The sequence below is a fragment of the Jeotgalibaca arthritidis genome (assembly GCF_011100465.1).
Taxonomy (GTDB): domain Bacteria; phylum Bacillota; class Bacilli; order Lactobacillales; family Aerococcaceae; genus Jeotgalibaca; species Jeotgalibaca arthritidis.
Map to the genome: position 1 here is coordinate 346,029 of NZ_CP049740.1, position 461,373 is coordinate 807,401.

Genomic DNA, 461,373 nt, shown 5'->3' on the forward strand with positions numbered 1-461,373 from the left:
ATCTTTATACTCTCCCCTATTCCATTTCAAATCGTACCTATCTATTCTACCAATAATCGGCCTCATTTTACAGCCTTGCATGATATCCTTACATATTGTTCTTTCAACTTCAATAAATCACTTATCAGAATATTAGCTACATCCCAGATGAGAATGCTATTAGAAAATAACTTATTTTTTATCTTCAATATGTTGTTATGCTATGATATTTTCTATGCGTATTATCATGATTGATTGGTGATACACTGAAAAAACTAATCCGTTCTGTTCCTACTCGTTTGCTGACAGCAGTTGTTGTGTTAGCAGGTATTGTTTCTAATATTGCATCAGATGCTGGTTATGTGGTTGTTATCCCACTAGGTGCCATTGTATTTGCTGGTGCTGGACGCCATCCGATTGCTGGTTTGGCTGCTGCTTTCGCTGGAGTTTCTGGTGGATTTTCCGCTAACTTGATAATTGGACCGACAGATGCCCTTTTAACAGGAATTACGAATGCTGCTTTAGAAAGTGCTAATATTGATTACAGCATGTCTGTTACAGGTAACTGGTATTTTATGATTGCTTCTACAGTTATTTTAACGATTGTTGGTACATGGGTCACAACGAAAATTATTGAACCTCGTTTAGGTCAATATAATGGTGAGTATATGCCTGATGATGAGCCGTTAACTGAATTAGAAAATAAAGGTCTTCGCCGCGCCGGTATAGCATTACTTATTTTCATTGTCATTATGGCTGTCATGCTGATTCCTGAAAATGGTGCACTACGCGCATTGGATGAAGCAAGTGGACAAATGACAATGGACTATTTCTTAAGTAATGGCCTCATTTTCGCTATCTTTTTCCTATTTGCTATTCCAGGTCTTGTTTATGGTATGACAATTGGGAAAATTAAGAGCAGTCACGACTTCGTCGAGAGTATGACAGAATCAATGAAATCAATGGGATCTTATATTGTTTTGGCATTCTTTGCTGCTCAGTTTATTAATTACTTCTCATATACTAATTTAGGAACGATTCTATCTGTTGAAGGTGCTGAGTTTCTTGAGAACATCGGCTTTAAAGGATTACCTTTAATTATTTCATTTATTGTTCTAGCAGCATTTCTTGATTTATTTATGGGATCTGCTTCAGCTAAATGGGCAATTATGGCTCCTATCTTTGTGCCAATGATGTTCAACTTAGGATTAACACCTGAATTAACACAGATTGCCTATCGTATTGCTGACTCAGTTGTAAACATCATTACGCCACTGATGAGTTACTTCGCAATGATTTTAGTCTTTATGAAACGTTATGATAAACGCAGTGGATTAGGAACGTTGATTTCTACTATGTTACCTTATTCAATTGCTTTCTTTATTTCATGGGTTCTTTTACTAGTTATTTGGTACTTCACAAGTATTCCAATAGGACCAGACGCTTACATGCATTTTAGATAAAAAATAAACTTGGAAAAGTAGCTGATTATGGCTGCTTTTCCAAGTTTTTTATTGATTATTTATTAAAGTGTCGAATAGGTAATCAAACTGGCACCCACTCAGCATTTCTTGTTGCCAATTAAAAAATACCCAGACAATTATTAGCTGTCTGGGTATTTTTTCTCATTATTTTGCTGTGAAAGCAGCCATCGCTTCTGTCGAGCGTGCTTCAGCTAATGCATTTTCAATAATGTCTAATACGGCCTGTTTGTCTTCCATACGTTCAACAATATCGTATTGATCAATTGATAATTTAATTTTCGCACTGTAGTCATAATCTTGATACCATTGCTCATAGTTATCATAAAGTAAACGATAATAAGCAAGTAAATCTGGATTATCATCAATTTGCTCGAAATCGCGACCACGTTTTTTAATACGTTCTAAAATCATTTCAAATGAGCCATCCAAGTAAATTAACAAATCTGGCGCTTTTTTAGGAATACCATCTAGTTCTTCCATCATATTATCTAAGAGATCATTATAGATATCCATTTCTTCAACAGAAATGTTTCCTTGTAAATGATTCACCTTAGTAAACAAGGCATCTTCATAAATGGAACGGTCCAGAACATTATTATTGTCGCTTAGAGCGGCTTTAATGCTTCTAAAGCGTGCATTTAAAAAGAAGATTTGTAGGCTAAAAGCCCATTTTTCTTGGTTTTCATAAAATTTATCTAAAATTGGATTATGGTCAACACTCTCATAAAACGCTTGTGTCCCCATTTCTCTTGCTATGAATTCTGTATAGGTTGATTTACCTGCTCCAATCATACCTGCCAAAACGATCACACTCATCAGATCCCTTCCCTTTTGTTAAAATAACAACATTTAGTATTGTATCATTTCCAATAAGCAATATATAGTATTTTTTTATGATAATCCGAATAAAAAAGCTCTCAGAAAGGAGTCTTCTGAGAGCGTCAATTATTATTCTGCTGAATCTACATAGTTTTGGTAGAATTCTTCTACTTTAGCTGGATCAGCTACTAATTCATTTCCTGTTTCAACTAATGGACTAACAGTTGAGTAAGCTTTTAGTTTGTTACCAGCGTATGCTGCGTTAATTTCATCTTGGTTAATCGCATATAAAACTGCCTTACGCAAGTCAGCACTGTCAGAAACGTCACGGCCACTTGTATTAAATAACATATAAGCTACACCGTTACTTGGAATACTTTGAAGTGCTAGAGCTTCTTCGCCTTCTACGATATCATATTTCGTTTCATCCAATCCGTACAATAAGTGGATTTCACCAGAACGTAATGAAGATAGCGCACTATCTAAATCGGCAATAAAGCGAACAGTGACGTTAGCAATATTAGCTTCGTGCTCTGTTCCTGTCATGTAAGCTGGATTTTTTTGGAAAACAGCTTCGTAGTCATTCTTTTGAATCATCGTATATGGACCACTTGTATAAAGGTGGTTATCGTAAGTTGCGCCTTCTGTTACAGCACGTTGATCACCGTAAGCAATATCTGTATTCACATCGTAGCTTGCTACATCATACGTATTGATTGCTGTCACTTGTTTCTCAGAAACAATACCTGCTGATTGGTGAGCTAGGTAGTTTAATACTTGTGGGAAAGGCTCTGTTGTTGTCAACTTAAGCACTTGGTAACGACCTGCTGCATTATCCACTTGGTCTACTGCTTCAACTGCTTCAGTTAAACCAGCAGGTAAATCAGCTTCCAAAGCTTCAAGAATGGTTGCTGAACCATCAGATAGTTGAGCTGATTCTAATTCGCTTAAATCGGTTACCAATTCTACAGTATTAATATGTTCGTGCAATGAGTATGTACGGTGGTCAGGGACTGAATTTGCATCTTTAGCACGGTTTAGTGAGAAGATAACATCTTGTCCGCTAACTAATTCACCTGTATCGACAGCTTGATTGTTTTCTACTTTTGCAAAGTTAATATCATCTCTTAACACAAAGTAATAGTCTGAATTACCTTCAGCAATCGCATGGCTGTATGATAATGAACCGTCAGAAACAACCTTATCGTCATCTGTTAAGTTCACTAAACGCACATACATATTCGTATTTAATTGGTTGATTGAACCATCATTTCCTTTAATTGGGTCAAGTGATGTTAAGTTCCCCATTGTTTGCGTTAATAGCAACGTATCCGTGTCATTTAGGGACTCGTCAACAAAAGAAACTGGTTCCCAAGCAAATGCACGTGATTTCGATAGACGAATAGAATCTGCTTGTAAGACATTTTTATTAAAAGCTTGTGCTTTTAAAGACGTATACAAGGGAACGATATAAGCATTCTCCGTTACTAAAACATCTTCCAACTCTTTATAAGTTGATACATACTCTTCTGGTGTTTCAAGAGCTGCTTGATTAATTAAAGCATCGACATCAGGGTTTGACATAATACTATAGTCCCCACCTGTAATAAATAGTGAACGAACCGCATAGTCAGGGTTACCTGTTACTGTTGTCCAGCTCGAAATAGCTAGATCATAGTTACCTGCTTCTTTTTGAGCGGTAAAGCTCGCATAATCAGGTTGGGTATTTAATTTGACATCAAAGCCATTTTTAATCAGTTGATCACGAACAATGTTCATATCCGTTTCATTTGCACTTGTTCCTAAAATTTCAATCGTTGTTTTTTCGGCAACATCGACTGTTGCAGAACTGTCTGTATTACCAGATGTTTGATTCGCATCGCCTTCAGTTTGAACCGAGCAAGCTGCCAATACCATAGCAGCAGTTGCAATAAAAGGTAGTAATTTTTTCTTCATCTTTATTCTCCTCCGTTTGTTGTTTTTTAATTCAATTTAGGATCCGTTGCATCTCGCAAACCGTCCCCTAAAAAGTTGAATGATAATACTAGTAAAATAATCGCCAAGCCTGGATAGATAGCCAAGTAAGGGTTGGTTTCTAAATACTCACTACCAATTCTGAGGATATTCCCCCATTCTGGCACATGAGCTTCAACGCCTAGTCCTAAATAACTCAAACTACTTGTTGAAATAACCGCCGTTCCGATTGTTAGAGTGGAACGGATAATCATTGGCGCCATAGCATTTGGAATAATATGTTTACGGATAATAAACAGATTGCTTTGTCCCAGTGAACGAGCAGCCTCTACATATTCGTAATTAGCAACTTGCATCACGTTTGCCCGCATTGTTCTTGCATAAGATGGAATGGATCCTAAACTTAGTGCAATAATTAAGTTGGTCGTTGAAGCACCAAATGCTGCTACAATCGTAATCGCTAGTAACATTCCTGGTATAGCATAAAGCACATCTAACAATCGCATGATGATGCTATCTGTACGATTACCGTAAAAACCAGAAATAGCTCCTAGACTACCACCTAAGAAAAATGGTAGCAATGTCGATAGTAATCCGACAGAAAGTGAAATTTGTGAGCCAAAAATAATCCGCGAGAACACGTCTCTTCCATAATTATCTGTTCCAAACGGGTAAGCTAATGATGGTTTTTGCAAGATATTTTGGTAGTTATTTTGAACAGCAAAGGTTTGACTAAAGGTCCAATTGCTCGTGACTGCCATAGCAACTAAGAAAGTGATAAAGAACAGGCCTAGTAAAGCCGCATGGTTACGCGTTAACTTTTCTCGGACACTTGTTTGACGTCTTTCTCCAGATAAGTTTTGATCGAAACGCACCATCGAAACAACAACAAACAATGCTAATACATTTCCAGTTATAGTTGTTAGACCTAGTAGAACAAGCAAGGTATGTTTCAATGGTTTAGACCAGCTATACCATTGATCCCCCTTTATTAAAATAAAAAGGTGGAAAAGTAAGATGGCAACCAATCCATAGAGGGTTGGTAAAAACGTATTTGAAACAAAGGGTTTAAATAAATTTAAGCCACTTACCACAATCATAACAAGGTCAACCAACACCATATAAATACTATAAATATAGGCTGTCGTTATTACCTTTTTCACTAAGAACAAAGCTGATATGAAACTAAAGATATTTCCAGCTGCTAATCCTAGTATAAAGAGCACAGCTGAAAGGCTGATCAATCGATTTGGCTGCTCTAAATTAATCCGATTTCGTTTAATTAAAAAGACTAATAAACTATGTAGACTACTAACGACAATATTGACGGCAGCTGCCACTAATAAAATAGGTTGAAATGCTGTTATAGATAATAGTAGAAAGACAACAGCTAAAGCCCATGACAAGCCGTTATTAAATTGCATTTGATTTATAATCTGTGATACACGATAACTTCTCATTTTATCTCCCCCCTACTTCCCATATTGTCCATTTTGAATATTTGAGCGAATACGAGGGTCTAAGAAACTATAGAGCATATCAACAAACATATTAACGATGGAAAGGATGATAGCAATATAGATAACCCCGCCCATCACACTCGGTATATCTGGGATAAATTGCTTATCTACTATATAACTACCAACACCATTAATATTAAATACTTTTTCAGTTACCGATGAACCACCCAACATACCTCCAAATTGAAGACCAATGACGGTTACAATCGGAATTAAGGCATTAGGAACGGCATGACGTAAAATAATACGGCTACGTGACAAGCCTTTCGCTCTAGCTGTTAAGATATAGTCTTCATTAATCACTTCTAAAGTAGATGATCGAGTCATACGCGCAACGGATGCCATTAAGCCTGTTCCTAAAACAACTGCCGGCATAATCAATGACGCCATATTATTGACATTATAGGTAGCTGGCAACCAACCTAAGTTAATGGAAAATGTCAAAATAAAAATTAAGCCTTGCCAAAAACTTGGGATAGAAATACCAATCAGAGCGATAAACATAAATAAATGATCAAAGGTTGAATTAGCTTTAACGGCTGCATAAACACCTGCTGGTAGTGCGACTATGACTGATAGTGACAAGGCAAAGAGAGTTAATTCAAGCGTCACAGGGAATCGTCTGAGTAAGGACGTCACCACACGCTCATTACCTTGGTAGGCATTACCTAAATCAAAAGTGAAGACACCTTTTATCGTTCGACTTAATTGACTCCAATAAGAATCATTTAAGCCATGCATATTTCTGAAGTTTTCAATCTGATCAGGGGTTGCTTGATTTCCTAAAATATTAGTCGCGGGATCAGATGGTGAAAAATAAAGAAGTGTAAAAACAATAACAGTTACTCCAACAATAACAAAGAGCATCATGACCAAACGAGCTGCTAAATAATAGAGCGTTGGCTTTGATACAATACCTAAAAAGAGATACATCGGCCATGCTAGGATAATGGATAAAATAAAGAGTGGTGTATAAGCGAACGCATCAAGTGTTGCTTTTAAATAACTATACTCCTCAACTTGCTTATCCTCATAGTAAGCTGTTTTCCACTTTTCTTTTTCATTCTTGAGTTCTAATTGAAAACGACCTTCTACATCTTTTTCAATTTGAATTGGCGTTTTTTCAATGCTTAAGTATCGGTTCTTCTTTAACTCTTGCTGTTGAATTTTTTCTTTTAAGTCTTGCTTCCGTCCACTTGATTCAAAGGCTTCATCAATATCAGCTGATGATAAGTGATGCTTGGTCTTTTTACTCAAGAGGAATGTTATCCAGACAATTAGATGAAAGAACAGACCACTGATGACTAATGCGATTTTCCACGACTGTTTTTGGTAAGCTCTTGTGTAAAGATACTGGAGGTTATCCAGCCATTTACTTTTTCCTACTGCCTCCAACTACTCTCCTCCTCTTTCAAAAAAAAAACACCCCTAAATAAACTGTTCATAAAACAGTCTACTTAAGGGTAAAATAGTTAATTTTACCCTTAAGTAACAGCACGCAAAAAGGCAAGCTGTTGCTCAGTCCAATACGGAATTTCTTCTATAATGGCTTGCTGTAACGGGCAATCCCGTTATGGGCTGATTAAAACGTCACCCATACGACTCCAAGATGCACTTCCAAACCTTTTATCAGATCCCCTCACACCAAACGGGACTCGCTTTACTCATAATCTAGTCTGTACTCTTCTTTTCATAGTCTTTTATTTCGAATGTTTAGCTGATTCTTAATATAGCAGAGCGCCTTTCTTCCGTCAAGAACAATCGCTTACTTTTTTTCAGAAGAAAAGTTTCCTTTCTTTTTTAGAGAAAGCGTGCTATTTTTTGATTAACACTATTTTCTCGAGGAAGGATGTCAATATGACTGCTTTACTATCAATTCAAAATTTATCAGTGTCATTCTCAGTAGGCTCTGATGTGCAGAAAGTTGTTTCTGACGTATCATTTACTGTTGGAAAAGGTGAAACCATTGGCTTAGTAGGTGAATCTGGCAGTGGTAAAAGTGTAACTGCACGTTCCATCATGCAGTTATTATCTCCTAATGCCCATGTTCACCCTGAATCACGTACTCTTTATTTAGGTGAAAACCTGTTAGAAAAATCTGAAAAAGACATGCGGTCTGTGCGAGGAAAAGACATTAGTATGATTTTCCAAGACCCCATGACATCACTCAACCCGACCATGACTCTTGGCAAACAGATTAGCGAAACCATTCGTTACCACGAAAAAGTTTCTGAGAAGGAAGCCGAAAAGAAAGCCAAAGAAATGATGACCCATGTTGGGATTACGGATGTGGATTACCGTTATAAACAGTATGCCCATGAATTTTCTGGTGGAATGCGTCAACGCATGATGATCGCTATGGCTTTAGCATGTAACCCATCTCTAATTATTGCGGATGAGCCAACAACAGCCCTTGATGTGACCATCCAAGCCCAAATTCTAGATTTGTTAAAAGATATCCAGAAAAAATTTGGTACGGCAATTATTTTAATTACGCATGATTTTGGTGTTGTCGCTAATATGTGTGACAAAGTGGTTGTTATGAAAAACGGCCACATCGTTGAACAAGGAGACACCTTATCTGTTTTCCAAAATCCAGTTGATGACTATACTAAGATGCTACTGGCTGCTTTACCTAAATTAAATGAGACAAAATCCGTAAAATCCTTAAAAAAACTAGAAGAGATTCATAGCGGAAAGCGTGACGTTATTCTAAATGTTTCTCAATTGCAAAAAGAATTCGCTTATGGACGTCATCATTCAGTCAAAGCCGTTGACCAATTAAGTTTCTCTATTTACCGCGGTGAAACACTAGGACTAGTTGGAGAATCAGGTTCTGGAAAATCAACAACTGGGCGGACTATTTTACGACTCCACCAAGCAGACAGTGGTGAAACATTATTTGAAGGATTTGATATTAATAGCTTGAACAATGCGGAATTGAAAGCAATGCGTAAACATATGCAAATGATTTTCCAAGACCCCTATGCTTCACTTAATCCAAGAATGAAAATTCAAGATATTATTGGTGAATCACTCGATATTCATGGATTAGCTAAGAATAAAAAGGAACGCAATGCCCGTGTATCTGAACTATTGGAATTAGTTGGCTTAGAAGCTTCTTATGCGCAACGCTTTCCTCATGAGTTTTCTGGCGGACAACGCCAACGAATTGGTATTGCGCGAGCCTTAGCCGTTAATCCAGAATTTATTGTTTTGGATGAACCACTATCGGCTTTAGATGCTTCTATCCAAGCACAAATTGTGGACTTATTAGAAGATCTTCAAGAAAAGCTCGGCTTAACCTACTTATTCATTGCCCATGACTTAGCAATGGTTAAAAAGATTTCTGATCGAATTGCAGTTATGTATAAAGGAAAAATCGTTGAATTAGCGGATGCTGAAGAACTGTTCGCCAATCCGGTTCACCCTTATACTAAAAAACTATTATCAGCTATTCCTGTTCCTGATCCAACATTTGAAGCAAACCGCCCAAGTGTCACACAGGCACAGCTAGAGCTGACCAACTATGAGGGACAAGAATTCAAAAAGGTATCTCCTCATCACTGGGTATACTGCTAAAATAATTTAATTGGAGGTTGTCCCATGTCACTGGGTCTACGAACAGTAAAAATCGCCAGTTCAGCTTTTATTGCTATTATAGTCGCTGGCTGGTTGGGGCTAGACTATGCTGTTGCAGCTGGTATCATTGCTATTTTAAGCGTCTTAGACACAAAAAAGACATCCCTTCTCACTGCTGGTCAGCGATTAGTATCAACTATTCTAGCCTTGAGTATTGCAGCCGTTCTTTTTTCTATATTAGGATTTAATATCTATGTCTTTGCCTTATATCTATTACTTTATGTACCATCTGCTTATTTACTAAAGGTTGATTCTGGTATCGCACCATGTTCTGTATTGGTTACTCATTTGTTAATCGAACAAAGTACATCGCTAGAATGGCTGACCAATGAATTACTTTTAATGATTGTTGGAGCTGGAATTGCACTAATCATCAATTCTTATATGCCTTCCAAAACAAATCATATCGTTGAATTGAAAGAAGCAGCTGATACTTGTATGAAGGAGGTTTTATTATCCTTTTCTATTGCCTTAAAGGATGGTAGTCCTTTCAATCGAGACTTACTCCATCAACTTAACCAACTTTTGTCTGATGCTGAGCGTTTGGTTTTAATAGAATCTGAAAACAGAATTTTAAATCAATCAGAATATGATATTCGCTATATTGAAATGCGTAAAAGCCAAGCAACCATTTTAACTTATATGGAGAAAAATCTAGCGATTTGTGTTATTCCAATGAAAGAAAATAAAATTCTATCCGGTCTTTTTTACCTCACTGCCAATCAATTGCATGAGTCTAATTCAGGTGACTATTTGTTACACGACATTGACCTTTTACTGAATCAGTTTAGAGAGAGTCAATTGCCTCAAAGCCGACCTGAGTTTGAAAATAGAGCGATTCTTTTTCAATTGTTGAACGATTTCAGTCGCTTTATCCAAACCAAAAAAGACTTTTATGAATGTCATCAAAAATAAGAAAAGCGGACAAGTCCGCCTTGGCCTATGAAAAAATAGGAAATTTGACCCTGAATTGTCAGGAGACTTCACGCTTCAGCGGGTTAGTCGAATGATATGCGTTAGCGAGCAGCGAAGCGCGCAATGGGGCAAATTTATCTTTTTTTCACTAGGTCAGGACTTGGGAGCTAGACATTGATGGCTGAACTTATAATCCCCTAGTCTATAAAAAAAGTGGTTCGGGAATTTTCCCGAACCACTTTTTGTTTTACTCAATACTTAAAATAATAATCCCTATAATAATTCCCACAATCGCCATGTATTGGCCTTTTGTCAGTTTTTCTTTTAAGAAAATACGAGAAAGGATAATCGATACAACTGCATAGGCAGAAATCATTGGTGCGACAATAACAGCATTTGAACTAATGGCATAAACATAGAAGAACTGACCGATTGTTTCAAAAATAGCTGCAGCGCCGCGATCTTTTTGATCCTTTAATTTAAACGGTTGTTTTTTGATGATAACCACATAGATAAAAGCTACAATAGCTACTAACAACCAGGTAAACTCATACGATAGGTTGGCTTGCATTTCAAGCGTTGCTTCGTCTAGATTAGCGTAAGCATCAAAGAACCACGCATCAGCAAACGTTCCAATTGAATCAAGAATCGCGTAAAACAATGGAAACAGTAAGGCGATTGCGCCGTATTTATACTTACGATCGATCACTTCTTTAGTTTCCAACCGTTCTTTTTCTGCCAGACGATGTTCAAATACGCCTAGTAAGACAACGCCAACGGTAATCAGTGCAATGGCACCAAATTGTAGTCCTGTCACAGATTGTCCTAAAAAGATAAACGTCAGTAAGCCTGCAATGGCACCTGACGAATTTTGAACAGGTGCTGAAATAGATAACTCTAAGAATCTTAACCCAGCATAACCAACTGCCATAGATGTAATATAAAAGAATGATACCGGTAAATACTTAATCATATAAGACGGGTCATAAGAAACACCTTGGACTAGCATGACATATACAGCATGGATTCCCATAATAAACCCAACCATGATAACGGTCTTTAAATAACTATATTTATCGTCTGGGACAGACCCTTTCTTGTAAAATAAGTCTGCTGTACCCCAAGAGATCGTTGCAATAATTGCAGGGATAAACCACCACATTTTCTTATCAACTCCTTCATACTTTTTTCATACTCAAAAAGTATACTAGATTTAAGTATAAATAGACACCACTTTTTTCATATCTGTTTGTTATGAAAAAGGCTATCATTAGCTTTTTCTTTCATTCAATGCTATAATGGTTATATATTATGCGCATTTAATTAATATATTTTTTATGTTAATTAACCGAGCGCAAAAATGGAGGGAAAGATTTTATGAAATTAACAGCTCAAAAAAGAGAAAGATTAGGTACTTCAGCTTCAAAACAAGCACGAGTAGATAATAAAATTCCAGCAGTTGTTTTTGGAAAAGAATTCGATGCAACTCCGGTATTAGTCGATGCCAAGCAATTTGAAGAACTGTTGCGTTCAGAAGGACGAAATGCGGTTTTCAATATTGTTATCGAGGGTGAAGAAACACAAGTTATTATTAAAAACGTTGATCACTCTGCTTTAAAACCAGAATATTACAACGTTGAATTACAAGCCATTACAAAAGGACAAAAGGTTACCGTTACTGTTACGATTAATGCTACGGGTGCTGAAGAAATTAAAGCCGGTATCTTGACTCAACCGTTAAATGAACTAGAAATTGAAACAGAACCAACTCATATTCCAAGTGAAATTGAAGTTGACGTTGCTAGTCTTGAAATTGGTGATTCATTAACTGTTGCTGATTTGAAAGTCCCTGAAAATGTGACGGTCTTGTCGGATGCTGAAACAACAGTATTCGTTGTTGCCGCGCCTCAACTAGAAGAAGAAAGCGATACAGACGCAGAAGTTGCTGAGCCAGAAGTCATTGGTGAAAATGCGGACGCTGAAGAATAATGACCTCAGACCGAGACTTTTGTCTCGGTCTTTTCTATATAATTACAAAAGGTAATTGAGTTTTATCTTAGAGTGTGGCATACTTTCATTAGAAAATCCTCATTTAAAGGAGTAATTATATGACTATCACTTATCACAGTACACGTAACAACCAATTATCTTATACCGCTTCAGAAGCCATTCTAGCAGGTATTGCACCAGACGGCGGTTTATTTGTCCCATCTACTATTCCACAATTAACATTGGCATTAGAAGATTTAGCAAAAAAAAATTATCAAGAGATTGCTTTTCATATTTTAAAAGCTTTTTTAACTGACTTTACAGACGATGAGATTAACGAAAGTATCCAAGTTTATAATCAGGAGAAATTTGATACTGCCCTTATCACACCACTTGTAGAAGCTGGTCACGATCATTATTTAGAACTCTTTCATGGCCCTACAATTGCCTTTAAAGATATGGCCCTATCTATTCTGCCAAAATTAATGACTATTTCTGCTAAAAAGAATGATAGCCAAGAAGATATTGTCATTTTAACTGCAACTAGTGGCGATACTGGTAAAGCTGCTCTTGTTGGCTTCGCAGATGTTCCGAATACGCATATCATTGTCTTTTATCCAAAAGATGGTGTTAGTGATATTCAAGAGAAGCAAATGCTGACACAAAAAGGTGATAACGTTCATGTCGTTTCCATCGAAGGGAACTTTGACGATGCCCAAACAAAGGTAAAAGAACTATTTGCTGATAAAGAGTTAGCATCTGACTTACACGCTAACAAGCTTCGCTTTTCATCTGCTAACTCGATTAATATTGGCCGTCTCATTCCACAAATTATCTATTATGTTTATGCGTACGGCCAATTAGTTGATCAACTGAGTATTCAAGCTGGTGATGCTATTAATGTGGTTGTCCCAACAGGTAACTTCGGTAATATTCTAGCCGCTTATTATGCGAAAGAAATGGGCTTGCCGATTAATAAATTAGTCGTAGCATCAAACGAAAACAATGTCCTAACTGACTTTTTCAAGACAGGAACCTATAATCGTAACCGTGATTTTATCTTGACTTCATCACCTTCGATGGATATTTTAGTATCAAGTAACTTAGAACGTCTGCTCTATCACCTTGCGAGTGAAGACACACAATTAGTAGCATCGTATATGGCTTCATTATCGAAAGATGGCTTATATGAAGTAACAGCTGATATGCTTGAAAAAACGGTCGAATTCTATGCTGGATTTGCTAGTGAACAAGCGGTCTCTGACCAAATCAAGCACACTTTCGAAGAGTCAAACTATGTTCTTGATCCCCATACTGCTGTTGCTGCTTATGTGGCGAATGACTATCGTTCAAAAACAAATGATCAGACAACAACTGTTATTGCTTCAACTGCCAGTCCTTATAAATTCCCATTGGCTGTTTTAGAAGCGACAAATAGCAATTTCAAAGAAACGTCTTTAGAAGATTCTTTATCGCAATTACGTGATTTAACTGGCATTGCCTTCCCTAATGCCATTGAAGAAGCCCTTCATGACCCCATTCGCCACCATACTTCGGTAAAGGTGAATGAAATGAAAGATATTGTCAAAGAAAAATTAGGTATTCAATAATTTTATGAACATACAGGCAGAAAAGTAGAATAATATTCTACTTTTCTTTATACTTGCTAAAGAGTTATCTTATAGAACGACTATTTTAGGAGGTAAAAACAATGGATACTGTCATTATTATTGCAATTTTAGCTATTTTTACTGGATTATTGTTCTTATTGCAACGCATGGCAGCGAAATACGTGAAATTTTCAACACGTGTCTTCACTGCACTGGCCATTGGTCTTGTTTTTGGTATTATTATCCAACTCTTATTTAAAGCAGACAGCGACGTTACGACTGTAGCAATTGACTGGATGAGTATTGTGGGGTCTGGTTATGTTAGATTCTTACAAATGTTAATCATGCCGTTAATCTTTGTTTCAGTTGTAGGAGCCTTTACAAAGATTGAACAAACAAAGGACTTAGGTAAAATTAGTATTTCTGTATTAGTAACATTGTTAGCTACTACAGCTGTTGCTGCTTTTATCGGATGGGCTGCTGTTATTATCTTCAATTTAGATGGTGCGCAATTTGTTGAAGGAGCTGCAGAAGCCGCTCGAATTGAATCACTAGCTGAGCGTCAACAACAAGTAGTCGGATTGACGATTCCTGGACAAATTCTAAGTTTCATTCCATCTAACATTTTTGAAGACTTCGCTGGTCTTAGAAGCACATCTACTATTTCAGTTGTTATCTTCTCTTCTTTTGTCGGTATTGCTTATATGGGCATTAAACGTAAAGATGCGACTAACGCTGCAACATTCAAAAAAGGCTTAGATGCTGTTCAAGCTGTTATTATGCGAATCGTAACACTTGTTCTTCGCTTAACACCTTATGGAATTTTAGCATTAACAACGAAAATGACTGCAACATCAAGTCTACAAGCCATTCTTAATTTAGGTGTCTTCGTATTAGCTTCATACGCTGCTCTATTCGTTGTCTTGATTCTTCACAGTATTATTCTGATTACTCAAAAAGTTAGCCCGCTAACTTATTTCAAGAAGGCATTCCCTGTTTTAAGTTTTGCCTTTACTGCACGCTCAAGTGCAGGTGCGCTACCTTTAAATATTAAAACTCAAACAGAAGCGCTAGGCGTGGATTCAGCTTCAGCTAACTTTGCAGCAAGTTTCGGCGTTTCAATTGGTCAAAATGGTTGTGCGGGTGTTTACCCTGCTATGTTGGCAACCATTATTGCGCCAACTGTTGGTATTGATGTAACGAGCGTTGGGTTTGTCCTAACTTTAATTGCAATTGTAACAATCGGTTCATTCGGTGTTGCTGGTGTTGGTGGCGGCGCAACTTTTGCGGCTTTAATCGTACTAGGCGCTTTAAACTTACCAATCGCGATTGCAGGTCTTGTTATCTCTGTTGAACCTGTTGTTGATATGATGCGTACAATGGTTAACGTTAACGACTCTATGTTAGCCGGTGTTGTCTCATCCAGAACCATTAAACAATTTGATGACAGTGTTTTAAATAACCCAGAAGCGGTTGTTGAAAACGACGGTATGTAATAATTTCAAAGAGAGCCAGTCTTGATGACTGGTTTTTTTTGTGTTTTTAATATGTTATAATAGTTTGAAAGAAAGGAAGCTAGTCATGACCTCTAAAAACATAAGTGAATTAGCTAAATTTTATAAAAAAAAGCGAACTGAACGCATTGATGCCTTAGAAAAAGCAGGTTTTGTTGGTACGGAAGAAAAAGACTTATTAGCCAATCATTTGGCTCTTTCTGAAGATGTTGCTGATAGTATGATTGAAAATCAAGTAGCGACTTACCAACTTCCATATGGACTGGCTCTCAACTTTTTAATTGATGACCAGGATTATGTCGTTCCTATGGCAATGGAAGAACCATCGGTAATTGCTGCAGCAAGCTCCGCAGCCAAATTATTTGCACAACATGGTGGTTTCCAAACAGCAGTCACTGAACGTATGATGATTGGACAGGCCATTTTAACCAACGTCCCTGATCCAGAAAAAGCAATTGCAATCATTGATGATTACGAAATTGACATCATTCAAAAAGCTAACCAAGCTCACCCCTCTATTGTTAAACGTGGCGGTGGCGCAGATAGCATTCGTATCCGTGAAATACAAGCTGATCCTGAATACAATACGCCCCATTTTTTAATCGTTCATTTGCATGTGGAAACATTAGAAGCCATGGGTGCTAATATGATCAATACGATGATGGAGGCTATTTTGCCTTATCTGGAAGAACTGAGTGGTGGGACTGCTCTTATGGGAATTCTATCCAATTATGCGACGGAATGTTTGGCAACAGCGAGCTGTCGCGTTCCTGCTGATGCTCTAGCTAAAGGCGAGCTAAGTGGTGAAGAAGTAAGAGATTTAATTGTTCTTGCTTCTCAACTAGCAACTGTTGATCCTTATCGTGCAGTCACGCACAACAAAGGCATTATGAACGGGGTTGACGCTGTTGTTTTAGCGAGCGGGAATGACTGGCGCGCTATGGAGGCTGGTGTTCATGCTTATGCGTCAAGATCTGGCCAATACCGTGCTCTTTCCAGCTGGAAGACGGCTGATAATGGCGATTTAATTGGGGAATTAACCTTACCGATGCCAGTTGGAACAGTTGGTGGCTCTATTTCTTTCCACCCTGGTGCTAAGATGACTCACCATCTTCTTGACTATCCTAATGCTGAACAACTTGAATCAATTATTGTCTCAGTTGGATTGGCTCAAAACTTTTCAGCTATTCGCGCTCTCGTCACAGAAGGTATTCAAAAAGGACATATGGGGCTACATGCTCGCTCGCTTGCCATTAGTGCGGGTGCCACAGCTGATGATATTGAATTAGTTGCAGCAGAATTAAAAAATCATAAACACATGAATTTAGCTCAAGCAAAAGAAATTTTAGATCACATAAAACAGAATAGATAGGAGTAAGAGATATGACCCTTATCAAAGAAATTGATCTTTTAGAAAGTAAAAAAACCATTATTTGGCTAAATGTAGCTAGTGTCATTCTAATGATACTGTTTATTTTCTTCTTTGGTTTTATCGCCACTCTCATTTTAGGTAATGGCGCCTTTGAACAACATTTTGATTTATCTACTTCTTTTAAAGGTTTTCTCATTATGTTCGGGATTGTGATTGTTCATGAACTCATCCATGGTCTTTTCTTCAAACTATTTAATCCTGAAGGAAAGGTGAAATTTGGCTTTAAAAATGGTATGGCTTATGCGACAAGTCCGCAATCAATCTATACAAAAGGACAATTTTCCATTATTATTTTGGCACCTTTTGTCATCATTAATAGTCTCATTTTCATTGCCTTTCTACTAGGCTGGTTTCAAGGTATAGCCTTTATTTTCTTCTCAGCCTTTCATGCGGCTTCTTGCGTAGGGGATTTTTACTTCATTCTATTGCTATTGACGACCGAAAAAGGTGCTTATGTAGAAGATACAGAAGTTGGCATAACTTTTTACCGATCAAATCAGGCTTAAAAAAATCAGTAGCGACCACATATTAAGTGGGTCGCTACTGATTTTTTTATTATTTAACTAAATAGAAACGTTTATGATCTTTAATGCCTGCCAAACAAATTTTTGACGGATCTTCTTTGGTTTCTACGACCACTTCACTACCATCTTGTGGCAGTTGTTGTGAGAAAATCGTTTCGTAATCCGCAACAGAAATCTGCTGGCGGCTATCGAACAGACTTTTATGTGTTTCAATCGCTAATTGCGACTTGTAGCCTTCTTCTAAAATAGCTGTAAAGAATTCTCCAACCGCACCTGATCCATAACTAAACAAACCAATACGATCTCCTTCAGCTAATTGACTATCTTGTTCTAATAACGATAACAGTCCAAGGTAAAGTGACCCTGTATAAATATTTCCGACATTACGGCTGAATGTTGTGCTCAGTTGGAACAGCTCTTGCAGCTCCGCTTGCTTATCTTCATCTGCTTCAGCTAAAATTTCTCTCAGCGCTTTTAGCCCCATTTTCGTATAAGGTAAATGGAAACAGAATGCCTTAATATCCTCAATCGTCATAGTTGTTTTTTCTTTATATAGATTCCATGTTTCTAAGAAAAATGAAATGTATTGTTCATTGGAATATTGGCCATCAACCATAGCATATTCTGAATAAGTTGGACGCCAAAAATCCATAATATCTTTTGATAAATATGCTGAATTATTTTCTAAGCTCATGATACGTGGATTAGCGCTAACTAGCATCGCTACAGCTCCCGCTCCTTGTGTCACTTCACCACCAGTCGCTAGTCCATAACGTGCAATGTCAGTTGCAATAACCAAGGCTTTGCGATCAGGATTTAAGGCAATATGCCCCTTAGCCATTTGAATACCTGCCGTCGCACCATAACAAGCATGCTTCATTTCAATAGAACGTGCATGAGGCTGAATCCCTAGTAATTGATGAACATATACAGCAGCAGATTTCGATGCGTCGAAGCCACTCTCTGTTCCTACAATAACTAAGTCAATTTTATCTAAATCGTCTTGCTCTAATATTTGGAAAGCAGCATTTGCCGCCATTGAGACGATATCTTGGCTTAATGGCGTAACAGCCATTTGACTTTGCCCAATACCAATTGTATATTTTGCTGGTTCATCACCTCGAGCCTCCGCCAATTCATTCATATCAACGTACATGGGAGGTGTATAGAAACCAATCTTATCTATTCCGATTCTCATAGCGATCTCCTTTACTACTACATTTAATAAAACTCCACGTAATTATAGTATGTTGTTTTAAATAATAACACAAGTTTTTCTTTTTAAACTTAAGCTTATTTTATCATTTCCAACGCTTTTCTCATATCTTTGGTAAAATAAAAGAAATAAGGAGGTAGACTATGACTGTAATTATTGATGGAGATGCTTCTCCAGTAAAAACGATTATTTATGAAGAAACAAAAAAGCGTAGCTTGCCCGTTATTTTAGTGACGAGCTTTGCTCATTTTTCTAATAAAGAAGTTCCTCAACATGTTGAAGTTGTTTATGTTGATTCTGACCGTGAAGCTGCTGACTATCGGATTATGGCGCTCGCCAAAAAAGGTGATCTTTTGGTTACTCAAGATTACGGCCTCGCTTCTCTAGCACTGGGAAAACAGCTAACTGTCCTACACCATAACGGCTTTCTTTATACGCACCAAAATATTGATCAACTATTGGAATCTCGTTATCTCAATGCTCAAATTAGGAAAAGCGGTAAACGAACAAAGGGTCCTAAAGCATTTACTCAAGACGACCGAAATCACTTTCGAGCAGTTTTAGAAGACCTTTTAGATCAGTAGAAGTGAATAGAACTAGCAAATTTGATTTTTATTCACTCTAGCCATCAAAAAAAGCCCTCATTGGACTATCACACATAGTCTAGTGAGGGCTTTTATATATTAAGCTGTTTGTGTTACTGTTTCTTCTTTTTCTTTTAAAATAATATTCATAACTAGCGCCACGATTGTTCCTGCTGAAATTCCTGAAGAGAACAATCCACTTAGGAATGTTGGCAAGCCTACAGTTACTTCTGGTCGGAATGAAACGCCTAGTCCAACTGCTAGAGAAGCAGCGACAATGATCATGTTACGGTTATTGAATTTAACACGAGATAATGATTGAATACCAGCTGCAGCAACGTTACCAAACATCAATAGTCCTGCTCCACCTAATACAGGCATTGGCATAATTGAAACAAGTGTTGCAAATTTAGGGAATAAACTCATTAAAATCATAATCACACCTGCTGCGATAGCAACTTTACGAGAAGCATTGCGAGTCATTGGAATCAAACCAGCATTTTGACTAAATGTTGCAGCTGGTCCTGAACCAAAAATTGGTCCGATAAATGATCCAACACCGTCTGCACGAACACCAGCAGCGATATCTTCATCTTTCAATTCTGTTTTTGTAACTTGACCAAGTGTTTGCATAACGCCTACTGTTTCGATAACAGTAACTAAGTAACCTGTCACAAACGGTAGTGCATATTCGAATTTAAAGGTAATACCATATTTGAATAATTGTGGGAAAGCAAACCATGCTGCATCAGAAACTTGTTGGAAATCAACCATACCAAGTGGAATACATACGATATAGCCAACAACCGCTCCAATTAAAACAGATAGAGGCGCAATTTTGTTACCACCGTAATGATTAACAACACCAATAATCATGAAAACAAAAACAGCAATCATAATATTTAAAGGCGCACCATAGTTAGCAGCACCAACTCCACCAGCTGCCCAATCCATAGCAACAGACATCAATGTCATCCCCATTAGAGAAATAACTGAACCTGTTACAACAGGTGGGAAGAATTTCATCAATGGTTTGATAAAATAACTCATAACAATTTCAAGTACAGCTGCCATCATCGTTCCACCAAAGTAAGCAGCGATACCACCTGTTGCAATAACAGAAGCAGCAGGTCCTACGAAAGCAAAGTCAGTTCCCATAATAGTCGGTAAACCTCCACCGACACGGAAAGCTTTCGGACCAATACCTTTTGATTGAATAATCGAAACAATGCCGGATACTAACAACCCTGCACTAACCAGATAAGCAGTATCTGCTACACCAAATCCAGCCATACCTGCAATCACTAATGGCACTGCGACTAAACCACCAAAAGCAGTGATAACATTTTGAAAACCTAACACACTAGTTGTAATAAGATCGGGACTATCTTCTACCCCGTATAATAACTCGTTATCGGTTGTCTCAACTTCTACAGCTGCTTCGTGCATGTTTCCTACGATTTCTTCAACATTGCTTTCCATAACTTCCTCCTATTTACGAACATTAATTTTATTTTTTTGTTTTATTTTAGTTTTTCGTTTATTTAATCCTATTATAAAGCTTATTATCAAAAAGTAAACAGATTAAACACGAACAATAACTTAATAAGATTAGAATTTTATCATTAAAGCGCTTTATCAATTAAGAAGTTATTTTACTTTACCTGTCGTAGTAATCGTGCTATAGTAAAGTTACTACGACAGGCGGAGTAAAAAGGAGTTGATAAAATGATTTCAAGTGATATTATGAGAGGCTTTAACGATCTATTAATTTTATCCATCCTTGTCGAGAACGATTCCTATGGTTATCAAATCTCCAGTACGATTAAAGATATTTCTCAAGGTAATTATGTTATGAAGGAAACGACGCTCTACTCTGCATTTTCTCGTCTGGAAAAAAAAGAACTTATTCGTTCCTACTCTTCTTCAGAGACATTTGGAAAGCCAAGAACGTACTATACGATTACGCCACTAGGTAAAACTATTTATGATGAAAAAATAGAGGAATGGTCTGCAACAAAAGAATTGATTGATCAATTCATCGGCCACCACGACTAATAAGGAGGAATTATCATGGAAACAATTTATGCCTACATCGAATCCATTTTTATCAACTTACCTCGAACAACTGAAATGGACCAGCTCAAAGCAGATATGCTCATTAATATGGAGGATAAATACCTTGCTTTAAAAGAAGCTGGTGTTAGCGATAACGAGGCAATCGGAACAGTATTATCTGAATTTGGTAATATTGATGAAATTATTGAGGAATACAATCTGGAAAAAGAGAATGAATCATTTGATTCTGATCCCAATATCCTTTCTCTTTCAAATCAAGAAGCTGAAGCTTTTTTAGTTCATCGAACAAAATTTGCATTTGCAATCGCATTAGGTGTTTTTATGTGTATCATTTCAGTCACAATGATGTTTTTAACGATGTCTCTCACACAATGGTTGTTCTCATCAACTGCTTTTGATTTACTTGGTGTTATTGTTTTATTAGTGATTATCGCCATTGCCGTTGCCCTGTTTATCATATTTGGCTTGAAAGACTCTAACTTTGGCTATGATAAAAAAGAACTTGAATTGGATCCTCAATACTATCTTGAAATAAAAAAAGAATACAATCTTTTTAAAACACGCTTTACTTATGCTATCGCCTTCGGTGTAGCTTTATGTATATTAGGACCAGTTGTCCTATTACTAAGCCTGGTGTTTTTACCTGAATCATATATTGGTGTCTCACTATTACTGAGTTTTATCGCTGTTGGTGTTTTCTTATTTGTCTTCTTTGGCATTCAAAAGGATAGCTATGAAAAACTACTCCGCATCGGTGAGCATTCGCCTATTCGAGTGAAAGCTAATCAAATCCAAGAAACTATTTCATCCATTGTCTTTCCGTTGGCGACCCTTTATTTTCTTTACCAAGGATTCTTCCATGGTAACTGGGATACTGCTTGGGTAGTTTTCCCTATTGTTGGCATAGGGTTTGTTATTTTTGCAGCGATAGTGGAGGCACTGGCAAATATAAGAGAGAAGAAATGACAAATCTATCTTTTTATTAGATAATGAAAGAAATAACTGTAGAGGAGTTTTAGAATGTTAGAGAAAATTAGAAATGAAGTTGATAAAGCCGTTCGAGAACTCATTGCTGTTTCAAAACTTGAAGATGGGGACATTGTTGTCATTGGTTGCTCTTCAAGTGAAGTCATTAGCGAAAAGATTGGTACGGCTGGTAGTAAGGAAGTTGGCGAATTGATTTTTGAAACAGCTCAAAAAGCGCTACGTCAACATCAGCTTGTTTTAGCTGCCCAATGCTGTGAGCACTTAAACCGTTCTTTAGTAATTGATCGGAAAATTGCTAAGGCAGAACGATATACCATCGTTAATGCTGTTCCTCACCTGCACGCAGGCGGCAGCTTTGCAACAGCTGCCTACAATGGAATGGAAGATCCCGTACTAGTAGAAGCTATTGAAGCAAAAGCTGGATTAGATATTGGTCAAACCTTTATAGGAATGCATATGATTCCAGTTGTTGTTCCTGTTCGCTTATCATTAAACAAAATTGGGAGTGCTATTTTATCTGCTGCACGGACACGTCCAAAGTCAGTTGGTGGCGAACGCGCTCATTATGATGAAAAACTCAAATAAAAAAATGTCGGGAAATTTTCCCGACATTTTTTATTATTCTTCAGATGAATTTTCTTCCATCAATTGAACATTTTTCAAGATTAATTCATCTACTTTACCAGCTTCTTGTAGGTCATTCAAAATGCCATTAACCGTTGTTAAGAACGCTTCGTTACCCTTTTGAACTGCGATTGCTGCTTCATTTGCCTCACTAGCAATATCAAGGTTAGCAACCATCAAGTTGTCATTTTCTTTTGCATATTGGTTTGCTACAGTTTCAACCATCAAGATGGCATCTACTTTACCCGTATTTAATGAAAGGATTGCTGTTCCCCATTTACCAACTGATTGTAAATAGTTATCTGCATAAGCTTCTTTCAAGAAATCTTCTTGGATTGTTGATTTTTGTGTAGCCCATTTTGCGTCATCTAATGATTCAGGAGATGTGTACTTTTCACCGTCCTCTTTTCTAATTAAGACAACATCTTCCGTTGTCACATAAATATCTGTGAAATCAACACTTTCAGCACGTTCAGCGGTTGGGTTCATTCCTGCAATAACAAGGTCAACTTTTCCTGTTGAAAGAGCTGGAATCAACCCATCAAAGTCCATATCTTTTACAATAAGCTCAACACCTAATTCAGTTGCAATCTCATTGGCAATATCAATATCGAAACCAACGATTTCGTCTTTCCCATTTTTTACTAAATGCCATTCGTATGGTGGGTAATCAGCTGTTGTTGCAATCACTAACTCACCTTTATCTTGAATTTGTGCTAGTTTATCTTTCGATGTGTTTGCTGAAGAATCACTAGATGCTCCTTCATTTGCGCCGCATGCAGCTAATGCTGCCATACTCATTAATCCCATTACACCTTTTAGCCAAGTCTTTTTCATCTTCCATTCCTCCTAATGCTTTTTTTATAATACTTTAGATAAGAAATTTTGTGTACGTTCGTTTTGAGGTTGATCAAATAGTTGTTCTGGCGTACCTTGTTCAACAATATAACCCTCATCCATAAACAAGATGCGATCGCCCACTTCTCTAGCAAATCCCATTTCATGTGTCACAACAACCATGGTCATGCCATTCGTTGCTAAGTTTTTCATAACCTGTAATACTTCGCCAACCATTTCAGGATCAAGCGCTGACGTTGGTTCATCAAACAACATCATTTTCGGTTGCATAGCTAAGGCACGTGCAATAGCTATCCGTTGTTTTTGACCACCTGATAATGAGTTAGGATAAGCTTCCGCTTTATCCGCAAGTCCCATACTTTGAAGTAAGTCTGTTGCAATTTGATGTGCTTCTCCTTTTGATACTTTATTAATTTGAAGTGGACCAATGGTAATATTTTGCAATACAGTCAAATGAGGGAACAGATTGAAGTTTTGAAAAACCATTCCCATCTTTGTTCTCACTTCATCAATATTAACACCCTTTTGATTAATCACTTGGTTATCAAAGAGTACCTCTCCTGATGTTGGTTCTTCCAGAAGATTCAAGCAGCGAAGAAAGGTACTTTTACCAGAACCAGAAGGACCAATGACAACGACTACTTCGCCTTCTTTAATTTCTTCATTGATACCTTTTAGAACTTCCTTCTCACCAAATGATTTTTTTAAGTTATTTGTTTTAATCACTTTGTTTCAACCTTCTTTCAAATAGTTCAACTAGCTTACTTGCAATCGATGTTAAGACAAAATAGAATGCAGCAGCGATAACGTAAGGCATAAATGGCATATAAGTTGCACCCGCCACTACTTGCGCATTAAACATCAAGTCACGCATACCAACGACTGAAATGATTGCTGATTCTTTCATCAACGTAACAAATTCGTTCCCCAAAGCAGGTAAGATATTTTTCAAGGCTTGCGGATAAATAATTTGACGCATGGCTAGGTTTTGATTCATTCCGATAGAGCGTGCTGCTTCCATCTGGCCTTTATCTACCGCTTGAATACCCGCACGGATAATTTCAGCGATGTAGGCTGCTGAGTTTAAGGCGATGGTAATCACACCGGACATAAAGTCTGGCAGCTGGATATTAATCACGTAAAGGCCATAATAAATAATAAAGAGTTGAACGAGCAATGGTGTGCCTCGAACAATTTGAATATAAGCTTGCGCTGGTATACGAGCAAGTGGGTTTTTCGACATTTTCATGACTGCTAGCAATGACCCAAATAAAACTCCCATAAAAATTGCGATAAAAGATAGTGCAATGGTATAACCTGCTCCTTTAAAATAGAGCGGCAAATACGCACTAAAGAAATCGATCGACATAATTAAAACTCCTTTTTTTCATTGTAGGTACAAAAAAACCGTCCCCTACATATATTCTATAATATGCAAGAGACGGGTCAAAGTTCATTGATTCCGCGGTACCACTCTAGTTGACGTGCTCAAAGACACATCCACCTCATTTTAGTAACGCATGATTTGCGGAAAAAGCTACTAGTTTCACTTTTTCATCCATAAAGTGCGGTTCAACAAGAATTTTCTGATAGGCTTACACTCTGCCCTATCTCGCTTTGAGAAATGGTTCTTATCTACTCTCTTTATGATTGATTATTTTATATTTAGTTTTTTAATCTGACTGTATTTTATTGAATGGGATAAGAAATGTCAATAGTCTTTCTCATATTTTTCTCATTCATTTTCGATAAGTCACTTATTAATGACTTATAATAAGTGATTTATCATTATCTGTCAACTTTTATTTTTCTAGTTCTGCGGTTAAAACCATCATTCGCTCCACAGCATCATCCAAATATTGAATGGTATCTTTCAATGGTTGGTCCGTTGTAATATCTACACCAGCCACTTTAGCTGCCTCTACTGGAATATAGCGACCACCAGTTGTTAGGAAGTCTAACCAGCGATCTACTGCTGCTTGCCCTTCTTCTTTCACTTTCAAGAAAGCTTGTGTGGCAATGGTTAAACCAGCAGAGTAAGTGTAAGAATACAAGCCCATGTAGTAGTGAATCTGACGCATCCAAGTTAATTCTGCCCCTTCATTGATTTCTACAGCATCTCCCCAGAAGGCTTCAAGAACGTTACGTTTAATATCACTTAATTTTTGAGCGTCGAAACTCATACCATCATCAATGAGTTGGTACACTTCACGTTGATAAGCAGCTTCCAACAAGTGAGTCACGAAGTTATGGAAGTAAGTATCTGTCAGCATCTTCGTTAAGGCAAAGCGCTCCATACGTGGATCATCTGTTTTAGCAGTTAAAGAAGCTGTTAGTAATAATTCATTGAATGTTGAAGGTGCTTCAATTAAATACAATGACGGTCCCTCGTCTAATAGTGAGTTATGTTTATTCGAAAGAATCCCTTGTCCTGCATGACCTAGTTCATGAATCAATGTATAAACATTACTTAGATGGTTAGTCCAAGACATTAAAATATAAGGATGGGCTTTTTCACCTAGTGACGTGCTACAGAATCCACCTGTTGATTTCCCTTTATTTTGAGCAAAATCCATCCAGCGCTCTGGATAAGATTTCATAATCATGTCGGTGTAATCTTTCCCTAATACAGAGATAGCTTCTTCAACCATTTTTTTCGATTCTTCAACCGTTACTTCTGGTGAATAATCTGGGTCTAAGTCAATTTTTAAATCAGCATAAGTGACTTTATCTAATCCTTGAACATCTTTTAAATGTGTGATGTATTTTTGCATAACAGGCGCTAAATCAGACATAATCGTATCGATTTGGCGATTATAAAGGTCGCGGTCCACTTCTTGGTCATACAATAAATAATCAAAAATAGAGTCAAAACCGCGCATAGTCGCAATTGTTTTTTCTGTTTGAAGTTTTGTGTAGTAAGCAGCTGCTACCACATTTTCATATTGTTTAAGAACGGCTGAGAATTTATCAAAGGCAGCACGTCTAATCGCCGTATCAGTATGATACATATAGTAATCTTCGTATAGAACAAAGCTTAATGGATACGTCTCACCATCAACTTCAAACGTACCAAAGTCCATATCTGCTAAACGTGCTTGCTCATAAATATCAGCAGGGGCATGTAGTGTTGGTGATAATTGTGCTAAGGCTTTTTCAACTGCTGGATCAAGTTGAATGTGTTTGTTTGCTTTAGTTAGACGAATAAATGATGCATATTCCGGTTTTTCTTCAGCAACTGCATCTAACTGATCATCCGAAATTTCAGACAATTCAGATTGGAAGAATGATAGTTTTGCTGACAATTCAGCAGATGTCATCCCCATTTTACGGGATAATTGCGTATTTTCAGGATTTGTTAAATCAGTTGTTTCTGGTAAAAAGGCATATTGATTAGCTAAAGAATGTAATTCTAAAATAGCACCATAATCATTTAAAGCTGCTAATAAGGTTTCTTTATCTGATAATTTGCCTGCATAATTTGTTTCAAATTGTGCAACCATTTCTTTTAAGTTCACGACAGCTTCTTCAAAGGCTTCTTTGGTTTCAAATAACGCAGTTAAGTCCCATGTTAAGGCTTCTTCTACTTGGTCACGACTTTTCATTTCTTGTGTTTGCATATCAGTGTCTCCTCTATATTAAAGTGAATAATGTGATTCAATTTCTTTTATTTTACCATAAAGATACATATTAGTAGGCACAGCCAGTTGATGTTTTTTAGCCTTCTCAATAACCGTTCCAGCAAACAACTCAACCTCTGATGGTCGTTTTGCTAAACCATCTTGACGCATCGATGGCATATTTTTAGGTGATAAAGTAGCCAATAACTTAAGATTGTCTTCCAAGTCTGTATCGTTTAAATGAATGCCTTCTGCTTGAGCGAGCTGAATGACCTCTTTCATGGCAGCAATCATTAAATCCCTTGTCTCGCCATCTTCTTGCGCATCAGCATAAACCCCTTCCGTTAACATCACAACTTGATTCACACCAACATTCAGCATAAACTTCTTCCAAATGCGGTGAACGATGTCCGTTTCAATCGTATAAGGAAAGGCTGTTTTTTGAAAGAATGCTTCCAAGTCAGCTAGTCGACTTTGTTTAGCTGGATCATCAATACCGATTCGCAATTCGCCCTTACGTTCATAAAACAGATTCTGCTCTTCTCGAACCGCATCCATCCCTTGCGCCACGCAGTGAATGATTTGACTAGCTGGATAGCGCTTGGCAATCTCCTCTTCACTTGAGATGCCATTTAAAACTGACAAAATAGTGGTTTGTGGCCCAATGTAATGTTTAGCTGTTTCAAGACTATCAGCGAGTTGATTGCCTTTGACACAAAATAAAATAAGGTCAACGGCTGCGTCAGCGCCATCTTCTAAAACATAGTTAAAATTGGTTTCTTTTCCATTAATGGTCAGTGGACGCGATTCATAACGTTCTTTTCGTTCTTTGTTAACAATGATTTTGATGTCTTTTTCAGCCATATGCTTAGAAAAGTGGTCAGCATATAGCATCCCTAAGGCACCTAAACCGACAATACCAACTGTTCGTATCATGATTTCCTCCTAAAATAACAAGCTAATCAGTGGAATAGTAATTACCGAAAACACTGTCGAAATAAAAACATAAGATGTCGCAAAAGCTGTCTGCCCGCCATATTGGGTTGATAAGGTCACAGCCATTGTCGGACCTGGCATAGCAGCAATAATAATTAAAATACCTAAAATAATCGGGTTTGAAATAAGCGGACTTAGTAGTAGCCAAAGAAACAATGGCACCAGTAACATTCGAAAGGCAGCAAAGGCATACAATTTCACATTTTTGGCTGCCACCACTAAATCAATATCTGCCATTGAAGAACCAATTATAAACATAGCCAATGGTGATGTAATCCCACCTATACTGGTCGCTGTTTGAGCAATGACTGATGGCAGCTCAATGTCAAAAAAGAAAAAGAATAAGGCTAAAAAAGACGCTATCGTAGCTGGATTCATCAGAATGGTCCGCCAATCGATTTGACTCGACTTCTGCCCCTTGCTAATCATATAAATACCGATTGAATAGACCAATAAGTTATTTGGAATATTATAAATAGAGGCATAAAATAAGGCACCAGTTCCAAATATGGCTTGAACAACTGGAAAGCCCATAAAGCCATTGTTAGCAAATACCGTTAGGAATTGAAGAATTCCCGCTTGGTCTGCTTGAACTCGAAATAACTTAGGTGTTAAAAAGGCCAGCCCAATAAAGAAGACATAGGATAAGACAGCCATAATTAATACAAAGATACTGTCCCATTTCGTTCCGACTTGGCCTGCAGCTGATGTAGATGACAAAATAAGAGCTGGCACCGTTACATAGTTAATTAAGCCAGCGAAATTAAGATTGGCCATTTTTGATAACACACCACTTTTAGCAGTGATATACCCAACGACCACAATTAACATCAACATGACCATTTGATTCAAAACAACGCTTGAATCCACTTACCATCATCTCCTATTCCCTGTCTTGATATAACTGCTGGATTAAATACGGTAAATCTGTTTCAAACTGTACGCCATATTTTAAATCATTATCACTTTCCAGGGTTCTGACAATGACCCGTCCTACATAATCAACAGCGGTTTTTGTAGCTAAAGCAAGTGGCTTTTTCTGAAATAAAAAGCCCGCTATGACACTTGAAAATAAATCCCCTGTCCCGTCAAAGTGTCCCGGATAATAAGGGCCTGCTGCATACGCATAGCCATCTGTTTGATAACGGTAGCTAGCTGCACCAATTTTTTCATCGTCGTAACGTACTCCTGTCAAAACAACCGTCCCTTGATTAAGAGCCGTTAGTTTACGCAATTGCGCTTTAATATCTGCTTCTGTGTAAGGTCCTGGGTGGTAGCTTTCATCTAATAATAAGCTCATTTCTGTCATATTCGGAATAACGACCGAAACATCCCTACATAAAATCCTCATCTGATTGACGTAATCATCATCAAATCCTGGATATAAAAACCCATGATCGCCTAGAACTGGATCTAATACTGATAAGGCATCATCTGTTAAAAATTCACGGATAATATAACGAACCAATTCGATCTGTTCAATAGACCCCAAATAGCCGATTAATAGACCATCAAATTTTAACCCAAGTGTTTTCCAATGGTGGAGAATTTTTTTTATTTCAGAAGTCAGGTTTAAATAAGTAAAATCTGTAAAACCAATCCCAGTGTGCGTACTTAATAAGGCAGTTGGTAAAACACTAACACCATTATTCAAACAGCTCAAAACAGGAACGGCGACATTTAAAGAAATCCGACAACTGGCGGATATATCTTGTATAACAAGTACTTTTGGTTGATGCATCTGTTTTATCCCGCCTTTTTATCTCACTAAATATTATATAGTTTTCATTGTACCAAATGTTTTTATCATCTGCTTCTTATTTTTGAAGAAATGAAACTATTCAATGTCTTTTTCATAAAGAATGCTATAATAGTTAAAAATTAATAAAGGTGGTTGGTTTGATGGATCAAAACAATAAACGGACGCATCGAATTGTTTTATTTGCTCTCTTTGCTTCTTTGACTGTTGTAATGACCTTGTTGTTTCACTTCCCTATCCCTTATGGACAAGGTTATTTGAATATTGGCGACGCCGTTGTCTTGTTAGCTGCTCTTGTTATGGGGCCTGCTGCTGGCTTTTGGGTGGGCAGTATTGGTAGTGCCTTAGCTGATATGATTGCTGGCTATGCCATGTATATGCCTTTCACCTTTGTTGTTAAAGGTCTGGAAGGATTATTAGCTGGCTGGCTATACAGTAAAACTAAAAAGCTATCTATTTCGCTCATTATCCCTGTTATTTGGATGCCTGTCGGCTATTTATTAACAGATTGGTTTTTATATGGTTTGGCTGCAGCCATTGCTGCTTTCCCAATGAACCTCTTGCAAGGCATAGTTGGCGCCGTTACTGCTATTATTTTATATCGAACCATTGGACCTATTTTTAAAAGTAAATTTCAGCTATAAAAAGATGCGTCGAGACCAGTTCTCGACGCATCTTTTTGCTTTAAGTGTAAGATACAGCTTCACTTTATCACCTGTATCTTGCATTTCATCTGCTAAATGTAAGATACAGGTCCTAACAGATGGGTTGTATCTTGCATTTCATCTGCTAAATGTAAGATACAGGTCCTAACAGATGGGTTGTATCTTACATTTTGAGTCCTTAATCTAAGATACAGTCTCAATTTTCGACCTGAATCTCTTTTTTTTAAAAAAAGAAAAGGCTGAGAAAATTCTCAGCCTCGATTTGCTAATTCACTTGATAAGTTGATTCATCGATACCATCTAATAATGGTGATTGGTCATTGGACACAACGACATATAATTCATGCATCGCACGACTAAAGATTGTATACCAAATTTGGTGATAACTCTCTTTAGATAAATCAGCTAAACTATCAGCCGTGCCAATTCCCACAGCAACATCAAACTCCAAGCCTTTCGCTAAGCTAATCGGCATCAAAATTAATGACTTGCTTAAGAAATCATCTTCATCGTAAATGGTTTGGAAATCTAATTCCCAATTCTGAACAACTGCTTCAAATTGCTGAGCTGCTTTAACAGTTGGCGCTAAGAGTGCTACTCGCTCTCCTCTTGCCAAACGTCCAGAAATTCGTTCTCTTAATTCTTCTGAGAAATCATCCTCATCAGCGTAGAAAACAGTCGGTTTTTCTCTTGAGCGAATGGGTTTAGCTTTCCGCTCGCTTAAACTTGCAAATTGATCAGCGAACGCCATGATTTCTGCGGTTGATCGGTAACTCGTTAATAGCAAATGACTTTCAATCGCTTCTTCAGCAAAAATTGCTGACAATTCTTGTTCACTTAATCGATTTTGCCAAATGTTTTGGTTTAAGTCACCTGCCATCACATACTTAGCACGCGGATATAACTCTTTTAGAAGCTTTAATTGGAAAGGCGTAATATCTTGAATCTCATCGATACAAATGTACTGATACGATTTCTGTTGCATGATTCCTTTCATCTGAAGCAATAAAGCATAATAGGCAGTCATATCTTCAATAGACATCTCTTTGTCTCTTAACGTCTCAACAACTTGTTTAACGTGCTCTTCCCATTCTTCTTTCGTTACACCAAATGATGATAAATCAACCAATTGCGGTAGCACACGTAGAAAATGAATATACTGGGCAAGGAAGCGGATATGACTTTGATTGTTGATTTTTTTCTCAACCACTCTAAAGGCTTTGGCTACAATTTCTTTACGAATATAGCTTTCCATACGAGTAATATCATGAGTTTTGCGCTCAAACTGATGCATGCTTGATTCTGATAGATGTTGCAATTCCTCATCTACCCAATCTGCATTAACAGCTTCTTCCTTGAGTATTTCTAATTTTTGTAAGAGCTGGACTCTCAATATTTCTAGTTTTGCTGCTAGTGAGCCTTTACTCTCAATCGTATTATAATAAAATTCAATTTCTTCTTTAGAAATGAGCACCTCGTCATTCAACAAAATATCACGGAATCTCAAGTGCTTTTTCTTCAGTAAGCGACCATATTTTTGCATAGCTTCATAGGCTTCCAAGCTTCCTTTTACGGCATTAAATGGTGCCGCCCCACCAACATCTGCTGATAAGAGGTCAAATGAAGGCAAGCGTCTCGTCATAAATTGCGAGAAGGTATTCCCTTCCACATCCCATTCACCAAGTGATGGTAACACTTGTGAAATATAAGCTTGGAAAATACGGTTAGGTGAAAACAGTAAAATATCCTCTGCCTTTAAGAAGTTGCGGTAGGCATATAACATATAGGCAATTTTTTGCATCATAACAACGGTTTTACCTGAACCTGCTACACCTTGAATCAAGACATTCTTCGAAGTTGATTCCCGGACAATTCTATTTTGTTCTTTTTGAAGAGTGGCAATAACAGGTCCCATTTGATTAGACGAACTAGATTCTAATACTTCTAATAAATAAGGATCCCCCATAACATTATCTGTATCAATCATACCCGTAATATGACCATTCTTAACACGGAATTGACGTTTCAAATCAACTTGGAAAGCTTCTGAATGTTCGCCAAAGCGCAATTTAACGGTATCACCTACGTTACCTTCATAGTAAAGGGCAGATATCGGCGCACGCCAATCCACGATGAGATTATCTCCTTCATCAAATAGAGAGCCAATCCCAACGTAAATTTGTTCTTCTTCATTTTCTTCAATATTATGGTAGTCAATTCGTCCAAAATAAGGGTCTTCTTGCATTTTAGTTAAAACGGCACGGCGGTTTTGAACTTGATTTAATTCATTACTTTTAATGGTTAAGTTTTGTTCAAACTCTCTTAATTCGCCTGAAGATTCCCACATTGCTTCGTTGGAGCTATTATTAATCTTAATGGATGATGACTCTTTTAATAATTCTTTTTGTCTTTCTAGTTTTTCAGTGTATTCATATGAGAGTCTATTATTTTCTTTTTCAATCACAGAGACTACATAATCCATCCGGCTTTGTTCTTTGTTTAATTCAATTGATTCATTCTCTACCACTGGGTAATCTCCTTTCGCCATTCTTTTATATCTATTATGCTTCACATAACATTACAAAATTATACCATTTCCCATTTATTATTTCCACGTCCTAAATTGATAAAAGAGTTCCCAACCTTTCTCCATTTCGAAAGGATGAGAACTCTTCACTATTATTTCATTTGATAAATATACTGAATCCAGTTAGACCATAGAAGCTGACTAGCGTTTTTCCAAGCTTGCTGGTGAGGGGCAGTGCCTTTTACTTGACTATTTTTCGGTTGTTTAATAGCTTCCCCCTTAGACAAATCTCGTTCATATTCTTTTTGCAGGGTATCTGATTCATACTCTAAATGACCAAAAACAAACAAATCATTCTTATCCTTAGTCGCGATGATATCTGGTCCAAAATTAGGATGGCGAGATAATAAATCTAACTCTGCTATTTTTCTGATATCCTCTTCCGCTATAGAAGTATGACGAGATTGCGGTACCGAATAGGTTGCTTGAAAGCCATTCGTATAAGGATGATTTTGATCATTAATATGATAATCAAACACACCAAACAACTTCTCATTCAATGATAACTTATTAACCTTAAACAATTGATTCAAAGCAAATTGGGCTGCCCAACAAATGAATAGACGCTGAGATACATGGGTTCTAGACCACTCCAAAATCTCTTTCAATTCATCATAATAATTAACGTCTTCGAAAGGCAAATGTTCTACTGGTGCTCCCGTGATAATCAAACCATCGTACGTTTTGTCTTTAATTTTTGAAAAATCAGTATAATAACGGCTTAAATGCTCCTTACTGACATTTTTACTTTCCGGAGATGTTAAGTGGATAAAATCAACTTGAATAGTTACGCCACTTTGACCCAATAAACGTAATAATTGACGTTCGGTATCTGTTTTCGTTGGCATCAAATTTAAAATTAAAATTTTTAAGTAGCTTGAACATCGAGGCAAATCTTCCGCAAATACAATTCCCTCTCCTGCTAACTCACTAGCAGCCGGCAACCCTTTTGCAACGATAAGCGTCATTTAGATCACTCCTAGCCCTTTTTCTAAATCAGCAATAATGTCATCGATATGCTCGATTCCTACAGAAATACGAATCGTTTCTGGTTTAACACCACCATGCGCTAATTCTTCTTCCGTTAATTGACTGTGTGTCATAGAAGCTGGATGAACAACTAACGACTTAGCGTCACCCACATTAGCTAGTAATGAAAACAGTTCTAGTGCTTCGATAAACTTAACACCTGCCTCCAGACCACCTTTCACACCAAATGTGAAAACAGCGCCTGCTCCTTTTGGTAAGTATTTATTTTTCAAGTTATAATAAGGGCTATCTTCAAGTCCAGCATAGTCAACCCACTCTACTTTATCGTGCTGGTTTAAAAACTCCGCTACTTTCTGAGCATTCTCAACGTGACGTTCCATTCTTAATGCTAATGTTTCTAATCCTTGTGCTAATAGGAACGAGTTAAACGGTGAAATAGATGCGCCAGTATCTCTTAATAATGATGTTCGAATCTTCGTTACAAATGCCCCTGGCCCAAATGTATCTGCAAATACGATACCATGATAAGACGGATCTGCTTCACTCAACCCTTTAAATTTATCATTTTGCTTCCAATCAAAGCGACCGGACTCAATAATCGCTCCTCCAATACTGGTTCCATGCCCACCAATAAATTTAGTTGCTGAATGGACAACAATATCTGCTCCAAAATCAAATGGTCGGCATAGATAAGGTGTCGCAAAAGTATTATCAACAATCAAAGGAATACCATGCTGATGAGCGATTGTTGCTAGAGCTTCAATATCTTCTACATTACCTTCTGGGTTCCCAATGGTTTCAATAAAAATAGCTTTTGTATTTTCTTTAATAGCTGCAGCAACATCATCCGTATTTTTAGTGCTCACAATGCTGGCTTCAACACCATAATTTTTAAGGGTGTGTTTAAATAACGTATGAGTTCCGCCATATAAACTAGAAGTAGAAACAATATGATCACCGTTATGAGCTAGCGTCAGGATAGCGTAAGTAATAGCAGCCATACCGGAAGCAACAGCTAAACCTGCGCTCCCACCTTCTAGCTCAGTTATCCGTGCTTCAAAGGCAGATGTTGTTGGATTCATTAAACGTGTATAAATATTTCCACCTTTAGCTAGTGCAAATTTATCGGCTCCATCTTGTGTATCCTCAAAAACAAATGACGTCGTTTGGTAAATTGGAAGTGCGCGTGCTCCTGTTTGATCAATTTCTAAACCTGAATGAATTGCTTTTGTTTCAAATCTGTAATCCTTTGTCATCATATATTCCTCCCGTTATCTGTTTATATAAAAAAAGCTTCCATCCTCCACGTCTTGAAAAAACGTAAAGGGTGAAAGCTTTAATCACGGTACCACCTTTATGCGTCATGCCATCACTGACATAACCTCACAGAGTACGTCTCAAAAATAGATAATACTCGTCCTCTGTAACGGGAGTTCCCGAGTAACTCTAACCATTGGCTCAAATTACTTTTGCTCAGAGACCATTTTCAATAATGCCGTTTAACTTGTTTTCACCAACCACAAGCTCTCTACCTAAACATTCTTATTTACTTATCTCGTCATCGCGACTCTTCTATTCTGCTATTAATTAGAATCATATTAGATTAACATTAAAAAGTCAACATCTTTTTTATTATTAGTCAATGGTTGGGTTTTTAAGAATAATTGCGGTTCCCATTCCGCCACCGATACAGAGCGTTGCTAAACCGTATTTAGCTTTTTTTTCTTTCATCAAATGGATCAAAGTCACAATAATTCGGTTGCCACTTGCTCCAATTGGATGACCCAGGGCAATGGCTCCACCATTTAAATTTGTTTTAGCCATAAGCTCTGTTTTATCAATCGTACAGCGTTCTGATAATTCATGAATCACACCTAAAGCTTGAGAAGAAAAGGCTTCGTTTAATTCAATCACATCAACATCAGCCAATGTTAATTGTGCTTTTTCCAATACTTTTTCAACGGCTGGTGTTGGACCTAATCCCATAACTGATGGGTCAACACCGGCTTGTGCTACTGCAACAATTTCAACTAATGGTTGAAGATTGTGATTTTTCAAGTAGCTCTCGCTCACCACAACAGTTGCGCTGGCACCATCATTAATACCAGAAGCATTTCCGGCAGTTACACTACCACCCTTTTTAAATGCAGGGCGTAATTGTGCCAGTTTATCCAAATTAGTTTGGCGGTTTGGATACTCATCTTGATCGACAACAACTGTCCCCTTTCTATTGGTCACTTCAACGGCTGCTATTTCTGCTTTAAATTTTCCAGCATCCATAGCTGCAATTGCTTTTTGTTGCGATTCAAAGGCAAATTGATCTTGTTCTTCTCTTGTAATTTGGTATTTTTCAACGATATTCTCAGCAGTAACACCCATATGATAACCTTCGAAGGCATCTGTTAGTCCATCGTGCAACATATGGTCGACTACTTCAAAACTACCCATTTTATGACCGCTACGGTTGCGTCCCGGAATGAGATGAGGCGTTTGACTCATAGATTCAACACCACCTGCAACAATCACATGAGCGTCTTCCGCTCGAATGGCCTGAACAGCATTCATAACTGCTTTCATGCCACTCCCACAAGCAATATTTAATCCAGTTGCTGGAACTCTGACTCCTAATCCAGCTTTAATGGCAGTTTGTCTCGCGATGCCTTGTCCTTGCCCAGCCGATAATACATTCCCCATCAGCACTTCATCAACATCATTTAAGTGAACGTTACTCTCTTCTAAAGCAGCCTTAATTGCTACACTTCCTAAATCACCTGCTGAAACATCTTTCAAAGAGCCTAAAAAAGACCCAATCGGTGTTCGTTTCGCTCCCACAATATATACCTTTTCCATAGTGTCCTCCTAAGCGAGCATTACCCTTGTTTTTTCTTTTGCTGGTGACCAGCGATTTTAATAACTAATGACCGTGGCGCCAATCTTGAAACCACTGCTGCGGCACGAATACTTTTGCCGGGCACAATAACGGCTTTCTTTTTAAACATTTGCTGAACGCCATAAATAGCACAATCCTTGGCAGTAATGCTCTTCAAGTTGAATGCCGCACCTGCTACTTGATTGAATTCTGTATCAACCGGTCCTGGACAAAGTGAACCCACATAAACCTGGCTGTTTTCTTCTAGTAACTCTTGGTGAATAGCGGATGTCAAACTTGTGACATAGGCTTTACTAGCGTAGTAAGTTGACATATAAGGCCCTGCCGGCATCAACCCAGCTACTGATGATACATTTAAAATATAGCCTTTATCTTTTTCTTTAAAATCAGCTAAATATAATTTAGTCAACAGATGGACTGATTTAATGTTCAAGTCAATCATTTCAAATTCTCGCTCTATGTCCGATTCTGCAAATGATCCAAAAGAACCAAATCCTGCTGCATTAATTAAAATGGTGACATCAAGATTTCTTGTTTGTTCATAAACTGAATAACAGTCTGATTCTTTGTTTAAGTCTGCTACGATAATATGTGATTTAGTTGGTAATACTCTGGCAAGTTCTTTCAAACGGTCTTCTCGTCTCGCCACTAATACCAATTCATAACCTCGTTTGCTCAATTGGATGGCTATTTCTCGTCCAATCCCTGAGCTGGCTCCTGTCACAACGGCCACTTCGTTTTTCATCATCAAACCCCTCTTCATCTACTTTCTAAAGATAAGTATACCCTTTTAAGGGTCTGCACTCTATCATTCTTGATTGAAATTAATAATTATTTAAAAGAAAAAGTTAGTTATCGCTACTGATTTCTGATAACAGCAGATACAGCTCCTTTAGCTAGACTGTATCTTATATGACTAAAAAAATGCTGCTAAAACCAATTCAGGGTCTTAGCAGCACTATTCTTAATAACTTAATCCAATGAACGAACTTCGAAGCTTCTTAAATCTCTTGTTAATTCATCACGTTTCGGTTCATATTGAGTAGGCAGCATAACCTCGCTACCCATTGTTTCATAAGACTCATCATGAGCAAATCCTGGTGTATCTGTCGCAATTTCAAACAAAATATTGCCTTTTTCACGGAAGTAAATCGCATCAAAGTAATTACGGTCGCGAACTTCTGTAACGTAGTGATTGTGACTTCTAACATGTTCTTGCCACTCTTGGTGGTCTTGTTTATCTTTGGCACGCCAAGCAATATGGTGAACAGTTCCGACACCCATGCGGCCTTCAGGAACAGCAGTTTGTTTAATATCAACCGTATTCCCAATATCTGCTGATGAGCGATAACGCACGAGATCATCTTCACTGGCTTCTTTTTCAAGTCCCATTGTTTGAGCAACAGTGTCATTGGTTGATTGTGGATCTGTTGAAAATAGGACAGCTCCTGCAAATCCTTTAATGGCAACATCAGCAGTGACGTCACCAAATGCCCATTCGTTTCTTTCGCCCCCCTCTCTCTCAACAAGTTCTAAAATCAAACCGTGATAGTCGGTGAATTGAAGATAGTCTTCACCGAAACGACTTGTTTTTGAATAAGCAATGTTAAATTTGTCTAGACGTTTTTCCCAAAATGGCATTGCTCCTACAGGTATCGCATACGATGTGATACCGACTTGCCCACCACCAATTTGTCCTTTAACCGCTCTCTCCCATGGGAAAAAGGTAATAATGGTCCCAGGTTTTCCGCTCTCATTCCCAAAATAGAGGTGATAGGTGCCTGGATCGTCAAAGTTAACGGTTTGTTTAATTAAACGAAGTCCTAGTACCCCTGCATAAAAATCAACATTTTCCTGAACGTTTCCTACAATCGCTGTAATATGATGAATACCAACTGTTTTCATATATTATTCCTCCTTTAAAAATTTCTTGATTAAATGTTTTATTATTTCGAATTCGAGATAATTATAACGTGGATTTTATTTTTCGTCAACCTTTTACTACTTACAAAAAAGAAGAGCTTGAGACAAACGTCCCAAACTCTTCTTTCATAAAGCATCTATTCATTTATTTGTAAATTCTTGATTTCAATCAATGTTTCCTCTGGAACAGCAGCCATCAATTGTTGTTCATTTCCAACTGGCACATCTAAGAAGATTGGCATAGCCGATTGATTCGGATGTTCACCGAACTCACTTTCATCGAGAGTAAAAGTGACATTATCCCATATAGGCGTATCATTCACAACAAAGTTCAATTGAAAAGACAGATTCTTTAAAGGGTCTCCAATACGATTAATTCCCATAAAGAAGGCTTGCAAACTACCATCATCACGCTCAATATAATAACCTGTATAGCTTAATGTAAAGAGACCAATCTCACCTAAATCAGGATTAACTTCCGTAAATTCCGTTGCTACAGCGATAACATCGTCATAAAGGACTGTTCCCTCGTCTTTTTTCAATGTATCGGGAATATATAAAGTTAAACCATCTGATTCTCCAGACATCTCAGATTCAGATTCTGTTGTTTCTGACACAACTTCGCTCTCTATCGAACTCACTGACTCCTCTGAGTCAACGTCGCTTGTTGTAGAAGATATTTCGGTTGGTACATCTGACGATACTGTCTCAGTTGTTGCATCGTTGCCGCCATCGTTTCCACAAGCTGCCAATAAAAAGACTGCTGTAAGCCAAGCCCATTTCTTCATATTCTCCAACTCCTCTCCTCATACTATAAGGATACCATAGGGTTGGACTTTATAATAACGATATCCCTATATAAACGTCCGCTTATGCAGCTCTTTAATCATTTCTTTGCCTTGGAAAAATAAAATAAGCGCCAGCATAATTAGGCTTAGAATAATTGACGTCCATGCTGGTATCGGATTATAAACCCAATGAAAGAGTAAAAACAAAGCAGGTATCAGCCCTAATAAACCAGCTGCCATCAAGTAAAGAATATAATCACCTACTCTAATTTTAACAAACTGCACACTCGCTAACATACCTACTATAGCTGAGTTGCACATAATCGGTACTGCATAGGTTGTCGACCAAGACGACCATCCCATCAAGTAATCCATATATACACAAACAAGCGATAAAAAGACCAATAAATATAAAATACTTTTAGCCAAATTACGACGTTTTCGAATCAAAATTAAAGCCACCAACCACATGGTGATAATCCCGATAAAGGCGCCTTGCAAGCCTTCAAAACGCCCTTGCCATATTAAGGCAATGGGGTATGATGCAAAAACAATTAAAATCGAAATAGCTGTTAATACTTTTAGTCCTCTTTGACGATTGTATTTTAGTGGGACGTCTGGGTAAGGATTATCACTTACTTTTTGAGTTACATCTAACTCTTGATGACAAAGCGGGCAAGTCTCCCAATCCCCTTTGATTTTGACTTGGCAATGTTCACATTCTCTCATTTTTTTTCGCCTCCTAACTCTTCTGCTGTTACCTTATTAACCGTTACAGTTACAGGGATAGATTTGTCAGTCAGCATGCCAACATAAGCACGTTGAATATCCGTTTCAACAAAGGGAGATGTAAATGAAATGGTTAGAACGTCACCATGGCTAATTGCACAAAATTGCGGACGAACTGCGATCGTATGAAAGTAAACTTGATTAACATACGGGTCAATCTCTTCAGGAAAAGCAACTCTTCCAAGATTTGAAATTGCTAGTGTTAGGTTTTTGTTGTTCCGTTTATTAATCAGCTTTAATACGATATCCTTCAAAGGTCGAATAATGATTCTGCCGATTGGATGATACTCAAACATAATCAAACGTGTCAGCCATTCCTCTAGACTTTCCTTGGTCAATTGCGGTTCTAGCTGATTCTTGAGTTCTTGGCATATCTCTGTAAGACTATTTTCTTTGTCTGGTGAATAAGTATAAGTCAAACGGGTTGTAGAGAAAAAATTACGAGCAGTATGAGACGGGAAAAATTGTCTTAAGTTTACGGGTACAGATACCGCAATCGTTTCAATTCCTTTAAAATCCTTAGCAGTTTGTTTAACTGATTCAATAAAGAGCGCTGTTAAATATATGGTTAATGAAGCCCCAATTTTTTTAGATTCAGTTAATATATCCTTGACTGGCATCTCAAGTTCAACGACTCGTGGCCGATTATCAGCCGTATAGGTTCCCGTTACTTGATAGATATTTTGTGATTGTCGTTGTTCAGCCACTGGCATAAAAATACTTGCCGGCTTTTTAACATATTGGCTAACAGAAAAGCCAGTTTTTTTACCAATTTCACTTAGTGACTGGATGGCTGATTCAACTGACTCTAAGAAGCCACTCTTGCCTTTTTTACGAAAGTAAGTCGCAAAACTATCTTCTAGCAATTGTTGATGGGTTAAATCAGAAGTTGTTATGTCTTCTGTTATCGTAACCTCTTCATGCTTAAGTAAAATATATTCCTTTAACAAATCTTGTAAAAACCACAACGCACCAGTTCCATCTGACAAAACATGAAACACTTCGATGCTAATTCTTTTTTTCCAGTAGATAACTCTAAATAAGAGCTCTCTCTTATCGAAATGGTATAGTGCTTCACAACTGGGATTGGTGTCTAATTGGACGATTGGTCGTAAGTCACTTTCTTCCAAATAGTACCAAAACAAGCCTCTTCTCAAGACACTGTGATAAAGCAAATATTGATCATAAACTTTATTTAAGGCCTGCTGTAGAATATCAGGATCGATTGTTTCAGAAAGCTCAGCACTAAAACGGAATACTTTTGTATCTTTGCGTGACATAGCAGCTAGAAAGATATTAGAAGCATTATCCAGCCTCACCCAATTTTTTCGATGTCGTATCATTCTGTTTTCCACTTGTTTCACTTCCTTCTAAATTTCCATCTAGAAAATCTTTAATGAGTTGATAGGTTTTTTCAGTAATATCAGTCATGCTAGATCCTGTTATAAAATCATGGACCGTTCCAGTAGCTTGGAAAATACGTGTTGGTGTTCCAGCTTCTTTCATTTGGATGCCATATTCTTCTCCCTCATCGCGAAGTGGATCAAATTCAGACGTAATCACTAGCGCTTCAGGCAAACGAGAAAAGTCATCTGCCATCAAAGGTGAGATATAAGGTGACTGTCTTAACTCCTCATCAGGTTCATACATTTCCATATATTCCTGCATTTTTTTAGAGGTCAATCCATAGTCATAACCGTTCACACGAATACTGTCAAATGGTGCCTCTTCTGTATGATCCCAATAAGTGACGGGATTAATTAATATTTGTTTACCAGGCAGAGCTTTACCTTCATCTCGTAGCTTCTGACAAACAGCAGCTACCAAATTACCACCTGCTGAATTCCCAATCAGATTGATTTTAGATATATCGGTTATGCCAGTTAATTCAGTATTATTCGTAAGGATATCAACCACGCGGTAGCAGTCTTCAAATCCTGCTGGAAAAGGATGTTCCGGTGCTTTGCGATAATCAACCGACAGCACTGTTCGACCTGTTAAATCTGCCATTCGAATACAATCTTTTGTATAGGTATCGTTATTTCCTAATACCCAACCACCGCCATGAAAAAACAATAGCAGATCGCGTGCTGTTCGTTCTTTAGGATGAAAAACTCGAATGGGAATGGAATGACTGCCATCTTCAGAATAAACACTTCTATCAAATACCCGATAAGTATTTCTAGGTTTATAAGCAAAGAAATCTTGTAGTTTCCTTACCCAAACATAGTCCTCCTGCATATCAATTTTCGGCGAAGATAATAATTTTAAGGCAACTTTAAAAAGTGGATTCATGGATCATACCTCATTTAGATTAATTGTTTTTTATAGCATGGCTGATAGAGCCTCAGTTTGTCAAGCAGCAAATCAAAAAGAGAGGTCAGGAGTTTAATCCCAATCTCTCTTAAAAGCTTATTCACTTAGTATAGCCATTAATTCCTCTTTACTTAACGAAGTCAGTGATTGTTGCTCATCGGAAATAACTTGATCGATTAATTGGCGTTTCTTATCTTGAAGTTCACTAATACGTTCTTCAATCGTGCCGCCACAAATCATTCGAATCACCTGAACGACATTCTTTTGTCCAAAGCGATGGACACGGTCGGTCGCTTGGCTTTCTACAGCAGGATTCCACCAGCTATCATATAGAATAACTGTATCGCCACCCGTCAAATTGAGGCCCGTTCCACCAGCTTTTAATGAAATAAGGAATAGGTCTTTTTCCCCTTCATTGAAACGGGTCGTCAAAGCTAAACGCTCTTCATTTGGTGTTTTGCCATCTAAATAGAAATAATCATATCCTAATTTAACTAGCTCATCTTGGATTAAAGCTAACATTTGAGTAAACTGCGAGAACAAGACGACTCGGTTACCATTTTCTTTAGCGGTTTCTAAATACTCAAGTAGTCTCAGTAATTTGGCTGATTCTCCCTCGTAGTTTGGCATAACTAATCTTGGGTCACAGCAAATTTGTCTGAGTCTTGTTAAGCCTGCCAAAATTCTGATTTTATTTTCTGCCAACTGCCCTTCAGCCATAAAAGCATTAGCTTCATCTCGGACTAAGGCTAATTGCGATAAATACAGAGCTTTTTGTTCTTCACTAAAGTCAATGTATTCAATCGTTTCAAATTTTTCTGGCAGTTCTTTTAGCACATTTTTCTTCAGTCGTCTCAGTAGAAACGGACTAATGCGACGGTTAATATCGGCTATCGGCATTTCCTTAAAGGCTTTTTTTGTTCCTAATAAACCCGGTACTGCAATTGAGAAGATCGAATATAGCTCTCCTAGTTGATTTTCTAAAGGCGTTCCACTTAAAGCAAACTTATTAACCGACTGTAAGTCTTTCACCGCTTTAGTTGTTTTGGCGGTATTATTTTTAACGATTTGAGCCTCATCTAAAATAACAGTTCGAAACAGGGTATCGCTATAATCAGCTACATCACGAATTAAAACAGGATAGGAGGTAATCCACAATGGGATTGCTTGCTCTTTCGCGTATTTAATTTGTTGCTGACGTTCTTCTTTATTTCCTGTTATGAGTATCGTCGGCACATCTGGGATAAATTGCTGACTTTCTTTTTTCCAATTGTAAAGAACACTCGATGGACAAACAACGAGAATAGGCTTGTCCTGTGATTCAATTAAAGAGGCAATAAATGCCAGTGATTGAACGGTTTTCCCTAATCCCATATCATCAGCTAAAATACCACCAAAACCAAACTCATCCAAAGTTCGTAACCATTGATAACCTTCCACTTGGTAGGGTCTTAAATCCGCTACAAGTGAGTGCGGTAGTTGGTAATCTTGACTATCAACAGTGGTCATTTGATTTAAGAAGGTCATAATATTCTCTTTTAATTCAGACCGCTCTAAAACATCATCGTCAATAGAAAAGAGCTTATGCAAAGGAAGTGCCATTTCTTTTTTTATTTTACTGGTTCGAATATCCATTTTCTGTAAAATAGACTGATATTCTTGGAACGCACGGTCCTGTAAATTGACTAACTTCCCATTCGATAGGCGTCGGTATTTTTTATTAGCGATCAAATCTTGCATGATTTTCTTTAATTCACTATCGTCAATTCCTTCCATGTCAAAAGTGACTTGCAAGAGATTGGATTCCCTATCCATATCAACGACAAGTTGAGCGTGACTTGGTGAGTTATAAAGTAAATGATCAAAACTTGACGATGTATATACATCCATCAGTTGACTAAATTCGGGTAATGCTTCGTAAAGGAAGCGGTAGACTTCATCGAAATCAGAAAGTAACATATGCTGGTCTTCAAATTCAAAATCAAAATCAAAACTATATAGCAAATTTAAAACACGGCCTTCTCCTTCTAAATCCAATACAACTGAATCAGGTAACCCTTCTTCCTCGTTAAAAACAGTTGTTGGATGGTAAACATAATCACCATAGTGAAATTCAAGATCAACAATTAAATGATCAGTCGTCCAATCCAAGTAGAGTTTCGGTAGTAGCCGTTCCTTTTTAAAGCTCTGTTTAACGGTCTCTGATAATGTAATTGGAAATCGTTTTGATAAAGACGGCAATGAGGTTGTCAAAAAGTCTTTCATCATAGACTTAGGAATAATCACATGGTGATCTTCGTTTTCTGACAAAGCATTCGCTAAAATCGTCAGCATCCGAATTTCTTCATCTGTTAAGAAGAAAATATCATTGCGCTGAATCAATACTTTTTGGGTCGGGAAAAGATAAAACATATTAGCTTCCGGATCAATTAATGAAAAATGAAAATGGTCTGGCTCATCTTCAAGCTCTGCCATCTGAAAAGGAACAGGTAATAACAATTCGCCTTCTTCAAATAAAACAGGATCGTTTAACCGTTCTTGTTCAGAGTCACGATGGTTTATTTTAATGGTGTAGTGGCTCATAAGGGTTATTTTTTCTAAGGTTCGTTTAATTAGAGCTGGCTGAATATCAATTTCACTTTTATTAGTCGCCGTATATTGGCGGTAGAGTTGATTTTGAAATTGATAGTTTTTAATCTCCAATAAGAAATACAGCATATCCCTGTCTTTACTATCAATATAATGTTCGGCGGGATCATAAGTAAATGATTTACCAAACATCATAGGCTGTTCTTTTAAAAAAGATAAGGCTACTGCTTCAATATCCCTCATTTGATAAAGTTTGTCTTCACCAACTTTTATTCTTACTGAGCTCTCATCATCATTTTCTAGCGATCGAAAGGCAAACTGATAATCAAAAACAATTTTTTTACGTCCTCTGAAGCCTGTTTGGGCATCTAAGAAATCAGACATTTGTTCCATAATATACTTTGCTGCCACATATTTCCGGCTATTGACGCTATAAGTCAATGAACCTACTTTTTTCGAAAATCCCTGCCGTTTTTGGGCATCTTTGATAATATCATTGTAAAGGTATAGCAAGGCTATGCTATGCTTACAAGCCAAATGATCTGAGTGTTTTTGACACGCACACTTCAACTGTAACTTTTCAGTCGTATTCAAGCGTATTTTGACTTGGCATTCTTGGTCAACATAAGCTGATAGTTCAATCACATCATGCATTTCCGTTAAGACAATGTTACGAAAGGCTTGTTCTCGGTAAATGCGTCTACCAAAACGAATAGCAGAATCAGACAAAGCTGCTTCCCTTATAACTTCTTCACTCACTAACTTCCATTTCATATCTCGGATAGGCCCCCTGAAAAGTTCTCATTCTCTTTATTATAACACATGCCCAATCTAACGGTAATGCTCACTTAAAATCTCCTTTACTTAATCAGCCTTATACCATTAAAAAAAAAGAGGCTGGGAAATAACACCAGTCCCTAAAATAGATACGTCTAATTGTTGCGTAAACGTGCTCAAAAAGGCAGCCCCGACGTCACTTTGTCATCATTGTTGTTGCTTTAGAAACTTACAATGATGATACACTTGGGCTAAAAGCCCACAGTGCATCTTTCAATGCTCGGATGATCTACGACCGTCCTGTGCTGATTCGTTCCAGTTGCCATAGCCGTTGTAGCTTTAGCTGCTTACGGATATGGTATGCGTTAGAAGATTCGGGGCTACGCGCCTTTTTTCCCACTCTCTTAGTTTTTTTATTCTGCTGTATTTCTTTCAATACCAGCGTCACTTCAATCTTTATAAGTCATACCATAAACAATTAAAAATAGTATCAAGCACCGATGGCTTTTTTATCTCATAGATCTCAGTGGAAGTCCGTTATTTCATTCATTTATGATTAAATATAGTATAACTTTATCTATCTTAACAACAAAATAATCTTACTATTTTGTCGGAAATACTTTTTCATAAGCATATCTTAAATCACCATTCGCTATAAATACATGACCGCAGTATTTAAAGTCAGCTTTTTCTAACGCACGTTGCATGCTTTTGTTATCAGGATGTGTATCAACACGGGTAATGTGACAGTCATGGTCTTGTGCAATCTGTTCTGTTAAGTTAAAAACTCTTCCCATAACGCCTTTCCCTAAGTGTCCTTCGACAACAGCAACACGATGAATCGATACATAGCGTTGATTAGTCAACCACTGTCCTTCTTCTATGACATGATATAAAGGATCCTCGCCAAATAATAAAGCTAAAACAGCGACAACCTCATTATTCTCATAATATAAATAGCTATGGCCCGCCTCTATGTCTGCCTTGATGCTGCTTTCATTAGGGTATCCACTTTGCCATTGGTCAATTTCCATTCTTTTTAAGTTGTCTTTTGCAAAATTAATGGTTCCCATAATAAAAGGAATATCATTTAACAGTGCTTTTTTAAACATTTTATCACCCACCTTATTTTCATAATTAACTATATAAATATAACCTAGTTTTTCAATATTTGTCTATATTTCCCAACTCATTTTCACTTCGTTTTAATGTTAACCTTTAAAATAATTACATTCAACAGTATGAAAAGGTTATCAGATGACCTTCATTTTTGAGAATGGTAAACTAAAGCAAAGGAGGCAGAAACATGAAACATCCCATCCCTACCCGAACACTTGCAGATGGCTTAATTATTCCCCAAATTGGTTTTGGAACTGTTTATTTTAAAGGTGCAGCAGGCGTTAAAATCATTAACAATGCATTGAATAACGGCTACCGTCTCATTGATTCAGCCTATAATTATGAAAATGAGGCGACAGTTGGTAGATCAATTGCCCAAAGCTCTGTCCCTAGAGAAGACATCATCGTAACGTCCAAACTACCTGGCCGCTATCATGACTATGACAAAGCCATTTACACTATTCAAGAATCACTCTATCGTGCTAACTTGGACTATTATGACCTCTATCTTATTCATTGGCCAAATCCAAAACAAGATAAGTACGTTGAAGCTTGGCGAGCATTAATTGATGCCCAAAAATGGGGCCTTATTCGGTCAATCGGCGTATCTAATTTCTTACCCGAACATATTGAACGACTAGAAAAAGAAACAGGCGTCCTACCTAGCATTAATCAAATTGAAGTTCACCCTTATTTCAATAATATGGAAACATTACAGTGGTGTCTTGATAAAGGCATTCAAGTGGAATCCTGGAGCCCTGTCGGTAGAAAATTGGCTGATGATTTATTGGAAAATAAAGAACTAAAAGCCATTGGCGACAAATATAACAAAACGATTAGTCAAGTCATCTTGAGATGGCATATTCAGTTAGGTTCTATTCCCATTCCACGATCATCTTCCATTCAGCATCAGATTGAGAACAAATCAATCTTCGATTTTTCTCTAACAAAGGATGATATGCAGCATATTAATCAATTAACACGCCCAGATGGTCGTATCGCTAATCAGGATCCTGCTGAATACGAAGAATTTTAATCGAAATAAAAGCTTAAAATAAAGGACTGGATTCGCGCGAATCCAGTCCTTTGTTTTTTATTTAGCTAATAAGTTTTTTACAACTTGAGAAATGACTTTTTTATCTGCTTTGCCATCGAGTTCAGCCATTGAAAATTTCATAGCATCCTTCATTGCCATATCTGCAACACCTTTTTCAGTCAAGAAGCTTTCGATATCTTCTTGCGTCATCATTGTTGGTAGATAGTTGCTAATAATCGCTAATTTTTCTTTATTTTCTTGAACAAGGTCATCTCGTCCTGCTTCGTTGGCAAATTGAATCGCCTCTTCGGTTTGTTTTTGTTCTTTCAGCAAGTAATTAATTTCTTCTTTGTCATCCATATCACGCCCATTATCAATTTTAAATGAATCGAAATGTGATTTGATAATACGGAGTACACTGATTTTCAATGCTTCCTTATCTTTACGTGCTTGGATAAAATCTTTATTAATCTGTTCTTTAATGGTCATTTGTATCACTCCTTCTGTTTATTTTAGCATGCTTTCTTTTTGAGCGACAAGGTGTAAGTCGTATAATTTCTCACTGTACCACTTATAGGTGTCAAATAAAGCACGATAACTGGCTGCTGAATCGATTTGAGGGTAGATATGGTTATCATGATTCGTTTTTTTCTCACTCGTTGCTGTCAGCATGACTGCTCCCAAACAACTACTTTCTGCCTCATGAGGAATGACTAAGGTTTTTCCAAACACATCCGCTGCAAGCTGTGCCCATTGGCTTGACTTTAAGAAACCTCCTGAAGCTAATACAATCGCTGTTTGTCCTGCAATTTCTTCAATTAAGTGAAGCACCTGATTTAAATTAAAGAGTACCCCTTCTATACTGGCACGAATCATATCGTTCTTTTGGTGATAAATACCCAGCCCATAGTAGCTCCCCTGCATATTTCCATCCCAAAATGGTGCGCGTTCTCCGTTTAAATATGGGAAAAAGAAAAGACCATTCGAGCCAGGAATCGTTGTTTGCATGACCTCTGGCAACTGGCTAAAAAGATGTCCCTCTCCATCAAACAAAATATGATCCAGCCATTGAATGACATTGCCACCGTTGTTAACAGCACCTCCAACTACCCATTTTCCTTGTGTGAGATAGTAGCAAAATGTTCGACCTTCTTCATCTAGTAAAGGCTCATCAACCGTCATTCGTAGGGCTCCACTCGTTCCAATTGTGAGTGTTGTCTGACCTTTTTCACTTGCACCAGTTCCCAAGTTAGCTAAACAACCATCACTTGCGCCTATCACAAGCTGAGTGTCTTGATTTAGGTTTAGTTTGTCGTAAGTCACTTGGTCCTTGATATCAAAACGGCTAGTAACATCTACTGTCCTAGATAACTGATCAGGTCTAACAGACGTAGTAGCTAGTATCTCCTTATCCCAATCTAGCTCGTGAATATTAAATAAACCCGTTGCCGATGCTATCGAAAAATCAACAACATACTGCCCGGTTAACTTCCAAAAGATATATTCCTTAATACCTATGAATTTATAAGCTTCCTCAATCAGGTTTGTCTCTGCTTTCATCCATAACAACTTAGCAAACGGACTCATCGGATGAACAGGCGTACCGGTTTTTTTATAATAGGATAACCAATCTTGCTCACGCTTAAAATCATCAATTAGTATTGCTGCCCGGTTATCTGACCATAACAAACAGTTGGTTATCGGATCTCCCTTTTCATTAACAGCAATGATACTGTGCATCGCACTGGAAAAAGCTATTTCATCAATCTTTATATCTGAATACTGTTGCCTAATCGTCTGAACTGCTTCTTCAAAAGCCTGATAAATATCATCCGGTTTTTGTTCTGCTCGTCCTGCCATAGGATAGATGGTCGGGTAACTCTTACTAATACGATAAACATAATCGAGTTCCTCATCAAAAAGTACCGCTTTTAAGCTTGTCGTTCCTATATCGATTCCAATTTTATATTCCATTTCCCAACCGCCTCATCTATCATTCTCTACTTTCTTCTATTGTACATGGAGGCGGTTAAATTTGAAAAGTAAGAATAAGAAAAGCGGACAAGTCCGCCTTGGGAGCTAGACATTGATGGCTGAACTTATAATCCCCTAGTCTATAAAAAAGAACTTGGACTACTGCCCAAGTTCTTTCAGTCATCTTAGCGAATTGTTTGGAATGCTTTGCTCCATAACAATAAGTCATCTAGCATACCATTTGCATTTACTTCGTTGTAAGCATTTGGTTTGAAGACGCTCATGTTTTCAAAATCGCTCATTAATGAGAAGTTCACTGTTGTATGAACAGATGCTACACTCAACTCACCTAGAATGCTACGCATATTTTCGTGAGCGCGTGCGCCACCTAAACTACCATAACCAACTAATGCAGCTGCTTTGTTAGCTACTTCTGGTTTCAAGTAATCCATTGCGTTCTTCAATGCGCCACCTACTGAGTGGTTATATTCTGGTGTTACAAAGATGTAGCCATCAAATGATGCCATTTTTTCAGACCATGCTTTTACTGCTGCTTGAGCTGTTTCTTGGTATTCAGCTGGAACTGCTGCTCCTAATAATGGTAAGGCGTAATCTGATAAAAGAACCACTTCGTATTCAATACCTTCGTCGTTACGTTTTACTGCAAAGTCATTTACCCATTGTGATACTGCTGCTGCATTATTACCTTCTCTAACACTTCCTGAAATAATTCCGATTTTCATATGATCAATCTCCTTTGTTGTTTGGTTTGTTTGTAAGTCTGATTCGTTCCCTTTAAAACTAGAAAATAATCTAGCGAAAAAACTTTGTTTAGACAATCTTTGTTCCCCCCTGTTTTTCGAATTCATTAATTACGAATTAAATTATCTTGCTTTCGAAGTATATATTACAGGCCTTCTTACTTTTTGTCAACACCTTTTCAAAAAATATTTCGAAAAAGAAGTATTTTTATTTTTAGCAAATAGATGGCCCTCACTAGTAAAGCGTTTTATTTGACTCCTTTTTTCTAAGGTGTAAACTGAATTTAGTGACAACTACCGATGACTAAAAGGAGGAAATAGAATGTCTGAATCAAAAGCGTTATATCAAACAACTGCAGTCAATACTGGTGGCCGTGATGGCGAAAGTTACTTAAAAGATGGTGACTATTCCGTTAAAATTACCACTCCTAAAAAATTGGGTGGATCCGATGCTGGACAAAATCCTGAACAATTATTTGCTTTAGGTTATAGTGCTTGCTACAACGGTGCCTTAGAGCTCAAAATGAAAGAAGCGGGTGTAAAAGGAAAATCTCGCGTTTCAGCTGAAGTTACATTAAACTCAGACCCTACTGACAATGGCTTTAAAATTTCGGTTAAATTAACTGTTGCGATTGACGGTCAGCCTACCGAAGTCGTTCAAGACTTAGCTAATCAAGCTCACGCCTTCTGTCCGTATTCAAAAGCGACACAAGGAAATATTGTTGTGGATGTTGTTACCGAAGATTATTAAATAAAAAAAGAAGTCCAGGGACAGTGAAACTGTCCTTGGACTTCTTTTTTATGGTCTAAAGTGTCGAGTCGAATATTCCTTTGGCGGCACTCGACATTTTTTGCTCAAAATCTGTCGAGTGACACCTTTATTACTAAGAGACTCGACAGTTTTCTTCATTTTTGTACTTAACCTCTTACTAAACGGTCACGTACTTTGTTAGAGAAATATTCAATCACTAATACTAAGACAACAAGTCCGATTAGAATAGATCCTACTTCATTCCAACGATAAGCATTCATTGCAAAGATTATTTTTCAACTGTTTTAACCAACATCCCGCTATTTAGTCAACTTCACGTTGTTTTCTTGTATAGGCAATATATTTAAATCAGTCTCTTTAAGATAAGCATACATCACTTCAATAATTTCTTCCGTGTACTCTTTTAAAATACGACCCTTTTTCAACATATGGTAGTCTCCCCCACCTGATGAACGGTAGTTGTTTACAACAATTTTAAACGTATCTGTATCAGAAATAGCTTTCCCATCAAACATCAATTCTTCAATACGTTGGCCACTCTCTTTGGAAACATTAATCGTATAACTAATGCCTTCAAAGAAATCATAGTTATAAATTTGACGTTTTGGTTCTAGGTATTTTGGATGAACAGTGATTTCACCATCACTAATGGTCCAATAGTCTGCATTCCATTCCAAGTACTCTCTTAAAATTTCACCATTAATTTCCATTAATACTAAGGTATTAGGGAATGGGAAGTTAGCCGCCAATTGACGATAAGTAATTTCTTCTGAAAATCCGATTGATGTATCGTAAAGAGATGATGATGAAATATCCGCACCACTAAAGGCTAGTTGGGCTTGATTCATCATATGTGTAAAGGTATTGGGGTTCTTTTGAACCGAAATAACATCTGGCACTGAAAGTCCTTTGGCACCAGGTCCAATTTTTTCATCCAGCCAATTTTGCGTTTTTTCGTAAACATCGCTGAATGAGCTTAAAAACTGCTCATCACTCTCATAGTGACTCATATCAACGAGGCGACCAGTAAATTGTCCATCTTCATAGACCACTTCCATCACTTCTCTAGCTGTATTTGCTGCTTGTAAAACTAATGTCTGGTTGATAGTCGTCACGATGCTACGGTGTTGGTGTCCTGATAATAAGAGATCAATTTCAGGAATATCCATCACCATTTCATAGCCGACATTTTCACCTGTCAGGGTTTCAGTTGGTTCGCCGCTCTCTGGATCTCTTTCCAATCCACCATGGTAACAGACAATAATCTTATCTACTTTTCCTTTTAAAGCTGCTACTTCTTTTTGAACCGTTTCTTTAACCGGTAAAATGGTTAGCCCTACTAAATGAGCTGGTTTCTCCCAGTTAGGAATGTAATCTGTTACTACACCAATTAATCCAAATGTCACACCGTGTTTTGCTACTTCAATAATCTGTGATTGACCAATCGCTTCTCCCTCATAAAGAACATTGGATATTAAGGATTGACTCTCCATTTGGTCCATATAAGTCATTAAGAAATCACTACCAAAGTTAAAATCATGATTACCGAGATTAAAATAATCGTAGTTCAACTGATTAAGTGCCTTAGCCATCACATTTTGCTCTTCATTTTTATTAGCATAAGTCACAAAAGGACTACCTTGGTTAACATCACCATTATCAATTAAGATAACGTCATGATTTTGTCTTTCTTTTTTTAAATAAGTGGAAAAACGAGACAATCCGTAGTCAACTGCTTGATTAGATGAAAAATCAAGGGGATGGATTGTACCGTGAATATCAGTTGTACAAATGAATTTTAATTTTTTCATGCGTCTATTCTCCTAGCATCTTTTCTTACCGTTCCAATAGTAACATATTTCCAAAAAAAAAATCACGACAATCCCTATAGAATTGTCGTGAAAGTTTATTATTGATAGATTGCTTTAATCGGATCCATTTTAGAAGCACTTAGGGCTGGTATGATTCCGAAAATAAGGCCTGTTCCAATCGACACTGATGTCGATAAAAGCATCATCGTTGGTGTCAGATAAACAGGTAGACTAATAATCGTACCTACAATTATTGCAATGCCATATCCTAAAAGCAATCCAATCACACCACCTAAAAAGGTAATGAAAGCTGCTTCTAATAGAAATTGCAACATAATCATACGCGGTTTCGCACCAATCGCTCGCCTAATCCCAATCTCTCGTTTTCTCTCTGTTACAGATACATACATAATGTTCATAACACCAATACCACCAACAAAAAGTGAAATAGCAGTAATGGCCATTAAAAATGTCATAATGCCATTAATATAAGCCGTCACCTCTTCCATCATCTGTTCGTTACTTCTATCCTCTTCGAAATAGCCATCATCCTCTATGTATTGTTGCATTAAGTCATCAATCACAGTCATGGAGACAAGCGAGCGATCATAGCCATCTGCTACTTTTACTTTCAATGATTGAATCGGTTTTGAGCGTGTTAAATGATTATACGCTGCTTGTGGAACAACACTAGTCATAGCATCTTCCCAAGTATAAGATTCCGATTCCAAGCCGTATGATGTACTTTCCCAGTTATAAGGTTCTTTAATCCCAATCACTTTGAACATGTAACCATTAATATTAACCGCTTGTCCGATTAAAGTCGCTGGATCATCTAAAGAAATACCGTAATCTAACACATCATGAGAGAGCACAATCACATCTTGATTGGCATCATCATTTCTAATATCACGACCATACAGAATCCGACTTTCAGACTTAAAGGGTATCATCATGGCATAAGACTCTGCTCCAAAATAATTAATATTCATATCAACACTATCGCCACCCCAACCATTAGCGGAATAGTTGGGTAATACAGACTGAACGCCCTCTAGTCGTGATAATCGCCTCATATCAGATTTATTAAAGGTAAACTGGTCTTCCACATAAGCCATACCACCGTCGTCTGTCATCGTCATCATATGTTGAATGGTCATGACATTTGCTTGGGTCGTATCAGCTAACTGCATACTTTCTTTCTTAACCCCTTCACCAAGAGCTGCAATCGTCACAACAGAGGCAATCCCAATAATAATTCCCACCATAGTTAAGAAAACCCTTAATTTATGCGCACGCAAGCTCAATAAGGTACTCATCATAATATTCCTAATCATGATTGGTCACCTTCTTCCACAAAACTACCATCCTGCATACGAATCACGCGAGTAGCATATTGGAGAAGATCCTCATCGTGGGTTACCATTACAATCGTCTTTCCTTGTTGATTCAATTCTTTCAAAAGGTTCATAACACCTATTCCTGTCTCAGAATCCAAAGCACCCGTTGGCTCATCAGCCATAATAAGACTCGGTTCATTAACAAGTGAGCGAGCAATGGCCACCCGCTGTTGTTGACCACCAGATAATTCCTTTGTTTTCGCTAATACCTTTTCTGGAATACCGACTAAAGATAGATAATGCTCTACTTTTTTACGTCGTTCTTTTTTATTTGTTTCGCTAGCATATACCAATGGTAATTCAACATTTTGCAACACATTCAATGAGTTAATCAGGAAGAATTGTTGGAAAATAAAGCCAAAATGAGCATTTCGAATAGTCGATTTTTTACTTTCATTTAGCTCAGACACATCTTCTCCTAAAAAAAGATACTGGCCATCTGAAATGCGATCTAAAAAACCAATAATATTCATTAGGGTTGTTTTCCCACTACCTGATTTCCCAAGAATCATTAAAAAGTCACCTTCATAAATACTGAGGCTTAGCTGTTTCAAAACCGTATTGGTGACGTTGTTACTACCGAATACTTTCGTAACATCGCGAAGTTCTACTAGTTTTTTTCGTTCTAATTGCGCCACAAGCTATTCCCCCTCTGGTAGCTCAGTATCCATTTCAAACAAGCCTGGATCTAATATATCCCCTTCTTGTAGCTCAACTTCTGAACTTAAAATAATTTCATCTTCAGCTTCCAAACCGCTAGTTACTGGGACACCGTCAGCTGTTTTCTCACCAATATTAATCACACGTCTAACAACTGAACCAAAATCATTCACCAAAACATAGGTCACATCGCCTTCTGTATGAATGGCTTCATCTGGAATTAAAATCAAGTTATCTTCTAAATTAATGGTTGCTTGAACATGGTAGCCATTGACGATGTTTTCAAGTGAATCAAAACTTAATTTAACAGGATACTGTGACATAGTTGAACCACCATAAGGATCTGAATTTTCGGTCGTTGGTGTCGTATCTACAAACGAGACTTTCCCCGTTGTCGTATAACCATTTGAAACGACTGTGATGTCTGTGGCTTGTCCAATTGATACTTTTTCTAAATCTTTTTCATTTAATGTTCCCGATACATAGAATGTTTCAGAAATTAATTTTAAAAGGGGTATGTCTGCTTTCTTTTCTTCTGGAATAACAATTTTCCCTTTAAAAGGTGCTAAAACCTCTGTATAAACATTTTCTTCCATCATGGCGATGTTACTATAAGCCTCAGCAATCTGCGAATCGAGTTCATATAAGTTAAAATCCATCATAATTTCTTCCAAGGTTTGGCTACGTTCTTCCACCTCCATCTCATACCAACGATCAATAGCTAATTGCTGCTTATAGGCTGTATTAGCACGATTCGTTTCTAAACGAGCCGCTTCATTGTAAAGTTGGGTAATATCTTTTTGTAATTCTTCATTCGTATAGCTATAAAGAATCGTTCCCTCTTCTACAATCTGACCATTTTCAACTTCTAAATCACTTAAACGACCTAGTGTTGTATCTTGATGAAATTCTTGTGATTCTTCCGGAGTTACCATGCCATTAACAAAAATCTGATCAATAGCTGGTACATAAAAATACTCAATACCAAATGGGTCCTCTTCAGTGAATATTTCATTTGATGTTTGCTTTGAAACTAAGCGTGGCACCACAATAACAAGTCCCAAGGCTACCACTAATACCAATACAATGACTAACCATTTTTTCTTTTTCATCTTTTTCTCCCCTGTATTCGAATATGAAAGCATTTTAAATCTTAAGTGTATTATACTATTAATACATGTGTAAGCAACTAAAATATGGTTGCTTTGCCACTTTTTATATAATCACTTCATGTTATACTGTTCTTTAATCACCTAGTTACGAGAAAGGAGTCTGTTAGTCAATGCTTATAAATAGAAATAAAGACGCTCGTTATATTGCCGAAAAAATTCGCTCTAAACAAGTATCTGCTGAGGAAGCTGTGAAAGATGCTATTGAGCGAATCGAATCTTTAAACCCAGAACTTAATGCCGTTGTTCATCAACGTTTCGATCAAGCCCTCCAAGAAGCACGTACACGAAATTTTGAAGGTAAACCGTTTGGCGGTGTCCCCATCTTATTAAAGGACTTAGGACAATCTCTAGCTGGGCAACCGAATACATCTGGTGCCCGCTTATTTAAGAATTACATTAGTCCGGTTACTAGTCACTATACGCAAAAGTTATTAGACGCCGGTTTTATTGTTCTTGGACAAACTAACACACCTGAATTTGGCTATAAGAATATTACTGAGCCGGACCTACATGGACCTAGCCGCAATCCATGGCATACCACCTATTCTCCTGGTGGATCTAGTGGTGGTGCCTCTGCTGCAGTGGCTAGTGGCATGGTGTCAGTTGCTGGCGCTAGTGATGGCGGTGGCTCTATTAGAATCCCTGCTTCCTTTACCGGTCTAGTGGGGTTAAAACCAACTCGCGGTCGAACACCCGTTGGTCCCGGTGCAGGCCGAGCATGGCAAGGCGCATCCATTGATTTTGCTTTAACGAAAACAATTGGCGATACAGCCGCTATACTAGATGCTTTGCAAGTGGTTCAACCAGCCGCAGCTTTCCAAGTCCCTCTCTTTACGGAAGGCTATCAACAAGCTTTGAAAAAGCACAGAAACAAACCATTCCGTATTGCCTTTTCATTGGAATCGCCTATCCACTCTGACGTTAGTCAGGACGCAAAAGATGCCGTTTTAAAAGCAGTCAGATGGTTGGAAAAACAAGGACATCTAGTCGAGGAAAAAAATGTTCCTATCGATGGGATTTCTTTAATGGAAAGTTATTACATTATGAACTGCGGTGAAACTACCGCTGTTTTAGAAAGTGTAGAAGAACAACTGGCTCGACCATTTACCTTAGATGATATGGAATTAGTTACTTGGGTCATGTATCACGCTGGTAAAAAAGTGAGCGCTGCTGCTTACTCGAATACCATTAAAGCTTGGGATAGAGCAGCTGAAACGATGGCACAGTTCCGCAAACATTATGACCTCTTCCTCACACCTACAACGGCAGAGATAGCTCCTAAAGTTGGAACAAAATGGCAATCTGATGCCCTAATGGAACAAATGAAACACATTCAAGACTATTCTATGAAAGACCAGCAACAGATTGTTTGGGATATGTTTGCAGACAGTCTTCCCATCACCCCATTTGGTATGCAGGCAAATTTAAGTGGCGAGCCAGCTATTTCCTTACCAATTCATTTAAGCAAAAACGGCTTACCTATCGGTGTTCAATTCATAGCTCCTAAAGGAAAAGAAGACTGGCTATTGGCTATCGGACAGGCCATGGAAGATGATGGGCTATTTATTTAGTTTTCAGATGCAATTGATGAATGAAGAGCGTATACTTTAGTTAATAAACTCAAGGAGGAATGATCCTATGATTATCACAACAACCGCAAGTGTAGAAGGAAAAATGATTAGTTCTTACGAAGGCATTGTATTTGGAGAAGTTATTTCAGGTATTAATTTTATGAAGGATATCGGAGCAGGCATGCGAAACTTTTTTGGTGGTCGCTCTCAAGGCTACGAAGATGAAATTTTAACTGCTAGAACGCAAGCCTTAGCTGAAATGGAGGATCGTGCTCGAGAACTTGGCGCTGATGCTGTCGTTGGTGTAAAAATGGATTATGAAACACTTGGCGCTGATAATGGCATGATTATGGTGACTTGTAGCGGAACAGCTGTTAAATTGATTTAATTATTAAGATTACTTATCCCTCCTTTCTTCATATTGTTATTCATTCAATCCAATGGTAGAATTTGATTGAATGGCAGAAAAATATAATGAAGACGAGGATTTTCTATGGAGGATATTCAAATTTATTTATTACTAACAGACACAAGTAGTTTGTTAACACAAACCATTAAATTATTTACCCGCCAAAAATACAATCATATCTCCATTGCTTTCGATAATGAACTCGAAAACACCTATAGTTTCGGTAGAAGAAAAATCTCAAATCCTTTTATAGGTGGATTCGTTAAGGAAGATACGGGCTCGAATTTCTTTCTTCGCTCTGATTGTGCCATCTATTCATTGACAATTACTCAGAATGAAAAAGTAAAATTAGATGAGCTTATTTACAAGATGGAAGCTGATAAACAAATTTGGCATTATAATTTTTTAGGATTAATTACAGCTTTTTTTGAAATTAATTGGGATCGAGAAAATCATTATTTCTGTTCTCAGTTTGTCGCAACAGTTCTCAGTGAAGCAGGTATTTTTAAAACTAACAAGCCTCTTTCTTTAATTAGTCCAATGGATATTTTGGAAAGCTTGTCTTGTAAGTTGGAGTACGAGGGAACACTATTTGACTATTCTCAAGATCAATCGCTCTCTCAACTCTTACACTATCCGTCTTCTACTAAACTAAAAAAGAAGAACTTCAGCTGAGCCGAAGTTCTTCTTTTTTATTTCTTCAATTTTTCGATGATTTTTAGGGTCGCTTCCTTATTATCTTGAGTAATAAAGAGATCTGTTTTTTCTTTCAATTGGTGAGAGATTACATTCATTTCAGCAATATTTGCTGAGAATTCTTCCATCGTAGCCAATATTTCTTCTGTATTTGCTGACACTTCTTGGATACCTGCTGCATTATTTTCAGCAACTAACAAGATTTCTTTCGTACTATTTAATAAGAAGTCTTTTTTACCATTCATTTCATCTGTCAGTTTAATCGTTTCAGTTATTTCATTTGTAACTAAAATAACTTGATCAGAAACAATTTTTGCTGAAGATAGGGTTTCTTTAATGGCCTCTGATTGAGTCGCGCCATTTTCTGATGTTTGGCGAACGTTATCAACCATTTCTTTCGATTTTTCTTGAACAATCTCAATGATCTCACTAATATCATTTGAAGCAATCGTACTTTGTTCAGCTAGTTTTCTAACTTCTTCTGCAACAACTGCAAATCCTTTTCCTTGTTCGCCAGCATGTGCAGCTTCAATTGATGCATTCAAGGCCAGGAGGTTAGTTTGATCTGATATATCACTAATCACTTTAGTCATCGTTTGAACTTTTTGAACATAGTCATTCACTTCAAAAATACTATCCATCAATGTTTTCAAGGTTTCATTTGACTTTTTACCATTAATATCAATATTTGTCATATGAGTTTGATTGATAGAGTTTGCCTCATTTGTTTCTTCCATATAGCCACCAATACGAAGTAATGACTCCTCAATTTGGGTGAAATAATCAGAAAGTATCTTAACATCCTCTGCCATTTGTTTTATTTCGATTGTCTGGATAAATGTTTCTTCTGCAATAGAAACAATCGTTTGAGAAACCTCTTCCGTTGATTTATTCGTTTGCTTAGCGATTTCTGTTAATTCAGAAGACATACGAAAGACACTATTAGTTTGTTCTTGAATACGACTAACCATATCTTTAAAGTTATGGGTCATATCAGAGAATGCTCGTGTAATATTTTGTAATTCATTTTTGTGCGTATAATGCTTGGATGGATCAATTTGAGAAGTAAATAAACGATTTTCCTTTATTGTAAATTGCGTTGTCAAATCGCCTTCCCGAATTCTCAAATAGCTTCCTAATAGCATATTAATGACAAGCTGGATAATACTATTTAGCTTTTTATAAGCAATAAACGTTACTACTCCTCCTAAAAGAAGAATGAGGGCCGTTCCAATCAAAATACGATTTATATCCCCAAGTTCTTGGCTGATGACCTTCTCACCAATATAAACAATTAAAGCTGGTAAAACCACTGCAGCAAAGACATACGGTAAGGCCGATATCCCCACACTTTTTTGATAGATAACCTTTTTACTTTCATTTTCACTCATAACTTTCCCCCGATTCTAACTTTTATGAAAAGCCTTACTCTCATAATCGGTCTTTTTTTATAGAAATTAAGCAGAAAAAAAGACTAAACTCAATTAATAGTTTAGTCTTTCCTTTTATTCGTTTAACGGTACATTTCTTCTGCTTCTTGGCGAGCTTTAACAGCTTCTTCAAGGGTATCGAATGTGCCTAAATGTTTTGATTTTCCATCAACACTGATGCTAGATTTGTAGCGCGTGCCGCTCTTCAACTCAACTTTGCTGACTCCTACATATCCTGTGCCATTTGTTGTTTTTTTAGTTGGTGCTTTTTTAGCAGGAGCTTTCTTCTCAACAGCTGGTTTAGTTGCTACTTTTTTAGTTTCAGCTACTTCTTCATGGCCACATGTTGTTACGATTTGATTTTTTAAATCAGCTTGTTTAGCCACAACAGTCTTTCCACATGAACATTCGCACGTCCAAAAACGTCCTTTTTCTTTAACTTCAGCTTTAGCAATTACTGTTAAATCTCCGAATTGTCTTCCTGTTAAGTCAATTCTTTTTTTCATATCTGGATTACCTCTTTCTACGATTACATACGACTCATCTGTCGAGTCAACATTTTTCATTATACTTAAAAGGCTGCCATTTGGCAAACACTCATAAGAAAAGCGGACAAGTCCGCCTTGGCCTATGAAAAAATAGGAAATTTGACCCTGAATTGTCAGGAGACTTCACGCTTCAGCGGGTTAGTCGAATGATAGGCGTTAGCGAGCAGCGAAGCGCGCAATGGGGAAAATTTATCTTTTTTTCACTAGGTCAGGACTTGGGAGCTAGACATTGATGGCTGAACTTATAATCCCCTAGTCTATGAAAAAATGCTAGTAAGGCTCTCCTTTTTCATCAAACGTTCTTACTTCAAGGATTGATTTAATAACCACTGCAATAATGGCACCCAAAATAGCACCTAAAGGGCCAAACAAAATCATGCAGACAATCGTTGATAGAAAGGTATAGAGCGGACGCACCCCAATTGCCTTTCCTGTAATAACCGGTTCAAAGATTTGACGAAAGACGACAATGACAATGTATAACAATCCAATTTGCCATGCTAGTGTTGTATTTCCAATTAAAAAGTGAATAATCGCCCATGGAATCATTACAATACCACTTCCAAGAATTGGAATCATATCAATAAAGGCAATACCTAATGCCTTTAGAGACCAGAGATCAACGCCAATCAATCTTAATCCAATGGCTAAAATCAGGTACACAAGCGCTGATAATTTTAGTGTTGCTTTTATATAATTAACAAGTCCTGACATGATGGCATTTAAAACATCTTTCATATATCCTTTTCTCATCATTTGGTCCCCTTTCTTTATCTTCACTTATTATAGATAAGTTCCACCCTCTTCGCATCCGTCTTAAGTCGGTTTTGTTTATTTTTTTAGCTTATGTTATAATTATTTCGAATTCGAAATACAGGAGTGTAATAATGAAAAAAACATTCAAAGAGCAAGTCATTGGCAGTTGGGAATTAATTGAATATTCCAGAGTAGAAAATGGAGAAAAGGTTTACCCTCTTGGAAAAGATGCGACGGGATTTTTGATTTATTCAACGGATGGATACATGTCTGCTCAACTAATGGCAGCGGGCAGACCGTCTTACACATTAGGTACATTGCACGATGGAACAACGGAAGAAATGGCAGCAGCTGCTCATGGTTATCACGCTTATTCTGGAAAGTATGAGGTTGATGAAGAAAAGCAAACCCTTTATCACCATATGACCGTCAGCATGATTCCTAACCGTTTAGGTCAAGTACAAGATCGTATCATTAAGGTTGAAGGAGACCGGATTTCGATAACCTCACAAGCAACAACATCTAAAATTCTATGGAAACGTGCTGAAAATAACCAAGATAATCTCAGATAAGATTTTAATAGCAGAATGTGTCGAGTTAACCTATTATATTGGTCTCACTCGACACTTTTTTTACTTTTTATGTCGACTGAGCTATAAAACTAATGCCACTCGACAGATTAAGGCAAAAACTAACTAATTAATCTAATAAAAGCTCTAGAAAGTTACAGGTAACCTTCTAGAGCTTTTATTGACTAACCGTTTTCCATGATACAAGTGAAATGTCTTCTTCCTCTAACAGCCTTAAAAAATCATCGTCACATAGTAATTGATACTCCCATATTCTCATTTGCCAATCGTCATTGTGGACAAAGTCACTACTCTCTTTTGATGGATGTAGACACAATTCTGTGACACCGGGTGAAAGTTGCATGAGTTCGTTCATATAGTAAGCTTTTAATTCAGGATAAGATGAAAAGTGTCTTGTATTTGGGTGAGTGATAATCCTATCGGGGAGTTGGATCCCTTTTACTTCTGCAAATGTTAGCCATTTTTTATGGTCTTTTTTTAAAGCTGTTGAGAGACTTGTTTTCTTTCTGGGAAATCGGAAAGATAACTGATGGCTTTGGCAAAAATGAAGGGCAACTGAAAGAAAGGACTTGTCATCTGTACCATATAAAATACCATCATGACTGTCTAAGTGATCAAAATTAAAACCTAATTGTTCCCCTGCATAATATTGGGCTGCGATTTCAGATAAAACAGCATCACTATCCGACTGTTCAACAGCAGTTGCGTATTTATTATGGAAATAGCCCTGCTTATCCACAAGTGGTTTTTCCTCATCAATCGGCGCTTGGCACTCCCACTTGATAGGTGTTAAATCCGATGTTAATGTGACATGAAGGCCAACACTGATATGCGGAAGCTCCTTTATTCGATCTGCTGCATCCTTTACAGCATAGGCTGGCATAACAAGAGAGGTTGCCGTAATTTTTCCACCTAAAGCGAGTTCTTCTATAACTTCATTGGTTGCCTGATCAATCCCAAAATCGTCCGCCGTGATAATTAATTGCTTAGTCATCGTGTCTGACCCCCTCCTCTCTACTTCTATTGTACACCAAAATAACGCTTACACAATTTATTTGACTATTCAGTTTGATTATTCACTGGTATAATGCTAAAAAAACAGGGAGGTAGATTATGGATATTCAAGACATTCTTAAAAAAATAGAATCATTTAAAAAGAAAGAAAATGCGGATTCGTACGCTATTGATTTAAAAGAAATTAACGACGCTGAAGATTTATTCGCTGATTTATACATTGTTTCAAAAGATGCTAACGGTGAATTACAAGCTGATGAACTTCTCTTATCTGTGGAAAATCCCACTCAAGATGATTTAGCAGAATTAACTAACTTTTCAAAAGCTCTAAACGAATTTATTTAATTATTTCTATCCGAGGAGTGAGTATTTGATTTTAATTGGTGCTTTAGTAAATGGCTTAGCTATTTTCTTTGGAGGCGGCGTTGGTCTTTTTTTGAAAAAGGGCCTTTCTGATCGAATTGGAACAGCTGTCATGAATGCTTTAAGTTTATGTGTCTTATATATTGGTATTAGTGGCGTTTTACAAGGTGATAATGTCTTGATGGTCATTATTGCGATGGTCCTTGGTACCTTAATTGGTGAGAGTTTAGACTTAAACGCTAAAATCAATCAAATTGGGGCCTGGTTTGAAGTTAGGCTTCTAAAACCAGACTCGTCTGATGGCCCTTCTATTTCACAAGGGTTTGTCACAGCAAGCTTAGTCTTTTGTGTAGGGGCAATGGCTATTGTCGGTTCCCTACAAAGTGGATTATCCGCTAACCATGATACCCTTTTTGCTAAATCCTTAATCGATGGGATTGCAGCTATTATTATGGCCTCTAGTTTAGGCTTTGGTGTCTTATTATCTGGCATACTCGTTTTTAGTTATCAAGCGAGTATTACTTTGCTAGCCAGTTTTTTAGCACCTCTTTTAACTGAAACAGTTATTAACGACATGACCTGTATCGGTTCATTATTAATTATTGGGTTAGCTCTTAATATGCTAAAACTAACCGATTTAAAAGTGATGAATTTTTCACCAGCTGTCTTTTTACCGATTATATTGGGTTTATTTCTATAAAACAGGTCAGACTTCAGTCTGACCTGTTTTTCTATAGTATTTTGTTAAAGGGAAACACTGGCAGGCGGCTATCTTTAGCAATCAACAATCCTTTTGGTTGGTTTCTCCAAGCATGGGGGTGCATATCATTTTTTCGCTACTGCCATTCTTTTATTTATATTTTTCAAAAACCATAATGCAATCATCACTGCCTGGTTCTAAGTCATTGCCTTCCCAGTCTTGCCATTGATGGATAAGTTTAAAACCAGCCAATTTACCCATTAACGCTAGCTCTGACGGCCAAATATAGCGATGGGTTGTTTGATAACTTTCACTCTTCCCGTCTTCAGAAATACTGTATTGATAAGATGTCATGTTTTGATTAATGAGATTGTATTTATCGAAGCCAATATACCCTTCTTCCAAGGCATAAGGGGCCACATTGTCTTTAACAATTTGATCGACTTTTGGTATAAAGGTCTCCACAACAAAACGACCGCCTGATTTCAAATGACGAGACGCATTGTAAAAGCACTCTAACTGTTCATCTAAAGTGAGTAAATAGGTGATGCCATTGAAAATAAGATAGACTAAGTCAAATGATTTATCTAACCGTGTTAGCGTCATATCACCATGATAGGTCAGCATATCAATTGACCCTTTTTTACGGTTTAGAACAGCTAGCATTTCTTTTGAATAGTCAATGCCTGATAATTGATAGCCTTTCTTAGCTAATGGAATAGCAATACGCCCTGTTCCTATGCCAAACTCAAGTATATCTTTTCCTTTAGATAAGCTCATCAAGGCTTTTACTGTTGGCTGGATAAATTCGTTTGTATTTAAAGGGTAAATATCCTCATCATAATCTTCGGCTATATTATCAAAGCTAGTCATCCTATCGACTCCTTCGTTATTATTTTTTTTGCTCTAAGAAAGATGCAACTGCACCTACTAAGTTAGCATCATTACGATACTGGCAAGCAACGACTTCAACATCTAAATCAGTCGCATTTGTACGTTCTAAATACGCTTGTACTATATCTGATACATCCGTAATCAAGTCATCACGACTTGAAATACCTCCTCCAATAATAACCTTATCTGGATTAAATGCAACTGCAAGCATTTGAATCGCTCTTGCTAAGCCTTTTTCTTCTTGATAGTTATGTACTTAGAAAGCATTGAACGCCTTCATAAGATTGATCCGTGTTATACTATAAATAAAGGAGTGATTATATGAGAATTCAAGTTTGGACAGATTTTGTATGTCCATTTTGTTATATCGGAAATGAAAAATTAAAACGTGCTATCCAAGCGTTTGAGCATCATGATCAGATTGAAGTTGAATTTAAGAGTTATCAGTTAGACCCCCATGCTCACTACGAAGAAGATAAAACAATGACTGAAAGCCTTTCTGAAACAAAAGGTTTGCCACAAGAACAAATCAAGCAAATGATAGAACACCTCACAACAGCTGCTAAAGAGGTCGATTTGACTTTCCGTTTTGACATCGCTAAAAATGCCAATACCTTTGATGCTCACCGACTATACCAATACGCTAAGTCAATCGATAAAGGCTCGTCCTATATGGAACGCGTTAAAAAAGCTTATTTTACTGAGGGAGAAGTAATTAGCGACCATGATACACTCGTGAAATTAGCAGAAGAAGTTGGTATTTCTAAAGAAGATAGTTTATCCATTCTCCAATCAACTGCATACAGTGATAATGTTAAAGGTGACATTGAACAAGCTCGTCAAATTGGCATCCAAGGTGTGCCATTCTTCATCTTTAATAACCGCTATGCTATTTCCGGTGCACAGCCTCAAGAGCTGTTTGCTAAAACATTAGAAACTGCTTGGGCAGAACAGTAATAGGAGTCGAATGATTATGGGTTTATTTGATTTATTTAAACGTCAGAAAAAAGAAACACCAATGTCTCAAACAGAAGCACATATAATAGAAGAAACAGAATCAACAGTCCCTGTCTATGACATCACGGTGAAGGCTACTGATTGTCAAACAGACCATCAAGTTATTGAAAAAATTGCGCGAAAAATCATTGATGAAGATCCTTTCCAAATCGTTTATAAAGGTCTCAGCGATCAAGACTTAACGAATCGGCAACGCGCTCTTTATAAGTATGCAGAAATGAGCACCATGACAGTCGATATTAACCTCCAGCAATCTGGTGTGATTACTATAGAGGGTATCACTCTGGGTAATCTTCCCTCTTCTATTGTTCAAGATATGAAACGATATTCCGATAAGTATATGCTCACCACTTACGTTTTCATTAGCGGCGGCCCCTATAAGGTCTATTCAATTGAAGAAAAAACCGTCATTGAGAAAGAAGATGCATTTAATCTCGATATTTTTATTTCTTATTATTAAAAAGATCGTCCCATTCATCAACATGATAAATGGGACGATCTTTTTAATGAGGAATAATATCTGTAATGGTATAGCTACGCATATCAAACCGGCTTCTTGATTTCGAATACTCAAATGGTGTGCCGTTAGCCAAGTAAACAACTTGTTCTACTTCTAACACAGGTGTGTTTTCAGATGCATCCAGGTGTTTAATATCAACATCACTTGGTGTATCAGCACTAATTTTACGGTAAGCACCGCCAACTTTTAACTCAAGATCCGAACGAATGTATTCATAGATGGATTCGTAAATAATTTCTTCTGTTAAGTTTTTGACAATGTCAACAACATAATAGGTATCTTCTAGAATATAAGGTTTTTTATCAACAATTCTAAGTCGAATAATGTGATAAACGGCTTCGTTGCTGTCCAAGAGAAGAATCTTTTGCAGCTCTTCAGATGGAAACTGGATATCAAATGAAATGATTTCACTTTCTACCTTCTTATCTGGCAATTGTACAGTTAATCCCCGATACTCAGTCGCCTTATAACTAGACGTATTCCATAATGTACTTTTGTGTACGAATGTACCTACCCCGCGTTTGCGAAATAACAAGCCTTCCATTGCTAAAATATCCATTGCTTTCTTCAATGTCATTCGACTGACATCGAATTCTTCTGCCAGTGCAATTTGTTGCGGCAGCATTTGTCCTTCTTGATAGATACCTTGATCAATACGTCGACGTAATTCTTCTGCTATATCTTCATACTTCTTGCTCATCTTCTCTTCAACTACTTTCCTGCCTGCTATCTTCTATTAATACCTATATTATAGCTAAAATACGTCCTGAATGATAACCTTTATTAGACAAAGTCTAAAAAAACTGGTCAATTGACTCGTTTTCACTGTATATAATAGAAGAAACTCCACCTAGGGGAGGCGGAGTTTCTTCTATTATAAAAACTAAGCTTCTTCTGCTGCTAGTTTTAGGTTAGCGATGTCTTGTACTTTCAAGAATGGATACCAGATTGCACCGATAATTGCCATATCGATCAATTGAAGAATACCACCCATGATTGAGTTTGTAGCCATCATACCTGAGAAGAATACAGGCATTGTCCAAGGAACGATTACCCCTGTTGGTCGAGGTACGATATCTGTTGCCATTGCGAAGTAGTTTACTGTTGCACCAACTAGTGGTGTGATAATCCAAGGAATAGCGATTGACGCATTCAATACGATTGGCATACCGAAGATAACTGGTTCGTTTACGTTAAAGATTCCAGGTCCAATAGCTAAACGTCCTAAATCTTTCATTTGACGGCTCTTTAGGAAGAATCCCATGATGATAACAACCATCAATGTCATACCAGTTCCACCCAAACCTACTGTAAATGTATCCATGAATGATTTTGTAACGATGTTTGGTAGGTCGCTTCCTGCGTTATAAGCTTCCAAGTTTTCAAATGCTAATGTGTTCCAGAATGTGTTAATTTACTCTTGATAAAAATGAAAGCGGTACCTTCTCGAACACTTTAACAAACTTTGGTGGCTTATACAAGATAAACGTATTAAAATAATAGTGATCACTCGAAATGGAAAGGATGATAAATGATGAGCTTATTAGATGAACTCACCAAGAAGATTGATACGAAAAAAACTCGTATGATTGACATTCGGAGATACTTACATGAAAATCCCGAACTTTCCTTTGAAGAGGAAAAAACCGCTAACTATATTCGTGATTTTTACAAGGATGTTGCTGTTGATTCTGTGGAAACAGATGTTGGTGGCGGGCATGGTGTCGTTGTAACCATTAAAGGCAGTCACCCAGGACAAACCATCGCATTAAGAGCCGACTTTGATGCTTTGCCAATTGAAGAAGAAACTGGCTTACCCTATGCTTCAAAAAATAAAGGCGTCATGCATGCTTGTGGCCATGATGGTCATACCGCTTATATGATGATTTTGGCTGAATCTTTAGCAGAGTTAAAATCACAGCTAAAAGGAACGATTAAAATTATACACCAACCAGCTGAAGAGGTTCCTCCTGGTGGCGCTCTTGGTATAATCAAAGCTGGCGTCTTGGATGATATCGATGCTATTTTTGGTATTCATGTGATGTCTCCAATGGAAACTGGCACGGTTTACTATCGCAGTGGTAATACACAAACTGGACGATCTTACTTTAAGTTAAAAGTACAAGGTAAAGGTGGACACGGTTCGTCACCTCATATGGCGAATGACGCGATTGTAGCAGCAAGTGCCTTTGTCATGAACTGCCAAACGGTTGTCAGTCGTCGTATTGATCCCTTTGATACAGCAGTTGTCACTATTGGATCATTTGATGGTAAGGGAACGTTTAATATTATTAAAGATTCGGTCGTATTAGAGGGTGATGTCCGTTCTATGTCAGACGAAGCAAGAGAAATGGTTGAATCTCAAATTCGCCAAATGGCAGAAGGACTTGCAACAACTTATGGCGTATCAATTGAACTCGAGTATGCGAATGACTACCCTGTTCTCTATAACGATCCTGCTATTACAGACCGGGTACAAGCAGCGCTTGAAGGAGCGAGGATTCCAGAAATAAAAGCAGTTGTTGAAACTGCTCCGCAACCACCTTCTGAAGACTTCGCCTATTATTTGAAAGAGAAACCAGGCTGTTTCTTCTATGTAGGCGCACGTCCTGCTGAGGGTCCATGGTATCCTCATCACCATCCGAAATTTGATATTAACGAGGATAGTTTAATTATTAGTGCCAAAGCTATGGCAGCAGTCGTAGCAGACTTTTGTGGTTAAACCGATTTATTTTTAGAACAGGAGAAATGATAGTGACTTGGGAAATTCTTAGTATTATTGGCACAATTGCCTTTGCTGTCAGTGGAACACTGATTGCGATTGAAGAAGATTTTGATATTTTTGGTTTTTATATTTTAGGTTTTACCACTGCTTTCGGTGGCGGTTTAATTCGAAATCTGGTTATCGGTATTCCTGTTCAGAATATCTGGATGCAGAGCTCTCTCTTTAAAATTGCGTTTTTAGTGATTACCCTAGTCTTTTTTCTGCCTAATATCTGGCGGGGGCATTTAAGAAGTAGCATTGTTTTCTTTGATGCGGTAGGATTGGCAGCTTTTGCCATTCAAGGTGCTAAGGCTGCTATGTCCTTTGACGCGCCGCTTATTTCCATTACGCTAGCTGCTATTTTGACAGGAGCTGGTGGCGGAATGTTACGAGACATTTTTGCTGGAAGAAAGCCAATGATTTTCCACTCTGAGATATATGCCATTTGGGCTGGTGTAGCTGGAATGATTGTCGGATTAAATCTTGTGGAATCATCTGTTTTGACTGTTGTGTTACTAGGCGTTATCGTTTTATTGCGTGTCGCTAGTGTTCATTACAATTGGAATTTACCACGTTATTTTTATCGTTAATATAATTATTTTTTGAAGAATAGACTAACCCCCACCTATTAGAATTTGGTCTAATAGGTGGGGGTTTATTTGCTTTTAAAGTCGGTTACAAGTCTCTAGAATAATGTTTTATTTTTGATAGTTCCAGTGTAGTTAGCTTCTGATAGATGTACATGACGCCTCATGCAGCTGTTCAAGTTGAACAAATAGAAACTTTTTTCGATTCTATTTACTTAATACCGTAGCTAAATTGAATCTGTAGTGATTAGCATCTGTGTTTCCAATCTTTTAATTCAGATTGAAATTGGTTAGGATGAACCGTTAGTTTCACTGTCATGATCCATCTTTTCCTTTTCGAATCACAATGGTGTCATAAGGGTTTAGAGATTTATCAGCTGATAAATGCTCGCCACTTAAGGTATCTTTCATACCAACAAACTCACTTGGTAGTGGCTGTTGTTCTGACGTAAAGTTAATAATAAAAGTAAAACTTTCATCAGCTTGATAACGTCTTGTCACTTCAAGTCTTGTCGTTTCTTCTAACTCGCGCTCAATTCCTACTGATGCTTGATCTAAAATAGTCGCTAAACTCTCTTTATCAAGTTCTGTTCCGATGTAATAAACATGACCATCTTGATAATGATTGACCGTCACCTCCGCTAAAGTTGTCCGTACAACTTAGCTTATTAAAGCAAATTATACAAGTTGCGGAGATGATTTACAAATCTTTTTTAACTATCTATTTTTTGATAATCAAATCAATGGCTTGTTGAATTTTTTCTGCTTGTAAATTTTGATCCTCATCAGGATTCTGTATACAGTTTTGTAGGTTTTCAGCAACAATAATTCCCATAATCCGATCAACACTTGATCTGACAGCACTTAATTGCGTGATAATATCCGTGCATTCTTTCTCATCTTCAATCATCTTTTGAATGCCTCGAATTTGACCTTCTGCTCGTTTTAGCCTATTCAGAACTTTTTTATCACATGATGTCATTCGTTAATAATCTCTCCTTTCCAAGAGGACATACCGCCCATAACGTTGACAACATTATAGCCTTTTTGAGCTAAAAACTCACATGCCATGGCAGAGCGTCCTCCTGAATGGCAAATAACATGATAGTCTGTTTGTTTCTCTAGCTTAGAAAAGCTTTCAGGAAGTTCACTGAGTGGAACATTTTTAGCTGAGGGAATATGCCCCTGTGTAAACTCATCAACTTCCCTAACATCGATAATCGTTGCGCCTTGTCGATAATCTTCTTGGTAAAATTCATCCATTCCTTTTGATCTATACATAACGAATCTCCTCCGGTCTTACTGTTTGGTAAATTGAAAAAGCACCATCTAAATTTTTAACCTTGAACTGATGTTGTTTTAACAGACGCTCTCCTAGATAACTTCTTAATCCACTATGGCAACTAATGATATACGTTTGCTCTCTATCTAATTCATCGATGCGTTGTCGCAACTCATCTAAGGGAATATGAATCGCATCTTTAAATTGACCATTTGCTAATTCTGCTTTTGATCGAACATCTAGCAAGATTGCTCCATTAGCTAATTCATCTAATAGTTCATGCCACTGAATATTATCGCTCAGCTCCTCAGCAATATTCATCGCGACATAGCCAATCATATTCACAGGATCCTTAGCCGAACCAAATGGCGGTGCATATGTCAATTCTAATTCTGGCAAATCGAAAATCGTTAGCCCGCCTTTAATAGCTGTTGCTAAGACATCAATTCGCTTATCGACACCCTTAGCTCCAACAGCTTGCGCACCATATATCTTACCTGTCGTCGGATCAAAAATTAGTTTTAACTGAATATCTGTTGCGCCTGGATAATAAGACGCGTGGTCTTTGTTTGTTGTATGAACTGCTTTATAATTCAAGTTACTATTTTTTACTAGTCGCTCAGTCAGACCTGTCGAAGCTGCTGTTATACCAAATACACGCACAATAGCTGTGCCAATGCTCCCTTTATTTTTTCGATTGAGAGCTGAAAGAACATCAGCAACTTGACGACCTTGGCGGTTAGCAGGAGATGCTAATGAAATCAGGCTATCTTCGCCAGTCAATTGTTGTTTTACAATAATCGCATCACCCACCGCATAAATATCAGGGTCTGATGTTTGATACTGTTCGTTAACCACAATACCGCCACGTAATCCTAATTCAAGACCAGCCTCTTCAGCTAAACGACTGTCTGGTTGAACACCAATGGATAAAATAATCAAATCTGTTTCAATTTTTTGACCATCTTCTAGGTAAACTGATCGACCTTTATTGCTAAACTTAGTTGCCGATTGACCGGTCACTACTTTAACGTGATTCGCTTCAAGTTCACGACTTACAAAAGCAGCCATTTCTTCATCTAAAGTTGGCAAAATGTGTGGTGCTTTCTCAACAATCGTGACATCCAAACCGATTGCCTTCAAATTTTCTGCCATCTCCAAACCAATGAAGCCTGCCCCAATCACTAAAGCCTTCTCTATTTTATGGTCATTTAGATAGTTCATAATACCATCTAGATCAGGTACATTTCTTAAAGTAAAGACATTCTCTGCTTCTTCCATGCCAGCTATTTGAGGAAGGAATGGTTTCGCTCCGGGAGATAAAATCAATTTATCATAGCTTTCCGTTTTTTCTACACCTTGGTTGTTCACCGTTAGTGTCTTAGTATCTGGATTAATAGCAGTAACTTCATGGTTCACCCGAACATCTATGTTGAAGCGATTATGGAGGGATTCCGGTGTTTGCAATAACAAGCTATCTCGATTTTCAATTTCTCCAGAGACGTAATACGGTAATCCACAGTTCGCAAAGGATACATAAGGACCCTTTTCAAAGACAACAATATTCAGCGATTCATTTAATCGGCGTAAGCGTGTCGCTGCTGACATCCCTCCGGCTACGCCACCTATAATAACTACTTTTTCCATTATTCTATTCATTCCCCTTTCTTATTTCCCCTTGCCACTGGTTCATACCATAACGAATATTACGGACATCATAACCTTGACTAGATAATTCTTTAGCCGCCCGTTTACTACGCATGCCACTCTGACAAATCACATAAACGATCTCATCTTTGTTTCCTTTAAAGGTATGAAGACTGTCTAAAGGAACATTTCTAGCCTCAGGAATATGCCCCAGCCGGTATTCTGATTTTGTGCGAACGTCAATCAATTGAATACGCTTCGTCAACTTACTTTCCATTTCATCGCTTGATATCGTTGGTATTCGTTTAAATAAGTGAAACATTTTTATTCTCCTTTACCCTCAATTTAATATACCCCTATAGGTATATTAAAGCATCTCTATTGCCTTTGTCAATAGCTAGGCTAAGCCTTTCATCAGATGGCATATTTAATTAAATGATAAATAACGACAAGTAAATCACAATATCAACTAAAATACAGTTGATTTGTAAAAGCGACCCAGCAAAACTTCCTCCTGTATTAAATAACCACTGATAACTGGTGGCATTGTACATGATACCGTAACAGCTGTTGTATGGCATTTTTTCATATTGATAAAATTAGGATAACAAAAATCAAACCGTTTGTTGCGCCACCACCACCCATATAAACAAAGTTATCAATAAAGTGAACGTAATAACATTTGCTAGTGCTTCTGTTTGGCCTGCTTGAAAATTAGACGGTTAGCATCACTATTCATAATCTAGATGTACAAAATACAATTAACAACGTTACCACCATTGATGGCGAAAAAACCTTTACTTCCCGTAAAACCGATAGGATTCCCAGTATCTTGTTCACCGCTTACAAGATGAATCAACTTTGTCTAGCTTAAATTGACAAATCAAAAAACTATAAACTAGATGTTAGCAGAGTCTTATTTATTTTCAGTAAATGACGAGTTAAGTTTATGTAAAGCGACTTTTTGGTCTTTAAACGTCTAAATTTTATGATAGACAGAGGAAATAAGATGCAGAATCCCGTTAGGATTTTTATCTTATTGTGCGGACTTGTATTAGTCTTATCTGCCCTTTTATCCTTATTAGGTGTTCAAGCGGTCAATTTGCACGTATGATTGAAAATGCTGTTACTAAAGCATTCTCAGAATAATAAAAAGAGTAAGCAGACCTGATTTTTAACAGCCATGCTTACTCCTTTTTCTTTTCAATTTTAAAATAAAGCATTACAATGATTGTAATAGAAGAAAGTAGGTGTTCAGATGAATTCCCCTCGACTAGACAGACAAAATACCCATCTTGACTTAAACGATCCTGAGGTTCAAGCTGTTATTGAACGCTATCAGGATTATGACGAAGTGCCTTATATTTCACCCAAACGCCCCCTTAAAGAATGGCTCGATAAAGTTTCGGATGGCAGAGAAACGCTCGTTCCAAAACGCCATATGGTTCGTTATGAAGAGGACATTTTGCCAGGTTATCTCATATTATTATGGCGAATCGGTTTTGGAACATTCAGAAACGACAGTATTTATCCTAAATACTTTGAATATAATTATGGCATTAACGGCCAACAAGCTTTAGAGGAATTACTTGAAAAAGGTTATGCGAGAGAATTAAGTGCTAACGAATCGCTCACTTATCTCAGCGCAGCTCAATTGAAAAGCCGCTTAAAAGCAGAAAAAATCAGTGGTTACTCATCGCTAAATAAAGACCAATTGATGATGCTTATTCGCAGTCATTTTGATGAGGAAGCCTTACAAGACTTCTTTACGCTAAGAGGCTATGAACTGACAGAAAGTGGACAAGCATTACTTGATCGCTATCCTGAAGTCGTTGACCGCCACCCGAAGAAAAACTATTAAAAAAGAACGGATACCATTAGGGGGGCTAATGGTGTCCGTTCTTTTGTTTAAATACAAACCATTTACTACTGATGTAGTTTAAAACGACTACAATGACTTGTGTGATTAGTTTGGCTGGTTCGACAGGGATGTTAATCATATCAATCAGTATAAACATGCTGATCATATCAATGAAAGCCGTTATCAAACGAAAGCCAACGAATAAATAAAACTCGCGCCACAGCGCCTGTAAATGCTTTGTTCGTGATTTGAATACATAGCGTTTATTCGTGAAAAAGGCGAATAAAATGGATAGGATAATTGCAATCGCATTTGCCCACAAGTAAGGTAAGGCTGAATACCTTTCTAGTACCAAAAATACGACAATATTCACAACTGTAGTCAGACCGCCAAAGACTACATATCCCACTAATTCTTCATACCGTTTCATTCGCTCTTTCACCGCAACCGCCCTCTCTTATGCTCTTGATTATACCTAAGAAAGGTGTCGCCGTCTAACAGAGGATTGTTAGACGTTAATCAATCTGTGGAATAAATAAATGACCATTTGTCGCTGCCATAATGGCTTTAATGGCATGCATTCTATTTTCAGCTTGTTGGAATTGGCGCGCTTGGGGGCTACGGAAGACCTGATCAGTTACTTCCATTTCGCTAATTCCAAATTGACTTGCAATCTCTTTTGCATAGCTTGTCGTGTCATCATGAAAGGCTGGCAGACAATGCAAGAAAATATAATCCTTTTGAATTTGCTTGGTTAAAGCTTGATTAATTTGATAGTCCAGTAATAGTTTAATCCGTTGTTCAAACTGATCTTCTTCTCCCATAGAGACCCAGACATCTGTATAAAGGGCATCTGCATCCACAACAGCAGACTGAATATCGTCTGTTACGGTAAGCTGCGCTCCTGATTCTTGGGCGTAGGTTTGCGCTAAAGTTAAGACACTATCATCTGGAAAAAGACTGTTAGGTGCCGCAATCGTGACATTGACACCTAAAATAGCTCCAGTTACAAGTAGGCTATTGGCAACGTTATTACGACCATCACCACAATAAACTAATGTTAGTCCTTTTAAATCACCAAATTCTTCCTTTAATGTCATGTAATCTGCAATCATTTGAGTAGGATGCCAATCATCAGTTAGGCCATTCCAAACAGGAACACCCGCATACTTGGCTAAATCTTCTGCTACCGCTTGGCTAAAGCCACGAAATTCAATCCCATCAAACATACTGCCCAATACTTTCGCTGTATCTTCAACTGATTCTTTAGCATTTAAATGAATATCATTGGCACCTAAATATTCAGCTGACGCACCTAAATCGCTGGCAGCAACGGTGAAAGCGGCTCTTGTTCGAGTTGAACTCTTTTCAAAGAGTAAACAAATATTTTGTCCTTTTAAATACTGGTGAGGAATGCCTCGTTTTTTTAAGTCTTTTAAGTGAATTGCAAAATCAATCAAATAGTTGAGCTGACCTGCTGTAAAATCAATTTCTTTCAGGAAGCTTTTTCCTTGAAACATATCAACACTCCTTTTCTTTTTTATGGCCAGATTGGTGCTTGCGTTAAGCCTGTTGTCTCGTCCAAACCAAAGATAATATTCATATTTTGAACGGCTTGGCCACTAGCACCTTTAATGAGATTATCAATCACAGCTGTGATAATAATGGTGTTAGTCGTTTCATCAACTGCTAAGCCGATATCACAATAGTTAGAGCCGCTCACAGCTTTAGTTGTTGGTGTTTCGCCTTGGTTTAATACTCTCACAAAGGGCTCACCTTGGTAAGTTTCTTTGTAAAGCTTATCAATATCATCATAGCTTAAGTGGTGGTCATTATGCACATAAATAGTGGATAAAATCCCTCTCTGCATCGGAACCAAATGTGGTACAAACATCAATGATACGTCTTCTTGGCTAATAGCTGTTAGCTGTTCCACAATTTCTGGTGTATGACGGTGAGTCCCAACGGCATAGGGTTGAATGGTTTCGGTTGCTTGAACAAATAGATTGCCGTCTTTCAAACCACGCCCTGCTCCTGAGAGCCCAGATTTAGAATCTGAAATAATGGTTTGTTTGGGTTTGTAGCCCGCCTTTAGTAAGGGATACAAGCCTAGAATAACCGATGTTGGATAGCAACCGGGATTAGCAATTAAGTTTGTTTCTTGAATAGCTTGGCGGTTTATTTCTGGAAGACCATAAACAGCTTTTTCCAAAAGGTCAGTTACCTCATGTTTCGTTTGATACCATTTCTCATAAACATCAGGATCACTTAAACGGAAATCAGCCGACAAATCAATAACCTTGATTCCTTTGTTAACGGCTGTTTTAACAGCTAGTTGGGATGCCGCATGCGGCAATGCGCAAAAGAGGACATCAATTTGGTCAAACAAATCCGTTTCTTCGATTTCAATTGCAGAGAACCCTTTATCAAAAATCGCTTTTAAATGGGGGTAGCGACTTGAAAAAGCTGCATCGGCATAATTATTGGAATGAACGAAGACTAATTCAATGTCTTGACGTTGAACGAGTAAACGGACCAGTTCTGCGCCAGCATAGCCGCTAGCACCGAGAATACCTACTTTTATCACGAAATCACTTCCTTTAGTTGTTCGTTAGCGACATAATGATAAGCATTTCTCGCTTCACCATCTGCCGGAAAAATATGACCACAGAAACTAAATCCAAATTTCTGAATAACATGAATCATTGGTTTATTGGTTTCATGTGTATATATACGAATATTAGAATAATGGTCTAAGACCCACCTCATACAGTACTGACTCGCCCCCTTTAACTTACCATTGGTACACATTCTATGAATGGTGACATAAGGATCATGAGAAAGCCAATCCCCATTAGTCAATGTATCAAAAAGTGGATTATGGTCTTGTAGTAAATAAAAAGTTGCTACTATGGTTCCTTTTGGTAAAAGGGGTTCTTCTGCTTCATCGGTGACACAAACATAGGAATAGCCACTTTGAATATCAGCTTCTAATACAGCTTGGCTAGGGTCACCATTTTGCCATTGGTAAATATTTCCTAATTGCCGTTGGAGTTTTCTGCCATAGTCAAACATATCCATTAAGATAGGTAAATCGACCCAGCTCGTTTGTCTAATTTTCAAAGCCTACACCTCTAATTCTCCTAATAAATCTGTTAAAGCAGTCACCATAGCATCTATTTCCTCATAGCTAATCGTCAATGGCGGGATAAACCGCAAAATAGTTCCTTGCGTACAATTAATAATAAAACCTTTCGCCAACATCTCTTGAACGATTGTTGCACCAGCACTGTTAAGCTCTAAACCTAGTAGTAACCCTTTTCCTCTGACCTCTTTAATTAACGGCTGATTGGCTTGTAGGTTTAGCAGTTGTTTTTTCATATAATGACTTTTTTCTTTAACAGTATCTAAAAAGCCTTCCTTTAGTAATTCTTCTACGGTTGCCTTACCCGCTGCTGTTGCTAAGGGATTGCCACCAAAAGTTGTGCCGTGGCTGCCAGGTTGGAAAGTAGTGGCATAGTCACCTTTTGCTAAAATAGCACCAATTGGCAGACCGTTTGCTAGTGCTTTTGCCAATGTGATGATATCAGGCTCAATGGCTAATTCTTCATAAGCAAACATGTAGCCTGAACGGCCCATACCGCACTGAATCTCATCGAAAATAAGCGCACAGTCGTATTGGTCTGCTAGCTGGCGAGCGGTTTGAAGAAACTCTTGTGTCGCTGGATAAACCCCGCCTTCTCCTTGAATAGGTTCCAAAATAATCGCTGCTGTTTGCTGACCGACTACTTGTTTTAGTGCCTCACTATCGTTAAAGGGTGTGAAGACAAAACCACTTGGATGGGGGCCATAGCCTTCACGGTAATGGGCGTTATCCGTCATATTCATGGTTGCCAGTGTCCGACCATGGAAAGAACCTTTCATCGCGACGATTTCATTTTTTTCACTGCCATGAGTGAGATAGGCACGCTTACGAGCAAGTTTAATGGCTCCTTCATTTGCTTCCGCTCCTGAGTTAGAAAAGAAGGCTTTGTCAGCAAATGAGTTATCACATAGCAGTTTAGCTAGTGCTACTTGCGGCTCAATATGAAATAAATTTGACGTATGAACGAGTGTGTTAGCTTGTTGAAGCATGGCTGACTTTACCTTTTCGTTACTATAACCCAGATTAGTCACTGCAATGCCAGCTAGGAAATCAGTATAATGCTTGCCTTCTGAATCGATTAAGGTTGACTCAAAGCCATCAACAAAGACTATCGGTTGGCGGCTATAGGTGTTCATTAAATATTGGTCTGCTGTTTTGATAACAGATTGTTTATCGATCGCCGTTTTCATGAATATCCTCCTCATTGGTCACCATCGTTCCAATACCATCCTTTGTAAAAAGTTCAATAATAATCGAATGTGGAATAGTACCATTAATAATGTGGCAGCGATGAACCCCTCCTTCAATTGCGCCCGTACAACAATCGAGTTTGGGTATCATCCCTCCGGAAATAATACCATCAGAAATTGCCTCTTTAATTTGTGATAGGGTTAGTCTTGATATAAGTGTCGTTGGATCTTTCGGATCATTTAAGACGCCATCAACATCTGTGATTAACATTAATTTATCTGCTGATAAAGCTGTTGCTAAATGTTTCGCAACTTCATCAGAATTGATATTTAAACTCATACCGTCCTCACCATAAGCAATGGGTGAGACAACCGGTAAATAGCCATCTTCAATCAGATTTAAAATATAATCTGTATTGATATGAGTCACTTCTCCGACTAAGCCTAGCTCTGGGTCTCTTTGCTTAGCTAAAATGGTTTTACCATCTTTACCGCTCATGCTCACACTCGGTACTCCGTTAGCATTAAACAAAGATGCAATATCAGGAGAAATACTTCCTGTCAAAACCATTTCAGCCACCTTCATCGTTTCCGGTGTGGTGACACGAAGGCCATTTACAAATTTGGTTTCAATCCCCTTCAATGCCATCATCTGGGTAATCTCAGGGCCACCGCCATGAACAATCACTGGATTCATCCCAATATATTTGAGTAGTACAATATCTTTTATTACGGAAGCCTTTAACTTATCGTTCAACATGGCATTGCCGCCATACTTAATCACAACAATCTTATTATGAAACTTTTTAATATAGCCTAGGCTGTCAATTAATATCTCGGCCCGTTCATCTGCTGAAATAATCATCCCATCACTCCTTGTCAATTGCGTTTTATTTATTTTATGTCGAGTAGCTAGGTTTTTTTCGCTCACTCGACATTTTTAGCTAAAAAAGCCCGCCTCTATCCTAAAATAGAGACGGGCTTTCCCGCGGTACCACTCTGATTAATAGGCGCAGTGGCCTATTCCCTCGATCTGCGATAACGCTCAGCTTGCGAAATTGGCTAGTTGTCTTCGTTCACCAATCTGTCTCCAAAGTGCGCTTCATTTACCCCACCTGATAAGCTTCCACCTGTCCTTATCTCGCTAGTAGGTTAAGATAAATTACTCTCTTTGTCCTCGACTATTTTATTAACATATTCTTTTTAATCCCTTGTTGTAAAATCGTTTCAGGATTTAATTCATGATAAATATCTGCTTCAATGACTGCTGAAAATTGCGCCAGCTCATCAAATGCCAAATCATGCAACTGACTGTCTTTTTCAATAGCATACAAGACCATTTGCCCGACAATACCGTGAGCTTCTCTAAATGGAATGCCTTTACGAACTAAGTAGTCCGCTAATTCTGTGGCATTCAAGTAACCTTCATGAATGGTTTCTGACAAACGTTTTTCATTCACCGTTAACTCTTGAGTGACACCCGTTAGTATTTTGACACACGCCATTGTCGTATCCAATGCCTCAAAATAAATCGCCTTATCTTCCTGCATATCTTTATTGTAGCTTAGTGGCAGACCCTTCATCGTGCCATACATGGCATTCAAAAGACTAATCACCTTCGCTGACTTACCACGAATGAGCTCCAAAGCATCCGGATTTTTCTTTTGTGGCATCATACTGCTACCTGTTGAAAAATGATCCGACAACTCAATAAAGCGAAATTCTTGGCTAGAGTAAATAATAAAATCCTCAGCAAAGCGACTCATATGCATCATTAAACTAGAGAAACAATGCAACGCATCGATAATAAAATCGCGATTACTCACACTATCTAAGGTATTACGTTGAACCGCTCTAAACCCAAGCAGGTCTGTCGTTTGTTGGCGGTCAATTTGGTAAGTAGTACCAGCCAACGCACCAGCTCCCAGTGGGTTTTCATCGAGTAAATCAATAGCTTGATCGATTTTCTTAATGTCTCGCTCAAACATAGCTACATAAGCATCTAATACATAGGAAAAGGATACAATTTGCGCCCGTTGCAAGTGAGTGTAAGCAGGCATCAAGGCATCAACTGATTGCCCTTTTTCTTGAAAGGCTTGAATCATTTGACTCGCCAACACTTTCAAATCAGCCAAACTCTTTTTAACATACAGCTTCATATCAACCGTTACTTGGTCGTTACGACTTCTTGCCGTATGCATTTTCTTACCCGTATCACCGCAGGCTTCAATCATTTTAGCTTCTACAAAACTATGAATATCTTCATAATCACCGGTTAATAAGGCCGGATCAGCTTCAATGGCTTGATAGAGTTTTTTGAGTTCACTTTGCAGAAGTTGGCTTTCTTCCGAAGTGATAATCTGACAATCACCTAGCATCGTGACATGAGCAATACTTGCTGTAATATCTTCTTGCCAGAGGCGTTTATCAAGAGAGAAGGATTCATTAAACGATTGCATTAAACTTGATGCAGCTTCTTGGAAGCGGCCGCCCCATAGTGTTGACATATTAAATCATTCCTTTTCTCTTTTGAATTTTCGTTGGCAGAGTAATCACATTGATAAAGCCTTTTGCATCATGATGATCAAATAAGTCATCTTCGCCGAATCCTGATACGTCTGCATCAAACAATTCGTTTGGACTCGTTAAGCTATGTGGCAAGACATTGCCTTTGTAAAGTTTCAATTGTACTTCACCATTTACATATTCTTGCGTTTGGTTAATCAAAGCTTGAATCGCTAGGTTAGCTTGTGAATACCATTGACCGGTATAAATGAGTTCTGCTAATTCAAGTCCGATATATTTTTTAAGTTTAATGGTTTCTTTTGTCAATGTTAAACTTTCAAGACGCTCATGCGCATCTAGCAGAACAGTGCCACCCGGTGTTTCGTAAATGCCACGCGATTTCATCCCAATCGTCCGGTCTTCAATCCAATCAAGAACGCCGACACCATGTTTACCAGCAATTTCATTTAGTGTTTTTAACACGTCTGATGGTTTCATTGCTTGGCCATTTACAGCTGTTGCACGCCCTTGTTCGAACGTAATAGCAACCACTTCTGCTTCATCTGGCGTTTGTTCTAAGGCATTTGTGATATGTAAGATGTCTGCATAGTTAACTGCATTTGCTGGGCTTTCAATATCGCCGCCCTCATGGCTGATGTGCATTAGGTTTTCATCTTCGGAATAGATTTTTTCTTTAGTAGAGGTGATCTGAATTCCTTTTTTGTTCGCATAATCAATAGCATCTTCACGGGATTTAATCTCCCACTCACGCCATGGTGCAATAACCTTCATTTCAGAATCAAAGGCTGCAATACCCATTTCGAAACGAACTTGGTCATTCCCTTTTCCAGTACATCCGTGACAAATAGCTGTTGCATTTTCTTGGTGAGCAATGTCCACAAGTTTCTTAGCAATTAAAGGACGAGCTAGCGCTGTTCCTAATAAGTAAGTGCCTTGATATTTGGCATTAGCTGAGATAGCCGGATAAATAAAATCTTCCGCAAATTCATCAGCAACGTGTGGACAGAAAAATTTACTTGCCCCTGATGCAATAGCTTTTTTCTCGACTGCGTCCCAATCTTCCTTTTGACCAACATCCACACAAACGGCAATAATTTCACCGTCATAGTTTTCTTTTAACCAAGGAATCGTAATTGATGTATCCAATCCACCAGAATATGCTAAAACAATTTTTTCTTTTGCCATTTTTTCTACCCCTTTTATCATGTTATTGGTTGGAAGGGAGTTTTTGTGTACAAAAAACCGCCCCTCACAGTTATGCAAGAGACGGGTTAAAGGTATATTAATCCGCGGTACCACTCTAGTTGACATGCTCATAGACATATCCACCTCATTTTGTTAACGCCAGATCTGCGGAAGAAGCTACTGTATCGTTCACCTCTTCATCCGATAAAGTGCGGTTCGACCAGCATTTTCTGATGGGCTTCCACTCTACCCCAACTCGCTTTGAGAAAAACACTCTGATTTACTCTCTTTATCATTGATTTTATGATATAAAATTTTTATAAGTTGAAAACATTATATGAAAAGTAAATAAGCTTGTCAACACATTTTTTTAATTTATTTTTAACTTACTCTCATCATATTTTTATTAATCATTCTTCTCTTATCAAATATTTAAATTCCTTTATTAACAAAACTCTAATCATCAGGAACTAAAAATTTACGAGTCGTTTTTGTTATATTATCGAATATCGTTGCCATTTATTGGAACGCCACCTTATTACAAAGAAAATGGAGCGGAAAGTCCAGTCGACAATCATCGCAATCCAAACGCTCATTAGACCCATATCAAAAACATAAGCAAGGAGAAAACTACACCCTACACGGAAGACAAACATTGAGAATACGGATACGTACATCGTTGAAACAACATCTCCTGCTGCTCTCAGTGCATTTGGAAGTGAGAATGAGGCTGGCCAAATCAACATCACAGCTACTCCATGAAGAATCATGACTTGGAACGCCAGATTGATTGCTTCTGGCGAAAGGCTATAAAAATTCAAAACTGGCTTTAATACAAACAGAATCGGAATATTAAGCACGATTATATATATATAAGCTTTTTTCATCAATAATCTCGTATAATACTTAGCTTGCTCGTATTCCCCTGCTCCGACGCAGCGAGCAACGACAGTAGTAATAGCAAGTCCCATGGCTGCACCCGGTATAATTTCTAATCCAGTTAAACTGTTTGAAACTGCATGTGCAGCAATAGACGCAGTATTGAACGTCGCCACTAATCCTGTCATAATAATTTTCCCAATTTGGAAAATACTATTCTCCAATCCATTCGGGATCCCGATTCGCAAAATTCTTTTTATCATTTTAAAATCAATATCCCGTGGATTATAAGAACTTATAAAGACAGGCAATTTAGGATTCCGCAACATGTACATCATAGTGAACGAACTAATCACCCTTGCGATTAGAGTCGATAATGCGGCTCCCAATACACCCCATTTGAAAATATAGATAAAAACAGAATTTCCTACTATATTAATAACATTCATGATAAGTGCATTAATCATTGCTTTTTTAGAATCGCCCATCACCCTTAGCAATGAAGCAGATACATTAAAAAGGCCTAAAAATGGAAACGAAGCAGCTGTTACGTAAAAATAAGTGACGGCACTCTCCATAACGGGCGCCTCCACATTTCCAAATAACGTTCGTAAAATCTGGCGGTTAAAAACAAGAGAAATAACTGCTACAAGAGTAGCAATAAAGGCAACAACCAAAAATAGCTGTTTCGCTGCATGCTTACTCATTTTGCTTTCCTTTTTCCCTAAATACTGACCTACAATAATGGCTCCCCCGGCCGCAACAGTAGAGAAAAAGTTAATCGCCAGGAAATTGACACTGTCTACTAAAGCAACTCCAGATACGGCTTGCTCCCCCGCATAAGCGACCATCATCGTATCGATGAAACCAATCGATAAAGCAAGTGCCTGTTCAAAAATCAAAGGGACAATTAATTTCCTCAAAGCTTGAGGACTAAATAATAATTTTTCGTCTGCCAATTCACCTTTTACCAAAAATAAAATCTCCTTTTTTATTAAACCTTTTTATTACAAATTTCAAATATAAGTTTGTCAGCTAGAAACTCACAATGACGCATCGCATTCCTTTCAAGTTTATTTTCATTCAAAAAGATTGTTTAAATCGCACAGCAAAACAGAAAGCGTTGTCATTTTTATAAGATTACTCTTCTATCTATTATAGCTAATTATCATAATAATTGCTTGGTTGAAAGGATTGATTTAGTGAAAAAAATAATCGTGTTGATTCTATCGATGAGTCACTTTGTTTTTATATTGTTTGGATGCAGTGCAATTCAGACAGCAGGAAACCGTTCAGATTGAATGGGTCATGGAAGGAATCACAGATAAAAGAGGAGCTGTTCTTGCAGAAAATAACGAGCATACTCCTTCTGAGGAACGATACCAGATGATGATTGATTTTCAAAGAGATGAGGGGGCTCATCTGAACCCCTTCACATCAACGTTTATAGTAATATAGTAATGGTTTTGGTAATGGTTTTGGTAATGGTTTAGACTAAATTTTCACGCATACGCCTATGTTTTGTGGAAAAGAAATAATAGTGTAATTAATCCTTATTTGAGTGAATTTGGCTAACTACAAGTTCTAAAATGCCAGGGTCAAAGTAGATTGTTTCTTTTGTTATATAACTTGTTCCTCTATTTGTTTTCCCGTCTTCTTCACTCTTAACAAAAGAATTCGCAAAATACTCTGACCCATCTGAAGTTTTATAAAACCTTACATATTTATAAAATATGGATTTAACATCTGAAGGTATAAAATTCAAAAATTCTTCCAATGTCTTAAGCGATAAACTCTCTAAATTATCTATGACTTCATCTATCATGTGATTTAAGACAATTTTATTAGTTGCTAAATTTTTCAAGTTTTTCAGATCATTTCGATTTGGCTTATTGTCTATCAATGTGATTTTTTCTATATAAAATTCATACTTCTCTTCATCAGTCATCAAATTTATCTGCCTCAAAGCTCCTTTAACAGGAATAGAGGCATGAATAGCATAATTTCTAACAGCTCTTAATATTTTTATACTTTCCAACTTATTTAATTCTTGAATTTTTGACTTTATCTTTGTAGATTTTATGGTGGAATTAAAATTTTTCGTATTATCTATAAACGTATAACTCTTCAAATTTTTGTTGAATTTATTGTTCAAAATTACATTTATTAATAGATTTTAGTAAAAAGTCTATTTAATAAATTGCTATATTTAATTTTCATTCTCTTTTGGTGGTACTGCATCAATTTGTAATTGGTTATAATCAATCTCTAAAATATCAAATAACTGTTTGATAATAGATATTTTTTCTCGATTTGATAGATGTGTTTTAGCATAAATTCCTGGGATTATTTCAACAGTTTTTCTTTCTTGATTAGTCAGAAAAACTGAGTCGAGCCCAGTTTTATTTTCTGATTCTGCAATCCGTCCGATTGCAGAAGGATTTTCTTTTGTAATAATTGTCACTAGCTGAATATAAAAATCTATCCAGGATTCTACTGTATGATAATCTTCGTTTCTAAATGTGTAACCTTTAGCAGTGTAATTAGTAAAGGTATTAATTCCATCAAATTCATAGAGATCTTCAACATCTTTCTTAGGCGTGTATTCTGTCTCCGGATACTCCCAAACTTTTAAAGATTGATCGATTAGATTGTCTCTTCTTTGAATGATTTCTTCTTCTCCCCAACTCTCTACACCCGCTGGAATAGCATTCAAATTAACAAAGTGGCTCTCTCGAAAACCTCTCTCCATATTCTGCTTTTCATAGAACGATCGATTACTCATCTTTGGGTTATATCCAGTTAAAGTTAAGTTTCCTAGATTATGAACATACATCTCATGAATATGATCGCTTTCTTCCCCTAAATCAATTTCCCATTGAGCAGATAAATTCTGGGGCATTATATGTTCAATTGAGTAATCTTGTTGGTCAATGCCCTCGTATATATTTAAGTTTTCAACGTGATTATAGTTTTCTAAGCGTTCAAAGAAATAGGTTCTAAATTTTGAATTGATATTATACATATCACGTGTCTGAAGAATTGATCGAATTTCTTCATTCGTTGGAAATAATCCAGTCTTTTCTTTGGTCAACAGTAAGTAACTGATAATATCGACAGGTTCAAAATTCGAAGCATGTGTGCTTTCTGCGTGTTTACGGTAATCTCGATATAACACTGCAAATATCTTGTTCAAGGCATTAGAAGGAATCTGTGCAGTCATTCTACGAGCTATATAACTCTCTATCACTTCAAATATATCTCCTACACTTTTTATAGAAAGTTTCTGGTTATTTAAATCTCTTAAAATAGCCATCAAGAAAGGATGAGTGACAGTAATTTCTATCTGATTCAATCTGAATAAAATACTATCAATTTTTTTATCCCGAACTGGATGGCCAAGTATTTGTTGATAAGCAAATGAATACTCTTCTAAATCTATAAAGAAAGCTTCCTTATCTTCCCAGTTATTTTCATAATACTTTTTGAATTCATCATAGATATACTTGATGGTTGGAGTCTGAGCATTTTTAGTAGTCAGATACATTCTAAAAAACTCACTTAAATTAAAAGAAGTTCTCTCTTCAATGGGTTTCCAATAGTTTAAATACAAATAATCCTGTGTATTTAATTCTTCATTCATTAATAGATAATTTCTAATTTTATCTGCATTTGTTAACTCTAAGCCCGTTGAGTTTAAACTTTCAAAAATAAGTTGTGGATCATCATCAGGTGAATTTAAACTGATTATCATAAACTGTAGCTTGTTAAGAGATTGAAACAATTCATCAATAGTAATATCCATACTGTCGATAAATGTGTAAATATACCTATAATTACGAGTGATGTTTGATGCTTCTACAAAAAACTTCTTGTCTCCGTATAATTTAGTATATGCCTCATAATCTCGTGGATTTGAGTGCAGTCGTATTTGATCATTCGCTGGTTTGTAGTAATCAAGTAAGAAATCACCTTTTAATCGATCAGATTCTAATATTGTATCTACCTGATTATTTTCCAACCATTTAACAACTGCTAAAAACAGCAAAGATAATGTAGTAATTCGTTGCTGTCCATCTATAATAATTTCCTCAGCATGAGCATTAGGTTTAATAACAATACTGCCAAAGAAATGTGTGTTTTTATCTGAACTATTTAACTCTACTAAATCTTCCATTAAGCGCTGACAATTTTCAAGCGTCCAGTCATAGTTTCGCTGATAAACTGGAATAACAAATTTTGTTCCCTTTTTTAAGTAACCAACTACATTTTGAACATTACCTTCCATATATAAAACTCCTTAGTATGTAGTATCTAACTGTTTTTAGTTATTTTTGAAACAACTGCTAAACGATTCTTTCCACATTGTTGTTTCAATATAGTAGTATAATCATCGTTTTTGATAATCTTGTCTTGATTGTTTTTAAAAACCATCATTATATTTTCTTCTAGTTTTAAATCTGTTAATTTATCAGCCCAGTATTCGTCGATAATTTCATTAATTACAGATGCAACTTCTCGTTGGGTACGATAAAATTTTTTCATTTCCACAGAATCACCTCTGCTTTATTTAATTCTTACTTTAATTATACTTTAGATACATGTATTTATCTATGTATCTTTTATAATTTTCTATCGATATGACTAAAATAAATGTTTGTAATGAGCATTTAGAGACGATTTCAACTCATAACCAAGATAACTATTATGCACTATTCAGGTCTCAAAAAGCTTTTCTAAATTGTGCTCTGAGAACGACCTACGAATAAGAATATGAAACTACCTGAAAATTTAAAGCCCATATTAATATAATGCATCATAAGTTGATTTGAACTTCTCCTTCTAATTCATTAAACTATATTGAGAAGAAATATTAACAGGATCTAAATTATATCAAGGGAGCTTCAATTATATGAAATTAACAACTAATAATAACTCAGAAGATAAATTTATTAAGCTTTACAATGAATTGCATAAAAAAATTAGTGAATTATCAGAACCTTATTTTCAAGAGGTTGCAGACGGAATCATTGTAGATAAATTTACAGAGTCCAAAACTGCTCAACATTACCTAAAAGACGGGTTTATCCCTTTTATGAAGGCAGTACACGTTATGAAAAATTCAAATGATTTTATCAGGCGTAAACTAACTGAATTCTACAAAATTAATGAGTTGAGGAATTTAATTGTTCATGATTACGAAGATGATTATTATATAGTAAAAATAGCGCAGCCCACTGAATACAGCCTAGAACTTATCAGTGAAACTTTAGATAAATTAAACAATCCCTTAACTGTAGGAGATTTTTTAAAGGCACATAAAAAAGAAAAAGTAAAGTCAGTAAATTTGGACACAAATATTTACGACTTATTCCAATTAATTAAAGATACTAGTTTTACTCAATTTCCCGTGTTTGATAACAAAAGTTTTAATGGATTAGTTTCTGATAATGGAATAACTTTGAAACTCTCCCAATTTGCATTAGAGGAAAAAGAATTTGAAACACTGGATTTATCAGCGTTATTTGTAAGTGATTTAATTTCTTTAGATGAACAACGGTATCATTACAAAATAATTAGCAGTGATGAGTATTTATATAATATACTTTCTGAGTTTGAAGTCACTTCAGACACACAATCATTACCGGTATTATTAATCCAATCAACTGATAACAAAACTGAAGATTTAACACCAGATTCTTTAATAGGGATTCTAACAAGTTTTGATTATTTGGATATATATAAAGAAGCCATTTCTAAGATTTCTTTTTAATTATAAGTTTGTTGATAATAATATTTACTACTAAATCTGTTCAACTTGTATTATCAACTGAATGCGAGAAACAAAAATTTGATGTTCAAAAACCCCCTAACCTATTTAAAGTTAGGGGGTTTTCATTATATCCTAGTGTAGTCATCGACCCACTCAAGTTCCGTAAGCAATTTCAATGCTTCATTGAGCTTTTGGATGCGACGATTACACACAAAGATAGACGTTATATGGGCTGGTTCTTTCGCATCTTCCCATACCTTTTTCCTCGCTAGGATTTTATCCTTTAAAATCAATAAGTCTTTATCCATTTACTATACAACTCCCTTATTTTTTTCCAAATAAAAAAGCATCACTTTTAAATAAGTCATGCTACAGGAATTGACTTATTTTTCGGCTATTGCCGTTAGATTTAGCACCGTGTACATTGACCGGTTGCTGGAGTTTCATAGGGCTAAATCCCTCCACTCACTCTTAATAAGATTTGCTATTTATTTGTATATCTATTATATACTATGGAAAAGCATGATTCAACATATTTTTATATTTTCTAAAAAGCGATTTTATTAAAGCATAATAAACTAATGAAATTTCGAAATGCAATCTCCAAAAGAATAGTATTAAATGGAGTTTGGCGTAATTACGCTAACCCGACGAGTTAAATTGCTGTTTATTCAAGATTTAAGTTATTGTCTAAGATGTAAATCATGATAGATTTGTATAAATTCATTTGCTTGATTGTAAATGCGGAGATTTTCTCTGTCGAATTTAAAGTAACCACTATTCTCAAAGTGGATTTGTTTATGATGGTAAGGGCAAACTACTAAACAATTCATATAGTGATCTAAAATAACATTTGATTCATCGTTTCCAGCTTGTGTCCATTCTATATTTTCCTTTGAAGCAAGTGGACGTATATGATGAACCTCTACATAAGGTAAATTTTTATCTGTAATAATTGGTGGGAACGCTTGATCTTTTCCACAACATTGACATTTATAATTATATAATCTTTTCAGAATCTTTACTAATTGTCTGTTTCTTTTGTATTTTTCATTTATTATTGTACTTTTATCTAATTCAGAATTTAACTTTTCTAAGTCTTTTAGATAATCTTCAATTTCTTTAAATTGCTCTTGATTTATCGACTTATCTGTAAACTTCAAACCAAGAGAACGGAGTACATCTGGGACTGATTTATTATAGTGATATGCATGGTAATAGACTCTACGATACCATTTCCTTGAAGTTTTCTCATCCAAAATACCACACTCATCAACATATTGCACTAAATATTCGTATAAATCATTTGCATCTAATAGCGATTCATCTAAGTCATTAGTCCATTTATAAACATTATCTAAATCAGTTAAGTCCTCCTTAAAGATACGATTTAGATTATAATTTTCTATTAAATATTCATCCATCGTTGGATATTCTTCACTCATACTGCGTCTTCTTACAAAAGTATAGAACGGATCAAGAGAATGTATATAAATATCATTACTACCAATTGTCCTCTTTTCTAAACCCTCTTGAAATATTTCTTCATTCTTTACGCTGCGAACGGTCTCGTTAGAAATGAAAGTATATCCATAGTTAGCAGCGAGTTCTTCAATACTATCGAACCCTCTATTATTAGCTATACGATGAATCGTTGTATAATCACTATTCTGTCGGCCATCTTCTAAAATATGTGGAATAATGACAACTCTATCATCATCTGCGTATTTGTCGAATCTACCTATAATTCCCTCTTCATATATTTTTAATTTGAAATTTGAATAAAGAATTTCGGAAGAAATTTGATATCTCTCGAATAATTTCTCTTTGTTTTCAAAAATACTTTTATCCACCCAACGCTTTAACTCATTGTTTTCATCCTTCGTTAAATACATTTTATTATTACTTTTATTTTTAAGAAACCTTATATATGTTCTATAATCATTAATCTCCGTTAATGCTACTTCAAAGTAACCAGCATCGCGAAGTGCTTGCTCTAAAAGACTATCTTTAATTTCATTAAAATAAACTTTTCCAGAGTGTCTTTCTCCTTCACGAATTAGCAGAATCATTCTAGCTTCGTTTGCTGTAGCGGCTTCACTTATATTATTCACCAAAAAATATGTACAATTATTGTTAACGTTAAAAGCCAATTGTTTGCCCTTTTGAATTAACTCTTTTTGAATAAAACGGTAATCCTTATCTTTTAAGTCTATATCTTTCCATTGGAAATATTCTCTTATAATATTTGTATTCATCACTAGCTCAATGTTTTGTCTCGAAATTCCTCCAAAAAATTCTCCCCAACGGTCGTATGTAATATCGAATTTCTTATGGATATCTCTCATACGTTTAACATCGTAATAATCTACTTTCTTCAAACCTATTTTTTTTAATACTTGACTAAATGTAATTTTCTTTCCATTGTATGTTTTCTGTCTATAAATATAATTATTAATTTTCTTCTCTACATTAAGACTTCTAATTTCTTTCTGGTTAGTATAAAATCCATCAGGAAAATATTCCATTAATTCCTGTTGTATTTCTAGCAACTGGTTATCCATGTTAAATCCTCTTTTCCTTAAGGCAATGGTAATTCATTAATAAATTCTATCTTATCTTAAATAATTCTTAACAAGTGCCGTGCAGATTATTACCGGGCTGCACAGCCTTTTTTTGTCTTTAACAGTATAAACTTCGTTATGGCAAGCGTTTAGAACACTTTTCAAATCAAAAATAAGACACTGACCTATCTAAAGTCCTCAAAACATCCTTACTCGTGCATAATTACGCCTCATAAAAGATCTGCTAAAAAGATCAGGTATAGTAGACTATTTTTAAAAGTTATCTATAAATGTTTTATAAATTCATCAACCATTGATATATAACTTCTTATTTCGGCTATTAAAGGTTCAGCGTTACCACCCATACTATATTCTTCAGCTTTATGTTGAATGCCGAAAGTATAATTTAATACTCCCAATTTATAGTTCACATCTTTTAAATTGGTCGTTTTTAAAAACACTTTTTCATCTAAAAATTGAGAATATGAATCTAGGTACTCATTAATTTTTTTATCAATTGGCTCACATTCAATATAAAGTATCCCCATTATATTCAATTCTATTTCATTTGGTACTTTAGTATTGCTTGATCTAAAATTATAAGTCTTCGTTAAATGAAACAAATCAGAGTTAATAGACGCTTCTAAATCATCAACTATTTCCCTGTATCTTTCATCAATTGACTTAGCATTCGAATCATAAACATTTCTATCGTCTACTATTCTTACTACCTGATTTTTCAAGCTATTTTTCAAGCTGGAATTAGGTTTAGCTAAAATCCTGTTGTTTCTATCAATTTCCCTTTGAGATTCTATAGTATCTAGAAGTTTATCTAAGATAAGCACAGTTGCAAAAATTTCGATAGGAAACCATATCATATTTTCATATAAAAACAAATAATTTTCGCAACCTACTTTAAAATAGTAAAGTATACCACCAAGAAGCGATATAATTATTAGGATACTAAAAAGAATCATCCAATACTTTTTATTTTGAAGAAAAGATTTCATATTTATCTCCTAAGATTTATTTACTCTATTTTACCACAGTCTTAAAACCAGTGAGTAAAGAGATATAGAGAAATAGAGAATTTATAAAAGAGAAAGCATATCCAATCATAAGGATTGAACCTGCTTTTTTACATAACTTAGTCAGAAACTTATAAGTTTTTGAACATAAAATGAAACCGCTAAATATCAGGATTTGTAAATTGTAATTTTATTTTGCATTAAATTTAAGAGGTGCTTTGCACTAATAAAATAAAAAAGACTATTTCTGGGGAAAATAGTCTTTTTTCCATGTTTGTTGTTGAAAGTTTACTTATAAGAAATAGTAGTTTTTAATTGCTCGGAAACTCCAAAGTAACAAATATTTACTTTTTCTTAGTAAATCTTAAATGTGTGATTATTGAAATAATTAATATCCTCGTATGAAAATTCCTTTAAAAATTAGTTAATCCATTATTTATTTATAGAAGAGTGTATCTATTGATCATAGATTATTTAAAATGGGCGGCAGTTCATTTGAGGAACTGCCGCCCATTTCTGTATATTATCCTGCACTACAAGATAACTTTGAAACATCGTTATTATACCCAAGTGCTACAAGTTTCAATCCTTCTGTCATCGTTAAATAGGGAGCCATTGTGTCCGTTAAATCCTCGACTGTTAAACCAAATTTAACATCTAAAATCCCTGCATAAATGACTTCGCCTGCATTTTCAGCAACAATATGAACGCCTATTATTTGTTGATTTTGAGCGTTGATAACAAGCTTGATTAACCCAGTTATTAGGAAATAATATTAATGAAGATGAGTATGAGCGTGGGTTAAATACAACAGCAACAGCAATAGAAGAAAATAACCCTGTCTATTGAATCACTTTCTTCTTTTGTATTATCCAACCAAGCATCATATGAAATTTCATAAAAAGGGATGTTTCCTGTAACTCTCTCTAGGTTTTGGAGAAAGTTAAAATATTCCTCTCCCCCGCTGGTTAAAGAGGGCACTTTTATATTGTATCTTTCAGGAATATAATCGCGTGAAATGCTATCTAGAGGCATAAATACATTGGGTCTTATCCAATATAAAGCAATTGTATCAAATAGTAATCATAGCTAATCCATTTCCACCGATTTCCCGTACATTATCAAAAGCATTGACTAATTGGATATACCTTTCACTACACAAGATTTGTTACAACTTTAGTTTCAGCATATTTTAGTGCTACTTCAAATAATGTCCATAGAGGATTATTCTCCGTATCTCCAAGGAAAGACCGCATGTTGTTTAAAAATGGAATACCAGAAAACATAGTAGGTACTGGAGAGGAGATATTAAATATCTCTGCATAGAGCTCTCCGATAATTGATCGATTTTCATCTGTCAATCCTCTGTTCATAACAGCCATGACAGAGAAAGGATCAATAGTATAATTTCTAGGTTCCCACCATTCTTTTTTATCCAATTTTAGATACTGAAAATAACGATATTTACTCTCAAACTCTCTTATTATTTCAAATAATTCATCTTTTCGATCAGCATAAGTATAAAGCTTATCTGCAAATTCTTCATAAAATACAACCCATTGATACTTTTCATTCATTGAAATCATTCCTTTAATTGTAAGATTTGCTGTAATCGAGTATATCTTAAAACATAGTCGCTATAATATAGTTTCATAAAGGCTCGTATCCAGAACTGATTAGAATCTACTTGGAGCTTCTTCTGGGACTAAAATGGATAACTTATTACGTGTTCGAGTAAATGAAACATAATAAAGTCTACTTTGAATTTTTAATTGGTCTTCATCATCATCTAACTTTTTTCTCTATTTTATTAATTCTTTTAGCGGTGTTATTTATCTTTGTTAGATTCATTTTTTAAGTACTCAGAATATGGCAGTGATATTTCCTTTAAAGTTTCAATAGATACAAAATAAGGATTGTTTTTATTATCTATTATTTCAATTAATACCGCTTCTTCATCGCTACTTATTATTCTGAACGTATCACCTACTTCAAATCTTAAACCGGAAATATCTTGACCTGCAGTAGTCGCTTCAAATATTTCATTAACTCCAACTACATCATTGATTGGACTATTACCTTTCGATCTTATTTTATTCCATAAGTTAACACCTAATCCTCCAACTACAGCACCCGATCCAACTGCAATTCTTAGTAAATTTCTTGGTCCACCTACTTTTTTTGCTAAAGTAGTTATACGTTGGTAGTCTCCTAAATTACTCATCAAATTCCTCCTTTGTATTAATATTTTTTATAAATTAAATTTTAAAGTCTTTAGTCATTGTATTATTTATCTCTTACTCTTATTATACTTTAGATACGTTTAGTAACCTATTAATTTTATGAATATAAAAAGCTTTGAAGAAGTTATTGTGACGAGCATTTAGAGCAACTTTTAAAGCGATAGACACACTAATGTTTGTTAAAACATCTGTAAATCGTTGTGTAATACAGTATCATAATGATAAGGAAATACAGTTTAAAAAATGGTGACACTCGATATATGTTTCATTCATACATTGGGGTTGATCCAGTCACAGATAAAGATGTTTATCGTAAACGAAGTGGCTTTAAAACGAAGAAAGAAGCAGAAATTGCTGAAGCAAGATTAATTAATGATTTTCATAAAAATGGTTTTCCATCTCAGAGGAAACGAAGTACCTTTAACGATGTTTATGATTTGTGGTTAGAATCTGAATATATAGATAACGTTCAAGAGTCCACACTCAACAAAACGATGCGTGACTTCAAAAATCACATTGTCCCCTCTTTTGATGGCATGAACATTCGTGAAATAAAACCTGATCATTGCCAGTCTGAATTAAATAAGTGGCGTGATAAGCTAGTCAATTATGGACGTATAAAGAATTATGCAAATCGAGTGTTTGATTATGCGTTAAGAATGGATATTATCGACAGCAATCCATTTGATAAAGTAACAGTTCCAAAACGGATTGAAACGATTGAAGAAAGTGAATTTGAGAATTTTTATAGCAAAGAAGAATTGAACGAGTTCCTAGAATATGTAAAAGAAGATTTAGATTTGAATTGGTATACCTATTTTAGATTGCTAGCATACAGTGGCGCTCGTAAATCGGAGCTGTTGGCTCTAAAATGGTCAGATATTGATTTCGATACATCTACCCTCAATATCAATAAAACACTCACTAGGGGCTTAAATAATAAGATTATCGTGCAACCTACGAAGACAGCGAATGGTCGAAGAGTAATTGATATGGATTATGACTCGATGAAGCTTTTAAAGCAGTGGAAGATGTATCAGGCTCAATTCATGCTGAAACTTGGCTTTAATACAAATACACCCGATCAACATATTTTTGCGAATACGAGAAATAACTTTTATTCTATTAACGTACCGAATGACCGTATGAGAAATGTGCAAAAGCGTAATGGACTCAAACAAATTACCGTTCATGGGGTGCGACACACGCATTGTAGTGTCCTCTTCTCTATGGGAGCTTCAATAAAAGATGTTCAGGCTCGTCTAGGGCACACGGATATTCAAACAACAATGAATATCTATGCTCATGTCACAAAAGAAGAGAAGAAAGATACCGCAGATAAATTTGCGAAGTTTATGGAAAATTAATGACTAGTTATAAAATATTAAATAAAGGAGACGTCTTATGGACTTGATACAACGAGCAATAGAGCTCAGATGGCCTGTATTACTATTCGAACTTATTTTTTTAATTGGGGGAATTTTGCTTATAGTTAGTGGAAGAAAAATACGTAAACAAAGCAAAATCTCATTCTTACTCAATATGATTATAGGTTTAGTAATTGCACTGGTTTCGATATACACTTTGTATTGGACAATTATGCTTGGTTATAATTCTTAATCACCTGATTTTTAAAAAAATCGTTCATGAACGTTTTTATGACAGCGATTTCGAAAGATTTTAACGAGCAACTATGCACCAACCAACTTGAAATCATCTTAGAAACGCCGTCTCAACAGACAAATCAAAAACCATTACCCTTTTTCTACTAGTAATGGAAGTGGTAATGGTTTATAGCATTTGCTAACAAAGTGTAAAAAGCAAAAGAGCCTTCAAACCGGAGTTTGAAAGCTCTTAGCAATACTTAGTAAAGCTATTATGGAGTTGAGACATTTATTTTATCTGACCAAACAAACCCACGAAAACAATGTATGACGTTTCCCTGGAAATTCATAAAACCCTATACTACAAAAAGACTAATAAATAAATTATCAAGTCCCTTGGCTAAGTTAGATTTTTATACAGTACACTTATCTAATGCTTCTTCAAAGAGCATGATGGCACATACACATCATATTACCAGCGACTGCATATTCATTTATAGAAATAAGTTCAATTGCATCGTGTTCGTCTCAATATTAGAATTTGATTAGATTTATATTAGCATAGTATTTGAGATTGTTAATGGAGAGAGTCTTTTGTAAGTCTTTTTTTAGAAGTTGCTTTCAGATGATTAAGGATATGTGTTGCAGAGTAGAAATAATATTGAATTGCGTATACCAATGCCTTATCTTGAACTAAAAAATTGGGATGATGCCATTCATATGGGGCACCTGTCCCGATAAAAGCAAAGATTCCAGGTATTTCCTGTTGATAAAAAGCAAAATCTTCTCCTCCAAGCGTTACTTCAGGCTCGATAATATCTGCAAAAATCGAAACTGCTTCTTTTACTTGTTCGGTTAATAATAAATCATTATGGACAGAAGGAGGGCTCGGTACCCAAATAATCTCACTTTTTTGGTTTACTGCTCCAGCATAGGCGGTTACAATTTGTTCAAAAAGCTGTTTCGTTTTTTGTTGAATATCTTCTTTAAATGTTCGAATCGTTCCTTTTAAAACAACTGATTCTGGAATGACATTCCATGTGTTTCCACCATCAATTTTTGTAACGCTGACCACCACCGTATCTAGGGGAGAAACGTGACGACTCACAATAGTTTGTAAGCTTGTCACAATTTGACTTGCGGTTACTAAAGGATCATTCCCATTATGCGGGGCAGCTGCATGCGTACCAACGCCTGTGATAATCACTTCAAATTGGTCAACTGCCGCCATCAAATGTCCAGACTTGAGTCCTATCGTTCCTATTGGTAAATCCGGTTTATTATGGTAGCCAATGATTTGTTCTACACCTTCTAAAGCTCCTGCTTCAATCACTTGTCTGGCCCCACGATTTTGTTCCTCTGCCGGCTGAAAGATTAAGCGAATACGTCCTTTCAACTCCTCTTCTCGTTCTTTCAAAATAGCGGCTGCTCCTAAAAGTGATGCAGTATGAAAATCATGCCCACACGCATGCATCACGCCTTGTACTTTTGATTGATAAGGTAATTGTGTACTTTCTGTAATTGGTAAAGCATCAATATCTGCACGTAATGCAATAATAGGCCCTTCTTTCCCGATCTCCGCTACTACACCTGTTGCTAGATCCAATGGGAGAATGGGAATACTTCTTTCTTTCAAAAATGATTTGATGACTTCCGTCGTCCGATACTCTTCTCCAGAAAGTTCTGGGTATTGATGAATATCTTTACGAATCGAGATGACTTCTGCTAGCAATTCTTCTGATACATTCACTGATTAAAATCCTTTCCTACACAAAATTCATTTTTCTTAGTTCTTCAATATGACTCTCATGATAAATCGCCATTCCTGTTTTCATAGATTCAAAACCTAACTGTTTATACCAGCTAACCGTGTTTGGATGAGTATACAATGTAATGTTACATTTCGACAGATAATCAACAAACGTCTTAATAATAAACTTTCCAATTCCCTGTCCTTGATAGTCCTTGTCAACAGCAATATTATAGATCGCCGCTTGAGCAATATAATCAGTCAGTGCACGTCCACACCCAATCAGCTGATTATCCAAGAGAATAAATACCACTTCCTGACTATGTTCAAAAGCAAATTTTGTTTCCAGAACCGTGTGATTGGTCAATCCAAATCCTTTTAAAAGCTGATTTACTTCCGCCCAGTTGATATCTTGTGTGTCTCGTTTTACTTGAAAATCCATACTCTCTTCGTCTCCTTAAATAGCAAGTTTATGAATATGATCTCGATAATAAGTAGACAAAAACTGCTTGGTTCGTTCTTGTTTTGGGTGTTCAAAGACGTCTTCAGCAGTGCCGAATTCGATGATTTTCCCTTGATCTAAAAATAGGACATGGTCAGCAACTTTACGCACAAAATTCATTTCGTGAGATACTAGTAACATGGTATTTCCTTCTTTTGCCGCTTTTTTTATGGTATCCAAAACTTCGCCTACTAATTCCGGATCAAGTGCAGAGGTCGGTTCATCGAGTAGTAGTAATTCTGGTTGCATTGCTAAAGCACGTGCAATAGCTACACGTTGTTGTTGACCGCCGGAAAGATGTTTTGGATAAAAGTCTGCCCGCTCAATCATACCAACTTTTTTCAGCTGTTGCTCTGCAATTTCTTTTGCCTCTTGCTTAGAAAGCCCTTTTACAATCATTAATCCTTCCATCACATTTTCTAAAGCTGTCTTCTGTTGAAAAAGATTAAACTGCTGAAAAACCATTGCCGTTAATTTTCTCAATTGTAAAATATCAACTTTCTTTGCTTGGGCGATATCTAAGTGGAAATTATTTAGCTGAATCGTACCGGATTCTCCTTGCTCAAGGAAATTAAGCGAGCGTAACAAAGTTGATTTCCCAGCACCCGATGAACCAATAATCGCCACTACTTGTCCCGGCAAAATATCAAATGAGATATCATTCAACACCGTATTTTGATGAAATGTTTTTGTTAAGTTTTTAATCTGTATCATAACCAATCTCCCACCTTTCTTGCTCGTAGCTGAACGTTGTCCGGAATACTAATTTTCTTTTCTACAAACTGGATTAATTGTTCAACCATAATCGTTACTCCCCAGTAGATTACTGCTAGTGCCAAATAAACTTCAAAGTAGCGATAATTAGCACCAGCAATAATTTTAGCTTGGGCTGTCATCTCCACAACCGCGCAAACAAAGGCCAATGATGTTCCTTTTAACAGTCCGATTAATGTATTTCCTAAAGTTGGCAAAGCTACTACAAATGCCTCTGGTATAATCACGCGGGCCAACACTTGTGGATAAGTCATCCCTAAAGATTGTGCTGCTTCGATTTGACCCTTATTAACCGATTGCAGTGCTCCACGAATATTTTCTGAATTATATGCTCCTTCATTAACCGCAAATGTCACTAACACAAAAAGCAGCGAAGGAATATTATTAATATTAAAATCCGTGCCATTATTATAATTATAATACTTTAACAATAATGGGATTCCATTGTAGGATAAATACAATTGTACGATTAATGGTGTCCCTCGTACAAAAGATACAAATACAGCAAATATCTGTGATAGCACGGGGATTTTATTCATCTTTACGATTGCAATCAATAAACCTAGTAACAGTCCAAGTAACATCGATAAAATAGTAATTTCCAAGGTCATCGGCAAATATACCAATAACCTTGGAATCGAAGTAAGAACCGTTTCAAAATCAAATATTTTCCCCATTTAATCCCTACTCCTATTCTTTCGGTGCAAAGTCTTCTCCAAAATATTTCTCACTAATCTCAGTAATTGTTCCATCTTCAATCGCTTCTTTTAAAGCTGCATTGATTTCTTCTACAAGAGCTGCACCATCATCTGTTTTACTAATTAACAGGTAACTGTAAGGAGCACCGATTCTAGATGAGTCTTCTTCGCTCAATTCGATTAGCTTTAATTTTAAGCCATGTTCTTCAATAAACAAAGAAGCCATCGCTTTATCAATCAATTGAAAATCGTGCTTACCACTCTCAACGCCTTGTAAAACAACTAACAGTTCTGCTTCAGAGTAATTAATGTCGATGAGTGCATCTGGATTTTCTTCATTATACTTTTCCAAAGCCGTGGCATAATTCAAACCAGGTGATACTTCTGTTGATTTTCCTACAAGATCAGTAAAGTTATTAATTTCTGTTGATTCCTCTGCCACTGCAATCACATATTGATTTTTGAAAATTGCGTCTGAAAAGATGTATTTCTCTCTCCGCTCATCATTACTTGCAAAATTATTTGCTCCTACTTGATAACGATCTGTATCAAGACCAGATAATACAGAAGCACGCTCTGCTTTTTCAAAAGAAATATCATATTTATCTATTTTTTCAAATACCGCTTCTACAAGTTCAATATCATAACCAACCAGCTCGTCATTTTCATTTACATAAGTAAAGGGTTTTGGCGCACCAGATGTCGCAATAACAATTTTTTCTTTGCTGCTTTCTTCACCCGTTCCTGCAGCATTTGTACTTCCGCAAGCTGCTAAGAGCAACGCTCCTGTAAGAGTTAAAACTGTTTTAACTATTTGATTCTTTTTCATTTGATTTCCTCATTCCGTTTGAATTTTTCACTAGGAGTCTTACTTAATAAATAACGTTCTTGTGGCTGGTTCCATAAGGTTTCATAATCAATTTTGTCCCAAAAACGGGTGTTGTAATCAATAAAAATTGACTTTGGCTTTTCTGTGCTCTTTGCTAAATCAGCAAAATAAGTGTTGTTTTTAAAAGCCGGAATCTCATACAAATCTCTGGCATATCCCCAGATATTTTTAAAGTCCACAATGCGATTGCGAATTGGACCCAAGTTTTTAAAGTAACGAGTATCGAAACGCGCTAACGTTACAAATAAACGAATATCTGAATCCGTTACATAATCACCGAATAAAAACCGATTGTTTTCTAGGCGCTCTTCAATCTCATCAAAGGCTTGGTACAAATTATTGTATGCATCATTATATGCTTCTAAAGATTGGGCAAACATTGCTTTATAAACGCCATTGTTCACATGTTCGAATAGATAATCATTATAGGCATCGATTTCTTCCCGCAATTCTTCCGGATACAAATCCGGTGCATCTGGTGCTTGAAAAGGACGAAATTCTGTTTCAAAATAATTTGTTAGCCAGACATAGTCATTGTTGATGACTCTTTTCGTTTTTACATCCACGACTGCTGGTACCGTAGCACGACCTTTATACTCTGGATCTGCATTAGCATATAGTTCGCTTAAAAATTGGACATCTAAAACGGGATCCTTGTTTCCTTCATCAAAAACAAATTCCCATCCTAGATCTTTTTCACGGGGCGTTCTGCCTACTAAATTTACACTAATGACATCTTGAAGTCCTAATAACTCAATAGCAATCGATGCACGGTTTGACCAGTGGCATCCCTTTGCCCAAACTAAACGATATCGTCCAGCTTCAACTGGATTGTGTTCTTTTCCTGATCCAAAAGGCGTGTCAAAATGATTTTTCTGACGATGAAAATACCCCTTTTCATCAATTTCATTTACTAATTCGCTTGGCCTTTCCCGAACTTCTTGTACCATATTTATTCCTCTTTTCTAGTTAATTTTTCTCTACCATGTGCCATATTCCAATCCTCTAATGATGGTCCTTTTGGAAGAATTTTCGAAACAGTATTTTCTGTATCGATTGTTGTCGATAAAAAATAATGTTTTTTAATTGCTTCAAAATTAGTTGTGTCCCCAAAACCTGGTGTCTGGTATAAATCACGAGCATAAGCCCATAAATTTGGATAGTCTTTAATACGTTTTTTATTCACCCGAAAGGCGGTATAGTAGGCAACATCAAAGCGTGCTAACGTTACGTAGAGGCGGACATCTGCATCGGTTATTTCATTGCCGAATAAGTAGCGTTTGCTAGCTAGTCGTTCCTCTAGTTCGTCCAGACGTTTAAAGACTTTATCGTAGGCTTCTTCATATGCTTCTTGTGATCGAGCAAACCCAGCTCTATAAACGCCATTATTAATATCATGAAATATACGCTCATTTAATTGCCGAATTTGCTCCTGAAGCTCTACGGGAAATAAATTTGGGGCATTTTTTTTATGAAACTTCGACCATGCTGTCTCCAATTGATACGTTAATTCATGATAGTCATTGTTCACCACCTTTCCTGTTTCTATATCGACAACGGCAGGTACAGTTGGCCTTCCCTTATAATGTGGATCCGCTTTTAAATAGGCTTCACTGATATATTGAATTCCTAATAAAGGGTCTAGATGATTTTCGTCTAATGTAAATGCCCAATCAATATGATCTAATGGCGGGCGTAATGGATCAGCCTCGCCGACACTGATGACATATTCCAACCCAAGCAACTTGCGGACAATAATCGAACGATGAGCCCAGGGACAAACTGCTGACCATAAAATACGATATTTTCCTGGTGCAACTGGCAACTCATTTAATCCTTCACCGAAAGGAGTATGGAACTGATTCTTTTGTCGATTGTATTTTCCGTTCGCTTCTATCTCAACAGTTTTTAATGCACACATTGCGTTTCCTCCTCCGTTTACTCGAATCGATGACGGTCATGTGGTTCATTCCAAATGGAAATCTCTGGCCCTTTTGCAACAATGCCGTAGGGGTTATTTCCATGATTTCCCAATTGATAGCCTTTCTTTATTGCATCAAAATCAGTTGTATTACCAAAGCCAGGTGTTTGGTAAAGATCTTTCGCATAGTTCCAGATATTTGGAAAATCAATGATCCGATTGCGATTTGTCTTAAACACTAAATAGTATGCAACGTCAAACCGAACAAGAGTCACATAAAAACGAACATCAGCATCTGTGATTTGATTGCCGAATAAATAACGTTGTGTAGACAATCGTTCCTCTAATATATCCAACCTAGCGAACAGAGCATCATAAGCTTCTTCATATTTTTCTTGTGTTTTAGAAAAACCAGCTTTGTATACTCCATTATTCACTTCATGAAATAAAACTTCGTTAAAAGCATCAATCTCATCGCGTAATTCTTCAGGATACAAGTCAGGTGCGCCCTCTTTATGGAATTTCTTAAAAGCTGTTTCCCAATAATTCGTCAATTTAAAGTAATCATTATTTACTACTTTATTTGTTTTTACATCGACAACTGTTGGTACTGTTGCCCGTCCTTCATAAGTTGGATCCGTTTGTGCATAAATTTCTGGTAGATAGCGAATGTTCAGTACAGGATCAACTCCGCCTTCATCTAACGAAAACTCCCAACCTTTGTCTGTTCTTATTGGACTTGCAGTACCCACGCTGATAACATCTTGCAAGCCAAGTAACTCACGCACGATGATGGAACGATGGGCCCAAGGACAAATTCCCGCCACCAACAGTCGATAGCGACCTGCTTCTACCGGTAAATCTCCTGGCCCGTCTCCAAATGGGGTATCGAAATGATTTCCTTGGCGAACGAATGCACCTTCTTTTGAAATTTCATGGGCATCCTCTGTAGTAGCAACTGTAATAACTTTTATCTTTTCTGCCATTTTAATGAGCTCCTATCTTTTTCAAATTTTTCTCTGTATAAATAGTAGGAATACTGGATTCCAATTTGATACGTTCATTCACTTGATAACCCAAGCGCTCATAAAATCCTCTAGCTTGCACTTGACTTGTAATTACAATTTTTTCGTATCCTTGTGTCCGAATCACTTCTTCTACCGCTTCTATCAATTTTCTGCCATATCCTTGGAATTGAAATTTAGGAACAATTGCGACTCTTTCAATTTTTGCAAAGTCTGAGTGGGTGGTGTTGATCCTCGCTGTTCCTATACCGTTACCTTTCTCTGCAAGCAAAACATACTGATACGTTTTGCCAGCTTTTTCATCAAATTCAAGTTCAATGGGAATTCCTTGTCCAATAACAAATGTTTTCTTCCGAACTTCATAAACTAGAGCCAACTGCCAAACTTGGTCAACAACATAAATTTCCAACAATAAAAATCACCTCCAAAAAAATCCGCCCTTCTCTATCTTCATAGAGAAGGGCGGATTTTCCGTGTTACCACCTTCATTTATTGCTTCTTCACAGAAACAACCTCATTAAGTACATCACAAAAAATGCTTTATACTCAGTATTTTTAACGGGTACTACCGTCAATAGCTCATGTAACCACACTTGCCATTGATTGCTCAAAGACCATTTTCTTCTTGTTTCTTTCATCTATTCGCACCAAACATAGACTCTCTTTGCAAACAAACAAGAATACTTATCTTATCAATGCATTCTTTTGATATTTCATTTCTTTAATTGAATACTAGAATAGCATTGATTAGAAAATAATGATAATTGGTAAATTTTATCATCATCTATTAATTTTTATTATGGATAAGCCTGAATAAGAAAAGCGGACAAGTCCGCCTTGGCCTATGAAAAAAACTGATGAGCCACTTTCTTAGCCGTTTTTTAAACTTATGACTCTAACAGCGGCCTCATTATTTGCATCAATATCTCTGAAGAATAATAGTGCCATTGGCTCTCCCACCTCTCTAACTTCTTATCCCTTTTCCTGTATTAATCAGATAGTAACACACCGAATAGACAATAATAATAAACAGAACCAGAATCATAAGCGAAACCATAATCGGCACATCAGTCGTCCCCAAGAACCCATAACGGAAAGCAGAAATCATATAAACAATCGGGTTTACTTTTGATACGGTTTGCCAGAATGGCGGTAACATCGAAATGGCATAAAATACACCACCTAGATAAGTTAATGGTTGTAATACAAAGGTCGGTACAATCGACACATCATCATATGACTGTGCAAAAACGCCATTTATTAGCCCAGCTAGAGAGAAAAGAATAGCCGTCATTAATAATGTCAGAATAACAATTAACCAAGAGAAAACATTCAATGGAACAAATAATAACGAAATAATGGTTACCAGTGTACCCACCAGCAGACTTCTTCCCAATCCTCCTAGGACAAATCCCCAAATAATCACATGCGTCGGCACTGGGGCTACTAATAATTCCTCAATATTTTTTTGGAATTTTTGTGAGAAAAATGATGAAGAAACATTTGAGTAAGAACTCGTGATAGCTGACATCATGATTAACCCTGGTACAATAAACTCCATATAAGAGAATCCACCCATATCGCCTATGCGTCCACCAATCATTTTTCCAAAAATAACGAAATACAATGATGTGGTGATAACAGGTGGTACCAAGGTCTGTACCCAGATACGCAGGTAACGGTTTGTTTCCTTGATCGCTAAACTTTTTAGAGCTGTAAAATAAAGACTAAACATTTCTTTCCTCCAATTGGTGCTTTTCTTCTGTGATTTTCAAAAATAGTTCTTCTAAGCGGTTTGATTTATTCCGCATCGATAAGACTTTAATCCCTTGATTACTTAGTTGATTAAAGATGTCATTGACTCCTTGATTGCGTTCAACCTCTACTGTCAGCGTCAGGTCATCCTCAAATTCATAGCTATAGCCCTTGATTTCAGGTTTATAGTTATAGGCATCCAAGTCGAAAATAAACGTTTCATACTGTAACTTAGAAAGAAGTGATTTCATACTTGTATTTTCAATCAATGCACCCGATTGAATAATCCCAATATTTCGACAAAGCATTTCAGCTTCTTCTAAGTAGTGAGTGGTTAAAATAATCGTTGTCCCACTTTTATTCAATTCTCTTAAAAATGCCCACATATCACGTCTTAATTCGATGTCCACACCCGCAGTCGGCTCATCTAAGATCAGTAATCGCGGTTCATGCATCAGCGCTCGAGCGATCATTAAACGACGCTTCATTCCACCTGATAGCATACGGGCACGAACGTGTCGCTTCTCCCATAAACTCGATTGCTTGAGATACTTTTCACTCCGCTTAAGTGCCTCCTTACGTGAAACACCGTAATAACCTGCCTGATTAACTACAATTTGTTGAACCGTCTCAAAGGGGTTGAAGTTAAACTCCTGAGGTACCAAACCGATTTGCTGCTTTGCCCGCTCTAAATCAGTATCCAGGTCATAATCAAAAACTTTTACTTGCCCTGATGTCTTGTTGACAAGTGATGTAATGATGCCAATGGTGGTTGATTTGCCAGCACCGTTAGGCCCCAGTAAAGCGTAGAAGTCGCCTTCTTCTACAGCCAAATCAATCCCTCGTAGTGCTTCAACACCAGTCGCATATACTTTTTTCAAATCTTTTATTTCTAATGCGTATGTCATTTATTTGTTGTCTCCTTATGATATTATTCCTTATTTTAACATGTATTTGTCTTCTATGTGCGTCATTTAAAATAAAAGGGATTTAAGCGTTGTCCCTGCCACTATTAAGTCACGTTTGGGACTTTCACTCTTTAGAGTGTACCAATGCTGGGTAAACAAAAAGACGTTCACTTTGTTTGAACGCCTTTTTGTTCGATTGTCTCCCCACACCCAATTCAATTATCACCGAAACGGTAATGTGGTTTTTCAGTACTTTTTTAAGTTTTCTCTTTCTCCTATAAGTACGACCTGCTGGGAAAAGTATTTAGATTTGAGAACCTCTATAGAACATTTCTTTGTAGCAATACTGTACACTCCAAATGTAATTTCCCATCTCAAGCTTGCACTTTTATAAAAAAATAATATTCAGCTATACAACCTTCTTGATAAGCAACGTTAGTTGTTTCCGATATTCGACTCCCACTCATTTCACTGGTTTTTGCAGCAAGCTCGTAGTGTTCGATAGGCATTCCCATTGTACTAACATTGTTCGAGAACATTTGCTTCACAGGGTAAGCCATGACAAGTCCTTGAAGCTTTTTAAATCAAGATTCTACTTACATCCCTTTCAGCAAATTGACCATTTCAATCGCTGAGACTGCTGAATCATATCCTTTATTTCCAGCTTTCGTACCGGCACGCTCTATGGCTTGTTCGATATTATCTGTCGTCAAGACCCCGAATATTATTGGCACTCCTGTGTTCATTGAAGCCGTCGCTACTCCTTTTGAAACTTCTGCACATACGTAATCATAATGCGATGTCGATCCTTTAATTACTGCTCCTAAAGTGATAATGGCATGATACTTTCCTGAAGCAGCCATTTTTTGTGCAACTAAAGGAATTTCATAAGCTCCCGGCACCCATGCGACCGTAATTTCTTCCTCTAACATGCCATGTCTTTTTAAACCGTCCACAGCTCCGCTTAATAATTTTGATCCTATAAATTCATTAAATCGTGCAATAACAATACCAACTTTTATATCTTTTGCAATTAATTGTCCTTCAAGTATGTTCATTTTAATACCACCATTTATGTTATTTTTTTAATACTGAATACTTACCTTTTTTCTTAATAATTCAGATAATGATGCATTTTTTCTTGCTTGGTCTTTAGATAGCTTTCATCTTCTGTAAAAGCCTCCATTTGAAGCGGAATTCTTTCTACAATATCTAAACCATATTTATTCATGCTTTCTACTTTCAAAGGATTGTTGGTCATCAGTCGTAGTTGCGAAACACCTAAATCATCAAAAATTTGTTTGCATTCATAATATTCTCGCAAATCAGCTGGAAAGCCAAGCGCCAAGTTAGCTTCAATTGTATCGTGTCCTTGATCTTGTAATGCATAAGCTCTTATTTTATTTACCAAACCAATTCCACGTCCTTCTTGACGCATGTAAATCAAAATCCCTCTTCCTTCATCAGCAATACTTTTCATTGCTGCATCCAACTGTTGTCCGCAGTCACATTTTTTAGAACCAAATACATCTCCTGTCAAACATTCTGAATGAATACGACAAAGTACCGGTTCACCCTCACTGACTTCCCCCATAACCAAGGCGATATGGTGCTCACCACTTACCTCATGTTCATAAGCATAGATTTCAAAATCACCATATTTAGTAGGTAACAGTGCTTGAGATTGGCAGAAAATAACCTGTTCTTTGATTTTACGATACTCAATTAAATCAGCAATTGTACCGATTTTTAACTCATGAAGATTAGCTAAAGCCATTAAATCATCTCTTCTTGCCATCGATCCATCTTCATTCATGATTTCACAACACAGGCCAACAGGTTCCAAACCTGCTAAACGCATTAAATCAACCGTTGCCTCTGTATGTCCATTTCGCACCAGTACACCTCCATCAACCGCTTCTAGCGGGAACATATGGCCGGGCCTTCTAAAATCTTCCGACTTTGCATCCTTGGACACCAGCTTCATAGCCGTCAGGGACCGTTCTCCAGCTGAAATACCTGTTGTAGTATCCACATGATCCACTGAAACAGTAAATGCAGTCCCGTGATTATCTGTACTATTTAGGCTCATTTGAGGCAATGCTAATCTTTTTGTATAGCTTTTAGGCATTGGCATACAAATTAGACCTTTGGCATAACTAGCCATGAAGTTTATATTTTCTTTAGTAGCAAATTCAGCAGCACAAATGATATCTCCTTCATTTTCTCTATCTTCATCATCCACTAATATAATGTTTTTCCCTTCTCTTAAATCATCAAGCAATTCTTCAATCGTATTAAACATGTCCCTCTCCATTCCGTTCTAAAAGAACCCATTCTCTCTTAATAACTCCGCTGTTACTTGTCCCTCTTGAACATCCTCTTTGGAATCCAATCCTAGTAACTTCTCAACATACTTTCCAATCATATCGCATTCAAGGTTTACGGTATCACCCATTTTCTTTTGTAATAGGATTGTCTCTTCCCCTGTATGAGGAATAATAGAGACTTTGAAAAACTGATCATTCACCGTGACTACTGTCAAACTAACACCATCAATGGCTATGGAACCCTTCTCGATAATGTAACGCAATAATTCCGGAGCTGTTTCAATCGTAATCCAAACGGCATTATCGTCACGCTTCAAGTTTCTAATCTTCCCTGTTCCATCGATATGCCCGCTAACTATATGGCCGCCAAGTCGCGTTGCCAAACTTAATGCTCGTTCCAAGTTCACGTAACTTCCAGGTACTAATTCCCCTATGTTAGTCCTGTTCAAGGACTCGGACATGACATCTGCCTCAAAAAAATCATTTCCTACTTTCGTCACCGTCAAACAAATACCATTTGTGGAGATGCTATCTCCGATACGAGTACCTTGTAATACTTTTTGTCCCTTTATTTTGAGTATCGAGGATTTTCTACCTCGTTTAATTGATTGAATGGTTCCCACTTCTTCAACAATTCCAGTAAACATCGTATTCCTCCATTCAATTTTTTCTCTTTATTTAGCAATATACCCTTCCACAAATAAATCTTCCCCGACCATCACAGCTGTCATCCGTTCAATTTGGAATACATTTTTTAATGAGTGAATCCCCGCTCCTTCTACAGCAGTCTTAGCCTCTTTCCCTCCGATTATTTTTGGTGCAATGTAAAATTGTATTTTGTCCACAATCCCTTCTTCCAAGGCTGAAAAATTCAGAGTTGCCCCACCTTCTAACAAGATACTATCGATGCCCCTAGCGCCTAATATATTCATTAATTCTCGTAAATGAACTCTTCCGTGTTTTTCTTTTGTTACAATCACTTCAATACCCATTTGTTTTAACATGTCTATTTTTTCTTTACGAGCTCTTCTTGTGGTCGCCACTATTGTCTTTGCTTCATCTTGTTGAGTTAGTACCTTTGAAGTGCTTGGAATCCTTAGCTGACTATCGACAACAATTCTAATAGGATTACGACTGTTCGTTATCCTGGAGGTTAGTCGAGGATTATCTTTGATAACCGTTTCTACTCCTACCATAATTCCCGATAGTTCGTGGCGCAAGGAGTGCACTTGTCTCCTGGATGTTTCGCCAGAAATCCATTGAGATTCATCAGTCACTGTGGCTGTCTTTCCATCTAGAGACATCGCGTTTTTCATAAACACAAATGGTTCTTTGGTAACAATGAATTTCATGAAAATCTCATTCAATTTTTGGCACTCTTCTTCTAACACACCTGTAACCACTTCAACTCCATTGCTACGAAGTTTTTCGATTCCCTTTCTTGCAACTAGCGGATTGGGATCGAGTGTCCCCACGACTACTCGTTTGATTTTCTTGTCTACTAGTAAGTTAGAACAAGGAGGTGTTTTCCCAAAATGAAAACAAGGTTCTAACGTCACATACAACGTTGCTCCAGCCACATCCTCTTTTGCAGATTCAATAGCATTTACTTCCGCGTGAGCCTGCCCATATTTTTGGTGGTATCCCTGCCCGATAACTTTTCCATTTTTCACTATTACAGCACCCACTAAGGGATTGGGAGATGTCCAACCTTTCCCTTTTTTTGCTAAGTTCAGTGCCATCCTCATATATTGATCATCCAATCATCTCACTCCTTCCAAAATAAAAAAGCCCTCAAGATTTTATCTCAGGGCTTTTGTCATTCTGTTTGTAAAGACACCACAAATAAATCCATATACTTTCGCATGTGGTTGTTGTTCTTTTAAACTGACGTCTTCTTTCATCCAGACTGTACTGTCGGCTTCGGAATCTAACCGAATCTGCCTCGCGGCTCGTGGGCTTTACCACCGGTAGGGACTTGCACCCTGCCCTGAAGACTATTTAATTTTTATGTTACTATACAAAAAAAGCTCCAGAATTTTATATCCAGGGCTTCGGCTTATAGTTAAATAAGACTATTTAATAATTGCTTCACAAACCCATAATCGCTACATGTTAAAAAAAGGTTGTGGGTATCTTAACTTCTCTGCAACTATCCTGCCTTCGCTTTATCCAGACTATACTGTCGGCTTCGGAATCTAACCGAATCTGCCTTACGGCTCGTGGGCTTTACCACCGGTAGGGACTTGCACCCTGCCCTGAAGACTATTTTTTGTAATGTCAGGATATATCGAAATACAATAGATGTCAATATCTTTTCCTTTAATTTTCTAAACTGTTTGCAAAAAACATACATACTTAGCCCATCTGACAGCTCTTTAAAAGCTGATCGGCGAATGTCCATATCTGAGTTCATAGATAGCTCGGGGAGTAGTTAAAAGGGGTCTCAGTTGCGCGAGTGCTTTCTCAACCGCAGATCTAATTTCACGTTTTTCGGTAATAAATTTCTATTAAAGACTCCTTCATCCGTTATGATATTCTTAGTTATTTTCCTGTACTCTTTAATAAAGAATACAAGTTGAGTCTTTCGAGAATAGTTTATTTTCTAAATTAGTTTTATAATCGACATAATTTTTTTATCAAAAGATAGTTATTTTTTGAGAACTGTAATACAATATAAAGATAGCGACAAACAGTCTAGGAAAGGAAAAGAAGATTGCACAGCCTTCTTCAGCGATTAAAATGATTAACTGGTTTAAAAAATGGCATATGGAAGCCACCTTTATTTATGAACAAGATCCATCCTGTCAAAGTGTCTGGGAAGCTTTCTTTCTTTTCCCCAGTATAAAAGCACTAAAGAAACACCAACGCGCACACCATCATTATTTGAAAAAACGCTATACTTATGCTAGATGGCTATCTGAACGTGCTAAATTTCAAACGGGTATTGAAATACATCCTGGCGCATCGATAGGAGACAACTTATTTATTGACCATGGTATGGGCGTTGTTATTGGCGAAACAGCCATTATCGGTGACCGTGTGAAGCTTTATCACGGCGTTACATTAGGTGGAACCGGTAAAGACAAAGGAGTTAAACGCCACCCAACAGTGGAAAATGATGTTGAAATCGGTGCAGGTGCGACCGTTTTAGGTAATGTCACCATTGGTCACCATAGTAAAGTGGGTGCCGGCGCAGTTGTTTTAGCTGACGTTCCGCCCTATTCCACGGCGGTTGGGATGCCTGCCCGCATTATTCCACACGATGAGAGACGGCAGTTAGATTAAAATTAAATAAAAATAAATTTGACTCTTTCTCATTATTTTGTTATATTTCTAAACAATATCAACAGACAGTGAAAAGAAGAGTACAGTTATTTAGCCTCCATAGCGAGTCCGGTCGGTGAAAAAGGATGAGGTCAACTAATTGGAAGTGCATCTTGGAGTCACATCATCGAGCGAATAGCCAGATGGTGTCGGGACTTGCCCGTTATCGCAAACTGCTATAAGTATGTAGTGGAATGAGATGGAACAGCAATTGTTCCATACGATTAAGGTGGAACCGTGAAGATGCTTCTTTGCCCTTAAAAACAGTGATTGGACTGTTTTTAAGGGCTTTTTTTCTGTCAAAAAATAATAGATAGAATGGAGAATGAAGATGAGAAAATTAGCGTTATCAGTATTGGCATTAGTAAGTTTGGTATTAACTGCTTGTGGATCAAGCGGTGCGTCCGAAGAATCGAAAACAATTACAGTTGGTACCTCTCCTGGCCCTTATAGTGAATTATTTTTAGATCATATCGTTCCTATTTTAGAAGAAGATGGGTTTCAAATTGAGGTTGTTGAATTCTCAGACTTACGCTCAGCTGACGTTGCCCTTCAAGAAGGTGCGGTTGACGTCAATGTTGATCAGCATATTGCTTATATGGAGAACTTTAATGCAGAAGCGGACGCTGACCTGACTGCTATTACGCCAATACCGACTGTGCCAACTGGCCTTTATTCCAGCTCGAAAGATAGTGTTGAGGAGATTGAAAAAGGTGACAAAGTTGCTATTCCAGACGATGCGTCTAATGCGGCACGCGCCCTTCTCTTACTTGAAAAATCAGGTTGGATTAAATTGGATGAATCCGTTGAAGCAATGTCGTCAACAACTAGTGATATTGTCGAAAATCCGTATGAACTTGATATTATCGAAATGAGCTCTGCACAAATTCCTCGTTCACTAGATGACTTGGATTACGGCGTTATTCCAGGGAGTATGCTCTATGCAGCAGGTATGAGCTCGAATGATAGTTTGCTCAACGAAGACATTTTACCTCACCTTGTTTTACACGCTGTTGTTGATGGTAAAAATGCCGAAACAGATTGGGCAAAAGCCATTGTCGCTGCCTATCAATCTGATGCCTTTTTAGAAAAAATGGATCAAGTTAATGCTGATAATTATTGGTTTATTCCTGATGAATTAAAATAAGGATAACTACTTTCATAAGCTATTTTTAAAAGCACACAAAAACAGGTTCGGACGCGGTCCGAACCTGTTTTTTTAGTTTTCTTCACTTGTAATATCAATGACTTTCATCAAACGCGTTAGATTTGAACGTTCGCTCTCATCCAAGGTTCGCTCAATATAAGCAATCGTATCTGTTAAGTTTGGAATCGTCATATGCTCCAAAGAATTCACACGACGTCTTGTGCGCTCAATTTCATCAGCCATCATTTGACAGGTCTTTTCAATTTCAGCCAATTGGAGCATCAACGGCAAAATATCATCCAGGTCAGTTAGCGATTGGTCAAGCTCACTCGTTGTATTAACGAAACCATAAGAGAAATCTTCTTCGCCATAATCATCGTCGTACTGTTCATTTAAAACTGGGACATCCATGTTCATAATCGTTTTAAAGTTAACATCCAAACCAACCTTTTGCATAGGAATGGCAAATGATTCCTCTAAAATATAATCGGGAATCGTACTAGATGCCAGCACATATTTCTTCATTCCTTCTTGCAAGGTTTGTTCCATTTTTTTGCGTAGACGTTGGTTATCTTTAACAAGAATAATAAATTGGCGAACAAGTTCATCTTGTTTATCTTTTAATAATTTGTGGCCTCGTGTAGCAGTATGAAGTCTTTTTTTCAAACGACTTAATTCCATCCTTGTGGGATTTATATTCATAACTGCCATTATTCATCGGACTCCTTCTCGGTTGGAAGATACTCATCAATGTATTCTGACTTAATCCGGCTCAATTCTTCCTTCGGTAAACTCGCCAGTAATTGCCAACCTAAATCAAGTGTTTCTTCAATACTTCTGTTCGTATCAAAACCTTGATTTAAATACTCAGACTCAAAACGATCAGCGAAGTGAGCAAACTTACGGTCAATTTCAGATAAGGCTGATTCCCCTAAAATAATCGACAATTCCTTAGCTGATTTACCGTCTGCATATGCTGCATAAATCTGGTTCATAGTCGCAGAGTGATCCTTACGCGTTTTCCCTTCGCCCGTACCTTTATCCTTCAACCGTGATAAACTCGGCAAAACATCAACAGGCGGCATAATATTCTTCTTGTAAAGATCACGCGAAAGAATAATTTGTCCCTCTGTAATATAGCCTGTTAAATCCGGAATTGGATGAGTCTTATCATCATCTGGCATCGTTAAAATCGGAATTTGTGTAACCGATCCCTCTTTCCCAACTAAGCGACCTGCACGTTCGTACAAGGTTGCCAAGTTCGTATAAAGGTAACCCGGATAGCCACGACGACCAGGAATCTCACGACGAGCCGCTGAAATTTCTCTCAGCGCCTCACAATAGTTCGTCATGTCCGTCATAATAACCAACACATGCATCCCTTTTTCAAACGCAAGATATTCCGCTGCAGTTAAGGCAATACGCGGCGTCGCAATCCGTTCGATGGCTGGATCATTCGCCAAGTTTAAGAATAAAACAGAGTGATCAAGCGCCCCTGTTTTTCTAAACTCTTCCACAAAGAATTCAGATTCTTCGTACGGAATACCAATGCCAGCAAAAACAATCGCAAAGTTTTCTTCTTCACCACTTACAGTTGCTTGACGAGCAATTTGAGCTGCCATTTCATTATGAGGCAAACCTGAAGCAGAGAAAATCGGCAATTTTTGTCCTCTAACTAATGTATTTAAATGGTCAATAGCTGAAATTCCGGTTTGAATAAATTCATCCGGGAAGTCACGCGCCATAGGGTTAATCGCTTCACCATTTACATCCAAGCGTTTGTCAGGAATAATTTTAGCACCGCCATCAATAGGATTACCTAAGCCATTGAAAACACGACCTAAAATATCTGGTGAAACGCCTAGCGTTAAACTGTTCCCTAAGAAACGAATTTTTGAATCTTCCGCACTCAAATCACTAGTTCCTTCAAATACTTGAACAACGGCTTTATCCTCATTAACTTCTAGGACTTGTCCACGACGTAATTCGCCGCTTGTCGTTCTAATTTCAACTAATTCATCGTATTTAATACCTTCTACACCTTCGACTACAATTAATGGACCAGCAATCTCCGATACTGACCGATATTCCTTTAGCATCATTCATTGCCCCCATTCTCTATAATCGTTTGAATTGTTTGTTGAATTTCTTGCTGAATATGATCAAGTTTATCCAATTCGTATTCGTGAATGTACTTGCTGCGCGCAATCTTTTCACGTAATTGAACGGTACCCTTTATAATTTCATCGTAGTAAGCACCTAAGCGAATTGCTTTTTGCATATGGTCGTTAAAGCTTAAAATATTAGAAATCATCTTAAATTGCTTTGTACGAGACGTATGCGTATCAACGTCATCAAAGGCATTTTGTTGCAAGTAGTCTTGACGAATCGAACGAGCCGTTACCATAGTGATACGGTCCTTTTGAGACAAGGAATCGATACCGACTAATTGGACGATTTCTTCTAAACGGCTCTCCTCTTGCAGAATAGTCATAGCTTTTTCAACCAGTTCTGACCACTCATCACTAATCAGCGAATCCACATAAGCATTTAGCTCATCTTCATAAAGTGAATAAGAATCTACCCAGCTAATAGCAGGGAAGTGACGTTTCTGCGCTAAGGCACTGTCTAGAGCCCAGAATACTTTAACGATTCGTAAGGTATTTTGAGTAACAGGTTCAGATAAATCTCCACCTGCTGGCGATACCGCTCCAATGGCTGTAATACTGCCTTCTCTAGGCTCTTGTCCGAGTGTTTTAAAACGTCCGGCACGTTCATAGTATTCAGCGATTCGACTTCCTAAATAAGCAGGATAGCCTTCATCACCTGGAATTTCCTGCAAACGACCACTCATCTCACGCAACGCTTCTGCCCAACGTGACGTTGAATCGGCCATAACAGCAATACTATAACCCATATCACGGTAGTATTCAGCAATCGTAATTCCTGTATAGATGGAAGCTTCACGAGCAGCAACTGGCATATTCGATGTATTCGCGATTAAGACCGTTCTTTCCATAATCGATTCACCTGTTTGTGGATCAATTAATTCCGGGAACTCATTAATAACATCTTTCATTTCATTACCGCGTTCACCACAACCAATATAAACAACAATATCCACATCAGACCATTTGGCGATCTGATGCTGAACAACTGTTTTACCAGCTCCAAATGGCCCTGGTACAGCTGCCGAACCACCCTTTGCTACTGGGAAAAAGGTATCAATAACGCGTTGTCCCGTTACAAGCGGTTGCCCTGGTTTCATTTTTGTTTTAAATGGTCGAGGCTTACGAACTGGCCAGCGTTGTAGCATTTGAATGGCTTTTTCGCCATTTTCTGTTTTTATGAGACAAATATCTTCTTTAATCGAATAGTTTCCTGCCTTGATTTCTGTAATCTCTCCAGAAACATTTGGCGGAACCATCACGCGGTGTTCAATTGCTGTTGTTTCTTGAACAACACCGATGATATCTCCTGTTTCAACATAATCGCCAACAGCTTTTTTAGGAATAAAGGTCCATTTTTTCTGCCAGTCTAATGGCGAAATGGAAACCCCTCTTTCTAAATAGTCACTGTTTGTTTGCGCCATATATTTATCTAAGGGACGTTGAATCCCATCAAACATCTGTGATAACAAACCTGGCGCTAATTCAACCGATAATGGTGCACCGGTTGTTTCAACAACTTCTCCTGGCCCAATACCTGCTGTCTCTTCATAGACTTGGATAGAAGCAATGCCTTTTTTTAATTCAATAATTTCTCCGATTAATCCTTTTTCACTAACTTTACAAATTTCATGGATTTTTGCACCTTGGAGTCCACTGGCAGTTACTAATGGGCCTGAAACTTTTAAAATTGTTCCGATTGCCAAAACATCTCCTCCTCGCTCTTTGCAAACTTTTCTAGTCTTCTAATATGTTCATACCGATTGCTTTTTCGACATTTCGTTGAATACGATCCATACCAATCCCTAAGCTCCCGGTACTACTCGGTATCGGGATAATGGCTGGTACAGGCATATGATCGTACTTTCTAATTGTATCTTCAAGCTGCTCAGCAATACGTTCTGTCACAAAAATGACGCCGCATTCTTTCGCTAATGCTTCAATTTGATGCCTAGCCTCTTCTAAATCCGTTACTGGATAAACGTCGATGCCTAGACCTTTAAAGGGCAGGATTGAGTTCTTACCACCCAGCATTGCAATTTTTTTATACATAGCTATCACGCATCCGTTTTCTTAAAATATCTTCCGGTATTTTATTAATTTTTCCGATTAAGATAATCCGAATGTTCTTAATTTCTGTTTCTTTGGCATAGATATAGCCCATGATGGCAGTTGGACCAAAGGGAACAATTTTGTTTTCTCGGTAACGTTTCATGAGAAAATTATCTTTAATCAAGTCGAAGTCATTTAAGGTTTTATGCTCTTGAATTTCTTCGTAAGCTTGATCAATCAAATTTTTAAAAGGTGTGTCCCTTAAGTAATCCACAAAGTCATCCAATGAGCTGTGAATGCTTTCTAATATGTTGTCAACTGAGAGTGTACCTCCGTCAGCCAGAACAGCGCGTAAGAACCCTTGTCCACGCTTAATTAAATAAGCGCGTAGTGTCGTCGAGATATTAAAAATATCAATGTTACGCTGAATCAGCTGGTCAAACTCGGGATAACCTGCTTCCTTAGCTAAAGTTAGCATGTGCACCCAGTAGTGGTTATCGAAGATAATATCAATTCCCACGCTCTCATTGTAATCTTCAATATAATCCGATACTTCTTTCATACAGATATTCATTTGTTCATCAACATGTTCGCTTCTTCCAATATTAACCAGTTCTTTTAAAATACGAATGGGAACGGAGCCTAGTGGAACAAGTAAGTGTGATAAGTCTTGGTTGATATACTTTTCTTTTATTAAGACTTTTAAATTTTGATAGTCATGACGCAAGGTAAAGTAATCAATGACACGGCGGTCTGGACTTATCTCATACAATAAATCGTACATGTCCTTTTGTTCAGCTAGAAGAACATCTTCAAAATCATGAACGGCGGTGTCTTCATAAATATGGTTACCATAAGAGCTATCTCTCAACATGGTATAGACATCGTCTGCATCCTTTGCCGTTAATAAACGTTCCAAAAAGCTATCAGGAAAGAGTTGGATTTCATATGTTCGGATTCTAGTATTGACAGCACTAAATTGAATATCCTTCATTCTGTCACTCCTATTAGTCTTCTAAGAATAGTAAATCAAGTAATTGACTGCTCAACTCTTCTTCAGCATTTTGCAATAATGATTCAAATAAGAAGTTGTATTCGATTGTATCTTGTTTGAGTAAAAAGCCACCACGACGCGGTACAGCTACTTTAGCAACTGATAATTCAATATCAGGCTGAGCAAAGGTAATCCATTTCTCAATCGTTGCTTTATCAGCGTACTTTTCACTTTCTTCACCTAAAATAAGCTGGACATTGCCACTTAAAGCAGATCTCTTTAAGCTCTTTTCTAAAAAGGCAGTGAATTCTGTTTCAGACATATGTTCAAATGACTCCAAGGCTTCTTGGAATAACTCATCCAATAAAGCTTCTTTAGCAGCCAATACTTTAGCGCGAGATTTGATATGTAAGTCAGACACTTCCAAACTCATTTCTGCTCGAATTTCTTTTTCGTAGGCAGCTAATCGCTCTTCTTTTTGTTTAGTCAGTTGCTTTTTACGCAATTCTTCTCGGCGCTCAGTCTTTTGACTAGCGTCCTTCAGATAATGCTCTTGTCTTTTTTTAGCATCTTGAATGATTTTATCGGTTAATTTTGTAATATCTGACATAGTGAACCTCCTAATTCATTGCTAGTAAGAAGGAAATAACAAACCCTAAAATACCGTACGTTTCCATCATGGCAACGTAAATAATACCTTTTGTAACGTGTTCTGGTTTTTTAGCCAAAATTTGCATAGCTGCTGCTGCACCACGACCTTGCCAAATCCCACCGATAATCGCAGTGAAGGAAATTGGTAATGTTGCGATAAACAAATACACGCCTCTTTCGAAGGTGACAGGTCCAGCTGTCATTTCAATAAAAATTAAAAATGAAATAACGAAACCGTATAACCCTTGTGTTGCTGAAAGTAACTCTAAAATGAGGGCTTGACCAAACTTTTCAGGCTGTTCAGCAGTTAGAGCTGCTGCAGCTTGAGAGGTTTGTCCGATACCGATTGTTGATCCGATACCCCCACAAATTGTTGCCATTGCAACACCAAGTGCTGCAAAAATAGTTCCACCATGTGTATTAAAAAATTCTAACCAGTTTTCCATTTAGGATTTTCCCCCTTGAATTTCTTCTTGTTCAGAAATAACTTCTACATATTTTTCATTTGACTTCATCGGTTTAAAGGCACGTCCGCCACCTGTATAGAACTTCCCAAAGAACTCCAGATATTGAAGTCTGATGCCATGAACATAGGCACTTAAGTAACTTAGGAAAATATTTAAACCGTGTAAGACGATAAATAATAAAATCCCAACTGTAAATTTAGCTGGTGTTGGTAAGTAGCTAATAATCAGGTTAAAGGCTGCGGCGATACTACCACCGGCAACACCTAATGCCATCAAACGCGTATAACTCACTAAGTCTCCTAAGTAAGATGTAATATCCATCAAACCATAGAGTCCCCATCCAATTTTCCCACCAATGGTTTCTCCATCGAGACTGCCTCCGATAACTACCATCACTAAACTGACAATGATACCACCTACACCAATGGTTTGTAGGCCTGGATTGTTTAGGATCATCATTGCTAATACAATAACGACAACACTAATTAAAAATAAAATCCATGAACCTGCTTGGAAAATTGCTTTAGCCTTTTTGTCTCTCATCTTCCATTGAACATAGAATTTCAAGAACAGACCAAACATTAATTGCATGTAACCAAAGGCTACCGATACAACTAATATTTCTGTAATATCAGTACTTCCAGATAAGAGTTGGAATGATAGCTCATTTCCGAAGAAGTTTCCGTAAATCAATCCCCATAAAACAGTAGCTAACGCTCCTACTTGGAAAAATGATAATGATTGTCGCATACCTTCTTTAAAATGAAAGAAACGTTTCGCTATGAAAATTGCAAAGAATAACAATAAACCATAACCAAAATCTGCTACCATCATCCCGAATGCTAGTGCATAGAACGGTGTCATCAATGGTGTTGGATCTAATTCATCATATTGTGGCAGACTATACATTTCTACCAAACTTTCAAACGGCTTAACAAAAGCATTGTTACGTAGCAAAATAGGAACATCCGCTACTTCTTCTTCTTTTACTTCTTGGAATTCAATATAATAATCTTCACCCGCAGCAGATTCTACTTTATGAATCAGTTGATCGGCATCTTTAGCAGGTACCCATCCAGACACACTCATTGTATACTTCGATTCCAACATATACTGGTTGCTCTTTACTCTAATCAGTAAACCGTCAAAGTATTCCGCAACTAGTCCTAATTGGGTGTAGTCCTTTTCCATTGTTTTCAATTCTGCTTTAATCGTTTCTTCTTCTTCTACTAATCGCTGTGTTTTCTCTTTTAATCCGAGTAAATCATCAGCTGGTTTCCCATCGAATGGGTAGTAATAGTCTTCAAATCCAACCTTTTTCAAATGGGTTCTTACTTTTGATTGACTGTCTTTATGAGCAAGAATGAGGACATAAGCTGTGGTGGCAGTATGATGAATTGTTTCCATATAGGTATAAGGAATAATGCCGATTTCTTGTGTCAGGTGAGTGAGTTCGCCACTCGGAATGGTTCCCAGTAAGCCGACTGTTTGATGAAGCTTTTCCAATTTTTTGGGTTCTTCATCAAAGTAACGCCATTCATTTAAATCAGCTTCTTGAAGCGCTAATTCACGACGTTCTTGGTCGATAACTCTTAATCGTTTGTCAAAGTATTTTAGTTTTTTACATGTTTCTTCCCAGTCATAATCATTCATATGTTGGGCAAGTTGCTTAATAGTGTATCGCTCAATAGGCTGACGCAGATTCGCAATCATACCTTTTTTAGGAATATACTGATTTAAAAAATTTCTAGACCAGTCAAGTTCATTAATATGTGCTTCAATTTCACTTTCTCGCGGATGATTTTTCATACGGTTAAAGAGCGTTGATGTCTCTGTAAAAAAGTGCTCTGCTGGAAACAATTCAATATTTTGGAAATCTTGTAAATTCTCCATAACCGTTTCATAGTACGTTGAGAAAGTAATGATGTTAAATTTTTGCATTTTAAGTATGGCCATTTTTATCCCACAACCTTATCTACTATGATGCTCAATGCTTTTTCTCGCATTGCCGGAGTAATCGTTTTCAACTCTTCTTCTTTTTTATTCATTCGCTCTATTAGCGGTGTCTTCAAGCGATTTAGTTCATCGGCATATTTTTGGCGAATTTGTTTTTGTTCGTCTTTTTCTTCTTGCAACAAATTCTTTTCAAACAGTTTGATGTCTTGATCGCTTTGTTCTCTTTGCGCCTTCACTTGGTTTTCGGCATCTTGAATTATCTTAGCTGCCTGTTCCTCTGCAGCTGCTAATTGTTGAATCGCATTTACACTCATCTCTATCCCTCACTCTCATTACATGTCATCTTACTTGTCCTTGATTTTTCTTAAAACTGATCATCTCTAGCAGGATATTTACGGACAAATAACCTATATTAAATCATAACGGAGACTTTTTCTATCGTCAATGCAGAATATTAATCTTTAATCTTTTTTTAAAAACTAGTTTAGAATTGACTATCAAAATCAAGCTACCTATTAACAGTTTAGCGTAAATAGAGACTGATGAACAGAAAGAAAGGCAAGTTGTTGATTATTTTCAATTAATCAACAACTTACCTTTATTTTTTTATGAAGACACGGTCTCTTTTTCTGCTAATTTCTTTTGTGTGATAATCGTAATAATTTGATAGACCGTTGCCAAAACTGGAACGCCAAGTAACATACCGGCAATACCACCAACTCCACCACCGACTGTGACGGCCACCAATACCCAAATACCTGGAATTCCAATACTCGTTCCCACCACTTTTGGATAGATTAAGTTATTTTCCAGTTGTTGGAGAATGACAATAAAAATCAAAAACGCCCACGCTTGTGTAAAGCTTTGAGACGCAATTAACACAAAGCCTACTGCCGCCCCAATCCAAGCTCCAAACATTGGAACTAGCGCTGTAAAACCAATAAAGGTTCCAACCGTTACAGCATATGGAAACCTAAAAATCGCCATCCCAATAATGCACAAACTGCCAAGAATAACAGCCTCAGTTACCTGTCCGACAAAGAAATTTGAAAAAGTTTGATTCGTAATTTGAATCAAAAAGCTCAAATGACTATACACACGCTTCGGAAGAAAAGCAACACCTAATAATCTGGTTTGTTCTTTCAATCGTTCTTTTGTAGCCAGTACATACATAGCGAATGAAAAGGCAATAACAAACGTAAACAAGCCACTAGTTGCGCCACCAATTAAATAGATGGATGATGCCAATAGTTGGTTGACACTATTCGATACAAAATCAATAGCCTGCCGCGCCAAGTCATTAAAATCAGCCAACAAGTTATCCCCAACAAATTTTTCTAATAGTTCCGTATCACTTTCCATAATAAAGTTCTGGATTTGCGTCACTAAAACAGGTATCCCACTGACAAGGCGAGATATAATAGTCGCAATCTGTGGCACGATTAAATTAATAATTAAATACAAGACAGCCACTACTATTATAATAGAAGAAAGTATACTAGCTCCACGCGTTAGTCCTGCCTGCTTTTCTTTCAACTTCTTCAAAACAGAACGCTCTAAACGAACGACAATAATGTTTAGAAGATAGGCAATCAATGCCCCTATAAACAATGGCGCCGTCACATCCATTAGTAACCGAAAAATAGCGATAAAATAATCAAAGTATCGGTATAACAGCAATAAAAAGAAAATGACAAATAAGTACGATAACACCCTAATATCTAATTTTTTCATGTTCATTTCTCTACCCCATATCTGCAAATCATAATAAGCAAAGTATACCTTTTATCCCCATTGAAAAGCTAGTAGTTTACGACCTTTAATTCTCTTCCTTACCGACTTATGATAAAATAATAGTAGAAAAGAGGGACGACTATGGAATTTAATCAGCATTATACGCAGAAACAAACTCAAAAACAGCAATTTATCCCTAATTTAGTACAAGGCATGGAAATGCTCCAACTTAATCGGATGGAACTGGACACTTATTTAAACCGCGTGATGTTGGGCAATCCTTTTATTGACATGAACTTGGCTGACCCCTTAAAGATTTCAAGTAAAAAATTATCTCATAATGACCTCTCTCATATCATTGAGCAGACCTCCGTTTACGAAGCCTCTCTCCATGACTTTTTACATGAGCAAATTTATTTACTCTATCGTGATACCCCATTACGTCAGCTAATGTTTTGGTGGGTAGATCAACTCGATGAACGTGGCTATGTGACAAAAAACTTAGATGAAGCGAAGGCAGAAACGAACGCTAGTCAGATTGAGCTCTTAGACAGCTTAACCCTTTTACAGCAATTGGATCCGGCTGGCATCGGCGCACGATCGATACAAGAGTGTTTAATGATTCAAACTGAGCGTATGGATTTTGCGCCTGAAATAGCTTACTTAGTTTTAGAAGAGCACTACGATGAGCTTATTCAGAAAAAATGGTCAGTTATCGCAGAGGACTATGGTGTTTCCCTTTCAGATATTGAGGATGTTTACAGCTTTATCCAACGATTATCGCTATCGCCTGCAGAACACTATGAGTCACGCTCAAAGGCAACGCCTTATATCATACCTGAACTGATGGTAGACCTCAATGATGGCCAGCTTGTCGTAGCAGAAACGCGTTATAAAACGCCACTACTGACACTAAATGTGGCCTATTTAGATGAGATGAAAGCAGTCGATGACAAAGAAGTTCAGACTTATGTACGAACTAAAAAGCAAGAGTTCGACCAACTTCAAGCCAGTCTCATGAAACGAAAAGACACTATTTTAAAAGTCGGCACTGCCATTTTGATGCACCAACAGGATTTCTTTCTTGATCCTAATAATCATTTAAAGCCCTTGCAGTTAAATGATTTAGCGCAATTATGTCAACTGAGTGAATCGACCATTAGTCGAACAGTCAGAGACACCTTTGTCCAAACGCCTCGAGGTGTGTTTGAGCTGAGGTCCTTCCTTTCACGTCGTATGGAAGGCTTTAATCAATCAAAGGATGAAGTGATGGAGCATGTGAAACAGCTAATTGCTGACGAAGACAAGCACAAGCCCCTATCCGATCAAAAACTGGAACACCTTTTAAAAGAAAAAGGCATGACAGTATCGCGTAGAGCAATTGCTAACTACCGAAAACAACTCCAAATTCCGTCATCAACCGATCGGAAAATTAAATAACACGTGTTACAGAAAACAAAGAAGTATAGATACTGATTAGCGAAATCGCTAGTGAAAAGGTGGACATTATTTTGAAAAAGGTTGCATTTATTACAGACAGCGGAAGTGGAAAAAGTATTGCAGAAATCGAAGCACTAGGTTGCTACAGCGTGCCGCTACAGCTGATGGCAGACAAGGATAGCTATAAGGAATTTGAAACCATCTCCTATGACAAGGTTTATGAAATCCTGGGAGAAAATAAAGTCATGACGACTTCCTTGCCAGCAATCGCAGATATTGAGCAACTATTCAGCCAGCTCAAAGAAAAAGGATACACTGATATTTTTGCTGTTCCTATTTGCAGTGGCTTAAGTGGAACAATCAACGCCATGTATACAGCTGCCAATAGTCTAGAATTAGGCTTTGACTATGTCGACTCTGGTACAACAGCGGTTATCCAGCTTTATCTTTTAAAATTAGCAAAATCCTTACACGAAAAAGGTATTGATTTCCCTCAAATCAAAGAAAAATTGATGGAAGTCGTTGATCATGCCAATACCGTTTTAATTCCCGATGATTTAATGCATCTGGCTAGAGGCGGTCGTTTATCATCAACCAGTGCTGTCATCGGTAATTTGATTAAAATCAAACCTGTTTTGGAAGTAAACTTAAAAACAAAAGGACGCATTGAAGTCTTACAAAAACTTCGTACCTTCAAACGTGCCTTCCAATATGTGATTGATGAAATGGCTGAGGAAATAAAAGATGCTTCCGACCACTATCATATTGTTGTTGCCCATGTGGATGCTGTTGAAAAGGGTCAAGATGTTCTCGCAACCTTAAAGGCTAAATTCCCTCAAGCAACTACCGAGTTCATTGACCTCGTGCCAACCGTAAGTTGCCATACTGGATTAGGCTGTATCGCACTTCAATACTTTAAAAAAGTAGATTAATCGAAAAACACGCGCTCACGAGCGCGTGTTTTTGTTTGATTAGGTCGTCATTTCTACTAAAAATCTGAACTTCCTCCAACTCAGATCCACCACAAAAAAAAACAGGTATTTACTTTTGAACGTTCTCAAAAGTAAACACCTGTTACTAATTATTTTCCAAAAATACCTAAAACGTAACCGATGATACCTACAACGAAGATACCAAAGATAATTGTAATTGGGCTAACTTTCTTACGAAGCAACCACACACATAGTAGTGTTAAACCTAGTGGTGCGATACCTGGTAATAATGAATCTAATGTGTTTTGTAGTGTTGTCACTTGTTGAGGCTCAATACTCAAACCTGCTTGAATTTCACCAACAACATTACGTAACATATCGCCAGAAAGAACACCTTCGTTGGCAGCTTCTGCAACTGCTGCGAAGTTAACCATGTCTTTTTCATCAACGTCAACTCTACTTAAAATCATTGGGAAGTTCATGTTTGTCCAACGAGGTACTAATACCCCCATAATGAACATACCAAGTACAGATGCACCTTGTGTTAGTTTTTGCATTAATCCACCAGCAAGGTTTTGTGCGATGTTACCACCTTGTACATAACCAAACTCTTGTGAATACCATAGGAATGCCATACGAATAATATTCCATGCTAGGAAGAAGATGATTGGTCCCATCCAGTTTTCACTTAAAGCAAGTGATGCTGCAAAGGCACCTAATACCGGACGTAGCGTACCCCAGAAAATTGGGTCACCCACACCAGCCAAAGGTCCCATCATCCCAATTTTAACCCCTTGAATAGCGGCGTTATCGATTTCACGACCTGCTGCTTTTTCTTCTTCAAGTGTTAGTGTTACCCCTAAAACTGGCGACGCTAAATAAGGATGTGTGTTAAAGAATTCCAAGTGACGTTTTAAAGCTTGGGCACGGTCTTCCTTAGTTGTGTATAATTTTTTCAAGGCTGGAATCATTGCATAAGCCCAACCTACGTTTTGCATACGCTCAAAGTTCCATGATGCTTGTAGGAACTGACTTCTCCAAAAGACTTTTAATCGATCTTTTTTAGTTAATTTGTAGTTATTTTCAGTCATTATTCATCGCTCCTTCTTAGTAATCGTTTAAGATGTCATCTATTGGGTCGCCGCTTCCTGAGTTTGAAGAGCCACCGCTAGATTGGTTGAATTCTGGTGAGAATTGTAGGTAAAGTAACGCTAAAACAACACCGATAATCCCCATTGCAATTAAGTTCAAATCGCCGACTGCTGAAATTGCGAATCCTAATGCAAAGAATATCCACAATTTTGGTGTTGCCATCATGTTGATAACCATTGCATAACCAACTGCAACGATAAAGCCACCCGCTACAGCTAAACCACCAGTCAACCAGCCAGGAATACTATTCAAAGCGTTTGTTACTAATTCAGCTGGTACAGCTAAAACGATTGCTGCTGGAATTGCAATACGCAACCCTTGTAGCATTAAGGCACCGATGTGGAATAATTCAACGCCACGGAATGAGCCTTCTTCTGCTTTTTTGTCAGCACCGTGAGCCATTGCTACGGTTACTGTACGAACAAACATCGTCAATACTTGACCTGCTACTGCCAATGGAATCGCTAGTGCAATCCCTTCTGAAATACCTGCTCCGTGAACTGTTACTAAAATAGCTGATGCAATTGATGCTAGAGCTGCATCCGGTGCAACCGCTGCACCAATGTTCATCCAACCCAATGCGATTAATTGAAGTGTTCCTCCTAGAAGTAATCCTTCTAGCGGTTTACCTGTTACAATACCGATTAATGATGCCGCGATAATTGGTTGGTGAAGTTGGAATTCATCCAAAATCCCTTCCATTCCTGCGAAAAATGCTACGACTAAAATTAAAATAACCATAATAATATCCATTTATTAACCCCTCCTTGTTTCTCTATTACTTATCAAAATTTGCTTTTTTCAATAGATCCCAAAGATTTCTTCTTTGGTCTGACGGCACTTTACGAACATCAAATTTCAATCCTTTGTCGCGTAAAGCTGTTAAGGCATCCACATCTTTTTTATCAACTGATAAAACGTTGCTAACCATAATCTTGCCTTCAGAGTGAGCCATCGAACCGATATTAATTTCTTCCAGTCCAACGCCACCTTCAACAACACGTAACACGTCTGTTGGGTTTTCGAATAACAGTAACGCACGTGTTTTACCAAAGCGTGGATCATTCCAAATATCAATCATTTTTTGAATTGGAATAACGTTTGCTTTTACGCCTGGAGGTGCTGCTTGTGTAATCAATGATTTACGTAAATCATCCTTAGCAACTTCATCTGATACAACAATAATACGTGTTGGCTTAATATCTTTAGACCATGCTGTTGCCACTTGACCGTGAAGGAGACGTGAATCAACACGTGCTAAACCGATATCAATTTTTCCACTACCAACAACAGTTCCTTCTGGTAAAGCTTGTTGGGGTTCTGCTGTTGCAGCTGCTGCTTTAGGTTCTTGATAAAGTTCTTCTGGTTTTACTTTAATGTTTTCTTTAGCAACTTGAACAATTGCTTTGGCAATATCATGTGATTTTTCCATTGTGAAACGAGATGTAATTGCTTCAATTAACATCGGTAAGTTAAGCCCTGCGACGATTGCCCATTGATCTTTGTTTTGATCAAATAGTGTATTCGCTTGATTAAAGGGTGTTCCTCCCCATAAATCTGCTAATACTAATACCTCACTTGTTTCGAAGCTTTCCGCAGCTTCTTCAATTTTACGACGAATGTCATCTGGGCCTTCGCTCGGCTGTAATGTTACAGCAGCAATATTATCTTGCTCCCCGATAATCATCGTAGCAGATTGAAGAATTCCAGCGGCAAAGTCGCCATGGCTTGCTAAAATAATTCCAACCATCCATTTTCCCTCCTATAAATAGTTTCCTTTTTTTAATACATCCATCAACAATTGCTTGCGATCACTCGGCACCTTGCGGATTTCCAATTCAATGTCTTGTTTATCCAAGGTTTTAAAAGCATCAATGTCTGTTTGATCCACTGAAATAAAATGAGTGACCATTTGTTTTCCATCCGTAAATTTCATCCCGCCGATATTAACAGTATTAAAATAAACCCCATTCTTATAGGCTGTTACCACATCAGAAGGATTGGTGAATAGGAGCATGACTTTAACATTCATAAATATCGGGTGAAAATAGACTTCAATCAATTTGTCCAATGTGACCACATTTGCTTTAACATCTGGCGGTGCTGCTTGACTTAACAATGCCTTTTGGATTGGATTAGCGGCTACTTCATCACTAACAACGATGATGCGACTAATGCGCGTGTCTTTTGCCCATGTGATAGCAACTTGTCCATGAATCAGTCGATCGTCTATCCTTAGTAATTTAATATCCATACTAGTCTTAAAAAAAAGTCTCCTTTCTATTTTTTGGGCTTATTGTATGCCCTTCACTAATCTATATGCAAAAAGCGTGCCAACTTCTGTAAATTGAAAGTGTGTTAAATCAAGCTTTTCGATAATACACAAAAAGATACACTAGTTACGCAACATAATTAGTGTATCTTTTTGTGTTTTTTATTCGAGTAGTGTATCAATATCTTCCATATCACCGTTTTCTTTTTGAATGAAATAAGCGATATAGGCATGCTCTTGACGTGGAATTTTTATCGCCAACGCATGCTCGAAACTTTTGATGACATGCTTAACATCCGCATCCACCTTTAATTCTTGTGCTGCCTGATGATTAGACAAAGTATCATGATGGATAAGACGTTCAATCACACCTGCCATGTGGAGCGATAAATTAATATGAAAGGCATAGCCAGTTTCAGGATGCAATCGTAATTCATGGCAGTCTTCCGCAAATTTCCAGATAGGATTAATAAGCTTGCGCGCATTTAAAAATGAATAATGTTCTTCTAAGAAATTTTGAATCAAACGTTTCGCGGCAGCTGGATCTTCAATCGCTTGAGCAGGTTGTACGTCTGTCAATTGATTGATTTTTTTCAACACGTATTCCGCATCCTTTTCAATAAAGTGTTCGAGTGGAATAAATGGAGCTGATAGCTTAGGATCAATGACTCCTGTTGTTGCGACAATCGTATAGCGCTCTTGCCAAATTTTGATGTTGTGGTTTAAGTCTGGAATAGAAGTTGTTAGTACCTTCAGTGGATTATTGACTTGTTTAGCTAATGGTTTCTCAATCATTTCCTTAAGCTTTTGAGCCGTCCCCTCGCCAGTTGCGCAAATAGCAATAACAACCGGTGCTTTAGGTAAACTGTTGAACTTATTAGTCTTTTCAGCTGCAGCTGAAGAATAGCCATTGAAACGATCAATGGTTTCATGCAAGAGATCAAGGTCGGCATCCACCAACGATGCTTTCCGTGCCGCCTCTAAGACCATGGCTGTCGACACCATCTCAACCGTTCGAATCCGTACGCCCGTTTCTTGGGTAAGCTTCTCTTCAAAGGTCGTTAACGACCCCATATCAACCATTAAGAGTACGCCACTACCTTCATTAGCCTTAACAACGGCTTGTTTAACTTTTTCATAGGTTTCAATAGGCGACATATCGAGCGGCATATCTACTGCGATAATACCTGTCATCTCCAATAGTTCTTCTGCAACACTAGCCATACTAGTTGCCGTTGAATTGCCGTGCGTCACAATCACCACACCAATTCGCCCAATCTCCTCTTCTTCTTGCAAGGAAACGAGTAGCACAGCTAAATAATAAATTTCGTTTTCCGGAACATCCACATTAAAGTAATCTGCAATACGCTGTTTAAGGAAGCGGGCAATGTCAATTTCTTTTGTATAAGATACAGCCATTTCTTTAATGCGCTCATTAAGATTACGACTTTCACCCGCTTGTATTTTATTTAGCAATGAGCTGATATGCAGACTGATGGCATAGATGTAGTTTTGCTTAAAGCGAGTCGCTAGTTTCTCTTCAATATCAACCGCTACTTCATGGACAAATTGAAGTACTTCCTTTGAGACCACTTCCGCTAAACGTGAATCCGTCTCAAAAGAAAAGCCATGATTACGGTAAAAGGACTTCAAATGAACATTAATATCTGTCGAAATGTATTGATTAATTGATTCCCGGTCTAGTCCCTCTTCTTCCAATAAAGCGGCCTTATCACCGATAATATCATAAAGGTTATACGGCAGCTCATAAGCGTCCGTTTTCGCTTGATAAAAGGGTTCGTTTGGATAAACTGTCAGCTGCGCTTCAACAATCTTTGATAAAGCAGAGCGGTAACGGCTATTTGAAGGCTTGCCGACAAGATAGGCTTGAATTGACTCAGGTAAGTCACGAGCCGTCAGATCAATTTGCTCCTGGTTAATTTGATTCATAAATCCACGGGCACAGACGAGTTGAATAGCCGATTTTAATTGCCCGATGTTACCGTAACCCACACTAGCGATTAAGGCTTTGACAACATCTTCCGTTAGCGTAATTTTCTTTTGAATGCGTGTTGCCTCTAAACTGACGAGTAACTTAACCAAATCCAATTGTTCTGTCACTGACCGTTCTTTAAAGGAAGGCAGTTGAATGACAAGCGGAATCCGCCTCATAAAGGTATCTAAGAAAGTCGATTTTGGATCTTCTGTCGTTGCACAAACAATGCGGACATTAGCAGAACGACTTTTACCAGACTCGCCCAATCGGCTGTACATCCCCGTATCCATAAAGTAAAAAATCATTTCCTGACCTTCTGGTGGAAGTCGGTGAATTTCATCGAGAAAGAGCATGCTATCATCTGCTTGCTGAATCAAGCCTTCTTTAGATGAGCTTGCTCCTGTAAAGGCACCTTGGCTGTAGCCAAATAAGTGACTCATCAACAATTGTGGATTATTAGCGTAATCAGCACAGTTAAAGACAATCAGTTCCTTATCGGATGAGATAATCTGATTCGACTGAGCATAATCAAACATAGCATGAGCAAAATATGACTTTCCTGAACCGGTAGGCCCAGTAATTAAGGTATTTAAGCCTTTGGGTGGGTATAGAACCGAAGCTTTCGCTTGGTCGACCGCATTCTTCATGCTCCCATTGGCCCCAATCATGGTTCGAAATACATCATCAGGTTTACGCGTTGATTCTTGATTAGTTATGTCTCCCTTAGCGTTTTCCTTATAGCTCGGTACATGCTTACTTAATGGCTGATGAGGCCCTTTTATAAGACTGTAATAGCGTACAGGGCGACCTTCCGTTTTTCCCAGTTTACCTTCTCTTACTAATTGATTTAAGTCTTTTGATACGTTACTTCTTTGAATATCAAAGGCGTCGGCCACCATTTTGGTTGTGACACCTTGTCCCATATCAATTTCTAAATCTGTTAATGATTCCGTCTTTTCTCTGATAAAATTAAAAATACGATCAATCCGATTCAATGTGTATGCCTCCTCCAAAAAAGTGTATCGTTATCGCTAGTATACACTAAAGCAAATCGATAAAAAAGCTGAAGCGAGTCGCTTCAGCTTTCTAAACTTATAGAGCAGCAATTTTTTTACGCTCTGTTTCCGTTAATTCAAAATCAAAAACAGCTAAATTATCTTTTTGACGCTCAGCATTATGAGATTTTGGAATGGTAATCATACCTAAATCAAGTTGGTAGCGAATAACCACTTGCGCCCATGTTTTATTGTAGGCTTTTCCAATTTCAGTTAGAATCGCTCTTGCCTCATCTGTTGTGCGAGATAATGGACCCCAAGCTTCTGGAATAATCCCATTTTCAAGTGAATAGGCAATAATCTCATGATTCCATTTTCCTGCGTGTGATTCAATTTGGTTAACAGCTGGTTTAATACGGGCGTGTTCGATGAAGTAAGCTAGTTGCTCTTCGTTAAAGTTAGAAACACCGATTGCTTTTAAGACTCCCTGATCCACGTATTTTTCTAGAACGCGCCATCCTGCTAGCATGTCTTCTAAAGAATCCCATGGGTGGTGGACTAAATAAAGGTCGATGTAGTCTGTCTGCAATGCCTTTAGGCTCGACTCAACTGCTTTAATAATCGCTTCTTCATTCCCCATATAGTCTGGTTCACCAGGAATTTTGGATGTTAGGAAAAAATCATCGCGATCAATGCCGCTCTCTTTAACTGCTAAACCAACGACTCCTTCATTACGATAGGAAATTGCCGTATCAAAATGACGGTAGCCTGCTGTAATAGCAGATGCTAATTCGGTTGTATCATTGTTAATCGCTCCCATATAATTGCGGTCTTCTTTTCCAAAGGTATTCGTTCCGCTCCCGATAACTTCAATCTCAAGGCCGTTATTCAATCTAATCAATTCCATCTGTGCATCCCTCCGTCTATTCATTAATCATGATTATACCATTAAAGGCAAAAAAGTCAGTCTAGGGCATCCCTAAACTGACTTTATAAATAGTGACTTTCTTTTGTGGCTCCAATAATCGGTGCCACGACTTGTTCGTTCTGAAGTAACCAAGCTAAAGCGATTTGCGACCTTTTTACACCAAGTGATTCAGCGACCTCAGCAACTCGTCTTACAATCAGGCGTCGAGCGGTTTCAATATATATACAAAAAGAGCTTGAGATATCGTTATCCCAAGCTCTAGCTTATTATTTCACTTCGCCAATTGGTAAAACTGTTTTACCATATACTTCATTTAAAACTTGTGCCATAGCAGCGTAAATCGCTGTAAAGCCACAGAAAATACCTTCATAACCAGCGATTGTTAAAATCAATGCTGATCCAGTAAAGTTTCCAATTGCTAACAAGAAGAACAAAAGTGTTAGTGTTCCAAAAACAACTTGTAACGCACGGTTGATTTTCAATGTTCCGATGAACATAAAGAATGTAAATAGGCCCCACATAAATAAGTATGCTGCCATAGACAATGAATCAGCTGCTTCACCGTAGCCCATCATTGGCAGAATATTTAATGCGACTAATGATAGCCAAAAGAAACCATATGATGTAAAAGCAGTTGTTCCAAATGTATTGTTTTTCTTGAATTCCATGATGCCAGCAACAACTTGTGCCAAGCCGCCATAGAAAATCCCCATTGCTAAAATCATAGCATTGAGAGAAAAGAAGCCTGCATTATGAATGTTTAATAAAATGGTTGTCATACCGAATCCCATTAAGCCAAGCGGTGCTGGGTTTGCAGTAATTTCACTGAATAATACCTTTTTATCTTTTTCCAATTTCCATAACTCCTATAACTATTGTTGTGCAAGCACACTTCTTGAATTATAGTCAGTCTTTTGGTAAAAAGCAACACAATCTGGTATTTTCAGTAACAATATTTATTTAGGGGTTTTACAAAAATACCTATTCACTCTCCGATTCATCATGGTAATACAAATCAACTGTAAAGCTACCATTGTAACTATTATTTTCTACTTTAGTAAAATTAAATGAGTAAATATTCCAAATTCGTTCGCCATTAGTCAAATCGGCAATCAAATCTTTCATATTGTCAGAATGGCTAGCAACAATGTCGACTTGATAGCTACTCTTGAAATAATGCCCTTCAATCTCTGTTATTTCTTGAGGATCAGATGCTCTGCTTATATTTTTTAGTGTGACTTCATTGCGTCGAGCCGATTTTTCCAATATTAAGAGTTCTTTATCAATTTGCTCCCCTTCTGGAAGAAAATTATTCGTTTCTTCATACTGACTTTGGTAATCGCCTAATAACTCTTCATCAGCCGGATAACTTGCAAGCAAGGATTTTTGCTCTTCCACAATCCGACTGCTGCGGTCTGCTTGTTCCTTAACATCTGCTAACAAGTTATTTTCACCATAAAGGAACACAAGAACCAACGTTAATACCATGATTAACAAAATTGAAATAGATAGTCGATTCCATTTTAGTTTCATGGCTATTCCCCCTCTTCAATTGCTTCTTCATTTAGATCGACTCGCAATTCTGCTAAGAAGAGATAATCACTCTCTGTTTCTTCCAAACGAACAAGTTGGACTTTAGTGACATAATCAAGCTTAGAAAAGCGATCAATCGCTGCTGAAATATCCGTCATTCCACTATTTTCCAGAACAAAGGTCACTTGATTATCTGTATTTAATGAAAAAGTCAGTAAGTGATCAGATTGATCCGCCAACTGATCATTGAGGCCTTGGATAACCGTATTAATCGGATATTGGTTTTCTTCAAAATAAACCTGGTCGACCAGCAACTGCTTGGTTAATTGATCATAACTTTGCATTTGACGTGCCAGTGCTAATTGATCCGCTTCTTCTAGTAGCCAATATTGATTGTCCTTATCAATATTCACATAGTTTTGATAAGAAAAGAAAAAATAGAGCCCTGACAAAAGTAATAATACCGCAAATAAAGCCGTTAAAAGATGGGGAAGAAAATTGGTTTTCTTTTTTTCAAAAAAGTTTAATTCAAACATTTATTTCCCTTCCCCTTTCTTTGGCTTTAATATCGATTTTTTATTTTTTAGAGTCAAACCATACAAGGGCAAGAACTGATTTTCCAAAGGCTCCTCTGTTGATAATTCATGAATCGGTAAATTGGTTCGTTCAGCTAACTGGTTTTTAATGAGATCGAGATAGGGAAAATCTCCCGTCAGTACAACATCAGTCACACCAGATTCACCATTCAAAACAGAATATCGGTAAAAATTAATAAACCGTTCTAATCCATTCATCGACTCACTAATATCATCTTCTAACTCGCTTCGCTCCCCGTTCCATTGCCATTCACCATTTTTACCTAATTCCCATAAGTTAGCTAAGCGAATTGCTTTGGCATGACGAATCACTTTTGGTAAATGATTATGATAGACAGTAATTAAATTATGGCATGGATGCCATTGCAGTAAGAGAATATGTTTGTTGTTATCGAATGACATCTGATTGATGAGAACACGATATAAACTTAAGGATGAAATGTCAGCGATATGAGGGATAAGACCACTATTCTCAATGACTGTCTGATAGTGATGAATAACGTCTGTCGCATATAGAAGTAACAAGACTGTTTGCTTGTCATCGTCTTTCTCTACTTGTTCAAAATGAAAACTTGTCTGAGGGAAAGGTGAGCGGATAAGGTGATTCAAATGAAGCGCGATATAATCTTTTGCTTCTGCTTGAGTTAATTGAGCTGGTATTTCCTCTTCACGAACAACAATATAATCATTTGGTAAAATAATAGCTACCTTAGCATTTCGCCATTTCTTTTCAGCAACCAGCGCCTTCAATCGATTCTCAACTAATGCTGGATTTATTATTTTCCCTTCATATAAAATAGCTGTATCAAACATGATGTAATCTTTTTCCATAAGCTGATTACTCTGACTATCGACAGCTAAATAACGGATTGCTTTTTCCATGAATTCAATGTATAAATGTGGTTTTTTCCTAAGTAACATTGTTCACCTCCAAATATAAACACTAGGCTATCCTATTAAGGATAAATACCATCTAATAATTGCTGGTCCATAAAAATAAACGGTCATAGCCGCTAAGCTAATATAAGGTCCGAATGGGATTGCTGTTTGGCGACCTGTTTTGTTGATTGTCATGGTGATAAGGCCACCTACTACACCGTATAAGGTTGCTAGAAAAAAGAGTAACAGAAACGGGATAGGTTCAAAAATAAATCCTAACAGGGTTAAAAGCTTCAAATCACCCGCTCCCATGCCTCCCTTAGACAAAACTATGATAAGGAATAATAAGAAAAAGGCTAAGGCAGCACCGATTAAGGATGGCACTAGTTGATTTATTTTTAAAATAATAAATAGAGGGGTAAAAAATAATAAGAGTTTGTTTGGAATTTTCCGATAACTTAAGTCTGCTACTGTAACAGGAATAAGCAAACTGATTAAGACGAAACCTAAGATTAACGCTTTCGACCAACCAAAACGGATAAAACTATAAGCTGCTAAAAGGCCTGTAGCTAACTCCATAATGGGATAGAGCCATGAAATGGGCTGTTTACATTTTCGGCACTTGCCGGCTTGAACTAGAAATGAAAAAACAGGAATGAGTTCTGTCCAAGTCAACGTTCTCTGGCAGTTGTCACAGTATGAGCGATCTTTTGAAAACAAATTATCTTGAGGAAGTCTCAAGCCAACGACATTGAAAAAAGAACCAAATACTAGACCGTAAATAAAGACAATTAAGATTGTTAAATCATGCATATAAAGTCTCCTATAGGCGAGAGTGGGAAAAAAGGCGTTAAGCCCCGAACCTTCTAACGCATACCATATCTGTAAGTAGCTAAAGCTACAACGGCTATGGCAACTGGAACGAATAAGCTCAGATGGTCGCAGACCATCTGAGCATTAGTCGTGAAGTGGACGTCGGGACTGCCTTTTGAACACATTTATGTTATTTCAAATAAATTATCATAATTTTCCAACTCTGATACTTTAATTAGATCCACTCCCGGATTCACTGGCGGTTGTATCCGATCCTGTAATATTGAATGTTTCTTTTCCAGTTGTTTCATCTGTTTCTATAGTAACTGTATATACTTTTGTCATTTTTTTATCTTCAAGGAATCCCTTCTCTTTTAGTGTAGTTGACGTCACTTCATCACCATGATTCTCAGTTTGTAAAAAATATAGTTGAGCAGCATCTAAAACTATTGATTCTTGATTTTTTTCAGTTGCCAGTTCTGCATTATCAATAATCTTCCCAACTCCCGGAACAGCAATAGCCAAGATAATTGCTAAAATAACAATAACCGCTAAAAGCTCTACCAATGTAAAGCCTTCTTCTTTGTTTAACAACTGTTTGATTCTGTTTCTCATTTCTTTTCCCTACCTTTTTTTATTTTTTTTAGATATATTAACTTTGCCAATCACTCACCATGACTGACAAATTTTATCTACACATTTAAGGACTTGCTATTAAATCCCTTCCATCATGCCAAACATCGGCACCACAATGGAGAGCACAATCACACCTACGATAGCCGATAAAAAAATAATTAATACTGGCTCAATAAGAGATTGTAGTTTTTCAGATGCTTCTTCTACTTCCCGATCATAAATATCAGAGGTCTTTTTCAGCATTTCATCCAGCGAACCACTTGCCTCTCCAACTTGAATCATTTGAACAATCAAATGGGGAAAGAACCAGTGATTTTCCATAGGCTTAGCAAGTGACTCCCCTTGCTCGACATCCTTTTTGGCACGTTCTAACACATCCTGTACGATCCGATTTCCGACTACTTCACTCGTCGCATCTAGTGACTGTAAAATGGGGACAGAACTATTGATTAAAGAACTGAGTGTTTGGGTCATGCGAGCAAGAATGGTCTTTTGAACAAACATCCCGATAATGGGAATCTTCAACTGTATGTAATCAAAATAATAGGCTGTTTTTTCATGTTTACTGAGGTAACTTAATACTAGTATAAGGGTTGAAATAGCTATCAAAACCAACGCCCAGTAACGTTGAAACCATTCGCTTAATGAAAGAACAATCTGGGTGATGACAGGTAATTCCTGACCCATTGATGTAAACATATCACCAAAGATAGGAACAATAAATACCATTAAGAATGCCGTAATAAGTAATGCTAACACACCCACTACCGTTGGATAAGTCATTGCTGTGGATACCTTTTGCTTAATCCGATACTGTTTTTCGTAATAAGTCGCCATTTGATTGAGCACATCTTCCAATTGCCCACTCACTTCAGCAGATTGAAGCATATGAATGAGTAAGTCGGGAAATAGTTTGGGATGTTTTTTCATCGCTTCTGAAAGCGACACCCCTTCCTTTACATCTACCGATACATCTTCCAAAACTTGTTTTAGCAACATATTTGTGGACTGATCCGCTAATAAATCAATTGCATCTACTAGTAGAATTCCCGCACTAATAAGAGAAGAGAACTGACGTAGAAAGACGATAAAATCCTTTGCCTTCAAACGTGACCGAAAATTGATTTCTGTATTTAATAAGGTGTTCAATGGCTCCACTTCAAAAACAATTAAATCCATTACGCGCAAATCTTCCAAGGCTTCTTTCTTACTGATACTATCAATTTTCCCTCGCATCAACTTACCATCTTTTGTTTTAGCCTTATAAGCAAATACTGCCACGAATCGTCATCCCTTCTTAGACTAGTCAATATAGTGACGGCTAATGCGCTCTTCTTTTACTAGTCGACTAATACTCATATTCATCGAATGCATACCATGTCCTGCAGAGGTTTGTAACACATTTTGAATCTGATGCATCTTCTCCGTTCGGATCAAATTTTTAACGGCGCTATTGTTAATTAGCATCTCTGTTACAGCAGTTCGACCCTTGCCATCTAGCGTTGGGATTAATCGTTGTGACAAAATACCAATTAAAACATTTGCTAGCATCATCCTAATTTGATCCCTTTGTTCGGCTGGGAACACATCAATCATCCGTTCGATACTGCTTGCCGCATCAGATGTATGTAGCGTTCCTAAAACAAGGTGCCCTGTCTCCGAAGCTGTAATTGCAGTGGAAATGGTATCCAAATCGCGAAGTTCTCCTAACAAAATAACATCGGGATCTTGTCTTAAACTGGCTCTTAAGCCATTTTTAAATGACAACGTATCAAAACCAACCTCTCTTTGTACAACAATTGACTGCTTATGATTATGTAAGTATTCAATCGGATCTTCTAACGTAATGATGTGTCGCGTCATCGTCTGATTCATATAATCGATCAGAGCAGCTAGTGTCGTTGTCTTCCCACTTCCTGTAGGTCCTGTTACTAGAAATAAACCATGTGGCTTCTCAACTAGTTTTTTTATTACATCAGGAATGCCTAAGGTTTCAATTGATGGTATATCGGTCGCAATGATTCGAAATGCCAATGACAACGAATTTCTTTGATAAAAGGTATTTACCCTAAAGCGTGAAACACCATTAATGCCATAAGAAAAATCCAATTCGCGTTTATCTTCTAGAACTTCCCACATTTCAGATGTGATGATTTCTTGGGTGAAAGAACGCGTCATATTGTACGTTAGCTTTTCATCCTTTTGAGGAATTAACATTCCATTTATTCGATAAACTGGCGGCGAACCCGTCGTTAAATGCACATCTGAAGCCGATTTATAAAAAGCATCTGTCAGTATCTCATCTAATGACCTCATTTTCTAACCTCTAATCCCCCGCCGATGCAACTCTTAGAACTTCTTCCAAGCTAGTCTTTCCGGCTTTTACTTTTATTAATCCGTCATCCAACAGGAAGTTAACACCTTTATCTCTTAAGTGTTGCTTCAATTCTTGGATACTAGCACGATTCATCATTAAAGATTTTAGGTCCTCAGTCATGACAATCAGCTCGTGAATAGCCATTCTGCCTCGGTAACCTGTATGTTGGCAAGCATCACAACCTTTACCAATTGTCAGCTCTTCGATGGTTTGACCATGACGTTCAAAAATTTCCTTTTCGGTTAAACTCGCCTTACGTTTATAGGCACAGTCTTTACAAATGGTTTTCACCAATCGTTGAGCAACAACACCGCTCAAGGCAGACACAATCAGATAGGATTCAATTCCCATATCGAGTAACCGCGGTACAGCTTCAATCGCACTATTCGTGTGGAGCGTACTAAATACCAAGTGACCGGTTAGAGCAGCTCGAACGCTATTTTCAGCTGTTTCGCGGTCTCGTATTTCACCAACCATAATGATATTAGGGTCTTGACGTAAAACAGATCGTAATCCCGCAGCAAAAGTTAAACCAATTGAATTATTTACTTGTACTTGATTAATTCCTTCAAGCTGGTATTCCACAGGATCTTCGATGGTAATAATATTGCTTTCAGCATGATTTAATTCGTTAATAGATCCATATAAGGTTGATGTCTTACCTGAACCCGTTGGACCAGTCAACAAAATCAATCCCGATGGTTGCTTTATTAGAGCCTTGTAACTAGCTAAAATATCTTTTTCTAAACCGATGTCGTCAACCTTCTTAAAGATATTTGACATATCCAGTATCCGAATAACCACCTTTTCTCCATAAACAGTCGGTAAAGTAGATACCCTCAAATTAATTTTCTTACCTAGAACGGTGGTATTGATACGGCCATCTTGGGGTAACCGTGTTTCAGTCACATTCAGCCCCGCCATAATTTTAATGCGTGCGACTAGTGAATTCATCAGCAATTTTGGTAAGGGTCTCTCGCTTCTCAACAAGCCATCAATTCTATACCTCACCATGACTTTATGCTCCGTTTGATCAAGATGAATATCAGATGCTCTCAGTGAGACACCTGTTTCAAGCAACTGGTTAAAGACTTTTACAGCTGGTGCATCTTCTCCTTCTACATATTCAACGGATACTTCCTCTGAATCGTAAAGGCGGTTAATGGTTTGTAGCAAGTCATCGCGGGTTGCGATAACGGGTTTAACAACATGACCGGTTGAAAACTCAATTTCTTCAATGGCATAAAAATCAAGCGGATCATTCATCGCAACAATGAGATTCGATTGTTCCTTACGAATGGGCAATAAGAGTTTGCTTCTTGCAAAATCTTTTTTTATTAATTCAGTTAGAGACACATCGATTGGATACTGATATAACGAAACGCTTTCAAGTTTCAGTTGAATTTCTAAAACATCAAGGAGTTGTTTCTCAGTAATATAACCTTGCTCAACGAGAGCATCACCCAATTTTTGTTGGGATTTTTTATGATTCAAAGCTTCCATAATTTGAATTTCGGTTACAAGGCTTGCTTCTTTCAGCAAGTCGCCCAGTTTTTTCTTCTCACGGTTCGACAAATTCTCACTCTCCTTGTGTTTCAATGATAGGCCCTGATTCGATGAGATCCTCGAGGGTTGGTGATACTGATTCTCCCGAAGCCATTAGAAAACCTGATGTATCAATCTCCTTATTAAATTCAATAGTCCCTTGACCGTTTAATTTTATCGTTTTTGCAACGATTGTACCATGAATAGAATAGTGAGAGCTCAATTTAACCTCGGCATATGGTGCAATCATCACCATTTCAGAAGGTCCGTTGAAGTTTCCGCCAGAATATGAGACTTGACTGCTATCTGTTAAGAAAACACCATTGATAATACCTAAGTTATTAATCGTTACCTCTTTTACTAACGTCATACCAGACTCATTGTTTAAATATGATCTATCATTTTCTTTATCATGTTGTTTCATGTTTTTTCCTCGTATAAAGAATAATTTTAATATTAGAAAATGATTATTGTTGTGATTATTGAACCAATTTATTAAAATTGTATTAACTTAAAGTATACGGTTTCAGAAGGTTACTGTCAATACCTTTTGTTTATAAAAAATATAACATAATATATTAGATTGTTTTTATACAAAATCATGAAGGTAAACGCATTTATAATCTGAAATAGAATTAACATTTGTTTGTGGCTAATAAACCTATTTATCTGCTTAAAAAAGACAATAAAAGCAGGGCTGAAATTGAATGATAGCCCTACTTACTTAACAATTTATTGACAACAGATCTGTTAGTTTATAAATTTCTGATTATGCGATCTCCTCACCCACATATAATTGGTTTCTACCATTTTTCTTAGCATGATACATACTCTCATCAGCACGTATCCATGATCGATTTAAACTTTCATGAGGTCGAACATGAACGAGCCCCACCGATACTGTAATAGAGACTGTAATATCTGGGTTTATAGGAATCGGCCTATTAACAACGTTATCCATAATATCTGCCATAACCAATTCAGCTTCGTGAAAGGACTTATCGGTTATAATTACACCAAATTCTTCTCCACCAATCCGATAAATACTCGTTTTAGAGGTTGAATAGGCATTGAATACTTGTGCGATCCCCCATAGTATTTTATCGCCAGCATCATGGCCATACTCGTCGTTATAGCTTTTAAACCAATCAATATCCAAAACAGCTATGCTAATTGGTGTTTCACGGTTTTTTTCCAAGTCCGTTAAACGTTCTCTAAATTTTCTAACATTTAAAAGTCTTGTGAGATAATCAAAATCTGTTCGCTCCCTCATTAATCTCAAATCTCTCATAAGCAGATAGACTACACTAACCGTAATATAAGTCGGAACTAATACTATTAGATAAAAGAAAAAGGCATCCTTTATATCTTCCACTGTATGAAGGATGCTGATTATTTCTATTAAAGCATTATACGAAACTAAAATAATGAGCTGCAAGAATTCGTTTATGTTCTTTCTTTCCATTATTTTAATTAACTGGTACATCATGAAGGTGACAAGAAAAATCATAAAAAGGTGACTAAGTGGTTGTGTCACATCTTGAAAAAAGAATCCATAGACTGATAATAGCAACATAGTGGGTAATGTGATCTTCCAGCCCAGATACATCATTGAAAAAGAATATAAAATATAGCGGAAATCAATCTCGACACCCATAAAAAGAAAAGAAATTTCCAACAAGATTATTCCTAATAGGGTTTCAATTAAAACAAAAATAACCTGTTGTTTGTTAGAATAATTGGCATCTCTAGAAGAGCGATTAAAAATCCGATAATACAAATAAAAAGGCGTAACCAATACGGCAATATTGGCTATACTAATTGCAAGCATAACAATCTCCTTTAATAGTAATTATTTACGAGTGACATTATTAAAATTCACTACATAGTTAAGCACTTTTGTTTAAAAAAATCAATACGCTTTCTTTATTTAAGATTTCCAATAATTGTATATCCTCGTGCTATAACTGATTAAGTAGATCATTTAAAGCTTTTATCATTGTTTAAATGTGTCTAGTTTTCGACTAAGTAGTTATCCTTTTCACCAAAATATAATCCACTTGCTCATCATCCCCCATAAAAAACGAATGTGCTCCTCTTCGCTCAAATCCCATTTTTTCGTAAAAGGCTTGAGCCGGATAGTTATGTTCCCAGACTCCTAGCCATATTTCATCTTTGCCATATTTTTTGGCTAAAACCTCAGCATGTTGAATGATTTTTTTGCCGTACCCCTTACCTTTGAAAGCTGGTTTAATATAAATTCGTTCCACTTCCAGCGCATGTAAGTTATCACTCTCGCTTTGGGCTTCATTCATATTCAACTTACAATAACCTGCTAGCTCGTCATGTTCATATAGAAGGTAAAAATACGAGTCTGGCGTTTGAATTTCATTTTTCAATTTTTCTAAGTTGTAGGCAGCCTCTAAATAAGCGGTCATGTTCTCTTCAGAATTGTGTTCATCAAAGGTATCTTTGAATGTTTCGATACTAATTGCTTGTAATAAATCTAATTCATTTAATGTACATTGCTTTAATGTTATAGCCATAAGAGTCCCTCACTTTTGTTTGATACTATTTAAAATAATCATTTTATCAATTTTTTTCAATATAAAAGCCGTGGATCAAAAAAATAAAAATGCCCATTTTTTTGATTCACGACTATTCTCTCTCATTTAGACTCTATTCCATTTCGAATGAACCTGTATAAAGTTGATAGTATTCACCTTTTTGATTAATCAATTCTTCGTGGTCACCACGTTCAATAATTTGACCTTGTTCCATCACCATAATGGCATTGGAATTACGAATAGTAGATAGACGGTGAGCGATAACGAAAACTGTTCGTCCTTCCATTAAAGCATCCATACCAGTTTGAACAATGGTTTCTGTTCTCGTGTCAATACTTGACGTTGCTTCATCAAGAATTAAAACGGGTGGGTTTGCAACTGCCGCTCTAGCGATTGCTAGTAATTGACGTTGCCCTTGAGAGAGCGCCCCACCGTCACCGGTTAGTTCTGTATCGTAACCATTTGGTAGTTGACGAATAAAGAAATCCGCATTAGCCAGCTTAGCAGCAGCCACAATTTCCTCATCCGTTGCATCTAAGTTACCATAACGGATGTTTTCCTTAATACTTCCTGAGAATAAATGAGTGTCTTGTAAAACAATTCCTAATGATTTTCTAAGAGCTGATTTTTTGATGTCCTTAATATCAATACCATCATAGGTAATTGTTCCCTCTTGAATATCGTAAAAACGGTTAATCAAGTTCGTAATGGTTGTTTTACCGGCACCAGTCGCACCAACGAAGGCCAGTTTTTGACCAGGTTTAGCAAATAAGCTGATATTATGTAACACAGTTTTATTTTCATTGTAGCCGAATGTGACATCTTTGAAGCGTACATCACCGGTTAGTTCTGTATAAGTCGTTTGCTTATTGGATGTGTCTTTCCAAGCCCAATGACCTGTTCGGTGGCTGACTTCTTGGAGACTGCCATCTTCACTCTTTTCAATATGAACCAATTCAACCGTTCCTGTATCTTCTTCTGGTTGTTCATCCAACAATTGGAAAATACGTTGAGCCCCAGCCAGTGACAAAATAATGGCATTGAATTGTTGCGAGATTTGAGCAATCGGCATGGTAATGCTCTTTGTAAATTGAACAAATGAGGCAATACTACCAATTGATAGGGTTGTTACACCGGTAATAGAGAAAACACTCCCCACTACTGCTGTTAACAAGTAAGTAAAGTTACCAATATTCCCCATAATTGGCATTAAGATATTAGCGTAAGTATTCGCTTTTGTCGCATTTTCTCTTAATTCTTCATTTAAATCGGTAAAGCCTTTAATGGCTGCATCTTCATGGTTGAAAACTTTAACAACTTTTTGTCCTTCAATCATTTCTTCAACGTAACCGTTCAACTGCCCTAGAGCTTTCTGTTGAATACCAAAGTAACGGCCACTTTTGCTACCTAATGAACGAATCACAAAGACCATAATACACACCATAAATAATACAAATAGTGTCATTGGAATGTTAATTAATAACATCGCAAAAATAATAGATATAATCGTAATCAATGACGCAAAAATTTGTGGCACTGATTGGCTAATCATTTGTCTCAATGTATCAATATCATTGGTATAGTGACTCATGATATCACCGGTTGCATGGCTGTCGAAATAGCGAACGGGTAGCTTTTCCATATGCGCATACATATCATCGCGAATATCTTTCAAAATACCTTGCGCAACTGTTACCATCGTCCGATTGTAAATGTAAGTAAACAAGGCGCCCGTTGCATATAAGCCCGCCATCAGGATAATGATACGTGCTAAATTAGAAAAATCGGGTGTTTCTTGCAAGGCTAAGGGTGCAATGTAATCATCGATTAAGACACGGGTAAAACTGATTCCAATTGCGTTTGTTCCTGCACTCACGATAATACTTAATACAACAATAATCAGTCTTAACTTATATTCTTTTCTAGCATAAGTAAATAATCGTTTTAAAATTTTCAAGGGACTTTCTGTTGGTTTCATTGGTCTATTCTTCACTGATAGTCCCTCCTTTTACTTGTGAATCGTAAACTTCTTTGTAAATGGCATTGTTGACAAGCAACTCTTCGTGGGTACCAATACCGTCAATCTTACCTTCATTTAAGACAATGATACGGTCTGAATCTTGAATGGAAGACACGCGTTGCGCCACAATAATTTTTGTTGTATCAGGAATCTCTTGGGCAAATGACCGTCTAATATAAGCATCTGTTTTCGTATCAACGGCACTTGTTGAATCATCTAAAATCAAAATTTTAGGTTTCTTCAATAAAGCACGCGCAATGGTCAACCGTTGTTTCTGACCACCTGATACGTTTGTCCCACCTTGGTCAAGGACTGTTTCATAGCCTTCTGGGAAAGCTTGAACGAAGCCATCTGCTTGAGCAAGATTTGCGACACGTTTAATTTCATCGTCGGATGCGTCCTCGTCTCCCCAACGTAAGTTTTCAGCGATTGTACCAGAGAACAGCGTATTTTTTTGCAGAACCATGGCAATTTGATCACGTAAGGTCACCAAATCATAATCTTTAACATTACGTCCGGAAACAAACACTTCTCCTTCAGTTACATCATAGAGACGAGGAATTAATTGAATTAAGGTACTCTTACCACTACCTGTTCCACCTAAAACCCCAATCGTTTCACCAGATTTAATCGTTAAATTAATATGAGATAAATCTGCTTCTTCTGATGACGTATTATAATTGAAGCGAACATTTCTAAATTCAATATCACCATTTTCAATGGTTGTTACAGCTTGTTCTGGGTTTGTTAAGCTTGCTTTCTCATTTAATACTTCAGCTACCCGTTCAACAGACGCTTCTGAAATCACGATCATAACAAAAATCATTGCCATCATCATTAAGCTGCTCAAAATTTGCATCATATAAGTGATAAAGCTCGTTAATTCACCTGTTGACATGGCGCCACCAACGACTTGTTTCGCACCAAACCAATAAACAATCAATAATGTTGAATAGATAGCAATTTGCATAACAGGTCCATTTAAAGCGATCATTTTTTCTGCTCTCATAAAGAGTGCTTTAATATCGCTCGATGCTTCTTTAAATTGTTCAATTTCTCGGTCTTCACGGACGAATGATTTCACCACACGTACACCATTGATATTTTCTTGAACAGTACGGTTTAAGCGGTCATATTTTTTAAAGACCTCAATAAAATAAGGGTGGACTTTGTAAACTAACCAAATTAAGAGGCCACCGATAATCGGAATCACAAAGACAATTGTTAATGATAATTTCAAGTTCGTATAACTTGCCATAATAAAGGCAAAGACAATCATAAATGGCGCTCTAATAATTGTTTTAAGAATCATTTGGAAAGCCATTTGAATATTTGTAATATCCGTTGTTAAACGGGTAATCAAACTCGATGATGAGTATTTGTCGATATTGTCAAAAGCAAACGTTTGGATATTCTCGTAAACATCTTGACGGATATTAGTTGAGAAACCCACTGCGGCGTCAGATGAGAATTTCCCTGCTAAGACACCAAATACCATTGATAGGCAGGCGATAATAAACATTAATGCCCCTATCTTTAAGACATACTGGATGTCTCCTGTTAATAAGCCTCTATCGAGCACTTTAGCCATTAGAAATGGAATGAAAATTTCCATTGATACTTCTAAAGCCATAAATAGCATCGTTAGAAATGACGGCTTTTTATATTGCCGAAGCGATTTCGCTAACGTTTTATACATGTTTCAGTTTCTCCCCTTTTAGTCTTGCATATATTCTTTTTCCATCGCTTGATAGATTTTGTGAATGGTTTTGATGGTGGTTTCGATATCCTCTTGGGGGATCGTACTCAAGACCTCACTATTTTTCTTGTGGAAGTCGTAAATCAAGGCATGGTAAGTTTCCAGTCCTTTTTCACTTAGGCGGATATTGACAACGCGTTTGTCTTTACTATTTTCTTCCTTAATGAGATACCCTTCTTCTTCCAAAGTCGTAATGTTGCGGGTGATACTCGGCAGAGTGACATTGATGGCTTCTGCGACATCACTCACGCGAACTTCGTCCAATTCTAAAGACAAATCATAGCAAATCTTGATGATATAAATATGGCGCTTCTGCAATTCCGCCGGCGATTCTGGTAGGAAGTGCACCGTGCGCTTCGCAACTATACACGCATCAATATAGTCTTCTGATAATTTATTAGGCATATCTTACTCCTTTCAAATCCTTTACCTCAGATAATTACCTCAAGTAAGTATATTAGCAAAAAAAAGAATAAATAGAAAGTTTTTTCTACTTATTCTGGAAGACATTTAAGTCCACTTTTCTCTTTTTTCTAGTGTTTGTTTGACCTCATCGATAAAGGCTTTTCCAATCGCAGTCAGTTTCCTTTTTTTATTCGTAATGATACCGAGTGTATGCGTTGTTGAATTTTCAAGTGGTTTTAACACGATGTGCTGGCTGACAAAGCCATTCACAATCCCTAAGCCTGATGCATAGGCATCTGATTCACATAAAAGGTTCATTAATGTGCCTCTGTCATTGGTAAAAATAACCGGTTGGCTATCATCCGCTTCGATTGGATCTTCATTAAAGTCGGGGGCTGTTTGGTTTTCTTGGCTAAAGCGCACTTGTGGATAAGCTAATAAATCCGCTCGTTTAATGCTTGTTTTGTTAGCTAAAGGATGGTCTTTTCTCAAAAAGATACGCGTTGTAAATTCTCCTAGTGCTTCAAATTGTAACTCTTCTTGCTGAAAATAACGTTCTAAGACACGACGATTGGTTTCATCTATATATAAGATTCCCAGCTCACTTTTAAAATCACGGACATTCTCCAAATTTTTTTGAGTCGTTGTTTCAACGAGATGGAAATTTTGGTATTCCTCTTTAAAGGATTCGATTACCTTTAAAAAAGGTTGCGATAAGAAATCATAGCGTTGAGTAGTAATAGTAAAGTCTTTTTTGAAATTAGTCCGATAACGGTGCTCCAATAAATCAACTTGATCGAGTATGCGATTGGCATAAACTAAAAAGTCAGTTCCTTCTTCCGTCAAACTAACGCCAGACTTAGAACGGATAAATAATTGGGCGCCTAATTCGGTTTCCAAATCCTTCATAGCGGTTGAAAGACTGGGTTGGGTCACAAATAATTGCTTAGCTGCTTCACTGAAACTGCCTGCTTTGGCGATGGTAATCACATAACGGCATTGTTGGATATTCATAGGCCACTCCTTCATTAGATTTTGATTAATTTCATACTAGCATAGCCAAAGTAAATGTCAACGCATGATTGCCGACTTGACTAGACCATTTGTCGATAGCGGTTGGCTGTACAAATTAGTTATCCAAACTTCTAAGTGGGCATTATTTATTTTGCCAATTATATCTTGAAGGGACAATGGGTTTTGAGGTGCTCCCTTTGGAATGTCCACCGTTGCTGTTAGTTGGCTGCCATTTTTTCGTTGAGCCGTAATGGTTACTTTTCGACCAGTCGGCGGCTGAGCTGGCAAGTCGTAGCGCCGTTTAATGCGCTGTAAGTCCTTATGATAGGCGGCTGGAACAGTTTCCCCTTCGAATAAATGGCTTTGAATTTTTCCATAAGTCAGCACTTGCCACACCACATACTCAATCGAAAACTTGCCTTCCATGGGTGTTTTGATTTCGGAATAGCGAAGTGCTCGATCTTGGTTAGGTGAGAAATGGATGATCACTTCCTCCAAGTCAGCCATTTTGCCGCCTTGTTGAACAATCAGTTCTGCTGCATCGTGACCCGTCATGGCTGCTGAACAAAAGGGATGACGCTTAAACCACAATCCCGGCTCCAGAATTTGGCCAGGCGCCAACCAATTGTTAAAGTCGAGTTCAACTGGTTTATCTAATAAAGCTGCAAACCAACCACCCTCTTTTGAAAAAGGATCGGTATTGGCACTAATCTGAGTTCGACTCACCAATTCATGGGTGAAGACTGCCTGCTTAGCTGCAAGGCCAGCATGAAGTGGCTTAATGTCACTGCCAAACTGAAAGGCCATCCCCATAGACTCGGTGGCAGCAATTGATAGCAGCCGATTTAATTTTTGACGAGGGTACTGTTTAAAGCAGCCAATTGCAGTAGCGGCTGCAATGACACCTAGTACCGATGTTGCGTGCCAACCAGTCGTTTTCAAATGCGGATTCATGACTTGACCTAATAACCCTTCAACCTCTAAGCCTATGACGTAACTTTCGAAAAAGTCATCCCACCGATCGTGAGACTCAACGGTTGCTAACAAGGCAGAAAAAATCACTGCACTCGGATGGCCTTGCACATGGGGATGAACATCATCGATATCTAAATAATGAGCCGCAAAACCGTAAAATAGTGCCGCTTCTTCTGGCGTTAACTGATAGTCCGTTTGAATCGGTTGAACTGGCGATTGGTCACGGTGGTAGGCTTGACCATATTCGCGAATAACCGGTTCATTTAATGCCATCACGTACGACGCTAGATAATCAGTGAAAGCTAAACGAGCTTGGCTGATTAAATGGTCTTTTTCTACTATTGGTTCTAGAATTTTATCTAGTAGACGATCTGTATTCGAGCTTGTCATAGCAGGATTCCACTCCTTTAAAGTATGGTTTTTTAGTCTAGAGTGAATAGAGATGGATTTTGAGCGTTCTATTCACTCATTTTGCTATTTTGAGTGAATAGAAATCGATTTTGCGTGTTCTATTCACTCATTTTGCCGGTTAGAGGAAGTTCGGGCGTTTTTTTGATGCTGAAGTTCCTCACTTCATCGTTTGAAGGAAGTTCAGACGAGTTTTTACTGCTGAAGTTGCTCGATTAGCTGTTTGGTGGGACTTCAGAGGACTTTTTACCACTGAACTTCCTCCATCTCATCCAATTAATAAAAAAATGAAAGAAAGATGGTTGAACGATTCGCTCAATCATCTTTCTTTTCATCTTAAATGCTTTACTCTACTTCTGCGGTAACATCAATACCATAGTATTTTTCAGACAACTCTTTAATGGTGCCATCTGCTAGTAGGTTTTGTAGTTCTGCATCAAACTCAGCTAACAAAGCTTCGCCTTCTTCTGTTTTAGCAAATGGGAAAGCAACTTCGCCGCCAACTAAATTTTCTGGTAAAACACGTAGTCCTAAGCCATCTTTTTTAATAGTTGCTGCTAGAACTGCTTTATCTTGAATGTAGCCAGCTACTTGACCTTTTAAAGTATCTTCTTGTGGGCCTTCACGTGTATCGTAGTGACGAGCATCGATATTCAAACCTGTTTCGGCAATATAGGTTTCAAGCTCTGTCAATTTGTTACTTCCAGCAACGGCTCCAACTGTCTCATTATCTAAGTCAAAGGTACTTTGGTATTCACTATCTTCTTTAACAGCAATTCCTGACGCTGTGTAAGCATAAGGCGTTGTAAAGTTAACATTTTCTTGTCGTTCTGGTGTAATGGCAAAGTTATTCGCAATAGTGTCCAACTTACCAGCATTTAGTGACGCCAACAAGCCGTCAAAGGCTGCTGTTGTCCAGTTGATTTCATAGCCTAAATTGCCAGCAATAGCCTCAATAACTTCAACATCATAACCAACTAATTTATTATCTTCCATATAAGAGTTGGGAAATGATTGACCTGTCGCTCCAATTTCTAGAACAATTTTTTCTTCCGTTGTGCCAGCCACATCTGAACTCGCTGTTTCTCCACCATCAGTTGAGCAAGCTGCTAAACCACCTACAAATAAAACCGCTGCTGCACTTTTTAATAACCCTTTTGACCAATTCTTCATCAAATTCCCTCTTTTCTTTTTTTAAATAGCACTTGCTAACTCATCTTTTGTTGATAATAAAAACTGTTTGGTACGCACTTCTTGCGGATGGTTAAAGACATCATCGGGATGGCCTTCCTCAACAATTAAGCCATTGTTCATAAAAATAACCCGGTCAGCTACCTTTTGAGCAAATTTCATTTCATGGGTCACGATCACAAGCGTAATATTTCGTTTAGAAAGCTGCTCAATACTTTTCAAAACTTCACCAACTAATTCTGGGTCCAACGCACTCGTTGGCTCATCCATAAAAATCACTTTTGGATCAACAGCCAAGGCTCGGGCAATACTCACACGCTGTTGTTGCCCACCACTCAAAGTCACTGGATATTGGTCGCGCTGAGCCGTTAAGCCTACTTGATCTAGCAACTGCTCGGCAATGGCAATAGCTTCTTTCTTTGTTTTCCGTTTACTAGATGTTAATGCCAACGTCACATTTTCAATGACTGTTTTATTTTTAAAAAGATTAAAATGTTGAAAAACCATGGCAGACTGCTGTCTCAAGTCATAACGATTTTGGTTAGTTAGTGCTTTCGTATCTACCAAGACATCGCCAACTTGAATGGTGCCTTCATCCGGTTCTTCTAATAAATTCAAGCTGCGCAACAAGGTTGATTTGCCTGAACCACTCGGCCCAATAATAGCGACAACTTCTCCTTCTTTCACTTGGAAGGACAAATCATTCAACACTTTATTAGCTCCAAATGACTTCGATAACTGCTTTACTTCTATCATAATAGCCTTCCTTCCTAGCGTTTATAAGCTTTTGACAAGTGTTTTTCTAACACATAAGCCAAGCGTCCAACAATAATAATTAAGGCCCAATACATCAACCCAACCGTTAAATAGGTTTCAAAATAACGCAAGTTTGAGCTGGCCATTAGTTTTCCTTGGGCGAAAAGTTCGGTTATCCCCAATGTAAAGGCCAATGAGCTTTCCTTAATTAGTGAAACAAACACATTGGTTGTGCCAGGCAAGGCATTCACAATGGCTTGTGGTAAAACCACTTCTTGATAAATTTTCCACTTTTTCATACCAACTGCTAGTCCTGCTTCAATTTGACCCTTGTCAACTGAATCCAAGCCTGCTCTAAAAATTTCGGTTAAATAAGCTGATTCTTTGAAAGAAAACGTCAAAATAACCGCATAAAGGGCATCTAAGGAATTAAAAGCCGGGAACAATTGTGGTAATCCAAAATAAACAATAAAGAGTTGAACGACTGTAGGAAATCCTCTAAATAGTGATACATATAAACCTGCTAAAGATGCGATTATTTTATTCGGCTGACGACGGAGAACCGCCATCACTAACCCTAGAATAATTGAAAAAATCATCGCCGTAATAGAAATCAATAAGGTGACCGGTACAAAAGGAAGAATCCCTTTGGCTGCATCAAGTAAATAATGTAAATCAATCATGCCTTGCTATCACTTCCATCCTGAAAAATAATCTAATGCTTTTTCTGCCAATGTACTGAAGTAGCGCGCTGATACCAGTAAGGCATCTTCATTTAAATGGTATTCTGGATGGTGCCAATCACGACTACCATCAACCCCCATCCACACAAAAAAGCTTGGTAGCTTGCTTTGGTAAAAGGCAAAGTCTTCACCGCCAGCAACTTGCTTGGCTTCAACGACTTCGTAGCCCCAATCTTTAGCAGCTTCTGTTACAAGTGTTTCCAATTGGGGATTATTCTCAACAACTGGAATATACGGATACCAACGAAAATCAATGCTCGCTCCGTAAGCTTCCGCAATCCCTTTTGCCGTTCTCTCCATTAAAGCAGGAATCTCATGGCGTGCTTCTGCTTGGAAACTGCGAACCGTTCCTTCTAAAAAGGCCTTTTCTGGAATCACATTCCATGCACTTCCCGCATGGAGTTGAGTAACACTTAGGACTGTATTATCAAAAGAACTGGTATTACGGCTAATAATACTTTGGAAGGCTGTGACAATTTGCGATGCCACAACGATTGGATCAACGGTTGCATGAGGAATTCCTGCATGACCACCTAGACCAATCACATCCAGTTCAAAGCGGTCCGCACTCGCCATCAGCGCACCACTGCGCACACCAACTGTTCCAACAGCCAAATCTGGTTTATTATGCATACCGAAAATAGCCGAAGCACCTTCTAAGGCACCACTTTCCACGACTAGTTTAGCGCCTTGCGCAATTTCTTCTGCCGGCTGGAAAATAAAACGAACAGTTCCCTTTAAGTTTTCTTTGTTTTCTTCTAACAAAAGAGCCGCTCCAATAATAGAAGACGTATGGAAATCATGACCGCAAGCGTGCATGACCCCTTGGTGTTTCGATTTAAACAAGGTATTCACTTCTTCAACAATTGGCAAGGCATCAATGTCGGCACGAATGGCGATAGTCGGGCCTTCTAAGTCACCAACTACTTCAGCAATGACACCCGTTTCTAACCCATAATCACGGATAGCGATCCCCGCTTCTGTCAACCAGCCCTTGATTCGTTCGGTTGTTTCATATTCTTTCAATGATAATTCAGGATACTGGTGTAATTCTCGGCGATAATGCACCAATTTTTTAACCAAGTTGTCCGTTCTCAAATCAACTGCCACTAGACTTCCTCCTTTGGTTCAACTAACTGAAATTCTTTTTTGAAAAATAAAGTCAGATGGCCTTTGCCCAAGTCTCTCTCGGCGAACTTTTGATAGCCTTTTCGCTGATACATCATGGCCAGCCATGGATGTTTGTCAGCTGTTCCTAGTGTGACAGCTGGGGCTTTCAGTTCCTTAATGAGGATTTCTTGTTCGAGCCAATCTAATAAATCATTGCCAATTCCCTGTCCACTAAAGTCTGGGTCAACCGCAAACCAGCCAATATGGGGAAGAACTTCTGGTCCCGGATTCGGTCCCCAAGGTAGCCTAAGCGAAATAGTAGCGATTAAACGACCATCGTCTTCTAGGACATAGCATAAATTTTGTTGAATGTGACGAGTCACTAAGTCTAAATCAGCTGTTGCTGCTGCAAAGTGAATTCCCAAGTCACGAATGGGTTGGTAAGATTTTAATAGTAAGTCTAAAAAGGCTTCGGCATCTGCTAATGTGGTTAATCGATACTCTTTCACATTTATTCTCCTTAATGGGTAGCCTGATAAGCCTCGTATTTTTGTAAAATCTGGTCCACTTTTTGTGGTGCAGATCCTAGGTATTGTTCTGGATCAAGCGCTTGTTGGATCTCGTCGGCACTCAAAACAGCTAATACCGCTTTGTTTTTCAATAAAATATCACTGAATTTTTGCTCGCTCTCAAAGGCTTCCATCGACAGTTCATAAACGAGATGATGGGCCGTTTGCTTGCCCATTTCTTTGGCTAGGGCGAACATGACTTGTTCAGACAGCAAGAGGCCGCCTTGTAAGTTTAGGTTGCGCAGCATGTTTTTGGGTTTAACGATTAAGTCTTTCAAAACAGCTTTGGTTGAAGCTAGTTGGGATGATAGGAAGATACAAATTTCCGGTAAGGCAATCCACTCGGCACGCCAAGACATAGCATCGCGTTCGTGCTCAACAATAAGGGCTTGTTGTACAAGGCCAACACTTGCTAAAACTGGTTTAGTTAAGCTGACAATCCCTTCTAGGGCTGCTGGATTGCGTTTATGCGGCATGGTGCTTGAGCCCACTTTTCCTTTTGAAAAAGGTTCTTCTAGTTCATCAATTTCAGTTCGCATCAAGTTATAAAACTCGTTAGCTAATTTACCGAGTGTCCCACTGATAAGACCTAAAATATTCACATATTCAGCAATGCGGTCTCTGGATGAGTGCCAGCAAATATCCGGCGTATCAAGGCCTAGTCGCGTCAATGTATTTTTCTCAACTTCGGGTCCTTGCTCACCAAATGATGCGTAAGTTCCAACTGCACCTGCTAAAACACCTGTAAAGACGCGATTTTCTGCTTCTTCTAAACGTTCTAGGTGACGCAATACTTCACTTAAAACAACTGACAGTTTAAAGCCAAATGTAGTTGGTAAAGCTTGCATCCCATGAGAACGACCGGTCATTGGTGTATCACGGTAGCGTTTAGCCAAGTTGGCTAGTTCAGCGGCAACGTCTTGCACATTTTCTTTGATAATAGCGTTGGATTCTTTTAGTTGTAAAATCACACCTGTATCAACAATATCTTGTGTCGTTGCGCCGAAGTGAACGTATTCGCCCTCTTCTCCGCTCAAGCGTTGTAAAGTATTAATGGTTGCCATTAATGAATGCTTGAGAACAGCTCCTTCTGCTGCAACTGCTGCAATATCCACACCTTCTGCATTAGCACTAGCAGCGATTTTCTCAGCTGCTGCTTGAGGAATTAGTCCTAACTCACCTTCTGCTAAAGCTAGTGCTGCTTCAATATCAAAGTGTTTTTGCAGGCGGTTTTCATCCGACCAAATTTGTCGCATAGCTTCTGTACCAAAGTTATTTTTTAACATCATCATATCAATTACGTGTGAACCCATTTTTTTCAACTCTCCTTTAATCAAAACGACAGCCCCTCCTGCTCTACTTTCATAGAGAAGGACGGGACTGCCGCGATACCACCTTCGTTTGTTGTTTTCTCGCAAAAACAACCTTCATAAGTATATGTTTATACTCTGTATGGTAACGGATACCGCCGTCAACAATGTTGATTACTCCAAGACCATCTTCAGTTGCGTCTTTGATCCGTTCTCACCACCACGGACTCGCTTAGCAAAGCTCGTCAACTTACTCTTCTTATCATTGCATCTATCACTTATTCACTTATTAATGATAAGAATAACACCCATTAAAAATTAATGATAATTGTTAAAAACTATTAATAGCCATTAGTTTTTTTTATGGATAAGAAAAGCGGACAAGTCCGCCTTGGCCTATGAAAAAATAGGAAATTTGACCCTGAATTGTCAGGAGACTTCACGCTTCAGCGGGTTAGTCGAATGATATGCGTTAGCGAGCAGCGAAGCGCGAAATGGGGCAAATTTATCTTTTTTTCACTAGGTCAGGACTTGGGAGCTAGACATTGATGGCTGAACTTATAATCCCCTAGTCTATAAAAAAACTAGAAGTTTCCTTCTAGTTTCAAAATGGGCTTATTCAAAATCATAAAGGACTGTAGATAGGTAGCGCTCGCCGTTATCTGGAAGAATCGCTAATACTTTTTTACCTTTACCTAGTTTTTGGGCAATATCAATGGCTGCTTTAATAGCTGCGCCGCCTGATACACCAACTAAAATACCTTCTGTTGTGCCAACTTTACGTGCGATTGCGATAGCGTCATCTCCAGCAACTTTAAGGACATCTTGGTAGACAGCTGTGTTTAATACTTTAGGAACAAATCCAGCTGAGATACCTTGAATTTTATGAGGTCCCGGTTGACCACCTGATAAAACCGGTGACTCTGCTGATTCAACAGCATAAATTTCAATGTCAGGATAAGCTTCTTTTAAGACGCCGCCTGCTCCTGTTACCGTTCCACCTGTTCCAACGCCTGAAATGAAGGCATCTGGCCCATCTTCACCAAACGCTTGAACAATTTCTTGACCCGTTGTATTTTTATGAACCGTTGGATTTGCTTGATTATCAAATTGTAATGGTAAGAACCAACCATTTTCTTCTGCTAATTCCGTTGCTTTTTTAATCGCACCGACTGTTCCGTCAGCACCCGGTGTTAAAACAAGTTCTGCACCGTAAGCTTGAATCAGCTTGCGGCGTTCAATCGAAAAGGTGTCCGGTAAAACGATAACCACTTTGTAACCTTTTACGGCTCCAACGAAGGATAAGCCAACGCCTGTATTACCAGAAGTTGGTTCTACAATGGTTCCACCCGGCTTCAAGAGTCCATCTTTTTCAGCTTGTTCAATCATTGCTAATGCAATGCGGTCTTTAACCGATCCAGCTGGGTTATAAGATTCAAGTTTAACGTAAACATCTGCTGCATCTTCTGGTACAACCTTGTTCAATTTTACAATCGGTGTGTCGCCTGTTAGTTCAAGAATATTGTTTACAATTTTAGCCATGGTAGTTCCCCTTTTCTATTAGTTAACTTTGTGTCGAATGAATTAGACTCATTATAACATGACTGAAACCGTTAGTATCATTGGAAATACTAATCACATATCATTGATTTACTTTATAGATGTCGATACAACTTTAAAAAAAGCCCTGTATCTTACATTCACACCCCTAAATGTCAGTTACAGAACTTTTTGAAGAGCTGTAACTGACATTTCGACTACCAAATGTGACTTACAGCCAAAAATATGGAGCTGTATCGACTCTTTCTCCATATAAAAAGCAACTTAGTTTCCCAAGTTGCTTGTCTACCCTACAAAATACAAAATGATGTCATACCAGATGGGCACCTCAACCTGATCCGCTTCTCAGTGGCTTAAGTTTAACTCGGTGACAAGATAGCCTGAATTTGGCAAAGCTAGTAACCATACTATTAAGCCGATGATGAAAATAATCGTTCGAATCACATACATAAAAGAAAGCTCAACATACGTTCCCATATAAGACAAGATAATCGCTAAAATCGTATTGCCGACTAGAATCACAAATGGCATAATCGATAAGTTAATATTCCAGATCATTGGTTTGTATACGTTGGTTTTATAAATAAAGGGCCGAATACGAATAGTGATGTAAGCAAAAAGATTAAGCAAGAGAACCGATAAAAATAAAGAAAGACAGTCCATCCTGTTACCTCCTTAGTTAACGAACTGATTGCAAGGCTTTTTTCGCCAATTGGTCAGCTAATTCATTATAGGTAACGCCACTATGTGCTTTTTCTTTTTTAAAGTGAACGGCAATCTGATTTTCTAATTCTCTAAACTGTGCGATATAGTCCTGCGATACGGGCTTATTGGCACGCCAAAGTCCTCTTGCCCACTGTTCAATTCCCATATAATCATAGCGGATATTGATAGCTTTGTAGCCTTCTGCAATTGCCCACTTAATGGCTGCAATCGAGCCAAAGACTTCTCCCGCAATTTGGAAACTTTCCACATAGCGAGGGTTAGAACCGGCTTTGTAAAATTGTTTGACCACCTCGCTATTTTTTACCATCACAACGCCATAACTGTAACGATTTGACTGACGGTCAAAAGACCCATCGACATAAGCTTCGATTGTATCGTCTGCCGTCCAATCAACAGCAGCTTGTTGAGGAGGATTAATATAATCCTTTGCCTCTTGTTCTGTCGTAAAAGATTTAAATTGTGCGCCAGAAAATCCAGCCACTTGTTTTTGTGCGTCTGGCCATGTCCGATAAATACCCGGTTGACGCCCTTTTTTTACTGCATAAAATTTCCCTACCATATCATGACTCCTTAATTTTCAACTAAAACTGCTGATTTTTTCTTTAATAGTGTTTCGTACATTATAACCATAACAACTAAAATAGCTCCCAAATAGAAGGGAAATAGACCTGGATGAACATAATTGGCGATTAATCCAAATAAGGCTGTGGCCGTTAATGCCACACTTATAGCTGTTACCTTTCCAGTTCCGAATTTGCGCGTTAATCGGTCACTCTGCAAACTCGATAAAATAGTACCCACTGAAATAATCATGGCGATGCCTCCAGCAAAAGAAACTGGTACGCCAAACTCCTGGTATATAGTTGGCCATGCCGACCCTAACAAGGCATCGGGTAAGCCTAAACTAATGAAACCCAAATAAATAATTGCTAATAATAATTGAACCATATCGGATCTATTCTCCTATTCATCTTTTTCAATACGTCTTATTCTACACAAGCATTTTTAGATAAACAACCGTTAAGACTAGTCTTTTAAGCATTAAAAACCGCTAGCTCCATTCGCTAGCGGCATATTCTATTCATTAGTCTGAATCACATCAGTTGTCCGATAAATAAATATGAACTTTAGAGGGGTCAGGATATTTCATATGACAAGCAGCATTGACTGTTTTTAATAATAACGGAACATCCTCATTATGGGTCACAATTAGGACATCAATGTCAGGGTAGTCACCATCTTCTACAAGAGGTTTTTCAATGCTTTTCACTTTATTTTTACTCCAGATTAAAATAACTGCGGTAACGTTCGAAACAATCTCGCTTAGCCACAAGGCAATTCCGAAACAAATTGCAAATAACGATTCCGACCATGGTAGTGTGTACATTCCACGCCAGACAAGATAAATAACAGATAAAACAAAAGCGAGCAAATAAACGAATTTTTTATACGTTTTTGAATTTGGCACATACTCACCTCTTAAAAATAATAGTCTTTTGAATATAATAACTGGCAAAGAATAGACCGCCATCAACGACAGCCTTGATTATTGCGGTATCTACTTCTTTAAACAAAAGATGTAGCAAATAAACAAATAATGCCGATGCTGATATTTGAACGACAACTAAACTAAAATAGTGAAGCATGCTGTTTTTAGCAGCTGACGAAAAGACAAATCGACGATTGACATAGTAGTTAAACAATGCTGATAAAAAACGCGATAGCAGCGATGCTATAAAGATAGTGGATAAACTAGTATGGGGTAAACTATGCATAAAAAAAGCATAGAGACTAATATCGATTATAAATGATGCGCCTGAAGAAAATAAATACTTAAAAAAAGTTCTCAGCACGACCGCACACTCCTTATTTGATTGACACTTTAACGCTCGCAGTAAATTCTTACTTGGTTTCGGCCATTATTTTTTGCTTGATAAAGGGCTAAATCGGCTAGATGAAGAGCATCTAATAAACTACCCTCCCCTTCCTGACAGTTCTCAATACCCGCAGAAAACGAAATACCACTAACTTGCTTGTTAGAGATATTGAAGGCATGATGATGGATTTGCACCCGTAAGGATTCTAATGTTTCATAAATAAGGGCTATAGAAATATCCTCAAAAATGATACAAAATTCTTCGCCACCATAGCGATACAACTTATAATGGTTTGAGCCAACGGTTTGACCCAGATATGCCTCCATCAATTGAGTGAATTCACGTAATAAATCATTACCAGCCAAATGACCATGCTCATCATTGAAGGCTTTAAAGTGATCAATATCGATCATAGCAATTGACCGATTCATCGGTACTTGGTTATAAATAACTAAATCCTTGTTGAATGTATAGAAATTATATGCACCCGTTAGTGAATCTCGCCTGCTGCTCAGTAACTCATCAATCACTTCTTTCTCTTCTTTCTCGATGAGTTGATGAAGCCAAGTAAATCCCCCCATTAAAACAAAAGACCCTAATAAAACAAGCACTAACTGATACCATTCATATTCAACTTTATGGTAAACCATCATAGCTGATTTTGGGGATGCCACCATAGTTATGACATAAATCAGATAGAATTTTGTTTTATCGGCAATAACGTTTATCTTGTCTAAAACGATCATCACTATCAGCAAGAACACACTAAATAAAATCAGATAAACCATGTGCTCTCGATTTGGAAGATCGACTAAAAATAAATAAAACCAGACCATTACAGGTGTCGCAATTGTCAAGATTTCCCCAATTTTCCTATTAAAATAATAATAAAAGAACAGCGCAAACGCATAGTGATAGGTAATAAAACCAACTAAGTTCATCGAAAACGAGAGAACAAAGTAAAGGTAAGTAAAAATTAAAATCGTAATCAAGAAAAACTGAACTTCTTTCCGTTTAACCGCCTTCTTGATACTTTTCAAAAATAGATCAGCTGTTATCAACAAACTGGCGATCATCATCGGAAGAAAGAAACTAATTAAAATTAATTGTTCGACTATCTGGTTCACGTCGTTAAACAACTCCTAACTAATAGTAATAAAGACGCATCTTGTCGACTCATTTTACCCAAAATAAATTGGGAAGTATAGCAAACTTTCGTTTATTTCGTAAGAAAAGCGGACAAGTCCGCCTTGGCCTATGAAAAAATAGGACATTTGACCCTGAATTGTCAGGAGACTTCACGCTTCAGCGGGTTAGTCGAATGATATGCGTTAGCGAGCAGCGCAAGCGCGCATTGGGGCAAATTTATCTTTTTTTCACTAGGTCAGGACTTGGGAGCTAGACATTGATGGCTGAACTTATAATCCCCTAGTCTATATAAAAACTCCCATGTATCACGGGATACTTGGGAGTGACTGGCATTCTGTCGCTTCTGCAATTGAAATTTTGTTTCGTCCATTATTTTTAGAATGGTAGAGTGCTGAATCTGCACGGTAGAAAGTTGTTTTTAAATGCTCATTTTCTTCTTGTATTGCTATTCCTGCTGAAATGGTTATTTGAACATGCTGATCATTTTCCAATTTGATTGTCATATCTTCAATTTCCTTTTGAATAGAGCAAGCCAATTCAACCGTCTCTTCTTGATTCGTTCCAGACATGATAATGGCAAATTCTTCACCACCTACACGATACAATTTTCTTGAAGATTCAATGAACACCTGAAATCTTTCCGCTACTTCTTTTAGGACCACATCGCCAACATGATGACCAAACTGATCATTAACTGTTTTAAAAAAATCAATATCTAAAATAATCAAAGAGAAGGGGTCATTTTGTTTTGAGAGATGCTCTAAATCATCTTCAAAGCTTTTTTTATTATAAAGATTAGTCAGATAATCTGTATGAACCAAGACAACCATATTTCTAAATTCACTCATCAGCCCATACAAAATAAATGCCAATAAATAAGTGTAGCCAACCAATAAGATAGCTAGGTAAGTCGCCTTTTTAAAGTCATCAAAAATCAAAAATATCATTATTAAACTCGTCATCAGACCGTATGAAATTAACACAAACAGATGTCTGAATTCATCTACCTTTTTAGAAAGCCAACTGTCCACGAATGGAAGGGTTATCATTAGTAGCAGGGAAAAAGCGGACGCCACAATGGCTGAATCATTGTAAGGAAACAAAAATCGACTTATTGTCACTAAAAACATCACCGGCGTTGTAATTTGCCAACCTAAATACTTGATTGAAACTGCGTAAAATACAAAACGAAAATCAATCCGTATTCCTTCTGATACTGTCGCGAAGTTTAGTAATAAGAGACCCGTTAGCGTTTGAATAAAAATATAAAATAGTTTCTTTTGAAGAGTTAATGACTTTGTATTAGTAAACTCATAACTTGATTTAAATAAGAAATAACAATTTAAGACCAGGATTCCTAGATTTGCAGCTGTTTGACGAAGCATCTTTTTCCCACCTATCTGATTAACTCAGAACCACCAAAATTGCTTACTGTTCTATAATATTAAAGTTACATAAACAAAGCTAAAAAATCAACCATTTCTTTTTATTTTCAAACAAAAATAACAGGCCTCAAAATAAGAGACCTGTTCATGACTGGATTAAAGATGATCGCCTTTAGACCAATAAAACCCTTGCTGTAAGCGAATGTTGTTTTCAAGTAATGTATTTTTAACGAATGAACTATCTACACCTTCTACAATAAAAGTAAACTTTTGTTTTTGAGCGACTTGAAACCAAGCTTCCAAGAAATTCAAAATCATTTTTAAGTCTAGTTTTTTAAACGGCAGTAATGAAAATTTACAACATGAAATAAAATCCCTGTTTTCTAAAACGAGATCTAAAGTATTTTGACCGCTCCCAATGTCGTCAATAGCGATATCATAACCCATATCTGCAATCCTTTTGATAGAATAATTGAGGTTATAATCGTTAGAATGATGTCCATGTTTAAAAATGGGAACATGTTCAGTTAATTCAACTTTTAGTTGCTTGTTAAATGGCTGCATATTTTTTAGAAATTGCCAGGTTGATGCGTGGACTAACTGTTGCGGATGAATATTAAAATCAAAATGAACATCAGGATAGCGCGGCAAATAATGCTTCAATTCCTGTTCATACCAATTCATCAACAGTTGGTTGCTACTTTCTTCCTCTATAAACTCAGAAAACAAGTCGTTGGGAAAGCGTCCTGTTTCTCGTGAACGTAATAATACTTCATAGGCATAGAGGTCACTTTCTGTTTCAGAAAGAACTTCCATAATCGGTTGAAATACAAGATAAAAAGACTGAATTATTGTTTCAACTTCACTTCTTTCTCTCACTCAACATTCCTCATCTTTCTTTGATTCAAATAATTCTCAGATTATTTGGGATCCATTAATGACATAACTGTCATCGGCTCAATGCTATTATCGGTTTTTTATTGCAAATGTTAATAAGATTGCTAACATTAGTCAACATATCGTCAAAAACCCATATGTTTATAAAAATATTAGTGGATTATGTCGGTCAATACTACCACAGCTTACGGATCCAATTGTAGCTCCTCATCTAACATTTCCTCATTAAGACTATCTCTTAGTGCTGACTTTAATTGAACAGACTGTATTTAATCAGAAAAGTTCATCACAACCTTGTAGCGCTAGCCGTTTTTAATGCGACTTTGAACAGAAACAGCCTCATTAGAAGTGATCACTTGATTTCCGGTTAAAGACAAGTCATCAATGATGGTTGTATAAAAAGTCCGCTAAAAAATCACAACAAGCTTTCCATATTGCTAGAAAGCTTGTTGTGATTGTATTTATAACGATTTAACTGATTTTCTTATTTAGAGTCTGCTAGAGCAACTGATACGATTTGCCATCTGACGTTCTGATAACATCCATGCGAATACTTATGAGAGACGGTGTCATGTAACGGGCCATTTCAGTATCATCGAAACTGACAACTGAGATATCTTCTGGAATATCTAGTTTGGCTTCATTAACAGCTTTATAACCCCACACTGCTAGAGGTTTCATCAAGGTTCAAAACACGAGAAACGCTTGCTGGTAAAACGCCGGCGATTCTCAAAGAGTGGTGTGGAAATGTAGTCAGCCTTGATTTATGCGGTAGAGTTTTAAGGAAAAACCTTCAATCAAATTAGCTAAAAAGACGTTCAGATTCTTTTTTGTCTCTGAACATCTTTATTTCTTGAGAATAAAGATGTTTGGAGTAAAAAACAGTACTGAACATCATTTTAGAGTCTGAACATCTTTCTAGCCTTGTTTCATTTCAGCCTTACATCCTTGCACCCTTGAACACTGCCTCTTATTTCCATTTCAGCATCTATCGCATTCAGCACTTCCCACTTTTTCAGACTCCATTCTGGACCGATTAACGTGTCTCTTGGTGCGTCCCCTGTCAGACGATGAATAACAATCTCTTTCGGAATCATCTCTAATTGATCACATATCAGCTGGACATAGGTATCCATGTCCAAGAATTCCAATCTTCCTTGAGCGTAGTCTCGAACCATTTTTGTGTTCTTCATCAAATGCAATAAATGAAGCTTTACGCCTTGAATATCCGAATCTTCAATCATTCGTTCCACATTTTCCAGCATCATTTCGTAAGTTTCACCCGGTAAGCCATTAATTAAATGAGTGCAGACACGAATGTTATGGGCACGTAATTTTCTCACAGCCTCCAGATAGGTCTCATAGTCATGAGCGCGATTGATTTTCTCACTTGTTTCTTCATGAACGGTCTGCAGCCCGAGTTCTACCCACATATACATTCTTTCGTTCAATTCGCTTAGATAAGCAATAGTCTCGTCTGGCAAACAGTCCGGACGGGTAGCAATCATGATACCGACTACTCCTTCTTCGTTGACCACTTGTTCATAGCGATGTCTCAAAACTTCAACTTCAGCATGAGTATTTGTGAAGTTTTGAAAATAAGCAATATATTTAGTAGTATTCGGCCATTTTTCATGCATCATGTCGATTCCTTTTCTAAGCTGAACGGGTAAAGGATCCAATCTACTTTGTGCAAAATCTCCTGATCCAGAAACACTGCAGAACGTACAACCGCCATGTGCTACTGTTCCATCTCGATTAGGACAATCAAAGCCCCCATCTAAAGCTACCTTAAATACTTTTTCACCAAATGTTTCTTTTAAATGTTCGTTCCAAGTATGATACCGTTTCTGTTGTTGCGTTTTCATTCTGTCACCTCGTGAAAAGTTTAACATGTTTATCCAAGAATGAAAATAAAGTTTTTAGAGATTTATATCATGATTCATAGGATGATTCCCTTCTTCTAATTTTTCATAATACGCTTGCATTTCTTTTTCCTATTTTTTTATCGGTCCTTCCTATTTTCTTAATGATTTTAGCTGAATTGCCACCAAAAGATGAAGATAATCGAAGGTTATTTATTGATTTGAAAAATGAAATTTCCTCATCCTTCGTCACTTGGAGAATCCACTAATAGGTGTCCCACAAGGTAATGCATGTATTCATGAGCTTGTTCTAGGCTTATTGGTTGTTGTTTTAAAAAGATTGCCTCTAAAATCAACATCACGGTATTACTAAAATGGTCTGCAACCAATTGGAGAGGCACATTTTTATTGTCAAAATCAAGGTATTCATAAAAAATTTCTTGCATGATTTGTTTTAAGTATGCACTAAAATTATTAATTAAAGGACTATTGATGGGATTATTCCTGAAAATACCGTTCAATAATTCGCTGTGATCCATAAATAAATCGTAAACACGATCGAAAAAGACTGTTAGTATCTTTTGAGAAGAATTAGAAGAAGTTTCTTCAATCTTGACTTCGCGACTCAATAGATACCAACAATAGGTTAACAAGTCATACTTATCATCAAAATAGTTATAGAATGTAGCGCGAGGAAAATTACTGATTTCGCAAATTTCATTCACACTAATGGTCTCAAAGCTTTTTTTTGCTAAAAGTGCAAACATCGTTTTGGAAAAAGCTTCCAGCGTTCGTTGTGCACCACGCGTCGGCTTTTTAGATAAATCATACTTCATTTTTTCACGGCCCTTTTGCATTTTTTTATTTCTGTCTAAATTCAAACAGATATAAAATTTTGTTTCTTGCCTTCTATTCGAATACAATTTATCATGAATTAGTTGATTTTGCAAGTGTCTAAAAATGTGCTATTGAAAAATTTTATACTTGTGAAAAAACATAGCTATATTGATGAAATGAGGAGATATTTTATGATCAAAAAGGAATGGGAGTTTATTTGGAAACATAAATTTCTTTTGGTTGTACTAGGTGCCGTTGCGTTGATTCCGGCACTTTATAATTTGATTTTTTTAGGAGCATTATGGGATCCTTATGGAAGTGTTGAAAATTTGCCTGTAGCTGTTGTAAATAAGGATCAAGCGGTAGCCTTTCAAGAACAAACATTGGAGATTGGAAATGAATTGATAACCAACTTGAAAGAAAATGAGAGTTTGGATTACCATTTTGTTTCTGCTGAAGAAGCAGAAACAGGACTATCAAATGGTGATTACTATTTAATTATTACCATTCCAGAAAACTTCTCTGAGAATGCTACGACATTATTAACAGATAATCCGCAAAAAATGGTGATCGATTATCAAACTTCAGAAGGTCACAATCTAATCGCCTCTAAGATGGCAGATTCTGCTGTGACTGAATTAAAGAACCAAGTTTCTGCAGAAGTTACTGAAATGTACAGTGAAACACTTTTGAAGCAATTCGATAAAATCGGGCTAGGTATGACAGAAGCAGCAGAGGGAAGCCAAAAATTAGAAGATGGTACTGCCAAATTAACAGATGCCTCTCAAATGATTCAAGAAAATCTAGAAACATTAGCCGCTCGTTCATTGGAGTTTTCGGAAGGCAGCCAAACACTTCAAGCTGGCTTGCAAGAATACGTAACGGGTGTTGATCAAGTAAATGATGGCGCTAATCAATTAACGAGTGGGATTCGTTCACTGTCCAGTCAACTTCCAACATTAAGTTTGGGAATGGGAGATTTGAGTTCCGGTGCTCGTTCATTAACTTCAGGGATTCAACAGTATACAAATGGCGTTGATACAATCAATAGTGGTACATCACAATTAAACGATGGTCTTAGTCAAGTGGTGGAACAAACGAAATCTTTTCCAGACCAAACCAAAGAGCTAAATGATGGTGCTCAAAAATTAGCTGAAAGTTTACAAGCAGTGACTATGAGTGCAGAAGATAAAGAACAATTAACGAATTATGTTGTGGGTGTTCAGTCCTATGTTCAACAAGTCTCTCAAATTCTTACCGACTTGGATTTAAGCAGCTTAAATAACAGTGACCAAATCACCGCCTTCTTCCCAGCTATCAGCAATGATTTAGCACTCATGCAGGAAAGTATTTTTCAACTAAATGCTAATTTGGATGCGGCTAAAGATACGCTCAAAGTTAGTTACCAAGAAGATTTGGCTACGAATGCAAGCGCAGTTATACAAGCTTTGACAGAAAGCGGCTTATCTTTAACAGATGAACAAAAATCTTTGGTTCTGTCAACCATGCAAAATCAGATGAGCAATACAGAAGCAGCTGCGGATCGTTTATCAATCGATACTTCAGGAATTATGTCAGCCTTAAGCAGCTCACAAGTTGATCTGCAAAATCTTGCTAATGCTTTGTCTGCTCTAGAAAATATCCCCGTGGACAAAGTCAGTGAACTAAAATCCGGAGCTGACCAATTGTCTACTAGTAGTTCCGCAGCAACAACAGCTTTGACTGCTGCAATCAATGGTTTATACAATATCCAAATGCAAGCAGCACCTGCTGCTCAAGCAATCGCTGACGGAACCAGTCAGTTAAACAATCGTATCCCTGCTTTGGTTGCTTCCTTACAACAATTGCAGGCAGGTAGCCAATCTTTGGAAGACGGGACGAGCCAACTAATGCAGAACTCTCCAACTTTAACAGAGGGTGCAACTTCCTTATCTGAAGGGCTATTAACCGTAAATGATGGTATTCCAGCATTAAATGAAGGAGTAAACGCCCTTTTGACCGGATCAAAATCATTATCAGCAGGCATCGAGGAGTTAACTGAAAACAGCGATCAACTTGTTTCAGGCACGAGTCAGCTCACTTTGGGAGCATCACAAATCGCTCACGGCAGCACACAATTGGCAGATGGCGAAAAGCAAGTGACACATTCGTTAAGAGAAGTGAAAACGGGACTATCACAATTGAGTGAACGTTTCTCTGCAAGTTCTGAACAAATTCAGCAAATCAATACCGATAAAAAATCGGCTAAGGCTGTTTCAGAACCTATTGAAACAATGCATGAGGATAAAGCCAGAGTTGCAAATAATGGTACCTCGATGGCGCCTTATATGATGTCTGTAGCATTATTCATCGGTTCATTAACTGTCAATATGATGTATGATGCTTTCGATCCAAAGAAAAAGCCAAGTTCAGCTATCGGATGGTGGGCAAGCAAGATGTCTGTTTTAGGGATTGTTGCTATCTTGCAAGCTGCTCTTGTATTCCTTGTTTTAACAAATATTTTAGGAATGACTACCCTCCATCCCTTGAGAGTTTTCGGTTTCTTGATTTTAGAATCATTGACGTTTATGTCAATCGTAACGCTGTTCAATCTTTTATTAGAAAAAGTCGGTTCATTCGTCATGCTGCTTTTCATGATCCTACAATTAGCAGGTTCAGGAGGAACTTATCCAATTGTTTTATCAAATAACTTCTTCCAAAGTATTTACCGGTTCTTACCAATGACCTATGCAATTGATGCCTTGAGACAATCTATTTCCATTGGAGGTACAATAAGAGCAGATGTTTTTTTATTTGTAGCATTATTACTAATAAGTAATATCTGCATGATTCTCTTCTTTACTCACAAAAAGAAACAGCATTTAGAAACAATTTAATTTAAGACGTTTTAAAATTCAGAAAGGTTTCTTTGATGGAATGATACGGTAAAAATACCTTATCGTTCCATCTTTTTTACTTTTTGTTATTTATCGCTTCTACTATGGTAGTATATAATTAAAAAGAAGGTGTTATTATGAAAGTTGTCTTTCATATCGATGAATTAGAGAGATGGGAAGAAACTACAAAAAACGTCAAAAACCTGGTAAAAATCGCTCCAGAAATAGACACTGTCATTTTAGTCAACGGAATCGCAATCAATGGATTTCTAGAAGAGAACCATCTCTCCTTTATTAAAATGTCTGGAGTTCACTTTCATGCTTGCAATAATGCTCTCCATGCTAACAATATAACGAAGGAACAGCTTCCAGAAAATGTCGTTATCGTTCCAGCAGGTGTACTTGATCTCATTGAGCTTCAAAATGCGGGTTACGCCTACATCAAACCATAATAATCAAAACCACCAGTGTGAACTGGTGGTTTGCTCTTCGGCTGAAAGCCTCTATTGCCGGCTTGGGCCTGAAAGGCCTACTGAAAAGTCTCCCTCCTGCACCACATTCACGCGCTGATTCTAAAGAATCTCTTATTTTTTCTTATTCTTTTCTCCGGTGAATGGATCAAACTCTTCAAAAAGCGTCAATTGATCACTCATATAATCATCTTTCAGCTGATTTCGAATAGACGCTTGAATCTGTTCTTTATTCCGGCCCACGGTGTTCACAAAGTATCCACGACACCAGAACTTCCGATTACCATACCGATATTTCAAATTGGCGTGCCGATCGACTATCATTAAGCTACTCTTACCTTTCAAATAACCCATGAATTGGGAAACACTCAGCTTAGGCGGGATACTAACCAACAGGTGGATATGATCCCGACAAGCATTTGCTTCATGGATTTCGACACCTTTTCGCTCGCAAAGTTCGCGAATAATCTGACCGATGCTTTAGAGGTACTTTCCATAAATGATTTGTCTTCTATATTTTGGGGCAAAAACAATATGATACTGACATCTCCATTTGCTGTGTGCTAAACTATTCTTGTCCTGCATGGGACGACCTCCTTTTATTGTGAATGTGCCGGTCGGGAAACCAGCCATATTCTAGCATAAAAGGAGGTTTTTTTGCCCCACGCTGGAAGCTCTTTGGAACCCCCGGCGTAGCCAGGGGTTTTCGAAAAACACAAATAAGAAAAGCGGACAAGTCCGCCTTGGCCTATGAAAAAATAGGAAATTTGACCCTGAATTGTCAGGAGACTTCACGCTTCAGCGGGTTAGTCGAATGATATGCGTTAGCGAGCAGCGAAGCGCGCAATGGGGCAAATTTATCTTTTTTTCACTAGGTCAGGACTTGGGAGCTAGACATTGATGGCTGAACTTATAATCCCCTAGTCTGCCAGAAAAAAATACAGAACCCCCTAGTATAATTAGAGAGGTTCTGCATTCCTTTTACTTAAAGGCATAAAATTCATTCCATTTTTCTTCATAAGCTAGAATGAGGTCTTCATAAGCCATTGTTTCGGTAATATCATCAATACCACCTAATAGTTTATGACGCCACTCATCTTCAATGGAGAAGGTGTATGACTTGCCAGCTGCTCGAACAACTTGCTCTTCAAGGTCAACGGTTACCGCTTCATCACTCGCTAACTGAGCCAACTCTTGTCGGTCAGCTAAGGGTAACGTCAACGCTAATAAGCCATTTTTTAAGCTGTTCATATAAAAAATATCACTAAAGCCACCCGCAATGACTACACGGAAACCATAATCATTCAGCGCCCAAACGGCATGTTCACGAGACGACCCACCAGCAAAGTTATCACCTACAACAAGAATGGATGCGTCTTTTCGATCTGGATGATTGAGAATAAAATCTGGATTGTCAAGGCGAGGATCCTTTGATAGATAGCGCCAGTTATCAAATAGAAATTCGCCGTAACCTGTTTTTTCAATACGATTTAAATGGGCACTCGGTAAAATTTGGTCGGTATTAATATTATCTTCCATAATCGCTACCGATTTACCGGTATGAACGGTAAAAGCTCTCATAGTGCTGGCACCTCCCTATCGTCTAGTCGCGTATCATAAAAATATCCTTTAACAGCTGCTAAAACAGCCATAGCAGGACTACATAAATGTGTGCGCGCATCCTTGCCTTGTCGGCCTTCAAAGTTACGGTTGGTTGTGGAAGCACAATGGGTTTTGGGTGGGACACGGTCAGCATTCATAGAAATACAAGCCGAACACCCCGGCTCTCGCCACTCAAACCCTGCGTCAATAAATTGCTGAGCAATCCCCATTTTTTCAGCGGCACGTTTAACCGGCCGACTACCGGGAACAACCCAAGCTGAAATGTGATCCGCTACTTTACGACCTTTAATATACTTCGCTCCCTCAATCAAATCTTCCAGACGTGCATTGGTGCATGAACCTATAAAAATATACTGTAGCGGGATATCTGTCGCTATCATACCCGGCTTCAATTCCATATATTGGTAGGCACGCTCATCGTTATGGTCACTAATCTCTGGAAATGCTTTTCCAATTGGTAAACCCATAGCTGGCGTTGTTCCCCACGTTACATAAGGGGCCAATTCAGATACATTGATTTCTAAAACATAGTCAAAGGCAGCATCCGGATCGGAATACAGAGTCTTCCAATATGCGACGGCACGGTCAAAGTCTTTCGGCGCCTTAGGTCTTCCTTTTAAATAATCAAAGGTTTTCTGGTCTGGTGCCACCAAGCCATATTTAGCTCCGAATTCAATCGCCATGTTACACATGGTCATGCGTGCTTCCATCGATAGACTACTAACAGTGTCGCCATAAAATTCAATGGCATAGCCGGTCGCAAAATCCGTGCCATAAGAATGGATGAGATGAAGCATGATATCCTTGGCATAAACACCATTCTGTAGTTGCCCGGTAATTTTGATGCCCATATTTTTTGGTTTCTTTTGCCAAAGTGTTTGTGTCGCAAAAACGTGCTCCACTTCTGAGGAGCCAATCCCGAATGAGATAGCTCCAAAAGCACCGTGCGTGGCGGTATGGGAATCGCCGCAGACCACTGTTTTACCAGGTTGCGTGGCACCTTGCTCCGGTCCAATCATATGAACAATCCCTTGCCCTTCACTCCCATGATCCATCAGCTCGATACCAAACTCTTGGCAGTTTCTTTGTAAGGTTTCGATTTGTTTTCTTGAAATCGCATCTTTAATAGTAAAAATATTTTTAGTCGGGACATTATGATCAATAGTCGCAATGGTTTTGTCGGGAGCTCTTAATTTCCTGCCTTCTAAGCGTAGACTCTCAAACCCTTGAGGCGTAGTAACTTCATGAATCATATGCAAGTCAATATATAACAGCTGGGCATTGCCTTCTTCTCCCGTTAACACATGTTGCTGCCAAACTTTGTCAAATAGTGTTTGCTTCATTAATGATTCCTCCTTACTTTCCTTTTTAATGTAATTGGGCTTTAGTAGTATTCACCGTGGCGGTAATCCCATGAGTTATAACCATCAGACAAGTGCATCATAATACGTTCAACATCCAACCCTTTACGGATTAAAACAGGCGCTGGTGTAACAGAACGTTGGTCACCTTGGTCAGGCACAAGCTTTCCTTCTTTATCAACGAAAGAAATCATCACACCTTGTTCGTAGCGTGTTTCAACTGTTTTTTCTGGTTGAATCGAACGCACATAGTCGTCGCCTTCAATAATTAAATCTGCTTCATTTTCAATACGTTCACCAATTCCAGCAACCACACCACGGTTTCCTTTTCCAGATGGATTAGCAGAACTAGCAAAGAACATGCCGTTTCCGTCACTCCAACGCGCTGCGGCAATTTGTTCACCAGGAACGCCAAATTTAATAACAAAACAGCTTGTGTCGCGAACGTCAGTCATTAATTCAGACGAACCATCATTTGGAATATACTGTTTACCAGATTCTTTCCAAGGTAAGATACAGCCTAGCAACACATCTTCTTGCCAACATTTTTCATAGAATTCGCGAATAGCAGGAGTCATTTCAGCTAAAGCATCCAATTGCTCAAGCGAGCCAATTAAAACAACGCCCGGTTTGTTACGGTTACGGTTTTTAGCTGAGAATTTGCGCTCTAGCCCCGCTCGATCTGTCGTACCAATGATATACCCTACTTTTGTGGGACATACGATTGTTTTTCCGCCTGTTTTTAATAGTTCAATTGCCTCAGTTTGTGGTGTGCCGTTCCATTTTACATATTTGTCTGCTGTCATCGTTGTTATTCCTCTCTATCTGTAGTGTGATTGTTATACAAAAATAACCCCCGACCTGTTGCTAAGTCGGGGGTTTATAGTTGCATAGAACGAAAGAACTGATACATGTCCTAGATTCTTATCCATTGCCCGCTTAGATGTCATTTTTGAAAAAATAATCTTTACAGCAAGCATGGTCATTAAGCTCCTTATAAAGACTAATTCTACAAGTCTAATAACGCGCTTAATAATAAAATATCCAAGATGTTGATTGCTTTAACCGAATCCATGTATCTATTCTCTCCTTCCCTTTTATTAATATAAGATTATATTAATGATAATCCTCTCACTTGTCAATGGTATTTTTAATTTAATTTTAATATTCTGGGAATAAAACGGAATAGTGATTGTTTTGCGTATTTTATTATAGGAGGTGTTGAAATGCTAGATAAATCAGATTATTTAACTAGCTATGATTATTTAAACAAACGATTGACAGAAAATGACCCACATTACCTACGCCAAAAAGATGGATATGACGGTGAGGCCTATCTCTTCGCTAAGCTTAAACGTTGCTCGTTTCCTATGCTAGTCTGCCATGATTTACTTTTATCACGTGGCGTCACGACTCAGTTGGATTTTGTCATTATTTTATCTGATCGTATTTTATTATTGGATGTCAAACATTACAAAGGCAGTTACACTTACCAAGACGGCGAATTTTACGACCGAAAAAAAGAGAAACTCGGCTCAAACCCACTCATTCAACTCCACCGAGCGAGTAATGTGCTGGAGGCTATTCTGAAAGATGGCGGCATCAACATGCCGATTGAACGGAAATTAATTTTTACCCACGAGCAATTTTGCTTGTATGGCAATCAACCCGATTTACCTATTGTGTTGCTGTCGCAACTCGTCAACTATTTCAATTATCTGGAGAAGGTCTCAGGGCCTTTGACTGACTATCATCATCGGATTGCCAGCTATTTAGAAAATATAAAATTAAAGCGTAATCCTTATGAAAAACTGCCAAAATACTCTTTTGACTCTTTGAATAAGGGGATATTCTGCTTAGACTGCGACAAGACCTATACCATCAGTCGCCATCGAAATTTAGTTTGTGACAAGTGTGGCTGCCGAGAAAGCAAGTCTGTAGCGGTAAGCAGGATGATTGCAGAATTTGAACTACTTTTTCCAGATGTCAAACCTAGCCCAAAGTTGCTAAAAGAGTGGTGCGGCGATTTAGTGAGTATTGAACTTGTCGGAATTGTTTTAAGAAGATGTAGATGACTGTAAAAAATTTTAGGACTAGTTTTAGGCTGTTTTATAAAAAATAAGAGGTTCAAAGCTTGTTTAGTCGCTGAACCTCTGGATTCTTAAAAATTTAAGAGCTTCAAAGATTATTTAGCCACTGAACCTCTGGATTATGAGGAAATTAAGAGGTTCAAAGCTTGGTTAGCCACTGAACCTCTGGATTCTTAAAAATTTAAGAGGTTCAAAGCTTATTTAGCCGCTGAACCTCTGGATTATGAGGAAATTAAGAGGTTCAAAGCTTGGTTAGCTACTGAACCTCTGGATTCTTAAAAATTTAAGAGGTTCAAAGCTTATTTAGCCGCTGAACCTCTGGATTATGAGGAAATTAAGAGGTTCAAGGGCAATTCGTACGCTGAACCTCTCTTTTTTTGGCTGGCGCAAGCCTAGTCGAGGCACTCACCTTATTTATTTAAAAAAAAACAAAAATAGCTGCTCCCATTAGGAAACAGCTATCCAATAGCGTTGAGTGATGCGATTGTTTTCTTGGCGTTCATCTTCTAGCTGGCCGCCATTGTGTTGAATGACTTTGGCAGAGGCGATGTTGTCTTTGTCACAGGTCAAAAGGACGCGGTCAATACCCCTCGCACGGTAATGGTCTAGTGCCAGATGAAGCAGCTGGCTAGCATAGCCTTTACGGCGCTCTGACGGTTTAACGCTGTAGCCAATATGGCCGCCAAACGCCAATAGATAATCATTTAACTCGTAACGGTTATTTACCATTCCAATAATGGCCTCGTCTTCTTTTCGGACAACTAAAAAAGTATCAGACAATACTCGGTCAGCTGGCACGGTTTCCTTTTTCTGGAATAATTCGATTTGATCTAACCAATCATCGTAATTGTCATAGTCAGCTAAGCCAGATGTGCCATCCATGGAGTCGTTTGAATCAATAAAAGATTGTCGATAAGCCATGACATTATCGCGGTCTGCTCGTGTTGGAAAACGCAAATATAATTCTGCCATATTAAACATGGTCCGCAATATATCTGACTAGTGCTTCTGATTTTTCCCAGCCTAAACATGGGTCAGTAATCGACTGGCCAAATACGCTTCCTCCCGGTTCTTGACGGCCATCTTCCAAGTAACTTTCAATCATAAAGCCACGAACATATTCCTTAATGTCTTCGTTCCAGTCACGGTTAGTTAGAACTTCTTGAACGATACGAATTTGCTCGTTGTAGTTTTTACCTGAATTATCATGGTTCGTATCAATCATAATAAACGGATTTTTGAAGTTTCCTTTTTGGTAAGCCTTAATTGTTTTTACCAAGTCATCGTAATGGTAGTTAGGTACAAATTCTCCAGCATCGGTTAAGCCACCACGTAAAATAACATGTGCCAATGGGTTAGAGCTCGTTTCTACTTCTGCACCATTGTACATTAATTCTTGTTTTTGTTGGGCTGCATAAACAGCGTTGAACATCACATTGATATTGCCGCTTGTTGGATTTTTCAAACCGGTTGGATGGTCAATCCCACTTGCGACAAAACGGTGCTGTTGGTTTTCAACAGAACGCGCCCCTACAGCATGATAGCTCACTAAATCTTCTACAAATTGTAGATTATCTGGGTAAAGCATTTCATCTGCTGTTGTCAGACCCGTTTCAGTAAGCACTCGTTTGTGCATTTTACGAACAGCTACCATACCACGAACTAAGTTAATTTCGCCTGCAGGATCTTGTTGGTGCAATAAACCTTTGTAGCCATCGCCATTTGTACGTGGCTTATTAGTATAAACGCGTTGAACGATAAAAACTTTATCTTTTACTTCATCCTGTAATTTAGATAAACGTCTCGCATACTCCAAGACTGCGTCCTCGTTGTCTGCGGAACAAGGTCCCATGACTAATAAAAAGCGCTTGTCTCTACCTTCAATAATCGCGCGTAATTCTTCATCTCGTGCTGCTTTTTTAGCAGCTTCTTTTTCTGTTAATTTTGAAATTGATTTAACTGATTCCATATTAATATTTTTACTCAAAGCCGTGAAACTCATTCCATAACCTCCCATGAGAAATTCTTTCATCTATCTTAACAGATTTTAATCTTAAAAGGGGAAATTTCTTGTGAATTATTAATATTTCTACAATTGATGGTGGCCTGGCTCAATTTCTAGCACTTGATCGTCAATTTTCACCCAGATTGTTCTTTCATTAGGGTTGTATACACGACTACCATCAGCTGAATAAACTAAGCGTTTAGCATCTTCTAAATAACATTTCATTTCAATACTACTCACAAAAAAGAGAAAAAAATTAGGCGCTTGCACAAAAGTAATGCAGTGTGTGCCACCGCAAGGGGATAGTTACTGGATAGTTACTGGATAGTTACTGGATGGTTTTGGAGAAATTCAGAGGTTCAAGAGAGTTTTCGTGGTTGAACCTCTATTTTTGGGATAATTAAAGAGGTTCAAGCTACTTTTCGGTGCTGAACCTCTGGATTCTTTGTAAATTAAGAGGTTCAAGCCACTTTCGAGCACTGAACCTCTGGATTCTTTGTAAATTAAGAGGTTCAAACTACTTTCGAGCACTGAACCTCTGGATTTTTTGTAAATAAAGAGGTTCAAGTACATTTCTGCAGCTGAACCTCTTTATTATTGTTGCCATTCTTCTCTTAGGATACCCATTCGAATCGAGTCATAGTATTCGCCTTCATAGAATCGGACTTTTCGAATACGTGCTTCCATCTGCATCCCTAACTTTTCAGCAGCACGTATCATGCGCGCATTTCCTGACCAAGTCGTCAAGCCAACATGAGCAACCTCAACCGATTGAAAAACATGATCCATCCACATTTTCAAAGCACGCGTTCCTATTCCTTTGCCCCAATTTTGGCCTTCATGAATAACAATCCCCAACTCTAGCCAATGCTTTTGTTGATCCTCAAAGTAATAAGTCACTACTCCGATTAATTCATCATTCAGACAGATGCCCCAAATATCTTTTTCATTAATCCAGCTAGTTGCTTTCGTTAAAAAGACATCGTAAGCGACTGCTTTATGTGGAAAATAAGGCGCATCCCATTTTTTCCATTCGGGTGCCTCTTCCTTATACATTAATTCCCATAGGCGTTTCAAATCTTTATCTTCAATTGGACGAATCGTTACTTCTTTATCTGTGTACATTGGTTTCCTCTATTCTAATTTCGTATATTTAAAAATCAATTCGCCGTTCGGATCTTTTTCGTTGATATAGCTAAAGCCAATACTTTTATATAAATAGTGGGCAGCGTGATTGGTTTCGATGATACTCAAATAGATAGTTTGAACATCATAGAGCTTGCTAACGCGGTCAATTAGCGCTAGCATTACGGCTCGCCCAAGTCCCTTGCCCTGATAAGCTTGATCAATTATTATTCGGTCAATCCATGTATCCCGATTAGGGCCAAACGACCCATACATCGCAAAACCGACAAGCCTATCATCAAAGTAAATCGCTACAGTCTGCCACTCTTCTACTTCTTCTGCCTCTGTAAGGCATTCTGCTACAGATTCAATAAACTCTTCTTGCTCTTTTTTTATACGAAGTGATTTGACCGCTTCTTCGTTCGTTTGATCAATAGCCTGAAATAGAATCGATGACATAGTCAACCCCTCCTTTATTTAACAATGGCGCAAACATGAACATCCCAGTGTTGACCTTTTATTTTCAAAACTTTTTGATGCGTGCCTTCATAGGTCATACCAGCCTTTTCCATAACTCGTCTCGATCCAATGTTTTTAGTCAAACATTTGGCTTGAATACGAACTAAATCCATTTGTTGAAAGCCAAAACGAATCACTTCTTTTGTAGCCTCAGTCATCAAGCCTTTTCCCCAATAGGCTTGTGATAAAGCATAGCCAATCTCAGCGGTTTGATGATTGGGCTGCCAGCTTACAAAATCAATGGTTCCAATCAATTTACCTGTTTCTTTATGTTCAATTCCCCACGGAGCAAGCACCTGATTTTGGTAACGATCTAACACGAAATCCACAAAAGCTTGTGAATCAGCCAGTGTTTGATGAGTCGGCCAAGTGGTGTATTGAGACACTTGATCGTTGGAGCCGTATTCATAAATGTCTGAAACATCTTCTTTTTTTAACTTTCGAAGAATGAGTCGGTCTGTTTCAAGTTGTGGTAAATCGCTGTAGATCGCTTTGATGTCCATGTTTGCTTCCCCTTTATATTAGGTTTATTTTACCATAGCTGTCTGAATATTATGGAGTCATCAAACATTTTTCTTGCTATTTTTAAAATGCTCTAGTATATATGGTTGTTGATACGTATTTAGCAAATGGTCAAACAGGCTCGTTCAGTAGTCAACCAGAAAGCTGGAGCATAGATGAGATGCGCCTAATGGAAATCGCCGTTCTCGCAAATGATGCAACGATTAGTGCTGATGGCAATGAACTAGGTGATCCAACTGAAGTTGCTATGGTTGCCTTTAGTCAAAAATTAAAGCAGTCAGCTGCTGACTTGCGTGATAAGGCACCGCGTGAAGCAGAATTACCCTTTGATTCAGAAAGAAAACTAATGTCTACCCGTCATACGATAAACGGCGAGCCTGTCTTACTTACAAAAGGCGGTCCCGATGTTATTTTCAACCGCAGTCAATCTGTCTTAGTAAATGGCGAAGTTCTGCCACTTACGCCTGAACGCTTGGCAACCATTCAAGAACAAAATGAAGCCTTTGCCAAACGTGCCCTTCGTGTGCTAGCTATGGCTTATAAACCACTATCACATGACGGCGACTTGTCTTTTGATGATGAAAATGAGTTGATTTTTGTTGGTTTACTTGCCATGATTGATCCGCCTCGTGAAGAAGTGTTTGCTGCCGTTGAAGCAGATGATTTAGCTTTAACCGGAAATGAACTGGATAATTTAAGCGACCACGAACTCGATTCTATTTTAGAAAAAGTATCGGTTTATGCACGTGTATCGCCCGAAAATAAAATCCGTATCGTACGGGCATGGCAACGAAAAGGTCATGTTTCAGCTATGACTGGCGACGGCGTCAACGATGCCCCTGCTTTGAAACAAGCCGACATCGGGATTGCGATGGGAAGTGGGACTGACGTAGCAAAAGATGCCGCAGCTATGGTCCTAACCGATGATAATTTCGTCTCTATTATTAAAGCAGTTGAAGTTGGTCGAAATGTCTTTGCCAATATTAAAAAAGCTGTTGCCTATTTATTCGCAGGTAACCTAGGTGCGATTATTGCGATTATTTTCGCCTTAATCATGGATTGGGCTAACCCTTTTACCGCCATCCAGCTCCTCTTTATCAACTTAGTGAACGACTCTTTCCCTGCTATTGCGCTAGGAATGGAAAAAGGTGAACCAGACGTGATGTCACGCAAGCCGCGTAACCCTAAAGAAGGTATTTTTTCTTGGGATACATTGGTTTCAGTCATTTACCGTGGGAGCTTGATTGCAGTGGCTGTTATCATTTCCCAGTTTATCGGCCTGCAACAGTCGCCACAACTAAGTGTCGCAATGGCCTTTACAACTTTGATTCTATCTCGTACCTTGCAAAGTTTTCCAGCTCGTTCGAATTCACAAACCGCTGTTCAAGCAGGCTTCTTCTCTAATAAAGCCATTCTAGCAGCAGTTGGATTATCACTTGCTCTTTACGGATTGACTCTACTCCCTGCTATTCGTAGTATTTTCTCAATCCCTGCAGCAATTGGTTGGACCTCATTCAGCATTGCAGCTGGCCTAGCCGTTGTTGCCGTTGCCTTAATGGAAGCAACCAAAATGGTGATTCAAAAGAAAAAAGCCTCTTATTAAAAATAGGAGGCTTTTGCTTATTCATTTTTACTTATGCAAAATAGGAGCTTTGCGCATAAACTTGCCGTCGTTAGGAGCAGTTGTTTTATGCTTTACTTTGCCGCTACTTTTTTTGCTAGCAATCAGTGCTTGCATTTTCTCTTTTTTATTCATTATATACCCTCTTCTCAATAACTACATATGCCTTCAATAGTATAGGGGTAAAAAGTGGTCGGCGCAAGACAAACTTTATGTGAATCATCTTAACGTTTTGACTAGTTCAATCTCGGTAAAATGTCGAGTAGAGGCATAAAAACGAGTCAGTCGACATCTTTTGCAATAAAAGTGTCGAGTGAGACCATTAAAGATGCCCTACTCGACACATATTTGCATTTTTATGTCGACTGAACTAAAAAACAATAGCCACTCGCCATTTCAAGCTATTTTCAAACCCGTTTCATCATATTATACCAACGGACTCCTCCATGGCTTGAATCCGATAGGCCATGATTAGTATAACCTAGGCCTTCATAGAAGCTAATTAGCTCTTCTTTACAGGTCAGTGTAATTCCGATTATTTCGTGTTTTTACGCCAACTCAAACAATCGTGTCATCAGTGATATAAGCTTGGCTAATAACTGGGCCGTTGACATAACCTAGAATCACGCCGTCTTCCACGGCTACAATAAAACTATCCGGAATGACAGTAACACGTTCGATAAAAGCTTGTCGTGAAGCTGCTTCTTCTGGCGTAAAGCCGTCATTTTCAATGGCTATTAATTGCTCTAACTCTGCCAACGCGACCGATCTAACAATCATTTCGTTTCTTCTTTAAAGTAGTCAGCCACATAAGCTTTAAATAAGCGAGCATCATCAAAATAATGATGGGGTTCATAGGAAAAATCGAGCGTCTGGTAATTTTTCAGCCACTGCACACCAACCGTGTGAACACCCGCATCCAACCCAGCCGCAATGTCTGCATCACTATCCCCAACAAAAATGACATCCTCTTTCTTCAGTTTTAAATTGTCCAGCACCTTAAAAATACCTTCTGGATGTGGTTTGGCTTTCTCAACATCATCGCCGGTAATGATATAATCGAACAGGTCAGCCATTTCTAATTGTTCTAACGAAATATCTAAACTTCGACGAGCTTTACCGGTTACGATAGCCAGTAAAAAACTTTGCTCTTTTAAATAAGCCAGTAAGTCAGTCCCGCTTGAGCAATCGCTCGCAATTCCTTAGCCCATGTTAGCCATTTTTCTTCATTCAAGTCTTCACCTCGTTTTACTCGTTATCTGCTTTCTATCATACCATGATAGCTAATAAACCTGCATGAACAAAAATAGCTTGAGACATCGTATCGTCTCAAGCTACTCTTATCGATTAAACAATTACTTTCAAGTCTGCGAATCGATTAATTCGCTAGCATATTCTAAACAACAAGATACATCAGTTTCTTTAAACATTGAAATGTCATTTTCATGCTTGATAAAGAGAAGGGGTCTTTGCTTATTTTCTCGGTTTTCTGGACATAGAAGGTCGCCCCATTTGTTTTGATTTTAGGTCTTCCAATACGAATTTTTGAAAAGCTCTTACCCACTTTTGGATGGAGGAATTATCAGATATATCCTATTTATTCGCCAAAGCTTTATAGCCTAACTGGCCATTCAGATAGTACTATACCTGTTGTAATTTAAGTGCGATTTTTTATTTGAGGTTTTTTTCTATTATTCCGCTACACATCTTACTAATGTTTCCTTAATAGACTGTATGACATCATGATCTTTTATTCCCAACTCTAGCATTGTATCAGCTGGATTTATATACAAGTCTTCTTCTTGCAATTGACCCATTAGTGAGTAACGAATACCATGCTCTAATCCTTTTTCTGCTGAATGCTTATCAACTTGTTCGTAAGATTCTCTTATCTGTTCAAACGGGACGACAGCAACTTGAGTGGTATCAGACTGACCAAGAGCCTCAACCATCATTTTGTAAAATTCTTCAAACTTCATATTTAAAGCTGAAATAGCATAAGTCTTACGATGCTTGCCATTCTCCATTGCCCCAACTGCTGCTTCAGCCACTTGTTCTACTGTAACCATAGCAGTTCCACCTTTTAATGATGGAAAAACAGGACGTCCTTTGATTTGATCAGTGAACATTTTCCATAACGGCATTCTTCCAGGCATAGTACCGAAAATATACGGTAAACGTAAACTCATGACGTCCATTGCTCCCTCACCTTCAGCAAATGCTACTTGTTCTTGCAATAAACGAGTATTGGGGTACCCTTGATTTTTTAAATCATATTTCCCATCAAAACGCTCCGCAAACTCAGAAAAATATGAACCGTAAACCACAAATTTCTTCACACCCGCTTGTCTTGCTAAACGAGCTAATCTTTGAGTTGGTAGGACATTTGCTTCATAGAAGAATTTTAATGCTGGCTTTACTGGTGTAACTCGTTCATCAGCGCCTGCTGCGTACATAAAACCGCTACAATCAGAAAGCATGTCAATAATTTCTTTATCTGATAATTGGTTAATATCACCTAATTGAATGTCAACCTGACTTGGGAATAATCCTTCTGCTGGCATAGGTGGTAATGCCATTGTCTTTACTTCATAACCACGTGCAAGCAATTCCTTCGTTGTATAGTAACCTAAAAAACCTGTTCCACCTAAAATAAATACTTTTGACATAATCTAATCTCCTTTTCTTGTTATCTTATTCACATATATAGTATAATGCATTTAAAACTTAAAAAATCATCATAATTCCGCTAAGCTTTCACTTTTATTAGATCAGGAGTTGTACTTTATGTCTAAAAATTATCCTTATGTTAGTGGTCATTATTTTTCTGAAAATTTTCGTCCACAAGACCTTCTTTTAACTTATGAGACAGTTGTAAAAACCGAAAATCGGTTATTTTGTAATGAAGTTGAATTCATTTTTATTATTTCCGGAACGGGGCATATTGATATTAATGGTAAGCTATTTCCTGTAAGAGAAAATCATCTCATCCATCTTTTGCCCTATCATATTCACCGCTTTGTTCTTGATGCTGGTGAATCGTTGACCATTTATCGTATTCGTTTTTCACTTGGATTGTTGTTACTTTCCTCTGTTAATGAGAAACATTATTTATCTCATGTTAATCACCTCGACTCCATAATATCAATACTACCTTTGCCGGAAAGGAAAGTTAATCTTTTGACTGCACTGTGCGAAGACGTTTTATATGAAAAGAAACATGGTCATACTTCCTTTGAGAATTTACACTTATCATTAGTCTCATTTATTTCTTATACCATACAGACCGTTCCTCTCGTCACCCCTGCTGTGAAACCATCTGCAGAGAGATGGCGCTGTTTGGAATATATACACCTTCATCATCAAGACGATTTGACACTTGACCTTGTAGCAAAGGCCCTATCTCTTTCGTTAGAAAGGGTTCAAGATGAATTAAAAGAAGCAACACATTTTACATTTAGTCAATTACTTAATCAAGTTAGGATTCGCAATGCCACTGCTCTGTTACAGTTCCCTGATTTAACAGTCCAGCAGATTGGATCCATATGTGGCTATAAATCCAATGCTAACTTTTATAAACAATTCAAAAATGTCCATAACCAGACTCCTAATGTTTACAGAGAGCAATTGAATAGTCAGAATCAACTGATTGCTTATAATGACGCTTGGGACGTTGCCCTATATATATTAGAGAATTGCTTATCTCCTTTAACATTAGAATCCTTAGTTGCACAAACTCGCTTTTCTGAAGACAAGATCAATGAGCTATTGAAGAAAAAGTTTGATCTAACGTTCAAAGAATTATTAAATTTTCATCGTGTGCAGATTGGCAGGTTATTACTTTTGAATCTACCATTGAATGTCACTGAAGTTGCCTTAAAAGTAGGCTTCCTAGACACAAATACTTTTATTCGGAACTATAAGAAAGTCTTTCAGATCACACCTCACCAAGAGAAAATGCTAGCAAGAAAATAGACAAATGCTTTTCATGTGGATTGTTTTATTCAATCCGATATAATACCCTTACAGGAAATTATTACATGAGTATTAAGAAAAAAGATTATAAATCGCTCGCTACAGACATCATTGATTTTGTTGGGGGTGAAGAGAATATTAATCGTGTCATTCATTGCATCACACGCTTACGTTATTATTTAAAAGACGAAACGATTCTAGAAAAAGAGAAACTCGAACACTTAGATGGTGTGATAGGTATCGTTGAAGCAAATAGCCAATTCCAAGTCGTTGTAGTGCAAGCAGTCGATGACATTTATGATGAAGTGATCGCAGGAGTCTTTCGAATTAATATGTGGAACATTATAGGTTCGATTATTGAGCTGCCTTCCTATATTGACCCAGTTAATGGCATCACTTCATATTTTTTGGTATGCTGTTTTGGTTACCGCTGTGACACTTGCTTTGGCGTTTATTCTTACTTACATTTGGGGCTATAATGACAACATGTCCATGCTAGAAAAACGGGAAAAGCCAAAAAATCCTACAAAAACAAAATAAATAATTAGTCTTTCATTAAAAAAACATTCAAAAAGTAAACTTAAAATCTACTTTCTGAATGTTTTTTTTAATGAATGATATGTGCTATAGCTATGGTTTCATTTACAACAGAATTCACTATCATATAAAAAATTTATTTCATGCATTATTTATGGCTTTACAATGATCTATCTAACTTTTTTCATTCTCCATTCAATTGGGTGAACCCGCCAATCAAACGCCAGGGAAAAGTCGCTTTAATTTCGATCCAGATTTTAATTTGTTAGCTCTATCAAACTTAGTTAGGCTGTTGCCTTTAGCTAGGTGGTCGTCGTGGTGCCGATGCAGTAGGACTTCCAGTCAATAGTCCAGACGCTATACTTAGTTATTTATTAGTAAAATCATTCCACAAAAATCTCAAACTAGACTCTTTTGGGGTGGCGATTGATGGATATAGATGATTAGTTATCAAGCAACAACTCATCTAAATCAACGATTTTAATGGTCTTTTGGGAAAGCTGTTCAATGAGTCCCCGTTCTTCTAAGTCTTTAAATTTGCGGCTGATGGTTTCGGGAGTGGTTCCCAGGTAGGAAGCTAAATCTTTTTTGGTCATGGGTAAGGTAACAGTTGGGCTATTGCCACTATCCTGACCAACATTCTCAGCTAAAAATGAGATAATGCGATTTTCAACCTGCTCAATTGCAACTTGGGTCGTTTGTTTTTCTGACTCTTTCAAGCGCATCGTCAGTTCCGATAGAATCTTCAATGAAATCTGCGGATAATCGACGAGATATTTTTGCAAATCCTCTCGCTTAATTAAGCAAACATCGGTATCTAGTAGAGCTTCGGCATAGTTTTCATGGCGGCTCGTTGCTTGAAAAATAGCTAATTCACCTGTAAAGTCACCCGGATTCAATATACGAACCAATTGTTCCTTGCCTGATTCCGACAAATGGTACATCCGAACTTTTCCCGAATGGATAATATACAACGTATCTCCCCCTTCGTTGGCTCGAAACAGGATTTCTCCTTTCTTCAAATGACGGGACTTGGCAGAACGGGCAATAATAGCCATTTGCTCATCTTCTAAGTGATTAAAAATCGGTACAATCCGAACACAGGGTTCATGGTGGTGATGGCAGTGTTGGTCTTGATCCAAAATAACATCTCCTTTTTTTAAACAACTCTACTCATAGTATATTCTATCTAATTCCGACAACATCTCAACTGTTTTCTCATAGGTTTGACAAACATCGTCTGGAACACTGTAATCATGCGTAATCGTTCTAAGTCGATTAAATTCCTCATTTAAATAAAGCTGACCCTCTGCTACGTTTGTTATTTTTTCTCTCATTGTTTCAAAGAGCTCTCTTATTTCAAAAACTTCTGGATGGTGGTCGCCATGCGCACGCTTAATCGCATGAGTATATAAATCTAGTGTCTCATCATATTGATTCATTTGGTTAATAACTGTTTTTTCAGACATTTTTCTCACTCTTTCCTTGTCATTTAGGCTGGCTTCAGTTTGGATTTAAGCACTTGATAACCTGATTTTTCAATGGCTTTTTCAATGTCAGCTAGTTCGATTAAGGCTGAATTGAAATCTAGACGTACTTTACTCGCATTAAACAGCACTTTAACACTGGATTGGTCAACACCTGTTAATCTCTTGACGGCATTCTCAATCTTTTGCATACAGGATGGACAGGCTAATGTTTCCAGTTGAATAACTGCTTTTTTCATGTGGCATTCTCCTTTATTTCTATCTGATAACCCCATTATAAATGAATTGAATCGATAAAAAATTGACCCACATCAAGTTTGACACCTTTATTCACCGATACCGTAATAAGCGCATCCCATTTAAGATAACGACTAAGATACTAGCCTCATGCACTACCATGCCAATCGACATCGTCATCCAGTCACCAAACAAGACACTCCCTAGCAAAATCAAAACTACGCCAATAGCTATGGCGATATTCTGCTTCATGTTCCGCGAAATAGCTTTAGCTAATCCGAGTGCATGTGGTAATCGACTAAAAATTGAAAATGATTAGATTATCTAACACAAACCGCCCAAAAAAGGCCATCACAATCAAGATTCCCCCAACCAAGGCTATCTGATTCTTTTTAGTTAATACATATCTTTGCATGATGTTTCTCCCCTATTCCGTTTGTTGTCTGTTGTTAGCTTTAGTATAGAGGGTTGGAGGGGGATGGGAATTGATGGGGGTCAAGTTATGGGAAGTTATAAGAAAAGCGGACAAGTCCGCCTTGGCCTATGAAAAAATAGGAAATTTGATCCTGAATTGTCAGGAGACTTCACGCTTCAGCGGGTTAGTCGAATGATATGCGTTAGCGAGCAGCGAAGCGCGCAATGGGGAAAATTTATCTTTTTTTCACTAGGTCAGGACTTGGGAGCTAGACATTGATGCCTGAACTTATAATCCCCTAGTCTACTAAAAAACACTCCCAAAATCGGAAGTGTCTTCGTCCATATTCTCAATCTATTCATTCTCACCAACAACCGTAAAACGTTCATTGATGTGTTGTGAGTTTTCTATTTCATCCAAAATAGCAACAGCGTAGTCTGCATAGCTGATGTAGCTCTCCCCTTTTGAATTCACAAGGAGTTGGTCTTTGCCTGTTTGATATGTTCCTGTTCTCTTTCCGTCTGCATCAAATACGGCAGATGGACTAATAAATGTCCATTTCACATCCGTTGTATTTTGTAGCTCAGCGAAGTTTCTCGCTTGCCCGTTCGCAGTTGGTTTAAACACATCTGGAAAATCTGGTGTATCAATGACACGAAGCGTCTTGTTTTCGTCTACATACAAGCTTCCTGCTCCACCAACGACAATGATTCGTGTATCTGTTCCCTTAACAGCTTCAATTAGAGCATGTCCTGCATCCACGTGAGCTTGTTCTTCACCGATAGGCGCACCAAACGCATTCACGATAATGTCAAACTGAGTGGTATCATTTTTTGTCAGACTATAAATGTCCTTTTCAATCACAGCAACTTTTGTATTTTTTACTTTCGATTTGTCTCTGACAATCGCTGTAACTTCGTGCCCACGAGTCGCTGCTTCTTCTAGTATCAACTGTCCTGCTTTTCCGCTAGCTCCAATAATTCCAATTTTCATGTTTCTTCCTCCCACTTACTTTTAGTACAAACCCTAACTTGTAATCATTATAGTTACAAGCTAGGGTGATGTCAACAAATCACGTTTTTTACGCTATAATAGACTTGTAACTAAGAGAGTGACAGCTTTTTGATAGAAAGGAGACTAATTATGTCGATTAGCAGTAGATTTTCAGTTGGCATCCATATACTCACACTAATTGAACTTAATAAAGATGACATCAGTTCGTCAGAACGTTTAGCCAAGAGCGTTAATACCAATCCAGCTATGATTAGGAAGATTATGGGTATGCTAAAGAAAGCACATTTAATTAGCGTTCGCCCCGGTGTAGCAGGAGCGACGCTTGTAAAGGGACTAGCTGAGATAAGCTTGCTTGATGTTTATAAAGCCGTTCATGTTGTGAAAGACAATGAATTGTTCAGCATCCACGACAATCCAAATCCCAACTGTATCGTTGGCAGAAATATCCAAGAGACGATTGATCCTATTTTTATTAGTGCTCAACGTGCGCTCGAACAGGTTCTTGAAACGACTACCCTTGATCAAATTGTCGATGATGTTCTTAAAAATGAAGCACTAAAGGTTGAAAGTGAGCATTGAGTATCGCTTAAGGAGATTGGTTATGACGATTCGAAAAATGAAAAAAGAAGATAATTCAAAAGTAAAAACCATTATACAGCGCTCATTAGAATCACTTGGACTGGCAATTCCTGGCTCAGCCTATTTTGACCCGCAACTTCATGATCTGTACACTTATTATAATGATTTAAGCCATGCCAACTATTGGGTCGTTGAACAAGACGGCGACGTTGTTGGTGGCATTGGGATAGCGCCCTTCAATAATCACACTAATATGTGTGAATTACAAAAACTATATTTAAGCCCACAAGCACAAGGTCTCGGACTCGCCAATCAATTAATGGAAACTGCCCTAACATTTGCGGCTACGCATTATGATATGTGCTACCTAGAAACCATGCAGCAATTAAAACCTGCTTGTTTACTTTATGAAAAATTTGGATTCACATTGTTAAAAGAACCCCTACCTGGGTCAGAGCATTCAGCTATGGATGCTTGGTATTTGAAGGAGTTCTACGGATAAATTGAATTTCGTTAAAGTAATTTATTCCAAATCAAAAAGACACCTTGCCAAAACTGGAAGGTGTCTTTAACGTATAATCGACTAACAATTTTTGATATCATTAGCAAACGTGTAATAACACGGCTTATTGTCATAGTAGATTTCTTCAACAAACTTAATTTTTTCATCAGGTAGGTTTTCTATAATTGCTGGCGGGACAAAGTAGGCATTCATTGGTTTGTAGTGATCAAACAAACTTGTACCACACTTTTTACAAAATCCTCGAGTTGCATTAGGAGATGAATCATATGTCCCTAAGTTTTCTCTCGAAATATAAGTGATATCATCTTTAAATTCTAAACTGGCAAATCCAGTAGATCCTGTTAACTTACGACACATTTGGCATTCAACGCTCCTTGAGTAAGCCTGGATGTCCATCTGATAATGCCGTTTCAGAAGCGACTTACAAAGCTTTTAAGACGGAATTTGTGAGTCAATATCAATTTGAAACGATGGCACACTTAGAATTAGAATGTTTTGATTATGTCAATTGGTGGAATCATCATCGGATCCATAGTTCTCTTGGTTATAAAACACCAATTGAGGTACGCTATGCGGAGGTTGGCGTAGCGAACCCTTGATAATGAGCAAGAATCGGTTACCTTCTGTTCGAGCGGCTTATTTTATTCAAAGTGAGCACGCCGCTAAGAAAACCGATTTGAGGGGGCTCGTTGTCAAGGGCAACTGGATATGGTGTCATAAACAGACCTTATAATTTTTGTCTAGAAAAGTGTTGCCATTCCATCAAATAAATTAATCAGCTCCTTACTATCCATTCACACTCTCCCTTATAATTAAAAATGAGATTAGCTCTACTTCCTCTAGACTAATTTCTTCTTGCGATGTTGTTAAATGTGTTCCCCCAGGAGTAAAAAGAGACATGCGTCCAGTCTCTTCACGCTTACCTTTAATAGCTTCCAATGCTTTAGTTAGCAATAGTGAATATTCAGTCGTATTACTACCATCTTTTGTTTCTTTGTTGAAAGAATCCACTATATCCTGAAATACTTCCGTCTGATTTTGCGTCCTTTAACTGATTTATTTTTTGGCTATTATTAAATAAAAAACAATGCACATAAAATATATAAAAATCCTTGAACAACAGACTTGCGTCCATTATTCAAGGATATCCTTTTAAACAGATTACTCGATATCAAGTTCAATGCCTTCATCTAAAGTTTCTGAGACATACTTGCCATCTTTTTTCCGTTGCTTTACACACTCCGTTAGGAGGTATTCAATTTGTCCATTAATTGAACGGAAATCATCTTCCGCCCAAGCCACTATCTGTTCATAGAGCTTTGCAGAAACTCTAAGCGGGATTTGTTTTTTGGCACCCACTAATAAAGACTACCTGAGTTAACAATTGGTGAAACTTCACTGTTGCCGCATAAGACTACCAGTAAGTTCGACACCATTGCTGCTTTTCTTTCTTCATCCAATTCGACGACATTGTTTTCTTGAAGTTTATCTAAAGCCATTTCGACCATTCCTACCGCACCATCTACAATCATCGCTCGTGCATCAATTAAGGCAGAAGCTTGTTGTCTTTGTAACATCGCGGCTGCGATCTCAGGCGCATAAGATAGATGGGTAATTCGCGCTTCAATAATTTCAAGACCTGCAAATTCAACGCGTCTTTGGATTTCATCTTTAATACGACTTGCTACAACTTCACTTGAGCCACGTAATGAACCATCATCCGGTTCACCGTCTCCAGTCGTATCGATTTCAAAGTTTGTATTTACATCATAAGGGTACTGACGAATAATGTTTCTTAAGGCTGAGTCTGTTTGAAGTGATAAATATTCTTTAAAGTTATCAACATTAAACACCGCTTTGGCTGTGTCATTCACTTTCCACATGACCGCAATCCCAATTTCCACTGGATTCCCTAAATAGTCATTGATTTTTTGTTTGCTATTATTTAAAGTCATGACTTTTAAAGAAATCTTTTTGTTTCCTAAGTCAAGACTAGCCCCTTCACTACCCGTATTCAAAATGGAGCGATTTTCTTCTTTAACGTCGCCACTTTGACTTAATTTGGTATTGGCTGCCGGGTTAAACGTTTGAGAGAATGGATTAATAAAGTAAAATCCTTCGCCTTTAAGTGTCCCAATATATTTACCAAATAATGTCAGCACTAATGATTCTTGAGGTTTCAATACTTTTAGCCCCAATAACATAATCCATCCAAGCACCAAGTATGAGATACTGGTCACTAATAAAGCGACATTCAGTGCATTGCCATCCCCTTTATCAAGAACATTAACGTTCACGATAAATAAAACAATTGAAACTAAGAGTAGAACAAAATACAACCCTAGTACAAAGAAACCTTTATTTTTGCCTTTTAATTGAATTTCTTCAATGTTATCGCTCTGGCTGAGCTTTTTCTCAACTGTATTCATATTCTCTCCTCTAAAATCTATTTGATATCATTATGATATCAGTAAGAATCTCGTCTGTCAATCCCTAGAAGTTAATATTTGATTAAGAATCTGCCAATTAAGATGAAAGTTTTAAGCTTTTTAAAATCCGAAATGGTATACAGGGAATACAAAGAGAGCGATTAGACTAGCACCATGCTTACCTTGGAATTAAGCAAAAAACACCCTACCGATCATACTCGATAAGGTGTAAGAACAGGGAGTGGATCTTTCAAACAGAAATTACTTAAGGTTGATTGATTGACTGATATTGCTTAGAGGTAAACTCACGCTCTGTTAAATATTCACTCAAACTATAATAACAAACCTCCGCCACTGAGAATAATGCAAAAGTCACAATCGCCCAAATCGCTCAATGTCGCGTGAATAAATATAGTCATATTCAATTTGAAAGCAATGCATATTCAGTGCCAGACTATTTGGTGGGTCAAACGGTTCAATTAAAGGTCTACCATGACTACTTTGTCGTTTATGCCCATCACACCGAAGTCTGCCATCTACAAAAGCAGAAGCTATCACCGATGCCATTGAAGCAGATTGGCAACGCCTGAATCGACTCTATGGATTGGAGCGTGTGTATTCATGATGATTGAAGAAGCAGCCAGAGAATTAAAGTTATCTTATACGAGAGAATATCATGACAGCTTTATTAAAGAAGTGAATCAACGGGGTTTAAACTTCGAGGAAGCCTTAACAGAATTACTCACAGAAGAAGTATCGCACCGACGTAACCGCAGTTATCAACGGCGAATCACTCAAGCCAAGTTTCAACAAAAGAAGTATTTAGCTGATTTTGATGATACAGTCTTTCCTGAAACAAGTCGTAAGCAATTGCGCGTATTGACCTCGCTCGAATTTATTAAGCGCAAAGAAAATGCGATTTTGATAGGCAATCCGGGAACCAGCAAAACACATTTTAGTATCGCCATTGGGATTGAAGCCTGCCTGCAAGGCTTCAATGTCCAATTCGTTAATGCCCCTAACTTAATCATCCAATTAAAAGAAGCGGTGACCCAGAGTCAATTTGTCCGTTTTAAACGTCGCTTTGAAAGTGTCGACCTTGTAATTATCGATGAATTAGGTTATTTATCTTTCGATGAGTCGGGGCAGAACTCTTATTCAATTTACTATCCAACCGTAATGACAAAGGTTCAATTATGATTACAAGCAACTTAACCTTTGATCGCTGGCATGAATGTTTCAAAGATACAACCTTAACAGCAGCCCTCGTGGACCGTCTCGCTTATCAAGCACATGTCATAGACATGCGAGGAGAAAGTTACCGCATTAAACAAACTAGCTCTTGGATTGATTCCATGACAACTAACTAGACCTAGCATAGTGGCCCCATTTTCAATAGCAAGCTGGACCCTTTTTCAGTTGACATTTACAGCTTTATGAACTGTAATTAATTTTTCCATACACCACACCCCTATTATAAAACTAATATTTTGAATTCAATAAGGGTATACTCTAAAATTATGCAGGTAGGAACGACCATTTTGACAGAATAGAGAATAGGAAAATACAATCTATTAAAAAAACAAGTGAGGTACAGATGGTAATAGTTGATATGATCATGCTATATTAAGTTACTGTCTCTTAATCCAAACTTCTTGCCACTCAACTTAAAACACTTAAAATACTCTACTTTAAATAGTTACTTCGTTCCATAAAAGACCTCTGTAAATACTTAAAGAACAGTATTTTAATAAACTATGTATATCTATGTAGATTACTTTCACTTTCCCAGCGTACTTCTCTTTAATCGCATGTAAAGCAAGCAAATTATTTCCTTTAATAATCAAATTATCGGTATCTTCATTAAATTCTATTACCGTTGATTCACCCGTTTCATCAAATCGCTTACTGTTCACAAATACTTTCTTATCAAATAATCGGTCAATCTCATCTTTTTCAATCACTTCATTTAAAAAAGCATCATCATAGCCATCTTCATTATCTTCTTTTGTCATCGCAGCTGTTAAAATCCCATCTTTAAACGGAAAATCTAATACCACATCCTGACTGTCCTCTAAAAATTTACCTTTAAAAGCTAATCCAATACGATTTTCGTATTTCGTATAACTCGTATCCCAATAATCATTATAAAGAATAGCCTCTTCCAATTGTTCAACCTGAAATAATTTTTGTCCTGCAACTTCTTTAAAAAAATGCTGTTTAATAAAATCCACTTTAAATAATTCTTCAAGCAATACTTCATCATAATTCCTTAAATCATCACTTATTTTTGACCGATTTAATTCTTCACCTACAAAATACTTCTCGCCAAAATAAGCTAAAACTTTTTTTAATTCATCAAAGAGTCTTGGTTCAATTTTCACTATACATTCTCCTCTATCACATTTAATTTCTATAACTTCTATTTTACACTAAATCTTAATCAAAACAGACAAAAAAAGAAATAAGGATAAAGGGCTGTACACCGCTTTTCCTTATTCCCTCTCTTCCACATAGTTTTCCCATTTATGGAAACGCTCGAAAGTCCGCATATCTTCTCTATCAAACTCACCTTGTTTATAAGTATTTTCAAACTCAACTTTTGAAAAAAAGCTATTGGCAAAATTAGAACTACCCAGCACGACCTTTCATGGATTACGGGATACTATCGCATCGTTTCTATTTTCAAACGATATTCGATTGGAATATGCTTCAAAGATGTTAGGTCATTCAAATCTGCAAACAACAATGAATTATTATCTGGACAATTCAGAGACTAAATACAAAAAAAAACACCTTCCAACAAGTTGGAAAGTGCCTTGAACTGTATAATTGAATGGTACTCGATTTCTGTGAAATCTCCGTCCCATACTGTATCCGTAAGCGAATGAATTCGCAACGGCTGCAGCAATTAACGTTTTGAGAAATATACAGGTAAATTCTAAGTGTACCTAATCCATTGGAATCCCTTTATATCAACGTTTCATGCATTTTCAAATTGATGAAAATGTATGAAAAAGGATTGAAAATGATATTACTTGAACCAATTTGAACCAAAATGATGCTAGTTGAATACAATCATCCTAATTCAATAACATAATAACGTAAGATAAACAAACTTATTTCTAGTAAAACATTTATACTTATCGGTTAAATCTATTAAAGCTACCAACCAAATTTGAATCGATGACTCTTCCTTTACCATGATAATTAGTTAAATCAATATTTTTAGAGAATCAATTGAACATAAACGACTTATACACCATGAAGTCATCACTGAAAAAAGGGGAACAGTTACATACATTTCTAGAAGTTTCTCCAGATCGCTTGTATAAAGGATATAGTGCTGATTGTAAAATACAATTATTAGATTTCCGTAAAAACCTGTTTTATATAAGAATTTAATTAATTTTCAAATCTTATATACTACAGCTTAATCAATCGATCACCTGACTGTATCAAACTTGTATCATGGGTGACCATTAGTACAGTTTTTCCTTCACGATTTAATTGGTGAAGAGCCTCCATCACCATCTGCCCATTTTTGTGGTCAAGCGAGCCCGTAGGCTCATCTGCCAAAATAAGCTGGCAATTTTTCAGACGTAGTCTAGCTAAAGCGATCCGTTGCTGTTCACCGCCAGAAAGAGCATATACCTTCTGCTGCAATGTATCTTCCAGACCAACTGTCTCAAGAGCTTCTTCTATGGTCATATCCGTTTTTCCTTTCGGATGGACCATTTCCAAGTTTTCTTTAACTGTTTTCTGTTCTACCAAAGCAAAGTTTTGGAAAACAAAACCTACCGTATCTCGATAGTACATTTTAAGATTTTTCGTATCTGTAATATCCAGGTCATTGACTCTGATGGTGCCAGTAGATACAGGTTCTAACCCACCAATCATATTTAGCAAAGTCGTTTTGCCACAGCCGCTTTCACCAGTAATGATTACAAATTCACCCTTACCAATACGGCAATTATAATCATCAAAAACAACCTTATCTTCAAATGATTTACCGACATCATAACATTCAATAAATGTTTGTTCCAAACTAAATTCCTCCCTTCAATACCTTTTGGATTTGTAAGCAATCATTTTTTCGGGTCAAGTAGAGAAGAATGCCGATATCTAATAAAAAGACAAGGATACTTCCCCAAGCTAAATAGTTAATCATGCCAATATTTAAGATTGATGCACAAACGAGTGCACCTACAAAAGAAAGTCCACACAAAATACTGGTCAAAAGGAAAAAATTTTTAAAACGCTCAAATAAAGAAAAACCCATTACTTTTTTAATCGTCAGTTCCCGAGCATTCGATTCATAAGCCATTCTTAGTGCAAGGATAGAAATTTGGACTTCCAAGATAAGGACCAGGACTGTTAGTATAACAGCTATCAACAGACTTCTATTTTGCAATGACCATAGACCAGCAAACCAATTTTCTACATGAATAACTGTGAATTCTACTAAGGGTGACTTGATGGCTTCCCCGGAAATTAAATGGCTGAACTCAACAATTTTTTCTGGTTTGTGTTTCAAAGTTGTAAATTGCATGAGATAGGCAAAATTGTAGGCAATGAACCCATTGGGATGGTCGGCTTCTCTTAATTCATAAGTTACAGGGTAAACCGGCAATGCTCCATAGTCATAGGTATCCAACAAAATAATTGGATTTTTAATCTTGTATGAGTACTCAAGTTCCTCATTATGGCCTTCTGCAATGACAGACAGTCCCTCTTGGTAGGTGAATACACCTGCCAAGTTATCTGTATCTAAGCCAAGGATATTACCAACTTCTAGGACCTCATTTGCAATTTCAGATTGATTTGCACCTTCAGGAACCAAAATATAATTGCCCTCATTTTGGTTAAGGAAATCCCACTTCGGAATCTGGTCCTTATGGGGCACTAATCCGGATAAATTAGCAAATGTATATTTGTCTCCCCATTTTGGTGAAACCTCGGCATGAGATTGATAACTTACTAGAGATAAACCGAGTTCACGATAACCATATCGCATGAAATTATCCCGAACTTGATCATCTGTACTAAGAGGAGGAGTATTTTCAAAAAATCCATCTCCAAATTCCATTTTTTCATAGTCATAAGGATAATCAATATCGATATGCACACGATTAGAGTTTGTCGAATAGTAGTCTTTTTGTTGATAAAGCTTGATGCCCTCAACTAGTAAAAGAATTGTAACCGATAATACAATTGCCGTTAGAATTGCAATGGCTCCTTTGATGACAAGACTGATTCGCAAAGCTTTTACTGATGAGGCAACAGATTTGATTTGTAAGTGTTTTCCGATTCTCATACCTAACGCTATAATTAAACCATTACTAAAAATTAAAATTAAAAACCCTATGAACGATACGTTCCACCTAAACAAGGAATTCGTAAATGGCAATAATAATACCACCGCTGCAAGAGCGGCAATACTAAATCCGACGGTGTCTGCTATAAACTTTTGAATCATTATTCGATTTGAATCTGCACCTAAAATGATTCGAATATGTTGCTCTTTTTTGCTATAAACGATGTCGTAATAGGTGAGCAATAAGGTGGTTATGATTAACATAAACCAAAGTGCTGCCACAACTTTTTCTGATACATCCAGCATTGGGCTATTTTGAATACTACCAGAGTACTCGACCATCTCAGGATACACCATTGGAAAGAGATGCTCTGCCGTTTGCCCGATATACCAAACGTTCTGTAATTCTTTCTCTGTTGTTTCGGCATAAGGCTTGAATACAAATGTTGTTTTTCCAGAGAAGAAAGAAGAGGTTGTCCCTTGCTCAATTCCCCAATCTGATTTTAAATTTTGTTGAACAGCTTCATTTCCGTATACCGTAATCGTACGCGAAAATGCTCCTCCATTTTCCTTCTGAATCGTAAAGGCTTCTGCTTCATATTTCTCTGCTTTATCTAAAATCGTTTGACGCATCTCATCTTCTGAATCCCCGGTTTCTAAATAGTAAGCAACTTGCACGTAGCGATCTTGAAAGTTTTCAAGAAAGAACGTATGACTTTCTCCGACAAATAAAAATCCAGCGAGAAACAGAAAAAACGCAATCATTGTTTTGGCTTTGGTCATATTATTTCTCCCACAGCAATTCAGCATGCTCTATGACAGGTTCCCAATTATTCCCTTGGTCAAATATTTCCATCGAATCAAAATCTGCGTAATAAACAACATCGATATCATCTAATGATGCTAAAGAAAATATAAAATCTTGCTCGTTTCTAGAATCCTTTCCATTAAACAACTTCTTGGTAGGAGAACTTGAAATGGTTTTCGTGTAATGTAAAAAAACAGCCCTTTTTTCTTTACCGTCAATTTCTACTGTTAAGGGACCGGCAACATGAACACTATAATAACCTTCTCCGTAATAGTGAGAAGCAAGTCGGCCATCATCCTGCAATTCAATTTGAACGAGAGAGTCCGAATAAGGGATAAGCGTGTCATGATGGAAGACAAGGTAATTAGCTCCAAACAGTATTAAACCTGTCAGTAGAACGGATAATCCTGAAACCATCAATTTTTTATTGCGCCATTTCCTTTTTAAATTTTTAATCATGGGGACTTCCTTCTCGACTGGAAGATATAGCTCCCGTTTCATAAACGCAACTTCTTTTTTGCATTCCTCGCAGTGCTTCAAATGTTCTTCAACCATTTCCCGTGTATCATCACTGACAACCTCATCAACATAAAGGGGTAAAATGTCCTGAATGATATGGCAGTTAATCTCTTTCATCATTTATCGCCTCCGTATACTCTACAATTTGTTTTCTTGCCCTGTGATAGGTCACCCTGGCCCATCCAGAACTTTTCCCAAAGAGCGCACCAATTTTCGCAAAGGGTAATTCTCCAAACACTCGTAGCGAAAAAACTTCTTTATAGGGTTCTGCCATCGTGTGAATGAATTGGTGGATGACAAAGGCATCTTCTTCGTTCGTTAAACTATCTAGCAGGGTGACCCCTGTATCCGGTACGTCATTATAAGAATCAGAATGAATCAGTCTTTTGTTTTTTTTGTGATGGGAAAAATACGTATTTCTAGCAATAGTAAACAGCCAAGCCCGGATATCTTTGGATCCATCGAAACGATCAATGGACTTCAATGCTTTAAAAAATGCTTCTTGTGTGATTTCTTCAGCTAAACTTCTATTACCGCATAAGGATGTTGTAAACAAATACACATCCTGAAAGTAGAGGTCATATATTTCCTCAAATTCCATGCCTTTTCACCCCCTTCACTCTATTAACTCCCGAACTTCAATTACGTTACAAGTTTTTTGTAGATATTTTTATAAAAAACTACTAAAGCTTACATTTATTAAATGACAAATACAAATATATCTTGAAGAAAAAAGGGAGTTGTTTCTCCCTTTTAAATATAGCCTCTTTCTTTCAGGCTAGTAAAACTGTTATCACTATTTACTACTAAGTGATCAAGCACTTCGATGCCTAGTAACTTTCCAGCCTCGACTAATCTTCTTGTAATGTTAATATCTTCCGTCGATGGTGTAGGATCTTATCAAGAGTAAATTACAAAAGAATCATTTAAATCAATACTTTCACTTTGAATACATGTATTTGAAGTGAAAGGTAATTATTTCAAAAATAGTAAAACCTGTATCTTAAATTACTTAATAGTAACATAAGATACAGGCTGATTTTTATTCATTGTTATTTAACTAAAGCACCCGTTAGTTCAATAAGCTTTTCGTTCATAAATATGAAAATAGTATGTATAAGGATTTTTTTCATCTGTTATTCCTTGTGTAACAGATACTTCGCTCCACTCTTCATAATTCACTTCTGGAAAGAATGTATCTCCTTCAAATTCGTAATGAATTTTTGTAATGTACATTTTCTCAACATATGGTAGAAACAAATTATAAATTTGTTCTCCCCCGAAAATGAAAATTTCCTCTTCGTTATTACATATCTCAAAAACATCTTCTATTGAATGGACAATTTCACAACCATTAAAGCTGAAACCCTTATCTCTTGTCAGAATAATATTTCTTCTTCCAGGTAATGCTCTTCCGATTGATTCAAGATTCTTCCTTCCTAATATAATTGGATATCCCTTTGTAGTATTTTTAACATACTCCCAATCCTTTGGGATTCTCCAAGGTATGTCATTCTCTTTACCTAATACCCTATTCTTATCCATCGCAGCAATTAAAGAAACTTTCATATATCACACAGCCTTTCTTAACTATTTTACCATTTAATTTCTTATTCCTTGTTAAGCTATCCTGCCCCGTTAGTTTAAGTGCATCCTTTCACAATCTGTCTACAGATTAATAATTAAAACTACTCTTTATTATACAGATCTCCATATAATTTTTGAATTTGGTTCTGTAATTTTTTATTTTCTTTTTCTAATTCCATAACTCTTCTTTTTAAGGTTTTAATAAGGATTTCCTCCGAACGAGAACTTTTCTTGGGTTTTGAGACTACATTTGATGTTATTTGACGCTCACGAAGGGATTCTATTCTTTGCCTAATATCGTGTTCCTTATAAAGCCATGATTTAGAAACATTAGCTTCCTTTGCTATTGAATTAAAATTAATAGCTTTACCTTCAATCGAAAATTTAGAAATCGCTTTGTCTACTTTTTCCCTTGTCTTTTGTGATTTCTGCTTCGCCAAACGTACAATTTCTGTTGTATTTCTAACTTGTTTATCCATTGATAATTACCCCGTCAAGCTTCCAATGATTTGTTCTAAACGCTCTTTAACACGGCTATTAGTCTCTATTTGTCTTTGCCATTGTTTATCCTTTGCTATGGTTAATAACTCTTCTGTACGCTCTAACTGTTCTTCGTGCTGTGGTAAGAATTGCTTACTGGTACAGAAGTGAGTGCAATCTAAGCATGCATTCGCATGTGGACAACCACCTGCTATTACTGGCAATCTACAATAACCATTTGGAAGCACTTGTGCATTTATATTTTTCTTGAACCATTGAAGCTCTACATCATCGACTTCACTATCATCATCTAGATTGAGCACATCTCCATTATTGGTAACCAGTTTTTCTTGAAATTTAGTAAATTCATTTTTTAGAGTTTCATCAAAGATATGAGCGTATCTGCTTGTCATTTCTGGGCTTTCATGTCCCAAAAATTTCTGCACAATATGCTGGGGCACCCCGTTGTTAATCATTCTTGTTCCTACTGTATGGCGAAAGGCATGGGCATGGAATCTATAAATCTCGCCTGATTTATCCACTATATTTTGCTCATAAGCTAATTTATTTAATTCGCCTCTAAATGTTTCTTGTTTTAATGGCGATCCATCTTTTCTTGGAAAGAGGTATTCACTATCTGGAAATTCCTCTGAAACTTTATCTTCCCGAACTTTAATAAGTAAAGCTACCTCTTTAGATATTGGAACTATATGCTCCTTTTTCATTTTCCATTGATAATACTTTAAAAAGTAATCTCCATCTTTGTCCTCTAATAGACAGCCTTTTTTCAAGGTGCACAATTCACTTATCCTCATTCCACATTCTTGAACAATCATAGTCATCGTAGCTATATATTCGGGTAATTTATCAAGATGACTGTTCAATTGCTCTAGAACGAATTCGTCTATAAAGCGAGGTTTTGCTCTTGGTATTTTCGGATAGTCCTCGGGATAAATTAATAATTTGGAAGGAACATCATCCCATTCTAGCCTATGAAGGGTACTAAATAGTCCTTCCAATATAGAGATCCTCCCAGTTATTGTACTAGGTTTTATCCCCATCATGTTTAGTTCACTTAAATATGCTTCAATTTCCACTCTCGTTAATTGGTGTACTCTCTGAACGTGTTTAAACTTTATGTCCAGAAAATTAAAGAACTCTTTAAGTTTTTGGGCAATATCACTTACATAGGAAAAGCTATCCATGTTCAATCTTAACTTACAATATCTTTTTACAAGCTGTTTAAAATATGTATTCCGAAACCCTTTAAAGTTAATTGTATATTCATATTGTGTTGGGTTAACCTTATCATCTGGCAAAGGTAAGTTTCGTCTATCCCAAACGTCTTTATCCCACTCCTCTCCATCAAAATAAAAATCCTCATAAAACTCAATAAATTGTTTTAGATTAGTAACATAGTAAGAATTAGCTTTTACAGGTGTTTTTTCTTGATTAGCAGTAATCTTATAATTAGTGGTGGTAATTCTAACACCCTGTTTTGTCAAATATGTTCTATACTCCGTCATTGCTTTATCAATAGGAACTTCAGTAATTGAAGTAATGCTGGGATACTTTAAATCTAAAAAATCCAACATTTTATTAATTACTGTTCCTTTTCTAATCCAGACAGTTTTTGCATTCCATATTCTATTGTTTAAATGGTAAAAATAAAAATATTTCAATTCTGTTCTTAACCACAGATTTTTAACACGTTCAAAACGAACCCAACGATTTCTTAAAGCAGGATTCTTACTTAATTCTATGGCAGAAGGATGTGGACATTTTCTTATATCCCAACTATTATTAGCCCAAAACCCTTGCATTTCTTCATTCATTACAGCTATTTTTTTGCTGATCTCACTCTGACTGATAATTTTCCTTTTACTAGAAGCATTCATTTCTTATGCTCCTTTCTCTCAAGGTATTTATTAAACTCATTTTTCATATCCTGATCTGAAAGATGAACATAGGTATTTAACGTTGTCTGAACATGTGCGTGACCTAATCTCTTTTGAACGAACGCAACATCCCATCCTTCCCTAATTAGCTGCGTTGCGTGAGTGTGGCGAAGCATATGCGATGTAAATTCTATTCCAGTCCTTTTAACTATTCTTCTAACTAGATCAAGAACACTTTGGTACTTTAGTGGTTTCCCAAAATAGCCTTCTTTTAAGGAAATAAAAACATAGTCATGCTCCAATTCCTCACTATACTCATATACCAAGTAATCTGTATAAAGTGACATCAGTTCTTTACTCACATGTATTGTTCTTTCCTTCCTTAATTTAATATAAGCTTCATTAACATTAACATCTCTAGGTGTTAAATGGATTTGATTGTCCCAAGTGGCAATATCTTCAAGCCTAAGCGATAACACTTCACCGATTCTTAAACCACCCTCATACATAAGCATTAAAATTAACTTATCTCTTTTCGTATGACAAGCGTCAATAATTTGCTTAACTTCCTCTGCTGTCAATGTTCTTATCTGTTTCTTTTTAACCCTTAACTTTAAGACATTCTTTTGGTATCTACCCTTATTAACATGATGTAAAAATCCTTTGAAGTTTCTTCCCTTTGCTTGTTTAAATACATCAATTGATTTAAATTCTCCTAATCTACTTAAATAATCAAGAAAACTCATAACGGCATTTAAAATTGTATTCACTGTCGTTTCTTCTCTTATGGCTTCTTTTGACTGAAGATCAATTACATTATTTGCTGTTGGATATCTCAACCAACCTACGAAGTCTGCTAACAACTCAAAGTTAATATCATTAAGAATAACGCCTCTCTGTTCCATGAACTCATACAGCAACTTTAAATGATAGCAGTATGCTTTAATGGTATTAGGAGACTTACCAGTATTATCTAAGTATTTAATAAATTTCATTACTGGTTCAATTAGCTGGTATTCTTTATCTAGTAATAAATACAATGGATACGGCTTATTCTCCACTTCTATCCTTTGAACCCTCACACACTCCCCCCTCTTTAAACACTTTAAGTACTACAAATTATAAACCTTGTTAAATTTTATTTAAAGTAAAATCTCCCTTTAACATCTCCTCCTAAACTACTTTAACTACTATTATTTATTATACTATGGTTAAAATATCACCGCTTGGATGCTGATGTGCAACAATGACACTTGCTGCATTATTTAGTATTGCTGATTTAAACACTTCACGTGGATGTACAATCGAAGCATTCAACGAACCAACATGACAGCGATGAACTGCGATAACATTGTTTTTCGTATTTAAACACATAACAAAGAATACTTCACGATCATCACGACCTATAAAGCGAGATGCTACCTTTGCTCCATCTTCTGGACTACGAATAATGTAATCTACTCCTTCTTCTGCCTCGCGAATAATTTGTTCAATGCGAACAATCTCTAAAATAGTTTCCATGTAGATCAACCTCTCTATGAATTTTTGACCTTTTTGGTCACCACATAGAAAATTTCCGCATCGATTAATGTCAAGTGGCGTAAGTAGCAAAGCTATCAAGTGATTCGTATATGTTTTGGGGAAGCCCAATGAATTAGGGTGCGTTAAAAGCGTCATTTACTTTCTTACGCACCCTTATCCTACTTGGCTGACTCATAACATCCGAAGAACGAAGACCCTTTACATAATCGATAATGCGTCCTTGCTTTACGGACGCATTAGGAGATTACAATTAGGAGAGCTGAAAAGGAAAAACGACAATATATTCTATGTTCAAGTGTTTTTTATTTCATTAATAACGCTATTCTTCAAATAGTTTTTTCTATCGAGTCTGAAACCTATCGGACCTTCATCATCCTCAATCATTTCGAATGGTTCTGCATAACCATGAATAAGTTCTCCATTTGTAATCCATTCTTCTACATCCTCATTTATCTTCTCTTTATCAAACAACTCATCAACGAGTGCATTAATGAACTGCTCTTTGACTCTTACCTTTTCCTCTTCAGTTATTGTAGGAAATCTATTTTCTTTTCTAAGTGCATATTCAGTTATAATAACTCTTTTGTCATAAACACTTTTAGGCACTTCCTTATCCGACCATCCCATAAGCACTTTATTTAAACTAACCCAATCTTTATCAATCATTGTTTTACGATCACTATTAAGCAGTTTTTTTATTCTGTCCGACCTAAATTCAATAATTTCTTCTACAAAATCGATTTGGTATGTTCTATTTTTATTTCCACCTCTTAATTTATCATAATATACAGATATATCTTTTCCTTCATCTTCCTTTTCATCATAAAACTGTTTAAGATAACTACGCCATGTATCTGCAGTTACCAAATGATCGTCCTCGTTTTTCCCCTCAAATGTGTAATTAAACTTAAAGTCAATCAAATGTAATATTTCATTAGTCGTTAGATACTCTTTGTTCAGAATTTCTTCATACATACTATCTACCTCTTTCAATTTTACTTATATTTTAACACGAATAAAAAGAAATAACGATAAAACATATTGAAAATCTCCAATTTAAAAGGGATTCAGATGTTTTATGAAATGCCATATAATAATATTATCAGGAAACAAATACTGATAAATGGCTATATAAACTCAAAAAGGAGGTGATTATCTCGCTATACAAAGTGCTTAAAACTGATACACAAGATTGGTCATATGTACACGCTCCAAGTATCACTAATTTTTTGACGGAATATCAATGGGCATTACGAGAAAAACTCGTTTATAGCAGTATTAAACTGCTAAAGAGTTACAGACTAAAAGGTTTCCCCCAAAAAGAGACAGTACCTTTACTGTTAGGTTTATGTAGCCTTGAGATTGAAGATAGTAGTGAATTGAAAGAAACAATTGAAGTTCTTGAAGATTTATTAGAAAGGACTTTTAGTCAATCAACACATTGGTTTTAAAATTAAATCAGAGAAAGAGGTTATGCACAATGCCGATTGCAAACGCATGGGTTTTCACCGAAACAAAGTTTAAAGCAGAGGAATTTCTAAACAACACAGGAAATATGTTCAGACTAGTTTCACAACGACCGTATGTAAGTAAAAAAGATCCAAATGAGAAAGGCGTTACTTTAACTCTACAAATCACTAAAGATGACACTGATTACGGTGTGGATAAAAAAACTGGATTTAAACGGGATAATAACATCTTAAATACATTTGATGTAACCGCCCTAAACAACAAAGAACGTATCGATATTCAAAAAGGGGATTATCTCCGCTTGCTAGACTTTTTACCAGAAAAGTCATTTGTTATTGGGTTTGATTTAATACTTCGATTCAAAGACGTTGAGAAAATCAATGTTAAAAAACAATAAATTGTCGACAATCAGAAAACAAAACGGAAGATTCTTTTATGGCGTGTGCTTTCTGATTGCTATAGGAACAATAGTAATCCACTACGTTGACTCCCAGTTTAATTTGGGAGTCAACAAAAATATTTACATTCTGTTCGTTAGCATTGTAATCATCTTATTTTTGATACAAATTATTATTTGGTTAATTCGTAACAAAGCACATAAAGGCATTAGGAACGCTATTCGCTATTACTTTACCATTTTAAAGTTGAGAAGAGCATTTCTTGATTCCAATTATTATAACAAAAGGTTTTACTTCAATAATGAAGTAGTTGATTTACCAAAAGTAAAAGTTATATTCTCTGATAATTACACGCAAGGAAAACTCTTCATTGAAAACATCAACATTAATAAAGATATTAGTGATGTAAATATTTCCTATGCTCTAGGTGATTTTGTAGTTGACAGGGCTTATTTATCTAATGATGAAAATTATCATGTATTTGAAATTTACGATTGTAATATCGCTCAACAATATGAATTTAACGACTTGGATGAATTACGTGCGCAGACATCCCATTTGGATGAATACACATTGCAAATTGATAAATCAATTGTAATACCCTTACACGGAACTTTACTAGTTGGTCAAACAGGATCTGGAAAAACATATGCACTTTACTCCCTTATCCTGCAAATGATAACTAAAAAAGTCCATTATAATTTATATTTTGCTGACCCTAAAAACTCAAGTCTGGCTGTTCTTGGAGATAAAATATCAGAGGAGAATACCGCTACTGATATCGATGAAATAATCAAGTTACTCCAGTCATTTGTTGAAAAAATGGAATCTAGAAAAGTTGAAATTAAAGAGAAACTAAATACAAAATTGGAAGCAGATTATGCTCACTTTCAATATGAACCTCACATTTTTATATTTGATGAATTTGCTAGCTTTCAATCGGTTATTCAAACTCTAGAAAAGAAAAAACGTGATGAAGTGACGAAATTGTTATCCCAAGTTATTTTACAAGGTCGTCAGTTAGGTTTTTTCTTATGGATTGTGATGCAAAAATCTGATGCATCTTTACTACCTACTAATTTACGTGAAAATCTTCCAGTGAAATTTGTTCTTGGTAATGCTGAAAAGCAGACTTATGTAACGGCATTTGGTACAGGAGTAGACATACCAGAGAAGGATTTCCAATTAGGGCAAGGTATCTTAACTTGTCCAATCGTGGCTAATACACCGAGAATTTGTCACTTTAGTTATTTAGATTTTGACATATTAGAAGCTGTGACTCACTTAAGATCGTGAGCGGGGGTTATGTAATAACCCCCGCTCCGCAAAACTAGAATTTCACTTCGGTTATTGATATACCAATGTTTATTGACTTGAAAGGAGTGATTTTATTGTTAGATGTTCAAGTCGATGAATTCACGCTAGTTCTACAATCTACAAAAAGACCTAATTGTATTGAAGAATGGGAAGGTATGGCAATCAGCATTATTAAAGAGTTTGTCAGATTGTCAAAGATCGAAACAGTATTAGGCAAGTTAGAAGATGCGACACAATCACTGCCCCAGGGATATTCAAATGGTTTTAGTTGTGAAAATGCAACGTACTATTTTGCAATAGCATATCATACGGATTTTATCCAAATGGGAATTTGTATAAAGTTCTCTGCTCATGCTTGGATGGAATATAGAAAGGAATACGAATCATCATTTGGTGATTCGATACAGATTCACCAGTTTCTTGAAAATATTAATAATAATGCTTCATATACTTCTAGACTTTCAAGAATGGATATTGCAATTGACTTTATTAATGAAAAAGTAAATGTAAACACGATTTACAATCAGTTTTCTAAAAAAAATCAAATCGTTAAAACTGGTACAGGAAGAAGAAATCACTCAATTTTATCGGCAATAACTAAAGATAATATCACATCAACTTTTTATCTGGGCTCGAAAGGCAAAAATATCAAGGCTTTATTAAGGGTTTATGATAAGAAGAAAGAACAAGTTGAAACGATGGGTGTTCGTTATGAGGAAGCTATCCATTATGATTCTTGGGTACGCTTTGAAGCAGTTTTTAAAGGTACTTACGCACACGATTTATCAGACGAACTTGAACAAATAAAAAGTGATACAGAACTAAAAGATTTGCTCGTTTCAGCCTTAACTGATCGTTATCAATTTTATTATGCTAAGTCTGACAGACTAACGACTTACAGTAGGAAAATGCTAAATTTGCTTAATCAAAAAAGCTTTATGTTTAGTTCCCCTTCACCGCGGTCGAACTTATTAGAACAATCGCAAAAGCACATTTTAAATGGATCAGGATTATTTCCATATCTATATAAAGTTTGGCATATCTGGGGAGATGAAGGATTAAGGAAATGTTTAGCATTTCTTTACGATGAATTTGAAAATTATGAACCAAATGATGATGTCATGTTATGGCTAAAAAAGTATTCTGTATTATATACAAAACAAGGTTATCCGTTCAAATAGAACAATTAGGTAATTTTGCAATAGATAATATTAAAATTAAGGGAGACGATGCCTTTATGAGCATAAATATGACGACAACAGACTACCCATACCTTTTAACTCGTGAACAAGCATCCCGCTTTCTAGGTATAGATCCAAAATCATTTGATAAATACATTCGTTCCCATGATGACCTTGAACGTTTTATGGTAGGTAGACAAGAACGGTACACAATGAAATCTTTAACAAGTTTTATTGAAGCACGATCCATTTAAATGATTGGTAGTTGATATTATGCTAGTTACAGAATACAATACAGTTGTATTCAACTAGCATCTATCAACTATTTTTATGAAAGGAATTGATAGCATGGCTAGTATTGTAAAAAGGGGAAAATCATACAGGGCACAAGTTTCTTTGTACAAGCATGGACAGCATAAAAAGCTATCCAAAACATTTTCTACAAAAAGAGAAGCAAGACTTTGGGCTTTAGAAATGGAATTAGCTAAAGGGGAAGGCAAGGAACTTGCCCACAGAACAACAACATTTGCGGATTTCTTCGAGAATTGGATTTATCTTGTAAAAGTAAATGATGTTAAAGAAACGACATTTCAAAATTATGTTCGTACTTTAGGTGTTATTAGAAACTTATTTCAGGATATCCAATTAAAAGATCTAAATGACATTGTTGTTCAGAAGAAAATTGACGAATATGCGAAAACACACTCACGAAAAACAACACATGAAGTGCTATTGAAAATTAAGACCGCATTACGTGATGCATTTGCTCGTGGATATATTGCAAATGATTTTGCTCGTTTAGTAAAAACACGCGGTGAAAACCCACCTAAGCGAAACAAAGCTTTATCTATTACTGACTTTAAAAAGCTTCGTAATCACGTCCTACAGCATCCAGAAGATGAATTTAACCTACTTGTATTACTTGCACTAGAAACGGGTATGCGACGTGGAGAGCTATTAGCAATACGACCAGAGAGCCTTTATGAATATGGAATAGAAGTTAGGCACTCGATTAGTCCTACTTCTGATGATACTTCACTAAAAACACAAAATGCAAAACGTGATGTTTCTATTAACAAAGAAGTATATGAGCTAATTCGTAACATACCTGTTAAAGAAAATGGTTATATCTTTAGTTTTGGAGGTTTTAAACAGTCGGAACAATTAGCGGAGTTATTGAAGAAATTAGATATTAAACAGACAACGTTTCACGGTTTAAGAGACACTCATGCATCATTTCTATTTTCTCAAGATATAGATATTGCATATGTATCCAAACGATTAGGACACATAAACATACAAACCACACAGAATTATTATCTGGAATTAATGCCAGAAAAAAAGCACCAGCAAGATTGAGGTGACCCCTTAAAGTTAGACTTTATTAGCGAGACAGTTTCGGCTGCCTCGCTATTTTTATGCAGCCTGAAGACTAAGTCTGTATTGCACTGGACTTAGCCATCCAAGTTTCTCTTTAATTCTCTTTTCGTTATAGTAATTTATGTATCGTTCAATTTCCGACTTCAATTCCTCATAGCTGTAATACACGACACCATAGTAAATCTCTTGTTTAAGCAGTCCAAAGAAGTTTTCCATAACGGAATTATCATGGCAGTTACCTTTTCTAGACATACTTTGAAAAATACGTTCTTCCTTAAGCCGGTTAGAGTATGCTCTCATCTGGTAAGCCCATCCTTGATCTGAATGGAATGTTCGGCGATAAGAACAATCTGAGGTTATTTCAATTGCTTTATCTAGTGCATCCATTACATTCTTGGCCGTAGGATGCTTAGCAATACCATAACTAAGAATTTCACCATTACACATATCCATAAAAGGATCCAAATAAAGCTTGTGCATTGTCATATGGCCTTTTGAATCTACTTCATAGTATTTAAATTCAGTTGTATCAGTTGTAACCTTTTGATGCGGTATATGTGTATTGAATCGCCTACGGATTCTATTAGGTGCCACAATACCAACCTTGCCTTTGTACGAGCTGTATTTACGACTTTTACGTGTAAATGAGGTCACCTGAAGATTGAGTTTTTGCATTATTCGCTGGACTTTTTTCTTGTTAACATGAATTCCCTGATTATTTAATTCGGCTCGCATGCGTCGATATCCATAATCTTTATTATCTTCATGTATTTTTAGGATTTTTTCTTCGAGTTCTTTGTCAGGATTATCTCTATCAAATCTTTTTTGCCAATACATGTAGGTAGCTTTAGGGAAGCCAACTACAGCGAGAATATCTTTTAATTTGAATTCTCCTCGGAGGCTGCGGACGATTCTCGCTTTTTTTTCAGAAGAGCTTCCTCCTCTAAACGCAGCCTCCTCAGTTCTTTTAAATAAGCATTCTCGATTTTTAGTTTTAAGAGTTCAGCTTCAAGCTGTTTAACATGCTCAGTGCTTGTATCAACAGGAGCTGAATCATCTTGGTGTTGTATATTTACAGCCTTACCTGATGAATTCATTTTAGCCCTTCTTCCACGTTTCTTATCTCTTAAGGCATCAGGACCAGCCGCTCTATAATCATTTACCCACCTGGCGATAAGAGCATTATTATTAATCCCTAGTGAAAGAGCCAGTTCCTGATAAGATACCTCACTTGTTAAATAAGACTCTACCGCACCAAGCTTAAATTCAAAAGAATAATTTTCGTTCTTTCTTGAACGTTTTAATCCATCATCACCTAGTTCTTCGTAGTAATGTACCCAATTGAGAACTTGTCTTCTGTTTTTTACTCCATATTTTTCTGCTAAAAAAGTATAACCTCCTTCGCCACGTAAATATGCATCTACAACTTTCTTTTTAAACTCATAACTGTATACAGCCATAAAAATACCGACCTCCAATCGTCAGATTTTTGGTCTAACTTTTGGGGGTCGGTACAGATGCCGATGCTTTAAATCTGTTAAGTGCTTTATAAGGTTCAAGCTGATTTGAACCAACTTGAACCAAAAAAGCTCTGTAAACACTGATATATCAATGTTTCTATTAACGTTTTGAGAATTGAGAAGCTTTACGAGCTTTCTTAAGACCTGGTTTTTTACGTTCTACCATACGTGGGTCACGTGTTAATAGTCCAGCTTCTTTTAGTGGTGCACGGAAGTCAGGATCTACTGACAATAGTGCGCGAGAGATTCCGTGACGAGCTGCTCCAGCTTGTCCAGTGAATCCACCACCGTTAACGTTCACGTGAACGTCGTAGCTACCTAAAGTATCTGTAATGTTTAATGGTTGTTTAATTACTTCGTACAAGTAAGGGAATGGAATGTAATCTTCCATTTCTTTCTTGTTGAAGACGATTTTACCTGTTCCCGGTACTAGACGTACACGAGCAGTTGAGTTTTTACGGCGACCAGTGCCGATGTATTGAGCTTGTGCCAATGTGTTTCCCTCCTTAAATTAGGTTTGTGATGTCTAAAACTTCTGGTTGTTGTGCTGCATGTGGGTGAGTTTCTTCACCGTATACATGTAATTTTCTAAACATTTGAGATCCTAGAGCGTTCTTAGGAAGCATTCCTTTGATTGAGTACTCTAGTAAACGACGTGAGTTTTTGTCACGTAGTTCCCCAGCAGAAACTTGTTTTAGTCCACCAATGTAACCTGAGTGGCGAGAATAGATTTTGTCTGATGCTTTTTTACCTGTTAATTTAACTTTATCAGCGTTAATAATAATTACAAAGTCACCTGTGTCCACATGTGGAGTGAATGTTGGTTTATTTTTTCCGCGTAGGATTGATGCTGCAATTGTTGATACACGTCCCAAAGGAATGTCAGTTGCATCGATCACGTACCATTTGCGTTCGATTTCGTTAGCTTTAGCCATATATGTTGTACGCACGTTTGTTTCCTCCATATTCTTATCTGAATGTTTGATCCATCTTGAGTTTCCGGGGCTCATATAGTGGGGCAAACAATACCGTCTTATATCTTACCCCAGACTTGCCAATTTGTCAAATAAAAATCGGTATTTTTTTGCGAAAAAGCACTTAGTTTTTTGCTTGTTTTATCTCTTCCAAAAACTGCTCATCGTAGTAAACTTCAACCAGGTACAATCCCTTGCCGTCTGCGGTTGGACCAGCTTCATTGCGGTCATTTACCGCGAACAAGCGGTCAATTTCTTCCGGCTCTTTTAAGCCATCTGCAATCTGTAAACAGGTACCCACAAAAATGCGAACCATGTTATATAAAAAGCCATTACCTACAAAGGTAAAAACAAGCTCATTTTGAGCTTCATCAATCTCAAATTTGGCTTCATAAACCGTTCTTACTTTGTCTTCTTTAATGGTTTTAGTGGAACAAAAGCTGGTAAAATCATGCTTCCCTACTAATTTGTCCAAAGCTTGTTGGAGTTTATCCAAGTTCATTCGGTAGGGATGATGAAGGGTATACTGACGTTTAAAGGGATCAGCAAAGAGGTTTAAATCAACTCGGTACATATATTTTTTACCTTTAGCTAGGAAACGTGAATGAAAGTCATCTGACACTCGTTCTGCTTGAACAATCGAAATATCGCTAGGCAACAGGCTATTTAGGGCGCGTTGCAAATGAACGGGCTCAATGTCTACTGGGCACTCAAAGTGAATGACTTGCCCTAGTGCATGAACGCCAGAGTCGGTTCGACCAGATGCTTCAATTAAAATAACTTGCCCTTTGAACATTTTCTTAAGGGCTTTTTGAATGACTTCCTGAACGCTGATGCCATTTTTTTGAATTTGATAACCGACATAGCGGGTACCATCGTATTGAATAATACATTTATAACGTTGTGCCACCTTGAACCTCCTTAATAACTATAACCATCTAATCAAAAAGGCAGCCCCGACAGCCGTTTCCCGAACACTATTCGGTCTAACGAGTCGGGCCTACCTTTTTATACGCTCATTTATCCTCTTAATACAATAAGTAATACGGTCAACAACCCAAAGCTAACCATCGCCATAGTGTCGCGGTTTTGCCAATGGAGTTGACGGTATTTTGTTCGGCCTTCGCCACCTTGGTAACCACGCGCTTCCATCGCGTTAGCTAATTCGTCAGCACGGTTAAAGGAACTTACAAACAGCGGAACCAAAATAGGTGTGACTGCCTTCATTTGTTGAATAATATTGCCTTCTCCAAAATCGACTCCTCTTGCTCGTTGGGCATTCATGATTTTGGTTGCTTCATCCATCAATGTCGGCACAAAGCGCAAAGCAATTGACAACATCAAAGCAATCTCATGAACTGGCATTTTGAAGCGTTTCAATGGTCCTAATAAGGTTTCAATCGCATCGGTTAAGGATAATGGCATCGTCGTTAAGGTCAACAAGGTCGACATAAAAATAATTAAGACAAAGCGCATAAAAATAAAAGCTCCGTTTAATAATCCAAAGGAGGTAATATTAATAATTCCCCAACTAAAATACGTTTCCCCACCGGTTGTAAACAACACTTGCAAGACAACCGTAAAGGCGATTAACCAGATCAGTGGTTTTACACCATTAAGAAACACTTTAAAAGGAATATCCGATAAATAGACACATAAAAAGGTAAATAAGGTCATGGCTAAATAAGTCAGCCAGTTATTAGCTAGGAAAATAACAATAATAAAGTAGAAGGCACCTATTAGTTTAGCACGTGGATCCATCTTATGCACATAAGAATCGCCTTGGATATAACGTCCAAATAGTAACTTATCAAGCATCCAACCCACCTTCTTCCTTCAGCTTAGCCACAATCACTTCAGCTAATTTTTCTGTTCCAAGTGGTCTTAAATCGCCAAATTCAATGCCTGTTTTCTGGCTAAACATTTGCATGAATTGCAAGGATGCCGGTAAGCCTAATTGCTTATCCACTAGCCACTGTTCATCCAAGAAAATCTCTTCTGGCGGTCCCATCTTCACAACAGTTCCTTTTTCCATAATAATAACATGGTCTGCATAAGTAGCTACGTCATCCATTTGGTGAGTCACTAGCACAATCGAAATGTTTTGTTCTTTATGTAATCGGTAGAACATATTCATAATTTCACGGCGACCAGCAGGATCAAGCCCAGCTGTTGGCTCGTCTAAGACAAGAACTTCTGGATTCATCGCTAAAACCCCTGCAATAGCCACACGGCGCATTTGCCCACCGGATAGGTCAAAGGGTGAACGCTCCATAAACGTCTCGTCTAGGCCTACTAATGGCAGTACTTTGCGAACTGTTTCCATAGCTTCTGCTTCTGAGACACCAAAGTTCATTGGTCCAAAGGCAATATCCTTAGCAATGGTCTCTTCAAAGAGTTGCGATTCAGGAAACTGGAAAACAATCCCTACTTTTTTACGTAGGAATTTCAAGTTTTTATTGCTTGTTTCCTTAGTAATCACACGGTCTCCGATTGTAACGCTGCCTTCTGTTGGTTTTAACAGAGCGTTTAAATGTTGGGTTACCGTTGATTTCCCACTTCCTGTATGGCCAATTAAAGCCGTATAGGAGCCATCTGGAATTTGCAAGCTAACATCATAAAGAGCACGACTTTCAAAGGGTGAGCCGGCTGAGTAAGCAAATCCTACATCTTGGAATATAATGTCCATAGCCAATCCACCATCCCTTCTTCAGTCAAGTATGTTTCAGGTACGTCTAATCCTTGACGTTTTAATTGATATTTCAATTTTTCTGGGAACGGAATATCCAGTCCCATATCAATAATATCTGCTCCTACCGCAAAGATTTCCTCTGGCGTTCCAATTTGTTTTAATTGGCCTGCCTCCATAACAAAAATACGATTCGCCTTAGCAGCCTCGTCAATATCATGGGTAATGGAAATAACCGTTAAGTTTTCTTCTTCCTTAATTCGTTGAATGGTTTCAATAACCTCACGGCGGCCTTTTGGATCGAGCATAGTCGTTGCTTCATCTAAAATAATAATATCTGGTGCTAGTGCAATAATGCCTGCAATCGCAACCCGTTGTTTCTGCCCACCTGATAAACGAGCAGGTTCTTTATCTAAAAATTCAGACATATTAACAGCCTCTACTGATTTTAAAACACGCTCTACCATTTCTTCGCGTGGTACACCGATATTTTCTAAACCAAAGGCAATGTCATCTTGAACGGTTGATCCGACAAACTGGTTATCGGGATTTTGGAATACCATGCCGACTTTACGACGAACATCCCATACCGTTTCCTCTGATAGTGTGATGCCACCAATCACAACGTCCCCTGATTTGGCCTCAACAAGTCCATTAATAGTCTTAGCTAGTGTCGATTTACCTGAGCCGTTTGGTCCAATAATGGCAATCCATTCTCCTTTGTTGATTGAGAATGAGACATCATTTAAGGCAGGACGTAAATCGTCTTCTGAGTATGTAAAAGTTATCTGATTTAGTTGGATTATTTCTTCCATTGGATACCCTACTTCCTTCTGCTTACCATCTCTCAATTTATACTAATATGAAAGAGCCAAGTAATCCTTTATAATTTTATTTTCACTTATCTAGTATACTGGAAAGTTAGTAAAAAAGCATCAGGTGTCTTGTCACTTTTAAGAAATTTTCAATCCTGTTTTCATTTCTGACAGCCTTATTCCTTAATCCCTTTTAATGGATTAAGTTTTTCCATAATCGCTTGGCGTTGGTCATTTAGAAATGGTGGCAAATCTAACTCTTTACCTAGGTCTTCCACAGCTCTATCCACCGTAAAGCCAGGATCATCAGTGGCTAGCTCAATCATAATACCATTTGCTTCTCTAAAATAGAGACTCTCAAAATAAAAACGGTCATGACGCGCAACCACTTTAAATCCAAAATCAGTAATACGCTCTTGCCAATAGTCCAGTGCCTGCTTATCTTCGACACGAATAGCGATATGGTGAACACTGCCCTTGCCTGGTTTCTCTTTTGGACCGTCTTGCTCCACTAAGAGAATCTCACCATTCATTTTTCCTTCTTGAGCTTGGAAGAGAGCTGTATTTTCGGTCTGATAGACCTGTTGATAAGTAAACAAATCTACTAAGACTAGCTTAGACGCCTGTAAGCTTTCCACAGTCCATTCTACCACTGCCATCCCTCTAATCTGATGGTCGTAGGGAACACTTGATTCTTCCCACGATTCCCAAAAATCAGCTTGTTGACCGTCTCCAACGATAAGCGCTAGGCGTAACCCTTCAAAATCTTCAAACAAAATGGCTGGTCGCTGTGTATAAGTCGTTCTTCCACTGTGAATGACACCAAACTCATCAAAACGATCTTGCCAATAGGTCAAACTGTCTTCCTTATCCACAATTAATCCAATCCGTGTCACTGCATTAGTCCCTCTATGCGTTTGTCCCAGTTTTTGATTTTCAAAAAAGGTTAAATCAATTCCTGGACTAGCTGTCTTATCACCAAAAAAGAGATGATACATTTCTGGGTTATTTTGATTAACGCTCACTTTAGCGCGTCTAAGTCCTAATATGTTTTGATAAAAGTCTGTGTTTGCATCGCCACTTTTAGTCATCATAGAAATGTGGTGGTGTCCGAGTATGTGTGTCATATTATCCCTACTTTCTTTTTCTCCTCTTTATTATAGCACATATTTCGAATTCGAAATAAAAGAATCCAACAAAAAAAGACGAGCACATTGGCTCATCTTTTCTGTTGAACGGGATATTTGGAAATAAGAAAAAAAATAGAGCTGAACATTTAGCGTCCATCTCTTATAGATCTACAAATGGTGAGCCACTAACGGAAATCATACGATTTCCGTTAGGGTTCACGAGCTAGACTTTAACTTCTCAACCAATTGGGAGTAATCAACATCGTAGCGCTCTTTTCATCTGAAAGATAAATAGTTTTTATTAAACTAATTCAATGATAACCATTGGTGCTGCGTCTCCGCGGCGTGGTTCAGTTTTCATGATACGAGTGTATCCACCTTGACGTTCTGCATAACGCTCAGCCAAGCCACTGAATAGTTTTTGCAATGCTGTTTCGACAACGATTTCTTCGTTTTCTTCACGAACATCAGCAACTTCGTTACGTACGAACTGTGCAGCCATACGACGAGCATGCAAGTCTCCGCGTTTACCTAAAGTAATCATTTTTTCAACAGTTTTACGAATTTCTTTAGCGCGAGCTTCAGTCGTTACGATACGTTCGTTGATAATTAGATCAGTCGTTAGATCGCGTAGCATTGCTTTTCTTTGAGAACTTGTACGTCCTAATTTACGGTAAGCCATTTCTGGAAATCCTCCTTTGCTGCAGTACTAATCATCTTGGCGTAAACTTAGCTCAAGTTCATCCAACTTGTTTTTCACTTCTTCAAGTGATTTACGTCCTAGATTACGCACTTTAATCATTTCTGCTTCTGATTTATTAGTCAGTTCTTGAATCGTATTGATTCCTGCACGTTTCAGACAGTTATATGAACGAACAGACAAGTCTAATTCTTCAATTGTCATCTCAAGCATTTTCTCTTTTTGAGTCTCTTCTTTTTCTACCATTACTTCAACCTTGCGAGCTTCGTCAGTTAGATTTACAAAGATGTTTAAATGCTCTGTCAGGATTTTAGCAGCTAAACTAACTGCTTCCTCTGGGCTTACTGAACCATTAGTCCATACGTCCAAAGTTAATTTATCATATACGTTCTTTTGACCGATGCGAGTATTTTCAACTTGATAATTTACTTTATGTACAGGAGTAAAAATCGAGTCAACTGGAATAACACCAATTGGCATGTCTTCCGTTTTATTATGTTCTGAACGAACATAACCACGGCCATTTTTTGCATCCATACGCACATGGAACTGTGCACCTTCAGCAACGGTACAAATATATAAATCAGGGTTTAATACTTCTACATCACTGTCGTGATTGATATCAGCAGCAGTTACAACTGCTGGACCTTTTACGTCAATCTCGATTGTCTTGTCTTCATTGGTATAGAATTTCAAAGCCAATTGTTTAATGTTTAAGATGATTTGAGTCACATCTTCTAACACACCATCAATGGTTGAGAATTCATGCAGAACGCCATCAATTTGAATAGTAGATACTGCATTACCTGGTAATGAAGATAATAAAATACGACGTAATGAGTTACCAAGTGTTGTCCCATATCCCCGTTCAAGTGGTTCTACAACGAATTTGCCAAATGTAGCATCCTCGCTGATCTCAATCGTTTCAATTCTTGGTTTTTCAATTTCGATCATATGTCAATTTACCCCTTTCAAAACGGTTCGTTCATCCTAGTGAGTCCATTGCGATATAAAACTTCTGGATACAAAAGATGTATTATACCCGACGGCGTTTTGGTGGGCGACATCCGTTGTGTGGAATAGGAGTTACGTCACGAATTGCTGTAACTTCCAATCCTGTTGCTTGTAGCGAACGAATAGCTGCTTCACGTCCTGAACCAGGACCTTTAACTGCTACTTCAACGCTCTTCATGCCATGTTCCATAGAAGCTTTTGCAGCAGACTCTGCAGCCATTTGTGCCGCGAAAGGAGTTGATTTACGAGAACCTTTGAACCCTAGCGCACCAGCTGAAGACCATGAAATTGCGTTTCCATGTACATCTGTAATCATAACAATAGTATTATTGAACGTAGAACGAATGTGAGCAACACCACTTTCGATATTCTTTTTCACACGACGTTTACGAGATACTTTTTTAGCCATGAAGTGTTAACCTCCTTCACTTATGAATTATTTTTTCTTACCAGCGATTGCTTTTGCAGGACCCTTACGAGTACGTGCATTATTTTTAGTGTTTTGTCCGCGAACTGGCAAACCACGACGGTGACGGATTCCACGGTATGAACCGATTTCCATCAAGCGTTTGATGTTTAAGTTAACCTCACGACGCATGTCACCTTCAACTTTTAGTTTGTCAACTTCAATACGGATGCGGTCTAACTCATCGTTAGTTAAGTCACGAACACGAGTTTCTTCTGAAACGTTAGCGTCTGCAAGAACTTTCTTAGCAGTTGTGCTACCAATTCCATAAATGTATGTCAATGAGATAACGATGCGTTTGTCACGCGGAATATCTACTCCAGCGATACGAGCCATTTAATGGCACCTCCTTATTATTATCCTTGGCGTTGTTTGTGTTTAGGATTTTCACAAATCACCATAACACGGCCATTTCTGCGAATTACTTTACATTTCTCACAGATTGGTTTTACTGATGCTCTAACTTTCATTATTTTTCCTCCTTTAAAATGATGGAGTGTAATTATTTGAAACGATATGTTATACGGCCGCGAGTAAGATCATACGGGGATAGTTCCACCGTAACTTTATCACCTGGTAAAATACGAATGTAGTTCATTCTAATCTTTCCAGAAACATGCGCGAGCACAATATGGCCGTTTTCAAGTTCTACCTTGAACATTGCATTGGGCAACGTCTCAGCGATTACTCCTTCAATTTCAATAACGTCGTCTTTCGCCATCTTCTTACCTCCTCACATTATTTCAAGCTAATTAATTACGATTTGTCTAAGCAATATTATTTTACACTAACTACAATATTATAGCATAGTATCAAGCTTTTGCAAAGAAAATACTTACTATTAATCAACTATATTAACCAATGATGTCTTGAACTTCTTGGAATAAATCTTCGATCTCAGTTTCACCATTAAGTGTGTGGAGTAAACCTTTTTCAGAGTAAAACTCAATAATTGGTTTGGATTGTTCTTGATTAATGCGAATACGGTTTTCAACTGTTTCCGGCTTATCGTCTTCTCGTTGATACAGGTCAGTGCTTCCGCAACGATCACAAACTCCCTCTACTTTTGGTGGATGGTTAAGTTTGTGGTATGTCGCACCGCAATTACGGCAGATCAAGCGACCAGTCAAACGAGCCATTAAAACATCTGGGTTTACTTCAATATTGATGACAGCATCAATCTGACGACCCAATTCAGTCATAATGTTATCCAAAGCTACGGCTTGGTCCATTGTGCGGGGGAACCCGTCCAATAAGAAACCATTTTTCGTATCTTCTTCTTGCAGACGTTCCTTAACAATACCATTTGTCACTTCATCAGGAACAAGTTCACCTTTGTCCATAAAAGACTTGGCTTCTAGTCCTAATGCAGTTTCATTTTTCATTGCCGCACGGAACATATCTCCAGTAGAAATATGTGGAATACCATACTTGTCAATAATACGTTCAGCTTGTGTTCCTTTCCCTGCTCCAGGAAGTCCTGTAATAATCAGGTTTTTCTTCATTTTTACTCGTCTCCTTTTATACAATTGCAAGTGTGTTCGGGGCTAACCCCGTACACATCTTACTTTTGAATAAATCCTTGATAATTGCGTTTCACCATTCGTCCTTCAATTTGTCTTGCGGTATCCAATGCGGTTCCGATAACAATTAAAAGACTAGTTCCACCAAGAGCTAATGAGTCTGGTAGGTTCCATAATGCAGAAGCAACAATAGGCAAGAGAGCAATCAATCCGAGGAACACAGCGCCAACTGTACTTAAGCGCATCAACAAGCTTGTAATATATTCTTCGGTTCCTCTACCAGGGCGAACACTCGGGATGTAAGCTCCTGACTTTTGTAAATTCTCGGCCATTTTCTCAGGGTTAATTTGAATTAGCGCATAGAAATACGTGAACACGACAATCAGAATTGTATAAATAGCAGCTCCAATTGGTTCACGGAAATTGACTAATGTATTAACCACTTGATACCAAGTTGCCTCACTATGATTCGCTGCAAAGAATCCTAAGATTGTTTGCGGAGTCATCATGAATGAACTGGCAAAAATAACCGGAATAACTCCAGCAGAGTTGATTTTTAACGGTAAGTGAGCTGCTTGGTTTGACCCAGTTGCTCGTTTAGAATACTGAACTGGTATTCTTCTTTCCGCTTGTTGAATATAAACAACAAAAATAACAACTAATAACATTGCTACAAGTAAGGCTACTGTAAAAATGATGTTGGTTGTCAGTTCACTTGAATTGACAAAACGATCTTCATAGAAAGTAATTAAATCGGCTGGAATACGAGCAACAATACCAGAGAAGATAATCAGAGAAGTTCCATTACCAATCCCATTCATTGTTATCGCATCACCGATAAAGATTACTAGCATCGAACCTGCAGTCATAATCAACGCTATCATGAGATAGGTTTCTAATCCTGGGTTGCGAACTAATCCTAAGTTGGATAATTGGTTAAAACCAATTGAAATCCCGATTGATTGTACAAATGCAAGAACAACTGCTAAGTACTTTGTTGCTTGATTCAACTTCCTTCTACCAACTTCACCTTGTTTAGACCATTCCGTGAATTTCGGAATAATATCCATTTGTAAGAGTTGAATGACAATAGAAGAAGTGATATAAGGCGAGACACCCATTGCGAAGATAGAGTACTGACTAAGTGCTCCACCTCCAAAAGTGTTCAATAGGCTAAATAAGCCTATTGATGCCAAGTTTTGAATGGCACCCGCATTCACACCAGGTACAGTAATATGAGTTCCGATACGGAAAACAATCAACATACCAAGTGTAAAGAAAATTCTGTTTCTAATGTCCTTCACCTGAAATGCATTTTTCAGAAGCGCAAACATTAGATCACCTCAACAGTTCCACCGGCAGCTTCAATCGCTTCTTTCGCTGCTTCGGAGAATTTATGAGCTTTAACGTTCAATTTCTTCTCAACCGCACCTTTTGCTAAAACTTTGATGCCGGATTTTTCATCACGTACAACGCCGCTTTCAACAAGTAATGCCGGTGTTACTTCTGTACCTTCTTCGAAACGGTTTAAAGTATCTAGGTTTACAACAGCATATTCTTTACGATTGATGTTTGTAAATCCACGTTTAGGGATACGACGGAACAATGGTTGTTGTCCACCTTCGAAGCCTAATCTTACTCCACCACCTGAACGAGCTTTTTGACCTTTATGTCCACGTCCAGATGTTTTTCCGTTTCCTGATGAAGATCCACGACCTACACGGTTACGTACTTTACGAGATCCTTCTGTTGGTTTTAATTCATGAAGTTTCATAGTAACTGGGCACCTCCTTCGTTATAGATTGAATTATTTAACTTCTTCTACTTCTACTAAATGGCTAACTGTGTTAATCATGCCTTTGATTGCATCATTAGCAGGTTTTACAGCAGTTTTACCAACTTTTGTTAATCCTAAAGCCTTCAAAGTATCTTTTTGGTTTTGAGGACGTCCAATTGAGCTACGTACTAAAGTAATCTTTAATTCTGCCATCTTGTATATCCTCCTTAACCTTTAATTTCTTCTACGGATTTACCACGTAATGCAGCAACATCCTCGATTTTTTTCAATTGTTCTAGACCATTAACAGTTGCACGAACCATGTTAATTGGAGTGCTTGAACCTAATGATTTAGAAGTAATATCAGCGATACCTGCTAATTCGATGACCGCACGAACAGGACCTCCAGCTGATACTCCAGAACCGGCAACAGCAGGTTTCAACATTACGTTACCACCGCTATAACGACCGATTACTTCGTGAGGAATTGTTGTTCCTGTAATTGGTACTTCAATCATGTTTTTCTTAGCAGCTTCGATAGCTTTACGGATTGCTTCTGGAACTTCGTTAGCTTTCCCTGTACCGAAACCAACATGTCCATTTCTATCTCCGACAACAACTAAAGCAGCAAAACGTAATTTACGTCCACCTTTAACAACTTTAGTTACACGGTTAATCGCAACAACGCGATCTTCAATATCTAAATGAGTTGGGTCAATATATACCATATGTAGGCATCCTCCTTTTCTTAGAAATCTAGTCCGTTTTCACGGGCAGCTTCAGCTAATGTTTGTACACGTCCGTGGTATAAGTATCCTCCACGGTCAAATACTACTGATTTCAAACCTTTTTCAGTTGCGCGTTCAGCGATAACTTTACCTACAACTGCGGCTTGTTCTGTTTTAGTAGCTGCTTCAGATGCATCTTTTTTACTTGAGGCACTTGCCAGCGTCACACCCGCTACGTCATCAACTAATTGAGCGTAGATGTGTTTGTTAGAACGGAATACGTTCAAGCGTGGGCACTCAGCAGTACCAGAGATTTTTCTTCTTACGCGAGCATGTCTTGACTGGCGTGTTTTGTTTTTATCTGGTTTATTAATCACAATTGTCACCTCTTTTATTTAAGTGTATTAACTTGCTTTAAGAAGAAACTGGCTATTATTTACCAGTTTTACCTTCTTTACGACGGATGATTTCGTCAGAGTACTTGATACCTTTGCCTTTGTATGGCTCTGGTGGGCGTACAGCGCGAACGTTAGCTGCTAGAGCGCCAACTTTTTCTTTGTCGTAACCAGAAATAGTGATTTTTGTATTAGCGTTAACTTCTACAGTTACACCTTCTTCTGGAGTGAATTCTACTGGATGAGAGTAACCAACGTTCAATACAAGTTTGTTACCTTGTAATTGAGCACGGTACCCAACCCCAATTAATTCTAGATCTTTCTTAAATCCTTCAGATACACCAACAACCATGTTGCTGAATAGCGCACGAGTTGTTCCGTGAATAGATTTTGTGAACTTTTCTTCGTTTGCACGAGTAAATGTAGCAGTGTTTCCTTCTACATTGATAGTGATTAGCTCACTGAAAGTTTGTGTCAATTCGCCTTTAGGACCTTTGACTGTTACTGTGTTTCCATCTTGAGCAATGGTTACGCCAGCTGGAATTTCGACTTGTTTATTACCAATACGACTCACAGGGCTGCACCTCCTTGTTTTAGTTAGGGTAGGAAGAATGGATTACCAAACGTAAGCCAATACTTCTCCACCAATATTTTTAGCTCTTGCTTCTTTATCTGTGACAACACCTTCAGAAGTGGATACGATAGCGATTCCTAAGCCGTTTAATACGCGAGGAACTTCGCCGCTTTTCGCAAACACACGCAAACCTGGTTTAGAGATGCGTTTTAGTCCAGTGATAACACGTTCGTTATTTGCACCATATTTTAAGAAAACACGGATAACGTTTTGTTTGTCGTCTTCAATGACTTCAAAGTTTTTAATGAATCCTTCATTTTTAAGGATCTTAGCGATTTCTACTTTCATATTAGAAGCAGGAACTTCTAGGCTTGCATGGCGAACCATGTTAGCGTTACGAATACGAGTAAGGAAATCTGCGATTGGATCTGTCATAACCATTAACATTTACCTCCTTCTTACGGGTATGGCTGATTACCAGCTTGCTTTCTTCATGCCAGGGATTTGTCCTTTATAAGCTAGTTCACGCAAACAAATGCGGCACAATTTGAACTTACGGTAAACAGAATGCGGACGTCCACAACGTTCACAACGTGTATATTCTTGCGTTGAGAATTTAGCTGGGCGTTTGTTTTTAGCGATCATTGATTTTTTAGCCACTTAATTTTGCTCCCTTCGCTTATTTTTGGAATGGCATTCCTAATTGAGTCAATAATTCTCTTGATTCTTCATCTGTGTTAGCAGTAGTTACGATAACGATATCCATACCACGTACTTTGTCAACTCTATCGTAGTCAACTTCAGGGAAAATCAATTGTTCTTTAACACCTAAAGTGTAGTTTCCACGTCCATCAAAAGAACGTTTGCTAATACCACGGAAATCACGTACACGTGGTAATGAAACTGTTACTAGTTTGTCTAAGAATTCGTACATTCTTTCGCCACGTAAAGTAACTTTAGCACCAATTGCCATACCTTCACGTAAACGGAATGCAGCGATTGATTTTTTAGCATGAGTGATAACTGGTTTTTGACCAGAGATCAATGTTAGCTCTTCAACTGCTTTTTCTAGATTTTTAGCGTTTGCTACAGCGTCACCAACACCCATGTTGATAACAATTTTTTCAACTTTAGGAACTTCCATGACAGAAGTGTAGTTGAATTTTTCCACCAATGAAGGTGTGATTTCTTTTGTATATTTTTCTTTCAAACGGTTCATCTAAAAGATCCTCCTTCCTTCAATGATTAGTCGATAATGTTTCCAGTTTTTTTAGAAACACGGACTTTCTTATCGTCTTCAACTTTATAGCCTACTTTAGTAGGTTCACCAGTCTTAGGATCAATCAACATTACATTAGACACATGAATTGGCGCTTCTTCTTCAAGAATACCACCAGTCAAGTTGCTTTGTGAAGCTTTACGATGTTTCTTCACAATGTTAATGCCTTCAACGATCACGCGGTCTTTTTTAGGTAGAGTTTTTAGGATCGTTCCTTCTTTACCTTTATCTTTACCAGTAATCACTTTAACTTTATCGCCAGTTTTTACGTGCATGAGTTGTTGCACCTCCTTCAATTCTTACGATTCTTACAATACTTCTGGAGCTAGAGAAACAATCTTCATGTAGTTGTTGTCACGTAATTCACGAGCAACAGGTCCAAAGATACGTGTTCCACGTGGGCTCTTGTCATCACGGATAATTACGCATGCATTTTCATCGAACTTGATGTATGAACCGTCTTTACGGTGTGCACCAGTTTTAGTACGAACGATAACAGCTTTAACAACTTCACCTTTTTTGACAACGCCACCGGGTGTTGCTTGTTTTACTGTTGCAACAATAACATCACCAATGTTTGCGTATTTACGGCCAGATCCACCCAATACTTTAATAGCTAAGACTTCTCTTGCTCCTGAGTTATCGGCAACTTTCAAACGACTTTCTGTTTGGATCACTTTAGTATCCTCCTTCCGGATCAGGAATTATTTCTTGTTTTTTATAAAAATTAGATAATCACAGACTCTTCTACAATCTCCATCAAACGGAAGTTTTTAGTAGCAGATAGCGGACGAGTTTCCATGATTTTTACGATATCACCAAGTTTTGCTTGATTGTTTTCGTCATGTGCTTTGTACTTTTTAGAGTATCTTACACGTTTACCGTATGTAGGATGGTTTTTGTAAGTAGATACTTCTACTACAATTGTTTTATCCATTTTGTCAGAGACAACACGGCCTTGGTAGACTTTACGTTTATTACGTTGTTCAGTCATTTTTTAGTACCCTCCTTTGCTGAATTACTGATTTTGCAACTCTTGACGCAATACTGTTTTAATGCGTGCAATTGATTTGCGAACTTCTTTAAGGCGGGCAGTGTTTTCAAGTTGCCCTGTAGCAAGTTGGAATCGTAGATTGAAAAGCTCTTCTTTGAATGCTTTTTCTTTCTCAATCATTTCAGCAGTGGATAAGTCTTTGATTTCATTAGCCTTCATTCGATTCACCACCAATTTCTGTACGTTTTACGATTTTAGTTTTGATTGGCAATTTATGAGATGCCAAACGCAAAGCTTCACGTGCTACTTCTTCAGGTACGCCGCCAACTTCAAACATGATTTTGCCGCGTTTTACAGGAGATACCCAGCCTTCTGGAGCACCTTTACCTTTACCCATACGAACACCAATAGCTTTAGATGTATATGATTTGTGAGGGAAGATTTTAATCCAAACTTTCCCACCACGTTTCATGTAACGAGTCATAGCAATACGGGCTGCTTCGATTTGACGGTTAGTGATCCATTTTGAATCAACAGCTTGCAAACCAAATTCACCAAAAACAATTTCTTTTCCACCTTTTGCTTCTCCGCGCATTTTTCCACGGAATTCACGACGGTGTTTTACACGTTTAGGTACTAACATTGGTTATTTCCCTCCTTTCTCAGATTTACGTTCTGGCAATACTTCACCACGGGAAATCCAAACTTTAACGCCTAGTTTACCGTAAGTAGTGTCAGCTTCTTCCCATGCATAGTCAATGTCTGCACGAAGAGTATGCAAAGGAACAGTTCCTTCAGAATGAGTTTCTGAACGAGCCATATCTGCTCCGTTCAAACGACCAGAAACCATAGTTTTGATACCATGAGCTCCAGCTCTCATTGTACGTTGGATAGCTTGTTTTTGTGCGCGACGGAAAGCAACACGGTTTTCTAATTGTCTTGCAATTCCTTCTCCCACTAATTTAGCATCCAAGTCTGCTTTTTTAATCTCAACGATGTTAATATGAACACGTTTGTTTGTTAAAGTGTTTAGAGCTTTACGTAGTTTTTCTACTTCAGATCCACCTTTACCGATAACCATTCCTGGTTTAGCAGTATGGATTGAAATATTAACACGGTTAGCTGCACGTTCGATTTCTACGCGAGAAACAGATGCTTCTTTTAAGTTAGTTTCGATATGTTTACGAATCTTTAAATCTTCATGTAAGAAATCAGCGAAATCTTTTTCTGCGTACCATTTAGCATCCCAATCACGGATAATGCCAACACGCATTCCTATTGGATTAATTTTTTGACCCACAGATTATCCCTCCTTCTTTTCTGATACCACGATTGTAATGTGGCTTGTACGTTTCAAAATTTGTGAAGCGGATCCTTTAGCACGAGGACGGAAGCGTTTCATTGTTGGTCCTTCGTTCACATAAGCTTCACTTACTACCAAGTTTTCAATATCTAAATCATAGTTATGTTCCGCATTAGCAATTGCTGACATTAACACTTTTTCGACTGCAGGTGATGCAGAGCGTGGTGTAAATTTCAGAATGGAGATTGCTTCTCCAATACTTTTTCCTCTGATAAGATCCACTACTAGACGAACCTTACGAGGTGCGATACGGACAGTTTTAGCAGTTGCTTTTGCAGCTGTAATTTGTTCTGCCATTTTAATTCCTCCCCTCGTAATTAACGACGACCTGTTTTCTTATCGTCAGCCGCGTGTCCGCGGTATGTTCTTGTTGGAGCGAACTCCCCTAATTTGTGTCCTACCATATCTTCTTGAATGTATACAGGGACATGTTTTCTTCCATCATATACTGCAATCGTTTGGCCGATGAATTGTGGGAAAATTGTTGAACGGCGTGACCAAGTTTTAATAACTTGTTTTTTCTCGCTCTTAGCAGCAACTTCCACTTTCTTCATAAGATGTTCATCGACGAAAGGTCCTTTTTTCAAACTACGACCCATGGTGAAGCCTCCTTTCGGTTCTCTTCTATCTGTATCATACATTTGATTGTATTAATTATTTTTTACGTCCACGAATAATTAATTTGCTAGATTTAGCTTTTTTATTACGTGTCTTCATACCACGTGCAGGTTTGCCCCATGGTGTCATTGGTGATTTACGTCCGATTGGTGCTTTACCTTCACCACCACCGTGTGGGTGATCGTTAGGGTTCATTACAGAACCACGCACAGTAGGTCTCTTACCTAACCAACGATTACGTCCTGCTTTACCAATGTTAATCAATTCGTGTTGTTCGTTACCTACAGTACCAACTGTTGCACGACAAGCTGAAAGGATCATACGAACTTCGCCTGAGTTTAAACGTACAAGAGTGTATTTGCCTTCACGACCTAATACTTGAGCGCTTGTACCAGCAGAACGGATTAATTGTCCGCCTTTACCAGGTTTCATTTCAATGTTGTGAATGAATGTACCAACTGGAATGTTTGCTAATGGCAAAGCATTACCAACTTTGATATCTACTCCCTCACCAGATTCAATCTTTTGTCCAACTTCGATTCCTTTTGGAGCAATGATGTATGCTTTAACTCCATCAGTGTAGTGGATTAGTGCAATGTTAGCAGTACGGTTTGGATCGTACTCAACAGCTTTAACTAGGCCGATTACGCCATCTTTGTTACGCTTGAAGTCGATAATACGGTAAGCACGTTTGTGTCCGCCAGCTTGATGACGTACTGTGATTTTACCTTGATTATTACGGCCAGCGTGTTTGCTTTTCTTTTCTAGTAACGTTTTTTCAGGAGTTGTTTTTGTGATTTCAGCGAAATCTGATCCTGTCATGTTACGACGACCGTTAGTTATCGGTTTGTATTTCTTAATCGCCACGTTATATTCCCTCCTATATATTGATTTGGGTATCTATTTGTTTTATTCTTCGTCGAATAATTCGATTGTTTTTGAAGCTTCTGTTAAAGTAACAATCGCTTTGCGGCGTTTTTTAGTATAGCCTTGGTAACGGCCCATACGTTTAAGTTTTCCGCGTACATTCATAATATTCACGTTTTTAACTTCTACATCAAACACTTTTTCAATTGCTTGTTTTACTAGAGTTTTATTAGCGCGAACATCTACTTCAAAGGTATATTTCTTCTCGTCCATTGCAAGCATAGATGCTTCCGTGATGACTGGGCGTAAAATAACATCATGTAATTCCATTATTGAAGAGCCTCCTCTACCTTAGAAAGAGCAGCTTGAGTCAATACAACTTTGTTATGAGACACGATGTCAAGTACGTTTAGTCCGTCTGCATTGATAACAGTTACCTTTGGAAGGTTACGTGCAGATAATACTGCAAAGTCGTTATCATTTTCAACAACTACTAATACTTTTGAGTCTACATTCAAGTTAGATAACACTTGTGCAAATTCTTTTGTTTTTGGTGCGTCGAAAGTTAGTCCTTCAAGTACTAATAAGTTTCCTTCTGTAACTTTCTCAGAAAGAACTGATTTAAGTGCTAAGCGACGAACTTTTTTGTTTAATTTATATTTGTAAGAACGAGGTGTTGGTCCAAAAACCACTCCACCGCCAACCCATTGTGGTGAACGGATTGATCCTTGACGAGCACGACCAGTTCCTTTTTGACGCCATGGTTTACGGCCGCCTCCGCGAACTGCACTACGGTTTTTAACAGCGTGCGTTCCTTGTCTTAATGACGCGCGTTGCATAATGATTGCATCAAATACAACACTTTCGTTTGGTTCGATTCCAAAGATTTCCTCGTTTAGTGTTACTTCACCATTTTGAGTACCATCTTGTTTAAATAGGGTTACGTTAGGCATGTTTCTCGTTCCTCCTTTCTATATTACTTATTTAGCAGCTTTACGAGCTGATTTGATTTCGATTAATGATTTTTTAGATCCCGGTACATTACCTTTGATCAAGATAACGTTGTTTTCAACGTCAACTTTAACGATTTCTAGGTTTTGGATAGTAATGCGTTTGCCACCCATTTGCCCAGGTAATTTTTTACCTTTGAAAACGCGTGATGGATCAGACGCTGCACCCATTGAACCAGGACGACGATGGTAACGAGAACCGTGAGACATTGGTCCACGAGATTGTCCGTGACGTTTGATAACGCCTTGGAAACCGTGTCCTTTAGATGTACCAGTGACATCAACGATGTCTCCTGCTACGAACATATCTACTTTAAGTTCTTGTCCTACTTCGTATTCTCCCAGCTCAACATCTTTGATTTCTCTAATGAAGCGCTTAGGAGCAGTTTTTGCTTTTGCTGCATGACCTTTAGCAGGTTTGTTAGTTAATACGTCACGTAAATCTTGGTAACCGATTTGTACCGCTTCGTAGCCATCTGTTTCAACAGTTTTAACTTGTAATACTGCGTTTGGAGTAGCTTCGATAACAGTTACAGGCACCAATTCTCCGTTTTCTGTAAAGAACTGAGTCATACCTACTTTTCTGCCTAAGATTCCTTTGGTCATGGTAACACCTCCGTTGTTTTATTAGTTAGTTTATTTTTGGGTTAACGATAAATTATAGTTTGATTTCGATGTCTACGCCAGATGGTAGATCAAGTTTCATCAATGCATCAACAGTTTTGCTTGTTGGGTTGATAATATCAATCAAACGTTTGTGTGTACGCATTTCAAATTGCTCACGAGAATCTTTGTATTTATGCGGTGAACGAATCACTGTATACAATTGTCTCTCTGTAGGCAATGGAATCGGACCTGAGACAGAAGCTCCTGTTCTCTTTGCAGTTTCTACAATTTTATCTGCTGATTGATCCAATGCGCGGTGTTCATATGCTTTCAAACGGATACGAATCTTTTGTTTTGCCATTTTGTTCCCTCCTTCGTCAAATGTAACTCATAAGACTAGCTCCACGAAAATTTTCCGGCCTCACCCGCCGTGGCAAAGCGTCCGGGCGTGTCGCAACCTCTCGTTTCATCACTTGGCGTCCTCAAATAAGGACCCCTGTGCTTTTTACTTCTGTAAATTTCGCACTTCATTAGTATACAGACTTATTATATAATTTGCAAGCTTTTTTCAATAAAAATTTATTTGTTTTTTGTTTTTTCTCAACTTGTTTTATTTTGCCTGTTTAGTCCCTTTAAATCAAGTTTTTCGCATAAAAAAACAGGAAGATTTTGATTATAAAATCAACTCTCTTCCTATTATATATGATTATTTTATGACCACTTTCTCGCGAACAGCTTTATTTTTCTTTAAACGCTGCTGATGTCCGTAAATTCTTGGTGCTAAATAGCGGTCAATTGCGGGAGACAGAGCATTCATAATTAAGATAGCGATACCCACTCCACCAGGAAAATTAAATAGCAATCGAATGATAGCAGTTAACAATCCTGCTCCAAGCGCATAAAGTAGTTTGCCATCTCTTGTTAAGGGTTGGGAACTGTAGTCTGTAATCATGTAAACCGCAGCAAAACATGCTGTGCCACTTAAAACATGGGTCATATAGTAATCAAATTGAAAGCCACCAGCAATTGAGGTTGTTAAAGCCAGCGTAGCTAAATAGATTATTGGTAAGTTTGGTGATATCACCCTTTTTATGATGAGATAAATCATCCCTATTAAAATCATTAGCTTGGATGTTTCGCCTATTGGGCCACCTAAACCGACACCTAAAAACAAGTCTGTTAAACTTGGTATGCCTTCACTGGGCAAACTTGTCGTCATATGACCAATATATTCTAATGGTGTTGCTGTAGAAACGATATCCTCTCCCGGCAAAACCCAATTGGTAATCCATGGCGAAAAGAATACCTTTAACATTACCCGAGCAGCTACCGCTGGATTAAAGATGTTACGGCCAATCCCTCCTCCAATTTGCTTGACGATTATAATCGCAAATATACTCCCTACTGCGATCGTCCATAAAGGAGCTGTTACCGGTAGGCTAAGTGCGATTAACATACCCGTAATGACCGCACTCAAGTCTTTGATGGTTGATTTTCTACGTGCTATTTTTTGGAAAAGGTACTCTGATAATACAGCCGTCACGACGCCAACGATAAGCATGACTAATACATGCCAACCAAAAAAGTATATAGCTGCTGATGTTGGGAATAAGAGTGAAATAATGACTTGCAGCATCACCCACTGAGCAGATGGTTTTGCATATAAATGAGGCGATCGGCTAATAGATAACTCTTTTATTTGATTCATTTTACTCTACCCCGCATTCTTTGTTTTAATGGCTGATTTGGCAGAGCGAATATTATCTAAGAGCGGTATTTTTGATGGACAAATAAACGAGCAATTGCCACATTCGATGCAATCCATGGCTCCTAAACGTTCCGCTTCATTGATATCTCCTCTTTCATAGGCGTTACTAATAAGAATAGGTTGTAAGTTAACCGGACAGACATTTAAGCACTCTGAGCAACGAATACAATCCGTCCGCTCTTGATCTGTCACTTCTTCAGCTAATAGAAATGTGATAACTGAACTCCCTTTAGTAATGGGAATATCGGCTGAATCGATGGCAATCCCCATCATAGGTCCGCCATGTAATAGTTTAGCTGGCGGGCTACTAAAACCACCACATTCTTCGATTAGGCAATTAATCGGTGTACCTATACGAACACGAAGGTTCTGAGGTTGACGAATAGCTTCTCCTGTGACGGTTGTTACTCGTTCAAAGAGTGGCTTTTGCTCTTCAATTGCCTCATAAACGGCGTGGGCAGTCGATACATTGGTGACGAATGTCCTCACATCAGCAGGTAAGCCTGCTGATGGCACCTCTCTACCGGTTAGCTTCTTTATTAATACTTTTTCTGCACCTTGTGGGTACATGGTTTGTAGCACTTTTATTTCAACATCAGGAAAGTCCTTTATAGCTAATAATAAGGCTGTTTCGCAATCTGGTGTATCATCTTCGAGGGCAATGTAGACGCGTTTGGCAGCAAGTAGGTTTTGCAAGTGGCGGGCTCCTTTTACGATTGTTTCAGCGTGCTCAATCATCATACGATGATCACTCGTTGAATAAGGCTCACACTCTGCGCCATTAATAATAATGGTATCAATTGGCTTATGCGTTTGAGGTGATGCTTTTACATCGGTTGGAAAGGTTGCTCCTCCCATTCCTACAATACCTGCTCGGCGAATCATCGCTAGTTTATCTGCTGAGCTTTCTAACTTTTGCTGTTTAAAAAAAGCTTCGTCTTTATCGTCTTTAAAATCATTTTGAATAACGATTGCTTGGTGAGGACCCTTAACGGTTTGACGACTTGATATCGCCATGACCTTTCCAGAAACCGAAGATAGCACATTGGCAGAAATGCCACCATCTGCTTCTGCTAAAAGGCTGCCAATTTTTACATAGTCGCCTACCGAAACAACTGCTTTAGCAGGCTTTCCGATATGCATATTTAAGGGGAAAATGAGCATATCCGGTACTTTAGCTTTTTTTATTGGTAATTGCTCTGTTCGTTCTTTTCTCTCTTCAGGAAAAATGCCAGCTAAACTTCGCTTGAAATGAAAATGTAATTTCATAGTCTTCAGCCTTTCTTAGTGTGGCTCGAGTGTCAATTGTCCCTTTATTAATAGATAATATCATTATAAATAAAAAATTTTTCAGTGTAAAGTTATATGTGCAATATGGGATGTCAGATACAGCTCATTTGATTGACCTGCATCGACTGTTTCGACAAAAAAAGACTAGAAGTCTTTCGACCTCTAGTCTGTTAGCTTGTTATTATTAGGATAGCGGTGATTGATCGATTTCATGATCAATCTTTTTTTCTGCTTCTGTTTTCGGCGCTGTATGAGCGACCTTATTGCTTTCTTCTTCAATTTTCTGATCTAATTTATCTAATTGACGCTTAGCAAAGTCTTTACCACCTAGTCCAAAGGCTAGTGCAAAGGCAACTGCTAAACCACCAATAATAAATAAGAAAGCTGTACTAACAATTGTTGAAGCAAACTCTAATTGATCTAAGGTCATGAAGATGGCTAAGACAAACAAGATGTACTTCACTACTTCCCCCATCATCATACTACCGGTTGAATCTTTGATGAATGATGATAGTGCATTACCGCCGAATAGTCCTAAAGCTAAAATAACTAGTCCAATTAGTACAGATGGTAAGTAAGCAATAATCGCTACGCCAATACTGTTTAGAACGGCAAGGTTTAATACGTTCAAAGCTTCTACAAAAAAGAAGACAACAATAACCGTTTGAACAACTTTAGCAATAATAGTTGAAATCGTGATAGTCGAGCTATTCGATGTATTTAAATAGCGTGAATAACGATCGATTCCTGAACTTTCTAATAAGCCTTCCAGTAAATCACCTACAAATTTAGCAATTAATCCTCCAGCAATTAGCAAGATAACCGCTACAAGAATATTGGGAATAATCGCTAGTACTTGATTTAAAACATTCACGATTGGCTCTGAGATTGAGCGAATGGCTAATGTTTCGAGTGCCATAGTAATAACTGGAATGAGAATAACAACGAATACTGTATTAGCTAATACTTTAGCGACTGTATAACGTTGCTTCTCGACATCTACTGGTGTAACATTAGATGCTTTTGCTGTATATTTGCGAACATACTTATCAATGTTCACCGTTTCTAATAGATTACGAACAAGTTCTTTGACAAACTTAGCAACAAAGTAACCAATTGCTAAAATAACAACTGCAGCAAATAAGTTTGGTAAGAATGCCAAGAATGAATCAAACATATTCGTAATTGGTGATGCAATATTGGCTAGACCAATTTGAGCGAGTATTCCTGGAATAAAGAATAACCAAATCAAATAGTAAAAGACTTTAGCAATGGATTCGATAATACGGTTGCCATCTTCAACTGACGATGCCACACCCCATTTCGTTAACTTCTGGTTAAAATTAATAGCATGTAAACCTTTAGTCAACGCCTTCTTAACCACACTTGCAATAAACCATGCCAGAATAATTAATAAGATTGCTCCTAATAATCTTGGCAGTACACCTACAAATGATAACCAAATACTTTCTAATGAATTTGTAAATCCATTCATGATGAATTCCCCCTTATATTTTTTTAGTGTGAATCTATGCTTATTATAACGAATATTTACCTAAATCTAAAATGATATCCATTTAGGCCATTTCGTCTCAACTAAAACAAGGATATTTGCTTTTAATTCTGATAAACAAAAACCCTTTTCTAGATAAAAATGAGCACAAAAAAAGGAAGAGCAAATGCTCTTCCTTTAGAAGTTGTAATGTTATTATGCTTTTTTTAAAATTAAGCAGTAATTTCAGAAACAACACCAGAACCAACAGTACGTCCACCTTCACGAATAGAGAAACGAGTTCCTTCTTCGATAGCGATTGGTTGGATCAATTCTACTGTGATTTTAACGTTATCGCCAGGCATTACCATTTCGATACCTTCTGGCAATTCTACAACACCAGTTACGTCAGTTGTACGGAAGTAGAACTGTGGGCGGTAGTTAGTGAAGAATGGCGTGTGACGTCCACCCTCTTCTTTAGAAAGTACGTATACTTCTGCAGTAAATTTAGTATGAGGTGTGATTGTACCTGGTTTAGACAATACTTGTCCACGTTGGATATCTTCACGTTGAACCCCACGTAGCAATGCACCAATGTTGTCTCCCGCTTCAGCGTAATCCAACAATTTACGGAACATTTCAACACCAGTTACAGTTGATTTTGTAGTTTCAGTTTCGATACCAACGATCTCAACTTCATCCCCAACTTTAACTTGTCCACGTTCAACACGTCCTGTAGCAACAGTACCACGACCTGTAATTGAGAATACGTCCTCAACAGGCATCATGAATGGTTTGTCAGTGTCACGTTCTGGGTTTGGAACGTAGTTGTCTACTTCTTCCATCAAGTCTAAGATTTTTTGTTCGTATTCTGCTTCGCCTTCTAGAGCTTTCAATGCAGAACCAGCGATAACTGGAGTGTCATCACCAGGGAAGTCGTATTCTGACAATAGGTCACGAACTTCCATTTCTACTAATTCTAATAACTCTTCGTCGTCAACCATATCAACTTTGTTCAAGAAAACAACGATGTATGGAACACCAACGTTACGAGACAATAGGATGTGCTCGCGAGTTTGTGGCATTGGGCCATCAGCTGCAGATACTACTAAGATAGCGCCGTCCATTTGAGCAGCACCAGTAATCATGTTTTTAACGTAGTCCGCGTGACCTGGGCAGTCCACGTGAGCGTAGTGACGGTTAGGTGTTTCATATTCTACGTGAGACGTGTTAATTGTGATTCCACGTTCTCTTTCTTCTGGAGCGTTGTCTACTGAAGCGTAGTCAACAGCTGCTCCACCGTAATGTTTAGCTAATACAGTTGTGATTGCTGCAGTTAATGTTGTTTTACCGTGGTCAACGTGTCCAATAGTACCAACGTTAACATGGGGTTTAGAACGATCGAATTTTTCTTTTGACATTTCTAAATTTCCTCCTCATATTGAGTGTTTTTATTTTTATAGACTACTGCATTTACAGGTCCGCCTATCATAGTAAAGTATACCGATTACGGACCTAAAATGCAATATATCATGTTATAGAATGAAGATTACTCTTCTGAAGAACCTTTACCGCTTTTAGCGATAATTTCTTCTTGAACTGACTTAGGAACAGCTTCGTAGTGGTCAAATACCATTGTAAATGTACCACGTCCTTGTGATGCTGAACGAAGTGTTGTTGCGTAACCGAACATTTCTGATAGAGGAATGAATCCTTTAACGATTTGTGCGTTACCACGAGCAACAGTTCCTTCAATGCTACCACGACGAGCGCTAAAGTGTCCCATAACGTCTCCTAGGTACTCTTCTGGAACTGTAACTTCTACAGCCATCATAGGTTCTAGGATTACTGGGTTAGCTTTCTTAGCAGCGTTACGCAATGCTAGAGAAGCAGCTACCTTAAATGCTGTCTCAGAAGAGTCAACATCATGGTAAGATCCGTCGAATAGACGAGCTTTAACGTCAACTAATGGATATCCAGCAAGAACACCGTTTTCCATTGAGTCTTTCAATCCTGCTTCAACAGCTGGGATGTATTCACGAGGAACAACCCCACCAACGATAGCATTCTCGAATGCGAATCCAGCTCCTTCTTCGTTTGGTGTGAACTCGATCCATACGTGACCGAATTGTCCTTTACCACCAGACTGACGAACGAATTTACCTTCAGCTTCAACGCTTGTTTTGAACGTTTCACGGTAAGATACTTGAGGCGCACCTACAGTAGCTTCTACCTTGAATTCACGTTTCAAACGGTCAACGATGATGTCCAAGTGCAACTCACCCATACCAGCGATAACAGTTTGACCTGTTTCTGGGTTAGATGATGCACGGAAAGTAGGATCTTCTTCAGATAATTTTTGTAAAGCAGTACCCATTTTATCTTGGTCAGCTTTTGATTTAGGCTCAATAGCAACTTCGATAACAGGCTCAGGGAATTCCATTGATTCTAGGATAACTGGACGTTTTTCGTCACACAATGTGTCACCAGTACCAGTATCTTTCAATCCAACAGCTGCTGCGATATCTCCAGAGAATACTTCAGGAATTTCTTCACGGCTGTTAGCATGCATTTGCAAGATACGACCAACGCGTTCACGTTTGCCTTTAGTTGCATTTTGAATGTAAGAACCAGATTGTAATGTTCCAGCGTAAACACGGAAGAATGTTAGACGACCTACGAATGGGTCAGTCATAACTTTAAATGCAAGAGCTGCAAATGGTTCGTTATCGTCAGCATGAACGTCGATAACATTTTCTGCGTCTCCAGGTTCGAAACCTTTAATAGCAGGTACGTCTGTTGGAGCTGGTAGGTAGTCAATCGCTGCATCAAGCATCAACTGAACACCTTTGTTTTTAAATGCTGAACCACAAAGTACAGGGTAGAATTCTACGTTAACTGTTGCTTTACGAATAGCAGCTTTAAGTTCTGGAATAGAGATTTCTTCACCTTCAAGGTATCTTTCCATTAACTCTTCGTCTGTTTCCGCTACAGCTTCAATTAGTTTTGTATGCCATTCTTCAGCGATTTCTCTGTATTCTTCAGGAATTGCTTCCTCGTGGTAGTCAGTTCCGTCTTCTGAATCATAGATTTCAGCTTGCATTTCCACTAGGTCAATGATCCCTGTAAATGTATCTTCAGATCCAATTGGCAATTGAATTGGATGAGCGTTAGCTTGTAGACGTTCATGAAGCGTACCAACTGAGTACAAGAAGTCAGCACCAGTTTTGTCCATTTTGTTAATGAAAACAATACGAGGTACTCCATAAGTAGTTGCTTGGCGCCATACTGTTTCAGTTTGAGGTTCAACCCCAGACTGAGCATCTAGCAATGCAACCGCACCATCAAGAACACGTAATGAACGTTCTACTTCTACAGTAAAGTCCACGTGTCCAGGTGTATCGATGATGTTTACGCGATGACCTTTCCACTGAGCTGTTGTAGCAGCAGAAGTAATTGTAATACCACGTTCTTGTTCCTGTTCCATCCAGTCCATTTGTGCCCCACCATCGTGAGTTTCACCAATTTTATGGATTTTACCAGTATAGTACAGAATACGCTCAGTAGTCGTTGTTTTACCAGCGTCAATATGAGCCATGATTCCGATATTTCTTGTGTTTTCAAGAGTAAATTCTCTTTTTGTCATCTGCTTCGTACACCTCTTTCTTTGTATTTATTTAATAAGTAAGAACAGCTGACGCTGCTCTTATCTTATGCACATTATGTAAGACAATCTTACCAACGGTAGTGAGCGAAAGCTCTGTTAGCGTCTGCCATTTTATGTGTTTCTTCACGTTTCTTAACTGATGCTCCTGTGTTGTTTGCAGCATCCATGATTTCTTTAGCTAATCTTTCTTCCATGGTATCTTCACCACGTAGACGAGAGTAGTTAACTAACCAACGTAGACCTAATGCTTGACGACGTTCTGGACGAACTTCGATAGGTACTTGATAGTTTGAACCCCCTACACGACGAGCTTTTACTTCAAGAACAGGCATGATGTTTTTCATAGCTAGTTCGAAAGTTTCTAATGGGTTATTACCAGTAGATTCATTAATGATGTCAAATGCGTTATACAGAATAGTTGCTGCTTTTCCACGTTTACCATCAACCATAAGACGGTTAATTGTGCGAGTTACCAATTTAGAATTGTAAATCGGATCTGGCATTACTTCGCGTTTTGCGACTGGACCTTTACGAGGCATTCTGACTCCTCCTTCCTCAGTTTTCAATTTTAGTTTTAAGTGTTGAGTTTATAGACTCAATTATTTTTTAGGTTTTTTAGCACCGTATTTAGAACGTGATTGCATACGGCCGTTTACACCAGCTGTATCCAAAGCACCACGTACGATATGGTAACGAACACCCGCCAAGTCTTTTACACGTCCACCACGAATAAGAACAACACTATGTTCTTGTAGGTTATGGCCGATACCAGGAATGTAAGCTGTCACTTCTAAAAGGTTAGACAAACGTACACGCGCATATTTACGCAAAGCCGAGTTAGGCTTTCTTGGAGTCATTGTACCAACACGAGTACAAACACCACGTTTTTGAGGTGAGTTAGTGTTTGTTGGAGCTTTCTTGAAACTGTTATATCCTCTTCCTAGAGCAGGAGACTTAGATTTTTCAATCGCAGATTTACGAGGTTTACGAACTAATTGATTAATTGTAGGCATTTAATGTTTCCTCCTTCCTTAACAGGTTGTTCTTGGTCCACACATCCAGGTGGTCCATTTATTTGCAAAAAATAATAAATCGAATATTTCTTCGATTTTTTAAGCACTGTGCTGTTATACAATCAGTCAGCACGACTGAAATTCTTTTCAGGAATCTGTGTATAAAAGCACCTTTGAAATAATAACATGAAAATTCGTATTCGTCAACAGTTTAGACGAAAGTTTTTTAAAACGGAAATAAATCTCTTTTGCGGATTGTATATATGAAGGAGTGAAATAGATGAAATTAAGAAAAGCCATATCTGTAAAAACATTCGAATCTCTCAATCGCCGCATGTCATTTAAGGCTCACGATCAATTCCGTTTTACTAATAGCCAGCTCGGTTCTTCTGGCGAATTTAACTTTGGTAAGTACCTTTTGAATCAGTCTTTTGATTATCTCGCCATTTATGACTCTGAATTTGAAGCCACCCTATGCCCACAGCTTGATTTTATTGTGGTGACATGGGATATGATTTATCTTTATGATATCAAAAACTTTAGCGGTAATTACTATTATGAAGATGGGGAATTCTTTACATCGCAAAAAAAGAAAATACGCAGTCCCTTTATTCAGCTAGACCGCGCCTATGAAACATTAGATATTTTGTTAAGAAATGCTGGTATTCAGTTTCCCATTACGAAACGGCTAATATTCATTAATCCTGAATTTCAGTTGTACGGTAACAGTGATGCGTTGCCACTCGTCACTCACGCTCAACTTAATCGCCATTTTCAATCAATTAAGAATCGATCTCGTAAACTTGACCAACGGCATCACGCTATCGCTGATTACATTGAAAGTAGGCGTTATGAGAAAGATTTTTATGATATCGGTATTTTTTATAGCTACGATCGTTTAAAAAAAGGTGTCTGGTGCTGCGATTGTGTCTGCCAAGCTCTTGTGTCTAGTCATCGGCACTTTCTCTGTCCGGCTTGTCGGCGCTATTATACTAAGACAGAGGCTGTGATGCATTGCCTTTATGAGTTTCGGTTGTTGTTTCCTGAAAAAAAGATCACTTCTGTTCTATTACGGGATTGGTGTGGTCATACTGTTTCGCTAGAGACCACAAGAAAGGTGCTGTCCCGCTATAGCGGCTGAGAAAGCAACTTCAGTTCGATATTTTGTGACGAAGTTGGTTGAAAGCCTGATTTTTCCAACTTCAGGCTTTTTTTGAGAGCTGAAGTTGGTTTTAGCTTCAAAAATCAAAAACCCACCCAAACCGAAACGATTTGGGTGGGGTTACTACTTCATATTAATGGTCGTCGTGCGGACGCATTGTTGGGAACAATAGGATGTCACGAATCGATTGGCTATCAGTAATGAGCATCACCATACGGTCGATACCAATTCCTAGTCCACCAGTTGGCGGCATACCATGCTCTAGTGCTTCAAGGAATTCTTCATCCACACCATGAGCTTCGTCGTTACCTTGTTCTTTTTCTTTCGCTTGCGCTTCAAAACGCTCTCTTTGATCGATTGGGTCTGTTAATTCGGTAAAGGCATTACCGTATTCTTTACCCATGATAAAGAATTCAAAGCGGTCAGTAAAGCGGCCGTCTTTTTCGTTTTTACGTGCTAAAGGCGAAATGGCTGTTGGGTGACCATAGATAAAGGTTGGTTGAACCAGTTTATCTTCAACAAACTCTTCAAAGAATTCATTGATAACATGTCCAACTGTCATATGCTCTGTAACTTGGACATTGTGGTCTTTCGCTAATTGGCGAGCTGCTTCGTCTGTCATTTCAGCCCAGAAATCAACACCAGTTTCTGCCTTAATCGCATCAACCATATGGATGCGTGCATAAGGACCAGCCATGTTTAGTTCTTGGCCGTTGTAAGAAATAGTTGTAGTTCCTTTTACTTTTTCAATAACCGTTGAGAAAATTCCTTCTACTAGGTTCATAACATCTTGGTAATCAGTGTAAGCTGTATAAAGTTCTAGCATAGTGAACTCTGGGTTATGCGTTGTATCGATTCCTTCATTACGGAAGACGCGACCAATTTCATAAACTTTTTCCATACCACCGATAACCAAACGTTTTAGATGCAGCTCCAATGCAATACGCATGTAAAGTTCCATATCTAAAGCGTTATGGTGAGTGATAAATGGACGTGCACTTGCGCCACCTGCCATTGTGTGTAACACAGGTGTTTCAACTTCTAAATAGCCTAAGCCATTTAAGTAAGTACGGATTTCAGTAATAATTTTACTACGGCTAACAAAGCGCTCGAAGCTATCTTCATTACTAATTAAGTCTAAGTAACGTTGACGATATTTTTGTTCCACATTTGTTAGGCCATGGTATTTATCTGGTAGAGGTTTTAATGCTTTTGTTAAATGAACAAATTGGCTTGGTTTCACCGTTACTTCACCGGTATTGGTTTTCATAACTGTTCCAACAACACCAACAATATCACCTAAGTCAGCTTGTTTGAAAATCTCATAGTCAGCTTCGCCTACCTCGTCTTTACGAACGTAAATTTGAATACGGCCTTGGCTATCTTGTAAGTGGGCAAAGCCAACTTTACCTTTTCCACGTTTTGTTACAATTCGTCCTGCAATGGAAACTGAGATTTCTTGCTCGTCAATTTCTTCTTTTGTTAAACTGTCGTATGTCTCATGCAATTCTTGTGACAAGTGTGTGCGGTTAAAACCACTATGGAATGGTTCTACACCTGACTCACGCAAATTTTGCATTTTTTCGCGACGAACGATCAATTGGTCATTCAATTCTTCAGAATGTTTTTCTTGACTCAATGAGGTCACTCCGTTCTGTTCCTATCAATATTCTGTCTTATCTATCTTGCCAAGAAACACGTTAAAATGCAAGGTTTCTTGAACATTTTATTCCTTTGTTTTTAATTAGAAATTAAAAACGTCTCAAACATTCTACCACCTTCGAGCTTGTAATAAAAGGGAAAGATGGTAGCCGTTAAAAAACACAAGCTCGAAAGCTTGTGTTTTTTAGTAGTCGCCATTTGAAATGGTGACTACTTTTTTGCCACTTCCTAGCCGTTTAGCAATTTCAATGGCGCCGGCGATAGCCGCACCACTGGCAGGGCCTAATAGCAACCCTTCGAGACGGGCTAAATCTTGGGTTGTTTGATGAACTTCTTCTAAGCTCACCCGAACAACGCCATTGTATAAGGTTTGATCTAAAAGTGGCGAGAGGTAGTCACCGCTCATACCACTAATTGATACACGTCCAGTGTCATCATTACTCAACAAAGCGGCTTGATTACTTTCAACAGCATACAACTCTACATTAGGGTTAACAGAACGCAAATAACGGCCAACGCCCGTCAATGTCCCGCCTGTCCCTGCCGTTGCAACAAAGGCATCTGGCGAATGACCATCAAAGGCATCCACAATTTCTGGCCCCGTCATCCCTTCGTGAACTGCCGTGTTCGCAAGATTACTGTACTGATTCAAATAAAAGTAACCCTCTTGTTGACTCAAGTCACGTGCTGCTTTAATAGCACCCTCAATTCCCTCTTCCGCTGGGGTTTCGATGATTTCTGCATCGTAATAAGCGAGTTTTTCACTAAAATCTTGACTACTTCCTGCTGGCATCATCAAAATTGAGCGGTAGCCTTTAGATGATGCTAACATCGCTAATGATAGACTAGCATTGCCATCGGTTACTTCTACAACCGTATCCGATGGGCTAATACGACCTTGTTCTTCTGCAACTTCTAAGATATTAAGAACAACTCGGTCTTTGATACTGCGCCCTACATTAAGAGATTCCAGCTTCACATAGACGTCGGCTGCACCTTGTGGGACAAGCTTGGTTAATTTAAATAGCGGTGTTTCTCCAATTAGTTCTGAAATATGGTTAACGACTTTCTTCATTCGTTTTCCTCCATTCTACTTGATGAGATACCCTTTATTTTTGAATGTCTACTAATAGTTCAGTTAATTCTTCCTCTGAGTAGTGGTACTTTTCGCCACAGAATTGACAGATGACTTCTGCACCTTTATCTTCTTTGATAATTGCCTCTAATTCTTCTTTTCCTACTGCTGCAAGACCATCTTTAAAGCGATCATGCGAACAATCACATTTAAATTGTACCGGCATTTTTTCAACAAAGCGAATATTTTCCTTGCCTAAAATACGCTCTAGAACTTCTTCTGGTGTCACACCTTTTTCCATTAAGCGAGAAACAAGCGGCATATCCGCTAGATTTTTCTCAATGGATGTGATCGCTGCTTCACTGGCTCCAGGTAATACTTGAATCATAAAACCGCCAGCGATTTTGATAGAATCATCGGTATCAACTAAAACACTTAGTCCAACTGCTGAAGGAATTTGTTCAGAGTTCGCCATATAATAAGTGAAATCTTCACCTAATTCGCCACTCACTAATGGGACTTGACCGGTAAATGGTTCTTTTAATCCTAGGTCCTTAATGACAGTTAGTAAGCCTTCTGTTCCAACAACGCCACGAACATCTAACTTGCCATTTCCATTTAAAGGTAAGCTAACATGTGGGTTAGTGATATAGCCTTTCACATCTCCTTGACCATTAGCATCAACAATAATGCGGCCACCAACACCATTCCCATTAACAATCACTGACATTTTTTGCTCTGCCTTTAATCCAGTTGTTGCGATTAAAATCGACCCAACCATTGTACGGCCTAATGCTGCTGAAGATGCGCTCCATGTATCATGACGACGTTGCGCTTCGCCTACTGTTTCTGTTGCATCAACGGCATAAACACGGAACTGCCCCTCATATGCTAATCCTTTTACTAAATAATCTGACATTTAATATCCTCCCACGATGGTCTATTTTTCTATTCTCTTCCATTTTACTATAGCTTGTCCAAAAACCAAACGAGACAACTTATAAAGTCAAAAACAGAGCAGGATAGTCCCACTCTGTTTCTTTCTTATTCTTCTGAGTCTTTATCTGATTCTTTTTCTTCACGCTCATCTGCCCAGTTTGAGAAGTAGTCGCCCTCTTCGTTTTCTAAGTGGTCTTCTTTCTCTTTTTGAGCTTGCTCACGCTCCGCTTCTTTCTTCTCTAGAGCACGTTTTGCGTCCTCATAAGAAGCTGCCTTTTCACTTGGATATTCAGTTGCCTCATTTTCAGCAGGCATTCTACCTGTTTCAAATAGACTCTTGATTGTTTTCTCATCCAAGGTTTCAAGTTCAAGCAGTTTTTCAGCAATCAAGTTTAATTGTTCGCGGTGGTCATTAATAATTTGTCGTGCTCTATCATGAGCTTCACCCATCATACGACGCACTTCTGAGTCGATTTGATAAGCAATATCTTCTGAATAAGAACGGGTATTACCATAATCACGGCCAACAAAAACTTGTTGATTCCCTTCGTATTGAACAGTTCCTAGGCGTTCGCTCATACCGTATTCTGTTACCATACTACGGACAAGGGCTGTCGCCTGTTCGAAGTCATTACTTGCTCCAGTTGTTTGAACATTGAAGACAATTTCTTCAGCCAAACGTCCACCCAGCAAACCAACAACTTGTTCAAACATTTCATTTTTAGTCATTAAGAAGCGATCTTCTTTAGGAAGCATAATCGCATATCCACCAGCACGTCCACGTGGCACAATCGTTACTTTATGAACCGTACGTGCATCGCTTAGTACCATACCAACAACCGTATGTCCCGCTTCATGGTAAGCAACCATTTCACGTTCTTTTTTACTGATCGCTTTGTCTTTCTTAGCTGGACCAGCAATCACACGGTCATGCGCTTCATCAATGTCTAAGGCGTCAATTTTAACTTTATCACGACGGGCAGCTACTAGCGCTGCTTCGTTTAGTAAGTTTTCTAGATCTGCACCAGAGAAACCTGGTGTTTGTTGTGCAACAACTTTTAAGTCAACGTCATTTGCCAATGGTTTGTTACGCGCATGAACTTTCAAAATTGCTTCACGGCCTTTAACATCTGGACGACCGACTAAAATTTGACGGTCAAAACGACCTGGACGAAGTAATGCCGGATCGAGAACGTCTGAACGGTTTGTTGCAGCGATAACAATAATACCCTCACTACCCGAAAATCCGTCCATTTCAACTAATAATTGGTTAAGGGTTTGTTCACGTTCGTCGTGCCCGCCACCCATGCCAGCACCACGTTGACGACCAACTGCATCAATTTCATCAATAAAGATAATGGCTGGTGCAGCTTTTTTAGCACTTTCAAACAAGTCACGAACGCGACTTGCACCGACCCCAACGAACATCTCTACGAATTCAGAACCTGAAATCGAGAAGAATGGCACCCCTGCTTCACCGGCAACAGCTTTAGCAAGTAATGTTTTCCCCGTCCCTGGAGGTCCTTCTAATAGAACACCAGCTGGAATACGAGCGCCAAGAGCAGTAAAACGTCTTGGATCTTTTAAGAACTCAACAACTTCAACTAATTCTTGTTTTTCTTCTTCTGCACCTGCGACATCAGAGAAACGAACTTTAACGTTTTTCTTCGAAACGTCTTCTGCCTTTGTTTTACCAAAGTTCATAACGTTTCTTCCACCGCCACCTTGTCCACCGCCTTGTCCCATCATCATATACATGAAGAAGACGAAGATAATTAAAGGCAAGATGCTAAATAGAATACTAATCCAAGCACCTGATTGGTCTTGTTCGACAATCGTAACGTCTGTATTTGCTACGGCAGCTAATTCACCGATTTGTGCAAGGGTTGAGTCATTTGGCAATACTGTCGAACGGAATGCTGTTGTTGTTAAGTTCTGCTCATTGAACAACAACAAATCGTTTGATGAAGAACTACTCTCAACTGTTTTTTCTTCACGGTATTCTCCGACGATTTCCCAAACGCCTGCGCCTGGCTGCATGCTGAATTCTTTCACTTCTTCATTTTCTAAAGCTGTGACAAATTCAGTTGTAGTAATAGTTTGGCTTGACTGGTTCCCGACTCCTCGTGTCATCATGGTTACGACTGCGATGACTGCCAGGAAGATTAGAATCCAAAAGCCACTGCTTTTGAGAAAATTATTCTTTTTCATTTGACCCTCCCTGTCAGATAGTATGCCTTTTGGGCTTATATCCTTTTTTCTCTTATAATGCGATAGTTAATTAATGTATCTTAAATATGATACCATATCTGACCATCTTTCACTATCTCTTTTATTGGTAAATCTCTTCTTTTAAAACACCGATATAAGGCAAATTACGGTATTTTTCAATGTAATCTAAGCCATAGCCAACCACAAATTCATTTGGTACATGAATGCCCACATAATCCGCTTCTAAATCAACCGCACGGCGTTCTTTCTTATCTAATAAGGTTACCACTTTAATTGATTTTGCTTTACGGTGACGGAAGATTTCAATAAGGTAGCTCAATGTACGACCTGTATCGATGATATCTTCAACAATTAATAGGTCACGACCTTCTACTGATGTATCTAAATCTTTAAGAATTTTAACATCACCACTTGATTCAATCGCTGCACCGTAGCTTGTAACATCCATAAAATCTAATTCCAAATCACAGTCCATAGCACGAGATAAGTCCGTCATAAACATGATGGCACCCTTCAAAACACCAATCATTAGTGGATTTTTACCTGCGTATTCTTTTGTTAGAACGGCACCTAATTCTTGCGTTGCCTGTCTAATTTCTTCTTCTGTATACAATACTTCTTTAATATCTGGATGGATCACATCTTCACCTCATCGTTATTTTCAAATACCAGTATTAGGTACTCGTTATTTTCTTGATTCATTTGCTGTTGGCTAGCTTCAGTCAGTAAAACTGACGTGGCATAACCCATAAGCCATAATACTGTTCCATTTGCATCGCAAACCACTTGCGCTCGTTGCCGTTCTTCTTTTGGAACTTTACGGTCAACAAATAATCTCGCAATTTTTTTAGTAAAGGGGTGTTTCGGATTAAGCTGTATCTTATCGCCTGGCTGCCAAGGGCGAACCATTAGCGGCAACTGAACATCAGCCTGTTTAAAGACAAAGCTGACTTGATTTAATTCTGCTCTTTCTAAATCATCATTACTAAATAAAAACAATCCTATTTTACCATTAATCTCTAATTCTAACCATTGATTTAGTTTAAGTTCTTTATAAATGGGCATTTTTTTATGTTCTTTCTCATTTTCAGCACTTCCCCTATGGAAGTAAATGACATTATAGCGTTTTTTAAGCTGAAGACCGCCTAGATTTAATTCGCCTTGAGCCAGGTCAGATTGAATAAATGCTAGGACAGTCGGGAGATGCTTCTTACTGATGAAAATAGACTCTTTTGGACCGATTGTTTCAAAAAAATAAGTTAACACTAGCCGTTGTAGTGCCGGTGTCTCCTCAATAAACAGCAATCGATCTAACTGCCAACCATCTTCATTCGTTTGAAACAAGCGAGCAAAGTGAGTTGTTAATAGCGGGCTTAACAGCTCTTCAATATCTTGTAGCTGTTGGGAAAAGGCTTGAAAATGCTGGCTCGCTTGTTGATTTTCCTGTTTAATAAGCGGAAGAAGTTGATGGCGATAACGATTCCTTGTATAAGCCATACTTTGGTTGGTCTCATCTTCCTGATAAGGCACCCCATTGTCATGACAATAACGGTAGAGCTCGTTTTTTTCATAACTTAGCAGTGGCCGGATAAGCCGCCCATTTCCAAAAGGCCGAACCGCCTTCATCCCACTATAACCACTCAAAGTGCTCCCTCGTGTCAGCTTCATTAGAATGGTTTCCATCTGGTCATCCGCATGATGAGCCGTCAATAGACAACTCGCTTGTCGCTCCTCCATTTGCTCTTCAAAAAATTGATAGCGCACATGACGCGCAGCTTCTTCCCAATTACTGTTTGGATGCTCGCTTTGGTGCCAGTGTCTAACATGACACGGCAACTGATGGAGCTGACAATAAGTCTCAAGCAATTTTAAATCACCATCTGCTGACTCCCGTAAATGATGGTGAACATGTACGACTTCTACTTGTGGACCACCTTCCTCAGCTAATCTGCGAATAACATCTAGTAATGCCATGGAATCAACGCCTGCTGAGACTGCAACAAGGACAACATCTGATGGTAGCCAATAGTGATTCTTTTCATTGTCGCTAGCAATACGCTGCATTAACTTATCCATCTTCTGTCCTCCTTATTTAATAAAATAAAGAGAGGCAGAACGAATGGTCCAAATGACTGTTCGTTCAACCCCTCTTTTTATCAGCCTATTAGCTACGTCTTCCGCCTCGGCCGCCTCGTTTACCTTCAGTATTGCGTTTCAACGATGTTAAGCGATCATCACTATCTTTTAGGAATGCGCTCATCAAATTGTCAAAACTATCTTTTTTGCTTTCTTGCCCTTGAGAAAAACGGTCTCCTCTAGCGTTGTTATCTCTGCTATATGACGTTGTTTTTCTAGGAGCAGGAGCAGGAGCAGAACTACGTTGGCTAGGTTTATACTCACGTTGAGGTCGGGAAACTTCTTCGGTTTTCTCTTCTGCCTTACGAATTGACAACCCAATTTTCCCATCATCTGCTATCGATAAAATTTTAACTTTTACTTCGTCTCCAACAGTTAATACTTCATTAATGTCCTTAATATAACTATCAGAAATTTCACTGATATGAACAAGTCCTGTTTTCTTCTCACCTAAATCGATAAATGCACCAAAATTTGTAATACCTGTTACTTTTCCTGATATAATGCTACCAACCTCAATTGACATAAAAAAAAGTTTCCTCCTTAAGTTTTGTATGCTAATTATAGCATGTTATCCATTATAAATACAGTTGGTTGTCACCAGCGAAGCGCTTTATTCCGCTGATTTCTCCTCGGATATTTCTTTTTCGGCTGCTTTGCTACGATTATCTTCAGGCAAGCTGAAAATAAGTTCGCCATCTTTACTCAAGTAATAACGACTCCTAGCTAGCTTAGCCACATATTCATCATCCTGCAGCAACCCAACTTGAACCTTCAAGTTTTGATTTTCTTCTGCCAATGTAACATTAATTTCTTTTGTCTCCGCTATTTTCCCATCCAAGGAACGAATCTCAAATAAATTCTTGACCACATTGATGCCTAAAGGAACCACCATCAACAAACCTACAATCATAATCGCTAGCAGTCTTCTTCTTGCTTTTCTTTGAAGATTTGTAGAAATTTGTTTTTTTAAGGTTTGCTCTTGTGTGTATGTATTTTTAATTTGAGTAATATTTTGTGTCTTGCCTTGAGTTTTGGCTTGTTTAAAAAACATATGCCAGCCTCCTCATCTGTTTTCTACTATAGCTATGGCCAATTTTATCATATGATTACAGTATAGAAGAAAAGGAAATAAATGTCACGATGAACTTTTACTAATCTTCTTCTGTATGAGCCGTTTCACTCACAATCGTATACATATCTTGCGCTTCATCTTTTTTAGTCGTATCTAAAATTTTATCAATCCGAACGACCAATGTCTTGTTACCAAACTGCAAGGTTAGCTCATCGTCCACTTTTACATTGGCACCTGATTTGGCTTGCTTACCGTTAATGAAGACACGGCCCTTATCAGCAACTTCCTTAGCAACACTACGGCGTTTGATAATACGGGAGACTTTTAAAAATTTATCTAATCTCATTATTTTCCCTCATCTCTTTTTCTTTTCGTTTAATCGCTTGCCACATATCATCAATATCTTGAATGGTATTGACTACATAACCATCAAACACATGCGGATGACGACGGCGTAACTTTTTATTTAGTGTATCTAGTATGTCAGCCATTGTAAAGCGTGATTCCAACTTAGCATAACCAGCATGATAGAAGACTTGCAAAAGAATGTCTCCTAACTCCTCAACCAAGTTGTCTTGGTCATTATTTGCAATAGCTACAGCCACTTCCTCTGCTTCTTCCATTAAATAAGGCAATAAGCTCTCGTGGGTTTGCTCTCTTGCCCACATATCTTTTTCTAAAATCTCATCCATATAAGATTGGGTTGTCGTAAAACGTTTGGTTTGAGCATCACGCTCTAGAGCTGGTAAATAAAGAAGGTCTCCTATAATCTGGTTGCTTTCACTATCTTTTACAGTCAGCCACTGGAGGTTATCAGAAATGATCGCCAAACGGTAATCATCAGGATAATCACTTAGCTTTTTCACATCGAATGGTTCATCACATTGAATAATAACATGACTAGACTGGTCAAGCTGCTTAATTGAAAGAGAAGAACTTTTTAGAAGTTGGAGACCATCAAATGGATCAATTCCTAATTTTTGGCAGAGCTGGTTGATGTCCCGTTTATTTTCTATCATCCTTTGACTCCTTTTTTCAATAATTTCTTTCCGAATGGGAGTGATAGCCATTCTCTAATTGTAAAGAGCTGAACTCTTAAGATATAAACAACAAATACGATAACACCGATTACTACGGTTAATAACGCAACGATACTTGCTTGGCTGCGAGAATCTGATTGGAATAACAAACTGGTCAGCACCCACTTAGTCATAACGGCGGTTATATACAACATTCCAGCACCACCCACTAATTTTAGTAGAAAGTGGTCGGTTCTCCACAATTGTGTCATGGATAACGATAACTTACTCGCTAAGAATATAGCCATGATGACTAACCCCGTCAAGGTTGCTATACTTGCCCCCAGCGTTCCCAAGCTGCTAACTAACCAACTATTCAACGCTAATTTCACCACTAGCCCAATCGCCAGTGCATATAAGGTTAGACGGTATTGGTTTTCACTTTGTAAAATGGAGTGAAAAGCCATGACTAATGAGGCTGCAGCAATAGCCATCACATAAATCGCCAACACCACTTGTCCGCTCCGGTCTCCAAATAACATCTGATTCACTTCTGGAAGAATAGCCAGTAAGCCAACAGTCGCTGCAAGCGATAGTGTTAGCGTAATCCGAATCAGTGATTTGGCTGCATATTGAAAACGATCAGCTTGTCTACTGACAAAGGCTTGAGTTAACATCGGTATAAAACTAGCGGAAAAACCTGTCCCCACTACCATCCCCAATTGAACAAGAGGCTGCCCTCTATCGTAAATCCCTTTTAATGACTTAGCAGTATCCGCATCGATACCACTTTCAACCAATCCTTTATAGAGAGAAAAGGAATCAATGAGTTGAAATAAGACTAAAATGGATGTTAAAAGGCAGATCGTCAAGCCCTCTGTCGCATAGCGCTTCGTTAATTGGAACAAGCCTTTTCTTACCGATTGCGACTTGCTAGCTAATAATAAGGGGTGGTCATTTTTCTTAGCCGCCATTAATAGGACAACTAAAGCTAACGCAGCTCCCCAACTTGCCCCACTCATAGCCGATGCTCCCATGGCATATAAGTCAGTCCCCGTTTGGGTAAACCAATAAGCGGCAATTAAAATAACGACAACACGAACTAACTGCTCCGTAACTTGAGAAATGGCAGTTGGTTCCATTCGATAAGTCCCTTGAAAATATCCTCTTAATGTCGCTAATAGTGGCATAAATAAAAACATCCAGGACACCGATTGAATAATCGGTATCAATTGACTATCTCCCATTAAAGCTGCAATCGGGCTAGCAAATAGATATATGCCCATAAATACGAGCGCTGAAAAAGTGGATAAAATAAGCAAACTCTGTTTCATAAGTCGCTGGTGGTCTAATGGGTCAACTGCTTCTGCTATTGCCTTAGAGAAAAAGACAGGAAACCCTGATAAAGCAAACGTCATCCCAATCCCATAAATCGGATAAACTTGTTGGTAAACATAAAAACCCGTATTGCCTACCATATTTTGAAACGGAACACGGTAAACAGCACTCAAAATTTTGGCAACGAGTGATGCCACCGAAAGCAAAACTGCACCATTCATCATTGATTTTAGTTGTTTATTTTTCATAGGCTATCAACTTTCTTCCTTTTGCTCAGCGACGCTTGCTTCTAGGAATGCTTTCAAATGATCCATCCATGCTGGAATAGCAACCTTATGAATTTGAATAGATACCACTAATTGGTCTTTTTTCATATTCACTTGTGCACGTAAAGGGATACTGCTAAGCGCTTCGAAAATCGCTACTCCTTGCAGTCGTTTCGTTCCTTCCTTATCGAAAGTAATATGAACGATATCGCCTTGACGTTTTAGCTGTTCTGCCTCGGCTAATTCTGCATAGTGGCGAATCAAGCCCACTTGAGCGAGATAGGTCACTTCTTCCGGTAAATCACCAAAACGGTCTTGGAAGTCATCTTGAATTTCATAGAAATCATCTTCATTTTTCAGTTGTTGGATGCGTTTATACATATCAATTTTTTGACGTTCGTCTTCAATATAGGTTGCCGGAATATAGGCATTAATAGCTAAATCAATCTCAACATTTACCTGCTTGCGACGTGACCCTTTGCCACGCTTGCGTTCTACTGCTTCGCTCAGCATTTCTGAATACAAATCAAAGCCAACTGAATCGATAAAGCCATGCTGTTGGGCTCCTAAGAGGTTTCCTGCTCCACGAATAGACAAATCACGCATAGCAATTTTGAATCCTGATCCTAATTCTGTAAAGTCCTTAATGGCTTGCAAGCGTTTCTCACTTACTTCACTTAATATTTTATCGCGCTGGTGCATTAAGTAAGCATAGGCAATTCGATTCGTTCTCCCTACTCGTCCTCTTAATTGATAAAGTTGGGACAAGCCCATGTAGTCAGCATTTTCAACAAAGAGCGTATTGGCATTTGGAATATCCACACCTGTTTCAATAATTGTTGTGGTAACAAGGACGTCATAAACACCTTCTACAAAATCCATCATGATATTTTCTAGTTGAACTTCTGTCATTTGCCCATGCGCCACACCTACTCTGCAATCAGGAACGAGTACTCGGATTTCATCCGCCTTACGTTCAATGGTTTCGACACGATTATAGACATAAAAAGCTTGGCCACCCCTTGCCATTTCTCGTTCAATCCCATCGCGAACAGCAGCCATATTTTGCTCCATTACGTAGGTTTGGACAGGATAGCGGTTAGCCGGTGGAGTTTCAATAACCGACAAGTCGCGGACACCTAACATAGACATGTGCAAGGTACGCGGAATCGGCGTTGCCGTTAGAGTCAAGACATCTACTGTCGACTTCAGCGCCTTCAAGCGTTCTTTATGTTTGACACCGAAACGTTGCTCTTCATCGACTACTAATAAACCGAGGTCAAAAAAGACAACATCTTTTGAAATGAGACGGTGCGTTCCCACAATAATATCCACACTGCCCTTACGAATACCTTCAATGGTTTCTTCTTGCTGTTTCTTCGTACGGAAGCGACTTAAAAGACCAATCTCAAATGGTAAATCCTCAAAGCGTTGTACTAACGATTCATAATGCTGTTGTGCCAAAATAGTCGTTGGCACCAGAAAAGCTGCTTGTTTTCCTTCTAGAACAGCTTTGAAAATAGCACGCATGGCCACTTCTGTTTTTCCATATCCAACATCTCCGACTAAGAGACGATCCATTGGTTTTTCTTTTTGCATATCCTTTTTGATTTCTTCAATACTTCTCAATTGATCATCGGTTTCTGTATAAGGGAAACGATTCTCAAAATCAACTTGGTCTTGATTATCCGGTGGGAAGGCATAGCCTTTTTCTGATTCGCGTTTAGCATAGAGCTCTATCAACTCGTCCGCAATGTCTTCTACTCTTGAAGCAACTTTCTTTTTCGTTTTCGCCCATTCAGTACCACCTAGTTTGTTGACTTTAGGTGTTTTAGACTCTGAAGACACATATTTTTGAACGAGATGCAGCTGGGTAACCGGAATAAAGAGTTTGGCACCATCTTGGTAAAGAATCGAAATATAGTCTTGATTAACCCCATCAACGACAATCGTCTCCATACCCGTGTATTTCCCAATACCGTGATTAACGTGTACGACAAAGTCTCCAGCTGATAATTCTGTATAGCTCTTCAACCGTTCCGCATTCGACATCTTTTGTCTACGTGGCTGACGTTTCGTCGCTTTGTTGAAGAGTTCTTTTTCCGTCATGACAACTAATTTTCTCATCGGTAGTTCAAAGCCAGCTGCCATTCCCCCGACAACAATATTAACGTGGTTTTCAATAAAGCCATCTTGACCGATGATGACACTCTCTATATCAAAATCAAGGAAGACTTGATGAACCTTTTCAGCACGTTCCTTATCAGGAACGACCATAAATACGGTGGCATCTTGCTTGAGCCAGCGATCCACTTCTGATTTAACCATTGGCATTTGACCGAAGAATTGTAGGAGACCACGATATTGAATGGGATGAACAGCAGTAAAGCGGATATTTCCTAACCCTTTTTGGAATAAAGAATAAAAGAGTTTGCGGTGCTCACTTTGTTTGACAACGTCTCGAATATCAGCTGTCATCTGTTGTTTCGGCAACAAGACCCCTTCGCCAATCTTCATTTCTTCCCAATCGGCTGCTTCCATATTTTGAGTGCGTTCGCTCTCTAGCGTTCTACCATATTCATCCATTACGATTAAGGTATCTTTAGACATATAATCCATAATGGTTGTCATTTGTGGATAAAATAAGGAGGTATACATTTTTGGATTTTGCGGTAATTCACCTAATTGTGCTTTTTCAATAAAGTCATTAAAGAAAACGGCTAGTCGTTTTTTAACGTCCTCATTTTTGATTGATTTTTCAGCTTTCTTAACTTTCTTTTCAATTTCTTCTACTTGCTCTTGTAATATATACGGCGGAAAAATCGTATCTTGGGCTGGCAGAACCATCACTGATTCAACAGCCTCATCAAAGGATTTTTGAGTTGTTGGTTCGAAAAAGCGCATGCGGTCAACTTCAGACCCAAAGAATTCGATTCGGATTGGATATTCTTCGTTCAATGCATAAATATCCATGATGTCCCCACGAACACTAAACTCACCTGGTGAAGCTACCATACTCTCGCGTTCATAGCCCATTGCGACTAATTTTTCTGGCAGTTGTTCAAAGTCAATTTCATTCCCAATATCAAAGGTTAGTACGTGATTACGCCAAATTGAAACGGGTGCTAATAACTTTTTAAATCCAGCCGTTGGAACAACAACAATCCCTTTTTCACCACTTTCTAAAAAATGAAGGGCTTCAACCCGCTGACTACGATATTCAGGCGAAGAAAAGGCTAATTCTACAGCCAGTGACTCTTCCACTGGAAATAAAAAGGTAGGAATTGTTGGATTAATTTGACTGATATCTTCATATAGTTGTGTTGCCTGTAACAGGTTAGCTGCCCAAACAACAATCGGCCCGTCTAACTCATCATAGACCATAGTCGTTAGTAAATTTCTTGCTGAACCAGATATACCCGTTACTAATTGATTACCTGCTTCTCTAGCCTGACTAATTAAATCTGCTAGCAAAGTTGATCGTTTTAAATAGGCTTGTATGTCTTTCATGTTTATCTCCTTGCTTTATCATTCTACGTGCAAATAGGCTCAGCAAAGCTGAACCTACTTGCGTTGATTAAATTTATTCATAGTAGAGAGAAAATCGTCGCCGCTAATAAAATCATCAATAGCTTTAACGCTCTCTTTTACTGAAAATAGAACATCTCCATGTTCCTCTTCTGGGAAAGGACTGAGCACATGTTGAACCACTGACATATTTGCTGGTGGTCTACCAACCCCTACTCGAATACGGTTAAACTCTTGTGTCCCAATATGTTGAATTAAACTCTTAATACCATTATGGCCGCCAGCGCTTCCCTTTTGGCGAAGACGAATACGTCCAACCGGCATATCCATATCATCATAGACAACGACTAACTCGTCAATGTCCACATCAAAGTAGTCCATAAACGGTCGAACAGCGCGACCCGAATCGTTCATGTAGGTCATCGGTTTAATAAAGAGTATTTTTTCACCCTTTACCCGTTCTTCTAAATAAAGTGCATCAAATTTATTTTTATTAAAGCTTGTATTATTCTGATAAGCCCATTCATCTAAGGTTATAAAACCAATATTGTGTTTCGTATTGGTGTATTTAGGTCCTGGATTGCCCAAGCCGATGATCATTTTCATGAGTTTCATCCATTCTTCTGTCATTTTTCTAATGAACGCCAAAAAGCTGCACGTCATCGTCCAGTAGTGCCAATAGTATAGCATAATTTCATTTAAAATAGTAAAGAAAGCTCAGCACCTTTTCTCCTGATAAAATAGTAATAAATTCACGCCATAAGTGGTATACTAAAGGCAGTAATGATTTTATACAGCTTTAATTGGAGGTAATAAAATGGTTGAAACAAAACGAAAAAACAGTCAGAAAATAATCCTCATCGGTGACGGTGCCGTTGGTTCTAGTTACGCATTTGCACTTGTGACACAAAATATTGGTCGTGAACTAGGTATCATTGATATGAACGTTGCTAAAACAGAAGGCGACGCGATTGATTTATCTGATGCTCTTGCTTTTACAAGTCCTAAACATATCTATGCAGCCACTTACGCTGATTGTAAAGATGCTGATTTAATTGTTTTAACAGCCGGCGCAGCTCAAAAGCCTGGTGAAACACGCCTTGATTTAATTAGTAAAAACCTTAAAATTTTCAAAAGCATTATTGATCAAGTTATGGCAACAGGATTTGATGGTATTTTCTTAGTAGCTACCAATCCCGTTGATATTTTAACTTATGCTACTTGGAAATTCTCTGGTTTACCAGCAAGTCGTGTGATTGGTTCAGGAACGTCTCTTGATAGCGCACGCTTCCGCCAAGAAATTGCCCGTAAAGTCAATGTCGATGCTCGTAATGTTCATGCTTATATTTTAGGTGAGCACGGCGACACTGAGTTCCCCGTTTGGTCACATGCTAATATTGGTGGCTTGCAACTGTATGAATGGATTAAACAAAATGATGAAACAGTTGATGAAGATGAATTGCTAGAAGTCTTTTATTCTGTTCGTGATGCAGCTTACCGTATTATTGAGAAAAAAGGCGCTACTTTCTATGGTATTGCCGTTTCGCTAGCTCGTATTACAAAAGCGATTTTCAATGATGAGAATGCGATTTTACCGCTCTCTGTTTATTTAGATGGTGAGTACGGTCAACATGATGTCTTCATCGGTGTCCCTGCCGTTATTAACCGCGACGGGATTAGAAAAGCAATCGAAATTCCGTTGACGGACGTTGAAAAGGGTAACTTGCAACATTCTGCTGATACACTTCGTAAAGTCATTAAGGATTCTTTCGCAGAACTTGATGTTTAATAAAAAATTAGAAAGCTGCTCCAAAACGCTATTGTTTTGGAGTAGCTTTCTTTATTTGCTCGAGCCATTTTGTCGATACAGCTCATAAATAGTGCTGTATCTTACATCAACACAAAAAAATAAAGCCGGCAGGATGTTTTTCAACATCTTGCTGGCTTTATTTTGTATATTAATCTAGCATTCTGAATTTTTCTTGGAATAGTGGACTAACAGAACGGTTTTCGTGGATACGTTTGATTGCTTCTGCAATTAATTGTGCAACTGAAACTTGAACCAGTTTAGGTGTCATTTTTTCTTCTGGCAGATTAATTGAATCTGTCACAATAACTTCTTTAATAACAGAATTTTCTAAACGATCCATAGCAGGTCCTGATAAAACAGCATGCGTACAGCACGCGTATACTTCAACTGCACCTGCATCTTGTAAAGCTTGAGCAGCAAGTGTAATCGTACCAGCAGTATCAATCATGTCATCAATCAAGATACATTTTTTACCTTTAACATCTCCGATGATGTTCATCACTTCTGCAACGTTCGCTTTAGGACGACGTTTATCGATAATAGCGATTGGTGCATGGATGAATTCTGCTAACTTACGTGCGCGTGTCACACCACCATGATCAGGTGATACAACAACAACATCGTCAGAATTTAACTTATCATTGTCTAAGAAATAGTTTGCTAATAATGGTGATCCTAGTAAGTGGTCAACCGGCATATCAAAGAACCCTTGGATTTGTGGTGCGTGTAAGTCTAATGCTAACACACGATCCGCTCCAGCCATCGTAATCATGTTCGCAACTAGTTTCGCTGTAATTGGCTCACGTGATTGTGCTTTACGATCCTGACGTGCATAACCATAGTATGGTAATACCACGTTAATTGTTTTTGCACTTGCACGTCTCAATGCATCGATCATAATCAATAGCTCCATCAAATGGTCGTTAACTGGGTAACTTGTTGATTGAATAATGTACACATGTGCCCCACGAATACTTTCATCGATGTTGATTTTGACTTCTCCATCACTAAATTGTGTTGAAGATACTACGCCTAATTCCACGCCTACTTCTTTTGCGATTTTTTCAGCCAATGGTAAATTGGAACTCAAAGAAAAAATCTTCAATTTTGGGTCTTTATACTGTTCTGTTATCATATCTGCCTCCGCTAACCATTCATTCTTTTTTTGAAAATACCCTTCACTTATAATAATAAGCTTTTCTAAAAATAATACAACTATCCTTTTTGATTATTTGAAGCCGGTAGTTTTCCCCAGTAACCTTTTTTGTTTTCTTGACGACTTCTCGCAATACCAAGTGCTCCTTCTGGAACGTCTTTCGTAATGGTTGAACCAGCCGCTAAAAAGGCATTTTTAGCCACATCAACTGGTGCGATAATATTCACGTTGCAACCAATAAATGAGTTGTCACCGATTGTCGAACGATGTTTTTTTGCACCATCGTAGTTAACAAAAACCGTGCCACAGCCAACGTTAATATTTTCGCCTAAATCAGCATCGCCTACATAAGTTAAATGACCAACTTTAGTATCTTTACCGACAACTGCGTTTTTCACTTCAACAAAGTTACCAATATGAACCGCTTCACCGATTGTCGAGTTTGGACGAATATGGCTGTAAGGCCCTATATTACTGTAATCTGCCATTTGTGATTGCTCAATCATTGAGCTCGTAACTTTAACAAAGTTACCAATGGTTGAGTCAACAATTTCTGAATGTGCACCAATAAAGCATTCTTGGCCAATAACGGTTTGCCCCTTTAATGAGACACCTGCTTCAACAATGGTATCCGAACCAATCACAACTTCTGATTCAATATAAGTATTATTGGGATCAATTATTGTCACACCGTTACGCATATGTTTTTCGTTAATACGATTCTTCATTAAAGTCGCTGCTTCTGCTAATGCCACACGGTCATTAACGCCAAGCGCTTCTGCCATATCAGCCATTTGATAGGCTGAAACAATATCGCCTTGGGCTTTGATAATTTCAATCACATCTGGTAAATAATATTCACCTTGTGCATTTTCGTTTTTAACTTGAGCAAGCGCCTGGAAAAGAGCCTCATTATCAAAAACATAAGTCCCTGTGTTGATCTCTTGTACTTTTGCTTCTTCTTCGCTTGAATCTTTTTGTTCCACAATCTTTTCAACAAGTTGGTCCGCATTACGAATCACTCGGCCATAGCCAAATGGATTTTCTGCATGAGCTGATAGTACGGTTGCTTTTGCTTGTTGTGCTTCGTGATGGTCAACTAGTTTTTGTAAGGTTTCAGCAGTTAGAAGCGGTGTATCACCACAAATAACCAATGTTGTTCCTTTTTCGTTGCCAATTGCTGGTTTAGCTTGCAACACAGCATGGCCTGTTCCAAGTTGTTCTGCTTGTAGAACATAGTCAGAACGATTGCCCACTGTTTCTTTAACAGCTTCAGCGCCGTGACCAACGATGGTAACGACTTTGTCGACTCCTGCTTGTTCAACTTGGTCAATCACATGTTCAACCATTGCCTTCCCACAAACTTGGTGAAGTACTTTATAAAGTTTACTTTTCATTCTGGTCCCTTGACCAGCTGCAAGAACAATTGCATAACGTTTCGTCATATAACTTTCTCCTTCATTTATCTGAATCACACATCAAACATCGTACCCGAAAAAAAGCGAACAATCAACTTTTGTAAGGGCTTGACTATCTAATTTTCCTTATTTTCTCATATTATTTTGGCTCTGTACAATAATAATTGACTTAAAAAGAAAAAACCCCGTACACATGTACAGGGTTTGTAACTTATTCGTCAAAATAACTTCCTAAGCCAACTTTCATAGCGCGATTACGCAAATCGATTTCGTTCACACGAATCAATGATACGTAATCATCAGTTTCTTTATTATCTGTGTAGGCTGCTTCAGCAAAGACAGTTACACCTACTGTTTCTGAATCAAACTCTTCAATCATGCTGCGCATCCCGTTAACGGTTCCGCCGCCTTTCATAAAGTCGTCGACAATCAGCACACGAGAGCCACTTGGCAAGCTGCGTTTAGATAATTCCATTTTTTCAATACGATCCGATGAACCAGACACATAATTAATGCTGACTGTCGAGCCTTCTGTGATTTTTGAATCACGTCTAACAATCACAAATGGCACATTCAAATAGTTGGCTACCGCTTGAGCAATCGGTACCCCTTTTGTAGCAACGGTCATTACAGCCGTTACATTTTGGTCCTTATACTTAGCAGCAATAATACGACCAATCTGTTGCAGAACTTCTGGATCGCCTAATATATCTGACAAGTAAACATAGCCGCCTGGCAACAAGCGCTCTTTAGACGTCATGTAATCACATAAGTGATTGATATAGTCTTTTGCTTCGTCCCAAGGTATAGACGGTGTAAAACGAACGCCACCGGCTGCTCCCGGAAGTGTTTCGATGATTCCGAAACCATTCGTTTCAAATGTCCGTTTGATAATTGTTAAGTCTTCACTAATTGATGATTTAGCTGATTTATATTTTTGTGCAAAGTAAGTTAAAGAAATCAAAGTATGAGGATGGTTTAACAAATAATGTGTCATATCCACAAGTCGATCACTACGTTTTATTTTCACAGGTGCATTCTCCTTTAAGTTAACTAAGATTATTATAGCGGTTCTCCCAACAAAAAGAAAGTTTTTATTTCCTAACGTTCGCATTTGTTTCACTTTTATAAACAAAAGCAAGAGCAATGTTCTGCTCTTGCTTTGTTTTTCTGATTTTAATTTGCTTTTTTTGGTTTTTGAAGGGATTTAAAAATACTAACCACTATAAATAAAAAGACAAACATTAAGGTGATTGTCGCACCAGGTGGCGTTCCGAATTCATATGACGCAAATAAACCGCCATACATACCGATTAAACTAATCGCAATTCCTGTCCAGATTACCATCTTGAAGCTGTTAACCAATCGCATGGCGATGGCTGCCGGCAAGACTAAAATAGCTGATACGAGTAAGGAACCGGTGATTGGCATAATCACACTAATGGCAACACCCGTTAAAATAGAAATAAATAATGACATCCACCGAACAGGCAATCCTGCTGTTAAGGCTGTATCTTCATCAAATAATAAAACATATAATGGCTTTCTAAAGATATAGTAAAGTCCGACAATCACTAAAGTTAGCATAAATAAGGTTGTAATTTGACTCTGATCAATGGTTACAATCGACCCGAATAAGAACTGTTCGATATTAGCCGTTTGTCGGCCAGAAACAAAACTCATTAAGACTAGCGCCACTGCCATACCAGTTGACATTAAAATAGCAACCGAAATTTCAGAATAGCCTCTAAAGACGCCCCTTAAATACTCAATGCCAATCGCTACTAGAATAACGATAAAAATAGTTGTAATCGTTGGGTTAACGCCAATTAGAATACCTAAGGCAATTCCCGCCAGTGAAACATGAGAAAGGGTATCTGCCATCAAGGATTGACGACGTAAAATGAGCGTTAGACCCAATATCGGTGCAATAATCCCAATTAATGTTGATGCTTGGAATGCTCTTTGCATGAATCCATAGAAAAACATCTCCACGGCGAATTCTCCTTTCTGACAAGCTTAATTTGACGGTCCATGTAAGCCTTAATATCTTCGTGTTCATGGGTTACCATAATAATAGCTTTATTATGGATCTGTGAATTATGACGAAGAAGTCCATAAAAACGTTCGCGCGACTCCTTATCCATACCAGTCGTTGGCTCATCAAGAACAAATAAATCAGGATCAGTTGCAAAAATACGTGCAAGGGCAATCCGTTGCTTTTGCCCTCCTGACAACTCACCAATTTTTTTATTACGCATTTCCCACATTCCTACTGATTCAAGGGATTTTCTGACATGCTCATGATCTTCTTCGTCTAGTTTTTTAAACCAACGATTATTTTGATAGCGGCCAGACTCAACAAATTCTAATACCTTGCTTGGGAAGCCAATATTGAATGATGAAATTTGTTGTGGCGCATAGCCTACCATCAATTTCTCACCACGAATATTTGTTTTCGATACTGTTGCAGTTCCTTTTTGTGGATGTAGCAAGCCTAAAATACTTTTTAATAAAGTTGATTTCGCTGCACCATTCTCACCCGTTAAAATAACAAATTCACCGGCTTCAACAGAAAAACTAATATCCTCTAGAACGGGTTCACCATCATAAGAAAATGATAAATGATCGACATTAATATAATCCAAGATAACGCTCCTTTCTCTTTTTAGTGAATGGTTTTCTGTAATGCCTCTAAATTATCGCGCATCACACTCATATAATTTGCGCCTGCTTCAAGGTCTACTGTTGTAATACCTTCAATCGCACTTAACTGTTCTAATGAAACAGCAGTTTCAGCAGCTAATGTTTCAGCAACTTTTGAGCTCGCTGAATCTTGATAATAAATGGCTTTGATATCATTTTCATTGATAAAACGACCAATTTCAGCCATTTTACTTGGACTGACTTCTTGATCAGATGTTAAAGATGAAATGGGCATTTCTTCTAATTGATAGCGTCTTGCTAAGTAACCAAATGCCGCGTGCTGAACGACAAAAATACGGTGCTCTGCCCCTTCAAATGCTGCTTGGTAATCAGCATCCAATTGTTGTAATTCTTCCATATATGCTTGAGTATTTTCTTGGTAGCTAGTTGCTTGTTCTGGATCAATAGCTGAAATCTCTTCTGCGATATGCGCAACCATATCTTGCGCTAATACAGGATCTAACCAAACATGGGGGTCCACTGCATGACTATGGTCATGATCGTGATCATGGTCATCTGCTTCATGGTCATGGTCATCTTCGTTCTCAAATAAATCCATACCGGCTGTTGCCTCAATGACGAGGACATCACTATCAGTTAATGTTGCTAGAACATCGGGCACCCACGTTTCCATATAATCGCTGCTATAAACAAAGACATCCGCTTCAGAAATCTGTGCTAACTCTTTTGGCGTTGGTTCGTAGCTATGTGAATCTTGTCCTGCTGATAGTAGATTCATTATTGTACCATTTTCTCCAACAACTTGCTTAGTAAATTCATAGACAGGGTAAAATGTTGTTACAACCGATAATCCTTCCTCACTAGATGGACTAGCCTGATTGCTAGATTGGCAACTTGCTAAGACTACTGTTGCTAACAACGCTACAATACTTGTTCTTATCTTATTTAATCGTCTCATTATCGACACCTCTTTTTTTAAATCGTAATCATTCCTATTTAACCACGAAGAAAACTTTATCATAGCTTACTTTGTTAAGTCAACTATAACTGACCCTTTTTTTTAATATCACTTAATTGACATTTTGGTTTTTAAATAAAAGAAAGAACAGTTTGTTTTAAAGGCTATAATGTCTGGTCAACACATGAAAATCTATTCATAACACATTGTCAATAAAAAACAAAAGAAGTTGGAATAGTATTCCAACTTCTTTTTATTGCTATTTAATAATACGGCAAATATAAACTTCTTCACAAAAACCTCGCAAACTATTATAAACTCGCTTCACTCGTGAATAATTTTGACTAAAGCCAATAATAGTGGGGCCACTGCCACTCATTGTCGCTCCGTCCAAGCCGTAACGTAGCATCCGATCTTTCAGTTGGCTGAGTTGTGGATAACGATCAAAGGTGACTGCTTCAAGTGCATTACTCAAATGTTGCGCCATCTTTTGATAATCACCAGATTCAATCGCTGCCTCTACTTCTTTTGACTTTGGTGTATAGTCAACTTTTTCAATGTCTAAAGATCTAAAAACGGTTCGTGTTGATACGCTAATTCTCGGTTTAGCTAAAATCACCCAACAAGGAGGCAAGTCTCTAATTGGTCTCACTTTCTCACCACTACCCGATACAAAGGCTGTTCCACCTACAATCGAATAAGGTACATCTGTACCAATTTTCATCCCTAATTCAATCAATTCTTCTACTGAAAGCCCTAACTGCCAAATATGGTTGAGTGCGCGTAGAGTAGCCGCAGCATCTGTGCTACCACCACCTAAGCCAGCTGCAACAGGTATTTTCTTTTCAATCTCAACTTTAATGCCCGCTTTAATGTGATAGCGGTCTTTGACGAGTTTAATCGCTTGATAAACATGGTTGCGTTTATCAACTGGTAGAAAGGCTTTATTGGTGTAGACTTCAATCGTATCTTCTTCTAAAGAAGTGAATGTTAAATGGTCAGCAAGATCAACCGATGACATAATCATTTCTAATTCATGATAGCCGTCTTCTCGCTTGTATAAGACATCAAGCGTTAAATTTATTTTCGCTGGCGCTCGTTCTATCCACTCCATCTCACTTCCCCCTTTATTACTCAATAGTACATGAATTAAGCCAATATTTAAAGAAAAAGCTTGGCCTTTTAAATGGGAAAAATTATTTCTTTTCATAATAGACAAAAAAAGATCTCCTAGCTAGGAGATCCTCTTTTTCATTATCTTTAAATAAAAGCGAGATTATGCGTACTCTCTAGAATCCTCATCGTAAAATGAGATTTCTACCGATGATGTCAAAACATCTGCATAACTGTATGAAACACGTTTAAAAGCATTCTCTTCTTGATCTAAATCGACAACGAAAACAGAATGATAAGTTTCACGTAAAATACCTTTTCGTTCAATTTTACGCTTTCTTCCCGCTTGGGCCGTCAACAACACTCTTTTACCGATACGATTGTCAAGCTCTTCCTTGATTTCCATCAAACTATTTGGCATGCCCTTCACCTCACTGCTATATATTGTAGCACAATATAACAAAATTTTCAAGTATATCACAGGAGATAATCAGATGCAAGTTAAATAAATCCTTTTTTTCATGGGATGAGTATTTTTTAATGGTTCATACGGTAGGCTGTTATTTGATTAGCTAAGTTGGCAAATTCTTCTATAGACAGTGTTTCGGCACGGCGACTAGCTTCAATACCAGCTGCTTCTAAACTAGCTGTTAACATGTCCTTTATGTCGTCTGTTTTCCCAAACAAACTCAACAAGTTATTCCACAATGTTTTACGACGTTGTTGGAAGGATCCTCTCGTTAACTGGAAGAACAATTTCTCATCTTCAACAGCTACTTTCACTTCATCACGTCTTGATAGTTTTAAGACTGCTGAATCCACGTTTGGTTGTGGAACGAAAACTCTTCTCGGTACGATAGTAGCAATCTCTGCTTCTGTATAATAATCAATGGCAATCGTTAGTGAACCATAGTTTTTAGAGCTTGGTTGCGCAGTCATACGCTGAGCCACTTCTTTTTGCATCATCATAACAAAGGTATCGATAGGCAAATTAGCCTCGATAAAGTTCATAATAATCGGCGTCGTAATATAGTAAGGCAAGTTGGCTGCTACTACAATACGGTCTCCTTCTTCAAAATGCTCTGCAATAATGTCTCTTACATTTGCTTGTAAAATATCTTGGAAAATGACAGTGATATTGTCATAGTCTGCTAACTCTGTTTTCAAAATTGGTTTCAAGCGCTCATCAACTTCAAAAGCAACGACCTTTTTGGCAGCTCGTGCTAAACGTTCTGTTAAGGCACCAATACCTGGTCCAATCTCAATCACACATGTATCTTTATCGATATCAGCCGCTTCAAGCATATTTGTTAAAATACTTGGTTCAATTAAAAAGTTTTGACCTAAACTTTTTTTCATGGTTAAGCCATATTTTTTTAAAATTTGATTCGTTCTTGTTGGTGTTGCAATATCTTTTTGTTTATTTGTTCCCATCTATGCCATCTCCTCTTGAACAGCCTTTGGAATTGGAATTCCATTTTCAGCCATTGTCGTTAGTATATCTTCTTCTGAAATTTGAAACATTCGGATCCGTTTAACAAACTGCTTACCATTGGCATAACCGATTCCCAATAGATCGCTTAATTGTTTTCTTAATTCTGCAGAGCCAGGCTGGCCAATCAATCCTAGTGCTAAACAAAAGGAATCAAGTTGATCTGCTTTCGTTTCAAAATAAGGGGTCTGAACATTTTTGAGAGCTGCTTGAATGATTTCAGGACTCGCGTGCTCAATCCCTAAACTACCGCCTTTCGGTGATTGACAGTCCTCTTTGCGCACAAAGGCATGCTTAACAGTTGGGATACGCTGAATAATAGTTTCCCGTATCTTCCCTCCTGGAAAATCAGGATCTGTTAATACAATAACCCCTCTAAGAGCATGTGCTTTTTCAATTTCTTTTAGGACGGTCTCATTAATAGCTGATCCATTTGTTTCAATAGTATCCGCATCAACAGCCATCTTTATTTTTTTTGTGTCGTCACGACCTTCAACGACAATAATTTCTTTTATTCTCATATATCTTCCAATCTAAATAAACGCTTAGCATTCGTCATCGTCACGTTTGCTAGCTCTTCAAAATCTATCTCTCTCAGCTCAGCAACGCGTTCTGCCACATATCTCACATAGCCTGGTTCATTTCGTTTCCCACGATAAGGAACTGGTGCTAAATATGGCGCATCCGTTTCAATTAATAAGCGGTCTAAGGGCACTGCTTTGGCTACTTCATGCACCTCTACTGCTTTTTTAAAGGTAACAACACCGCTTAAAGAAATATGCATACCTAAATCTAAAAAGCGTTTCATGTCATCAACATCGCCACTATAACTATGCATAATTCCACCGATTGATGATACATCTTCTTCTTTTAAAATACGATAAGTATCTTCAATGGCGTCTCTCATATGAATCGAAATCGGTAATTTTAAGTCTTTAGCGATTTGAATTTGTTGGCGGAATACTTTCTCTTGTACTTCTTTTGGTGAGGTGTTCCAATAGTAATCCAAGCCCATTTCTCCCATCGCCACAACCTTATCTTGGCCTAACAGTTGGATTAAACTTTCTTGAATTTCTGGACTATAGGAACCTGCCTCAGTTGGATGCCAGCCAATAATACTATATATTTCAGGATGAGCTTGGCTCAATTCCAGTGATTTTTTTATGGTTTCAGTATCGAATCCAACGACTGCAAATTTGCTAACACCAAGTTCCTTGGCACGCTCAATCGTCTCTTCAACGTCTTCTTCAAATGCGTCAACATTCAAATGACAATGTGTATCAAATAGCACAGGATTCATCTTCCTCTCTCATTGATCTTCTTTCCTATTATACTTGTTTTCTAAACAAAATACCTTGCTGGCTGATTATTTTAATAGTTTTTTCAGAAATTTTGCATTAAAAGGTAGACTTCAGCTTTCAAAATAAGACACCCATAAAGAAAAGGCTAGGGACTCGCCCCAGCCTTTTCTCATTCATTATGCTACTATCGAACCATTTTCTGCTGTTTCCGGTGCAAAAACAACTTGTAATTGCCCATCTTTTTCAGCTGAAAGAATCATACCTTGGCTAACTTCGCCGCGCATTTTACGTGGTTTCAAGTTAGCAACAATCACTACTTTTTTACCAATAAAGAAAGCAGGATCAGCATACCATTCTGCAATACCTGATAAAATTTGGCGGTGTCCCTTATCGCCAGCATCTAGGCGGAATTTCAATAATTTATCTGCGCCTTCTACTTTTTGGCAATCAATGACTTCAGCCACTTTTAATTCAACTTTATCAAAGTCTTCATATTTGATTTGCTTATCTTTTTCGCTAACCAATTCGGTTTCATTGGGATCCCATTCATTGCTAGCAACGTCTTCTGTTTCTGTTGTAGGCGAAATTTGCTCTTTCAAATAAGCTACTTCTTCTTCCGCATCTAAACGTGGGAAGATTGGTTGTCCTTTTTTAACAACCGTTGTTCCTTGTGGGAATTGTCCAAACGTTAATTTGTCCCAGCTGCCGTCTTGTTGGAAGTCTAATCCTAATTGCTCGAAGATACTAACTGGTGCATGAGTCATAAATGGTGATAGTAAGATTGCTGTCATACGCAACACTTCGGCCAAATGAACCATGACACTAGCCAATTCTTCTTTTCTCGTTTCGTCTTTAATTAAGATCCACGGTTCTGTTTCATCGATATATTTATTTGCTCGAGAAATCAAACGCCATACTTCAGCGAGTGCCAAACTAAATTGCATGTGGTCCATCTCGTCTTCATACTTAGCAACGACCTCTTTCGCTGTTGCTTCTAAATCTGCATCGAAAGCAGTGTTTTGGTCAGTTCCAACTGGAATTTCACCACCAAAGTATTTGTTAATCATCGCAACAGTACGGTTTAACAAGTTACCTAAGTCATTAGCTAAATCATAATTAATACGGTTAATGTAATCTTCTGGTGTGAAGACACCATCACTACCGAAACTGATTTCACGCATCAAGTAGTAACGTAAAGCATCTAAGCCATAACGTTCGACTAACATACCTGGATAAACGACGTTCCCTTTTGATTTAGACATTTTTCCGTCTTTCATTTGCAGCCAGCCATGACCAAATACTTGTTTTGGAAGTGGTAAATCTAATGCCATCAATAGGATTGGCCAATATATCGTATGGAAACGAACAATTTCTTTCCCAACCATATGGATATTAGCTGGCCAGTATTTTTCAAATAAGGCTGTATCTTCTGAACCGTAACCTAGAGCCGTAATATAGTTTGCTAAGGCATCAATCCAAACATAAATAACGTGTTTTGGATTACTTTTCACTGGTACACCCCATGAAAAGGTTGTCCGTGAAACAGCTAAGTCTTCCAATCCTGGTTTAATAAAGTTATTCACCATTTCATTTTTACGCGATTCTGGTTGAATAAATTCCGGATACTCTTCATAATATTTTAGCAAACGATCAGCATATTTGCTCATACGAAAGAAGTAAGATTCTTCTTTAACAAGTTCTACTTCGTGACCACTTGGTGCAATTCCACCAATAACTTTACCATTTTCATCACGGTATACTTCTGCTAATTGTGTTTCTGTAAAGTATTCTTCGTCTGACACTGAATACCAACCTTCATATTCACCTAAGTAAATATCGCCTTGTTCGATTAAGCGTTCAAAAATAGCTTGAACCGCTTCGATATGATGTTGATCTGTTGTCCGGATAAATTGATCGTTGGAAATTTCAAGTTGCTTCCAAAGGTTTTGAATATCTTCAGCCATACCGTCAACGTATTCTTTAGGGCTAATTCCCATCTCTTCAGCTTTTTTCTCAATTTTTTGTCCATGCTCATCTGTTCCTGTTAAATAACGAACATCAAACCCTTGTTGACGTTTATAACGTGCCATCACATCACAAGCAACTGTTGTATAGGTATTTCCGATATGTAATTGACCACTTGGGTAATAGATGGGCGTTGTAATATAAAATGTTTCTTTTTCTTTAAACACGAATGAGTGCCTCCTTAGAAGTGGCAAGTTTTAAATTTGTTTTCACAAAACCTGCATATACGCCCTATTTTACCACAAAAGAGGTAAGCATGTGGACATTTTCCAAATAAAAATGACTGGAACATTCGTCCCAGTCATTTCAACTTTTTGTTTATATTATCTTGCAACACGTACTGCAAAGCTTGGCGTAAAGTATCGTGTACTGTTTACTTCAACAACGCCACCTTCGGAAGGAGCATGGATATATTGACCATTTCCTAATGAAATTGCTACGTGGTAAGGACTACCTTTAGGTCCCCAGAACAATAGATCTCCTGCTTGTGATTGACTAACAGAAATTTGACTTCCTGCGTATTGTTGTGAGCCAGTCCAACCTCCGATTTCAATACCGTATGCTTCACGGAAAACATAAGCCGTAAAACCTGAACAGTCGAAACCACTTGGTGTTTTACCACCATATACATATGGTACACCTAGGTATTTGTATGCCACACCGATAACATCACCAGATGGTGCTGGTAATGATGGTGCTGATTTTTCTTCAATGATAACTTCTACTTTTTCTTCAATCACTGGTGTTGAAATAGCAGGGCTGTTATTTGTTGTATTAGTTGTCGTGTTATTAGTTGTTGTTTGCGTTGCTGCAGTCACTGTTTCACGATTATTTGTTACGGCAATAACTGTTTGAGCAGCTTCTTGTTCAACTCTTAGTGCTTCTTCTTCTGCTGCAGCAATAGCTGCCTCTTCAGCAATACGTTGACGTTCTGCTTCTTCAGCAGCACGACGGTCAGCTTCTTCTTTTTCAGCGATAAACGCTAAACGATCTTCTTCAGCAGATGCTTTCTCAGCGTTAAGTGCTGCCACTGCACTTTCTTGTTCAATATTTTTAACTTCTAATTGACCTTTTAATTCTTCAAGTTCATAAGTCATTGAAATAATCTCGTTTAATTTTTCTTCTGTCTCAACTTTTTTGTTTTCAACAGCTTGTTGGTCTTGAACTTGTTGTTCAACTAAGCTTTTATTAGCTGAAACCATTGTTGTTACAACGTCGACACGAGCAATTAAGTCTGTTAAAGACTCTGATGCAAAAATAAAATTCATGTAGTTAGTGTTAGACCCATTAATTTGAACAGAACGAGCTTGTTCTTTCAATTGGTCTTCACGTTGATCAATCACAACCTGTAGTTGTGCAATTTCTTCTTCTAATAAATCAATTTTTTCATTTGTGTCAACACGTTGCGCTAATAATTCAACAGCACGGTTTTCTGCAGCAGCGATTTCTGCTTGTACCTCAGCTAATACAGCTTCAGCAGACTCGACACGGCCTGATAGTTCATTGACTTTTTCTTCTTGTTGTTGAATTTTTTCAGTTAACTCATCAGCAGATACAGCATATGGCGCTACAAATGTTGCAGATAACAGCGAACTCGTTAAAATTAAAGTGGCAAGTTTCTTCTTCAAGTCATTTCCTCCAGTAGGTTTATGTGATTATACAATTATATATTTAGAATTTACTTATCGGTTTCTTTAGAAAAACGTTATGATTTTCCCTAACGATGAAATCATAGCATAGTTTCTTTGTGAAAAACCATTTTTCGATGACTTGTAGTTCCTTTGTAACATAAATGTAATGATTACCGACAAATGTTTCAATCAGTCTGTTACATAAGTATTTTAAAAAGAAGATTGACATTTTTTATAGTCATGACTATACTGATTTCAAGAATAAAACACAGATAAAAGCTTTGAAGGAATACAGTAGGAATAAGGATTTTGTATGAAGAGAGAGCCGGCAATGGTGGGAACCGGTACACCCTTATTTTGAATTACAATTCTGGAGCTACTTGTTATGAGCGGTTAACATACGTTACATGTTAGAGTGGTTTCATTTTTATGAAACAATTTGGGTGGTAACACGGTAATTAATCGTCCCTGGCAGAGCTATGCTTTGTCAGGGCTTTTTTTATTTTAAAAGAGGAGTGTTCATATGGAAAAGGTTAATATTATTGACGAACTACAGTGGCGGGATGCCATCAACCAACAAACAGACGAAGACGGCTTACGCGAGTTATTAAATGAAAAGAATATTGGACTATACTGCGGGATTGATGCGACTGGTTCAAGTATGCATGTGGGACACTTAATTCCTTTTATGCTGCTGAAACGATTCCAATTAGCTGGTCACAAACCGGTTATTTTAATCGGTGGCGCAACAGGCTCAATTGGTGATCCAAGTGGGAAATCGGAAGAACGTACCCTTCAATCAGAAGAAACGGTTGCTTACAATGCTGAAAAAATTACCCAACAAATGAAAAAGTTATTCCGTGCTGGAGAAACAGATTCTGAAATCCGTCTCGTTAATAACTTGGACTGGACAAAGCAACTTTCTCTACTTGATTTCTTGCGTGACTTTGGTAAAAACTTCAATATTAACACCATGCTTGCAAAGGATATTGTTGCTAGCCGTTTGGAAACGGGAATTTCATTTACTGAGTTCTCATACCAAATTCTACAATCGATGGACTTCTTACATCTATATCGTCAATTAGATGTTCAACTACAAATCGGTGGTGCGGATCAATGGGGAAATATTACAGCTGGTCTCGAACTCATCCGTAAAAAAGAAGGTGCAGAGGCAAAAGCGTTTGGTCTAACCATTCCATTGATGCTAAAAGCAGACGGTACAAAATTTGGTAAAACAGCTGGCGGCTCTGTTTGGTTAGATCCCGAACAAACAACGCCTTACGAATTTTACCAATTCTGGGTTAACCAAGATGACCGCGATGTCGTTAAATACTTAAAATTCTTTACCTTCCTTTCTCAAGAAGAGATTTCAGCTTTAGAAGAAAGTGTTCAAACAGAACCCCATAAACGTCAAGCTCAAAAAACATTGGCTGCTGAAATGACAACCTTTGTTCATGGTGAAAAAGCACTAGAAGATGCTCTAAAAATTACCGATGCTCTCTTTACTGGTAATGTTGCTCAATTATCTGCTGACGAGATTGAACAAGGATTTAAAAATATGCCGACTTTCGAATCAAATTTAACGGAACAAGAGCTAGTGACTTGGCTGGTTGATTTGGGGATTGAACCATCTCGCCGTCAATCACGCGAAGATGTTCAAAATGGCGCTATTTCAATTAATGGTGAAAAAGTGACTGACTTAGATTTTGTGATGACACGTGAGCATTCATTTGATCAACGCTTTATTATTGTGCGCCGTGGTAAGAAAAAATACTTCCTTGTAAAGTTGGTGTAAGATGACTGAGGTTACATTGGTTGCTGTTCGAGATACCTTACAAGCAGAAGATGTCGCTCACCTAGCTGAAATCATTTGGAATGAGCACTACTTGCCTATCTTAGGACAGGAACAAGTCGCTTATATGCTCAAGACCTTCCAATCCACTGAACGGATTATTGCTGACATTGCTGAAAATAAATCAACTTATTATATAGTAGAAGTTGACCAAGATGAGATTGGTTATGTGGCACTTGAGTGGCAGGAAGACACACTATTCATCAGTAAGCTTTATTTATTAAAGCGTGCAAGAGGCAATGGCTATGCTTACCAGTTGATGAAAAAGTTAATTCAACAAGCAACAGATGCTAAAAAATCTAAATTGCGTCTAACCGTCAATAAAGACAATCCATCTTCTATCGCCTTCTACGAAAAAGTAGGCTTTAAACAAGTTGATGCCGTTGTTTCACCGATTGGCAATGACTTTGTTATGGATGACTACATTTACGACTATATAATTTAATCAAAAAAAAGACGAGTGAGACTATTCTCACTCGTCTTTTTGATTCATATTATTTTTAGCTGCCCGGCGCTTCGACTTAATTAAGACATTGATTAAGATTAAAATAATACCAACTACGGTAATCAGCAAAATATTAGCTGCATTAATCAGTTGCAAAATAAATACGGCTAGTCCAAATCCTAATAACGTCACGAGATTAAAATTCTCTTCCCAGTTGTCCCTCTGCGGATAATCTTTGGCAAGTTTTACAAATGCAAGATGAATCACGTAAAATCCGATTAAGGCGATAAAAATAAATAAGCTAGTCTCATATTCACCTAGCAAATAGCCGCCATAACGTTTAAAGACCACTGCTATAATTAAAAAGATCGATTGACATAGACTTTCCTTTTCTTTAGTTGTCATCATTACCCCCACTTATTTGGACTCCACATTCGGCCATCAATTTCACCTTGCGCTTGCTCCATGCGTTTATATTGCTCTTGGATGAGTTTTTCAAATGCTTGAAACAAAGCAATCTGACGATAGTCCGTACTTTTTTGCTGCAAGTCTTTTATTTGGCTTAGCATCCATTCTTTCTGTTCCACCTTACCACTCCCCTAACTCTTCTAAGGTAAATAACAAATCATCTAAGTGGTCACGGTTATTCCCCATTTGCTCGATTAACAAATCAATCGTCGCTTTAGTTTCATCTGTTTGTTGAAACTTACCGAGTGTTTCTAGCTCTAACTTAAACCACTCTTCTTGGTTAAGAAGAGAAGGATTCGCAGACATAGTTAAATATTGGCGATAACGAATCAGTAACTCTTTACGGTCAGCATCTGATAAGTAATCAAAACGCGCAATCAATAATGACGGTAAATAAACCATCTCACATTTACGGGCAATAGCTTGAAAAGGTCTCGTTAATTCCGATATAGTAAAGCCTTCTCGTCCTCCAGCTTGGTATTCCCGTTCGTTAACACCTGTTGTCATCACCAGTCCAAATTCTTTCCCTTTCAACTGGCTACCATGTTTGCCATAAGCAAACCCATCTGTCAAAACCTCGTCTTGCCATTGTTTTAATAGTGGCGGCGAACTATACCAATAGAGTGGAAATTGGAAAATAATGCGGTCATAGTCAGCAAGGAGTGCTTGCTCACGGTCTTTATCTATCTGACCATCAGGATAGTCATGTTCTAAATGGTGCCATCTCACACCTTCATCTGGTAAACTTTCCCGTAAAAATTGTTGGGCATGAGAATCAGATAAAGTGGGATGAGAAACAATAATTAGTGTTCGCATAAGTTTCACCCTTGTTTTTATTAATTTCATTAAGTATAGCAAAAAAAGAAGGCATAAAATAGAGCCGAGGATGTTTAATACCTCCTCGGCTCTTAGTGATTATTTTTTAATTTCTTGGAGTTGGCTATTCAAATGAATCAACATCGCATCCGTCACTTCAGGTGTTAGGCTACGAAGTAACTCGTCTACTCGGCGGTCTTTCATCATAGCAATAGAGCCTTTTTTCAAGAGTGCCTTGGTAATAGCGCGTGCTGCATCCACAACAACATCCGCTGCTTGATCATTCTCAAGAATTGCGGCAATGGTATCACCTACCGAATAGGCAGTTGGATCAATATCTTTTTGAACTTGGTCTGTTCGAATATCGTCAAACCAGTTTTGAACCCCACTCATGTCAACAGCATCTGCTAAAACATAATGAGGATTAGCTTCTGTTACTTGTTTAAAGGAAACGGAATCAACCTGATTACCAGCTACTGCTGTAAAGTGAGTCGTTCCTTCATCTAAAGATACATTTTCAAAAACAAAGATTTTTTCGCCCTTTTGACTAGCAATTTCTTTTCCATTGGCATACAAAGTCACCGATGGTAAGTTACTATATACTTTCACAGTCAATTTGTCATAAGGACGGTCGGTATAGCGTCTGCCAGCAATATGAACGAATGGCTCATCACTCCAAAATGCCTTATAAACATAGAAGGCATCTTTTTTAATTTTACGGTCTAAGGTAACAAGACCTTTATTGTTACGGCCTAGAACGCCACCTTCGTCACGATTATCTGCTCCAAAGTCAAACATATTCCAGTTATGAGTTGCCCATAACCATGGTCGATCTTCGATCATTTGCGCTAAATGCTCATGATAAATAGCTTGATACTCTTCTGAATAGTCACCACGACCTGGTGTGTCTGTATGGATGGTAATATTCGCTTCACAACCATACTCTGAAATCCCAATCGCACGGTCTGGATAAGCTTGATGGAACTTATCGAACCATTGATCATTTTCTTCTACTTCTCCAAAGTACCAACCAAAATAGTGATTGTAAGCAACGATGTCGGTAATTTGATTGTGCTCGCTCTCCATTGATAGCATAGCAACTTGTGCCATCGTTGTTAAACGACTGTCATCCAATTGATGGCACAAGTCATTTAACTCACGTAAGTTGGAAACAGCACTTGCTTCGTCCCCACTGATGGTAATTTCATTGGAAATACCCCAGAAACAAATCGATGGGTGATTGTAGTTTTGAACAATTAATTCTTTCATTTGAGACATAGCATTTTCATGAGCTGCCGGTTCTGGATTCATAGCGGAAATAAATGGAATCTCAGCCCAAACAACAAATCCTAAAATATCACAGATGTCATAGAATGCTTGACTATGTTGGTAGTGAGCTAACCGAACGGTATTAGCACCAATCTCTTTAATTAACATAGCATCTTCCCAATGATCTGCTTCTGTTAAGGCATTCCCTAGCCCTAATTTATCTTGATGGCGAGAAACACCACGAAGCGGCATTGACTTGCCATTTAAGAAGAAGCCTTTTTGTGGATCCACGTGAAATTCACGAATTCCTAATAGGCACGACACTTCATCAATCACTTCATTATGGCGAACCAAACTAGCAATAACGCGGTATAAGTATGGGTCGTCTACCCCTTGCCACAAATGCGCTTGGTGAACGAACAGCTCATGTGCCACTTCTTCCTCAGCGTTTACGTAAGACTCAGCAACCACTTGGTCGTCTTCGTCATAAATAGTTACCGCAACTAAATCAGTTGGCTGAGCATTAGTTACAAACGTTTTAGCAGTTACCCAAGCATGGTCGCCTTCTATCTTAGATGAAACAGACAAACCACTTGCTCCCAAATAATCCATATTAAAATGACTCTCTGAAACAACGACACACTTCACATCACGGTAAATCCCTCCGTAAAATGTAAAGTCTGCTGTTTGCGGATAAATATGATCTTGATGTGAGTTATCTGCCATCACAACTAATAAATTGGCACTGTCTTTATTTAAATGACCCGTTACATCCACTCTAAAGGTTGAATAGCCTCCCTCATGACGAATCAATTGTTTATGATTTAAATAAACTTCAGCAGCACTTGCAACACCTTCAAATTCAAGGTAGATGCGGTCGCCTTCATTCACAACGGGATAGCCTAAATCCTTAGCATAGTAACACTGGCCGCGGTGATAATCACTACCACCGTCTTGTCCGTCAATGTTATTCCAAGTGTGGGGAATGGTAATATCTTCCCACTCTTCTGGAAAAACAGATGGTTGTTCTAGCACTGTTTTAGAAAACTTCCAGTCATCGTTTAAGTAATAGACTTTTCTCATGTCTTTAACCTCCTGTTTTTACTACTACTATTCTAATATAGTTTTGACTGAAAGCAAAATCCAATTTCGAAATGAAGCTATATTATTGACTGAAAGACCGCAAGTTTCATTGAAATAATAAAAAACATCGGATACTAGGCAAGAATAGCCTATATCCGATGTTAGTCAATTTAGTTGATTAAGGCGATACAACAATCGCTTCAGCTTGTGCTTTTAGACACAGTTCTTGTGCTTTAAAAATATGCTCTTGTGTCATGGCATCTTCAGTTCCATTAATAATATCTAAAATCATTTCACCAAAGAATGGGAAACCTACTTTCCCTGTTACTTGATGGTGCTCTTCGCCTTCTTTTGTTACAAGGAAAACGTGATCGCCTGTCTCTTCTGTTGCGACGTTAATATACTTACGGATTTCAATGGTTCCTTCTGTCCCTGTAATAAAGGTACGGCCATCTCCCCATGTCGACAAGCCATCTGGTGTAAACCAGTCTACTTTAAAAATAAAGGTTGCGCCATTTTCACCTACTAAGGTTGCATCGCCATAGTCTTCTAGTTCAGGAGTTGATGGGTTAGCATAGTTACCAACTTTACTATGTAGAACTTTAGCATCTTTATTTCCTGTGTAATATAAGAATTGCTCAATTTGGTGGCTACCAATATCTGCTAGAATACCACCGTATTGCTCTTTCTTAAAGAACCAATCTGGTCGTTTAGCCTTATCTAAACGGTGCGGCCCAAATCCTGTAATTTGAACAACCTCACCAATTTTACCTTCTTCAATCAATTGACCAGCGAAGACAGCTCCTTCAACGTGCAAACGTTCGCTGAAGTATACCCAATATTTACGTCCTGTTTCAGCAACAACACGTTTTGTCTCTTCTAATTGTTCTAAGGTAGTGAAGCCTGTTTTATCCGTAAAGTAATCTTTTCCTGCACGAAGAACTTGATTTCCTAATGCGCTACGTAGATTAGGAACAGCTGCAGCCGCAACTAATTGCACTTCTGGATCTTCTAGAATTTGTTCTAATGATTCTGCTGCTGGAATATCTGGGAATGATTCTTGGTAGTTCGCTAGTTTTTCTGGATCTGGATCATAGACATACTTAATGGTTGCACCAGCTTCCAACAAGCCATTGGTCATGCCATTAATATGACCGTGATCCAATGCTGTTACAGCAACAATAAATTCTCCTGCTTCAACTACTTTATTGATTTTCCCTTTCGGTGCATAATTCATACCGTCTTTTGCTGCCATTTATATCTTCCTCCAATTAATTAGTGATTAATAATCTCTGAAACATCGAGTGATTGGTTTGATTGTGACGATTGCTTCATAGCATCAATCATTAGCATTGACGGCAAAGCATCTGCAACAGAAATATAATCATCTGTATCATTTTCAACTGCATCATAGAAACGCTGAATCGCTGTTGCATGGCTAGCACCATAGTAGAATTTTGTGCCTTGAACTTTTTCGTCTTCTGCCAATTTTGTTACATTACCATCTTTATCAAACTTGAATAACTTATTCTCTTTAATAACATAAGTTGCCTTTTGAGTAACCACTTCTAATTCAACACTTGAATTAATGGCATAGGCATTGGTCGACATATAAAAGGCCGTCGTCCCATTATCAAAGGTAAAGTTCGCAACTGCTGTATCTTCCACTTCAATCGCCATATTCGTAATATTAGACAGGCTAGCTTTACAAAAACGCAAGTCCCCACCAAACCATTGAATCAAATCCAAGGTATGGATGGCTTGATTGATAATGGTCCCTGCACCTGCTTCTGCCCATTTCCCTCGCCAAGGTTGGGCGCGGTAATAAACTTCTGGACGATTCCAAGCTACCAATCCTTTTATGGCCGTAATCCACGATGTATCTTCTTCCTTTAAAATACGTTTCAATTCGATAACGCTATCGTTATAACGGTTTTGGAAACAGATCCCAATTTTAGCCTTATGAGTCTCAGCGAGTTCTTTTGTTTTAGCACCTTCTTGATAGTCAATCGATAATGGCTTCTCTTGGAATACATGAACACCATTCTCTAAACAAATTTTCGATACCTCATGGTGAAGATAATGAGGCAAGCAAATATGAGCCACATCAATGTCTTCTTGTTCTAACATTTTTTCAACATCATTGTAAAAAGGGACATCCTCATAAACAAACTGACGCGTTTCGTCGATATCACAGACTGCAACTAATTGACCATTTTTACTTGTTTTAATGCCATTATAGTGAACTGTCGAGACAGTTCCCAATCCAATAATCGCTACTCTCAGCATTTTCAATCACACTCTTTCTACCAGTCTCTCAAATAACATCGCTTTCATAAACGTGATTCTTCTATGCAATTTCCATTGCAATAACTGTTAATAGTATAACGTAATCCTTTTCATAATTACAATGACCCTCATTGCTTACAAATTCCCAAAATTGACTGAGAGTACGCAATCTAAAAAGACCGGTTCACATAACCGGTCTTCTCTTACTCGTCTTCTAATTGATTATTTTTACGGTAATGACTCGGTGTCATACCTATTTTTTGTTTAAAAAAGCGACTAAAGTGTGCTTCACTCATAAAGCCACAGCTATTAGCAATATGTTTAATTGACTGTTTAGGTTCTTGTACGAGCAACCGTCGCGCTTGCGATAAGCGATAAGACATCAAGTAATTCATAATGGTATAGCCGGTGATTTCTTTAAATAAATGAGACATATATGATCTGGTCAGACCAATTTCATAGGCAATATCTTCAATTGTGATTTCTTCTTGATAATTAGCAAACAGATAGGTTGAAATTTTTTCAACTAATTGCTCTTTTTCACTTAATTGTCGATTTTCCGTCCCCTCATGAGTATGAGGCATCTCTAATTGATTCAAATAAATCAGAAATTGAGTTGTTAATAGTCGTAGTTGCACATCCTCTAGGTCTGTTAGTTCTTTCGAATAATTACACCAAATGGCATCAATTTGAGCAATAAAATTTTCAACAACCGCTTCTTCCTTCATTCCAAGTTGCATAGCAAAGCCATTTTTATTGATTTCAAAGGTATCCAGCAGTCCTTCAATTTCAAGACCATTTAAAAGAGGCTTCAACCAATCTTTTCTGAAATGAAGTAAGCTCCGCTCATAGCTATTAATATCACCATAAGGGTAGGCTTTGTGAATCATATTTCCATCAAACATGAGTAAGGTTCGAGGTTTCAGGTCATGGAAAGTGTCTCCTACTAAAAAACGACACTGTCCACCATGTAGTAGAACGAATTCGTAGTAATCATGGGTATGGAAGTCAATATAATCAGCTTCATATTCTGGTTCATGACTGTCCGTTGTTCCCCTCTTAATGACACGAAAGCTATCAAACATTTCTCTATTCATTCGCGCCTCTTCACTATTATCCCTCGGCCCAAGAAGTCTGACTGCAGAGATTAGATTATCCAAAAGCTGTCCTCCTTATCACTTATTCAAAAAAGGCGAGGAGAACAATTCTACTCGCACTGAAACTAATCGTTACTCTACAGTTTAGCTTGCCATTTGTTGGCCCAAACATTTTCATTTGGTGTGCCTTTAAATTCAGATTTACCTTCCAACTTATCAAATAATTGGCGGATATTTTCTTCGTTATCATTGTAGGCATTAATATAAGTTTTCACCATTGTTGCATCGTGTAAGTGAGTCGTAAAGTTTAACGACGCAAAAACAGTCGGTACTTCCCACACATACCAAGGCACTTCATTCGACATGGCTGTCTTCCATTGGATACGGTAGTTATTTTGTGCACCATAACCAGCTACATTAGAAATGGTTAACGCTAAATCAACATTTTCACGGTATTCTAGGGTTTTCCCTTTCACACGTGTGTTACCATCGTTAACAGTCACTTCGTAGCCACGGCGCTCTAATTCTTCAACAATAAAATTCAACGTATTGTCTTGGTCAGAAGTAGCGTTAACGGCATTCTTCTCACCTTCTAGATAATAAAGTTGGATACGACGGTGAGTTTCTGGGCTAATTGGTAGGTTTTGTTGTGTATCTTTTACCAATGTAATACCTTTATCAGCTGCGTCAGCACGCATTTCCAAATGCTTGTCACAACCGATGACGTCTAATTCAGATTTATCTTTCAACAATGTTCCTTCTGCTTTTTTAACATGAAGGTTTAGTTTTGCTTTTAGTCCAAGAATACGACGCAAAGCATCTGTCATACGTTCTTCCGTAATCACACCATTTTTGTAGCCATTCATCATAAACATGTAGTCTTCTTCAATGTCATTGAAGAATAAGAACATGTCACAACCAGCTGCAATCGATTGTGGAACATAGTCTTCACGGCGCATAGCAGATGTCATACCCAACATATGAGCAGCATCAGTAATAACCATACCGTTGAAGTCTAATTTTGTTTTCAATAAGTCTTGGATTAATTCTGGCGCTAGTGTAGCAGGCAGAATATCTTTATCTTCCAAGCTTGGATCTAATATTTTTTGATATTCTGGTAGTGCAATGTGTCCTGCCATAATCATTTCAACGCCATTGTCGATATGATTACGGTAAACACGACCAAATGAGTCTTCCCATTCGTCAACAGACAGTTCATTCACGCCTAACACTAAATGTTGGTCGCGCTCTTCTGTTCCATCTCCTGGCCAGTGTTTGATACACTGGATAATTTCACTTTGAGTTAAGCCTTCCAAGTAAGCATTGGTATACTTGATAACTGAATCAGCGTTTGTACCGTAAGCACGTGTATTAACGATTGTATTACGCCAGTTTTGTAAAATATCCACACATGGGTCAAAGTTAGTGTTAACACCTAACGCTGTCGCTTCAACACCTGATACATAACCAGCATTATAAGCAACAGATGGATCTCCAGCTGCCTCAGCTTGTGCACCAGAAGCAATGTATGTTCCGTCATTTGTTGCACCATTACCACCAGCATCACAGTTAGCCGCAACTAATAGAGGAACTTTACTATAGCTTTGTAATTCATTTAATAAATGTTGTACTTGTTCTGAATCTTGCCCTTTGTAACGTGCACCACCGATATGATATTTTTGAACAATTTGTTCATTAGTTAATGCGTTACCGCTGTATTCATCTTTACCAGGGAAGAATAAGTTAACAAACAATTGACCAACTTTTTCTTCATCAGTCATGTTTGAAATAATATCTTCTACCCAATTAATTTGATCAGCAGAAAGGTTATAAGGTTTTTTTGTTAAGTCTACTAGCTTAGCCACTTGAAACACTCCTTTATTATAAAATTAGTCGTATTTGCTTAATAATTCGTGGAATTCTTTTTTCAAGCTATCTTGGTATTCTTGTGTGAATTCACCATTTAGGAATTTAGGTAGTGCTTCGTTCACTAAACGATCCCATGATGCTTTTTCTTGTCCAAATAGAATTGGGAAATAAGAAACGTTATTTTTATCTGCAGCTGCTTCATCGCCAGGTGCATCCCCAACCATTAAAACGTGTTTTTCATCGTAGCCTTTTGTTAATAAATCTGCGATTGCTTCAGCTTTGCTACCACGGTCTTGTGCATAGAAGGCATCTACTGAGTCTAATAGACCATGACGCTCCCATTCACTTTCAACTGCTTCACGGTTTGCAGAACTTACGATAGCAACGTCAGCAAGTTTTGTGATATGTTCCAATCCTTCTTTAGCACCATCGAATGGGCGGTCTTCGCCAACTAATTCTGTTTCAATTGCGTGATTCACACGTTTACTCCAGTCAAATGCTTTTTCAAAGTCATCAGATGGGTTAGTTGCTAAAATTTCTACAATCGCATCATTTGATAATGAACTTGCTGTTTCAGCCCATTCTCTTAATGCTGTAATATCACCAACATCTTCGCCACGTTCTTGTGCGTTTACTAAAGCCATCACAAGTGCTTTGAAACGGTTAACGCCACGTGTACTTGAGAATAGGTTAATGCGGTTCCAATCTTCTAAATATGTTTCGCGATCTTTAATACCATAAACATCTGCTGAGAATGGTCCAAAGAAACGTTCATGTTTGACATCCATTGTGTCCATTGCACAACCATCTGAGTCGACACAAACTAAAAAGTCATTTTGTTTTTCAAAAGTTAAAAATCTTTCTGTCATTAGGGTTTCCTCCTTGATTTACCGAAAACGTTTTACATAATAATAAGGGGCAAGATAGATTTCCTTCATCCTATGAAGTTAGATCTACCTGGCCCCTTTCGTTATAAACTAATTAAGCAATATGAAATTGAATTACACACCTGAGTATGCAGAGAATCCGCCGTCGATTGGTAATACAACACCGTTAACAAAGCTTGCTGCTTTATCGTCTGCTAGGAACATTAGTCCGCCTAATAATTCTTCTGATTCACCGAAGCGACCCATTGGCGTATTGTTGATGATTTTTTGTCCACGAGGTTTTAATGTTTCGTGATCAGATTCGAATAGCAAGTCGCGGTTTTGGTTTGATACTAAGAATCCTGGTGCAATAGCATTACAACGGATACCTGCTTTAGAGAAATGAACTGCTAACCATTGTGTAAAGTTAGAGATAGCAGATTTAGCTCCTGAGTATGCAGGAATTTTAGTTAATGGCGTGAAAGCATTCATACTTGAAATGTTGATGATGTTTGCTCCATCGCGACCAACCATGTCTTTAGCAAAAACTTGAGTTGGTAACAAAGTACCTAAGAAGTTTAAGTTAAATACAAATTCAACGCCGCTTTGATCTAAATCAAAGAATGATTTAGTTCCTTCTGGCATGTTTGCTTCATGGAATTCGTTATCTGTTGTAGCACGCGCATTGTTACCGCCAGCACCGTTAACTAAGATATCAACAGTTCCTAGGTCAGCGTCAATACCAGCTTTAGCAGCTTCGATTGATTCTTTATCTAAAACGTTACATTTGTATGCTTTCGCTACCCCACCTGCTGCAACGATTTCATCTGCGTAGCCTTGTGCAGCTTCTTCGTTTAAGTCTAGTAATGCAACTTTAGCACCTGCTTTTGCGAATGCTTTTGCGAAATCTGAACATAGAACGCCACCAGCACCTGTAACTGCAACAACTTTATCAGTAAAGTCATGTAAGAATGGATTTGTCATAATAATGAACCTCTTCCTTTTAATTTAAGTGATAGAAATCCCGCGCCCCTTCTTTAATAGAGGGGGCGTGAGAACTTCATGAAATTATTTGTTTTGAGCTGCTAGGTTTTTCTTAACTGCTTCTTCTAAACCGTTTAGGTAAGTTGCACCTAATGCGCGGTCATATAAACCGTAACCTGGTTTTCCTGTTTCGCCCCAGATCATACGACCATGGTCAGGACGGATTGCGCCTTCGAATCCAGCTTCAACACATGCTTTAACAACTTCGTACATGTCGATTGAACCCATTTCTGAAAGGTGAGCTGATTCTTCGAATGAACGTCCACCAACAAGTTTGATGTTACGTGCATGCATAAAGTTAACACGTTTTTTAGCTAACATGTCTTTTAGAATTGCGATTGTATCGTTCTTAGGATCTGATGCGTAAGAACCAACACATAATGTTACACCGTTATATTCTGAATCATACAAGTTGATGAAACGGTTTAATGCTTCGCCACCTGTGATGATACGTGGTAAACCAAAGATTGAATATGGAGGATCATCTGGGTGAATCGCCATTTTCACGCCTGCTTTTTCAGCAACTGGCATGATTTCTTTGATGAAGTATTCTAGGTTTTCCCATAGTTTTTCTTCATCAACTTCTTTGTACTCATCCATCAATGCGTTCATGCTTTCTGGTGTGTAGCTCTCATCCCAACCTGGAAGTGATAATGTACGTGGGTCCATTTTGTTTACTTCTTCTTCGTCGAAGATTAAAGCGTTAGAACCATCTGGTAATTCGTAAGCTAGGTTTGAACGAGTCCAGTCAAAGATTGGCATAAAGTTGTAACATACAACTGGGATTCCAGCTTCACCTAAGTTTTTTAGTGTTTCTTTGTATGCTGCGATATATTTATCACGATCTGGACGACCGATTTTGATTGATTCGTGAACTGGAACAGACTCGATAACGTTAATGTACATGCCATGTTCTTCTACGTCAGCTTGTAATTTTTTGATGCGTTCTAGTGGCCAAACTTCTCCAACTGGAATATCGTAAATTGCTGTAACAATTCCTTTCATACCAGGAATTTGACGAATATTTGCTAAAGTAACTGGATCATCATGACCGTACCATCTGAATGACATTTCCATATTGAAACACTTCCTTATTCTCTATTTTTTATTTTTTAAATTCAAAGTATTCAACTGCATTGTTGTAACTAATATTCTTAATTAATTTTTCTAACAGTGCATCGTCATTTGGAATTTCACCGCGTTCAACTAAGTCACCGATAAAGTCACATAGTAGACGACGGAAGTATTCGTGACGTGTGTAAGAAACAAAACTTCTTGAATCTGTTAGCATACCTACAAAGTTCATTAGTAGACCTGCTTCAGATAAAGATTTCAATTGTTTCAACATACCGTATTTTGTATCGTTGAACCACCAACCTGAACCAAGTTGTACTTTACTTCTAATTCCTTCTGAATTCATTTGGAAGTTAGCTGCTGCAGTACCTGCTAAGTCAAAGTAAGTTGGATCTAATGGGTAAATAATAAATTTAGGTAGTTGGTTATTTTCATCCATCGCACCCATTAAGTTATTTAAAGCATAACTCACATTTGGTTGGTCTGTAATTGAATCAACACCTGCATCTGGTCCAAGCTTGTTGAAAATACGTCTGTTGTTATTACGAATTGCGCCGAAGTGCAACTGCATCACGAATTTCTTAGCGTGGTAGATTTTACCTAATTCAACGAATAATTTTGTTTGGTATTTTGCATATTCTTCATTAGAAACAGTTTCACCATTAGCAGCTTTTTGGAAGATTGCTTCAATCTCTTCATCACTTGCTTCAACATAATGAATGGTTGTTAAACCATGGTCAGAAATGTTTGAGCCATGATCAGCGAAATATTGAATACGTTCTTCAAGGCCAGCTAGTAGACTAGTAAAGCTATCCATATCATTGCCAGTAACTTGCTTCATGTTTCCTAGGAAACGTGTGAATTTAGCAGCATCTTGAATAGCAAATGCTTCGTCAGGACGGAATCCTGGCAAAACAGCGACATCAAAACTCTCGTCTTCAGCAATTTGTTTGTGCCAAGCAAGATCATCTGTTGGATTATCTGTTGTACATACAAATGTAACGTTTGAGTTTTTAATCAGTTTACGTGCTGTTAACTGTTCTTCTTCAATAACTTGATTACATTTATCATAAATTTCTTTCCAGTTTTTGCTGGTTAGTAATTCATCAATGTGGAAATAGCGTTTTAATTCCAATGCAGACCAATGGAATAACGGGTTCCCTACTGCGTTTTCACAAGCGTAAGCCCATGCTTCAAATTTCTCTTCATCAGAAGCGTCGCCTGTAATCAATCGTTCGTCGATTCCCATTGCACGCATCCCACGCCATTTGTAATGGTCGCCACCTAACCATAATTCCGTTACATTCTTGAATTGATGGTCTTCAGCGATTTGTTGTGGTGATAGATGACAGTGGTAATCAAAGATTGGCATATCTTTGGAAAAGTCATGATAGAGACGCTGAGCTGTCTCTGTTTGGAGCATAAAATTATCATGGATAAATGACATCCGGTAAGTCCCCTCTTTCTCAAATAAAATTCAAACAGTGGTTGCTTATTTGTCAGCTAAGATTGTTGCTAATTTATCAGCAAATTCTTTTGATGCTGCTTCAACAGCTTCGTAACCGCCAGTTTTTAAGTCTTTTGTCAAGGCACTTCCGACACCAACAGCCCAAGCGCCGTTAGCAATCCATTTGTCCATGTTATCTAATGAAACGCCACCTGAAGGCATTGCTTCAACCCATGGAATCGGACCGTGTAAGTCTTTAATAAATCCTGGGCCTAATAAACCACCTGGGAACAATTTAACAACTTCACAACCAGATTCAAGAGCCATTGTTACTTCTGTAATTGAGCCACAACCCGGTAGGTAAGGAACAGTGTATAAGTTACACATTTTCGCAATTTTTTCGCTGTATGATGGGCTTACGATGAATTTCGCACCGTTTAGGATTGCAATACGAGCAGCAACATCATCAAGTACTGTTCCAGCACCAACAACCATGTCTGTTCCAGCAAATTCATCAGCTAACTGACGCATAACTTGTTCAGCATTTGGTGTTGAGAAGGTTACTTCAATATTTTTGATGCCGCCTTTGTATACAGCTTTAGAAACTTCGTAGCCTTCTTCTTGAGTTGCCCCACGAACGACTGCAAATAAAAAGTTTTCTTGTAATTGATTTAAAGTGTCTCTTTTGACGCTCATTATATTTCCTCCAATTTCTTTTTTTGTTTCGCATTGTGAAACGCAGTATCACATAACGATTTAATTATAAATTGAATTAAAATTTATGTCAACGGTTAATCACTAATAATCCAAAGTTCCACCAAGCAACTGTGAAATCCTTTCCGCACACTCACGAATCTTCGCAACATAGTGTTCTTTATTTGGTTTTTCTTTAATTGGCAGCGAGATACTTAAGGCACCTGCAACGGATTCTTTGTAGCTTGAAAAGATTGATCCAACGCAGAAAACGCCATATTCAAACTCCTCATCATCGACTGCGTAGCCCTCCTCTCTTACTTTTTCAATTTCTGCCATAAATTGTTCAATGTTTGTTAGTGTGTGCTCTGTTTTTTGTTCCGTTTCTAAATCGCTCCAGTACAATAGAATTTCATTGTCGGACCGTTTAGCCAACATCGCTTTCCCAACTGCCGTACAATAAAGCGGCGCTTTAAGGCCAATCTTAGAGCGCATTTTCGATTCGTGGTGATCGCCATACTTGTCGATGTAAAGGATTTCATCGTTATCTTCGATAACAAGATGAACGGTCTGGTTAATTTCTTCAGAAAGCTGACGAATGTTACTTTTAGCGACATTAATAAAATCAATATTTTGAACACGCTTATTGCCCAATTCAAACATTCTCAGTGACACACGGTACTGTTTATTTTCTTCCACTTGTTCAATAAGGCCATTCTCAATAAGCGATTGGACAATGCGATGAGTCGTTGCCTTATGCAGTCCAACTTTTTCACTTAGCTCGCCTAATCCTAGACTATTAGCGTCTGCTAGTGTCTCTAAAATAAAGACTGCTCTATCAATTGACTGCACTTTAGATGTTACTGGTTGATCTGATTTTGTAGCCATTTTATTTTCCCTCGTTTTTTTAGTTAGCACTAAATTGCTTTTTATTTTATTGGGTCTAGTATAGCAAGCATTATTTCATTTTTGCAAAAAAGATTTTTAATTGTCTGTATTTGAAGAGAAAAGTATGGCTCTTTTTATTGCTAACTATCTCTATTATAGACTGTTACCCCACTATATAAAAGCGTTTACATCTTTATTTTGTAAAATATTTAATCAGAACCATATTGTTATAATATACGACCTGTTCAATAAAAAAGAGACGTAGAGTCAAATGGCTCTACGTCTCTTTTTACATCGCTTCAGCAATACTTTTCTTCTGCATACGATACATCTCTGCGTACTTACCGTCTAATAAAAGCAACTCTTGATGATTCCCTCTTTCAACAATTTCACCATTGTCTAAGACAAGAATTTGATCAGCGTGCTGGATAGTAGATAAACGGTGGGCGATGATAAAGGTTGTTCGCCCTTCTTTTAAAACATCCATCGCATGTTGGATGATTTCTTCTGTCTCTGTATCGATACTAGATGTCGCCTCGTCCAAAATTAAAATTTTAGGATTATAAGCTAAGGCTCTAGCAAATGAAATTAATTGTCTTTGACCAGAACTCAAGGTACTCCCTTTTTCAACGACTAGCTCATCTAAGCCTTTTTCAAAGTGAAGCAACATTTGGTCGCCGCCTACTTTTTCCAAAGCACTGTGGGCCATTTCTTTGGTAATCGTTGGATTTTCTAGCGTAATATTGGATTCAATGGTTCCTGTAAAAAGAAAGGGATCTTGCAAGACAATCCCCATCCCTTGGCGGACACTTTTACGCGAAGCCAATTTGGTATTTTGTCCATCAATTCGAATTTCACCTTGATCTGGATCATAGAAGCGGAATAAAAGATTCATAATGGAACTCTTACCTGAACCCGTATGGCCGACAAGCGCAACCGTTTCTCCTGAGTTTGCTGTAAAGCTAATATCCTTCAAAACCTTGGTCTCTTCTTTGTAACCAAAACTCACTTGATCAAATTCAACTTTCCCTACTGTCAAATCTAATTTACCACTCGCATCCTCTTCAGCAGGTGTATCGACTAAGGTAAAGACACGTTCACCGGCTGCGATGGCTTGTTGAACAAATGACATCTGTTGGATAATACCTTGAATAGGATCATATAAACGTGTCACATAGTCACCGAACACATAGAGCGTCCCGATCGAAATCCCTAAAATACCATCTAAATACTGGCTACCAAAAAATAACATAACGAACATGAGCGTCACGTGACGCAACAGACCGCCTAGTGTGAATTGTGCAGCTGAATCTAATAGCACGTATTTCCGTTCAACTTCAAACCAAGCTTGATTAATCGTATTAAATTCTTCAGAAACTTTCTCTTCCTGCTGAAAAGCTTGAATAATCGACATACCTTGGACTGATTCATTGATTTTACCGTTGATATCACTATTCAATTCCCGTTCTTTACGGCTAAACCGGCCGGCATATTTACTGTAATATTTATGCCAAATATACATCAGTGGCAATAAAACAAGTAAGGATAAGCCTAGTCCGACATGCAAACGGGTAATGGCAATGTAGGTCCCAATCACATAAATCACATTTAGCATGACATTGCTGATGGTCACCACATAAAACTGCTGGCGTAAGACTTCGGTGTCGTTTGTAATTTGTGACACCACCTTACCAGCTGGTAAATTATCAAAGTAGCGGATCGGTAGTTTTTGAAGATGACGATAAGCTTGATCACGAATAATTTTAATAATTTTGTTAGCAGTCTTTGTAAGGATTAAGAAACTCAGATAGCGTAACAGAGCCGTTACACCAATTAATAGAGCATACAAGCCGAGCAATCTCACTAACAAGTCGGTTAGCAATTGTCCCGATGCAGCTGAGGGTGTAATCACATCATCAATCAATTGTTGTGCCACAATGGGCGCATATAAATCGGTAATCACTGCTGTGATTAGTAATGTAAATCCTATGACAAATTTGCCTTTATCATATTTCATATAAGATAATAGTCGTTTGACTGTTTTCATTCATCAGCACCTGCCTTTAACTCTTGGCGAAGATACTGGGTGTAGTACCATCCTTTTCTACTAATTAAGGCGTCGTGGCTGCCGCGCTCAATAATTTTTCCATCTTCCATAACGATAATTTCATCGGCTTGTTTAACCGCTGAAAGTCGGTGGGTAGAAATAATAGTCGTTTTCCCACTTCTAAGCTGTTTGATATTTTCTACAATTTTTTGTTCGGTTTTCGCATCCACTGCCGATAAAGAATCATCTAAAATTAAAATTTCAGGATCTTTAATTAAGGCTCTAGCAATCGAAATCCGTTGTTTTTGGCCCCCTGAAATAGAGACCCCTTTTTCACCAATCATGGTGTCTAGCCCTTCAGCCATTTTCTTGAGATCGTCCTCAAATGATGCAATTCGGATGCTTGCCATAATTTCATCATCTGTGGCACTCCCTTTCCCAAAGGCGATATTATCCCTAACACTCTTAGAGAAAAGAATATGGTCTTGCGGCACATAACCAATTAGATTTTGAACAGTCTTACCTTTATAAGCTAAAATCGGTTCTGTTCCTACCATTAAATCACCGCTACCTAGTGGGTATTGGCGCAATAATTGGCGAATAAAGGTCGTCTTGCCGGCACCTGTTTTCCCCACAATTCCTAATGTTTTCCCTTTCGGAATAACCACGTCAATCTGGTCTAAATTCACATCTTGGCTAGATGGGTACTTAAATGATAAACCGTGAACAGTAATATCATCCACTGTTTCAATAACCTTACTCCCATCAGCTTCCATACTGTCGTTTGCTGAAAGAACGGTCTCAACCCGTTCCATCGACGCACTACCTTGACGAAGAACGTTAGTCAATTCACCAATTGACATAATCGGCCAAACAATCATTCCTAAATACATTTGGAAGGCAACAATGTCACCAACTGATAGCTGTCCTTTGGAGACTAGGTAAGCCCCATAACCAAACGAAATCAAGTTGCTCACTGACAGGGTCACTTTTGTGAGCGGTGAGAATAAAGCATTGGCATCGGCAACGCGATTATTCTTGGCTAGCATACTTTCCGTTTGCTGGCGGAATTTTTCGACATAGTCGTCCTCTTTCACGTAAGCTCTAATCACGCGGATACCATCCACCACTTCTAGCACATCATTATTCAATGACGAAAAGGCATCTTGAGCTGCTGTGTAACGTTTCTCAACAATGTTCCCTAACTTGCCAAATAAGTAAGCTAGGATCGTTAATGGTAATAAACTGAAAAATGTTAGCTTCCATGAGACAGACAAGCCCATCATAAGAACGATGACTGCTAAAAATAAAGTCGCATTCATTAATACCATCATGCCATAACCTGCCGTATCAGCAATCGACCGGACATCTTGCGTTGCACGAGCCATTAAGTCACCAGTACGGAATTTTTCATAAAAGCTCGCTCTCATTTTTAAAAAGTGGTTCATTAATTTTGATCGCATTTGTGCTTGGAGTTTAGCAGCGCCTGTAAATAAATAATAGGACCAGATAAATTCTAAAATATAAGCACCAATTAAACTAATTAAAAATAATAGCCCAAACAAACGTAGGGCAGACCCTGTGAGTTCATCTTTAATAATGGCATCAATAAGTTGCCCGATAATATAAGGAATGAAGACACTGAATCCGTTACTGCCGATCATGGTTAGTAATGACACCACGTAATCGAATCGATTTTCTTTAAAAAAATCTTTTAACTTAAACATCACATTAAACATAACTTGAACTTCCCTCATTTCTACCTTCCATGAAACAAGACTTAAAATTGGACGCAAAAAAGCGCAATCCGTCCTTAAACAGATTGCGCCTACTAATTCGTTTAGCTTATAGTACGCCCATTAAATGTCTTCGTGGAAGGAGGTTAATAAATATTTGATTTGTTGTAAATTCATAGTAATAACAATCATTGTAAACCCTCCTTTTCTTAGTCTTTCTACAGTTTAATCGTTTTCAAACATTAGTACAAGCCTTTTATTAAAAAATAGTAAAAGTTTTTTTCATTTTCTTTGAAATATCTGATAAAATCAGAAGAAATACGTTAGTTGAAACAAGGAGATGTAAGCATGTATCATTGGTCAAACCTTTCCAAACATTATCCAGCTTCTAGTATTCGCAAGATGGCGAAGCTGGCGCGTCAGTTTGACGACACGATTATGTTGACAATGGGAGAACCTAATTTTGAAACACCTGATTTTATCAAAAAGACAGGTATAGAAGCAATCGAACAAAATCGGACACATTACGGGGACAATGTTGGGGAAGATACCTTTCAGGTCGCCGTTTCAAAAAAATATTCGGAGATGACTGGCTTTGCTTTTTCAAAAGATGAGGTCATGGCTTCCTTTGGTGCAACGGAGGGCATCTTGCTCGTTATGATGTCTGTTTTAAATCCGGGTGACGAGGTATTGATTGCTAATCCCCACTATCCGAACTACTTAGGCCAAATTATGGGATTAGGCGCAAAGGTTGTCGAAGTGCCTGTTTATGAAGAAAATCAGTTTAAAATTCAAGCAAAAGATATTGAAGCTGCCATTACGGATCGAACAAAGCTACTAATTATTAATTCGCCAAACAATCCGATGGGCTCTATTTTAGATCAAGCTGAGATGGAAGCTATTGTGGCCGTTGCTGATAACCATCAAATTACGATTTTGTCTGATGAAGTTTATGAAAGTATCATGTACGATGGTAAGGAACACTTTAGCTTATTCCAAATTCCTGCTGCCAAAGACCGTCACTTTATCGTCAATAGTTTTTCAAAAACGTATGCCATGACGGGTTGGCGTGTCGGTTATGTGGTCGGCAATGAAGCTGCTATTGAACGGATGGCTGAATTTAGAGAGGGTATTGGCTTTTGTGTGCCGCCTTTTATTCAGGATGCTGCTGTTGAAGCATTAAACTCCGATCAAGCTATTGTTAAGGACTATTTAATGGCCTATGACCGCAGACGTCATGTGATTGTGGATGGTTTAAATGCTATCCCTGGTTTCCATTGTTTAAAAACAGAAGGTGCATTCTATGCTTTTCCAAATATTCAAGCTTTTGGAAAATCGTCACAAGACTTCGCAATGGAATTATTACAAGAAACCCATGTTGCCATGACACCTGGTTCGGCTTTTGGTTCTATGGGAGAAGGCTATCTCCGCATCTCCTTTGCCCAATCTGAAGAGGTGCTTCAAGAAGCCGTTGAACGCATTCATCAGTACATATTAAAGGCATATCCTGAACTCGTTTAAAAAATAAACAGAGGTGAATCGTTAAGATTCACCTCTGTTTTAGTTTGTATGAATAGAGTCAAATGTTGCTCTGACTAATGAACCTAAATCTGTTGGAGAAAGTTCCATTTGCAGCCCTCTTCTACCGGCCGACACAGTAATTGTTTCATAATTTAAGGCGGATTGATCAATATATGTTGGCAATAGTTTCTTCATCCCAACTGGTGAACAGCCACCTCGGATATAGCCCGTTAGTTCTTCTAAATCATGGACATGCAGCATCTCTACTTTTTTATTGCCGCTTACCTTAGCGATTTTCTTTAAATCCAGTTCTGTATGACTCGGCATAACTGCAACTAAGGGCCCAGTCTTATTGCCCACTGCTACAAGTGTTTTAAAAATACGCGCAGTATCAACATTTAGAATCTCTGCTACCTCTTTACCTGAGACATGCTCGTCTTGCCAGGGGTACTCATGTTCCGTATAGGCAATCTTTTTTTGTTCAACGATACGAATAGCATTGGTTTTGGCTTTTTTCTTAGCCATATCATCACTCCTAAAAATGGCTTATTTATTAGCCAGCTTGCGCTCTTTTAAGCCCATTAAAAAATGATAGGCGTATTGGGTAAAGGTAATAATAGCTAAAACAGCTGTTATAAATTGAATAATCGTTGCGCCCGGCAAGCTTAAAACGGCAAAAATGATGGTAACGAAGACCAATACCGTTGTTATTTTTCCGAAAATGTTGGCAGACATAATCATCTTGGGTTTCATGCTGACCATAATAATACCTAATAAAATTTGACAAAGCTCTTTCACTAAAATAATCCAGAAAAACCATTTTTCTAACATGCTAATATCTGATAAGGAATAGAGAACAGAAACTTGCATCATCTTATCTGCAAAGGGATCCGCCACCGTTCCAAACTTCGAAACGACCTGATATTTCCGAGCTAGAAAACCATCGAGCACATCAGTAATACTCGCCACTACAAAAATAGCTAGTGCCAGTAACAGAGCATGTTCAGCTTCTGAATAAAACACCATAAAATAAACCGGAATTAGAAGTAAACGAATAAACGTTAATATGTTAGGAACATGTTTCATTAGCTACCTCCTTTTTAGCTTTTTTAATTATTTCTTCATTTATATCTGAAAAGCTTTTATTTCATAAATCATACCACAAAGTCGTTAAATCATTGTAAAGATTTGTGTTATCTCGAACATTTTCGACATTTTATTTCATCGCACTACGTTAGTATGTTAGACTTATCTTAAGAATTTCTAATGATTTGGAGGAAAATAAAGATGTTAGAAGTGAAAAACCTTTCAAAGTCTTTTGGGAAGTTACAAGCAGTTGACGATGTTAGTTTCACCATTGAAGACGGCGAAATTATGGGGATGATTGGCCAAAATGGTGCTGGTAAAACGACCACTTTTCGCCTCATTCTCGATTTTTTATCGCCTGATAATGGGCAAGTCTTATGGAATGGTAAGCCATTGACAAAAAATGAATACAATATCGTAGGCTACTTGCCCGAAGAACGTGGCTTGTATCCAAAAGTTTCAATTGAAGAGCAATTAATTTATTTCGCTCAGCTTCGCGGAAAATCAAAAAAAGAAGTGAAGCCACAAATCGATTATTGGATGGATAAATTTCAAGTTAAAGGAAAAAAATCAGATAAGGTCAAAACTCTTTCGAAAGGAAATCAACAAAAGGTGCAACTCATTGCAACTTTACTCCATCAACCGAAATTGGTTATTTTAGATGAACCGTTTAGCGGATTAGATCCTGTTAATGCTTCTTTATTAGAAGAAGGTATCAAAGAGCTAAGAAAAAATGGCTCTTGTGTCATTTTCTCCAGCCATGATATGAATAATGTAGAAGAAATTTGTGACCACCTCATCATGCTTCGCAACGGCAAGCAAGTTTTACAAGGAACGGTTTCAGATATTAGGGAGCAATTTGGACGAACAAAACTCTTTTTAGATACACCGATTCCAACTAATATTCTACAAGCCATGCCAGGTGTGAAGCGTATTAGTGAAAATTCTGATGGCTTTAAAGTTATTGATTTAGAGGTCCCAGCTTATGGACGAGAAATTTTCAAAGAGGTCACTAAAAACGGCTATATTGCTACTTTTAGCCAACAGCCACCAACACTTGATGAAATTTTCCGTATGAAAGCAGGTGAACAGGATGAATAAGTTTTGGATTATTGTTGGTCAAGTTTATAAAAAGAATGTAAAATCAGTTGGCTTTATTACAATGATGCTCAGTCCGATTATTATGATTGGGATTATCGCAGCCATTATTTACTTTATTGGTAATAGTTTCGATTCGGTACCTACTATCGCTGTTATCAGTGATTCTCAAGAAATTCAGCAATTGTTTCAGGCCGAAGAAGAGCAATTTGTAGTGGATGAGAGCTTGTCAACATTGGAAGATGCTCGTACAGCAGTTGAATCCGAAATAATTGATGCTTATTTGTCAGTCAACACGGATAACAACCATATCACAGCAGATTTTGTTGAAGTTTCAGGGCTTGATTCAGTTGACCTTAACTATATCACGTCCCTTCTAGCTGCTGTTCAGCTTGACTTACAATCACAGGCATTGGGCCTTTCTTCTGATGATATGATGGCTTTAAACACACCGCCTACGATTAACAGCTCAACAGTAGCAGTTGATGACGGCAACATTATTGAAAATGATAATATTGATGAAGCCATTAAGACCGGCGCTGCCTACTTTATCTGTATTGCTATTTTCATGTTTATCATGACCTATTCTAGTATTATCGCAGAAGAAATTGCATCTGAAAAAGGCACCCGCATTATGGAAATCGTTCTTTCTAGTGTGTCGTCAACCACCCACTTTTTTGGTAAGTTGACTGCTATTTTTCTGATTTGTTTAACCCAAATTGCTTTTTATGGGCTTGTTTTTGCAGTTGCCCTTCAATTTGATTTTGTTCAAAATCTGATTCCAAGCGACTTGGATATTGTCAATCTATTGAGTGGCATGGTGGGCGTTGCTTTATTCTACTTTGTTGCCGGCATTGTCCTTTTTGCTGTAATAGCAGCCTTCTTAGGGTCAATGGTAACCAAGATTGAAGATGTGTCTAAAGCTGTTACACCGATTATTTTTATTGCTTTAGCAGGCTTTTATGGTGGGATGTTTGCCTTTGCGAGTACAACAAATCCTATTATTAAGATTGGCTCACATATTCCATTCTTTTCACCATTTATTATGCCCTTCCGAATTGCAGCAGAGACGGTATCAAATGTTGAGGTCGGTATTTCCATGCTAGTGATGGTTGCCTTTACGGTATTGGTGACCTTTATTTCACTGCTACTCTATCGATCTAATGTTTTAATCTATTCAGAAAGTAATATGTTCAAAATTATTAAGACATCCATTCGAAATGTTAAAAATGACCGCAAAAAAACACAGCAAGTCGAGAGTTAATCACTACTCGTTCTCACTGCGTTTGGCCATTTGTTGTCGCATGGCTGCGAGCTGTTCATCAGCATTGGGATTACGCCTAATGGTAAATCGTTTAGGGACAGGATCATAGCCACCTTTAATAAAGGGGTGGCAGCGAAGAATACGAGCTGTCCCCATAATACCGCCCTTAATCGCGCCATGTTGGTTTAAGGCATCAATCATATAAGTGGAGCAAGTGGGATAATACCGACAGCTCGGTGCAAAAAGAGGTGAAATATGCCTTTGATAACCTTTGACACCTTTAATCATTAGCTTTCTCATTTTTATCGCTCCCTTCTATTAAAAAAACAGAGGTTCAGGTCCGTCGACTTGAACCTCTATTTTTATTTTTCTATTTTTCTAATCGTAGTCGATTAATAAACTGTTCAACTCGAACAAAGGCTTCTTTTAACTCTTCAATTGAATAGGCATAAGAAATACGGATAAATCCTTCTCCCGATTCACCAAAGGCACTACCTGGAACAACAGCAACCTTTTCTTCTTGAACTAAGCGAGTCGCAAATTCTTCTGATGTCATACCAAATTCTGAAATATTCGGGAATACATAAAAGGCACCGTAGGGATCAAAACAAGGTAGCTTTAAGCGATCAAGCGCATCGATTAGGAAACGACGACGTTGGTCGTAGCTTTCTCTCATTTCCGCTACTTCTTTATCACAGTCACGAATCGCCACAATACCGGCATACTGGCTTGAAGTTGGAGCCGCCATGATAGCAAACTGATGGATTTTAGTCATTTGCTCCATAATAAGAGCAGGAGCTGCAGCGTAACCTAAGCGCCAGCCTGTCATCGCAAAACTCTTCGAAAAGCCATTAATGACAATCGTACGCTCACGCATACCTGGTAAGGACGCAATGCTGACGTGTTCATTTTGATAAGATAACTCACTATAGATTTCATCACTCAAAACAAACAAATCATGTTTTTTAATCACTTCGGCAATGGCTTCTAAGTCTTCTTTTTCCATAATGGCACCAGTTGGATTGTTTGGATAAGATAATATAACAATTTTAGTTTTATCCGTAATCGCTGCTTCTAACTCATCCGGCATCAAACGGAACTGATTTTTTTCTTTTAATTGGAGGCTGACCGGTACACCGTCTGCTAAAACAACACAAGGTAAATAGGACACATAACATGGCTCAGCAATAATCACTTCATCACCGGGGTCCAACATGGCACGTAAGGCTAAATCGATCGCCTCACTGCCGCCTACCGTAACCAGAATCTCATCCTTTGCCTCATATGACAATTGATAGCGACGGTTAAGATAGTGACTGATTTCTTGCCGAAGCTCTAAGAGACCCGCATTTGCCGTATAAAAGGTATTCCCTTTTTGCAAGGTATACATTCCTTCATCACGAACAATCCACGGTGTATCAAAATCTGGCTCACCTACCCCTAAGGAGATAACGCCCGGTATTTCATTGGCAATTTCAAAAAAACGACGGATACCTGATGGCTGGATCGTTTGTACTTTTTGGCTTAGTGGGTTTCTCATGGGGAAACCACCATCCGTTTGTCTTTGTCTTCATCCACAAACAAAGTGCCGTGGTCTTTATAACGTTTTAAAATAAAATGAGTTGCGGTTGATTGTACTTCTTCAATAGTAGACAAACGACGTGCCACAAAAGAAGCAATATCCTTCATCGGCGCTTTGCGCATTTCAACTAATAAATCATAGGCACCTGACATCAAGTAAACAGCGTCTACTTCAGGAAATTGATAAACGCGTTCCGCAATTTTATCGAACCCTGCGCCTCTTTGCGGATTAACTTTTAATTCGATAACAGCAGAAACTTCATCATCATTAGCTTTATCCCAGTTAACCAGCGTATGGTAGCCACAAATAATCTTACGTTCTTCCATATCCTTTAAGGCATGGACAACATCATCCGTTTCCAAACCCAGCATAATCGCAATTTCTTCCGCAGTTAGGCGGCTGTTCTTCTCAATGACTTTTAGAATTCTTTCATTCATTTCATGGCTCATTGTTTTTATCCCTTTCAGCAGATGCAGTTATAGGTTTTAAATATCTTTCATATTATCACTTCAAACAAGGCGGCGCAATCTATGCGTGTATAAAAAAATGTAAAGTTTCGTAACTCCTACAGAACAAAACACCCACTAGGCTGGGTAGGCCTAATGGGTGTTTTGATTTGATGGGTGAGTTCTTTGGGAATATTAATAAGGGGTTAGTAAGTTAATTAAAATCTTGTGTCTTCAAAGCCTGCAAATGCATCTACTGGAGATACACCAACAAATTCTGAGCGACCCAACATTTTTTCGATCAATGCTTTCATTGTATTTTCTTTTGCATCGTAAGCATTGATGTAAGTTTGCACTTGAGGCACATCCGCTAAGTGGAATGGTGCTTGTAGTGAAACAAAGATTGTTGGCACTTCATGTACGTAGAATGGAATATCAGGCGTACCTTTTGAAGCTGGCCATTGAATACGTTGATCTGTGTTCGGATTAACAACTGCTAAGTTGATAATTAAGTCATAGTTATCAGTTAATTCAGCGATTGGGCGTTTTTGTGCATAAACATTACGTAATGCAGCTTGACGTTCTTCAGCTGGCATTCTGTTAATGCGTTCTTCAGCTGATTCCCAAACTGTAACCTCGAATCCTTCTGCTTCAAGTAATTCCTTGAATTTAGCAGATGGTTTTTCGTTGTTACCGATCATCGCTCCGAATCCACCTTTTGTTCCAGCAACGTCTACTAATAAAACACGTTTTTTAGTATCAGCAGAAATTGGGAAGATGTTTTCGTTGTTTTTAACTAAAGTAATCGCTTTGTCAGCTACTTCGTCAGAAATTTTTAGGTTTTCAGCTAAACCAATTTTTGCCATAGCTTCTTCTTTAGGAGGTAAGATTTCTGTCTTAGCTTTTGTATGTAGGCCAAGCATTGCTTTCATTCCTAAAATACGAGTTAGCGCTTCTGTTAAACGGTCTTCTGTAATAACGCCGTTCTTGTATCCTTCTAACATCCATTGGAAATCTTCGTCTGGATCGTTGAAGAATAAGAACAAGTCAGAACCAGCAGCAATTGCTTGTGGTAGCATGTCTTTACGTTTCATAACAGATGTCATTGCAACCATGTGACTTGCGTCAGTAACAACAACACCGTTGAAGTTCATTTTACCGCGTAGTAAATCAGTTAAGATTTCTTTGCTTAATGTTGCAGGCATATTTGCTTCTTGAATAGTAGCCTCTGGGTTAAAGTGGCGTACGTAAGATGGCAATGCAATGTGTCCAGCCATGATTGATGGTAGACCTGCATCAAATAATGAACCATATACTTTACCAAATGTTTGGTCCCACTCTTCAGTTGAGTAGTGGTTAGGAGCAGCAGACAAATGTTGGTCACGTTCGTCAATTCCGTCTCCAGGGAAGTGTTTTGCAGCAGGAGCAATTCCGCTCTCTTGGATACCGCGCATATATTCTAATGATAATTCGATTGTTTGATCAACATCTGCACTCCATGTACGAGTTGAGATGATTGGGTTACGCCAGTTGCGTAATAAGTCAACGATTGGAGCAAAACTCCAGTTACAACCAATAGCAGATGCTTCAATTCCAGAAATACGGCCTAATTCATAAGCATACTTTTTGTCGTTTGTAGCAGCAACTTTGATTTCGTGTCCTACATAAGTACCGTCTGTACAAGCACCGTTACCACCTGCTTCAGTATTTGCAGCAATCAACATTGGAATTTTGCTGTTTTCTTGAAGAATTTTGTTTTGTTCATAAACTTCGTCAGCTTTACCTGGGTTATAACGAACACCACCGATGTGGTAGTTATTTAAAACGCCTGTTAGGTACTCTTCAGTACGCTCAGCACCCATATTGATAAACAATTGACCAATTTTTTCTTCGTCAGACATGTTTGCGATTGTTTCTTGAACCCACTTAATGCCCTCAGCATCAAGATTATACGGTTTTGCAGTTAAATCTACTTTCATTTCCAATCTCCTCTCATGGTTTGAGCAATATTTGGCAACAAGTATCTTTATGTCTTTGTACCAAAATTATATCATATAAAGCATACGCTTTCTTTTTAAAACCTTCATTAACTCACTATGCAATTGCATGTACTATTTTTGCATATTTTGTTATTTTATGAAAAAAATCGTTAAAAAAAAGCCGTTTGCTCGCTAAAATGCAAACTATGGCTTATTTTTTATTATTTTAAAAAAGTAAATCGTTTTTCTTTAATACGTAAGCCCAGTTCAATTAGGGCTGCACCGATAAAACCGATGATACTACCTACTACTAATCCTAATAAACGATACTGAACGAGATCGGTAATAAACAAACCACTCGACAAATGAGACAGCATCAGAGAAACGGGATTAGTAAAGAAATTAGCGACCGCATAATTCCTCACCATACAAAATTCTACTAAAAAGGTAAAGATGACAATTAAAATAATAGTTGGAATCACATCTAAATGAAGGGATAAGAGATAAAAACCAATAATTAGTCCAACTAATCCGCCTACAATCCGTTGCACATTTCGATAGAAGACAATTCGAATTTCTTTACCTGCCAAGACAGCTGCTGTTGAAATGGTTACCCAGTATGGATTCATAAAGCCCAAAGCTTGACTAATATACGCGGCAAAAAAGATGATTCCTGCGTGATGAATGGATGTTAATAACAAATCAGAGTCGTGTTCGATAGCATATTTAATCCGTTCTTTATAACTCTTATGATTATCCTCTACCGGACGTTTGAGATAATACTGGTTAATATAACCTGTTAAAACCGCCATCAAAATAGAGGCTAGCACACCGCCACCGACATAGCCGACTGCTGGCAACATTTGACTAAATTCTAATTTCATTCCTGTTCCCATAGAACTGACCATAATTAAGAAAAAGGCACCCGGATTAGGGATTTGTAAACATCTAACAACCAAGAACCCAGCTAAACTAACAAAGCTAATTGCGATTGGAATGGTCCACGGAATTAAAGTGGATAGCAATCCCAGATAAAACCCAGCCATAATACCTAAACCAGCTTTTAAAATACGTTTGGCTAATTTTGGAATGGCTAGAGGTGTATAAGATAAGAAGGCGAATGCCCCTAACGCTCCTAACGTTCCAAATTTCATATTCCCCGACCACAAACCAATCAACATAGGTAAAGCCACACTTAGTCCAGCTCCAATCACACGAGTCAATGAGTCATTGGTTTGTTTAATATGAATTAAGTCTTTTACAAATCGTCCCACATTCATTCCTTTGCGCCTCCACGTCAAACACCCCTCTTCGACCAAAAGAGAGAATGTTCAAAAAGTTTTTTCAACTATCTTAACACATGTTAGAGAGTCGTGCAGACAATTTCAAAAGCAATTGGGCCGATTAACGACTATTTTTAAACAAAAAAACCCTTAAAAGCAAAGGCTTTTAAGGGTAACAACTAGGCTAAATTATTCTTTTCCAGCAGCTTGTTCGATTCGCCATGCTGAAATATCAGCACGCAAGTCATCGTTAATATTCCATACAAATGTGAAAATCGCCCATGACATAACAGCTGCTGCTGCTGGAGCAATAAGTGTCATGGCAACAATACCAAGGGTTGTTCCGTCACTTTGTGTCAATCCTTGGTTAGTCAACTCTGGGTTGTAACCAATCCAACCAATCATCAATACACCTATTGATTGTGAAATCGTTTGTCCAACGCGACGTGTTAGTGAGAATGTACCGTAAATAGCACCTTCTGTACGTTTACCAGTTAAGTATTCGTTGTAGTCAATCGCTTCACTTACTAGTCCCCATTGAAGTTGAACAGACATATTAATCAGCCCGTAACCAATAGATGAAATAACTAGAAAAAGAAGCGGTACAACATCAACAGATAGCATGACAACAAATAATGCCACATTTAGAATAATCCCTAGAGCTAGGCAGTTTTTAATAACTTTTACAGTACCACCCATCAGTTTTGTCAAGGCAGGAGCAATAGATAAAAGGCTAATTGCTAATACTTGAGAAATAATAGATGTGTAAGTCATCATACTGATGTCACCAAAAACGTCAGCATACATATAAGGGTTAAATGTACTGTACAAGAACGTACCAAATACAATAATAACGGAGTGTAAACTCAATGCTAAGAAGGCACGGTTTTTTCTAAATACATTAATAATATCAGTAAACTTCACTTTATTTTCTGGCGTATCGTCTACAACTACACGTGCACTTGCATTACGCTCTTGTGTCCAAGAGAAATGTAGGAAAATAATAACACCAGCTAAAGCTGCGGTAATAAGACTTGCAATCATGTAACCACGAGGGTTCTCACCTAGTGATGCTAGAACTTGAGGGATAATAATACCGCCGCCCAAAGCTCCAAAACTTGAACCTAAACCACGAGCTGATGAAAGAGTTGCTCGCTCTGTATCGTTAAGTGCCATTGCACCTAATAGCGATCCCATAGCGATGTTCATCATGGTGTATCCCCACTCATAAATAATTTTTAGAATGAATAGAGAAATAACTAACGATATACCTCCTAAAAAGCTCGGTACAGTAAAGAAGGCAACTAAACCAATCGTGATAACTGGGATTGAAGCTAGAATCCAAGGACGGAACTTGTCTTTGTCTCCTTTACTTTTTGCGAAACTCTTATCCATTAATGTCCCAACAATCGGATCATTAAACATATCCCAAAAATTCCAAATTAATAATAAAACAGATAAAATGCCGTATGATACTTCAAGAACGTTAGTAATATAGCGAGTCATATATCCAACAAGGATAAGGGTCAATACGCCCCCTGCATCCCCAGCTGCATATCCAACTCTGTGCTTCCATGTCAAACCACTAGCTTTTGTTGCTGCTACTTCTGTTTTAGCGCTTTGCATAATTCTTCCTCCTACTTTAAAGTTTCTCTCACATATACCATTGCAAGCGATTTCCTTTCGCTAAATGAATTCTATACTGAAAGCCTTTACAAGACCATGACTGCGCTTTCTTTCTTTATTATTTTTATTGACTAAAAATGTCATAGCGATTACAAAACACGTTAAATAAGCATTTCCTATATGGATTTTTTTATTTTAAGAGCGATAAATGTTTTATAAAAAAGCAATTTTAAGACATGAAATCAATTTAAGAACAAAACTTATTGACTCAATTATTGATTTTTGCTTTTTATCGATTGTGAATTAACCGACAAATAAGCAAAAAAATCCCACTTGCTCTTTTTTCTCACGGAAAGCAAGTGGGGAATCTTTATTTTTTTAACCAGGGATATTTTTCAAGACTAACCGTTTGTGTGTAGTGGTCAGCTTGGCGTAAGTGTTCAACAATTTCAGGAAGATTTAACTTTGTGACGAGTTCATCAATTGCTTCGATTCCTTCATCAGCTAATTCGTCTCGTTGTTCTGCAGTTTTTAAGAGCGGTGTTACCATATGCGTGCTCGCTTCGTTAAAGTAATAACCAATCGCTCCCGACTGCATGGCATACTTGGCCAGCTTGCTTGCTGGTGGCTCTTGCATCCCTGTCATCATCTTATTAATGTCATAGGTAACCGAATTAGACTCTGGTACATTTAGTGGAACATCATCCAAACGGTTTAATATTTTATAGGCACCAATTGAGATTTGGTGGAACTTATCCATGAAATTAAAACTTAAGTCTTCAATAGCTTGTGGCACAGCAATTAAATCCAAATATAGAATTGGAACATTGGTCTCACTAAAGAAATCACGAATCATGCTACTCACATACAAATAAGCTGGGCCATGACAAGTCACATAGACTTGTCGTCTAAAGCCTTGCTTTAAGAGCGATTGAGAGATTGCCATCAAATAGTCATAACCTGTTTTAACTGATAGTTGAAGTGTTCCCCTTCCTGTGGGTGTCCCTCCCGCAAAAAAGTAAGGCAGATTGTGTAAAACAAGACCATCTGAAGCTTCGGCCATTTTCAAAGCCACGGCCTCAGCTAATACCGTTTCAGCATCCACTGGCAAAGCACCATGTGTTTCGGTTACTCCAACTGGAATATAAATCAAATCATTGTGGTCTAAATAATCTTCAATTTCACCATTTGTTAACTTTGATAAAAAACGTGTGCGCATGATAAAAACCTCCTACTCATTATTTACCTGGAACAAGAACTGTGAGATGTTGCGGTAAAACCATGAGATCTAATGGCAAAGCATCCCCTTCATCGCCATCTACATTGGTGGTCATATCTGTGTCATTTTGAACCGCAATATGTCCTTTTTCAAAGGCACGATAGACAATTTGTTGGTCATCCGTTAGTTCACCTGAGAATACTTTCGGCAATAACGCTAACTTATCCAGTAGCTTGTTACCCTTCAATAAGGTGAGATGTAGTTTACCGTCATCAACTTTTGCTTGAGGAACTAACTTTTCAAAACCACCTACTGAATTTGACAAGGAAACTAATAGCATCATCGATTCTTCCACAAGTTCCTCGCCGTCTATTGTTAAGTGGAAGGTGAAAGACTCACTTTCTCTCAGAGCCTTTGCCCCTTCCATAAAGTAGGCGAAAGCACCAAAGCGTGTTTTTTGCTCAGGATCCACATTGGATACAGCACCAGGAATGACACCTACTGCTACAACATCAATAAAATAATGATCGTTTATTTTACCAACATCCATCTTTTCTTTTTTAAGATGGCGTAACTCTTCAATCGCTTCTTCTGGGTTCATTGAAATGCCTAGAGCTCGCCCTAAGTCATTAACCGTTCCAAGTGGAATAAAACCAAAATCAGGACGGTAGTCTTCCTCTGCCAAACCACTCACGCCTTCGTTAACCGTGCCATCTCCTCCCATAACAAACACCGCATCGATATGGTTTCTTGCAGCTGTCTTAGCAAAGTCCTGCGCATCGCCTGCTTTTTGGGTCTCTTTAACGGTTACCTGATCATATTGCTCCTTGAGTATCTCAGCTACTTTTGTTGCATATTCCGTAGCCATTTCTTCACCAGAAGACGGGTTTACAATCAATAATGCTTCGGTCATTCGTATCGCTCCTTTTAGAAAAAGTCATTAAATCGTGGGTTGCCATGTGGAATCGCTGCTTGCCAATGTTTCGCTTGTTGGTCTGTCACTTCTGCGAAACCAAACTGACGGTACCAATCAAGGCTATGATAGCCCGACATCATAGCTGAAAAAGGTCCAATTGCCATTTTTAGTAATTTTTCATCTTGAACAGCTAATACTTTTGTAACGCGACCATCTGTATCAATTTTAAAAACAGCTTGGTTCCAATCAGCATGAGGATCTTCAATACTCACATAAAGTGGTTGATGTCGTTTTTTAAAGGGGTAGTCTTTTAAAAAAGCTTCTACATCAACAATTCGAATCATCATATCGTAGAATCCGCTGCGTTCGAAAACAGGCTCTTTTAGATGGAATGCTAGTGAATCATCAACAGGAGACTTACCAACAACTGTTGAAACTTGTGATTGGTGCGACTGAATATACTGCCATAATACCCGCATGGCGTGACCATTCGCCGCATGAAAATCTGTTATTTCTAACTGGGGCTTGTTCCAAACATAACGGACATAGCCATCCACTTCTCCCGATTGGTTGACACTAACTCCAAAATGATCAAAGGGTTCTCTTAATCTAAGGCGATTCCACCACTTATCGTCACGAACCATATAGCCATTGGTTTGTTCAACGATTGTTTGATGAAAGGCTTTAACTTTAGGCAGCCAATCGTCACGGTTATCACTCTCATAATCAAAGCGAACAACTCGCCCACTCGTTTCTTGGCGAAGAGCCATTTTCTCAACGGGAATGCTATAGTTGCTATTCTCAAAAAAAACTTCATAACCAAAATGACGATAAAAGCCTATTGAAAAGGGACTTAAAACCGATAAAACTTGGCCGTCTTTCTTCATCTTTTTAAATGCTGCTTGCAACAAGCCTTTCGTCACACCACCTTGACGGTATTCGGGATAGGTAGATACCATTGCGATACCGCCCATTGGATAAAGGTGCCCTAATACATTCATTTCTAGTGGATGAATGAGTAACTGACTAGCTAATTCCTTTCCATCATAGCCACCTAACCCAGCCCCTATTTCTAACCAAGGGACAATATCATCCATATGGTCAGCTTCATGACGCTTAACAAAACAGTAGTCTTTTAACTTTACAACTTGATCTAAATGCTCAGTGGGAATCAGTTTATAGTCCATCATTTGGCTCCTTTATTCACAATTTTAAATCATTTGATAGCTCTATATTAGCACTGTTTGTCTAAAAAAATCGATTCTATTGAAAAAAACTGTCAAAAATCCGTTGCTAATCGTAAACACTTTACATCGCAAGCTTCCTATGCTCTAATTATTTTATATGAGAATAGATGGAGGTTATATTTTGACAAAAGAACCATTAAAAATGGATAGTCTCTTTGATTTAAAAAGTTTGAGCCAGCCCCTTATGTGGGGAGAGCTCGTTTTTTACCTTGAGACGATTGCTAATAAAGAAGAGAACTCTTACACATCAACTATTTACAGCTACAACCTAAAAACCAAAGAACGCCGACAATGGGGAGATGGTGGGAACAAGCAACTTCATTTGCAACTGTCACCCAACAAAAAATACCTTTCTTATTTAAGTAACAATCATAGCGATAAGAAAATGCAAGTCATGATTATGCCGCTAGATGGCGGGAGTGCCTTTGCCTTAACAGCTGAAAAAGAAGGCGTTTCTCACTATATGTGGGCGGATAATTCAAGTGCCATTTTCTACCAAACGACGACCTTAACTAAAAAGGACGGCCAGACACAGCCGGCAGAAAAGAAACTGCCCACGCCAACTGAAATTAATAAACTAACTTACAAATTAGATGGCGCGGGTGTGCTCCCTCAAGACCGTCATCATTTAATTAAGAGAATGAGTGTTGCAAGTCAAACCGTTGAGACCTTACTTGAAGAAAGTCATCCCGTTCGGTTGTCTTATGTAGCAAAGGACGAGAGTTACTTATTATTGAATGACGATTTAAATCGTGACGACGAGTGGTCTTATGGAAGTACGGTCTACTATTTTGATTTAAAAACAAAAATACAACGTTCACTGACAACAACTGTTCCAAAAGGAAGCTTCTATTTTGCAGCCATGTCTGACCAAGAAGACTATCTCTTATTAGTCGGAAATGATTTCGAGCATGCCTTTGTGTCATTAAATAAGATTTATGGTTACGATATGGTTTCACATGAATTGGTTTGTTTAACTGACGATTTAGACCTAGAAGTACTTGATACAATTGTGGCAGACTTCCAGCAAGGCGTGCAAGGGATTCGTCCGACTTGGCTAACAGATTCTGAATTCCTATTCCCAGCCACTCACCATGGTAAAATCCAACTATACAAAGGGGATCGACACGGTCATACCACCTTACTCTTTGATGAACCACTTCATCTTACAGATGGCAGTTTGTCGCAAGACGGCCAGCAGTTAGTTGTCACTTACTCCTCTTTAACAGAAACAAGTGCGTTGGCAGTCATTGACTTGGCTAGCGGCCATCTCGATTGTTTGTACCAGCCTAACCAAACTTATTTTGAGTCTCATGCTGTAGTAGAACCGGAGCGCTTTTGGTTTAAAGGTGCTGATCAGTGGGATATTCAAGGCTGGTACTTACCGCCTGTTGAGAAGCGGGACAATCACCCTGCTATTTTGTATATCCACGGTGGCCCACAAGTCTGTTATGGGGAATCCTTCTTCCATGAAATGCAAGTATTGGCTGGACAAGGTTATGGTGTTATTCTATTGAATCCACGTGGCGGCAACGGATACGGCCAGTCATTCGTTTCGTCTATTCTGGGTGATTATGGTCATAAGGATTACGAGGATTTGATGCTAGGAACGACTCATGTGCTAAATGAACATCCTGAAATTGACAGCTCTCGCCTCTATGTGGCTGGTGGCAGTTATGGTGGTTTTATGACCAACTGGATTGTTGGTCATACGGATCGTTTCCGTGCCGCTATTTCGCAACGGTCGATTTCTAACTGGATTTCATTTTATGGAACGAGTGATATCGGTGCTTTCTTTGTGGAATTCCAATTGCAACGCGATTTATCAGATATAGAAGGTCTGTGGAAGATGTCGCCACTTGCCTATGCTCACCAAGCTACAACACCATTATTATTGATGCACAGCGAACAAGATTTACGTTGTCCAATGGAACAGGCTGAGCAATTTTATGTGGCTATGAAGAAAAATCATGTTGATACGAAATTAATTACCTTCCCGCAATCTAATCACGGCTTGTCACGAGACGGTCTTCCTAATCTGCGGATGAACCGCTTTGACGCCATGATGGCTTGGTTGGATACTTATCAGTAATGATCCTAATTGATAAGAAAAGCGGACATGCCGTCGGTACTGTGTTATCTTCGGATAAACATGTCCATATTTATTTAGGTAGTCGCGGAAAAGAGAATAAAGAAAACTTCCATATTGGGAGATTACATTTTCATATTCAGTATGCTTTTTCTGGTTTTTGTAAATGGGGAACGGGTTTGAATAGGCGCCAAAGATTTATCAGTTTGATCGGAGGTCCTCTTCTGTCCTTTATCATGATGGTTGCAGCAGCCCTCATGCTTGAATTTGTACCAACCGGAGTTGGAAAAACGTTGTTGGCAGGATTTGCAGAAGTTAATCTATTCTTATTCGTCGGTACCCTTACTCCATTTCAGTTGCCACAGTGGTTCGGAGAACAATTCAGTTTTCCTTCAGATGGATTGCAATTATTGCGATTGTTTAGAGAAGAAAAAGTTTAGGAAAATATTAAGAAGCATACAAAAACGGACTCTGAATAGCTTAAAAAATTGCTGCCCAGAGTCTATTTTTTGTAGTTTTGTTTTATTCCTCGAACCCAAACCTTAAGAAAAGAGCATTGATACAGATCCGAAAATTATATTCGTCCAGACCACTGAATAATTCTAATGGGTCTGGAGCAGGGGACCCATTATATAAATTAAATGCCAACTTAACCATTCGATAGGCGCCCTCACAGAAGTCTACCTTTTCAAAATCAAAGATGCCATTTACTTTTTGGTATAGGTCTTTGTTTCCGGAGAGGATATAGAATAATGCTCTGCGTTCGGAATCGCTTGGACTTGTCTGGTCTCTTTCCAGTAATTTGTTAAAACTTTCTTCGAATGTCAAACCTTCTGCCATTGTCAAAACTTCTCTGTTCCCTTATTTTGACTCCAAGTTTGCAGATACTTGATGCGAGAAATTACATGAGAGATATAGAAAAATACTGGCGCAATAAAGTTGTTGAAATTTGTACGAAAAAAGTCATTCCGAAGGAAAAAAATGGATGATTCAGAATGACTTTTTATTATTTAAGACTAAATATGAAGCAGAGTTAAATCCAATAATTAGTTGTAGCATGTCTATTGTGGAAGTTATTGGCCGATGTGATACTTTTGGTTAACAGTTTCCTTTAGGTATTTTTTATTTCAATCTACCTGTTACTTAAGGAATTAAACAAAGATATGATATTTTCCTCTATCTCTTGAGATATTCTATAGATACCTTCATAGGGTTTTTCTAAGAAATAGTCATTTTTTGATTGGTACAAATAAAATGTATCTGTTTGTTCATTATCCCTTGTAAAGACTATTGTAATGAAGTGATTTTCTAAAGGTTGATCATTAATGCTTGAACGAAAAGTTTTTCTTGCATTCTCAATATTATCGATTATGTTTGAAATAATGTCTTTATCTGTTGACTGTACTTTTTCATTATCTTTTTTGATTGAGACAGATTCTACTTCATTTTTATTAGGTAGGATATCTATTGCTCTACGTGGTAAAAATAAAAGCACAATAGCTAATATAAAAACAACTGAAAAGAGAATAAAAGATTTGGTTTTCATAAATTCATCTCCGTTTAATTACACTCTAAAATGCAGGACTTACTAATTTACCATTTTTAACGACTCTGCCTTTTCCGCTTTTTATTGAACTATATATCTCGTCAGACATACTTTTAACAGCTAAACCATTTGAATGAGAGCCATATTTACTTCCTATGGTTCTTCCTAATCCATTATTAAATAAATCCATTTCCTTATCTACCCCCGATGAGTCAGCTTCATGGGCGTCAGTCCATACCTTGGCACGAGTAGATCCAATTCTTTGTGTGAGATTGCCATTCCACATAGCGTGTCTAAAAGCATCTGGAACAGGAGTTGTTCCAGTAAGGAGATGTTGTCATGAAGCCAGTAGCTGCGATTGTCTTGGAAGGTGAGAAACTGGCGGGCTAATTTTGAGAAGCCAATTGAATCCATGAATTCCTTTACCAAAATCAAGCCAGAATCCGTAGAAAGATTGCCGCCCATATTGTTTACCACCATTTTTGAGTTGAAATTTACGTGTTTCTCCTGTAATGTAGCCATTGAGAGACCCCCTTTCTTTGGTTAGGTTTAGGCGCTTTAACCATAGCAGATTGGGGTTCTTTTTGTACACTCAAAGGGTGCCGGATAACAAGACGAAAAACAGTGTTGGGACAACATTTAAAGAGCATTTCAGTAAAACTATGAATTATTCAGGTTATTATTACTATGTTTTTTTAAAAAATAAAAACCTATTTTTGATAGTAAATTTAACAGATATAAAATACATAGTGTTCTAGACAAAATATATCCATCAATTGCTAGCTCATAACCGTTAGGGATTAAAGCACTTGGAATAATAATAAGGATTATTGTTATTATTAAAGATATTAGAATAGGGATATAAATGAAAATTTTTTTCATATTAAGACCTCCTTTATTATTTGTAAATAAGTGCATATTCTCCATTTGTAACTAGTTTTGCAGTATAGCTATTGCTAGTTTCTATAATTCCGCTACCTGTTCTATAAACTTCTCTTATTCCACGTTCAACTCTATAGACAGCTCTATAACCTACATATGCTGTTTTATTTGGTCCAACATTTAAAGTGTAACCTACTGAACTTGTAGTAGATTTCCCAGATTGTACAGAGATTCCATAAACATTACCTGTAGTCCCACCAGATATAGTGACACTATTATTTACACTAATTGATCCCCCTGCAGAACCTGTTTTAAGATCATCTGATACGCGTTTAAAACCCGAATATTCAGTTGTTACTTTTGGATTTATTTTTCTTATAGAAAGTGGATACCTAAGCATCATATTTTCTAAAGCGCTATATGCTTCTTCATTAGGATAAAAATCCTCATTTAAGAAATTTACTTCGCTCTCATTAAACTCTCTAACAACGTTACCATTGTTATCGATAAAATCAGCGGAAACCTCTTGTTGGTAGATTGTAAGCATGCAAGACAGCATGCCTAAAATAGTTACTAGCCGAAACACAAAATTTCTTTTTTTTCTTTCCTCCTAAATATATTATGTTGTAACATTTTATATTTTACCATGAATATAAGAAAACCTAACGAAATAGTCATATATGACTATTTTGTTAGGTTAAAGCCTCTTTTTTTTGGGTAAAAAAAGAACATAAGTTCCCCTTTTTAAAGTTTGAGGTTAATTTTTACACTCTTTTTTCCTCTTTATTAGTGTAAGCATAAAAAGAGCTCATCAGGAAGGATGATAAGGGTGCACACTGATCATACAAATAAAACTGATAGTTTTTCTAAGTTTACAGAAAAAGAGATGATTCTGTCTGACAGAGATAAAGATAAAGCATATATGTTAACGAGTTTGATTACACATAAGGTGAAATATAAACAAAAAGATTTATTTAGAGATCGTCAGAAGTATATGTATCAAGAATTATTTGAAGAGATGATTGAAAACAATGTAGATTATGAAGAAAATAACGCGTACTTTACAGGAGAATGGGCCTATGCTTTTGAAAATGTTGATCTTATTGAAGCGCTAGAAAGTTTATCTTATCGTCAACAGGAAATATTATGGCTTCTTTTTGTAGAAATGAAAAGCCAAGTAGAAGTAGCGCAAAAGTTTCAAGTTTCTCCCGCATATATTTCTAAGACTAAAAAAATATGCTATAGCCATATCTACTCTTTTTTAGAAAAGAATAGGGGTGATTAAGTGGATAGAGAGCTAATATGTGCCATGAAAGAAAAAAATCATGCTTACATACTTCAATCTTTACAACCATTATTTTTAAAGTATCTAAAAGGTGTTCCAACTGATCTTCAGCAGGATTTCTTACAAGAATATCAACTAGTCTGCATTCAGACAGTAGAAGCTTATCTCTTTGAGTCTTAATGAATAAGGAGTGAATACATGGAAGAAACAGTAACTATGATTGGCAATTTCGGTTTTCCAATTGTTCTTGTGATTTATCTTTTTACTCGATTTGAAAAACAAATTACAGAAGTCACTGAATCAATTGAACGATTAGAAGAACGTATTAAAGAAAGCTATACGGAAAATAAACTATAGAGGAGAATATAACATGGCAAATGAAGGAAACTATTTAAATTTAAAACCGCACAATCCAAGTTGGTCCGTTTATGCTATTTCTGGACCCTATATACCTGAGTATAGAGTCGGTGAATTAGCACCTGCACAGTATGGTGGTTTATCTTATCAAGTCTTAGAAGATATTGGTGGGAATGTGTATGTGATTCAAACGGAAAGTTTTGGAAAGGTAGCCATCTGGGCTGGAGATAGTGATAGTAGTTTTACTGCGTCTCCTGTTTATACGAATGGCTCAAGTGCTCCAACTGGTGGAACCGGCCTTTATCTCAATCTTAGTCCATCTGTTCCCAGTTGGTCCATTTATCATCCTAATGGCCCCTACTTAACGAACAGTCGAATTGGAACATTAGCACCTGTTACGTATGGCGGATTGTCTTATGAAATTTTAGAAAAACTTGATGGCGATATTTATATCATTCAAACGGAAAGTTTTGGAAAGGTAGCCATCTGGGCCGGAGATAGTGATAGTACTTTTACAACGACACCTGTTTATTTAGATCCGATTAATGGTGGAATGGGTGGTGGCAATGCATCAGGTACAGGCCAGTACCTCAATCTTCATCCTCATATCCCAACTTGGTCTGTTTACAACGTTTCCGGCCCCTATTTACCAGAGAGTCGAGTTGGGTTATTGGCACCTGCACAATATGGTGGACTTTCTTATGCTATTTTAGGGAGCCCAGTGACAGATGTGTACACAATCCAAACAGAGAGTCTTGGAACAGTTGCTATTTGGGCGGGAGACAATGATAGTTCTATTACTGGAACGCCGATTTATGATGAAGGTAGCTTTGCAGGAGGTAGTTCAAGTGAAACATATTTGAATCTTTCACCCACTATTAATTCATGGTCCGTTTACAGTGTACAAGGTCCGTATGTTCCTGAATACCGAGTTGGAACATTAGCACCTTCTACCTATGGTGGACTATCCTACAGAATTCTTGAAACAAAAGTAACGGATGTTTACGTCATTCAAACGGAAAGTTTTGGAAAAGTAGCGATCTGGGCTGGAGATAGTGATAGTACCTTTACTAGCTATCCTGTTTATTCTGGCAATACAGAACCGACAGGACCTGGTGGCGGTTTGTTAGAAGGGATAGATTTTAGTAATGCCCCAATAACAATCGAATCAAGAGCAAGTTGGGGAGCTAATCCTGTTCAATTATCCGGTATGTCAGGTGAACTAGATACTGCTAAATACATCGTTATCCATCATACTGCTGGTGCACAGCCACAAGTGGGAAGTGATTATCAAGTAATGAGAGGGGTTCAAAATTATCATCAAAGCTTAGACTGGGGAGACATAGGCTATCATTTTTGTATTGGCCAACAAGGGACCATTATGGAAGGCAGATCGCTGCCATATGTTGGCGCACATGTTGGTAGTCCACATAACTATGATTCGATTGGTGTCAGTCTATTTGGAGATTTTACTTACGCATATCCTGAAAAAGTTCAAATGGAAAAGTTAATTCCGTTGCTGACTTATTTATGTAAAGAGTATGGGATTTCTCCAAATAATATTCTAGGACACAGAGATATGGATAGTAATTACGGTGCCACCTCTTGTCCAGGTACAGCTTTTTATCATGCAACGAACCGATTAGAAGATATTCGAAAAGCGGTAAAAAAACAATTGCTAGAGGATGACACGTTGAGTCTTGCTGAAAAAAAGAGTGAGATTTTAAATCATATGAAGAATAACTTTTTCGGGATTCCATTTTTTAAAGATATTCCTCTTACGGTCGATATGTGGGAAACGGAAAAATCCATCCGTATCAGCAGCAATATTGTCATGAAGGTGAAGCTCACGCTTGATATCAATTCAGACTCTCCAGTTGCCAATCTATTCAGTGTAAATATTACCAAACCACAGCTTACCCTAGAAGGACCCTACTTCGATTATATGCGAGAAAAGCAATTAGATGATATTGAATTCTATAATGCCAAAGATGCAATGGAGCAGCTTTCTGGAAATCTAGACGGCAAAGGAAATGTCGTTCTTTCAGTAGGTTATCGAAGCGGAAAAATGTTATACAATTACATCGTTAATTTTAATTCTATTACATTGTCAGATGGAAGTACGATGGGAGCTTCGTGCCGGATTACATTTGAAATTGATGATGGAACATTTGTTACTCCAGGACCCGCAGGTGTGACGGTTAGTAACGAGGACTACTCGAGTTTCTTAAGTTCATTAGAAATGCAAACAATAGCAACCACTGGCGTTATTGTAATAGGACTACTTCTTGTTGCAGCTACACCACTTTTAGCAACTTTAGGAGGACCGATAGGATTTGCCACTGTATTGGCATTGACATTTAGAAAAAATGAGTAACAGTTTTACATGTTTTAGGCAGATACCCAATTAAATGATATATTGCAAATAGACCCGTTGATACTTTATTTATCAACGGGTCTATTTGCATCATACTTTATATAGCATAATTTGTACTCTTAACTTTAATATGTATTTTGATATTCAACGGAATTATCTTTAGTGTTTTAGTTGTCTATGCAACTGCTAATGAAAAGATAGGCTATATCATACTTGCTTTTCTAGCATTTTGATGTTTTATCTGGTCAATAAATAAATACAAGAAAGAATAAGTAGTAATCTTATTTTAAAAATTCTATCTTACTACTCATTAATTGATTTATTTTTAGGATTTCATTTTTCTTAAAAGCTTTATGTGGAATCACTTTAATCTGTTTATCATCTATTTTTAAAAGCCAGTATTTTTTTAGGTTGATTAGGCCCTGAAACTCTTCCCATGAGTAAAAATCGCCTTCATTTTTTTTAAATTGCTTTAATTCAACTCCTTCATTGTTGATAATAAATGTCCTTTGGCCAATGTAATGAGGTAATTTTTTCAACCATATTAGTAAACCAATCACTTGAATAAGCAGAAGAGAAAGGAAAGTGACTGAAAAGATTATAAAAACAGAAAAAATTTGTTTTGTTATCGTGAAATCTCGCATAAAACTTAAAAAAAATAAAGAGCAAATCATTAATGAGAGGCCCGAATAAACTATATAATTTTTGGTAGTAGCTGCTAAATTTAAAAAGAGATAATCTTTTACAGTAAGATTTGCACTTCCGCGGTAAGTCAATATTTTTCCTCCTTTATTGTATTGTTATTCAATCATACCAAAAAAATAAAAAGTTGTTAAAATTTTTGATTTGGGCAGATAGCTTTCTTGATACTTCTTATTAAAATATTCTAAAGGCATAGAGCCGGAAGCTTTATGACTTTAGAATATTTTTATATCATTGGTCTATTTTTTGAATTTGTCACTTTTTCTTTCATTAACATGTCGGGCATATGATTAGAATTCGATTAAAAATCAACCATAAAAATAACGCGATTGGTTTTTCCCAACCGCGTTTCTTCCTTAATCAAATAAAACGTCATTCATATCATAAAAACCTGCTTCTTTATCTCCAGCTAGCCATTTAGCACCATTTAATGCGCCAACAGCAAAAATCCGTTTCGAAAAAGCTTCGTGTTTAATTGAAATGACTTCGTCTTGACCAGCAAAAATAACTTCATGTTCGCCAACAATACTGCCACCACGAACCGCATGAATGCCAATCTCTTTATCTTGGCGCTTGCTAACGCCTTCTCGTCCATAAACAAAATCATAGTTGAGCGTCTCATTAATGGTATCAGCAAACATTTTAGCTGTTCCAGATGGCGCATCTACTTTTAATCGATGGTGTTTCTCAATGACTTCAATATCAAAGAAGTCCTTTAGAATCGGGCTGTAGTCCTTCAACATCCGATTAACTAACATAACGCCTAAGCTAAAATTAGCACTCATAAGAACAGGAACTTTTTCGCTTAGAGCTGTAATTTTTGCTTGTTGCTCACTTGAAAAACCTGTTGTTGCAATTACAACGGGCACCTTGTAGTCACTAGCATATTGGACAATACTATCCAAGTTGGCCGGGTTTGAAAAATCAATTAACACTGCTAATTTTTCTTGATAGTCTGCTAAGGACCGATTTGTTTCGGGTGCAAAAACAACTAATTCGTCGTCTGCTTGAATAGATTCCTCCACAACCCGTCCCATAGCACCATAACCTACTAAACCGATTTTCAAGACCATACCTCCTTATACTTGGCTAAAACAGCAACTAATTTTTGATAATTAGGAGCATCCATTTCACCAAGTGGCATTCGGAGTGGACCAACACCAAAACCTAACTCATTCATGGCGTGCTTAACTGGAATAGGATTAGTTTCATAAAAGAGCGCATCAACCAAGTCTAAATAAGCAGTTTGAATCGCTAATGACTCTTGATGGCGACCCTCTAAATAGAGGCTAACTAAATCATGAACCTCTTTCGGCATAATATTCGCCCAAACACTAATCACACCTTTGGCACCTAAACTCAATAGTGGCACGATAATATCATCATTGCCGCTATACATAGCAAAGTCATCATTCAATAAAGGAGCCAGTTTAACGGCATAACTAATATCACCTGATGCTTCCTTTATCCCAATAATATTAGGATGTTTAGCTAGTGTCGCTACGGCTGATACAGACAGGCTGCATCCTGTTCTCCCTGGCACATTGTATAAAATAATCGGAATGTCAACACTATTAGCGATAGCTTCAAAGTGGCGAACCATACCGCCTTCGTTGGCACGATTATAATACGGCGTTACTACTAACAGCATATCCGCACCATGTTCAGCAAAAGCTTTACTATTTTCTACAGCTGTCACCGTGTTGTTACTACCGCTGCCGACAATAAGGGGCACGCGTTTAGCGATTTTTTCAGCTGCAAAAGAAACTAATTGTTTCTCCTCTTCAAAGGTCATAGTTGACGCTTCACCTGTCGTTCCTAACAACACAATCCCATCGGTTTGGTTGTCGATATGGTATTCAATTAATTCACCCATTTTTTCAAAGTGAATGCTGCCATCTTCATGCATTGGCGTAATAATGGCTACTAAAGATCCGCTTAACATCTAATCATCCTCCAGTTTCTATTTTAGGTCGTTACGTAACAAGTCTAAGTAAGTTTGACGTTTGACAATTTCAGTTGTTTGGCCGTCTTTAGCAAAAACAACGGCTGGTGTTAAACTACGGTTGTAGTTGCTACTCATTGAGTAGCCATATGCACCTGTTGCATAAACGACGAGTAAATCGCCTTTTTCAACTTTTGGTAATGCAACATCCTGGATTAAAACATCGCCCGATTCACAGTATTTTCCAGCCACTGTTACGTGTTCTGTTTTTTCTGCATCCATTTTATTGGCCACATCACAACTATATTTCGCTTGGTACAAACTTGGACGAATGTTATCTGCCATACCACCGTCTACAAAATAATACGTTTTATTTGGTGTTTGTTTTTGATAACCAATTTCGTAAAGGGTATAACCTGCTTCGGCAACTAGACTGCGTCCCGGCTCAATAATTAGTTCTTTAACGGTTAAATCTGCTGCCGTTAACGATTGGTCCAAATAACGTAATAATTGGTTCATCGTTTCCTCAATCCCTAGTGGCTTGTCGTCCTCGGTATAGCGAACACCAAAGCCACCACCTAAATTAAGGGTTAACGGTTGGTCAAAGTCGTTCAAGTAAGACACCATCTTATCAATAGCCGCATACCAGGCATCCATTTCAAAAATTTGAGAACCAATATGAACATGGAAGCCTTCTAGCTCAAGGTAGTCATTGTCGTTTAATAGCTCTAAACAAGCTTTAAAGTCTGAGCTATCATAAGCCATACCAAATTTCGAGTCAATGTGAGTCGTCACGATATACTCATGAGTATGAGCCTCAATGCCGACATTTAAACGAAACATAATTTGCATCGGCTGTTTGTAGTCATTTGCTAGCTGACTCAACTCTGTCAATTCCATTAGGTTATCGCAAACAATATGTTGCATACCCGATTCAAAAGCCATTTTCAGTTCTTCTGTTGATTTGTTATTGCCGTGAAAGTAGATATGGTCAACTGGCACATCTGATTGTAAGGCTGTATACAATTCGCCAGCACTCACTACATCCACACCAAAACCATATTGGTTGACCAAATTCATCATCCCAACCGTCTGGAAGGCTTTGGATGCGTATAAAATTTTGGTTGGAAAACGATCAGATTGGAAGGCTTGTTTATAAGCTTGTAAATTCGTTTCAAGTTGTTGTTGATCATAAACATATAAGGGACTGCCATATTGCGCCACTAATTGGCTAGCGGCAACACCGCCAATGTGTAATTCCGTCATTGTCTCTCTCCTCGATTCTACTATTCATCTGCTACTTTATTTTCTTTTATTATAACAAAAAAAGACGCCATTTCTGGCGCCTTTATATTGTATACAAGCAGATGTAGACAAAATATTTAGCACCACCACTTTTGCAAGCAGGAGTGATGTAGGTGTTCCCCACATCCCCACAATTAAAATTTGCCAATTTTAACTGTTCGGCAATGATTACCTTTCAAACATGATCCTAGAATGCCTTCTCCCATGTCTTACTCATTTACATTGCTACCTCTATCTATATGTTACATTAGAATAACATTAACGAAACTAATTGTCTACTCATTATTTATTTAACTTATTTATTAGCGATCAACACGCGCATCGTGTGTCATCGTACGTTCTGCTTGTTCCACCGTGAATGGTGACACATCTCCATAAATGGTATGTTTCAATGATGATAATGCTGTTGCGAAGTTAATGGTATATTCTGGATCATAATTTTCTAAAATACCATGTAAAACACCTGCCGCAAACGCATCTCCCCCACCAATACGATCAATGATGTGGTCCATATCTTGAATTTTCGAATAGTAAGTAATGCCATCTTTCCAAAATGCACCTTGTAACGTATTGTGGGTTGCTGAAATCACATTACGGATTGTTGCATAGAAAATTTGGATATTTGGATATAATTCATGGATTTTTCCAAAATAGTAATCCAATTGCTCAATTTCAGTTGTTGTTTGGTCAGGATCCAATTCTTTCACACCAAGGAAGTTGATGGCATCCAATTTACCTGCTGATAAGTAGTCTACATAAGGAAGAACACGTTTCAAGAAAACCGCACACTCTTCCACAGACCATAATTTAGAACGGAAGTTGACGTCAAAGTTAACAACCAATCCTTTTTCTTTAGCTGCTTTTATCAATTGATAAGTCACTTCAGCACTATCTTTAGAAAGAGCTGCCGTAATCCCTGTAATATGAAGCATGCTTTTTCCTTCTAATAGCTCATCAAAATTGATTTCGTCTACTTTCATTTCTGAAATAGCGGAATGAGCGCGATCATAAATAATATTTGCGGCACGAGGACCAGCCCCTGCTTCTAGATAATAAGACCCAATGCGGTTGCCACCGTAAATAACATGGCTTGCATCGACTCCGTATTTTTGTGTATTTTTAATCGCAGTTTGACCTAATTGGTTGTTAGGTACTTTGGTGAAGTAAGTTGTTTTATGGCCTAAGTTAGCCAAGTTAATCGCAACGTTAGCTTCAGCTCCACCATAGTTTAAATTTAGACTAATCGTATCGTAAAAGTGAACCCCAACTTGAGTTGACAAGCGGACAAGTGTTTCTCCAACGCATAAAATATTTTGTTTCATAACGGACCCTCTTTTTCTCTATTTTTTAAATGTTTACGGTTACAAATGTTATTAAAATTTAAATCCCTAGTAAAATTGCTTTTCTTTCCGAATAGGAAAGTTTGTTTTTTAATAGGAAATGTTTCTTCTATTATAGAATATAAAAGAGAAGAGAACAACCCATTTTCACTAAAAAAGGCTGTCTCTTCTCTTTTATAAATAATGATAAACTTGTTTTAACTCTTGAATAATGTTTCTCTTCGTTTCCAAAATAGCAGAAATTACTTTTTCTTCTAATTCAGGTGTTCTGCGGTAAGTTGGCATACTCACACTAAAGGCGCCGTAATTCTTCCCATCCACTGATAAGGATGCACCAATACAGAAAACTTCGATTTGCTCTTCACTGTTGTCGAAGGCATAGCCGTGCTCTTGCACAAATTGAAATTCTTTTTCTAAATCATCGCGGTCTACAAGTGTATTCGGGGTAAAGGCCGTCATCCTCACGGTTGAAAAATAATCATCCAATTCTGCTGTTGGACATTCTGCTAACACAGCCTTCCCCATAGCTGAGGCGTACATGGGCTTCGTAAATCCAATGCGAGATGTTGTGACAACAATGGGCTGGGTTGATTCTAGCTTATTGAGATACAGCATTTCGTTGCCTTCACGAATGGACAGATGAACCGTTTCATCTAACAGACGATGCAAATCTTTTAAATAAGGATAAGCAATTTTTGAAATACTTAAATCCTTCAAATATTGGTTGGCGTATTTAACGAGACCACTACCCAATTGGTAGGTTTTCGTTTTGTCATTTCGGTGAATATAACCAATTAATTCTAAGGTAGATAAAATTTTAGATACCGTTGAGTTTGTCATTTCCGTCTCTTTGGCAATCACATGTAAGGGCTGTGGCTCACTTTTGGAAGCTAGAAAACTCAATATCTTCTCAGCTTTCAGCAACACTGTGCCGTATGGTTGTGGTTGAGTCATTGTTATGCTCCATTCTGATTAAATCAGTCGTTCTTTCAAATATAAGACAAATATAGGCGGTTTGCAAATCAAAATTCACTTTTAGGAAATTCAAATGTGTGAGATACTACTAAGCGTGACTGAAACGGAGGTAGCCCAATGATTTATATAAAAGAAGCTATTTTACATATTTTTGACTTAAACAGCAATGAAGCTATTTTTTCCTTTGCGGGATTGGATATTAGCGAGAAATTCACCTTAGATTATATTCATGCCAAAATTGAAAAAGTAGAAGATTCCGACAGCATGAAAACTGGTATGCTAGCTGACGAAAATCCATTAGTTCCAGTTTTTAATCGTATTGAAACGGATTTTATTGAAGCGACTAAAGAGTTAACGGAAAAGTTTTTTGCCATTACTAAAATCAATTCTGAAATTCCACCGGCAGATTTGTTATTTACACTCTTTACTATGGATGAAGTGCCTTGTTTAGGTTTGTTTAAACTGAATCATTCAGATTCAATTACTCATCATGTTTCCTATGAAGATGACACTTTGACGAATCAATTGATCGTGAATCGGTCAATTTTACCGAGTGCGCGCCAAGCTATTCAAGAAGGAATGGTATTAAACCTCACTAATATGGAATACCACGTCATTGAGAAAAAACATTTGATTGATGAGTTGGCAGAAAAAGTCTTCTACTTTACTGAGTTATTTTTAGAGGATAAGCCACAACCAAGCTTAAAGGAAAATATTGCAATTATTAAAAAGGCTGTTCAAAAAACGAGTAAGGCCTTTAACGACGAAGAATTCCAAGTTCTCGCTGAGACAAAAGAAGCTATTGTACATAGTATGAACGAGGAAAATGTCATTGATAACCAAATCATTGCCGAGACCTTGTACGGCGATAGCTATGCTAAAAAAGAAAAGTTTTTTGAGCAAATCAATGAGATGGGTTATGTCGACCGTGCTCCTGCTGAAGTAGCTGTAGCTGGACCGAAATATTCTAAACAAAAATTCCGTTTAGATAACGGGATTGAAATTAGTATCCCTCTAGAATTGTACAAAGATCCTGAAGTTGTCGAATTTATTAATAATCCTGACGGAACAACATCCGTTATTATTAAAAATATCGAGAAAATTAAAAATTTGTTCTAGGGTTTTCTCTTCTGAAGCTACATCTGAACGTTTTTGAACGCTGAACTTCCTCACAACCAAAAAAACAACCATCAGCTGGGATGAAAATCTGAGCTGATGGCTATTTGACTACATTTTATTTTTTAAAGAGCTACTAGTTCTAATTTTAAGTACTTAGCTATCTTCAACATCGCGAATTTACCTGTGACTTGTTCTGCATAGGAATTATAGTTAATATTGGTATTGCATCGTAGGCATAGGTTTGGATAAACTCACTAGCATTTTTTATTAAGTTACATTTTTTTCAGCAATTCTGATTGCGTCCGATACAAGTCGTAATAGCGTCCTTTTTGACTAATCAGCTCGGCATGTGAACCCGATTCTAAAATTTGGCGGTTACCAATAAAGAAGATACGGTCACTATTTCGAATGGTCGATAAGCGGTGAGCAACGATAAAGGCTGTCCGCCCCTCTAGTAAATAATCCAACCCTTCTTGTAGCAGAATCTCAGTTTGGGTATCAATACTTGACGTCGCTTCATCCAAAATCAATACTTTCGGATCAGCCAATAAGGTTCTGGCAAAGGAAATCAATTGACGTTGACCAGCCGACAAAGTGCTTCCTCGTTCCTGAACAATCGTATGGTAACCTTCTTTTAAGTCCTTGATAAAATCATGAGCCCTTACTACTTTAGCAGCTTCAATAATCTCTTCCTCAGTTGCATCCAGTTTCCCATAGCGAATATTATCCATAATCGTTCCTGAGAAAATAAAGGTGTCTTGTAACATAACCCCAACTTCATGGCGAAGTGATTTCAACGTCACATCACGAATATCAATGCCATCAATCAAGATTTGCCCTGCTTGAATATCATAAAAACGAGAAATCAGATTGGTAATAGTCGACTTACCTGCGCCAGTTGGACCAACAAGAGCAATGGTTTCACCTGGCTGAACATGGAATGACAAGTGTTCAAAAATGGGTTGCCCTTCCTGATAACCAAATGTTACATCGCGGAAAACAACGTCTCCCTTAACAGGCGGCATTTCAAAGGCATCCTCAGCTTCTGTAATTAACGGATCTAAGTCCATCATTTCAAAAACTCGGTCCAAATAAACGGTTCCTGAAACGAGTGAATTATAGAAGTTACCCAAGTTAATAATCGGATTCCAAAAGTTATTCACATAAGCGACAAAGGCAATCAATACACCTGTCGATACATTAACACCTAAGCTCTTAATTCCCGCATAGTAAATGAAAGAAATCGTTACTGTAGCAATGACTTGAACAATAGGGCCTAGTAAAAACTGCATCCTAACAGCCTTCATCCAGGATGTTCGTTGTTGATCACTAACATCCGCAAAAATGTCAAAGTTCATATCTTCTCGGGTATAGGATTGAGTCGTTTTAATCCCTTCAATTGATTCATGAATATAGGCATTTAAATTCGACTGCTTTTCACTTAATTCCTCATAAGCCAACCGCTGTTTGTTTTTAATCACTAGCGTTACGATAAATAAAAGTGGCAGTAGCAAAAAGCTATACAAGGTTAAAACTGGGTCAATGGTGACCATGATAATTAAGGTCACCACAATACTTAAAATATCAGAGATAACCGTAATTAAACCAGACGATAAAATATTACTTAAGGAATTAATATAATTAACAATTCGCGTTAAAATCTTACCATGTGGACGTGAATCAAAAAATTTAAAGGACATTTCTTGCATATGATTAAATAAGTCAGAACGAATGTCCCTTAGCACATCCTGTCCTAAAGTTGTAATATTTAAAATACGATAACGGGTAGCTAAGCCATTTAAAATCGTTGCAACAGTATAAATAACGACTACCCAAACAAGTGCTTGTCGATTTTGAGTGGGAATGACTGTATCAATCACATAACTCGTTAAATAGGGTCCTAATATCAAGACGATATTGGAGAAAATAATAACCATTAACAGTTTCACTACAACAGACTTGTAAGGCAACAAATAACTACCTAGTCGTTTGAAATTCTGCGTATTAATTTTATTTTCTTTCATTTCAGAAAAGGCATTATTCATCTGATCGTTCCTCCTCTACTTCAGCCTGGCCGAGCTGTTCTTCATATATTTGATAGTAAGCGCCGCCCTTAGCCAGCAATTCTTCATGATTGCCACGTTCTACAATCTGTCCCTTCGATAAAATTAAAATAATATCGGCGTTTTTAACAGAAGAAATACGGTTTGCAATGATAATCGTCGTTTTCTGCTCACTCGTTTTTTTCAACCCTTCTTGGATTTTCACTTCTGTTTCCATATCGACAGCAGATGTGGTATCGTCCAGAATTAAAATAGATGGGTCTTTAATTAACCCACGTGCTAAAGACAAGCGTTGCTTTTGACCACCTGATAAGCCACTTCCACGCTCACCTAGGTATGTTTCATAACGATCGGGCATCCGTTCAATAAATTGATCAGCATCAGCTACTTCGGCTACACGACGAACGGTCTCAAAGCGAGCACCTGGTGTTCCATAAGAAATATTTTTACGAATCGTATCAGAGAACAAGAACACATCTTGCATCACAATCGCAACATTCCGTCGTAAGTCAATCACATTCATTTGTTTGACATCAATGCCATCTAGAAGAACACGGCCTTCCGTTGGATCAAAGAAGCGTGAAATCAAGTTAACTAAAGTGGACTTCCCTGAACCTGTTTCACCTAACACACCTAATGTTTGCCCAGCCTTCAACTTAAAGTTAATATCAGTTAAAACTTTTGTATCTGGATCATCCGAGAAAGCAAAGGAAACATGCTGGAATTCGACATCACCTTGCAACTTATCAACTGTTTTTTGTGAGCTGACAGGAATTTGTGGTTCAGTTGCTAGCATTTGACGAATTTTATAGGTTGAAGCATTAAAATTCTGCAAGTCGTTGACATGGTTTCCGACATTACGCATAGGAATGTTCAACATCCAAATCAAGCCGTTAAAGGTGACTAAATTACCAATCGACATGGCCCCTTGAAGAACAAACAAACCGCCTAATCCAATCGCAATAATATTCATAAAGCCAGCGAATGTTTCAATAATTGGCAAATAGGTAGCGGAAATCTTAGCAGATGCCAAGTTTCGCTTTTTAAAATCTTCATTACGACGGTTAAATTTCTCAATTTCAAATTCTTCACGTGCGAATGCTTTAACGACCTTATTGCCACCGATATGTTCCTCTACCATTGAATTTAAACGGGAGAAGCTTTCTCTAATATGGTAAAAGGCTTGGTTGGCTTCACGAGATAATAAAACCGTTAAAAGAGCTATCACAGGTGTCACCACTAACAAAGCAAGAGTTAAACGCCATTCAAATGCTGCTAAGAAAATAAGTGCTGAAATAAACAAAACAATATTATCTAAAATATTAAAATATGCCCACGCTACTGCATGACGAATGGCATCTGTATCGCCCGTCATTCGAGCCATAATGTCTCCTACTCGTGTCGTATTGAAGAAGGTGAAATCAAGCTCCTGCAATTTAACATAGAGCTCCTCGCGGATTTTATAGAGAACATTTTGACTAATTTGCTCAAATTGAAGTTGGAACACATAACGTAAAACCATTCGAACAACTGTTGATGCAATCATTAACAGCAATAAGGGTTCCAATAGATTTAATTCACCACTATTAATAACGCGGTCAACTAGAACACCACCGATATAAGGAGAGATAACGTTCATAAAAGCCGTCAATATCGTTAACAAACTTGCCCATGTCCACCCAAACCAATACGGGGTTAAATACTTAGTTACCCATTTTGTACTACTCATTAGACTAGCCGCCTTTCTTTCTTAATTTACAGATAGTTTAAAGGAAATACCCCTTGCTTCGAATGGACTATGCCCTCAAAACAGATGGACATTATTGTCAAAAGGCTTCGACAAAACCACAATCAACTTTATTGCAACTGCTTACATTCGTGATATACTTTATGAAGAAATAAAAACGACTAGGAGGTGAGAAAACTGCTCACAATAAAAGCTAAAACATTCAACCCTGATGTGCTCTATGTCTTTGATGCTGATTCGACTGGCCCTCACTCTGGAAAGAACCACTACCATGATTTTTTTGAAATGACGGTCCTATTAGAAGGCGAATCCTTTTATAAAATACACGGTCAAGAACAGCTAGTTAAAGCTGGAACGATTTTACTCTTTAATCCAGGTGTGGAACACCATGAATATATTCCAGAAGGCAAAAGTAATAAGCAACTTCACATTGGCATCCGCCACTTTACAATTGACCGTTTTCCACGTGATTATTTCCCATTAGATGCTACAAGCGTTCAATTATCAGAATACCACGACGACTTTTTCAATATCTGCTGGGAAATGGTTCGTGAACGACATGAAGGAAAAAATGGTCATGAATTAATCTTAAAATCACTCGTTTTGAAGTTAATGGTTTATTTATTAAGAGATAAAGAGACGCAACCTCTAGAGGATAAGGCTCTCTTACTATCCGAAGATGAACAAAAACGTCAGCAACTAGTAACCGACATTAAAGACTACATCGAGTTAAACCATACGAAAGACCTCACACTCAATCAAATTGCTAAAGACTTATTTTCAAGTCCCGCAACTATTTCACGGGTGTTTAAAGAGCAATTAGGTGATACACCGATTAATTATTTAATTCGTTACCGCCTAGAGAAAGCCAAAACGATGATGGAATCTTCCGATGATATCAGTGTGTCAGAAGTCTCACGCTTAATCGGTTATGATGACGCCTATTATTTTAGTAAATTATTTAAAAAGTATTATGGTAGCTCACCAAGTAATTATGTGAAACGATCCAAACAATCGCCATATTGACGTAAAAAATAAATAGAAAATAAGCCATTATATTGTATTGCCAATTTTATATCAGTTCTGTTAAACTAAAAAAAATTATTAACATGCCGTCCGCTTACCTACCCTAAAATCAGGAGGAACATTATGACGACAATACCTACCGAGTCGGATTCAGGCTTTGAGACTCTACCCGAAAAAACCAAGTATCAACTTTTTTTACTATTTGGTTTTTTATTAGCCGCATTGGCATTTTTATTTAACACTCCTAGCGAGATTTTCAGTGGTTTTTGGCTGATTATGCGGTCACCCGCCAACTTGCTGACTGATTATATGGCACTGACTAGTCCAGGTGCAACCTTGATGAATGCAGCTATCATGACATTACAGGCCTTATACATTGTTTATTTTTGTAAAGCTAAAATAAATGGACCTGTTATCGCAGCCTTATTTCTAATAGCAGGCTTCTCCTTTTTTGGGAAAAACTTCTATAATTCTATGCCGATTGTGGCAGGGGCATTAGCTTATGCTTGGATTACTCGTAATCCTTTAGAAAAGTCACTTTTGGCTGCTCTATTCGGAACAGCTCTCGGTCCATTGGTCAGTGAGCTATCGTTTAACCAAGGACTTCCTTTACCTCTTGGTATGGCTTTAGGAATTATCGCCGGCTTTATCGCTGGTTTCTCTCTACCGCCTCTAGCAGGACATGTTATTACCTTTACTAAAGGCTTTAGTTTATATAATGTTGGCTTTACCTGTGGCTTTGTAGGAACAATCTTTATTTCCTTGATGCGCAGTTTTGGTATGCAAGTCGGCGCAGTATCCATTATTTCAACCGACTATACCTTCCCATTTGCCGTTATCTTACTTCTATTTTTTACTGTTTTATCTGTCTTTGGCTTTTTTCTAAACCACAAGACCTTCCACGGAATAAAAGAAATCTATCGTCATACTGGTCAACTTTCAACCGATTACATTGAAATTGGTGGAATTGGAGCAACCATTATGAATATGGGATGGTTAGGTATCTTTTCTACTGTGTTTATTTTAATGCTGGGAGGCGAATTAAGCGGTCCAGTAATTGGTGGCATTTTTAGTGTCGTAGGCTTTGGCGCATTCGGAAAAGATTTATTAACGTCTGCACCCATCATGCTAGGTGTCAGTTTGATGGCACTCATTACCCTACACGATATTCAGTCACCATCTATCCTTATCGCCGTTCTATTTTCAACAACCCTATCCCCTATAACGGGACGATACGGTTCGTTTGTAGGTATGATAGCGGGTATGTTGCATTTAACACTAGTCGTTAATGTCGGCTTTTTGCACGGTGGCGTCAATCTCTATAACAATGGTTTTGCGGGTGGTTTAATTGCCGCTCTGATGATGCCGATCTTAGAAGCAATCCACGTTCACCGCGCAGCCAGACTTAATCCAGATCGACCAGAAGTCGATCCTGCCGAAGAAGTAGAAACATTATGGGATAACAAAAACAGTTCACAGCCTTAGCGGATGTGAACTGTTTTTTCATAATAATAATCTGATAGCCGTAATAGCGGTCATGACCATAATGACGTATTTATAAGTGGTTTCACTGATATGACGGATAATCCAAATCCCGATTAGAGCGCCAATCCCTATAAAAGGAACAGAAAAAAGGGTGTACTTCATATTGTCCATTGTGATGGTTCCCCATGAAAAGATATGGAAGGGAACCTTCAATAGGTTCATTAAGAAGAAAAACCAAGCAGTCGTCCCAATCATTGATTCCTTTTTTAAATTCTGAGCAAGAATATAGACATTAAAAATGGGACCCGATGCATTGCCTACCATGGATGAAAAACCACTTACTACGCCTACAAGCCAGTGTAACAGTCTATTATCAGGTAATTCAACCACTTGCTTTTGAAAGTGGCGGACGACTAGTAGTAGCAAACAAATGAGTACAATGATTCCTAAAATAAACTTAAATTGTTGGTCATTCATCCTATTGCCAATCATTGATCCTAAGACAATCCCGACAATAGCTGATGGCATTAATTTAACCACATCACGGATATTGCCTTGTTTGCCATACTTAAAAATAGCGACTAGGTCACCTACTATAAGCATGGGTAACATAATCCCTGCCGATTCTTTACCTCCAAAAATTAAGGCTAACATGGCTACTGCTGGAATAGTTGCACCTTGAATCCCTGCCTTGGAAAAGCCGACAATCACTGCTGCTAAAACTAGCATAAGAACTTCAATTGTTTCTAAACCAAACATTAACTGCCTCCTTATTCTAAATTAAGAAGAAAGCTCGAACACTAAGTCCCAGCTTTCTTGTTCTATTTCACGTATTTTCCATAAACTTCTAGTTGTGATAAAGCTGGAAATGGCGATTCATCGTCTGCTTTGATGAGCTCTTTTATTTCAACCCATTCCACTAGTCGTTTATCGATTGGAAAGAATGTTGCTTCATTACGTGTTTCCACGTTAGCAACAGCGTGAGGATAGGCGTCCTCTTTTTTATTTTGATCAATTGGATTAAAGGCTAAATTACGATAAGCATAAACTTCATCATCGCTTGGAACTGCAACTGAAATATAATGTCTCTCGCCCGAAAAAGCATGAAGCGGATAACTTCTCAAATTTTGCTCGGATGGTATTTCAAAATGCCAATTTTTTCCAGCTACGAAAATAATCGTTTCTGCTATGGCATCGTCTATTTTAACCTTTAGAAATTGTTTTTTCTGCCAATAATTCTTAGTTTGAATTGACTATGGAAATTTTCAAAATAGTTACTCCTCATCATTAGTTAAAACTAGCATTGATCGTTTCCTTCACTTGTAAAATAGCTTGGCTCAATTCTTTCAATAGCTCATCATTTGCTCTAAAGATTGGAATACTGATACTGAAAGCGCCCAAAATGATCTTTTGACCACTTGCCGTTGTGTTAGTAATAGCAGCGCCTATACAATAAACGCCTTCTTCATTTTCCTCATCGTCCACGGAATAACCTAGCTGACGAATTTCTTCTAATTCAGATAGCAACATTTGCGTGTTGGCGATTGTTTTATCGGTTTTCGCAACAAAATCATGGTTGTTAATGTAATTAATTAACTTTTTATCATCGAGTTCTGCTAAAACAGCTTTCCCCATACCAGAGCTATACAAGTCTTTTGTTTCACCTATTGCTGATGAAATACAAACAACTGGTCGACTTGATTGGAATTTATTCACTGTCACAATCTTTTCGTTCTGATAAACGCCTAAATGGACTGTCTCGTCAAAGTGATCATGAAGCGCTTCTAATTGATCATGGATATGTGATTCCAAATCCATCCGACTCATCTCTTTAGAGGAGTACTTAATCAATTTAAATCCAATCGAATACGTTCGATTCTTTTTGTTTTTAATCACATAACCAATATGTTCAAGTGTATCTAAAATTTTCGATGCTGTTGACTTTGTCAGACCGGTATTTTCCGCAATACTAGCTAGCGCTTGCGGTTCATCTGATTCAAATAGGTATTCTAAAATAAGATCTGCTTTAATTAATACCGTCCCATATAATTTCTTATCTGTGGTTTCAGCCATCCTAACTCCCCCTCTCTTTCCTCTTTAACAAAAGAGGACAGCGTAGATGAAACATCTAAGCTGTCCTTACCATTCTAACCTATTTTATGTGTATCAGACAATCTTCCTTACGGTTGTTTACCTAATGTTGCCAAAATACCACCATCAACATATAAAATGTGGCCGTTTACGAAGTTTGATGCATCTGAAGCTAAGAATACAGCTGGTCCTTTTAAGTCTTCAGGCGTTCCCCAACGTGCAGCTGGTGTTTTGCCAATAATGAAGTCATTAAATGGATGACCCTCTACTCGTAATGGTGCTGTTTGTGGCGTTTCGATGTAACCTGGTCCAATACCATTACATTGAATATTATGCTCACCGTATTCAGCAGCAATATTTTTCGTTAACATTTTAAGTCCGCCCTTAGCAGCTGCATAAGCACTTACTGTTTCACGCCCAAGTTCACTCATTAATGAACAGATGTTGATAATTTTTCCGTGACCTTTTTCAATCATTGAAGGTAATACTGCCTTAGCCATAATGAATGGACCTGTTAAGTCAATATCAATCACTTGGCGCCACTCAGCAGCTGTCATTTCTGTCATTGGAATACGTTTAATAATTCCTGCATTGTTAACAAGAATATCAATAACGCCAACTTCTTCTTCGATTTGTTTAACAAGAGCTGTAATAGACTCTTCATTTGTTACGTCAGCAACATATCCGTAAGCTTCTAAGCCAGCTTCTTTGTATGCTGCTAGTCCTTTATCAACTAATTCTTGGTTAATATCATTGAAGACAACTTTAGCTCCTGCTTGTCCTAATGAGCTTGCGATTGAAAAACCGATACCATATGAAGCACCAGTTACAAGTGCTACTTTACCTTTTAATGAGAATGAATCCATATTAAAGTTTGTCATGTTAGTTCCTCCTGAACGGATGTAAGATTATTTCAAGTCTTGTGTTGGGATGAAGTCCATATCATCGTAAGTAATGTTTTCGCCACACATTGCCCAAATGAATGTATAGTCGGCTGTTCCAACACCAGAGTGAATAGACCAGCTTGGTGAGATAATCGCTTGTTCGTTTCCAACTACTAAGTGTTTTGTAGCAGTTGGTTCGCCCATCATATGGAAAACGCGTGTATCATCATTCATATCAAAGTATAAGTATGTCTCCATACGACGCTCATGTGTATGCGATGGCATTGTGTTCCATGCGCTTCCTTCTGATAGAATGGTGTAACCCATTTGTAATTGGCAGCTCTCACATACATTTGGATGAATGTATTGGTAAATACGACGGTGGTTTAACGTTTTGCTATCACCTGTTACCATTGGTGTAATGTTATCGATTGCAATTTTTACAGTTGGGTATACTTTATGAGCTGGTGTAGATACTACATAAAACTTAGCAGGATCACTTGGATCATCTGATTTAAAACGTAGGTCTTTTGTTTCTTTTCCAATATAGAAGCCATCTTGTTTCTTCATCACTTCTTCTTTGCCTTCAATAATGATCGCCCCTGGACCACCAATATTGATAACGCCTAATTCACGTCTTTCTAAGAAGTAAGAAACACCTAATGATTTATTTAAAACGATTTCAAGTTCTTCCGTTGTAGGTGTTACCCCACCGAAGATTTGACGGTCATGATGTGTATAGTTTAGAACGATTTTTCCAGGTGTGAAAATTTCTTCTGCTAAAAAATCTTCTCTTAGTTGTTCAGTAGAATGGTGTTTAATGTCTTTTGGCCCTTGAGAGTAATATGTCTTGTAAGCTGTTTCCATTAATAAATTCTCCTTTTCCTGTTTGGTTATCGTTTCCTATTAAGAAATGATTGAACATCATTTGGAAACTACACCCCTATCATAATCAAGAAGAATTACCTTGTCAAGCGTTTTCACAAAAGAAAATAACTAAAATAATGGTTATTTAGTAAGGATCTTTCCCTCTTTGTTAAAATCCATTTCCTATAAAGAAACAAAAAGAAGGAAGGCAAAGTTTATGCTTTGGCTTCCTTCTGGTCGTATAATAATTTAATTGTCATTATGAAACTCCTCTTGAGCAGTTGGTTTAGTAGCTGTTGTTAATTGAGTTTCCATAAAGAGCGATTGCTTTTTTTAATTCGTTTAGATATTTTTTTGTTTTGATTGACATCATTCATCATCCTTTTTCTTATTTATTTTTAGTTATGTTCGTTTTCGATTGCTTTACCGTAAAGTGCGATTGCGTGTGCTAATTCTTTTAAGAAGTTTTTTGTTCCTACTGACATATTTGTCACCATCCTTTGAAAATCCTTTTGTTTAGTTACATTAACTAATCACAATATTATGATAACTCATTTTCATAACTTTGTCAAACCGATTTAACTAACTTTTTTGAAATTGTTGTTAAAACAGCATTTAAAATCAATTGGATTGTGAATTATCATATTATCTAACAAAATTGTCACAATCAATATTTTTCAAAATTGGTTTGTATGTTCAATTTTTAACAACTTAAACATGAATATGCTTTCATCATTATCAATAAAGAAAACCCTAGTTAACTTAACTAGGGTTGTGACGCTTTCTTTTTATTTTTTCAACAAGGTTTGTGAAAAATCCTTTATTAGTTGATTGTTCTTCTTTCGTTTCCTGCTTTTTCAATCTTGACTGTAAGTTCTCTTTCATCGCTTGGCTAATCTCACTTAAACTAACAGCCTCTCCCTTCAATTCGCGCTTAGCCATTAAAGTTAGCACTTCAATGTAACTCATTGCCAGCGCTGATGTTAAAACGGACGCCGTCGTTCCGCTTATAATACCTCCTGCTACAGTTCCAGCTCCTGGGATTAACTTCACTAAATTCGATACAATGTAACGGCCTAAATAAGTGGCTCCGCTAGTTCCACCAATCGCTCCTAATATAGTGGCCACGCTTGCTCGATCTAGCGATACGCCAAAGATAGCCGTTATGTGTGACATCATCGTTATTTGCATCGGTACGAGTAAGGTAGCATCTGAAAATGGAATGGGCACAAAGCCAACACCAAACGTTGTTGCCACATAGCTCCTCGCCCAACGCCTGGCTGCCTTAGCCTTACGCTCAATATCCACTTGTTGGGCATTAATAAAAGCTTTGCGGCTATCCTCAGGCAAAACATCAAACGTTAATGCAATCAATTCTTTCAAACCACTCTGAGGAATGGTCATTGTTTCTGAAATGATAAACGTTTCTGCCATGATAGGTAAGACACCGACAATATGAAGATTCAACTGATCAATATATGTTTTAAATACCTCTGCATGCTGACCCATTGCTTGTGTGAGAACGACAATAACCGGTAACAGCTGGGCTAATTCATTAATAAAATTAATTTCCGCTTCTTCAATGCGAGAGCTGTTGGCATTGATACAATAATAGGCGACATGAATGGCTTGGTCGATGCCTAACGACTTCTTTTCATTAATAGTCGTTATAATTTCTTTTCGAACATCGGATTGGACTGTTTCACTCAACTCTAGTCCTCTTGTATCATAGAGGACAATCGGTACGCCTTCTTTTTGAATACGTCTTAAATGTTTCGTTACGGGCTTTCCAACGCCTGTTGTTGCTAGTTTTTCACGAAATATGTTGTTAACAAGGGTACTTTTCCCGACACCTGTTTTTCCAACGAGCATGACATTGACGGGTGTCATATTCTTGATTTCCTCTTGTGTCTTATTTAGTAAGTCTTCAACTAACGTTAAATCAACAGTCTGTTTCCCCATCGTAAATCATCTCCTTTATTAGCAAAAAAGAGAAGGCTGTTTTACGACAGCTTCTCTTTTTATTTGTTTAATTTTAATTATCTTGACCGTTAAACATGCTCGTCTCAAAGTGGTGGAAGAGTTGATAGGCATACTCCGACATCTCTCGACTGCTTTCTTGCATATCATTTTGAATCCATGTTTGAATCAGCCCTTGGTAAGCATACGAAAGTGCCGTAGCTAAATAAACAGCTGGCACGGAACCATCAATCGATTCGAATAGTCCTACTAAGTGATCCTTCAAAATTTCATTAAATTTATGGTGGAAAGAGTAACTACTATTTTTACTTGTCACTGCTTTGACAAATCGATGGTTCTCTTTCACATATTCAAATACACTCGTAATTTTTTGGATAATTTCTTCTTTTTGTTCACCTGAATCTTTTGTACTTGCTTTTGAAATGATAAAGGTTCCCATTTCACGGAATTCAAGCAGTAATTTATTTACACTCTTTTCGAATAAATCGAACTTATCAATATAATGAAGATAGAATGTCCCACGCCACGGTTAATACCTGCTAGGTCTGTTATTTCTTTAACAGTAATTTCCTCAATCGCTTTTTGTTCTAACAATTCTGTTAAGGCATTTAAAATCTCTTTTTTCGTTCTAATAACACGGCGGTCTGTTTGCTTGGCATTTGTTTTCATAATGGCCTCCTCTAATCATGAGTGACTTCTATTAAACTTATTATAGCTAGAATTCTTACGTTTCACAACAGTTTTAGATAGTAAGTTGACTATTAATACCATTGTTGAGTAACAGCCAAATGATTTGCTTATCCAATCTGGAAGCAATATAATATACTTATAAGGTAGCTAGACTATCTTGTGATAATCTACACGTTTAATAGAGAGGAGAATTGGAATGACTATGGAACACACATCCCATCCACATGTATCAAACGAAGACAATAAAAAGGTACAAGACATCGTTAATAAAGTGGTCGCTACAGAAGCTGTTTACCTATTTAAACTTTATCACCGTCACTTTTATGTTAAAGGCTCTCACTTCTTCACCCTACATGAAAAATTTGAGGAGCTCTACACACATGCTACGGGCGTATTTGATGAAATCGCAGAACGCTTACTGGCAATCAACGGTCAGCCTTATAGCTCAATGACAGAGTTTATTGAACATTCTGCTCTGGAAGATTACCCTCAAAATAAAAAGACAGCCGATATGGATATGGTTCGCGATACAATCAGCGATATTCACGCTATTGTGAAACTTCTAGTAGATGCCATTGAACTGACATCGGAAGTTGGCGACTCTGTTACTGAAGATTTATTAATTGGTTACAAAACTGAATATGACAAACAAATCTGGATGCTAAATGCCTTCTTAGGACGAGCAGCAGAATAGTCTAAAACCGTCAGAATATTTTCTGACGGTTTTTTTATGGTGTTTTGTAAGATACAGCTATTTTATTGAAGCTGTATCGACTTTAAAGCACGGCAATAAAAAAACCCCCTTAGCTTTTCAGCAGGGGGCAAGTTTTTTATTTCAAGAACCAAACCAACGACTAAAGAATCCTTTCTTGGCTTCTTTTTCCTCAAAAGCTTCTAATTTCTTTTCAGTTTCTTTGGTTTCTTCTAGTTGGAGGTGTTGTATTTGCTGATTGGTTTGTAAAGTTAATTGTTGCTGCTGATCGAGTAGCTTTTGCATCTGTTCAATTTGTTCATCTTTTTTAGCTAATTGTCCTTCTAAAATCTCAATCATCTTGATATCACTTTTGCTATCACTGCTATCAGAGGTGCTATCTTTATGCTATCTATATAATATCACACCGATATCTGGATGGAAACTATTAGTCAGATATTTTATTCTACAAGATTGAAAATAAAATGCTTTTATCTGCATCTTTTTTAAAAAGCTACTGGATCATAGTTTATGATATAATTTAAAATAAGATTTAAACGAAGAAGAACGAGTTTGTCACAATAAGAATTGAGTAAAACTCAAAACTATAAATTGATGAACATTAGTATATAAATATGTAGTATATTAATTTGGATATGGAGGTTTTTAGTATGAAAAAGGAATTAAGAGTAGGTATTCTTTTACAAACAATTTATCTTATTATAGATCGATTTTTAAATATACCTGATTTTATTTTAGGATTGTTACTAGGTCTTGGATTGTGTCTTATCGTTATAGGGATATTGCCTGAAAAGGCTTATGCAAAGATAAAACAATTAAAGAAGACTGCAACTAAATAAATGTGATTAATGAACAATATTTATATTATGCGTCGCTGGATAGCTTATAATTTTGAAAGTGCCAGCTTGTCTTAATGCTAAGTATGACAAACTCACAAAAAGAGCAGAAAACTTGTTAAATCAAGGCTCACTGCGTTTTTAGCGGTGCGCTTTTTTGATGCGATCTTTTGAATTGGTCATACCCTCGCCACGAACTATCTTTTGTCTAACTACTGAAAGAGGGAATTAAAGTAATAGAGCGTCCTATCTTCGATTCCCATCGAAAATAAGACACTAATTTTTGTCTCTTCTATTCATCTTCTCAATTACTCTCCTTCATCTGTAACCCAGATATCCGTCGGTCCGTCGCTTCCTCCAATAATATTGGATTCAGACTGAACATTCTTACTCAATAATGACGCTGCACCAAGTACAAATACCGATAGGATGATCGCGATAATTCCAATCCGTTTCTTATCCACTGTTTTCTTGATAATCACTCCTCCTCTCAACTTCATTCTTTCCTAGCACTCAACCTACATCTTCTTACATTCATGGTAGCATAAAACTCAATTTTGTTTACTTATATTATGAATTGATTCCGAAAATTCTAAGTGATATTATAGACACGATTACTCGGGAGGTTTTCATTCATGGAAAAACTAACAACTCGTGGAAAAATATTTTTCAGTCTTTTAGCACTTATTATACTCATCGTTGGCTTTACTTTGCCCTCATTCTTTAAAGCAGACGTACCAAATACCGAAGAACCGGAGACTCCAGATGAACCCGATTCGACTGAAATCGAACAAGTCGAAGTCGCCGAAAGTAATTATCTCGGTCTGCATCTCGAAATTCAAACGGCGGACACAGACACTTACCACTATGCTATTCACTCTCTCACAACAGACAGCGAGCCACTAACAGAAACGATACAAACTTGGCTCACCAATAAAAAAGAAACGTTCATAGCAAATGTAAAAGAATTTGCAAATTCTGAGCGACCGGCAGATTTAAACATTACGTTTGAGATGCTGCCCCTCTCAGAAACGATGTATAATATCATTTTTAATGTCTATGAAATAAACGGCGGTGCTAATGGAATATCTGAAGCAAAAACATTCGTCATCAATATTGCCGAAGATAAAATGTATACCTTGTATGATTTCCTTCATATAGAAAACGAGAACCACACAGCTTTCCAGGAGCTCATTCGCAACAAACTAAATGCTGATGAAAACTTACAGCAAAACCTTAGGGAAGACGCCCTGACTGACTCACTCAAACAGATCGACCAGCTACAATGGACAATAACCAAAGATGCACTTACGATTTACTGGGACAAATACGAAATCGCCATTGGAGCAGTCGGAAATATTCAAATCGAGGTCCCACTCGCCGAAATCGAGCACCTCTTAACCACAACAGCGCATGACATCTTACAGATTGAAGTGGTTGAAGAGCCAGAAACATCCGTCGAGCAAGAGGAACAGGAACCCGAAGAACCAGAAGATCAAGAACCATCTGGTGAAATAGCCACCGTGCCTACACCACCTCCGTCTGCCGGACCACAGGTAGATGGTAAATATGTAGCGATTACTTTTGATGATGGTCCCCATCCAAAAGTAACCGAACAAGTTTTGGAAACCCTAAGAACTTTTAATGCAAAGGCCACCTTCTTTATGCTGGGGAACCAAGTCGATTTCTATCCAAACTTAGTCCAACAAGTCGCCCAAGAAGGTCATGAAGTGGGTACTCATAGTCAAACACATGCTGACTTAACCGTAATTGGACAAGACCAACTGCAAAATGAGTTCGCCTTTACAAACGAGCGCATCAAAGACATTATCGGGTATTATCCAACACAGTTCCGACCACCATATGGCGCGTATAATAGTTCCGTCATTAACCAAGCAGTCAACTATGGTCAGAAAATCATTATGTGGTCTGTTGACTCACTTGATTGGCAATCGCAAGATCCAGTAGCGATTAATCAGATGGTTACGTCACAAACCGTACCCGGTTCTATCATCTTGTTACATGATATCCATGATGCAACAGCTCAAGCACTACCAACGATCTTAACCAATCTCCAAAACCAAGACTATACCTTCGTCACTGTCTCCCAACTACTAGAACTACAAGGAGCCACAGGCGTGGGCCCACATTTTGGGAATTATAAGTAAGGAGTTTACCAGAATAAATAATCTAGATTCTAAATATTACAGAACTTATAAAAATGAAAAAGCATCCGCTTTTTGATCTTATCTTCCAATCCGGCGAGCGTTGGCTCGCCTTCCTTATTGTGCTTTGAGAGGATGTCGAAAATCTCCACGAGATTTTCATCAAAACAGCTGGGCAAGTGGTTGCACACAAATTTTGTGGCTACAAACTCACCCCACGGGGTGAGTACTGTAGAATAAACTTGAAACCACCATATTCTGGTTCATACAGTGATACGTGCATGATGGAACACGAATTCTGACTCATACGGTGGTATGTGCACGATGGAACACGAATTCTGGTTCATCCCACAGTATGAACCCAGTGGCATGCGTTTGTGACTCTTTTCCACCCGTCGCATTCAAAAGTATCAGCATTATTCCCACTCACCCTCATAAAATCTAGAGACAAAACGTTAACCAACTGCGTCCTATCAGCGTTTAATTTATAATCCCTTTTACTACAAAAAAAGCTTGAGCAATTGCTCAAGCTTTTTTAGGCTAATCTCTTCTTCTGCCGCCACCAAATAGCAAGACTAAACGAAGTAATTGCAAGAAACTCATAATCGCCGCTGCAACATAAGTCAGAGCTGCTGCATTCAGTACTTTTCGAGCCTTTGGTACTTCATCTTGCTCTAAAATACCACCGTTACTCAAAATACGTAGCGCTCGGCTTGAAGCATTAAATTCAACCGGTAATGTCACCACTTGAAAAATAAAGGTCAATGAAAATAGTAACAATCCTAATTGAATCAAGAAGTATGATGAGTTACTGTTCAAAAAGAATCCAATTAAAATCATTGGCATTGAAATGGATTGTCCAATATTAACAACTGGTACCAAAGCGGCACGAGCACGCAACGGAATATAGTTCTCTTGGTCTTGAATAGCATGCCCCACTTCATGAGCTGCTACCCCAATAGCTGCAACCGATGTTGATTGTGCTGTCGCATCTGATAGTCGTAAGACTTTATTTCTTGAATCATAATGGTCTGTTAGATCCCCTGCAATCCGCTCCACGCTCACGTCATGAATGTCAGATTTTTCAAGAATATAGCGCGCTGCTTGAGTTGCTGTATAGCCTCTTCTACTCAATTCTTTACTGTATTTTGAAAAACTACTTTTCACATAAGCTTGTGCTGCAAGCGAAATAACTAAACCAATCATCACCAAAATATAGGTGCTGTCCATTGGAAAAAATAATGGCATAGTGTTCCCCTCCTTTAAGGTTCGCTTTTATAAAATAATTATACGCTTAAAATAAGACTATTTGATGACTTTTTTATTAGGGTTCACTTAAATTTTGCCCTTTCTGTTAGACGGTCGTCAAACTGCTTAATAAAATGATCGTAAACATCAGACCATTGATCCACTCGTTTAAAGGGAGTCTCCAACCCTCGATTAAAGTGAGCTGTGTATAAAATACCGGTCCCCTTAAATTGATGCAGCTGTTTAACTGTATCATCAATTAAATAATCGGCACGAACAACCTCTTTGTTGCCACAAAAAATAAAATAATGAGGATCTAGAAATGGAAAATGATCTTCTAACCAATGATATTTATCAGTAAAAGTTCCAGGAACTTCCATTGCTGCTGTGGCAATATAGACATCATACTTATCATTTAAAGCTCGAACAACTTCAACGGCATTTTCTTTGACTTCCAATTTACGGGCAAATCCCGGCTGATTAAACTCGCCTAAAACAAACTGAGTCATTTCTTTAGGTAATTCGCTTTTTTTCATCATATGTCCGAGGTCATCTGCACTTAGTTGTTGCTGAAAATGAGCGTTAAAACGTTCGATCAAATGTTCTGTCGTTTGACACAACACATCATCCATATCAATTGCAATACTCAAGCGTTTTTCCATGAAACCATCCCTTCAGATTCTTCTTATCACTATTGTACCACAGGGAGAAAAAAGACAAAAAAAGCTAGCTCCATTAGAGCCAGCTTTCCAAAATTTATTTTCCTTCTGCTTGATAGTCTTCTTCATGAGGTAAAACAAGGTTTAAGATTATCCCTGCCAACGCACTCAATGCCGTTCCTGATAATGAGAGGTAACCAATATCCAGCGTTGCGCCACCTAATCCCAATACTAACATCGAGCTAGCAATAATTAAGTTACGAATTTTACCAAAATCAACTTGTTCTTCAATCAACACTTTCAATCCGTTACTTGCGATAACACCGTATAACAAGATTGACATCCCACCTAAAACAGCAGTAGGAATGGTTGAAATAAGAGCAGTAAATTTACCTAAGAAACTCATAATCATAGCAAAGATAGCTGCGTTACGAATAACCGATACAGATGCGATACGCGTCATTCCAATTACTCCTGTATTCTCACCATAAGTCGTATTAGCAGGTCCACCAATAGTAGCTGATACAAGTGAAGCTACGCCATCACCAATTAAGGTGCGTGATAAACCAGGTTCTTTTAAAAATTGACGGTTACAAATTTTACTTAATACTGTGTGGTCACCGATATGTTCTGAAATGGTTACTAATGCAACCGGGATAATAGCTAGGGCTTCAGGACCAAAGTATAAACGGTAGCTTTGGAAATATTCTGTTTCAAAGGGTAAGTAAAATTGTGGCATTTCAAACCAGTTTGCTTGTCCAATTGGTGTTAAATCCACAATACCAACCATCATGGCAACGATATAACCACCAATAACACCGCACAAGAATGGAATAATTTTAAAAAAACCTTTTCCTTTTGTGTTAACAAATGCGGTAATCAGAAAAGTTACGACTGCAACAAAAATATTACGCCAGTCGCCCCCGCTGACAAAGCCTGAATTAGTAACAGCAGAGTTAGCTAATCCTAGACCGATAACCATAATCATCGGTCCGATAACAATCGGTGGTAATAAGGTATCAATCCATTTTGTTCCGACTAACTTAACTAAAATGGCAGCAATCACATAAACGAAACCAACAAGAATCACACCTGTTTGAGCAGCGCTAATGTCGCCACCCATTTGTTCAATGGCTACAGCCATCGCTGTAATGTAGGCAAACGATGAGCCTAAATAAACAGGAACTTTCGCTTTTGTCGCAATTTGATAAATAAGCGTTCCGATTCCACTTGCAAACAAAGCAACCGAAACAGGCATTCCTAAAATTAACGGAACTAAAATTGTTGCTCCAAACATTGCAAAAACGTGTTGAAAACTCAATAAAATACCTTTTAGTACGGGTGGCTTCTCATCCACATCTAATAATAAGGGTTTTGTATTAATCGCCATAATGACTTCCTCCTAATTTTGGGCATAAAAAAATGCCTCTCTTTTTGAATAAATTCGCAAAAGGGCCTATTAGTGGTATCAAATATGGAATTTGTACCCTTCTTGATCTCTCTGGATCAGCTTAAAGGACTTTGCTTTGATTAGTATAACAGAATGATTTTGTTAAAACAATAACTTATCTTTTTTTGTGAAAATACTTTTTATAAATTTTAATCAAACTTTCGCTAAACTATTACAATACTTTCAAGAAGTCTTCACATCTTTCCAGTAATATATAGTCAAACCTAACATTTTTCTGATTAACCTGAAATGGAAGCTGCAACTTCCTCCTTCAACCTAATCCTAATAAATAATTAAGCTAGAGCTCTTTTTAGGGCTCTATTTCTTTTTACCTTTCTTAAGTTAAAGGGAGATAAATTTATTTGATCGGATTCAAGTGTTATAATGAAAATGAACGAAAAATAGGAGTTGTATGTAGATGAAAAAAATTGTAGATAGCCAGCAAATGAAACAAATTGACGACTATGCTATTGAAACGATTGGGATACCGTCATTGGTCTTAATGGAAAATGCTGCTAACCAAGTGGTTCATCATATGGCTGACCATATTAGCCAAGAAGACATTATCCTAGTTGCTTGTGGCAGCGGCAATAACGGTGGTGACGGCATGGCTATTGCCCGAATCCTTTTAAATCGAGGTTACCAAGTGGATGTCTTTTTTGCAGGTAAAGAGTCCTCATTAACAACAGAAACAGCAAAACAAATGGCAATTATTGAAAAGTTAGATATGGTTATTTGGGACTCTATTGATGAAATTAATATTAGTAATTACACGATAGTTGTCGATGCCCTTATTGGGATTGGCTTGCAGGCTGATCTAAGTGATGACTATATGACCGTCGTAAACAAAATAAACGAACACGAAGGTTTAGTTTTTGCGGTGGATATGCCAACTGGTATTTTGGCTGACAATGGTACAGTCATGAAAGTAGCTGTGCAAGCTGACTATACCATTAGCTTTGGTTACCGTAAAATTGGGCAATTGTTATTCCCTGGAAGTGACTACTGTGGCGAAGTCAGCATTGCTGATATTGGTTTCCCTCCCGTTGCAATGGAATCTGTGTCCTCACACTACTATAGTTATGATCAATCCGATTTAGCTAAAGTGCCTCGTCGAAAAGCTTATTCTAATAAAGGGACTTTTGGCCGTGTCTTAGTCATTGCAGGTTCTGAAAATATGAGTGGCGCAGCTTACCTTTCAGCTAAGGCAGCTTACCGAACTGGCGCAGGTTTTGTCGAAGTATTAACAACTGAATCAAACCGCAATATTATCCAAGCTCAAGTTCCAGAAGCTGTTTTAACTACTTATAATCCTGATCTGCTTGATGATGTTGATGAAAAAAATAAAATCAAAGAAGCCATCTTGCGCTCTGATACCATCGTGATTGGACCAGGGATTGGCATTCAAGAAACAAGTCATCAACTGCTTGACTTAGTTACCTTATATGTCGAAAATCCCGTTGTTTTTGATGCAGATGCGATTAATGTGATTTCGAATTACTACGATACGTTCCCATTATTGCGCAACAATACTTGTGTGCGTTTAAATGAGTTCTCAAATACATTGCCCGCCCAATCTATTATTACACCGCACTTAAAAGAGCTTGCTCGTTTAATGGATCGAAGCGTATCTGACTTACAAGACAGTTTATTAACAACAGCTGACCAGTGTGCGAAGGATTCTAATCTGATTTATGCGATTAAAGATGCCCGAACGATTGTGACCCATGATCATGAACGTTATATCAATGATTCAGGTAATAGCGGTATGGCAACCGCTGGCAGTGGTGATGTTTTAACAGGTATTATTGCTGGCTTGCTTGCTCAAGGTTTAGAACCATTTGAAGCAGCCAAACTAGCCGTTTATATCCATGGTTTAGCTGGCGATCAAGCTGCTAAAGAAAAAAATGAATACAGCATGATGGCATCCGATATTATCGAAGCCTTGCATGTTGTTTTGAAGAAATAAAAAAAGATGCAGTAGAAATCAGTCATTCGATTTCTACTGCATCTTTTTTTAGCCATTAACGACTTCGCCGCCGTTAATGTGGATGGTTTGACCAGTCACATAACTGGAATCATCGCTTGCTAGGTAAACATAGGCTGGCGCACACTCGTACGATTCGCCGGCACGACCTAGTGGCTGGCTGCCACCGTGTTCCTCTTTCGTACGACCAACTGTCGCTGGAATAAGTGGTGTCCAAATTGGGCCTGGTGCTACGGCATTAACGCGGATTTTACGTTCAGTAATCTCATCGTTAAGGGCTAGCGACCGGGTAAAGGCAACGATGGCACCTTTTGTAGATGCGTAGTCAAGCAGCTTGGGCGATCCACGGTAGGCAGTAATGGATGCTGTATTGATGATGCTTGCGCCCTTAGCCAAATGCTTAAAGGCCGCCTTCACTAAATAAAACATGGCAAATATATTGGTACGGAATGTTCGGTCTAACTGGGCTGCGCTAATATCCAAAATTGATTCTTGCTCTAGTTGTTGGGCAGCATTGTTGACTAAAATATCGATATCGCCAAAATGTTCAACAGTACGACTGACAATCTCAGCTGCAAATGCTTCATCACCAACGTCACCCGTTAGCCACAAGACTTCCGCTCCATATTTTTCGCATAGCTGGCGTGTTTTCTCTGCATCGGCCTCATTATCTAAATCAGTGAGGACTAACTTCGCTCCTTCTTTGGCGAAGGCAACCGCTGCTGCTGCACCAATCCCGCTATCAGCACCGGTAATCACAGCAACCTTCCCCTCTAACTTGTTAGCAGCTCGGTAATAAGGATTGTCGATTTGTTCTTCGGGACTCATAGCGTGACTGTCATCGTCTTGGAAGTACCCTTTTTTCGGCTCTTCTGTTTCAATGATGTCTTTTTCTTTATCCGTCATGTCGTTTCCTCCTATTCGTTTGCTTCACTGTTACATGAAAATTGTAGCAATAATAGTTGGAAATGACTAACGATATGGTCAATTAGTCTTTTTCTGCATCTCTTGTTTCTTTGGAAACGTGGAATACTTTTTCGCTGCGTTCGTAGGGAACATCCACTTGATCGTGGCGGACATTCAATACACGAGCGATGACAAAAAAGTAATCGGACAGACGGTTAATAAAGGTTAAAACAAAGTGATTAACTTCATTGGGCTCATCTTGCATAAAGGTTACAATAACACGTTCGGCATTGCGGGTAGTGGTTCTTAGAACATGTGCCCACGATGATGCTTCGGTTCCACCCGGAATAATAAAGTACATAGTTTCTGGTGGTTCAGTGCTGTAGCGATCAATCAACCCTTCTAACCACTCAATATGACTTGCTGTAATCTTGTCTTCTCGGTGACCTCTTGGTACGGATAAATCTGACGTACAGTCAAATAAAAATTGTTGGATGGTCCGAATATCCGATTGTATATCGGTAGCTTGGTCATCTTGGCTTAGTTTCGCTTCTAGAACACCACACCATGAATTAATATGATCGACCTCACCAAACGCATGGATACGCGCGTGGTTTTTTTCAACAGCTTTTCCGCCACCAATTCTTGTTTTTCCTTTGTCCCCTGTTCGGGTATAAATAGAATAGCTCATTTTATACAACTCCTTTCTCACTATTGTATGTTATTTTTGATGTTTAGGCGATATCTGCGACCTTGGGATGAGAAGTTTTTAGAGGGACTATGTTAAACTAACAGTATCATTATATAAAAAAGAGGTGTCTTTTATGGAAAAAAATCGTGATAGGATTCAATCTGAAAAAGACGATATGCGCTTCATCAAATTTTGGGGTGGGAAAAAGCTCATCTTTACATTTGCTGCACTTATTATGCTTGGCGTTTTGATTATGATTTTTAATCATATATCATTTATTTTCCGCCCGCTTCAAGTGGTTTTCTCTACGATTATTGCGCCCATTATTTTAGCAGTCGTCTTTTTCCATATTCTTAATCCACTCGTCACTTGGCTAGAAAAAAAAGGACTCAATCGAACTATTGGAACAGCCATTGTCTTTGTGGCCTTTATTTTATTATTGGCCTATGGACTTATTTTACTAGTTCCTATTTTAGTTGATCAAATTACTAATTTTGTGGGTGATTTTCCCGACTATATTGATGCTTTAACTAAAAATATAGAAAATTTTGCATCAGGTAGTATTTTTGAATCCTACTACGATGATGGTGTTGAAAACCTCAATAGTATTGTCGGCGACATTCCATCCATGATCTGGGATTGGGTTAGTAATTCATCACAAAAAATTGTTAATGTCTTCTCAACGATTTCCAATGTCTTTGTTGTCATTGTGACTTTCCCGATCATTCTATTCTTTATGCTATCAGAACGTGGTAAATTCCATCCCTTTGTGATGTCATACCTGCCTCCCGTTTTCCGTCATGATGTGACTGTCCTATCTAACCGTATGACAAATGTGGTGGGGTCATATATTGTCGGTGAATCATTAGTAGCATTAAGTTTAGGCGTCTTGCTCTTAGCCGGATATTTGATTATCGGATTAGATTACGCCTTTGTATTAGCTATTATTGCAACTGTAACGGCGATTATCCCTTATATCGGAGCAACAATTGGGATCATACCTGCTTTAATTGTAGCAGCCTTTACCTCACCTTTTATGTTACTCAAGATGGCCATTGTTTGGGTGATTGCACAATTCATTCAAGGTAATGTCATCGAACCAAGTATTATGGGTAAAACATTGAAGATGCATCCATTGACGATTATCATTGTCTTACTCATCATGGGTAATTTGTTAGGTATTGTTGGAATGATTTTAGGTGTACCTTTGTTCGCGATTATTAAAGTGTTGCTCGAATACTTCTTTGAGAAGTTCAAAAAACGTTACAACCGCTACTATGCTATGGCGGACGGTCCTTATGTGATTGATCCTGACTTAGCTGGCGACACGGTTCAAACAGATGCTAACGGTAATGTGATTGCTGATGAGTCTGAAGAGACTAGTGAAAAAGAAGAGGAATAAAAAAGGATGCTGGGATTTTGTCTCAGCATCCTTTTTATGTTGTTTTGTAGCGAAAATAGGGTTTTAATGCGAGAAGTTCGTTTGTCGTTAATGGGCGATATTCGCCGGCTCTTAAATGTGGGTCGAGCACAAGTGGTCCCATTTCGACTCGTTTTAAGTAAACAAGCTTTTTCCCGCAAGCGAGAAACATTTTTTTCACTTGGTGGAATTTGCCTTCTTGGATGGTAACACGGACTTGACTGTGAATGCCGTGATCACTCAAAATTTCAAGTTTGGCTGGCAGACATTTTTCGCCACCTATAAAGACTATGCCTTCCGCGAAAGCTGTAATGTCAGCTTCGGTTACGATGTCGTTAATGGTGGCTTCGTAAACTTTCTCGACTTTTTTATCGGGTAAGAGTAGCTGATAGCCGAGCTGTCCGTTGTCGGTAATCAATAACAGGCCTTCAGTATCACGGTCTAGTCGTCCAACCGGGTAGAGCTGATCGTTTTGGTCGTCATCCGCGATGAGGTCAAAGATGGTCTGGCAATTGGCATCTGTTTTAGCAGTCACAACACCATTTGGTTTATGCAACATAAAATAACGATGTGGCGGAATCGCGATGAGATCATCATCCACAGTCAATTGGTGAATGGCTTGTTCAACGTTGAAACTCCCATTTGTGATGGCAATACCATCTACTTTAACGCGTTTTTGCTGGATCAGACGCTTGACCGTTTTGCGTGACCCGATTTGCCTTTCTTCTAATACTTTATCAACTCGCACACTTAATTCCCTTTCTTTTTGAAGCGCTGGCCTAGATTTTTGTGCTCAATAGCAGCACTTTTTTCGCTGGATTCGATTTCCCAATGAATCACAAACGTTAGAATAACACGTAAAAAGACAATCGCCGCCAAATTAATAAATTCATCTAGGGTATGAACCACAACTGATTTTAGAATTTCGGCTGCCAGTTTAAATTCCAAGCTGTAAGCGAGAGCTTTGGCCAAATCCAGTTTAGGATCACTGACCATCAAGTCCCCACCTGCCAGTATAAATAGCAAAATAGAGCGACCTACACCGTAAACAACAACTAACACACCTACAATTTCAATCATACTTACTAGAGTTGGAATAATCATTTCCAAAAAATGATGTAAGTCCATGATTGCACCACCTTTCAGTCATTTTAATTCTATTGTACCTGTTTAAAGAGAGTGTTAGTAGTAAAAATATGACTGAATGTACCGTACAGAAATAATTTGAGCGCTGTATCTTACACGCTTGGACAAAAAAGCATTTGGACTGCTAGTCCAAATGCTTTTCAGTTAGTCATCTAATTGTAGTTTTTTCAAGGCTTCAAACATAGCGTTGTTGACTGGTTCATCTTTTTGCTGGTTTTTCAGATATTTTTGCACATCACGCTTATCTGCTTTTTTACCACCTGAATGTTTCCGGCGTTCTTGGAAGGCAGACAGCTTCTCACGGTGACCACACTTGCAGACAAACATCTGACCGTCTCCTTCACCAACCATTTCCAGTTTTTTGTGACAAACAGGACATCTGGCATTGGTCAATCGAGAGAGGCTCTTGCGATGGCCGCATTCACGGTCTTGGCAAACTAACATTTTTCCACGCTTGCCATTGACTTCTAGCATAGGCTTGCCACAGTCTGGGCATAGCTTATGAGTGAGGTTATCATGTTTAAAGTTAGCATCACTGGCTTTAATTTCAGAAACAATTGCTTTGGCATAGTCTTTCATCTCATTGATAAAGCTATCTTTTTTCAACTGCCCTTTAGCAATTTTTTCTAGTTTCAATTCCCATTCGCCCGTTAGTTCAGCTGACTTTAAATCTGCTGGTACAAGCTCCAATAGTTGGCGCCCTTTTCCGGTTGTATGGATTCCTGTTCCTCTTTTTTCAATCATAAAGGAACTAAATAGCTTGTCGATGATATCCGCCCGCGTTGCTACAGTTCCTAATCCGCCTGTTTCTTTCAGCGTTTGGCTGATTTTTTTGTCATTAGACGCCATATACTGGGTTGGATTTTCCATAGCCGATAAGAGTGTGGCTTCCGTAAATGGTGCTGGTGGCTTGGTTTGACCATTGGTTTGGGACACATAAGATAAAGCTAGTGTGTTTCCTTTTTCAATTTTAGGTAGAACTTGTTCTTTGATATCTTCGTCGTCAGAGTTATCATCGGCTTGGTTATCATAGACTTCTCGCCAACCAGCTTGCAGAACGGTTTTCCCTTTGGCGATAAACTGTTGACCACTGCTCTCTGCTTCGATGGTCACCTGTTCCCAAATTTCCGGTGGCAGCATGACTGCGATAAAGCGTTTCACGACTAGGTCATAAATTTTACGCTCGCGGTCTGACAATTTTTGCAAAGGAATCGATTGTTCAGTTGGAATAATCGCATGGTGGTCGGATACTTTTTTATCGTCAACAAAGGACGAATTGGCTTTAATCGGCTTACTCATGACCTTGTTTGCTAGACTGCGGTACTGCGGAGTGGCAATCGTTCTTAAACGGTCAGGAATGGTCGCAACAATATCCGTTGATAAATAGCGCGAATCGGTTCTTGGGTAAGTCAATACTTTATGGCGCTCATACAAACTCTGCATGGTTGTCAGCGTTTCTTTAGCCGAATAGCCAAATAAACGGTTGGCGTCACGCTGTAATTCGGTCAAGTCATAGAGACCTGGCGAGTAACTTTTCTTTTCTTTTCTCGTGACAGCCGAAACGGTTAGTGGCTGTTGACCAATTTTCTGAACTAACTTCTCTACTTTTTCACGGTCAAAGGAGCGGGTTTGTTTCGTTTGGCTGTCTCGCCAAATTAAGGTCATACCGTCTTCTGTAACAGCTTTGATTCCATAATAGGTTTTCGGTTTGAATTGATTGATGTCTTCTTCGCGTTTGGCAATCATTGCAACGACTGGCGTTTGCACACGGCCAGCATTGAGTTGGGCATTGAACTTAGTCGTCAACGCGCGCGTTGCATTCAAGCCCACATACCAGTCTGCTTCTGAACGCGCAACAGCTGATTGATAAAGATTGTCGTAGTCTTTACCTGGTTTCAAACGGCTAAAGCCTTCTTTAATGGCTTTATCAGTAACCGAGGAAATCCACAAACGCTTGATGGGTTTACGAACTTTTGCTTTTTCAAGAATCCAGCGTGCAACCAATTCCCCTTCACGGCCGGCATCCGTTGCGATAATGATTTGCGTAATATCTTGACGTTGCAGTTGCTTTTTGACAGCTTGAAACTGTTTATTGGTTTGACGAATAACCGTCAATTCTAAGTCTTTAGGAAGCATCGGCAAGTCATTTAGCTGCCATGTTTTGTATTTTTGATCGTAGTGTTCAGGCTCGGCTAGCGTCACCAAATGACCAAGCGCCCAAGTCACCACGTATTGTGGCCCTTCTAAAAAGCCGTTACCCTGCTTATTGCAGTTTAAAACCTTTGCAATATCTCTAGCAACAGAGGGTTTTTCAGCTAAAACTAATGATTTTGTCATGATTTAAAAACTCCTTATCACTTGCTCTAATCTTTACTACTATAGCACAAAAAAGAATGGTATGATTTAAAAAAACATCGGCTTAATAGCCAAAGGAGACATTATGCGTAACATTATTCTTACCACCGAAAGTGGTGCAGATTTATCAGAATCACTTATCAAGCATTACCCGATTCGCGTTGTTCCCATGCATGTGATTATGGATGACATCGACTACAAGGATGGCCATTTCCCAGTCACTGATATTTTTGACTATTACGACAAAACGAAAAAAATCCCGTCAACAACTTCGACCAACCCCAATGAATATGAGGCATTGTTCAGCGAGATTCGCCAAGAACATCCTGATGCTACCATCGTTCATATTGGCTACACGTCTAAAGCATCATCCTCATTCCAAAATGCTTTGACCGCAGGAGAGGAATTTGAAAACATTCATTTTATTGATGCCTTAAACGTTACTGCCGGTTTAGGAGCAGTCGTTCTCTACGCAGCAAAATTATTAGAAGAAAAGCCGGACATATCCCTCGAGGACTTCATCACTGCCATCGAGCAAACGGTTGCCAAGACACGATTAAGCTTTCTACCTGGTCAACTAGAGTATTTGCGTGCCGGCGGACGAGTATCGAACGCCCAATACTTAGGTGCGCAGCTCTTAAAAATCAAGCCATTAATCGAGTTAGTCGATGGCAAATTGGTATCCACTAAAAAATATCGCGGTAAAATGTTACGAGCTGTTAACGATTTACTCGATGATTATTTTACTCGTTATCAATTAGATAATAGCCAACTTTATCTGATTTATTCTATTGGGCTAGATGATAGCATTAAAGAAGCTGTCGAAGCATCACTTATCGCACGTGGCTTCCCCCACTTTGACTGGGTTCAAGCCGGTTGCGTCATTAGCTGCCACTGCGGCCCAGCTGCATTTGGTATTGCTGGTATCGAAAAATAAAACGACAAAAGGCGCACCGATTAACTTTCGGTGTGCCTTTTGTCGTTTCGAGTGAATAGAAACGATTTTTCAACTTTCTATTCACTCTCTTAGTCTAATTCGACTACAAATGTCTCATACGGTTCTAAAACTAGCTCCGAAAGGTCATAAAAGTCGCGTTGATAATTTTGAATAATCGGTTTCGACTCTGTTTCATCCACTTCTAGTTGTAGCTTTTGAACCTCTTCACTAAAGTTGGCACACACCAACCACCGTTTCCCTTCATACTCTCTCAAGTAAGCAAAAATAACTGGATCTTCTTCCAGTAACAAAGTATAGCTCCCATAAACGATAATTGGATGTTCTTTACGCAGCTGAATCAGTTTTTGATACGTATAGAAAATAGAATCCTCATCGGCTAAACTATCAGCCACATTAATGGTTTGATAATTGGGATGAACCGCCAGCCATGGCGTGCCATTTGTGAATCCAGCTTGGTTGCTGCTATCCCATTGCACAGGGCGGCGCGCATTATCGCGACCCTTGGCATTAATAGATGCCAACAAGCTCTCTTTTGAATAACCTTCCGCAAGGCGTTCATGATACATATTGATCGTTTCAATATCGTCGGCTTCAGAAATATCAGCGATTGGATAATTAGTCATTCCAATTTCCTCACCTTGATAAATATAGGGCGTCCCCTTCATCATATGCAGCAAAATCGCAAACATCTTGGCACTTTGACGGCGGTATTCGCCATCATTTCCCCAACGCGACACAATCCGCGGCAGGTCATGGTTGTTCCAAAACAAGCTATTCCACCCTTCCTCACCGAGCGATACTTGCCATTTGGAAAGCACTGCTTTTAGTTTCGGAATCGATAAGGCTTTCAGATCCCACTTGTCTTTACCTTCCTGCTGGTCTAAGCCAACGTGCTCAAATTGAAAGACCATAGACAGTTCATGACGGTCAGGATGGGAGTAAGCTTTGGCAATCTCAGGAGTTGCCCCCCATGTTTCGCCAACCGTTAATAAATCTGCAGCTCCAAAGGTTTGTTGGTTCATCTCCTGCAAATAATCATGGAGTTTTGGCCCATTACCTGTAATTTCTTGATCGGGTATTTTTCCGATGAGGTCAATGACATCCATACGGAAGCCACCAATTCCTTTATCAATCCAAAAATTCATCATGTCGTAAACTTCTCGGCGAACGGCTTCATTTTCCCAATTCAAGTCGGGTTGCTTTTTACTAAATAAATGCAAATAATATTGGCCCGTTTCTTCGTCAAATTCCCAGGCAGGACCGCTAAATGTTGACCGCATGCCGTTTGGTTCTTTTTCGTCAACGGGGTCGCGCCAAACGTAGTAGTCGCGGTAAGGATTGTCCTTATTTTTTCTAGCTTCGACAAACCACTTGTGCTCGTCAGATGTATGATTAACCACTAAATCCATCACGATACGAATACCGCGTTCTTTGGCTTGTTCGATTAAATCATCCATATCCGCCATCGTGCCAAAGTCGGGATGAATGGCTTGGTAATCACTGATATCATAACCATTATCATCATTAGGTGATTGGTAAACAGGACTCAGCCAAATGACGTCAATTCCTAGTTCTTTTAAATAATCTAAACGGGAAATAATTCCTCTTATATCGCCAATACCATCATGATTACTGTCTTGAAAGCTTCGGGGGTAAATTTGATACACCACAGATTGGTGCCACCATTTTTCTAACATACTAAGACCTCATTTTCATTTAATACCTCCATGATAAGTGACCATCGAACCCCTTGCAAGCGGTCGCTTAACTTCTTCATTAAAAATTAAGTTTGTCATTTCCAAGCTCCCTCTCCTATAATAAGAAAAAGGAGTTGAGTGTAAATGCCATTTCAAATTGCCGCTCTCGAGCATTTTTTAAATTATCACGGTCAAAAATATATCGCGCCAGCAAAGGCAGGCGAAGAAAAAGACATCATGGAAACATTTAAAAAAGACGGACAAACTGCTCGTCAAGCTTTCACCGAATTAGCCCAATCAGTTGATCAGTCCCTTCAAGATTTTCATATGCAGAAAGTGAGTGGCTGGATGAATCAGGCTCAAATTGGGCGGCCTCATTTTTGGTGCTACTTTAAAAGGGAAGAGGAAAGTAAACACGATCCGCATTTCGCTATTCGCCTTATCACGTTAGATGATGGCTTGGGGATTTCAGTAGAAGTTAGTTTTATTGAAAGAGGCGTCGTTCCAGAAACCATCGTCCGACAAAATCAAGTATTAGCTGTGCCGATTCAAGCACCACTCTACTATCTCGCCCAATCGAATGGTGTCAGCAGCCGCTACAAGGCGACTGAAGAAAACCGTCTCTTTTTGCAAGAAGCTGTAGCCGATAAAACGGTACGTAAGGTCTTAGTCAAGGTTGATATTCCAAAGCTATCATCCTATTCCGATCAAGAGTCTCTCGTAACAGCTATTTTAGAAGGCTTCCGCCTGCTCAGCCCTTATTATTTGGCGACAAAATAAGTGATTGATGGCCAAGACTGTCGAGTAAGACTTAAAATTTTCCTCAGTCGACAGATTTTAGCGGTTTTATGCTGAGTGGTGCGAAATAAAACGCCCACTCGACACATTTAGCTGATTTTATGTCGAGTGGGCTTAAAAATGAACGGTCAGTCGACATAAATAGGCTCCAAAAGGTATAAAACCCTTCTGGAGCCTGTTTCAATAATTATGCTTTTTCAATATCTTCAGCAACAATAACAAATAAATCAGCTTCGTCATCAAGAGCCAAGCGATTACTCTGTTGCAGCTTTGTTTTTTCAAATAAACTTCTGGCAAAGCGAGCATTTCCGAAGTGGCTATCTCGTTTTTGGAACTCTTTTTCAAAAACAGCTTGAATGGTTTCTTTCGCATCATCCGTTAACACAAAACCTTGTTGGTGAGCGCCTGCTTCAAAAATCTCCGTCAGCTCTTTACTGTCGTAGTCGGGGAAATCAATCGTATAAGAAACACGGCTGCGAATACCAGAATTCATATTCAGCATTTGGGCCATCTCATGCGAATAGCCTGCCATAATCACAACTAACTTATCACGGTTGTCTTCCATCTCTTTAATCAAAGTACTGATTGCCTCATAACCGAAATCATTTTCAGAACCGGAATAAAGTGCGTATGCTTCATCGATAAAGAGAACGCCACCGTAAGCTTCTTTAATTTTCTCCAGTGTTTTAGGGCCGGTCTGACCGATGTATTGGCCAACTAAGTCATCGCGCGTTACCTCAATCATATGGCCGCGCTTCAATACGCCAATGGATTTTAAAATTTGACTAATTAATCGGGCGATCGTTGTTTTCCCTGTCCCTGGTCGGCCGGTAAAGACCATATGGAGGGCCAAGTCGTTCGTTCCATAACCCATTTCTTCACGGCGTTTTTCAGCTCGAACGTAATTGATAATCGAGCGAACTTGCTCTTTGACATCAGCCAAGCCAACTAAACTCTGCAGCTCATCCATTAAATCTTTCATATCATCACCAAAAAGTTGGTCTGGATTAATGCCAAAGTCAAGTGGCTCTAAAATCACTAAGTCTTCCTCAGTCAGTTTCTGCTCACTCAAACGATAAGCTCGTTCACGCATAGCTGACTCCATCACATTACGAACCACTCGCGCATTTGCAAATTGAGGGAGAACCTTTTCTTGGTTTATTTTAACTAGGAAGGCTTTTTCAGCTTCTTCTGTCAGCGTGTAATGGTTAGCTCTAGCTTGATCTGTAGCGATTTCCAACAACTCTCGGTCAGAAAAATCATCAAAATTAATCTGCATATTAATTCGGCTAGACAATCCCGGATTAGACTTCAACAAGTCCTTCATCCCCGCATCATAGCCAGCTAAAATTACGATAAAGTCATTCCGATAGTCTTCCATTGCCTTAATCAAAACTTCAATGGCTTCCGATCCATAATCACCGTGGTCACCATTTGCTGGCGATAGGGAATACGCTTCGTCAATAAAGAGAACACCGCCCTTAGCCGCTTCAATCATTTCGCGCGTTTTTTGAGCAGTTTGTCCCATATAGCCACCTACTAAATCAGAACGATCTACTTCAATCAATTGACCTTTTTCCAAAATCCCAAGAGAATGGAAAATGTCTCCTAAAATTCGAGCGACTGTTGTCTTTCCTGTTCCTGGATTTCCAGAAAAAGCAAAGTGGTAGCTAGGCTGTTCACTCTTTTCAATCGATAACATATAAGCACGGCGCTTGTCATATTCCATCAACTTAACAATCCGATTAATGGTTTCCTTTACTTCATCCAGTCCTACTAACTGATTCAATTCATCTAAAGCATCTTCAAGAACTGGACGCGTTTTTTTGTAAGGTTGGGCTGGCTCTAGTCCGAATGGATTAGTCATCCCCGCACGCTTACTACGTTTTGGCTGCATACTATCAATTAATGACTCTACCCTAGCCGTACTATGCGACAATGGGCGAGTCCGTTTTAAGTTTTCAAAAATCGTACGACACTCTTCAAAATCACCATGAATATAATGAGCATAAACACGGTCATATTCTATATCATCGTCATAACCATGCTTTTCTGACTCATCAATCGACTGCAAAATATCCTCTAATGGTTTTTCCTGTTGTAAGTAAATCTTAGTCCGCAGGCGGTAAGAAGCATAATGTTTCGGCTGGCGTTCTAAAACAACAGCCAACAAATCTAACGCTTGGTCTAATTGATTTCTTTCAAAGGCAAGCTGGGACAAAATACGGGCTGCTTCCCAATTGCGTTGGTTGAGTTCATAAGCACGGTTTGCATATTGATTGGCTTCTTCTGTAAAATTCTTTTTTAAATAAAGCTGCGCTAACAAAACTAAATAAGCATCTGCTTCAGGATTGGTTTCAACTGCTTTTTGAACATAAGCAAAGGCTTTGTGGTAGTCGTGCTTACGATAATAACTAAGCCCCATCAAGTAATTGACCTGAGGATGGTCTGGGTATTGTTGATAAGCTTCTCGCAAAACAGGTCCACTACTCAATGCCATATTATGTTTAATATTGTACTCCATACCACGCAATCGATCTTCTAATTGCTGAGGGGTCATCTTGCCAGACTCATCTTCTTCAATATGATTAACGGTTTCCTCAGGTACAATTGTCTCCATGCTTATGCCTCCTTACTGTTTCTTATTTTATATTTTCTGTCATAATGGTCAATCTATATATTACCATATTTACCGGCTATGATTCCTTTTATTTGCTTCTATTACTTATTTTTTATTTTTTGAATCTGTTTTGAATACTGTTATAGTCTTACTGACTCTTTCTCATTGTACTCTTTTGCAGTTTTCGTGGTATGATAAAGGTAGAAAACGCATTCAAAAAAATAGAAAGGGTGTTGTCTTATGGTTATTTTTTATGATCGACAGGATGCGGGTAGCCAGCTAGCAACTAAGCTGTCCCACTACCAGCATCAAGATGTTGTTGTTTATGCCTTACCTCGAGGTGGTTTGCCAATTGCGAATGAAATTGCTCATTATCTTTCTGCGCCTCTAGAACTCATCATTACTCGCAAAATTGGTCATCCTTTTAACTCCGAATATGCCATTGGAGCAATCTCTGAAAATGGCAAGGCCATTTATAATCCTTCTGAAATTATGAAGGTAGACGATGACTGGCTGATGTATGAAGAAGCTAAACTAAAAAATGAAATTAAAAGAAGGCGACTTAAATATAAAAAACAGGACGATTATCCGTCTTTAATTGGTAAAACTGCTATTCTTGTTGATGATGGCATCGCTACTGGCTACACCATGCTTGCGGCTATCGATGATATTAAAAAGAAAAACCCAAAAGCAATTGTCGTGGCTATTCCTGTCATCCCTGAATTCATGGCTCAAAAATTGGAGCAAGCAATTCAAGAGGTGGTTACTGTGGAACGCACACGCCATTACTTAGGGGCTGTCAGTGCTTATTATGAACAGTTTAAACAACTCAGCGATGATGATGTTATTACTAGTTTACAATTTAGAGCGAGTACGACCAATAGTTAATAGCAGCACCTTCAATAATGTCACTATCGTACCAATTATAATTATGGAACTTTGTTTCTTCATCATCATTCGGATCGTTTAAACTGAATTGATTATCTTTAACTCCTGTTAGCAACATAATGTGGCCGACTTCTGTAAACTGGCTGACATCAACAGACACCACGACTAAGTGCCCTTCTGCTAATTCTTCTTTGGCCCATTCTATATCATTACCGAGATTCAAGAATTCAAGGTCATGTTCTAGGGCAAAGTCACCGAAAATTTCCCAGCTTGTTCCCGCACCTTCAACATAATAGTCTTCTTGCGCCCAATCTTTAATCGTTGAGGGTGTGGATTCTAGGCCATAATAATTGCCTACCATCGCTAGCGTGACAATAGCACAACCATTTTCAGCTATATTTCTATCGCCGTCACTGCCGTAAGAAATATCTTTCCATTCATTTGCTGTTTGTAAAAATAAAGGCACATCACTCGTCCGCACTAAATCGACAGATGTAGCTTGTTCATCTCGACTTGGAATGACATCAATACGACTAATGGTTGGCTCACCTTTACTATTTTTAATAACAGAAACGACTGGCTGACTTTCTTTTTGATCATGGTAATAAGTAAACCCCATTGCTAAAAATAACAACAAAAATACGGCTCTAAAATAGTTTTTCATCATTTATCCTCTTTAACTTATTTAGTCTTTGTCCATTATTTTAACACGACTCAGCTATTTTTGTAACTCCCCCTAAATCTCCTTGCAAACTCACTTTCTTTTCTTTATGATAAAAGCAATTATGTGAATAATCATACATTAATATAGATGAACAAAGTGAGGAATGAACAATGAAAGAGATTAGCCTTAAAGATACCGTGTTTGAGACAGTTTCTAAATTCCCTGAAATTCGTGAAGTTATTATCAGCCTTGGGTTTGCACCTTTACGCGATGATAAAATGTTGCAAACAGCTGGCAGAATGATGACGTTAGGTCGTGCAGCTAAGCAATTCGGTTTAAGTTATGAGACTGTTGCGCAAAAATTAGCAGAGCATGGTTTTACAGTAAAGGAGTCTGAACTTTAATTGAAACTACAAAGTGAACGTTCAAAAGAGTTTGAAGCACGCCAAGTCATTTTAAAAGACTTAATTTTGCGGCTCCATGCTGGAGAAGACGAAGAAAACATTAAAGCTGAATTTAAAGAACACTTCGAACAAGTGAGTGCCTTTGAAATCTCCGTTATGGAACGTCGTTTAATGAGCCAAGGTATTCAAGCTGAAGAGATTATGTTGCTCTGTAATGTCCACGCTTCTTTGTTTAATGGTTCGATTGAATCAGTCTATGAATTTAGCGAAGAACAAGACAAACCTGGCCACCCAATTCGTGTGATTAAGGAAGAAAATCTTGCTATCGAGACCGCACTTGATCGTCTTGAAAAGCTGTTAGTTGTTTACTTAGAAGAACAAGCTGCCGACTTAAAGCATGGTTTACTATTGCAACTCGACATCTTGTGGGAAATCGACAACCACTATAGCCGCAAGGAAAACTCCTTCTTTCCTATCATGGAACGCTACGGCCTAACTGCACCACCAAAAGTGATGTGGGGAGTCGATGATGAGATTCGTCAATTTATTAAGGATTTCCGTCTCATAATCGAAACAGACCAACTAGACCAAGCAGTCGAAGCTTTTGATAAAATGAAATACGAAATCGAAGAGATGATTGTCAAAGAAGAAGAAATCATGTTACCGATGATTATGCCATTCTTCAATGAAGATGACTGGTTGTCTATCGCTGCTGAATCAGAAGAAATTGGCTACTGCATGATTCAACCCGAAGCAAAATGGCAGCCCGAGCGCCATCAATTCCAAACAAATGGTATTCCAACTGACAAAGACGGTAATATCCAATTCGAGACTGGTTATCTAACCATGAAAGAATTAGAAAAAATTCTAAACGAACAACCGCTTGAATTAACCTTTGTCGATGCCAATGATAAAGTAAAATACTTTAATAATGGGCCTGGCAAAAAATTATTCCCACGTACTAAAAATGCCTTAGGACGTGAAGTTTATAACTGTCACCCACCAAAGAGCCAACCCATGGTTCGTCAACTGATTGCTGACTTTAAAGCAGGCATCAAAGATTCTGAAACACTTTGGTTCCGTGCACGCGGCAATTTCGTGATGGTGACTTATAAAGCCCTTCGTGATGAAGATGGCACTTATATGGGAGCCTACGAATATGTGCAAGACATCGAGCATATTGTTGATATTGATGACGAAAGACGATCATTTGATTAAGTACGAACGCGCACCCACTAGCTGGGTGCTTTTTTTATTGTCTCCAGTAAGATACAGCGACTTTTATAGAGCTGAAGCTCTTCTTTTTTATTTATAAAAGGGCTTAACATGGTACACTAAAGCTATCATTAATGGAGGTGTTGGCGGATGACTTACGACTTTGAATCATTGGTGGATCGCAGAGGGGTCGGCTCAGTGAAATGGGACCAGATGATTGCTTGGAAGGCAGATGTTTCTCCCGACGCGGTACCTCTGTCTATCGCGGATATGGAATTTAAAAATCCCCCGGAAGTTATCGAGGGACTGAAAGCTTATTTAGATGACAGTATTTTAGGTTACACGGCTCCCTATGCGAGCTTTCAAAAAGCAGTGATTGATTGGCAACAGAAACGCCATCAGTGGACGATTGAAGCGGATTGGATTGTGCATACGCAAGGGATTGTGGCTGCTTTTTATGCGGCAATTCGTGCTTTTTCAAAAGCTGGCGATGGGGTCATTGTTTTCCGCCCCGTTTACCATCCATTTTTAGAGGCGATTTTAGATAATGACCGCAAGGAAGTCAATGTGCCTTTAATCGAGACGGATGGCTATTACACCATTGACTTCGAAGGCTTTGAGAAGGCTGCTGCTCACAGCGACAATAAGATTTTATTGTTCTGTAGCCCTCATAATCCAGTTGGTCGTGTGTGGACAAAAGAAGAGCTAGAAAAGCTAGCCGATATTGTTATTAAACATGATTTATTTTTGATTTCTGATGAGATTTGGTATGACTTTGTGGCAAGTGGTCACCACCATCATGTCACAGCAACCATCCATCCCCAGTTAGCTAGTCGGATGATTAGCTGTACCGCTCCATCTAAAAGTTTTAACTTGGCTGGCGCAGGCCTCTCTAATATTATTATTGAAGATCCTGATGTTCGCAGCCGCTTTAAAAAAGAAGTTGCCTTAGTTCGTGGTGATCTGATTAATGCTTTTGGTTATAAGGCATGCGAACTCGCCTATACCCAATCAGAAAGATGGCTAGATGAGCTGTTAAAAGTCATTCGTACCAACCATCAATTAGTCCATGATTTCTTCGAACAGGAATTTCCATTAATCAAAGCACCTCTGCCAGAAGGAACATACTTGCAGTGGCTTGATTTTAGAGCGCTCGGTTTATCCAATGAGGAACTCGAACAGTTTCTACATGAAGAAGCAGAATTTTTCACGGATGAAGGTTATATATTCGGATCTGAAGGTGACGGCTTTGAGCGGATTAATGTGGCGCTGCCGACTAAACAACTAGACATCCAACTAAAAAAACTAAAAGCTGCCTTAGTGAGGCGCGGCTTTTAGTTCAGCAAGTTTATCATTTAGTTTTTGGTAAACAACTTTCATTTCGGCTTCTGTACTTTTTTCAACAGCCTCTTCAAGCTGCATCCAAGCAACGGCACTGTTTTCGTCTTCTTTGACTCGCAGTTTCTCGCTTTCATCAGCTTGTATTAAATAGGTGATGTTTAAATGCAGGTGTTCTTTAATCGGTTGGCCCTTCTTAACGTGAGCAGGCACAGGTAAAATTTCAATCGAATAGATACTATTTTGGACAGGTTTGAGTTGACTCAAGCCTGTTTCTTCTTGGACTTCTTTTAGAGCAACTTGAAGTAAATCTGGTTCGCCATCGACATGACCACCTAACCACGACCACGATTGATAGATGTTATGGTACGCCATCACCGTTTTTGTCCAATCATCATTCACTACCCATGCCGATACGGTAAAGTGAGCAGCCGAATTTTCTCGCGTTAAGAGATTGTCATACTGGTCTAAATAGGCCAACATCTCTTTTTGGTCGGTTATTTCTTGTTGATTATAAGCTTGATATTGCGTTATTAAGTCACGTAATGGCATGAAATCCCTCTTTCACAGTTGGTTTTTTTACAGTATACATCACAGGTTAGCTCTTTAGGTAAATTGGAGATACCCGTTCATTACTACACGAAAGAATCTCACCAATCTAAATCATCGGAATTATTGTAATCCTCACACTCAGCTTGCCAATCTGACATATTTTCTTTAATATCATCGCATAGAATCAAGTAACTTTCTTTATCAACATGACCGTGATCCAGCATAGATTTATAAAACTTCTTGATGCTTGCAGCCGTTGATTTTATTGTTACAGGTGTTGACCACATAGCTTTTCGTATGAAGAAGTCGCCTAAAAACCCATGAATTTCATTGCCGCAACCAGCAGCCATTTCCAAAGGTTCATAATACAAAAGATAGGTATTAATATAGAAATCAACAGTAGCCAAATGATTGCTAATAGTATTCATCTTTAAATGAGTTGCTTTCAAGTCAGCTTCAAAAATGTTCAAGTATTGTTTATTTTGTTCACGGATGGTTTCAAACAAAATATCGTCTGTTTCATAATCCATTTAATAACCTCCTTTAAACTAATTTATGTCAATTTTATGTTTTTATTATACGCGGTAAATGTAGTTGCGTAACTTAGCTTTCATTAATCATCACAGCTAAATAACGAATCATCGATTAATAAGCTCTTCAAGTGCCGCATTGTAATCGTCCATCGCAGCATTAACCGTTGCTAAAAAATCTTTTTCTCTATCAGATGCTTTACGAACTTCAACACCATTTTCTTTTATAACATATTCAATGTGATCTCCAGCGCTCATATCGAGTTTCTCTAAGACATCCGGTGGTAATGTCGTCATCATGCTATGCCCAGATTTTTGTGTACTGCTCTGAATTATTTTCATACTCATCACCTCTTATACTTAGTATATTGGTGTATACAATTACAATCAACTTTAACTATTAAATATTTGGGTCTCCTATTCAAATAAAAAAACCATGTATGACGTATCATACATGGCACAAAACAGTTCATTCAGCTAGTGTAAAAGACAGCTGCTCTGAATCACCAGATGGCGTATCTTCAACGATTGTCGTCCAATTAATACGAGAATCATCGAACAAACTCGTATAAAATTGGGCTGCTTCAAGAGCTTGCGTATCGTACCACAAATTTGGAACCAATTTTTGCATGAGGATTCCCTCCTATATCATATAGCTACCTAACAAGAAACTTGCCACAAGTGCACATAAGGGAACAGACAAAATAAAGATAATAATACCAATAATCGAACGATCTTCTCGCCAAACAATCGCCACTAAGTTACCAAACAGACTAATAAAAGCAGCTACACCTGCTGAAAAAAGAACGAGCAGTAATAGCCAATTCAAAATCGTTTGGGTGACATCTGGGCCACCCCAAATACTGCGAATAACAGCGACAAAACCAAAGGAAAGTAAAAAATAGACCATTGCCCAATTTGAAAGCTTACCCAACTTTGTTTTTGGCAGAAAGGTTAATTTCATCGTGAGTCCTCCAATTAACGTTTGCAAGTTTAATTGGCTTTATTTTACCACTCTCACTTGCTTACTGTCTTCTTTTTATTACTTACTCTTACGACTACTGCCGTCTTGATAATTGATTTCGTAGCCATCTTGAATATTAAAGATATAAACATTAAAGCTTAACCCTTCATCTTCAACCGATTGAGCCATCATATGAACGCCTCTAGCGACCAGTTCATCATCTCTAAATATCGGTTCAACTAAATAGCGCACATGATTATTCGTTTGTTCTAAGTAATAATCAATATCATTTTCAAAACGTAGCATATGGGGATTATTTAAACTTCTAGTCCCTGTCATCAAGTTACGAATATTATTATTCTCACCCGTTAATTGAAAGCCAATCAAATGACTACGGTTATATAACCATTGGCCGTTATCTAATTTCTTCTGTTTCCAGCCGGTTGGATCGATGTATAATGGCTCGCGTTCTTCAAGCGGGAATAAATCAGTTCCCAACATGGCGTGGGCAGCGCCCACACGGTTTAAGCGGTCTAACTCGCTAAACGACTGCCAGCTTCCATCATCGAGTGATAATTCATCAGCGTCAAACGTTGGCTTGTTGCCGTTCACTTCAATCACTTGATTGACGCCATCGTATTCTAAATAAGTAAGTTCAGATGCGGGCACCGTTTCTGTTAAAAATAAATCCTCTATCCACCCTTGAATTACCGGTAATGGCTGGGTCATTAATATAAATAAGACCGCTGCAGCGGCTAAAATACCATTTACAACTTTTAAACTAACATCTAATTCATCTTTTTTCTTTCTTCCTCTTGTTGCCATCTTTTTGTCTTCAACTATCCTTTCTGGAATCCTTCATCATGTAGATAGGATTCAGCTTGTTCTTTTGTTTTAAAAATCCCTTCTACTTGATCGCTTGGTAATAAAACCGACCATACTGGATTTTCAAATTGTAGGCGCAATACGTCACCACTTTTACTAAACCACAATTCTGAATAGCCATCTTCATAGCCCAATTCTGTTTTCTTTAAAAAGCTGATGGCCTCTTCTACTAGACCGCGAATCGTTTCTTCATCTTCTTCTAAAACAGAAATATAACCTTTTTTAGTTTCTTCTTTTGGTAGGTAGCCGGCATAAATAAAGGCATTACCGTTCGGATGTAAGAAGCGAACCAATACGGTTTTAGCTACTGCACTACCTTTAAAGTGATAGTTTAAGCGGTTCATGGAAACTGCTTGGCTTTCTAATTCTGAATAGCTATCAAAAATACGTTTTTTTTCCTCAAATGATAACATCTGTTATCCTCCTCTTTACGAAAAATAATCGGATTGCAGCGTCGGCAGTCCGATTAGTTTTTCATGCTTAAATATAATATAGGTTTTCTGATGAATAAACTGGATCGCTAGTAATATTCAAACCTAGATTTCTTAAAATTTGTTCGTCATCTTTTTTCAACATCACCGTTGAATGGGCTTGAACACCTGATAATTCAGATAATTTATTATAGCACAATTGGGCAGTTGGGTTAGTAACCGCACTAATCGCTAAAGCAATTAAAATTTCGTTGGCGTTCAAAACAGGCATACGATTATGTAAAACATCTGCTTTTGTTCTTTGAATGGTTTCTAAAATAGTCAGAGACAATAATGGAATCTCGTCAGCGACATTGGCTAATACTTTAATAGCGTTCAAAATAGCTGCAGAAGAAGAATCCATTAAATTAGAGGTACGTCCTGTTACAATGCGACCATCTCTTAATTCAAAGGCCATCACTGATTTCGCATCATTGGTTTCTGTCTGAGCACGTAACTTTTCTGCATAACGACGAGCTGGTAGAACAGGCGGACGGTCTTCTTGTTGCACGCCCACATCTTCCAACAACATCTTCATTCGGTACATAATGTCTTCGCCGATTAAGCCTTTTTTATAGTCACATTCTGTTGCAAAACTACGACGAATAATTTCTTGTTTAGAAGCCTCTTGAACGACAGCGTCATCTGTAATCCCAAAGCCAACACGGTTCACGCCCATATCAGTCGGTGATTGGTAAATGGATTCTTCACCTGTGATACGCTCGATAATCCGTTTGATAATCGGAAACGTTTCGATGTCGCGATTATAATTAACCGCAATCTTGTTGTATTTGTCGTAATGGAAGTTGTCGATCATATTTACATCTTTTAGGTCCACGGTTGCTGCTTCATAGGCAACGTTTAGGGGGTGTTTCAATGGAATATTCCAAACCGGGAACGTCTCAAATTTAGAGTAACCTGCTTTACGACCGAGTTGATTTTCATGGTACAACTGGTTTAGACAGGTTGCTAATTTCCCGCTACCGCCACCTGGTGACGTCACGACAACAATTGGTTTTGTTGTTTCAATATAGTCGTTTTGGCCGAAGCCTTCTTCACTTGTAATCAAGTCGATATTTGATGGATAACCTTCAATACTGTTGTGGGTATACACTTTAATATCGCGTTTTGTCAGTTTGTTCATGAATAACTTGGTTGATGGCTGACCGTGGTAGCGTGTAATCACAACGCTATTGACTTTCAAGCCGAACTCTCTAAATTCATCAATCAAACGAAAAACATCCATATCGTAAGTAATACCGTAATCTCCGCGAATCTTATTACGTTCAATATCGCCGGCGTACACACAAATCACGATTTCAGCTTGGTCTTTTAACCGCTGTAATAACTTAATTTTAGCATCTTCATCAAAACCTGGAAGGACTCTCTTGGCATGTTTGTCTCCGATTAATTTGCCGCCAAATTCTAAATACAATTTGTCGTAATGATTGACGCGTTCTAAAATATAACGCGACTGCTCTTCAATATATTTCTTGGAATCAAAGCCTATTTTACTCATACCAAACCCCCACTTTTCATTCTGCTCTGCTACTGTTCAACTCTATTAATTATAAAGATAATCTAGCCGATTGCAACGTTAGCACCCTCTTTTTTTATTACCAGTCTTGCTGCCAATTTTCAAATATTTTTTGATACTCCTTAATCATCGCTTCTTTTCGTTTCAATAAGGTCGATAGCGCGCCTAACAACTGTTCCGGCTCATCACACATATCGCAATCTTCCTTTTGGCGTTCAATCGCTTCTTCCACTGGCTCATAAGGAACAGCTAGCTTAATCTCATTTAAAATCGCATAAATTTGTTTGCGCATCCGTTCCATTCTCTGTGGCTGAGCTGCTTTAATCTCTTCCAAATGCCCCAACACATAGGAGAAAGGCAAATGACGCAGCATCCTGCCCTCTTTTACATGGACATATTCCTTTGTAAATGGACTAACGCCATTAGCAGTACCATGAATTTGATACCATCCATCATAAATATCCCACTGTCCCTCGCTGATTTCCGGTTGAAAATCACGTTTCACTCGAAAGACCTTATCTTCACCTGTAATTTCAGCTACCCAGCGCTTTTCATCCTGCTCACTAGGCATCAAAAACAACCGTTGTGCTTTCATCTCTGTCACTTCTTTCCTGTCATTCTCGTCTTATCTAGTTTGGCATAAGTTAACGAAAAATGGAAATGAAAGTCAGAAAAAAAATAACCCATTTTGCGGAAAGGTGCTGTTTCTGCTGGACAATTGCTAATAAGAAAAGCGGACAAGTCCGCCTTGGCCTATAAAAAAAGTCAGACGTTTTTAGCGTCTGACTGATTCTGTAAGCTATTTTATTCTGAGCGAAGTGCTTCTACTGGGTCTTTCTTAGCTGCCATACGAGATGGAATCACGCCTGCAATTACAGTTAGAATTAAACTGATTAAAATGAGGCCAATACCACCCATTGCTGGTAGCGAAGAGATACCTGAAATACCTGTCATATTTTTAATGATGATATTAATCGGAACATTCAATAGTAAGGTAATACCAATTCCTAGCACACCTGATAAGAGACCAATAATAAAGGTTTCGGCATTAAAGACGCGAGAAATATCTTTCTTAGATGCTCCGACGCTTCGTAAAATACCAATTTCTTTTGTTCGTTCTAGAACAGAGATATAAGTAATAATCCCAATCATAATAGAAGATACAACTAAGGATACACCTACAAAGGCAATCAATACGTAAGAAATGATGTTAATGATTGACGTTACCGAACTCATCAATGTTCCCACCAAGTCAGAGTAAGTAATCGTATTTTCATCACGACCTGCTTCTGTTTCTGCATCATTGTATTCAGCAATTAAGGCTTCTAAACTATCTTTCGCTTCAAAGTCTTTCGCATAAATATTAATAGATGATGGTTTAGCCAAATCAACTGCACCTAATGTTGCTAGGTTTGCGTCATAAGTGGCATTGGCATTGTCTTGATAAGTAGCGATTAATTCTGCCAATTCTTCTTCAGACAAGGTTGCCATATAGGCACGTTGTTCATCTGATAAATTAGCTAAATTAAATTCTTCGCCACTATCTTCTGGGAATTCCAGACCCGTAAAGACATTAATTTCTGGGTTCTCTTTTTGTTCCTTTACAATCGTTGCTTCGTTTGTTTGGTTAATGACCCATTCTTTCAAGTTGCTTGTGTAACCAATTGATCCTGTTTCTTGTCCAGTGATTGCTTCCTCATTTGGACGCATAATCCCAACAATTTTTAACGCTTGACTGTTGGCAATCACGTCTTCCATAAAGGCTTCATCGTCACTGCGATTTACCCAATGGTCATTTTCTTTTTCATACATATCGGTATCTAACACTAATTGGAAGGTCATTGCCATTAATTCGTCATAAGAATAAGCAGGTGCATCTTCCATATCTACGCCTTCACCATTCATGATTTTTTCAAAATTATCTGCTAGCGTTTCTTGACTCAACAAGCCAAGTGCATACAACATATAATCGCTGACACTATTGTTTTCATCCACAATTAAAACTACTTCATTTGCCTCTTCTGGCCAGCGACCAGTCAAGGTATCATATTGTGTTTCTAATAAGTCTTGATTATCTAGCATTTCAGTCCAGATATTCATTTGAGAAGAAGCCGCACTACCACCAGATAATGCGTTTTGCAACGGATTACCACCGCCTGCCATCATTTGGCCCATCCCAATAGCATCAAGAACTTGTGATGGATTCACTTTTAGCACACCATCAACACTGTCTTGGCTGTAAATATTGATTGGAAGGTTATAGCTGTATTGAATGGCATTCGTCACATCCCCTACACGGCTATCGGTTTCCAAAAATGTTTTAAAAGCTTCTAAGTTATTTGAACCTTGGCGATTTGACAAAGTATCCATAACATCTTTCATAATCGGTGTTGCCGTTACTTCACCGTCTGTCGCTTCGTTTGACGCGCTCGCATTCACACCCATCAAAGCCTGCATAATCACCGACATATCCAAAGTCGACTCTTCAATCGTTAGCGGATAAGACGACAAGGTATCTTCTTCAATACGTGAAATATAGTTTTGAACCCCATTAGAAAGGGAAAGAATTAAGGCAATTCCAATAATCCCAATACTGCCGGCGAAAGCCGTCAAGAAGGTCCGTCCTTTTTTAGTCAGTAAGTTATTAAAACTTAGTCCTAGTGCTGTAAAGAAGGACATAAAGGTCTTTTCATTTTTTAGAACGGTACTCTCACGTAATTCGCTCTCCGTTGTCGGGTTGGAATCTTCTAAAATTTCACCGTCTAGCACTTTGATAATTCGTGTTGAATATTCTGCTGCTAAATCAGGATTATGGGTAACCATAATTACTAAACGATCAGAGGCAATTTCCTTTAGCAGGTTCATAATTTGAACACTTGTCTCAGAATCCAAGGCCCCTGTTGGTTCATCAGCCAGCAAGATTTCCGGATCATTAATCAAGGCACGCGCAATAGCAACCCGTTGCATCTGTCCACCTGACAATTGGCTAGGACGTTTATTCATATGGTCTTTCAACCCAACTTTAGTTAAGACATCACGCGCACGTTCACGGCGTTCATCTTTTGATACACCTGATAAGGTTAAGGCAAGCTCCACATTTGCCAAAACAGATTGATGGGGAATCAAGTTGTAACTTTGGAAAATAAACCCAACCGAGTGATTTCGGTAAGTATCCCAATCTTTTTCTTTAAAGTCTTTTGTTGATTTGTTATTGATTAGTAAATCACCGCTACTGTATTGATCTAATCCTCCAATAATATTCAGCATCGTTGTCTTACCTGAACCACTTTGACCCAGAATAGACACAAATTCGTTGCTTCGGAATTTCAAATTGATGCCTTTTAATGCTTGAACGGTTTCGTCACCTGTTCGGTATTCTTTTGTAATATTCTTTAACTCTAGCATTATCTCTCACCTTTCATCATGACTACTGCCAGCTCCACCAAACAATCTTCGCAGTCCATCATTACCTACAATAGTGTAGATTTTTTACAAAGTGAATGCAAGACAAGAGTCTTTAAATTTTCAATAAAATACGACTAACCTTCCAATATCTGTGCCATTGCTTCTTGCATATCCGTTGTCGGTCGTTGGCAAGTAAAATTCTGACACACATAAATCATGGTTTGACCCGGATTATTCGGATAATCGCTTGTATAAGGAGCCAAATCGGCCAAGTCCGCTGCGTCATCAGCCAGCAAGGTCACCACATTTGGTAAGTAAGCGGTCTGTAATTTTTCTAAAAAGCGCGCCTTTTCTTTGCCGAAAACAAGGACCTGCTGACTTGGGTAATGGGTTAAGAGCAAACTTCTCATTAAGCTTGGTGTGGAAGCCGGTGCTTCTTTTATATCGGTATTGAAAATACTTAGGAGTTCATTTAACCGCTTTTCATAGTGGCTATGAGCTGTCATTAAGGCTAGCTTGGCATAAACAAAGCTTGCGATACTATTACCTGATGGCAAGCCGCCTTCAACGACTTCTTTCTCTTGAACAATCATTTGTTCGCTGTCACTGCCGCTAAAGAAAAAGCCGCCTAACTCCGTATCCCAAAATAAATCTTCCATCTCTCTACACGTCGCCATCGCTTTTTCTAAATTCTTGCGGTCAGCCCCTGCTTCATAGAGGCTTAAATAAGCCCATGATAAAAAGGCATAATCATCTAAGTAGGCATGGAACTTGGCCTCACCTTGACGGTAGCGAGCTTGCAATCGGCCATTTTCGTAAAGCTTCTCTTCTATAAAAAGAAGAGCCTTTTTTGCCATTTCTAGCATATCAGTGTCTTGGAAAACGGCAGCTGCCTGACTTAGAGCCGCAATCATTAAACTGTTCCAACTCGTTAGTACTTTATCATCCAGATGCGGGTAAACGCGCTCCTTCCGAACCGCTAACAAACTTTGGCATGCTTGACTCAATGTCATAACGATTTCTTCTTCTGATAAGCCATAGTCTGCTGCATAAGTTGAAAAATCAAGTTGCGGTAAGTAAAGAATGTTTTTCCCTTCAAAGTTTCCGCGCGGCGACACACCATAAACATCGACAAACAAATCTGCCGTTTCTTCATCTAAATGGTCGTAGATTTCTGAGAATGTCCATGTATAGTATTTTCCTTCTTCACCTTCTGAATCGGCGTCAATGGCTGAATAAAAACCACCTTCCTCAGCTGTCATTTCAGCTTTAATAAAGGTTACCAGTTGAAGGGCTTTTTCCTTATAAAATGGCTTTTTAGTTATTTGATAGCTACTTGCTAGCACCATTAATAGCATGGCATTATCATAGAGCATTTTTTCAAAGTGCGGCGTCTTCCAACGACGGTCTACTGTATAGCGTGAAAACCCAAAACCAAGTTGATCCCAAATGCCCCCTTTTATCATATTAACTAACGTGTGTTCCACCATATAGAGGGCTTTTTTAGTCTTAGTTACTTGATAATAGTGCAATAAAAATAGTAAGTTTTGCGCTTGCGGAAATTTTTGTCCCGTTCCGAAGCCACCAAACACCAGATCGAAACGTTGTTCAAGTGTTTGATAGGCTTGATCAATGGTTTCTTTCGACAAACCTTCTCCTTTTTCTCGCTCAATTGTTTTATCCAAAGCAGCTTTTACATTTTTTTCGATGTCAGCTAACTGATTTTTATCTTCCTTATAAATACGGTGAACATGCGACAATACATCTACTAAGCCTGGCAATTGCTGTCTTCGCTCCTTAGGGAAATAAGTCCCCGCAAAGAAAGGTCGTTTTTCAGGCGTCATCACAATCGTTAAGGGCCAACCGCCTTGCCCTGTCATCATTTGGCAAATTTTCATGTAGACAGAATCAATATCTGGACGCTCTTCGCGGTCCACTTTAATAGCGACATAATGGTCGTTCATATAACGAGCAACACCTTCGTCCTCAAAGGATTCGTGGGCCATGACGTGGCACCAATGACAAGTTGAATAGCCAATAGATAGAAAGATAGGCTTGTCTTCTTTTTCTGCCTTATTGAATGCTTCTTCTCCCCACGGATACCAATCAATTGGATTATTGGCGTGTTGGAGTAAATAAGGGGATTTTTCTTGAGAAAGTCGATTTTGATGAGTCATCTCACTCTTCCTTTCTGTTTGTGCTAGTTTAAGTATAAGGCTTTTCGATTAGAAAGGAAACGCAAGTAACTTAGCATAAAAATCAGACTTTAGATGGATTTTTAGTCAAAAAAAGGGTTGTAAATTGCCTATAAAACTTGCTTATGCTATATTGAAATTATATAAAGTACTATTTTTTTATCCGATGGAATAAGAGCGTAAAAGAAGAAAAGAGGGGTGTCTATGGCAAGAGGTGGTGGCCGCGGTGGCGGCTCGTTTGGAGGAGGCCGTGGCGGTGGTGGATCCTTCGGCGGTTCACGAGGATCCGGTGGCCGAAGTAGTTCTGGTGGCCGCGGTGGCGGTTCATTCGGAGGAGGTCGTGGAGGCGGTTCTTGGGGCGGTGGCAGTTCTTATAATCGACCGCGAACCGGTCCTATTTTTGTAAACACTGGTGGTGGTTACCGTAGAAGACGTGGACCTTATTATGGTGGTCCATCTGGTGGTGGCGGTTGTGGCACGGGTTGTGGAACAGCGATGAGCACACTACTCATTCTTGGCTTTATTTTCTTTCTGTTAATTCCGTTGATGTCTAGTGGTGGCAGCAGCAGTAGTGGTTCGTCATCGTCCATCACGCGTTCGACGATTGAGCGTGAACCATTACCAGCCGGTTCCGTGAACGAGACAGACTACTTCACAGATGAAGCGGGTTGGATTGAGAGTCAAACAGAGCTGATAGATGGCTTACGTTATTTCTATCAAGAAACAGGCGTACAGCCACATGTTTACATTACCGAGTCCATTAACGGCTCGTCGTCAGCGACCATAGCTGATGTTGAAGCTTTTGCGGCAACGCTTTACGATGATTTATTTACGGATGAAGCTCATTTGCTATTAGTCTTCTACGAAGGCACGCCAAATAACTACATCACTCAATATGTCACCGGAACGCAAGCCAAGCAAGTGATTGATACGGAAGCAGCTGATATTTTGCTGGACTACATTGATCGCTATTACTATGAAAGTAATTTAACTGATGCGCAGTTCTTTAGCAAAGCCTTTAGGGATGCAGCTGATAGGATTATGACCGTGACGACCTCGCCATGGATTCCTGTCTTTATGATTGCTGGCGCTGCTGCGATTGCCTTTCTTCTATTCTATTGGTGGAAGAAGCGTAAGGAACAGCAAGCTATTGAAGCTAAGCGCACCGAAGATATTTTAAACAAGCCACTTAGCACGTTTGGAGGCTCATCAGAAGCGGATGACCTAGCTAAAAAATACAGTGATGACAAGCAATAACCCATTAAAAGGAGGAAATAAATTATGTCAATTCTAAACCGTTTTACAGATATTTTAAGTGCCAACATCAATGCCGTTATCGACCGCATGGAAAATCCTGAAAAGATGATCGATCAATACTTGCGTGACATGATGGACGATTTAGCTGAAGTGAAACAAAGTACTGCTGGCATTATGGCAGAAGAAAAACGTGCTAAACGCGAAGTCGATCAAAATGAAGCTGAAGTGAAAAAGTACGAAGAGCTAGCTAAAAAAGCACTAGAAGCTGGTAACGAAGATGATGCACGTGTTTTCCTTTCTAAAAAGCAAGAGATTGAAAATGTTGGTGCTGGTCTAGCAACAGCTTACGCATCAGCGCATGAAAATGCTGTTAAGATGCGTCAAATGCATGACAAATTAGCTGAAGACATTGAAAAATTAAGACAACGTCGCGCGATGATTAAAGGTAAGATGTCTGTTGCTAAGACACAAGAAAAATTGAATGACGTGACACAAAGCGTATCGAAATCTCAAAGCGCTATGGGTTCATTCCAACGTATGGAAGACAAAGCAAACCGTTTATTAGACGAAGCAAATTCTATGTCCGAATTAAACTCAGAACCAATTGATAAAGCGAAAGAGCTAGAAGAAAAATATGCTAGCCAAACATCTGCAGCTGTAGAAGATGAGTTAACTCGTATGAAACGCGAGCTCGGCTTAGCACCAGCTGAAGAAACTGACGCAGAATAAGAATGTATATTAGAAAAGCGGACAAGTCCGCCTTGGCCTATGAAAAAATAGGAAATTTGACCCTGAATTGTCAGGAGACTTCGCGCTTCAGCGGGTTAGTCGAATGATATGCGTTAGCGAGCAGCGAAGCGCGCAATGGGGCAAATTTATCTTTTTTTCACTAGGCCAGGACTTGGGAGTTAGACATTGATGGCTGAACTTATAATCCCCTAGTATATAAGAAAAGCTTGGGCAGCCGCCCAAGCTTTTTGTTTTGATTAGATGAGTTGACTTGATGCAGTCAGATGTTAATCAAAACCTTTCTCCTGATAACACTAACCCTGCTACAAGGTAAAAAACACCTCGGAAGCTGAGGGCTTCCGAGGTGTTTTCTTGGCTTACTTAACAGTTAAGACTTCTTCGTTATGAGAAACTTCACCGTATTTTAGCACTTCAATTGCTTTGTATTGAGCGGTATTGGTAATCACAACTGGTGTGACTGCTGGATGGCCTGCCGCTCTGACAGCGTCCAAATCAACATCAAGTAGTAAGTCTCCAGCTTTTACTGTATCTCCCGCTGCCACGTGAGCAGTAAAGCCTTCGCCCTTCATACTTACAGAGTCCAAACCAACGTGAATCATCACTTCTACGCCTTCTTCTGAAACAAGACCAATGGCATGTTTTGTTTCGAAGACCATCATCACTGTACCAGTGATTGGTGATGTTACTTTTCCGTCAGTTGGATCGATTCCAAACCCGTTACCAATTGCGCCACTTGAAAAGGCTGCATCTGGTACTTCGCTTAGCGGAATAAGATTTCCTGCCATTGGTGATTGAATAGTACCAATAACTGCTAAGTCTTTTGCTGCTGTTTCTTCCGTTTCAATAACATCTTCTGCAACTACTACTGTTTCTTCAACAGCAGCTTGACCGTAAAAGTCTTCTTTTGAAGGTAATTTTGCTGCTTTACCACTTTCAATAAATTCTTCTAGGTTTGATTTAATGTTTGAAACTTTTGGTCCGTAAACAACTTGAACCCCAGTACCCTTTTGAACAACACCAGCTGCACCAGTTGATTTCAATAGCTCTACATCTACTAAATCACTGTTTGCGATTGTTGTTCTCAAGCGTGTTGCACAGCTATCCACGTCAACGATGTTATCTTTACCACCTAGTCCATAAATAATAGAAGCTGATAAAGCATCTGTTTCGTTTTCAATAACTGATTCTGTTGCAGCTGAACCGTCTTTTTTAGCGTTCATGTCAGCACGTGTGTACAGTTTAATTTCCTCTGCACTGTCGTCGCGACCTGGCGTTTTGTAATTAAATTTCTTAATTAAGAATGTAAATAGTAAGTAGTAAATTGCGAAGTAAACAATACCAACTAGGACTACCCAAATCCAGTTTGTTTTTGCGTTACCTTGTAAAATACCGTAAAGGAACAAGTCGATAAATCCACCAGAGAAGGTCATCCCCACACCTACGCTGAAGAAATGCATCAACATGTAAGCTCCACCAGCTAAGATACAGTGAATCGCATATAACGGCATTGCCACAAATAAGAATGTAAATTCTAGCGGCTCTGTAATTCCTGTTAACATTGATGTTAGAGCAGCTGATAGTAATAAACCACCAACAACTTTACGATTTTCTGGTTTAGCTGTACGGTACATTGCCAAAGCAGCACCTGGTAAACCAAAAATCATCAATGGGAATTTCCCAGTCATAAAGCGAGTTGCTTCAACACTGAATACAGTTGTTGACGGATCAGATAATTGTGCGAAGAAGATGTTTTGCGCACCTTCAACTAATTGTCCGCCCACTTCCATTGTTCCACCAACAGCTGTTTGCCAGAATGGCAAGTAGAATACGTGGTGTAAACCAAATGGAATCAATAAACGTTCCATGAATCCGTATAACCAAGTTCCAGCGTAACCTGAACCTTGTACTAATTCACCGACTGCGTAAATACCACCTTGAATTGGCGGCCACACATAACTCATTAAAATACCGACAACTAAGAAAACAATTGACGATACGATTGGAACAAAGCGTGTTCCTTCAAAGAAAGATAAAGCAGTTGGTAATTGGATTTTGTAGAAACGGTTATGAAGCGCCGCTACACCTAAACCAACAATCATACCACCGAATACACCCATTTGAAGTGATTCGATTCCTAAAACAGTTGCAATCGATCCGTCCAAGTATTGTTCAGCCCCACCCTGAACTTGGATCATTGCGCCAATTGAAGAATGCATCACTAAGAAGGCAATAGCAGCCGACAATGCAGCTGTAGCTTTCTCAGATTTGGCCATCCCAATCGCACAACCGATTGCGAAAATTAATGGCAAGTTATCAAATACGACACTACCAGCCGCATTCATAACAAGTAAAATATTATGTATGAACGTTCCTTCCCCCATCGCAGAAGTTAGTCCATATGTCTCTAGTGTTGTTGGGTTAGTAAAGGATCCACCTATCCCTAAAAATAACCCTGCTACCGGTAAAATGGCAATCGGTAACATAAAAGAGCGTCCAACTCTTTGTAACACACCAAAAATTTGGTCTTTCATCTATTCCACCCCTATTTTGTTTCCCATTGCAGACAAAGACAGTTGGTTTAGCCTCCCCTAAACGCAAAAATACCCAAACCAGCCTAAAAATGGATACACCACTGCCATCCAAGTATAGGTTGATTTGGGTATTGCCGACTAAACGTAACAAGCCCTCTTTGCAATTAGTTACGATTCTATCACAGCCCACTTAGATAATGCAAGCCCTTTTAAAATAAAATTTCAAAACAGCAAACTTGCGACTTTCTGAGCAACATGGTACTATCTTCATACTGTTTTATAAAAGTTACCGATATCACCGTATTTAAGATAGGAGATTCGTAAGATGATTGCGAATAAGATTCTAAACAATAATTTAATTAGCACCACTGACAAGGATGGACACGAAATCATTGTTATGGGTAAGGGATTAGGTTGGCAGTTAAAAACTGGCGATCTTGTTGACGAAAGTAAAATCGAAAAAATATTCCGCATGGATACTGTCACCTCTTCAACTAAAATGAAGAAACTCTTCTTGGAAGTGGAACTCTCTTCCATTGCCATTAGTTCAAAAGTCGTTGATTATGCCCATCGTTATCTCGATAAGCAACTAAATAAGAACTTAATTTTGACACTAACCGATCATATTGACTTTGCGGTTGAGCGAGTGAAGAGCGGGATTCCATTAACCAATGATTTTAAAGTCTGGATTAAAAAGATGTTTCCTAAAGAGTTTGAAGTTGGACTGTATGCCTTAACCATCATTAGAGATGAACTCAACATGGATATGCCCGAAGATGAGGCCGCTCATATTACCATGCATTTAATCAATGCACAGTTAGACGGCAATATGTCCCATACTGACGAAATCACTAGTCTATTAACCAATTGCCTACGCATTATCGAAATAAAAAGTGGCATTTTAATCAATGAAGGCTCTTGGGCTTACGAGCGCTTTTTACGCCATCTCTTAGCTTTAGCACAGCGTATTATTGCCCACAAAGAAAATACTGGCAGTAACGCTATGCTGAACGAGACCATACGTCAACAATTTGAAAAAGAATATCAAATTGCATTAGGGATTAAAAGTTACATTCATCAAGACTTCCACTTTGATATTGTCGATGATGAAGTAACCTTCTTAACCATTCATATTAATCGCCTATTAACAGATGCATAAAACCAGCTTGGACATCATTCAAGCTGGTTTTTTTTGATTTAAAATTCGTTTTGACCTAGGTAAGCTAATGCGTATTGCGCATATAACTCTGCCCCAACTTTCAGAGCATTTTCGTCTACGTTAAAGTTTCCAGAATGATGCGGCCATTGTGTTGCGTCGTCATCGCTAGCACTACCAACTGTCGCAAAAGCACCTGGAATTTGTGTCATATAACAACCAAAGTCCTCTGCTCCCATGGTTGGTGGGCAGTTATCAATCGCTTCTTCCCCAAAGGCTTGAGCAGCGATTTGTTGAACTAAATTCGCTGTTTTTTCCTCATTATTAACAGGTTCGGTCATGCGATCGTAGACCACTTCAGCCTCCCCACCGTACATCTTCGCGATTTCATTGGCATAGTGTTTCAAAGCTTCTTCTACCGTATCGCGCGTTGCTGGATCAAACGTTCGAACCGTTCCCTCAATAGTTGCATTCTCGGCAATAACATTAAAACGTGTTCCTACTTCCATTTTACCAAGCGTTACAACGGCTGGATGTAAGGGATCAATCACGCGAGAAACAATCGATTGCGCATTCACAACAAATTGAGATGCCATAATCGCTGCATCAATCGTTAAGTTAGGTTGCGCCGCATGGCCGCCCTTTCCTTTAAAACTAATTTTTACAATATCAGCTGCCGCGAAAGACGGACCCGCTGGACACGAAACAGTACCTGACTTGCCCACTGACCAAATGTGGATACCAAAGGCATTATCAACACCTTCAACAGCCCCTTGTTCGACCATCAGCTTAGCGCCTTGCGCAATCTCTTCTGCCGGTTGGAACACTAAGCGAACTGTTCCGTTAAATTGATCCTTCACTTCATTCAAGGCATAAGCTGCACTCATCAGCATAGAAATGTGCGTATCATGTCCGCAAGCGTGCATTTTCCCTTCAACACTTGATTTGTAGGAAACATCATTCATTTGTTGAACAGATAAGGCATCCATGTCTGCTCTCAGTAGAATTGTTTTACCAGGACCTGCCCCTTTGATTTCTGCAATAACACCGGTTGGTTTCGTTAAACGATAAGGAATGCCAAATTCATCTAGTTTTGCTGCGATCAGTTTTGTCGTTTCAAACTCTTCCATCGACAATTCAGGGTGTGCATGTAAGTAACGACGAAAGGCGATCATGTCGCTTTCTTTAGATAAAATGATGTCTTTAACTGTTGGATTTACTTTTATTTCTATTTGGCTCATGTGTCTAGCTCCCTTACCTGATATCTTTTCAGTAGGTCTACTATAGCCATTTAACATTTGTCTGTCAAATTCGATTGTCATCGTTTTCTAATCAAAAAATGCTTTCAAAACAAACATTTACAACCAAAACTTTTGTTGGTTTCGGTAATATTAAAATTCATAAAGGAGACTATTTTAATCTTCATCTTTAATATCAATATCTTCAGGCACAGGTGTGTTGAGATAGTCTTCTAGAGCGGCCTTTTCTTTTTCTCGTTCTGTTAAGAATAAATTAAACTGCTCACGATAAATCATAATCTCATCTTCGAGACGAAGTACCCGAATTTGTTTTTCACGAATCAAGCGATGAATCTCACTGATAGGCAAGTCTAGATAGTCGGCTGTTTCTTGAATCGTTAGATACATTCTATTCGTCCTTCTTCTTTAGCTCTTTTTAACGAACTCTGATTTTAATTTCATGGCACCAAAGCCATCAATCTTACAATCAATATTGTGGCCGTCGCCCGAATCTTCGACTAAGCGAATACTCTTCACTTTTGTTCCTTGCTTAATGGCTTGTTTACTACCTTTTACTTTCAAATCTTTAACGACAACAACATCATCACCATCAACCAAGATGTTTCCATTTACATCCTTGACTGCGTCATCCTGCGCTAGTTCTGCTCCTGGCACCCATTCGTGTGCGCATTCTGGGCACACCCATAATGCACCATCCTGATAAGTATATTCTGACTGACATTTCGGACAATTCATTGTTTCCATTTTTAATAAGCTCCTTTTATGATCGGTAACGAAGGGCTAATCCCTTCAAAAAATTTCTAGCGTAGCGGTCGCCACAAGGCTTGTAGTTACGGTGACCTTCTTTACGTAGAACTGCGCTTAACTCACTATTTGAAATTGATACGCCAGCTTCGTCTAAAATATCCAGCAAATCGTCACTTGTTAGTGACAAAGCGATTTTAACCTTTTTCAATAATAGGTTATTGGCATTGCCTCTTGTTAACTCTAATTTTGGTTCTTGAGCGACTTGGCCTTCTTTAGGCTTTTGTACACCACGTTGCGACGTGATCAAGCCATTTAAAAAGCGCTCAAAGCTTTCGTCGTCACACATTAACTCATAGACGTTTTCTGAATTAGTTTCTTCATCTTCTTGAGCTAGTTTTGTTAGCATGGCTTTGATGTCTTCTTTGGTTTTTTCCATGCCGCCCAACTTAAAGATTGTCACCATATCGTTATCTTTAATATCTAGGGCGTAGCGCAAACGCACTAATCGGTCGTTATGATTCATTTTGTCCCTCATTTCTCATCGTATTCTTGTTGATTATACCAAATTTTCGCCTTTTTTTCTGCTATACTACAAACAACAAGCATTTCGAGGAGCGATTACTATAAAAAAACAACAAAAGTACCATAAACCTAATCATAAAAAACAAGCACCCGCAGCTACAGGAGTAACCAACTACCCGATTAAAGAAGACGCACAATTACTGCCCTTCCTACTTGAGAACTTAAAAGGTGGCCGTAACGCAATCAAAGCCATTTTGACACGTGGTCAAGTTTCTGTTGATGGAAAAACCATCACTCAGCACAACCACCCCCTTAAACCTGGGCAAGTCGTCAGCGTTTTAAGCAATCAAGTAGCCATGAATAAAACTGTACTTCACGGCATTTCTATTTTACATGAGGACGATGACCTTATCGTTATTCGAAAAGACGAAGGTATCCTCTCTGTTTCTGGAAAAGATCCTTCCGAAGCAACTGCCTACCGCCAGCTTTCTGCTTATGTGAAAGAAAGCAATAAAGCTAACCGTATTTTTGTTGTTCACAGACTAGACCGAGATACCTCCGGCGTTATGATTTATGCTAAAACAGAAGCAGCCAAAACAAAACTGCAAGAAAACTGGCACGAAATGGTTAAAGAACGGACTTATACTGCCTTAGTTGAAGGAGAAACGGATAACTCTGGAAAAATTTCATCTTGGCTAACAGAAAATACTAAGTCTATGAAAGTTCACTCTCACAATTACGACAATGGCGGAAAACACGCTGTCACTCACTACAAAAAAATCCAAGGCAATAAAAATTATTCCTTATTAGAAGTCCAATTAGAGACAGGTCGCAAAAATCAAATCCGTGTTCATATGGAATCTATTGGTCACCCTGTTGCTGGCGACAAAAAATATAGCGCGCGTTCAAATCCATTGAAACGTTTGGGATTACACGCATCTAGTATTTCATTCATCCATCCCACAACAAATAAACTGGTCAGCTTCAATGTCAAAGCACAAAAAGGCTTTTATTTAAGCTCGAAAGAGGTATAACTATTTAAACATTAAAAACATACTAAGTTTAGTAGGCAGAAACTCCGACGGGAAGCACTGTCTACTATTTTCTTTTTTTGGGGATATTGTAGTGGTGAAAGGAAGTATGACCATAGCCCCGAGCACTAAGAGTCTGAAACAAAAACGTGGCTCCTTCACTGTCATTTCAGAATCAGGTTTGAGTATGTGGGAGCACGAGTCCGTGTAAAGGAAATGAGAATCGGAATGAATCAGTGAGGGGCCTTCAAACCAAACGAGAACGAGAGGAGAAAATAATGTTTGTAGTAGCATTAGATGTTTTTATGATGAAAAGCTATACCGTCATCTATCACGGCGACACTTCCCTGTCTGAAGGAATCATTGCACACACGAGAACAGCTTTCGGCAGCCTGCTGAATGGAGATAGGTCATAAATCTTTCTTCTGAGAGCTCGCAGCTAATTTCAAATAGCTCATCTCTTTTATCATATAAACCTAATAACTTGTCAGCAATCTATTCGTAAAATGGGTACGATTGGATAATGCCATTCTTTTGGTTACTATAACAATAATTGCTTAAGCAAGCGTCTTTTTCCCTCTTCTTTTCATTTTCCAAAAACAGGCGTAAAATAGTTAAATGGAGGATGATGTCATGGAAGAGAAACGTTTAGATTTTAAACTAGGGTTTGTTAGTCTGGTGACAGGGCTTTTAGTTGGTGTTGTGGTGAGTGGCTTTCGGTTGGCTATTCCCTTTTTGATGGGGATGGTAGGAAAGTTATTGCAGTTTGGACAACAAAGTCTCCTTCACTCACTATTGTTTATTTTTATTTTCGCAACGATTGGTGTCGTTGTATCGTGGAACGTCAAAAAAGAACCGATGATTGGCGGTTCAGGTATTCCCCAAGTAGCTGGTAAATTAAGTGGGCAGTTAGACTTCTCCTGGTTCTCTGTCTTGATTCATAAGTTAATGGGTGGCATTCTAACGATTGGGAGCGGTCTGACTGTTGGCCGAGAAGGTCCATCGGTTCAGATTGGCGCAGCAATTGGACAAGGTATTGCCGAAAAAAGTCATTTAAATAGTCAGAACCAACGTTATTTGATTGTAGGCGCCGCTAGTGCGGGGATGGCTGCCGCATTTAACTCACCCATTTCAGGGATTATATTTGCATTAGAAGAACTTTTGAAACGAACCTCGCGGAGAGGGTTTTTAGCCAGTTCCTTAATTATCATTACGTCCACCCTCGTATCAATTATCTTATTAGATAACACCTTTACCCTTACTATTCCTATTTCATTAGAGTTACCAGTAAGAGACTATCCTTTTTTAATTATATTAGGAATGGTCATTGGTTTATCAGGCGTTCTATTTAATCGGGTTATCCTGTGGGGAAAGAGAGTGTATGCACGATGGCATGTCCCTGTTGTTATAAAATGCAGCTTCCCTTTTGTTGTCACAGCACTCTTTTTATTATGGGATCCTAGTCTATTAGGCTCAGGAGATCATTATATATTAATGCCATTCCATGAAAATATAGCTCTCGCCTCTCTACTATCTGTTTACTTGATTAAACTATTCTTATTAGTAGTGGCTTTTTCATCTGGTTTGCCAGGCGGTATATTCTTCCCCTTGTTAGCACTAGGCTCACTTGCCGGCAACATCGTGGGAACAAGTTTATCAATGGGTGGATTAATCGATCAGAACACCTTATTAGTTTTTACGGTCATCGCAATGGCTGCTCATTTTGCTGCAATCGTTCGTGCCCCACTGACTGGTATTTTTCTCATCCTTGAAATGACAGGGGGATCGATTCGTTATCTATTACCCCTTGCAATGGTCACCTTTGTTGCTTACCTTGTCGCTGAACTATTCCATTCCGAACCAATTTATGAATCATTGTTAGGGTTGATGTTGGCGAATGAAAAAGAGGAGGGGTAGGAGTTTTTAGAGTGACCCCAAAAGTTAGTTTTTTTTAGATCTAACTTTTGGGGTCATTTTATATATGCATATCTTTTGTTTATTGTCTGGATAATTGAATGGGCCTCGTAACCAGAAAGTCTCCATTAAGCCTGCGGTTAAAGGGAGTATAGCTTAAGAAACCTCATTTATTTATGATAAGATTCACTCATTGCTATTGGATACAATTGTGACAATCTTTTAAAATCATTGAGCCTATTGTCAGATTATCCTATAGTTTTTTTAGAACTGTCATACATCTTAATATGGATTTTATATCAAATGACTAATTGTACACACCTACTAAATAATTTAAAGGAATAAATCAAGCAGATAATTATTTGGAAAATTATTTTCTGTTCTCTGTAAAAAACCTTTAGGAATAATCAATTCGTAATGTTAACCAATCCAATTTTTGACAGGTCAATGTATATCATTTCAATATCATATCTACTATTAATTGGGGACAAAGTGATATTAGAAGGGTTGTGTATCAAATCATATTTTAAAATTTTACTGATTGCGTATTTGTTACTTTTTAACCCTAGTAGGTTCCACTTTTTTATCAAAGAAAGTAAATATTTATGGTTAAGATCTAAAAATTGTTTTTTTATTTCATACATTACTTCAGCCATTATTTGATAGTACTCTTTAATTAGTTCAAACATTTCTAAATCCTCTTGTTTATTCTGAAAGTTTAATAAATCATCTCTTACTATTTTTTTCCAGTCATAATTGGAACTTAATAGATAATCAATATTTAGATAAGCCGTTATTTTAGTGTTTTCTTGGTTGGTTTCAGGGTTCATTATGATTTCACTTGATATGGTTGTGACAGGAAAACCAACATGTTGTGTAAAGTTTCTTAAATAATAAAAGAATCTATAAACAAATTTTTCATCATATTTGTTAGATAATACATTTTTAAAATTAGAATATTCAATGCTTTTCTTATCATACTTACTCTTCATAAGAATTTCTAGCGTATCAATAAATAACCTGCCGCTTGATAATAAATGTATTATAAGCGTATTTAATGTGTTCTCATTTGAAGTTTTATTATTTTTTTCAATATTACTTTTATATTTCAAAATATCTGAGGTATCACCTAGCACTAAATCAAACATTGTATTTATTTTTTGGTAATCATTACGTATTTTTCCTATCTCATCTGAGACTTTCATTATTTCATCTCTATTTTGAAAATCAAGAATATGGACTTCTCTTTCACCGTTTATTATATCTATTCTTGCTAAACCTTCTATAATAGCCTCATCTTTTAAATGAGAGTACATTTGTTCTATTTTTATTTTATGTTCCTCAAAATTTTCAATAATTAACATCCTTTCTAATAGCGATTATGTGATCTGAAATAATTTTGAAATGATTAAATGAACCCGTATCAGATTGAGCTGTGGTTTTCGAAAAAACCTCATTTACTTATGATACGGTTCTCCGTATCTGTATTAAGTGAGGTTTTTTTAGTATTAAGTAACATTTATTAATTTTAATTAAATCCATCGGGCTTTGCATTCCATGTTGGGTCCCATTCAGCCTCTTCATTATTTACTGTACTATCACCATTCATAAGATTAAGTAAATCAACTAAAGCTGAAAATTCATCACTATTACTAAATCCAAAATCAAAACCTCCTTTTACTTGTCTATAGTACTTGATATAATTACCATTTTCCTTTTTAAAAATTGCATGATAGTGATATCCATTATTTTCACTTACAGTTAGTAGTTCTACAAAAAGTTCCCCTGCCCCTTGTTCTTCAGCAATAGGATTTAATTCATTTAATAAATCATTATAGAATTTAGAATCACTTTCCTTTTCTGAATTTAACTTGTTAATTCCATTGTAGACTTTTCTTGAACTTGATATTAATGAATATAATGGTCTATTTCTTTCATAATAATCCCCATATGAATCTAACGCTTTTAATGACGTTTCTAATTCAAATGATTTATTATATGCTTCCTCAAATCTCTTATTGTCTAAATCATCATACATTTCCAACGAAATATTACTAGATACCTCCATTTCTTTCTGTATTTTTTTCTCTGTCTCTAGAGCTTCTTCTTGCATTCTCTTTTCTTCTTCTAGAGCTTGTTGTTGCATTTCTTTTGCATTATCTACTGCAGAAGAAAGGTCTTCAATTTTTATTTTTATATTTTCTATCATCAGATTACTTTCAAACTTTCTTTTTATGAACTTATTAGCTTCTTCTAATTGTTCTTCTATAGATTTGTATGAGTCTTTAGTAAGGTTTCCATCCTCAGCAGCCCATATCCATTTTTCTAACTTTCTATACATATCTATCTGCTCACTTAACTCATCAACTACCTTATCTCCTGTATTTTCATCCTTTGCTAATGTAAGAAACTGTAGAGCTTTATCGTAATCACCATTTACTATTTCTACCTTAGCTTGACTTATATAATCTTTGTATGCTTCACTTACCTTACTTCCACATCCAATAAACATAATTGTTGCACCTAAAATAATACTTACTATTAATACTTTTCTCATCTTTTATCCCCCTAGCTTTAAATTCCTATTTACAATTTATATACTATCATGTATGCACTAAGAATTTTGTCTAAATTTGTCTACTTTGCTTTGTTTATGTTATTATTTGATTCTTTATATTTCATTTGATTTTATATAACAATATCTAAATTTAACACACTCATTCCAATATTTCTTAACATAAAAGAAGAAGGAGTATCTTTTATAGATACTCCTTCTTCCTTACTTATATAATCTACTAACTTATCATTTATTTTTAGTTTTATTGAATCTATTTCTCTTGCTTCATTTATAGTTATCTCTGATATTATCATATGAAGCAATTTCTTCTGTTGCTCTCTAGTTGCACTTTCTGTTAGCACTTTACTGAAATTTTCTAGTATGCTCTTTATGAATTCATATGGTATTTCTTCACTTATATCATCTGAAAGTGTAAACAGTAAAGGTTCTTTTTCCTCTTGAAGACTTTTAGCTCTCTTGTTTAGCTCATCTTTTCTCCCCTTGAACTCTTCCTTAGATATTAGTTCCTCTTCATATGCTTCGAAAAGTTTAGTTTTCTTCCTATCTATCTTTTCAAGCTCTTTATCTATTCTTTCTAGCTCCTTCTTAGCTGGATTTATCTTTTTTTGCCTTTCTCTATTAATATTATTTACTATAGTTTTAACCATTTTCTCATTAGAAAGTAATTCTGAAATCTTAGTGAACACATACTCATTAGCTTTATCAACTCTTATTGTATTAGAGTTACATACACTTGTACCTTTATTCTTCCATGCTCCACAACAGTAGTAAGCTATTCTCTTCTTAGTTCCATCAGCTAACTTATTGGTAGTTCTTGAAATCACCATGCCAGCTCCACATTTAGGACATCTTAGTATTCCTGTTAGTGGATATTCACCATCATATATTCTTGAAGGTTTACCTTTCTTACTTTCCATGATTGCTTGTACTCTATCCCATAACCCTTCATCTATTATAGGTTCATGTATTCCATCTGTTATTATTGGATTAGCATTTATGTTTCTTCTTCTTTTCTCTGACCAATTTTGTCTTACATTATATCTAACCTTTCCTATATATACTGGATTAGTTAGAATTTCTCGTATTGAACCTACAGAAAAATCATTTCCTTTCTTAGTCTTATAATCTAGCTTATTTAGTTTATTAGTAATAGCCTTATATCCTTTCCCATTACTATACTCATTAAAGATTAATCTTACTGACCTTGCTTCTATTTCATTAATTGTTAATTTAGTTTTTCTTCTTTTACTTCCCCCTTGATTCTCCACAGGAACTAAGTCATATCCTAAAACTCTTCCACCACACCATTCTCCTGATTTTGCTTTTGCACACATTCCCATTTTTACATTTTGAGCTATTGTTCCTCTCTCGAATTCTCCTATCAATGCCATCATCTGAAATTGCATTTTTCCTGCTGGAGTACTATTGTCGAACTGCTCTGAATAAGAATTGAAAGCTATATTATTCTGCTCTAGTACATCTACTATCTTTAGAACATCTGAAAGTTTTCTACTTATTCTATTAATTTTCCAAGAAATCACCATCTGAAACTTTCTTTCCTCTGCATCCTTTAGAAGTTCCTTTAATGCTGGTCTATTTTTTATATCTTTACCACTTATTCCTCTATCTGAATATACCTTATAAACTGAGTAATTCATTCTATTACACCAATCTCTTAGAAGTCTTTCTTGTTCATCTATACTATATCCTTCTTCTGCTTGTTCTATTGTACTTACTCTACAGTATATAGCAATATGCTCAATCTTATTTACTTTATCTATATTCATTTTTATTCTCCTATAATCATTAACTTATTTCTACTGAAAATATCGACACTATTGGTACTACGGTTATGACGATATTTTCTATTACAATTATTCTTAGATAGTAAAGGTGGAAAGGTAGATAAGTAGATAAAAAGTTTTATTTTTAAAAAATAAATTTTTATTTTTTAATTTTATTTAGCTCTACTACTTTGCCCCCTTTCCCCCAATCATTTATTACGCTCTTATTATTGGATTCATCTTACTTCCCAGTTTTTCCCATAATCCCGTAAGATTTTATTATTGTTATAAAAAACTTATTTATTCTTCTCCTGTTTATTATAGACATACTATTTTTTACGGGTTTGCGGGATTTACGGGAATTATACATCTTAGTCTTGGTTCTGGTTCTATTTGGGACTTATTACCTTATTCTTCAATTATTGATTTCATTGCTCTTGGGCGTATGGTCGCATAGTTCTTCCACTCTTTTCTTACTTGCATTCTCTTTTTATGTAACTCTTTTTACTCCTATTTAGAAATTTAATATGTCCTTACGTCCAACTTATTGATTTTCTTTACTTCTGTTCAACCTAAGTTAGCCCTACTTACAACCTCTATCACTCCAATACTACATTAACTAAATTCAATCTTATTTAACATCTTCCTCAACCAATTAGTTGTGTAATCTAGCTTCTTAGATAATTCTTTCAAGTTCTTACCATTGTAATTTTTTATAAGATATTCTTCTATATAATCTTTAGAATATAATCTCATTGGAAAGTTTACTTGTTGACCTCTAAAATGTTTATGTATTTTTAATGTATTCTCTAATCCTAGTAATTCAACTAACTCTTCGTATACTCCATTATAATCTGACTTATTCATATCTACTCCTCCTAAAATATAAAAAGAGTTAATGCTTCTTTTATTAGAAACATTAACTCTTTAATCAGATTTATAATATATATTTGACTACATCATTTAAAACAGTTGATTTAGTATTTCTTTGTTGTTTTTATTTTGAGTGTTATTATTTATTCTCACTTTCTGAAATCTCTGCTTTCTAGTATGTTATTGTTGCTTTCTGATGTATTTCTCTTTATTGCTACATTACATTTTTATCTATTCTTATTATTTATTATTGGTTATAACATCTTAATCATTATATATACTTCTTTTATTGGTATATATTTTTTATATCTATTTCTATTGTTATTATTTTATTATCTATTGTAATTTATTAGACTTTCTTAACTCTATTGATGTCAATTGGTATAGTTATTATAACTTCTTATTAATCTATTCTCTATTCTTTTTTCATGTTTTTATTTTTACTCTTATTATTGATTCTTACTTTCTTGATTTTTACCTTCTTACATATTTGTTTTTCTATGTATTTCTCTTATTGATAGATTATATTTATATCTACTTCTATTATTATTTTTATTATCTATTATTGATTTATGTATCTGTTAACTTAAAAGTGAGCCACCATGTTAATTCAAAACTGAGCCACCTACGATATAATGAACCCTATATTTAACGATGTAGGGAGGAAAGGTTTTGATCGATTTGGTGACGAAGCAGGCGGTTATTTTGAAAGTGGAAGTGGAAGGGGCGTCCCAGCGAGCGGTGGCAAAAAGTCTGGGGATTTCAAGAAATACGGTTAAGAAATATATACAGGAATATCGAAAAGCACGAGAGAATTTTACTGACCTTTCAGTGGAGAACTTCGCACTTACAGAAGCAATCCTGGAGAAGCCTTCTTACAATACCGAGAAGCGTTTCAAACGAAAACTGACCGATGACATGACGTCCCGGTTAGATTTCTATATCAAGAGAAACGCCCAAAAGAAGATCGACGGTCGAAAAAAACAGCAGATGAAAATTATTGATATGCATGAAGCTCTGTTGGAGCAAGGTTTTGACATTGGGTATACCACGGTACGAAATTACGTTCGGGAAAAGGAACAGATCCGAAAAGAAGCTTTCATAAGGGCCATTTATGAACCAGGGGTGGTCTGTGAATTCGACTGGGGAGAAGTAAAGTTGGAAATCGGCGGAAGGCTGAAGACCTATCAGTTGGCTGTCTTTACCATGGCCTACAGCAATTACCGGTTCGCCATGCTTTATCATTCGCAGCAAGCCGTTTGTTTTCAAGACGCCCATGTCCAATTTTTTCGGCAGTTGGCCCGGGTACCGCTTCAAATGGTGTATGACAACATGCGGACAGTCGTAAAGAAGTTTGTTGGAACAGAACGGGAGTTATCCCCCATCACCACGAGCCTGGCGGCCTTCTATGGCTTTCAAGTCCGCTTGTGTAACCCGCGAAAGGGAAACGAGAAAGGACATGTGGAACGCTCTGTTGAAGTGGTCCGACGAAAGGCATTCAGCCTGCATGATGCCTTTGACTCTTTCGAGCAGGCGAATGAGCATCTACAAAGCGAGCTCAGCAAACTGAATAACCGAACCAGAAGCAACAAGACGCCCAGCAGCCTTATTTTAGAAGAACAGGCGGCCATGACAGCGCCCATCGGTGATTTTGACGCAAGCGAGCTCCTCAACCTCAAGGTTGATAAATACAGTACCATCACGGTGAAACAGAACCACTACTCCGTTCCCGAAGCCTATGTCGGCAAGACGGTCCGAGTTAAAAGTGGGACAAACAGCATTCGTGTTTTTGACAATTACGAATTACTGGCGGAACACAAACGGATATGGGGCGTCCATGAATGGCAGATGGATCTTTATCACTATCTGACTACTTTAGGACACAAAAAAGGCGCACTTGAAAACAGCCAAGGTTTCAAGCAAGCGCCACAACAAATAAAATTTATCTACGAAAACTATTATAACAACAACCAAAAGGATTTTATAGCTCTATTACACTTCATCAGGGAAGAGAATAATCTCAGCGATATCATCGCCATTATCAAAGAATTAGAGAGAAAGCCTTTCTTCGAGATTTCAACCGAAAAGCTGATTTTTCTTTCCCAACAAAAATCGGAAGCTCCCGCCCGTCCAACGGGCAATCAGGCCATCATTGATAAATCCCTTGAGAATCTCAGCAATTACGCGAACCTACTCACTAAAAACAAGGAGAAACAAATCTCATGAGCCAACGAACGGAATTAGACAATCTCCTCTTACAGTTACGGTTGCCGGGCATTCGCAGGAAACTACGGGAAGCAACAGTGACGGAAGAGATGCACGCTATTTTATATGACTTATTCATGGTTGAGGTCGAAGAACGGGAACGGCGTTCCGAACACCGACGCATAAAAACCGCCCAGTTCCCCTATCAAAAAACGCTGGAAGACTTAACCGTCTCGTTTCTCCCGCCGGATGGGCAGAAATACATCCGGGAACTTTCTACCCTTTCTTTTATTAAAGAGGGTAGAAACGTTATTTTTTCCGGCAGTCCCGGAACCGGCAAAACGCATTGTGCCATCAGTTTGGGAATAGAGGCCTGTATGGCGGGTTACAAAGTTTGGTTTACCAGCGTTCCCTCCCTGATCAACCAGTTAAAGGAATTTCGTTCCGAACGGACGTTGAGAAGTTTTGAATTGAAGTTCCAAAAATATGATTTAGTCATTTTAGATGAGCTTGGCTATATTTCATTCGATAGGGAAGGCGCCGAACTGTTATTCTCGCACTTATCCCTACGTTCGAATGGACTGTCCACCATCATCACGACGAACCTTTCGTTCGATCGCTGGAATGAAGTCTTTCATGACCCGGTATTAACGGCAGCCTTAACCGACCGGTTAACCCATAGGGCCTATTTATTGAATATGGTGGGCGATTCTTACCGGTTGAAAGAAACGCTAGAGCTAACAAATATATAATTGCGGGGTGGCTCAGTTTTCAGTTGATAAATGGCTCACTTTTGAATTGACAAATACAGATTTATTGAATTTTATTAATTCTATTTATATTAATTGATATAGTTATTATATATTGATTATATTTTATTTATCTTATTGTATCTATTTATTACTTATTATTGAAATTTATTAATCATTTATTTTTATTTATAATTATTCTTAATTATTTTATTTACTTATTATTATATATAATTCTTATTAATTTATATTTATTATTTTATTTTTATTGAAATAGATTTTTATTAATCTATTCCAATTCTTATTTTTATTATAAGGCTTTAGCCCCCCTATCCCCCCGTTACTCTTTCCAAGTCCCAAGTCCTTAGTTCCTATTCCCTAGTCCCAAGTTTCATTATTTTTATGTTTTATCATTTCAATTCTTTTTATTTTTGAGTGAATTTAGTTTTTCCTATCACATATTATTTGTTATGACTTATCCTTGATTTCAAGTGGAATTATTGAGCCTAGGATTTCCTGTACCTTCAACCTCACATGGTCTTTCATGCCTTGTTATCCTAGGTTGTAATGTTATGAAGCTATTATTTACTGATTTTTCTTTATTACTTACCATCTTATTTAGAAAACATTCAATTTACCCTCTCTTCGCAGTTTTTCATTGCTATGGCTACATTTATTCACATTTTCTAAAATCTCTGTTTTCTGATGTGTTATCGTTGCTTTTTAGATGTACTTAGATTGATTGTAGTTACAATTTTTCTCTTTATCCTATTTTCAAGATAAATTACATATTTACTTAGACTTCTTCTATTCTTTATCCTCAATCTTATTCTTACTGAAAATATCGTCACTATCGTTATATCGATACTACTATTACAACGATATTTTTCAGTAGTTTATTATTGTTATAAAAAAAAAATTAGCTTATTGTTATAATATCATCACAGTGAATTTATTAATTCTTAATTGTGATGATATTATATATTAATTCTTGCACTTCTTAATTATTAGACAACTTCTTAGATTTTTTAATTGTAAAACATTCACTAGATATTTATTTAAAATCTAATGAATACTTAATAAAAATTTATTTATAGAAATTTTCTTATGAAATCCTTAGACACTCCGAACATAGCTGATGCATTAGATACTGCTTGTGCTTCTGATAAACCTGATGATATCATATCCAAGACTACACTTATTATCTTCAATACAAGTAAAAGATTCAACTATTTCACCTCCTTTAAGTAAGTGTAAATATATGAGTAACTATCCCTTACTGGTATAAGCTTGATTACATATTTACTTAACTCTAAATCAACATATAATAGAGTTTCATTATCATATCCTGTACCATTACATAGGCTAACTATATTATTAAAATTATCTATCAACTCGAATTGAATATAATTAAGTTCTTGTTGTAACTTTCTTAAATCTATTTCTCTTCTATTATTCAATTCAATTATTAACTCGCTAGGATTCCATTGGTTAGACAGCCTTCCATCATAGAAGTCGAACCTCATTACTCCAAGAAGTTCTTTACTATCATAATTAAAATATTTTTCTTTGCTCAACTTATTCATACGTCTTTACCTTCCATATTTATTAATATTCCCCAGTAAATAACATTATAGAATATTCTCCACTATCTATTACATACACCTTAATCTTATCATCTATCTGAACATCTTCTATCTCTATTTCATATGTGCATGAGTATTCAGGAACTTCTTGACTTTGATTTATTACAATCTTATTTCCTTCTTTTCTTAGCTTGAAAACCTGTAAGTAATCCAGTTCAACATTTCCTTCATCATTCAATTTATCAATCATGCTCCACATTATAAGTTGTAATCTTATATCTACCTCCTCATTTACACCTCTAGTTACATATCTATTATCTTTCTTGAACATATCTCTTTATCTCCTTTTCATTACAAGTTTTTATAGTCATCTTTCCTTTTCTTATTACACCTACACATAGAATTCTCTTCACGCCCTTTTACCTCCCTACAATAGAAAAAGTCTTAATCACTATCCTTATAGCAATTAAGACTTTTAGATTTTACTTATTTCTTGTTTTAACATTTCAATGAATCCTTCTGAAAATACTTTTCTGCTTATTGACTCTTTTATTAGCTCTATTAGTTCTAGTTCTGTTACATCAAGACTTCTTGGAATATATGTTTCATCACCTCTTCTAGTAGCTTTGTAGACACAGAACCTTACTTCATCTCGCTTTAGTTCTTTGATGTAGATTTTCTCTATTGAGTATGTGTACTCTCCTTCTCCAACTTTCCCTTGGCTTTTTATCTTGCAATATTTAGTTTCCTTGATTATCTTTTCTTCACTCTTCTTAGTCATGTTATTTACTCTCCTCATCTTATTCTAGTAGGAACTTAGAAAGTTCTTCTGTAGTTACTACTACAATTGCATAATCACTCGAAAGCAAAAATAGTGAAGAAGTCCAATTAACTCCTTCCTTACATTCAATAATATCAGTATATTCTGGTATTAAACCTTGTAACTTATCTTTCTTTAACATTTCGATAACAACGATATTTTCTGCTATAACTATATATCCTCCTAAATCTTTCTCTATATCTCTATTAGCTCCATAATTTTCACCTAATACATTAATGACGTCTAAAACATTACTGATTACTTCTATAGGATATCCTTTTAATTGATTTTTTAAATAAACCTTTTTCATTATAAATTTCTCCCTTCTAAGAAAGTAAAAAACTTTTACTTGTATACATAAATACAAGTAAAAGTTTGTTTTTCTAAGTTAATAATATATATTTAATTTATCTTTTAATACAGTAATTAACCTAATTCTAATATTGTAATTTAAAAGTGTTTTTGAAGATTTCTACAAAAAATTTACGAACCTTCTTGTATTGTTCAATCAAATTATCTTCATTTTTAATCCCTTATATTTATGATATTTTTTTATCCATTATCATAGAAATAATATATAACACTAATACTGGTGCTACTAATAATGAAGTACATACTATACCAATACTTACTGAAATATTTGTAGCTATGATTCCTATAATCGGTCCACCTAAAATTTGACCTAAGGAATTCATTTGTCCATTTATAGAAAGCACAGTAGCTCTAGAATTATCATCTATATGCCCATTTAACCACGCACTGAATATAGGTTCATTTATAATTCTAAAGGTATTTGTTGCCAAATAAGCTATTAACATTAAACTAAAGTTTCTTGTAAGAGCAAATATCAACATAGACGATATATAAAGTATATTTATGCATAATAATAGTTTTCCATTTTTCCTATTATCCTCATTCTTAAGATTCTTTGCCATAAAATGCATTACTATGAAGCTCAATATCATTCCTAAAATTCCAAAAATTCCAAACCAAGTCACTGAACTAAGGTTTCCAAGTTTAGGAAGTGTAGTATCTTGTAAAAAATGCGCATTAGAAAGTCTATCATAACCTTCACTTGATAATCCATAAAATAAAGTTACTGCAAGTAAAATCATAATTATAGATTTACTTTTTACAAATTTAAGACCAGATTTAAATGTATATACCATCTTTTTGAATGTATTTAAATCCCCAGGAGCAGATGGTTTAAAATTATTTTCTGGCATATATAACCATAAAAATAATGCAAGAATTATAAATAAAACTCCACTAACTATAATAGGAAGCCTTACAGAGAAATTAGCTATTACAGTGCTTAGTACTATTCCAATAAATGCTCCTATCTGCCCTGCTTGTGCTCCCTTTATATAAATTTCATCTAAATCTTTATTCTTCTCTTCTTCCGCAATCCAAGCTTCAAGCGAGCCACTGATAAAAGTAGACCCTAATCCCCATACAATCTGTGCTACAAGTACGAAAATAAAACTAGAAATAGAACCTTCTAAAATAAATCCCACTCCTGTTAAAACTCCCCCAATAACAATAGATAGTTTACGACTATACACATCTGCAACTATACCTGTAGGAATTTCAAATATAAAGCATGCTAATTCCAAAGTAGTTCCAACAAGTATAAGCTGAAGTGGATTTAAATGAACTATTTCAATGTGATACACTATCATAACTGTAGCTACTAACGAAAAACACATTGCTGTAATAGCTGAAAATAATAAATAAGTTTTATATGCTGAAAGTTTATTAACCATTAATCATCACCATCCTAGTATTTCTTAAAAAATTTGTTTGTTTTTCATAATCTTCATATTTAAATATATAAATCATCAAAATAATCTCCTTAAACAAAAAAAGCTGTAAATGAACATAATTCACAATTACCTCTTTGCGCATATTTACAACACCTTTACATTTATATTTTTTATGCTTATATTTTAGTATAATTATATTATATATAATTATAAAAATTTTTTCAATGCTATAGATTCTGAAAAACAAATTCTAATTTTCTCAAGTAGTGAAAAATGAAGAATCTATAAATAAAATTAAAATACCCAACAAAAATTCAAACTTTAGATTTTTGTAAGTTTCATTGCAAAAATTAAAGCACACCTATCGTCCATTTATATATCCAATTCTATCCAAAACCTCATTTATTTATGATACGGTTCGCCCTTCATAATCCGAAAAGCCCGGTATACCTGCTCCACCAACACCAGTCGCATCAATTGATGCGGGAAAGTTAATTTGCCAAATGATATTTCTTCGTTCGCTCGTTGAAGTACAGCCTTGCTTAATCCGAGTGAACCACCGATAATAAAGGTGATATCACTTTTACCTGTGATGCCGAGTTGGTCGATTTTTTTGGAGAAGTCAACGGAATCGTATTGTTTCCCATTAATGGCTAAGGCAAATACATAACTTTGGTCGGCTACTTTTGCAAGAATGCATTCGCCCTCTTTGTCTTTTACCATTTCCATTTCTTTTTCGCTTAGTGTTTCGGGTGCTTTTTCATCGTTTACTTCAATGATTTGTAGTTTGCAATAGCTGCCCAGACGTTTTGTGTATTCAGCAATACCTTGCTTTAAATGCTTTTCCTTCTTCTTTTCTTTAGCCGTAGACATAGTTGATACTAATGAGTTAATAAGTTTGCCAATATCTTTAGTATTTCCACTCTTCACTATTTGTTCTACAATAACTGTTACATTTTCAATAAATTGCGATGACAGTTTAGATTCCATCATCTTTTTAACCCAATCAATATCTTCAGCGCTTTTTTCACCGGTTTATATCTTTTCAAACACATAGATGCAACCTTCACCAATTGCTGCAACAATCGAGCCCGCCATGATCGCATTCAGCACACTTGCTCCTATGTTGATCCCTGGAATAGCTTTCAATGCACTGATTGCGGTTTTCGCTGCGACACTTACTGTTCCAACCTCAACAATTGAATTGAATAATTGTTTAGCTTGCTCGTCTTTATTGATTTCATAGAGTCTGGCTAGTGAGTTAATTTGGGCTACTTCGATTGGAGACAGGATTAGTGCATCAGCAATTGGAATAGGAATAGCTCCTACTGTTACTGCTGCTGTAGTTGAAGCTACAACGATACTTTGAGCAAGACTTTTTTTCTTTTAGCTTAAATTTATAAACGTCGTGGGCTCCTGCTCTTATCCCTTCTGGCATTAATACATTTGTTTTATCGATGAGTTCTGTTATCTCTTCAGGTGCTGCAAATGCTTCTTTTACCATTTCGATGTTCTCTACTCTTTCTGGAACAGAATAAGATTTCGTGATTACTACAATAACCGGAACTGTTTTCCACATAGCAGTCGCTCTTGATAAATTTTTGATAGCTTTTGGAAATAACTTCCGTGTTGTACCCTCCACACAAAACCAAATAACACTGATTGCCTGTTTTCCCTTAAGCAATGACGGTTCAAATCCAACCGTATCAATAATTCTAAAGGGAATGTCTTCACTCTAATATAACTCGAGCTTATCTGTTGTACCTGAAGTTCCATACCCCGTCTTCGCCTTCTCGACCCCAAGAACAGAATTAATTAAAGTTGACTTGCCTACCCCTGAATTTCCAATTACTAGCACATTTCCTCTTTTCATATCTATCCACTCCCTTCAATGTAAGATACTAGTACCTTATTATAGTCTATGTAATGATTGCTAATTGTGCTTGGTGTAATATTTTATTATATTTCTTATTACCTCAATACTTTTAGATTAAACAAGCCTTTTCCAAATTAATTTGTACGCTATCTGTCGGTTATAGCACCTCAAAAAGCTCGTGAAATTCTCTAATAAAAATCATCGATTCTAAAATTACCAACATTATACTTTCTCGATTTACCCACTCCAATTGGCAGTGTCGACGCCACTTTGTCAAGATTGTTGCTGCTTTATCAGCTTACAAGCACGATACATTTGGATGACCTTGTAGTCATTAAAATAAAAGTTGCAATTTTAATAATTCTCATATAAAATTAGTTCATCGGTTAGTTAGTCGACTAACTAACCAACAAACCATTATATAGGAGGCGCTATCGTTGGATTCAAATATTCCTATTTATTTACAGATTTCACAGTTTATAGAAAACGAGATCATTAGTAACCGTTTAGTTACAGATGATAAGGTTCCATCCATGAATGAGTTCTCCAAATCAATGAATGTGAACCCTGCTACTGCGGGAAAAGGATTGAATGAGCTCGTTGCTCAAGGGATTTTATATAAAAAGCGAGGGTTAGGTATGTTCGTTACAGAAGAGGCTAAAGCAATTATCGTCAGTCAGCGGAAAGATGATTTCACAAAAAATTTATTACCTGATTTTTTGAATGAAGCTAAGCAATTGAAGATAACGAAGGATGAATTACTTGAAATGATTAGGAGTGATTATAATGTTGAAGCTTAAAAACATTACGAAAAAATATGGAAATCACGTCGTATTGAATGATATTACAATAAATTTTGATAACCCTGAAGGCGTTTATGGTGTTTTAGGACGTAACGGAGTTGGAAAAACGACCTTAATGAAAATCATCTTCAACATGATCACCAACTATGATGGTGAAGTGGAAGTTAACGGACAGCCAGCGAAAAATAACGATGATGTGCTCCAGCATATTGTGTACGTTGGTGGGGAAGTCAATAAATATAATGGTCTTTTTCAAGGAAAGATTAAGGATTTACTAAAAGCTTACAGCCGTATGTATGATGCTTTTGATCGTGAATATGCAGAATCAATGTTCGAAAGTTTTGATATTAAATTAAAGAATAAATTTATGGAATTATCAACTGGGAATAAAACGCTAGTGCAAAATACATTAGGGTTAGCGACTCGGGCACCGATTACTATTTTAGATGAGCCAACAAATGGGTTGGATTCAGTGAACCGTCAGAATTTTTTTCGCTATTTAATGGAAGATTATGCAGAGCATCCACGTTTATTTATGCTTTCAACTCACTTAATTCAAGAAGTTGAGAATTATTTAACGAATGTCGTCATTTTGAAAAATGCCGAAGTGCTCATTGATGATACCCTTGAAAATATTCAATTAAAAGCACATACAGTGAAAAATGCGCGTGTTGAAAATAAACAGGTGATTAAAGAAACGACATTGGGCTCAAGTATTGAACAAGTTATTTATGATGATTTGTCAGACGAGGATATCGCACAAATTAAAGCCAACGGTGGCGAGTTAGAACCACTGGACTTACAAAGTTTATTTAACGCACTTGTGGAAAAATAAAGAGTATTAGAAGGAGGATATTATGAATCGTACAATTAAATATCAATTAAATAATGTAAAAACATCTTATTTATTTTCAGCATTGATTTCTTATGGGGGATTAGGACTATTTTGGCTCGTTGCCTATTTACTAGATCCAAGTATATTAGAAGGGATGACGAGTCAACCATTCTGGTTAAATGCCTTATCGGTTATTATCGCACCTTTTACTTTCTTATCGATTATGTATGCATTGTTTGATGGTTTGATGTTTTTTGATACAGCTATTCGTTTTGGTGTTTCAAGAACATCGTATTTCATCACACAATTGGTTGTATACATCATACTTTCACTATTACTTTCATTTGCGACAGGTGTGACTGAGGTTATGTGGGCAGGATCGGTAGGCAATTACTTTACGGCAATCGGTGAAAATTATCTTTCATTAGGTCACATTGCTGGCGAATTTACCGACAGCTTAGCTTTGGCAATTATGATGTTAGGTATTTACCGCTTTAAAGGAAAAGCATTTATTCCAGTGGTGGCTGTGTTTGGATTGGCTTTAATGGTTGTTTCTTTCGCAGGCGCAACAGGTAATTCTGCATTCATTCAAGTGTTCGTAAACGCCTTTGTATGGTTTACAAATAACCAAACGATCGCACTAGGATTAATTGGAGCTTTACTCATAGGGGTCTACTACTTATTCATCACAAAAACTGAAGTACAAGACTAATCCATAGGAGTACTAAAGGCAGACTTATTTTAAATTAAGCTGCCTTTTTGTTTCATTAAATTTTAATAATAGGCTATAATGGTTTTTGCAGTAATATTTTATACAGGAGGAGATTTATCTATGCTTAAAAAAGGTATCGCAGAATTTATTGGTACATTCGTACTTGTTCTTATTGGAACGGGAACAATCGTCCTAGGAGACGGTGGTTCAGGATTATTAGGAATTGGACTTGCTTTTGGTCTGGCTCTTGTAGCTATGGCATATAGCATTGGTACCATTTCCGGTGCACATATAAACCCGGCGGTAAGTTTAGCTATGTATGTCAATAAACGCATTAATTTGCAATTATTAGTAACGTATATTGTCGCTCAGTTAGCCGGCGCTCTAGCTGGTTCACTAACGCTAAAATTATTTTTGTCTCAATCAGGCTATGAATTAACAAATCTTGGCGCTAACGTATTGGCTGACGGCGTAACATTATTTGGTGGATTTATGATTGAACTTGTTTTAACCTTTATCTTTGTCTTAGTTATTCTAGTTTCAACTGGAAAAAATGGCGATTCACATTTCGCAGGACTTATTATTGGTTTAACATTAGCTGCTATGATCTTAATGGGCGGAACAACATCAGGTGCTTCATTAAACCCAGCTCGTAGCTTTGGTCCAGCAATCTTAGTGGGCGGAACTGCGCTATCACAACTATGGATGTACACCGTATCAACACTTTTAGGTGGCGCTCTAGCTGCAGTAGTCGCACGCTTTGTATTAGATTCTGAAGCAGGTACTCCTGGAGTAGAAGTAGAATAATAACAAAATCAGACAGACTATCTTTGGATAGTCTGTCTTTATTGTGTATGGAAACTGGCGCTATTCTCGAAGCACATAAATATCATTTGAAAGTGACACACACGATTTGGGTTGTGAGGGATGACGATGACGCATCTTATAGAGTTTTAACGCCCTGTGGTGTCTGTCAGGAACGTTTGTTTTACTGGGGAGAAGATGTAAAGGCAGCTATAACGACTACTGACGATGAACTCGTCTATAAAACATTAAAAGAAATACAGCCCTATCACTGGTATAAATCTTATGAAAATAGTTCTGATTCTCATTAAGTAAGAAATGATAAGGCTATGCTTGTAACTCTAAATAAAATAACGACTATCAAAAGCCCCTACATTAACACCTTTCTTGATGTTAATGTAGGGGCTTTATGATTTAGTATTGAGCTACTGCAAGAACTTCCCATTCCTCAAAATTTTGGCTTTCTGTAGAGAATGAATGAGATTCTAAATATTGCTTTGCAGACATCACTAATGGTGATGAATTGGAACTCGTTAATTTGTCTATGGGTACAAATGCGCATCCTACAGAATCTTGTCCATCAAACTCCGAAATCTTTCCTAACACACTTAAGTCTGAGGCAGTCATTTCATAAAAGATAGCGATATGTACATTGTCAGTATAGTGCTCATATTTCCACGGGTATCGGTAAGAGACTGACCCTAGCTGTCGTTTGATAGTAGCGTCTAATCCTGTTTCTTCCTTGACTTCACGTATGACGGCTTCCTCTAATAGTTCACCTTCTTCTAAACTACCTCCGCACAAATCATAGCGATTCGTATAAGGGCCACCATTTTTATTAATCACTAATAATTCTTTTTGGTTATGAATAACACCATAGACACCCATTGCTCGATGATACAATCTATCAGCTCCTAAGAAAATATAAATTTTATTCCACTTTACTTTTAAATCACCACATACAAACCAACACTAACAATTACTAGAATCATACCCGCTAATAAAAACAGCGGTGGCATTAAACTGCCTGCGTGACGTTCGACATAGTTTTGTTGGGGGTTATTTGGATTGTAATAAACGGTCAGTCTTGAGCCAATGTGGAAATGACTTTCTAAGGGATTCATAGAGACGTATCTATTTCGTTATATTATATTGGGGAATTTCATGGGTTAAATTATAAATATTGAGTTGCGGATTCACGCTGAGAGCTACCCCATACATGGCACTAACAGAGCCATCTGCCAAACCAAAATCCGTCTGTAAAACCAATTGTTTATTCACTTGTTTAATTCCTCCTTTATTTTTTCTCGACAAAAAAACCACGTCATACCGAATAAACGGTAAGGACGTGGTTAGCTAACGTGGTACCACCTTACTTTTCAAGTTGCTCACACAAACTTGACTCAGTAAGTCATCATCGAACATGACTTTAGCAGGTTAACGACTGCCATTTCGTTACTAGCTTGTTTATCGCACCACTCACTAGTAAAACTCTGAGACCATGGTTCAATAGCTCATTTTGCTTCTTTCCACCAGCTGAAGCTCTCTCGTAAAATTGCACTATTTACTTCTTCTCTTCATCGTTTTCACATTTAATTTTAATCAATTATACTCGATGCTATTGTGGAAAGCAATATGCTTTTAGTTTTAATTCGAATAAAAAATATTTAGTTGTCTCAATTAAGCTTTCAACTGTTCAATAACCGCCTGAGTAAACTCAGTGGTCGTAGTCGTGCCGCCTAAATCTGCCGTGACCGTGCCCGCGTTCATGACAGCCTCGCAAGCTGCTTCAATCCGATCCGCAATGTCATGGAGACCGAATGACTGTCTTAACATCAATGCTGCTGATAAGATCATCGATACAGGATTGGCAATATTTTTACCAGCTATATCAGGAGCAGAGCCATGGATTGGTTCATATAAGGACACCCCAGATTCACTATGGCTAGCACTTGGTAAGACGCCCAACGTTCCCGGTAAAACAGATGCTTCATCACTTAAAATATCGCCAAATAGATTCTCTGTGACAATAACATCAAATGATGTCGGTTTTTGGACAATCAACATGGCTGCTGCATCCACATACAAATGCGATACCGTTACATCTGGGTAGTCACTAGCAATCTCGTTTACTGTTTTCCGCCACAACTTACTTGCGGCGAGAACATTGGCTTTATCAACGGATACTAATTTTTTCTGACGTGATTGCGCAATGTCAAACGCTGCTCGGACAATCCGTTCAATCTCATAACGTTGGTAACGACTCGTATCATATGCTTCTTCTGCACCCAAGTGGCGCGGTTCACCAAAATAAATCCCGCCTGTCAATTCACGAACGACCACAAAATCTGTGCCACTAACAATCTTTTCTTTCAAGGGTGAAAAAGGCAATAACGCATCAGAGACACGTATGGGGCGAATATTAGCAAATAAGTTTAAGGCTTTTCGTAACTGCAACAGGCCTTGTTCAGGGCGTTTCACTGCATCATCCCATTTCGGTCCACCAATGGCTCCTAATAGAATTGCATCTGCCTCTTGGCAGGCCACTAATGTCTCTTGTGGCAAGGGATCACCTGCTTGATCAATACCTGCTCCACCGAATGGGTAGGCAGTAAATTCGAACGTGATGTCTGTTTTCTCAACTGCTGCTTGTAAGACGGCAATGGCACTCGACATGATTTCTGGTCCAATACCGTCTCCTTCTAGAACAACGATTTTTTTAGGCATATTAGGCTCCTCGCTTTGCTTTTAAAATACCGCTCGCTTGAACATAAGCTTTTGCACAGGCTTGTAGAACGTCAAAGTCCACGCCAATACCATTGACCTGTTCCTTAGTCGCTTCGTCTTCAATTGTGACACGTACTTCTGCCTGCGCATCTTCACCACTAGTTAATGCTACAATCTTGAAGTGTGTTAAGGTTGGATGCTGATCGAAAACATGGTCAATTGAATTGTAAATGGCTTGAATACTTCCTGATCCAACGGCAGAAGCCACTTTTTCTTGGCCTTCTGTATCTTTAATAGAAACAATTGCACCTTGATGGCCATTTGAAACATACTGCAATTGCACAGCTTCCAAGTGGTAGGCTTCATCGCCTGAACGAACTTGGTCAGCAACCAGTGCCAACAAGTCTTCGTCAGTCACTTGTTTCTTCTTATCAGCCAAATCCTTGAAGCGCTTGAAGAGTGCATTTGTTTCTTCTTCGGTTACAGTATAACCGAGTTCTGCCAGTTTCGTTGTAAAGGCATGACGTCCCGATAGTTTACCCAGCGGCAAAGCATTGTTATGCACACCAACCAATTGTGGGGTAATAATTTCATAGGTTTCTGGATTTTTCAGAACACCATCTTGATGAATACCTGATTCATGAGCGTAGGCATTGCCGCCAATAACTGCTTTGTTACGTGGAACAGCCATACCAGACAAACGTGAAACCAAGTCACTAGTTCGTTTGGTTTCATTCAACACAATGGATGATTCACACTGGTAATGGTCTTTACGAATATGAAGAGCAATCGCCACTTCTTCTAGCGCTGTATTACCCGCCCGTTCGCCGATACCATTAACCGTGCCCTCGACTCGATTAGCGCCATTTTCAATTGCTGCAAGCGCATTGGCAGTCGCCATCCCCAAATCATCATGACAATGGGAAGAGAAAATAATCTCTTGATCACTCTTAATATTAGAAATAAGAAAGGCAAACAGTTCCCCATATTCCTTGGGATTAGAATAGCCGACTGTATCGGGAACATTAATAATAGTCGCACCCGCATCAATCGCCGTTTGAACAGCCTCTAGCAAAAAGTCACGGTCAGAGCGTGTCGCATCTTCTGGTGAAAACTGAACTTTTTCAAACAAACTGCGTGCATGGGAGACGTGTTCCTTAATAGAAGCGATAACCTCTTCTTTAGTCATCTTCAGTTTATCGCGCATATGGATATTACTGGTCGCTAGAAAAACATGAATTTGTGGGAATTTCGCTTCTTTCAACGCTTCATAAGCACGGTCGATGTCTTTCTTTTGACATCTAGCCAATCCCGCAACAGTCATTGTAGTTGCAGCTTTTGCGATTGCTTGAACCGCTTCAAAGTCCCCCTGAGAAGTAATTGGAAAGCCAGCTTCAATCGTATTGATTCCCCATTTTTCTAGTTGCAAGGCAATTTGAACTTTTTCCTTCGTGTTAAAGTTAACCCCTGGTGTTTGTTCGCCATCTCTTAGGCTCGTATCAAAAAATTGAATCTGTCTCATATTATTCTCTCCTCATTTTCTCATTTATTTAGAATAAAAAAATAGCACTGCGTCAAAGTGTAATTACTTTAAGCAATGCTAAGCAGACCCTTTAGTTATCCGTTTTTAACGTCTAATAAAGTGTCTGCTAGTTTAATAATAAGTTTGCAAAAGATACTGCGGTTGGTTTTATCATTAGAATCACCTAATCAAATTTTAATCGTTTTAAGCAATTTAACCTAAATGTTGCTGATTGTCAATCTTATCGGTGTTTTTTTTTGACAATAGTCCTAATAATCGTCGGAAGTTATTAATTTACTAGCAGAAAATGGTATACTTGAACAGATAAATTAAATGGCATAGGAGATTGAGCAATGGGAATTAAAGCGATTGTCCTTGATATGGACGGAACATTACTAACATCTGAAAAGAAAATTTCACCAAAAACAAAAGAGGCATTGTTAGATGCGCAAAAAAATGGCCTGAAAGTAATTCTAGCATCCGGTCGTCCTACTTTAGGAATGCGGGAAGCAGCTCGTGAACTAGAACTAGCAGAAAATAATGGCTTTATTTTGTCATATAACGGATCAATGGTAACTGATTGTACAACAAACGAGGTTTTGTTTAACCAACCAATGTCGATTGAAACAGGTCAAGCGATGCTAAATCACTTGAAGCAGTTTGATGTTATTCCAATGATCGTGAAGGATACACATTTATTTGTAAATGATGTTTACAACTTTATCGAAGGAATGCTAGATGAGCCTTTCAATGTTATTAAATACGAAGCAGAAATTGGAACGTTTAAGTTGTGTGAGATGGACGATTTAGCAGCCTTTGCTGATTTCCCACTGAATAAGATTTTAGTGGCTGGTCATCCAGACTATTTAGAAGCGGTACATAAAGATATCCATACACCATTTGCTGACACAGCAACAGGCGTATTCTCTGCACCTTTCTATTTTGAGTTAACAGCCAAAGACATTAGTAAAGCGCATGCTCTACATACGGTTTTAGCTGACAGTGGGATTACAGCTGACGAGGTCATTTCCTTTGGAGACAGCCAAAACGACCGCTCTATTATTGATTACGCTGGTATCGGCGTTGCTATGGGGAACGCCACTGATGAAATTAAAGGCGCAGCTGACCACATTACGCTATCCAATGACGAAGACGGTATTGCTGTCGCACTTGAAAAATTCTTATAGGATATTAAAAAAGCCATCCAAAAATTGGATGGCTTTTTCTGTTTGATTAATTTCAGAGAATTTTTTTCTTAAACGTTACAAATCCGCCTTACTTTCTACTTATTTTTGAAGGTATAATCTTGCATCTCTAATTCTTTAATCCCTAATAATACTAATCCTTGGTAATAATCATCTTGAAAATCTTCTGAATTGGTTATCACTACTTCTTTTCCATAAGAAAAGACCAGCAGCAGATTTTCTTTAATCGTTTCTAACTCAATTCTTCTCATTACACTAGCCTTCGTATATAGAATTAGTTCATTCGGGTCATACATTGTTATAATTGTTTGAATAATTTGTTCACAAATGTACATTATGTTCGATTTCTCAGACAAAGGAAAGGTGAAATCATTAAAAACAGGTAGATGTTGAGTTTCACCACTCAGTCCAGTACTCCCATGATATATATAATCATCAAAAACTAAGGCTGTTCTGGGAGGATAGTGTTCTGGAAAGTATAAGCCAGAAACGATGATCGAATCTGGCTTAGCTTTAGTATGCTTATAACCAAAGACGGCAGCATTAATGTCGTTTTCGATGATTACAGGAAGTGCAAATCGCTCTTCAATTTTTTTATGTAAGATTATCCCCTTCATTGTTTCCGCATCAACTACTGTTAAGATACTAGACATATCCATTCCAGGTAACCCAATAGAAATCATTTTTATATTAGGGAACTTACGACAGTACGACTGAATACAACTTTCAATTGAATCCCAGTCTGTCATCTGCAAAATATCCTCTTCGCAAGCCAATCGATCGCCATACAAATTAACGACAGATACATGGGTTTTAATTTCTTTATCCTCTTCAATGTAGAGCATGACTAAACACAACTGATGATTTTGGTTAAGTTGATAAACAGCTGCTCGGCGTCCACCCGTTACAATCGGATTCGTCATCTCCAACACTTGTCCGCCTTCAACCATTTCGGGAATCAGTTTATTGATCGTTACCACACTTAACCCACTTTGCTTCGATAATTGATTTTTCGTCATTGGTTGACGCTCTTCTTTTAAAATGCGTTTTAAAAAATGAATATTATGTTGCTTAACATGTGCTGGACCGTACGAATACATAGCAAACCTCTCTTTTTCTTACATTTACATTAGAATAACAGAAATAATTTAGATAAACATCTTTATTAATAACCTTTATGATGATAGAATGACTTTATTAAACGATGGAGGATGTTATCTTGTTAAAAAGTGAAAAAGAAAAGATGATTGCTGGCGAATATTACCGACCAGCTGACCCTGAATTAGCAACAGACCGTAAACAGGCACGAGCAAACATGAAAGCGATTAATCATTGCGACGATACTGATCAACGTACAGCATTGATTAAAAATAGTTTTGGAAGTAGCGGTGAAGATGTGTATATCGAGCCAACGATTGCTTTTGACTATGGTTATAACATCCATGTCGGTGAGCACTTTTATGCAAACTTTAATGCCACACTACTAGATGTTTGTCCCATTCACTTTGGCAATAATTGTATGCTAGCTCCAAATGTTCAATTATATACAGCAACCCATCCTCTCGACCCTCTTGAACGAAACAGTGGTGTGGAATTTGGTAAGCCAATTACAATTGGAAATAATGTGTGGATTGGCGGTGGTGCGATTATTTTACCAGGTGTGACCCTGGGGGATAATGTCGTTGTTGGAGCCGGCTCAGTTGTCACAAAATCATTCCCAAATAATGTCGCTATTGCAGGAAATCCTGCGCGAATTATAAAAGAAATCGAGGTATAAGAAATGAAAATTGAGCATATTGGGTTATGGGTGAAGGGTTTAGAAAAAATGAGAGAGTTTTATAACCGCTATTTCGATTCAGTAAGCAATGAAATCTGATTGAACTAATGGCGGACTATGAATAGACTAAGGAGCGATACTCTCATGGGTAAAAATAGTATTAGAGAAAAAAACAGAACTCTTATCCAGCGAACGTTGTTCCAGCACAAGCGTATGTTCGCTTCAGATTTAGTTAAGGAAACAGGGATTAGTATGGTAACCATTAACTCTCTTTTAAAAGAATTAATGGAGTCTGGTAGCATTTATGAAGGTGAATTAGTCCAACGTGATATTGGTCGTCCTGCGATTGAATACCACTTTAACGATAACTATTCTCACGCCCTTCTTTTGGCGATATTGGAAAAAAATGGTCAATTGATATTAAAAGCCGAGTGTGTGGATTTAGATGGTACTGTTTTAGCTAAAGATGAATTTGGTTTTAACCATAAATCTTTAAATGATTTTTTAGATCTGTTGAGTGCCTTGTTGAACAATCATCCAAATGTTGAACGAATTGGTCTCTTATTTCCAGGGAAAGTTCACGATGGTATCATCCAATCTGGTTACGGCGTCGTCTTTGATGGCTGGCCAATCGTTGAAGCAGTCAAGATAGTGACCGATTTGCCTTTCTATGTCCAAAATGATGCTCATCTCGTTACCATTGGCCATTGTATACAGAATATGATTCCCTTTGATGAAACGATTGTCGGCATTTATTACCCAAATACAAGTATGCCAGGCGTGACTATCTTCACCAATGGTCAACTTTTAGAAGGCCATCTATCGCTAGCTGGTGAAGCAAAGTACCTACCCTTTCTCATCGATGCCAAACCGCCGCAATCGAACGAGGAGCATATTGAGCGCTTGACTCAATTAATCGGCATTTATAATGTAACGATTGCACCTCATCGCTTTGTTTTATCTTCCAATTATTGGGAGATTGGAAAAGTAGTCGATCAATTAAACAACCACCCCGATATTTCTAGACAGCCTAATCGAACTGACTTTGAATTTGTTACAGATTATGAAGCTGCCATGTCTTTAGGCTTACGCTGGCTCATTTATCAAGATACTCCTTTTCATTTATCCGTTTAAAAAAAGGAATGCAGAACGCTTTCGAAGCGCTCTGCATTTCTTTTTAGATTAGGTGTACGATACAGCAGATTTTCATCTCTTTTTTAGCCAATAATCGCATCTCGTGTGACATTAACGAAAGACACTTCTACCATGTCATAACGGTGATGAACGACTGAATACTCAACTGGCGTGCCTTTTTCTAAAAACATTACTTTTACGACCTCTAAGACTGGATCATCTGCTCGACAATCGAGATGAGTTTGGTCTTCTTGATTAGGTTTGACAGCCCGAACAGTTTGACGGTTATCACCAAAAATAATGCCCAGTTCATGCTGCATATAATCATACAAAGATTGGCTGAGAACTTCGGTTGTAATGTTTGGTACCAGCTTTATGGGGATAATCGTATGTTCCAAAGAATAAGGCTTATCATCGAGAATACGCAGTCTTGCAATTGCGTAAACTGGTTCTTCTTGAGAGATGCTTAATTGCACTGCCTCTTCTTCATCTGGAAAACGAACATTGAAATCTAATAAGTTAAAAAACATCCTCAATCTGTTTTGATTGAGGATGTCTCTTTTAAATCATGTTGCTAGGATCTAACCATTTTTGAAGATTTTCTTTAGTTGCATAGTTCAATGAAACTGCAGCCTCTTCTAAATTGGTTCCTTCTTCAAGAGCTTTATGAGCAATTTCAGCTGCTTTTTCGTAGCCAATATGAGGCGTCAGTGCTGTCACTAACATGAGCGATGACGAAACCAAGTCTGCCATACGATTTTCGTTAATGACTAAGCCTTGAAGGCATTTTTCTCTAAACGATTGCATGCTGTCTGCTAATAAGGTGACCGATTGCAGGAAGTTATGAATAATGACTGGTTTATAAACATTCAACTCAAAATTCCCTTGGCTAGCTGCCATTTGAATGGTCGTATCATTTCCCATAACTTGTGTCACAACCATAGTCAGTGCCTCTGCTTGGGTTGGATTCACCTTACCCGGCATAATAGAGCTACCCGGTTCATTACTTGGCAATGTTAATTCACCCAAACCACTACGGGGACCACTTGCTAGCCAACGAATATCATTCGCAATCTTCATCACATCACTAGCCAAGGCACGCATCGCACCGTGAACATAACTAAGTGGTTGATGGCTTGTCAGTGCAAAAAACTTATTAGCTTCACTTGTTAAAGGCAGGCCTGTTAGATTAGCCAATTCATGAGAAACGCTGTCTCCGAATTCTAACGAAGCGTTAATACCTGTTCCAACAGCTGTTCCGCCAATAGCAAGAGGGCTGATTGATGCTAAACTTGTCTGAATAGCAACCAAACTATGTTCAATCATACTCTTCCAGCCACTCACTTCCTGTCCAAAGGTTAAAGGCGTTGCATCCTGTAAGTGCGTTCGTCCAATTTTGACTGTTTTTAGATAGCGATTTTCTAAATCGCCTAGCTCGTTTATCCAAGCCGCTAATTCTGGTAATAAATCTCTTGCAACTGCTTGATAAGCCGCAATGTGCATAGCCGTTGGAAAGACATCGTTAGAACTTTGCGATAAGTTAACATGGTCATTCGGATGAATCGGCGCTTCATCGGATGAAGCTAGGTGGGCAATCACTTCATTAACGTTCATATTGGTTTGAGTACCACTACCTGTCTGCCACAAACTAAGCGGAAACTGATCCGCATAATTGGGTAAATCAGCTAATAATTGATCTGCAACATTTTGAATCGCTTGTGCCTTTTCGTTTGAAAGTTTGCCTTCTAATTCATTGACCTTTGCGCAAGCTTTTTTGATATAAATTAAAGCTTCAATCACACTTAAGGGCATTTTTTCTGATCCGATATGGAAATTTTCTAAGCTTCTTTGCGTTTGTGCTCCCCATAAAGCTACTTCTGGCACTTTAATTTCACCCATCGAATCGCGTTCTATCCGGTACATTACAGACCCTCCTTTAGTGTCGCAACATTACTTTCAATAGCGGCTTGGGCCACATAGCGAGCTACTTGTTCCGCTACTTCTTTATTTAATGCATCTGGAATCACATAGTCTTCACGCAGTTCTTCTTCTGGAATCATATCGGCAATGGCTTGAGCAGCAGCAACTTTCATCGCTTTGTTAATCGTCGTTGCGCGCACAGACAAGGCACCTTTAAAAATACCAGGGAAAGCTAGTACATTGTTAATTTGGTTTGGAAAATCTGAACGCCCTGTTCCCATGACACGAACACCAGCTTCTTTCGCTTCTTCATACATCATTTCAGGAATCGGGTTCGCCATAGCAAAAATAATGGCATCGGCATTCATTGATTGTACCATTGGTTGGCTGACGATCCCCCCAACAGATACCCCAATTAAAATGTCAGCACCCTTCATAGCATCCGCTAAATCACCAGTTATCTGTTCAGGATTAGATTTTTGAGCTAATACTTTTTTGTGATCATCCATAGGCTCTGGACGATTCTCTGCTAGGATACCATGTTCATCACAAATAATGGCCTTCCCAATCCCCATATCCATTAGCATATTAATAATGGCTGTTCCAGCAGCACCAGGACCATTCAAAACCACCGTTACATCAGCTAACTGCTTACCGACTAGTTTTAAACTATTCATAATACCAGCCGCAACGACAATCGCTGTTCCATGTTGGTCGTCATGAAAAACAGGAATCGGCAATAGCTCATCCAAACGCTTTTCAATCTCAAAGCAACGTGGTGACGAAATATCTTCTAAATTAACGCCACCAAATGTTGGGGCTAGTAATTTTACGGTTTGAACGATTTCCTCAGGATCTTTCGTATCTAAACAAATCGGAAATGCATCCACACCTGCAAATTCTTTAAATAAAATGGCCTTGCCTTCCATAACTGGCATAGCTGCCTCTGGTCCAATGTCACCTAAACCTAAAACAGCCGTCCCATCCGTTACAACAGCGACTAAATTCCCTTTAGATGTATAGGTATACGCTTGTGTCACATCCTCAGTAATTCTTTTACACGGTTCTGCGACTCCTGGTGTGTAGGCAAGAGCCAAGTCTTCTCGACTATTAATCGTTACTTTACTTTCAACGGAAATTTTCCCTCTTTTTTCTTGGTGCAACGCTAAACTCTTCTCATTTGTATTCATTGTTCCACACCTTTCTATCAATCAGATTAGAATAAAGGAAGAGACCTCTCATGTATTTTACCAGAGGTCTCCACATAAATGTATGAATGGTTAAGAGAAAGTGATTTTTATTTCTTCAACCATTTTCTTAGCTCGGTCTGCTTGCATTTGTGCTAAATAGCTAGATAAACCGACATAGTTTCGAGGATCAATCATCGCTTTTACTTCCTCAGTCGTGAATTCACTTGAAATCAACGGATTAGCTATGAGGTTTGTATAGAAATCTTCTCCCTCTGCAGCTGTTTTCATGGCGATATCATACATTAAGGAATGGGCTTTATCTTTTCCTAGCTTGCTAGCTAGCTCCATCATGACATGCTCACAATTATCTAGGCCAGCGTTACGTAGCGCATTATGTAACATCCGATCTGGGTGAGGAACCATCGTTCGCGTAAGCTCTTCTGTCCTTAAAAGAATTTCTGTCGTTAATTGCAATACTTCTTCTAAGATACTATCAAACAACATGTACGAACTCCTATCACCTTCATAAGGTCTAACTGCTGAATACATACCGACTCCAGGTAGTGAGTATAACTTCCGTTGCCCAGGCTGCTATCAAACCTGTAATAATCCCACCAGCTGTACTAATATTCATTGTTTGAATACCTAAAACATTAATTTGTCCCCTTTGAGTCATCACTTCAGGTTCAGCCATTTTCCCTGTTAGTGTCAACCAACCGTTCATCGTAATAATTAACGTCAAGTAGCCGGTAACCGATGCAAAAGCTGCTATCCCTTTGTCCTTCTTACTCATCCCATAGGCTACACCCATTGCAAAAAGAAGAGGAATATTATCAAAAACGACACTAGCAATTGTTCTTATACTCACTAAAATAGCATTAACCATTTCGTTCCCTAAGAATGCAAATCGCTCAATCATGTAAGACTGGACTAACGCCCCACTAATTCCTAAAATCATCCCTACTGGCGCAAGTACACCAATGGGTAATAATAATGTCCGTCCAAATCGTTGAATCGATTCGCTCCATTTTCCTTTTTCAGCCATTCCACTAATCTCCTTTTATTGTTTTTTTCATGGTATCATGATTATGAAACCAGTAAAAGCGCTAACAAAACAGACTTTGCGACTTAAGTCATGGAAAATGATCTAAGTCATAAAAAATACGATAGGACGTTTTTTAACGTCCTATCGTATTTGTATTGTTTCAATTACTCATTGTTGAAAATCATACTGCCACATCTGCCATGGTTTTTTTGTTGGCGGAAGTGATCGCACTTTAATGGGTTCATTTTTTACAGGGTGGTCGAGCATGAGCGTATGTGCCCACAAGGCGATTTGTTCACCGACTTTGCTCAATTTAGCGCCGTATTTTTGATCGCCAAAAATAGGATGACCTATTGCTGATAATTGAACACGAATTTGGTGAGGCCTGCCAGTTTGCAGCTGGACTGCAAGTAGGCTCATCCCGTCTTTGCTTTCTAGCCACTCATAATCTAGAATAGCTTTTTTCCCTTTCGGATGATTGGCATCAACAACAGCTACTTGGTTTCGTTTACTGTCTTTGTGTAAATAATGAATAAGCCGCCCTTTTTTATGTCGAGGCTTTCCATGCACAACGGCTAGATACTTGCGTTCAACCACCTGTCGTCGCATCATATCTGACAACCGCGATGCTGCTTTAGAGGTTTTTGCAAATACCATAGCACCGCCGACTGGACGGTCGAGACGATGAACAAGTCCCAAGTAAACATTACCTGGTTTTTGATAACGGTCCTTGATGTCTTCTTTTAAAAGTGTGAGCACGTCTTTATCGCCACTCGCATCTTCTTGAACTGGAATATTAACTGGTTTTTCTACCAATAAAAGATGATTATCTTCATATAATATTGGCACTTTCATACAATCCTTCTCCCTTAGGCATAATGTATCTATCATAACATGAATCTAGAGCTTTTCCCTGTCTCTTTCAACAATCTTGGCTAGGGCACTAAAATTAATATTAAGAAATGGCTGACGCTATTTAAAAAAATGGATTAGAACGGTATCATAGTTATAAAATGAACGAAAAAAATACCGAGAATAGATAATAGTATATAAAGATGGGACTGTTCTAATTTTGAAGAGAAAAAAAATACGGAGTAGGAAGCGAAAACAGAAATTTGGTAAAAAACTTCTTATTTCATCAATCTGTATCAGTGTGTGCTATTACATTGCTGAAGAAACGACTTTACTTTTCCCAAATGATACAGCGGTAGTAGAAGGTGTCGTTGAAGGTCCAGATCCTCAAGCAAATGCCGTTGATCAGCAAAATAATGATTTTATTGAAACGGTAATAGAGAGTGACTCGGCCTTAATTGATTTGTCAGCGGTAAACAGTAGCGGTGTTGTCTTAACTCGGCTAAATGATGAAACAGTCATTGCGGCTAAGAATCCTGACCAAGTTCTCTATCCAGCTTCTTTAACAAAAATAATGACGGTTATTACGGCGATTGATTTGATTGATGACTTAAACGAGGATGTGGTAATGGAAGAGGTCTTCTTTGATGGTTTGTTTGAACAAGAGGCTGCTATTACCGGTTTTCTTGTGGATGAGGTCGTCACTTACAATGACCTTTTATACGGTGCCGTCCTTCCTTCTGGCGCTGACGCTTGCTTAGCTTTAGCCTACAAACTGGCCGGTTCTGAAGAAAAATTTGTTGCCTTAATGAATCAAAAAGCTGGTGAACTCGGTTTAAGCCACACTAGATTTAGTAATGTTACTGGCTTGCATGATAAAAATAATTATTCATCTGCTAAAGATTTGAGTGTCTTGCTGGAATATGCACTTGAAAATGACGATTTTTATAGAGTCTTTACGACTATTGACTATCAAGTTGAGCCAACGAATATGAATCCATACGGGATTTATTTAGTGAATTCTGTTTTCCGTCATGGTGAGCAATATCCTAAAATGCTGGATTATATTATTGGAGCCAAAACGGGATTCACAGAAGAAGCTGGTGTTTGTTTAGCGTCTCTAGCTATTATTAATGATGAACCTTACATTTTAATTACCCTTGGTGCTGGTGCCCAAAAAGCTGGTCCAGATTATGTCGATATTGTTGATCCGCTACATGTTATGGATGCCATCGCCATTTATTCGCAGTTAGAAAAATAATGAATCATGAAGCTAATGCTTAATTGCTCGAGCTTCACTCTGTTTCTACTTATGTAGTGGTTATAGAAAGAAGTTCGGAGGTTTTTTGGTGGCTGAACTTATAATCCCCTAGTCTACAAAAAACCAGCTGGAAAGATTCCCAGCTGGTTTATTAATTATGCTTTTACAGTTGCACTTGAGACAGCATCTACTGTTGCGGTTGGTGCTGCTGGTGTGTTGTCATGAGCGGATGCTCCTGACACAGCGTCAACTTCTCCGTGGCTATCTTTTTCAGATGCGCCTGATACAGCATCCACATCGCCGACTAGTTTTTGGCCGGTTTGTTTCAAGTACCAATCAATAATTGGTTTGAAATCAAGGATGTATTCATTAATGCCTTTATAATTTCCTTCTTTGTCATACATAGCTTGGTAGTTGTGAACAACGTATTTGTCGGGTCCATGAGTTGGCACATTAACGCGAACGGCATCCGTTGCGCCGGAGCGTAACTGTTGAATAACCCAAGCCACACTGTTGTGCTTTCCTTCTGGATGACATTTCGCCAACGGGTTTCCTGCTTGTCCAGGAGTCCGAGACGCCAACATGTCTTCTGCCTCTTTAGTATGGTTATAGTATAGGAATTGGTTGTTATGGTCAGCGTAAGTGAGTTCCATCGGCATAGACGCCAAGAAATAATTCAATTGATCAACTGTCAAAATACCGCGATCGAGCTTCACATAAGTGTTGCCTTCTACTGCATTTACCTTTTTAGCAGCTTGCTCCACCCAATCCTCTGCGTACATATCGACACCTTCAATGGTCGTATCAATTTTGCCAGTCGCATAAAGATCTTCTTGAGCTGGCGTTGGTTCTTCTATTGAAGAAACAAGAGCCACAAACTTAACAAATTTTTCTAGCGTTCCTTTTAAAAATTGAACTGTTCTAGCATCTTTTAAATTGCCATTTTCATCAAAAGCTTCTTTCACTTTGCCCAATAAAAATTCATTTCCTGGCAATACCATAGCGTTTACGCCTGGCGCATCAAGAATTTGGCGCAAATGAAGTTGCGCACGAGATGAGCCTTGATCATAGTAAGATGCTCCGACAATCATAACCGGTTTGTCTTCTAAGGGATGAATTTTAAATGATAGCCACTCTAACAAGCTTTTTAGACCAGCTGGAATGGTATGATTATGCTCCGGTGTCGCAATAATAACCCCGTCTGCTGCCAAAATTTTATTGTGAATATTTTGAATGACTGGGCTGTCTGTTTGGTCATCACTCTGATTAAACATCGGAACGTCCGTTATTTCTAGAATTTCAAGCTCAAATAGTGACTGGAATTGCTTCTTAATATATGTTAACAATGTACGATTATAAGATACTTCTGCGTTTGATCCAACGATACCAACTAATTTCATCCTAATAGTCCCCTTTTCTTAAATAGTTTCCCATTTGAAATTTTCTGCTTCTTTTTTCTTAATCTCATGCGCATGATTCAAATGATTAGTGATTTCAACAAAGGTTAAGAAATCTTCAAACAAACCGTCTAATTTCTCAACTTGTTCTTGATCTAACAACTTGCCATCTTGGTCAAACGCTTGTAACGAATGACTTAACAAAAACTCTGAACTCGGCATAATTCGCGCTTTTAGTTCAGGTGAATCTAAAATTTGGCGTAAGTGCATTTGAGCGCGAGACGAACCAAGGACACCATAAGAGGCACCCGTAATCATTACTGCCTTATCCACAAATGGGAAAATCCCATAAGATAACCAGTTCAAGGCATTCATTAGTGACGCCGGCACTGCATGATCGTATTCAGGTGTTGAAATAATGACACCGTCTGCCTGATCAATTTTTTCTGCCAACGCCAACACTTCTGCTGGCAGGTCACTACCTTCTGGCTTGTTAAAAACGGGCAGGTCCTTAATTTCAACGACGTCTATGTTTACCTTTTCAGAAAAATGATTTTTCATAAAATGGAGCAGTTGACGGTTTGTTGATTGTTCTGAGTTTGTTCCTACGAGACCGATAAATGTTTGCATAGTTGTTTACTTCCTTCCATGGTTGGTTATTTTGAATATAAAACGTGACCGGTTTGGGTGATGACAATGCCATCAATATCGTCCAACTGATTGAGCGTGTCGATAATGGTTTCTGATTGGTGGCCGTACAAGCGCGTGGTCCAAATCTCCCCATCGACAGACTGTTTCGATCGAATCGTTAGGCTGGCGACATCCGTTTGGGTTGGGTAACCGGTTTTTGGATTAAAGATATGGTGATAGGTTTGATTGTCTTTTTTAAGGCTTCTTTCGTAAATGCCCGAAGTTACCACCGATTGATTGGCTATATCAAGAACCGTCACGTAATCGTTGCGATTTTTCTGTGGGTCTTGAATCCCAATTCGCCACTTCTCAGACTGGCCCTGTCTGACAGGACCTAAACCAACAACATTACCGCCTAAATTAATGAGTGCTGCTGTTACACCAGCAGTTTTCAGAAAATCGACTAATAAATCTGCCATATAACCTTTGGCTAAGCAACCGAGATCAATTTTCATGCCGCTTTCCTTTAAAAAAACCGTTTGTTCTTGGTCATCTAGGATAATATGATGAGGGTTCGTTAGTCTTAAGAGCTCATCAATTTCGGCTTGCGAGGGTACTTTTGCATCTTGAAAACCAATTCGCCATGTTTGAATCAAGGGACCGATCGCAATATTTAAATGACTATCGTCTGCGCAACTATGGTATTTCCCGATTTTAATCAGGTCATATAGTTGGGGATGGACGACTACTGGTCTTTGGCCAGCTTGATGGTTAATAGCCATGAGTTCTGAATCGTGACGGTTGGCGCTGAAGCGTTGCTCATAGACCCTTAATCGCTCAATGGCCTCAGCCATGATTGGGTCAGGATCGCCATGTTCAATGAGTAAATCAATGACCGTTCCCATCATATGGATGCGTTCTTTCTTTTGTATCATTGTGATTCCTCCAGCGACGCTTCCATTTGAGCCAGTTCCTTCAGAGCAATTGTATTACGGTTAATTTTGGAGTAAGCACGCGCATCGTAAATGCGTTCTAATAGTTTTTGCTTAGGCTCACCTTCTACAATGGCATTTTTCGCACGCTGTAAGGCTGCTCTTGCTAAATAATACGTCACGTGATTATCTGAACAAATCGAAACAGCATATTCCAAGAGTGCATTACTGATTTCAAGTTCATTAATTTCTGCGTAAAAGACACCACATTGAAAAACAATGTTCAAGACACGCCACGTATCTGACATTTCCTGTGTCGGGTAGCTATAAATCTTTTCTTGAACTTTGTTGAAATAAAATTCTGCTTTTTGACGATCACCTTCCCTAGCATAAACCATTCCGGTTCCGGTGTAGGCTAGCAGTCGAAAAATGGAGAGGTCATCAGTCGTTTCTTCTAGAAGAATCTGATCGAATAAAAATAGAATATCCATCACTGGCTGGTTTTTAAAAATCATCACAAAGCCTCTTAAGTAGTGATAGCGCATGATTAAGCTGTTATCATCAACTTCTTTACCGACAATTGTCTGAAGGAGATCAGCTGCTTGATCAAATTCACTCGTAATTAAAAAGAACTCTGCCTGATTCATTTTTTCAATTGTTTCAGAGTGCTTAACGCCTACTTTTGGAAATAGTTCACCTAAAGGGAGATTGAGTCGATTGCATAGCTGAATCAGAATTTTTAGATTAGGGACGTGACCATTATTCTCAAACCGACTAAGAGTCGCTTGCGTACAAATCCCCTCCGCTAATTCGTTTTGAGATAAGCCACTGGTCTTCCTAGCCAAAATAAAACGTTCAATATTCATTAGCTCCTCCTTTTATTGTGTTTATTTTCACAAGTTTTACCATGTTTGATTATACGCCTAATAAATTCGCACGTCAATGAAATATATAAAATTTTATATATAGTTTGTGGTTTGATGATTAATTTTTTATATGATGTCATCGTAAATAAAAGAGGTTCAAGCAAAATTAGATGCTTGAACCTCTTTATTAACAACGGACATACTTGCGTTTAAACCCAATTCTGTCCTTTTCAATTTCTTTTTGGATGCTCTCGTATGCATTGAGGACAAGCGGCTTTTTATTTGGCCGATTGACTTCGATGGTACCAATCGTTTGAGCGATTTGAAGTGCTTCTTGATGTAGCGGCTGGTACGATAACCCAACTGTATAAACAAAATTACTCATGGATGCTTTTGTCCGTTCCGGAGCTGTTTGAATATCAGTTGCAACTTTTCCAAGCAGTCCAGCTAGCTTTTCTTTAGAAAACTCATGGTCTTTACGTCTTCCTAAAAGCCAGCAATAACAGCTCCAACCAGCAGACATTTTCAATTCGTCTCCTGACATAATCCACTTATCTGCAATCTCTTGAGCTAGTGGTGATTCAGATAAGGTGACGGCTACAACAAAATCTGACAGCATATAAAAATAAGCCTGATCAATCCAACGATCAAAGTCTGCTTCCGTCATGGCAATAGGATCTGCAATCACGCCAGCAAAGTACATCGCATCATAATTGCCTGTTGCGTACAACTCTTCTGATAGCTGCTGATCTATTTTTATTTGTTTGGATAACGGCTTCATCGCACCTGTCGCGACACCAAAAACGGGTTCGTGGGCACCATTAGACAGGTACATCTTCTTCATCCGTTCTTTTCCTAATAGGGCTAATTCTTGCATGACTTCTTGGACATCCATAGCGACACTCCTTCTGAAGGTTAATGATTATTCAGCGTCAAAACTAAAGACATAGCGATGACCTTGCGTTAAGCTGTGATAAAATCCTTCTCCCTTATAGAGCTGGAAAACTTGTGCACCTTGGCGATCCGATTCATTGGGATAAACATGTTGCACATAAGGATTGTCTTTCAACACTTCTTGTAGATGCTCTTTACCAATTTGGCGTATTTGTCCTTCAATACGAATCACTTGAATCAAGTAACCCTCTTCAGACATAGCTGTTAGCGCAACATTTTGATTATGTTGGAGTTGTTTATAGAAGTCAGTTCGTGGATGCGTCATGAAAAACACACCATTTTCGTTAGCAACTCCGATGTTTGCATGACGAGCATGAGGTTTATTATCTTCATCAACAGTTGCAAAAACAGCAACTTTCATTTGATCTTGCAAAATTTGCATAATAGTTTCAATATTCATTTGGATACTCCCTTTTGCTTCTTGATAGTATCATTATATCACAGGCCTATTTTACTTTTCATTATTATGTGCTTTTTGTCACAATTTTATTTTTTTCGTAAAGTATTGACCCTAACCTTACGTCATGGTTTATAGTAAGAATGAAAGGAGAGAATCAGATGAAAATAAAAGAAGTTGCTCAATTAACCGGTGTTAGCGTCCGTACCTTGCATCACTACGATGCCATTGACTTACTTAAGCCAGACCAACTGACCGAAGCAGGTTATCGCTTGTATTCAGATACCAACCTCCTGCGCCTACAGCAAATTCTCTTTTTTAAGGAACTTGGTTTTCCTTTGAAAGAAATAAAAGATATTCTTAATCAACCCGATTTTGACCGGCAAGACGCATTAATGTTGCAACATCAGATGCTGCTGGACAAGCAACAGAAGCTGGCGCAGATGATTGAAACCATTGAAAAAACAATAGAAGCAGGAAAAGGAGAGAGACAAATGAGTAAAGAAGAACAATTTAAAGGCTTTGATTTTAAACATAACCCTTACGAAGAAGAGGCCCGGAAGCGTTGGGGAAACGATGCGGTCGACCAAGCCAATCAAAACGTGAGTAAGATGACGGCAACAGATCAAGATCGATTCAATCAAATCTTCCGTGATTTGGCTGAAGTTCGTCATTTAGACCCGGCTTCTAAACAAGCGCAAGAGTCGATTGAAAAGTGGTATCTCCATTTACAGTCGATTGCGACTTATTCTCTTGAAGCATTTAAGGGATTAGGTCAGATGTATATAGACGATGATCGTTTCAGAAAAAATATTGATCAATTTGGTGATGGATTGGCGCTATTTATGCGCGATGCCATGGCTATCTACGCTGATAACCATCAATAAAAATCAGGGATTGAGAGAACATTCTCTCAATCCCTGATTTTTAATCTTGTGCTACTTTTTGGCGAAGGCGGCTGCGTTCAACGATTGTTTTTCGAATCATATCCTGTGGCTTAACCGCTTGGCTAACCTTCATTTTAACAATTTGCATCGCATGAGGAGCTGAACGGATACTTTCATCTTCTTCGTTCCACATCTCGACTAGTAATTCTGGATGATGGCGCATGCCTGGTCCGTAAAACTCTAATTGGTCACCCACTTTGAAGAGATTCCGTTGTTGAATAGTCGCGATTTGGGTTGCTTCATCATAATCAAGCACTTGGCCGACAAATTTATAGCGAGGCTTGCGACGACGCTCTCCAAATAGTTGCTCATTCTCTGTCGGTTTGCCGTAGTAAAAACCTGTGGCTAGCTCACGCTGGGCTACTTTCCACAGTTCGTCCAACCACTCTTCTTGTAAAACGTAGTTGTCTGGATCTGCCATGTAAGCATCCAGTGCCTTGCGGTAAACATTAACAACGGTGGAAACGTAGTGGATGGACTTCATCCGACCTTCAATTTTCAAGGAATCTATACCGTTCTCAACAATGTCAGGAATGTGCTCAATCATTGATAGATCAACAGCACTCATCGAAAAGGCCTCGTCAATTCCTTCTTCACCCTTGCCGACCATTTGACGATTACCTAGCGTTGGAAGGTCAAACAAACCGTATTTCCAACGGCAAGATTGGCAACAACCGCCACGATTAGCATCGCGGTCAGCCATATGGTTGGATAGGGTACAACGACCTGAGTAAGAAATACACATCGCTCCGTGAATAAAGGCTTCGATTTCTACGTCAGTATTGGCACGAATTTCTGCTACCTCAGCCATAGAAACCTCTCGACCGAGTACGCAACGGGTCAACCCTGCATCCTGCCAAAAGTTAAGTGTTTCATAGTTAACTGCCGATTGTTGGGTAGATAAATGGATATCAAGGCCAGGCGCATCTGCGGCACAAATCTGCATCAAAGCAGGATCGGACACAATAACAGCATCGATGCCGATGTCCCGAATGGTGCGAAAGAAATCTCCTGCTCCAATTTGATCATTTTCGTGGGTTACCATATTAGCAGCCACATAAACTTTTGCGCCTCTTTCATGGGCAAAGGCAACCCCTTCTGCCATTTCTTCAAAAGAAAAATTTCCTGCTCGGCTCCGAAGACCATAGGCGTCGCCACCAATATAAACAGCATCAGCGCCGTAGTGGATAGCTGTTTTTAATTTTTCCAAGGTACCCGCTGGTGCTAGTAATTCTGGGCGTTTCATTGTTGTATTCATTATTTGCTTCCTCTCTTATCGCACTTTATCCGCTGAATAAAGGAAAAAGCCAGTATCGGTTTCTCGATTTTCAGGGTGATGGGTGATGATTTGTTCATTTAACTGCGCCAGCAATTCAGGCGTCGCCTCATTATTTTCGATTAGCGTACGCGCTTGGTGGAAAACAGTGACCACTTCGACAAAGGCTTGCCCCGGTGTATAAAGACCATCTAAATACCAATTGTCTGCATGAATATCAGCTAGCATCGGCAACTGCACCATCAAGTTCAAGTCCTTGTTGGCAAACACATGAGTGCCGTGGCTATCTTGGTAAATGGCATAATGAGTATCATCCTTACCCGGTTCAGATAAAAAGAGATGGCGGTCTTCAAAATTTAATGCGTCTTTTTCAATGTAGTTAAAATAATTATTAAGGAGTTCTCGTCTACTTTGATGAATGCATTGTGCGCCGTAAACTTGCGTCACGACGGGCAATTCCGCTTTTGGAACTAGCAATTCTAGCTCGACATAAGGAACTTCTCGAGCAATTAGCGCTGCGACAGCCCCATACTTTTTCCAAAAGTTTATCTGGCCGTGGCTCGTCACCAACACAGATGCATCATAAATATAGGGGATGTAATAGTCAGGATTTTTCATAATCTGGATGAGCCCTGTGTCTCCTACCATTAGTTTATCAACCTTTAATGCTTTCATTCGCTTCAAGAATGGTCGTGCTTGTTCAATTTTGTCATTGTGGAGAATCGCGTTAGCAGCAACAATAACTTGCTTACCCATTTGATGGGCGATAGCCACTAACTCACCAATTTCATCATCACTTAAATAACCTGGAACACGCAACCCAAAGACCTCTTCTCCTACTATTAACTGGTCAGCGCCAGCTTCTAGGAGTAACTTTCCTTGTTCAAGCGATTCAGTTGTTGCAATCAACTCAATCATTCAGTAACCTTCTTTCTTTTGTGAATCATTTATTATATGATCTGTTTTTACATCGGGATTTTAAATGTTCATACATACACATTTAATAGCTAGATTACTATATTTATAATCTTTATCAGATGTAAAAATTTCACATATCAGACGTTTCACAAGCATTTTATCACATTTGAAAGTTTGCGACTAGAGGCACAAAGTGGTGGTTTGGCAGTGAATATGTCGAGTGACGCAAAAAAAGAGAGTCAGTTGACATTTATTCGGAAAAAAATGTCGACTGGCTCTCTTTTTTGATTCTACTTGGTTATTTTCCTTAAAACTGATCTCGTGCTTGTCGCAATCGAATGAATGATTCTAAATTTTCTGCTTGCAGAAATAGATTAATCGTCCGTTCCTTTGCCATAGTCGTTGGCAAGGTCGGTTTATGCTCTTGACGCAATTGAATGGTCTCTTCCAATGCTTGGTCAATCGCTGAATTTCCGCCCTCCTGCGTTTTAGCAAAACGCAAATTAGTTTCTGTATATTCATGGGCTGGATAAATAACCACGCTGTCCGCTAGCTTGTTTAGTTTTTGAAGGGCATCGTATTGGGCTTGGTAGTCACCAGTAAAGACGCGACCACAGCCAGCAGAAAATAAGGCATCACCGCAAAAAAGAACATCGGTAGTGAGGTAGCTAATATGTTCTTCTGTATGACCTGCCGTTTTAATAACATCGAAGGTTTGGTTGAAAAGTTCGATGCTGTCCCCTTCTTTTAAAACAGTTGTTGCTAAATGACCGGTCTCGATTGGACCATAGACAGGCGTTTCAGGGTAACGGTTTACGATATCCAACACACCGCCTATATGGTCATCATGTTTATGAGTCAGAATAATCGCTTCTGGGATTAGATTTTTGAGTTTTATATAAGCTAACACGCCCTCTGATTCGCCGGGATCAACTATAATAACCCGTCCCTCTTGTTCGAGCAGCCAAATATAATTATCACTAAGAGCAGAAATAGGATGAATGTGAATTGTCATTATTTTTCTCCTTCCATCTTTCATTTTCTCTATTATAACAATCCTCGTTGTGATTCGCCCACTATTAAAAAATAATGAAACTTTCATGATAGAAATACTACCCAACCTTGTGCTTTTTTGATATTGTATTACTATGAAACACTTTTGGAGGTAATGATGATTAAATTCGAACATAAAATGCGTGGGAACGTCTCTTTCGGCGTGAATCCTATTGGCTGTAAACAAGATGTTTTAAATCAAATTGACTATGTAAAAGAACAAGGCCACTATGAAGGCCCTAAAAAAGTATTGATTATCGGTGCATCATCTAGCTATGGATTGGCTTCTCGTATCAACTTAGCCTTTGGAGCTGGCGCTGATACGATTGGCGTTTCTTTTGAAAAAGGACCTAAATCAGAGCGAAACTTAGGTTCTGCTGGCTGGTATAACAACATCTACTTTAAACAAGCCGCAGAAAAAGAAGGCTTAATCGCTAAAAACTTTGTCCAAGATGCCTTCAGCCATCAAACAAAGCAAGATGTTATTGATTACATCAAAGCAGAATTTGGCGGAAAAATTGACTTAGTGGTTTATAGTTTGGCTTCAGGAATCCGTATCAATCCTGAAACGGGCGAACGAATCAACTCTGTTATCAAATCAATCGGACAAAATGTTGTTGGACCAAACGTTAACATTGAAAAACAAGAATTTTACGAACAGGTTTTAGAACCTGCCACCGAAGAAGAAATTGCTGATACAGTCAATGTTATGGGTGGTGAAGACTGGTTATTCTGGATGCAAGCTCTTAAAGAAGCAGATGTTCTAGCAGATGGTGTTCAAACAACCAACTATTCTTACCTGGGTTCTGACTTAAATAAACCTTACTACGGTGACGGAACACTCGGTCGTGCCAAAGCAGATTGTGATGAGAAAGCAGTTCACATTAATGACTTATTAACAGACATTAATGGTAAAGCGACCGTTATTGTTGCAACAGCTGTAACGACTAAAGCAAGTTCAGTTATTCCATTTTTCCCTGTTTACTGTATGGGACTTTATCGTGTGATGGCTGACAATGGCACGCATGAAACACCGATTATGCATATCGACCGCACCTTTAGAGATATGGTTTACGGCGACAAAGCTGAATATGATGAACTTGGCCGTTTACGTCCAGACAGCTGGGAACTTGATCCAGAAGTCCAAGCTCAAACGGAAGCACTCATTAAAGAGATTAATGAAGGCAACTTCAATTCAGACAAAACAGGCTACAGCATTTTCATGAAAGAGTTCATGAACCTAAGCGGCTTCGATGTTGATGGTTATGTCGAAGAAGCAGTTACAATTGACGACTTAAAAGCGTTAGAATTTTAATAAAAAGAAAGAGGTTGGAAAAATTCCCAACCTCTTTCCTATACCCGAATAATATAGCGTAAATGTGCTCAAAAAGGCAGCCCCGACGTCCACTTCACGAATCATGCTCAGATGGTCTGCAACCATCTTGCGCTTATTCGCTCCAGTGATTCGGGGCTGAACGCCTTTTTTCCCACTCTCTTTTTAATCAATAAATTTGTCTAGAATAGACCGCAAAACTTTTTCACGTAATTCTACTGTTTGAATTTTATTATTGATTTCATACCCTCGCACCAATACTTCTGATACATAGAGTTGGGAAATCTTTCCAGCTAACGAACCACCATCAAAAAATTCTTCATTCGCACTTTGCAAAACAATATCACTCAATTCCGCAATAGGTGACGTTTTAAAATTGGTAATCGCAATAATCGGGCAATGATTCTTTTTAGCGATGGCCAAGGAATCATAGACGTCCTTTGTGCGACCACTCAATGAAAAGCAAATCACCAAATCAGTTTCATCTAATAATGATAAGGCATGAGCTTGAAAATGCGGATCAATGGTATGGTTGGCATGAACGCCTACCCTCAACAGCATTTTTTCCAAGGAAGCCGCAGACAAGCCACTCGATCCCACTCCGATAATATAAATACGCTTTGCATTCGTAATATGATTGATGGCGTCTAAAAGTGTTTCTGGATCAATCAGTTGTCTAGTCGATTCCAAAACCTTAATTTGATTATCCAGAATCTGATCATAAAACTTATCTGTACTCTCTTCTTCATATTGACTAGTAAATTCATCTTTAGCAATCGCTATTTTTAAATCAGAAAAACCTGAATAACCGAGTTTCTGACAAAAACGAATTAAAGTCGCATCGCCAACCTTAACGGCATCTGTTACATCTTTCATGGTTTTATAAGCGGTCTGTTCCTTTTCAGCCAATAGATAATCAGCAATTAACTTCTCTGATTTCGTTAACGCGTGATAGTTTTCTAATATCGTATGAGCAAGTCCCATAAAGTCAGTCCTTTTCTTAGTTGTATGCTTATTATACACGAAGTTGACCATTTTATTTAGCTATTTACAAATATGAAAGCGTGTGCTATATTCTGTTTGTGGAGATAAACTCCGAAAATAAATAGAAAATGGAGGAAAAATCCGTGAAGAAAAACGAGATGTTAAACAAGATGCGTAATGGCATTATTGTCTCTTGCCAAGCACAAGTTGGTGAACCCTTATATACAGAAGAAGGTGGCATTATGCCATTACTAGCTCTAGCTGCTGAACAAGCTGGTGCTGTTGGGATTCGTGCTGAATCTATTCGAGATATTAAGCAAATTAAGGAAAAAGTTGATCTGCCAATTATTGGTATTATCAAAAAGGAATACCCACCTCAAGCCCCTTTTATTACGGCAACTATGAAAGAAGTCGATGAATTGGCTGAAGCAGGTGTTGAAGTTATTGCCCTTGATTGTACGAAACGTGAGCGTTTTGATGGCAAAACTATTAATGAATTTATTCATGACATTAAAACAAAATACCCAAATCAACTATTTATGGCTGATATTTCAACCTTTGAAGAAGGCATGAATGCTTTCCAAGCTGGTATTGATTTTATTGGGACAACCTTAAGTGGTTATACCGATTACAGCACTAAACAAGATGGGCCAGATATTGATCTAATCAAACAATTAGTTGATGCCGGTGTTGATGTGATTGCTGAAGGTAAAATCCATACTCCTGAGCAAGCTAAAATGATTCAAGAAATTGGGGTAGCTGGTATTGTTGTCGGTGGCGCAATTACTCGTCCAAAGGAAATTGCTAGTCGTTTTATCAATCATTTAAACAAATAAAAAAAGGAGTGAACAAACATGTTTAAAAAATTCTCTCAAATAGGTAGAGCCATGATGCTACCTATTGCTATCTTGCCTGCTGCTGGTCTTTTGCTGGGATTGGGTGGTGCTTTAACAAACCCAAGTACGCTAGCTGCTTATCCGTTTTTAGATATTGCTTGGCTTCAAGTTATTTTGAATGTCATGAGCTTTGCTGGTAATGCTGTTTTCGCTAACTTACCGCTTATCTTTACAATCGGTATTGCAGTTGGTTTATCAAACGGTGACCGCGGAACAGCTGGTCTTGCTGGTGGTGTTGGTTACGTTGTTTTCGCAGCGACAATCAGTGGTTACTTACAACTTTTTGCAGCTGAGGGTGCGACAATCGACACAGGTGTTGTTGGATCAATCGCTGTTGGTAGTACGGTTGCTATTTTACATAATCGTTATCGCAAAATTCAATTGCCACAATTCTTAGGTTTCTTTGGTGGATCACGCTTCATTCCAATCGTCGCGTCTCTTTCAGCTATTATTCTAGCAACTATTTTCTTCATAATTTGGCCACCGATTCAAGGAGCTATGACTTCTGCAGGTGAAGCAGTTGCTCAAATGGGAAGCTTTGGAACATTCTTATACGGCTTCTTACTAAGACTAACAGGTGCTGTTGGCCTTCACCATACGATTTATCCATTATTCTGGTATACATCACTAGGTGGAACAGAAGTAGTTGCTGGCCAATCAATTGCCGGCGCACAAAATATTTTCTTTGCACAATTAGCTGATCCAAACCACACTGGTTTATTCACTTACGGCACACGCTTTTTCGCTGGTCGTTTTGCAACAATGATGTTTGGTTTACCAGCAACAACGTTAGCAATGTATCATTCTATTCCTAAGAAAAATAGAAAAGAAAACGGCGGACTTTATTTCAGTAGTGCCTTAACGTCATTCTTAACAGGTATTACTGAACCGATCGAGTATATGTTCTTGTTTGTGGCACCATGGTTGTATGTGGTTCATGCTTTCCTAGATGGCGTTTCTTTCTTCGTTGCTGATTTACTTAGCATCCGTATCGGAAATACCTTCTCAGGTGGGTTCATTGACTTCTTCTTATTCGGACCACTTCAAGGAAATGACAAAACAAACTGGCTTTGGGTTATCCCAGTCGGAATCGTTTGGGCACTCCTTTACTACTTTATTTTCCGTTTCTTGATTACGAAATTCAGCGTAAACGTACCTGGTATGGAAGACAGCGACTTAGTAGCTGATTCAGAAAACACAACTCTTTCTGCACCATCATCATTGAATGATGAAGCAAACATTATTATCCATGCACTTGGCGACGACGCAAACATTGAGTCTGTTACAGCTTGTGCAACACGCTTACGTGTCTCAGTAAAAGATGGCTCAATCGTTGATAAAGATTCCATCAAACGCTTAGGCGCAACTGCCGTATTTGAAGTACAAGGCGGCATCCAAGCTGTCTTTGGCGGAAAAGCAGACTTGCTTTCTCAAGAAATTAATCAAATTATGGGTACTGAAGACTAATAAAAAATACAGCGACCAGCTCGATAGAGCTAGTCGCTGTATTTTTATTTGTAGTAAACTTCGTCTAAATACAAGCCTTGCGCCGGCACTGTCTCGCCAGCTTCTTTGCGAACTTTTTGTTGCAGAATCTCTTCAATAGCTTCAACGGGCATATGACCTAAACCAATTTCTACTAGGGTACCTGTTATAATTCGTACCATTTTATGCAAGAAGCCATTACCTGAAATCGTCACACGAATCATGCGGCCTTCTTGGGTAACCGTTAACGATTCAATTGTTCGAACGGTTGATTTCTTCGTTTTTTTAAGAGCAGAGAAACCAATAAAGTCGTGTGTACCTAATAATATTTGGCCTGCTTTTTCCATTAAATCGCGATCCAATTTCTCTGCAATATGATAGCTACGATTGCGCTCAAAAGCATTGGGAACAACTTGATTCCAAATGTAGTAGCTATACTGTTTACCTGTTGCGTTGTAGCGCGCGTGAAAGCGGTCGTGCACTTCTTCAATTTTGGTGATTACAATGTCTTGCGGCAAATAGCGATTCAAGAAGTCTTGCATATCAGCTAATGGCATCGTAGATGCCGTTTTAAAATTCGCCACCTGTCCCCTTGCGTGGGTGCCCGCATCTGTTCGGCCAGAGCCAATAATCTCTATTTTTTCCCCTGTCATTTCGTGAATAATATTTTCAATTTTCCCTTGGATCGTTTTATCAGAATCGCCCAGACGTTGCCAGCCTAGGTAACGTCTGCCGTCGTATTCAATCGTTAGTTTGATATTTTTCATTGTGTTGCTCCTCGCCTCGTTTTCAAAACTCGTTCTGGTCTATTTTACCGAATAAATTGAAAAGGCTCAATGATGGATGTGAATTGAGAGCTTTTGATGAGTGAAGCTTTAGATTTTTAGCATTTAAAGAGGTTCAAGACTCTTTTTGGCGCTGAACCTCTGGATTATCGCAAAATTAAGAGGTTCGAGACACTTTTCGACACTGAACCTCTGGATTGCTACTAAATTAAGAGGTTCGAGACACTTTTCGACACTGAACCTCTGGATTATTACAAAATTAAGAGGTTCAAGGTACTTTTCGACACTGAACCTCTGGATTATTACAAAATAAAGAGGTTCGAGACACTTTTCAGTCTTGAACCTCTTTTTAATAATTATTTTTCCATAAAAAATAGTGATACGCCGTTTAGACCGACATGTGTGCCGACAACTGCACCCATTTGCATCAAATGAATGATGCCTTTGAAGTCCGTTTACGTTTCACAAATTCATCCACATAATATTTCAGCGCTTTATTCGTTCCTCTTACTTTAGCAACAATGGCGCCTTTTCCTTGCTTCATCGACATAATAGGTTTAACGCGCAATAAACTTCCCACAAATGCGCCGGCATTTGAAATTCGGCCGCTTTTAATCAAGTTTTTCAAGTCCTCTACACACAAGAAATGCTTGACTTGTTTTTTATGCGATTCATTAAAGTCAATCAACGCTTCAAACGAGTAACCCGATTCTAACAGCTGTGCTGATTTTAAGATGAGCCAGCCACTGCCATGGCTCATGGATAAGGAATCGACAATATGAATTTTAATGGGTGACTGCGGGTACAAGTCATAAAATAACTCTTTCGCTAAAACAGCTGACTGGTAAGAGCCACTCGTGCCGCTCGACATACAGATGCACAAAAATTCAGTGTAACCTTGCTCAATTGCTTCATCGATAATTGCCAGATACTCTTCTGGACTTGGCATCGATGTCGTTGGAAGTTCCTTCAATCCAGGCAACCGTTCAAAAAACTTATCTGCGGAGAGATCAATTTTATCTCGGTAAGACTCTTCTCCGATATTGATTTTCAACGGGGCAATCCCGATATTGTATTGCTCTACAATTTCTGGCGACAAGTCGCACGTAGAGTCTGCCATAATTTTAATCATTTCAATCTCCTCATGATTAGTCAACCTGCCTCATTCAGAGATTGCTAGTCTGACTATAGATATTAAAGCCCTTTCAAGCCCAACACTCATTATAGAGAAGACAAACTAGTCTGACAAGCACAAAGAAGGCTCACAAGAAACAATTTCTAGCAAACATTAACCTAAATGAGCTTTAATCGCTACGATTGTTATTTCAGGTTGGTTAATTTGGAGATAATGCCCTTTAGCATCCATTCGAAACGACCATTATGATTTCAAAAAAGAACCACGCCGTTACGAAACAGCACTCGATATTGCCCGACAAACTAAATAAAAAAATAACCCGCTCTCTGCACCTAGCAAAAAGTGGGTTTTCTTTACGATTTATGAACAATATCAGCTATTTCCTCCTCTAACAAGACTTGACGAACCAAATTAAACGCACTCCAAACCGAATAGTCTCGGTTGAGATTTCGCTTATAGCCGAAATGAAAAATTTTAGCGAAGGTTTTTTTATTTTTTTGAGCGATGCCAATCCAGACTGTTCCGGGAATTTCACCTTCTAACGAACTCGGTCCGGCGGCACCCGTTAAGGAAACGGCTATATCCGCATCAAACTTGGCTAACGCCTTTTCCGCCATCTCAAACGCACACTCCGCGCTCACAACGCCGTACTTTTTAATGGTTTGCTTGCTGACACCTAACAGCTCATTTTTCACACGACTGCTATAGGTCACTATCCCACCTTCAAAAATAGACCCAGCTTCAAACAAACTCGATAGCCTACTTAAGAAAGCTCCTCCGGTCAGACTCTCTGCCCCCGTAATCTGCTTGTCTTGATCAATTAATAACTCACGAACAAGATGAGGTAAATCCGTCTTGCCGTGACCGATGATATGATCAGCTACACGATCAGTGACTTTCTCCTTGAGTGATTCGAGTTGTTGATTAGCTTTCTTCTTTTCTTTGTGATGGGTGGCCAAATGAACTTCAATCTCCAAGCCATCAGGATACAGTTGAATAAAGCCATCATCTTGTTGACCTAATAAGTCTCCTAAATCATGTTGTGCCTGTGCCATTGTTAAACCAAAGAGACGAATCACGTGATCGCTGAAATGGTGCTTCTTTAATCGTTTTTCAATGAGTAAAGGTTTGGCATGTTCGTTAAACATGGGAATCAGTTCATCGGTTGGTCCTGGCAAGAGTAAATAGGAATGGCTGTCACTTTGGTAAAACATCCCCAACGCAAGGCCGGTCACATTTTCAAGCGGAACTGAATCCAGCAAGGTTAAGGCTTGTAGCTGGTTATTTTTCGGCATGACGAGATCTGAATTTTTATGATAGGTAATAATACGGTTCTGGGTCGCTTCATCAAGAACAAGCGGCTTGTTCAAATAGTCAGACACTGTTGTTTTCACAATATCATTGTCGTCCGGACCTAGACCACCCGTTAAAATGATCAGTTCTGCTTCAGCTTCTGCTGTTTTAACAGCTGCCTTTAACTTTTCGCTGTCGTCATGAATCATAACTACTTGCGTCAGTGACACACCCATTGCTGACAATTCCCGTGCTAAAAATGCCGCATTATCATTCACAGAAACGCCAGTTAGCAAACTTGAGCTTACAGAAATGAGTTCAGCTTTCATCGTGCCATCTCCTTGATACAGTCTATTCTTAAAGTGAGTTTATCATAACTATCCATTTAGGCAAAAAGATAACAGGGAAAGCTGCCCCTGTTATCTTTTTGTCGCTTAATTATTTTTTTTTAAAATACCGTCTTCAATTCTATAGACTTGATCACAATACGTTAACATTCTTTCATCGTGGGTTACCATAATTGCTGCTTTTTGACGTGTTTTTACTTGTTTAGAAATAAGTGAAACAACATCATGAGCACGCTTAGAATCTAAACTTGCAGTCGGTTCATCTGCTAGAATAATACTCGGATCATTCATGAAAGCACGAGCAATCGCTGTCCTTTGGCGTTCCCCTCCAGATAATTGATAAGGATAGTTATTTAGCTTTTCTCCTAGTCCAATTTCTTCCAATAATTCTTTAGCAAATTCACGATCTTCTGCTTTGATTGATCCATTCATTTTTTTCACTACTAGTAATTGATCTAAAACAGTTAGATACGGCAGTAAATTGGATGTTTGTAAAATAAAGCCAATATTTGAGAGTCTCATCTTTGATAGTTTCTTTTCTGACAATGCAGAAGTTGATGTATCGCCAATAATAACTTCACCTTCCGATGCCTTTAGCAATGCTCCTGCAATGGAGAGGAACGTACTTTTTCCAGATCCGGAGGGCCCGATGATTGCGACAAATTCCCCACTCTCAACTTTCAATGATACATTATCTAAAGCAAGCGTTGAAAAATCACCTTCGCGATAAACTTTGCTTATATTCTTTAATATAATACCACTCATTTTATTCTAACCTCCCTAGAGCCGTAACTGGATCAATTTTAACAATACCTCTCACTGAAAATAGCGAACCAAACAAGCTGGTCAGCAAAATAACAAAGCTATACACTACAACCATCTCATCTAATAAATTAAAGGGCATACTTTCTGGTAAAAAAGCTTCTGTGAGATAAGTTAGTCCTATACCAATCACAATACTGATGGAGACCAACAAGAACACTTGAGACACCACGCTTCTAATTACAAAACCATTACTTGCTCCAATGGCCTTCATCACGCCAAATTGATGGGTCTTTTGATTTGTTAAGACGTAGAAAAAAACAGCTATAATAAATGCTGAAATTAAGATAAGTAACCATAGCATCAAGTTAATCGTTCCGCTCTCTGCTTTGTAACCCGGTACGCCATTTAATGTTTGCTTTTTATTAGCAATCTCAACACCAGAAATCTGTTGTGATATGCGATTTTCGACTTTATCGGATCCTTTTAAAAAAATAGCATTTATAGGATTGTCAATACCTTGATTTGAGCCAGGAACAAGATATTTAAATGCTTGAACTGTATCTAGTGGAGCATAAACTGCCGGCATATGATTTAATTTTTGATTTTGGACAAATCCACCTATTTCAAATTCCGTCCCCACACCACTTAATATAACTGAATCGCCTAAAGAAAAGCCTTCTAATTTTAGACTTTCATCTACTAATATTGTGTTTGGGTTATTCGAATTCAATGACTCCCCTAGAATAACCTTTGGCTCTAAAAAACTACCTGGTTCGATTCCAACAAACATGACAGAAGTCTTTTTACCTGATTCATCACCTTTTGCATCACCTAATAAAATAGCCCCAGCAGATGTGATAATGCCTGCTGCTTCGTCAACACCCTCCACTTGTTCAACTTGCGCTACCGTTTCCTGAGATAGAATTGACTTCCCTAATGCGAATTCTGAATCTTCTTGAAATATTGCAACATCCATATTTGAGTAACGAATTACTGCAGTCCCTAAGTCTGATAATCCATTTCCCAATCCAGATAACATAAATACAAGCCAAGTTATAAAAACAACAATTATACCAATCAATAGGAATCGTCGTTTAGAAAACCAAAGTTCTTTCCTTGCTAAAAACATTCTTCTCCCTCTTTCTATATATTTTTTTATGAAAGTAAGGTTTAGTATACACCAAAGTGACATGTGTGTCACTAATTATGAAGTTGTATTCAGACTAAAATACCTTCGAACAACATTCTTTTTATATAAAAAGCTCTTTTATCGAGAGGTAGCCCTGCACGATTGGGTAAGTTGATACTATGAAAGATTGTTTCTATAATAATTTCCGGAGGAATATCCTTTTTCAAGACACCTTTATGTTGACCCTCTTCAATTAGTTGTTGGATAAAACTGAAGAATTGAATGTGAAAAGCTTTAGACTGTTGAATAGAAGAGTCCATTTCATTTTCTTTCGTCCACATCTGGTTAGGAACCATACTGGATATTTTATGTGTGTCTGCATAGTCAAAGACTATATCCATTAATAATTGAAGTTTATCATTATAATTCATCGACCAATCGATGTTGTCTAGTCGTTCTAAGACCTCTTTTAAACTATTATTGAGATAGGCTTTTAATAGATCGTCTTTATTTTTATAATATTTATATAGAGCTGTCCGAGTAACGTGAAGTTTGTCGGCCAATAGCTGGAAAGAGAATCGATCATACCCTATTTCCAACATCAACTGTTCTGTAGCTTCATAAAGTTCCCTTTGGTTAAATTTTTTTTTTCTTGCCACTACGCTTCTTACTCCTTTTTCATGTTGTAGGTTCAGTATACCACCTTTTTTCCAACACCTGTCAAAAGGAAGCTGGGAAAAGGACTTTTATCTGCTAATTGTTAGACCACCCGAGTATTGAGAGCTATGCTATGAGTTTTTGCCCGAATATCTCATCATTGTAAGTTGCTAAAGCAACAATAATAATGACACAGTATACGTTAGATCTACCTTCTGTATTGAGTTTGAACTGTAAATAGGTAAAACTAAGAAGAGACTAGGATTTTACCCCAGCCTCCCCTTAGTTCTATTTTAATTTACTAAGCCGCTAAAAACGCCTTGCAAGCTGCTTCGCATTCGCGGCAGGCTTTGGCACACTGTTGACAATGGTCGTGGTCATGTTGCTCACATTCCGTTGCACAAACCTCACAGGCACGCACGCAAACGGCGACTAAGTCAGAAAATAGATTACTTTCTCTATAAGCAAAATCGACAACGAGCCCACATATATCTGCACATTCACGGTCCGTCCGAATACACTCAGCCATCATCGCCACATGATCTTCCTTCAAACACGCATCAAAACAAATCTGACAAGCTTTTTGACATGCCAACACTTGACTCACTAAACCTTCAACTGCCTTATTCATTATCAATCGCTCCTTTGTTTTTGTCTCTAGCTTTATACTACGCCTCGACTAAACCAATAGCAACTGATATGAACAACAGACCGGTTTGTGCTTAGACCTATTCATCCTCAAGCGATTGATATGTCACTTCTAACCCTCTTTGAACAGCTGGGCGGTCAGCAATACGGTTTGCCCACTCAACCAGATTCTTATAAGAGTCAACGTCTAGGAATTGAGCTGATCCATCATATAATTTCCCTTGTGCCAAACGACCATACCAAGACCAAATGGCAATGTCAGCAATCGTATAGCTATCACCTGCAATATAATCACGGTTTGCTAGCGTTTTATCTAACAAATCTAACTGACGTTTCGTTTCCATAGTGAAGCGATCGATAGGGTATTTTAGTTTTTCAGGCGCATAGGCAAAGAAATGACCAAAACCGCCGCCCACATAAGGGCCAGCACCAATTTGCCAGAACAACCAGTTCAAGACTTCTGTTCGGCCGTGACTATCAGATGGAATCAGTTTGCCAAACTTTTCTGCCAAGTATAGTAAAATCGAGCCCGATTCAAAAATCTCGACACGCGGTTGTTGACTTTGATCAACTAGGGCTGGAATTTTAGAGTTAGGGTTGATGGCCACAAAATCAGAGCCAAACTGGTCTCCTTTTCCGATATTGATTAAATAGACATCGTAGTCGGCTTCCGTCACACCTAGTTCCTTCAATTCTTCAAACATAATCGTTACTTTAATCCCATTCGGCGTTCCCAATGAGTACAATTGAAAAGGTGCTTCTCCGACTGGTAACGTTTGGTCAAAACGGCTGCCTGAATCCGGACGGTTGCCACTTAAACTATCTGTCTCGTCTTCCCACTTCCATACATCTGGTACTTGATAAGTTGTCATCTAACCACTCCTTACATTTTGTTAGTTCTATCATACCCGTTTCTAACAAAAGGCGCTATTGATTTCTTTAATTGAAGGATTATAAAGTAATATTATGAAAGTTGAAAGCCAAAACAACCTTTTACACCAAAACATCAATGCTTCCAAAATTTCTGCGTATCTAAACCGATTCCGAACACCGATTTACATGAATCGATTAGCGATTTAATCTCTGAAGTAGGAAAATCTTTAAAAGATCATCCTGAAAAGGATAAAAATTCCAGGTGGAAATCTGAGACCATCTTCCTCTTTAACTTTTTGATCAATCTTATTAATTTTTGTCATAGCTGGTTCAGGATGGCTCTTTCCAATTATTGTAATCCTATTTATCATGATATATTCTGAAAATAACTGCTTAATTTCAGTAGACCCATCTACCATAACGAACATCGTTCCCGCTATTAACAAAGAAGATAACAATACTATTGAAGAAGGAATTGAAACAACGGACATTAAGATGAGTCATCACTAGCATAAAAGGTAAGATAGCTGTAGTAAAGTCACATATAACTAATCAATTAGCAATCAAGTCATTTCTATCTGTTCGATTTCACTCTTCTCTGTTTTCTAATTTTTTCGTAGTTGCACCTTCCTTAAAGGCAGCAGGAAGAACCGTTCTTGATGGCGCTTCTTTCCCTTCCACAACGTTTAGTAGTAAGGAAACTGCCGTTCTGGCCATATCTTCAACTGGCTGAGCGATTGTGGAGACAACATATTGCGCTTCTTTTGTCATCTTCAAACCGTCAAATCCAATTACTTGAATGTCTTCTGGTACTTTTTTCCCTAATTTATTGATGACATGTATGGCATCCAATGCAGCCAAATCGGTGATTGTAAAAATCCCATCTATTGTGGGGTACTCGAGCAAAAACTTCTCTATATCCGACTGTAAATCCTCAATCGGTTCCAATAAATCTAGCACTTCACATTCCAATCCCAATCTTTCAGCTTCTAATTGGAAGCACTTTCTTCGGTTTTTCGTTTCGTTCGGAGTCTCTTGATGTCCACCTACAAAAGCCACATGTTTTGCGCCTCTTTTAAACAGTTCTCTAGCGGCCAACCGTCCCCCTTCCACATTATCCGTGGTCACATATATCACATCTTCAGTAAAATAACGATCGATACTAACGAAAGGCAAGCTGCTAGAAATGTACTGGTCAATATCGGAATAAGTAATGCCTATAATACCATCCACTTTATTTTGTCTGACCATTTGAATGTATTCGTATTCTTTTTCTGGTCTTCCATCCGAGTTGCACAGTAATAATTTATAATTCCTTTCTTCGAGCTCCGTTTCTACGTAGTACGCAAATTCTGCGAAAAAAGGATGCCATATAGTAGGCAGGATCAAAGCAACTGTATAGGTCTTATTCGTTTTTAATCCTCTTGCATAGATGTCTGCCTCATAATTTAATTCCTTAATGGCTGCTTTTACTTTAGCAGCTGTACTTTCTTTAACCGGCACATTATTTATAACCCGCGAAACACTACCAAGACCTACACCAGCTAGCTTAGCCACATCTTTCATGGTCGCTTTCAATTATGATACCTCCCATTTTTCGTTGTCTTTAAGTCTCAGTATAATTTAAATGACTAAATAAACCAAGTTCCCTTCAAGCAATGTCATTCATCGCTCTTGAAGGGAACATCTCTAATTTTATGTATATTGTTCTTTTGCTAAGGCAAGACAACCGATTGTACCTGGATTATCTTCTAATTCTGGTAATACAATATAGTCCTCTACTGCAGGAGTTAAGACATAGCCATTTAACAATTCTTCAAACTGACTTTTTACTTTTCCAAGTAAGTGAGGTTGCTTCATTACTCCACCACCAAAAATAATTTTTTGGGGTGAGAAATAAAGTGTCGTATTGTAGGCGGCTTGAGCCAGATAGGATGAAATGATATCCCAAATCGGATCTTGCTCATTGGTTTCTTCTCCTGTTTTTCCAAGCCGGGCTTTAATGGCCGGTCCCGAAGCAAAACCTTCCAGACAGTTTGAATGATAGGGACAGTGCCCCTCATAGTCATCAAGGGGATGCTTATTTACAATCATATGACCTACTTCAGGATGGCTGAATCCTTCCACAAAGGAGCCTTGATTGATCGCTCCCGCCCCTATCCCTGTTCCCACAGTAAAATAAACACAACTATCTAAATCCCGAGCACTTCCGATTGTATACTCCCCATAACAAGCCGCATTTACATCCGTCGTGAAGAAAACTGGAACGTTTAATGCTTCTTCTAATTTTCCTACAATGTTATACATTTGCCAAGCAATTTTTGGAGTATTCGTAATGTATCCATAAGTGGGGGATGTTTTTTTCAAATCAATAGGTCCAAAACATCCCAAGCCGATACTCTTTAATTGATATTGCTTGAAAAAATCAATCACATTGGGCATTGTTTCTTCAGGTGTATGAGTAGGAATAGACAGCCGCTCGACGATATTGTAATCAGAATCGCCTATTGCCAGAACAAACTTTGTTCCCCCCGCCTCGATACTTCCAAATAATTCTTTCATACTTGCACACATCCTATTTCCAAAAGCGGTACCTCCAGGATTCCTTTCGCCTCGATATATAAATTCGGTTCAAGGGTTTCTTCATAGAAAGTAAAAGTCATGGTTTTTTCTTGGTTAACAAAGATTTCAACAGAAGACGTGTCCATAAATATTTCCAATTCTATCTTATTGCCATTCAGGATTACTGTCCGCTCTGTTAACTGGCTAGGTTCACTTCCTGTGATTGGATGACCAAAATCTTTTCGAGAGAAAGTTAATTGATTGGTTTCTTTGTCAAAGTCAAGTACGAGGCCCCCGAGTTTATTTTTTGCTAAATAAACCTGGAATGCATCGGCCTGGCTTACACCTAACGTTAACTGATAGTAACGATTATTGGTACTGATAGAATGATATTTTCTCACTTCATTTTCAATGACAAGATTTGTTTGTTTTTCAATGATTTTTAGTGATTGATAAACATCTGAAATTGGTTTTTGATACAAGCGATTGTTTTCCACCCACAGCTCTCTGGCAAGTGTCATGGATCCAGCCCACTTATGTCCCAATAAGTCAGTTGGCAAGGTTCTCCCCCACATTTGCATCCAAGCAATCATCACCTGGCGTCCAGCACTGTCTCTGGTTGTTTGTGGTGCATAGAAATCCAAACCAAAATCAATTTCATGGTCATTTTCTACTGCAAAAGAACCGGTTTCCCAATCCATTTGGCCGATGAAAGCTACCGTAGAACTTGTATTATGGAATTCTACTCCTCTAGGGTTGATTTCAATCGGTGACATGATCAAGACATCTTTCCCATTTAAATGGAATAAGTCGGGACATTCCCACATTACCCCTTGATCATGAGTTCCTTCCAATAATACAGAGAAAAATTTCCATTCATATAAATCATCGGATTGATAAAGGAGAATCAGTCCACGGTCATCTTCTGTTTTGGAGGCGATAATTGAATAGTAGCTGTCATCCTTTTTGATTACCTTCGGATCCCGGAAATCATGGATATTCCCATATTCACCCATTCTTTTTTCATCAATCACCGGATTGGCTGCATATTTCTCGAAATTGATTCCATCTTCGGACACGGCAATACATTGTGTTTGATATACAACCCCATTTTCGATGCGATGCCCGGTATACATCAAATACAATTTTCCATCTTTTTCAATGGCACTTCCTGAGAAACAGCCATCCTGATCATATGGTTCATCTGGAGCCAGGGCAGTAGGCAGTTCTTCCCAATGGATTAAATCTTTTGTTTTGGCATGACCCCAATGCATTGGACCCCATTTAGAATCATAAGGATAGAACTGATAAAAGAGATGGTATTCTCCTTGATAATAGATGAAACCATTTGGATCATTCATCCATCCAACCGGCGGAATGAGATGGTACTGGTTTCTGTATGTACCATCCACCCGTTCTCGATTTGCCTCAATAAATTCTCTAGCTTCAGCTAGCGTATAAACCGGTTTTGTTCCTTGTTCCATTTCATTCCCTCTTTCATTGCTGTTTTCTGGACTACTTACTCATTGGTTGCTTGGTTTTGATTGTATGCCTCTTGTTTGATGGTCATCCATTCACTCAATCCCAAACGTTCCAATTCTTCAATATAGCTGTCCCACTCTTCATCAATTTTTCCATTGGTAATCCATTCTGCCCTTTTCCGATTCACAAACGGAAATAGATCGGCATCAATTTGAGCAATTCTGTCTGCGTTCTCCAGAGACAAGAACACACGTGGATAGTTGTTTTCATTATTGACAAATTCTAAATAGTTGTCATGGAAAATATCGAGACGCCATTTTGCATCATCCGGCATAGTTGTAACTGTTCCATAGTATTCATCCAAAATCGCTAACGGGCCACCCGCTTCAGTTTTTTGACGCAATTCTCCAGGCGCTGTTCCCTCTAACGGTAAATGTTTCAACATTTGATTTTCTTCGTCCAATTCGAAGATATTTTGCAACTCTTCATCCCCGTAGGTTCCCCAGTTATTTTGAACGGATTGAATAGGTTCATACATTTGATCGACCCATTTTGCCGTTAGTTCTAAATTCTTATTTGCACTGGTGATTACGAAACGGTCTCTACTAAAGCCAAAGCCGTTGGTACGGGTAACATGCTTGATCCCAGTAGGTCCTTCTAGTACAGGAAGCGGTTGATAGGATTCGTTGTCACCAGAAACATTCATTTTATCCCAGGTGAAGTACAGCCCATATCTTTGTTCCTTTCCTTTGGCAATATAGGCATTCCAATCATGCTCAAATACTTCTGAATCAATTAAGCCTTTGTTATATAATTCGTTGAAGTATTTCGTAGCTTCTTTGTATTCCTCGTTATCCGCAGTAAAATCAATTGTACCATCATCATTTACTACGAGATGGTCATCGTTGTCACCGATTCCAAACGCACCATATAAAAACTTCATATCTTCGTTTCCACCGTCAAAAATAAACGAAATTGGGATTTCATCCGCTTCACCGTTCCCATTGGGATCTTGGGTTTTGAAAGCTTCCAACACGGTCATCAGTTCGTCTGTTGTTTGTGGCATTTCCAAACCTAAGGCATCCAACCATTCTACATTAATCCAAGGAATATCATTAACTGTATGAATCGATTCTTTCCCTTGTCCTAATTCCTCAATCCACGGCAAAGAATAAATGTGCCCGTCCGGTGCCGTAATCATTCCTAAATACTCCGGATTTTCGTCGAGAACTTTTTTGAAATTCGGCATGTGTTTTTCAATCAAATCTTCAATCGGAATAATGACCCCGTCTTTTGCCCAAGACAGCAAGTCATAGTCACTTGCACCTGCATTCCACATCGCATCAGGTAAATCACCGGAAGAAATATCTAGGTTTCGTTTTTCTACATAATCCGATGAATAGTTTTTCCAATCAATATGAACACCTGATTCTTCTTCCAATCGCTGGAAAATCAATTTTTCATTCGGATCAGCAGGTGCTAGCGGCGAACTAGAAGTCGTCATTTTCAGTGTCACGGTTTCTTCCAAAGGTAGGGTGATATCCGTTAATTCATAATCCGGAGAAGATGCACTATTTTTATTTCCCGAACAAGCTGCTAGCAAGGTTATTGCAGTGGTACTTAGAATAAAGGGGGCAATTTTTTTATTTTTCATAATGAGTGATACTCCTTTTTTTATATTTTTAACCTTTTAATGAACCTGCCATAATACCTTTGTCAAAGTACTTCTGGAAGAATGGATACATGATTAAGAGCGGCAAACTCGATACTACAATGGTCGAATATTTAATTAATTCAGCCAACTGTGCCATTTCAGCCATTTCAGTAGCAGCACCTACCATATCTTGTTGTGGCTGATTTTGAATTAAAATTTTCCTTAATACAAGTTGGAGGGGTTGTAAATCTGCATCATTCAAATAAATCATCGCATCAAAGTAGGAATTCCATTGTCCAACAAAAGCATACAGAAACAGCACAAAGATAATTGGTTTAGCAAGCGGTAACATAATTTTCAGAAAAACTTGCATCTCGTTGGCCCCATCCATGATGGCTGCTTCTTCCAGTTCAGTAGGCATTTGCCTAAAATACGTTCTTGCCAGAATAATATTCCAGACATTCACAGCTCCTGGAAGAACAATTGCCCATATCGAGTTGAGCATTCCCAAATTCTTGATCAACAAGTAGGTAGGAACCAACCCTCCCCCGATGAACATGGTGATCATGAGGAAAGTAGTGATGGGTCTTTTCCCTACTAAGTTTTTCTTTGATAATGGGTAAGCAGTTAGAACGGACAACGCAACAGTGAGAATACTAAAAGAAAACGAGTAAACAATCGAATTGATAAACCCTCGTACAATCGCTGGATCTTGCAATACTCTTCGATAACCTTCCAGCGTCCAGTTTGCCGGGTTGAAGCTGAGGCCTTGTGATCGTAGTATGAACGGGTCCATAAAGGAAGCTATCAATACATAGATTAAGGGTCCCAAAGTGACAAGAATAAGTAGCCCGATCACCATACGATTCAACCATAAAATCCGCTTGTCAAATTTTGTTAATGAAATCATTTTATCCTCCTTACAGAACGTTTCCGTCTTCGCTTATTTTATTCGCAATTGCATTTACAATGAACAGTAAAATAATGTTAATGACAGTATTGAATAACCCAACGGCTGTGGAATATCCATAGTCGCCCATTTGTAGACCCACTTTGTAGACATAGGTTGAGATAATCTCAGAGACCGGTAGATTCATAGGTGTCTGCATCAAGAATGCTTTCTCATAACCGACGTTCATTACCCCTCCAACTGATAAGATGAACTGAATCAGCATCATCGGTCGAAGCGTGGGCAGGTCAATATACCAAATACGCTGCAGGATATTTGCACCATCAATGAACGATGCATCGATTAATTCTTGGCTTACATTTGATAGTGCAGCTGTATAGAGGACAGAAGCCCAACCCATTCCCTGCCAGATTCCAGAGGCAATATAGAGCGTACGGAAATAGCTGGGTTGAGTCATAAATCGCACCGTTTGTCCCGTTACGGATTCTATAATAGCGTTTATTGGCCCATTCGCAGCCAAAAAGACAAACAGCATTCCGACGATAATAACCAATGAAATAAAGTTTGGCGCATAGAGAATCAGTTGAAATCTTTTTTTCCATTTCCTATTCATAATTTGGTTCAATGAAATCGCAAGTATGACGGGAGGAAAGAATCCTAAAATTAATCCGTAAATGCTGATTTTTAATGTGTTCTCTAACAGCATCCCGAAATTTGGTGAGCCTAAGAATTCTCTGAAGTTGTCTAACCCTATCCAATCACTACCCCAAATCCCTTGCAATGGATTATAATCCTTAAAAGCTAATAAAATTCCATACATGGGGATATACTTAAAAATCAAAGTCAGTAGTAACCCCGGAAGTAACATCAGGTACAAGAGGCGGTGCTTTTTAATATATTCCCATCTTGAAGAACGTCTTTTTACTTTCGTTTCTGATTTATCAAAGGCAGATGTTGCCAATTCTTTTCCCTCCTTTTGAAACGTTTCCAATTTGTTCGAAAAATAAAGTTCCCTTTTTGGAAACGTTTCATTTATAGGGCTATATTACCACCCTATGAAAGGGCTGTCAATTGTTTTTTTTATTTTTGATTTTTCAATTTAAGCCAGACAGAGCCGGTTCATCTAGATAACTCAAAACATACTTCCAGTGGCGTCTGGTAATCCACATTACTATGATGTCATAGGGCATTTGTAGCACTAAGTAAAATAAACTGGAAACAACATCCTGAATCATTCATCTTTTTCCTAAATATTCACTAAAAGCGTATTGTGGCGCTATTATTCTATCTACATCCCTGCACCATTTGGGTGTACAAAAAAACCCCAATCTTCTATGGTCAAAGCGTCTAAACCTAACCAAGGAAAGAGGTCCTCTCAATGGCTAAATTACAGGAAAGATGCGTAAAATTCAACTCAAAATTGCTAGTGAATAATACGGGTGAGAATCTTTTCATGGATTCGAGCTTCTCAAAATTAGCCGGCTATCCTGCTGATTCATCCGCCAACTCACTGAAGGAATACCCAGTTACTTAAGAAAGAAGCCATCGCCTCACAAGCTTCGCCTTCCCGGTTCTGGGATAGAATGTGTCCGCCCAGACTGTGTTCCGGCTTTACCACAAGGAAGCCATGGAAATTTCATCTAGGAAGCAACGAACGGCTTCTATTTTGATAAGACCGACAGTTCCTCCTTCTTGGAGAACCATGACGGCATGATGGTCAGCTTGTTGGATTGGTAAGTCATGCTAATGGCTATTCTTAAAAAATTGAAATGCTTAAACCTTAAAAAAACATTTTTCAAGAAGAATTCAGGCGTATGAATAGTTCATAGTTCAATTTAAATATTATTTTCGCATTGTTTAATTATTGTTTTAGAGTGATTTCACTTAACAGAATGTCTTTCTACAATTTTGTGCTTTACAATTTTGGATTTTACTTTTTCATCTTTATCAACGACTTTTATTAGTAACGCAAATTGTAAAATTAAGTTAGACAACTAAAAGAACCATTCGTGGTACACTCAAACTGTATTTCCGACCAAAGAATCCAACTGTATTATGCTTTGTATTTGAAAAGTGTTTAACAACATCTTCAAACTTCATAGTACTCCCCATTTTCATTGAAAATTCACCAAAAATCATTTCCGAAACTTCAGCTATCTTTTTTGGTTGATTCGATAAAAAAATATATTCATATTAGTCACTCTTCCAATTTTTTTTAAGATTATCGGTAACATTAACTGATACTATCTAATAAAGAGTCTCAAATTAAAAGGAAAGTACAACTGTTGTATCAACAAATTTCTCGTTTTTTTAACACGGATTAGAAAAATAATGCGCTAAAAAGAAAAAACACCTCAGCGAATTTGCTGAGGTGTTTGATAAGTTAAAGTTTAAATTAAGCTTTGTGAACGTTAACTGCTTGAGGTCCACGGTTACCTTGTTCTACTTCAAAAGTAACTGCTTGCCCTTCGTCTAAAGATTTGAATCCTTCAGATTGGATTGCTGAGAAGTGTACGAATACATCGTCAGAACCTTCACATTCGATAAATCCAAAACCTTTTTCTGCGTTAAACCATTTTACTGTACCGTTATTCATAATGATATTCCTCCGTTGTGCTTTTTGCACGTTTTATTATAATACTTCGTTCAAAAAATAAAGAGAGAATTAATCACATACATGAATAACATACAATCTTATTTTGTTAACAAAATTACTACATTGATAACTATAACCCTTTTCTCGACATAAGTAAAGGGGGGAGAACATTAAGTTAATCAACTAAGTGAATCAAATGCGTAAATAATCGATTCATGTTAGAATAGAATTAAGACATTTTTGGAGGATGATATAATTATGAACCAAGTATTAGTTGAAATTTGCTTACGTGTTAGAGACATTGAAGCTACTTTAGACTTCTATACAAACCTATTTGATTTTGAGATTGCGAGCCGCAGAGAATTTCCAGAGAATAAATTTGATTTGATCTACTTGAACTCACCTGGTTCTTCTGTTCAAATCGAATTAACGTATAACTATGATGCAGAGCCATACGAAGTTGGAAATGGCTTTAGTCATTTAGGTGTAACCGTTAGTGACTTAGAAAAAATGCATGACATCTGTAAAGCATCTGCCTACGAAACAGGCGAATTAAAAGGCCTTGCAGGTGGCAAACCATCTTACTTCTTCGTAACAGATCCCGATGGTTACCGTATTGAAGTAAAACGCGAGAAATAATAGATAAGAACTTCATCTAAATTAGCTAGTTGCTATTTCGGCTGTCTAATTTAGGGGGAGTTCTTATATTTTGTTGTTTATCTAAGATAATATTTTACGTATGATTTAAATTGTTCTGTCTCTTTCAGACATTTCCTCCTACGCCTTTAAACTTCTCTACAAATGCTGCAATTTTTTCAAAAACACTTTGCTTTTTTGTTAAATACTTAGGATTTAACGGACTCATTTTTGGTAGAATACTATTCAATTCTGATCCATTTTCACTAGCATATTCTCTCTTCAGTGAAGTAAGTATATACCTCTTTGCCGCCTCTTCATTAAGGTCTTCAGCCTGAATTAATTCCTCGGCTTCACGTTTTTGCTCAGCTTGAGCGAAGGAGAAGAACGCCTCAATAATACTTGCCTTATCATGAATCTCATTTAAATCTGTCTGATTGATAAAGTCGACTACTAAGCTTTCTTTAGCACGGTTCCCCACACTGGATCGGATTAATCGACGGACCTCATCAACAATTGAAGCTTTATCATTTGTTTTCTTGTTCTTTTCAAAAATCAATTCGAGAATATAATCTAGATTGATTTCTTGTGACTTTAATAAGTCTACTTCAAAGACTACATCATCCCAATCAATCGTTGATTGTTCTTTTTCTTTTCCGTCTTTTTCACGGCGAAGCCAGTCCCGAATATCATTATAAGTAGAACGATAGTCTTGAATCAGTCTTTCTTTCGGTATCTCAACCTCTTGCATAACAGCTATATCCTCATCAGTTAAGTAATGAGTAGCTTTAAATGACTCTAAAGCTTCTTGATCGTGTATATCTACCGATTGTAGGGCTTTTAAACTAGCAAACTCATCATAATTTTGTAGAATATTTTCAACACGTAGATACTCTCCAAAAAGTTTCACAAAATCTTTTTTGTCTTTTTCAGTCGTAATGTCATCAATATCCGAAAAGCGCTCCTCTAATTCTTGCACTACATCTAAATAACCACGACGCGCTTCACCGGTAGATATATCAGTAAAGCCTTCCATATATTCTCTGTAACTTTTTTCGAGGACTACGTTTTTAGTGTTTTTATCTCCAAAGAGAGTAATTGCATCAATAGTCGCTTCCTCTAAATCTCTAAAAGTTACAATGTTTCCAAATGTTTTGGTCGAATCATAAATTCGATTCGTTCGTGAGAAAGCTTGCATCAATCCATGGTAACGAAGATTTTTATCCACAAATAATGTGTTTAAGGTTGGTGCATCAAAACCGGTTAAGAACATCCCAACTACTATTAACAAATCAACTTCTTTTTTCCTTACTCGATTCGCAAGGTCACGATAATAATTCTGGAATCCTTTACTATCGACATTATAATTCGTTTTAAACATCGTATTGTAATCTTTAATTGCACTTGCTAAAAACTCTTTGGCACTACTTTCCATAGCAGTAATTTCAAATGTCTCATCAAGAATTTCACCTATGGCACTTTGCTCTTCATTGGCAGCAAATGAAAAAATTGTTGCGACTTTAAGAGGTTTATCGCTATCTTTCTGTAAGGCCATCAATGACTCATAGTAAAGCTTGGCTGCAGCAACACTACTGACAGCAAACATAGCATTGAATCCCTTACCATTAGCGTGCGTACGATGCGTTTTTATGCGGAAGTTATTTTGAATGTACTGAGATATTTCTTTAATTCTTTCTGGGTGTAACAAGGCTTCTTTGTTTTCTGCTGCAGTTAGTTTCTTCTCATCTCGTTCCATCTCAATAGACTTGAAGCGCGGATGCACATCGTTATAATCCACTTTAAACTTTAGAACTTTTTCATCTCTGATTGCATCGGTAATCACATAAGCATGTAACTCTCTTCCAAATACAGTCGCAGTCGTATCTGAGCCCAAGGCATTCTCAGGAAAAATAGGCGTGCCAGTAAAACCAAATTGATAGTACTTTTTAAATTTTTTGGTTATATTCTTTTGAGCTTCACCAAACTGTGAGCGGTGAGCCTCATCGAAAATGAACACAACGTGTTTGTTATAGATAGGTAGTTCTGCTTCACCTTTGATTAGATTATTCAGCTTCTGTATAGTAGTAACAATGATTTTGTTATCATCTTTTTCTATATTTCGCTTTAGTCCTGCTGTATTTTCTGAACCATTAACACTATCAGGTGAAAAGCGTTGATACTCTTTCATCGTCTGATAATCTAAGTCTTTTCTATCTACTACGAAAAATACCTTATCAATAAATTCTAATTCCGTAGCCAAACGAGCAGCTTTAAAACTCGTCAACGTTTTTCCCGATCCTGTTGTATGCCATATGAAGCCACCACTTTCGATGGAACTCCATTTTTTGGTTTGATACGCACTTTTTATTTTCCACAAGATGCGTTCGGTTGCTGCTATTTGATAAGGGCGCATGACAAGTAACGTGTCACTCGAATCAAAGACTGAATAATTAAATAGTACATTCAACATCGTATTCTTATTAAAGAATGTCGCTGTGAAATCTTTTAAATCCTTTATCAGCGTATTATCTGCTTTCGCCCAGTTCATTGTAAAATCAAAACTATTCTTATCTCGTTTTGTCGTATTCGCAAAGTAGCGCGTGTCAGTCCCATTAGAAATCACGAAAATCTGTAAGTATTTAAATAGAGAATTCTCTGAATTAAAGCTCTCTTTGCTGTACCGATTCACTTGATTGAATGCTTCACGAATAGCGATACCACGTTTCTTTAATTCCATTTGTATTAAAGGAAGCCCATTAACTAGGATTGTCACATCATATCGGTTAGTCTGTGTTCCTTTTAGCTCAAACTGTGAAATCACCTGCACTTTGTTTTTTGCGAGATTCTGTTTATCCATTAGATAGATATTTTGAATATGACCATCATCAAATACAAAATCGTAAATATAGTCAGTATGAATTTTACGCGTTTTATCAATGTGATTATCACTGGGTGTATCTAAAAACTGCTCACAAAACCGAATCCATTCCGCCTCAGTAAACTCAATATTGTTAAGTTTTTGTAATTGCACACGTACATTCGCAAGCATCTTTTCAGGAGTCGTTAAACCCGGCAGATATTCATACCCCTGATTGATTAAATCCTGGATAAAATCTCGTTCAAGTGCCGATTCTGTTTGATAGCTTGCTTGCACTTCATTTACCTCTGAGTACTTGGTATACTTTTCCAGTACGATGAAGTTGTTTGACTCCGCAATGGTTTTTAAGTCATTCATCTTCTTCCTCCTTCCAAAAACCATAATTATTAATCAAATGTTCAAGTAAATATTTTACAGTTTTCTTTTCTTGGGGAGATGGTTCTGCTGCACTCTCATAAGCTAATGTAGAATGACTTGTAAACTGAATTATACGATTATAATAAGCTTCCTGATTATTAGGAAGTAATCGTGACCACGAAGGAAATCCAAGAAAACTTGCTGTTTTTTCATAGAGGTTTCTTAATAGAGTGAAATGGTACCTTTGTACTTGATTGCCCTCAATGGCATTCTCTATCGTTTTTTTCAAAAATAAGTGATAGGAGAAACTCTTATTCGAGTCTCCTCCCTTTGTGTCAAACTCAAAAGTGCCATCTTCCTGGCGTTCTATCATGTAACATGTCTTACTTTTGATTTCGTTATATAACACATTATAAAAAGTAGTATTGTGTGATGTGATGACAAACTTAAGTCCTGAATCACTTCTCTTAATTAATTGTGCCAAGTCTACAGCAAGCTGAATTAGATGGTTGTCATCTAGTGAAGTTACGGGATCATCAATAAAAACATACTTCAACTCATCAAACTGATTTGTTTCTCTATCGGCCGGATCGGGGACACTTAATACGTTAATAGCCTGTTCAAAAAGTGAATAAAATACACTCCATATGAAACTACTCTCCTCTCCTTTAGAAATCTTGATAGTTTCTGAAATTTCTTCGTTACCCCCCTCATATGAGAAAGTTACTTCAGAAAAATCTTCATTGAAATGTGGTGTTAGTTTGTCATTTGTATAATGTTGAAATTTACTAATTATATTTATGTCTTGCCCTTGCTCTTCAAAAATCCACCTCGTAAAAGAATTAGGCCGAATTATGAGTTTCGGTTTAAGTTCGTTTTCTAGATCGTTATCCCAATAGAACAGGTCTTCCGTAAAAGCATTATAGTAAAGGATTTCTTTTCTTTCCACTTCTAATTCCTCTAGTTCTATATCGCCGTTTGAATTCTGTGAAACTAACAATCTTAATTCTCGTGAAAGTCTTGTTTTCCCATTCCCATTAAAGCCATAAATAAGCTGAACTTTTTTGTTGTTTTCTTTTAGTTGCTGCGCGATCTCATTTAAGCTCTTTCCCATACTATGCATTCCTCTCAATTTTAGGAAATGAAAGCAGCATGTTACGGTAATATTCGTACTGTTTTTGACGCAATTCTATTTCACGAGGTAAACCTTCTGTAATTGAAGATGTTATTGCGTCGAATTTGTCTAGAATAGAGACGATGCGTTCTTTTTCTTCAAGCGAAGGGTTTGGTATTTTAATAGCATTTAAATTCCTTTGATTCAATTTCGGTTGAGCTGCACCTGATATATATGGTGTCAAATCTATACTATTCAAATAATACTCAATATATCTACGTTCAGCATATGTATTGAATTTTAATACATGAGCATGATTATTCACCCAGCTTTTTCCACTAATGCTAAATGCAATTGGTGTATTTCTAGCCAATAAATTCGCACCATCTTCTGAAACGAGTAAAAAATCACCGTCAAAAATAAAATCTTTTACATAGTCAACAATACCAGATGCTCCATAATAAGGAATATCACCAGTTTCTCTCAAACCACTAGTAATGGGTTTACGCATTGAATCATGATTTTCTGCAAGTTCTCCCAACGCCTTCCACTCAACTTCACCCTCTTCAAACGTTAACAACTTATCTCGATAATAAGCATATTGTTTTTGACGAGCTGTAAGCTCTGCTGTAAGCTCTGCTGTAAGCTCTGTGAAGGTATCCAAAATACGGACGATTTCTCCTTGAACTCTGATTGAGGGTACGGGGATTTCAAACCTTTCAAGCATCGGTTTTCTAATTGAAATAGAAGTAGAACCTACACTTTTTTGCAAAATGTACTGTTTAAAATTTTCAGTCATTACGTAATATAAGAACTTGGCTTTTACTTTATCAGAAAGTAAATGGATTCTATATGCGCGCTGATGTAAAGCATATTTCCCTTGGACAAAATGGTATATATCACCAATCCCACCTTCTCCGGGCACAACAATAGCAGTTTCATCAAACTCATAAACATTTGACTTTAAAATATTTTTTGAACGAACATAGAATGGGTACTCCCCGTTTTCCTTTTCATCCTGACGATTCGAACTACCAGTACCTATTTCCGAAAGTTGTCCCAACTGCATCCATTCAACATCAACACCATCAAGCAATTTCTCCATAAAATTCGACTCCATCACGATTCAATCACCTCTATGACCTCATCAATTTCAGCACGGAGCGTGTCAATTTTAGATACAATCTTTTTTATTTCTGCATTCAAATCATCTATATCAATTACTTCTCGTGTGTCTTTTGCTTCCACATAAGAACTGACAGAAAGATTATAGTCATTATCAACGATTGAATCATATTCAATCGTTTTTGCAACGTGATCAATATCTTCTTTACTATCAAATATTCCCATAATTGCTTCAATATGTTCATCCGTAAGTACGTTATTATTGGTTTCCTTTTTATAAAAACCCACGCCACTTGCATCTATAAACTGTGTTCTAGTATCCGTTTTATGTTTAGAGAGAACTAAAATATTCACAGCTATTGAGGTCCCGAAAAATAAATTAGGTGCTAACGAAATAATCGTTTCAACAAAGTTATTGTCAATCAGATACTTTCTGATTTTTTGTTCTGCGCCCCCGCGGTAAAAAATACCGGGGAAACAAACGATAGCAGCTCTTCCTTTACTTGATAGATAACTAAGCGCATGAAGAACGAATGCAAAATCTGCTTTAGATTTCGGTGCTAGTACGCCTGCGGGAGCAAAGCGTTCATCATTAATAAGTGTTGGATCCTCACTCCCAATCCATTTTACGGAATAAGGTGGATTAGACACAATGGCATCAAAAGGTTTCTCATCACCAAAGTGAGGATCTAAAAGGGTATTCCCTAATGCAATATGAAACTTATCGTAGTTTATGTTGTGTAAAAACATATTCATACGCGCAAGGTTATACGTTGTATGGTTAATCTCTTGCCCATAAAAACCATCTTCAATAATGTGCGCATCAAACTGCTTTTTTGCTTGTAACAGTAAGGACCCTGAACCAGCTGCGGGGTCATAAATCTTATTGATTGTTGATTGCTTGTGGATTGCTAATTGGGCAATTAGTTTAGAAACACTCTGAGGTGTGAAGAATTCTCCACCAGATTTACCCGCATTAGCGGCGTAATTTGAGATTAAAAACTCATAGGCATCTCCAAAAAGGTCAATTTGATTTTCTTGGAATTCACCAAAATCAAGCCCTTCAACCCCTTTAATAACTGCAGCTAAACGACTATTTTTATCTTTTACCGTATTTCCTAAGCGATTACTTGTGGTATCAAAATCACCAAATAAGCCTTTAATATCTTTTTCTGATGGATACCCATTTGCTGAGCTTTCAATAGCAGAAAAGATTGTAGCTAAATCTGTATTCAAACTTTCATTTGTGTTTGCAGTTTTAGCGACTGTACTGAACATCTGACTAGGATATATAAAATATCCTTTAGTTTTGATGGCATCATCTTTGATTTCATCCGTTATAATATCATCATTAAGTTCAGCATAATTGATGCTATCATCACCCGCCTCAATATATGCAGCAAAATTCTCACTAATAAAACGATAAAAAAGTGTCCCTAAGACATATTGCTTAAAATCCCATCCGTCCACAGACCCCCGGACATCGTTGGCAATTTTCCAGATTTGAGATTGTAATTTGGCGCGTTGTGCAACACTTGACATATATATACCTCCAACTATTATGTTAAACATTCGCGAGTTCCATCATTCTCAAAGCTGATGATTACTGCGATTCATTAAGATTATTATAGCACAATATACTAGCACTCCTTCCATCAAAAAAAGTTTGATTTAAATTTTTTTATATCTTCTCATACTTATGACTATCTATTATCAACTTAAATGCTTAGTGGTATACCCACGATCATTTTCCTTTACAATTCTTATATTTAATTCTTTATTATATTTTCCCTATATAAAAGCCCCCTAAATCCGTGTCCGGATTTAGGGGGGCACTACATTATCCTAACTCTATTTTCTTTTCTGTGGATTTTTACTCATATTTACTTTTGTTAAAATCATTGAAGATACAACTTCCGTTAAGGGTTCACCTATAGCTTGTTTATAGTTGAATCCAAGTAATTGCATTGTTTTCAAAGTGTCTTTATTTAATAAATCTATTAACAAATCTAAGTTATCCTTCTGGTCTCCCAGATTAGGCATAAATTTTGAAACTAAGTTTATTGTTTGTTTGAGAGTTGACTGCAAATACTCTATGTCTTCATCACTAATAGTTACTTTCTCATATAACTGTCTATATTCATCCGCAATTCTTTGTAATTCATTTTTATTAGTCAAAAGTTCAGTAATTATTTCTTCATATACTTGCTGTTGTGTTTTTATTTCCTTTTTTTCTCTCGCTTGTCTAATTTTAGTATTAACCCATTCTCCTGTTGTTTTTGCTGCAACTTCAGTTAAGGCACCGCCTAATCTAATTGCTTCATTTGCTAACGCTACTTCCATTTTTATTCTCCTCTCCAAATTTTTACATTTTACTTATACTTATCAAAATTGAATCCTTACAGAGCAGGACTAAGATAATTTACTACTGCTTCTTGAATAGAGACATACATAATAACTTGTGCTAACAACAATTCATCTTTTGCTTGTAATCCTTCAAAAATCTTATAAATAACTCGACTATTTTTATATTAAGTAATTAATCTTTCTCGCAAGCTACTATTCTTTATAAATGGATAAAACTTTTGATCATGCTTATCTTTATTAGGTAAATGCCCGTATACATAATCAAGTATTTTTCTCTTGTGAATTTTCTGAAAATGGAATTTGTCTCTCCTCCTAGTTATAGAAAATCTTAGAGTGGTTAAGCTTTAATTATATTTATTTTTGATTTTAAAAACTCACAGTGTTATTCACTAAAGAGCATAGACTCAATCAGCTCAATAGGGGATGATTAGACTGCCGCTAATCTAGCATAATGCATTTGAGCAACTTCCATTATTTCTTCATCATCTGGTAATTCTCGAGCCATAAAAGCATCTTCTACGAGTTCAAGGAAATAGGCATGAATGTAGGCACGAGAGTCTTTGGCAGAATACATTGATTTTAATAATTTATTGAACTTTTTATGCAAGAAGGTTTTTTCTAGTATCGTCTGAAATTCTTCTTGAGACAGCGAACTCATCATGATTGTATCAATGAATTCTTCTTTAGAAATTCTAATCATGGAAACTGCATCATCCTCTATAAAGTTATCTAATACTTTTTTAGCGGATAATGCTCCTAGAGACCCGCCAACAACTGCTCCTATAGCGTTACCAATGCCTGGAACAACTGACCCTACTGCGCTGCCAACTGCTGCTCCTGATGCCATTCCTACTCCAGTAGAAACAGTATTCTTAACCAATTGCTTCATGGACATCCGTCCTCGCAAACAATCAGTCAAGTCCGGTCCAACTGTGATAGCTACTGTTATGACGCCCATTGTACCCTTTTTAACTGCTTCGGTTTTCAATTTATTTGTCATTTGCTTTTTAGCAAATTTTTTGACATACATATCCCCTACGGCTCTACCCATCTGGCTTCCTGCAAACTGTGAAGAGACCATATAAATGACCCCTCCTGTCAGAGTAGGTTTGACTGCTGCTATTGCAGAATTTTTCAAGGCTGCTCTTTTATCGGCTCCTTGCCAAACGCTGTTGCAGTATACCCAGAGACCTGCAACCACACCGTATGGCAAGGCTGCTGCTGCCCCTGTTAAAAAGTCCCCACCTGCCGACCACACTAGTTTTTCACCAAAGGAAACGTCCCTAGTCACTATCTCCCCATTCGAATTTCTAATTACTTTCCCCTTATTATCCCGAACCGCAATCGTACTCCTTCTATCGAAAATCGATTTTGTTGCGATTTGTGAATGCTCATAGGTAAGTGCTCCTTTTTTGACATAGTTCGCTGCATTATTTGGGTTTTCTTCATTTGGTACACGGCCTTGTTCTATTTTTTTTGCCATGTTTTTTAGGGCAGCATCATACTGGTCCCTAGGTACTTCGATTTTCATCATTGAGCCATCCGTATTTACGTACAGGGCTTTTCCACCATTATTTTCGAAGCACTGGTCTATCGACTTGTTTGCTGTCGCGTGATATTTAGTCTGTATATTTACTCCATTTACCGCTCTATCCGCACCATGTTTCTCATGGCTTGCCCCATATTTTTCCGTTGATTTGAAGCGAAGCTTATCATGAAGATCTCCGTAATGTTCCCCCACATGGCCGTGACCTTGTCCCCCACCAAATCGATCATTAATCTGATTCTGACTTAATTCCGCTCCAATACTCCCTAAGCTACCAGCCACAGCTGCATGAGCAACCTGTTTGTTTTTTATATCAACTTTTTCTCTCTTAGTAATGTTATCTACGGCTGAGTCTAATTCTTCCATCTTTCTATAATAATCTTCTACATTATCTTCAATTTCCTCTATATCATCTTCTGTAACACCATTACTGGAGATAACGTTATCTACATGATAACTCCAACCAGAATGGATAGCATGATCAAAAACATCTGCAAGAAATTCTAATTCATTATCGTACAGAATAACACTTTTCTTAGTTCGGCTCGCATAGTACACAGTAAGGCAATTTCCAGTAGTAGTAAACCGGTAAGCGTTCGCGAAAGGCAAATACGTCTTTTCGACATCAAAAACCTGTTGTCTCCCTTGTTTGGGCAGTTCTTTTTGCCTACTAATAATAACGCCCAACGAAGTAACTAAAAAACCATATTCTTGAAACGATAATTCATTATCAGCTGGATTAGCATCGTAGAAGATGTTGGAAACAGAATCCATATCAATATCTACTTCGGTCCCTGAACTAAAGTATTTGGCACGATTATAAGGAATATCATCATAGTAACGAACTTTAGTTACGTCACAATTAGAATATAAAATGGTTGAGAACTGGAAGGAGGAAAGAAGAGGGAAATTTGCATTTTCCCACTCTTCTATATATTTTCCTTCTCCACCGTTTTTTAGATACTGAAAAATTGCAAAAACAATGAGTATGGCAAACAAAAATAAGGCATTACTGTAATATAAAAAACTGTTAATTCCCGATAAGAAACTCTGGATCAGGTTCAATCCATAGATTCCCAATAAAAAATAACCGAATGTCTTAAGCCAATCTAAATTATATTTTCTCCTGATTAACAAGGCAATTCCACCTGCTATAAAAATAACCATCATCAAAACCTCCTTAGACATTTATGGTATTATCCTCATAGTACCTCTTATTTAAAACGCAAACAATATAGCAATTAAATATATAGATGTTATTTATTAATTAATTAAAAATAATAAGTTTCGATTAAAGATTTTTCCCATGCTTCAATCACATGTATTAACCTCAGATGAACCCTCATTCGATATGATACACACACTAGTAATTACCAAAAATAAATATGATTATTTTGTAGTATTATCAGTAAAAAAAACATCCGACCAATAAGAAATAAATTCTATACCCTCGTGATAGTTAAAACTTTATATGAAAATTACTCTGAAGTTCACTCTTCATATAATATTCAATTTTTACAAATCTTTTTCCAAGATTAATTTCATAATAAACACCCAGCTGATAGCGACAAACATGCTCCGGAAGTGTCTTTCCATCGTAACTCCAAATATTATCAAAAGAATCATTTGTTATCGCCCTAAAAAATATTCACTTGTTTGTCACAATTTCATCTTACTCCTCTGAGTTTGAAATACTATCCTACAAGATGCTGTATAATATTAGTGTGAAGACCCTCCATTTGCAGGATGCGTTTATTTGGATGAGAAGAATTTCTTATGT

The 461,373-nt window shown here is 37.9% G+C and carries 457 protein-coding genes, 17 pseudogenes, 4 riboswitches and 8 other annotated features (2 of these 486 running past the window's edge); of the genes and pseudogenes, 102 read left to right on the forward strand and 372 right to left on the reverse strand.

What is annotated here, in order from left to right:
• Nucleotides 1-2, reverse strand: partial view of a Cof-type HAD-IIB family hydrolase gene (locus G7057_RS01700; protein ID WP_166160805.1) — a 2-nt sliver only. Its footprint begins 793 nt before the window's first position; just 2 of its 795 coding nucleotides fall inside the window; only part of the start codon is in view: it crosses the left edge, with 2 bases visible at nt 1-2; its stop codon lies beyond the left edge, outside the window.
• Between the two features lie 228 nt (nt 3-230).
• Between G7057_RS01700 and G7057_RS01705 the strand changes: the two genes are divergently transcribed.
• A complete protein-coding gene (locus tag G7057_RS01705) occupies nt 231-1,442 on the forward strand; it encodes an AbgT family transporter (protein ID WP_166160807.1) in 1,212 nt (403 codons plus the stop codon).
• Nucleotides 1,443-1,607: 165 nt separating this feature from the next.
• On the opposite strand, the gene G7057_RS01710 is transcribed toward G7057_RS01705, so the two are convergent.
• The 4 genes from G7057_RS01710 to G7057_RS01725 all read right to left on the reverse strand — a co-directional run bounded on the left by G7057_RS01710 (nt 1,608) and on the right by G7057_RS01725 (nt 7,171).
• On the reverse strand, nt 1,608-2,279 hold the full coding sequence (locus G7057_RS01710) for a deoxynucleoside kinase (RefSeq protein WP_166160809.1): 672 nt from the start codon (nt 2,277-2,279) through the stop codon (nt 1,608-1,610).
• A gap of 132 nt (nt 2,280-2,411) precedes the next feature.
• On the reverse strand, nt 2,412-4,238 hold the full coding sequence (locus tag G7057_RS01715) for an ABC transporter substrate-binding protein (protein WP_166160837.1): 1,827 nt from the start codon (nt 4,236-4,238) through the stop codon (nt 2,412-2,414).
• A gap of 26 nt (nt 4,239-4,264) precedes the next feature.
• The gene (locus G7057_RS01720; protein WP_166160839.1) at nt 4,265-5,716 is read right to left on the reverse strand and encodes an ABC transporter permease; all 1,452 of its coding nucleotides are present in this window, start codon (nt 5,714-5,716) and stop codon (nt 4,265-4,267) included.
• A gap of 12 nt (nt 5,717-5,728) precedes the next feature.
• Nucleotides 5,729-7,171, reverse strand: a complete 1,443-nt coding sequence (locus G7057_RS01725; protein ID WP_076765226.1) for an ABC transporter permease — start codon at nt 7,169-7,171, stop codon at nt 5,729-5,731.
• 462 nt (nt 7,172-7,633) lie between these two features.
• Between G7057_RS01725 and G7057_RS11795 the strand changes: the two are divergent.
• From G7057_RS11795 to G7057_RS01735, 3 genes and pseudogenes are all read left to right on the forward strand, one after another.
• Nucleotides 7,634-8,449, forward strand: a pseudogene (locus tag G7057_RS11795) (ABC transporter ATP-binding protein); the annotation flags it as partial.
• A gap of 12 nt (nt 8,450-8,461) precedes the next feature.
• Nucleotides 8,462-9,358, forward strand: a complete 897-nt coding sequence (locus tag G7057_RS11800) for an ABC transporter ATP-binding protein (RefSeq protein WP_405002645.1) — start codon at nt 8,462-8,464, stop codon at nt 9,356-9,358.
• Between the two features lie 24 nt (nt 9,359-9,382).
• On the forward strand, nt 9,383-10,333 hold the full coding sequence (locus G7057_RS01735; RefSeq protein ID WP_166160843.1) for an aromatic acid exporter family protein: 951 nt from the start codon (nt 9,383-9,385) through the stop codon (nt 10,331-10,333).
• Between the two features lie 247 nt (nt 10,334-10,580).
• On the opposite strand, the gene G7057_RS01740 is transcribed toward G7057_RS01735, so the two are convergent.
• Nucleotides 10,581-11,495 (reverse strand): EamA family transporter, encoded by a 915-nt coding sequence (locus tag G7057_RS01740; protein ID WP_166160845.1) that lies wholly within the window; start codon nt 11,493-11,495, stop codon nt 10,581-10,583.
• A 215-nt stretch (nt 11,496-11,710) separates the two neighbouring features.
• Here G7057_RS01740 and G7057_RS01745 point away from each other — a divergent pair, with 215 nt between their 5' ends.
• From G7057_RS01745 to G7057_RS01765, 5 genes are all read left to right on the forward strand, one after another.
• Nucleotides 11,711-12,322 carry a 50S ribosomal protein L25 gene (locus G7057_RS01745; RefSeq protein ID WP_166160847.1) on the forward strand — a complete coding sequence of 204 codons (612 nt, stop codon included), beginning with the start codon at nt 11,711-11,713 and terminating at the stop codon, nt 12,320-12,322.
• Nucleotides 12,323-12,441: 119 nt separating this feature from the next.
• Nucleotides 12,442-13,932, forward strand: a complete 1,491-nt coding sequence (thrC, locus tag G7057_RS01750; RefSeq protein WP_166160849.1) for a threonine synthase — start codon at nt 12,442-12,444, stop codon at nt 13,930-13,932.
• A 101-nt stretch (nt 13,933-14,033) separates the two neighbouring features.
• Nucleotides 14,034-15,428, forward strand: coding sequence for an L-cystine transporter (locus tag G7057_RS01755; protein ID WP_166160851.1), 1,395 nt, complete (start codon nt 14,034-14,036; stop codon nt 15,426-15,428).
• A gap of 85 nt (nt 15,429-15,513) precedes the next feature.
• Entirely contained in the window at nt 15,514-16,818 is a 1,305-nt protein-coding gene (locus tag G7057_RS01760; RefSeq protein ID WP_166160853.1) for a hydroxymethylglutaryl-CoA reductase, degradative, read from the forward strand.
• An 11-nt stretch (nt 16,819-16,829) separates the two neighbouring features.
• Nucleotides 16,830-17,384 (forward strand): DUF3267 domain-containing protein, encoded by a 555-nt coding sequence (locus G7057_RS01765; protein WP_166160855.1) that lies wholly within the window; start codon nt 16,830-16,832, stop codon nt 17,382-17,384.
• 49 nt (nt 17,385-17,433) lie between these two features.
• Here G7057_RS01765 and G7057_RS01770 read toward each other — a convergent pair whose 3' ends face one another.
• Nucleotides 17,434-18,600, reverse strand: a complete 1,167-nt coding sequence (locus G7057_RS01770; protein ID WP_166160857.1) for a hydroxymethylglutaryl-CoA synthase — start codon at nt 18,598-18,600, stop codon at nt 17,434-17,436.
• Between the two features lie 161 nt (nt 18,601-18,761).
• On the opposite strand from G7057_RS01770, the gene G7057_RS01775 reads away from it, so the two are divergent.
• On the forward strand, nt 18,762-19,202 hold the full coding sequence (locus tag G7057_RS01775; protein WP_166160859.1) for a YaiI/YqxD family protein: 441 nt from the start codon (nt 18,762-18,764) through the stop codon (nt 19,200-19,202).
• Between the two features lie 99 nt (nt 19,203-19,301).
• Here G7057_RS01775 and G7057_RS01780 read toward each other — a convergent pair whose 3' ends face one another.
• Nucleotides 19,302-20,684 carry a uracil-xanthine permease family protein gene (locus tag G7057_RS01780; protein ID WP_227004618.1) on the reverse strand — a complete coding sequence of 461 codons (1,383 nt, stop codon included), beginning with the start codon at nt 20,682-20,684 and terminating at the stop codon, nt 19,302-19,304.
• A gap of 246 nt (nt 20,685-20,930) precedes the next feature.
• Between G7057_RS01780 and G7057_RS01785 the strand changes: the two genes are divergently transcribed.
• Genes G7057_RS01785 through G7057_RS01795 form a run of 3 tightly spaced genes read left to right on the forward strand, consistent with a single transcriptional unit; the run spans nt 20,931 to nt 22,853 of the window.
• Nucleotides 20,931-21,260, forward strand: coding sequence for a PadR family transcriptional regulator (locus tag G7057_RS01785; protein ID WP_166160861.1), 330 nt, complete (start codon nt 20,931-20,933; stop codon nt 21,258-21,260).
• A 15-nt stretch (nt 21,261-21,275) separates the two neighbouring features.
• Nucleotides 21,276-22,247 carry a permease prefix domain 1-containing protein gene (locus G7057_RS01790; RefSeq protein ID WP_166160863.1) on the forward strand — a complete coding sequence of 324 codons (972 nt, stop codon included), beginning with the start codon at nt 21,276-21,278 and terminating at the stop codon, nt 22,245-22,247.
• Nucleotides 22,248-22,301: 54 nt separating this feature from the next.
• Complete coding sequence (locus G7057_RS01795; protein ID WP_166160865.1) at nt 22,302-22,853, forward strand: TIGR01440 family protein; 552 nt, start codon at nt 22,302-22,304, stop codon at nt 22,851-22,853.
• 33 nt (nt 22,854-22,886) lie between these two features.
• On the opposite strand, the gene G7057_RS01800 is transcribed toward G7057_RS01795, so the two are convergent.
• The 7 genes from G7057_RS01800 to G7057_RS01830 all read right to left on the reverse strand — a co-directional run bounded on the left by G7057_RS01800 (nt 22,887) and on the right by G7057_RS01830 (nt 30,107).
• Nucleotides 22,887-23,729 carry a transporter substrate-binding domain-containing protein gene (locus G7057_RS01800; RefSeq protein WP_166160867.1) on the reverse strand — a complete coding sequence of 281 codons (843 nt, stop codon included), beginning with the start codon at nt 23,727-23,729 and terminating at the stop codon, nt 22,887-22,889.
• A gap of 24 nt (nt 23,730-23,753) precedes the next feature.
• Nucleotides 23,754-24,476 (reverse strand): amino acid ABC transporter ATP-binding protein, encoded by a 723-nt coding sequence (locus tag G7057_RS01805; protein WP_166160869.1) that lies wholly within the window; start codon nt 24,474-24,476, stop codon nt 23,754-23,756.
• Nucleotides 24,469-25,119, reverse strand: a complete 651-nt coding sequence (locus G7057_RS01810) for an amino acid ABC transporter permease (RefSeq protein WP_076765199.1) — start codon at nt 25,117-25,119, stop codon at nt 24,469-24,471. Before G7057_RS01810 ends, G7057_RS01805 begins: the two co-directional genes overlap by 8 nt.
• A gap of 65 nt (nt 25,120-25,184) precedes the next feature.
• Nucleotides 25,185-25,410 (reverse strand) — a binding site (T-box leader).
• Nucleotides 25,411-25,552: 142 nt separating this feature from the next.
• Nucleotides 25,553-27,370 carry an oligoendopeptidase F gene (gene pepF / locus G7057_RS01815; protein WP_166160871.1) on the reverse strand — a complete coding sequence of 606 codons (1,818 nt, stop codon included), beginning with the start codon at nt 27,368-27,370 and terminating at the stop codon, nt 25,553-25,555.
• An 18-nt stretch (nt 27,371-27,388) separates the two neighbouring features.
• Nucleotides 27,389-28,306, reverse strand: a complete 918-nt coding sequence (locus tag G7057_RS01820; RefSeq protein WP_166160873.1) for a ketopantoate reductase family protein — start codon at nt 28,304-28,306, stop codon at nt 27,389-27,391.
• A 9-nt stretch (nt 28,307-28,315) separates the two neighbouring features.
• Nucleotides 28,316-29,236, reverse strand: coding sequence for an AEC family transporter (locus G7057_RS01825; protein ID WP_166160875.1), 921 nt, complete (start codon nt 29,234-29,236; stop codon nt 28,316-28,318).
• Between the two features lie 13 nt (nt 29,237-29,249).
• The gene (locus G7057_RS01830) at nt 29,250-30,107 is read right to left on the reverse strand and encodes a pyridoxamine kinase (RefSeq protein WP_166160877.1); all 858 of its coding nucleotides are present in this window, start codon (nt 30,105-30,107) and stop codon (nt 29,250-29,252) included.
• Nucleotides 30,108-30,268: 161 nt separating this feature from the next.
• Between G7057_RS01830 and G7057_RS01835 the strand changes: the two genes are divergently transcribed.
• Nucleotides 30,269-30,769 carry an ECF transporter S component gene (locus G7057_RS01835; RefSeq protein WP_166160879.1) on the forward strand — a complete coding sequence of 167 codons (501 nt, stop codon included), beginning with the start codon at nt 30,269-30,271 and terminating at the stop codon, nt 30,767-30,769.
• 286 nt (nt 30,770-31,055) lie between these two features.
• On the opposite strand, the gene G7057_RS01840 is transcribed toward G7057_RS01835, so the two are convergent.
• The 12 genes from G7057_RS01840 to G7057_RS01895 all read right to left on the reverse strand — a co-directional run bounded on the left by G7057_RS01840 (nt 31,056) and on the right by G7057_RS01895 (nt 47,551).
• A complete protein-coding gene (locus tag G7057_RS01840; protein ID WP_166160881.1) occupies nt 31,056-33,317 on the reverse strand; it encodes a HelD family protein in 2,262 nt (753 codons plus the stop codon).
• Nucleotides 33,318-33,469: 152 nt separating this feature from the next.
• The gene (locus G7057_RS01845) at nt 33,470-34,345 is read right to left on the reverse strand and encodes a homoserine O-succinyltransferase (protein ID WP_166160883.1); all 876 of its coding nucleotides are present in this window, start codon (nt 34,343-34,345) and stop codon (nt 33,470-33,472) included.
• Nucleotides 34,346-35,623: an O-acetylhomoserine aminocarboxypropyltransferase/cysteine synthase family protein gene (locus G7057_RS01850; protein ID WP_166160885.1), complete on the reverse strand. Its 1,278-nt coding sequence runs from the start codon at nt 35,621-35,623 to the stop codon at nt 34,346-34,348. It lies immediately after the preceding gene.
• Nucleotides 35,624-35,687: 64 nt separating this feature from the next.
• Nucleotides 35,688-35,938: a binding site (T-box leader), on the reverse strand.
• A gap of 64 nt (nt 35,939-36,002) precedes the next feature.
• Nucleotides 36,003-37,217 (reverse strand): acetyl-CoA C-acetyltransferase, encoded by a 1,215-nt coding sequence (locus G7057_RS01855; RefSeq protein WP_166160887.1) that lies wholly within the window; start codon nt 37,215-37,217, stop codon nt 36,003-36,005.
• A 20-nt stretch (nt 37,218-37,237) separates the two neighbouring features.
• Nucleotides 37,238-38,005 (reverse strand): SDR family NAD(P)-dependent oxidoreductase, encoded by a 768-nt coding sequence (locus G7057_RS01860; protein WP_227004619.1) that lies wholly within the window; start codon nt 38,003-38,005, stop codon nt 37,238-37,240.
• Nucleotides 38,006-38,229: 224 nt separating this feature from the next.
• The gene (locus G7057_RS01865) at nt 38,230-39,162 is read right to left on the reverse strand and encodes a VOC family protein (RefSeq protein ID WP_166160889.1); all 933 of its coding nucleotides are present in this window, start codon (nt 39,160-39,162) and stop codon (nt 38,230-38,232) included.
• Between the two features lie 155 nt (nt 39,163-39,317).
• A complete protein-coding gene (locus G7057_RS01870) occupies nt 39,318-39,968 on the reverse strand; it encodes a hypothetical protein (RefSeq protein WP_166160891.1) in 651 nt (216 codons plus the stop codon).
• 66 nt (nt 39,969-40,034) lie between these two features.
• On the reverse strand, nt 40,035-40,697 hold the full coding sequence (locus tag G7057_RS01875; protein WP_166160893.1) for a DUF6320 domain-containing protein: 663 nt from the start codon (nt 40,695-40,697) through the stop codon (nt 40,035-40,037).
• A complete protein-coding gene (locus G7057_RS01880) occupies nt 40,694-42,100 on the reverse strand; it encodes an alcohol acetyltransferase (RefSeq protein ID WP_166160895.1) in 1,407 nt (468 codons plus the stop codon). Before G7057_RS01880 ends, G7057_RS01875 begins: the two co-directional genes overlap by 4 nt.
• On the reverse strand, nt 42,063-43,052 hold the full coding sequence (locus G7057_RS01885; protein WP_227004620.1) for an alpha/beta hydrolase: 990 nt from the start codon (nt 43,050-43,052) through the stop codon (nt 42,063-42,065). Before G7057_RS01885 ends, G7057_RS01880 begins: the two co-directional genes overlap by 38 nt.
• 117 nt (nt 43,053-43,169) lie before the next feature.
• Nucleotides 43,170-46,436: a DEAD/DEAH box helicase gene (locus G7057_RS01890; protein WP_166160897.1), complete on the reverse strand. Its 3,267-nt coding sequence runs from the start codon at nt 46,434-46,436 to the stop codon at nt 43,170-43,172.
• Nucleotides 46,437-47,041: 605 nt separating this feature from the next.
• On the reverse strand, nt 47,042-47,551 hold the full coding sequence (locus G7057_RS01895; protein WP_166160899.1) for a GNAT family N-acetyltransferase: 510 nt from the start codon (nt 47,549-47,551) through the stop codon (nt 47,042-47,044).
• A 194-nt stretch (nt 47,552-47,745) separates the two neighbouring features.
• Here G7057_RS01895 and G7057_RS01900 point away from each other — a divergent pair, with 194 nt between their 5' ends.
• Nucleotides 47,746-48,594, forward strand: a complete 849-nt coding sequence (locus G7057_RS01900) for an aldo/keto reductase (RefSeq protein ID WP_166160901.1) — start codon at nt 47,746-47,748, stop codon at nt 48,592-48,594.
• A gap of 57 nt (nt 48,595-48,651) precedes the next feature.
• On the opposite strand, the gene G7057_RS01905 is transcribed toward G7057_RS01900, so the two are convergent.
• The 3 genes from G7057_RS01905 to G7057_RS01915 all read right to left on the reverse strand — a co-directional run bounded on the left by G7057_RS01905 (nt 48,652) and on the right by G7057_RS01915 (nt 51,407).
• Nucleotides 48,652-49,083, reverse strand: a complete 432-nt coding sequence (locus G7057_RS01905; RefSeq protein ID WP_166160903.1) for a GatB/YqeY domain-containing protein — start codon at nt 49,081-49,083, stop codon at nt 48,652-48,654.
• An 18-nt stretch (nt 49,084-49,101) separates the two neighbouring features.
• Nucleotides 49,102-50,568 (reverse strand): gluconokinase, encoded by a 1,467-nt coding sequence (locus G7057_RS01910; protein WP_166160905.1) that lies wholly within the window; start codon nt 50,566-50,568, stop codon nt 49,102-49,104.
• 185 nt (nt 50,569-50,753) lie between these two features.
• Nucleotides 50,754-51,407, reverse strand: a complete 654-nt coding sequence (locus tag G7057_RS01915; protein ID WP_227004621.1) for an NADPH-dependent FMN reductase — start codon at nt 51,405-51,407, stop codon at nt 50,754-50,756.
• 244 nt (nt 51,408-51,651) lie between these two features.
• Between G7057_RS01915 and G7057_RS01920 the strand changes: the two genes are divergently transcribed.
• The gene (locus G7057_RS01920; RefSeq protein WP_076765163.1) at nt 51,652-52,080 is read left to right on the forward strand and encodes an organic hydroperoxide resistance protein; all 429 of its coding nucleotides are present in this window, start codon (nt 51,652-51,654) and stop codon (nt 52,078-52,080) included.
• A gap of 320 nt (nt 52,081-52,400) precedes the next feature.
• Here G7057_RS01920 and G7057_RS01930 read toward each other — a convergent pair whose 3' ends face one another.
• From G7057_RS01930 to G7057_RS01945, 4 genes are all read right to left on the reverse strand, one after another.
• Nucleotides 52,401-53,912, reverse strand: coding sequence for a bifunctional metallophosphatase/5'-nucleotidase (locus G7057_RS01930; RefSeq protein WP_166160907.1), 1,512 nt, complete (start codon nt 53,910-53,912; stop codon nt 52,401-52,403).
• 98 nt (nt 53,913-54,010) lie between these two features.
• A complete protein-coding gene (locus tag G7057_RS01935) occupies nt 54,011-55,249 on the reverse strand; it encodes an ABC transporter permease (RefSeq protein ID WP_166160909.1) in 1,239 nt (412 codons plus the stop codon).
• Complete coding sequence (locus tag G7057_RS01940; RefSeq protein WP_166160911.1) at nt 55,246-55,950, reverse strand: ABC transporter ATP-binding protein; 705 nt, start codon at nt 55,948-55,950, stop codon at nt 55,246-55,248. Before G7057_RS01940 ends, G7057_RS01935 begins: the two co-directional genes overlap by 4 nt.
• 3 nt (nt 55,951-55,953) lie before the next feature.
• The gene (locus G7057_RS01945; RefSeq protein WP_166160913.1) at nt 55,954-57,084 is read right to left on the reverse strand and encodes an efflux RND transporter periplasmic adaptor subunit; all 1,131 of its coding nucleotides are present in this window, start codon (nt 57,082-57,084) and stop codon (nt 55,954-55,956) included.
• 170 nt (nt 57,085-57,254) lie between these two features.
• On the opposite strand from G7057_RS01945, the gene G7057_RS01950 reads away from it, so the two are divergent.
• The 3 genes from G7057_RS01950 to G7057_RS01960 all read left to right on the forward strand — a co-directional run bounded on the left by G7057_RS01950 (nt 57,255) and on the right by G7057_RS01960 (nt 59,799).
• Nucleotides 57,255-58,715, forward strand: a complete 1,461-nt coding sequence (locus tag G7057_RS01950; RefSeq protein WP_166160915.1) for an amidase — start codon at nt 57,255-57,257, stop codon at nt 58,713-58,715.
• A 67-nt stretch (nt 58,716-58,782) separates the two neighbouring features.
• The gene (locus tag G7057_RS01955) at nt 58,783-59,103 is read left to right on the forward strand and encodes a putative heavy metal-binding protein (RefSeq protein ID WP_076765152.1); all 321 of its coding nucleotides are present in this window, start codon (nt 58,783-58,785) and stop codon (nt 59,101-59,103) included.
• Nucleotides 59,104-59,208: 105 nt separating this feature from the next.
• A complete protein-coding gene (locus tag G7057_RS01960; protein WP_076765150.1) occupies nt 59,209-59,799 on the forward strand; it encodes a hypothetical protein in 591 nt (196 codons plus the stop codon).
• A 17-nt stretch (nt 59,800-59,816) separates the two neighbouring features.
• Here G7057_RS01960 and G7057_RS01965 read toward each other — a convergent pair whose 3' ends face one another.
• From G7057_RS01965 to G7057_RS01975, 3 genes are all read right to left on the reverse strand, one after another.
• Nucleotides 59,817-61,211, reverse strand: coding sequence for a methyl-accepting chemotaxis protein (locus G7057_RS01965; protein WP_166160917.1), 1,395 nt, complete (start codon nt 61,209-61,211; stop codon nt 59,817-59,819).
• A 122-nt stretch (nt 61,212-61,333) separates the two neighbouring features.
• Entirely contained in the window at nt 61,334-61,756 is a 423-nt protein-coding gene (locus G7057_RS01970) for a hypothetical protein (RefSeq protein ID WP_166160919.1), read from the reverse strand.
• Nucleotides 61,757-62,068: 312 nt separating this feature from the next.
• Entirely contained in the window at nt 62,069-62,551 is a 483-nt protein-coding gene (locus tag G7057_RS01975; RefSeq protein ID WP_227004622.1) for an AI-2E family transporter, read from the reverse strand.
• A gap of 134 nt (nt 62,552-62,685) precedes the next feature.
• Between G7057_RS01975 and G7057_RS01980 the strand changes: the two genes are divergently transcribed.
• Complete coding sequence (locus G7057_RS01980; protein ID WP_166160923.1) at nt 62,686-63,126, forward strand: lipocalin-like domain-containing protein; 441 nt, start codon at nt 62,686-62,688, stop codon at nt 63,124-63,126.
• Between the two features lie 175 nt (nt 63,127-63,301).
• Here G7057_RS01980 and G7057_RS01985 read toward each other — a convergent pair whose 3' ends face one another.
• Nucleotides 63,302-64,138, reverse strand: coding sequence for a carbohydrate deacetylase (locus G7057_RS01985; RefSeq protein WP_166160925.1), 837 nt, complete (start codon nt 64,136-64,138; stop codon nt 63,302-63,304).
• A 119-nt stretch (nt 64,139-64,257) separates the two neighbouring features.
• On the opposite strand from G7057_RS01985, the gene G7057_RS01990 reads away from it, so the two are divergent.
• Nucleotides 64,258-64,503: a hypothetical protein gene (locus tag G7057_RS01990; protein ID WP_166160927.1), complete on the forward strand. Its 246-nt coding sequence runs from the start codon at nt 64,258-64,260 to the stop codon at nt 64,501-64,503.
• 25 nt (nt 64,504-64,528) lie between these two features.
• Nucleotides 64,529-65,221, forward strand: a complete 693-nt coding sequence (locus tag G7057_RS01995) for a DUF554 domain-containing protein (RefSeq protein ID WP_166160929.1) — start codon at nt 64,529-64,531, stop codon at nt 65,219-65,221.
• A 150-nt stretch (nt 65,222-65,371) separates the two neighbouring features.
• On the opposite strand, the gene G7057_RS02000 is transcribed toward G7057_RS01995, so the two are convergent.
• Nucleotides 65,372-66,094, reverse strand: a complete 723-nt coding sequence (locus G7057_RS02000; protein WP_166160931.1) for a class I SAM-dependent DNA methyltransferase — start codon at nt 66,092-66,094, stop codon at nt 65,372-65,374.
• A 19-nt stretch (nt 66,095-66,113) separates the two neighbouring features.
• Nucleotides 66,114-66,338: pseudogene (locus G7057_RS02005) on the reverse strand (ROK family protein); the annotation flags it as partial.
• A 98-nt stretch (nt 66,339-66,436) separates the two neighbouring features.
• On the opposite strand from G7057_RS02005, the gene G7057_RS02010 reads away from it, so the two are divergent.
• Both G7057_RS02010 and G7057_RS02015 read left to right on the forward strand, forming a co-directional pair.
• Entirely contained in the window at nt 66,437-67,072 is a 636-nt protein-coding gene (locus G7057_RS02010; protein WP_166160935.1) for a DsbA family oxidoreductase, read from the forward strand.
• Nucleotides 67,073-67,088: 16 nt separating this feature from the next.
• Nucleotides 67,089-67,592: a hypothetical protein gene (locus tag G7057_RS02015; protein WP_166160937.1), complete on the forward strand. Its 504-nt coding sequence runs from the start codon at nt 67,089-67,091 to the stop codon at nt 67,590-67,592.
• A 43-nt stretch (nt 67,593-67,635) separates the two neighbouring features.
• Here the strand turns inward: G7057_RS02015 and G7057_RS02020 are convergent, their stop codons facing one another.
• Entirely contained in the window at nt 67,636-68,352 is a 717-nt protein-coding gene (locus G7057_RS02020; RefSeq protein ID WP_166160939.1) for a GntR family transcriptional regulator, read from the reverse strand.
• Between the two features lie 183 nt (nt 68,353-68,535).
• A pseudogene (locus G7057_RS02025) lies at nt 68,536-69,066 on the reverse strand (PTS transporter subunit EIIC); the annotation flags it as partial.
• A 117-nt stretch (nt 69,067-69,183) separates the two neighbouring features.
• Between G7057_RS02025 and G7057_RS02030 the strand changes: the two are divergent.
• Both G7057_RS02030 and G7057_RS02035 read left to right on the forward strand, forming a co-directional pair.
• Entirely contained in the window at nt 69,184-70,374 is a 1,191-nt protein-coding gene (locus G7057_RS02030) for an amidohydrolase (protein ID WP_166160941.1), read from the forward strand.
• A 32-nt stretch (nt 70,375-70,406) separates the two neighbouring features.
• On the forward strand, nt 70,407-71,006 hold the full coding sequence (locus tag G7057_RS02035; protein ID WP_166160943.1) for a trimeric intracellular cation channel family protein: 600 nt from the start codon (nt 70,407-70,409) through the stop codon (nt 71,004-71,006).
• A gap of 312 nt (nt 71,007-71,318) precedes the next feature.
• Here the strand turns inward: G7057_RS02035 and G7057_RS02040 are convergent, their stop codons facing one another.
• The 5 genes from G7057_RS02040 to G7057_RS02060 all read right to left on the reverse strand — a co-directional run bounded on the left by G7057_RS02040 (nt 71,319) and on the right by G7057_RS02060 (nt 74,254).
• Nucleotides 71,319-71,639: a Beta-galactosidase C-terminal domain gene (locus G7057_RS02040; protein ID WP_166160945.1), complete on the reverse strand. Its 321-nt coding sequence runs from the start codon at nt 71,637-71,639 to the stop codon at nt 71,319-71,321.
• Nucleotides 71,640-71,724: 85 nt separating this feature from the next.
• Nucleotides 71,725-71,985 carry a metal-sensitive transcriptional regulator gene (locus G7057_RS02045; protein ID WP_166160947.1) on the reverse strand — a complete coding sequence of 87 codons (261 nt, stop codon included), beginning with the start codon at nt 71,983-71,985 and terminating at the stop codon, nt 71,725-71,727.
• On the reverse strand, nt 71,982-72,284 hold the full coding sequence (locus tag G7057_RS02050) for a rhodanese-like domain-containing protein (RefSeq protein ID WP_166160949.1): 303 nt from the start codon (nt 72,282-72,284) through the stop codon (nt 71,982-71,984). Before G7057_RS02050 ends, G7057_RS02045 begins: the two co-directional genes overlap by 4 nt.
• Nucleotides 72,277-73,932, reverse strand: coding sequence for an FAD-dependent oxidoreductase (locus G7057_RS02055; RefSeq protein WP_166160951.1), 1,656 nt, complete (start codon nt 73,930-73,932; stop codon nt 72,277-72,279). Before G7057_RS02055 ends, G7057_RS02050 begins: the two co-directional genes overlap by 8 nt.
• 4 nt (nt 73,933-73,936) lie before the next feature.
• Nucleotides 73,937-74,254, reverse strand: a complete 318-nt coding sequence (locus G7057_RS02060; RefSeq protein WP_166160953.1) for a rhodanese-like domain-containing protein — start codon at nt 74,252-74,254, stop codon at nt 73,937-73,939.
• A 936-nt stretch (nt 74,255-75,190) separates the two neighbouring features.
• On the opposite strand from G7057_RS02060, the gene G7057_RS02065 reads away from it, so the two are divergent.
• Entirely contained in the window at nt 75,191-75,793 is a 603-nt protein-coding gene (locus G7057_RS02065; protein WP_166160955.1) for a hypothetical protein, read from the forward strand.
• Between the two features lie 25 nt (nt 75,794-75,818).
• Here G7057_RS02065 and G7057_RS02070 read toward each other — a convergent pair whose 3' ends face one another.
• From G7057_RS02070 to G7057_RS02125, 12 genes are all read right to left on the reverse strand, one after another.
• Nucleotides 75,819-76,223, reverse strand: coding sequence for a GtrA family protein (locus G7057_RS02070; RefSeq protein WP_083686891.1), 405 nt, complete (start codon nt 76,221-76,223; stop codon nt 75,819-75,821).
• Between the two features lie 85 nt (nt 76,224-76,308).
• Entirely contained in the window at nt 76,309-77,313 is a 1,005-nt protein-coding gene (argF, locus tag G7057_RS02075; RefSeq protein ID WP_166160957.1) for an ornithine carbamoyltransferase, read from the reverse strand.
• 20 nt (nt 77,314-77,333) lie between these two features.
• Nucleotides 77,334-78,380, reverse strand: a complete 1,047-nt coding sequence (gene argC, locus G7057_RS02080; protein ID WP_076765059.1) for an N-acetyl-gamma-glutamyl-phosphate reductase — start codon at nt 78,378-78,380, stop codon at nt 77,334-77,336.
• Nucleotides 78,377-78,916, reverse strand: coding sequence for a GNAT family N-acetyltransferase (locus tag G7057_RS02085; protein WP_166160959.1), 540 nt, complete (start codon nt 78,914-78,916; stop codon nt 78,377-78,379). Before G7057_RS02085 ends, argC begins: the two co-directional genes overlap by 4 nt.
• 3 nt (nt 78,917-78,919) lie before the next feature.
• The gene (locus G7057_RS02090) at nt 78,920-80,128 is read right to left on the reverse strand and encodes an aspartate aminotransferase family protein (RefSeq protein ID WP_166160961.1); all 1,209 of its coding nucleotides are present in this window, start codon (nt 80,126-80,128) and stop codon (nt 78,920-78,922) included.
• Entirely contained in the window at nt 80,109-80,993 is an 885-nt protein-coding gene (argB, locus tag G7057_RS02095) for an acetylglutamate kinase (protein ID WP_166160963.1), read from the reverse strand. Before argB ends, G7057_RS02090 begins: the two co-directional genes overlap by 20 nt.
• A 104-nt stretch (nt 80,994-81,097) precedes the next feature.
• Nucleotides 81,098-81,315 (reverse strand) — a binding site (T-box leader).
• Nucleotides 81,310-82,635, reverse strand: a complete 1,326-nt coding sequence (gene argH, locus G7057_RS02100; protein ID WP_166160965.1) for an argininosuccinate lyase — start codon at nt 82,633-82,635, stop codon at nt 81,310-81,312. Its footprint overlaps the feature before it by 6 nt.
• 1 nt (nt 82,636) lies before the next feature.
• On the reverse strand, nt 82,637-83,839 hold the full coding sequence (locus tag G7057_RS02105; RefSeq protein WP_166160967.1) for an argininosuccinate synthase: 1,203 nt from the start codon (nt 83,837-83,839) through the stop codon (nt 82,637-82,639).
• Nucleotides 83,840-83,913: 74 nt separating this feature from the next.
• Nucleotides 83,914-84,144: a binding site (T-box leader), on the reverse strand.
• A gap of 189 nt (nt 84,145-84,333) precedes the next feature.
• Nucleotides 84,334-85,692: an MATE family efflux transporter gene (locus tag G7057_RS02110; protein ID WP_227004624.1), complete on the reverse strand. Its 1,359-nt coding sequence runs from the start codon at nt 85,690-85,692 to the stop codon at nt 84,334-84,336.
• A 572-nt stretch (nt 85,693-86,264) separates the two neighbouring features.
• A complete protein-coding gene (locus G7057_RS02115; protein WP_166160969.1) occupies nt 86,265-86,756 on the reverse strand; it encodes a hypothetical protein in 492 nt (163 codons plus the stop codon).
• A gap of 171 nt (nt 86,757-86,927) precedes the next feature.
• Nucleotides 86,928-89,006 carry a DUF262 domain-containing protein gene (locus G7057_RS02120; protein ID WP_166160971.1) on the reverse strand — a complete coding sequence of 693 codons (2,079 nt, stop codon included), beginning with the start codon at nt 89,004-89,006 and terminating at the stop codon, nt 86,928-86,930.
• Between the two features lie 26 nt (nt 89,007-89,032).
• Nucleotides 89,033-89,263, reverse strand: a complete 231-nt coding sequence (locus tag G7057_RS02125) for a TIGR04540 family protein (protein WP_227004683.1) — start codon at nt 89,261-89,263, stop codon at nt 89,033-89,035.
• A 367-nt stretch (nt 89,264-89,630) separates the two neighbouring features.
• Between G7057_RS02125 and G7057_RS02130 the strand changes: the two genes are divergently transcribed.
• Entirely contained in the window at nt 89,631-90,491 is an 861-nt protein-coding gene (locus G7057_RS02130) for a hypothetical protein (RefSeq protein WP_166160975.1), read from the forward strand.
• Between the two features lie 125 nt (nt 90,492-90,616).
• On the opposite strand, the gene G7057_RS02135 is transcribed toward G7057_RS02130, so the two are convergent.
• From G7057_RS02135 to G7057_RS02160, 6 genes and pseudogenes are all read right to left on the reverse strand, one after another.
• Nucleotides 90,617-90,799 (reverse strand): hypothetical protein, encoded by a 183-nt coding sequence (locus tag G7057_RS02135; protein WP_166160977.1) that lies wholly within the window; start codon nt 90,797-90,799, stop codon nt 90,617-90,619.
• Nucleotides 90,800-90,871: 72 nt separating this feature from the next.
• Nucleotides 90,872-90,972, reverse strand: a riboswitch (SAM riboswitch).
• 202 nt (nt 90,973-91,174) lie between these two features.
• The gene (locus G7057_RS02140) at nt 91,175-93,055 is read right to left on the reverse strand and encodes an HNH endonuclease signature motif containing protein (protein ID WP_166160979.1); all 1,881 of its coding nucleotides are present in this window, start codon (nt 93,053-93,055) and stop codon (nt 91,175-91,177) included.
• 284 nt (nt 93,056-93,339) lie between these two features.
• The gene (locus tag G7057_RS02145) at nt 93,340-94,065 is read right to left on the reverse strand and encodes a hypothetical protein (RefSeq protein WP_166160981.1); all 726 of its coding nucleotides are present in this window, start codon (nt 94,063-94,065) and stop codon (nt 93,340-93,342) included.
• Between the two features lie 541 nt (nt 94,066-94,606).
• Nucleotides 94,607-94,843: pseudogene (locus G7057_RS02150) on the reverse strand (mercury(II) reductase); the annotation flags it as partial.
• Between the two features lie 394 nt (nt 94,844-95,237).
• Nucleotides 95,238-95,660, reverse strand: coding sequence for a hypothetical protein (locus G7057_RS02155; protein WP_166160983.1), 423 nt, complete (start codon nt 95,658-95,660; stop codon nt 95,238-95,240).
• Between the two features lie 251 nt (nt 95,661-95,911).
• A complete protein-coding gene (locus G7057_RS02160; protein WP_166160985.1) occupies nt 95,912-96,307 on the reverse strand; it encodes a hypothetical protein in 396 nt (131 codons plus the stop codon).
• Nucleotides 96,308-96,586: 279 nt separating this feature from the next.
• Between G7057_RS02160 and G7057_RS02165 the strand changes: the two genes are divergently transcribed.
• Nucleotides 96,587-97,693 carry a site-specific integrase gene (locus G7057_RS02165; RefSeq protein ID WP_166160987.1) on the forward strand — a complete coding sequence of 369 codons (1,107 nt, stop codon included), beginning with the start codon at nt 96,587-96,589 and terminating at the stop codon, nt 97,691-97,693.
• A gap of 814 nt (nt 97,694-98,507) precedes the next feature.
• On the opposite strand, the gene G7057_RS02170 is transcribed toward G7057_RS02165, so the two are convergent.
• The 15 genes from G7057_RS02170 to ribD all read right to left on the reverse strand — a co-directional run bounded on the left by G7057_RS02170 (nt 98,508) and on the right by ribD (nt 112,245).
• Nucleotides 98,508-99,680, reverse strand: coding sequence for an amidohydrolase (locus G7057_RS02170; RefSeq protein WP_166160989.1), 1,173 nt, complete (start codon nt 99,678-99,680; stop codon nt 98,508-98,510).
• A gap of 16 nt (nt 99,681-99,696) precedes the next feature.
• Entirely contained in the window at nt 99,697-100,122 is a 426-nt protein-coding gene (locus tag G7057_RS02175) for a GNAT family N-acetyltransferase (RefSeq protein WP_166160991.1), read from the reverse strand.
• 15 nt (nt 100,123-100,137) lie between these two features.
• Nucleotides 100,138-100,896, reverse strand: coding sequence for an amino acid ABC transporter ATP-binding protein (locus tag G7057_RS02180; protein ID WP_166160993.1), 759 nt, complete (start codon nt 100,894-100,896; stop codon nt 100,138-100,140).
• Nucleotides 100,893-101,633 (reverse strand): amino acid ABC transporter permease, encoded by a 741-nt coding sequence (locus tag G7057_RS02185; RefSeq protein ID WP_166160995.1) that lies wholly within the window; start codon nt 101,631-101,633, stop codon nt 100,893-100,895. Before G7057_RS02185 ends, G7057_RS02180 begins: the two co-directional genes overlap by 4 nt.
• 13 nt (nt 101,634-101,646) lie before the next feature.
• Nucleotides 101,647-102,483, reverse strand: a complete 837-nt coding sequence (locus G7057_RS02190) for a transporter substrate-binding domain-containing protein (RefSeq protein ID WP_166160997.1) — start codon at nt 102,481-102,483, stop codon at nt 101,647-101,649.
• On the reverse strand, nt 102,480-103,493 hold the full coding sequence (locus tag G7057_RS02195; RefSeq protein ID WP_076765032.1) for a glutathione S-transferase C-terminal domain-containing protein: 1,014 nt from the start codon (nt 103,491-103,493) through the stop codon (nt 102,480-102,482). The genes G7057_RS02190 and G7057_RS02195 overlap by 4 nt, the downstream gene beginning before the upstream one ends.
• Nucleotides 103,494-103,495: 2 nt before the next feature.
• Nucleotides 103,496-104,464 (reverse strand): glutathione S-transferase family protein, encoded by a 969-nt coding sequence (locus tag G7057_RS02200; RefSeq protein WP_166160999.1) that lies wholly within the window; start codon nt 104,462-104,464, stop codon nt 103,496-103,498.
• Nucleotides 104,465-104,481: 17 nt separating this feature from the next.
• Nucleotides 104,482-105,450, reverse strand: coding sequence for a glutathione S-transferase family protein (locus tag G7057_RS02205; protein ID WP_166161001.1), 969 nt, complete (start codon nt 105,448-105,450; stop codon nt 104,482-104,484).
• A gap of 1 nt (nt 105,451) precedes the next feature.
• Nucleotides 105,452-105,901: a GNAT family N-acetyltransferase gene (locus G7057_RS02210; RefSeq protein WP_166161003.1), complete on the reverse strand. Its 450-nt coding sequence runs from the start codon at nt 105,899-105,901 to the stop codon at nt 105,452-105,454.
• 43 nt (nt 105,902-105,944) lie between these two features.
• Nucleotides 105,945-106,194: a binding site (T-box leader), on the reverse strand.
• A 259-nt stretch (nt 106,195-106,453) separates the two neighbouring features.
• Complete coding sequence (locus G7057_RS02215) at nt 106,454-107,224, reverse strand: ABC transporter permease (RefSeq protein ID WP_076765026.1); 771 nt, start codon at nt 107,222-107,224, stop codon at nt 106,454-106,456.
• A complete protein-coding gene (locus tag G7057_RS02220) occupies nt 107,217-108,152 on the reverse strand; it encodes an ABC transporter ATP-binding protein (RefSeq protein WP_166161005.1) in 936 nt (311 codons plus the stop codon). Before G7057_RS02220 ends, G7057_RS02215 begins: the two co-directional genes overlap by 8 nt.
• A gap of 596 nt (nt 108,153-108,748) precedes the next feature.
• A complete protein-coding gene (ribH, locus tag G7057_RS02225; RefSeq protein ID WP_126108847.1) occupies nt 108,749-109,210 on the reverse strand; it encodes a 6,7-dimethyl-8-ribityllumazine synthase in 462 nt (153 codons plus the stop codon).
• A gap of 53 nt (nt 109,211-109,263) precedes the next feature.
• Nucleotides 109,264-110,457, reverse strand: coding sequence for a bifunctional 3,4-dihydroxy-2-butanone-4-phosphate synthase/GTP cyclohydrolase II (locus G7057_RS02230; protein ID WP_166161007.1), 1,194 nt, complete (start codon nt 110,455-110,457; stop codon nt 109,264-109,266).
• Between the two features lie 18 nt (nt 110,458-110,475).
• Complete coding sequence (locus tag G7057_RS02235) at nt 110,476-111,129, reverse strand: riboflavin synthase (protein ID WP_166161009.1); 654 nt, start codon at nt 111,127-111,129, stop codon at nt 110,476-110,478.
• Nucleotides 111,130-111,156: 27 nt separating this feature from the next.
• Nucleotides 111,157-112,245, reverse strand: a complete 1,089-nt coding sequence (gene ribD / locus G7057_RS02240) for a bifunctional diaminohydroxyphosphoribosylaminopyrimidine deaminase/5-amino-6-(5-phosphoribosylamino)uracil reductase RibD (RefSeq protein ID WP_166161011.1) — start codon at nt 112,243-112,245, stop codon at nt 111,157-111,159.
• A 125-nt stretch (nt 112,246-112,370) separates the two neighbouring features.
• Nucleotides 112,371-112,484, reverse strand: a riboswitch (FMN riboswitch).
• A gap of 153 nt (nt 112,485-112,637) precedes the next feature.
• Nucleotides 112,638-112,752, reverse strand: a riboswitch (FMN riboswitch).
• 472 nt (nt 112,753-113,224) lie between these two features.
• On the opposite strand from ribD, the gene epsC reads away from it, so the two are divergent.
• Nucleotides 113,225-113,770, forward strand: coding sequence for a serine O-acetyltransferase EpsC (gene epsC, locus G7057_RS02245; RefSeq protein ID WP_166161013.1), 546 nt, complete (start codon nt 113,225-113,227; stop codon nt 113,768-113,770).
• A 370-nt stretch (nt 113,771-114,140) separates the two neighbouring features.
• Nucleotides 114,141-114,956 carry a MetQ/NlpA family ABC transporter substrate-binding protein gene (locus tag G7057_RS02250; protein WP_166161015.1) on the forward strand — a complete coding sequence of 272 codons (816 nt, stop codon included), beginning with the start codon at nt 114,141-114,143 and terminating at the stop codon, nt 114,954-114,956.
• Between the two features lie 72 nt (nt 114,957-115,028).
• Here the strand turns inward: G7057_RS02250 and G7057_RS02255 are convergent, their stop codons facing one another.
• The 10 genes from G7057_RS02255 to G7057_RS02300 form a co-directional block, all read right to left on the reverse strand.
• Complete coding sequence (locus tag G7057_RS02255; protein ID WP_166161017.1) at nt 115,029-115,667, reverse strand: V-type ATP synthase subunit D; 639 nt, start codon at nt 115,665-115,667, stop codon at nt 115,029-115,031.
• Nucleotides 115,667-117,055: a V-type ATP synthase subunit B gene (locus tag G7057_RS02260; protein ID WP_166164003.1), complete on the reverse strand. Its 1,389-nt coding sequence runs from the start codon at nt 117,053-117,055 to the stop codon at nt 115,667-115,669. Before G7057_RS02260 ends, G7057_RS02255 begins: the two co-directional genes overlap by 1 nt.
• Nucleotides 117,055-118,830: a V-type ATP synthase subunit A gene (locus G7057_RS02265; RefSeq protein WP_166161019.1), complete on the reverse strand. Its 1,776-nt coding sequence runs from the start codon at nt 118,828-118,830 to the stop codon at nt 117,055-117,057. The genes G7057_RS02260 and G7057_RS02265 overlap by 1 nt, the downstream gene beginning before the upstream one ends.
• 31 nt (nt 118,831-118,861) lie before the next feature.
• Nucleotides 118,862-119,176 (reverse strand): V-type ATP synthase subunit F, encoded by a 315-nt coding sequence (locus tag G7057_RS02270; protein ID WP_166161021.1) that lies wholly within the window; start codon nt 119,174-119,176, stop codon nt 118,862-118,864.
• Nucleotides 119,169-120,170, reverse strand: coding sequence for a V-type ATPase subunit (locus tag G7057_RS02275; RefSeq protein ID WP_166161023.1), 1,002 nt, complete (start codon nt 120,168-120,170; stop codon nt 119,169-119,171). Before G7057_RS02275 ends, G7057_RS02270 begins: the two co-directional genes overlap by 8 nt.
• Nucleotides 120,171-120,183: 13 nt before the next feature.
• Nucleotides 120,184-120,780 (reverse strand): V-type ATP synthase subunit E, encoded by a 597-nt coding sequence (locus G7057_RS02280; protein WP_166161026.1) that lies wholly within the window; start codon nt 120,778-120,780, stop codon nt 120,184-120,186.
• A 10-nt stretch (nt 120,781-120,790) separates the two neighbouring features.
• A complete protein-coding gene (locus tag G7057_RS02285; RefSeq protein ID WP_166161028.1) occupies nt 120,791-121,267 on the reverse strand; it encodes a V-type ATP synthase subunit K in 477 nt (158 codons plus the stop codon).
• The gene (locus G7057_RS02290; protein WP_166161030.1) at nt 121,268-123,244 is read right to left on the reverse strand and encodes a V-type ATP synthase subunit I; all 1,977 of its coding nucleotides are present in this window, start codon (nt 123,242-123,244) and stop codon (nt 121,268-121,270) included.
• A gap of 2 nt (nt 123,245-123,246) precedes the next feature.
• Nucleotides 123,247-123,558: a hypothetical protein gene (locus G7057_RS02295; protein WP_166161032.1), complete on the reverse strand. Its 312-nt coding sequence runs from the start codon at nt 123,556-123,558 to the stop codon at nt 123,247-123,249.
• Between the two features lie 292 nt (nt 123,559-123,850).
• On the reverse strand, nt 123,851-124,984 hold the full coding sequence (locus tag G7057_RS02300; RefSeq protein WP_166161034.1) for an AI-2E family transporter: 1,134 nt from the start codon (nt 124,982-124,984) through the stop codon (nt 123,851-123,853).
• A 135-nt stretch (nt 124,985-125,119) separates the two neighbouring features.
• Between G7057_RS02300 and rpoN the strand changes: the two genes are divergently transcribed.
• Complete coding sequence (rpoN, locus tag G7057_RS02305; protein WP_166161036.1) at nt 125,120-126,418, forward strand: RNA polymerase factor sigma-54; 1,299 nt, start codon at nt 125,120-125,122, stop codon at nt 126,416-126,418.
• Nucleotides 126,419-126,489: 71 nt separating this feature from the next.
• Nucleotides 126,490-127,350, forward strand: coding sequence for a DegV family protein (locus G7057_RS02310; protein WP_166161038.1), 861 nt, complete (start codon nt 126,490-126,492; stop codon nt 127,348-127,350).
• Between the two features lie 149 nt (nt 127,351-127,499).
• Here G7057_RS02310 and G7057_RS02315 read toward each other — a convergent pair whose 3' ends face one another.
• From G7057_RS02315 to G7057_RS02520, 42 genes and pseudogenes are all read right to left on the reverse strand, one after another.
• Nucleotides 127,500-128,441, reverse strand: a complete 942-nt coding sequence (locus G7057_RS02315; protein ID WP_166161040.1) for a PTS system mannose/fructose/sorbose family transporter subunit IID — start codon at nt 128,439-128,441, stop codon at nt 127,500-127,502.
• Between the two features lie 16 nt (nt 128,442-128,457).
• Nucleotides 128,458-129,255, reverse strand: coding sequence for a mannose/fructose/sorbose family PTS transporter subunit IIC (locus tag G7057_RS02320; protein WP_166161042.1), 798 nt, complete (start codon nt 129,253-129,255; stop codon nt 128,458-128,460).
• A 25-nt stretch (nt 129,256-129,280) separates the two neighbouring features.
• On the reverse strand, nt 129,281-130,252 hold the full coding sequence (locus G7057_RS02325; RefSeq protein ID WP_166161044.1) for a PTS sugar transporter subunit IIB: 972 nt from the start codon (nt 130,250-130,252) through the stop codon (nt 129,281-129,283).
• 12 nt (nt 130,253-130,264) lie between these two features.
• Complete coding sequence (locus tag G7057_RS02330) at nt 130,265-130,756, reverse strand: mannose/fructose/sorbose PTS transporter subunit IIB (RefSeq protein WP_166161046.1); 492 nt, start codon at nt 130,754-130,756, stop codon at nt 130,265-130,267.
• A 180-nt stretch (nt 130,757-130,936) separates the two neighbouring features.
• Nucleotides 130,937-133,765, reverse strand: coding sequence for a sigma-54-dependent transcriptional regulator (locus G7057_RS02335; RefSeq protein WP_227004625.1), 2,829 nt, complete (start codon nt 133,763-133,765; stop codon nt 130,937-130,939).
• Between the two features lie 97 nt (nt 133,766-133,862).
• Nucleotides 133,863-134,672, reverse strand: a complete 810-nt coding sequence (locus tag G7057_RS02340; protein ID WP_166161048.1) for an aldo/keto reductase family protein — start codon at nt 134,670-134,672, stop codon at nt 133,863-133,865.
• 86 nt (nt 134,673-134,758) lie between these two features.
• Nucleotides 134,759-134,896, reverse strand: a pseudogene (locus G7057_RS02345) (aldo/keto reductase); the annotation flags it as partial.
• 63 nt (nt 134,897-134,959) lie between these two features.
• On the reverse strand, nt 134,960-135,547 hold the full coding sequence (locus G7057_RS02350; protein WP_166161050.1) for an acetate uptake transporter: 588 nt from the start codon (nt 135,545-135,547) through the stop codon (nt 134,960-134,962).
• 127 nt (nt 135,548-135,674) lie between these two features.
• A complete protein-coding gene (locus G7057_RS02355) occupies nt 135,675-136,226 on the reverse strand; it encodes a hypothetical protein (RefSeq protein WP_166161052.1) in 552 nt (183 codons plus the stop codon).
• 2 nt (nt 136,227-136,228) lie between these two features.
• Nucleotides 136,229-136,762, reverse strand: coding sequence for a hypothetical protein (locus G7057_RS02360; RefSeq protein ID WP_166161054.1), 534 nt, complete (start codon nt 136,760-136,762; stop codon nt 136,229-136,231).
• The gene (gene pilM / locus G7057_RS02365; protein ID WP_166161056.1) at nt 136,763-137,743 is read right to left on the reverse strand and encodes a type IV pilus biogenesis protein PilM; all 981 of its coding nucleotides are present in this window, start codon (nt 137,741-137,743) and stop codon (nt 136,763-136,765) included.
• 27 nt (nt 137,744-137,770) lie between these two features.
• Nucleotides 137,771-138,514, reverse strand: coding sequence for a prepilin peptidase (locus tag G7057_RS02370; RefSeq protein WP_166161058.1), 744 nt, complete (start codon nt 138,512-138,514; stop codon nt 137,771-137,773).
• A 231-nt stretch (nt 138,515-138,745) separates the two neighbouring features.
• Nucleotides 138,746-139,129: a prepilin-type N-terminal cleavage/methylation domain-containing protein gene (locus G7057_RS02375; protein ID WP_166161060.1), complete on the reverse strand. Its 384-nt coding sequence runs from the start codon at nt 139,127-139,129 to the stop codon at nt 138,746-138,748.
• A 99-nt stretch (nt 139,130-139,228) separates the two neighbouring features.
• Complete coding sequence (locus tag G7057_RS02380) at nt 139,229-140,431, reverse strand: type II secretion system F family protein (RefSeq protein WP_166161062.1); 1,203 nt, start codon at nt 140,429-140,431, stop codon at nt 139,229-139,231.
• A 21-nt stretch (nt 140,432-140,452) separates the two neighbouring features.
• Nucleotides 140,453-141,466, reverse strand: a complete 1,014-nt coding sequence (locus G7057_RS02385) for a type IV pilus twitching motility protein PilT (RefSeq protein ID WP_166161064.1) — start codon at nt 141,464-141,466, stop codon at nt 140,453-140,455.
• A 10-nt stretch (nt 141,467-141,476) separates the two neighbouring features.
• Complete coding sequence (locus G7057_RS02390; protein WP_227004626.1) at nt 141,477-143,102, reverse strand: GspE/PulE family protein; 1,626 nt, start codon at nt 143,100-143,102, stop codon at nt 141,477-141,479.
• 4 nt (nt 143,103-143,106) lie between these two features.
• Nucleotides 143,107-143,496 (reverse strand): hypothetical protein, encoded by a 390-nt coding sequence (locus G7057_RS02395; RefSeq protein ID WP_166161066.1) that lies wholly within the window; start codon nt 143,494-143,496, stop codon nt 143,107-143,109.
• A 345-nt stretch (nt 143,497-143,841) separates the two neighbouring features.
• Nucleotides 143,842-144,903 carry a GGDEF domain-containing protein gene (locus tag G7057_RS02400; RefSeq protein ID WP_166161068.1) on the reverse strand — a complete coding sequence of 354 codons (1,062 nt, stop codon included), beginning with the start codon at nt 144,901-144,903 and terminating at the stop codon, nt 143,842-143,844.
• 193 nt (nt 144,904-145,096) lie between these two features.
• The gene (locus tag G7057_RS02405; RefSeq protein ID WP_166161070.1) at nt 145,097-145,618 is read right to left on the reverse strand and encodes a GNAT family N-acetyltransferase; all 522 of its coding nucleotides are present in this window, start codon (nt 145,616-145,618) and stop codon (nt 145,097-145,099) included.
• A gap of 133 nt (nt 145,619-145,751) precedes the next feature.
• Complete coding sequence (locus G7057_RS02410) at nt 145,752-147,632, reverse strand: ABC transporter ATP-binding protein (RefSeq protein ID WP_405002639.1); 1,881 nt, start codon at nt 147,630-147,632, stop codon at nt 145,752-145,754.
• Nucleotides 147,622-149,358 carry an ABC transporter ATP-binding protein gene (locus G7057_RS02415; protein WP_166161072.1) on the reverse strand — a complete coding sequence of 579 codons (1,737 nt, stop codon included), beginning with the start codon at nt 149,356-149,358 and terminating at the stop codon, nt 147,622-147,624. The genes G7057_RS02410 and G7057_RS02415 overlap by 11 nt, the downstream gene beginning before the upstream one ends.
• Before the next feature lie 18 nt (nt 149,359-149,376).
• Complete coding sequence (locus G7057_RS02420) at nt 149,377-149,823, reverse strand: MarR family winged helix-turn-helix transcriptional regulator (RefSeq protein WP_166161074.1); 447 nt, start codon at nt 149,821-149,823, stop codon at nt 149,377-149,379.
• A 105-nt stretch (nt 149,824-149,928) separates the two neighbouring features.
• Nucleotides 149,929-150,837, reverse strand: a complete 909-nt coding sequence (locus G7057_RS02425; RefSeq protein ID WP_166161076.1) for a LysR family transcriptional regulator — start codon at nt 150,835-150,837, stop codon at nt 149,929-149,931.
• A gap of 57 nt (nt 150,838-150,894) precedes the next feature.
• A complete protein-coding gene (locus G7057_RS02430; protein WP_166161078.1) occupies nt 150,895-152,202 on the reverse strand; it encodes an MmgE/PrpD family protein in 1,308 nt (435 codons plus the stop codon).
• 363 nt (nt 152,203-152,565) lie between these two features.
• Nucleotides 152,566-153,393: a transporter substrate-binding domain-containing protein gene (locus tag G7057_RS02435; protein ID WP_166161080.1), complete on the reverse strand. Its 828-nt coding sequence runs from the start codon at nt 153,391-153,393 to the stop codon at nt 152,566-152,568.
• Nucleotides 153,394-153,414: 21 nt separating this feature from the next.
• Nucleotides 153,415-154,167: an amino acid ABC transporter ATP-binding protein gene (locus G7057_RS02440; protein ID WP_166161082.1), complete on the reverse strand. Its 753-nt coding sequence runs from the start codon at nt 154,165-154,167 to the stop codon at nt 153,415-153,417.
• 14 nt (nt 154,168-154,181) lie between these two features.
• Nucleotides 154,182-154,850, reverse strand: a complete 669-nt coding sequence (locus G7057_RS02445; RefSeq protein ID WP_166161084.1) for an amino acid ABC transporter permease — start codon at nt 154,848-154,850, stop codon at nt 154,182-154,184.
• Between the two features lie 9 nt (nt 154,851-154,859).
• Nucleotides 154,860-156,020 carry an amidohydrolase gene (locus tag G7057_RS02450; RefSeq protein ID WP_227004627.1) on the reverse strand — a complete coding sequence of 387 codons (1,161 nt, stop codon included), beginning with the start codon at nt 156,018-156,020 and terminating at the stop codon, nt 154,860-154,862.
• A complete protein-coding gene (locus G7057_RS02455) occupies nt 156,020-156,529 on the reverse strand; it encodes a GNAT family N-acetyltransferase (RefSeq protein ID WP_166161086.1) in 510 nt (169 codons plus the stop codon). Before G7057_RS02455 ends, G7057_RS02450 begins: the two co-directional genes overlap by 1 nt.
• Nucleotides 156,530-156,540: 11 nt before the next feature.
• Nucleotides 156,541-157,926 (reverse strand): adenylosuccinate lyase, encoded by a 1,386-nt coding sequence (gene purB, locus G7057_RS02460; RefSeq protein ID WP_227004628.1) that lies wholly within the window; start codon nt 157,924-157,926, stop codon nt 156,541-156,543.
• Between the two features lie 30 nt (nt 157,927-157,956).
• Nucleotides 157,957-158,174: a binding site (T-box leader), on the reverse strand.
• A gap of 340 nt (nt 158,175-158,514) precedes the next feature.
• Nucleotides 158,515-159,441, reverse strand: coding sequence for a cysteine synthase A (cysK, locus tag G7057_RS02465; protein ID WP_166161088.1), 927 nt, complete (start codon nt 159,439-159,441; stop codon nt 158,515-158,517).
• A gap of 363 nt (nt 159,442-159,804) precedes the next feature.
• Nucleotides 159,805-160,122, reverse strand: coding sequence for a hypothetical protein (locus G7057_RS02470; RefSeq protein WP_166161090.1), 318 nt, complete (start codon nt 160,120-160,122; stop codon nt 159,805-159,807).
• Nucleotides 160,123-160,138: 16 nt separating this feature from the next.
• Nucleotides 160,139-160,744, reverse strand: a complete 606-nt coding sequence (locus G7057_RS02475; protein ID WP_166161092.1) for a ribonuclease H1 domain-containing protein — start codon at nt 160,742-160,744, stop codon at nt 160,139-160,141.
• 11 nt (nt 160,745-160,755) lie between these two features.
• A complete protein-coding gene (locus tag G7057_RS02480; RefSeq protein ID WP_264372184.1) occupies nt 160,756-161,133 on the reverse strand; it encodes a hypothetical protein in 378 nt (125 codons plus the stop codon).
• 151 nt (nt 161,134-161,284) lie between these two features.
• A complete protein-coding gene (locus tag G7057_RS02485) occupies nt 161,285-161,653 on the reverse strand; it encodes a hypothetical protein (RefSeq protein WP_227004629.1) in 369 nt (122 codons plus the stop codon).
• Between the two features lie 4 nt (nt 161,654-161,657).
• Nucleotides 161,658-162,038 (reverse strand): GtrA family protein, encoded by a 381-nt coding sequence (locus tag G7057_RS02490; RefSeq protein ID WP_166161094.1) that lies wholly within the window; start codon nt 162,036-162,038, stop codon nt 161,658-161,660.
• A 29-nt stretch (nt 162,039-162,067) separates the two neighbouring features.
• Nucleotides 162,068-163,189, reverse strand: coding sequence for a GGDEF domain-containing protein (locus G7057_RS02495; protein ID WP_166161096.1), 1,122 nt, complete (start codon nt 163,187-163,189; stop codon nt 162,068-162,070).
• 327 nt (nt 163,190-163,516) lie between these two features.
• On the reverse strand, nt 163,517-164,596 hold the full coding sequence (locus G7057_RS02500; protein ID WP_166161098.1) for a GGDEF domain-containing protein: 1,080 nt from the start codon (nt 164,594-164,596) through the stop codon (nt 163,517-163,519).
• Nucleotides 164,597-164,752: 156 nt separating this feature from the next.
• A complete protein-coding gene (locus G7057_RS02505) occupies nt 164,753-165,475 on the reverse strand; it encodes an EAL domain-containing protein (protein ID WP_166161100.1) in 723 nt (240 codons plus the stop codon).
• 516 nt (nt 165,476-165,991) lie between these two features.
• Nucleotides 165,992-166,159 (reverse strand): substrate-binding domain-containing protein, encoded by a 168-nt coding sequence (locus tag G7057_RS02510; RefSeq protein ID WP_166161102.1) that lies wholly within the window; start codon nt 166,157-166,159, stop codon nt 165,992-165,994.
• Nucleotides 166,160-166,422: 263 nt separating this feature from the next.
• Nucleotides 166,423-167,361, reverse strand: coding sequence for a TIGR01212 family radical SAM protein (locus G7057_RS02515; RefSeq protein ID WP_166161104.1), 939 nt, complete (start codon nt 167,359-167,361; stop codon nt 166,423-166,425).
• A gap of 236 nt (nt 167,362-167,597) precedes the next feature.
• Nucleotides 167,598-168,215, reverse strand: a complete 618-nt coding sequence (locus tag G7057_RS02520; RefSeq protein WP_227004630.1) for a TetR/AcrR family transcriptional regulator — start codon at nt 168,213-168,215, stop codon at nt 167,598-167,600.
• Nucleotides 168,216-168,386: 171 nt separating this feature from the next.
• Between G7057_RS02520 and G7057_RS02525 the strand changes: the two genes are divergently transcribed.
• Together G7057_RS02525 and G7057_RS02530 are read left to right on the forward strand one after the other, a co-directional pair.
• Complete coding sequence (locus G7057_RS02525) at nt 168,387-171,071, forward strand: YhgE/Pip domain-containing protein (protein WP_166161106.1); 2,685 nt, start codon at nt 168,387-168,389, stop codon at nt 171,069-171,071.
• A 137-nt stretch (nt 171,072-171,208) separates the two neighbouring features.
• Complete coding sequence (locus G7057_RS02530) at nt 171,209-171,523, forward strand: DsrE family protein (protein WP_166161108.1); 315 nt, start codon at nt 171,209-171,211, stop codon at nt 171,521-171,523.
• Between the two features lie 132 nt (nt 171,524-171,655).
• On the opposite strand, the pseudogene tnpA reads toward G7057_RS02530, so the two are convergent.
• The 4 genes and pseudogenes from tnpA to G7057_RS02550 form a co-directional block, all read right to left on the reverse strand.
• Nucleotides 171,656-172,126, reverse strand: a pseudogene (gene tnpA, locus G7057_RS02535) (IS200/IS605 family transposase).
• 396 nt (nt 172,127-172,522) lie between these two features.
• The gene (leuD, locus tag G7057_RS02540) at nt 172,523-173,122 is read right to left on the reverse strand and encodes a 3-isopropylmalate dehydratase small subunit (RefSeq protein WP_166161110.1); all 600 of its coding nucleotides are present in this window, start codon (nt 173,120-173,122) and stop codon (nt 172,523-172,525) included.
• Complete coding sequence (leuC, locus tag G7057_RS02545; RefSeq protein ID WP_166161112.1) at nt 173,119-174,507, reverse strand: 3-isopropylmalate dehydratase large subunit; 1,389 nt, start codon at nt 174,505-174,507, stop codon at nt 173,119-173,121. Before leuC ends, leuD begins: the two co-directional genes overlap by 4 nt.
• Before the next feature lie 41 nt (nt 174,508-174,548).
• Nucleotides 174,549-175,331, reverse strand: coding sequence for an L-threonylcarbamoyladenylate synthase (locus G7057_RS02550; RefSeq protein WP_166161114.1), 783 nt, complete (start codon nt 175,329-175,331; stop codon nt 174,549-174,551).
• Nucleotides 175,332-175,751: 420 nt separating this feature from the next.
• Between G7057_RS02550 and G7057_RS02555 the strand changes: the two genes are divergently transcribed.
• Complete coding sequence (locus G7057_RS02555; RefSeq protein ID WP_166161116.1) at nt 175,752-176,600, forward strand: nuclease-related domain-containing protein; 849 nt, start codon at nt 175,752-175,754, stop codon at nt 176,598-176,600.
• A gap of 462 nt (nt 176,601-177,062) precedes the next feature.
• Here the strand turns inward: G7057_RS02555 and G7057_RS02560 are convergent, their stop codons facing one another.
• The 6 genes from G7057_RS02560 to G7057_RS02585 form a co-directional block, all read right to left on the reverse strand.
• On the reverse strand, nt 177,063-177,587 hold the full coding sequence (locus tag G7057_RS02560; protein ID WP_166161118.1) for a GNAT family N-acetyltransferase: 525 nt from the start codon (nt 177,585-177,587) through the stop codon (nt 177,063-177,065).
• 1 nt (nt 177,588) lies between these two features.
• Nucleotides 177,589-178,617, reverse strand: coding sequence for a 3-deoxy-7-phosphoheptulonate synthase (locus G7057_RS02565; RefSeq protein WP_166161120.1), 1,029 nt, complete (start codon nt 178,615-178,617; stop codon nt 177,589-177,591).
• Nucleotides 178,618-178,704: 87 nt separating this feature from the next.
• On the reverse strand, nt 178,705-178,845 hold the full coding sequence (locus G7057_RS02570) for a hypothetical protein (RefSeq protein WP_166161122.1): 141 nt from the start codon (nt 178,843-178,845) through the stop codon (nt 178,705-178,707).
• Between the two features lie 369 nt (nt 178,846-179,214).
• Nucleotides 179,215-179,745 carry a GNAT family N-acetyltransferase gene (locus G7057_RS02575; protein ID WP_166161124.1) on the reverse strand — a complete coding sequence of 177 codons (531 nt, stop codon included), beginning with the start codon at nt 179,743-179,745 and terminating at the stop codon, nt 179,215-179,217.
• 9 nt (nt 179,746-179,754) lie between these two features.
• Nucleotides 179,755-180,204 (reverse strand): GNAT family N-acetyltransferase, encoded by a 450-nt coding sequence (locus G7057_RS02580; RefSeq protein WP_166161126.1) that lies wholly within the window; start codon nt 180,202-180,204, stop codon nt 179,755-179,757.
• A gap of 14 nt (nt 180,205-180,218) precedes the next feature.
• Nucleotides 180,219-180,767, reverse strand: a complete 549-nt coding sequence (locus tag G7057_RS02585) for a GNAT family N-acetyltransferase (RefSeq protein ID WP_166161128.1) — start codon at nt 180,765-180,767, stop codon at nt 180,219-180,221.
• Between the two features lie 104 nt (nt 180,768-180,871).
• On the opposite strand from G7057_RS02585, the pseudogene G7057_RS02590 reads away from it, so the two are divergent.
• Nucleotides 180,872-182,389: pseudogene (locus G7057_RS02590) on the forward strand (cation-translocating P-type ATPase); the annotation flags it as partial.
• A gap of 27 nt (nt 182,390-182,416) precedes the next feature.
• Here the strand turns inward: G7057_RS02590 and G7057_RS11915 are convergent.
• The 5 genes from G7057_RS11915 to G7057_RS02605 form a co-directional block, all read right to left on the reverse strand.
• Nucleotides 182,417-182,542: a hypothetical protein gene (locus tag G7057_RS11915; protein WP_257787742.1), complete on the reverse strand. Its 126-nt coding sequence runs from the start codon at nt 182,540-182,542 to the stop codon at nt 182,417-182,419.
• A 423-nt stretch (nt 182,543-182,965) separates the two neighbouring features.
• On the reverse strand, nt 182,966-183,187 hold the full coding sequence (locus G7057_RS11805) for a GNAT family N-acetyltransferase (protein ID WP_227004631.1): 222 nt from the start codon (nt 183,185-183,187) through the stop codon (nt 182,966-182,968).
• Nucleotides 183,184-183,573, reverse strand: a complete 390-nt coding sequence (locus G7057_RS02600; protein WP_227004685.1) for an HAD family hydrolase — start codon at nt 183,571-183,573, stop codon at nt 183,184-183,186. The genes G7057_RS11805 and G7057_RS02600 overlap by 4 nt, the downstream gene beginning before the upstream one ends.
• Entirely contained in the window at nt 183,561-183,641 is an 81-nt protein-coding gene (locus tag G7057_RS11975) for an NUDIX hydrolase N-terminal domain-containing protein (protein WP_227004686.1), read from the reverse strand. The genes G7057_RS02600 and G7057_RS11975 overlap by 13 nt, the downstream gene beginning before the upstream one ends.
• 457 nt (nt 183,642-184,098) lie before the next feature.
• Nucleotides 184,099-185,076, reverse strand: a complete 978-nt coding sequence (locus tag G7057_RS02605) for an NAD-dependent epimerase/dehydratase family protein (RefSeq protein ID WP_193566096.1) — start codon at nt 185,074-185,076, stop codon at nt 184,099-184,101.
• 118 nt (nt 185,077-185,194) lie between these two features.
• On the opposite strand from G7057_RS02605, the gene G7057_RS02610 reads away from it, so the two are divergent.
• Complete coding sequence (locus G7057_RS02610; protein ID WP_166161132.1) at nt 185,195-186,382, forward strand: helix-turn-helix domain-containing protein; 1,188 nt, start codon at nt 185,195-185,197, stop codon at nt 186,380-186,382.
• A gap of 65 nt (nt 186,383-186,447) precedes the next feature.
• Nucleotides 186,448-186,861, forward strand: coding sequence for a PTS transporter subunit EIIB (locus tag G7057_RS02615; protein ID WP_166161134.1), 414 nt, complete (start codon nt 186,448-186,450; stop codon nt 186,859-186,861).
• A gap of 501 nt (nt 186,862-187,362) precedes the next feature.
• Here G7057_RS02615 and G7057_RS02620 read toward each other — a convergent pair.
• The 5 genes and pseudogenes from G7057_RS02620 to G7057_RS02635 all read right to left on the reverse strand — a co-directional run bounded on the left by G7057_RS02620 (nt 187,363) and on the right by G7057_RS02635 (nt 190,051).
• On the reverse strand, nt 187,363-188,061 hold the full coding sequence (locus G7057_RS02620; protein ID WP_227004632.1) for a Crp/Fnr family transcriptional regulator: 699 nt from the start codon (nt 188,059-188,061) through the stop codon (nt 187,363-187,365).
• 27 nt (nt 188,062-188,088) lie between these two features.
• Complete coding sequence (locus G7057_RS02625; protein WP_166161136.1) at nt 188,089-188,388, reverse strand: iron-sulfur cluster repair di-iron protein, ric; 300 nt, start codon at nt 188,386-188,388, stop codon at nt 188,089-188,091.
• 23 nt (nt 188,389-188,411) lie between these two features.
• On the reverse strand, nt 188,412-188,645 hold the full coding sequence (locus G7057_RS02630; RefSeq protein ID WP_166161138.1) for a heavy-metal-associated domain-containing protein: 234 nt from the start codon (nt 188,643-188,645) through the stop codon (nt 188,412-188,414).
• Between the two features lie 91 nt (nt 188,646-188,736).
• A pseudogene (locus tag G7057_RS11815) lies at nt 188,737-188,952 on the reverse strand (heavy metal translocating P-type ATPase); the annotation flags it as partial.
• Between the two features lie 460 nt (nt 188,953-189,412).
• Nucleotides 189,413-190,051: an NAD(P)-dependent oxidoreductase gene (locus tag G7057_RS02635; RefSeq protein ID WP_166161140.1), complete on the reverse strand. Its 639-nt coding sequence runs from the start codon at nt 190,049-190,051 to the stop codon at nt 189,413-189,415.
• Nucleotides 190,052-190,201: 150 nt separating this feature from the next.
• Between G7057_RS02635 and G7057_RS02640 the strand changes: the two genes are divergently transcribed.
• Both G7057_RS02640 and G7057_RS02645 read left to right on the forward strand, forming a co-directional pair.
• The gene (locus G7057_RS02640) at nt 190,202-190,651 is read left to right on the forward strand and encodes an Rrf2 family transcriptional regulator (protein ID WP_166161142.1); all 450 of its coding nucleotides are present in this window, start codon (nt 190,202-190,204) and stop codon (nt 190,649-190,651) included.
• A gap of 22 nt (nt 190,652-190,673) precedes the next feature.
• Complete coding sequence (locus tag G7057_RS02645) at nt 190,674-191,153, forward strand: GNAT family N-acetyltransferase (protein WP_166161144.1); 480 nt, start codon at nt 190,674-190,676, stop codon at nt 191,151-191,153.
• An 81-nt stretch (nt 191,154-191,234) separates the two neighbouring features.
• On the opposite strand, the gene G7057_RS02650 is transcribed toward G7057_RS02645, so the two are convergent.
• Nucleotides 191,235-191,570 carry a GFA family protein gene (locus tag G7057_RS02650; RefSeq protein WP_227004633.1) on the reverse strand — a complete coding sequence of 112 codons (336 nt, stop codon included), beginning with the start codon at nt 191,568-191,570 and terminating at the stop codon, nt 191,235-191,237.
• Between G7057_RS02650 and G7057_RS02655 the strand changes: the two are divergent.
• Nucleotides 191,519-191,773: pseudogene (locus tag G7057_RS02655) on the forward strand (IS3 family transposase); the annotation flags it as partial. The gene G7057_RS02650 and the pseudogene G7057_RS02655 sit on opposite strands and share 52 nt — an antisense overlap.
• A 187-nt stretch (nt 191,774-191,960) precedes the next feature.
• On the opposite strand, the gene G7057_RS02660 reads toward G7057_RS02655, so the two are convergent.
• The 3 genes from G7057_RS02660 to G7057_RS02670 all read right to left on the reverse strand — a co-directional run bounded on the left by G7057_RS02660 (nt 191,961) and on the right by G7057_RS02670 (nt 193,564).
• Nucleotides 191,961-192,185: a hypothetical protein gene (locus G7057_RS02660; protein ID WP_166161150.1), complete on the reverse strand. Its 225-nt coding sequence runs from the start codon at nt 192,183-192,185 to the stop codon at nt 191,961-191,963.
• 150 nt (nt 192,186-192,335) lie between these two features.
• Nucleotides 192,336-192,533: a PTS ascorbate transporter subunit IIC gene (locus G7057_RS02665; protein WP_166161152.1), complete on the reverse strand. Its 198-nt coding sequence runs from the start codon at nt 192,531-192,533 to the stop codon at nt 192,336-192,338.
• Nucleotides 192,533-193,564, reverse strand: a complete 1,032-nt coding sequence (locus tag G7057_RS02670; RefSeq protein WP_452171078.1) for an SPFH domain-containing protein — start codon at nt 193,562-193,564, stop codon at nt 192,533-192,535. The genes G7057_RS02665 and G7057_RS02670 overlap by 1 nt, the downstream gene beginning before the upstream one ends.
• 425 nt (nt 193,565-193,989) lie before the next feature.
• Between G7057_RS02670 and G7057_RS02675 the strand changes: the two genes are divergently transcribed.
• The 3 genes from G7057_RS02675 to G7057_RS11920 are packed head-to-tail and all read left to right on the forward strand — an operon-like array spanning nt 193,990 to nt 194,973.
• Nucleotides 193,990-194,193 carry a Mu transposase domain-containing protein gene (locus G7057_RS02675; RefSeq protein ID WP_405002646.1) on the forward strand — a complete coding sequence of 68 codons (204 nt, stop codon included), beginning with the start codon at nt 193,990-193,992 and terminating at the stop codon, nt 194,191-194,193.
• A gap of 31 nt (nt 194,194-194,224) precedes the next feature.
• Nucleotides 194,225-194,803 (forward strand): ATP-binding protein, encoded by a 579-nt coding sequence (locus tag G7057_RS02680; protein ID WP_166161158.1) that lies wholly within the window; start codon nt 194,225-194,227, stop codon nt 194,801-194,803.
• Entirely contained in the window at nt 194,800-194,973 is a 174-nt protein-coding gene (locus tag G7057_RS11920) for an ATP-binding protein (RefSeq protein WP_264372185.1), read from the forward strand. Before G7057_RS02680 ends, G7057_RS11920 begins: the two co-directional genes overlap by 4 nt.
• A gap of 393 nt (nt 194,974-195,366) precedes the next feature.
• Here G7057_RS11920 and G7057_RS02690 read toward each other — a convergent pair.
• Nucleotides 195,367-195,990: pseudogene (locus G7057_RS02690) on the reverse strand (site-specific DNA-methyltransferase); the annotation flags it as partial.
• Between the two features lie 199 nt (nt 195,991-196,189).
• On the opposite strand from G7057_RS02690, the pseudogene G7057_RS02695 reads away from it, so the two are divergent.
• Nucleotides 196,190-196,426: pseudogene (locus tag G7057_RS02695) on the forward strand (tyrosine-type recombinase/integrase); the annotation flags it as partial.
• Nucleotides 196,427-197,029: 603 nt separating this feature from the next.
• Here the strand turns inward: G7057_RS02695 and G7057_RS02700 are convergent.
• The 11 genes and pseudogenes from G7057_RS02700 to G7057_RS02750 all read right to left on the reverse strand — a co-directional run bounded on the left by G7057_RS02700 (nt 197,030) and on the right by G7057_RS02750 (nt 206,729).
• On the reverse strand, nt 197,030-197,650 hold the full coding sequence (locus G7057_RS02700) for an ATP-binding cassette domain-containing protein (RefSeq protein WP_227004635.1): 621 nt from the start codon (nt 197,648-197,650) through the stop codon (nt 197,030-197,032).
• Between the two features lies 1 nt (nt 197,651).
• Complete coding sequence (locus G7057_RS02705; protein ID WP_166161160.1) at nt 197,652-199,703, reverse strand: hypothetical protein; 2,052 nt, start codon at nt 199,701-199,703, stop codon at nt 197,652-197,654.
• Nucleotide 199,704: 1 nt separating this feature from the next.
• Nucleotides 199,705-200,367, reverse strand: a complete 663-nt coding sequence (locus tag G7057_RS02710; protein WP_083686883.1) for a zf-HC2 domain-containing protein — start codon at nt 200,365-200,367, stop codon at nt 199,705-199,707.
• Nucleotides 200,351-200,848: an RNA polymerase sigma factor gene (locus tag G7057_RS02715; RefSeq protein WP_076768542.1), complete on the reverse strand. Its 498-nt coding sequence runs from the start codon at nt 200,846-200,848 to the stop codon at nt 200,351-200,353. Before G7057_RS02715 ends, G7057_RS02710 begins: the two co-directional genes overlap by 17 nt.
• A gap of 152 nt (nt 200,849-201,000) precedes the next feature.
• Nucleotides 201,001-201,132: pseudogene (locus G7057_RS02720) on the reverse strand (JAB domain-containing protein); the annotation flags it as partial.
• 192 nt (nt 201,133-201,324) lie between these two features.
• Nucleotides 201,325-201,816, reverse strand: coding sequence for a trimethoprim-resistant dihydrofolate reductase DfrK (locus G7057_RS02725; RefSeq protein ID WP_031775848.1), 492 nt, complete (start codon nt 201,814-201,816; stop codon nt 201,325-201,327).
• A 119-nt stretch (nt 201,817-201,935) separates the two neighbouring features.
• A complete protein-coding gene (locus G7057_RS02730; protein WP_020977319.1) occupies nt 201,936-202,313 on the reverse strand; it encodes a DUF6262 family protein in 378 nt (125 codons plus the stop codon).
• A 6-nt stretch (nt 202,314-202,319) separates the two neighbouring features.
• A complete protein-coding gene (locus G7057_RS02735; protein ID WP_031775849.1) occupies nt 202,320-204,212 on the reverse strand; it encodes a site-specific integrase in 1,893 nt (630 codons plus the stop codon).
• Nucleotides 204,209-205,294: a tyrosine-type recombinase/integrase gene (locus tag G7057_RS02740; protein ID WP_031775850.1), complete on the reverse strand. Its 1,086-nt coding sequence runs from the start codon at nt 205,292-205,294 to the stop codon at nt 204,209-204,211. The genes G7057_RS02735 and G7057_RS02740 overlap by 4 nt, the downstream gene beginning before the upstream one ends.
• Nucleotides 205,295-205,412: 118 nt before the next feature.
• Nucleotides 205,413-205,733, reverse strand: coding sequence for a JAB domain-containing protein (locus tag G7057_RS02745; protein WP_166164023.1), 321 nt, complete (start codon nt 205,731-205,733; stop codon nt 205,413-205,415).
• A 312-nt stretch (nt 205,734-206,045) separates the two neighbouring features.
• Nucleotides 206,046-206,729 carry a hypothetical protein gene (locus G7057_RS02750; RefSeq protein ID WP_166161162.1) on the reverse strand — a complete coding sequence of 228 codons (684 nt, stop codon included), beginning with the start codon at nt 206,727-206,729 and terminating at the stop codon, nt 206,046-206,048.
• Between the two features lie 505 nt (nt 206,730-207,234).
• On the opposite strand from G7057_RS02750, the gene G7057_RS02755 reads away from it, so the two are divergent.
• The 5 genes from G7057_RS02755 (at nt 207,235) to G7057_RS02775 (ending at nt 211,479) form a co-directional block, all read left to right on the forward strand.
• The gene (locus G7057_RS02755) at nt 207,235-207,621 is read left to right on the forward strand and encodes a hypothetical protein (RefSeq protein WP_076768538.1); all 387 of its coding nucleotides are present in this window, start codon (nt 207,235-207,237) and stop codon (nt 207,619-207,621) included.
• Entirely contained in the window at nt 207,605-208,918 is a 1,314-nt protein-coding gene (locus tag G7057_RS02760) for an FtsK/SpoIIIE domain-containing protein (RefSeq protein WP_166161164.1), read from the forward strand. Before G7057_RS02755 ends, G7057_RS02760 begins: the two co-directional genes overlap by 17 nt.
• Nucleotides 208,919-209,004: 86 nt before the next feature.
• Complete coding sequence (locus tag G7057_RS02765; protein ID WP_227004687.1) at nt 209,005-210,120, forward strand: replication initiation factor domain-containing protein; 1,116 nt, start codon at nt 209,005-209,007, stop codon at nt 210,118-210,120.
• Between the two features lie 56 nt (nt 210,121-210,176).
• A complete protein-coding gene (locus G7057_RS02770) occupies nt 210,177-210,374 on the forward strand; it encodes a MerR family transcriptional regulator (protein ID WP_076768536.1) in 198 nt (65 codons plus the stop codon).
• Between the two features lie 94 nt (nt 210,375-210,468).
• Entirely contained in the window at nt 210,469-211,479 is a 1,011-nt protein-coding gene (locus tag G7057_RS02775; protein WP_166161168.1) for a tyrosine-type recombinase/integrase, read from the forward strand.
• A gap of 57 nt (nt 211,480-211,536) precedes the next feature.
• On the opposite strand, the gene G7057_RS02780 is transcribed toward G7057_RS02775, so the two are convergent.
• From G7057_RS02780 to rpsL, 44 genes are all read right to left on the reverse strand, one after another.
• A protein-coding gene (locus G7057_RS02780; RefSeq protein ID WP_227004636.1) for an IS3 family transposase occupies nt 211,537-212,960 on the reverse strand; the annotation gives its coding sequence in 2 pieces (ribosomal slippage) (nt 211,537-212,471 and nt 212,471-212,960; 1,425 coding nt in all).
• Nucleotides 212,961-213,120: 160 nt separating this feature from the next.
• Complete coding sequence (gene rpsI, locus G7057_RS02785; RefSeq protein ID WP_166161172.1) at nt 213,121-213,513, reverse strand: 30S ribosomal protein S9; 393 nt, start codon at nt 213,511-213,513, stop codon at nt 213,121-213,123.
• A gap of 13 nt (nt 213,514-213,526) precedes the next feature.
• On the reverse strand, nt 213,527-213,970 hold the full coding sequence (rplM, locus tag G7057_RS02790) for a 50S ribosomal protein L13 (RefSeq protein WP_076768522.1): 444 nt from the start codon (nt 213,968-213,970) through the stop codon (nt 213,527-213,529).
• A 148-nt stretch (nt 213,971-214,118) separates the two neighbouring features.
• Nucleotides 214,119-214,904 carry a tRNA pseudouridine(38-40) synthase TruA gene (gene truA / locus G7057_RS02795; RefSeq protein WP_166161174.1) on the reverse strand — a complete coding sequence of 262 codons (786 nt, stop codon included), beginning with the start codon at nt 214,902-214,904 and terminating at the stop codon, nt 214,119-214,121.
• 110 nt (nt 214,905-215,014) lie between these two features.
• Nucleotides 215,015-215,812, reverse strand: coding sequence for an energy-coupling factor transporter transmembrane component T family protein (locus G7057_RS02800; RefSeq protein WP_166161176.1), 798 nt, complete (start codon nt 215,810-215,812; stop codon nt 215,015-215,017).
• Nucleotides 215,805-216,683 (reverse strand): energy-coupling factor ABC transporter ATP-binding protein, encoded by an 879-nt coding sequence (locus tag G7057_RS02805; RefSeq protein ID WP_166161178.1) that lies wholly within the window; start codon nt 216,681-216,683, stop codon nt 215,805-215,807. Before G7057_RS02805 ends, G7057_RS02800 begins: the two co-directional genes overlap by 8 nt.
• Entirely contained in the window at nt 216,659-217,498 is an 840-nt protein-coding gene (locus G7057_RS02810; protein WP_166161180.1) for an energy-coupling factor ABC transporter ATP-binding protein, read from the reverse strand. Before G7057_RS02810 ends, G7057_RS02805 begins: the two co-directional genes overlap by 25 nt.
• Nucleotides 217,499-217,674: 176 nt before the next feature.
• Nucleotides 217,675-218,625, reverse strand: coding sequence for a VOC family protein (locus tag G7057_RS02815; RefSeq protein WP_166161182.1), 951 nt, complete (start codon nt 218,623-218,625; stop codon nt 217,675-217,677).
• 304 nt (nt 218,626-218,929) lie between these two features.
• Nucleotides 218,930-219,310 (reverse strand): 50S ribosomal protein L17, encoded by a 381-nt coding sequence (gene rplQ / locus G7057_RS02820; RefSeq protein WP_076768516.1) that lies wholly within the window; start codon nt 219,308-219,310, stop codon nt 218,930-218,932.
• Between the two features lie 27 nt (nt 219,311-219,337).
• The gene (locus tag G7057_RS02825; protein WP_166161184.1) at nt 219,338-220,282 is read right to left on the reverse strand and encodes a DNA-directed RNA polymerase subunit alpha; all 945 of its coding nucleotides are present in this window, start codon (nt 220,280-220,282) and stop codon (nt 219,338-219,340) included.
• Nucleotides 220,283-220,364: 82 nt separating this feature from the next.
• Nucleotides 220,365-220,751 (reverse strand): 30S ribosomal protein S11, encoded by a 387-nt coding sequence (rpsK, locus tag G7057_RS02830; protein WP_076768514.1) that lies wholly within the window; start codon nt 220,749-220,751, stop codon nt 220,365-220,367.
• Nucleotides 220,752-220,778: 27 nt separating this feature from the next.
• Entirely contained in the window at nt 220,779-221,144 is a 366-nt protein-coding gene (gene rpsM / locus G7057_RS02835) for a 30S ribosomal protein S13 (RefSeq protein ID WP_076768513.1), read from the reverse strand.
• Between the two features lie 20 nt (nt 221,145-221,164).
• On the reverse strand, nt 221,165-221,278 hold the full coding sequence (rpmJ, locus tag G7057_RS02840) for a 50S ribosomal protein L36 (RefSeq protein ID WP_062470716.1): 114 nt from the start codon (nt 221,276-221,278) through the stop codon (nt 221,165-221,167).
• Nucleotides 221,279-221,310: 32 nt separating this feature from the next.
• A complete protein-coding gene (gene infA / locus G7057_RS02845) occupies nt 221,311-221,529 on the reverse strand; it encodes a translation initiation factor IF-1 (protein ID WP_076768512.1) in 219 nt (72 codons plus the stop codon).
• Between the two features lie 133 nt (nt 221,530-221,662).
• Nucleotides 221,663-222,313, reverse strand: a complete 651-nt coding sequence (locus tag G7057_RS02850; RefSeq protein ID WP_166161186.1) for an adenylate kinase — start codon at nt 222,311-222,313, stop codon at nt 221,663-221,665.
• A gap of 59 nt (nt 222,314-222,372) precedes the next feature.
• The gene (gene secY / locus G7057_RS02855) at nt 222,373-223,665 is read right to left on the reverse strand and encodes a preprotein translocase subunit SecY (RefSeq protein ID WP_166161188.1); all 1,293 of its coding nucleotides are present in this window, start codon (nt 223,663-223,665) and stop codon (nt 222,373-222,375) included.
• Nucleotides 223,665-224,105: a 50S ribosomal protein L15 gene (rplO, locus tag G7057_RS02860; RefSeq protein WP_166161190.1), complete on the reverse strand. Its 441-nt coding sequence runs from the start codon at nt 224,103-224,105 to the stop codon at nt 223,665-223,667. The genes secY and rplO overlap by 1 nt, the downstream gene beginning before the upstream one ends.
• Before the next feature lie 33 nt (nt 224,106-224,138).
• The gene (gene rpmD / locus G7057_RS02865) at nt 224,139-224,321 is read right to left on the reverse strand and encodes a 50S ribosomal protein L30 (RefSeq protein WP_076768508.1); all 183 of its coding nucleotides are present in this window, start codon (nt 224,319-224,321) and stop codon (nt 224,139-224,141) included.
• A 14-nt stretch (nt 224,322-224,335) separates the two neighbouring features.
• Complete coding sequence (gene rpsE, locus G7057_RS02870) at nt 224,336-224,836, reverse strand: 30S ribosomal protein S5 (protein WP_166161192.1); 501 nt, start codon at nt 224,834-224,836, stop codon at nt 224,336-224,338.
• 20 nt (nt 224,837-224,856) lie between these two features.
• Nucleotides 224,857-225,213, reverse strand: a complete 357-nt coding sequence (gene rplR, locus G7057_RS02875) for a 50S ribosomal protein L18 (protein ID WP_166161194.1) — start codon at nt 225,211-225,213, stop codon at nt 224,857-224,859.
• 55 nt (nt 225,214-225,268) lie between these two features.
• A complete protein-coding gene (gene rplF, locus G7057_RS02880; protein ID WP_166161196.1) occupies nt 225,269-225,805 on the reverse strand; it encodes a 50S ribosomal protein L6 in 537 nt (178 codons plus the stop codon).
• 42 nt (nt 225,806-225,847) lie between these two features.
• On the reverse strand, nt 225,848-226,246 hold the full coding sequence (gene rpsH / locus G7057_RS02885; protein ID WP_166161198.1) for a 30S ribosomal protein S8: 399 nt from the start codon (nt 226,244-226,246) through the stop codon (nt 225,848-225,850).
• A 33-nt stretch (nt 226,247-226,279) separates the two neighbouring features.
• Nucleotides 226,280-226,465: a type Z 30S ribosomal protein S14 gene (locus G7057_RS02890; RefSeq protein ID WP_076768503.1), complete on the reverse strand. Its 186-nt coding sequence runs from the start codon at nt 226,463-226,465 to the stop codon at nt 226,280-226,282.
• 19 nt (nt 226,466-226,484) lie between these two features.
• Nucleotides 226,485-227,024, reverse strand: a complete 540-nt coding sequence (rplE, locus tag G7057_RS02895; RefSeq protein ID WP_076768502.1) for a 50S ribosomal protein L5 — start codon at nt 227,022-227,024, stop codon at nt 226,485-226,487.
• A gap of 26 nt (nt 227,025-227,050) precedes the next feature.
• Nucleotides 227,051-227,359, reverse strand: coding sequence for a 50S ribosomal protein L24 (gene rplX, locus G7057_RS02900; protein WP_076768501.1), 309 nt, complete (start codon nt 227,357-227,359; stop codon nt 227,051-227,053).
• 33 nt (nt 227,360-227,392) lie between these two features.
• Nucleotides 227,393-227,761 (reverse strand): 50S ribosomal protein L14, encoded by a 369-nt coding sequence (gene rplN, locus G7057_RS02905; protein WP_076768500.1) that lies wholly within the window; start codon nt 227,759-227,761, stop codon nt 227,393-227,395.
• A 50-nt stretch (nt 227,762-227,811) separates the two neighbouring features.
• Nucleotides 227,812-228,078: a 30S ribosomal protein S17 gene (gene rpsQ, locus G7057_RS02910; protein ID WP_076768499.1), complete on the reverse strand. Its 267-nt coding sequence runs from the start codon at nt 228,076-228,078 to the stop codon at nt 227,812-227,814.
• 24 nt (nt 228,079-228,102) lie between these two features.
• Nucleotides 228,103-228,297 (reverse strand): 50S ribosomal protein L29, encoded by a 195-nt coding sequence (rpmC, locus tag G7057_RS02915; protein WP_076768498.1) that lies wholly within the window; start codon nt 228,295-228,297, stop codon nt 228,103-228,105.
• Nucleotides 228,287-228,721 (reverse strand): 50S ribosomal protein L16, encoded by a 435-nt coding sequence (gene rplP, locus G7057_RS02920; RefSeq protein ID WP_076768497.1) that lies wholly within the window; start codon nt 228,719-228,721, stop codon nt 228,287-228,289. Before rplP ends, rpmC begins: the two co-directional genes overlap by 11 nt.
• 3 nt (nt 228,722-228,724) lie before the next feature.
• Entirely contained in the window at nt 228,725-229,378 is a 654-nt protein-coding gene (rpsC, locus tag G7057_RS02925; protein ID WP_166161200.1) for a 30S ribosomal protein S3, read from the reverse strand.
• A gap of 3 nt (nt 229,379-229,381) precedes the next feature.
• The gene (rplV, locus tag G7057_RS02930) at nt 229,382-229,738 is read right to left on the reverse strand and encodes a 50S ribosomal protein L22 (protein WP_076768495.1); all 357 of its coding nucleotides are present in this window, start codon (nt 229,736-229,738) and stop codon (nt 229,382-229,384) included.
• 20 nt (nt 229,739-229,758) lie between these two features.
• Nucleotides 229,759-230,040, reverse strand: coding sequence for a 30S ribosomal protein S19 (gene rpsS, locus G7057_RS02935; RefSeq protein WP_076768494.1), 282 nt, complete (start codon nt 230,038-230,040; stop codon nt 229,759-229,761).
• A 55-nt stretch (nt 230,041-230,095) separates the two neighbouring features.
• The gene (rplB, locus tag G7057_RS02940) at nt 230,096-230,926 is read right to left on the reverse strand and encodes a 50S ribosomal protein L2 (protein WP_076768493.1); all 831 of its coding nucleotides are present in this window, start codon (nt 230,924-230,926) and stop codon (nt 230,096-230,098) included.
• Between the two features lie 42 nt (nt 230,927-230,968).
• Nucleotides 230,969-231,256: a 50S ribosomal protein L23 gene (gene rplW / locus G7057_RS02945; RefSeq protein ID WP_076768492.1), complete on the reverse strand. Its 288-nt coding sequence runs from the start codon at nt 231,254-231,256 to the stop codon at nt 230,969-230,971.
• On the reverse strand, nt 231,256-231,879 hold the full coding sequence (gene rplD, locus G7057_RS02950; RefSeq protein ID WP_076768491.1) for a 50S ribosomal protein L4: 624 nt from the start codon (nt 231,877-231,879) through the stop codon (nt 231,256-231,258). The genes rplW and rplD overlap by 1 nt, the downstream gene beginning before the upstream one ends.
• A 27-nt stretch (nt 231,880-231,906) precedes the next feature.
• Nucleotides 231,907-232,542, reverse strand: a complete 636-nt coding sequence (rplC, locus tag G7057_RS02955; protein ID WP_076768490.1) for a 50S ribosomal protein L3 — start codon at nt 232,540-232,542, stop codon at nt 231,907-231,909.
• Nucleotides 232,543-232,594: 52 nt separating this feature from the next.
• On the reverse strand, nt 232,595-232,903 hold the full coding sequence (gene rpsJ / locus G7057_RS02960) for a 30S ribosomal protein S10 (RefSeq protein ID WP_076768489.1): 309 nt from the start codon (nt 232,901-232,903) through the stop codon (nt 232,595-232,597).
• Nucleotides 232,904-233,248: 345 nt separating this feature from the next.
• Entirely contained in the window at nt 233,249-234,250 is a 1,002-nt protein-coding gene (locus G7057_RS02965) for an RnfABCDGE type electron transport complex subunit D (RefSeq protein ID WP_166161202.1), read from the reverse strand.
• Nucleotides 234,251-234,256: 6 nt separating this feature from the next.
• Nucleotides 234,257-235,579 carry an electron transport complex subunit RsxC gene (gene rsxC / locus G7057_RS02970; protein ID WP_166161204.1) on the reverse strand — a complete coding sequence of 441 codons (1,323 nt, stop codon included), beginning with the start codon at nt 235,577-235,579 and terminating at the stop codon, nt 234,257-234,259.
• 205 nt (nt 235,580-235,784) lie between these two features.
• Nucleotides 235,785-237,095, reverse strand: a complete 1,311-nt coding sequence (locus G7057_RS02975) for a mechanosensitive ion channel (protein ID WP_166161206.1) — start codon at nt 237,093-237,095, stop codon at nt 235,785-235,787.
• A gap of 230 nt (nt 237,096-237,325) precedes the next feature.
• Nucleotides 237,326-238,513 carry an elongation factor Tu gene (gene tuf, locus G7057_RS02980; RefSeq protein WP_166161208.1) on the reverse strand — a complete coding sequence of 396 codons (1,188 nt, stop codon included), beginning with the start codon at nt 238,511-238,513 and terminating at the stop codon, nt 237,326-237,328.
• Nucleotides 238,514-238,641: 128 nt separating this feature from the next.
• Nucleotides 238,642-240,738 (reverse strand): elongation factor G, encoded by a 2,097-nt coding sequence (fusA, locus tag G7057_RS02985; protein ID WP_166161210.1) that lies wholly within the window; start codon nt 240,736-240,738, stop codon nt 238,642-238,644.
• A gap of 89 nt (nt 240,739-240,827) precedes the next feature.
• Nucleotides 240,828-241,298, reverse strand: a complete 471-nt coding sequence (gene rpsG / locus G7057_RS02990) for a 30S ribosomal protein S7 (RefSeq protein ID WP_076768483.1) — start codon at nt 241,296-241,298, stop codon at nt 240,828-240,830.
• Between the two features lie 60 nt (nt 241,299-241,358).
• Complete coding sequence (gene rpsL, locus G7057_RS02995; RefSeq protein WP_076768482.1) at nt 241,359-241,772, reverse strand: 30S ribosomal protein S12; 414 nt, start codon at nt 241,770-241,772, stop codon at nt 241,359-241,361.
• Nucleotides 241,773-242,052: 280 nt separating this feature from the next.
• Between rpsL and G7057_RS03000 the strand changes: the two genes are divergently transcribed.
• Nucleotides 242,053-242,913, forward strand: coding sequence for a nuclease-related domain-containing protein (locus G7057_RS03000; protein ID WP_166161212.1), 861 nt, complete (start codon nt 242,053-242,055; stop codon nt 242,911-242,913).
• Between the two features lie 154 nt (nt 242,914-243,067).
• Here G7057_RS03000 and lysS read toward each other — a convergent pair whose 3' ends face one another.
• The 13 genes from lysS to pth form a co-directional block, all read right to left on the reverse strand.
• Nucleotides 243,068-244,582: a lysine--tRNA ligase gene (lysS, locus tag G7057_RS03005; RefSeq protein WP_405002640.1), complete on the reverse strand. Its 1,515-nt coding sequence runs from the start codon at nt 244,580-244,582 to the stop codon at nt 243,068-243,070.
• A 198-nt stretch (nt 244,583-244,780) separates the two neighbouring features.
• Nucleotides 244,781-245,671 carry a PLP-dependent cysteine synthase family protein gene (locus G7057_RS03010; RefSeq protein WP_166161214.1) on the reverse strand — a complete coding sequence of 297 codons (891 nt, stop codon included), beginning with the start codon at nt 245,669-245,671 and terminating at the stop codon, nt 244,781-244,783.
• A 34-nt stretch (nt 245,672-245,705) separates the two neighbouring features.
• On the reverse strand, nt 245,706-246,590 hold the full coding sequence (gene hslO / locus G7057_RS03015) for an Hsp33 family molecular chaperone HslO (protein WP_166161216.1): 885 nt from the start codon (nt 246,588-246,590) through the stop codon (nt 245,706-245,708).
• Between the two features lie 125 nt (nt 246,591-246,715).
• Nucleotides 246,716-248,821: an ATP-dependent zinc metalloprotease FtsH gene (gene ftsH, locus G7057_RS03020; protein ID WP_166161218.1), complete on the reverse strand. Its 2,106-nt coding sequence runs from the start codon at nt 248,819-248,821 to the stop codon at nt 246,716-246,718.
• 121 nt (nt 248,822-248,942) lie between these two features.
• Nucleotides 248,943-249,482 (reverse strand): hypoxanthine phosphoribosyltransferase, encoded by a 540-nt coding sequence (gene hpt / locus G7057_RS03025; protein ID WP_166161220.1) that lies wholly within the window; start codon nt 249,480-249,482, stop codon nt 248,943-248,945.
• Nucleotides 249,479-250,918 carry a tRNA lysidine(34) synthetase TilS gene (gene tilS, locus G7057_RS03030; protein WP_166161222.1) on the reverse strand — a complete coding sequence of 480 codons (1,440 nt, stop codon included), beginning with the start codon at nt 250,916-250,918 and terminating at the stop codon, nt 249,479-249,481. Before tilS ends, hpt begins: the two co-directional genes overlap by 4 nt.
• Nucleotides 250,919-251,006: 88 nt before the next feature.
• A complete protein-coding gene (locus G7057_RS03035) occupies nt 251,007-251,504 on the reverse strand; it encodes a S1 domain-containing RNA-binding protein (protein WP_076768474.1) in 498 nt (165 codons plus the stop codon).
• A gap of 87 nt (nt 251,505-251,591) precedes the next feature.
• Complete coding sequence (locus G7057_RS03040; protein ID WP_166161224.1) at nt 251,592-252,032, reverse strand: FtsB family cell division protein; 441 nt, start codon at nt 252,030-252,032, stop codon at nt 251,592-251,594.
• Between the two features lie 100 nt (nt 252,033-252,132).
• Nucleotides 252,133-252,399 (reverse strand): RNA-binding S4 domain-containing protein, encoded by a 267-nt coding sequence (locus tag G7057_RS03045; protein ID WP_166161226.1) that lies wholly within the window; start codon nt 252,397-252,399, stop codon nt 252,133-252,135.
• Nucleotides 252,386-253,072: a MazG nucleotide pyrophosphohydrolase domain-containing protein gene (locus G7057_RS03050; protein WP_166161228.1), complete on the reverse strand. Its 687-nt coding sequence runs from the start codon at nt 253,070-253,072 to the stop codon at nt 252,386-252,388. Before G7057_RS03050 ends, G7057_RS03045 begins: the two co-directional genes overlap by 14 nt.
• Entirely contained in the window at nt 253,069-254,658 is a 1,590-nt protein-coding gene (locus G7057_RS03055; protein WP_166161230.1) for a putative polysaccharide biosynthesis protein, read from the reverse strand. The genes G7057_RS03050 and G7057_RS03055 overlap by 4 nt, the downstream gene beginning before the upstream one ends.
• Nucleotides 254,659-254,664: 6 nt before the next feature.
• Nucleotides 254,665-258,186 carry a transcription-repair coupling factor gene (gene mfd / locus G7057_RS03060; RefSeq protein WP_166161232.1) on the reverse strand — a complete coding sequence of 1,174 codons (3,522 nt, stop codon included), beginning with the start codon at nt 258,184-258,186 and terminating at the stop codon, nt 254,665-254,667.
• A 54-nt stretch (nt 258,187-258,240) separates the two neighbouring features.
• Nucleotides 258,241-258,810: an aminoacyl-tRNA hydrolase gene (pth, locus tag G7057_RS03065; RefSeq protein WP_166161235.1), complete on the reverse strand. Its 570-nt coding sequence runs from the start codon at nt 258,808-258,810 to the stop codon at nt 258,241-258,243.
• Nucleotides 258,811-259,021: 211 nt separating this feature from the next.
• Here pth and G7057_RS03070 point away from each other — a divergent pair, with 211 nt between their 5' ends.
• Nucleotides 259,022-259,993 (forward strand): L-lactate dehydrogenase, encoded by a 972-nt coding sequence (locus G7057_RS03070; RefSeq protein WP_166161237.1) that lies wholly within the window; start codon nt 259,022-259,024, stop codon nt 259,991-259,993.
• Nucleotides 259,994-260,162: 169 nt separating this feature from the next.
• Here G7057_RS03070 and G7057_RS03075 read toward each other — a convergent pair whose 3' ends face one another.
• From G7057_RS03075 to G7057_RS03135, 13 genes are all read right to left on the reverse strand, one after another.
• On the reverse strand, nt 260,163-261,146 hold the full coding sequence (locus G7057_RS03075; protein WP_319592859.1) for a ribose-phosphate diphosphokinase: 984 nt from the start codon (nt 261,144-261,146) through the stop codon (nt 260,163-260,165).
• Between the two features lie 83 nt (nt 261,147-261,229).
• The gene (gene glmU / locus G7057_RS03080; RefSeq protein ID WP_166161241.1) at nt 261,230-262,615 is read right to left on the reverse strand and encodes a bifunctional UDP-N-acetylglucosamine diphosphorylase/glucosamine-1-phosphate N-acetyltransferase GlmU; all 1,386 of its coding nucleotides are present in this window, start codon (nt 262,613-262,615) and stop codon (nt 261,230-261,232) included.
• Nucleotides 262,616-262,799: 184 nt separating this feature from the next.
• Complete coding sequence (gene purR, locus G7057_RS03085; protein WP_166161243.1) at nt 262,800-263,618, reverse strand: pur operon repressor; 819 nt, start codon at nt 263,616-263,618, stop codon at nt 262,800-262,802.
• Nucleotides 263,619-263,764: 146 nt separating this feature from the next.
• Nucleotides 263,765-264,583: a metal ABC transporter permease gene (locus tag G7057_RS03090; protein ID WP_227004637.1), complete on the reverse strand. Its 819-nt coding sequence runs from the start codon at nt 264,581-264,583 to the stop codon at nt 263,765-263,767.
• On the reverse strand, nt 264,529-265,236 hold the full coding sequence (locus tag G7057_RS03095; RefSeq protein WP_166161245.1) for a metal ABC transporter ATP-binding protein: 708 nt from the start codon (nt 265,234-265,236) through the stop codon (nt 264,529-264,531). The genes G7057_RS03090 and G7057_RS03095 overlap by 55 nt, the downstream gene beginning before the upstream one ends.
• A 20-nt stretch (nt 265,237-265,256) precedes the next feature.
• Complete coding sequence (locus tag G7057_RS03100; protein ID WP_166161247.1) at nt 265,257-266,213, reverse strand: metal ABC transporter solute-binding protein, Zn/Mn family; 957 nt, start codon at nt 266,211-266,213, stop codon at nt 265,257-265,259.
• A 259-nt stretch (nt 266,214-266,472) separates the two neighbouring features.
• On the reverse strand, nt 266,473-267,327 hold the full coding sequence (gene ispE, locus G7057_RS03105; RefSeq protein ID WP_166161249.1) for a 4-(cytidine 5'-diphospho)-2-C-methyl-D-erythritol kinase: 855 nt from the start codon (nt 267,325-267,327) through the stop codon (nt 266,473-266,475).
• 162 nt (nt 267,328-267,489) lie between these two features.
• Nucleotides 267,490-267,747, reverse strand: coding sequence for a Veg family protein (locus tag G7057_RS03110; RefSeq protein ID WP_076768461.1), 258 nt, complete (start codon nt 267,745-267,747; stop codon nt 267,490-267,492).
• A 116-nt stretch (nt 267,748-267,863) separates the two neighbouring features.
• Nucleotides 267,864-268,760, reverse strand: coding sequence for a 16S rRNA (adenine(1518)-N(6)/adenine(1519)-N(6))-dimethyltransferase RsmA (rsmA, locus tag G7057_RS03115; protein WP_166161251.1), 897 nt, complete (start codon nt 268,758-268,760; stop codon nt 267,864-267,866).
• On the reverse strand, nt 268,761-269,339 hold the full coding sequence (rnmV, locus tag G7057_RS03120) for a ribonuclease M5 (protein ID WP_166161253.1): 579 nt from the start codon (nt 269,337-269,339) through the stop codon (nt 268,761-268,763). It abuts the gene before it with no gap.
• On the reverse strand, nt 269,336-270,109 hold the full coding sequence (locus G7057_RS03125; protein ID WP_166161255.1) for a TatD family hydrolase: 774 nt from the start codon (nt 270,107-270,109) through the stop codon (nt 269,336-269,338). The genes rnmV and G7057_RS03125 overlap by 4 nt, the downstream gene beginning before the upstream one ends.
• 186 nt (nt 270,110-270,295) lie before the next feature.
• The gene (gene metG, locus G7057_RS03130; RefSeq protein WP_166161257.1) at nt 270,296-272,311 is read right to left on the reverse strand and encodes a methionine--tRNA ligase; all 2,016 of its coding nucleotides are present in this window, start codon (nt 272,309-272,311) and stop codon (nt 270,296-270,298) included.
• A gap of 156 nt (nt 272,312-272,467) precedes the next feature.
• Nucleotides 272,468-273,772, reverse strand: a complete 1,305-nt coding sequence (locus G7057_RS03135) for a C40 family peptidase (RefSeq protein ID WP_166161259.1) — start codon at nt 273,770-273,772, stop codon at nt 272,468-272,470.
• Between the two features lie 275 nt (nt 273,773-274,047).
• Nucleotides 274,048-274,248 (forward strand) — a binding site (T-box leader).
• A 50-nt stretch (nt 274,249-274,298) separates the two neighbouring features.
• On the opposite strand from G7057_RS03135, the gene tyrS reads away from it, so the two are divergent.
• A complete protein-coding gene (tyrS, locus tag G7057_RS03140; protein WP_166161261.1) occupies nt 274,299-275,570 on the forward strand; it encodes a tyrosine--tRNA ligase in 1,272 nt (423 codons plus the stop codon).
• Nucleotide 275,571: 1 nt separating this feature from the next.
• Nucleotides 275,572-276,072: a GNAT family N-acetyltransferase gene (locus tag G7057_RS03145; RefSeq protein ID WP_166161263.1), complete on the forward strand. Its 501-nt coding sequence runs from the start codon at nt 275,572-275,574 to the stop codon at nt 276,070-276,072.
• A gap of 27 nt (nt 276,073-276,099) precedes the next feature.
• Here the strand turns inward: G7057_RS03145 and G7057_RS03150 are convergent, their stop codons facing one another.
• The 16 genes from G7057_RS03150 to G7057_RS03225 form a co-directional block, all read right to left on the reverse strand.
• Nucleotides 276,100-276,477 carry a hypothetical protein gene (locus G7057_RS03150; RefSeq protein ID WP_166161265.1) on the reverse strand — a complete coding sequence of 126 codons (378 nt, stop codon included), beginning with the start codon at nt 276,475-276,477 and terminating at the stop codon, nt 276,100-276,102.
• A 2-nt stretch (nt 276,478-276,479) separates the two neighbouring features.
• Nucleotides 276,480-276,659, reverse strand: coding sequence for a hypothetical protein (locus G7057_RS03155; protein ID WP_076768453.1), 180 nt, complete (start codon nt 276,657-276,659; stop codon nt 276,480-276,482).
• 1 nt (nt 276,660) lies between these two features.
• Nucleotides 276,661-277,356, reverse strand: coding sequence for an NAD(P)H-dependent oxidoreductase (locus G7057_RS03160; RefSeq protein ID WP_166161267.1), 696 nt, complete (start codon nt 277,354-277,356; stop codon nt 276,661-276,663).
• 99 nt (nt 277,357-277,455) lie between these two features.
• Nucleotides 277,456-279,708, reverse strand: a complete 2,253-nt coding sequence (locus G7057_RS03165; protein ID WP_166161269.1) for a glycoside hydrolase family 2 protein — start codon at nt 279,706-279,708, stop codon at nt 277,456-277,458.
• Nucleotides 279,709-279,886: 178 nt separating this feature from the next.
• Nucleotides 279,887-280,963 (reverse strand): Gfo/Idh/MocA family protein, encoded by a 1,077-nt coding sequence (locus G7057_RS03170; RefSeq protein ID WP_166161271.1) that lies wholly within the window; start codon nt 280,961-280,963, stop codon nt 279,887-279,889.
• A 20-nt stretch (nt 280,964-280,983) separates the two neighbouring features.
• Entirely contained in the window at nt 280,984-281,997 is a 1,014-nt protein-coding gene (locus G7057_RS03175; protein WP_166164027.1) for a Gfo/Idh/MocA family protein, read from the reverse strand.
• 203 nt (nt 281,998-282,200) lie between these two features.
• A complete protein-coding gene (locus G7057_RS03180; RefSeq protein ID WP_166161273.1) occupies nt 282,201-283,157 on the reverse strand; it encodes a helix-turn-helix domain-containing protein in 957 nt (318 codons plus the stop codon).
• A gap of 74 nt (nt 283,158-283,231) precedes the next feature.
• The gene (locus G7057_RS03185) at nt 283,232-284,959 is read right to left on the reverse strand and encodes a glycoside hydrolase family 3 protein (RefSeq protein WP_166161275.1); all 1,728 of its coding nucleotides are present in this window, start codon (nt 284,957-284,959) and stop codon (nt 283,232-283,234) included.
• Between the two features lie 24 nt (nt 284,960-284,983).
• Complete coding sequence (locus G7057_RS03190) at nt 284,984-285,832, reverse strand: HAD family hydrolase (RefSeq protein WP_166161277.1); 849 nt, start codon at nt 285,830-285,832, stop codon at nt 284,984-284,986.
• Between the two features lie 132 nt (nt 285,833-285,964).
• Nucleotides 285,965-286,813 (reverse strand): SDR family oxidoreductase, encoded by an 849-nt coding sequence (locus G7057_RS03195; protein WP_166161279.1) that lies wholly within the window; start codon nt 286,811-286,813, stop codon nt 285,965-285,967.
• An 84-nt stretch (nt 286,814-286,897) separates the two neighbouring features.
• On the reverse strand, nt 286,898-287,950 hold the full coding sequence (gene uxuA, locus G7057_RS03200) for a mannonate dehydratase (RefSeq protein WP_166161281.1): 1,053 nt from the start codon (nt 287,948-287,950) through the stop codon (nt 286,898-286,900).
• Between the two features lie 28 nt (nt 287,951-287,978).
• A complete protein-coding gene (uxaC, locus tag G7057_RS03205; protein ID WP_166161283.1) occupies nt 287,979-289,394 on the reverse strand; it encodes a glucuronate isomerase in 1,416 nt (471 codons plus the stop codon).
• 45 nt (nt 289,395-289,439) lie between these two features.
• Complete coding sequence (locus tag G7057_RS03210; RefSeq protein WP_166161285.1) at nt 289,440-290,090, reverse strand: bifunctional 2-keto-4-hydroxyglutarate aldolase/2-keto-3-deoxy-6-phosphogluconate aldolase; 651 nt, start codon at nt 290,088-290,090, stop codon at nt 289,440-289,442.
• A 102-nt stretch (nt 290,091-290,192) separates the two neighbouring features.
• The gene (locus tag G7057_RS03215; protein WP_166161287.1) at nt 290,193-290,975 is read right to left on the reverse strand and encodes an IclR family transcriptional regulator; all 783 of its coding nucleotides are present in this window, start codon (nt 290,973-290,975) and stop codon (nt 290,193-290,195) included.
• 289 nt (nt 290,976-291,264) lie between these two features.
• On the reverse strand, nt 291,265-293,022 hold the full coding sequence (locus G7057_RS03220; RefSeq protein WP_166161289.1) for an ABC transporter ATP-binding protein: 1,758 nt from the start codon (nt 293,020-293,022) through the stop codon (nt 291,265-291,267).
• Complete coding sequence (locus G7057_RS03225) at nt 293,019-294,779, reverse strand: ABC transporter ATP-binding protein (RefSeq protein WP_227004638.1); 1,761 nt, start codon at nt 294,777-294,779, stop codon at nt 293,019-293,021. The genes G7057_RS03220 and G7057_RS03225 overlap by 4 nt, the downstream gene beginning before the upstream one ends.
• Before the next feature lie 327 nt (nt 294,780-295,106).
• Between G7057_RS03225 and G7057_RS03230 the strand changes: the two genes are divergently transcribed.
• A complete protein-coding gene (locus tag G7057_RS03230) occupies nt 295,107-296,279 on the forward strand; it encodes a pyridoxal phosphate-dependent aminotransferase (protein WP_166161291.1) in 1,173 nt (390 codons plus the stop codon).
• A 39-nt stretch (nt 296,280-296,318) separates the two neighbouring features.
• Here the strand turns inward: G7057_RS03230 and ybaK are convergent, their stop codons facing one another.
• The gene (ybaK, locus tag G7057_RS03235) at nt 296,319-296,804 is read right to left on the reverse strand and encodes a Cys-tRNA(Pro) deacylase (protein WP_166161293.1); all 486 of its coding nucleotides are present in this window, start codon (nt 296,802-296,804) and stop codon (nt 296,319-296,321) included.
• Between the two features lie 21 nt (nt 296,805-296,825).
• Entirely contained in the window at nt 296,826-297,365 is a 540-nt protein-coding gene (locus G7057_RS03240) for a CDP-alcohol phosphatidyltransferase family protein (RefSeq protein ID WP_166161295.1), read from the reverse strand.
• Between the two features lie 201 nt (nt 297,366-297,566).
• On the opposite strand from G7057_RS03240, the pseudogene G7057_RS03245 reads away from it, so the two are divergent.
• From G7057_RS03245 to G7057_RS03250, 3 genes and pseudogenes are all read left to right on the forward strand, one after another.
• Nucleotides 297,567-298,251: pseudogene (locus G7057_RS03245) on the forward strand (ABC transporter ATP-binding protein); the annotation flags it as partial.
• A 5-nt stretch (nt 298,252-298,256) separates the two neighbouring features.
• Entirely contained in the window at nt 298,257-298,466 is a 210-nt protein-coding gene (locus G7057_RS11980) for an ATP-binding protein DrrA1-3 family domain-containing protein (RefSeq protein ID WP_373788386.1), read from the forward strand.
• Nucleotides 298,459-299,727: an ABC transporter permease gene (locus G7057_RS03250; protein ID WP_166161299.1), complete on the forward strand. Its 1,269-nt coding sequence runs from the start codon at nt 298,459-298,461 to the stop codon at nt 299,725-299,727. Before G7057_RS11980 ends, G7057_RS03250 begins: the two co-directional genes overlap by 8 nt.
• 3 nt (nt 299,728-299,730) lie before the next feature.
• On the opposite strand, the gene yidD is transcribed toward G7057_RS03250, so the two are convergent.
• From yidD to G7057_RS03295, 9 genes are all read right to left on the reverse strand, one after another.
• Nucleotides 299,731-300,027: a membrane protein insertion efficiency factor YidD gene (gene yidD / locus G7057_RS03255; RefSeq protein WP_166161301.1), complete on the reverse strand. Its 297-nt coding sequence runs from the start codon at nt 300,025-300,027 to the stop codon at nt 299,731-299,733.
• Between the two features lie 70 nt (nt 300,028-300,097).
• Nucleotides 300,098-301,267, reverse strand: a complete 1,170-nt coding sequence (locus tag G7057_RS03260) for an aminotransferase class I/II-fold pyridoxal phosphate-dependent enzyme (RefSeq protein WP_166161303.1) — start codon at nt 301,265-301,267, stop codon at nt 300,098-300,100.
• The gene (locus tag G7057_RS03265) at nt 301,264-301,746 is read right to left on the reverse strand and encodes an Lrp/AsnC family transcriptional regulator (RefSeq protein ID WP_227004639.1); all 483 of its coding nucleotides are present in this window, start codon (nt 301,744-301,746) and stop codon (nt 301,264-301,266) included. Before G7057_RS03265 ends, G7057_RS03260 begins: the two co-directional genes overlap by 4 nt.
• Nucleotides 301,747-301,973: 227 nt before the next feature.
• A complete protein-coding gene (locus G7057_RS03270; protein ID WP_166161307.1) occupies nt 301,974-303,734 on the reverse strand; it encodes a glycoside hydrolase family 3 protein in 1,761 nt (586 codons plus the stop codon).
• Nucleotides 303,735-303,955: 221 nt separating this feature from the next.
• Nucleotides 303,956-305,014, reverse strand: coding sequence for an FUSC family protein (locus G7057_RS03275; protein ID WP_166161309.1), 1,059 nt, complete (start codon nt 305,012-305,014; stop codon nt 303,956-303,958).
• Between the two features lie 192 nt (nt 305,015-305,206).
• Entirely contained in the window at nt 305,207-306,643 is a 1,437-nt protein-coding gene (locus G7057_RS03280; RefSeq protein ID WP_166161311.1) for an MFS transporter, read from the reverse strand.
• Between the two features lie 370 nt (nt 306,644-307,013).
• Nucleotides 307,014-307,862: a creatininase family protein gene (locus G7057_RS03285; protein WP_166161313.1), complete on the reverse strand. Its 849-nt coding sequence runs from the start codon at nt 307,860-307,862 to the stop codon at nt 307,014-307,016.
• 19 nt (nt 307,863-307,881) lie between these two features.
• Nucleotides 307,882-308,775 carry a diacylglycerol/lipid kinase family protein gene (locus G7057_RS03290; protein WP_166161315.1) on the reverse strand — a complete coding sequence of 298 codons (894 nt, stop codon included), beginning with the start codon at nt 308,773-308,775 and terminating at the stop codon, nt 307,882-307,884.
• Between the two features lie 14 nt (nt 308,776-308,789).
• The gene (locus G7057_RS03295; protein WP_166161317.1) at nt 308,790-309,965 is read right to left on the reverse strand and encodes a GNAT family N-acetyltransferase; all 1,176 of its coding nucleotides are present in this window, start codon (nt 309,963-309,965) and stop codon (nt 308,790-308,792) included.
• Nucleotides 309,966-310,146: 181 nt separating this feature from the next.
• Here G7057_RS03295 and G7057_RS03300 point away from each other — a divergent pair, with 181 nt between their 5' ends.
• The gene (locus G7057_RS03300) at nt 310,147-312,117 is read left to right on the forward strand and encodes a S9 family peptidase (protein WP_319592857.1); all 1,971 of its coding nucleotides are present in this window, start codon (nt 310,147-310,149) and stop codon (nt 312,115-312,117) included.
• Nucleotides 312,117-312,554, forward strand: coding sequence for a hypothetical protein (locus G7057_RS03305; protein WP_166161319.1), 438 nt, complete (start codon nt 312,117-312,119; stop codon nt 312,552-312,554). Before G7057_RS03300 ends, G7057_RS03305 begins: the two co-directional genes overlap by 1 nt.
• A gap of 82 nt (nt 312,555-312,636) precedes the next feature.
• Here G7057_RS03305 and G7057_RS03310 read toward each other — a convergent pair whose 3' ends face one another.
• From G7057_RS03310 to G7057_RS03335, 6 genes and pseudogenes are all read right to left on the reverse strand, one after another.
• Entirely contained in the window at nt 312,637-312,954 is a 318-nt protein-coding gene (locus G7057_RS03310; RefSeq protein ID WP_166161321.1) for a DUF6075 family protein, read from the reverse strand.
• A gap of 292 nt (nt 312,955-313,246) precedes the next feature.
• Nucleotides 313,247-313,660, reverse strand: coding sequence for a DUF5301 domain-containing protein (locus tag G7057_RS03315; RefSeq protein WP_166161323.1), 414 nt, complete (start codon nt 313,658-313,660; stop codon nt 313,247-313,249).
• 25 nt (nt 313,661-313,685) lie between these two features.
• Nucleotides 313,686-313,946, reverse strand: a complete 261-nt coding sequence (locus G7057_RS11985) for a DUF6973 domain-containing protein (RefSeq protein WP_405002641.1) — start codon at nt 313,944-313,946, stop codon at nt 313,686-313,688.
• Nucleotides 313,947-313,957: 11 nt separating this feature from the next.
• Nucleotides 313,958-314,182 (reverse strand): annotated as a pseudogene (locus tag G7057_RS03325) (transposase); the annotation flags it as partial.
• 138 nt (nt 314,183-314,320) lie between these two features.
• Complete coding sequence (locus G7057_RS03330; RefSeq protein ID WP_166161325.1) at nt 314,321-314,542, reverse strand: hypothetical protein; 222 nt, start codon at nt 314,540-314,542, stop codon at nt 314,321-314,323.
• Nucleotides 314,543-314,558: 16 nt separating this feature from the next.
• Nucleotides 314,559-315,089 carry a hypothetical protein gene (locus G7057_RS03335; protein WP_166161327.1) on the reverse strand — a complete coding sequence of 177 codons (531 nt, stop codon included), beginning with the start codon at nt 315,087-315,089 and terminating at the stop codon, nt 314,559-314,561.
• 282 nt (nt 315,090-315,371) lie between these two features.
• Here G7057_RS03335 and G7057_RS03340 point away from each other — a divergent pair, with 282 nt between their 5' ends.
• The 3 genes from G7057_RS03340 to G7057_RS03350 all read left to right on the forward strand — a co-directional run bounded on the left by G7057_RS03340 (nt 315,372) and on the right by G7057_RS03350 (nt 318,561).
• Entirely contained in the window at nt 315,372-315,827 is a 456-nt protein-coding gene (locus G7057_RS03340) for a hypothetical protein (protein ID WP_166161329.1), read from the forward strand.
• A 198-nt stretch (nt 315,828-316,025) separates the two neighbouring features.
• Nucleotides 316,026-316,184, forward strand: coding sequence for a YvrJ family protein (locus G7057_RS03345; protein WP_166161331.1), 159 nt, complete (start codon nt 316,026-316,028; stop codon nt 316,182-316,184).
• A 13-nt stretch (nt 316,185-316,197) separates the two neighbouring features.
• Nucleotides 316,198-318,561: a peptidoglycan recognition protein family protein gene (locus G7057_RS03350; protein ID WP_166161333.1), complete on the forward strand. Its 2,364-nt coding sequence runs from the start codon at nt 316,198-316,200 to the stop codon at nt 318,559-318,561.
• A 281-nt stretch (nt 318,562-318,842) separates the two neighbouring features.
• Here G7057_RS03350 and G7057_RS03355 read toward each other — a convergent pair whose 3' ends face one another.
• The 6 genes from G7057_RS03355 to G7057_RS03380 form a co-directional block, all read right to left on the reverse strand.
• On the reverse strand, nt 318,843-319,337 hold the full coding sequence (locus G7057_RS03355) for a hypothetical protein (RefSeq protein WP_166161335.1): 495 nt from the start codon (nt 319,335-319,337) through the stop codon (nt 318,843-318,845).
• A gap of 282 nt (nt 319,338-319,619) precedes the next feature.
• Nucleotides 319,620-320,330: a 4-hydroxy-tetrahydrodipicolinate reductase gene (gene dapB, locus G7057_RS03360; RefSeq protein WP_373836115.1), complete on the reverse strand. Its 711-nt coding sequence runs from the start codon at nt 320,328-320,330 to the stop codon at nt 319,620-319,622.
• Nucleotides 320,327-321,208, reverse strand: a complete 882-nt coding sequence (gene dapA, locus G7057_RS03365) for a 4-hydroxy-tetrahydrodipicolinate synthase (protein ID WP_166161339.1) — start codon at nt 321,206-321,208, stop codon at nt 320,327-320,329. Before dapA ends, dapB begins: the two co-directional genes overlap by 4 nt.
• Nucleotides 321,209-321,226: 18 nt before the next feature.
• Complete coding sequence (gene lysA, locus G7057_RS03370) at nt 321,227-322,474, reverse strand: diaminopimelate decarboxylase (RefSeq protein ID WP_166161341.1); 1,248 nt, start codon at nt 322,472-322,474, stop codon at nt 321,227-321,229.
• A 109-nt stretch (nt 322,475-322,583) separates the two neighbouring features.
• A riboswitch (Lysine riboswitch) is annotated at nt 322,584-322,755 on the reverse strand.
• A 60-nt stretch (nt 322,756-322,815) separates the two neighbouring features.
• Nucleotides 322,816-323,835, reverse strand: coding sequence for a sugar kinase (locus G7057_RS03375; RefSeq protein WP_166161343.1), 1,020 nt, complete (start codon nt 323,833-323,835; stop codon nt 322,816-322,818).
• A gap of 192 nt (nt 323,836-324,027) precedes the next feature.
• A complete protein-coding gene (locus G7057_RS03380; RefSeq protein ID WP_166161345.1) occupies nt 324,028-324,807 on the reverse strand; it encodes an IclR family transcriptional regulator in 780 nt (259 codons plus the stop codon).
• Nucleotides 324,808-324,945: 138 nt separating this feature from the next.
• On the opposite strand from G7057_RS03380, the gene G7057_RS03385 reads away from it, so the two are divergent.
• Nucleotides 324,946-325,947 carry a nucleoid-associated protein gene (locus G7057_RS03385; RefSeq protein WP_166161347.1) on the forward strand — a complete coding sequence of 334 codons (1,002 nt, stop codon included), beginning with the start codon at nt 324,946-324,948 and terminating at the stop codon, nt 325,945-325,947.
• A 272-nt stretch (nt 325,948-326,219) separates the two neighbouring features.
• On the opposite strand, the gene G7057_RS03390 is transcribed toward G7057_RS03385, so the two are convergent.
• On the reverse strand, nt 326,220-327,992 hold the full coding sequence (locus tag G7057_RS03390; RefSeq protein ID WP_166161349.1) for an ABC transporter ATP-binding protein: 1,773 nt from the start codon (nt 327,990-327,992) through the stop codon (nt 326,220-326,222).
• The gene (locus tag G7057_RS03395) at nt 327,985-329,739 is read right to left on the reverse strand and encodes an ABC transporter ATP-binding protein (protein WP_166161351.1); all 1,755 of its coding nucleotides are present in this window, start codon (nt 329,737-329,739) and stop codon (nt 327,985-327,987) included. Before G7057_RS03395 ends, G7057_RS03390 begins: the two co-directional genes overlap by 8 nt.
• A gap of 186 nt (nt 329,740-329,925) precedes the next feature.
• On the opposite strand from G7057_RS03395, the gene G7057_RS03400 reads away from it, so the two are divergent.
• Both G7057_RS03400 and G7057_RS03405 read left to right on the forward strand, forming a co-directional pair.
• Complete coding sequence (locus G7057_RS03400; protein ID WP_166161353.1) at nt 329,926-330,783, forward strand: helix-turn-helix domain-containing protein; 858 nt, start codon at nt 329,926-329,928, stop codon at nt 330,781-330,783.
• A 123-nt stretch (nt 330,784-330,906) separates the two neighbouring features.
• Nucleotides 330,907-332,268, forward strand: coding sequence for a DUF1576 domain-containing protein (locus G7057_RS03405; protein WP_166161355.1), 1,362 nt, complete (start codon nt 330,907-330,909; stop codon nt 332,266-332,268).
• Nucleotides 332,269-332,286: 18 nt separating this feature from the next.
• On the opposite strand, the gene G7057_RS03410 is transcribed toward G7057_RS03405, so the two are convergent.
• The 8 genes from G7057_RS03410 to G7057_RS03445 form a co-directional block, all read right to left on the reverse strand.
• On the reverse strand, nt 332,287-333,027 hold the full coding sequence (locus tag G7057_RS03410) for a sulfite exporter TauE/SafE family protein (RefSeq protein WP_166161357.1): 741 nt from the start codon (nt 333,025-333,027) through the stop codon (nt 332,287-332,289).
• A gap of 62 nt (nt 333,028-333,089) precedes the next feature.
• Nucleotides 333,090-333,392, reverse strand: coding sequence for a hypothetical protein (locus tag G7057_RS03415; protein ID WP_193566097.1), 303 nt, complete (start codon nt 333,390-333,392; stop codon nt 333,090-333,092).
• Nucleotides 333,393-333,555: 163 nt separating this feature from the next.
• Nucleotides 333,556-334,341, reverse strand: a complete 786-nt coding sequence (locus G7057_RS03420) for an IclR family transcriptional regulator (RefSeq protein ID WP_166161359.1) — start codon at nt 334,339-334,341, stop codon at nt 333,556-333,558.
• Between the two features lie 107 nt (nt 334,342-334,448).
• Nucleotides 334,449-335,240: a gluconate 5-dehydrogenase gene (locus G7057_RS03425; protein ID WP_156892246.1), complete on the reverse strand. Its 792-nt coding sequence runs from the start codon at nt 335,238-335,240 to the stop codon at nt 334,449-334,451.
• Nucleotides 335,241-335,267: 27 nt separating this feature from the next.
• On the reverse strand, nt 335,268-336,110 hold the full coding sequence (kduI, locus tag G7057_RS03430; RefSeq protein ID WP_166161361.1) for a 5-dehydro-4-deoxy-D-glucuronate isomerase: 843 nt from the start codon (nt 336,108-336,110) through the stop codon (nt 335,268-335,270).
• Nucleotides 336,111-336,872: 762 nt separating this feature from the next.
• Entirely contained in the window at nt 336,873-338,072 is a 1,200-nt protein-coding gene (locus tag G7057_RS03435) for a YcjF family protein (RefSeq protein ID WP_076768423.1), read from the reverse strand.
• Between the two features lie 73 nt (nt 338,073-338,145).
• Complete coding sequence (locus G7057_RS03440) at nt 338,146-338,529, reverse strand: TetR-like C-terminal domain-containing protein (RefSeq protein ID WP_166161369.1); 384 nt, start codon at nt 338,527-338,529, stop codon at nt 338,146-338,148.
• A 26-nt stretch (nt 338,530-338,555) separates the two neighbouring features.
• The gene (locus G7057_RS03445) at nt 338,556-338,759 is read right to left on the reverse strand and encodes a hypothetical protein (protein WP_166161371.1); all 204 of its coding nucleotides are present in this window, start codon (nt 338,757-338,759) and stop codon (nt 338,556-338,558) included.
• Nucleotides 338,760-338,976: 217 nt separating this feature from the next.
• On the opposite strand from G7057_RS03445, the gene G7057_RS03450 reads away from it, so the two are divergent.
• Nucleotides 338,977-339,474, forward strand: coding sequence for a Dps family protein (locus G7057_RS03450; RefSeq protein ID WP_227004642.1), 498 nt, complete (start codon nt 338,977-338,979; stop codon nt 339,472-339,474).
• Between the two features lie 141 nt (nt 339,475-339,615).
• Here the strand turns inward: G7057_RS03450 and G7057_RS03455 are convergent, their stop codons facing one another.
• Entirely contained in the window at nt 339,616-339,831 is a 216-nt protein-coding gene (locus tag G7057_RS03455) for a DUF536 domain-containing protein (RefSeq protein WP_083686868.1), read from the reverse strand.
• A 311-nt stretch (nt 339,832-340,142) separates the two neighbouring features.
• Here G7057_RS03455 and G7057_RS03460 point away from each other — a divergent pair, with 311 nt between their 5' ends.
• The gene (locus G7057_RS03460) at nt 340,143-340,331 is read left to right on the forward strand and encodes a hypothetical protein (RefSeq protein WP_153833338.1); all 189 of its coding nucleotides are present in this window, start codon (nt 340,143-340,145) and stop codon (nt 340,329-340,331) included.
• 305 nt (nt 340,332-340,636) lie between these two features.
• On the opposite strand, the gene G7057_RS03465 is transcribed toward G7057_RS03460, so the two are convergent.
• A complete protein-coding gene (locus tag G7057_RS03465; RefSeq protein ID WP_156892245.1) occupies nt 340,637-340,822 on the reverse strand; it encodes a hypothetical protein in 186 nt (61 codons plus the stop codon).
• A 141-nt stretch (nt 340,823-340,963) separates the two neighbouring features.
• On the opposite strand from G7057_RS03465, the gene G7057_RS03470 reads away from it, so the two are divergent.
• Nucleotides 340,964-342,496 (forward strand): polysaccharide deacetylase family protein, encoded by a 1,533-nt coding sequence (locus G7057_RS03470; protein ID WP_166161373.1) that lies wholly within the window; start codon nt 340,964-340,966, stop codon nt 342,494-342,496.
• Between the two features lie 537 nt (nt 342,497-343,033).
• On the opposite strand, the gene G7057_RS03475 is transcribed toward G7057_RS03470, so the two are convergent.
• The 3 genes from G7057_RS03475 to G7057_RS03485 all read right to left on the reverse strand — a co-directional run bounded on the left by G7057_RS03475 (nt 343,034) and on the right by G7057_RS03485 (nt 345,790).
• On the reverse strand, nt 343,034-343,741 hold the full coding sequence (locus G7057_RS03475; RefSeq protein ID WP_166161375.1) for a zinc metallopeptidase: 708 nt from the start codon (nt 343,739-343,741) through the stop codon (nt 343,034-343,036).
• Nucleotides 343,742-343,824: 83 nt separating this feature from the next.
• A complete protein-coding gene (locus tag G7057_RS03480; protein WP_227004643.1) occupies nt 343,825-344,403 on the reverse strand; it encodes a 5' nucleotidase, NT5C type in 579 nt (192 codons plus the stop codon).
• Between the two features lie 94 nt (nt 344,404-344,497).
• Entirely contained in the window at nt 344,498-345,790 is a 1,293-nt protein-coding gene (locus G7057_RS03485; protein WP_166161377.1) for a uracil-xanthine permease family protein, read from the reverse strand.
• A gap of 478 nt (nt 345,791-346,268) precedes the next feature.
• Between G7057_RS03485 and G7057_RS03490 the strand changes: the two genes are divergently transcribed.
• Nucleotides 346,269-347,819, forward strand: coding sequence for an NAD(P)H-hydrate dehydratase (locus tag G7057_RS03490; RefSeq protein WP_166161379.1), 1,551 nt, complete (start codon nt 346,269-346,271; stop codon nt 347,817-347,819).
• 48 nt (nt 347,820-347,867) lie between these two features.
• Here the strand turns inward: G7057_RS03490 and G7057_RS03495 are convergent, their stop codons facing one another.
• A complete protein-coding gene (locus G7057_RS03495) occupies nt 347,868-348,743 on the reverse strand; it encodes a glucose 1-dehydrogenase (RefSeq protein WP_166161381.1) in 876 nt (291 codons plus the stop codon).
• Nucleotides 348,744-348,825: 82 nt separating this feature from the next.
• A complete protein-coding gene (locus tag G7057_RS03500; protein WP_166161383.1) occupies nt 348,826-349,434 on the reverse strand; it encodes a cob(I)yrinic acid a,c-diamide adenosyltransferase in 609 nt (202 codons plus the stop codon).
• Between the two features lie 133 nt (nt 349,435-349,567).
• Here G7057_RS03500 and G7057_RS03505 point away from each other — a divergent pair, with 133 nt between their 5' ends.
• Complete coding sequence (locus tag G7057_RS03505; RefSeq protein ID WP_166161385.1) at nt 349,568-350,836, forward strand: AI-2E family transporter; 1,269 nt, start codon at nt 349,568-349,570, stop codon at nt 350,834-350,836.
• 34 nt (nt 350,837-350,870) lie between these two features.
• Here G7057_RS03505 and G7057_RS03510 read toward each other — a convergent pair whose 3' ends face one another.
• The 3 genes from G7057_RS03510 to G7057_RS03520 form a co-directional block, all read right to left on the reverse strand.
• Nucleotides 350,871-351,602, reverse strand: coding sequence for a 16S rRNA pseudouridine(516) synthase (locus G7057_RS03510; RefSeq protein WP_166161387.1), 732 nt, complete (start codon nt 351,600-351,602; stop codon nt 350,871-350,873).
• A gap of 2 nt (nt 351,603-351,604) precedes the next feature.
• Nucleotides 351,605-351,982: a DUF1622 domain-containing protein gene (locus tag G7057_RS03515; protein ID WP_166161389.1), complete on the reverse strand. Its 378-nt coding sequence runs from the start codon at nt 351,980-351,982 to the stop codon at nt 351,605-351,607.
• 162 nt (nt 351,983-352,144) lie between these two features.
• Nucleotides 352,145-354,337 (reverse strand): DNA topoisomerase III, encoded by a 2,193-nt coding sequence (locus G7057_RS03520; protein ID WP_166161391.1) that lies wholly within the window; start codon nt 354,335-354,337, stop codon nt 352,145-352,147.
• 103 nt (nt 354,338-354,440) lie between these two features.
• Between G7057_RS03520 and G7057_RS03525 the strand changes: the two genes are divergently transcribed.
• Nucleotides 354,441-355,292, forward strand: a complete 852-nt coding sequence (locus G7057_RS03525; RefSeq protein WP_166161393.1) for a DegV family protein — start codon at nt 354,441-354,443, stop codon at nt 355,290-355,292.
• A gap of 89 nt (nt 355,293-355,381) precedes the next feature.
• Here G7057_RS03525 and G7057_RS03530 read toward each other — a convergent pair whose 3' ends face one another.
• Nucleotides 355,382-357,010: a glycoside hydrolase family 13 protein gene (locus G7057_RS03530; protein ID WP_166161395.1), complete on the reverse strand. Its 1,629-nt coding sequence runs from the start codon at nt 357,008-357,010 to the stop codon at nt 355,382-355,384.
• Between the two features lie 144 nt (nt 357,011-357,154).
• Between G7057_RS03530 and G7057_RS03535 the strand changes: the two genes are divergently transcribed.
• Entirely contained in the window at nt 357,155-357,790 is a 636-nt protein-coding gene (locus G7057_RS03535) for an HI_0552 family protein (protein ID WP_166161397.1), read from the forward strand.
• A 205-nt stretch (nt 357,791-357,995) separates the two neighbouring features.
• Here the strand turns inward: G7057_RS03535 and G7057_RS03540 are convergent, their stop codons facing one another.
• Nucleotides 357,996-360,428 (reverse strand): AAA family ATPase, encoded by a 2,433-nt coding sequence (locus tag G7057_RS03540; protein ID WP_166161399.1) that lies wholly within the window; start codon nt 360,426-360,428, stop codon nt 357,996-357,998.
• Between the two features lie 240 nt (nt 360,429-360,668).
• Here G7057_RS03540 and G7057_RS03545 point away from each other — a divergent pair, with 240 nt between their 5' ends.
• A complete protein-coding gene (locus G7057_RS03545) occupies nt 360,669-361,316 on the forward strand; it encodes a phosphoribosyltransferase (protein WP_166161401.1) in 648 nt (215 codons plus the stop codon).
• Here the strand turns inward: G7057_RS03545 and G7057_RS03550 are convergent.
• Nucleotides 361,291-361,980 carry a C39 family peptidase gene (locus G7057_RS03550; RefSeq protein ID WP_166161403.1) on the reverse strand — a complete coding sequence of 230 codons (690 nt, stop codon included), beginning with the start codon at nt 361,978-361,980 and terminating at the stop codon, nt 361,291-361,293. The genes G7057_RS03545 and G7057_RS03550 overlap by 26 nt on opposite strands.
• Before the next feature lie 170 nt (nt 361,981-362,150).
• Here G7057_RS03550 and G7057_RS03555 point away from each other — a divergent pair, with 170 nt between their 5' ends.
• The 3 genes from G7057_RS03555 to G7057_RS03565 all read left to right on the forward strand — a co-directional run bounded on the left by G7057_RS03555 (nt 362,151) and on the right by G7057_RS03565 (nt 364,937).
• Nucleotides 362,151-362,384: a DUF1858 domain-containing protein gene (locus tag G7057_RS03555; RefSeq protein WP_076768401.1), complete on the forward strand. Its 234-nt coding sequence runs from the start codon at nt 362,151-362,153 to the stop codon at nt 362,382-362,384.
• On the forward strand, nt 362,385-363,602 hold the full coding sequence (locus G7057_RS03560) for a DUF438 domain-containing protein (RefSeq protein WP_166161405.1): 1,218 nt from the start codon (nt 362,385-362,387) through the stop codon (nt 363,600-363,602).
• A 147-nt stretch (nt 363,603-363,749) separates the two neighbouring features.
• Entirely contained in the window at nt 363,750-364,937 is a 1,188-nt protein-coding gene (locus G7057_RS03565; protein WP_166161407.1) for a MalY/PatB family protein, read from the forward strand.
• Here G7057_RS03565 and G7057_RS03570 read toward each other — a convergent pair.
• The 11 genes from G7057_RS03570 to G7057_RS03620 form a co-directional block, all read right to left on the reverse strand.
• Complete coding sequence (locus G7057_RS03570; RefSeq protein ID WP_166161409.1) at nt 364,917-365,489, reverse strand: NUDIX hydrolase; 573 nt, start codon at nt 365,487-365,489, stop codon at nt 364,917-364,919. The genes G7057_RS03565 and G7057_RS03570 overlap by 21 nt on opposite strands.
• A gap of 98 nt (nt 365,490-365,587) precedes the next feature.
• A complete protein-coding gene (locus G7057_RS03575; RefSeq protein WP_166161411.1) occupies nt 365,588-366,019 on the reverse strand; it encodes a recombinase in 432 nt (143 codons plus the stop codon).
• A 108-nt stretch (nt 366,020-366,127) separates the two neighbouring features.
• Nucleotides 366,128-366,361, reverse strand: a complete 234-nt coding sequence (locus tag G7057_RS03580) for an AbrB/MazE/SpoVT family DNA-binding domain-containing protein (protein WP_166161413.1) — start codon at nt 366,359-366,361, stop codon at nt 366,128-366,130.
• 127 nt (nt 366,362-366,488) lie between these two features.
• Nucleotides 366,489-366,650, reverse strand: a complete 162-nt coding sequence (locus G7057_RS03585) for a VOC family protein (RefSeq protein WP_166161415.1) — start codon at nt 366,648-366,650, stop codon at nt 366,489-366,491.
• A gap of 12 nt (nt 366,651-366,662) precedes the next feature.
• The gene (locus G7057_RS03590) at nt 366,663-366,983 is read right to left on the reverse strand and encodes a hypothetical protein (RefSeq protein WP_076768394.1); all 321 of its coding nucleotides are present in this window, start codon (nt 366,981-366,983) and stop codon (nt 366,663-366,665) included.
• A gap of 78 nt (nt 366,984-367,061) precedes the next feature.
• The gene (locus tag G7057_RS03595) at nt 367,062-367,808 is read right to left on the reverse strand and encodes a DNA/RNA non-specific endonuclease (RefSeq protein WP_076768393.1); all 747 of its coding nucleotides are present in this window, start codon (nt 367,806-367,808) and stop codon (nt 367,062-367,064) included.
• Between the two features lie 14 nt (nt 367,809-367,822).
• Nucleotides 367,823-368,281, reverse strand: a complete 459-nt coding sequence (locus tag G7057_RS03600) for a hypothetical protein (RefSeq protein WP_166161417.1) — start codon at nt 368,279-368,281, stop codon at nt 367,823-367,825.
• A 67-nt stretch (nt 368,282-368,348) separates the two neighbouring features.
• Nucleotides 368,349-369,857, reverse strand: a complete 1,509-nt coding sequence (locus G7057_RS03605; RefSeq protein ID WP_166161419.1) for a DUF1846 domain-containing protein — start codon at nt 369,855-369,857, stop codon at nt 368,349-368,351.
• Nucleotides 369,858-369,954: 97 nt separating this feature from the next.
• Nucleotides 369,955-370,470: a hypothetical protein gene (locus tag G7057_RS03610; protein ID WP_166161421.1), complete on the reverse strand. Its 516-nt coding sequence runs from the start codon at nt 370,468-370,470 to the stop codon at nt 369,955-369,957.
• A gap of 209 nt (nt 370,471-370,679) precedes the next feature.
• Nucleotides 370,680-373,280, reverse strand: coding sequence for an ABC transporter ATP-binding protein/permease (locus tag G7057_RS03615; RefSeq protein ID WP_166161423.1), 2,601 nt, complete (start codon nt 373,278-373,280; stop codon nt 370,680-370,682).
• 134 nt (nt 373,281-373,414) lie between these two features.
• Nucleotides 373,415-375,457, reverse strand: coding sequence for a thioredoxin domain-containing protein (locus G7057_RS03620; protein WP_166161425.1), 2,043 nt, complete (start codon nt 375,455-375,457; stop codon nt 373,415-373,417).
• Between the two features lie 222 nt (nt 375,458-375,679).
• On the opposite strand from G7057_RS03620, the gene G7057_RS03625 reads away from it, so the two are divergent.
• Nucleotides 375,680-376,732 (forward strand): TPM domain-containing protein, encoded by a 1,053-nt coding sequence (locus G7057_RS03625; RefSeq protein ID WP_227004644.1) that lies wholly within the window; start codon nt 375,680-375,682, stop codon nt 376,730-376,732.
• A 24-nt stretch (nt 376,733-376,756) separates the two neighbouring features.
• A complete protein-coding gene (locus tag G7057_RS03630; RefSeq protein WP_076768386.1) occupies nt 376,757-377,461 on the forward strand; it encodes a PspA/IM30 family protein in 705 nt (234 codons plus the stop codon).
• Nucleotides 377,462-377,838: 377 nt separating this feature from the next.
• Here G7057_RS03630 and G7057_RS03635 read toward each other — a convergent pair whose 3' ends face one another.
• Complete coding sequence (locus G7057_RS03635; protein WP_166161427.1) at nt 377,839-380,013, reverse strand: PTS transporter subunit IIABC; 2,175 nt, start codon at nt 380,011-380,013, stop codon at nt 377,839-377,841.
• Between the two features lie 325 nt (nt 380,014-380,338).
• On the opposite strand from G7057_RS03635, the gene G7057_RS03640 reads away from it, so the two are divergent.
• On the forward strand, nt 380,339-381,172 hold the full coding sequence (locus G7057_RS03640) for a PRD domain-containing protein (RefSeq protein WP_166161429.1): 834 nt from the start codon (nt 380,339-380,341) through the stop codon (nt 381,170-381,172).
• Nucleotides 381,173-381,210: 38 nt separating this feature from the next.
• Here G7057_RS03640 and G7057_RS03645 read toward each other — a convergent pair whose 3' ends face one another.
• The 4 genes from G7057_RS03645 to G7057_RS03660 form a co-directional block, all read right to left on the reverse strand.
• Nucleotides 381,211-382,410, reverse strand: a complete 1,200-nt coding sequence (locus G7057_RS03645) for an amidohydrolase (protein WP_166161431.1) — start codon at nt 382,408-382,410, stop codon at nt 381,211-381,213.
• 174 nt (nt 382,411-382,584) lie between these two features.
• Entirely contained in the window at nt 382,585-382,815 is a 231-nt protein-coding gene (locus G7057_RS03650; RefSeq protein WP_166161433.1) for a helix-turn-helix domain-containing protein, read from the reverse strand.
• Nucleotides 382,816-382,833: 18 nt separating this feature from the next.
• Complete coding sequence (locus tag G7057_RS03655; protein WP_166161435.1) at nt 382,834-383,172, reverse strand: zinc ribbon domain-containing protein YjdM; 339 nt, start codon at nt 383,170-383,172, stop codon at nt 382,834-382,836.
• 16 nt (nt 383,173-383,188) lie between these two features.
• A complete protein-coding gene (locus G7057_RS03660; RefSeq protein WP_076768380.1) occupies nt 383,189-383,698 on the reverse strand; it encodes a YehS family protein in 510 nt (169 codons plus the stop codon).
• 1 nt (nt 383,699) lies between these two features.
• Here G7057_RS03660 and G7057_RS03665 point away from each other — a divergent pair, with 1 nt between their 5' ends.
• From G7057_RS03665 to G7057_RS03675, 3 genes are all read left to right on the forward strand, one after another.
• Nucleotides 383,700-384,731 (forward strand): RluA family pseudouridine synthase, encoded by a 1,032-nt coding sequence (locus tag G7057_RS03665; RefSeq protein WP_227004645.1) that lies wholly within the window; start codon nt 383,700-383,702, stop codon nt 384,729-384,731.
• Between the two features lie 275 nt (nt 384,732-385,006).
• Nucleotides 385,007-385,144, forward strand: coding sequence for a hypothetical protein (locus G7057_RS03670; protein WP_166161437.1), 138 nt, complete (start codon nt 385,007-385,009; stop codon nt 385,142-385,144).
• Nucleotides 385,145-385,361: 217 nt separating this feature from the next.
• Entirely contained in the window at nt 385,362-386,645 is a 1,284-nt protein-coding gene (locus G7057_RS03675) for a ClC family H(+)/Cl(-) exchange transporter (protein ID WP_166161439.1), read from the forward strand.
• 404 nt (nt 386,646-387,049) lie between these two features.
• Here the strand turns inward: G7057_RS03675 and G7057_RS03680 are convergent, their stop codons facing one another.
• The 4 genes from G7057_RS03680 to G7057_RS03695 form a co-directional block, all read right to left on the reverse strand.
• Nucleotides 387,050-388,006, reverse strand: a complete 957-nt coding sequence (locus G7057_RS03680; RefSeq protein ID WP_166161441.1) for a ribosome-binding factor A — start codon at nt 388,004-388,006, stop codon at nt 387,050-387,052.
• A gap of 164 nt (nt 388,007-388,170) precedes the next feature.
• Nucleotides 388,171-389,199 carry a hypothetical protein gene (locus G7057_RS03685; protein WP_111937909.1) on the reverse strand — a complete coding sequence of 343 codons (1,029 nt, stop codon included), beginning with the start codon at nt 389,197-389,199 and terminating at the stop codon, nt 388,171-388,173.
• A 131-nt stretch (nt 389,200-389,330) separates the two neighbouring features.
• On the reverse strand, nt 389,331-391,007 hold the full coding sequence (locus tag G7057_RS03690) for a recombinase family protein (RefSeq protein ID WP_166161443.1): 1,677 nt from the start codon (nt 391,005-391,007) through the stop codon (nt 389,331-389,333).
• 612 nt (nt 391,008-391,619) lie between these two features.
• Nucleotides 391,620-391,871 carry a Mor transcription activator family protein gene (locus G7057_RS03695; RefSeq protein ID WP_166161445.1) on the reverse strand — a complete coding sequence of 84 codons (252 nt, stop codon included), beginning with the start codon at nt 391,869-391,871 and terminating at the stop codon, nt 391,620-391,622.
• A gap of 678 nt (nt 391,872-392,549) precedes the next feature.
• Here G7057_RS03695 and istA point away from each other — a divergent pair.
• Both istA and istB read left to right on the forward strand, forming a co-directional pair.
• Entirely contained in the window at nt 392,550-394,103 is a 1,554-nt protein-coding gene (gene istA, locus G7057_RS03700; RefSeq protein WP_166161448.1) for an IS21 family transposase, read from the forward strand.
• Nucleotides 394,100-394,834 (forward strand): IS21-like element helper ATPase IstB, encoded by a 735-nt coding sequence (gene istB / locus G7057_RS03705; RefSeq protein ID WP_166161450.1) that lies wholly within the window; start codon nt 394,100-394,102, stop codon nt 394,832-394,834. The genes istA and istB overlap by 4 nt, the downstream gene beginning before the upstream one ends.
• A 1,226-nt stretch (nt 394,835-396,060) precedes the next feature.
• On the opposite strand, the gene G7057_RS03710 is transcribed toward istB, so the two are convergent.
• The 9 genes from G7057_RS03710 to G7057_RS11995 form a co-directional block, all read right to left on the reverse strand.
• A complete protein-coding gene (locus G7057_RS03710; RefSeq protein ID WP_142975667.1) occupies nt 396,061-396,417 on the reverse strand; it encodes a hypothetical protein in 357 nt (118 codons plus the stop codon).
• A gap of 22 nt (nt 396,418-396,439) precedes the next feature.
• On the reverse strand, nt 396,440-396,748 hold the full coding sequence (locus G7057_RS03715) for a DUF960 family protein (protein WP_142975668.1): 309 nt from the start codon (nt 396,746-396,748) through the stop codon (nt 396,440-396,442).
• Between the two features lie 144 nt (nt 396,749-396,892).
• Nucleotides 396,893-397,198 carry a hypothetical protein gene (locus G7057_RS03720; RefSeq protein ID WP_142975669.1) on the reverse strand — a complete coding sequence of 102 codons (306 nt, stop codon included), beginning with the start codon at nt 397,196-397,198 and terminating at the stop codon, nt 396,893-396,895.
• Nucleotides 397,199-397,217: 19 nt separating this feature from the next.
• Entirely contained in the window at nt 397,218-397,547 is a 330-nt protein-coding gene (locus G7057_RS03725; protein WP_004455704.1) for a hypothetical protein, read from the reverse strand.
• Nucleotides 397,548-397,776: 229 nt separating this feature from the next.
• A complete protein-coding gene (tetA(P), locus tag G7057_RS03730; protein WP_075809651.1) occupies nt 397,777-399,003 on the reverse strand; it encodes a tetracycline efflux MFS transporter TetA(P) in 1,227 nt (408 codons plus the stop codon).
• A gap of 402 nt (nt 399,004-399,405) precedes the next feature.
• Nucleotides 399,406-399,876, reverse strand: coding sequence for a 23S rRNA (pseudouridine(1915)-N(3))-methyltransferase RlmH (gene rlmH / locus G7057_RS03735; RefSeq protein ID WP_166164043.1), 471 nt, complete (start codon nt 399,874-399,876; stop codon nt 399,406-399,408).
• A gap of 162 nt (nt 399,877-400,038) precedes the next feature.
• Nucleotides 400,039-400,365 carry a DUF697 domain-containing protein gene (locus G7057_RS11990; RefSeq protein ID WP_166164045.1) on the reverse strand — a complete coding sequence of 109 codons (327 nt, stop codon included), beginning with the start codon at nt 400,363-400,365 and terminating at the stop codon, nt 400,039-400,041.
• Nucleotides 400,304-400,582 carry a hypothetical protein gene (locus G7057_RS03745; RefSeq protein WP_166161453.1) on the reverse strand — a complete coding sequence of 93 codons (279 nt, stop codon included), beginning with the start codon at nt 400,580-400,582 and terminating at the stop codon, nt 400,304-400,306. Before G7057_RS03745 ends, G7057_RS11990 begins: the two co-directional genes overlap by 62 nt.
• Before the next feature lie 156 nt (nt 400,583-400,738).
• Nucleotides 400,739-400,876, reverse strand: a complete 138-nt coding sequence (locus G7057_RS11995; RefSeq protein WP_166161455.1) for a GTPase — start codon at nt 400,874-400,876, stop codon at nt 400,739-400,741.
• A 440-nt stretch (nt 400,877-401,316) separates the two neighbouring features.
• Between G7057_RS11995 and G7057_RS03755 the strand changes: the two genes are divergently transcribed.
• The 5 genes from G7057_RS03755 (at nt 401,317) to G7057_RS12000 (ending at nt 404,344) form a co-directional block, all read left to right on the forward strand.
• The gene (locus G7057_RS03755) at nt 401,317-401,679 is read left to right on the forward strand and encodes a GntR family transcriptional regulator (protein ID WP_166161457.1); all 363 of its coding nucleotides are present in this window, start codon (nt 401,317-401,319) and stop codon (nt 401,677-401,679) included.
• A complete protein-coding gene (locus tag G7057_RS03760) occupies nt 401,666-402,517 on the forward strand; it encodes an ATP-binding cassette domain-containing protein (protein ID WP_166161459.1) in 852 nt (283 codons plus the stop codon). Before G7057_RS03755 ends, G7057_RS03760 begins: the two co-directional genes overlap by 14 nt.
• A 22-nt stretch (nt 402,518-402,539) precedes the next feature.
• Nucleotides 402,540-403,229, forward strand: coding sequence for a hypothetical protein (locus G7057_RS03765; RefSeq protein ID WP_166161461.1), 690 nt, complete (start codon nt 402,540-402,542; stop codon nt 403,227-403,229).
• A gap of 120 nt (nt 403,230-403,349) precedes the next feature.
• Nucleotides 403,350-404,036: an MIP/aquaporin family protein gene (locus G7057_RS03770; protein WP_076768373.1), complete on the forward strand. Its 687-nt coding sequence runs from the start codon at nt 403,350-403,352 to the stop codon at nt 404,034-404,036.
• A 47-nt stretch (nt 404,037-404,083) separates the two neighbouring features.
• The gene (locus G7057_RS12000) at nt 404,084-404,344 is read left to right on the forward strand and encodes a cytidine/deoxycytidylate deaminase family protein (RefSeq protein ID WP_166161463.1); all 261 of its coding nucleotides are present in this window, start codon (nt 404,084-404,086) and stop codon (nt 404,342-404,344) included.
• Nucleotides 404,345-404,447: 103 nt separating this feature from the next.
• Here the strand turns inward: G7057_RS12000 and G7057_RS03780 are convergent, their stop codons facing one another.
• From G7057_RS03780 to G7057_RS03800, 5 genes and pseudogenes are all read right to left on the reverse strand, one after another.
• A complete protein-coding gene (locus G7057_RS03780; protein WP_227004646.1) occupies nt 404,448-404,936 on the reverse strand; it encodes an NUDIX domain-containing protein in 489 nt (162 codons plus the stop codon).
• Between the two features lie 44 nt (nt 404,937-404,980).
• Nucleotides 404,981-405,157: a DUF3592 domain-containing protein gene (locus G7057_RS03785; protein ID WP_166161465.1), complete on the reverse strand. Its 177-nt coding sequence runs from the start codon at nt 405,155-405,157 to the stop codon at nt 404,981-404,983.
• A gap of 19 nt (nt 405,158-405,176) precedes the next feature.
• Nucleotides 405,177-405,314, reverse strand: a pseudogene (locus tag G7057_RS03790) (SAM-dependent chlorinase/fluorinase); the annotation flags it as partial.
• Between the two features lie 58 nt (nt 405,315-405,372).
• Nucleotides 405,373-405,623: a binding site (T-box leader), on the reverse strand.
• Nucleotides 405,624-405,713: 90 nt separating this feature from the next.
• Nucleotides 405,714-406,760, reverse strand: a complete 1,047-nt coding sequence (gene leuB / locus G7057_RS03795) for a 3-isopropylmalate dehydrogenase (protein WP_166161469.1) — start codon at nt 406,758-406,760, stop codon at nt 405,714-405,716.
• A 1-nt stretch (nt 406,761) separates the two neighbouring features.
• The gene (locus G7057_RS03800) at nt 406,762-408,282 is read right to left on the reverse strand and encodes a 2-isopropylmalate synthase (protein WP_166161471.1); all 1,521 of its coding nucleotides are present in this window, start codon (nt 408,280-408,282) and stop codon (nt 406,762-406,764) included.
• A gap of 353 nt (nt 408,283-408,635) precedes the next feature.
• Between G7057_RS03800 and G7057_RS03805 the strand changes: the two genes are divergently transcribed.
• Nucleotides 408,636-409,469, forward strand: coding sequence for a Cof-type HAD-IIB family hydrolase (locus G7057_RS03805; RefSeq protein ID WP_166161473.1), 834 nt, complete (start codon nt 408,636-408,638; stop codon nt 409,467-409,469).
• A 95-nt stretch (nt 409,470-409,564) separates the two neighbouring features.
• Here the strand turns inward: G7057_RS03805 and G7057_RS03810 are convergent, their stop codons facing one another.
• Complete coding sequence (locus G7057_RS03810) at nt 409,565-410,587, reverse strand: ROK family protein (protein ID WP_166161475.1); 1,023 nt, start codon at nt 410,585-410,587, stop codon at nt 409,565-409,567.
• 104 nt (nt 410,588-410,691) lie between these two features.
• Between G7057_RS03810 and G7057_RS03815 the strand changes: the two are divergent.
• Both G7057_RS03815 and G7057_RS03820 read left to right on the forward strand, forming a co-directional pair.
• Nucleotides 410,692-411,258 (forward strand): annotated as a pseudogene (locus tag G7057_RS03815) (sugar O-acetyltransferase); the annotation flags it as partial.
• A 150-nt stretch (nt 411,259-411,408) separates the two neighbouring features.
• The gene (locus G7057_RS03820) at nt 411,409-412,398 is read left to right on the forward strand and encodes an ROK family protein (protein ID WP_166161479.1); all 990 of its coding nucleotides are present in this window, start codon (nt 411,409-411,411) and stop codon (nt 412,396-412,398) included.
• Between the two features lie 83 nt (nt 412,399-412,481).
• Here G7057_RS03820 and G7057_RS03825 read toward each other — a convergent pair whose 3' ends face one another.
• The 6 genes from G7057_RS03825 to G7057_RS03850 all read right to left on the reverse strand — a co-directional run bounded on the left by G7057_RS03825 (nt 412,482) and on the right by G7057_RS03850 (nt 417,408).
• Nucleotides 412,482-412,928 (reverse strand): GntR family transcriptional regulator, encoded by a 447-nt coding sequence (locus G7057_RS03825; protein WP_166161481.1) that lies wholly within the window; start codon nt 412,926-412,928, stop codon nt 412,482-412,484.
• A 31-nt stretch (nt 412,929-412,959) separates the two neighbouring features.
• On the reverse strand, nt 412,960-414,321 hold the full coding sequence (gene fumC, locus G7057_RS03830) for a class II fumarate hydratase (protein WP_166161483.1): 1,362 nt from the start codon (nt 414,319-414,321) through the stop codon (nt 412,960-412,962).
• Nucleotides 414,321-415,508, reverse strand: a complete 1,188-nt coding sequence (locus tag G7057_RS03835; RefSeq protein WP_166161485.1) for an NAD(P)-dependent malic enzyme — start codon at nt 415,506-415,508, stop codon at nt 414,321-414,323. The genes fumC and G7057_RS03835 overlap by 1 nt, the downstream gene beginning before the upstream one ends.
• Before the next feature lie 90 nt (nt 415,509-415,598).
• Complete coding sequence (locus G7057_RS03840; RefSeq protein ID WP_193566098.1) at nt 415,599-416,012, reverse strand: lyase family protein; 414 nt, start codon at nt 416,010-416,012, stop codon at nt 415,599-415,601.
• Between the two features lie 28 nt (nt 416,013-416,040).
• Nucleotides 416,041-416,553, reverse strand: a complete 513-nt coding sequence (locus G7057_RS03845; RefSeq protein WP_193566099.1) for a PTS transporter subunit EIIC — start codon at nt 416,551-416,553, stop codon at nt 416,041-416,043.
• Nucleotides 416,554-416,721: 168 nt separating this feature from the next.
• The gene (locus G7057_RS03850; RefSeq protein ID WP_166161487.1) at nt 416,722-417,408 is read right to left on the reverse strand and encodes an RluA family pseudouridine synthase; all 687 of its coding nucleotides are present in this window, start codon (nt 417,406-417,408) and stop codon (nt 416,722-416,724) included.
• A 217-nt stretch (nt 417,409-417,625) separates the two neighbouring features.
• On the opposite strand from G7057_RS03850, the gene G7057_RS03855 reads away from it, so the two are divergent.
• Complete coding sequence (locus tag G7057_RS03855) at nt 417,626-418,666, forward strand: D-alanyl-D-alanine carboxypeptidase family protein (protein ID WP_166161489.1); 1,041 nt, start codon at nt 417,626-417,628, stop codon at nt 418,664-418,666.
• Between the two features lie 155 nt (nt 418,667-418,821).
• On the opposite strand, the gene G7057_RS03860 is transcribed toward G7057_RS03855, so the two are convergent.
• The 6 genes from G7057_RS03860 to G7057_RS03885 all read right to left on the reverse strand — a co-directional run bounded on the left by G7057_RS03860 (nt 418,822) and on the right by G7057_RS03885 (nt 423,845).
• Complete coding sequence (locus G7057_RS03860; RefSeq protein ID WP_166161491.1) at nt 418,822-420,066, reverse strand: NAD(P)H-dependent oxidoreductase; 1,245 nt, start codon at nt 420,064-420,066, stop codon at nt 418,822-418,824.
• An 18-nt stretch (nt 420,067-420,084) separates the two neighbouring features.
• Nucleotides 420,085-420,693: an NADPH-dependent FMN reductase gene (locus G7057_RS03865; protein ID WP_166161493.1), complete on the reverse strand. Its 609-nt coding sequence runs from the start codon at nt 420,691-420,693 to the stop codon at nt 420,085-420,087.
• A 26-nt stretch (nt 420,694-420,719) separates the two neighbouring features.
• On the reverse strand, nt 420,720-421,628 hold the full coding sequence (locus tag G7057_RS03870; protein WP_227004647.1) for an FAD:protein FMN transferase: 909 nt from the start codon (nt 421,626-421,628) through the stop codon (nt 420,720-420,722).
• Entirely contained in the window at nt 421,625-422,491 is an 867-nt protein-coding gene (locus tag G7057_RS03875) for a helix-turn-helix domain-containing protein (RefSeq protein ID WP_166161495.1), read from the reverse strand. Before G7057_RS03875 ends, G7057_RS03870 begins: the two co-directional genes overlap by 4 nt.
• Nucleotides 422,492-422,678: 187 nt before the next feature.
• Complete coding sequence (locus G7057_RS03880) at nt 422,679-423,386, reverse strand: DNA alkylation repair protein (protein WP_166161497.1); 708 nt, start codon at nt 423,384-423,386, stop codon at nt 422,679-422,681.
• Between the two features lie 27 nt (nt 423,387-423,413).
• Entirely contained in the window at nt 423,414-423,845 is a 432-nt protein-coding gene (locus G7057_RS03885) for a pyridoxamine 5'-phosphate oxidase family protein (RefSeq protein WP_076768343.1), read from the reverse strand.
• Nucleotides 423,846-424,003: 158 nt separating this feature from the next.
• Between G7057_RS03885 and G7057_RS03890 the strand changes: the two genes are divergently transcribed.
• Nucleotides 424,004-424,729 (forward strand): MerR family transcriptional regulator, encoded by a 726-nt coding sequence (locus G7057_RS03890; protein WP_227004648.1) that lies wholly within the window; start codon nt 424,004-424,006, stop codon nt 424,727-424,729.
• A 40-nt stretch (nt 424,730-424,769) separates the two neighbouring features.
• On the opposite strand, the gene G7057_RS03895 is transcribed toward G7057_RS03890, so the two are convergent.
• The 3 genes from G7057_RS03895 to gloB all read right to left on the reverse strand — a co-directional run bounded on the left by G7057_RS03895 (nt 424,770) and on the right by gloB (nt 427,998).
• Complete coding sequence (locus tag G7057_RS03895) at nt 424,770-426,047, reverse strand: peptidase U32 family protein (RefSeq protein ID WP_227004649.1); 1,278 nt, start codon at nt 426,045-426,047, stop codon at nt 424,770-424,772.
• 15 nt (nt 426,048-426,062) lie between these two features.
• Nucleotides 426,063-426,983: a peptidase U32 family protein gene (locus G7057_RS03900; protein WP_166161501.1), complete on the reverse strand. Its 921-nt coding sequence runs from the start codon at nt 426,981-426,983 to the stop codon at nt 426,063-426,065.
• Between the two features lie 307 nt (nt 426,984-427,290).
• Entirely contained in the window at nt 427,291-427,998 is a 708-nt protein-coding gene (gene gloB / locus G7057_RS03905) for a hydroxyacylglutathione hydrolase (RefSeq protein ID WP_227004650.1), read from the reverse strand.
• A gap of 153 nt (nt 427,999-428,151) precedes the next feature.
• Between gloB and fabV the strand changes: the two genes are divergently transcribed.
• Nucleotides 428,152-429,351 (forward strand): enoyl-ACP reductase FabV, encoded by a 1,200-nt coding sequence (gene fabV, locus G7057_RS03910; protein WP_193566100.1) that lies wholly within the window; start codon nt 428,152-428,154, stop codon nt 429,349-429,351.
• 183 nt (nt 429,352-429,534) lie between these two features.
• Here fabV and G7057_RS03915 read toward each other — a convergent pair whose 3' ends face one another.
• A complete protein-coding gene (locus tag G7057_RS03915; protein WP_166164059.1) occupies nt 429,535-430,353 on the reverse strand; it encodes a MurR/RpiR family transcriptional regulator in 819 nt (272 codons plus the stop codon).
• Between the two features lie 158 nt (nt 430,354-430,511).
• Between G7057_RS03915 and G7057_RS03920 the strand changes: the two genes are divergently transcribed.
• Both G7057_RS03920 and G7057_RS03925 read left to right on the forward strand, forming a co-directional pair.
• A complete protein-coding gene (locus G7057_RS03920; protein ID WP_405002647.1) occupies nt 430,512-431,189 on the forward strand; it encodes an N-acetylmannosamine-6-phosphate 2-epimerase in 678 nt (225 codons plus the stop codon).
• An 18-nt stretch (nt 431,190-431,207) separates the two neighbouring features.
• The gene (locus G7057_RS03925; protein ID WP_166161505.1) at nt 431,208-432,716 is read left to right on the forward strand and encodes a PTS transporter subunit EIIC; all 1,509 of its coding nucleotides are present in this window, start codon (nt 431,208-431,210) and stop codon (nt 432,714-432,716) included.
• Nucleotides 432,717-432,760: 44 nt separating this feature from the next.
• Here the strand turns inward: G7057_RS03925 and truA (G7057_RS03930) are convergent, their stop codons facing one another.
• The 14 genes from truA (G7057_RS03930) to G7057_RS03995 form a co-directional block, all read right to left on the reverse strand.
• On the reverse strand, nt 432,761-433,501 hold the full coding sequence (gene truA / locus G7057_RS03930) for a tRNA pseudouridine(38-40) synthase TruA (protein ID WP_166161507.1): 741 nt from the start codon (nt 433,499-433,501) through the stop codon (nt 432,761-432,763).
• Between the two features lie 445 nt (nt 433,502-433,946).
• The gene (locus G7057_RS03935) at nt 433,947-434,651 is read right to left on the reverse strand and encodes a DegV family protein (protein WP_227004651.1); all 705 of its coding nucleotides are present in this window, start codon (nt 434,649-434,651) and stop codon (nt 433,947-433,949) included.
• Nucleotides 434,652-435,007: 356 nt separating this feature from the next.
• Entirely contained in the window at nt 435,008-436,276 is a 1,269-nt protein-coding gene (locus G7057_RS03940) for a competence/damage-inducible protein A (RefSeq protein ID WP_166161509.1), read from the reverse strand.
• Nucleotides 436,277-436,381: 105 nt separating this feature from the next.
• Entirely contained in the window at nt 436,382-437,059 is a 678-nt protein-coding gene (locus tag G7057_RS03945; protein ID WP_166161511.1) for an ABC transporter ATP-binding protein, read from the reverse strand.
• A gap of 1 nt (nt 437,060) precedes the next feature.
• Complete coding sequence (locus tag G7057_RS03950) at nt 437,061-438,188, reverse strand: ABC transporter permease (protein WP_166161513.1); 1,128 nt, start codon at nt 438,186-438,188, stop codon at nt 437,061-437,063.
• Nucleotides 438,189-438,277: 89 nt separating this feature from the next.
• Nucleotides 438,278-438,847, reverse strand: a complete 570-nt coding sequence (locus G7057_RS03955; RefSeq protein WP_076768327.1) for a TetR/AcrR family transcriptional regulator — start codon at nt 438,845-438,847, stop codon at nt 438,278-438,280.
• A 299-nt stretch (nt 438,848-439,146) separates the two neighbouring features.
• Nucleotides 439,147-439,476 carry a four-helix bundle copper-binding protein gene (locus G7057_RS03960; protein WP_166161515.1) on the reverse strand — a complete coding sequence of 110 codons (330 nt, stop codon included), beginning with the start codon at nt 439,474-439,476 and terminating at the stop codon, nt 439,147-439,149.
• A 97-nt stretch (nt 439,477-439,573) separates the two neighbouring features.
• Nucleotides 439,574-440,365 carry a glutathione-dependent disulfide-bond oxidoreductase gene (yghU, locus tag G7057_RS03965; protein ID WP_166161518.1) on the reverse strand — a complete coding sequence of 264 codons (792 nt, stop codon included), beginning with the start codon at nt 440,363-440,365 and terminating at the stop codon, nt 439,574-439,576.
• A 589-nt stretch (nt 440,366-440,954) separates the two neighbouring features.
• Nucleotides 440,955-441,944: a LacI family DNA-binding transcriptional regulator gene (locus G7057_RS03970; protein ID WP_076768319.1), complete on the reverse strand. Its 990-nt coding sequence runs from the start codon at nt 441,942-441,944 to the stop codon at nt 440,955-440,957.
• Nucleotides 441,945-442,061: 117 nt separating this feature from the next.
• Nucleotides 442,062-442,928 carry an ROK family protein gene (locus tag G7057_RS03975; protein WP_076768318.1) on the reverse strand — a complete coding sequence of 289 codons (867 nt, stop codon included), beginning with the start codon at nt 442,926-442,928 and terminating at the stop codon, nt 442,062-442,064.
• Nucleotides 442,925-444,412 (reverse strand): glycoside hydrolase family 32 protein, encoded by a 1,488-nt coding sequence (locus G7057_RS03980; RefSeq protein ID WP_076768317.1) that lies wholly within the window; start codon nt 444,410-444,412, stop codon nt 442,925-442,927. The genes G7057_RS03975 and G7057_RS03980 overlap by 4 nt, the downstream gene beginning before the upstream one ends.
• A 35-nt stretch (nt 444,413-444,447) precedes the next feature.
• Nucleotides 444,448-446,064 carry an ABC transporter substrate-binding protein gene (locus tag G7057_RS03985; protein ID WP_076768316.1) on the reverse strand — a complete coding sequence of 539 codons (1,617 nt, stop codon included), beginning with the start codon at nt 446,062-446,064 and terminating at the stop codon, nt 444,448-444,450.
• Nucleotides 446,065-446,092: 28 nt separating this feature from the next.
• Nucleotides 446,093-446,974, reverse strand: a complete 882-nt coding sequence (locus tag G7057_RS03990; RefSeq protein ID WP_166161520.1) for a carbohydrate ABC transporter permease — start codon at nt 446,972-446,974, stop codon at nt 446,093-446,095.
• 10 nt (nt 446,975-446,984) lie between these two features.
• Nucleotides 446,985-447,842: an ABC transporter permease gene (locus G7057_RS03995; RefSeq protein ID WP_083686924.1), complete on the reverse strand. Its 858-nt coding sequence runs from the start codon at nt 447,840-447,842 to the stop codon at nt 446,985-446,987.
• A 717-nt stretch (nt 447,843-448,559) separates the two neighbouring features.
• On the opposite strand from G7057_RS03995, the pseudogene G7057_RS12035 reads away from it, so the two are divergent.
• A pseudogene (locus tag G7057_RS12035) lies at nt 448,560-448,702 on the forward strand (IS1380 family transposase); the annotation flags it as partial.
• A gap of 667 nt (nt 448,703-449,369) precedes the next feature.
• On the opposite strand, the gene G7057_RS04000 reads toward G7057_RS12035, so the two are convergent.
• The gene (locus tag G7057_RS04000) at nt 449,370-449,570 is read right to left on the reverse strand and encodes a cold-shock protein (RefSeq protein WP_076768310.1); all 201 of its coding nucleotides are present in this window, start codon (nt 449,568-449,570) and stop codon (nt 449,370-449,372) included.
• Between the two features lie 258 nt (nt 449,571-449,828).
• Here G7057_RS04000 and gloA point away from each other — a divergent pair, with 258 nt between their 5' ends.
• Nucleotides 449,829-450,209 (forward strand): lactoylglutathione lyase, encoded by a 381-nt coding sequence (gloA, locus tag G7057_RS04005; protein ID WP_076768307.1) that lies wholly within the window; start codon nt 449,829-449,831, stop codon nt 450,207-450,209.
• 124 nt (nt 450,210-450,333) lie between these two features.
• Here the strand turns inward: gloA and G7057_RS04010 are convergent, their stop codons facing one another.
• The 6 genes from G7057_RS04010 to G7057_RS04035 form a co-directional block, all read right to left on the reverse strand.
• Nucleotides 450,334-453,441: a type I restriction endonuclease subunit R gene (locus G7057_RS04010; RefSeq protein ID WP_166161522.1), complete on the reverse strand. Its 3,108-nt coding sequence runs from the start codon at nt 453,439-453,441 to the stop codon at nt 450,334-450,336.
• The gene (locus tag G7057_RS04015; protein WP_166161524.1) at nt 453,434-454,555 is read right to left on the reverse strand and encodes an ATP-binding protein; all 1,122 of its coding nucleotides are present in this window, start codon (nt 454,553-454,555) and stop codon (nt 453,434-453,436) included. The genes G7057_RS04010 and G7057_RS04015 overlap by 8 nt, the downstream gene beginning before the upstream one ends.
• Nucleotide 454,556: 1 nt before the next feature.
• Nucleotides 454,557-455,660, reverse strand: a complete 1,104-nt coding sequence (locus G7057_RS04020; protein WP_227004652.1) for a restriction endonuclease subunit S — start codon at nt 455,658-455,660, stop codon at nt 454,557-454,559.
• A gap of 14 nt (nt 455,661-455,674) precedes the next feature.
• Nucleotides 455,675-457,222, reverse strand: coding sequence for a type I restriction-modification system subunit M (locus G7057_RS04025; protein WP_166161528.1), 1,548 nt, complete (start codon nt 457,220-457,222; stop codon nt 455,675-455,677).
• Nucleotides 457,223-457,531: 309 nt separating this feature from the next.
• Nucleotides 457,532-458,023, reverse strand: coding sequence for a hypothetical protein (locus tag G7057_RS04030; RefSeq protein WP_166161530.1), 492 nt, complete (start codon nt 458,021-458,023; stop codon nt 457,532-457,534).
• Between the two features lie 451 nt (nt 458,024-458,474).
• Complete coding sequence (locus tag G7057_RS04035; protein WP_166161532.1) at nt 458,475-460,763, reverse strand: glycine zipper family protein; 2,289 nt, start codon at nt 460,761-460,763, stop codon at nt 458,475-458,477.
• A gap of 606 nt (nt 460,764-461,369) precedes the next feature.
• Here G7057_RS04035 and G7057_RS04040 point away from each other — a divergent pair.
• Nucleotides 461,370-461,373 carry the 5' end (the start) of a hypothetical protein gene (locus G7057_RS04040; protein ID WP_227004653.1) on the forward strand. Its footprint extends 755 nt past the window's final position, so the window shows 4 of its 759 coding nt (coding positions 1-4); the start codon lies at nt 461,370-461,372; its stop codon lies off the right edge, out of view.

Excerpts from the sequence above, each read along its gene's own strand:
- G7057_RS01710 (WP_166160809.1), bottom strand. The coding sequence starts at position 2,279 with ATGAGTGTGATCGTTTTGGCAGGTATGATTGGAGCAGGTAAATCAACC.
- G7057_RS01715 (WP_166160837.1), bottom strand. The coding sequence starts at position 4,238 with ATGAAGAAAAAATTACTACCTTTTATTGCAACTGCTGCTATGGTATTG.
- G7057_RS01720 (WP_166160839.1), bottom strand. The coding sequence starts at position 5,716 with ATGAGAAGTTATCGTGTATCACAGATTATAAATCAAATGCAATTTAAT.
- G7057_RS01735 (WP_166160843.1), top strand. The coding sequence starts at position 9,383 with ATGTCACTGGGTCTACGAACAGTAAAAATCGCCAGTTCAGCTTTTATT.
- G7057_RS01740 (WP_166160845.1), bottom strand. The coding sequence starts at position 11,495 with ATGTGGTGGTTTATCCCTGCAATTATTGCAACGATCTCTTGGGGTACA.
- G7057_RS01745 (WP_166160847.1), top strand. The coding sequence starts at position 11,711 with ATGAAATTAACAGCTCAAAAAAGAGAAAGATTAGGTACTTCAGCTTCA.
- thrC (WP_166160849.1), top strand. The coding sequence starts at position 12,442 with ATGACTATCACTTATCACAGTACACGTAACAACCAATTATCTTATACC.
- G7057_RS01755 (WP_166160851.1), top strand. The coding sequence starts at position 14,034 with ATGGATACTGTCATTATTATTGCAATTTTAGCTATTTTTACTGGATTA.
- G7057_RS01760 (WP_166160853.1), top strand. The coding sequence starts at position 15,514 with ATGACCTCTAAAAACATAAGTGAATTAGCTAAATTTTATAAAAAAAAG.
- G7057_RS01765 (WP_166160855.1), top strand. The coding sequence starts at position 16,830 with ATGACCCTTATCAAAGAAATTGATCTTTTAGAAAGTAAAAAAACCATT.
- G7057_RS01770 (WP_166160857.1), bottom strand. The coding sequence starts at position 18,600 with ATGAGAATCGGAATAGATAAGATTGGTTTCTATACACCTCCCATGTAC.
- G7057_RS01775 (WP_166160859.1), top strand. The coding sequence starts at position 18,762 with ATGACTGTAATTATTGATGGAGATGCTTCTCCAGTAAAAACGATTATT.
- G7057_RS01780 (WP_227004618.1), bottom strand. The coding sequence starts at position 20,684 with ATGGAAAGCAATGTTGAAGAAATCGTAGGAAACATGCACGAAGCAGCT.
- G7057_RS01785 (WP_166160861.1), top strand. The coding sequence starts at position 20,931 with ATGATTTCAAGTGATATTATGAGAGGCTTTAACGATCTATTAATTTTA.
- G7057_RS01790 (WP_166160863.1), top strand. The coding sequence starts at position 21,276 with ATGGAAACAATTTATGCCTACATCGAATCCATTTTTATCAACTTACCT.
- G7057_RS01795 (WP_166160865.1), top strand. The coding sequence starts at position 22,302 with ATGTTAGAGAAAATTAGAAATGAAGTTGATAAAGCCGTTCGAGAACTC.
- G7057_RS01800 (WP_166160867.1), bottom strand. The coding sequence starts at position 23,729 with ATGAAAAAGACTTGGCTAAAAGGTGTAATGGGATTAATGAGTATGGCA.
- G7057_RS01810 (WP_076765199.1), bottom strand. The coding sequence starts at position 25,119 with ATGTCGATCGATTTCTTTAGTGCGTATTTGCCGCTCTATTTTAAAGGA.
- pepF (WP_166160871.1), bottom strand. The coding sequence starts at position 27,370 with ATGCAAACACAAGAAATGAAAAGTCGTGACCAAGTAGAAGAAGCCTTA.
- G7057_RS01820 (WP_166160873.1), bottom strand. The coding sequence starts at position 28,306 with ATGATACGAACAGTTGGTATTGTCGGTTTAGGTGCCTTAGGGATGCTA.
- G7057_RS01830 (WP_166160877.1), bottom strand. The coding sequence starts at position 30,107 with ATGCATCAACCAAAAGTACTTGTTATACAAGATATATCCGCCAGTTGT.
- G7057_RS01835 (WP_166160879.1), top strand. The coding sequence starts at position 30,269 with ATGGATCAAAACAATAAACGGACGCATCGAATTGTTTTATTTGCTCTC.
- G7057_RS01845 (WP_166160883.1), bottom strand. The coding sequence starts at position 34,345 with ATGACGCTTATCGTTGCAAAAGGGTTGCCGGCTGCTAGTGAGTTAGCA.
- G7057_RS01850 (WP_166160885.1), bottom strand. The coding sequence starts at position 35,623 with ATGACAAAGGATTACAGATTTGAAACAAAAGCAATTCATTCAGGTTTA.
- G7057_RS01855 (WP_166160887.1), bottom strand. The coding sequence starts at position 37,217 with ATGGAAAAGGTATATATTGTGGGAGCGAAACGAACACCGATTGGGTCT.
- G7057_RS01860 (WP_227004619.1), bottom strand. The coding sequence starts at position 38,005 with ATGATGAAAAACGAAGTGGCCGTTGTGACAGGAGCCAGCTCAGGGATT.
- G7057_RS01865 (WP_166160889.1), bottom strand. The coding sequence starts at position 39,162 with ATGAAAACAGTTGGTATTCATCATATTACAGCGATTGTAGGAAACGTT.
- G7057_RS01870 (WP_166160891.1), bottom strand. The coding sequence starts at position 39,968 with ATGAAGAAATGGGCTTGGCTTACAGCAGTCTTTTTATTGGCAGCTTGT.
- G7057_RS01875 (WP_166160893.1), bottom strand. The coding sequence starts at position 40,697 with ATGAGAGAATGTGAACATTGCCAAGTCAAAATCAAAGGGGATTGGGAG.
- G7057_RS01880 (WP_166160895.1), bottom strand. The coding sequence starts at position 42,100 with ATGATACGACATCGAAAAAATTGGGTGAGGCTGGATAATGCTTCTAAT.
- G7057_RS01885 (WP_227004620.1), bottom strand. The coding sequence starts at position 43,052 with ATGAATCCACTTTTTAAAGTTGCCTTAAAATTATTATCTTCGCCGAAA.
- G7057_RS01890 (WP_166160897.1), bottom strand. The coding sequence starts at position 46,436 with ATGAAATGGAAGTTAGTGAGTGAAGAAGTTATAAGGGAAGCAGCTTTG.
- G7057_RS01895 (WP_166160899.1), bottom strand. The coding sequence starts at position 47,551 with ATGTTTAAAAAAGCACTGTTAAATGATATTCCTTTTATTATGGGAACC.
- G7057_RS01900 (WP_166160901.1), top strand. The coding sequence starts at position 47,746 with ATGAAACATCCCATCCCTACCCGAACACTTGCAGATGGCTTAATTATT.
- G7057_RS01905 (WP_166160903.1), bottom strand. The coding sequence starts at position 49,083 with ATGACCATTAAAGAACAGATTAATAAAGATTTTATCCAAGCACGTAAA.
- G7057_RS01910 (WP_166160905.1), bottom strand. The coding sequence starts at position 50,568 with ATGGAATATAAAATTGGAATCGATATAGGAACGACAAGCTTAAAAGCG.
- G7057_RS01920 (WP_076765163.1), top strand. The coding sequence starts at position 51,652 with ATGTCTGAATCAAAAGCGTTATATCAAACAACTGCAGTCAATACTGGT.
- G7057_RS01930 (WP_166160907.1), bottom strand. The coding sequence starts at position 53,912 with ATGAAAAAATTAAAATTCATTTGTACAACTGATATTCACGGTACAATC.
- G7057_RS01935 (WP_166160909.1), bottom strand. The coding sequence starts at position 55,249 with ATGATTAGGAATATTATGATGAGTACCTTATTGAGCTTGCGTGCGCAT.
- G7057_RS01945 (WP_166160913.1), bottom strand. The coding sequence starts at position 57,084 with ATGAAAAAGAAAAAATGGTTAGTCATTGTATTGGTATTAGTGGTAGCC.
- G7057_RS01950 (WP_166160915.1), top strand. The coding sequence starts at position 57,255 with ATGCTTATAAATAGAAATAAAGACGCTCGTTATATTGCCGAAAAAATT.
- G7057_RS01955 (WP_076765152.1), top strand. The coding sequence starts at position 58,783 with ATGATTATCACAACAACCGCAAGTGTAGAAGGAAAAATGATTAGTTCT.
- G7057_RS01960 (WP_076765150.1), top strand. The coding sequence starts at position 59,209 with ATGGAGGATATTCAAATTTATTTATTACTAACAGACACAAGTAGTTTG.
- G7057_RS01965 (WP_166160917.1), bottom strand. The coding sequence starts at position 61,211 with ATGAGTGAAAATGAAAGTAAAAAGGTTATCTATCAAAAAAGTGTGGGG.
- G7057_RS01970 (WP_166160919.1), bottom strand. The coding sequence starts at position 61,756 with ATGAAAAAAAGAATTGACTTAACAGGAAGACAATTCGGAGATTTAACA.
- G7057_RS01975 (WP_227004622.1), bottom strand. The coding sequence starts at position 62,551 with ATGAGAAAAGGATATATGAAAGATGTTTTAAATGCCATCATGTCAGGA.
- G7057_RS01980 (WP_166160923.1), top strand. The coding sequence starts at position 62,686 with ATGAAAAAAACATTCAAAGAGCAAGTCATTGGCAGTTGGGAATTAATT.
- G7057_RS01985 (WP_166160925.1), bottom strand. The coding sequence starts at position 64,138 with ATGACTAAGCAATTAATTATCACGGCGGACGATTTTGGGATTGATCAG.
- G7057_RS01990 (WP_166160927.1), top strand. The coding sequence starts at position 64,258 with ATGGATATTCAAGACATTCTTAAAAAAATAGAATCATTTAAAAAGAAA.
- G7057_RS02000 (WP_166160931.1), bottom strand. The coding sequence starts at position 66,094 with ATGACTAGCTTTGATAATATAGCCGAAGATTATGATGAGGATATTTAC.
- G7057_RS02010 (WP_166160935.1), top strand. The coding sequence starts at position 66,437 with ATGAGAATTCAAGTTTGGACAGATTTTGTATGTCCATTTTGTTATATC.
- G7057_RS02015 (WP_166160937.1), top strand. The coding sequence starts at position 67,089 with ATGGGTTTATTTGATTTATTTAAACGTCAGAAAAAAGAAACACCAATG.
- G7057_RS02020 (WP_166160939.1), bottom strand. The coding sequence starts at position 68,352 with ATGAGCAAGAAGTATGAAGATATAGCAGAAGAATTACGTCGACGTATT.
- G7057_RS02030 (WP_166160941.1), top strand. The coding sequence starts at position 69,184 with ATGATGAGCTTATTAGATGAACTCACCAAGAAGATTGATACGAAAAAA.
- G7057_RS02045 (WP_166160947.1), bottom strand. The coding sequence starts at position 71,985 with ATGACATCATGTGATAAAAAAGTTCTGAATAGGCTAAAACGAGCAGAA.
- G7057_RS02050 (WP_166160949.1), bottom strand. The coding sequence starts at position 72,284 with ATGTATAGATCAAAAGGAATGGATGAATTTTACCAAGAAGATTATCGA.
- G7057_RS02055 (WP_166160951.1), bottom strand. The coding sequence starts at position 73,932 with ATGGAAAAAGTAGTTATTATAGGTGGCGTAGCCGGAGGGATGTCAGCA.
- G7057_RS02060 (WP_166160953.1), bottom strand. The coding sequence starts at position 74,254 with ATGTTTCACTTATTTAAACGAATACCAACGATATCAAGCGATGAAATG.
- G7057_RS02065 (WP_166160955.1), top strand. The coding sequence starts at position 75,191 with ATGAATTCCCCTCGACTAGACAGACAAAATACCCATCTTGACTTAAAC.
- G7057_RS02070 (WP_083686891.1), bottom strand. The coding sequence starts at position 76,223 with ATGAAACGGTATGAAGAATTAGTGGGATATGTAGTCTTTGGCGGTCTG.
- argF (WP_166160957.1), bottom strand. The coding sequence starts at position 77,313 with ATGTTTCAAGGAAAAAGCTTCCTGAAAGAAATTGATTTTACAGCAGGT.
- G7057_RS02090 (WP_166160961.1), bottom strand. The coding sequence starts at position 80,128 with ATGAAAACGGCGATCGATAAACAATCTGTTATCAAAACAGCAGACCAA.
- argB (WP_166160963.1), bottom strand. The coding sequence starts at position 80,993 with ATGATTATTTCAGCAGATGAACGGGCCGAGATATTAATTGACAGCCTA.
- argH (WP_166160965.1), bottom strand. The coding sequence starts at position 82,635 with ATGTCAACACTATGGGGCGGCCGCTTCCAAGAAGCTGCATCAAGTTTA.
- G7057_RS02105 (WP_166160967.1), bottom strand. The coding sequence starts at position 83,839 with ATGGCAAAAGAAAAAATTGTTTTAGCATATTCTGGTGGATTGGATACA.
- G7057_RS02120 (WP_166160971.1), bottom strand. The coding sequence starts at position 89,006 with ATGGAAGGTAATGTTCAAAATGTAGTTGGTTACTTAAAAAAGGGAACA.
- G7057_RS02125 (WP_227004683.1), bottom strand. The coding sequence starts at position 89,263 with ATGAAAAAATTTTATCGTACCCAACGAGAAGTTGCATCTGTAATTAAT.
- G7057_RS02130 (WP_166160975.1), top strand. The coding sequence starts at position 89,631 with ATGAAATTAACAACTAATAATAACTCAGAAGATAAATTTATTAAGCTT.
- G7057_RS02135 (WP_166160977.1), bottom strand. The coding sequence starts at position 90,799 with ATGGATAAAGACTTATTGATTTTAAAGGATAAAATCCTAGCGAGGAAA.
- G7057_RS02140 (WP_166160979.1), bottom strand. The coding sequence starts at position 93,055 with ATGGATAACCAGTTGCTAGAAATACAACAGGAATTAATGGAATATTTT.
- G7057_RS02145 (WP_166160981.1), bottom strand. The coding sequence starts at position 94,065 with ATGAAATCTTTTCTTCAAAATAAAAAGTATTGGATGATTCTTTTTAGT.
- G7057_RS02155 (WP_166160983.1), bottom strand. The coding sequence starts at position 95,660 with ATGAATGAAAAGTATCAATGGGTTGTATTTTATGAAGAATTTGCAGAT.
- G7057_RS02160 (WP_166160985.1), bottom strand. The coding sequence starts at position 96,307 with ATGAGTAATTTAGGAGACTACCAACGTATAACTACTTTAGCAAAAAAA.
- G7057_RS02165 (WP_166160987.1), top strand. The coding sequence starts at position 96,587 with ATGTTTCATTCATACATTGGGGTTGATCCAGTCACAGATAAAGATGTT.
- G7057_RS02175 (WP_166160991.1), bottom strand. The coding sequence starts at position 100,122 with ATGGATTTTCAAGTAAAACGAGACACACAAGATATCAACTGGGCGGAA.
- G7057_RS02180 (WP_166160993.1), bottom strand. The coding sequence starts at position 100,896 with ATGATACAGATTAAAAACTTAACAAAAACATTTCATCAAAATACGGTG.
- G7057_RS02185 (WP_166160995.1), bottom strand. The coding sequence starts at position 101,633 with ATGGGGAAAATATTTGATTTTGAAACGGTTCTTACTTCGATTCCAAGG.
- G7057_RS02190 (WP_166160997.1), bottom strand. The coding sequence starts at position 102,483 with ATGAAAAAGAATCAAATAGTTAAAACAGTTTTAACTCTTACAGGAGCG.
- G7057_RS02195 (WP_076765032.1), bottom strand. The coding sequence starts at position 103,493 with ATGGTACAAGAAGTTCGGGAAAGGCCAAGCGAATTAGTAAATGAAATT.
- G7057_RS02200 (WP_166160999.1), bottom strand. The coding sequence starts at position 104,464 with ATGTGTGCATTAAAAACTGTTGAGATAGAAGCGAACGGAAAATACAAT.
- G7057_RS02205 (WP_166161001.1), bottom strand. The coding sequence starts at position 105,450 with ATGGCAGAAAAGATAAAAGTTATTACAGTTGCTACTACAGAGGATGCC.
- G7057_RS02215 (WP_076765026.1), bottom strand. The coding sequence starts at position 107,224 with ATGTTTAGTCTTTATTTTACAGCTCTAAAAAGTTTAGCGATCAAGGAA.
- G7057_RS02220 (WP_166161005.1), bottom strand. The coding sequence starts at position 108,152 with ATGACATACGCATTAGAAATAAAAGATTTGAAAAAAGTATATGCGACT.
- ribH (WP_126108847.1), bottom strand. The coding sequence starts at position 109,210 with ATGAACATACTTGAAGGACAATTAATTGCAAAAGATATAAAAGTTGGT.
- G7057_RS02230 (WP_166161007.1), bottom strand. The coding sequence starts at position 110,457 with ATGTTTAATACGATTGAAGAATTGCTTGATGATTTAAGAGAAGGGAAA.
- G7057_RS02235 (WP_166161009.1), bottom strand. The coding sequence starts at position 111,129 with ATGTTTACTGGAATTGTTGAAGAAGTGGGAACCATTCAATCAATTAAA.
- epsC (WP_166161013.1), top strand. The coding sequence starts at position 113,225 with ATGATTAACTGGTTTAAAAAATGGCATATGGAAGCCACCTTTATTTAT.
- G7057_RS02250 (WP_166161015.1), top strand. The coding sequence starts at position 114,141 with ATGAGAAAATTAGCGTTATCAGTATTGGCATTAGTAAGTTTGGTATTA.
- G7057_RS02255 (WP_166161017.1), bottom strand. The coding sequence starts at position 115,667 with ATGGCAGTTATGAATATAAATCCCACAAGGATGGAATTAAGTCGTTTG.
- G7057_RS02260 (WP_166164003.1), bottom strand. The coding sequence starts at position 117,055 with ATGCTAAAGGAATATCGGTCAGTATCGGAGATTGCTGGTCCATTAATT.
- G7057_RS02270 (WP_166161021.1), bottom strand. The coding sequence starts at position 119,176 with ATGTATAAAAAAATTGCAATGCTGGGTGGTAAGAACTCAATCCTGCCC.
- G7057_RS02275 (WP_166161023.1), bottom strand. The coding sequence starts at position 120,170 with ATGAAGGATATTCAATTTAGTGCTGTCAATACTAGAATCCGAACATAT.
- G7057_RS02280 (WP_166161026.1), bottom strand. The coding sequence starts at position 120,780 with ATGTCAGATATTACAAAATTAACCGATAAAATCATTCAAGATGCTAAA.
- G7057_RS02285 (WP_166161028.1), bottom strand. The coding sequence starts at position 121,267 with ATGGAAAACTGGTTAGAATTTTTTAATACACATGGTGGAACTATTTTT.
- G7057_RS02290 (WP_166161030.1), bottom strand. The coding sequence starts at position 123,244 with ATGGCCATACTTAAAATGCAAAAATTTAACATCATTACTTTCTCAACG.
- G7057_RS02295 (WP_166161032.1), bottom strand. The coding sequence starts at position 123,558 with ATGAGTGTAAATGCGATTCAACAATTAGCAGCTGCAGAGGAACAGGCA.
- G7057_RS02300 (WP_166161034.1), bottom strand. The coding sequence starts at position 124,984 with ATGAACATGAAAAAATTAGATATTAGGGTGTTATCGTACTTATTTGTC.
- rpoN (WP_166161036.1), top strand. The coding sequence starts at position 125,120 with ATGGAATTTAATCAGCATTATACGCAGAAACAAACTCAAAAACAGCAA.
- G7057_RS02315 (WP_166161040.1), bottom strand. The coding sequence starts at position 128,441 with ATGACTGAAAATAACTACAAATTAACTAAAAAAGATCGATTAAAAGTC.
- G7057_RS02320 (WP_166161042.1), bottom strand. The coding sequence starts at position 129,255 with ATGGATATTATTATGGTTATTTTAATTTTAGTCGTAGCATTTTTCGCA.
- G7057_RS02325 (WP_166161044.1), bottom strand. The coding sequence starts at position 130,252 with ATGGTTGGAATTATTTTAGCAAGCCATGGCGACTTTGCCGCTGGAATT.
- G7057_RS02330 (WP_166161046.1), bottom strand. The coding sequence starts at position 130,756 with ATGGATATTAAATTACTAAGGATAGACGATCGACTGATTCATGGACAA.
- G7057_RS02340 (WP_166161048.1), bottom strand. The coding sequence starts at position 134,672 with ATGGAATTGATTAGATTGAATAACGGCCTTGAGATTGAAGTTATCGGG.
- G7057_RS02355 (WP_166161052.1), bottom strand. The coding sequence starts at position 136,226 with ATGAAACTAAAATGGAATCGACTATCTATTTCAATTTTGTTAATCATG.
- G7057_RS02360 (WP_166161054.1), bottom strand. The coding sequence starts at position 136,762 with ATGTTTGAATTAAACTTTTTTGAAAAAAAGAAAACCAATTTTCTTCCC.
- pilM (WP_166161056.1), bottom strand. The coding sequence starts at position 137,743 with ATGTTACTTAGGAAAAAACCACATTTATACATTGAATTCATGGAAAAA.
- G7057_RS02370 (WP_166161058.1), bottom strand. The coding sequence starts at position 138,514 with ATGCATGATTTAACAATCTTAATTGTCTTTATTTACGGTCTAGTATTT.
- G7057_RS02375 (WP_166161060.1), bottom strand. The coding sequence starts at position 139,129 with ATGAGAAACAGAATCAAACAGTTGTTAAACAAAGAAGAAGGCTTTACA.
- G7057_RS02385 (WP_166161064.1), bottom strand. The coding sequence starts at position 141,466 with ATGAGGTCATTAGATGAGATACTGACAGATGCTTTTTATAAATCGGCT.
- G7057_RS02395 (WP_166161066.1), bottom strand. The coding sequence starts at position 143,496 with ATGAAACAACATGATAAAGAAAATGATAGATCATATTTAAACAATGAG.
- G7057_RS02400 (WP_166161068.1), bottom strand. The coding sequence starts at position 144,903 with ATGCTTGCAATTAGTATAGCCAATATTGCCGTATTGGTTACGCCTTTT.
- G7057_RS02405 (WP_166161070.1), bottom strand. The coding sequence starts at position 145,618 with ATGGCTATAACATTAAAGCAATGTACATTAAATGAATTAGATTTATTA.
- G7057_RS02415 (WP_166161072.1), bottom strand. The coding sequence starts at position 149,358 with ATGTATAAAACGTTAGCGAAATCGCTTCGGCAATATAAAAAGCCGTCA.
- G7057_RS02420 (WP_166161074.1), bottom strand. The coding sequence starts at position 149,823 with ATGCCTAATAAATTATCAGAAGACTATATTGATGCGTGTATAGTTGCG.
- G7057_RS02425 (WP_166161076.1), bottom strand. The coding sequence starts at position 150,837 with ATGAATATCCAACAATGCCGTTATGTGATTACCATCGCCAAAGCAGGC.
- G7057_RS02430 (WP_166161078.1), bottom strand. The coding sequence starts at position 152,202 with ATGACAAGCTCGAATACAGATCGTCTACTAGATAAAATTCTAGAACCA.
- G7057_RS02435 (WP_166161080.1), bottom strand. The coding sequence starts at position 153,393 with ATGAAGAATTGGTCAAAAGGGTTATTAAAAAGTGCAGCAGCGGTTTTA.
- G7057_RS02440 (WP_166161082.1), bottom strand. The coding sequence starts at position 154,167 with ATGATAGAAGTAAAGCAGTTATCGAAGTCATTTGGAGCTAATAAAGTG.
- G7057_RS02445 (WP_166161084.1), bottom strand. The coding sequence starts at position 154,850 with ATGATTGATTTACATTATTTACTTGATGCAGCCAAAGGGATTCTTCCT.
- cysK (WP_166161088.1), bottom strand. The coding sequence starts at position 159,441 with ATGGCTAAAATTGTAAACAATATTCTTGAACTAACAGGCGACACACCG.
- G7057_RS02470 (WP_166161090.1), bottom strand. The coding sequence starts at position 160,122 with ATGGACTGTCTTTCTTTATTTTTATCGGTTCTCTTGCTTAATCTTTTT.
- G7057_RS02475 (WP_166161092.1), bottom strand. The coding sequence starts at position 160,744 with ATGGTAGGGAAATTTTATGCAGTAAAAAAAGGGCGTCAACCGGGTATT.
- G7057_RS02480 (WP_264372184.1), bottom strand. The coding sequence starts at position 161,133 with ATGGTTCAATTATTATTAGCAATTATTTATTTGGGTTTCATTAGTTTA.
- G7057_RS02500 (WP_166161098.1), bottom strand. The coding sequence starts at position 164,596 with ATGCTTCGTCAAACAGCTGCAAATCTAGGAATCCTGGTCTTAAATTGT.
- G7057_RS02515 (WP_166161104.1), bottom strand. The coding sequence starts at position 167,361 with ATGAAAACGCAACAACAGAAACGGTATCATACTTGGAACGAACATTTA.
- G7057_RS02520 (WP_227004630.1), bottom strand. The coding sequence starts at position 168,215 with ATGCAAAAGGGCCGTGAAAAAATGAAGTATGATTTATCTAAAAAGCCG.
- G7057_RS02525 (WP_166161106.1), top strand. The coding sequence starts at position 168,387 with ATGATCAAAAAGGAATGGGAGTTTATTTGGAAACATAAATTTCTTTTG.
- G7057_RS02530 (WP_166161108.1), top strand. The coding sequence starts at position 171,209 with ATGAAAGTTGTCTTTCATATCGATGAATTAGAGAGATGGGAAGAAACT.
- leuD (WP_166161110.1), bottom strand. The coding sequence starts at position 173,122 with ATGAGAGCTTTTACCGTTCATACCGGTAAATCGGTAGCGATTATGGAA.
- leuC (WP_166161112.1), bottom strand. The coding sequence starts at position 174,507 with ATGAAGCAAACACTATTTGACAAAGTTTGGCAGCAACATGTGTTAACG.
- G7057_RS02550 (WP_166161114.1), bottom strand. The coding sequence starts at position 175,331 with ATGACAGCAGACAAATATGTAAAATGGAACGGCACACCACAAACTGAG.
- G7057_RS02555 (WP_166161116.1), top strand. The coding sequence starts at position 175,752 with ATGCTAGATAAATCAGATTATTTAACTAGCTATGATTATTTAAACAAA.
- G7057_RS02560 (WP_166161118.1), bottom strand. The coding sequence starts at position 177,587 with ATGGCAGAATTATATTTGCGTTTTCCAACACGAGCAGACCGCGATAAT.
- G7057_RS02565 (WP_166161120.1), bottom strand. The coding sequence starts at position 178,617 with ATGAGTTTCACGGCTTTGAGTAAAAATATTAATATGGAATCAGTTAAA.
- G7057_RS02570 (WP_166161122.1), bottom strand. The coding sequence starts at position 178,845 with ATGAAATGTTATTTAGAAGATGCTAAACGCTTAGTTTATTCAGCTGAT.
- G7057_RS02575 (WP_166161124.1), bottom strand. The coding sequence starts at position 179,745 with ATGTACACAGATAAAGAAGTAACGATTCGTCCAATTGAAGATAAAGAT.
- G7057_RS02580 (WP_166161126.1), bottom strand. The coding sequence starts at position 180,204 with ATGTCATCGATTCTATTTCAGGCTATTGATCAAACGAACGAAGAAGCG.
- G7057_RS02585 (WP_166161128.1), bottom strand. The coding sequence starts at position 180,767 with ATGGACATCAAAGCGATCTACAGCGATTTACCACAACTTGAAACAGAC.
- G7057_RS11915 (WP_257787742.1), bottom strand. The coding sequence starts at position 182,542 with ATGAATAAAAAAGAGAAAATGCAAGCACTGATTGCTAGCAAAAAAAGT.
- G7057_RS11805 (WP_227004631.1), bottom strand. The coding sequence starts at position 183,187 with ATGATTGTTAGATCGGTCGCGTTGGCAGAGTTAGAGCAATTAATAGCC.
- G7057_RS02605 (WP_193566096.1), bottom strand. The coding sequence starts at position 185,076 with ATGTCAAAAGTATTTATTTTAGGTGGAACAGGTTTTTTAGGTTACTAT.
- G7057_RS02610 (WP_166161132.1), top strand. The coding sequence starts at position 185,195 with ATGTCTAAAAATTATCCTTATGTTAGTGGTCATTATTTTTCTGAAAAT.
- G7057_RS02615 (WP_166161134.1), top strand. The coding sequence starts at position 186,448 with ATGAGTATTAAGAAAAAAGATTATAAATCGCTCGCTACAGACATCATT.
- G7057_RS02625 (WP_166161136.1), bottom strand. The coding sequence starts at position 188,388 with ATGTCTGAAAAAACAGTTATTAACCAAATGAATCAATATGATGAGACA.
- G7057_RS02630 (WP_166161138.1), bottom strand. The coding sequence starts at position 188,645 with ATGAAAAAAGCAGTTATTCAACTGGAAACATTAGCCTGTCCATCCTGT.
- G7057_RS02635 (WP_166161140.1), bottom strand. The coding sequence starts at position 190,051 with ATGAAAATTGGAATTATTGGAGCTAGCGGAAAAGCAGGACAGTTGATA.
- G7057_RS02640 (WP_166161142.1), top strand. The coding sequence starts at position 190,202 with ATGTCGATTAGCAGTAGATTTTCAGTTGGCATCCATATACTCACACTA.
- G7057_RS02645 (WP_166161144.1), top strand. The coding sequence starts at position 190,674 with ATGACGATTCGAAAAATGAAAAAAGAAGATAATTCAAAAGTAAAAACC.
- G7057_RS02650 (WP_227004633.1), bottom strand. The coding sequence starts at position 191,570 with ATGGACATCCAGGCTTACTCAAGGAGCGTTGAATGCCAAATGTGTCGT.
- G7057_RS02680 (WP_166161158.1), top strand. The coding sequence starts at position 194,225 with ATGATGATTGAAGAAGCAGCCAGAGAATTAAAGTTATCTTATACGAGA.
- G7057_RS11920 (WP_264372185.1), top strand. The coding sequence starts at position 194,800 with ATGATTACAAGCAACTTAACCTTTGATCGCTGGCATGAATGTTTCAAA.
- G7057_RS02705 (WP_166161160.1), bottom strand. The coding sequence starts at position 199,703 with ATGACCAAAGCCAAAACAATGATTGCGTTTTTTCTGTTTCTCGCTGGA.
- G7057_RS02710 (WP_083686883.1), bottom strand. The coding sequence starts at position 200,367 with ATGATGAAAGAGATTAACTGCCATATCATTCAGGACATTTTACCCCTT.
- G7057_RS02715 (WP_076768542.1), bottom strand. The coding sequence starts at position 200,848 with ATGGAATTTGAGGAAATATATGACCTCTACTTTCAGGATGTGTATTTG.
- G7057_RS02725 (WP_031775848.1), bottom strand. The coding sequence starts at position 201,816 with ATGAAAGTTTCTTTAATTGCTGCGATGGATAAGAATAGGGTATTAGGT.
- G7057_RS02730 (WP_020977319.1), bottom strand. The coding sequence starts at position 202,313 with ATGGATAAACAAGTTAGAAATACAACAGAAATTGTACGTTTGGCGAAG.
- G7057_RS02735 (WP_031775849.1), bottom strand. The coding sequence starts at position 204,212 with ATGAATGCTTCTAGTAAAAGGAAAATTATCAGTCAGAGTGAGATCAGC.
- G7057_RS02745 (WP_166164023.1), bottom strand. The coding sequence starts at position 205,733 with ATGGAAACTATTTTAGAGATTGTTCGCATTGAACAAATTATTCGCGAG.
- G7057_RS02750 (WP_166161162.1), bottom strand. The coding sequence starts at position 206,729 with ATGTATGAAGAAATTCTGAACAAAGAGTATCTAACGACTAATGAAATA.
- G7057_RS02755 (WP_076768538.1), top strand. The coding sequence starts at position 207,235 with ATGCCGATTGCAAACGCATGGGTTTTCACCGAAACAAAGTTTAAAGCA.
- G7057_RS02760 (WP_166161164.1), top strand. The coding sequence starts at position 207,605 with ATGTTAAAAAACAATAAATTGTCGACAATCAGAAAACAAAACGGAAGA.
- G7057_RS02770 (WP_076768536.1), top strand. The coding sequence starts at position 210,177 with ATGAGCATAAATATGACGACAACAGACTACCCATACCTTTTAACTCGT.
- G7057_RS02775 (WP_166161168.1), top strand. The coding sequence starts at position 210,469 with ATGGCTAGTATTGTAAAAAGGGGAAAATCATACAGGGCACAAGTTTCT.
- G7057_RS02800 (WP_166161176.1), bottom strand. The coding sequence starts at position 215,812 with ATGCTTGATAAGTTACTATTTGGACGTTATATCCAAGGCGATTCTTAT.
- G7057_RS02805 (WP_166161178.1), bottom strand. The coding sequence starts at position 216,683 with ATGGACATTATATTCCAAGATGTAGGATTTGCTTACTCAGCCGGCTCA.
- G7057_RS02810 (WP_166161180.1), bottom strand. The coding sequence starts at position 217,498 with ATGGAAGAAATAATCCAACTAAATCAGATAACTTTTACATACTCAGAA.
- G7057_RS02815 (WP_166161182.1), bottom strand. The coding sequence starts at position 218,625 with ATGACACACATACTCGGACACCACCACATTTCTATGATGACTAAAAGT.
- rplQ (WP_076768516.1), bottom strand. The coding sequence starts at position 219,310 with ATGGCTTACCGTAAATTAGGACGTACAAGTTCTCAAAGAAAAGCAATG.
- G7057_RS02825 (WP_166161184.1), bottom strand. The coding sequence starts at position 220,282 with ATGATCGAAATTGAAAAACCAAGAATTGAAACGATTGAGATCAGCGAG.
- rpsK (WP_076768514.1), bottom strand. The coding sequence starts at position 220,751 with ATGGCTAAAAAAGTATCTCGTAAACGTCGTGTGAAAAAGAATATCGAA.
- rpsM (WP_076768513.1), bottom strand. The coding sequence starts at position 221,144 with ATGGCTCGTATCGCTGGAGTAGATATTCCGCGTGACAAACGCATCGTT.
- rpmJ (WP_062470716.1), bottom strand. The coding sequence starts at position 221,278 with ATGAAAGTTAGAGCATCAGTAAAACCAATCTGTGAGAAATGTAAAGTA.
- infA (WP_076768512.1), bottom strand. The coding sequence starts at position 221,529 with ATGGCGAAAGACGACGTTATTGAAATTGAAGGAGTAATCGCTGAGACG.
- G7057_RS02850 (WP_166161186.1), bottom strand. The coding sequence starts at position 222,313 with ATGAAGAAAAACCTGATTATTACAGGACTTCCTGGAGCAGGGAAAGGA.
- secY (WP_166161188.1), bottom strand. The coding sequence starts at position 223,665 with ATGTTTGCGCTTCTGAAAAATGCATTTCAGGTGAAGGACATTAGAAAC.
- rplO (WP_166161190.1), bottom strand. The coding sequence starts at position 224,105 with ATGAAACTTCATGAATTAAAACCAACAGAAGGATCTCGTAAAGTACGT.
- rpmD (WP_076768508.1), bottom strand. The coding sequence starts at position 224,321 with ATGGCAGAATTAAAGATTACTTTAGTACGTAGCTCAATTGGACGTCCT.
- rpsE (WP_166161192.1), bottom strand. The coding sequence starts at position 224,836 with ATGGTATATATTGACCCAACTCATTTAGATATTGAAGATCGCGTTGTT.
- rpsH (WP_166161198.1), bottom strand. The coding sequence starts at position 226,246 with ATGGTTATGACAGATCCAATCGCAGATTTCCTTACTCGTATTCGTAAC.
- rplE (WP_076768502.1), bottom strand. The coding sequence starts at position 227,024 with ATGAACCGTTTGAAAGAAAAATATACAAAAGAAATCACACCTTCATTG.
- rplX (WP_076768501.1), bottom strand. The coding sequence starts at position 227,359 with ATGCACGTAAAAACTGGCGATAAAGTTAAAGTGATTACTGGTAAAGAT.
- rpsQ (WP_076768499.1), bottom strand. The coding sequence starts at position 228,078 with ATGACTGAACAACGTAATAAACGTAAAGTCTACCAAGGCCGTGTTGTC.
- rpmC (WP_076768498.1), bottom strand. The coding sequence starts at position 228,297 with ATGAAGGCTAATGAAATCAAAGACTTATCCACTGCTGAAATGATTGAG.
- rplP (WP_076768497.1), bottom strand. The coding sequence starts at position 228,721 with ATGTTAGTACCTAAACGTGTAAAACACCGTCGTGAATTCCGTGGAAAA.
- rplV (WP_076768495.1), bottom strand. The coding sequence starts at position 229,738 with ATGGCAGAACAAATTACAGCTGCAAAAGCAACTGCTAAAACTGTCCGT.
- rpsS (WP_076768494.1), bottom strand. The coding sequence starts at position 230,040 with ATGGGTCGTAGTTTGAAAAAAGGACCTTTCGTCGATGAACATCTTATG.
- rplW (WP_076768492.1), bottom strand. The coding sequence starts at position 231,256 with ATGGAATTACATGATGTTATTTTACGCCCAGTCATCACGGAAGCATCT.
- rplD (WP_076768491.1), bottom strand. The coding sequence starts at position 231,879 with ATGCCTAACGTAACCCTATTTAAACAAGATGGTACTCAAAATGGTGAA.
- rplC (WP_076768490.1), bottom strand. The coding sequence starts at position 232,542 with ATGACCAAAGGAATCTTAGGCAGAAAAGTAGGTATGACTCAGTTCTTT.
- rpsJ (WP_076768489.1), bottom strand. The coding sequence starts at position 232,903 with ATGGCAAAACAAAAGATTCGTATCCGTTTGAAAGCATATGAACACCGC.
- G7057_RS02965 (WP_166161202.1), bottom strand. The coding sequence starts at position 234,250 with ATGAATCAAATAAAAGAGTTATCTATTAGCCGATCGCCTCATTTATAT.
- rsxC (WP_166161204.1), bottom strand. The coding sequence starts at position 235,579 with ATGAAATTACATTTTCATTTCAAGCGAAGTTTAGCTGGCATTTTTCCT.
- G7057_RS02975 (WP_166161206.1), bottom strand. The coding sequence starts at position 237,095 with ATGAATGGATTTACAAATTCATTAGAAAGTATTTGGTTATCATTTGTA.
- tuf (WP_166161208.1), bottom strand. The coding sequence starts at position 238,513 with ATGTCAAAAGAAAAATTCGATCGTTCTAAACCCCATGTTAACGTTGGT.
- fusA (WP_166161210.1), bottom strand. The coding sequence starts at position 240,738 with ATGACAAAAAGAGAATTTACTCTTGAAAACACAAGAAATATCGGAATC.
- rpsG (WP_076768483.1), bottom strand. The coding sequence starts at position 241,298 with ATGCCTCGTAAAGGTCCAGTCGCAAAACGCGAAGTAATGCCAGATCCG.
- rpsL (WP_076768482.1), bottom strand. The coding sequence starts at position 241,772 with ATGCCTACAATTAATCAATTAGTTCGTAAACCTCGTAAATCTGCGATT.
- G7057_RS03000 (WP_166161212.1), top strand. The coding sequence starts at position 242,053 with ATGAAATTAAGAAAAGCCATATCTGTAAAAACATTCGAATCTCTCAAT.
- G7057_RS03010 (WP_166161214.1), bottom strand. The coding sequence starts at position 245,671 with ATGAAGAAAGTCGTTAACCATATTTCAGAACTAATTGGAGAAACACCG.
- hslO (WP_166161216.1), bottom strand. The coding sequence starts at position 246,590 with ATGTCAGATTATTTAGTAAAAGGATTAGCATATGAGGGGCAGTTCCGT.
- ftsH (WP_166161218.1), bottom strand. The coding sequence starts at position 248,821 with ATGAAAAAGAATAATTTTCTCAAAAGCAGTGGCTTTTGGATTCTAATC.
- tilS (WP_166161222.1), bottom strand. The coding sequence starts at position 250,918 with ATGGATAAGTTAATGCAGCGTATTGCTAGCGACAATGAAAAGAATCAC.
- G7057_RS03035 (WP_076768474.1), bottom strand. The coding sequence starts at position 251,504 with ATGTCAATTGAGGTTGGTAGCATTATATCAGGAAAAGTAACAGGTATT.
- G7057_RS03040 (WP_166161224.1), bottom strand. The coding sequence starts at position 252,032 with ATGTTTTTTAAACAAGCCAAAACTCAAGGCAAGACACAAAATATTACT.
- G7057_RS03045 (WP_166161226.1), bottom strand. The coding sequence starts at position 252,399 with ATGAGATTAGATAAATTTTTAAAAGTCTCCCGTATTATCAAACGCCGT.
- G7057_RS03050 (WP_166161228.1), bottom strand. The coding sequence starts at position 253,072 with ATGATAGAAAATAAACGGGACATCAACCAGCTCTGCCAAAAATTAGGA.
- G7057_RS03055 (WP_166161230.1), bottom strand. The coding sequence starts at position 254,658 with ATGAAAAATAAACAACTAAAATCAATGATGAATGGTGCAGTTTTGCTT.
- mfd (WP_166161232.1), bottom strand. The coding sequence starts at position 258,186 with ATGAAAGACATACAAGCCTATTTAAAACGATCAACTTTGCTAGCAGAT.
- pth (WP_166161235.1), bottom strand. The coding sequence starts at position 258,810 with ATGAAAATGATCATCGGCTTGGGCAATCCAGGACCTAAATACACCAAT.
- G7057_RS03070 (WP_166161237.1), top strand. The coding sequence starts at position 259,022 with ATGGTTGAAACAAAACGAAAAAACAGTCAGAAAATAATCCTCATCGGT.
- glmU (WP_166161241.1), bottom strand. The coding sequence starts at position 262,615 with ATGACGAAACGTTATGCAATTGTTCTTGCAGCTGGTCAAGGGACCAGA.
- G7057_RS03100 (WP_166161247.1), bottom strand. The coding sequence starts at position 266,213 with ATGAGACGATTAAATAAGATAAGAACAAGTATTGTAGCGTTGTTAGCA.
- ispE (WP_166161249.1), bottom strand. The coding sequence starts at position 267,327 with ATGGAGTGGATAGAACGAGCGCCAGCGAAAATAAATTTAACGCTTGAT.
- G7057_RS03110 (WP_076768461.1), bottom strand. The coding sequence starts at position 267,747 with ATGCCAAATAGTTTGATGGAAATCAAGGAAGAGCTTGACAATCGTATC.
- rsmA (WP_166161251.1), bottom strand. The coding sequence starts at position 268,760 with ATGGGAACAAATAAACAAAAAGATATTGCAACACCAACAAGAACGAAT.
- rnmV (WP_166161253.1), bottom strand. The coding sequence starts at position 269,339 with ATGAGAATAAAAGAAATTATTGTCGTTGAAGGTCGTGACGACACAAAA.
- tyrS (WP_166161261.1), top strand. The coding sequence starts at position 274,299 with ATGGAAAAGGTTAATATTATTGACGAACTACAGTGGCGGGATGCCATC.
- G7057_RS03145 (WP_166161263.1), top strand. The coding sequence starts at position 275,572 with ATGACTGAGGTTACATTGGTTGCTGTTCGAGATACCTTACAAGCAGAA.
- G7057_RS03150 (WP_166161265.1), bottom strand. The coding sequence starts at position 276,477 with ATGACAACTAAAGAAAAGGAAAGTCTATGTCAATCGATCTTTTTAATT.
- G7057_RS03160 (WP_166161267.1), bottom strand. The coding sequence starts at position 277,356 with ATGCGAACACTAATTATTGTTTCTCATCCCACTTTATCTGATTCTCAT.
- G7057_RS03165 (WP_166161269.1), bottom strand. The coding sequence starts at position 279,708 with ATGAGAAAAGTCTATTACTTAAACGATGACTGGAAGTTTTCTAAAACA.
- G7057_RS03170 (WP_166161271.1), bottom strand. The coding sequence starts at position 280,963 with ATGGCAGCAAAAGACGGTATGAATTATGCACCGAAAGGGAAAATCAAT.
- G7057_RS03175 (WP_166164027.1), bottom strand. The coding sequence starts at position 281,997 with ATGCTGAGAGTAGCGATTATTGGATTGGGAACTGTCTCGACAGTTCAC.
- G7057_RS03190 (WP_166161277.1), bottom strand. The coding sequence starts at position 285,832 with ATGACAGAAAGATTTTTAACTTTTGAAAAACAAAATGACTTTTTAGTT.
- G7057_RS03195 (WP_166161279.1), bottom strand. The coding sequence starts at position 286,813 with ATGACAAATCCATTCTTACATGACTTTACTGATAAAGTTGTTGCAGTT.
- uxuA (WP_166161281.1), bottom strand. The coding sequence starts at position 287,950 with ATGGAAATGTCATTCAGATGGTACGGTCATGATGATCCAGTTACTTTA.
- uxaC (WP_166161283.1), bottom strand. The coding sequence starts at position 289,394 with ATGTCATTTATCCATGATAATTTTATGCTCCAAACAGAGACAGCTCAG.
- G7057_RS03210 (WP_166161285.1), bottom strand. The coding sequence starts at position 290,090 with ATGAGCGTCAAAAGAGACACTTTAAATCAATTACAAGAAAACTTTTTA.
- G7057_RS03215 (WP_166161287.1), bottom strand. The coding sequence starts at position 290,975 with ATGGCTACAAAATCAGATCAACCAGTAACATCTAAAGTGCAGTCAATT.
- G7057_RS03220 (WP_166161289.1), bottom strand. The coding sequence starts at position 293,022 with ATGAAAACAGTCAAACGACTATTATCTTATATGAAATATGATAAAGGC.
- G7057_RS03225 (WP_227004638.1), bottom strand. The coding sequence starts at position 294,779 with ATGAGGGAAGTTCAAGTTATGTTTAATGTGATGTTTAAGTTAAAAGAT.
- G7057_RS03230 (WP_166161291.1), top strand. The coding sequence starts at position 295,107 with ATGTATCATTGGTCAAACCTTTCCAAACATTATCCAGCTTCTAGTATT.
- ybaK (WP_166161293.1), bottom strand. The coding sequence starts at position 296,804 with ATGGCTAAGAAAAAAGCCAAAACCAATGCTATTCGTATCGTTGAACAA.
- G7057_RS03240 (WP_166161295.1), bottom strand. The coding sequence starts at position 297,365 with ATGAAACATGTTCCTAACATATTAACGTTTATTCGTTTACTTCTAATT.
- G7057_RS03250 (WP_166161299.1), top strand. The coding sequence starts at position 298,459 with ATGAATAAGTTTTGGATTATTGTTGGTCAAGTTTATAAAAAGAATGTA.
- yidD (WP_166161301.1), bottom strand. The coding sequence starts at position 300,027 with ATGAGAAAGCTAATGATTAAAGGTGTCAAAGGTTATCAAAGGCATATT.
- G7057_RS03260 (WP_166161303.1), bottom strand. The coding sequence starts at position 301,267 with ATGAGAAACCCACTAAGCCAAAAAGTACAAACGATCCAGCCATCAGGT.
- G7057_RS03265 (WP_227004639.1), bottom strand. The coding sequence starts at position 301,746 with ATGAATGAAAGAATTCTAAAAGTCATTGAGAAGAACAGCCGCCTAACT.
- G7057_RS03270 (WP_166161307.1), bottom strand. The coding sequence starts at position 303,734 with ATGAAAGTAGATTTAACTGCAAAACCGTATAATCTTGATGCTGAGGGC.
- G7057_RS03275 (WP_166161309.1), bottom strand. The coding sequence starts at position 305,014 with ATGAATGTGGGACGATTTGTAAAAGACTTAATTCATATTAAACAAACC.
- G7057_RS03280 (WP_166161311.1), bottom strand. The coding sequence starts at position 306,643 with ATGCAAAGCGCTAAAACAGAAGTAGCAGCAACAAAAGCTAGTGGTTTG.
- G7057_RS03285 (WP_166161313.1), bottom strand. The coding sequence starts at position 307,862 with ATGCGCACACGTTTTTTATCAAAGTTAACAAATGGTGAAATTGAAGAT.
- G7057_RS03290 (WP_166161315.1), bottom strand. The coding sequence starts at position 308,775 with ATGACCGAAGCATTATTGATTGTAAACCCGTCTTCTGGTGAAGAAATG.
- G7057_RS03295 (WP_166161317.1), bottom strand. The coding sequence starts at position 309,965 with ATGGACTATAAACTGATTCCCACTGAGCATTTAGATCAAGTTGTAAAG.
- G7057_RS03305 (WP_166161319.1), top strand. The coding sequence starts at position 312,117 with ATGATCCTAATTGATAAGAAAAGCGGACATGCCGTCGGTACTGTGTTA.
- G7057_RS03310 (WP_166161321.1), bottom strand. The coding sequence starts at position 312,954 with ATGGCAGAAGGTTTGACATTCGAAGAAAGTTTTAACAAATTACTGGAA.
- G7057_RS03315 (WP_166161323.1), bottom strand. The coding sequence starts at position 313,660 with ATGAAAACCAAATCTTTTATTCTCTTTTCAGTTGTTTTTATATTAGCT.
- G7057_RS11985 (WP_405002641.1), bottom strand. The coding sequence starts at position 313,946 with ATGTGGAATGGCAATCTCACACAAAGAATTGGATCTACTCGTGCCAAG.
- G7057_RS03330 (WP_166161325.1), bottom strand. The coding sequence starts at position 314,542 with ATGAAAAAAATTTTCATTTATATCCCTATTCTAATATCTTTAATAATA.
- G7057_RS03335 (WP_166161327.1), bottom strand. The coding sequence starts at position 315,089 with ATGCTTACAATCTACCAACAAGAGGTTTCCGCTGATTTTATCGATAAC.
- G7057_RS03345 (WP_166161331.1), top strand. The coding sequence starts at position 316,026 with ATGGAAGAAACAGTAACTATGATTGGCAATTTCGGTTTTCCAATTGTT.
- G7057_RS03350 (WP_166161333.1), top strand. The coding sequence starts at position 316,198 with ATGGCAAATGAAGGAAACTATTTAAATTTAAAACCGCACAATCCAAGT.
- dapA (WP_166161339.1), bottom strand. The coding sequence starts at position 321,208 with ATGTTAAGCGGATCTTTAGTAGCCATTATTACGCCAATGCATGAAGAT.
- lysA (WP_166161341.1), bottom strand. The coding sequence starts at position 322,474 with ATGACGGAATTACACATTGGCGGTGTTGCCGCTAGCCAATTAGTGGCG.
- G7057_RS03375 (WP_166161343.1), bottom strand. The coding sequence starts at position 323,835 with ATGAAACAAAATATTTTATGCGTTGGAGAAACACTTGTCCGCTTGTCA.
- G7057_RS03380 (WP_166161345.1), bottom strand. The coding sequence starts at position 324,807 with ATGACTCAACCACAACCATACGGCACAGTGTTGCTGAAAGCTGAGAAG.
- G7057_RS03385 (WP_166161347.1), top strand. The coding sequence starts at position 324,946 with ATGATTTATATAAAAGAAGCTATTTTACATATTTTTGACTTAAACAGC.
- G7057_RS03390 (WP_166161349.1), bottom strand. The coding sequence starts at position 327,992 with ATGAATAATGCCTTTTCTGAAATGAAAGAAAATAAAATTAATACGCAG.
- G7057_RS03395 (WP_166161351.1), bottom strand. The coding sequence starts at position 329,739 with ATGAGTAGTACAAAATGGGTAACTAAGTATTTAACCCCGTATTGGTTT.
- G7057_RS03405 (WP_166161355.1), top strand. The coding sequence starts at position 330,907 with ATGACGACAATACCTACCGAGTCGGATTCAGGCTTTGAGACTCTACCC.
- G7057_RS03410 (WP_166161357.1), bottom strand. The coding sequence starts at position 333,027 with ATGTTTGGTTTAGAAACAATTGAAGTTCTTATGCTAGTTTTAGCAGCA.
- G7057_RS03420 (WP_166161359.1), bottom strand. The coding sequence starts at position 334,341 with ATGGCTGAAACCACAGATAAGAAATTATATGGGACGGTATTAATTAAA.
- G7057_RS03425 (WP_156892246.1), bottom strand. The coding sequence starts at position 335,240 with ATGACAAACTTTAATATGGATTCATTCTCATTAAAAGGTAAAGTAGCA.
- kduI (WP_166161361.1), bottom strand. The coding sequence starts at position 336,110 with ATGGAAACAGCTTACAAGACATATTACTCTCAAGGGCCAAAAGACATT.
- G7057_RS03435 (WP_076768423.1), bottom strand. The coding sequence starts at position 338,072 with ATGGGGAAACAGACTGTTGATTTAACGTTAGTTGAAGACTTACTAAAT.
- G7057_RS03440 (WP_166161369.1), bottom strand. The coding sequence starts at position 338,529 with ATGGGAACCTTTATCATTTCAAAAGCAAGTACAAAAGATTCAGGTGAA.
- G7057_RS03445 (WP_166161371.1), bottom strand. The coding sequence starts at position 338,759 with ATGAAAACAAATGCCAAGCAAACAGACCGCCGTGTTATTAGAACGAAA.
- G7057_RS03450 (WP_227004642.1), top strand. The coding sequence starts at position 338,977 with ATGACTATGGAACACACATCCCATCCACATGTATCAAACGAAGACAAT.
- G7057_RS03455 (WP_083686868.1), bottom strand. The coding sequence starts at position 339,831 with ATGATTGAGATTTTAGAAGGACAATTAGCTAAAAAAGATGAACAAATT.
- G7057_RS03460 (WP_153833338.1), top strand. The coding sequence starts at position 340,143 with ATGAAAAAGGAATTAAGAGTAGGTATTCTTTTACAAACAATTTATCTT.
- G7057_RS03470 (WP_166161373.1), top strand. The coding sequence starts at position 340,964 with ATGGAAAAACTAACAACTCGTGGAAAAATATTTTTCAGTCTTTTAGCA.
- G7057_RS03475 (WP_166161375.1), bottom strand. The coding sequence starts at position 343,741 with ATGCCATTATTTTTTCCAATGGACAGCACCTATATTTTGGTGATGATT.
- G7057_RS03480 (WP_227004643.1), bottom strand. The coding sequence starts at position 344,403 with ATGGAAAAACGCTTGAGTATTGCAATTGATATGGATGATGTGTTGTGT.
- G7057_RS03485 (WP_166161377.1), bottom strand. The coding sequence starts at position 345,790 with ATGGCGATTAATACAAAACCCTTATTATTAGATGTGGATGAGAAGCCA.
- G7057_RS03490 (WP_166161379.1), top strand. The coding sequence starts at position 346,269 with ATGAAAAAAATTGTAGATAGCCAGCAAATGAAACAAATTGACGACTAT.
- G7057_RS03495 (WP_166161381.1), bottom strand. The coding sequence starts at position 348,743 with ATGACGGATAAAGAAAAAGACATCATTGAAACAGAAGAGCCGAAAAAA.
- G7057_RS03500 (WP_166161383.1), bottom strand. The coding sequence starts at position 349,434 with ATGAGCTATTCTATTTATACCCGAACAGGGGACAAAGGAAAAACAAGA.
- G7057_RS03505 (WP_166161385.1), top strand. The coding sequence starts at position 349,568 with ATGGAAAAAAATCGTGATAGGATTCAATCTGAAAAAGACGATATGCGC.
- G7057_RS03515 (WP_166161389.1), bottom strand. The coding sequence starts at position 351,982 with ATGGACTTACATCATTTTTTGGAAATGATTATTCCAACTCTAGTAAGT.
- G7057_RS03520 (WP_166161391.1), bottom strand. The coding sequence starts at position 354,337 with ATGACAAAATCATTAGTTTTAGCTGAAAAACCCTCTGTTGCTAGAGAT.
- G7057_RS03525 (WP_166161393.1), top strand. The coding sequence starts at position 354,441 with ATGCGTAACATTATTCTTACCACCGAAAGTGGTGCAGATTTATCAGAA.
- G7057_RS03530 (WP_166161395.1), bottom strand. The coding sequence starts at position 357,010 with ATGTTAGAAAAATGGTGGCACCAATCTGTGGTGTATCAAATTTACCCC.
- G7057_RS03535 (WP_166161397.1), top strand. The coding sequence starts at position 357,155 with ATGCCATTTCAAATTGCCGCTCTCGAGCATTTTTTAAATTATCACGGT.
- G7057_RS03540 (WP_166161399.1), bottom strand. The coding sequence starts at position 360,428 with ATGGAGACAATTGTACCTGAGGAAACCGTTAATCATATTGAAGAAGAT.
- G7057_RS03545 (WP_166161401.1), top strand. The coding sequence starts at position 360,669 with ATGGTTATTTTTTATGATCGACAGGATGCGGGTAGCCAGCTAGCAACT.
- G7057_RS03550 (WP_166161403.1), bottom strand. The coding sequence starts at position 361,980 with ATGAAAAACTATTTTAGAGCCGTATTTTTGTTGTTATTTTTAGCAATG.
- G7057_RS03555 (WP_076768401.1), top strand. The coding sequence starts at position 362,151 with ATGAAAGAGATTAGCCTTAAAGATACCGTGTTTGAGACAGTTTCTAAA.
- G7057_RS03565 (WP_166161407.1), top strand. The coding sequence starts at position 363,750 with ATGACTTACGACTTTGAATCATTGGTGGATCGCAGAGGGGTCGGCTCA.
- G7057_RS03570 (WP_166161409.1), bottom strand. The coding sequence starts at position 365,489 with ATGCCATTACGTGACTTAATAACGCAATATCAAGCTTATAATCAACAA.
- G7057_RS03575 (WP_166161411.1), bottom strand. The coding sequence starts at position 366,019 with ATGGATTATGAAACAGACGATATTTTGTTTGAAACCATCCGTGAACAA.
- G7057_RS03580 (WP_166161413.1), bottom strand. The coding sequence starts at position 366,361 with ATGAAAATAATTCAGAGCAGTACACAAAAATCTGGGCATAGCATGATG.
- G7057_RS03585 (WP_166161415.1), bottom strand. The coding sequence starts at position 366,650 with ATGCAAAAATTGGTTCCAAATTTGTGGTACGATACGCAAGCTCTTGAA.
- G7057_RS03590 (WP_076768394.1), bottom strand. The coding sequence starts at position 366,983 with ATGAAATTAACCTTTCTGCCAAAAACAAAGTTGGGTAAGCTTTCAAAT.
- G7057_RS03595 (WP_076768393.1), bottom strand. The coding sequence starts at position 367,808 with ATGGCAACAAGAGGAAGAAAGAAAAAAGATGAATTAGATGTTAGTTTA.
- G7057_RS03600 (WP_166161417.1), bottom strand. The coding sequence starts at position 368,281 with ATGTTATCATTTGAGGAAAAAAAACGTATTTTTGATAGCTATTCAGAA.
- G7057_RS03605 (WP_166161419.1), bottom strand. The coding sequence starts at position 369,857 with ATGAGTAAAATAGGCTTTGATTCCAAGAAATATATTGAAGAGCAGTCG.
- G7057_RS03610 (WP_166161421.1), bottom strand. The coding sequence starts at position 370,470 with ATGAAAGCACAACGGTTGTTTTTGATGCCTAGTGAGCAGGATGAAAAG.
- G7057_RS03615 (WP_166161423.1), bottom strand. The coding sequence starts at position 373,280 with ATGCTAGAGTTAAAGAATATTACAAAAGAATACCGAACAGGTGACGAA.
- G7057_RS03620 (WP_166161425.1), bottom strand. The coding sequence starts at position 375,457 with ATGACTCATCAAAATCGACTTTCTCAAGAAAAATCCCCTTATTTACTC.
- G7057_RS03625 (WP_227004644.1), top strand. The coding sequence starts at position 375,680 with ATGGCAAGAGGTGGTGGCCGCGGTGGCGGCTCGTTTGGAGGAGGCCGT.
- G7057_RS03630 (WP_076768386.1), top strand. The coding sequence starts at position 376,757 with ATGTCAATTCTAAACCGTTTTACAGATATTTTAAGTGCCAACATCAAT.
- G7057_RS03635 (WP_166161427.1), bottom strand. The coding sequence starts at position 380,013 with ATGAAAGACCAAATTTTTGGTGTGTTACAAAGAGTTGGACGCTCTTTT.
- G7057_RS03640 (WP_166161429.1), top strand. The coding sequence starts at position 380,339 with ATGATTGCGAATAAGATTCTAAACAATAATTTAATTAGCACCACTGAC.
- G7057_RS03645 (WP_166161431.1), bottom strand. The coding sequence starts at position 382,410 with ATGAGCCAAATAGAAATAAAAGTAAATCCAACAGTTAAAGACATCATT.
- G7057_RS03650 (WP_166161433.1), bottom strand. The coding sequence starts at position 382,815 with ATGTATCTAACGATTCAAGAAACAGCCGACTATCTAGACTTGCCTATC.
- G7057_RS03655 (WP_166161435.1), bottom strand. The coding sequence starts at position 383,172 with ATGGAAACAATGAATTGTCCGAAATGTCAGTCAGAATATACTTATCAG.
- G7057_RS03660 (WP_076768380.1), bottom strand. The coding sequence starts at position 383,698 with ATGAATCATAACGACCGATTAGTGCGTTTGCGCTACGCCCTAGATATT.
- G7057_RS03670 (WP_166161437.1), top strand. The coding sequence starts at position 385,007 with ATGTTTGTAGTAGCATTAGATGTTTTTATGATGAAAAGCTATACCGTC.
- G7057_RS03675 (WP_166161439.1), top strand. The coding sequence starts at position 385,362 with ATGGAAGAGAAACGTTTAGATTTTAAACTAGGGTTTGTTAGTCTGGTG.
- G7057_RS03680 (WP_166161441.1), bottom strand. The coding sequence starts at position 388,006 with ATGTTAATTATTGAAAATTTTGAGGAACATAAAATAAAAATAGAACAA.
- G7057_RS03685 (WP_111937909.1), bottom strand. The coding sequence starts at position 389,199 with ATGAGAAAAGTATTAATAGTAAGTATTATTTTAGGTGCAACAATTATG.
- G7057_RS03690 (WP_166161443.1), bottom strand. The coding sequence starts at position 391,007 with ATGAATATAGATAAAGTAAATAAGATTGAGCATATTGCTATATACTGT.
- G7057_RS03695 (WP_166161445.1), bottom strand. The coding sequence starts at position 391,871 with ATGAATAAGTCAGATTATAATGGAGTATACGAAGAGTTAGTTGAATTA.
- istB (WP_166161450.1), top strand. The coding sequence starts at position 394,100 with ATGAGCCAACGAACGGAATTAGACAATCTCCTCTTACAGTTACGGTTG.
- G7057_RS03710 (WP_142975667.1), bottom strand. The coding sequence starts at position 396,417 with ATGAATAAGTTGAGCAAAGAAAAATATTTTAATTATGATAGTAAAGAA.
- G7057_RS03715 (WP_142975668.1), bottom strand. The coding sequence starts at position 396,748 with ATGTTCAAGAAAGATAATAGATATGTAACTAGAGGTGTAAATGAGGAG.
- G7057_RS03720 (WP_142975669.1), bottom strand. The coding sequence starts at position 397,198 with ATGACTAAGAAGAGTGAAGAAAAGATAATCAAGGAAACTAAATATTGC.
- G7057_RS03725 (WP_004455704.1), bottom strand. The coding sequence starts at position 397,547 with ATGAAAAAGGTTTATTTAAAAAATCAATTAAAAGGATATCCTATAGAA.
- rlmH (WP_166164043.1), bottom strand. The coding sequence starts at position 399,876 with ATGTCTACGGCTAAAGAAAAGAAGAAGGAAAAGCATTTAAAGCAAGGT.
- G7057_RS03745 (WP_166161453.1), bottom strand. The coding sequence starts at position 400,582 with ATGTGGAAAACAGTTCCGGTTATTGTAGTAATCACGAAATCTTATTCT.
- G7057_RS11995 (WP_166161455.1), bottom strand. The coding sequence starts at position 400,876 with ATGAAAAGAGGAAATGTGCTAGTAATTGGAAATTCAGGGGTAGGCAAG.
- G7057_RS03760 (WP_166161459.1), top strand. The coding sequence starts at position 401,666 with ATGTTGAAGCTTAAAAACATTACGAAAAAATATGGAAATCACGTCGTA.
- G7057_RS03765 (WP_166161461.1), top strand. The coding sequence starts at position 402,540 with ATGAATCGTACAATTAAATATCAATTAAATAATGTAAAAACATCTTAT.
- G7057_RS03770 (WP_076768373.1), top strand. The coding sequence starts at position 403,350 with ATGCTTAAAAAAGGTATCGCAGAATTTATTGGTACATTCGTACTTGTT.
- G7057_RS12000 (WP_166161463.1), top strand. The coding sequence starts at position 404,084 with ATGGAAACTGGCGCTATTCTCGAAGCACATAAATATCATTTGAAAGTG.
- G7057_RS03785 (WP_166161465.1), bottom strand. The coding sequence starts at position 405,157 with ATGAATCCCTTAGAAAGTCATTTCCACATTGGCTCAAGACTGACCGTT.
- leuB (WP_166161469.1), bottom strand. The coding sequence starts at position 406,760 with ATGCCTAAAAAAATCGTTGTTCTAGAAGGAGACGGTATTGGACCAGAA.
- G7057_RS03800 (WP_166161471.1), bottom strand. The coding sequence starts at position 408,282 with ATGAGACAGATTCAATTTTTTGATACGAGCCTAAGAGATGGCGAACAA.
- G7057_RS03805 (WP_166161473.1), top strand. The coding sequence starts at position 408,636 with ATGGGAATTAAAGCGATTGTCCTTGATATGGACGGAACATTACTAACA.
- G7057_RS03810 (WP_166161475.1), bottom strand. The coding sequence starts at position 410,587 with ATGTATTCGTACGGTCCAGCACATGTTAAGCAACATAATATTCATTTT.
- G7057_RS03820 (WP_166161479.1), top strand. The coding sequence starts at position 411,409 with ATGGGTAAAAATAGTATTAGAGAAAAAAACAGAACTCTTATCCAGCGA.
- G7057_RS03825 (WP_166161481.1), bottom strand. The coding sequence starts at position 412,928 with ATGTTTTTTAACTTATTAGATTTCAATGTTCGTTTTCCAGATGAAGAA.
- fumC (WP_166161483.1), bottom strand. The coding sequence starts at position 414,321 with ATGTACCGGATAGAACGCGATTCGATGGGTGAAATTAAAGTGCCAGAA.
- G7057_RS03835 (WP_166161485.1), bottom strand. The coding sequence starts at position 415,508 with ATGAATACAAATGAGAAGAGTTTAGCGTTGCACCAAGAAAAAAGAGGG.
- G7057_RS03840 (WP_193566098.1), bottom strand. The coding sequence starts at position 416,012 with ATGTTGTTTGATAGTATCTTAGAAGAAGTATTGCAATTAACGACAGAA.
- G7057_RS03845 (WP_193566099.1), bottom strand. The coding sequence starts at position 416,553 with ATGGCTGAAAAAGGAAAATGGAGCGAATCGATTCAACGATTTGGACGG.
- G7057_RS03850 (WP_166161487.1), bottom strand. The coding sequence starts at position 417,408 with ATGAAAGTGCCAATATTATATGAAGATAATCATCTTTTATTGGTAGAA.
- G7057_RS03860 (WP_166161491.1), bottom strand. The coding sequence starts at position 420,066 with ATGAAATTAGTTGGTATCGTTGGATCAAACGCAGAAGTATCTTATAAT.
- G7057_RS03865 (WP_166161493.1), bottom strand. The coding sequence starts at position 420,693 with ATGCAAACATTTATCGGTCTCGTAGGAACAAACTCAGAACAATCAACA.
- G7057_RS03870 (WP_227004647.1), bottom strand. The coding sequence starts at position 421,628 with ATGATACAAAAGAAAGAACGCATCCATATGATGGGAACGGTCATTGAT.
- G7057_RS03875 (WP_166161495.1), bottom strand. The coding sequence starts at position 422,491 with ATGAATATTGAACGTTTTATTTTGGCTAGGAAGACCAGTGGCTTATCT.
- G7057_RS03880 (WP_166161497.1), bottom strand. The coding sequence starts at position 423,386 with ATGGATGTCCAAGAAGTCATGCAAGAATTAGCCCTATTAGGAAAAGAA.
- G7057_RS03885 (WP_076768343.1), bottom strand. The coding sequence starts at position 423,845 with ATGAATATTGAAACTATTATGCAAATTTTGCAAGATCAAATGAAAGTT.
- G7057_RS03890 (WP_227004648.1), top strand. The coding sequence starts at position 424,004 with ATGAAAATAAAAGAAGTTGCTCAATTAACCGGTGTTAGCGTCCGTACC.
- G7057_RS03895 (WP_227004649.1), bottom strand. The coding sequence starts at position 426,047 with ATGAATACAACAATGAAACGCCCAGAATTACTAGCACCAGCGGGTACC.
- G7057_RS03900 (WP_166161501.1), bottom strand. The coding sequence starts at position 426,983 with ATGATTGAGTTGATTGCAACAACTGAATCGCTTGAACAAGGAAAGTTA.
- gloB (WP_227004650.1), bottom strand. The coding sequence starts at position 427,998 with ATGACAATTCACATTCATCCTATTTCTGCTCTTAGTGATAATTATATT.
- fabV (WP_193566100.1), top strand. The coding sequence starts at position 428,152 with ATGATGATTAAATTCGAACATAAAATGCGTGGGAACGTCTCTTTCGGC.
- G7057_RS03915 (WP_166164059.1), bottom strand. The coding sequence starts at position 430,353 with ATGGGACTTGCTCATACGATATTAGAAAACTATCACGCGTTAACGAAA.
- G7057_RS03920 (WP_405002647.1), top strand. The coding sequence starts at position 430,512 with ATGTTAAACAAGATGCGTAATGGCATTATTGTCTCTTGCCAAGCACAA.
- G7057_RS03925 (WP_166161505.1), top strand. The coding sequence starts at position 431,208 with ATGTTTAAAAAATTCTCTCAAATAGGTAGAGCCATGATGCTACCTATT.
- truA (WP_166161507.1), bottom strand. The coding sequence starts at position 433,501 with ATGAAAAATATCAAACTAACGATTGAATACGACGGCAGACGTTACCTA.
- G7057_RS03935 (WP_227004651.1), bottom strand. The coding sequence starts at position 434,651 with ATGATTAAAATTATGGCAGACTCTACGTGCGACTTGTCGCCAGAAATT.
- G7057_RS03940 (WP_166161509.1), bottom strand. The coding sequence starts at position 436,276 with ATGAAAGCTGAACTCATTTCTGTAAGCTCAAGTTTGCTAACTGGCGTT.
- G7057_RS03945 (WP_166161511.1), bottom strand. The coding sequence starts at position 437,059 with ATGAGTGGTATTATATTAAAGAATATAAGCAAAGTTTATCGCGAAGGT.
- G7057_RS03950 (WP_166161513.1), bottom strand. The coding sequence starts at position 438,188 with ATGTTTTTAGCAAGGAAAGAACTTTGGTTTTCTAAACGACGATTCCTA.
- G7057_RS03960 (WP_166161515.1), bottom strand. The coding sequence starts at position 439,476 with ATGAATAAGGCAGTTGAAGGTTTAGTGAGTCAAGTGTTGGCATGTCAA.
- yghU (WP_166161518.1), bottom strand. The coding sequence starts at position 440,365 with ATGACAACTTATCAAGTACCAGATGTATGGAAGTGGGAAGACGAGACA.
- G7057_RS03975 (WP_076768318.1), bottom strand. The coding sequence starts at position 442,928 with ATGAAAGAATTATTTGGAAGTATCGAGGCGGGGGGAACAAAGTTTGTT.
- G7057_RS03980 (WP_076768317.1), bottom strand. The coding sequence starts at position 444,412 with ATGGAACAAGGAACAAAACCGGTTTATACGCTAGCTGAAGCTAGAGAA.
- G7057_RS03985 (WP_076768316.1), bottom strand. The coding sequence starts at position 446,064 with ATGAAAAATAAAAAAATTGCCCCCTTTATTCTAAGTACCACTGCAATA.
- G7057_RS03990 (WP_166161520.1), bottom strand. The coding sequence starts at position 446,974 with ATGATTTCATTAACAAAATTTGACAAGCGGATTTTATGGTTGAATCGT.
- G7057_RS03995 (WP_083686924.1), bottom strand. The coding sequence starts at position 447,842 with ATGTTACTTCCGGGGTTACTACTGACTTTGATTTTTAAGTATATCCCC.
- G7057_RS04000 (WP_076768310.1), bottom strand. The coding sequence starts at position 449,570 with ATGAATAACGGTACAGTAAAATGGTTTAACGCAGAAAAAGGTTTTGGA.
- gloA (WP_076768307.1), top strand. The coding sequence starts at position 449,829 with ATGAACCAAGTATTAGTTGAAATTTGCTTACGTGTTAGAGACATTGAA.
- G7057_RS04010 (WP_166161522.1), bottom strand. The coding sequence starts at position 453,441 with ATGAATGACTTAAAAACCATTGCGGAGTCAAACAACTTCATCGTACTG.
- G7057_RS04015 (WP_166161524.1), bottom strand. The coding sequence starts at position 454,555 with ATGGGAAAGAGCTTAAATGAGATCGCGCAGCAACTAAAAGAAAACAAC.
- G7057_RS04020 (WP_227004652.1), bottom strand. The coding sequence starts at position 455,660 with ATGGAGAAATTGCTTGATGGTGTTGATGTTGAATGGATGCAGTTGGGA.
- G7057_RS04025 (WP_166161528.1), bottom strand. The coding sequence starts at position 457,222 with ATGTCAAGTGTTGCACAACGCGCCAAATTACAATCTCAAATCTGGAAA.
- G7057_RS04030 (WP_166161530.1), bottom strand. The coding sequence starts at position 458,023 with ATGGAAGTAGCGTTAGCAAATGAAGCAATTAGATTAGGCGGTGCCTTA.
- G7057_RS04035 (WP_166161532.1), bottom strand. The coding sequence starts at position 460,763 with ATGATGGTTATTTTTATAGCAGGTGGAATTGCCTTGTTAATCAGGAGA.